422 protein-coding genes, 6 tRNA genes, 2 pseudogenes, 1 CRISPR repeat array and 3 riboswitches (1 of these 434 only partly in view) are annotated in these 461,373 nt (G+C 43.1%); of the genes and pseudogenes, 158 read left to right on the top strand and 272 right to left on the bottom strand.

Annotated features, from left to right (window positions below):
* A protein-coding gene (locus tag GHNINEIG_RS02140; protein WP_135795116.1) for a nitric oxide reductase activation protein NorD crosses the window boundary here: on the top strand, window positions 1–1,726 show its 3' portion. Its footprint begins 548 nt before the window's first position; only the last 1,726 of its 2,274 coding nucleotides appear in the window; its start codon lies off the left edge, out of view; the stop codon is at window positions 1,724–1,726.
* 98 nt (window positions 1,727–1,824) lie between these two features.
* Complete coding sequence (can, locus tag GHNINEIG_RS02135; RefSeq protein ID WP_135795115.1) at window positions 1,825–2,481, top strand: carbonate dehydratase; 657 nt, start codon at window positions 1,825–1,827, stop codon at window positions 2,479–2,481.
* A gap of 3 nt (window positions 2,482–2,484) precedes the next feature.
* On the opposite strand, the gene GHNINEIG_RS02130 is transcribed toward can, so the two are convergent.
* Window positions 2,485–2,892 (bottom strand): hypothetical protein, encoded by a 408-nt coding sequence (locus GHNINEIG_RS02130; RefSeq protein ID WP_135795114.1) that lies wholly within the window; start codon window positions 2,890–2,892, stop codon window positions 2,485–2,487.
* A gap of 200 nt (window positions 2,893–3,092) precedes the next feature.
* Here GHNINEIG_RS02130 and GHNINEIG_RS02125 point away from each other — a divergent pair, with 200 nt between their 5' ends.
* Window positions 3,093–4,250, top strand: coding sequence for a YeeE/YedE family protein (locus tag GHNINEIG_RS02125; RefSeq protein WP_135795113.1), 1,158 nt, complete (start codon window positions 3,093–3,095; stop codon window positions 4,248–4,250).
* Here GHNINEIG_RS02125 and GHNINEIG_RS02120 read toward each other — a convergent pair.
* A complete protein-coding gene (locus tag GHNINEIG_RS02120; RefSeq protein ID WP_135795112.1) occupies window positions 4,247–4,492 on the bottom strand; it encodes a hypothetical protein in 246 nt (81 codons plus the stop codon). The two genes, GHNINEIG_RS02125 and GHNINEIG_RS02120, sit on opposite strands and share 4 nt — an antisense overlap.
* Window positions 4,493–4,688: 196 nt before the next feature.
* Between GHNINEIG_RS02120 and GHNINEIG_RS02115 the strand changes: the two genes are divergently transcribed.
* Genes GHNINEIG_RS02115 through GHNINEIG_RS02100 form a run of 4 tightly spaced genes read left to right on the top strand, consistent with a single transcriptional unit; the run spans window position 4,689 to window position 7,481 of the window.
* Window positions 4,689–5,582 (top strand): DUF6662 family protein, encoded by an 894-nt coding sequence (locus GHNINEIG_RS02115; RefSeq protein ID WP_135795111.1) that lies wholly within the window; start codon window positions 4,689–4,691, stop codon window positions 5,580–5,582.
* 50 nt (window positions 5,583–5,632) lie between these two features.
* Entirely contained in the window at window positions 5,633–6,172 is a 540-nt protein-coding gene (locus GHNINEIG_RS02110; protein WP_135795110.1) for an FMN-binding protein, read from the top strand.
* Window positions 6,169–7,002, top strand: a complete 834-nt coding sequence (locus GHNINEIG_RS02105) for an FAD:protein FMN transferase (protein ID WP_135795109.1) — start codon at window positions 6,169–6,171, stop codon at window positions 7,000–7,002. The genes GHNINEIG_RS02110 and GHNINEIG_RS02105 overlap by 4 nt, the downstream gene beginning before the upstream one ends.
* Window positions 6,999–7,481: a hypothetical protein gene (locus GHNINEIG_RS02100; RefSeq protein ID WP_135795108.1), complete on the top strand. Its 483-nt coding sequence runs from the start codon at window positions 6,999–7,001 to the stop codon at window positions 7,479–7,481. The genes GHNINEIG_RS02105 and GHNINEIG_RS02100 overlap by 4 nt, the downstream gene beginning before the upstream one ends.
* Window positions 7,482–7,557: 76 nt before the next feature.
* On the opposite strand, the gene clpB is transcribed toward GHNINEIG_RS02100, so the two are convergent.
* Window positions 7,558–10,122, bottom strand: coding sequence for an ATP-dependent chaperone ClpB (clpB, locus tag GHNINEIG_RS02095; protein WP_135795107.1), 2,565 nt, complete (start codon window positions 10,120–10,122; stop codon window positions 7,558–7,560).
* Window positions 10,123–10,567: 445 nt separating this feature from the next.
* Here clpB and GHNINEIG_RS02090 point away from each other — a divergent pair, with 445 nt between their 5' ends.
* Both GHNINEIG_RS02090 and GHNINEIG_RS02085 read left to right on the top strand, forming a co-directional pair.
* Window positions 10,568–11,290 (top strand): YdcF family protein, encoded by a 723-nt coding sequence (locus tag GHNINEIG_RS02090; RefSeq protein WP_317616029.1) that lies wholly within the window; start codon window positions 10,568–10,570, stop codon window positions 11,288–11,290.
* Entirely contained in the window at window positions 11,209–11,919 is a 711-nt protein-coding gene (locus tag GHNINEIG_RS02085) for a flavin reductase family protein (protein WP_223260913.1), read from the top strand. Before GHNINEIG_RS02090 ends, GHNINEIG_RS02085 begins: the two co-directional genes overlap by 82 nt.
* A gap of 78 nt (window positions 11,920–11,997) precedes the next feature.
* Window positions 11,998–13,419: direct repeats of the CRISPR family, unit length 36 nt; unit sequence GTTGTGATTTGCGCTTAGACCTTAGTCGGTTACACT.
* A 49-nt stretch (window positions 13,420–13,468) separates the two neighbouring features.
* Here the strand turns inward: GHNINEIG_RS02085 and cas2 are convergent.
* From cas2 to GHNINEIG_RS02055, 6 genes are all read right to left on the bottom strand, one after another.
* Window positions 13,469–13,798, bottom strand: coding sequence for a CRISPR-associated endonuclease Cas2 (gene cas2, locus GHNINEIG_RS02080; protein WP_135796805.1), 330 nt, complete (start codon window positions 13,796–13,798; stop codon window positions 13,469–13,471).
* Window positions 13,799–13,800: 2 nt separating this feature from the next.
* Window positions 13,801–14,673: a type II CRISPR-associated endonuclease Cas1 gene (cas1, locus tag GHNINEIG_RS02075; RefSeq protein WP_189636910.1), complete on the bottom strand. Its 873-nt coding sequence runs from the start codon at window positions 14,671–14,673 to the stop codon at window positions 13,801–13,803.
* Window positions 14,654–17,761: a type II CRISPR RNA-guided endonuclease Cas9 gene (cas9, locus tag GHNINEIG_RS02070; RefSeq protein WP_135795104.1), complete on the bottom strand. Its 3,108-nt coding sequence runs from the start codon at window positions 17,759–17,761 to the stop codon at window positions 14,654–14,656. Before cas9 ends, cas1 begins: the two co-directional genes overlap by 20 nt.
* A gap of 186 nt (window positions 17,762–17,947) precedes the next feature.
* The gene (locus GHNINEIG_RS02065; RefSeq protein ID WP_135795103.1) at window positions 17,948–18,517 is read right to left on the bottom strand and encodes a YqhA family protein; all 570 of its coding nucleotides are present in this window, start codon (window positions 18,515–18,517) and stop codon (window positions 17,948–17,950) included.
* 4 nt (window positions 18,518–18,521) lie between these two features.
* A complete protein-coding gene (hslV, locus tag GHNINEIG_RS02060) occupies window positions 18,522–19,073 on the bottom strand; it encodes an ATP-dependent protease subunit HslV (protein ID WP_135795102.1) in 552 nt (183 codons plus the stop codon).
* Between the two features lie 48 nt (window positions 19,074–19,121).
* Window positions 19,122–20,075, bottom strand: a complete 954-nt coding sequence (locus GHNINEIG_RS02055) for a tyrosine recombinase XerC (RefSeq protein WP_135795101.1) — start codon at window positions 20,073–20,075, stop codon at window positions 19,122–19,124.
* Between the two features lie 69 nt (window positions 20,076–20,144).
* Here GHNINEIG_RS02055 and GHNINEIG_RS02050 point away from each other — a divergent pair, with 69 nt between their 5' ends.
* Both GHNINEIG_RS02050 and GHNINEIG_RS02045 read left to right on the top strand, forming a co-directional pair.
* Window positions 20,145–20,816 carry a nitroreductase gene (locus GHNINEIG_RS02050; RefSeq protein ID WP_135795100.1) on the top strand — a complete coding sequence of 224 codons (672 nt, stop codon included), beginning with the start codon at window positions 20,145–20,147 and terminating at the stop codon, window positions 20,814–20,816.
* Window positions 20,817–20,867: 51 nt separating this feature from the next.
* Window positions 20,868–21,737, top strand: coding sequence for a bile acid:sodium symporter family protein (locus GHNINEIG_RS02045; RefSeq protein ID WP_135795099.1), 870 nt, complete (start codon window positions 20,868–20,870; stop codon window positions 21,735–21,737).
* Window positions 21,738–21,788: 51 nt separating this feature from the next.
* On the opposite strand, the gene GHNINEIG_RS02040 is transcribed toward GHNINEIG_RS02045, so the two are convergent.
* Both GHNINEIG_RS02040 and dapF read right to left on the bottom strand, forming a co-directional pair.
* Window positions 21,789–22,460 (bottom strand): DUF484 family protein, encoded by a 672-nt coding sequence (locus GHNINEIG_RS02040; protein WP_135795098.1) that lies wholly within the window; start codon window positions 22,458–22,460, stop codon window positions 21,789–21,791.
* Window positions 22,460–23,311 carry a diaminopimelate epimerase gene (gene dapF, locus GHNINEIG_RS02035; RefSeq protein ID WP_135795097.1) on the bottom strand — a complete coding sequence of 284 codons (852 nt, stop codon included), beginning with the start codon at window positions 23,309–23,311 and terminating at the stop codon, window positions 22,460–22,462. The genes GHNINEIG_RS02040 and dapF overlap by 1 nt, the downstream gene beginning before the upstream one ends.
* Before the next feature lie 101 nt (window positions 23,312–23,412).
* On the opposite strand from dapF, the gene hslU reads away from it, so the two are divergent.
* The 6 genes from hslU to GHNINEIG_RS02005 are packed head-to-tail and all read left to right on the top strand — an operon-like array spanning window position 23,413 to window position 29,549.
* On the top strand, window positions 23,413–24,735 hold the full coding sequence (gene hslU, locus GHNINEIG_RS02030) for an ATP-dependent protease ATPase subunit HslU (protein ID WP_135795096.1): 1,323 nt from the start codon (window positions 23,413–23,415) through the stop codon (window positions 24,733–24,735).
* Between the two features lie 15 nt (window positions 24,736–24,750).
* Window positions 24,751–25,143 carry a gamma-butyrobetaine hydroxylase-like domain-containing protein gene (locus GHNINEIG_RS02025; RefSeq protein WP_135795095.1) on the top strand — a complete coding sequence of 131 codons (393 nt, stop codon included), beginning with the start codon at window positions 24,751–24,753 and terminating at the stop codon, window positions 25,141–25,143.
* A gap of 44 nt (window positions 25,144–25,187) precedes the next feature.
* Window positions 25,188–25,952, top strand: a complete 765-nt coding sequence (gene ubiE / locus GHNINEIG_RS02020; RefSeq protein ID WP_135795094.1) for a bifunctional demethylmenaquinone methyltransferase/2-methoxy-6-polyprenyl-1,4-benzoquinol methylase UbiE — start codon at window positions 25,188–25,190, stop codon at window positions 25,950–25,952.
* An 11-nt stretch (window positions 25,953–25,963) separates the two neighbouring features.
* Window positions 25,964–26,584, top strand: a complete 621-nt coding sequence (locus GHNINEIG_RS02015) for a ubiquinone biosynthesis accessory factor UbiJ (protein ID WP_135795093.1) — start codon at window positions 25,964–25,966, stop codon at window positions 26,582–26,584.
* A 13-nt stretch (window positions 26,585–26,597) separates the two neighbouring features.
* Window positions 26,598–28,238 carry a ubiquinone biosynthesis regulatory protein kinase UbiB gene (ubiB, locus tag GHNINEIG_RS02010; RefSeq protein WP_135795092.1) on the top strand — a complete coding sequence of 547 codons (1,641 nt, stop codon included), beginning with the start codon at window positions 26,598–26,600 and terminating at the stop codon, window positions 28,236–28,238.
* Window positions 28,239–28,262: 24 nt separating this feature from the next.
* Entirely contained in the window at window positions 28,263–29,549 is a 1,287-nt protein-coding gene (locus tag GHNINEIG_RS02005; RefSeq protein ID WP_135795091.1) for an NCS2 family permease, read from the top strand.
* Between the two features lie 66 nt (window positions 29,550–29,615).
* Here the strand turns inward: GHNINEIG_RS02005 and GHNINEIG_RS02000 are convergent, their stop codons facing one another.
* Window positions 29,616–30,185 (bottom strand): hypothetical protein, encoded by a 570-nt coding sequence (locus GHNINEIG_RS02000; RefSeq protein ID WP_135795090.1) that lies wholly within the window; start codon window positions 30,183–30,185, stop codon window positions 29,616–29,618.
* Window positions 30,186–30,352: 167 nt separating this feature from the next.
* On the opposite strand from GHNINEIG_RS02000, the gene GHNINEIG_RS01995 reads away from it, so the two are divergent.
* Both GHNINEIG_RS01995 and GHNINEIG_RS01990 read left to right on the top strand, forming a co-directional pair.
* The gene (locus GHNINEIG_RS01995) at window positions 30,353–31,972 is read left to right on the top strand and encodes a sensor domain-containing diguanylate cyclase (protein WP_189636909.1); all 1,620 of its coding nucleotides are present in this window, start codon (window positions 30,353–30,355) and stop codon (window positions 31,970–31,972) included.
* 167 nt (window positions 31,973–32,139) lie between these two features.
* Entirely contained in the window at window positions 32,140–32,529 is a 390-nt protein-coding gene (locus GHNINEIG_RS01990) for a Gfo/Idh/MocA family oxidoreductase (RefSeq protein WP_135795088.1), read from the top strand.
* A 459-nt stretch (window positions 32,530–32,988) separates the two neighbouring features.
* Here the strand turns inward: GHNINEIG_RS01990 and GHNINEIG_RS01985 are convergent, their stop codons facing one another.
* The 8 genes from GHNINEIG_RS01985 to GHNINEIG_RS01950 form a co-directional block, all read right to left on the bottom strand.
* Complete coding sequence (locus GHNINEIG_RS01985) at window positions 32,989–33,468, bottom strand: PIN domain-containing protein (protein ID WP_135795087.1); 480 nt, start codon at window positions 33,466–33,468, stop codon at window positions 32,989–32,991.
* Window positions 33,452–34,525 (bottom strand): helix-turn-helix domain-containing protein, encoded by a 1,074-nt coding sequence (locus GHNINEIG_RS01980; RefSeq protein ID WP_135795086.1) that lies wholly within the window; start codon window positions 34,523–34,525, stop codon window positions 33,452–33,454. Before GHNINEIG_RS01980 ends, GHNINEIG_RS01985 begins: the two co-directional genes overlap by 17 nt.
* Window positions 34,526–34,698: 173 nt before the next feature.
* Window positions 34,699–35,376, bottom strand: coding sequence for a restriction endonuclease (locus tag GHNINEIG_RS01975; RefSeq protein ID WP_135796804.1), 678 nt, complete (start codon window positions 35,374–35,376; stop codon window positions 34,699–34,701).
* 57 nt (window positions 35,377–35,433) lie between these two features.
* Complete coding sequence (locus GHNINEIG_RS01970; protein WP_135795085.1) at window positions 35,434–36,168, bottom strand: DUF6339 family protein; 735 nt, start codon at window positions 36,166–36,168, stop codon at window positions 35,434–35,436.
* The gene (locus GHNINEIG_RS01965; RefSeq protein ID WP_135795084.1) at window positions 36,168–37,001 is read right to left on the bottom strand and encodes a hypothetical protein; all 834 of its coding nucleotides are present in this window, start codon (window positions 36,999–37,001) and stop codon (window positions 36,168–36,170) included. Before GHNINEIG_RS01965 ends, GHNINEIG_RS01970 begins: the two co-directional genes overlap by 1 nt.
* On the bottom strand, window positions 36,991–38,850 hold the full coding sequence (locus GHNINEIG_RS01960) for a hypothetical protein (RefSeq protein ID WP_135795083.1): 1,860 nt from the start codon (window positions 38,848–38,850) through the stop codon (window positions 36,991–36,993). The genes GHNINEIG_RS01965 and GHNINEIG_RS01960 overlap by 11 nt, the downstream gene beginning before the upstream one ends.
* Window positions 38,843–39,889, bottom strand: coding sequence for a DNA cytosine methyltransferase (locus GHNINEIG_RS01955; RefSeq protein WP_189636908.1), 1,047 nt, complete (start codon window positions 39,887–39,889; stop codon window positions 38,843–38,845). Before GHNINEIG_RS01955 ends, GHNINEIG_RS01960 begins: the two co-directional genes overlap by 8 nt.
* Complete coding sequence (locus GHNINEIG_RS01950; protein WP_135795081.1) at window positions 39,886–40,107, bottom strand: hypothetical protein; 222 nt, start codon at window positions 40,105–40,107, stop codon at window positions 39,886–39,888. The genes GHNINEIG_RS01955 and GHNINEIG_RS01950 overlap by 4 nt, the downstream gene beginning before the upstream one ends.
* 177 nt (window positions 40,108–40,284) lie before the next feature.
* Between GHNINEIG_RS01950 and GHNINEIG_RS01945 the strand changes: the two genes are divergently transcribed.
* The 4 genes and pseudogenes from GHNINEIG_RS01945 to GHNINEIG_RS01930 all read left to right on the top strand — a co-directional run bounded on the left by GHNINEIG_RS01945 (window position 40,285) and on the right by GHNINEIG_RS01930 (window position 44,970).
* On the top strand, window positions 40,285–41,409 hold the full coding sequence (locus tag GHNINEIG_RS01945) for a DNA cytosine methyltransferase (protein WP_135795080.1): 1,125 nt from the start codon (window positions 40,285–40,287) through the stop codon (window positions 41,407–41,409).
* A 658-nt stretch (window positions 41,410–42,067) separates the two neighbouring features.
* The gene (locus tag GHNINEIG_RS01940) at window positions 42,068–42,394 is read left to right on the top strand and encodes a hypothetical protein (protein ID WP_135795079.1); all 327 of its coding nucleotides are present in this window, start codon (window positions 42,068–42,070) and stop codon (window positions 42,392–42,394) included.
* A gap of 155 nt (window positions 42,395–42,549) precedes the next feature.
* A pseudogene (locus tag GHNINEIG_RS01935) lies at window positions 42,550–43,691 on the top strand (IS3 family transposase); the annotation flags it as partial.
* 70 nt (window positions 43,692–43,761) lie between these two features.
* A complete protein-coding gene (locus tag GHNINEIG_RS01930) occupies window positions 43,762–44,970 on the top strand; it encodes an IS256 family transposase (protein WP_135796803.1) in 1,209 nt (402 codons plus the stop codon).
* 203 nt (window positions 44,971–45,173) lie between these two features.
* Here the strand turns inward: GHNINEIG_RS01930 and GHNINEIG_RS01925 are convergent, their stop codons facing one another.
* From GHNINEIG_RS01925 to GHNINEIG_RS01890, 8 genes are all read right to left on the bottom strand, one after another.
* Window positions 45,174–46,424, bottom strand: coding sequence for a tyrosine-type recombinase/integrase (locus GHNINEIG_RS01925; protein WP_135795078.1), 1,251 nt, complete (start codon window positions 46,422–46,424; stop codon window positions 45,174–45,176).
* Between the two features lie 279 nt (window positions 46,425–46,703).
* Window positions 46,704–46,780: transfer RNA gene (locus tag GHNINEIG_RS01920), tRNA-Met, on the bottom strand.
* 116 nt (window positions 46,781–46,896) lie between these two features.
* The gene (gene ychF, locus GHNINEIG_RS01915; protein WP_135795077.1) at window positions 46,897–47,988 is read right to left on the bottom strand and encodes a redox-regulated ATPase YchF; all 1,092 of its coding nucleotides are present in this window, start codon (window positions 47,986–47,988) and stop codon (window positions 46,897–46,899) included.
* A 79-nt stretch (window positions 47,989–48,067) separates the two neighbouring features.
* Window positions 48,068–48,646 (bottom strand): aminoacyl-tRNA hydrolase, encoded by a 579-nt coding sequence (pth, locus tag GHNINEIG_RS01910; RefSeq protein ID WP_135795076.1) that lies wholly within the window; start codon window positions 48,644–48,646, stop codon window positions 48,068–48,070.
* 32 nt (window positions 48,647–48,678) lie between these two features.
* Window positions 48,679–49,260: a 50S ribosomal protein L25/general stress protein Ctc gene (locus GHNINEIG_RS01905; protein WP_135795075.1), complete on the bottom strand. Its 582-nt coding sequence runs from the start codon at window positions 49,258–49,260 to the stop codon at window positions 48,679–48,681.
* 255 nt (window positions 49,261–49,515) lie between these two features.
* Window positions 49,516–50,481, bottom strand: coding sequence for a ribose-phosphate pyrophosphokinase (locus GHNINEIG_RS01900; protein ID WP_135795074.1), 966 nt, complete (start codon window positions 50,479–50,481; stop codon window positions 49,516–49,518).
* 62 nt (window positions 50,482–50,543) lie between these two features.
* Window positions 50,544–50,618: transfer RNA gene (locus GHNINEIG_RS01895), tRNA-Gln, on the bottom strand.
* A 132-nt stretch (window positions 50,619–50,750) separates the two neighbouring features.
* Window positions 50,751–52,559, bottom strand: a complete 1,809-nt coding sequence (locus GHNINEIG_RS01890) for a tetratricopeptide repeat protein (protein ID WP_189636907.1) — start codon at window positions 52,557–52,559, stop codon at window positions 50,751–50,753.
* A 127-nt stretch (window positions 52,560–52,686) separates the two neighbouring features.
* On the opposite strand from GHNINEIG_RS01890, the gene hemA reads away from it, so the two are divergent.
* The 4 genes from hemA to GHNINEIG_RS01870 all read left to right on the top strand — a co-directional run bounded on the left by hemA (window position 52,687) and on the right by GHNINEIG_RS01870 (window position 56,826).
* The gene (hemA, locus tag GHNINEIG_RS01885) at window positions 52,687–53,991 is read left to right on the top strand and encodes a glutamyl-tRNA reductase (RefSeq protein ID WP_135795072.1); all 1,305 of its coding nucleotides are present in this window, start codon (window positions 52,687–52,689) and stop codon (window positions 53,989–53,991) included.
* A gap of 30 nt (window positions 53,992–54,021) precedes the next feature.
* On the top strand, window positions 54,022–55,113 hold the full coding sequence (gene prfA, locus GHNINEIG_RS01880) for a peptide chain release factor 1 (protein ID WP_135795071.1): 1,092 nt from the start codon (window positions 54,022–54,024) through the stop codon (window positions 55,111–55,113).
* A gap of 29 nt (window positions 55,114–55,142) precedes the next feature.
* On the top strand, window positions 55,143–55,982 hold the full coding sequence (gene prmC / locus GHNINEIG_RS01875; protein WP_135795070.1) for a peptide chain release factor N(5)-glutamine methyltransferase: 840 nt from the start codon (window positions 55,143–55,145) through the stop codon (window positions 55,980–55,982).
* A 76-nt stretch (window positions 55,983–56,058) separates the two neighbouring features.
* A complete protein-coding gene (locus GHNINEIG_RS01870) occupies window positions 56,059–56,826 on the top strand; it encodes a HesA/MoeB/ThiF family protein (RefSeq protein WP_135795069.1) in 768 nt (255 codons plus the stop codon).
* A 12-nt stretch (window positions 56,827–56,838) separates the two neighbouring features.
* On the opposite strand, the gene GHNINEIG_RS01865 is transcribed toward GHNINEIG_RS01870, so the two are convergent.
* From GHNINEIG_RS01865 to GHNINEIG_RS01850, 4 genes are all read right to left on the bottom strand, one after another.
* A complete protein-coding gene (locus GHNINEIG_RS01865; protein ID WP_135795068.1) occupies window positions 56,839–57,585 on the bottom strand; it encodes an OmpA/MotB family protein in 747 nt (248 codons plus the stop codon).
* A 6-nt stretch (window positions 57,586–57,591) separates the two neighbouring features.
* Window positions 57,592–58,428 (bottom strand): motility-associated protein, encoded by an 837-nt coding sequence (locus GHNINEIG_RS01860; protein ID WP_135795067.1) that lies wholly within the window; start codon window positions 58,426–58,428, stop codon window positions 57,592–57,594.
* A gap of 75 nt (window positions 58,429–58,503) precedes the next feature.
* On the bottom strand, window positions 58,504–60,732 hold the full coding sequence (gene parC, locus GHNINEIG_RS01855) for a DNA topoisomerase IV subunit A (RefSeq protein WP_135795066.1): 2,229 nt from the start codon (window positions 60,730–60,732) through the stop codon (window positions 58,504–58,506).
* Window positions 60,733–60,769: 37 nt separating this feature from the next.
* The gene (locus GHNINEIG_RS01850) at window positions 60,770–61,066 is read right to left on the bottom strand and encodes a heavy-metal-associated domain-containing protein (protein ID WP_135795065.1); all 297 of its coding nucleotides are present in this window, start codon (window positions 61,064–61,066) and stop codon (window positions 60,770–60,772) included.
* 120 nt (window positions 61,067–61,186) lie between these two features.
* On the opposite strand from GHNINEIG_RS01850, the gene GHNINEIG_RS01845 reads away from it, so the two are divergent.
* Window positions 61,187–61,525, top strand: coding sequence for a PilZ domain-containing protein (locus GHNINEIG_RS01845; RefSeq protein ID WP_135795064.1), 339 nt, complete (start codon window positions 61,187–61,189; stop codon window positions 61,523–61,525).
* 4 nt (window positions 61,526–61,529) lie between these two features.
* On the opposite strand, the gene GHNINEIG_RS01840 is transcribed toward GHNINEIG_RS01845, so the two are convergent.
* The 4 genes from GHNINEIG_RS01840 to parE form a co-directional block, all read right to left on the bottom strand.
* The gene (locus GHNINEIG_RS01840) at window positions 61,530–62,099 is read right to left on the bottom strand and encodes a mechanosensitive ion channel domain-containing protein (RefSeq protein WP_135795063.1); all 570 of its coding nucleotides are present in this window, start codon (window positions 62,097–62,099) and stop codon (window positions 61,530–61,532) included.
* A gap of 89 nt (window positions 62,100–62,188) precedes the next feature.
* Entirely contained in the window at window positions 62,189–62,356 is a 168-nt protein-coding gene (locus GHNINEIG_RS11655; protein WP_189636906.1) for a hypothetical protein, read from the bottom strand.
* Between the two features lie 33 nt (window positions 62,357–62,389).
* On the bottom strand, window positions 62,390–64,015 hold the full coding sequence (locus GHNINEIG_RS01835) for a sensor domain-containing diguanylate cyclase (protein ID WP_135795062.1): 1,626 nt from the start codon (window positions 64,013–64,015) through the stop codon (window positions 62,390–62,392).
* 148 nt (window positions 64,016–64,163) lie between these two features.
* Window positions 64,164–66,050, bottom strand: a complete 1,887-nt coding sequence (gene parE / locus GHNINEIG_RS01830; RefSeq protein WP_135795061.1) for a DNA topoisomerase IV subunit B — start codon at window positions 66,048–66,050, stop codon at window positions 64,164–64,166.
* Window positions 66,051–66,136: 86 nt separating this feature from the next.
* On the opposite strand from parE, the gene pdxH reads away from it, so the two are divergent.
* From pdxH to GHNINEIG_RS01815, 3 genes are all read left to right on the top strand, one after another.
* Window positions 66,137–66,787 carry a pyridoxamine 5'-phosphate oxidase gene (gene pdxH / locus GHNINEIG_RS01825; RefSeq protein ID WP_135795060.1) on the top strand — a complete coding sequence of 217 codons (651 nt, stop codon included), beginning with the start codon at window positions 66,137–66,139 and terminating at the stop codon, window positions 66,785–66,787.
* Between the two features lie 26 nt (window positions 66,788–66,813).
* Complete coding sequence (gene ung, locus GHNINEIG_RS01820; protein ID WP_135795059.1) at window positions 66,814–67,512, top strand: uracil-DNA glycosylase; 699 nt, start codon at window positions 66,814–66,816, stop codon at window positions 67,510–67,512.
* Between the two features lie 81 nt (window positions 67,513–67,593).
* Window positions 67,594–69,399, top strand: coding sequence for a methyl-accepting chemotaxis protein (locus tag GHNINEIG_RS01815; protein ID WP_135795058.1), 1,806 nt, complete (start codon window positions 67,594–67,596; stop codon window positions 69,397–69,399).
* Window positions 69,400–69,408: 9 nt separating this feature from the next.
* Here the strand turns inward: GHNINEIG_RS01815 and GHNINEIG_RS01810 are convergent, their stop codons facing one another.
* From GHNINEIG_RS01810 to glyQ, 7 genes are all read right to left on the bottom strand, one after another.
* The gene (locus GHNINEIG_RS01810) at window positions 69,409–70,101 is read right to left on the bottom strand and encodes an OmpA/MotB family protein (protein WP_135795057.1); all 693 of its coding nucleotides are present in this window, start codon (window positions 70,099–70,101) and stop codon (window positions 69,409–69,411) included.
* Window positions 70,098–70,823, bottom strand: a complete 726-nt coding sequence (locus tag GHNINEIG_RS01805) for an OmpA/MotB family protein (RefSeq protein WP_135795056.1) — start codon at window positions 70,821–70,823, stop codon at window positions 70,098–70,100. The genes GHNINEIG_RS01810 and GHNINEIG_RS01805 overlap by 4 nt, the downstream gene beginning before the upstream one ends.
* A 12-nt stretch (window positions 70,824–70,835) precedes the next feature.
* Complete coding sequence (locus GHNINEIG_RS01800) at window positions 70,836–71,663, bottom strand: motility protein A (RefSeq protein ID WP_135795055.1); 828 nt, start codon at window positions 71,661–71,663, stop codon at window positions 70,836–70,838.
* A gap of 5 nt (window positions 71,664–71,668) precedes the next feature.
* A complete protein-coding gene (locus tag GHNINEIG_RS01795) occupies window positions 71,669–72,418 on the bottom strand; it encodes a lysophospholipid acyltransferase family protein (RefSeq protein WP_135795054.1) in 750 nt (249 codons plus the stop codon).
* Window positions 72,415–72,951: a D-glycero-beta-D-manno-heptose 1,7-bisphosphate 7-phosphatase gene (gmhB, locus tag GHNINEIG_RS01790; RefSeq protein WP_135795053.1), complete on the bottom strand. Its 537-nt coding sequence runs from the start codon at window positions 72,949–72,951 to the stop codon at window positions 72,415–72,417. Before gmhB ends, GHNINEIG_RS01795 begins: the two co-directional genes overlap by 4 nt.
* Before the next feature lie 137 nt (window positions 72,952–73,088).
* Entirely contained in the window at window positions 73,089–75,161 is a 2,073-nt protein-coding gene (gene glyS / locus GHNINEIG_RS01785) for a glycine--tRNA ligase subunit beta (RefSeq protein ID WP_135795052.1), read from the bottom strand.
* Between the two features lies 1 nt (window position 75,162).
* A complete protein-coding gene (gene glyQ / locus GHNINEIG_RS01780) occupies window positions 75,163–76,089 on the bottom strand; it encodes a glycine--tRNA ligase subunit alpha (protein ID WP_135795051.1) in 927 nt (308 codons plus the stop codon).
* Between the two features lie 170 nt (window positions 76,090–76,259).
* Here glyQ and GHNINEIG_RS01775 point away from each other — a divergent pair, with 170 nt between their 5' ends.
* The 3 genes from GHNINEIG_RS01775 to GHNINEIG_RS01765 all read left to right on the top strand — a co-directional run bounded on the left by GHNINEIG_RS01775 (window position 76,260) and on the right by GHNINEIG_RS01765 (window position 78,996).
* Window positions 76,260–76,493, top strand: coding sequence for a sulfurtransferase TusA family protein (locus GHNINEIG_RS01775; protein WP_135795050.1), 234 nt, complete (start codon window positions 76,260–76,262; stop codon window positions 76,491–76,493).
* A 117-nt stretch (window positions 76,494–76,610) separates the two neighbouring features.
* The gene (locus GHNINEIG_RS01770) at window positions 76,611–77,903 is read left to right on the top strand and encodes a M23 family metallopeptidase (RefSeq protein WP_135795049.1); all 1,293 of its coding nucleotides are present in this window, start codon (window positions 76,611–76,613) and stop codon (window positions 77,901–77,903) included.
* On the top strand, window positions 77,896–78,996 hold the full coding sequence (locus GHNINEIG_RS01765; protein WP_135795048.1) for an anhydro-N-acetylmuramic acid kinase: 1,101 nt from the start codon (window positions 77,896–77,898) through the stop codon (window positions 78,994–78,996). The genes GHNINEIG_RS01770 and GHNINEIG_RS01765 overlap by 8 nt, the downstream gene beginning before the upstream one ends.
* A 112-nt stretch (window positions 78,997–79,108) precedes the next feature.
* On the opposite strand, the gene GHNINEIG_RS01760 is transcribed toward GHNINEIG_RS01765, so the two are convergent.
* The 10 genes from GHNINEIG_RS01760 to rplU all read right to left on the bottom strand — a co-directional run bounded on the left by GHNINEIG_RS01760 (window position 79,109) and on the right by rplU (window position 88,045).
* Window positions 79,109–80,284, bottom strand: coding sequence for a citrate synthase (locus GHNINEIG_RS01760; RefSeq protein ID WP_135795047.1), 1,176 nt, complete (start codon window positions 80,282–80,284; stop codon window positions 79,109–79,111).
* Window positions 80,285–80,370: 86 nt separating this feature from the next.
* Window positions 80,371–80,712, bottom strand: coding sequence for an iron-sulfur cluster insertion protein ErpA (erpA, locus tag GHNINEIG_RS01755; protein WP_135795046.1), 342 nt, complete (start codon window positions 80,710–80,712; stop codon window positions 80,371–80,373).
* A gap of 97 nt (window positions 80,713–80,809) precedes the next feature.
* Window positions 80,810–81,862: an N-acetyl-gamma-glutamyl-phosphate reductase gene (gene argC, locus GHNINEIG_RS01750; RefSeq protein ID WP_135795045.1), complete on the bottom strand. Its 1,053-nt coding sequence runs from the start codon at window positions 81,860–81,862 to the stop codon at window positions 80,810–80,812.
* Between the two features lie 105 nt (window positions 81,863–81,967).
* Window positions 81,968–82,687 (bottom strand): glutathione S-transferase, encoded by a 720-nt coding sequence (locus tag GHNINEIG_RS01745; protein ID WP_135795044.1) that lies wholly within the window; start codon window positions 82,685–82,687, stop codon window positions 81,968–81,970.
* 174 nt (window positions 82,688–82,861) lie between these two features.
* A complete protein-coding gene (gene groL / locus GHNINEIG_RS01740; RefSeq protein ID WP_135795043.1) occupies window positions 82,862–84,502 on the bottom strand; it encodes a chaperonin GroEL in 1,641 nt (546 codons plus the stop codon).
* 40 nt (window positions 84,503–84,542) lie between these two features.
* Window positions 84,543–84,833, bottom strand: coding sequence for a co-chaperone GroES (locus GHNINEIG_RS01735; protein WP_011369766.1), 291 nt, complete (start codon window positions 84,831–84,833; stop codon window positions 84,543–84,545).
* A 204-nt stretch (window positions 84,834–85,037) separates the two neighbouring features.
* Complete coding sequence (gene proB, locus GHNINEIG_RS01730) at window positions 85,038–86,168, bottom strand: glutamate 5-kinase (RefSeq protein WP_135795042.1); 1,131 nt, start codon at window positions 86,166–86,168, stop codon at window positions 85,038–85,040.
* Between the two features lie 9 nt (window positions 86,169–86,177).
* On the bottom strand, window positions 86,178–87,218 hold the full coding sequence (gene cgtA, locus GHNINEIG_RS01725) for an Obg family GTPase CgtA (protein WP_135795041.1): 1,041 nt from the start codon (window positions 87,216–87,218) through the stop codon (window positions 86,178–86,180).
* 156 nt (window positions 87,219–87,374) lie between these two features.
* A complete protein-coding gene (gene rpmA / locus GHNINEIG_RS01720; protein ID WP_011369763.1) occupies window positions 87,375–87,632 on the bottom strand; it encodes a 50S ribosomal protein L27 in 258 nt (85 codons plus the stop codon).
* Between the two features lie 98 nt (window positions 87,633–87,730).
* Window positions 87,731–88,045: a 50S ribosomal protein L21 gene (rplU, locus tag GHNINEIG_RS01715; RefSeq protein WP_135795040.1), complete on the bottom strand. Its 315-nt coding sequence runs from the start codon at window positions 88,043–88,045 to the stop codon at window positions 87,731–87,733.
* A 253-nt stretch (window positions 88,046–88,298) separates the two neighbouring features.
* Between rplU and ispB the strand changes: the two genes are divergently transcribed.
* Window positions 88,299–89,264: an octaprenyl diphosphate synthase gene (gene ispB / locus GHNINEIG_RS01710; protein ID WP_135795039.1), complete on the top strand. Its 966-nt coding sequence runs from the start codon at window positions 88,299–88,301 to the stop codon at window positions 89,262–89,264.
* Between the two features lie 15 nt (window positions 89,265–89,279).
* On the opposite strand, the gene GHNINEIG_RS01705 is transcribed toward ispB, so the two are convergent.
* Window positions 89,280–89,897 (bottom strand): hypothetical protein, encoded by a 618-nt coding sequence (locus GHNINEIG_RS01705; protein ID WP_135795038.1) that lies wholly within the window; start codon window positions 89,895–89,897, stop codon window positions 89,280–89,282.
* A 481-nt stretch (window positions 89,898–90,378) separates the two neighbouring features.
* Window positions 90,379–91,556 (bottom strand): IS3 family transposase gene (locus GHNINEIG_RS01700; protein ID WP_135795037.1). Its coding sequence is split into 2 segments (ribosomal slippage): window positions 90,379–91,292 and window positions 91,292–91,556, totalling 1,179 coding nucleotides; the frame shifts between segments, so codons are not numbered across the junction.
* 253 nt (window positions 91,557–91,809) lie between these two features.
* On the opposite strand from GHNINEIG_RS01700, the gene GHNINEIG_RS01690 reads away from it, so the two are divergent.
* Both GHNINEIG_RS01690 and GHNINEIG_RS01685 read left to right on the top strand, forming a co-directional pair.
* A complete protein-coding gene (locus GHNINEIG_RS01690; RefSeq protein WP_223260912.1) occupies window positions 91,810–92,226 on the top strand; it encodes a heavy metal-responsive transcriptional regulator in 417 nt (138 codons plus the stop codon).
* 163 nt (window positions 92,227–92,389) lie between these two features.
* On the top strand, window positions 92,390–92,821 hold the full coding sequence (locus tag GHNINEIG_RS01685) for a DsrE family protein (RefSeq protein WP_135795034.1): 432 nt from the start codon (window positions 92,390–92,392) through the stop codon (window positions 92,819–92,821).
* A 105-nt stretch (window positions 92,822–92,926) separates the two neighbouring features.
* Here GHNINEIG_RS01685 and ssb read toward each other — a convergent pair whose 3' ends face one another.
* Together ssb and GHNINEIG_RS01675 are read right to left on the bottom strand one after the other, a co-directional pair.
* Window positions 92,927–93,526, bottom strand: coding sequence for a single-stranded DNA-binding protein (gene ssb / locus GHNINEIG_RS01680; protein ID WP_135795033.1), 600 nt, complete (start codon window positions 93,524–93,526; stop codon window positions 92,927–92,929).
* Between the two features lie 127 nt (window positions 93,527–93,653).
* A complete protein-coding gene (locus tag GHNINEIG_RS01675; protein ID WP_135795032.1) occupies window positions 93,654–95,042 on the bottom strand; it encodes an MFS transporter in 1,389 nt (462 codons plus the stop codon).
* Between the two features lie 136 nt (window positions 95,043–95,178).
* Here GHNINEIG_RS01675 and GHNINEIG_RS01670 point away from each other — a divergent pair, with 136 nt between their 5' ends.
* The 3 genes from GHNINEIG_RS01670 (at window position 95,179) to GHNINEIG_RS01660 (ending at window position 99,685) form a co-directional block, all read left to right on the top strand.
* Complete coding sequence (locus GHNINEIG_RS01670) at window positions 95,179–95,892, top strand: SIMPL domain-containing protein (RefSeq protein ID WP_135795031.1); 714 nt, start codon at window positions 95,179–95,181, stop codon at window positions 95,890–95,892.
* A gap of 110 nt (window positions 95,893–96,002) precedes the next feature.
* Entirely contained in the window at window positions 96,003–98,810 is a 2,808-nt protein-coding gene (uvrA, locus tag GHNINEIG_RS01665; protein WP_135795030.1) for an excinuclease ABC subunit UvrA, read from the top strand.
* An 89-nt stretch (window positions 98,811–98,899) separates the two neighbouring features.
* Window positions 98,900–99,685: a DUF2927 domain-containing protein gene (locus GHNINEIG_RS01660; protein ID WP_135795029.1), complete on the top strand. Its 786-nt coding sequence runs from the start codon at window positions 98,900–98,902 to the stop codon at window positions 99,683–99,685.
* Here the strand turns inward: GHNINEIG_RS01660 and GHNINEIG_RS01655 are convergent.
* From GHNINEIG_RS01655 to GHNINEIG_RS01425, 47 genes are all read right to left on the bottom strand, one after another.
* Window positions 99,679–100,404 (bottom strand): tRNA threonylcarbamoyladenosine dehydratase, encoded by a 726-nt coding sequence (locus tag GHNINEIG_RS01655; RefSeq protein ID WP_135795028.1) that lies wholly within the window; start codon window positions 100,402–100,404, stop codon window positions 99,679–99,681. The two genes, GHNINEIG_RS01660 and GHNINEIG_RS01655, sit on opposite strands and share 7 nt — an antisense overlap.
* Window positions 100,401–101,165 (bottom strand): TatD family hydrolase, encoded by a 765-nt coding sequence (locus GHNINEIG_RS01650; protein ID WP_135795027.1) that lies wholly within the window; start codon window positions 101,163–101,165, stop codon window positions 100,401–100,403. The genes GHNINEIG_RS01655 and GHNINEIG_RS01650 overlap by 4 nt, the downstream gene beginning before the upstream one ends.
* A gap of 31 nt (window positions 101,166–101,196) precedes the next feature.
* Window positions 101,197–101,583: a 50S ribosomal protein L17 gene (rplQ, locus tag GHNINEIG_RS01645; protein ID WP_011369741.1), complete on the bottom strand. Its 387-nt coding sequence runs from the start codon at window positions 101,581–101,583 to the stop codon at window positions 101,197–101,199.
* A gap of 17 nt (window positions 101,584–101,600) precedes the next feature.
* Window positions 101,601–102,590, bottom strand: a complete 990-nt coding sequence (locus GHNINEIG_RS01640) for a DNA-directed RNA polymerase subunit alpha (protein ID WP_135795026.1) — start codon at window positions 102,588–102,590, stop codon at window positions 101,601–101,603.
* Window positions 102,591–102,616: 26 nt separating this feature from the next.
* Window positions 102,617–103,237: a 30S ribosomal protein S4 gene (gene rpsD / locus GHNINEIG_RS01635; protein WP_135795025.1), complete on the bottom strand. Its 621-nt coding sequence runs from the start codon at window positions 103,235–103,237 to the stop codon at window positions 102,617–102,619.
* Between the two features lie 16 nt (window positions 103,238–103,253).
* The gene (gene rpsK, locus GHNINEIG_RS01630; protein ID WP_011369738.1) at window positions 103,254–103,643 is read right to left on the bottom strand and encodes a 30S ribosomal protein S11; all 390 of its coding nucleotides are present in this window, start codon (window positions 103,641–103,643) and stop codon (window positions 103,254–103,256) included.
* A 20-nt stretch (window positions 103,644–103,663) separates the two neighbouring features.
* Complete coding sequence (rpsM, locus tag GHNINEIG_RS01625; RefSeq protein WP_011369737.1) at window positions 103,664–104,020, bottom strand: 30S ribosomal protein S13; 357 nt, start codon at window positions 104,018–104,020, stop codon at window positions 103,664–103,666.
* A gap of 98 nt (window positions 104,021–104,118) precedes the next feature.
* A complete protein-coding gene (gene secY / locus GHNINEIG_RS01620; RefSeq protein ID WP_011369736.1) occupies window positions 104,119–105,432 on the bottom strand; it encodes a preprotein translocase subunit SecY in 1,314 nt (437 codons plus the stop codon).
* A gap of 2 nt (window positions 105,433–105,434) precedes the next feature.
* Window positions 105,435–105,869, bottom strand: coding sequence for a 50S ribosomal protein L15 (gene rplO, locus GHNINEIG_RS01615; RefSeq protein WP_135795024.1), 435 nt, complete (start codon window positions 105,867–105,869; stop codon window positions 105,435–105,437).
* A gap of 1 nt (window position 105,870) precedes the next feature.
* Entirely contained in the window at window positions 105,871–106,059 is a 189-nt protein-coding gene (gene rpmD, locus GHNINEIG_RS01610; RefSeq protein WP_135795023.1) for a 50S ribosomal protein L30, read from the bottom strand.
* A gap of 1 nt (window position 106,060) precedes the next feature.
* Window positions 106,061–106,570 (bottom strand): 30S ribosomal protein S5, encoded by a 510-nt coding sequence (rpsE, locus tag GHNINEIG_RS01605; RefSeq protein ID WP_011369733.1) that lies wholly within the window; start codon window positions 106,568–106,570, stop codon window positions 106,061–106,063.
* A gap of 14 nt (window positions 106,571–106,584) precedes the next feature.
* Entirely contained in the window at window positions 106,585–106,938 is a 354-nt protein-coding gene (rplR, locus tag GHNINEIG_RS01600; RefSeq protein WP_011369732.1) for a 50S ribosomal protein L18, read from the bottom strand.
* A 15-nt stretch (window positions 106,939–106,953) separates the two neighbouring features.
* Window positions 106,954–107,487 carry a 50S ribosomal protein L6 gene (gene rplF / locus GHNINEIG_RS01595; protein WP_135795022.1) on the bottom strand — a complete coding sequence of 178 codons (534 nt, stop codon included), beginning with the start codon at window positions 107,485–107,487 and terminating at the stop codon, window positions 106,954–106,956.
* 12 nt (window positions 107,488–107,499) lie between these two features.
* Complete coding sequence (gene rpsH / locus GHNINEIG_RS01590) at window positions 107,500–107,895, bottom strand: 30S ribosomal protein S8 (protein ID WP_011369730.1); 396 nt, start codon at window positions 107,893–107,895, stop codon at window positions 107,500–107,502.
* 12 nt (window positions 107,896–107,907) lie between these two features.
* Window positions 107,908–108,213 carry a 30S ribosomal protein S14 gene (rpsN, locus tag GHNINEIG_RS01585; RefSeq protein WP_135795021.1) on the bottom strand — a complete coding sequence of 102 codons (306 nt, stop codon included), beginning with the start codon at window positions 108,211–108,213 and terminating at the stop codon, window positions 107,908–107,910.
* A 9-nt stretch (window positions 108,214–108,222) separates the two neighbouring features.
* Window positions 108,223–108,765 (bottom strand): 50S ribosomal protein L5, encoded by a 543-nt coding sequence (gene rplE / locus GHNINEIG_RS01580; RefSeq protein WP_135795020.1) that lies wholly within the window; start codon window positions 108,763–108,765, stop codon window positions 108,223–108,225.
* Between the two features lie 12 nt (window positions 108,766–108,777).
* Window positions 108,778–109,092: a 50S ribosomal protein L24 gene (gene rplX, locus GHNINEIG_RS01575; RefSeq protein WP_011369727.1), complete on the bottom strand. Its 315-nt coding sequence runs from the start codon at window positions 109,090–109,092 to the stop codon at window positions 108,778–108,780.
* Window positions 109,093–109,102: 10 nt separating this feature from the next.
* Entirely contained in the window at window positions 109,103–109,471 is a 369-nt protein-coding gene (gene rplN / locus GHNINEIG_RS01570; RefSeq protein WP_011369726.1) for a 50S ribosomal protein L14, read from the bottom strand.
* A 134-nt stretch (window positions 109,472–109,605) separates the two neighbouring features.
* Window positions 109,606–109,869, bottom strand: coding sequence for a 30S ribosomal protein S17 (gene rpsQ, locus GHNINEIG_RS01565; protein WP_011369725.1), 264 nt, complete (start codon window positions 109,867–109,869; stop codon window positions 109,606–109,608).
* A gap of 2 nt (window positions 109,870–109,871) precedes the next feature.
* On the bottom strand, window positions 109,872–110,060 hold the full coding sequence (gene rpmC / locus GHNINEIG_RS01560; RefSeq protein WP_011369724.1) for a 50S ribosomal protein L29: 189 nt from the start codon (window positions 110,058–110,060) through the stop codon (window positions 109,872–109,874).
* Window position 110,061: 1 nt separating this feature from the next.
* Entirely contained in the window at window positions 110,062–110,475 is a 414-nt protein-coding gene (rplP, locus tag GHNINEIG_RS01555) for a 50S ribosomal protein L16 (RefSeq protein WP_011369723.1), read from the bottom strand.
* Between the two features lie 14 nt (window positions 110,476–110,489).
* Entirely contained in the window at window positions 110,490–111,176 is a 687-nt protein-coding gene (gene rpsC, locus GHNINEIG_RS01550) for a 30S ribosomal protein S3 (protein WP_011369722.1), read from the bottom strand.
* Between the two features lie 11 nt (window positions 111,177–111,187).
* Window positions 111,188–111,520, bottom strand: coding sequence for a 50S ribosomal protein L22 (gene rplV, locus GHNINEIG_RS01545; RefSeq protein ID WP_135795019.1), 333 nt, complete (start codon window positions 111,518–111,520; stop codon window positions 111,188–111,190).
* Window positions 111,521–111,531: 11 nt separating this feature from the next.
* Window positions 111,532–111,804, bottom strand: coding sequence for a 30S ribosomal protein S19 (rpsS, locus tag GHNINEIG_RS01540; protein ID WP_011369720.1), 273 nt, complete (start codon window positions 111,802–111,804; stop codon window positions 111,532–111,534).
* A gap of 11 nt (window positions 111,805–111,815) precedes the next feature.
* Entirely contained in the window at window positions 111,816–112,643 is an 828-nt protein-coding gene (gene rplB, locus GHNINEIG_RS01535) for a 50S ribosomal protein L2 (protein ID WP_011369719.1), read from the bottom strand.
* Window positions 112,644–112,654: 11 nt separating this feature from the next.
* Entirely contained in the window at window positions 112,655–112,951 is a 297-nt protein-coding gene (gene rplW, locus GHNINEIG_RS01530; RefSeq protein WP_135795018.1) for a 50S ribosomal protein L23, read from the bottom strand.
* Window positions 112,948–113,568: a 50S ribosomal protein L4 gene (rplD, locus tag GHNINEIG_RS01525; protein ID WP_135795017.1), complete on the bottom strand. Its 621-nt coding sequence runs from the start codon at window positions 113,566–113,568 to the stop codon at window positions 112,948–112,950. The genes rplW and rplD overlap by 4 nt, the downstream gene beginning before the upstream one ends.
* A 10-nt stretch (window positions 113,569–113,578) precedes the next feature.
* Window positions 113,579–114,217 carry a 50S ribosomal protein L3 gene (gene rplC / locus GHNINEIG_RS01520; RefSeq protein ID WP_135795016.1) on the bottom strand — a complete coding sequence of 213 codons (639 nt, stop codon included), beginning with the start codon at window positions 114,215–114,217 and terminating at the stop codon, window positions 113,579–113,581.
* Between the two features lie 62 nt (window positions 114,218–114,279).
* Entirely contained in the window at window positions 114,280–114,591 is a 312-nt protein-coding gene (rpsJ, locus tag GHNINEIG_RS01515; protein WP_011369715.1) for a 30S ribosomal protein S10, read from the bottom strand.
* A gap of 133 nt (window positions 114,592–114,724) precedes the next feature.
* Complete coding sequence (gene tuf / locus GHNINEIG_RS01510; RefSeq protein WP_135795007.1) at window positions 114,725–115,915, bottom strand: elongation factor Tu; 1,191 nt, start codon at window positions 115,913–115,915, stop codon at window positions 114,725–114,727.
* A 33-nt stretch (window positions 115,916–115,948) separates the two neighbouring features.
* Complete coding sequence (gene fusA, locus GHNINEIG_RS01505) at window positions 115,949–118,051, bottom strand: elongation factor G (RefSeq protein ID WP_135795015.1); 2,103 nt, start codon at window positions 118,049–118,051, stop codon at window positions 115,949–115,951.
* 61 nt (window positions 118,052–118,112) lie between these two features.
* Window positions 118,113–118,586, bottom strand: coding sequence for a 30S ribosomal protein S7 (rpsG, locus tag GHNINEIG_RS01500; RefSeq protein WP_011369713.1), 474 nt, complete (start codon window positions 118,584–118,586; stop codon window positions 118,113–118,115).
* A gap of 58 nt (window positions 118,587–118,644) precedes the next feature.
* Entirely contained in the window at window positions 118,645–119,019 is a 375-nt protein-coding gene (gene rpsL, locus GHNINEIG_RS01495) for a 30S ribosomal protein S12 (protein ID WP_011369712.1), read from the bottom strand.
* A gap of 138 nt (window positions 119,020–119,157) precedes the next feature.
* Complete coding sequence (gene rpoC, locus GHNINEIG_RS01490) at window positions 119,158–123,384, bottom strand: DNA-directed RNA polymerase subunit beta' (protein WP_135795014.1); 4,227 nt, start codon at window positions 123,382–123,384, stop codon at window positions 119,158–119,160.
* Complete coding sequence (gene rpoB / locus GHNINEIG_RS01485) at window positions 123,384–127,442, bottom strand: DNA-directed RNA polymerase subunit beta (protein ID WP_135796802.1); 4,059 nt, start codon at window positions 127,440–127,442, stop codon at window positions 123,384–123,386. Before rpoB ends, rpoC begins: the two co-directional genes overlap by 1 nt.
* A gap of 186 nt (window positions 127,443–127,628) precedes the next feature.
* Window positions 127,629–128,000, bottom strand: a complete 372-nt coding sequence (gene rplL, locus GHNINEIG_RS01480) for a 50S ribosomal protein L7/L12 (RefSeq protein ID WP_135795013.1) — start codon at window positions 127,998–128,000, stop codon at window positions 127,629–127,631.
* Window positions 128,001–128,039: 39 nt separating this feature from the next.
* On the bottom strand, window positions 128,040–128,540 hold the full coding sequence (gene rplJ, locus GHNINEIG_RS01475; protein WP_135795012.1) for a 50S ribosomal protein L10: 501 nt from the start codon (window positions 128,538–128,540) through the stop codon (window positions 128,040–128,042).
* A gap of 176 nt (window positions 128,541–128,716) precedes the next feature.
* Entirely contained in the window at window positions 128,717–129,406 is a 690-nt protein-coding gene (gene rplA / locus GHNINEIG_RS01470) for a 50S ribosomal protein L1 (protein ID WP_135795011.1), read from the bottom strand.
* Window positions 129,407–129,411: 5 nt separating this feature from the next.
* The gene (gene rplK / locus GHNINEIG_RS01465; RefSeq protein ID WP_135795010.1) at window positions 129,412–129,840 is read right to left on the bottom strand and encodes a 50S ribosomal protein L11; all 429 of its coding nucleotides are present in this window, start codon (window positions 129,838–129,840) and stop codon (window positions 129,412–129,414) included.
* Between the two features lie 72 nt (window positions 129,841–129,912).
* Window positions 129,913–130,446, bottom strand: a complete 534-nt coding sequence (nusG, locus tag GHNINEIG_RS01460) for a transcription termination/antitermination protein NusG (RefSeq protein WP_135795009.1) — start codon at window positions 130,444–130,446, stop codon at window positions 129,913–129,915.
* 2 nt (window positions 130,447–130,448) lie between these two features.
* On the bottom strand, window positions 130,449–130,832 hold the full coding sequence (secE, locus tag GHNINEIG_RS01455) for a preprotein translocase subunit SecE (protein ID WP_135795008.1): 384 nt from the start codon (window positions 130,830–130,832) through the stop codon (window positions 130,449–130,451).
* 59 nt (window positions 130,833–130,891) lie between these two features.
* Window positions 130,892–130,968: transfer RNA gene (locus GHNINEIG_RS01450), tRNA-Trp, on the bottom strand.
* Window positions 130,969–131,048: 80 nt separating this feature from the next.
* On the bottom strand, window positions 131,049–132,239 hold the full coding sequence (gene tuf, locus GHNINEIG_RS01445; RefSeq protein ID WP_135795007.1) for an elongation factor Tu: 1,191 nt from the start codon (window positions 132,237–132,239) through the stop codon (window positions 131,049–131,051).
* A 71-nt stretch (window positions 132,240–132,310) separates the two neighbouring features.
* A tRNA-Thr gene (locus GHNINEIG_RS01440) sits at window positions 132,311–132,386 on the bottom strand.
* 70 nt (window positions 132,387–132,456) lie between these two features.
* Window positions 132,457–132,531 (bottom strand) — tRNA-Gly (locus GHNINEIG_RS01435).
* 22 nt (window positions 132,532–132,553) lie between these two features.
* A tRNA-Tyr gene (locus GHNINEIG_RS01430) sits at window positions 132,554–132,638 on the bottom strand.
* A gap of 319 nt (window positions 132,639–132,957) precedes the next feature.
* Window positions 132,958–133,449 (bottom strand): GlcG/HbpS family heme-binding protein, encoded by a 492-nt coding sequence (locus tag GHNINEIG_RS01425; protein ID WP_223260911.1) that lies wholly within the window; start codon window positions 133,447–133,449, stop codon window positions 132,958–132,960.
* Window positions 133,450–133,554: 105 nt separating this feature from the next.
* Here GHNINEIG_RS01425 and truC point away from each other — a divergent pair, with 105 nt between their 5' ends.
* On the top strand, window positions 133,555–134,319 hold the full coding sequence (gene truC, locus GHNINEIG_RS01420) for a tRNA pseudouridine(65) synthase TruC (protein ID WP_135795006.1): 765 nt from the start codon (window positions 133,555–133,557) through the stop codon (window positions 134,317–134,319).
* 50 nt (window positions 134,320–134,369) lie between these two features.
* Here the strand turns inward: truC and GHNINEIG_RS01415 are convergent, their stop codons facing one another.
* Window positions 134,370–134,909, bottom strand: coding sequence for a hypothetical protein (locus GHNINEIG_RS01415; RefSeq protein ID WP_148669332.1), 540 nt, complete (start codon window positions 134,907–134,909; stop codon window positions 134,370–134,372).
* Window positions 134,884–134,962: riboswitch (cyclic di-GMP riboswitch) on the bottom strand. Its footprint overlaps the gene before it by 26 nt.
* Window positions 134,963–135,060: 98 nt before the next feature.
* A riboswitch (cyclic di-GMP riboswitch) is annotated at window positions 135,061–135,139 on the bottom strand.
* A gap of 263 nt (window positions 135,140–135,402) precedes the next feature.
* Here GHNINEIG_RS01415 and GHNINEIG_RS01410 point away from each other — a divergent pair.
* On the top strand, window positions 135,403–136,695 hold the full coding sequence (locus tag GHNINEIG_RS01410; protein WP_135795004.1) for an adenosylmethionine--8-amino-7-oxononanoate transaminase: 1,293 nt from the start codon (window positions 135,403–135,405) through the stop codon (window positions 136,693–136,695).
* A 106-nt stretch (window positions 136,696–136,801) separates the two neighbouring features.
* Window positions 136,802–137,863, top strand: a complete 1,062-nt coding sequence (locus GHNINEIG_RS01405) for a peptidase M42 (RefSeq protein WP_135795003.1) — start codon at window positions 136,802–136,804, stop codon at window positions 137,861–137,863.
* A 100-nt stretch (window positions 137,864–137,963) separates the two neighbouring features.
* Here GHNINEIG_RS01405 and GHNINEIG_RS01400 read toward each other — a convergent pair whose 3' ends face one another.
* The 13 genes from GHNINEIG_RS01400 to rpe form a co-directional block, all read right to left on the bottom strand.
* Window positions 137,964–138,380, bottom strand: a complete 417-nt coding sequence (locus tag GHNINEIG_RS01400) for an OsmC family protein (RefSeq protein WP_011369697.1) — start codon at window positions 138,378–138,380, stop codon at window positions 137,964–137,966.
* 11 nt (window positions 138,381–138,391) lie between these two features.
* Entirely contained in the window at window positions 138,392–139,588 is a 1,197-nt protein-coding gene (locus GHNINEIG_RS01395; protein ID WP_135795002.1) for a type III PLP-dependent enzyme, read from the bottom strand.
* A gap of 50 nt (window positions 139,589–139,638) precedes the next feature.
* Window positions 139,639–140,508, bottom strand: coding sequence for a polyamine aminopropyltransferase (gene speE / locus GHNINEIG_RS01390; protein WP_135795001.1), 870 nt, complete (start codon window positions 140,506–140,508; stop codon window positions 139,639–139,641).
* The gene (gene speD / locus GHNINEIG_RS01385; RefSeq protein WP_011369694.1) at window positions 140,492–140,995 is read right to left on the bottom strand and encodes an adenosylmethionine decarboxylase; all 504 of its coding nucleotides are present in this window, start codon (window positions 140,993–140,995) and stop codon (window positions 140,492–140,494) included. The genes speE and speD overlap by 17 nt, the downstream gene beginning before the upstream one ends.
* Window positions 140,996–141,316: 321 nt before the next feature.
* A complete protein-coding gene (locus GHNINEIG_RS01380; protein WP_135795000.1) occupies window positions 141,317–142,324 on the bottom strand; it encodes a PA2778 family cysteine peptidase in 1,008 nt (335 codons plus the stop codon).
* A gap of 13 nt (window positions 142,325–142,337) precedes the next feature.
* Window positions 142,338–142,715, bottom strand: coding sequence for a DUF6627 family protein (locus GHNINEIG_RS01375; protein ID WP_135794999.1), 378 nt, complete (start codon window positions 142,713–142,715; stop codon window positions 142,338–142,340).
* Between the two features lie 96 nt (window positions 142,716–142,811).
* Window positions 142,812–143,618 (bottom strand): indole-3-glycerol phosphate synthase TrpC, encoded by an 807-nt coding sequence (trpC, locus tag GHNINEIG_RS01370; RefSeq protein WP_135794998.1) that lies wholly within the window; start codon window positions 143,616–143,618, stop codon window positions 142,812–142,814.
* Window positions 143,619–143,699: 81 nt separating this feature from the next.
* The gene (gene trpD / locus GHNINEIG_RS01365) at window positions 143,700–144,722 is read right to left on the bottom strand and encodes an anthranilate phosphoribosyltransferase (protein ID WP_135794997.1); all 1,023 of its coding nucleotides are present in this window, start codon (window positions 144,720–144,722) and stop codon (window positions 143,700–143,702) included.
* A gap of 19 nt (window positions 144,723–144,741) precedes the next feature.
* A complete protein-coding gene (locus tag GHNINEIG_RS01360) occupies window positions 144,742–145,335 on the bottom strand; it encodes an anthranilate synthase component II (protein WP_135794996.1) in 594 nt (197 codons plus the stop codon).
* A 20-nt stretch (window positions 145,336–145,355) separates the two neighbouring features.
* The gene (gene trpE / locus GHNINEIG_RS01355; RefSeq protein WP_135794995.1) at window positions 145,356–146,861 is read right to left on the bottom strand and encodes an anthranilate synthase component I; all 1,506 of its coding nucleotides are present in this window, start codon (window positions 146,859–146,861) and stop codon (window positions 145,356–145,358) included.
* Window positions 146,854–147,000, bottom strand: a complete 147-nt coding sequence (locus tag GHNINEIG_RS11650) for a hypothetical protein (protein ID WP_189636905.1) — start codon at window positions 146,998–147,000, stop codon at window positions 146,854–146,856. Before GHNINEIG_RS11650 ends, trpE begins: the two co-directional genes overlap by 8 nt.
* A 26-nt stretch (window positions 147,001–147,026) precedes the next feature.
* Window positions 147,027–147,710: a phosphoglycolate phosphatase gene (locus GHNINEIG_RS01350; RefSeq protein ID WP_135794994.1), complete on the bottom strand. Its 684-nt coding sequence runs from the start codon at window positions 147,708–147,710 to the stop codon at window positions 147,027–147,029.
* Window positions 147,711–147,827: 117 nt separating this feature from the next.
* Window positions 147,828–148,532, bottom strand: a complete 705-nt coding sequence (rpe, locus tag GHNINEIG_RS01345; protein WP_135794993.1) for a ribulose-phosphate 3-epimerase — start codon at window positions 148,530–148,532, stop codon at window positions 147,828–147,830.
* Between the two features lie 280 nt (window positions 148,533–148,812).
* Here rpe and GHNINEIG_RS01340 point away from each other — a divergent pair, with 280 nt between their 5' ends.
* Genes GHNINEIG_RS01340 through bioD form a run of 3 tightly spaced genes read left to right on the top strand, consistent with a single transcriptional unit; the run spans window position 148,813 to window position 150,805 of the window.
* On the top strand, window positions 148,813–149,235 hold the full coding sequence (locus GHNINEIG_RS01340; RefSeq protein ID WP_135794992.1) for a phosphate-starvation-inducible PsiE family protein: 423 nt from the start codon (window positions 148,813–148,815) through the stop codon (window positions 149,233–149,235).
* A gap of 14 nt (window positions 149,236–149,249) precedes the next feature.
* The gene (locus GHNINEIG_RS01335; protein WP_135794991.1) at window positions 149,250–150,137 is read left to right on the top strand and encodes a phosphoribosylaminoimidazolesuccinocarboxamide synthase; all 888 of its coding nucleotides are present in this window, start codon (window positions 149,250–149,252) and stop codon (window positions 150,135–150,137) included.
* A complete protein-coding gene (bioD, locus tag GHNINEIG_RS01330; RefSeq protein WP_135794990.1) occupies window positions 150,137–150,805 on the top strand; it encodes a dethiobiotin synthase in 669 nt (222 codons plus the stop codon). The genes GHNINEIG_RS01335 and bioD overlap by 1 nt, the downstream gene beginning before the upstream one ends.
* Window positions 150,806–150,812: 7 nt before the next feature.
* Here bioD and gspN read toward each other — a convergent pair whose 3' ends face one another.
* From gspN to GHNINEIG_RS01220, 22 genes are all read right to left on the bottom strand, one after another.
* Complete coding sequence (gene gspN / locus GHNINEIG_RS01325; RefSeq protein WP_135794989.1) at window positions 150,813–151,577, bottom strand: type II secretion system protein N; 765 nt, start codon at window positions 151,575–151,577, stop codon at window positions 150,813–150,815.
* The gene (locus GHNINEIG_RS01320; protein WP_135794988.1) at window positions 151,574–152,077 is read right to left on the bottom strand and encodes a type II secretion system protein M; all 504 of its coding nucleotides are present in this window, start codon (window positions 152,075–152,077) and stop codon (window positions 151,574–151,576) included. The genes gspN and GHNINEIG_RS01320 overlap by 4 nt, the downstream gene beginning before the upstream one ends.
* A complete protein-coding gene (gene gspL, locus GHNINEIG_RS01315; protein WP_135794987.1) occupies window positions 152,064–153,173 on the bottom strand; it encodes a type II secretion system protein GspL in 1,110 nt (369 codons plus the stop codon). The genes GHNINEIG_RS01320 and gspL overlap by 14 nt, the downstream gene beginning before the upstream one ends.
* Window positions 153,166–154,131, bottom strand: a complete 966-nt coding sequence (gene gspK, locus GHNINEIG_RS01310; protein WP_135794986.1) for a type II secretion system minor pseudopilin GspK — start codon at window positions 154,129–154,131, stop codon at window positions 153,166–153,168. Before gspK ends, gspL begins: the two co-directional genes overlap by 8 nt.
* Window positions 154,128–154,742, bottom strand: a complete 615-nt coding sequence (gspJ, locus tag GHNINEIG_RS01305) for a type II secretion system minor pseudopilin GspJ (protein ID WP_135794985.1) — start codon at window positions 154,740–154,742, stop codon at window positions 154,128–154,130. Before gspJ ends, gspK begins: the two co-directional genes overlap by 4 nt.
* Window positions 154,735–155,121, bottom strand: coding sequence for a type II secretion system minor pseudopilin GspI (gspI, locus tag GHNINEIG_RS01300; protein WP_135794984.1), 387 nt, complete (start codon window positions 155,119–155,121; stop codon window positions 154,735–154,737). The genes gspJ and gspI overlap by 8 nt, the downstream gene beginning before the upstream one ends.
* The gene (locus GHNINEIG_RS01295) at window positions 155,105–155,563 is read right to left on the bottom strand and encodes a hypothetical protein (RefSeq protein ID WP_135794983.1); all 459 of its coding nucleotides are present in this window, start codon (window positions 155,561–155,563) and stop codon (window positions 155,105–155,107) included. Before GHNINEIG_RS01295 ends, gspI begins: the two co-directional genes overlap by 17 nt.
* Before the next feature lie 56 nt (window positions 155,564–155,619).
* Window positions 155,620–156,072 carry a type II secretion system major pseudopilin GspG gene (gene gspG / locus GHNINEIG_RS01290; protein WP_317616028.1) on the bottom strand — a complete coding sequence of 151 codons (453 nt, stop codon included), beginning with the start codon at window positions 156,070–156,072 and terminating at the stop codon, window positions 155,620–155,622.
* 6 nt (window positions 156,073–156,078) lie between these two features.
* Window positions 156,079–157,293: a type II secretion system inner membrane protein GspF gene (gene gspF, locus GHNINEIG_RS01285; RefSeq protein WP_135794982.1), complete on the bottom strand. Its 1,215-nt coding sequence runs from the start codon at window positions 157,291–157,293 to the stop codon at window positions 156,079–156,081.
* Between the two features lie 21 nt (window positions 157,294–157,314).
* Window positions 157,315–158,769: a type II secretion system ATPase GspE gene (gene gspE, locus GHNINEIG_RS01280; protein WP_135794981.1), complete on the bottom strand. Its 1,455-nt coding sequence runs from the start codon at window positions 158,767–158,769 to the stop codon at window positions 157,315–157,317.
* Window positions 158,766–160,865, bottom strand: a complete 2,100-nt coding sequence (gene gspD, locus GHNINEIG_RS01275) for a type II secretion system secretin GspD (protein WP_135794980.1) — start codon at window positions 160,863–160,865, stop codon at window positions 158,766–158,768. The genes gspE and gspD overlap by 4 nt, the downstream gene beginning before the upstream one ends.
* Window position 160,866: 1 nt before the next feature.
* A complete protein-coding gene (locus GHNINEIG_RS01270) occupies window positions 160,867–161,691 on the bottom strand; it encodes a type II secretion system protein N (RefSeq protein ID WP_135794979.1) in 825 nt (274 codons plus the stop codon).
* A 221-nt stretch (window positions 161,692–161,912) separates the two neighbouring features.
* The gene (gene fba / locus GHNINEIG_RS01265; RefSeq protein WP_135794978.1) at window positions 161,913–162,977 is read right to left on the bottom strand and encodes a class II fructose-bisphosphate aldolase; all 1,065 of its coding nucleotides are present in this window, start codon (window positions 162,975–162,977) and stop codon (window positions 161,913–161,915) included.
* A gap of 99 nt (window positions 162,978–163,076) precedes the next feature.
* Window positions 163,077–164,519, bottom strand: coding sequence for a pyruvate kinase (gene pyk / locus GHNINEIG_RS01260; protein WP_135794977.1), 1,443 nt, complete (start codon window positions 164,517–164,519; stop codon window positions 163,077–163,079).
* Between the two features lie 204 nt (window positions 164,520–164,723).
* A complete protein-coding gene (locus GHNINEIG_RS01255; RefSeq protein ID WP_135794976.1) occupies window positions 164,724–165,905 on the bottom strand; it encodes a phosphoglycerate kinase in 1,182 nt (393 codons plus the stop codon).
* A gap of 164 nt (window positions 165,906–166,069) precedes the next feature.
* Window positions 166,070–167,071: a type I glyceraldehyde-3-phosphate dehydrogenase gene (gene gap / locus GHNINEIG_RS01250; RefSeq protein ID WP_135794975.1), complete on the bottom strand. Its 1,002-nt coding sequence runs from the start codon at window positions 167,069–167,071 to the stop codon at window positions 166,070–166,072.
* A gap of 63 nt (window positions 167,072–167,134) precedes the next feature.
* A complete protein-coding gene (gene tkt / locus GHNINEIG_RS01245; RefSeq protein ID WP_135794974.1) occupies window positions 167,135–169,123 on the bottom strand; it encodes a transketolase in 1,989 nt (662 codons plus the stop codon).
* Window positions 169,124–169,514: 391 nt separating this feature from the next.
* A complete protein-coding gene (locus tag GHNINEIG_RS01240; RefSeq protein WP_135794973.1) occupies window positions 169,515–172,679 on the bottom strand; it encodes an efflux RND transporter permease subunit in 3,165 nt (1,054 codons plus the stop codon).
* Window positions 172,680–172,683: 4 nt separating this feature from the next.
* Window positions 172,684–173,928, bottom strand: coding sequence for an efflux RND transporter periplasmic adaptor subunit (locus GHNINEIG_RS01235; RefSeq protein WP_135794972.1), 1,245 nt, complete (start codon window positions 173,926–173,928; stop codon window positions 172,684–172,686).
* 165 nt (window positions 173,929–174,093) lie between these two features.
* A complete protein-coding gene (locus GHNINEIG_RS01230) occupies window positions 174,094–174,996 on the bottom strand; it encodes a cation diffusion facilitator family transporter (protein WP_135794971.1) in 903 nt (300 codons plus the stop codon).
* A gap of 71 nt (window positions 174,997–175,067) precedes the next feature.
* Complete coding sequence (locus GHNINEIG_RS01225) at window positions 175,068–176,318, bottom strand: multifunctional CCA addition/repair protein (protein ID WP_135796799.1); 1,251 nt, start codon at window positions 176,316–176,318, stop codon at window positions 175,068–175,070.
* 93 nt (window positions 176,319–176,411) lie between these two features.
* A complete protein-coding gene (locus GHNINEIG_RS01220; protein WP_135794970.1) occupies window positions 176,412–177,383 on the bottom strand; it encodes an NAD(P)H-binding protein in 972 nt (323 codons plus the stop codon).
* A 153-nt stretch (window positions 177,384–177,536) separates the two neighbouring features.
* On the opposite strand from GHNINEIG_RS01220, the gene GHNINEIG_RS01215 reads away from it, so the two are divergent.
* The 5 genes from GHNINEIG_RS01215 (at window position 177,537) to GHNINEIG_RS01195 (ending at window position 181,740) form a co-directional block, all read left to right on the top strand.
* On the top strand, window positions 177,537–177,830 hold the full coding sequence (locus GHNINEIG_RS01215) for a YcgL domain-containing protein (protein ID WP_135794969.1): 294 nt from the start codon (window positions 177,537–177,539) through the stop codon (window positions 177,828–177,830).
* 128 nt (window positions 177,831–177,958) lie between these two features.
* Window positions 177,959–178,570 (top strand): superoxide dismutase, encoded by a 612-nt coding sequence (locus GHNINEIG_RS01210; RefSeq protein WP_011369659.1) that lies wholly within the window; start codon window positions 177,959–177,961, stop codon window positions 178,568–178,570.
* A gap of 214 nt (window positions 178,571–178,784) precedes the next feature.
* Window positions 178,785–179,594 (top strand): DUF6502 family protein, encoded by an 810-nt coding sequence (locus GHNINEIG_RS01205; RefSeq protein ID WP_135794968.1) that lies wholly within the window; start codon window positions 178,785–178,787, stop codon window positions 179,592–179,594.
* A complete protein-coding gene (locus tag GHNINEIG_RS01200; protein WP_135794967.1) occupies window positions 179,591–181,063 on the top strand; it encodes a DUF5666 domain-containing protein in 1,473 nt (490 codons plus the stop codon). The genes GHNINEIG_RS01205 and GHNINEIG_RS01200 overlap by 4 nt, the downstream gene beginning before the upstream one ends.
* A 113-nt stretch (window positions 181,064–181,176) precedes the next feature.
* On the top strand, window positions 181,177–181,740 hold the full coding sequence (locus GHNINEIG_RS01195) for a thioredoxin family protein (protein WP_135794966.1): 564 nt from the start codon (window positions 181,177–181,179) through the stop codon (window positions 181,738–181,740).
* A 103-nt stretch (window positions 181,741–181,843) separates the two neighbouring features.
* Here GHNINEIG_RS01195 and GHNINEIG_RS01190 read toward each other — a convergent pair whose 3' ends face one another.
* From GHNINEIG_RS01190 to GHNINEIG_RS01180, 3 genes are all read right to left on the bottom strand, one after another.
* Window positions 181,844–184,051, bottom strand: a complete 2,208-nt coding sequence (locus GHNINEIG_RS01190; protein WP_135794965.1) for a xanthine dehydrogenase family protein molybdopterin-binding subunit — start codon at window positions 184,049–184,051, stop codon at window positions 181,844–181,846.
* A 1-nt stretch (window position 184,052) separates the two neighbouring features.
* Window positions 184,053–184,511, bottom strand: coding sequence for a (2Fe-2S)-binding protein (locus tag GHNINEIG_RS01185; protein ID WP_135794964.1), 459 nt, complete (start codon window positions 184,509–184,511; stop codon window positions 184,053–184,055).
* Window positions 184,512–184,668: 157 nt separating this feature from the next.
* The gene (locus GHNINEIG_RS01180) at window positions 184,669–185,172 is read right to left on the bottom strand and encodes a BCAM0308 family protein (protein WP_135794963.1); all 504 of its coding nucleotides are present in this window, start codon (window positions 185,170–185,172) and stop codon (window positions 184,669–184,671) included.
* 297 nt (window positions 185,173–185,469) lie between these two features.
* Here GHNINEIG_RS01180 and GHNINEIG_RS01175 point away from each other — a divergent pair, with 297 nt between their 5' ends.
* On the top strand, window positions 185,470–185,901 hold the full coding sequence (locus GHNINEIG_RS01175) for a YqaA family protein (protein ID WP_135794962.1): 432 nt from the start codon (window positions 185,470–185,472) through the stop codon (window positions 185,899–185,901).
* Between the two features lie 120 nt (window positions 185,902–186,021).
* On the opposite strand, the gene GHNINEIG_RS01170 is transcribed toward GHNINEIG_RS01175, so the two are convergent.
* From GHNINEIG_RS01170 to GHNINEIG_RS01160, 3 genes are all read right to left on the bottom strand, one after another.
* Complete coding sequence (locus GHNINEIG_RS01170) at window positions 186,022–188,553, bottom strand: EAL domain-containing protein (protein WP_135794961.1); 2,532 nt, start codon at window positions 188,551–188,553, stop codon at window positions 186,022–186,024.
* Between the two features lie 8 nt (window positions 188,554–188,561).
* The gene (locus GHNINEIG_RS01165; protein WP_189636904.1) at window positions 188,562–191,591 is read right to left on the bottom strand and encodes a PAS domain S-box protein; all 3,030 of its coding nucleotides are present in this window, start codon (window positions 191,589–191,591) and stop codon (window positions 188,562–188,564) included.
* Between the two features lie 243 nt (window positions 191,592–191,834).
* Window positions 191,835–192,956, bottom strand: a complete 1,122-nt coding sequence (locus GHNINEIG_RS01160; protein ID WP_135794959.1) for an MBL fold metallo-hydrolase — start codon at window positions 192,954–192,956, stop codon at window positions 191,835–191,837.
* A 224-nt stretch (window positions 192,957–193,180) separates the two neighbouring features.
* Between GHNINEIG_RS01160 and GHNINEIG_RS01155 the strand changes: the two genes are divergently transcribed.
* Window positions 193,181–194,434: a DUF3419 family protein gene (locus GHNINEIG_RS01155; protein ID WP_223260910.1), complete on the top strand. Its 1,254-nt coding sequence runs from the start codon at window positions 193,181–193,183 to the stop codon at window positions 194,432–194,434.
* Complete coding sequence (locus GHNINEIG_RS01150) at window positions 194,434–195,567, top strand: GNAT family N-acetyltransferase (RefSeq protein ID WP_135794957.1); 1,134 nt, start codon at window positions 194,434–194,436, stop codon at window positions 195,565–195,567. Before GHNINEIG_RS01155 ends, GHNINEIG_RS01150 begins: the two co-directional genes overlap by 1 nt.
* A 4-nt stretch (window positions 195,568–195,571) precedes the next feature.
* Here the strand turns inward: GHNINEIG_RS01150 and GHNINEIG_RS01145 are convergent, their stop codons facing one another.
* Genes GHNINEIG_RS01145 through doeB2 form a run of 4 tightly spaced genes read right to left on the bottom strand, consistent with a single transcriptional unit; the run spans window position 195,572 to window position 200,669 of the window.
* Window positions 195,572–196,942, bottom strand: a complete 1,371-nt coding sequence (locus GHNINEIG_RS01145; RefSeq protein WP_135794956.1) for an NAD-dependent succinate-semialdehyde dehydrogenase — start codon at window positions 196,940–196,942, stop codon at window positions 195,572–195,574.
* Window positions 196,943–196,951: 9 nt separating this feature from the next.
* Window positions 196,952–198,196: an ectoine hydrolase gene (gene doeA, locus GHNINEIG_RS01140; RefSeq protein ID WP_135794955.1), complete on the bottom strand. Its 1,245-nt coding sequence runs from the start codon at window positions 198,194–198,196 to the stop codon at window positions 196,952–196,954.
* Window positions 198,193–199,452 carry a diaminobutyrate--2-oxoglutarate transaminase gene (gene ectB, locus GHNINEIG_RS01135; RefSeq protein WP_135794954.1) on the bottom strand — a complete coding sequence of 420 codons (1,260 nt, stop codon included), beginning with the start codon at window positions 199,450–199,452 and terminating at the stop codon, window positions 198,193–198,195. The genes doeA and ectB overlap by 4 nt, the downstream gene beginning before the upstream one ends.
* 44 nt (window positions 199,453–199,496) lie before the next feature.
* Window positions 199,497–200,669, bottom strand: coding sequence for a N(2)-acetyl-L-2,4-diaminobutanoate deacetylase DoeB2 (gene doeB2, locus GHNINEIG_RS01130; protein ID WP_135794953.1), 1,173 nt, complete (start codon window positions 200,667–200,669; stop codon window positions 199,497–199,499).
* 465 nt (window positions 200,670–201,134) lie between these two features.
* Here doeB2 and GHNINEIG_RS01125 point away from each other — a divergent pair, with 465 nt between their 5' ends.
* The gene (locus GHNINEIG_RS01125; RefSeq protein ID WP_135794952.1) at window positions 201,135–202,217 is read left to right on the top strand and encodes a 3'-5' exonuclease; all 1,083 of its coding nucleotides are present in this window, start codon (window positions 201,135–201,137) and stop codon (window positions 202,215–202,217) included.
* Between the two features lie 11 nt (window positions 202,218–202,228).
* Window positions 202,229–202,672, top strand: coding sequence for a phosphoribosyl-AMP cyclohydrolase (gene hisI, locus GHNINEIG_RS01120; protein WP_135794951.1), 444 nt, complete (start codon window positions 202,229–202,231; stop codon window positions 202,670–202,672).
* 58 nt (window positions 202,673–202,730) lie between these two features.
* Here the strand turns inward: hisI and truD are convergent, their stop codons facing one another.
* The 4 genes from truD to GHNINEIG_RS01100 all read right to left on the bottom strand — a co-directional run bounded on the left by truD (window position 202,731) and on the right by GHNINEIG_RS01100 (window position 205,987).
* Window positions 202,731–203,771 carry a tRNA pseudouridine(13) synthase TruD gene (gene truD / locus GHNINEIG_RS01115; protein WP_135794950.1) on the bottom strand — a complete coding sequence of 347 codons (1,041 nt, stop codon included), beginning with the start codon at window positions 203,769–203,771 and terminating at the stop codon, window positions 202,731–202,733.
* 105 nt (window positions 203,772–203,876) lie between these two features.
* Window positions 203,877–204,338, bottom strand: coding sequence for a hypothetical protein (locus GHNINEIG_RS01110; RefSeq protein ID WP_135794949.1), 462 nt, complete (start codon window positions 204,336–204,338; stop codon window positions 203,877–203,879).
* A 74-nt stretch (window positions 204,339–204,412) separates the two neighbouring features.
* Window positions 204,413–205,333, bottom strand: a complete 921-nt coding sequence (locus tag GHNINEIG_RS01105) for a Tim44 domain-containing protein (RefSeq protein WP_135794948.1) — start codon at window positions 205,331–205,333, stop codon at window positions 204,413–204,415.
* A gap of 75 nt (window positions 205,334–205,408) precedes the next feature.
* On the bottom strand, window positions 205,409–205,987 hold the full coding sequence (locus GHNINEIG_RS01100; RefSeq protein ID WP_135794947.1) for a class I SAM-dependent methyltransferase: 579 nt from the start codon (window positions 205,985–205,987) through the stop codon (window positions 205,409–205,411).
* Window positions 205,988–206,153: 166 nt separating this feature from the next.
* Here GHNINEIG_RS01100 and rep point away from each other — a divergent pair, with 166 nt between their 5' ends.
* The 9 genes from rep to GHNINEIG_RS01055 all read left to right on the top strand — a co-directional run bounded on the left by rep (window position 206,154) and on the right by GHNINEIG_RS01055 (window position 218,835).
* Window positions 206,154–208,187 (top strand): DNA helicase Rep, encoded by a 2,034-nt coding sequence (gene rep / locus GHNINEIG_RS01095; RefSeq protein ID WP_135794946.1) that lies wholly within the window; start codon window positions 206,154–206,156, stop codon window positions 208,185–208,187.
* 30 nt (window positions 208,188–208,217) lie between these two features.
* The gene (locus tag GHNINEIG_RS01090; RefSeq protein WP_135794945.1) at window positions 208,218–209,405 is read left to right on the top strand and encodes an iron-containing alcohol dehydrogenase; all 1,188 of its coding nucleotides are present in this window, start codon (window positions 208,218–208,220) and stop codon (window positions 209,403–209,405) included.
* A gap of 112 nt (window positions 209,406–209,517) precedes the next feature.
* Window positions 209,518–210,462 (top strand): OmpA family protein, encoded by a 945-nt coding sequence (locus GHNINEIG_RS01085; RefSeq protein ID WP_135794944.1) that lies wholly within the window; start codon window positions 209,518–209,520, stop codon window positions 210,460–210,462.
* Between the two features lie 41 nt (window positions 210,463–210,503).
* Window positions 210,504–211,124 carry a transglutaminase-like cysteine peptidase gene (locus tag GHNINEIG_RS01080; protein ID WP_223260909.1) on the top strand — a complete coding sequence of 207 codons (621 nt, stop codon included), beginning with the start codon at window positions 210,504–210,506 and terminating at the stop codon, window positions 211,122–211,124.
* A 55-nt stretch (window positions 211,125–211,179) separates the two neighbouring features.
* On the top strand, window positions 211,180–213,117 hold the full coding sequence (locus GHNINEIG_RS01075; protein WP_135794942.1) for a bifunctional diguanylate cyclase/phosphodiesterase: 1,938 nt from the start codon (window positions 211,180–211,182) through the stop codon (window positions 213,115–213,117).
* Window positions 213,118–213,210: 93 nt separating this feature from the next.
* Complete coding sequence (locus tag GHNINEIG_RS01070) at window positions 213,211–215,415, top strand: type I secretion system permease/ATPase (RefSeq protein ID WP_189636903.1); 2,205 nt, start codon at window positions 213,211–213,213, stop codon at window positions 215,413–215,415.
* 4 nt (window positions 215,416–215,419) lie between these two features.
* Window positions 215,420–216,787, top strand: coding sequence for an HlyD family type I secretion periplasmic adaptor subunit (locus tag GHNINEIG_RS01065; protein ID WP_223260908.1), 1,368 nt, complete (start codon window positions 215,420–215,422; stop codon window positions 216,785–216,787).
* An 86-nt stretch (window positions 216,788–216,873) separates the two neighbouring features.
* The gene (locus GHNINEIG_RS01060; protein WP_135794941.1) at window positions 216,874–217,491 is read left to right on the top strand and encodes a response regulator transcription factor; all 618 of its coding nucleotides are present in this window, start codon (window positions 216,874–216,876) and stop codon (window positions 217,489–217,491) included.
* An 18-nt stretch (window positions 217,492–217,509) separates the two neighbouring features.
* Complete coding sequence (locus GHNINEIG_RS01055) at window positions 217,510–218,835, top strand: TolC family outer membrane protein (RefSeq protein ID WP_135794940.1); 1,326 nt, start codon at window positions 217,510–217,512, stop codon at window positions 218,833–218,835.
* Between the two features lie 31 nt (window positions 218,836–218,866).
* On the opposite strand, the gene GHNINEIG_RS01050 is transcribed toward GHNINEIG_RS01055, so the two are convergent.
* Window positions 218,867–219,559, bottom strand: a complete 693-nt coding sequence (locus tag GHNINEIG_RS01050) for a sulfite exporter TauE/SafE family protein (RefSeq protein ID WP_135794939.1) — start codon at window positions 219,557–219,559, stop codon at window positions 218,867–218,869.
* Window positions 219,560–220,039: a magnesium chelatase subunit ChlI family protein gene (locus GHNINEIG_RS01045; RefSeq protein WP_223260907.1), complete on the bottom strand. Its 480-nt coding sequence runs from the start codon at window positions 220,037–220,039 to the stop codon at window positions 219,560–219,562.
* 74 nt (window positions 220,040–220,113) lie between these two features.
* Between GHNINEIG_RS01045 and GHNINEIG_RS01040 the strand changes: the two genes are divergently transcribed.
* The 4 genes from GHNINEIG_RS01040 to GHNINEIG_RS01025 are packed head-to-tail and all read left to right on the top strand — an operon-like array spanning window position 220,114 to window position 224,744.
* Window positions 220,114–220,788, top strand: coding sequence for a TnsA endonuclease N-terminal domain-containing protein (locus GHNINEIG_RS01040; RefSeq protein WP_135794938.1), 675 nt, complete (start codon window positions 220,114–220,116; stop codon window positions 220,786–220,788).
* Window positions 220,781–222,712, top strand: a complete 1,932-nt coding sequence (locus GHNINEIG_RS01035) for a Mu transposase C-terminal domain-containing protein (RefSeq protein WP_135794937.1) — start codon at window positions 220,781–220,783, stop codon at window positions 222,710–222,712. The genes GHNINEIG_RS01040 and GHNINEIG_RS01035 overlap by 8 nt, the downstream gene beginning before the upstream one ends.
* Window positions 222,709–223,620 carry a TniB family NTP-binding protein gene (locus tag GHNINEIG_RS01030; protein ID WP_135794936.1) on the top strand — a complete coding sequence of 304 codons (912 nt, stop codon included), beginning with the start codon at window positions 222,709–222,711 and terminating at the stop codon, window positions 223,618–223,620. Before GHNINEIG_RS01035 ends, GHNINEIG_RS01030 begins: the two co-directional genes overlap by 4 nt.
* Window positions 223,566–224,744 carry a TniQ family protein gene (locus GHNINEIG_RS01025; RefSeq protein WP_135794935.1) on the top strand — a complete coding sequence of 393 codons (1,179 nt, stop codon included), beginning with the start codon at window positions 223,566–223,568 and terminating at the stop codon, window positions 224,742–224,744. The genes GHNINEIG_RS01030 and GHNINEIG_RS01025 overlap by 55 nt, the downstream gene beginning before the upstream one ends.
* Before the next feature lie 278 nt (window positions 224,745–225,022).
* On the opposite strand, the gene GHNINEIG_RS01020 is transcribed toward GHNINEIG_RS01025, so the two are convergent.
* From GHNINEIG_RS01020 to GHNINEIG_RS01010, 3 genes are read right to left on the bottom strand one after another with little or no spacing between them, the layout of a single operon-like run.
* Complete coding sequence (locus GHNINEIG_RS01020) at window positions 225,023–225,664, bottom strand: transporter permease (RefSeq protein ID WP_135794934.1); 642 nt, start codon at window positions 225,662–225,664, stop codon at window positions 225,023–225,025.
* Window positions 225,665–225,687: 23 nt separating this feature from the next.
* Window positions 225,688–228,903: an Eco57I restriction-modification methylase domain-containing protein gene (locus GHNINEIG_RS01015; protein ID WP_223260906.1), complete on the bottom strand. Its 3,216-nt coding sequence runs from the start codon at window positions 228,901–228,903 to the stop codon at window positions 225,688–225,690.
* Window positions 228,904–228,935: 32 nt separating this feature from the next.
* The gene (locus GHNINEIG_RS01010; RefSeq protein ID WP_135794933.1) at window positions 228,936–229,223 is read right to left on the bottom strand and encodes a hypothetical protein; all 288 of its coding nucleotides are present in this window, start codon (window positions 229,221–229,223) and stop codon (window positions 228,936–228,938) included.
* A gap of 177 nt (window positions 229,224–229,400) precedes the next feature.
* Between GHNINEIG_RS01010 and GHNINEIG_RS01005 the strand changes: the two genes are divergently transcribed.
* A complete protein-coding gene (locus GHNINEIG_RS01005) occupies window positions 229,401–230,600 on the top strand; it encodes an N-6 DNA methylase (RefSeq protein WP_135794932.1) in 1,200 nt (399 codons plus the stop codon).
* Here GHNINEIG_RS01005 and GHNINEIG_RS01000 read toward each other — a convergent pair.
* Genes GHNINEIG_RS01000 through GHNINEIG_RS00955 form a run of 10 tightly spaced genes read right to left on the bottom strand, consistent with a single transcriptional unit; the run spans window position 230,589 to window position 239,224 of the window.
* The gene (locus GHNINEIG_RS01000; protein ID WP_135794931.1) at window positions 230,589–231,551 is read right to left on the bottom strand and encodes a hypothetical protein; all 963 of its coding nucleotides are present in this window, start codon (window positions 231,549–231,551) and stop codon (window positions 230,589–230,591) included. The two genes, GHNINEIG_RS01005 and GHNINEIG_RS01000, sit on opposite strands and share 12 nt — an antisense overlap.
* A gap of 11 nt (window positions 231,552–231,562) precedes the next feature.
* Entirely contained in the window at window positions 231,563–233,581 is a 2,019-nt protein-coding gene (locus GHNINEIG_RS00995; RefSeq protein ID WP_135794930.1) for an ORC-CDC6 family AAA ATPase, read from the bottom strand.
* Window positions 233,582–234,499 (bottom strand): phosphoribosyltransferase-like protein, encoded by a 918-nt coding sequence (locus GHNINEIG_RS00990; protein ID WP_135794929.1) that lies wholly within the window; start codon window positions 234,497–234,499, stop codon window positions 233,582–233,584.
* Between the two features lie 58 nt (window positions 234,500–234,557).
* A complete protein-coding gene (locus GHNINEIG_RS00985; RefSeq protein WP_135794928.1) occupies window positions 234,558–235,007 on the bottom strand; it encodes a thermonuclease family protein in 450 nt (149 codons plus the stop codon).
* A 10-nt stretch (window positions 235,008–235,017) separates the two neighbouring features.
* On the bottom strand, window positions 235,018–235,362 hold the full coding sequence (locus GHNINEIG_RS00980; protein ID WP_135794927.1) for a hypothetical protein: 345 nt from the start codon (window positions 235,360–235,362) through the stop codon (window positions 235,018–235,020).
* A gap of 6 nt (window positions 235,363–235,368) precedes the next feature.
* Window positions 235,369–235,599 (bottom strand): DUF2188 domain-containing protein, encoded by a 231-nt coding sequence (locus GHNINEIG_RS00975; protein WP_135794926.1) that lies wholly within the window; start codon window positions 235,597–235,599, stop codon window positions 235,369–235,371.
* A 16-nt stretch (window positions 235,600–235,615) separates the two neighbouring features.
* Window positions 235,616–235,918 carry a hypothetical protein gene (locus GHNINEIG_RS00970; protein ID WP_135794925.1) on the bottom strand — a complete coding sequence of 101 codons (303 nt, stop codon included), beginning with the start codon at window positions 235,916–235,918 and terminating at the stop codon, window positions 235,616–235,618.
* Window positions 235,919–237,721, bottom strand: a complete 1,803-nt coding sequence (locus tag GHNINEIG_RS00965; RefSeq protein ID WP_135794924.1) for a hypothetical protein — start codon at window positions 237,719–237,721, stop codon at window positions 235,919–235,921.
* A complete protein-coding gene (locus GHNINEIG_RS00960) occupies window positions 237,714–238,958 on the bottom strand; it encodes a YifB family Mg chelatase-like AAA ATPase (protein ID WP_223260905.1) in 1,245 nt (414 codons plus the stop codon). Before GHNINEIG_RS00960 ends, GHNINEIG_RS00965 begins: the two co-directional genes overlap by 8 nt.
* Window positions 238,959–238,972: 14 nt before the next feature.
* Window positions 238,973–239,224 (bottom strand): accessory factor UbiK family protein, encoded by a 252-nt coding sequence (locus GHNINEIG_RS00955; protein WP_135794923.1) that lies wholly within the window; start codon window positions 239,222–239,224, stop codon window positions 238,973–238,975.
* Window positions 239,225–239,392: 168 nt separating this feature from the next.
* Between GHNINEIG_RS00955 and GHNINEIG_RS00950 the strand changes: the two genes are divergently transcribed.
* Window positions 239,393–240,451: a GGDEF domain-containing protein gene (locus tag GHNINEIG_RS00950; protein ID WP_135794922.1), complete on the top strand. Its 1,059-nt coding sequence runs from the start codon at window positions 239,393–239,395 to the stop codon at window positions 240,449–240,451.
* Window positions 240,452–240,489: 38 nt separating this feature from the next.
* On the opposite strand, the gene GHNINEIG_RS00945 is transcribed toward GHNINEIG_RS00950, so the two are convergent.
* Together GHNINEIG_RS00945 and argS are read right to left on the bottom strand one after the other, a co-directional pair.
* Entirely contained in the window at window positions 240,490–241,176 is a 687-nt protein-coding gene (locus GHNINEIG_RS00945) for an SPOR domain-containing protein (RefSeq protein WP_135794921.1), read from the bottom strand.
* A gap of 70 nt (window positions 241,177–241,246) precedes the next feature.
* The gene (gene argS / locus GHNINEIG_RS00940; RefSeq protein ID WP_135794920.1) at window positions 241,247–243,025 is read right to left on the bottom strand and encodes an arginine--tRNA ligase; all 1,779 of its coding nucleotides are present in this window, start codon (window positions 243,023–243,025) and stop codon (window positions 241,247–241,249) included.
* 232 nt (window positions 243,026–243,257) lie between these two features.
* Between argS and GHNINEIG_RS00935 the strand changes: the two genes are divergently transcribed.
* The gene (locus GHNINEIG_RS00935; protein ID WP_135794919.1) at window positions 243,258–244,781 is read left to right on the top strand and encodes a sensor domain-containing diguanylate cyclase; all 1,524 of its coding nucleotides are present in this window, start codon (window positions 243,258–243,260) and stop codon (window positions 244,779–244,781) included.
* Between the two features lie 44 nt (window positions 244,782–244,825).
* On the opposite strand, the gene topA is transcribed toward GHNINEIG_RS00935, so the two are convergent.
* The gene (gene topA, locus GHNINEIG_RS00930) at window positions 244,826–247,330 is read right to left on the bottom strand and encodes a type I DNA topoisomerase (RefSeq protein WP_135794918.1); all 2,505 of its coding nucleotides are present in this window, start codon (window positions 247,328–247,330) and stop codon (window positions 244,826–244,828) included.
* Window positions 247,331–247,591: 261 nt separating this feature from the next.
* On the opposite strand from topA, the gene GHNINEIG_RS00925 reads away from it, so the two are divergent.
* Window positions 247,592–248,494 carry a response regulator gene (locus GHNINEIG_RS00925; RefSeq protein WP_135794917.1) on the top strand — a complete coding sequence of 301 codons (903 nt, stop codon included), beginning with the start codon at window positions 247,592–247,594 and terminating at the stop codon, window positions 248,492–248,494.
* Here the strand turns inward: GHNINEIG_RS00925 and dprA are convergent.
* Window positions 248,491–249,627 (bottom strand): DNA-processing protein DprA, encoded by a 1,137-nt coding sequence (gene dprA, locus GHNINEIG_RS00920; RefSeq protein ID WP_135794916.1) that lies wholly within the window; start codon window positions 249,625–249,627, stop codon window positions 248,491–248,493. The genes GHNINEIG_RS00925 and dprA overlap by 4 nt on opposite strands.
* 66 nt (window positions 249,628–249,693) lie before the next feature.
* On the opposite strand from dprA, the gene def reads away from it, so the two are divergent.
* The 9 genes from def to GHNINEIG_RS00875 all read left to right on the top strand — a co-directional run bounded on the left by def (window position 249,694) and on the right by GHNINEIG_RS00875 (window position 260,371).
* Window positions 249,694–250,203: a peptide deformylase gene (def, locus tag GHNINEIG_RS00915; RefSeq protein ID WP_135794915.1), complete on the top strand. Its 510-nt coding sequence runs from the start codon at window positions 249,694–249,696 to the stop codon at window positions 250,201–250,203.
* Window positions 250,200–251,138: a methionyl-tRNA formyltransferase gene (fmt, locus tag GHNINEIG_RS00910; protein WP_135794914.1), complete on the top strand. Its 939-nt coding sequence runs from the start codon at window positions 250,200–250,202 to the stop codon at window positions 251,136–251,138. Before def ends, fmt begins: the two co-directional genes overlap by 4 nt.
* Window positions 251,139–251,141: 3 nt before the next feature.
* Window positions 251,142–252,455: a 16S rRNA (cytosine(967)-C(5))-methyltransferase RsmB gene (gene rsmB, locus GHNINEIG_RS00905; RefSeq protein ID WP_135794913.1), complete on the top strand. Its 1,314-nt coding sequence runs from the start codon at window positions 251,142–251,144 to the stop codon at window positions 252,453–252,455.
* A 3-nt stretch (window positions 252,456–252,458) separates the two neighbouring features.
* Window positions 252,459–253,079, top strand: coding sequence for a DUF4390 domain-containing protein (locus GHNINEIG_RS00900; protein ID WP_135794912.1), 621 nt, complete (start codon window positions 252,459–252,461; stop codon window positions 253,077–253,079).
* A 51-nt stretch (window positions 253,080–253,130) separates the two neighbouring features.
* Window positions 253,131–255,308 (top strand): ATP-binding protein, encoded by a 2,178-nt coding sequence (locus GHNINEIG_RS00895; protein WP_135794911.1) that lies wholly within the window; start codon window positions 253,131–253,133, stop codon window positions 255,306–255,308.
* A 23-nt stretch (window positions 255,309–255,331) separates the two neighbouring features.
* Window positions 255,332–256,690 (top strand): sigma-54-dependent transcriptional regulator, encoded by a 1,359-nt coding sequence (locus tag GHNINEIG_RS00890; protein ID WP_135794910.1) that lies wholly within the window; start codon window positions 255,332–255,334, stop codon window positions 256,688–256,690.
* A gap of 202 nt (window positions 256,691–256,892) precedes the next feature.
* Window positions 256,893–258,290 carry a Trk system potassium transporter TrkA gene (gene trkA, locus GHNINEIG_RS00885; protein WP_135794909.1) on the top strand — a complete coding sequence of 466 codons (1,398 nt, stop codon included), beginning with the start codon at window positions 256,893–256,895 and terminating at the stop codon, window positions 258,288–258,290.
* A 21-nt stretch (window positions 258,291–258,311) separates the two neighbouring features.
* Window positions 258,312–259,763 carry a TrkH family potassium uptake protein gene (locus GHNINEIG_RS00880; RefSeq protein ID WP_135794908.1) on the top strand — a complete coding sequence of 484 codons (1,452 nt, stop codon included), beginning with the start codon at window positions 258,312–258,314 and terminating at the stop codon, window positions 259,761–259,763.
* Window positions 259,763–260,371, top strand: a complete 609-nt coding sequence (locus GHNINEIG_RS00875; RefSeq protein WP_135794907.1) for a class I SAM-dependent methyltransferase — start codon at window positions 259,763–259,765, stop codon at window positions 260,369–260,371. The genes GHNINEIG_RS00880 and GHNINEIG_RS00875 overlap by 1 nt, the downstream gene beginning before the upstream one ends.
* An 11-nt stretch (window positions 260,372–260,382) precedes the next feature.
* Here GHNINEIG_RS00875 and thpR read toward each other — a convergent pair whose 3' ends face one another.
* From thpR to GHNINEIG_RS00845, 6 genes are all read right to left on the bottom strand, one after another.
* The gene (thpR, locus tag GHNINEIG_RS00870) at window positions 260,383–260,940 is read right to left on the bottom strand and encodes an RNA 2',3'-cyclic phosphodiesterase (RefSeq protein WP_135794906.1); all 558 of its coding nucleotides are present in this window, start codon (window positions 260,938–260,940) and stop codon (window positions 260,383–260,385) included.
* A 41-nt stretch (window positions 260,941–260,981) separates the two neighbouring features.
* Window positions 260,982–261,899, bottom strand: coding sequence for a lysophospholipid acyltransferase family protein (locus tag GHNINEIG_RS00865; protein ID WP_135794905.1), 918 nt, complete (start codon window positions 261,897–261,899; stop codon window positions 260,982–260,984).
* Between the two features lie 6 nt (window positions 261,900–261,905).
* Window positions 261,906–262,745 carry a tRNA 2-thiocytidine biosynthesis TtcA family protein gene (locus tag GHNINEIG_RS00860; protein ID WP_135794904.1) on the bottom strand — a complete coding sequence of 280 codons (840 nt, stop codon included), beginning with the start codon at window positions 262,743–262,745 and terminating at the stop codon, window positions 261,906–261,908.
* Between the two features lie 80 nt (window positions 262,746–262,825).
* Window positions 262,826–263,467: an MOSC domain-containing protein gene (locus tag GHNINEIG_RS00855; RefSeq protein WP_135794903.1), complete on the bottom strand. Its 642-nt coding sequence runs from the start codon at window positions 263,465–263,467 to the stop codon at window positions 262,826–262,828.
* Window positions 263,468–263,499: 32 nt separating this feature from the next.
* The gene (locus tag GHNINEIG_RS00850; RefSeq protein ID WP_135794902.1) at window positions 263,500–264,276 is read right to left on the bottom strand and encodes a heme ABC transporter ATP-binding protein; all 777 of its coding nucleotides are present in this window, start codon (window positions 264,274–264,276) and stop codon (window positions 263,500–263,502) included.
* A gap of 8 nt (window positions 264,277–264,284) precedes the next feature.
* The gene (locus GHNINEIG_RS00845) at window positions 264,285–265,316 is read right to left on the bottom strand and encodes a FecCD family ABC transporter permease (RefSeq protein WP_189636901.1); all 1,032 of its coding nucleotides are present in this window, start codon (window positions 265,314–265,316) and stop codon (window positions 264,285–264,287) included.
* A 117-nt stretch (window positions 265,317–265,433) separates the two neighbouring features.
* Here GHNINEIG_RS00845 and GHNINEIG_RS00840 point away from each other — a divergent pair, with 117 nt between their 5' ends.
* The 3 genes from GHNINEIG_RS00840 to GHNINEIG_RS00830 all read left to right on the top strand — a co-directional run bounded on the left by GHNINEIG_RS00840 (window position 265,434) and on the right by GHNINEIG_RS00830 (window position 267,634).
* Window positions 265,434–265,955 (top strand): HugZ family pyridoxamine 5'-phosphate oxidase, encoded by a 522-nt coding sequence (locus GHNINEIG_RS00840; protein ID WP_135794901.1) that lies wholly within the window; start codon window positions 265,434–265,436, stop codon window positions 265,953–265,955.
* A gap of 87 nt (window positions 265,956–266,042) precedes the next feature.
* Window positions 266,043–266,543 (top strand): ferritin, encoded by a 501-nt coding sequence (locus GHNINEIG_RS00835; protein ID WP_135794900.1) that lies wholly within the window; start codon window positions 266,043–266,045, stop codon window positions 266,541–266,543.
* A gap of 137 nt (window positions 266,544–266,680) precedes the next feature.
* Window positions 266,681–267,634, top strand: a complete 954-nt coding sequence (locus GHNINEIG_RS00830) for a DUF3616 domain-containing protein (RefSeq protein WP_135794899.1) — start codon at window positions 266,681–266,683, stop codon at window positions 267,632–267,634.
* Window positions 267,635–267,641: 7 nt separating this feature from the next.
* On the opposite strand, the gene GHNINEIG_RS00825 is transcribed toward GHNINEIG_RS00830, so the two are convergent.
* Genes GHNINEIG_RS00825 through trmA form a run of 3 tightly spaced genes read right to left on the bottom strand, consistent with a single transcriptional unit; the run spans window position 267,642 to window position 270,487 of the window.
* Window positions 267,642–268,589: a lipid A deacylase LpxR family protein gene (locus GHNINEIG_RS00825; protein ID WP_135794898.1), complete on the bottom strand. Its 948-nt coding sequence runs from the start codon at window positions 268,587–268,589 to the stop codon at window positions 267,642–267,644.
* 12 nt (window positions 268,590–268,601) lie between these two features.
* Window positions 268,602–269,366, bottom strand: a complete 765-nt coding sequence (locus GHNINEIG_RS00820) for a sulfite exporter TauE/SafE family protein (protein ID WP_135794897.1) — start codon at window positions 269,364–269,366, stop codon at window positions 268,602–268,604.
* Window positions 269,363–270,487, bottom strand: a complete 1,125-nt coding sequence (gene trmA, locus GHNINEIG_RS00815) for a tRNA (uridine(54)-C5)-methyltransferase TrmA (protein ID WP_135794896.1) — start codon at window positions 270,485–270,487, stop codon at window positions 269,363–269,365. The genes GHNINEIG_RS00820 and trmA overlap by 4 nt, the downstream gene beginning before the upstream one ends.
* Before the next feature lie 279 nt (window positions 270,488–270,766).
* Between trmA and metH the strand changes: the two genes are divergently transcribed.
* Window positions 270,767–274,486, top strand: a complete 3,720-nt coding sequence (gene metH, locus GHNINEIG_RS00810; protein ID WP_135794895.1) for a methionine synthase — start codon at window positions 270,767–270,769, stop codon at window positions 274,484–274,486.
* A gap of 27 nt (window positions 274,487–274,513) precedes the next feature.
* On the opposite strand, the gene GHNINEIG_RS00805 is transcribed toward metH, so the two are convergent.
* Window positions 274,514–275,701, bottom strand: a complete 1,188-nt coding sequence (locus GHNINEIG_RS00805; RefSeq protein WP_135794894.1) for an EAL and HDOD domain-containing protein — start codon at window positions 275,699–275,701, stop codon at window positions 274,514–274,516.
* A 326-nt stretch (window positions 275,702–276,027) separates the two neighbouring features.
* Between GHNINEIG_RS00805 and GHNINEIG_RS00800 the strand changes: the two genes are divergently transcribed.
* The 9 genes from GHNINEIG_RS00800 to GHNINEIG_RS00760 all read left to right on the top strand — a co-directional run bounded on the left by GHNINEIG_RS00800 (window position 276,028) and on the right by GHNINEIG_RS00760 (window position 284,462).
* Complete coding sequence (locus tag GHNINEIG_RS00800; protein WP_135794893.1) at window positions 276,028–276,516, top strand: YeeE/YedE family protein; 489 nt, start codon at window positions 276,028–276,030, stop codon at window positions 276,514–276,516.
* 12 nt (window positions 276,517–276,528) lie between these two features.
* Window positions 276,529–277,035, top strand: a complete 507-nt coding sequence (locus GHNINEIG_RS00795) for a YeeE/YedE thiosulfate transporter family protein (RefSeq protein ID WP_135794892.1) — start codon at window positions 276,529–276,531, stop codon at window positions 277,033–277,035.
* Between the two features lie 202 nt (window positions 277,036–277,237).
* Window positions 277,238–279,061, top strand: a complete 1,824-nt coding sequence (gene typA, locus GHNINEIG_RS00790; RefSeq protein WP_135794891.1) for a translational GTPase TypA — start codon at window positions 277,238–277,240, stop codon at window positions 279,059–279,061.
* A 130-nt stretch (window positions 279,062–279,191) separates the two neighbouring features.
* Window positions 279,192–280,163, top strand: a complete 972-nt coding sequence (gene pip, locus GHNINEIG_RS00785) for a prolyl aminopeptidase (RefSeq protein WP_135794890.1) — start codon at window positions 279,192–279,194, stop codon at window positions 280,161–280,163.
* A gap of 1 nt (window position 280,164) precedes the next feature.
* Entirely contained in the window at window positions 280,165–280,614 is a 450-nt protein-coding gene (gene dtd / locus GHNINEIG_RS00780) for a D-aminoacyl-tRNA deacylase (protein ID WP_135796794.1), read from the top strand.
* A gap of 82 nt (window positions 280,615–280,696) precedes the next feature.
* Window positions 280,697–282,790 carry a two-component system response regulator gene (locus GHNINEIG_RS00775; protein WP_135794889.1) on the top strand — a complete coding sequence of 698 codons (2,094 nt, stop codon included), beginning with the start codon at window positions 280,697–280,699 and terminating at the stop codon, window positions 282,788–282,790.
* A gap of 38 nt (window positions 282,791–282,828) precedes the next feature.
* Window positions 282,829–283,182 carry an Hpt domain-containing protein gene (locus GHNINEIG_RS00770; protein WP_135794888.1) on the top strand — a complete coding sequence of 118 codons (354 nt, stop codon included), beginning with the start codon at window positions 282,829–282,831 and terminating at the stop codon, window positions 283,180–283,182.
* Window positions 283,183–283,191: 9 nt separating this feature from the next.
* On the top strand, window positions 283,192–283,809 hold the full coding sequence (locus GHNINEIG_RS00765; protein ID WP_135794887.1) for a hypothetical protein: 618 nt from the start codon (window positions 283,192–283,194) through the stop codon (window positions 283,807–283,809).
* The gene (locus GHNINEIG_RS00760; protein WP_135794886.1) at window positions 283,806–284,462 is read left to right on the top strand and encodes a hypothetical protein; all 657 of its coding nucleotides are present in this window, start codon (window positions 283,806–283,808) and stop codon (window positions 284,460–284,462) included. Before GHNINEIG_RS00765 ends, GHNINEIG_RS00760 begins: the two co-directional genes overlap by 4 nt.
* A gap of 23 nt (window positions 284,463–284,485) precedes the next feature.
* Here GHNINEIG_RS00760 and moaC read toward each other — a convergent pair whose 3' ends face one another.
* The 9 genes from moaC to GHNINEIG_RS00720 form a co-directional block, all read right to left on the bottom strand.
* Window positions 284,486–284,977 carry a cyclic pyranopterin monophosphate synthase MoaC gene (gene moaC / locus GHNINEIG_RS00755; protein WP_135794885.1) on the bottom strand — a complete coding sequence of 164 codons (492 nt, stop codon included), beginning with the start codon at window positions 284,975–284,977 and terminating at the stop codon, window positions 284,486–284,488.
* Window positions 284,978–284,991: 14 nt separating this feature from the next.
* On the bottom strand, window positions 284,992–286,197 hold the full coding sequence (locus GHNINEIG_RS00750; protein ID WP_135794884.1) for a molybdopterin molybdotransferase MoeA: 1,206 nt from the start codon (window positions 286,195–286,197) through the stop codon (window positions 284,992–284,994).
* Between the two features lie 63 nt (window positions 286,198–286,260).
* The gene (gene moaE / locus GHNINEIG_RS00745) at window positions 286,261–286,728 is read right to left on the bottom strand and encodes a molybdopterin synthase catalytic subunit MoaE (protein ID WP_135794883.1); all 468 of its coding nucleotides are present in this window, start codon (window positions 286,726–286,728) and stop codon (window positions 286,261–286,263) included.
* Between the two features lie 3 nt (window positions 286,729–286,731).
* Window positions 286,732–286,983, bottom strand: coding sequence for a molybdopterin converting factor subunit 1 (gene moaD, locus GHNINEIG_RS00740; RefSeq protein ID WP_135794882.1), 252 nt, complete (start codon window positions 286,981–286,983; stop codon window positions 286,732–286,734).
* Between the two features lie 43 nt (window positions 286,984–287,026).
* On the bottom strand, window positions 287,027–288,022 hold the full coding sequence (moaA, locus tag GHNINEIG_RS00735) for a GTP 3',8-cyclase MoaA (protein WP_135794881.1): 996 nt from the start codon (window positions 288,020–288,022) through the stop codon (window positions 287,027–287,029).
* Between the two features lie 178 nt (window positions 288,023–288,200).
* Window positions 288,201–289,265, bottom strand: coding sequence for a c-type cytochrome (locus GHNINEIG_RS00730; RefSeq protein WP_135794880.1), 1,065 nt, complete (start codon window positions 289,263–289,265; stop codon window positions 288,201–288,203).
* Window positions 289,252–290,040, bottom strand: coding sequence for a molybdopterin-dependent oxidoreductase (locus tag GHNINEIG_RS11790; RefSeq protein WP_262982066.1), 789 nt, complete (start codon window positions 290,038–290,040; stop codon window positions 289,252–289,254). Before GHNINEIG_RS11790 ends, GHNINEIG_RS00730 begins: the two co-directional genes overlap by 14 nt.
* Entirely contained in the window at window positions 289,973–290,614 is a 642-nt protein-coding gene (locus GHNINEIG_RS11785; protein WP_262982065.1) for a molybdopterin-dependent oxidoreductase, read from the bottom strand. Before GHNINEIG_RS11785 ends, GHNINEIG_RS11790 begins: the two co-directional genes overlap by 68 nt.
* Window positions 290,615–290,842: 228 nt before the next feature.
* On the bottom strand, window positions 290,843–291,289 hold the full coding sequence (locus GHNINEIG_RS00720) for a hypothetical protein (protein ID WP_135794879.1): 447 nt from the start codon (window positions 291,287–291,289) through the stop codon (window positions 290,843–290,845).
* A gap of 122 nt (window positions 291,290–291,411) precedes the next feature.
* Here GHNINEIG_RS00720 and hemB point away from each other — a divergent pair, with 122 nt between their 5' ends.
* Entirely contained in the window at window positions 291,412–292,413 is a 1,002-nt protein-coding gene (gene hemB, locus GHNINEIG_RS00715; RefSeq protein ID WP_135794878.1) for a porphobilinogen synthase, read from the top strand.
* A gap of 4 nt (window positions 292,414–292,417) precedes the next feature.
* Window positions 292,418–293,251 carry a shikimate dehydrogenase gene (aroE, locus tag GHNINEIG_RS00710; protein WP_135794877.1) on the top strand — a complete coding sequence of 278 codons (834 nt, stop codon included), beginning with the start codon at window positions 292,418–292,420 and terminating at the stop codon, window positions 293,249–293,251.
* 29 nt (window positions 293,252–293,280) lie between these two features.
* Here the strand turns inward: aroE and GHNINEIG_RS00705 are convergent, their stop codons facing one another.
* Window positions 293,281–295,179, bottom strand: coding sequence for a putative bifunctional diguanylate cyclase/phosphodiesterase (locus GHNINEIG_RS00705; protein ID WP_135794876.1), 1,899 nt, complete (start codon window positions 295,177–295,179; stop codon window positions 293,281–293,283).
* A gap of 6 nt (window positions 295,180–295,185) precedes the next feature.
* Window positions 295,186–295,725, bottom strand: a complete 540-nt coding sequence (locus tag GHNINEIG_RS00700) for a gamma carbonic anhydrase family protein (RefSeq protein WP_135794875.1) — start codon at window positions 295,723–295,725, stop codon at window positions 295,186–295,188.
* Between the two features lie 315 nt (window positions 295,726–296,040).
* Between GHNINEIG_RS00700 and GHNINEIG_RS00695 the strand changes: the two genes are divergently transcribed.
* The gene (locus tag GHNINEIG_RS00695; protein WP_135794874.1) at window positions 296,041–296,373 is read left to right on the top strand and encodes a PilZ domain-containing protein; all 333 of its coding nucleotides are present in this window, start codon (window positions 296,041–296,043) and stop codon (window positions 296,371–296,373) included.
* Between the two features lie 40 nt (window positions 296,374–296,413).
* Here the strand turns inward: GHNINEIG_RS00695 and GHNINEIG_RS00690 are convergent, their stop codons facing one another.
* Window positions 296,414–296,896 carry a CopD family protein gene (locus GHNINEIG_RS00690; protein WP_135794873.1) on the bottom strand — a complete coding sequence of 161 codons (483 nt, stop codon included), beginning with the start codon at window positions 296,894–296,896 and terminating at the stop codon, window positions 296,414–296,416.
* 155 nt (window positions 296,897–297,051) lie between these two features.
* Window positions 297,052–297,174, top strand: a riboswitch (TPP riboswitch).
* 230 nt (window positions 297,175–297,404) lie between these two features.
* Between GHNINEIG_RS00690 and thiC the strand changes: the two genes are divergently transcribed.
* From thiC to GHNINEIG_RS11710, 8 genes are all read left to right on the top strand, one after another.
* Window positions 297,405–299,297 carry a phosphomethylpyrimidine synthase ThiC gene (gene thiC / locus GHNINEIG_RS00685; RefSeq protein ID WP_135794872.1) on the top strand — a complete coding sequence of 631 codons (1,893 nt, stop codon included), beginning with the start codon at window positions 297,405–297,407 and terminating at the stop codon, window positions 299,295–299,297.
* 54 nt (window positions 299,298–299,351) lie between these two features.
* Window positions 299,352–300,404: an FAD-dependent oxidoreductase gene (locus tag GHNINEIG_RS00680; RefSeq protein ID WP_135794871.1), complete on the top strand. Its 1,053-nt coding sequence runs from the start codon at window positions 299,352–299,354 to the stop codon at window positions 300,402–300,404.
* Between the two features lie 22 nt (window positions 300,405–300,426).
* Window positions 300,427–300,636 carry a sulfur carrier protein ThiS gene (thiS, locus tag GHNINEIG_RS00675; protein WP_135794870.1) on the top strand — a complete coding sequence of 70 codons (210 nt, stop codon included), beginning with the start codon at window positions 300,427–300,429 and terminating at the stop codon, window positions 300,634–300,636.
* Window positions 300,637–301,458, top strand: coding sequence for a thiazole synthase (locus tag GHNINEIG_RS00670; RefSeq protein ID WP_189636900.1), 822 nt, complete (start codon window positions 300,637–300,639; stop codon window positions 301,456–301,458). It begins immediately after the preceding gene.
* Between the two features lie 28 nt (window positions 301,459–301,486).
* Window positions 301,487–302,143 carry a thiamine phosphate synthase gene (gene thiE, locus GHNINEIG_RS00665; protein ID WP_135794869.1) on the top strand — a complete coding sequence of 219 codons (657 nt, stop codon included), beginning with the start codon at window positions 301,487–301,489 and terminating at the stop codon, window positions 302,141–302,143.
* Window positions 302,136–302,984 carry a bifunctional hydroxymethylpyrimidine kinase/phosphomethylpyrimidine kinase gene (thiD, locus tag GHNINEIG_RS00660; protein ID WP_189636899.1) on the top strand — a complete coding sequence of 283 codons (849 nt, stop codon included), beginning with the start codon at window positions 302,136–302,138 and terminating at the stop codon, window positions 302,982–302,984. Before thiE ends, thiD begins: the two co-directional genes overlap by 8 nt.
* Window positions 302,985–303,047: 63 nt before the next feature.
* Window positions 303,048–303,812: a TIGR01458 family HAD-type hydrolase gene (locus GHNINEIG_RS00655; protein WP_135794867.1), complete on the top strand. Its 765-nt coding sequence runs from the start codon at window positions 303,048–303,050 to the stop codon at window positions 303,810–303,812.
* 63 nt (window positions 303,813–303,875) lie between these two features.
* Complete coding sequence (locus GHNINEIG_RS11710; protein ID WP_223260904.1) at window positions 303,876–304,205, top strand: hypothetical protein; 330 nt, start codon at window positions 303,876–303,878, stop codon at window positions 304,203–304,205.
* A 54-nt stretch (window positions 304,206–304,259) separates the two neighbouring features.
* Here GHNINEIG_RS11710 and gorA read toward each other — a convergent pair whose 3' ends face one another.
* From gorA to GHNINEIG_RS00615, 7 genes are all read right to left on the bottom strand, one after another.
* Entirely contained in the window at window positions 304,260–305,630 is a 1,371-nt protein-coding gene (gene gorA / locus GHNINEIG_RS00645; protein WP_135794866.1) for a glutathione-disulfide reductase, read from the bottom strand.
* Between the two features lie 131 nt (window positions 305,631–305,761).
* On the bottom strand, window positions 305,762–306,505 hold the full coding sequence (locus GHNINEIG_RS00640) for a glutathione peroxidase (RefSeq protein ID WP_135794865.1): 744 nt from the start codon (window positions 306,503–306,505) through the stop codon (window positions 305,762–305,764).
* A gap of 176 nt (window positions 306,506–306,681) precedes the next feature.
* Window positions 306,682–307,131 carry a hypothetical protein gene (locus GHNINEIG_RS00635; protein ID WP_135794864.1) on the bottom strand — a complete coding sequence of 150 codons (450 nt, stop codon included), beginning with the start codon at window positions 307,129–307,131 and terminating at the stop codon, window positions 306,682–306,684.
* Between the two features lie 38 nt (window positions 307,132–307,169).
* Entirely contained in the window at window positions 307,170–308,384 is a 1,215-nt protein-coding gene (locus tag GHNINEIG_RS00630) for a BaiN/RdsA family NAD(P)/FAD-dependent oxidoreductase (RefSeq protein ID WP_135794863.1), read from the bottom strand.
* A 3-nt stretch (window positions 308,385–308,387) separates the two neighbouring features.
* Window positions 308,388–309,134, bottom strand: coding sequence for a competence/damage-inducible protein A (locus GHNINEIG_RS00625; protein WP_135794862.1), 747 nt, complete (start codon window positions 309,132–309,134; stop codon window positions 308,388–308,390).
* A 26-nt stretch (window positions 309,135–309,160) separates the two neighbouring features.
* Entirely contained in the window at window positions 309,161–309,568 is a 408-nt protein-coding gene (locus GHNINEIG_RS00620) for a response regulator (RefSeq protein WP_135794861.1), read from the bottom strand.
* Window positions 309,569–309,591: 23 nt separating this feature from the next.
* Window positions 309,592–310,371, bottom strand: coding sequence for an MBL fold metallo-hydrolase (locus GHNINEIG_RS00615; RefSeq protein WP_135794860.1), 780 nt, complete (start codon window positions 310,369–310,371; stop codon window positions 309,592–309,594).
* Window positions 310,372–310,486: 115 nt separating this feature from the next.
* On the opposite strand from GHNINEIG_RS00615, the gene GHNINEIG_RS00610 reads away from it, so the two are divergent.
* Window positions 310,487–312,061 (top strand): HD family phosphohydrolase, encoded by a 1,575-nt coding sequence (locus GHNINEIG_RS00610; RefSeq protein ID WP_135794859.1) that lies wholly within the window; start codon window positions 310,487–310,489, stop codon window positions 312,059–312,061.
* 59 nt (window positions 312,062–312,120) lie between these two features.
* On the opposite strand, the gene GHNINEIG_RS00605 is transcribed toward GHNINEIG_RS00610, so the two are convergent.
* The 5 genes from GHNINEIG_RS00605 to uvrD form a co-directional block, all read right to left on the bottom strand.
* On the bottom strand, window positions 312,121–312,714 hold the full coding sequence (locus GHNINEIG_RS00605; protein ID WP_135794858.1) for a YfaZ family outer membrane protein: 594 nt from the start codon (window positions 312,712–312,714) through the stop codon (window positions 312,121–312,123).
* Window positions 312,715–312,716: 2 nt separating this feature from the next.
* Window positions 312,717–312,905: a hypothetical protein gene (locus tag GHNINEIG_RS00600; protein WP_135794857.1), complete on the bottom strand. Its 189-nt coding sequence runs from the start codon at window positions 312,903–312,905 to the stop codon at window positions 312,717–312,719.
* 147 nt (window positions 312,906–313,052) lie between these two features.
* A complete protein-coding gene (gene mnmC / locus GHNINEIG_RS00595) occupies window positions 313,053–315,083 on the bottom strand; it encodes a bifunctional tRNA (5-methylaminomethyl-2-thiouridine)(34)-methyltransferase MnmD/FAD-dependent 5-carboxymethylaminomethyl-2-thiouridine(34) oxidoreductase MnmC (protein WP_135794856.1) in 2,031 nt (676 codons plus the stop codon).
* Window positions 315,084–315,113: 30 nt separating this feature from the next.
* A complete protein-coding gene (locus GHNINEIG_RS00590; protein ID WP_135794855.1) occupies window positions 315,114–315,719 on the bottom strand; it encodes an ABC transporter ATP-binding protein in 606 nt (201 codons plus the stop codon).
* Window positions 315,720–317,945, bottom strand: coding sequence for a DNA helicase II (uvrD, locus tag GHNINEIG_RS00585; RefSeq protein ID WP_135794854.1), 2,226 nt, complete (start codon window positions 317,943–317,945; stop codon window positions 315,720–315,722).
* Window positions 317,946–318,358: 413 nt separating this feature from the next.
* On the opposite strand from uvrD, the gene trxA reads away from it, so the two are divergent.
* From trxA to hemE, 5 genes are all read left to right on the top strand, one after another.
* Window positions 318,359–318,685, top strand: coding sequence for a thioredoxin TrxA (gene trxA, locus GHNINEIG_RS00580; RefSeq protein WP_135794853.1), 327 nt, complete (start codon window positions 318,359–318,361; stop codon window positions 318,683–318,685).
* Between the two features lie 121 nt (window positions 318,686–318,806).
* Window positions 318,807–320,066: a transcription termination factor Rho gene (rho, locus tag GHNINEIG_RS00575; RefSeq protein WP_135794852.1), complete on the top strand. Its 1,260-nt coding sequence runs from the start codon at window positions 318,807–318,809 to the stop codon at window positions 320,064–320,066.
* A gap of 254 nt (window positions 320,067–320,320) precedes the next feature.
* A complete protein-coding gene (locus GHNINEIG_RS00570; protein WP_011369547.1) occupies window positions 320,321–320,572 on the top strand; it encodes a type B 50S ribosomal protein L31 in 252 nt (83 codons plus the stop codon).
* A gap of 182 nt (window positions 320,573–320,754) precedes the next feature.
* A complete protein-coding gene (locus GHNINEIG_RS00565) occupies window positions 320,755–321,582 on the top strand; it encodes a thermonuclease family protein (RefSeq protein WP_135794851.1) in 828 nt (275 codons plus the stop codon).
* A gap of 147 nt (window positions 321,583–321,729) precedes the next feature.
* Window positions 321,730–322,794 (top strand): uroporphyrinogen decarboxylase, encoded by a 1,065-nt coding sequence (gene hemE / locus GHNINEIG_RS00560; RefSeq protein ID WP_135794850.1) that lies wholly within the window; start codon window positions 321,730–321,732, stop codon window positions 322,792–322,794.
* 93 nt (window positions 322,795–322,887) lie between these two features.
* Here hemE and GHNINEIG_RS00555 read toward each other — a convergent pair whose 3' ends face one another.
* The 3 genes from GHNINEIG_RS00555 to mutY all read right to left on the bottom strand — a co-directional run bounded on the left by GHNINEIG_RS00555 (window position 322,888) and on the right by mutY (window position 325,598).
* Entirely contained in the window at window positions 322,888–324,090 is a 1,203-nt protein-coding gene (locus tag GHNINEIG_RS00555) for an EAL and HDOD domain-containing protein (protein ID WP_135794849.1), read from the bottom strand.
* Window positions 324,091–324,280: 190 nt separating this feature from the next.
* Window positions 324,281–324,553 (bottom strand): oxidative damage protection protein, encoded by a 273-nt coding sequence (locus GHNINEIG_RS00550; RefSeq protein ID WP_135794848.1) that lies wholly within the window; start codon window positions 324,551–324,553, stop codon window positions 324,281–324,283.
* On the bottom strand, window positions 324,546–325,598 hold the full coding sequence (mutY, locus tag GHNINEIG_RS00545) for an A/G-specific adenine glycosylase (RefSeq protein WP_135794847.1): 1,053 nt from the start codon (window positions 325,596–325,598) through the stop codon (window positions 324,546–324,548). Before mutY ends, GHNINEIG_RS00550 begins: the two co-directional genes overlap by 8 nt.
* A gap of 72 nt (window positions 325,599–325,670) precedes the next feature.
* On the opposite strand from mutY, the gene trmB reads away from it, so the two are divergent.
* A complete protein-coding gene (gene trmB / locus GHNINEIG_RS00540; protein ID WP_135794846.1) occupies window positions 325,671–326,393 on the top strand; it encodes a tRNA (guanosine(46)-N7)-methyltransferase TrmB in 723 nt (240 codons plus the stop codon).
* Between the two features lie 58 nt (window positions 326,394–326,451).
* Here trmB and GHNINEIG_RS00535 read toward each other — a convergent pair whose 3' ends face one another.
* Complete coding sequence (locus tag GHNINEIG_RS00535; RefSeq protein ID WP_135794845.1) at window positions 326,452–328,737, bottom strand: AsmA family protein; 2,286 nt, start codon at window positions 328,735–328,737, stop codon at window positions 326,452–326,454.
* 61 nt (window positions 328,738–328,798) lie between these two features.
* Window positions 328,799–329,947 (bottom strand): radical SAM family heme chaperone HemW, encoded by a 1,149-nt coding sequence (gene hemW, locus GHNINEIG_RS00530; RefSeq protein WP_135794844.1) that lies wholly within the window; start codon window positions 329,945–329,947, stop codon window positions 328,799–328,801.
* A 104-nt stretch (window positions 329,948–330,051) separates the two neighbouring features.
* On the opposite strand from hemW, the gene pta reads away from it, so the two are divergent.
* Complete coding sequence (gene pta, locus GHNINEIG_RS00525; protein ID WP_135794843.1) at window positions 330,052–332,157, top strand: phosphate acetyltransferase; 2,106 nt, start codon at window positions 330,052–330,054, stop codon at window positions 332,155–332,157.
* Between the two features lies 1 nt (window position 332,158).
* Window positions 332,159–333,292 (top strand): acetate/propionate family kinase, encoded by a 1,134-nt coding sequence (locus GHNINEIG_RS00520; protein WP_135794842.1) that lies wholly within the window; start codon window positions 332,159–332,161, stop codon window positions 333,290–333,292.
* A 52-nt stretch (window positions 333,293–333,344) separates the two neighbouring features.
* Here the strand turns inward: GHNINEIG_RS00520 and GHNINEIG_RS00515 are convergent, their stop codons facing one another.
* Window positions 333,345–333,551, bottom strand: coding sequence for a YjfB family protein (locus GHNINEIG_RS00515; protein WP_135794841.1), 207 nt, complete (start codon window positions 333,549–333,551; stop codon window positions 333,345–333,347).
* A gap of 257 nt (window positions 333,552–333,808) precedes the next feature.
* Between GHNINEIG_RS00515 and GHNINEIG_RS00510 the strand changes: the two genes are divergently transcribed.
* Window positions 333,809–335,089 carry a GGDEF domain-containing protein gene (locus tag GHNINEIG_RS00510; RefSeq protein ID WP_135794840.1) on the top strand — a complete coding sequence of 427 codons (1,281 nt, stop codon included), beginning with the start codon at window positions 333,809–333,811 and terminating at the stop codon, window positions 335,087–335,089.
* Window positions 335,090–335,099: 10 nt separating this feature from the next.
* Here the strand turns inward: GHNINEIG_RS00510 and GHNINEIG_RS00505 are convergent, their stop codons facing one another.
* From GHNINEIG_RS00505 to hemC, 4 genes are read right to left on the bottom strand one after another with little or no spacing between them, the layout of a single operon-like run.
* On the bottom strand, window positions 335,100–336,275 hold the full coding sequence (locus GHNINEIG_RS00505) for a heme biosynthesis HemY N-terminal domain-containing protein (protein ID WP_135794839.1): 1,176 nt from the start codon (window positions 336,273–336,275) through the stop codon (window positions 335,100–335,102).
* Between the two features lie 5 nt (window positions 336,276–336,280).
* Window positions 336,281–337,645, bottom strand: a complete 1,365-nt coding sequence (locus GHNINEIG_RS00500; protein WP_135794838.1) for a hypothetical protein — start codon at window positions 337,643–337,645, stop codon at window positions 336,281–336,283.
* A gap of 27 nt (window positions 337,646–337,672) precedes the next feature.
* Window positions 337,673–338,467 carry a uroporphyrinogen-III synthase gene (locus tag GHNINEIG_RS00495; RefSeq protein ID WP_135794837.1) on the bottom strand — a complete coding sequence of 265 codons (795 nt, stop codon included), beginning with the start codon at window positions 338,465–338,467 and terminating at the stop codon, window positions 337,673–337,675.
* Complete coding sequence (gene hemC, locus GHNINEIG_RS00490) at window positions 338,454–339,386, bottom strand: hydroxymethylbilane synthase (RefSeq protein WP_135794836.1); 933 nt, start codon at window positions 339,384–339,386, stop codon at window positions 338,454–338,456. The genes GHNINEIG_RS00495 and hemC overlap by 14 nt, the downstream gene beginning before the upstream one ends.
* Before the next feature lie 253 nt (window positions 339,387–339,639).
* Here hemC and GHNINEIG_RS00485 point away from each other — a divergent pair, with 253 nt between their 5' ends.
* Both GHNINEIG_RS00485 and argH read left to right on the top strand, forming a co-directional pair.
* Window positions 339,640–340,176, top strand: coding sequence for a thioredoxin family protein (locus GHNINEIG_RS00485; RefSeq protein ID WP_135794835.1), 537 nt, complete (start codon window positions 339,640–339,642; stop codon window positions 340,174–340,176).
* A gap of 124 nt (window positions 340,177–340,300) precedes the next feature.
* A complete protein-coding gene (gene argH / locus GHNINEIG_RS00480; protein WP_135794834.1) occupies window positions 340,301–341,689 on the top strand; it encodes an argininosuccinate lyase in 1,389 nt (462 codons plus the stop codon).
* 83 nt (window positions 341,690–341,772) lie between these two features.
* On the opposite strand, the gene GHNINEIG_RS00475 is transcribed toward argH, so the two are convergent.
* Window positions 341,773–343,158, bottom strand: coding sequence for a GGDEF domain-containing protein (locus tag GHNINEIG_RS00475; protein ID WP_135794833.1), 1,386 nt, complete (start codon window positions 343,156–343,158; stop codon window positions 341,773–341,775).
* A 30-nt stretch (window positions 343,159–343,188) separates the two neighbouring features.
* A complete protein-coding gene (locus GHNINEIG_RS00470) occupies window positions 343,189–343,707 on the bottom strand; it encodes an adenine phosphoribosyltransferase (protein ID WP_223260903.1) in 519 nt (172 codons plus the stop codon).
* A gap of 105 nt (window positions 343,708–343,812) precedes the next feature.
* Here GHNINEIG_RS00470 and GHNINEIG_RS00465 point away from each other — a divergent pair, with 105 nt between their 5' ends.
* Window positions 343,813–344,223, top strand: a complete 411-nt coding sequence (locus tag GHNINEIG_RS00465) for a hypothetical protein (protein ID WP_135794831.1) — start codon at window positions 343,813–343,815, stop codon at window positions 344,221–344,223.
* Window positions 344,224–344,258: 35 nt separating this feature from the next.
* Here GHNINEIG_RS00465 and GHNINEIG_RS00460 read toward each other — a convergent pair whose 3' ends face one another.
* Together GHNINEIG_RS00460 and GHNINEIG_RS00455 are read right to left on the bottom strand one after the other, a co-directional pair.
* Window positions 344,259–345,623, bottom strand: coding sequence for a Sel1-like repeat-containing protein kinase family protein (locus GHNINEIG_RS00460; protein WP_135794830.1), 1,365 nt, complete (start codon window positions 345,621–345,623; stop codon window positions 344,259–344,261).
* Window positions 345,624–345,721: 98 nt separating this feature from the next.
* Window positions 345,722–356,752, bottom strand: a complete 11,031-nt coding sequence (locus tag GHNINEIG_RS00455; protein WP_135794829.1) for an immunoglobulin-like domain-containing protein — start codon at window positions 356,750–356,752, stop codon at window positions 345,722–345,724.
* Between the two features lie 252 nt (window positions 356,753–357,004).
* Here GHNINEIG_RS00455 and GHNINEIG_RS00450 point away from each other — a divergent pair, with 252 nt between their 5' ends.
* The 4 genes from GHNINEIG_RS00450 (at window position 357,005) to GHNINEIG_RS00435 (ending at window position 358,895) form a co-directional block, all read left to right on the top strand.
* Entirely contained in the window at window positions 357,005–357,340 is a 336-nt protein-coding gene (locus tag GHNINEIG_RS00450) for a hypothetical protein (RefSeq protein ID WP_135794828.1), read from the top strand.
* Between the two features lie 298 nt (window positions 357,341–357,638).
* Window positions 357,639–358,094 (top strand): hypothetical protein, encoded by a 456-nt coding sequence (locus GHNINEIG_RS00445; protein ID WP_135794827.1) that lies wholly within the window; start codon window positions 357,639–357,641, stop codon window positions 358,092–358,094.
* Window positions 358,095–358,170: 76 nt separating this feature from the next.
* Complete coding sequence (gene trxC, locus GHNINEIG_RS00440) at window positions 358,171–358,593, top strand: thioredoxin TrxC (RefSeq protein WP_135794826.1); 423 nt, start codon at window positions 358,171–358,173, stop codon at window positions 358,591–358,593.
* Window positions 358,594–358,649: 56 nt separating this feature from the next.
* The gene (locus tag GHNINEIG_RS00435) at window positions 358,650–358,895 is read left to right on the top strand and encodes a hypothetical protein (protein ID WP_135794825.1); all 246 of its coding nucleotides are present in this window, start codon (window positions 358,650–358,652) and stop codon (window positions 358,893–358,895) included.
* 2 nt (window positions 358,896–358,897) lie between these two features.
* Here GHNINEIG_RS00435 and GHNINEIG_RS00430 read toward each other — a convergent pair whose 3' ends face one another.
* The 7 genes from GHNINEIG_RS00430 to GHNINEIG_RS00400 form a co-directional block, all read right to left on the bottom strand.
* The gene (locus tag GHNINEIG_RS00430) at window positions 358,898–360,370 is read right to left on the bottom strand and encodes a BatD family protein (RefSeq protein ID WP_189636897.1); all 1,473 of its coding nucleotides are present in this window, start codon (window positions 360,368–360,370) and stop codon (window positions 358,898–358,900) included.
* Between the two features lie 5 nt (window positions 360,371–360,375).
* Window positions 360,376–362,331 carry a VWA domain-containing protein gene (locus tag GHNINEIG_RS00425; RefSeq protein ID WP_135794823.1) on the bottom strand — a complete coding sequence of 652 codons (1,956 nt, stop codon included), beginning with the start codon at window positions 362,329–362,331 and terminating at the stop codon, window positions 360,376–360,378.
* Window positions 362,328–363,422, bottom strand: a complete 1,095-nt coding sequence (locus GHNINEIG_RS00420) for a vWA domain-containing protein (protein WP_135794822.1) — start codon at window positions 363,420–363,422, stop codon at window positions 362,328–362,330. Before GHNINEIG_RS00420 ends, GHNINEIG_RS00425 begins: the two co-directional genes overlap by 4 nt.
* Complete coding sequence (locus GHNINEIG_RS00415; protein ID WP_135794821.1) at window positions 363,419–363,949, bottom strand: DUF4381 family protein; 531 nt, start codon at window positions 363,947–363,949, stop codon at window positions 363,419–363,421. The genes GHNINEIG_RS00420 and GHNINEIG_RS00415 overlap by 4 nt, the downstream gene beginning before the upstream one ends.
* Window positions 363,936–364,946, bottom strand: coding sequence for a DUF58 domain-containing protein (locus GHNINEIG_RS00410; protein ID WP_135794820.1), 1,011 nt, complete (start codon window positions 364,944–364,946; stop codon window positions 363,936–363,938). The genes GHNINEIG_RS00415 and GHNINEIG_RS00410 overlap by 14 nt, the downstream gene beginning before the upstream one ends.
* A 6-nt stretch (window positions 364,947–364,952) precedes the next feature.
* Window positions 364,953–365,942 carry an AAA family ATPase gene (locus GHNINEIG_RS00405; protein ID WP_135794819.1) on the bottom strand — a complete coding sequence of 330 codons (990 nt, stop codon included), beginning with the start codon at window positions 365,940–365,942 and terminating at the stop codon, window positions 364,953–364,955.
* 161 nt (window positions 365,943–366,103) lie between these two features.
* Window positions 366,104–367,357 (bottom strand): MFS transporter, encoded by a 1,254-nt coding sequence (locus tag GHNINEIG_RS00400; RefSeq protein WP_135794818.1) that lies wholly within the window; start codon window positions 367,355–367,357, stop codon window positions 366,104–366,106.
* Window positions 367,358–367,458: 101 nt separating this feature from the next.
* On the opposite strand from GHNINEIG_RS00400, the gene GHNINEIG_RS00395 reads away from it, so the two are divergent.
* The 3 genes from GHNINEIG_RS00395 to GHNINEIG_RS00385 are packed head-to-tail and all read left to right on the top strand — an operon-like array spanning window position 367,459 to window position 369,875.
* Complete coding sequence (locus tag GHNINEIG_RS00395) at window positions 367,459–368,193, top strand: MBL fold metallo-hydrolase (RefSeq protein WP_135794817.1); 735 nt, start codon at window positions 367,459–367,461, stop codon at window positions 368,191–368,193.
* A 58-nt stretch (window positions 368,194–368,251) separates the two neighbouring features.
* A complete protein-coding gene (locus GHNINEIG_RS00390) occupies window positions 368,252–368,917 on the top strand; it encodes an ArsR/SmtB family transcription factor (protein ID WP_135794816.1) in 666 nt (221 codons plus the stop codon).
* 46 nt (window positions 368,918–368,963) lie between these two features.
* On the top strand, window positions 368,964–369,875 hold the full coding sequence (locus GHNINEIG_RS00385) for an alpha/beta hydrolase (protein WP_135794815.1): 912 nt from the start codon (window positions 368,964–368,966) through the stop codon (window positions 369,873–369,875).
* Between the two features lie 43 nt (window positions 369,876–369,918).
* Here GHNINEIG_RS00385 and GHNINEIG_RS00380 read toward each other — a convergent pair whose 3' ends face one another.
* A complete protein-coding gene (locus tag GHNINEIG_RS00380; RefSeq protein ID WP_223260902.1) occupies window positions 369,919–371,169 on the bottom strand; it encodes a sensor domain-containing diguanylate cyclase in 1,251 nt (416 codons plus the stop codon).
* A 205-nt stretch (window positions 371,170–371,374) separates the two neighbouring features.
* On the opposite strand from GHNINEIG_RS00380, the gene GHNINEIG_RS00375 reads away from it, so the two are divergent.
* The 12 genes from GHNINEIG_RS00375 (at window position 371,375) to GHNINEIG_RS00320 (ending at window position 386,421) form a co-directional block, all read left to right on the top strand.
* Window positions 371,375–372,202, top strand: a complete 828-nt coding sequence (locus GHNINEIG_RS00375; RefSeq protein ID WP_135794813.1) for a methyltransferase domain-containing protein — start codon at window positions 371,375–371,377, stop codon at window positions 372,200–372,202.
* 24 nt (window positions 372,203–372,226) lie between these two features.
* On the top strand, window positions 372,227–373,123 hold the full coding sequence (locus GHNINEIG_RS00370; RefSeq protein ID WP_135794812.1) for a DNA/RNA non-specific endonuclease: 897 nt from the start codon (window positions 372,227–372,229) through the stop codon (window positions 373,121–373,123).
* A 9-nt stretch (window positions 373,124–373,132) separates the two neighbouring features.
* Window positions 373,133–374,266, top strand: coding sequence for a murein transglycosylase domain-containing protein (locus GHNINEIG_RS00365; protein ID WP_135794811.1), 1,134 nt, complete (start codon window positions 373,133–373,135; stop codon window positions 374,264–374,266).
* A gap of 147 nt (window positions 374,267–374,413) precedes the next feature.
* Window positions 374,414–375,136, top strand: coding sequence for a carboxy-S-adenosyl-L-methionine synthase CmoA (gene cmoA, locus GHNINEIG_RS00360; protein ID WP_223260901.1), 723 nt, complete (start codon window positions 374,414–374,416; stop codon window positions 375,134–375,136).
* Window positions 375,137–375,160: 24 nt separating this feature from the next.
* Window positions 375,161–376,159, top strand: coding sequence for a tRNA 5-methoxyuridine(34)/uridine 5-oxyacetic acid(34) synthase CmoB (cmoB, locus tag GHNINEIG_RS00355; RefSeq protein ID WP_135794809.1), 999 nt, complete (start codon window positions 375,161–375,163; stop codon window positions 376,157–376,159).
* A gap of 132 nt (window positions 376,160–376,291) precedes the next feature.
* Window positions 376,292–379,117 (top strand): methyl-accepting chemotaxis protein, encoded by a 2,826-nt coding sequence (locus tag GHNINEIG_RS00350; RefSeq protein WP_135794808.1) that lies wholly within the window; start codon window positions 376,292–376,294, stop codon window positions 379,115–379,117.
* Between the two features lie 168 nt (window positions 379,118–379,285).
* Window positions 379,286–380,257, top strand: coding sequence for an AAA family ATPase (locus GHNINEIG_RS00345; RefSeq protein WP_135794807.1), 972 nt, complete (start codon window positions 379,286–379,288; stop codon window positions 380,255–380,257).
* A gap of 25 nt (window positions 380,258–380,282) precedes the next feature.
* Complete coding sequence (locus tag GHNINEIG_RS00340) at window positions 380,283–381,197, top strand: DUF58 domain-containing protein (protein ID WP_135794806.1); 915 nt, start codon at window positions 380,283–380,285, stop codon at window positions 381,195–381,197.
* On the top strand, window positions 381,197–381,676 hold the full coding sequence (locus tag GHNINEIG_RS00335) for a DUF4381 domain-containing protein (protein WP_135794805.1): 480 nt from the start codon (window positions 381,197–381,199) through the stop codon (window positions 381,674–381,676). The genes GHNINEIG_RS00340 and GHNINEIG_RS00335 overlap by 1 nt, the downstream gene beginning before the upstream one ends.
* Complete coding sequence (locus tag GHNINEIG_RS00330; protein ID WP_135794804.1) at window positions 381,673–382,722, top strand: VWA domain-containing protein; 1,050 nt, start codon at window positions 381,673–381,675, stop codon at window positions 382,720–382,722. Before GHNINEIG_RS00335 ends, GHNINEIG_RS00330 begins: the two co-directional genes overlap by 4 nt.
* Window positions 382,722–384,689, top strand: coding sequence for a VWA domain-containing protein (locus GHNINEIG_RS00325; protein ID WP_135794803.1), 1,968 nt, complete (start codon window positions 382,722–382,724; stop codon window positions 384,687–384,689). The genes GHNINEIG_RS00330 and GHNINEIG_RS00325 overlap by 1 nt, the downstream gene beginning before the upstream one ends.
* Window positions 384,667–386,421: a BatD family protein gene (locus tag GHNINEIG_RS00320; protein WP_135794802.1), complete on the top strand. Its 1,755-nt coding sequence runs from the start codon at window positions 384,667–384,669 to the stop codon at window positions 386,419–386,421. The genes GHNINEIG_RS00325 and GHNINEIG_RS00320 overlap by 23 nt, the downstream gene beginning before the upstream one ends.
* 30 nt (window positions 386,422–386,451) lie before the next feature.
* Here GHNINEIG_RS00320 and GHNINEIG_RS00315 read toward each other — a convergent pair whose 3' ends face one another.
* The 5 genes from GHNINEIG_RS00315 to GHNINEIG_RS00295 all read right to left on the bottom strand — a co-directional run bounded on the left by GHNINEIG_RS00315 (window position 386,452) and on the right by GHNINEIG_RS00295 (window position 395,693).
* Complete coding sequence (locus GHNINEIG_RS00315; protein ID WP_135794801.1) at window positions 386,452–388,605, bottom strand: AMP-binding protein; 2,154 nt, start codon at window positions 388,603–388,605, stop codon at window positions 386,452–386,454.
* Window positions 388,606–388,655: 50 nt separating this feature from the next.
* Window positions 388,656–389,846, bottom strand: a complete 1,191-nt coding sequence (locus GHNINEIG_RS00310; RefSeq protein WP_262982064.1) for an MFS transporter — start codon at window positions 389,844–389,846, stop codon at window positions 388,656–388,658.
* 120 nt (window positions 389,847–389,966) lie between these two features.
* The gene (locus GHNINEIG_RS00305; protein ID WP_135794799.1) at window positions 389,967–391,220 is read right to left on the bottom strand and encodes an OmpP1/FadL family transporter; all 1,254 of its coding nucleotides are present in this window, start codon (window positions 391,218–391,220) and stop codon (window positions 389,967–389,969) included.
* A gap of 135 nt (window positions 391,221–391,355) precedes the next feature.
* Window positions 391,356–393,407, bottom strand: a complete 2,052-nt coding sequence (locus GHNINEIG_RS00300) for a M3 family metallopeptidase (protein WP_135794798.1) — start codon at window positions 393,405–393,407, stop codon at window positions 391,356–391,358.
* Window positions 393,408–393,515: 108 nt separating this feature from the next.
* Entirely contained in the window at window positions 393,516–395,693 is a 2,178-nt protein-coding gene (locus GHNINEIG_RS00295) for an ATP-binding protein (protein ID WP_135794797.1), read from the bottom strand.
* Window positions 395,694–395,943: 250 nt separating this feature from the next.
* Here GHNINEIG_RS00295 and GHNINEIG_RS00290 point away from each other — a divergent pair, with 250 nt between their 5' ends.
* Together GHNINEIG_RS00290 and GHNINEIG_RS00285 are read left to right on the top strand one after the other, a co-directional pair.
* Complete coding sequence (locus GHNINEIG_RS00290) at window positions 395,944–396,363, top strand: secondary thiamine-phosphate synthase enzyme YjbQ (RefSeq protein WP_135794796.1); 420 nt, start codon at window positions 395,944–395,946, stop codon at window positions 396,361–396,363.
* Window positions 396,364–396,366: 3 nt separating this feature from the next.
* The gene (locus GHNINEIG_RS00285; protein WP_135794795.1) at window positions 396,367–396,594 is read left to right on the top strand and encodes a hypothetical protein; all 228 of its coding nucleotides are present in this window, start codon (window positions 396,367–396,369) and stop codon (window positions 396,592–396,594) included.
* A 12-nt stretch (window positions 396,595–396,606) separates the two neighbouring features.
* Here the strand turns inward: GHNINEIG_RS00285 and GHNINEIG_RS00280 are convergent, their stop codons facing one another.
* Window positions 396,607–396,858 (bottom strand): hypothetical protein, encoded by a 252-nt coding sequence (locus GHNINEIG_RS00280; RefSeq protein ID WP_135794794.1) that lies wholly within the window; start codon window positions 396,856–396,858, stop codon window positions 396,607–396,609.
* Window positions 396,855–398,618 (bottom strand): Na/Pi cotransporter family protein, encoded by a 1,764-nt coding sequence (locus GHNINEIG_RS00275; protein ID WP_135794793.1) that lies wholly within the window; start codon window positions 398,616–398,618, stop codon window positions 396,855–396,857. The genes GHNINEIG_RS00280 and GHNINEIG_RS00275 overlap by 4 nt, the downstream gene beginning before the upstream one ends.
* 297 nt (window positions 398,619–398,915) lie before the next feature.
* On the opposite strand from GHNINEIG_RS00275, the gene GHNINEIG_RS00270 reads away from it, so the two are divergent.
* From GHNINEIG_RS00270 to GHNINEIG_RS00245, 6 genes are read left to right on the top strand one after another with little or no spacing between them, the layout of a single operon-like run.
* Window positions 398,916–401,759 carry a monovalent cation/H+ antiporter subunit A gene (locus GHNINEIG_RS00270; protein WP_135794792.1) on the top strand — a complete coding sequence of 948 codons (2,844 nt, stop codon included), beginning with the start codon at window positions 398,916–398,918 and terminating at the stop codon, window positions 401,757–401,759.
* Window positions 401,759–402,160 carry a Na+/H+ antiporter subunit C gene (locus tag GHNINEIG_RS00265; RefSeq protein ID WP_135794791.1) on the top strand — a complete coding sequence of 134 codons (402 nt, stop codon included), beginning with the start codon at window positions 401,759–401,761 and terminating at the stop codon, window positions 402,158–402,160. Before GHNINEIG_RS00270 ends, GHNINEIG_RS00265 begins: the two co-directional genes overlap by 1 nt.
* Window positions 402,157–403,683 carry a monovalent cation/H+ antiporter subunit D gene (locus tag GHNINEIG_RS00260; RefSeq protein ID WP_135794790.1) on the top strand — a complete coding sequence of 509 codons (1,527 nt, stop codon included), beginning with the start codon at window positions 402,157–402,159 and terminating at the stop codon, window positions 403,681–403,683. The genes GHNINEIG_RS00265 and GHNINEIG_RS00260 overlap by 4 nt, the downstream gene beginning before the upstream one ends.
* Window positions 403,680–404,177 (top strand): Na+/H+ antiporter subunit E, encoded by a 498-nt coding sequence (locus GHNINEIG_RS00255; RefSeq protein WP_135794789.1) that lies wholly within the window; start codon window positions 403,680–403,682, stop codon window positions 404,175–404,177. Before GHNINEIG_RS00260 ends, GHNINEIG_RS00255 begins: the two co-directional genes overlap by 4 nt.
* Window positions 404,171–404,440 (top strand): K+/H+ antiporter subunit F, encoded by a 270-nt coding sequence (locus GHNINEIG_RS00250; RefSeq protein WP_135794788.1) that lies wholly within the window; start codon window positions 404,171–404,173, stop codon window positions 404,438–404,440. The genes GHNINEIG_RS00255 and GHNINEIG_RS00250 overlap by 7 nt, the downstream gene beginning before the upstream one ends.
* A gap of 15 nt (window positions 404,441–404,455) precedes the next feature.
* The gene (locus tag GHNINEIG_RS00245; protein WP_135794787.1) at window positions 404,456–404,773 is read left to right on the top strand and encodes a Na+/H+ antiporter subunit G; all 318 of its coding nucleotides are present in this window, start codon (window positions 404,456–404,458) and stop codon (window positions 404,771–404,773) included.
* Between the two features lie 48 nt (window positions 404,774–404,821).
* On the opposite strand, the gene GHNINEIG_RS00240 is transcribed toward GHNINEIG_RS00245, so the two are convergent.
* Together GHNINEIG_RS00240 and GHNINEIG_RS00235 are read right to left on the bottom strand one after the other, a co-directional pair.
* Window positions 404,822–405,571, bottom strand: coding sequence for an MlaA family lipoprotein (locus tag GHNINEIG_RS00240; RefSeq protein ID WP_135794786.1), 750 nt, complete (start codon window positions 405,569–405,571; stop codon window positions 404,822–404,824).
* A 20-nt stretch (window positions 405,572–405,591) separates the two neighbouring features.
* Window positions 405,592–406,506: a hydrogen peroxide-inducible genes activator gene (locus tag GHNINEIG_RS00235; protein ID WP_135794785.1), complete on the bottom strand. Its 915-nt coding sequence runs from the start codon at window positions 406,504–406,506 to the stop codon at window positions 405,592–405,594.
* A 280-nt stretch (window positions 406,507–406,786) separates the two neighbouring features.
* Between GHNINEIG_RS00235 and GHNINEIG_RS00230 the strand changes: the two genes are divergently transcribed.
* The gene (locus GHNINEIG_RS00230; RefSeq protein WP_135794784.1) at window positions 406,787–407,353 is read left to right on the top strand and encodes a nitroreductase family protein; all 567 of its coding nucleotides are present in this window, start codon (window positions 406,787–406,789) and stop codon (window positions 407,351–407,353) included.
* Between the two features lie 4 nt (window positions 407,354–407,357).
* Here GHNINEIG_RS00230 and GHNINEIG_RS00225 read toward each other — a convergent pair whose 3' ends face one another.
* The 5 genes from GHNINEIG_RS00225 to GHNINEIG_RS00205 form a co-directional block, all read right to left on the bottom strand.
* The gene (locus GHNINEIG_RS00225) at window positions 407,358–407,696 is read right to left on the bottom strand and encodes a hypothetical protein (RefSeq protein ID WP_135794783.1); all 339 of its coding nucleotides are present in this window, start codon (window positions 407,694–407,696) and stop codon (window positions 407,358–407,360) included.
* 55 nt (window positions 407,697–407,751) lie between these two features.
* A complete protein-coding gene (locus GHNINEIG_RS00220; protein WP_135794782.1) occupies window positions 407,752–409,395 on the bottom strand; it encodes an acetolactate synthase large subunit in 1,644 nt (547 codons plus the stop codon).
* Window positions 409,396–409,559: 164 nt separating this feature from the next.
* Complete coding sequence (locus tag GHNINEIG_RS00215; RefSeq protein ID WP_135794781.1) at window positions 409,560–410,183, bottom strand: thiol:disulfide interchange protein DsbA/DsbL; 624 nt, start codon at window positions 410,181–410,183, stop codon at window positions 409,560–409,562.
* A 22-nt stretch (window positions 410,184–410,205) separates the two neighbouring features.
* On the bottom strand, window positions 410,206–411,381 hold the full coding sequence (gene ccsB, locus GHNINEIG_RS00210; RefSeq protein ID WP_135794780.1) for a c-type cytochrome biogenesis protein CcsB: 1,176 nt from the start codon (window positions 411,379–411,381) through the stop codon (window positions 410,206–410,208).
* A complete protein-coding gene (locus GHNINEIG_RS00205) occupies window positions 411,378–413,372 on the bottom strand; it encodes a cytochrome c biogenesis protein ResB (RefSeq protein ID WP_135794779.1) in 1,995 nt (664 codons plus the stop codon). The genes ccsB and GHNINEIG_RS00205 overlap by 4 nt, the downstream gene beginning before the upstream one ends.
* Window positions 413,373–413,475: 103 nt before the next feature.
* Between GHNINEIG_RS00205 and yihA the strand changes: the two genes are divergently transcribed.
* Window positions 413,476–414,114 (top strand): ribosome biogenesis GTP-binding protein YihA/YsxC, encoded by a 639-nt coding sequence (gene yihA / locus GHNINEIG_RS00200; protein ID WP_135794778.1) that lies wholly within the window; start codon window positions 413,476–413,478, stop codon window positions 414,112–414,114.
* 45 nt (window positions 414,115–414,159) lie between these two features.
* On the opposite strand, the gene GHNINEIG_RS00195 is transcribed toward yihA, so the two are convergent.
* The 3 genes from GHNINEIG_RS00195 to polA form a co-directional block, all read right to left on the bottom strand.
* Entirely contained in the window at window positions 414,160–414,888 is a 729-nt protein-coding gene (locus GHNINEIG_RS00195) for a hypothetical protein (protein ID WP_135794777.1), read from the bottom strand.
* Window positions 414,889–414,980: 92 nt separating this feature from the next.
* Window positions 414,981–416,249: a conjugal transfer protein TraF gene (locus tag GHNINEIG_RS00190; protein WP_189636896.1), complete on the bottom strand. Its 1,269-nt coding sequence runs from the start codon at window positions 416,247–416,249 to the stop codon at window positions 414,981–414,983.
* Between the two features lie 98 nt (window positions 416,250–416,347).
* The gene (gene polA / locus GHNINEIG_RS00185; protein ID WP_135794775.1) at window positions 416,348–419,170 is read right to left on the bottom strand and encodes a DNA polymerase I; all 2,823 of its coding nucleotides are present in this window, start codon (window positions 419,168–419,170) and stop codon (window positions 416,348–416,350) included.
* Between the two features lie 84 nt (window positions 419,171–419,254).
* Between polA and GHNINEIG_RS00180 the strand changes: the two genes are divergently transcribed.
* Together GHNINEIG_RS00180 and GHNINEIG_RS00175 are read left to right on the top strand one after the other, a co-directional pair.
* Complete coding sequence (locus GHNINEIG_RS00180; protein ID WP_189636895.1) at window positions 419,255–420,175, top strand: homoserine kinase; 921 nt, start codon at window positions 419,255–419,257, stop codon at window positions 420,173–420,175.
* 157 nt (window positions 420,176–420,332) lie between these two features.
* Window positions 420,333–421,082, top strand: a complete 750-nt coding sequence (locus GHNINEIG_RS00175; protein ID WP_135794773.1) for a DUF4395 domain-containing protein — start codon at window positions 420,333–420,335, stop codon at window positions 421,080–421,082.
* Window positions 421,083–421,161: 79 nt separating this feature from the next.
* On the opposite strand, the gene GHNINEIG_RS00170 is transcribed toward GHNINEIG_RS00175, so the two are convergent.
* Both GHNINEIG_RS00170 and cynS read right to left on the bottom strand, forming a co-directional pair.
* Window positions 421,162–421,809 (bottom strand): 2OG-Fe(II) oxygenase, encoded by a 648-nt coding sequence (locus GHNINEIG_RS00170; protein WP_223260900.1) that lies wholly within the window; start codon window positions 421,807–421,809, stop codon window positions 421,162–421,164.
* Between the two features lie 148 nt (window positions 421,810–421,957).
* Entirely contained in the window at window positions 421,958–422,401 is a 444-nt protein-coding gene (gene cynS / locus GHNINEIG_RS00165; protein WP_135794772.1) for a cyanase, read from the bottom strand.
* A 238-nt stretch (window positions 422,402–422,639) separates the two neighbouring features.
* Here cynS and GHNINEIG_RS00160 point away from each other — a divergent pair, with 238 nt between their 5' ends.
* Entirely contained in the window at window positions 422,640–423,854 is a 1,215-nt protein-coding gene (locus GHNINEIG_RS00160; protein ID WP_135794771.1) for a cation:proton antiporter, read from the top strand.
* A 6-nt stretch (window positions 423,855–423,860) separates the two neighbouring features.
* Here the strand turns inward: GHNINEIG_RS00160 and GHNINEIG_RS00155 are convergent.
* Window positions 423,861–425,132, bottom strand: a pseudogene (locus GHNINEIG_RS00155) (SLC13 family permease); the annotation flags it as partial.
* A gap of 196 nt (window positions 425,133–425,328) precedes the next feature.
* On the opposite strand from GHNINEIG_RS00155, the gene GHNINEIG_RS00150 reads away from it, so the two are divergent.
* From GHNINEIG_RS00150 to GHNINEIG_RS00140, 3 genes are all read left to right on the top strand, one after another.
* Window positions 425,329–426,096, top strand: a complete 768-nt coding sequence (locus GHNINEIG_RS00150) for an EAL domain-containing protein (protein ID WP_135794770.1) — start codon at window positions 425,329–425,331, stop codon at window positions 426,094–426,096.
* A gap of 284 nt (window positions 426,097–426,380) precedes the next feature.
* Window positions 426,381–429,260 (top strand): methyl-accepting chemotaxis protein, encoded by a 2,880-nt coding sequence (locus GHNINEIG_RS00145; protein ID WP_135794769.1) that lies wholly within the window; start codon window positions 426,381–426,383, stop codon window positions 429,258–429,260.
* Window positions 429,261–429,332: 72 nt separating this feature from the next.
* On the top strand, window positions 429,333–430,508 hold the full coding sequence (locus GHNINEIG_RS00140) for a DUF3095 family protein (protein WP_396278665.1): 1,176 nt from the start codon (window positions 429,333–429,335) through the stop codon (window positions 430,506–430,508).
* Between the two features lie 16 nt (window positions 430,509–430,524).
* On the opposite strand, the gene GHNINEIG_RS00135 is transcribed toward GHNINEIG_RS00140, so the two are convergent.
* The 7 genes from GHNINEIG_RS00135 to GHNINEIG_RS00105 form a co-directional block, all read right to left on the bottom strand.
* Window positions 430,525–431,244 carry a VIT1/CCC1 transporter family protein gene (locus GHNINEIG_RS00135; RefSeq protein ID WP_135794767.1) on the bottom strand — a complete coding sequence of 240 codons (720 nt, stop codon included), beginning with the start codon at window positions 431,242–431,244 and terminating at the stop codon, window positions 430,525–430,527.
* 24 nt (window positions 431,245–431,268) lie between these two features.
* Window positions 431,269–431,496: a lipopolysaccharide assembly protein LapA domain-containing protein gene (locus tag GHNINEIG_RS00130; RefSeq protein ID WP_135794766.1), complete on the bottom strand. Its 228-nt coding sequence runs from the start codon at window positions 431,494–431,496 to the stop codon at window positions 431,269–431,271.
* A 26-nt stretch (window positions 431,497–431,522) separates the two neighbouring features.
* Window positions 431,523–432,920: an MBL fold metallo-hydrolase RNA specificity domain-containing protein gene (locus GHNINEIG_RS00125; RefSeq protein WP_135794765.1), complete on the bottom strand. Its 1,398-nt coding sequence runs from the start codon at window positions 432,918–432,920 to the stop codon at window positions 431,523–431,525.
* 102 nt (window positions 432,921–433,022) lie between these two features.
* Entirely contained in the window at window positions 433,023–433,664 is a 642-nt protein-coding gene (locus GHNINEIG_RS00120; RefSeq protein ID WP_135794764.1) for a LysE family translocator, read from the bottom strand.
* Between the two features lie 7 nt (window positions 433,665–433,671).
* Window positions 433,672–434,070 carry a hypothetical protein gene (locus GHNINEIG_RS00115; RefSeq protein WP_135794763.1) on the bottom strand — a complete coding sequence of 133 codons (399 nt, stop codon included), beginning with the start codon at window positions 434,068–434,070 and terminating at the stop codon, window positions 433,672–433,674.
* A 65-nt stretch (window positions 434,071–434,135) separates the two neighbouring features.
* Complete coding sequence (locus tag GHNINEIG_RS00110) at window positions 434,136–435,338, bottom strand: diguanylate cyclase (RefSeq protein ID WP_189636894.1); 1,203 nt, start codon at window positions 435,336–435,338, stop codon at window positions 434,136–434,138.
* 519 nt (window positions 435,339–435,857) lie between these two features.
* Window positions 435,858–437,009, bottom strand: coding sequence for a polysaccharide deacetylase family protein (locus tag GHNINEIG_RS00105; RefSeq protein ID WP_189636893.1), 1,152 nt, complete (start codon window positions 437,007–437,009; stop codon window positions 435,858–435,860).
* Between the two features lie 159 nt (window positions 437,010–437,168).
* On the opposite strand from GHNINEIG_RS00105, the gene GHNINEIG_RS00100 reads away from it, so the two are divergent.
* Window positions 437,169–437,729, top strand: a complete 561-nt coding sequence (locus GHNINEIG_RS00100; RefSeq protein ID WP_135794760.1) for an L-threonylcarbamoyladenylate synthase — start codon at window positions 437,169–437,171, stop codon at window positions 437,727–437,729.
* Here GHNINEIG_RS00100 and GHNINEIG_RS00095 read toward each other — a convergent pair.
* Window positions 437,726–438,544 (bottom strand): M48 family metallopeptidase, encoded by an 819-nt coding sequence (locus GHNINEIG_RS00095; protein WP_135794759.1) that lies wholly within the window; start codon window positions 438,542–438,544, stop codon window positions 437,726–437,728. The two genes, GHNINEIG_RS00100 and GHNINEIG_RS00095, sit on opposite strands and share 4 nt — an antisense overlap.
* A gap of 89 nt (window positions 438,545–438,633) precedes the next feature.
* Between GHNINEIG_RS00095 and hemF the strand changes: the two genes are divergently transcribed.
* Together hemF and GHNINEIG_RS00085 are read left to right on the top strand one after the other, a co-directional pair.
* Window positions 438,634–439,605, top strand: a complete 972-nt coding sequence (hemF, locus tag GHNINEIG_RS00090) for an oxygen-dependent coproporphyrinogen oxidase (RefSeq protein ID WP_135794758.1) — start codon at window positions 438,634–438,636, stop codon at window positions 439,603–439,605.
* A 12-nt stretch (window positions 439,606–439,617) separates the two neighbouring features.
* Window positions 439,618–439,995, top strand: coding sequence for an RNA-binding S4 domain-containing protein (locus GHNINEIG_RS00085; RefSeq protein ID WP_135794757.1), 378 nt, complete (start codon window positions 439,618–439,620; stop codon window positions 439,993–439,995).
* A gap of 39 nt (window positions 439,996–440,034) precedes the next feature.
* On the opposite strand, the gene GHNINEIG_RS00080 is transcribed toward GHNINEIG_RS00085, so the two are convergent.
* Window positions 440,035–440,874 carry a MipA/OmpV family protein gene (locus GHNINEIG_RS00080; RefSeq protein ID WP_135794756.1) on the bottom strand — a complete coding sequence of 280 codons (840 nt, stop codon included), beginning with the start codon at window positions 440,872–440,874 and terminating at the stop codon, window positions 440,035–440,037.
* 165 nt (window positions 440,875–441,039) lie between these two features.
* Between GHNINEIG_RS00080 and GHNINEIG_RS00075 the strand changes: the two genes are divergently transcribed.
* Complete coding sequence (locus GHNINEIG_RS00075) at window positions 441,040–442,923, top strand: DUF389 domain-containing protein (RefSeq protein ID WP_135794755.1); 1,884 nt, start codon at window positions 441,040–441,042, stop codon at window positions 442,921–442,923.
* Window positions 442,924–442,993: 70 nt separating this feature from the next.
* Here GHNINEIG_RS00075 and GHNINEIG_RS00070 read toward each other — a convergent pair whose 3' ends face one another.
* The 14 genes from GHNINEIG_RS00070 to dnaA all read right to left on the bottom strand — a co-directional run bounded on the left by GHNINEIG_RS00070 (window position 442,994) and on the right by dnaA (window position 461,373).
* Window positions 442,994–443,935: a phosphoribulokinase gene (locus GHNINEIG_RS00070; protein ID WP_135794754.1), complete on the bottom strand. Its 942-nt coding sequence runs from the start codon at window positions 443,933–443,935 to the stop codon at window positions 442,994–442,996.
* A gap of 176 nt (window positions 443,936–444,111) precedes the next feature.
* A complete protein-coding gene (gyrB, locus tag GHNINEIG_RS00065) occupies window positions 444,112–446,553 on the bottom strand; it encodes a DNA topoisomerase (ATP-hydrolyzing) subunit B (RefSeq protein WP_135794753.1) in 2,442 nt (813 codons plus the stop codon).
* Window positions 446,554–446,845: 292 nt separating this feature from the next.
* The gene (locus GHNINEIG_RS00060) at window positions 446,846–447,853 is read right to left on the bottom strand and encodes a ChaN family lipoprotein (RefSeq protein WP_223260899.1); all 1,008 of its coding nucleotides are present in this window, start codon (window positions 447,851–447,853) and stop codon (window positions 446,846–446,848) included.
* 37 nt (window positions 447,854–447,890) lie between these two features.
* Complete coding sequence (locus GHNINEIG_RS00055; RefSeq protein WP_135794751.1) at window positions 447,891–448,451, bottom strand: lipid-binding SYLF domain-containing protein; 561 nt, start codon at window positions 448,449–448,451, stop codon at window positions 447,891–447,893.
* 98 nt (window positions 448,452–448,549) lie between these two features.
* Complete coding sequence (locus GHNINEIG_RS00050; protein ID WP_189636892.1) at window positions 448,550–449,395, bottom strand: DMT family transporter; 846 nt, start codon at window positions 449,393–449,395, stop codon at window positions 448,550–448,552.
* A 148-nt stretch (window positions 449,396–449,543) separates the two neighbouring features.
* Window positions 449,544–449,864 (bottom strand): DUF3240 family protein, encoded by a 321-nt coding sequence (locus GHNINEIG_RS00045; protein ID WP_135794749.1) that lies wholly within the window; start codon window positions 449,862–449,864, stop codon window positions 449,544–449,546.
* Window positions 449,861–452,947, bottom strand: coding sequence for an efflux RND transporter permease subunit (locus GHNINEIG_RS00040; protein WP_135794748.1), 3,087 nt, complete (start codon window positions 452,945–452,947; stop codon window positions 449,861–449,863). The genes GHNINEIG_RS00045 and GHNINEIG_RS00040 overlap by 4 nt, the downstream gene beginning before the upstream one ends.
* Before the next feature lies 1 nt (window position 452,948).
* Window positions 452,949–454,085 (bottom strand): efflux RND transporter periplasmic adaptor subunit, encoded by a 1,137-nt coding sequence (locus GHNINEIG_RS00035; RefSeq protein WP_135794747.1) that lies wholly within the window; start codon window positions 454,083–454,085, stop codon window positions 452,949–452,951.
* Entirely contained in the window at window positions 454,082–455,275 is a 1,194-nt protein-coding gene (locus tag GHNINEIG_RS00030; protein ID WP_135794746.1) for a TolC family protein, read from the bottom strand. Before GHNINEIG_RS00030 ends, GHNINEIG_RS00035 begins: the two co-directional genes overlap by 4 nt.
* 115 nt (window positions 455,276–455,390) lie before the next feature.
* Entirely contained in the window at window positions 455,391–456,731 is a 1,341-nt protein-coding gene (locus tag GHNINEIG_RS00025) for a sensor histidine kinase (protein WP_135794745.1), read from the bottom strand.
* Entirely contained in the window at window positions 456,728–457,399 is a 672-nt protein-coding gene (locus GHNINEIG_RS00020) for a response regulator transcription factor (RefSeq protein ID WP_135794744.1), read from the bottom strand. The genes GHNINEIG_RS00025 and GHNINEIG_RS00020 overlap by 4 nt, the downstream gene beginning before the upstream one ends.
* Window positions 457,400–457,499: 100 nt before the next feature.
* On the bottom strand, window positions 457,500–458,588 hold the full coding sequence (recF, locus tag GHNINEIG_RS00015) for a DNA replication/repair protein RecF (RefSeq protein ID WP_135794743.1): 1,089 nt from the start codon (window positions 458,586–458,588) through the stop codon (window positions 457,500–457,502).
* Between the two features lie 100 nt (window positions 458,589–458,688).
* A complete protein-coding gene (gene dnaN / locus GHNINEIG_RS00010) occupies window positions 458,689–459,795 on the bottom strand; it encodes a DNA polymerase III subunit beta (protein WP_135794742.1) in 1,107 nt (368 codons plus the stop codon).
* Window positions 459,796–459,969: 174 nt separating this feature from the next.
* Window positions 459,970–461,373 (bottom strand): chromosomal replication initiator protein DnaA, encoded by a 1,404-nt coding sequence (gene dnaA, locus GHNINEIG_RS00005; protein ID WP_135794741.1) that lies wholly within the window; start codon window positions 461,371–461,373, stop codon window positions 459,970–459,972.

Below are 461,373 nucleotides of genomic sequence, written 5' to 3'. Positions count from 1 at the left end.
TGATGCACCCGATCAGCAAATTGCCTATTTCAGCTTAGAATCGCACGATGCCAAAAGCATCATCCAACGTGAACGTCAAGGCACCACCTTCAAAGACGTCGAACGCCATTTGGATATGCTAAAAGATTGTATGTGGGATTGCGACCGGCCTTTTTCGGTTTTCTCCACTGCATTTGATCAACTTCGAAAACCCGTTCCTTATCTGGATGAAGAACTCATTGCTGTGCCGGATGTGTATGAAGAGGAAAACGGCATCAGTGGATTAGATCGCTATCGCGCCATGCTGGCTCACATGATGGCGCACAAAGAATGGTCTACCAAGTTGATGGCAGATAATTTCGCCCCGCACATGCAACTTTTCATTTCCATTTTTGAAGACTGCCGAGTAGAAAGACTGGCCATTCAACGTTTTCCTGGGTTAAAGCCTTTGTTTCTGGCACTGCACCCTGTGCCGGAAAAAGGTGCCTGCGACCCAACCCAACAAGCCTGTTTAAGATACCGCTCCACCCGTTTGTCCCGTGCTTTGATGGATGAAACATTTGATCCGCAAAACCCGCTGATCGAAGATTTCCGTACTCAATTCAATGCCATTTTAACGGAAAAAGGCGAAACCTCCACTACACAAGACATGGCCAAACTGGGCACGAACTTCTATGTGAAGTCACGCAAAAAAACCGACAGCCTGCCAAACGTTTTCTTTGACGACACCGAAGTCAGTTATCGAGATGACAATCGCTTTATCTGGTTCCATCACGAAGAAAATGACGAAGCGGAAGATTTCCATAACAATGAATATCACTCCGATGAAAAAGTCGTTGACGATGCCAACAGCTTACCTCCCCGCCACTATGACGAATGGGATTATATCTCCGAAAGCTATCGTCCTGACTGGGCGACGGTCTATGAACGTTTACACCCTTCTGGAGATTCAAACAAAATTGACCGTTTGATGGAAAAACATGATGGCTTGGCCAAACGTTTGAAAAAAATGATTGAAGCCCTCAAACCGCAAAATAAAAAACGCATTCGTTTTCAGGAAGAAGGCGAAGAGCTGGATTTGGATGTTGCGATCCGCTCGGTCATTGATTTTAAAAGCGGACAAGCACCTGACCCTCGAATCAACTACAGCCACACCACCGACAGCCGAAACATTGCGGTCATGTTACTGGTGGATACATCACAATCTCTGAATGAACGCAACCAGGAAACGGGTCAAACCTTACTGGAGTTAAGCGAAGAAGCTCTTGCTATCACTGCTTGGACCATCGAACAACTAGGGGATAAATTTGCCATTGGCGGTTTTTGCTCTGATACGCGTCATGAAGTTCGCTATCAGCATATCAAAGGCTATTCAGAGCATTATGGCGACGAGGTCAAGTCTCGCATTGCTGCCATGGAAGCCTCTTATTCCACCCGAATGGGAGCCGCCATGCGTCATGCAGCACATTATCTTGAAGCCCAACAAGCTGAGAAAAAACTGATGCTGATTCTAACGGATGGCGAACCGGCGGATATTGACACAAAAGACCCACAGGTGTTAATTCAAGACACGCATAAAGCGGTCGAAGAACTGAAAAGCAAAGGGATCTATTCTTACTGCATTACTTTAGACCCGAACGCCGACGAATACGTCGAAACCATTTTTGACAATCACTATACCGTCATTGACCATGTCGACAAGCTGCCGGAAAAATTACCGCAAGTCTTTATGAAAATCACACAATAAAAACGTGTATAATTTCCGTTTTGAAGAAGCTTTAAAGTAAATGCCCTTACAATTAAGGGCATTTTTGTATCCTCAACAACTTCTCCAAAAGGATCCTTATGTGCCATCAGTGTGACTGCGATACATCCATCGAGCAGCTGTTACAAAATAACCGTGATTGGGTGGATGAAATCAACGCCATTCGTCCCGACTTTTTTGAAACCTTATCCCATCAACAAAAACCGGAATATCTCTGGATAGGATGTTCTGATAGCCGAGTACCGGCAAACGAACTGGTTAAAATGGATCCTGGAACGATTTTCGTGCACCGAAACATCGCTAATCTTGTCAATTCAAGCGATATGAATGTCCTCTCTGTTATTCAATACGCGGTGGAGATTTTGAAGGTCAAACACATCATCATTAATGGACATTACGGCTGTGGTGGTGTCATCGCATCAATGGAAGAGCACAATCCCAGTCTGATTGATCACTGGGTACGTCCCATCCGTAAATATTACCAACGCAAACAAACGGAACTGGATGCCCTGCCTTATGAAGAAAGAGTCAATCGCTTGTGTGAAATCAACGTGGTGGAGCAAGTACGCAACATCTGTCACGTACCGGCGGTCAGAAACGCATGGAAAAAAGGACAACATCTAGCCATTCACGGTTTTATTTACAATATTAAAGATGGCCGTTTGAAAGATTTGAATGTCAGCATTGAAGACATACAATCGGCTGAAAAAGCAGTCTTAAGAGCGACCGATAGCTAAAACTTAACTGTCTTTTCCAGCCAGAAAAGCTTGCATGAGCGCTTGGTGCAACTTAGAGTTTTCTTCCAAAGAAGCGCCAAGAATATTTTCTGAAATCTGATTGAGTTGTGTAAAGGCTTGTTCTGCCAACCAGTATTGTTTAAAGCCATTAAAATCGAACGTGCCCATTTCTGGGCTCCAAAAATTTTCCGCGCTGCCTGTCGGTGATTCAAAAACAACTTCTGATACTTCCATCACTTCCAGTTCATAAGAATAAGAGCCTATTTGATTTTCCTGGGCAATGATCTTGACCAAATCAGGTAATGCTTCATCCCCTCTTCTTGCCCAATCATCTAAATCAATTCGACTGCTCGGCTCAAAGGCTTGACCTTTAAAATGAAATGGAATTTTAGCAACAATACTGTTTTTCAAAATACATCCTCAACGGCTTTCAGATCAAATAAATACAAGGGCATTATTATAGCAACCCGCTTTTAATTTAAGCCAAATATTAGCATATAAAAATATTAGCGATTATTGGCATAATAAAAGGCAATAGCAACATAAACAGAATGATTTTTTGATCTAAGATTAACCCTCTATAATGCCGTTCAAACAAGGAATTTTACCCTATGAACCGCATACTGTTTTTTTACCCATTTCAAAAATCATTTGCACTGATTTTACTCATGCCATTACTGGCATTGAGTCTTGTGTTGGCGCAAACCAATATGGCTCTTTTTTTAGTCGGCGCCTTGCTGGGGGCCAGCCTAAATTATTTTCAATTTGGTTTTAGAACCTGCTCTCATCAGCTGTTAACACAAGGCCGAACATTGGGAATTCGAGCCGTTCTTTGGATGCTTGCACTAAGCAGTGTACTCTTTTTCGTATTACTCAGTATCGGCTCAATCAATGGCCAACCTATGACGGGATTTGTACAACCGCTTAGTTTATCTGTCGTGGCGGGCGCCTTTATGTTTGGGGTCGGGATGCAGTTGGCGAATGGTTGTACGTCAGGTACCTTCAACAAACTGGGGCAACTACAACCGCTTTCGCTCAGCAGCTTTATTTTTCTACTCATCGGCGGAACGTTAGCCGCTTACCATAATGAATTTTGGCGTTCTGTTCCCGCTCTCGCCCCTGTATCGGTACTGGAGCAGTTCGGACTTACCTCAGGCCTGGTCATTCAATTAGGGTTTATCGCTCTATTGTATTGGTTCGCGATCATCAAAGAAAAAAATAACTTTACGGAAGTCAGCCAGTTGTCTCATAGCTCTTTTTGGAAGATATCAGATTGGCACCCTTGGTTAAAAGCCGGGCTGGTATTGGCTGGTCTCAATGCACTTTTATTACTGTTAAGCGGTCAACCTTGGTCAATCGCAAATGTCTTTCCTTACTGGGGATTAAAAATCAGTGACGGCTTGCATTTTCCAGTTGATTGGCAGTTCTGGTCTTATGGCATCAGTCATGCAAACCGTTTGGAAAGCGCGGTCTTGCAAGATACGGTGAGCTTAACCACTTTAGGGTTGATCTTTGGTGCACTGCTCGTCACATTGCTGGCCAAAAACACCCAACAGGAAGCCACACAGTTTACCCTTAAACCTCACCTTTTCGCGGTAGTCGGCGGCTTTATCATGGGGTATGGTTCGGTAATTGCCTTTGGGTGTAACATCGGCGCTTTCTTTAGTGGCATCGGTTCAGGAAGCCTGCATGGTTGGCTATGGGCCATTGCCGCTTTAGCGGGTAACAGTGCTGGGATTTATTTGAAAAGCCGATTGGTCAGTCGTTAATACCGCTCCAGTGACGTTTTTATCTGCTCGATGGGCGTCGCTGAAACACACTGGAAGCGACCACATGCATCACTCATTTCACATCCTGAACACATTTTTTTGACACAACTCTTCAAGCAAGCTTGCTGAACCAATTCTTTTGCTTCAACACTTAAAACATGAATATCCGCTCCACAAATATCGCCCTTTTGCATTAATTCTACTAATTTGTCCAACTCCAAACCGATATAAACCCGTTCCATCTCTCCCTCCTTTTTCAGTTCAAAACCGAATGTTTTTTTAATACATTTCCATTCTCTCACCTTTAATAAATAAAAACAAACACACAAATAATAATTATTTTTATTTACATTGATATTAAAAAATCTTTTCTTTAACATTCACACCTGAAGTTATTAATAACGATTCTCATAATCATTAACTACATGGATAACCAATATGAAAAAACAATGGCATCTTTCAGCAGCCCTACTCAGCATGCTACTTTGGAGCATGACAGCCCATTCCGGCGAACAGCTTCTTGGCTACACAAAAGGGGCGGAACCCTTACCTAAAGGCGCTTCAGAGTTTTATCAAATTTTTACACAGCGTCACGATAAAGGCCAAGGAACCTACCAAGCGCTCGACAGCAAAACAGAAATTGAACACGGATTCACCCATCGTTTTTCCGGCGCAATCGCCATCACCGGTCATCAAATTGAAACAAAAGGATTAATTATTGGTGGCTATCTACCGCAGGAAAAAAACACCGGTTTTACATTTTCTGGAATTGAAACCGAACTAAAGTATGCGTTTTTAACGCCTGCTCTCAATGACATTGGACTATCAACAACCGTTGGCTTGGATTTCGACACCGTAGACAAACATTCCGGACAAAAGAAAGACACCCTATCCGTCGATTTAGGTCTGCAACTTCAAAAATACTTCATGGATGGACAACTGGTTTGGTTGGGTAACACCAATCTTGAATCGACTTATGCCAAGCGAGCTAAGATTGACGGCATCAATAATGAAGAAACTTGGCCAACACAACCTGAAATGGAAATTGAACTGGCCGCAAAAACCGGGCTGTCTTATCGCTTTGCATCAAACTGGTCGGTCGGCGCGGAAGCCTTATATGAAACTGAATTTGAAACAGAAGTGGGACAGGAAAGATGGTCTATCTTCGCAGGCCCTTCCATTCACTATGGTCATAAACATTTTTGGGCGACTCTAACATATTTACCTCAAGTCTCAGGCGGAGGAGAACGCTATAGCGGTCAAGAAAGTGGACTGCACTTGATTGAAAAGACCAAATATGAAACCAAGCTGAAACTCGGCTACAACTTCTAAGATATTCATGGCGCTTTAATAACGCCTTAAATCATTCAAGGAATTCGTCAATGAAACAGATTATCCCCATACTCGGGCTTCCTGTTCTCTGCTCAAGTCCAATAGCCTATGCAGTGCAATATTTAAATGAAGAACAGGTTCAAGTCGCTTTATTTGGACAACACGCCTCGTTCACCCCTACTCTGATCAAACTGAACGAAAGTCAGAGAGACAAAATCGAAGCCATCTGTGATGTCCGCCAACGTTGGAAAACACAAAAAGCCTGGCAAGCTTTCAGTCCTGACAAGGCGTTTCTCGGATGGGTCATTATTGACAAGGTCATCGGAAAACACGAGTTTATAACCTATGCGACAGCAATCTCCCCTAAAGGAGAGGTATTAGGCATTGAAATTATGGATTATCGTGAAACCTATGGTGGAGAAGTCCGTCAGACTGATTGGCGAAATCATTTTGTTGGCACGAATAAAAACAGCCCTTTAGAGTTGGCGGAAGACATTCCCAATATCAGTGGAGCCACACTCTCTTGCCGAAATGTCACAAATGGGGTTAAACGCTTACTCGCATTGTATGAAGTGGCACTTAAACCATGACGTCAAAACTTGTGAAAAGAATGAAACCGTTACTCGGAACCTTTGTCGAGGTGGGGGCATATATCAATCATCAAGAAGAAAGCGTGTTAAACCATATATTTAATAAAATAGAAACCATTCATGACCAAATGAGTTTTCACAACCCCAACAGCGCTCTTTCAACCCTGAATAATTCTCCTAACAAATGGGTTAATCTTCCAGATGAAACACTCTCAGTTATGCGCAAAGCCAAACAGCTGAGCTTGGATTCCAATCATCTTTTCAATTGCACGCTGGGAGGCTACCTGGTCGATAAAGGAGTCCTGCCAAACCATTTTGCACACTCTTTTCAATCGAGCGGCAAAGCATCGGATATTGAGATACAAACTCATCAGGCTCGACTCACAGCACCCGTTTTAATCTCGCTGGACGGAATTGCAAAAGGTTATGCTGTCGATCAAGCCATTAACGTTATGAAACAACATAACATTGTGGCGGGCTGGGTGAATGCCGGTGGAGACCTCAAAGTTTTTGGAGACGTGACTCTCCCTATCAGCCAACGCCAGAATGAAACCAATATTCAACCACTTACTCACCTCAACAACCAGGCATTGGCCTCTTCAGAGATACACCTTCATAGCACCCCACGTTTTCCCGGTCAGATCATTGATAGCACAGGTCGACAACCACAACCAGGGGTCATCAGCGTCATAGCAGAAGATGCTTGGCTGGCAGACGGCTTAACGAAAGTCTTGGCCTTACAACCCGAATCCGATCGTCATGCAACGGCAAAGCGCTTTAATGTGACATACCTTTCTTCTTCCCCCTTAACCAACAGGACTGCTTTATGAACGGTTACCCTAAATTCTTTTTTCTTTTGGTCTTCACCATTCTGGTGATACTGCTCATCAGTGGCGTTCTATTGGTGCCTGCCTTTTTATTTTTCCGCATGGAATCCAATATCGCTTGGCTAATGGACTTCCCTTTTTCCAGTGGAGACTTAAGACACCTAACCACCTCATTGCATGCCATATCCGGCTGGTTAATGGTGTGGTTCATCGGTGCCATCTGGACCATCCATATGCGCTCTCATTGGCGACGACATGAAAATCGTCTCAGCGGCGTCGTTTTTACGAGCGTCTGGGCCTTTCTCATTGTCAGCAGTTTAGGCATCTATTACTTTGGCGACCCGGATTTATCACAACTCAGTAGTCTCATACATGTGGGGCTTGGCCTACTGATCCCCTTTGCTTTGCTGGCACACCGAAAAGCTGGTCGAAAGAGCCTACAAGCCAAAGTTTCATCCTATAAAACAGCCAGGCCTGGCTGAAATTAGACACAAAAAAACCGCGCTGTTGCAATCAACAGAGCGGTTAATCAATAACGACTATTAAAGATTAATGACGTTAGTGGAAATCAATCTCTCCATCCGTCAAGCCGACATGAACCGTATCTCCAGTAACAAACTCTCCTTTTAACAAACGTTGTGCCAGTGGGTTTTCCACCATCTGTTGCACTGAGCGTTTTAAAGGACGTGCGCCATAGACCGGGTCAAACCCAGCTTCGGCGATTTTATCCAATACGGCATCCGACACCTCTAAGCTCAATTCATTGTCCGCCAGACGTTGACGTAAATGATTTAACTGAATGTCTGCAATCGAACGAATCTGAGCTTTATCCAATGGGTGGAACACCACAATATCGTCAATTCGGTTAATGAATTCTGGACGGAAATGACTACCGACCACATCCATTACATCACGCTTCATTTCCTCATAAGAGGCTTGACCGGTTTTTTCCTGAATGATTTGCGACCCCAAGTTCGACGTCATCACGATCACCGTATTTTTAAAGTCGACCGTACGCCCTTGGCCATCCGTTAATCGCCCGTCATCCAACACTTGTAGCAGGATATTGAAGACATCCGGGTGCGCTTTTTCCACCTCATCCAACAAAATCACCGAATAAGGTTTACGGCGAACGGCTTCAGTCAAATAACCACCTTGTTCATAACCGACATACCCTGGAGGCGCACCAATCAAACGGGCCACCGAGTGTTTTTCCATGAATTCAGACATATCCAAGCGCACAATGGCATCTTGCGTGTCGAACAGGAAATCCGCCAAGGCTTTGGTCAACTCGGTTTTCCCCACCCCGGTTGGCCCCAGGAACAAGAAAGATCCATTCGGACGATTCGGATCAGACAAACCGGCACGCGAGCGGCGAATCGCATCGGAAACCGCCGAAACGGCTTCACTTTGACCGATCACTTTCGCGCCAATCGCTTCTTCCATGCGTAACAATTTATCACGCTCGCCTTCCAGCATTCTGGAAATAGGAATCCCAGTCCAGCGAGCGACTACTTCAGCAATTTCTTCTTCCGTAACCTTGTTACGCAACAAATGCATTTGACCGTCTTCTTCGCCTTCGGCTTCTTCCGCCGCTTTGATCTTGGCCTCTAAATCCGGAATCACCCCATACTGAAGTTCGGACATTTTGCCCAAGTTCCCTTCACGGTGAGCGGCTTCCATTTCAATGCGGGCTTTATCCAGTTCTTCCTTATATTGTTTGGCGCCTTGTAGTGCGGCTTTATCTTTTTTCCACACCTCTTCTAAATCGGCGTACTCTTTTTCCATTTCATCAATCGATTCCTGCAGCACATCCAAACGTTTTTTCGACGCCTCGTCCTTTTCTTTCTTCAGAGCTTCACGCTCGATTTTCAACTGAATCAAACGGCGATCCAAACGGTCCATTTCTTCCGGCTTGGAATCAATCTCCATACGAATACGGGAAGCCGCCTCATCAATTAAATCAATCGCCTTATCCGGCAACTGACGATCCGTAATATAACGCTGTGATAAATGCGCCGCAGCGATGATGGCAGGATCGGAAATCGCAACCCCGTGATGCACTTCATAACGCTCTTTCAAACCACGTAAAATCGCAATCGTGTCTTCTTCAGACGGTTCATCCACAATCACTTTTTGGAAACGACGTTCCAAAGCCGCGTCTTTTTCAATGTTTTCACGATATTCATCCAACGTCGTCGCACCAATACAGTGGAGCTCCCCACGCGCCAAAGCCGGCTTCAGCATATTTCCAGCATCCATCGAACCTTCGGTTTTTCCGGCCCCTACCATGGTGTGAATTTCATCGATAAACAAGATGACCGAGCCTTCTTGTTTTTCTAAATCTTTTAATAAGGCTTTCAAACGCTCTTCAAATTCACCACGGTATTTTGCTCCGGCCAACAGTCCGGCCAAATCCAATGATAAAAGGCGTTTGTTTTTCAACCCCTCTGGCACTTCACCATTCACGATACGCTGCGCCAGCCCTTCAACAATAGCAGTTTTCCCAACCCCAGGTTCCCCGATTAAAACCGGATTATTTTTGGTTCGACGCTGTAACACTTGCACCGCTCGACGAATTTCATCATCTCGTCCGATGACCGGATCCAACTTCCCGCTTCGAGCACGTTCCGTTAAATCTAATGTGTATTTATCCAACGCTTGTCTGTTTTCTTCTGCATTTTGATCTTGCACGCTTTCGCCCCCTCTGACCTGTTCAATGGCTGCTTCAATTGTTTGTTCAGTTGCTCCCGCTTTCTTTAAGAGCTCTTTAACGGGATCATTTGATTGTAGCGCCGCCAAATAAAAGAGCTCGCTGGCAATGTATGCATCGCCTTTCTTCTGAGCGATCTGATCCATTAAATTCAATACACGCCCACCACTTTGTGAAAGCTGCACGTCGCCACCCGCGCCAGAAACTTTCGGCAAGGTCTGCAATTTCTCATCCACACTTTGCTTTAACTGTGCGACATTCACATTCGCCAGTTGTAGCAAAGAGGTTTGCTCTGCCAGTAATGCAGATAAAATATGCAAGGGTTCAATAAATTGATTACCTAGCCCAAGTGCGATCGATTGCGCCTGGCCTAAAGCAGATTGGAACTGAGAGGTAAACTTATCCATCATTGTTAAAAAACTCCTTAAAGTTATGCTAGGTAACTCACTAACATATAAGTAATATTTCGTTACTTAGAACATATGGATAAAAAAAGATTTTTCAAGCGAATCGCATTCACAAATTAAATAAAACATTAAATAACAGTTAAAAACCAACTAGTTATTTTTACTAAAAAAATAGAATCTCGTCAATTTATCCTCTAAGATAGAACAATAATAAAAAAACTTAATAACAAACTCTAAATACGTTTTAATACACTTAAACACCCGGCTTAATACGCAACAACGTTGCTTTCGTTTCTAAACGGGGTCTTTCTCACATAAAATGATTTAATCAACGCAGCTTAGGTTCTCCTATATGGATTCATTATTTTTTATAGTGTCGAAAATTGCTTGGGCTTTTTTGAGCCCCAGTAACATTATTTTAATCCTACTGATTTTAGGATCGATTTTTTTGCTTTTTAATAGAACCGAAACCGCAAAAACATTGTTGTTGCCAGCCAGTTTAGCGGGGTTCATTGTGCTCGCTTTCCCAATAGGGGATCTGTTAATCCAGCCGCTGGAACAACGGTTTAAATCACCAGAAACACTGCCCAAAGACATAGATGGCATTATTGTATTGGGTGGCGGAGAAGACCTTAAACGCAGCCTGAGCTGGGGACGCCCGGAACTGGGAATTGGCGGAGACCGTTACATTGGTGCCAAAGAGCTCGCTAACCATTACCCAAAAGCTCCAGTCATCTTTACTGGCGGAAGTGGTTCAATGCAACTCCAAAATACAAAAGGAGAAGGCAGTCTTGCGCGCCAGCTCTTAACCACGCTGGGCATTGCCAATAAACGCTTAATTATTGAATCACTTTCTCGCAACACGTATGAAAATTTTAAATATACTAAGAAACTGCTCCCAGCCCGACAAGGCACTTACATGCTGGTAACCTCGGCCTTTCACATGCCACGCGCGGTTGGCATTGCCAACAAACAAGCCATTCACGTCATTCCTTACCCGGTGGATTACCGGGGTAACAGTGACAAACTACGAAAAATTGATTTTGATTTTTTTGACCACCTTAAATCTCTTGAACCCGCATGGAAAGAATGGATTGGCTTGACCGTTTATTATTGGACAGGCAAGACTTCGGACTGGCTTCCAGAAACAACACTTCAAACATCGCAATAAAGGCCGATATGCATTACCACACTCCGAATCTTAATATTTCTCAGCTCTACCCCTTACTGGTTGGCGGCATTATTCCACGCCCTATCGCTTGGATCAGCACACAAAGTTCACAAGGCATCGATAACTTAGCGCCTTATTCGTTTTTCAGTGTCGCCAGCTGCACCCCACCGGTTCTGACGGTGACACAAATTAATGCGCAACCGGAATCGGATAAAGACACCTTGCGTAACCTTAAAGAAACACATGAATGTGTCATCAATATTGTCAGTGCCGACCTGGCCGAAATGATGAATGCCTCTTGTGCCAACTATGCTCAAAAAACAAGTGAGTTCGAAGCACTTAAAATTGCCGCCTGTGACAGCCAGAGCGTCACCGCTAGAGGGGTGGCACAAGCCAAAGTTCGCTACGAATGTCGTTTAAAAGACGTCATCGCCCTGTCAGACCAACCCGGCGGAGGAAAACTGATTTTGCTGGATGTGTTGCATATTTATGTCGACGATACATTGATTCAGGAAGGGATGATTCAATCTGAAAAGTTGAACGCAGTTGGCAAACTCGGAGGTAATGAGTACACCTATGCCTCGGCCGATTTTGAACTGGTCAGGCCGGTTTTAGAAACAGATAAGTAATCAAAACTGACCAGGCCTGGCCAGTTTTGGATCGAGAAAGTGTGCTCTGATTCGTCAATCCTTACCCGGTTCGGTTCCGTTATGATTTGCGCTTAGACCTTAGTCGGTTACACTAAGTCAATAAGATTGCTGATACGATCAAAGGTTGTGATTTGCGCTTAGACCTTAGTCGGTTACACTTTCCGGCGGTTAATGAAACTGCGGTATCTTGTTGTGATTTGCGCTTAGACCTTAGTCGGTTACACTTATGATAGTGTTTTTAGCTGTTCGACCTCAGTTGTGATTTGCGCTTAGACCTTAGTCGGTTACACTTACAATTTGCGTCTCTTAATGCACAAGTGGAGTTGTGATTTGCGCTTAGACCTTAGTCGGTTACACTAATGATTTCTTTATTGCATGCGCTTTCGTAGTTGTGATTTGCGCTTAGACCTTAGTCGGTTACACTAGAAAACTCGAATTGATAAAGAACGAATAGTTGTGATTTGCGCTTAGACCTTAGTCGGTTACACTTTGTCCTCGTTCATCATCAAGTGATTCGCGGTTGTGATTTGCGCTTAGACCTTAGTCGGTTACACTAGATCTCTTAAAACACTGGGTAATGAATTAGTTGTGATTTGCGCTTAGACCTTAGTCGGTTACACTAAAAAAAATGAATTAGATTTGGTTTTAATAGTTGTGATTTGCGCTTAGACCTTAGTCGGTTACACTCAAACAACATCAGTTCAACGCACCCAGCGAGTTGTGATTTGCGCTTAGACCTTAGTCGGTTACACTAAAATGCGCTGAATAGTGACTGCGGCCACGGTTGTGATTTGCGCTTAGACCTTAGTCGGTTACACTACGACGACGTTCCGGCGTAAGGAGGCAGTAGTTGTGATTTGCGCTTAGACCTTAGTCGGTTACACTCGGATCAGGTGTTGGGCTTAACAGTTCATCGTTGTGATTTGCGCTTAGACCTTAGTCGGTTACACTCGGGCGCCATGTTGATATTGCCATCAACCAGTTGTGATTTGCGCTTAGACCTTAGTCGGTTACACTGGCGTGTCAGTCATAATCCGAAGCTCTTCAGTTGTGATTTGCGCTTAGACCTTAGTCGGTTACACTATTAACTCAGTAAACCCTTTTGAGTTAGTAGTTGTGATTTGCGCTTAGACCTTAGTCGGTTACACTTTAAGAAGCTTGTCGGAGCGAAAGCTTACCGGTTGTGATTTGCGCTTAGACCTTAGTCGGTTACACTTATATCCAGATTGGAATGAAGCTCGATGAAGTTGTGATTTGCGCTTAGACCTTAGTCGGTTACACTATCAGTACGAATATACCCAGCAGGTGTATCGTTGTGATTTGCGCTTAGACCTTAGTCGGTTACACTCTTAATTCATGATTGCTTACTTCTTTTAACGTTGTGATTTGCGCTTAGACCTTAGTCGGTTACACTTGAGCATCCATATGATGGAATAGATACAAGTTGTGATTTGCGCTTAGACCTTAGTCGGTTACACTAGCCCAATTATAACCAATTGATATTACAATTAATTTTACTATTACAGCCTCAGAAAAACATAAGTTGTTCTGGGGCTTTTTCTGTTTCAATGCGTTTTTTTCCATAAAAGACTTCAATTTTTCCAAACTGTTTATCGGTTATTTTGACAATTCTGACTTCACCGTCAGGTGGCAGAATCGCACGTACACGCTGAACATGCATTTGTGCATTTTCGTCACTGGCACAATGACGCATATAAACACTGTATTGCATCATGGTAAAGCCATTTTCTAATAGGTGCTTTCTAAAATTCGTGTAATCTTTTCGCGCTTTTTCACTGTCGGTTGGTAAGTCAAATAAGACAATTATCCACATGGTATGTTGCCCCCCAAATATCATCACTAATCCCTCCGTGGAAACGTTAAAACCACCTCGCTGTCTGAATAGGCTGATTTTAATTGCGCCACAAACAAACTCAGCGCAACCAAAAAAGGTTGTGATTTTTGTTGATAAACCACTGTTTGATTTAATTGGCTGAGCAAAATTGCTTTGTTTTGCTGATTTATTTGATCCGACTCCAAACCCACAACGTGTTGATCAATCCAGGGGCGAAATGGCTCCATCACATCGTCGGCCAAACAGTAAGCGTTATATTGGTTACTATGGTTTAACCCGATTGCTGGATGAAACCCCGTACCGACAAGTGCTCTGGCAACGGTCGCTCGGATAACTGCGTAACCATAATTTAGCAGGCTGTTTATGCCTTCCATCTCTGAGTCGCGCCTAAAATCTTTACCGAGCAATAACGGCCAATATTTTTGTGCTGCTTGCGCCTCAAGGTTGGTTTTATCGCCCGACTGCACTAAGCTGACCATGCGCGTTAATGCTTGACTGTCTTTATTTAAATTTTGCAGGGTTTGTGCTTGTTGAACGATTTTTTCTCGCACAATTTGCTGCCAAATTTGTTTACGTCGCACCGGTGTTATTTGAATTTGCTGCTGAATAATTTTGCTATGTAACGTGTGAGCGGCTAATGGCAAAGTTAAACTGCTTGGCATGTGTCGATGGTCACAATGGATTATCGCGCAATTAACTTGTGCACAGGCTGCCAGCACAGATTGCGTGAGCGTGATTTGCGGATGTGCCAGAATCAAAACGCCCAAATCTTCAAACGCCACTTGCCCAACAGTTTGGTGATTTTGCTCGATCACCAATTGCCCCTGATGGCTTTTTAAATAACTAGGGTGACTAATTTCAAGAGTACGTTTGATCATTTGCCATAACCCCAATGGCATTCACTTGAATTTTTTGCATTTCATACTCCCTCATTAACGTAGGTATCGCTTTGCGAATTTCCTGTTCTTTTTTATCAAGGGTTGATGCGGTGTGCCCCCTCAAACTTAACTTAGCACCTGATGCTTCAAACTTCTGTATTCGATATATTTCATATTTATCACTATTTTTAGCTCTTACCAAATCATTTTTATGTAAAGCAAAACAAAACTCATATTGATCATCTAAATACCCTTTAATCATGGGTTGCTTATTTTGCACCACTCTTTGGGTCGCCTCTAAAGCGGTAATAAATTCGGCTTTATATTTTCCGGTTTCTTTATGACGAAAAATTTCAACATGATGGGTATTGCCTAGCGTCATCCATTTAAACACCTCGCCATTTTGATTTTTGATGCCTAACTTTGAATGCTCTAAATCTTTAAGCGTGTTTTTTGACTGCAAAATACGTACACGCTTAATTGGTGTTTTGCCGTCTTTGTGGAAAACCGGATTATTTTTAGAAAAGGCGACCTTTGGCTTATTACCATGCTTTTCTAGATGGGCTTTTACTAATGCTTTTACTACCGGATCTAAAATATTTTCCGCACTTTTAGCGGTTAGGGTTTCATCTAGGTTTTTACGATATACAGTTCCCACACCTTCAATAAAACCTAACCCTGTATCTTCATGCAATGCGCCTGTAATTTTTCTGACAGGGGCATGCGCAATGATAATATCTTGCAACCGACTCCCAACCTGTTGACGAAACTGATCAAACATTGGGTCTATGTGAATATCTTTTATATTCAAGGTACCCGGTTGTTTTTCTAAGTCTTTAGCAACGCGCACAATGGTGTTGTAAAGTTTTCGGTCTGCACACGCCACCACTGCCGCATCAATGGCATGGTGCCGATGATCACTACGGTCTTTTTCATTTTTAGCGTCATCTAACAGGCTGTTCATGCCCCATATATGACGCAACCAAGAGGTGACTTGCCCTTTTATCGTTGTAACTTCAACGCCTAATGTTTGCAAATAATGCAGGGCTTCTCGGCTAATGTAGCGGGTATCCGTTAACTGGCTACCAATAAAGTCTTTATCCAAGTCTTCACTGGTTTTATAAAAGGCATCACGCTTAGTCATTAAGCCTTTAGCATACCAACGGCTAATGCCCTGCTCAATTTGCTCCCATTTAGTGCTATTACTTTCAAATGCTTCTTTTGGTGTACGCTGACCTTTAAACTGATTTTCGCTCGCAAAACACACTACTTTATTCATATAGGAATCATCAAGCGTGAGCGAATAAGGCAAGATATGATCAATTTCAACCGCACCTGTAAAAAGCTCAGTCAAACTAATTGGTTTATGGCTGTAAGCACACAGTTTTTGCTGTTCTTTCCATAAACGGTATTTCAGCTTATCTGTATGTGACGGATACTTTGACAACCCTAAATGACGGTTTGCAGCCGCAATGGATTCAAATTGATCTTGCGCCTCTTGATTGTCCGATTTATTTTTGTTTTGCTGACTTACAAATGCTTTATATCGCTTTGTATTCATTTCAAGATCACGCGCCATTTCTAACCGTATCGCGTCAGGTTTACCGTATTGCTTAATAATTGCATTCACAACCCGTTTTACTTCATGTAACCCTTTCATCACGATTGGGTTGGGAATTTCAGGCGGTGCACTAAGCTTGTCTTGCGGCTCATTCGTGACTATTTCATAACCATAACCGGCACTTACCCTTGCATCTGAATATATTTGACCTTGTTCAAGGTAAGGTAGAAGGTTATTAATCGCTTTTAAGGATAAGTCTGAATGTTCTGGTTCTAGTTCTGTTACACAAAGATTAATGGCGGTTTCTGTATCTAACCCCCAATGGGTTTCTAGACGTTTTTTTAGGGCTTTTTTACTGACAAATGAAACCAAGTCTTCTTCGAGTTTGTTCTGTTGTTTCAATGCTAAATCATCCCATCCAGAATAAGCTTCTCGAATTGCGATAGCCGTCGTATTGCCCTTAAAATTCTTATTTCCACTTTCAAAGTTAAGCTGATCATTTTTACTTAACCCTAAGGCTTTTTTTATTTTTGCCAGCGTAGGTTTTTTATCTTTTTCAAAAAGCTCAATTAGCTTGGCACGATCTTCAGAGTTTAATGGTCGCCATTCCGTGGTATAACTATTAAATAGTTTTAAACTATTTATATCTTGTAAATATCTAAACCGTTGATAGGTTTGCCAGGCTTTTTTTGCACGGTGTTTAGTTGGTTCGAGCGAGCATTTACCGACACGATCTTTTTTTAGCTTTAAGGGGCGCTGAAAAAAAATAATTTCAAACAGGGCTAGATCAATTTCTTCTAGTACAGGATGAAATGCTTTTTGCGCATCGACAATTTGCCAAAACTCATCCTTATACATGCTTCTATCCGTTCTTAAATTACCACCTTCTCTTGAACGATTTCGTTTTACCTGTCCGGCGGGGAGTTTATAGAGATATTCACCCAGCGTTCTTGCGCCGGATTTTTTTATTTCCTCTCTTAACTGAACGATATCCTTTTTAAATGCGGTTTCTTCAGAAGATAAATCTTCTTTTTCTTCAGTTAGGATACTCACTACGTCTGGATCATCGGCCATATCCCCTAACAGAGTTTTACGATTACTTTGAAAACCACGTCGCTGTACAAGGTGCAATAACACCCTTCCAAGTTCATAGGGTTTTAATTCAAAGTCTAGTGCTTTTGCTCTAAGCTCATAGGGGTCACCCAAACCGGGAATACCGTGAGTACCGGTTAAGATTATTTCAGGTTGTGTTGTTTCTGACAGACTTGAGGGCAGTAACTGTTGGGAAATTAAAAAGTTTTGCATTCTTTGTTTGCGGCGTGCGCGACGTTGCAAAATACGGCGAGCCATTCTTGCGTTGCGGCGCGCCTGATTTTTTGGTGTGGGGGTTTTATCTTCAACTGCGCGCTGAAAAATCCGAACACCCAAGTCTATTAGCTTTTGGGGTGCTAAATCTTCATCCGATTCAAACAATGCCCAGCCAACTGAATTCGTTCCTAAGTCCAGGCCTAAAATTTTCTTGCTCATAGTCACGTACCCTGTTAGTATATTTACTACATAGTGTAACCGACTAAGGTCTAAGATTTAGCTTTTCATACCAAGAAATATCTATTTCGCAGGCAACGCTTCTATGCGACCCAAACCCTCCCAGCGGGGGTTTTTTTGTGCCTTAAAACTGACCAGGCCTGGTCAGTTTTAGATCAGAAAAGTGCTTTAGTGCTGATACGCTTTGTGTGATAAATACAATGCGAGTGCTACCAACATAATCGCTAATGAGTAATACAGTAACTCAAGCGGTGCGGTTGGTTTTAAGAACAATGCCTGCTCGAAGAACATCACGATTAAAATCAATAGAATGACTTTTGCCAGCTTGTCTTTCAAGTCATCCAAAGAGTTGATAATCAAAATCTTGCTGGAACTTTTATTGCCAGTGGCCGCATCGATTTTAGAAATAAACAATTCATATAAGCCTAAAGAGAAAATCAGCATAATGGTGCCCAACAGAAACCCATCGACCGAGCCGACCACATGGGCGACGGTCTGCGATTTCAACGCAGCTCTTTCTGCATCGCCCAATTCGTGATAATGCATCAGATGCGCCATGGTGTAGTACACATCAATCGCCGTCAAATAAAAAATGCCAAACGCCATAATCAGACTGGCAACAACGGCGAACAACACCACAAAACGGCTGTTCCACAGAACGCCCTCAAAGTATTTTTCGGCCAAACCTTGTTGTTCTGGATGCTTATCCGGCGCTGGAGAGCTTGCTTGATTTTCCATGCGTTTAATCCTCTTTATTCAAGCTTTCAATGGTTAAATTATGGTTGGTGTAGATACATAAATCAGCTGCAATATTCAACGCTTTTTCCACCACGTCTTTGGCCGATAAGTCTGTATTATCCATCAAGGCTTGCGCGGCTGAATGCGCATAGCTGCCACCAGAACCAATCGAAATAAAATCATGTGCCGGTTCAATGACATCACCCGTCCCTGAAATCAATAACATATTGTCGGCATCAGCAACCAGCATCATGGCTTCCAGCTTTCGTAAAGCACGATCGGTACGCCAGTCTTTCGCCATTTCAACTGCGGCACGCATCAATTGTCCATTGTGCGTTTGCAGCTTACCTTCGAAACGTTCAAACAACGTAAAGGCATCCGCAGTTGCACCGGCAAAGCCCGCAAGGATTTTACCATTATAAAGTCGGCGGACTTTACGGGCATTGCCTTTCATCACAACGTGTCCCAACGTGACTTGACCATCGCCGCCGATGACCATTTCGCCATTTCGTTTGGCGCATAAAATTGTGGTTCCGTGAAAGGTTTGTTCGCTCATGAGTTATCTCTTTCCATTTGCTAATTGATTGCTGTGTACTCAGATTTTCTAAGGCTTTTTCTTTGCTCTGGGATGCGCTTTGTCATACACCGTGGCTAAATGTTGCAGATCCAGCTTGGTATAAATCTGTGTGGTCGACAGATTGGCATGGCCTAGCATCTCTTGTACCGCCCTTAAATCTCCGCTAGATTCTAACACATGCGTTGCACAGGCGTGCCGCAATCTATGAGGCGACATTTTGGTGGGCAGCCCTGCTTGCAAGGTTCTTTTATCCAGCTGTGTTTGAATACTCCTGACCCCTAGCCGCTTCCCAAATCGGTTAACGAAAACGGCTTGTTCTCCTGGCTTGGCATAGTCAGATCGAATCTCAAGCCAACGATGCAGTGCCTTTTGTGCCGGTTGTCCGACAGGGGCATCTCGTTCTTTCTGCCCTTTCCCGAGCACCCGAACCCAACCTGAAGCCAAGCCATCCAATCCAGGAGACAAGTCCAACTCCACCAGTTCGGAGACTCGCAAACCACCGGAATACAAAATTTCAAAAATGGCTTGGTCACGCACGTCCTGCCAGGTTTTCAATGGTTGTTCCAAGAGCTGTCGTGTCAAATCCACATCCAAACTTTTAGGCAGCGCTTTGGGTTGTTTAGGCGCTTTCAGTCCTTTTGCCGGGTTGTGTAAGGCTCTACCTTGCTCAATCAAAAAAGCGTAGAAGGCTCGAATAGCCGATAATTGTCGAGCAATGCTACGGGCGGCAATGCCCTGTTGCATACGAGACGCAATAAAGGCTTGCAACACCGGCAGCTGAATCGCTTGCCAATCATCAAATTGATCTAAAAACGCCCAGGCCTGGTCACTTTTAAGAGCTTTTTCGTCTAATGGACGTTCAAGGAATTCCCCTAAATAAAACACCAGTAAACCCATCAAATCCCGCTGATAGTTTGATATCGTATGCTCGGACTTGTTTTCTAGCTTTAATTGCTTGATAAAGCGTTGATAATCACTCAAAATGATGACCTCTGATCTGAGTTAAGGCCTTATTTTAAATAAAATTGGGCCCCTTTATGCGAGAAAATTATGACACAAACAGTATCTGAAGCCATTAAAGCTCGACATTCTGCCCGTGCCTTTCTAGACAAGGCCGTCGATGAAAAACAAATTTATCAAATTTTGGAGTTAGCTCGCCGCGCACCTTCCGGTGTCAACACGCAACCTTGGCAGGTTTCCGTGGTATCCGGTCAGACCAAGCAGATGTTGGAAGCTAAAATGCTGGCACAATTTAATGCTGGTCAGCGCGGAGAGATGCAGTACCAATACTACCCGAAAACTTGGGTGCCGCCTTATAAACAACGCCGAGTCGAGACCGGGAAGCAGCTCTATGGCGCGCTGAACATCGCCAGGGAAGATAAAGATAAACAGAAAAAACAATGGGCTGCCAATTACCGAGCATTTGATGCGCCAGTGGCTCTCTTTTTCTGGATGGATAATGTGCTTGAAACCGGCTCTTATCTGGACTATGGCATGTTTTTGCAAAACATTATGTTGCTCGCTTCTGAACAAGGACTCGCCACCTGTCCACAAGGCGCATTAGGCGAATACCCAGACATCGTTCGACAAACACTGAAAGTGCCTGACGATAAAATTCTGGTCGGCGGCATGGCCATTGGTTATGAAGACAACAACCACCCCGTCAATCAATACCGAACCGAAAGAGAGCCGGTTGAGAGCTTTACCCAGTTCTTTGATTAAAAAATTCGGTAAAATACGAACACTTTTTAACTACTTTAAGATTTTAAAATAATGACTGCTGACTTACTGACCCAAGTGATTCTACCTTTGGCCCTTTTCTTGATTATGTTTGGAATGGGCTTATCTCTTCGACCTGCTGATTTCAAAAATGTATTGGCCTCCCCCAAAGCAATGGGAATTGGTCTGATTGGGCAAATGCTGCTATTGCCATTGGTGGCTTTCTTCATTGCCTTGGCATTCAAACTGCCACCGGAAATTGCAGTGGGGTTAATGATCATCGCTTTGGCACCCGGCGGCGCGACTTCGAACATGTTCACCTATTTATCGAAAGGCGATGTATCACTTTCAATCAGTTTGACCGCCGTGGTCAGTCTCATTGCCCCTTTCAGCATTCCAATCATCACAGCATTGAGTATGACTTATTTCATGGGCAACGCCACTGAGTTCAGTTTGCCGATTGTCAAAACCATCATACAACTGTTAGTGATTACCGTGATTCCAGTCGCACTTGGCATGCTGGTGTTGGCGCGTTGGTCTCAGATCGCCGCTAAAATCGAACACGTTTTAAAGTGGTTCTCGGTGGTCTTTTTATTCTTCATCATTGCTTTGATTGTATTGAAAAATGCCGACAATATGATGAACTTTTTTATGCAAGCGGGGTTAGCGACTTTGGTCTTGAATATTGCGGTCTTGATATTAGGGGTCTATCTTGCGAAGTGGGCTAAATTGTCGGAAGCGCAATCCACCTCCATCGGTTTTGAAGTCGGGATTCAGAATGGAACCTTGGCATTGGTGGTGGCCGGCACTTTAATCGGCAACAGCACCATGATGATTCCCGCGGTGACTTATTCTTTATTGATGTTCATCACGGGCGCGGCTTTTGCAATGCTGGTCACGCGTCGAAAAGGTCGCACCGCTTAACGGCTTAGGCTCAATCAATCCGGAAACCAGATGATCGTCTTTTTATAAGCTTTAAAACAGGCGTTGCAATCGCGCCGTGATCATCTGCCCCATCACTTTTAAAAAGTAAGTGCCTAACTCTGGGCTAAAACGATCCGTGGTCGCCCCCAGCGCCAAAGCACCCCACACTCGTTGCTGCCCCAAGGGAATCACGCAAACGGACTGCATGGCTTGATCCGTATGAAATAACCCTTTCTGCCAACTGTCTTCCAACAAGCCACAAACCGGTTTACCCGGCTGTAAGGTTTCTTTTAAGCTTTTTGACCAGGCCTGGGAAATCCCTAGCTGATTTACGCCATGAACCGATGTTTTCGGGACATCCCAAGAAATAATAGTCACTTCTTCAACAGTAAAGACTTCGTGCATCACATCATAAACCACGTTGACGGCGTCCTGCTCTGACTCTGCCGCCAGTAAGGCATACGATAGATCATACACCTTATGCAACAAGGCACCGTTTTCACCGGCAATGTCTTTCAGTGTGTCCACTTCAACTTGCAGGCTGTCTCGCTGCTCTCTTAACTGAAACACCTGACGTTCCAATAAAGAAACCTCATGGCCACTTTTCGGATGCGGAATACTCAACTCATTCAACAAATTCGGAAACACATGAAAGAATTCACGGTTTCGGTTCAAATAGTTCGCCACATCTTCGGCATGAATATCATTAATCAAGCTAGACACTAAGCAGGTACTCCTCTTGCAATTTCCCCATCAAACACATGGACGGCGGGGCCAGTCATCCAAACCGGGCTACTTTTATCACCATTCCATTCAATCTCTAAATCACCACCAGGCAACGAAACCGTCACCACATCGTCCACCTCTCCGAGGTTTCTTAACACCACCATGGCCGCACAGGCTCCGGTGCCGCAGGCTAACGTTTCTGCCGCACCGCGTTCATAAACGCGTAATTTGATATGTTGACGATCCGATGTTTCAGCAAATCCCACATTCACTCTTTCCGGGAACAACCGGTGCGATTCAATTTTTTCACCCACTTCGGCGACAGGCGCGGCACCTAAATCGGCCACCCGTAATACCGCATGGGGGTTCCCCATCGACACGGCACCAATTTCAAAACGTTCTCCGTCCACATCCAATTCATATTGTTCCGATTCCAACGGCATATCAAATGGCAAGGCTTGCGGTAAAAAGTTCGGCGCGCCCATATTTACGCGCACCCAACCTTGTTCGGTAATGTACAGCACAATAATGCCTGACGCCGTTTCCACTCGTATCTCGGTTTTATCGGTTAAGCCTTGGTCATACACAAACTTGGCAAAACAACGCGCGCCGTTGCCGCACTGTTGAACCTCCGAACCATCGGCATTGAAAATACGATAACGAAAATCCACATCGACCTGTGCCGAATTTTCCACCATGAGCAACTGATCAAACCCCACGCCAAAATAGCGGTTCGCCCAGAAACGAATTTCTTCTGTTGAGAGCGTAATCGTTTCTTGCGTGGCGTCAATCACCATAAAGTCATTGCCCAGACCCTGCATTTTGGAAAATTTTAATAAGTTTGTCATGGTGTTTTGCTGTGCCTTATATCATTCATTACAGTAATTCCTTTATAATAAACGAATTACACGAAAATCGAAAACTCAGAATTGAAGGAAACCCGCTCAAAATGATGACACCCAAGGAAATTGTTCACGAATTGGATAGCTATATCGTTGGTCAGGCAGAAGCGAAAAAATCCGTTGCCATTGCTTTACGTAACCGTTGGCGCAGAATGCAACTGCCTGAAGAGCTTCGTCAAGAAGTTACCCCGAAAAATATTCTGATGATTGGCCCGACCGGGGTTGGGAAAACCGAAATTGCGCGCCGTTTAGCTAAATTAGCGAACGCTCCTTTCATTAAAGTCGAAGCGACCAAGTACACCGAAGTCGGTTATGTCGGCCGGGAAGTGGACTCAATCATTAAAGACTTAGTGGAAAACGCCATTAAGATGCAACGCGAACAAGCGATGAAAGGCGTCAAAAGCAAAGCTCAGGATCTAGCGGAAGAAAAAATCCTGGATGTGCTTTTGCCGCCTGCTCGTGGCCGGGAAGAAGACAGCTATGAACATATGTCTGAAACGCGCCAGAAATTCCGCAAGCGCCTGCGCGAAGGGGAATTAGACGACAAAGAAATCGAAATCGATTTGAATGCGGCTCCCGCTCATGTAGAAATCATGGGCGCGCCGGGTATGGAAGAAATGACCAACCAACTTCAAGACATGTTCCAAGGGTTAAACCAAGGCAAAAAGAACAAGCGTAAATTACCCATCAAGCAGGCGATGAAATTGCTCACCGAAGAGGAAGCACAACGCATCATTGATCAGGAAGACTTGAAAACCAAAGCGATTGAAAACGTTGAGCAGAATGGGATCGTCTTCATTGATGAAATCGACAAGGTCGCGAAACGCCAAGAAGGGTCGGGCGGCGGCGATGTCTCTCGTGAAGGCGTTCAACGGGACTTGTTACCCTTGATTGAAGGGTCGACCGTTTCGACCAAATATGGCATGATCAAAACCGACCACATTCTGTTTGTGGCATCCGGTGCCTTCCATTTAGCGAAGCCATCGGACTTGATTCCGGAATTACAAGGGCGTTTACCGATTCGCGTGGAGCTGAAATCGTTGGAAGTGGAAGACTTTATCCGCATCTTGACCGAACCTAAAGCGGCTTTAACCACGCAAGCGATTGAGCTGTTGAAAACCGAAGGGGTCAAAATCGAATTCAGCGGCGATGGCATCAAACGTTTGGCGGAAATTGCTTACCACGTGAATGAGACCACCGAAAACATCGGTGCACGACGCCTACATACGGTTATGGAGCATTTGCTGGAAGAAGTGTCTTTCAATGCACCGGATTTCGGTCAGGAAACCGTCATCATCGATGAAGCATTTGTGAATGATCGTTTGGGAGAGCTATCGCAAGATCAAGATCTCTCACAATACATCCTGTAAAACATCGAGGACTTTATGGCACCAACTCCACAACCGACTGATATCAAGCTCAAACAAGCATCACGTCAGCTAGTGGTGACGTTTGATACCGGCGAAACGTTTGATTTGCCGTGTGAGTATCTGCGTGTTTACTCACAATCAGCCGAAGTGACCGGGCATGCGCCCGGGCAGGAAGTGCTGCAAGTGGGCAAACGTGCTGTCAATATCGAGGCCATCACCCCTGTCGGCAACTATGCCATCAAGCTGCATTTTGATGACGGGCATGATTCAGGCATCTATACCTGGGAATGGCTCTATAAACTGGGCAAACATCAAGCGGCTTATTGGCAAGACTATTTAAAACGCTTGCAACTTGCCGGACATAAACACCCGGACATTGAGCCAACCGACTTAACCCAACTACTGTAATTTCGCTTGAACATCGAGTGAATCCATTAATTAGGACGCCTTTTATGACAACAGAGCATTCACACTCCAAAAAAACCATTGATTTCGGCTTTAGCGAAGTGCCACTAGAAGAGAAAGTTAAAAAAGTAAAAGGCGTGTTTGACTCGGTGGCTGGCAATTACGACATTATGAACGATGTGATGTCATTCGGTATTCATCGTCTATGGAAACGTCATGCGATTGAACTCAGTGGCATCCGTCCGGGTAATGTCGTGTTGGATTTAGCGGGTGGTACTGGAGATTTAACCAAAGCCTTCGCCAAACGTGTCGGTAAAACCGGGCGTGTGGTACTCGCCGACATCAATGAAAGTATGGTACGTGTCGGGCGTGACCGCCTCACCAATGAAGGCGTCATCGGCAATGTGGATTACACCATCACTAATGCCGAAGCACTGACCTATCCTGACAACACCTTTGATTTGGTGACCATTTCGTTCGGGCTTCGTAACGTCACCAACAAGGACAAGGCACTTGAAGAAATCTATCGTGTTTTGAAACCAGGTGGACAACTGATGGTTCTGGAGTTTTCCAAAGTGACTCAACCATTACTGGCCAAAGCCTACGATTTTTATTCTTTCAGTATCTTGCCGAAAATGGGAAAACTCATCGCCGATGATGAAGCCAGCTATCAATACCTGGCCGAGTCGATCCGCATGCACCCCGACCAGGAAACACTCAAGCAAATGATGCTGGAGGCTGGCTTTGATAAAGCCGAATACCTCAACATGTCTGAAGGCATTGTGGCATTGCATCGCGGTTGGAAATACTAAAAGGAATCGGTATGGACACGTCAGAAAATTCACCAGGCCTGGTCAAAACATCATTATCCAAACTGTTTGAAACACTGCTTAACCAGGCGATTCAACTGGATGATCAACAAGGTCAAGCCTTTGCCCCTTGTGATGAAAAAGTCATTCAACTGACATTGACGGATTTTGCACAAACCTTTTTTCTGATCTATCAAATCCAGCCGGATGGGCAAGGCACATTCAGTGTGCAGAATCACTTAATGGGCAGCCCCGATTGTCACCTCAAGTTTTCCGTTAACGACTGGATTCAAAACCAGCCAGCTTACCAAACTTCGGGCGATGAAACGGTGGCGGAAGCGTTTATTGAAGCGGTCAAGACCTTAGAAATCGACTGGGAAGAACAGTTGTCTAAGGTGACCGGTGATTTAATCGCATTCAAAGTCGGCTCCACGGTTCGACAAGGCCAAAAATCTTCTCGTGATGCTAAACAGAAAATCGGCGAAACGCTCAAAGAGTATTTGCAGTTCGAAATAGAAGTGCTGCCGACCCACTCACAAATCAATCGATTTGCGCAAAATGTACAGCAAACTTCCCAAGCGGTGGATCAATTAGCTGAACGTATTCAACGCCTGCAAAACACTTCTTCCACTTAATTGACGACAACACATGAATATCATTAGTAAATCTTTTCGACAACTGACTCGCATTATTAAAATCAATCGCGTCCTCACCCATTATCAAATCGACAAACTGGTCTTAAGTGAAACCAAATATGCGTGGTTGATTGTCGCCAACTTGCTGCTACCTTGGAACTGGCGCTTTCAATCCAGAGGCAACCGTGGTGAACGGATCCGGTTGGCTTTGGAAGAGCTTGGCCCGATTTTCATCAAACTGGGTCAGGCACTTTCCACTCGAAAAGATTTACTACCGGAAGACATCTCGGTCGAATTAAGAAAATTACAGGACGATTGTCCGCCGTTTGACGAACAACATTCCATCAGCATCATCGAAAAGGGTTTGAAACGCCCTATCGAAGAAGCGTATGCCAGCTTCGACCCTAAACCCATGGCCTCGGCGTCCATTGCACAAGTGCATGCTGCCACCTTATATGACGGTTCTGAAGTGGTGGTCAAAGTGGTTCGTCCTGACATCAAACCGGTGATCGAGCAAGATGTTGCCATTATGAAATCTCTGGCACAGTTATTGGAAGCGGCGGTGAAAGAATCGAAACGCCTGCATCCGACTGAAGTGGTGGAAGAGTTTGAAAAAACCATTCTCGATGAACTCGACATGATGCGCGAAGCCTCCAATGCCTCGCAATTGCGTCGTAATTTTGAACATTCCGATTTATTGTATGTGCCCGACATTTACTGGTCTCACACCAACGATAACGTGATGACGATGGAACGCATTTACGGCATCCGCATTTCTGAAATCGACAAATTGAAGGCCGCCAACATTGACCTGACCGACCTGTCGGCAAAAGGCGTCACCATCTTTTTCACCCAGGTGTTCAAACACAATTTCTTCCATGCCGACATGCATCCAGGCAATATTTTTGTGTTGCCGGATGGACGTTATGCCGCGATAGATTTCGGCATTATGGGTACCCTGAACCCAGAAGACCAGCGCTATCTGGCGGAAAACTTCCTGGCCTTTTTCAATCGTGATTATTTACGTGTGTCCGAACTCCACATCGAATCCGGCTGGGTGCCGGCCGATACCCGGGTTAATGAATTGGAATCGGCCATTCGCTCCGTCTGTGAGCCGATCTGGGATCGTCCATTAAAAGAAATTTCGTTCGGTTTGTTCCTAATGCGTTTATTCCAAACAGCACGTCGTTTCGGGATGGAAGTGCAACCGCAATTGGTCTTGTTGCAAAAGACGCTCCTTAACATTGAAGGACTCGGACGCCAACTGGATGATGAACTCGATTTATGGGATACCGCCAAACCCTTTTTGGAAGATTGGATGCAAGAACGTGTCGGGCTAAAAAGTCTGGTTAAAAACACCAAAGCCAATTTGCCTTTCTGGATTGAGCAAGCACCCAGTTTACCGGGCTTATTGCATAGCAGTTTGCAAAAGCTCTCACATGCCAATTTCGATCAGCAATCTGAACAAATCGCCCGCTTGGAACAACAGCTGGCCAAACAACAAAAAGCCGACCGCAACCGCGCCATCGCTGTATTGTTATTTGTGGTGGCCGCCATTCCGGAACTGACCCATGTGCCCTATTTAATGCAACAAATCTGGCTACAAGGTCTTGTGGCACTGCTAGGTCTGTATTTCCTCTTTAAAAAACCTTAATCTCTTAAATAAAAGAGGTAAGCGATGTTTCATTTAAAACAGCATAGTACCACCGTCAAAACCGAGTTTATTGCCGGCTTGACGACCTTCTTAACCATGCTGTACATCGTGCCGGTCAATGGCTTCATTCTCAGTGATGCCGGCATGCCGATGGCAGCGGTGATTACCGCAACCGCTTTGATTACCATTTTTTCAACATTGCTAAATGGCCTTTGGTCCAATACACCGATTGCGATGAGCGTCGGCATGGGCTTAAACGCTTACTTCACTTACGGCTTGGTGCTCGGCATGCAGATTCCTTGGCAAACCGCTTTGGGTGTGGTGTTTCTGTCCGGTGTTTTATTTGTCATTTTATCGTTCACCCCTTTCCGTGCTTGGATGATGTCGTCGATTCCGATCGATTTACGCCGTGCCATCAGTGCTGGGATTGGCGCTTTCATCGCTTTTATCGGTCTAGAACAAATGGGCGTCATCACGCACAGTGAGGCCACGCTGGTGGCATTAGGCGACTTTTCGTCCCCGCAGGTGCTGTTGGGGATCGTCGGCTTTTTCCTGGCGCTTATCGCTTATGCCTATAAATTGAAAGGCGCCTTCGTGCTCTCGATTGCCGCCACTGCTATGATCGGCTGGGTATTTGACCTTGCGCAAATGCCGGAGACTATTTTCAGCTTGCCTGCTTCCATTGCTCCCATTGCATTCGAACTGGATATCATGTCGGCATTGACTTTGTCTTTGCTGCCGGTGATTCTGATTTTCTTGATTACCGACATGTTCGACACCCTTGGCAGCGTGACCGGTATTGGTATGCGGGCGCAATTGTTTCAAACACAGGGTAAAAAAGATTACTCGCTGGAAAACACCCTGAAAGCGGATGCTTTATCCACCGTGGCCGGGAGCACCGTCGGTGTTACTTCCGTCACGGCGTTCATTGAATCGGCCACCGGCATTGAACAAGGCGGGCGAACCGGTCTGACAGCCGTATTCACCGGACTGCTGTTTATCAGCACCTTGTTTATGCTCCCGCTCTTTCAGGCCCTGCCGCAAAACGCCATTTACCCCATTCTGGTAATTGTCGGCATTCTGATGTTCAGCGAGCTAGGGAAAGTGGGATTTAAAGAGAGTGATTTAGCTACCAATGCTGCGGTCTTTTTGATTGTATTATTGATGCCACTCACTTATTCCATCACCACTGGCGTCGCGGCAGGGTTTGTGGTGTACGTGGCGTTAAAGCTGGTGAAAAAAGAATTTCAGGATTTGAATCTGGGCATTATCGTCATTGCTCTAATCAGCGGATTGGTCTTTATCTTGTAACCATCCTCTTAAACAGGGACGAAAATCTTGCCAGGCCTGGGCGTTTTTAACCATTCAAAAGAAGCCTCACGGGGTTGGACGCTTATCAGGGCGATAATGCGGTTCACTCAATAACGGCGCGGCAAATTCAATGTCCCGATCCCGGTCCAACGTTTCAATCAAATGATCGTAAGACGTTTGCGGCTTCACATCAAACACCGCCGTGAACCGGTTCGGCAACGGCGAGACTTTTTGGAAGCCATAGCGCTCGGCAATCAAATCAATATGTTCTTGCCGATAGGTTTTAATCAAGAAAATGCCATTGATCACCGCATTGTGTCCGGTTTCTTTATTCAATAGAACCGGTACCATTTCCACGGAGCGGGAACCAACCGAATGAATGATTGGCGCGCAATGGTTCACATCAAACCAGGCCGTGTCCCCTTGGTAAATGAACCAACCGCCATTACGCCCAACCAACTGTGCATTGAGTGTCTTGGGCATTTCATCCGGCGATTGCATGCTGCCAAACCGGTTCGGCTTGTTTTCATAATTGGGTCCTGCCATTTGCGCTACCAATTGGCACGCTTCTGTAAACGCCTGAGCTGGAAGAGACACCATTCCAATCAACGCCAAACCTACTATTTTTTTGATCATCTGTTACCCTACTGAAATCAATTTATCTATCACGCAAAGAACCTTACTTGAAACAGTTGATTTATAAAACAATTTTATAAAAAAACTTAAAAAAAACCTGAAAATATCGTTATTATAAAATGAACGATTTATTTAAGAGCTCTTTTAACGCCCCATCTTGGAACCTAATGATTTTATCCAGCAACTTGACTCAAAAAACATTTTGGCTCAATTTTATAGGTATTTACCTGTTATTGCTGGCCGTACTCGGGTTTCTGATTTCAAGCTGGTACAGCTTAAAGTCCACACAAGCACTTGAACTCATCAAACTGAATCAATCCCAAGTTGTGTCCCATGCAAAAAATATTATGCTTGAAGAGTACGAAAGCATGTTGTCGGACTTATTGACTTTAGCGTCTTTACCTTTACATTCACACTCCCAAAATATCACATCGGAACACCGTTTCAGACAAGATTTGGCCTCCACTTATTTGGTTTTGTCACAAACCCGCACCCGCTATGACCAAATTCGCTACCTTGACAAGGAAGGCATGGAAAAAGTTCGTGTGGACTACAATAACGGAAACCCGAAAATCATCCCTCAAAGTCAATTACAAAACAAACAAAACCGTTACTACTTTCAAGACATCAACCGGCTTTCATCCGAAGAAATCTATATTTCTCGTTTTGATTTGAATATCGAACAAGGCAAGATCGAACAGCCTTATAAACCTATTATTCGCATCGGAAAAGCTCTATTTAATGAACGAGGCCAGCGACAGGGCATCCTATTGTTGAATTATTTCGGGCAAACCTTGTTCAATAAGATTGATCGATTAAGTTCAACAAAGCCCTCGCAACTGATGATCGTCGACCAGATGGGATACTGGTTAAAACATCCCAACCCAGATATGGAATGGGGCTTCATGTTTAAAGACAAACAAAATCAGACCTTTGCTACCGCACACCCAAAGTTATGGCAAACCTTGTTGACCCGACGCAGCGGGCAGATAAAAACATCCCAAGGGTTATATACGTTTGATTCCATTTTTCCTTTAGAATCGAAAGTCATTTCCGAATTAGGACACTATCAATTCCAAGACAAAAAATTTTCAACCCAAGCCAATCTTAAAGATTATCAATGGTTACTTATTTCGTTTACACCAAAGGCAGCCTTTACTCAAAAGCTAAAGAACCAACTGCAAAACATGGCTTCCCTCCTAATCGGCATCATCGTCTTAATGGGCGGAATTGCCTTTCTGTTTGCATCGAACCGACACCAAAAACAATTACTGCAACAAAAGGCTCGCTATTTGGCTTATCATGATTCTTTAACGGGGCTTTATAACCGCTATGCACTGACGCAAACAGAAGGTCAACATAACCTGTTGACCAACAAATCAGGCAACGACAGCTACTCTGTGTTTTTTCTTGATCTGGATGGCTTTAAGCCAATCAATGACACTTATGGACATCAAGTGGGCGATCAAGTGCTGCAAACCATCGCCAGCCGACTTAAAAACACCGTTCGGAAAGAAGACATTGTGGTGCGCGTCGGTGGCGATGAGTTCGCCATCATCACCCACCATACCGTCGATCGTGTCGCCATCCAGATGTTCGGTGATCGCCTGATCAAAGCCATCGAAAAACCGATTCAACTGGAGGATAAAACGCTTCACCTAGGCACCAGTATCGGTGTCGCCTCTTACCCACAAGATGCCGATACCTTAAACCAGCTGATCGATTTAGCCGATGCCGCAATGTACAAAGCCAAAAAATCCGGCAAAGGCAAACTCTGTTTTGTATAACGCCAGTTTCAAATAAGTATTTCTCGTCACGTCATAAAAACATTCATTCCAAAATCATAATGCATCCATGGCAGACCTATCTCAATTACCCTATACTGTGCAGTGATTTATATCATACGAAATAATATGTATTTTAAAATACAAACAAACATTGAGGATTAAGAAGCATGAGAAAAATTACCATTCTGATGATTGGCCTAGGACGTATCGGCGGGAAATTTTATGAGCAGTTCACACAAATGAATTCCGAGAACATCGAAATCATCGGTATCAGCGAACCGAATCGAGACAACCCATTGCTGGACGACGCACAAGACCGTGGCATTCCGAACTTCCCTGATTTTGAAGAAGCCCTGGATCAGTTTGGCACTGAAATCGATATCATTATGGACACCTCTAACCGCGCAGAATTGAAACAAGCCATCAGACAAGCGCTACAAGAGCGAAAAAACCAACACACGGTTCTGGTTCCAATGGTGGTCGATTACCTCATGTGGTATCTGTTACCTGGCTCAGAAGCCATTCCACAGTCGCACCACGAAGACATTGGTTACTAATCAATACCGGTTTCAATCAAAAAACCCGCTTTACGCGGGTTTTTTTTATAAAAGAAGAGATGTTTTTTCTGACATAAAAAAAGCCCCGACAATGCGGAGCTTTTAGGAATATGGTGGCTACACCGGAATCCAGACATTCCCAATTTAAAAGCAGTTCCAGTACATTTAATGTCTTTATTTACAAAATATTTACAAAAAACCTATTTGTCCTCTACGCCTTTACCAATAAAGGATTCCGTAACATTCGCAAGAAAATCACTCAAACATATAGCAAATTATTCAAAATAAAACCGCTCAAGCATCTTTTTAAATACCTTTATTAAAAATATTTAAAATAAATCAATATATTATGTGAGAAGAATCCAAGACATGAACATGTTTACGTGATAAACACTTTTTTAGAACATGTCGATAAAACTCAAAAATTTCGACATATCACTAAGGTAAAATTGAGACGAACTAAATTTCATCTAAACGACTAAAGGCTAAATCCCAAGGCAGCCTGCTACCTGCAACTTTCATTTTGCTATAAGCGTCTTTGGCTTCGTCTACGGAGATTGCCTGACCGTGAACCATTTGCTCCACAATCCATAGCGTACCCATAACAACCACACCTTCCTTTTTGGCAAGCTTCCTTAATGCATCATCCCCTGTAAGTAATGGGCAACCCTCCTGCTTAGCAGAAGCTAACGCAAAACAATCATTTGTGCTTGGGCCAGAAGATTGAGCAACCAACGCCATAGCATAATGCATAGATGTCTCATTGAGCTCAGTTAGTTGCAACCCATTTTCAATTAGATGACTGTGCTGAGCTTCTAATTCTTCTGAGTAGAGAATATCTGGTGTTTTGAAGGTAAATCGAAGTTGGAAGAGCTTATCTAAAAGCTCTCCATCTTCTAAATCAATGAAAATATTTGCATCGCTAATGAGAATTTGCACTCAAACTTCCCTGATCTTCCAGTTTTCGTTGTTGATGAAACTCCATTAACGAAATAGACATCAACTCTGCTGCTTTGGATTCAGAGAGAATCCCATCGCTCAAGCCTCGGTAGACTAACTGTTCAAAAAGAAATGTCTTTTCAGGAGGGAGTTGTTCACCTGGTTCTCGCTTTCTCCAACCTTTCTTAGCAAAACTAATAGTCAATTTTTTATATAAACTATCTGCAATAACTCCTAAATCCTTTGCTCGATATAAGCAAGCCCCCATACTTAAGCCAAACTCATGTTTAAGCAAATACAATTCTCGAGCTTCCAAGTCATAACGCTTCTCACCAAAGTGCTCAACAAATGCTTTTTGTGGTAACAGAAATGAAGAAGCAAAGCGGTTACAGACCTTTTCTTCATCTAAATTATTCGCTAAGCGTTCATGAACCAAAATATGACCGAGTTCGTGTGCTAAGGTAAAACGCTGACGATCCCCTGACCAAAGGGAAGAAATCACAATTACAGGCTGACCATTGATTTCAGCTTGAAGTCCATCAAACTTGGCGTCTATTTCAACATCAGTGGAAATAACCAAAATACCTTTTGATTCAAACAAATCAATTAGATCTGGTATAGGGTTTAAACCTAACTCCCATTCAGAGCGAACTAATTCAGAAAAAGCTTCCATATCCTCAATACCAAATATTTCATCTGGTAAAGAAGCTGGGGGGTTAAACCGTTTTATAGGAAAATTGGGCCATAAATTAGCTAATTGAAGCCAACGCTCTGCCTGATCCAAAACATCGGCATGAATGCGGTTTAGAACTTTCTTCGGAGTTGACGAGCGTTTACGATATTCAACATTTTTTAACTCAACCTTAACTGGACGGAAAAAATATTCTGCTCGCACATCAAGAGTTTTTGACAACCGAATCATTACAGAAGAAGATGGCATGCTTTCATTGTGTTCGTATTTTTTAATCATATTCGCACTGACGCCAGTAGCTTTTCCTAGAGCCGCTTGAGACAATCCTGATGCAGAGCGTGCACGATTTAATCGTTCACCAAACATATCTCCTCCCTATATATATTGGTTTATAAAAATAAAATAACTATAAAAATTATAAACCATATAATGAATAAAGTTTAGTAAATTGTTTAGCAAACACTTAACAACTTGAGCATCTTTGCACAAGTAAAAATAGAAATGAACGTGCAATACAAATTAAGCTAATTACCACATGATTACTGGTAAGTATCTTTGTACCAGGAAATAAATTGACTTGCTAAATCACAACAAATGTCATTTTTTTCTATAGGCGTTACCAAACCACACGCATCACAATACGCCGTATATTTATTACATTTTAAACATTTGGAAATTGAAAACTCAGAAACCGTTCCTTGATATTCAAGTGCAAAACCATGCTCCCAACATAACAAACCTGGCACTTCTCGCCCTGATTCATAACGGTCTACGCAATGAGCACATACATCAGATATTCGACCATAAGACACCTCTTCAAATGCTGTCTCATATGCCGTTTCCCAATCAATGTTCTCCAATGAAATTTTATCCTTTAGCCCCCGTATTCTTTTTTCAGCAGATTTTGTATACCCACTCGAAGAAACCAAAATACCATAATCAACCTTCACATCAGTCACCATTCCAAGAAAAGATTCTACAGATTTAATGTCGACTGGAACAGAGTAATGCTTACACTCAACCATTGTTGTTTGAGTTTTGGTTTTGATTAATATATCAACTTGCCTAGAACGCTCCGAATATTCACCAACTACACGAGTATCATTCAAAATCTTGGTTGTCAGTGAAGACGTATTATCGTGAAATATTTTAGAAATTAACCATTCATATTGACGCCACATAGGATTCATATCCTGCACAACCCGAAGACAATTCATCACATATTATAAAATTGATCCATTAAAACAGAGCATGGAAATCTTTTACCTAAATAATTATTCACCTAAATCCAAAATACTACAAAGCTGATTCTCATCCGCAACTTCTAACAACCTTCTTCCACCTTCAACATTTAGAGATTTCATCAACTCTCTAAATCTTATTCTTTCAAACAAGGCTTTATCGTTTTTAAAAGACTCATGTAATTGTTTAATAACCATAGAGAAAACGTTCATATTTAGAGCCGTAGTAGGTCTTTCAATTAAATTTGCTCTAACATCAGCTCTATACATAAGAGAAACTAACGAGTCCTCTAAAGACAACCCATCAACATTCGAACAAAGCTTGGCCATCCACCACAATCGAGATGCAGCATTATCTCTTTCTAACTCTCGATGGTTAGAACCGAAAAAATGCTTTCTCACGAACTTAACTGCCTCTTCGTCGTCTTCTGGAATTAACCATCTTTTTCTAGAATATGACAACAACGCCGTGTGAGTTAGAAACGCCCAAAACCTCTTATCCCTTGCTAAGTACAATGTAAGCTCTTCTAAGGCTCTGAAAACAATTACAGCGCTCTTCACTTCTTCCAGATAAAAATCATCAGCGCCGCTTGAATCAAAACTCAGAGCTTCTAAAGAATCCAAATCTTCCCCTACACCACTTAACGGAATCAACCCGTCTTCAGGAATCGATTCTTGAAACCCTCCTTCTCTATAAAGTTCCAAATTTTCTGGCACACTATTGTATAGACTCAAAAAAGTTTTCTCTTTGAACATTGAAATAGCCATTACGAATCCCTTTTAAAAACGTATTTAGCAAGCATAACCAATGGGTTTTTCATCAGCTGCGTAGCAACTTTATAAGCATCCTCATTTGAATCCAGTGAGATTGCTTTGTTAAGAGCTTGCTTTTCAATAACATCTGCCCACTTGTAATCCTTATAATCTTCTTTTGAACTTTTCAAATTTTCAATGGCGTAGGTTATCGCCGTAAAATATATCGAATTCGTCAGAATCAATTTATTCGCTCTTTCATTTCTAGCTTCATCAATTGAATCCTTCATTTCTGAATTCAATTCAATTTGAATATGATGACCTTCAAGATTTATATTAAATTCGCCATAGTCCAAGCCATCTACCTTAACCAATTCCAGCACTGAAATGACATGACCAAAATATTCCTTATCAATATATAGAACATATGGCTCATCCTGCGCTAATAAATCACCTTTTTCAAAATCAATTTCGACGCTTTCAAATTCTTTGTTTAAATCGTCAGATTTAAAATTTTTGATTGTGTCAGTTGCGACCACATAGCTTTCAACCAAGACTTCTCCTCTCAGAGAATCTACAGGGAAAACTCTCTTTAATTTTTTATCTCCAGTGATTTCTATCTCTTTGAAAAAAGTATCTCGACATGAAACTACCGAAACATACTTAGCTTTCCCCATCTCGATTTCGGAAAGTATTTCTTCATTTGAAAGAATAAAATCCACTTCAATAGACAATCTGTTTTCGGCAACTTCAGGATCTATAATTACCTGAAATTCACAGTCCAAATAGTCATCACTATGTGGCCTTAACACAGGATATGGAAATGCCTTCTGATCTTCAAACTTCATTTGCAACCACCTTTATTGCGCCATCAAAAGAATCCTCAACCTCAACAGTTAATCTATATCTTTGCCCCTGAACAACCGTCATATTTATTCGGCCATCAACAACCTTTCCTAAATCAGCTTCTCTTACAGCAATGAAATAATCTTGGTCCGACCCACACTCAAGCAAGGACAAATTGATTTCCCCAGAAGAATATGGTGTGAAAGACAACGATCTTTTTCCATTTGGAATTAAAAAAGATCTCACGTCTTTAATTGAAATGCTTTTCTTAGCATCGCCTCCGGACTCACCTTCGTTAGAACCACCACTAGTACCTGAGCCACCTTCTCCATCATTACCACCACCAGTCACTCCTGGACCATCACCAGGCCCCTGACCTCCTTTTGCACTCAATGATAATGTACTGACTTTTATCGGCCGAGGCTTCCACACAATATTTCCAAAAGGATTAATCTCTTTCTCCGCATTAGTAGTGTTCTCATTATCCTCATACCCAAAGAACTCTTTAAGCTCATCAATACTAGAAACATCTGATGACGGTTCCTTTGCATATTTTTTTAAGGCTTCTCTAATCCATACTGCAATATCATTTAATGCCTTATTCCCTTGAGATTTTTTATCCGCATCTAAGCGCTCAGGCTCAAAACCATCATGTCTAGGTGGCTCCATCGCTCTCAGCAGTTCATTTCCTGTTGGATTGGTACACTCAAATACAGCTACAAAGTCTTTATAACCAGGAAACCTTATCAACCTCCTCAATTGCTCTGTAATAAACATACCATTTCTTAAAGCACAGACCTTGCTAGGCAACCCCTCATTTACCATAATTTTTAATTCACAATGACCAAGAACGGTATTCTGAGTTGCCTCAATAAAAGAATTTCCTTCGTAAGCTTCCAAATAATGCTTTCTGTTCAAAAATATCTCTAAACCATCTTCATCCAAAGCACCCAAAATATCTGCGTTATCAAATATTTCTAGAAGAGTATTCTTGTTTAGCTCATACTCTCCATTAACATTTACTAGAAGTTGCTCTTTGGATATAGCTCCAAAAAAGTTTTCCACTATTGAAGCTACTAAAAGTTTCTCCCAATCTTTATTTGAATCATCGAAAGCAAGCACAACTAGCTTTGTTCCAGTCTGAATATTGGAAGAACTTTGCATGCTCAACCAGTTTGGGACGTTATCTGCGTTGCCTTTGACTGGCATACATTTTTCCTTTACCCCCCAATAACCAATAGCTTGTCTTCTATTCCCTTCCTCATCATCATGTGACATGAGCAAAGATTTTGCTTGATTCAGCTGTTCATAAACACCAGATTCATCTTTATAAACGGTTGAAACAAAAACTGTTCTTGCAAGAGATACCGCATATGGTGCGAACTTTCCGATACCGTATGAGCCACCAGCAGTTTCATCACTTTTTTTACTCTGCCCTCTTGCTTTCATAAAAGCATAAAATGGTGTTCCGTTCATTGCCGGCCCATTCATTCCTGTAGTATTACAGTCAGAAATTTCCAATACTTTTACATTTTTCTGAGTCAATAAGTGAATCGCATTTTGAAAGAAATTTTTGGCTTTTTCTCCGCTTTCAAACTTTGAAGCCTCCAAACAGCTTTGTAAGTTCTGTAACAATTCCTCTAGGTTAGGAATTTCTTGTGTCGGAATCGACTTTAAGAGAATATCAACATTGACAATTGAACCTTTAATGGATGCATCCATAGCGTTTTGAATAATTTCTCTAGCAAGGTTTGAAAGAGGCTCCCCTCGAAAGTGCTCAATTCCAGAATCATTAAAACCATCCCATTGATCCGCTTCATCAACGGGGTGAAACCATCCAATATCACCCATTTTTTCTATCCTCTATGATTTTCTTTCTTACCTGTTCAGCCAATAATCGAGCTACTGGCACGCTAACTGAATTGCCCACCTGCATATACCTCTTTGACCTTGCCACTTCATCTGGAAACATAAACCTATCAGGAAAACCTTGAATTTTTAAACACTCATATTCGGTTAGCTTCCTTAAACCTTTTTGATCGTGAATAAATGGTACGTTATGCCCTCCAAGACCCATATTGGCTGTCAACGTTGGACAAACATCCCTTTCTTTTACTCTAACTAAGTATTTTCTCAACTGATATATACACGAAGTATCTTCTACCTCATTTGAAATCATCTTGTAGTAGCGATTATGCTCATCAAGATAATAATAATCATCAGATAAAGCCTTATCAAAGCCCACTAAGCTAGATAAGCTTTTATCCTCCGTGTTATGAGTATGAGGAAAAGTAAATTTTCCACTTTTAAAATGATTTCGAGAAAAAGCAACCATGAAAAGTCTATTTCTTTTTTGCGGTAATGTTGTCAACTCATATATATCGAGTTCCTGAGCATTAGATTCTCTGAACCAATACCCTGCTCGTTGAAGCTCTTTCTTAATTTCAACAAACCAAGCTCCATCGCCACCATTTTTGATATTAGGTGAATTTTCCAAAACAATAACCGAAGGCTTTTTATCTTTAAACTCATTTACTATACGAATAATTTCAAAAAACAACTTTCCCCGTTCATCATTGAAGCCATTCCTATTCCCTGCTATAGAAAAGCTTTGACATGGAAAACCAGCATGTAAAACATCGACTGGCTCTAAGTCATCATTTATTACTTTGACATTTCTTATGTCAGCAGGTTTATCTTCATGAGTAATAACCCTAACATCATTTATATTTTTCAAATATGTTTTAACAGCATTCTCATCATTCTCTACTGCCCACACTGTTTTGATACCTGCACCTGAAAAACCGAGACAAAACCCTCCAATCCCTGCAAACAAAGCTCCTGCTGTAAATTGCCTATCCGCCAATGCAATATCCTTCTTTAAGTTCACAATTTAAAATCTTTTTTTAAGCCTGACCTATTTGAATCAAACTTTCTTTTTACTTCATCTAGCTCATCTTGGAGAACTTTTATGATTTTGTTTGTCTGAGCATCGTCATACTCATAATTATTCTTATTTGCTAAATTGCCTATCAATCTCAGGTCTTTAATAGTCCTATTCACTCTATTATTTGCTAATTCTACAAACTTTGTTTTCTTATCTTTCATTCGATACCTAATCTATATGAACAAAATACAATCTATATTGTACATATTTAACATATTTAGTAAACATATTAAATATATACATACATACCCAAAAAACTTGGAACATTACTATTTTCGCAGCAAACAACTGGTAGCCCGGGCTATTGCAAAAAAAATAATTCATGGTATGCTGCGCAAATGAACAAAAATAACTATATTGCGGTTGATATTTTTTCTGGTGCCGGCGGAATGAGTGTCGGAGCATCACTAGCAGGCATTAACGTAAAGCTATCCGTTGAACTCGATCAATACGCCGCCGAAACCTATCGTTTTAATCACCCCAACACTCAAGTTTTACAGAATGACATTTCTGAAGTAGATCCGCTTGAACATATTTCGGAGAGTCCTTTCATCTTATTTGGTGGTCCACCATGCCAAGGTTTCTCTCATGCAAACACAAGGACAAGAAATTTAGATAACCCAAACAACTGGATGTTTAAAGAATATCTTAGGTTCGTTGATACACTTCAGCCTGATTGGTTTGTTTTCGAAAATGTTGAAGGTTTCGCATCATTCGACAAAGGAAACTTTTCCAATGATGTTGAATCCGCTTTACAAAAGCTGGGATATCAAACCTCCTCAAAAATTTTAAACGCCGCAGTTTTTGGCGTTCCCCAAAAACGTTTTAGGTTTTTTATAATTGGACATAAAAAAACATTAGGTGGAATAGCATTTGACTTTGATTCCTTAGAACACATTTCTCCAGTGACAATTCACGATGCAATTTTTGATTTACCACTATTACAAAATGGGCAAATGTCTCAAAAACTACAATATAAATGCGAGCCTAAAAGTGAATATGCCAGACTTCTCAGAAATGGTATGAGTCACGCCATCCAAAATTTTGTTAGTAAAAACAACGATACCGTCATAGAAAGATATAAAGTAATTAAACAAGGTGAAAACTGGAAGGCTGCTGCTGAAAAAGGTTTCATGACCACATACTCATCAACCCACAACACTCATAGCGGTATTTATCGACGACTGAAATATAAGGATTTTGCTCCAACAATATCAAATTACAGAAAGAGCATGCTAATCCATCCTACACAACATCGTGGCCTTTCACTTAGAGAAGCTGCACGAATACAAAGCTTTCCAGATAGTTACGAATTTCAAGGCCCGATTTCCTATATGCAGCAACAAGTAGGAAATGCAGTCCCCCCTCTTTTAGCGAAGACAATCTTTGAAAAGATCGTAGACTACTCTAAACAGGCAAACCAGACTTCCGACACTTTAATTGACAGATATAAGGTAGGTTAGCTACATACCTCAAAAACTTTCAGGTATGTGGTTGTGTCACCTCATTGAACTTGTCAGCGAACGCTCACAAGCATTTCTTACTCTCGCTAAAAACCAATTTTTAGCTGATTCTTATTAAAAATAATCTTCATCAAGTTGGGTCATTGATAGTTCAATCTTTTTAATATCTGAGTTGATTTGCCGAACCACAGATTTCAGTTGTTTTTTGTGATCACCCAACAACTGTTTTCTTTCTTGTAAAGAAGGGTGTCAATGTCATTTTTCATTTAATTTCTCCTTTTTCTTATAAGTGCTCTCCTCTAATTAGTTGAACAAAGTTTAAAACTTAGTGCCTGACCATCAGGCACAAATAGAGAATACAGAGGTCGTTAAAATTTTTCTATTTTTTTAGGAAAATAGTTTAAAAATAATTAACCAGTTGATTTTATTTAAGATAATTTGAAATAAGTCACTCGTAAATTACCAAGAAAAAGCAACTAAGATCCACTTCACTAAAAATAGCACACATTAAAAACTAATAATTTTCAGATCTCTTTAATCTTTAAGTATGACGCTTCGCTATTACTGCAAGCAGTCAGTACACAACACGCACGAGCTGTTGTGTACCCTAAACCAAAATCCCTTACCAGGAGGATAAGACTGAAGAAAGGAGAAAAAAATGAAAAGTCTAATCAGAACATATATTGAACCTGCCATTGAAGATCAAATTAAAGTGATGGCTCAGAAACACAACCTATCTATTTCAGCACTAGCTGCGGAACTGATCTACCAGGGGCTTAATAATCAAAGTGCTACACCTCTTGAAATTACGGCAAAAGCCTTAGAAGAACAACTCTACTTGAATCACTTCACATTAACGCTGTTATTAAAAATGCAAATAGACTTGAATGATGAGCAATACGAAAAACTAAAAACCACTAGTCGAGAATGGGCTCAAAACAGACTGACTACACTGGAGGTGGCACATGAAAACACCACTAAATAAAATCGCAAAAGGACTTTTCAACTCAAAAATACTTTTGAAAGACCTCAGAGCCCAATTGATTATCTTTTTAAGCATTTCGGTCTGTAGTGGTAAAGTGAAATTGGCCACCTAATTGGAGATGCTAAAATGCATCTAAATCAAAAAGGTGAGTCAAAATGACAAAGACAAGAAGAACATTTTCAGCCGAATTCAAACTTGAATCTGCGCAATTGGTCGTTGACCAGGGCTATACGGCATCAGAAGCCGCTGAAGCCATGGGTGTTGGTTTATCAACGATGAATAAGTGGGTTAAGCAGTTGCGTGAAGAACGCAAAGGTAAAACGCCTAAAGCCAGTGCTTTAACGCCTGAACAGATTGAGATTCAGCAACTCAAAAAGCGGGTTAAGTACCTCGAAGAGGAAAAAGACATATTAAAAAAGGCTACAGCGCTCTTGATGTCGGATTCACTGAACAGCTGAAGGTCATCAAAAAGCTTCAGGAGCGCTATTCAGTCAAGCGTCTTTGCAAGGTCTTCCAGGTTCACCGTAGCACGTTTAAATACTGGAAAAATCGTCGCAGACGACCGAATGCCAAACGAGTTAAAGAACTCGCTATGGTTCGGCGAATTCATGCGGAAAGCAACGGTTCAGCCGGGGCAAGAACGATTGAGCAGATATCCTCTGATAGAGAATTACCAATCAGTCGTTATCGTGCTGGCAAGATGATGAAGCAATTGCGACTACAAAGCTGCCAGTTGCCGAAGCATAACTACAAAAAAGCGTTGCAAGAACACATTGCCATACCTAACTTGCTCGATAGACAGTTTTCACCGAGTAAACCGAACGAAGTGTGGTCGGGTGATGTCACCTATATCTGGACGGGCAATCGCTGGGCTTATCTTGCCGTAGTGCTAGACCTGTTTGCCAGAAAACCTATTGGCTGGGCTATGAGTTACTCTCCTGATTCGGAATTGACAGTCAAAGCCTTAACGATAGCTCATGAGTCTAGGGGGAAACCGGAAGGTGTGATGTTTCACTCCGACCAAGGAACCCATTATACCAGTGTTAAATATCGCCAATCGCTGTGGCGATACAAGATAAAACAGAGCTTGAGTCGCAGAGGAAATTGCTGGGATAACAGCCCAATGGAACGCTTCTTTAGAAGCTTAAAGACTGAATGGATTCCAACAGCGGGTTATCGGAATCTGGCAGAGGCCAAAAAACACATCGGAAATTACATTCTAGGGTATTACTCACAGGTGAGGCCGCATCAATTTAACGGCGGTAAAACGCCAAATAAGGCGGAGCAGATTTACTGGGCCTGTAAACCAAATTGTGTAAACGCTCATAGTTTAAAATTCCCCGAAAAGGAAAATCACTATGAGCAACATCGACCAAGAAAAACTCAAAGCCATGGCCGCTGAGCTGGCCAAGGATATCAAAACTCAGAGCGACTTGTCTGACCTCTCAGCCAGTCTGCTTAAAATGACCGTTGAAGCCGCCCTCGGTGCTGAAATGGAAGAGCACCTGGGCTATCCCAAGCACCACAGTTCCGACAGCGACAACAGCCGAAACGGCTATTCATTTAAAACCCTCAAAGGCGACCATGGCGAAGTGGAAATCGCCATCCCTCGGGATCGCCAGAGTGAGTTTAACCCCACCATTATCAAAAAAGGCGAAACCCGCCTGACCAGCATGGATGACCAGATACTGGCGCTTTATGCCAAAGGCATGACCACCCGAGACATTGTGGCAACGTTCAAAGAGATGTATGGCGCTGATGTCTCGCCAACACTGATCTCCAAGGTCACCGAAGCGGTCATGGAAAAAGTCACCCTCTGGCGTTCTCGTCCGTTGGACGAAGTCTATCCGCTGCTGTATCTCGATGGTATTGTCATCAAGGTCCGCCAGGACAAACAGGTGGTGCGAAAAACCATGTATGTAGCGCTTGGCGTCAATACCGACGGCCAAAAAGAATGCCTGGGCCTGTGGCTGTCTGAGACCGAGTCATCCAAGTTCTGGTTGAGCGTTTTAAACGACCTTGAAGCCCGAGGCGTCAAGGACATACTGGTCGCAAGCGTTGATGGCCTGACGGGCTTTCCTGAGGCCATCAATACCGTCTACCCTCAGGCAGATGTTCAACTTTGCATTGTGCACATGGTGCGCAATTCCCTGCGTTATGTTGGCTACAAAGAGCGCAAACAGGTCGCCAACGACCTCAAACAGGTTTACCAGTCAGTGACCGAAGAAGAAGCTCTGTTGGCGCTTGAGCAGTTCGAGACCAAATGGGATGACAAATTCCCCAATATCGGTCGTTCCTGGCGCAACAACTGGGACAATGTGGCCACGCTGTTCCAGTACCCTCAGGCGATCCGCAAGGTGATCTATACGACGAATGCGATTGAATCTTTGAACTCGGTGATTCGCAAAGCCACCAAGAATCGCAAGATCTTCAGCCATGATAACTCGGCCTTTAAAATCATTTTTCTGGCCATTGAATCGGCCTCAAAAAAATGGACCATGCCGATTCGAGACTGGAAATTAGCCATGAACCAGTTTATGATTCTGCATGAAGAACGCTTGAAACCTTATGTTTGATCAACCGAGCGTTTACACAGAATTATTTACAGGCTCGATTTACTGGTTAAATTGCTCTAAAGACGTGGCCAAATTTACTTGACCACTACAGTTTTGGCTCGTCATTTTCTTCTCGTGGCATGCTCATTTCTTTTTTGACAGTTTTTTTATCGACTAAACTTTCAATAAACTCACTCCAAGCATTCATAATCTTAAAGCGTCTATCAAGATATTTTGCTTTGTTGTAATACCCTTCTATCCCCCCCGATGGTATGACTCAATTGCACCTCTATGGCGGATGCGTCTTGATCAAATCCAAGCTCATCTCTTAATAAAGTTGAAGCCATATGCCGGAACCCATGTGTAGTGGTATCATCAATTCCATTTCTTTTCATTGCGCTCAATAATGAATCCCTGGTGATTGGCCTATTATCACCAGACCGGTAAGGACTTAAAAAAACATAATCAGAATGCCCTGTAACTTCTCTTAACTCCAAAAATAGTTTTCGAACTTGAGGGGACAAAGTCGAAAGATAATCAGCATTCATTTTCATCCGTTCTTTTGGTATTTCAAGCAAGTCGTATTTATCTTCTTTGGTACGTACTTCAAGGTCTTCCAAGAATCTAACATCACTCCATAAAAGTTCCGAAAGAGGTCCTGGTCTCAAAAATAAATGTAATTGGATTTTCAAAGCTTGTCGAATTTCAAAAGTTGCATTAAGGTTGTAAACTTTATTAACCAACCTCTTAACATCACTAACAGTAGTGACATGCTTAAAATTTTTTGGCTTTCTTTGAATAAATGTATCTTTTGTAATAGAGTTCGCAATATTTAGGCTAGGATATCTGTGGTCCCCGTCATTAATATATTGACCGACCATCCAACTATACATTCCCCTAAAAGCCTTTAAAGTTTTGTCTCTAATCGTAAGAGAACCAACTGCTTCAATGTCTTTTAATACCTTTGTTAGATCTTGTACAGTGACATTAGAAACATCTTCATCTCCAATTTTTGGAAGGACATGTTTGTTGAAAATCTTTATATGTTGCTCTAATGTTCCCTCCATCCATTTCGCATTCTCAATATTACCATTCCCACGTTTAAAGTCACAAAATTTAGCAAAAGCATCTTTAAACTTTAACTTCGCTATTGGAAATACTTTTTGTTCTTCTTTCTCTTTTTTAAATGGATCAATTCGAGCTTCAAGGCTACTATTAAACGATGTCATTTTTTGTTTAGCTTCATCAAATCGCATCGAAGGAAAGTCTCCGAGCTTTTTGAACTGATATTTGCCATTTAGGTCCTTATATCTTAATCGCCATGTTTTTTTGTTTTTGAGTGATACTTTCAAATACAAACCGTACATTACAGGGAAAGAATGACCATCCTTATGCGTAATCTCTAAGTGTTGTGCATTAAGTGATGACACTACAGAATCAACATCCAATACATTGAAATTAACTTCTTTGACCATAACAGCAATCTCATTTCTTGATTCAAAAAGTACATATTTAGAATTATTCTTTTTGAAACTATAGATCGTTTGTAAATAAAATCCAAATCTTTTCTGGAAATACAAAAATATTTACAAAATATTTACAAAAATGACGCAAAAAAGATTGAAAAAAGTTAATTTCAGAAAGGGCAAAAAATTGAATAATTTTTAGGAAACTGCTAGAAGCCCATAAATAAAGGCTTTATTTAGAATTATTTGAAATAAAAAAGCCCGGCATGAAAACCGGGCTTTGGAATATGGTGGCTACACCGGGATTTGAACCTGGGACCCCATCATTATGAGTGATGTGCTCTAACCAGCTGAGCTATGTAGCCAAAAAAGATTGGCGTATTATAGAATTTTTGAACGCCTTGTCAACCTAGAGTTGATAGTTTTATGCATAATTTTGTTAAAAACAGCCAGACCTGGCTGTTTTTTAGGGAGCATTGCTTTATACGTTGAAACGGAAATGCATCACATCGCCGTCTTTCACAATATACTCTTTCCCTTCCAAGCGCTGTTTACCGGCGGCTTTAGCCCCAGCATCGCCTTGATGCTCAATAAAGTCGTCATAAGCCGTGACTTCGGCACGAATAAAGCCTTTCTCGAAGTCGGTATGGATGACCCCAGCCGCTTGAGGTGCCGTAGCGCCTTTTTTAACGGTCCAGGCGCGGACTTCTTTAACACCGGCGGTAAAATAGGTCTGCAAGCCTAGAAGCTCGTAAGCAGCACGAATCAGACGATTCAGGCCAGGTTCTTCTTGACCCATCTCAGCCAGGAATTCGGCTTTATCTTCTTCATCCAACTCGGCAACTTGCTCTTCAATCTCCGCACTGATCGGCACCACTACTGCACCTTGCTCTTCCGCCACTTTTTGAACGGCATCTAAGTAGGGGTTGTTTTCAAAGCCATCTTCGTTGACATTGGCAATATACATCATCGGTTTAATGGTCAGTAAATGCAGGTCTTGCAGCATTTTACGCTCGTCATCTGTCAGCTCAACCAATCGCACCAGCTTACCGCCTTCGACTTCTTTTAACACTTTTTCATATAGCGCTTGTTTGGCCAGCGCTTCTTTATCGCCACTTTTGGCAACACGAATCACTTTTTGAACCGCCTTTTCCAGTGACTCCATGTCAGCCAGAATCAGCTCCATATTAATGATTTCAATATCGGATAATGGATCGACCTTTCCGGCAACGTGCACAATGTCATCGTTTTCAAAACAACGCACCACTTGCACAATGGCATCGGTTTCACGGATGTTCGCTAGGAATTTGTTCCCCAGACCTTCCCCTTTGGAAGCGCCCTCAACCAACCCGGCAATATCCATAAAATCGACCGTGGCCGATAAAATGCGCTCCGGCTTTACAATTTCCGCCAGAGCTTGCTCACGAGGATCGGGAACGGGAACCACGCCGACATTCGGTTCAATGGTACAAAACGGATAGTTGGCTGATTCGATACCTGCATTGGTTAATGCATTAAATAATGTCGACTTACCTACATTTGGTAACCCAACAATGCCGCACTTAATTCCCATTTTGAACTCCTAAATCAGTGAAGATTAAATTTGATGTTTATTGTTTGTTTGGTGACGCCTTGCTTGAGCATGGAACCGATTATGTTTTTGTGTGCAGTTCGTTCATGGCACGCGCCATGTCGTCATTCAGCAGATCAGGCAACACTCGCGTGGCGTCATAAATGGCGTCGTCAATTAACGTTCGGTCGGTCTTTGATGGTGCTTTGAGAACGTAATCCACCACTTGATTACGATCTCCCGGATGACCGATGCCTAAGCGAAGACGTTTAAAGTCTTTGGTGCCGAGCGCGGCAATGGTGTCTCGCAACCCATTATGCCCACCGTGCCCGCCACTGCTTTTGAGGCGTGCCACACCGGGATCTAAATCCAACTCGTCATGCACCACAAGAATTTCTTCCGGCGCTATTTTATAAAATTTGGCGATGGCTTGGATGGATTGCCCACTTCGGTTCATAAATGTCATAGGTTTAAGCAACCAGACATCTAACCCATTGGATTGCACTCGGGCGGCTTCCCCTAAAAATTTGGTTTCTGGACGAAATTGAACATTGAACTGACGCGCAACTTCCTCCACAAACCAAAAACCCGCATTATGTCGGGTCTGTTCATACTGTCCGCCTGGGTTACCAAGACCAACAATGAGTTTAACAGATGACATATGCGGGCTTTCTTATGCTGTAAACGCTAAAATTAACGTTTAACTTTGCTGATACCAACAACCGCTTGGTCGTAGTCAGTGTTACCGTGTGTTAGAGCAGTTAGCTTAACACCTTCAGGCAACGTTAACTGAGACAAACGTAGGTTTGTACCCGCTTCTAGTTCAGAAACGTCTACATCGATTGCTGTCGGTAAATCTTTCGCTAAACAGCTGACTTCAACCGTTGTTTGCATGAATGACATCAAGCCACCCATTTTAACGCCTGGTGAAGATTCCTTGCCTTTGAACTTAAGCGGTACACGCTTAGTGATCACAGCTTTATCAGATGCACGTTGGAAATCGATGTGCGTGATAAAACCTGTTGCAGGATGACGCTGAAGGTCTTTGATGATGCAGTTTTCAGCATCGCCAGCACCTTCCAGTGTCAAAACAGTGTTATACAAATCAACGTCTAATTTAAGTGCACGCTCGATTTGGTTACTTTTTAGTGCGATTGATTTTGCGTCTACGTCACCACCATAGATGATCGCAGGTACTTTCCCCGCATGACGAAGGCGGCGGCTCGCACCTTTCCCTTCTTCAGTACGAAGTTCTGCAGTCCATACTTGACTCATTTTACTTACTCCATAAAGCCAGACATATTGATCGTCTGTCATAATTAACGGGATTTTAGCCCCAACAACTCCATGCTCGCGACCAAGCACGGAAACAAAGAGCGGTATTATACTGAATTTTGATCAAACTTAAAGAGGGATTGTGAGAAAAAACAAGGTTTTATCGTGATAACGACAACAGAAAAATAAAAGTGTCGAACCTAAAACGCAAAAAACCACCAGGCCTGGTGGTTTTTTGACAACAACATCGTAATATTAACGAATTGGCATCAACTCGGAAACCGACTCTTCTTGGTGAACGCGTCGAATCGTTTCACCCAATACAGATGCAACAGAAACACGACGAATCTTGTCAGAAGCCAAACCGGCTTCCGATAATGGTATCGTATCCGTCACCACCAATTCGGTTAGGCAGGACTTGTTAATGTTATCAACTGCAGGGCCTGATAAAACCGCATGCACAACATAAGCAGTCACACTGTTGGCACCGTGCTCTTTCAATGCTTCTGCGGCTTTGCAAAGCGTTCCGGCCGTATCAACCATATCATCAACCAAAATACAGTCACGCCCGGACACATCACCGATGATGTTCATAATTTGAGCAACATTCGCCTTCGGACGACGCTTATCGATAATCGCCATTTCACAGCCAAGCGCTTTCGCCACGGCACGCGCACGAACCACACCGCCCATATCGGGTGACACCACCATCATATTGTCTTCGGCGATATGCCCTGAGGCACGCATATCTGCCACCAGGGTTGGGGAACCATAAATATTGTCAACCGGAATATCAAAGAACCCTTGGATTTGGTCGGCATGTAAATCGACCGTAATCACACGGTCAGCACCGGCTACCGTAATCATATCCGCCGCTAAACGTGCAGTAATCGGCACTCGAGCGGAATGCGGACGACGATCTTGACGGGCAAATCCATAATAAGGGACAACTGCCGTAATACGCTTGGCTGATGCGCGCTTTAACGCGTCAATCATCACCAATAATTCCATTAAATTAACGGCAGGTTCTGGGGTACATGTCGGTTGCAAAACATAAACATCTTTTCCTCGGACGGATTCATTAATCTGAACCATAATCTCGCCATCACTAAAGCGACCAACATCAGCTTTACCAAGAGGGATTTCAATTGAAGAGGAGATACTTTCAGCCAGGCTGACATTTGCGTTTCCGGCAAATAATCGGACATTTTTGTAAGCCATTTAAGGCAACTCCTATGGCGAATACCAGGGAAAAAATGATTTGAAGAATTAGGATAGGATAATGGCTGGGCTAGCAGGATTCGAACCTGCGCATGACTGGATCAAAACCAGTTGCCTTACCGCTTGGCTATAGCCCAACTTTTATCGCTGTCATTTAAGACAGGTGCGTATTATCCATGTTCCACGCTTCAAATCAAGCCTTTTTCAGAAAAAGTTTCATAAAAAGTTAAAAAACATTTCTGAGTTTAAAAAGTTCTTAATCTGTTCTTTCAAGATGATAAGTCTAACAAAATTCTTTGCAGACGTTGGTTATCTGGAAACTTTGAGTGATATTTCTTCCACAACCGAGTAGCGGCGGACTTTTTATTCAAACGCCACTGCGTATGAATCAAATGAATCAACACTTCATCATCGAGCTGGATATCCAAAGCACGTTTTAAATACGACTCTGCTTGCTCATATTGCCCTTTTTGATACGCCAACCAGCCTCGACTGTCCAAAATATAATAACGATCTGGAGCAAGAGATAAAGCCTTATCCAATAATTCGGTGGCCTGGTCTAACTTTCGTTTTTGCTCAGCATAAAAATACCCCAATGCATTCAAAACATCCACATCGTTCGGGTTAATAGACAAAGCTTGCTGTAAATTGGCTTCATAACGATCATATTGTTCCAGATCGTAAAACAGCATCGCCTGCATCAAATAAAGCTCAACCTGGTTTTTATCAACCGCCAGTGCTTGATTGTATTCTTCAATTGCCTTTTCTTTTTGTCCAGCCAAGTTATAAAAAACCGCTTTTCCGCGGTACAGTTTTATCTGATCATCCGGAGAAGAAGCCTTCACTGCATCCAAGTTTTGAATGGTTTGCTTCAACCCAATTGTGGAAAAATCGATTTCGGCGATGTGTAATTTGGCATCCACCAAATAGTCCTGCGACTGAATCAACTCATAATAAGCTTTGGCCTGTTTCAAATGATTTTGCTCTTGAGCCGAAACCCCCAAATAATAAAGTGCGGTAGAACGATATTGCGGCACCTCTTTAAGGTCTTTTAAGAGCTGCTCAGCACGGGCAAAGTCATCACGCTCTAAGCGCAACAATGCGACTGAAAGTTTTGAAGTATAAGCCTTGGGTTCATTTTTAATAATGCGCAGATAACGCTTTTCTGCTTGCTGGTAAAAACCAGCCTTGACCTCTAAACGGGCATACCGTTCTTGCATCAACCAGTCATCGTCATATTCATCTACATAGTCTTTCAAACGTTTTAGCCCCAGAGCCACCTGATTCGATTTCAAGTATGCATTGGCAAGCAATCGATTGATCTCACGATACACTTTAGCCGCCACATAGGCTTCATCCTCTTTTTCCACTTGAGATTGATACAAGGATGCTGCCTGCTCTAAATATTGAATGGCGGTTTTATAGTCACCATAGGTCTCGGCTGCGGACCCCAAGCCATAAATACCGGCGGGGTCTTCAGGGTAAAGCTGATGCACAGCACTTAAAAAGGGCAATCCATACTCGGCTGGTGCCGTTTGAGGGACACGGATGGAAGCGGCAATCAAATCTTGCTCCAAGGTGTTTTTTGAAAGCGCCTGATAACGTTTCCAAAAATCAATCCCTTCTTCAATATTGCCCTTTCTGACAGACATTAAATAGGAAGCTTTCCATGCGACCGCTTCATCCGGGGAAACATCTCGCCATAACTTAGCAGATTCTTTGATGGCCGTTAAATCATAGGTCGACATGGATAGCTGGAACACACGCTCAGCCAGCTTAGGGTCACGTGTTTCCATTGCAACGGGATACAACACACCAAATGCGGCACTGTTTTTTCCTTTCTGCACCAACATTTCCGCTAATAATATCTGATACATGGTTTGCGGTGACATTTTTGCCGTAGGCAAATCCGCTTGCGTTTCAGCAGTGCTCTCTTCTGAATCTTGGACGGCTTTGGAAGCTGGCGACAACGCCGGTTCTGCCGGCTTTTCACTCAACTGACTACAGGCAGTTAAACTTAAAAACGCCCCCATACAGATGACTAAAACAGCCGGCCATTGTCTTTTTTTCTGAATCAAATCTTTCCCCATTCCTGATTAAAGTGATGAAAAAGTCTTTCAAAACTTGCAATTAGACACATAATTTAGCAAAATTACGCCTCTTTGATTGCATTATTTTTTCCTTTTTTGGCAAAATCGATTCCTTATGAAACTATTAGTTCTGGGTGTTAACCATGAAACAGCACCTGTTGATATCCGTGAAAAAGTTTCTTTTTCACCAACACAAGTGCAAGATGCACTGTCTGAGCTTAAATCGCAAGGACTTGCCAATGAAAGCGTTATTCTTTCAACGTGCAATCGTACTGAAATTTACACCACATTAAAATCTCAGTCTCCTGAAAAAATCCGCGCTTGGTTACATAGTTATTTCGAGCTGGAAGACGACAGCATTAATAACTTCTTGTATGAATACGCAGATATCGAAGCTATCAAGCACATGATGCGAGTCTCCAGCGGTCTAAATTCGTTGGTGTTAGGAGAGCCGCAAATTCTCGGTCAAATTAAAGACGCTTTCCATTTAGCGCATAAATCTGACAGTGTGCACCAAACCCTAAACGCTTTGTTTCAGTACATTTTCAAAACAGCCAAACAAGTGCGAACGGATACGGCCATCGGTTCAAGTCCAGTTTCGGTGGCTTTTTCTGCCGTTGCCCTTTCAAAACAGTTTTTTGGCAAACTGGAAGATCAAACCGCTTTATTGCTTGGTGCAGGTGAAACGGTTGAACTGGTAGCTCGCCACCTAAAAGAAAGCCATATCGGTAAGTTAATTATCGCGAACCGCACTTTGTCCAAAGCACACCAACTCACAGAAAGTCTGGGCGGTTATGCCATCAGCTTGCATGAAATTGATGACCATCTGCATGAAGCGGACATTGTCATTGCATCCACCGCGAGCCCGACACCGATTCTTAAAACGGACATGGTGGCAAATGCCCTGAAAAAACGCCGCAATAAACCCATGTTTATGATTGATATCGCTGTTCCGCGAGATATTGAACCAGCCATTGGTAATTTCAGTGATACCTATTTATACACCGTTGATGATTTACAGGAAATCATTGAAGAAAATAAACGGTCACGTAAAGATGCCGCCCTTGAAGCTGAAGAAATTGTAGAACTGCAAGCCGAAAGTTTTATGGCGCAATATCAAGCCACGCAACAAGTTAGCCCTATTATCCAGCGCTACCGCCAACAGGCTTATGATTTAAAAGAACATGCCTTACAAGATGCATTGCACCATTTAGAGAATGGTGGAGACCCGCAAGAACTTCTGACCAAACTTGCCAACCAATTGACCAATAAAATCCTACATACGCCAACCACTAACTTGCACCATGCCGGATTAAACGGCCAAAAAGAAGTGGTTGAAGCGGCGGAGAAAATTTTATTGACCCAACAGTCAGACGCCAGTGATTCTTCAGACAACGAAAACACACACGCAACGTCTTAACTTTTAACCTGACCTCCAAAAAGAATCCCTATGAAAGAATCCATTCGCAGCAAACTTGAAAACCTGGTCGAAAGACTTGACGAAGTAAACCACCTGATTTCCGACCCGGAAATCATCAGCAATCAGAATAAGTTTCGCAGCCTGACGAAAGAGCATGCTCAATTAACGCCGGTTGTTGAAGCCTTTAACCAGTTCCTTCAAAACCAAGGTGACTTGCAGGAAGCTAAGGACATGATTAAATCCGGGGATCCGGATTTAAAAGAAATGGGCCAAGAAGAGCTGCCGGAATTGGAAAAGCAACAAGCCAGCTTGGAAGCGGATTTACAAAAAATGTTACTCCCAAAAGATCCGAATGATGATGCCAACATCTTCTTGGAGATTCGTGCCGGAACCGGTGGCGACGAAGCGGCTATCTTTGCCGGGGATCTTTTTAGAATGTATAGCCGTTATGCCGAAACGATGCGCTGGCAAGTTGAAGTCATCAACTCCCAAGAGGGAGAGCATGGTGGCTACAAAGAAATCATCGCCCGTATCATCGGAGACGGCGCTTATTCTCGTTTAAAGTTTGAGTCCGGTGCCCACCGGGTGCAACGTGTTCCAGCCACAGAAACCCAAGGACGCGTTCACACCTCGGCCGCAACCGTGGTCATCATGCCGGAAGCTCAGGATGTAGAACAAATCGACTTAAACCCTGCCGATTTAAAAGTCGATACCTTCCGTGCGTCCGGTGCGGGTGGGCAGCATGTTAACAAAACCGATTCGGCCATTCGAATCACCCATATTCCAACGGGAACCGTCGTGGAATGTCAGGATGAGCGCTCTCAGCATAAAAACCGTGCCCGCGCCATGTCTTTGCTGGCGTCGCGTATTATGGACGAGCGTCAACGCATCCATGATCAGGAAATTGCACAAGAGCGTAAAAGCCTAGTCGGCAGTGGAGACCGTTCTGAACGCATTCGAACCTACAATTATCCGCAAGGCCGTGTCACCGATCACCGCATCAATCTGACACTGTATAAGCTGGATGAAATCATGCAAGGCGGCCTGCAACAAGTGGTTGACCCATTGATTAACGAATATCAAGCTGAGCAGCTGGCCGCCCTTAGCGAAGACAGTGCTTAAGCGGCCTAAACCATTAAAAGAGAGGCGGTATGCGAATTGATGAGGCTTTAACTACGGCGAAGCAACAACTTAAAGCCGCCTCTTCCGACAGTGTTGCGCTGGACGCGGAACTACTGTTGAGCTTTGTCCTTCAAAAAAACCGTACCTATCTTTACACCTGGCCTGAAAAACCACTTTCCCAAGCCGAACACACTCAGTACTTTGATCTCATCTCTTGTCGAGAACAAGGCCACCCTGTTGCGCATTTAATCGGAAATCGTGAGTTTTGGGGAATGAATTTTCGCGTCACACCGGATACACTCATTCCACGGCCTGACACGGAAATCTTAGTCGAAACTGCCTTGGCAATCATGGCCTCTAACAATAACCAGGCCTGGTCATTTTTAGACTTGGGAACGGGTTCCGGCGCGATTGCCTGCGCCATCAAAGCAAGCCACCCAGCCTGCGAAGCCACCGCTGTTGACTTCCAAGCCAACGCCTTGGCGGTCGCACAACAAAATGCCAAACAACACCATTTGATGATTCACTTCAAACAAGGAAGCTGGTTTGATCCTGTTAAAGGACAGTCGTTCGATTTAATCGTTTCCAACCCGCCTTACATTGAAGAACAAGACCCACATTTAAACGAGGGAGACGTTCGTTTTGAACCTCTCACCGCTTTGACGTCCGGAAAAGATGGACTGGACGATATCCGTTTCATTATCGAACACGCACCCACTTACTTAAACCCGAAAGGTTGGCTTCTCATTGAACATGGCTACAACCAGCATGAAGCTGTCCAACAGTTATTGAAAGTTCAAGGTTTTAAAGCAATCGAGACTCGATTGGATTATGGCCAAAATCCCAGAGTGACTCTAGGGCAACGTTAGCACATACCTGCTTGTTCACCCACATTGTTGTAAAATACACACAGTACTGTACACAAAGAGACCAAAAGAATACTTTATGAACCCACTGAAAACCGAACTAAATGATGAAGAACTTTCCCGCTACAGTCGCCAGATTCTTTTATCTGAAATCGATTATGCCGGCCAGTTGAAACTGTCACAATCGCATGCCGTTATTTTTGGTTTAGGCGGTTTGGGATCCCCCGCCTCTTTGTATTTGGCATCTGCAGGTGTTGGCACTTTGACACTGGTGGATTTTGATGAGGTGGACGATTCCAATCTACAACGTCAAGTCATCCATCGTGAAGCAAACATCGGACAACCTAAGGTGCAATCGGCCAAAGAAAACTTGCAGGCGCTGAACCATCATATCAAAATCAACACGGTAAACCAGAAACTGGATGAAACCGAACTTGATGCGTTGATTCAAACGGCTGACATTGTGCTGGATTGCACAGATAATTTTGAAAGCCGGTTCGCCTTAAATCGTATTTGCCTTAAACAGCAGAAACCTCTGGTTTCCGGTGCCGCCATTCGCTGGGAAGGCCAATTAACCACCTATGACTTCCGTCAAGAAGGCAGCCCTTGTTATCAATGTTTATATAAAGAAGGACAGGGACAAGAACTCACTTGCAGTCAGAATGGCGTTGTCGCCCCAATGGTAGGAATGGTCGGATCAATGCAAGCTATGGAAGCCATTAAAGCGTTGATTGGTTTGCCGACACTCGTAGGCAAACTCATGATTATGGATGGTATCACCATGCAAATCCGGACCTTAAAACTGTCTCAAGATCCAGACTGCAAAACTTGCCAGTCCAGCCACTAATTCACACCGTTATCATTGTTGATAACGATAATCGAAGGTTGGCTTAGGCGATTGTGGCTGTGCTGACCGTTGTTTTTGCGATTGTTTATTCACCAGAATAATCACGCGGCGGTTCAAAGAACGCCCATACGCGGTTGCGTTGGGTGCCACAGCATCGTTATCTGCTTTCCCTGAAATCGTCACCAGGTTTTTATCCACCCCCATGTAAATGAAGGTTCGGGCAACGGTCGCCGCTCGGGCGGCAGAAAGCTCCCAGTTCGACGGAAACTGTAGGTTTTCAATCGGTATACTGTCGGTATACCCGGTAATCGTTATTTCCTGATCTCGCCCGGCCAAGGTTTCACCCAGTTGCTCTAACTGTTCACGAGTTTTATCGGTGATCGTGGCACGCCCACTTTCAAAGAAACTATCCGATCGAAGCGTAATCTTGGTGTACTCAGGCGTGTCTTCAATATCAATGTCTTTAGGATTAACCTTCGACATCGCCTGTTGAATTTCTTCCGTGCTCACCGGCTTCAAATCTTCTTTCATGATGCTCGGCTCTCTAGGGGTATTGGTTTCATCGGCGGAGATATTTTCACCTCCCGCACCTTCACCCACCAAGGCTTCAACAAACGCTTTACGTTTATCGGGGTCCACAATCGACGTCAACCACATCACCAAAAAGAAAACCATCAGAGTGGTCATCAAATCGGCCAGTGCGATTTCCCAAGCCCCGCCTTCTTCCGGACACTCTTCGTGACGTTGCCTACGACTCATATTCGACTACCCTTCTCGTGGGACTTCAAATTCAGCAGGGATGCGCTGTCTACCCACTTCCAGCGCCATACTAGGTGAAACACCATGCGCAAAGGCAGTTAGGAATGAGGCCACCACTACAAAAATGGCTTTATCTTGTCGAATCATCACTTCAACCGCATGGGTAAAAGGGGCAATGATGGAGAAAGCCACAAAAATCCCGGTTAGGGTTCCGACCAAAGCGGCCCCGATCGAATTACCAATTTTTGCCACATCCATATCGCCGCCCAGCAAGTTCATCGTTAAGATGACCCCCATAACAGCGGCAATGATCCCGAAACCCGGCATTAAGTTGGCAATCTTGCCGGTCGCTTTCGGCACTTCCATCATCGACTGGGTAATGTCTTCAATTTGATCGTGCAAGTAATTTTCAAAACTGAGTGCTTGCGGAGGGTTTAATAACAAGTAACCAAAGTTATCAACAATGAATTTTTTTAACTCTTTATGCTTTAAAATCAACGGGTATTTTGCAAAGATGGAACTGCTTTCAGGCGCGACCACATGGTTTTCCAGTGCCAATAACCCTTGTGATCTCGCTAAGCGAGAAAGTTCGTCCAGCAATCCCAAGACTTCCACATAAATCTTTTTGTTAACGCGACCCCCGCCAAAATAACGCCCTAGGTACGTCATGGTTTTCAGCCAGATATAGACAGGCGTTGATCCAAGAAAAACCCCTAAACCAAGTCCGATAATAACCACTAACTCAGCAGGGTGCCACAAGGAAATAAGGGAGCCGCCGGCCATCAGGAACCCCCCGATAGAGCTCCCTAGAACGACAAGTATTGCAAAAGGTTTTGAAATCATAATGGTTACTTTTTTGACACTGTTAAATTAATCTAAGTTCGATTAAGCAACAATAATACCAAAGAAGCATCCTAATTATTCGGCAAGACGAATTTCATTTGTATTTTTGAGTGTTCTAGGCAAAGAAATGCCGCGTTTTGCTCTGTTTGAAAAGGCTTCCTCAATGGCGGTCGCACCAAATGATTTTGAATACTTTCCTGCCACAACTTCAACCTTCTGACCAGGCTGAAAGGCAAAAACGGCTTTAACAGACACGCCTTTCGGCATCTGAATTAACTTATTCCCTTTTCCTTTTGATAAAACAGGCAGCTCGGACATTTCAAACACCAACATGCGAGGCTCATCCGTTACCACCATTACCCAGTTTTCCGCTTCAACCTTCGCGGGCGTTAACAAATCACTGCCTTTTGGTAATGAAATAGCCGCTTTACCCGCTTTGTTTTTAGAATAAAGGTTTTCCAACTCAGTGATAAAACCGTACCCGGCAGATGAAGCCAGAACATATTGTTCCTTTGGTTGTCCCAACATGACTTGTTTAAATTTCGCTCCTGAAGCAGGACTCAGTCGTCCTGTTAATGGTTCACCATGACTTCTCGCAGAAGGCAAACTGTGGGCAGGCAAACTGTAAGCACGTCCCGTATCATCTAAGAAAACGGAAAGCTGTCGACTTTGACCGAGTGCCTGAGAACAAAAGGCATCTCCAGATTTATACCCTAGAGTACGGCCATCGACATCATGTCCTTTGGCCGCTCGAACCCATCCATTTTCTGATAACACTACCGTAATAGACTCAGAAGGCAGTAAATCCTGCTCACTCATTGCTTGAGCCTGTTTTGCATCAGATAAAGGGGAGCGACGATCATCACCATAAGCCTCGGCATCCGCCAACAATTCTTTTTTGACCAGTGTTTTCATACGTGCCGCACTACCCAAAATCTTTTCAATTTTCTGACGCTCCGCTTCAAGTTCCTCTTGCTCTCCTCGAATACGCATCTCTTCCAGCTTAGCCAATTGACGAAGTTTCAACTCCAGCACGGCTTCCGCTTGTGTATCTGATAGCCCGAACCGTTCCATCAGCACCGGTTTAGGCTTATCTTCTTCACGAATAATGGCAATCACTTCATCGATATTCAAAAAGGCAATTAAAAGCCCATCCAAAATATGCAGGCGCGCCAGCACTTTATCCAAACGATGTTGCAGACGTCTTCGAACTGTTTCAGTTCGATATACCAGCCATTCCGTCAACATGGTTTTTAAGCTTTTTACCTGCGGACGACCATTCAACCCAATGACATTCAAGTTCACGCGATAACTGCGCTCTAAATCGGTTGTGGCGAACAAATGCAACATGGCCGCTTCGACATCCACTCGCTTGGAGCGCAACTCCACCACCAAACGGATCGGATTTTCATGGTCGGATTCATCTCTTAAATCCACCACCATCGGTAATTTCTTGGCACGCATTTGCGAGGCAATCTGTTCAAGTACCTTTGCGCCAGACACTTGGAACGGCAGGGCATCAATAACGACATTCACCCCTTCTTCAACAACATAATTTGCGCGTTGACGAATAGAGCCACTGCCGGTCTCATATAAACGTAACCGCTCTGCAGCGGGGGTAATCACTAAAGCATTATTGGGGTAATCAGGCCCAGGAAGATGCTCACACAGTTCTTGCGTGGTGAGGTTTTGGTTATCCAGTAATGCGACACAAGCATTGACGACTTCTCGCAAATTATGCGGCGGGATATCGGTTGCCATCCCAACGGCAATCCCGGAAGTTCCGTTCAACAAAACATGTGGCACTCGAGCAGGCAACACCGAGGGTTCATTCAAACTGCCATCAAAGTTCGGCACCCAATCAACCGTTCCTTGAGCGGTTTCTTCCAGAAGAAGTTGACTGAACTTAGAAAGCTTGGCTTCGGTATAACGCATGGCGGCAAAAGATTTCGGGTCATCGACCGATCCCCAGTTTCCTTGACCATCCACCAATGGATAACGAAATGAAAAATCTTGCGCCATCAGTACCATGGCTTCATAACAGGCAGAATCTCCATGAGGGTGGAATTTACCTAATACATCCCCAACGGTCCTTGCTGACTTTTTATGCTTTGCAGTTGACTTCAACCCCAGCTCAGACATGGCATAAATGATTCGACGCTGAACAGGCTTTAAACCATCACCGATATGTGGCAATGCTCTATCCAAAATGACATACATCGCATAATCTAAATAAGCTTTTTCTGTAAATTGCGCAACAGACTGTTGCTCGATGCCTTCATAATTAATCATTTGCTGGCTCATCCATGCCTCTTGTTGTTCTAATTGTGTGTAACATGATTTAAGATTTCGTGTCCGAATCAGCACTCATTTTGCCGACGGCACAGGAAACAAAAGACTTTGCTTTTGCACCCATCGCATTAAGCCCTTCTGTCGAGCCGACTTCGGGATACCCCATTTTTAAAAGCTGTTTTTTAACCGATTCGGTGGCGAGGTCTGTTTGCGCATCAAAATTAACCAGGCCTGCCTCAATATCAACTTCAACCTGTGAAATTCCATCAATACGGTTAAGACTGGATTGAATGGAGTTTGCACACCCCCCACATTTAATATTTTCAACCTGGATGGAATAATGCATGCTTTCTCTCAATGTTTATCGTTTCTATTCATAGAAAGTTAATTTATCATAGTTAAGATACGGAATAAAACTTAAAACGTATTCTTGATTGACTTCATAGAACAACTGACCGGATAGACTATGCGAAACCAAACAGAACAGCGAAAATTTGACAGAATTGCCACCGAAAGACCCATTTCCATTCAAACAACCCATCAGTCGATTCATGGAAAAATGCTTGATTTATCTGAAAATGGTATCGGCATTCTCTCACCGGAACCAATCGAAACCGGAGAAGCGGTTTCCGTCAACTTTAACTTGCCGTTATTGAATCGTGAATCCATCCGACTTGAAGTCATAATCATCCATGCCACTTCGGTACAGAAACAATACTTAATCGGGTTACAATTCAGCAATTTACCGACTTACATGCATGCGATAATCGCTGAATTCATTCGACACCATCACCGATTAGATTAGCCCGTTATTTTAAACGATCTCGCATGCGTTTAACGGTCATTGGTTTTGTTGAAGAAGACTTAGGTTGAATTTTTCTAACGGCTTTTTGCAACAAAAGATTGTTGGGGTAAGAAATCAACTGTTGATCTTCATCTTCTAAAATAATTTGAAACAGATTAATTTCAATGATTTCTCCGATAACCGAAGAAGCACCATCAATAATTTCCATCTTATCGCCAATCCGAACTGGAAACGTAAAGAAGATCAAGACACCCGCAGTGACATTACTCAGAATCGACCATTGGGCGACTAAAGCGACAGCAAGCATAGCCAAGATGGACGTAGCTAAAACAGCCAACCCTTTATAATCAATCCCCCAGGCAATCAACAAAGCCACTGCTGTGAACACGAGTAAAATAAAATGAAAATACTTATAGACCTGGGTGTGTCTTCCTACCGGTACTTTTTTGAATTCCCCAATGGAGGTAATCACTTTTCTTAAAATACCATTCAATAGAAAATACACCAATATAATCAAGCCACTGGCAATCAGTGGCGATGATGAAAAGGGTAAATCTGTAAAAAAGTCAGTCATGGTGAGTTTCTTTTCATGAAAAATAAAATTTACAACGTTTAATCGTTGTTACGTTGATTGTTAACATCTATTTTCTGAGAGGGCTTTCTTCAAAGCTCTGTCACTCGATCATAATACACATGAAATTGAACCACTTGCATTTCTTTTTCCAGGCGCTGATCCAGAATCATCAACGACTCTGTACCCTCTTTGATTTCATCTTCAAACGACCAACCATCGGTTGATCGCCCGACAATTTTGGCACCCTTCTCATACACGGTAAAAAGAGGCGGTTACTTATTAAAATAAGTTTATCGCTTTTTTTCTTCTGTGTGAAATATCTCTACTCGATTTCGTCCATTCGCTTTGGCTTGATAAAGCGCTTGATCCGCTTGAGAAATAAACGATTCAATTGAATTTAACTCAAGTGCATCACCTGTAGCTACACCAATACTGATAGAAAAACGGATTTCTTCGCTTTGCTCCTTCACAGAGATTTCTTCAACAATTTTTTTCAGTCGTGAAGCAAATTCCAGCGCGGGCTCTTCATCTTTATTCTCAAGTAAAATAACAAACTCTTCCCCACCATAACGACAAATTAAGTCTTCTTCACGACAGTTTTGATTAAAGACTCTGGCAACCTCTATTAGGACACGGTCACCCGCATCATGCCCAAAGGAATCATTAATCTGTTTAAAGTGGTCGATATCAATCATCAACAATGAAATCGGTTGATGCTGTTCTTTTGCAGAAAGCCATATCTGATGTGCTTGCTCAAAGAAGGCTTTCCGATTTAGCAATCCTGTTAAGTAATCTTTGGTGGCTTCGTCCCTTAACTGGTTTAACAGAGATCCCAATTGTTCCATCAACTTCATTCGATCCGAAATGTCGTGAATAATCCCGACATATTTCAAATCCTCACTTTGCTTTAAAGGGGTCACGGTAATTTCAGAAGACAACAACTCGCCATGTTTGGTAATGGCTTTTAACTCCCTGCCTTTAAAAAGAACCTTTTTATGCATTGAAGAGCTTGCCATGTAGTGCGCATGATTACGCTTGTGCTCGCCTTGAGGGATAAGAATTTCGATCGGTTTGCCCATCAATTCTTCCGCCGTATACCCAAAACGCTGTAATGCAATCTGGTTAAAGTTTTCAATAATGCCCTTCTCATTGGTAATGATACAGGCATCAACCATACTGTCTAACGTGGCCTCATAGAGTTCTTTGTAAGCAACGGCTTCTTTTTGCATCTTCAACACATTATTGACTAATCCCGCTTTCTTTCTCATGGAAAAAAACAAAATCAAACTGAAAAATAAAATCACCCCCAAAGAGATAGTTTCATAAACTCCCACTCGTTGAATCAGTTGGTTATTTCTGGCAACAGAACGATTAAAATTTTTCTGATTTAACGCAATAAGATCATTTAAAGCTTCCAAGGCCGCTTTATCATTTACATAGACGCGGTTGTCCAACTTTTCTGCGGACCAATTTTCCTGAATCGCCTTTTCCAACAAGGGATATTTTTGCCAGTAATGATGAAAGGTGTTTTGAACGTCTTGAAGTTTGTTCTGTTCAGCTTGAGTTGATGCTAAAGATTTCAATTTTGAAATCGTTTCTTCAACATTTTGATGGTGCGTTGACAGGGATTTCAGATAGATTGTTTTTTTTCTGAGTACCGCATTTTTAAAAGCATGAATGAATCCGCCATACCCCGATTCTCGATAAAGGTCAAAATACAGTTTTTGTTTGGTTTGATAGACTGTGTATTGTTGCGTCCATTCTGACTGAAGCCACTTCACACTTAAAAAACCAGCAGAATTGATTGCGATAATCAACACAATCAACACAAACAGAATTAAATTATTAGACGAAATAATTTTTTCTAGCTCGATGAAGGGATGTTGTGTAAAAAATGTTTTCTTAGCAGTCTTCACAGGATGCAAACCTCTACTTGATAAGTAAAAATACTACACAAGATCAGTATACACCATTTGCAACTTTGTAACCCATTGAAATTAAAGCATAAACCTTACTATCAATAGGGTTTTATCAACATTTTCCTTTTCGAAAAAAAGAAAATGACTAAACCACTTCCGCTAAATCACCTTTTTCTTCTAGCCAGACTTTACGATCACCTGAACGCTTTTTCGCTAACAATTTATCCATAATTGGATCGGCCGATTCGATATCCAGACCCAACTGAATTAACCGGCGCGTTTCTGGCATCATGGTCGTCTCACGAAGCTGCTTAGGGTTCATTTCCCCCAGCCCTTTGAATCGGGTTACTTGAACTTTTCCAGGCATTTTTTCTGATTCAATTCGATCCAGAATACCCGCTCGTTCAGATTCGTCCAGTGCATAAAAAAGCTGTTTACCAACATCAATACGGTATAAGGGGGGCATGGCGACATACACATGCCCATTCTCAACCAGTTTAGGAAAGTGTTTGACGAACAATGCACAGATTAACGTGGCGATGTGAGCACCATCCGAATCCGCATCCGCCAAGATACATATCTTACCGTAACGCAATCCATTTAAGTCATCCGATCCAGGATCCACACCGATGGCCACACTGATGTCATGAATTTCAGATGAAGCAAGCACCTGACTTGAATCCACTTCCCAGGTATTGAGAATCTTGCCTCGTAACGGCATGATGGCTTGGAAGTTTTTATCTCGCGCTTGCTTGGCAGAGCCTCCTGCAGAATCCCCCTCCACCAAGAAAAGTTCTGTTCGATTTAAATCCGACTCTGTACAGTCGGCCAATTTCCCGGGTAACGCAGGACCCGAAGTGATTTTTTTCCGAGTAATTTTTTTCGCTTTTTTATTACGGTTGTGGGCGTTATTAATGACGATTTCGGCAATTTTTTCAGCCACATCGGTATGCTGGTTTAACCACAAGCTTAAACTATCTTTGACCACCCCGGAAATAAAAGGGACACACTCTCTGGAAGACAAACGTTCTTTGGTCTGCCCAGCAAACTGAGGCTCTCTGACTTTTGCAGACAACACAAAGGCCACATTTTGCCAAACATCTTCCGGCGTGACTTTGACGCCTCTCGGTAAAAGATTGCGGAATTCACAAAACTCTCGAATCGCATCCGTTGCCCCGGCGCGAAGACCATTAACATGCGTTCCGCCTAAAGGGGTTGGAATCAAGTTCACATAACTTTCCAAGACTGTATCAGCGGGTTCCGCCAACCAGGCAATGGCCCAAGCAACCCCTTCATTCTCTCCATTCGACTCGCCGACAAACCCTTCGACAGGCACGCGTTCCACACCATCCAATGCTTGGTTCAAGTAATCTCTCAACCCATCTTCATACTGCCATTCCAAGGTTTCATTGCTGACTTCATCAATAAAGGTCACATGCAACCCTGGACTCAGAACCGCCTTGGCACGCAACAAATGTTTGAGCTTCGTCAATGCATATTTGGGGGTATCAAAGAAACGTGCATCCGGCCAAAAACGCAACGTGGTTCCGGTGTTTTTCTTACCGACTTTTCCAGTCACCTCAAGTGGCTCAACCACCAGCCCTTGCTCGAAGGCAATCTGGTGTAATTTCCCATCGCGCTTGATTTGAATTTCTACCCGCTTGGACAGGGCATTCACTACAGAAATCCCGACACCATGCAAACCACCGGAAAATTGGTAGGCTTTGTTGGAGAATTTTCCCCCTGCATGAAGCTTCGTTAAAATGACTTCCACCCCAGGCATTCCCTGTTCGGGGTGAATATCCACTGGCATCCCACGACCATCATCTTCAACGGCAATCGAACCATCCGCATAGTGCGTCACAATGATTTTACTGGCATGGCCGGCAATCGCCTCATCCACACTGTTATCAATGACTTCTTGCGCTAAATGGTTCGGACGCGTGGTGTCCGTATACATCCCCGGCCTTTTTCGAACTGGATCCAATCCGGTTAAAACCTCTATTTCGGAAGCATTATAGTTTTCGCTCACGTATGGGAACTCCTGGTGGTAAGAAAATTTAAGTTGAGTTATATTACCCCGTAACTAAAAAGGATTCAAACAGGAACGTCTTACCTATGCCAAATAGAGATTATCACGCTGAAAGACGTGAATATGGATTTGCCGCTCTAAGACGAGCAGACTTGCAAGCAGACCCTTTCCATCAGTTTTCAGACTGGATGGAAACCGCGCTTGAAAAAACACAACAAGATGCCACTGCGATGAGCATCTCAACTGTCAGCGCCGACGGTCAGCCTCATAGTCGTATTGTGTTATTAAAAGCCTTTAACTCAGATGGATTTATTTTTTATACACATTATGACAGTGATAAAGGTCAGCAAATCGATCAAAATGCCAAAGCCGCTTTATTATTCTTCTGGCCGGAACTGGATCGACAAATTCGAATTGAAGGCACGCTACAAAAAGTGCCTCGCGAAACCTCTGAAGCCTATTTTTACAGTCGTCCCAAAGACAGTCAGCTTGCGGCGTCAATTTCAAACCAGAGCCAGCCGGTAGCCAGCCGTGATATCTTGGAAGCCAAGCTGGAAGAAGCCATGTCTCACTCTGAGCAATCCTTGACCTGCCCAGCGCATTGGGGTGGGTATCAACTCAACCCTTGTTATTTTGAATTTTGGCAAGGGCGTCCCAGCCGGTTACACGATCGTTTTCGTTATCAACGTCTTTCCAAAAACGACCAGGCCTGGCAAATTACCCGCCTAAACCCTTAGTTCAGATGACCACAATAGAGGTTTTTATGCCTGATCAAAAGATCCAACTCGATGAATCTTGGCTTAACGTTATTGGCGAAGAGTTTGAAAAACCGTATATGCAGCAGCTTAAAACCTTTTTGTTAGAAGAAAAAGCTGCCGGCAAACAAATACTCCCGAAAGCAGGTCTTTGGTTTAACGCATTGAACAGCACCCCTTTCGAAGACGTTAAAGTGGTGATTTTAGGGCAAGACCCTTACCCTACGCCGGGGCATGCGCACGGGTTGAGTTTTTCCGTGTTGCCGGGCGTAAAACCGCTTCCAAAATCGTTGCTTAATATCAATAAAGAGCTACTTGATGATTTGAACATAGACAATACTCATTGTGGATATTTACAATCTTGGGCCGATCAAGGAGTATTATTGCTCAATGCGGTGCTCACCGTTGAAGCCGGTCAAGCCAATGCGCACCAAAACAAAGGTTGGGAACAATTCACCGATGCCATCATTCACGCTCTGTCCTCACAGCGCCAGAATATTGTTTTTATCCTATGGGGGGCTTATGCACAGAAAAAAGGCAAAATCATCGACCCGGCTCGCCATTTCATCATAAAAAGCCCACACCCTTCCCCCTTATCAGCCTATCGTGGTTTTTTTGGTAGCAGGCCCTTTTCCAAGACAAATCAATATCTTTCCAGCCATAACATCCCTCATATAAATTGGCAGCTCCCGAATAAAATCTTTTGATATGAATGGCTTAAAAAATCATTAGAATGATTTCCTCAAATAAATATAACTACTAAATTTTTTGCACTTAGGAATATCTGAATGAAAAAGCCAACGCTTTGGAGCCGAACCAAAATATCCACATTGAGTAATCTGCTACTGGTCATGATGGCCGGTGCCGGCATTTTTTTCACGTTTGCTTTTAGCTTACTTCACCACGAAATTTTTTTGGTTCAACAAGACTGGCAAACATTACACCCCCTGTTATTAAATACCTCTGCACAATCAACCCCTTCTGAAATCGTTCAGCTTTCACACCACCTGACAGAAAACTTGGCTTGGATGAGCCAGCTCACACTCATTTTTATTATTGCGGTACTGATTGCCGTTGGGGCTTTTTTTATTTTGATGTACAACACCCTGATGAATAAAATTGTACGTCCGTTGAAAACCCTGGAAAAAGGGATTTTACAAATTACTTCATCCAATGATTTTTCAAAAACGATTTCTATCAAACACCCGGATGAAGTCGGGCAAGTTTCTCAAAGTTTTAATCAACTGTCGCAAAACTTAAAAAGTATTTTTGACCAAATTAATGAACGACTGGCTGAAGTGGCCGATGGCAAGTTTGATATTCGCTGTGATGTTGAAGTGTATGGCGACTTAGAAACCCTTAAAAACAATGTCAATGCGTCAATTGGCAGCGTTGAACTGACAATGACTTCTTTGGAATCTGTCTCCCAAGCCATTGCCCAAGGCGATTTTTCTGTTCGAATGGATCAAAATGTCAAAGGCAGCCTCAGGAAAAATGTTGATTTTGCCATGCAGCAGATGGATCAAATCATTGACCAAATCAACCAGGTGATGCGTAAAGTCAATCACGCAGATTACAGTCAACGCGTCGACATAGAAACACATGGGCGCTTGACGGAATTGAAAACATTCATTAACCAAACAGTAGATACCGTTTCAATTAGTATTCAAGCGCTTAACCAAGCCGTTGATTCCCTTCATCAAGGCAATCTCACACATCAAATTGAGACCCCCTTTAAAGGAGAGCTTAACTTACTTAAGGAAAACCTAAATGGGACCACTTCCTATCTAAACAACACCATTACTCAGGTCATGGACTGCTCAACGGACGTCAACAGTGGCATTGAACAAATTGCACAAGGCAATCAAGACCTGTCTCATCGAACCCAAGGGCAAGCCGCCTCTTTAGAAGAAATTGCAGCGGCAGTGGAACAAATGACATCAGCCATCACACAAACGGCCGACAATGGACAAAAAGCACAAAATTTCAGCTCGGAAACACTCACACTAACCGATAAGGCTCACCATGTAATGGGAGAATCCATCGCATCGATGTCTGAGATTAAAACTGCCAGCGAACGCATCAGTACGTTCATTGAGCTGATAGACAGCATTGCCTTCCAAACCAATCTTCTTGCGCTCAACGCTGCGGTCGAAGCGGCTAGAGCGGGAGAGCAAGGAAAAGGATTCGCCGTTGTGGCGGGTGAAGTGCGAAGCCTGGCGTCGAAGTCATCAGACGCTTCAACCGAAATTCGAACATTAATTGAACAAGTCGTTTCACAAGTGCAGCAAGGAGCAAACAAGCTGGATGAAACCAACTCGGAATTTGAACGGGTGACTCAAGGCATTCAGTCAGTGAATGAGATTATCACTGAGATTTCACACAGTGCGCAAGAACAGGCGAAAGGGTTATCTCAAATCAACCAGGCCATTTCGGAACTGGATCAAGGCGTTCAACAAAATGCCGCTCTGGTCGAACAAACCTCCGACAGCGCTCAAAATTTAGCTGAATTATCTCACTCTCTCATGCTGTCGGTTTCACAATTTAAAACCAATACACCGACAGCCTTGCCAAGCATACGAACGGATCAATAAGACTTTAAGCTATTTAAACCATTTCGGTTGGGTGATTGATTTTTCAAAGGTCGCTGAAATCATCACCTGAACCCGTCTGTTTTTCGCCTTCCCCTCACGGGTTTCATTGGATGCTACGGGGCGGTACTTTCCATACCCCGTTACGCCAAACTGGTACTGTTCCAACCCACTCGATCGATACAGGCTTTTCATTACATTCTGCGCGCGCATCGTACTGAGAAACCAATTATTTCTTAAAGGAGATTCAGGATCAATTTGATCATCATCAGTATAACCGGCCACCGAGACTTCTGAGCGCCAACTTAAACTTTCCGAATCGGCAATTCTTAAAATATGAATGGGAACATCTGATCGCTCCAAGTGAAATATTTTCAAAGACTGTAACGCATTCCCCAGTTGATTCAACTCTGATTCCAGTGCACTGGACAGGTTATAACCACCTTTCACAAAAGCCTCGGGATGACTTATATTCACTGCAATCCCATGCGCTGTGCGCGACAAAGAAATATATTGAGCGCCATCCATTTGGTTCGTCAACTGAACATAAGCGTCATCCAATTGATTTTCAGCCCATTTTTGTACCTGTGAAATTTCACCTTTATTAAGGACGATCATCATAATAAAGAACGTGATGAGTAACGTCACAAGGTCGCCAAAAGAGAACAACCAAGAAGACCGTGCTTTTAAGGCTAAGGCGCTCATGACGTGACCCTTTTTTGAATCGCTTGTGGAATCAAATAAATTTCAACGCGACGATTTTCAGAGTCATAAGGGTTGCGCGTGACAGGATGAAAACTACCATATCCCGCAATCGAAAATGAAGATTCAGGCAAGCCGGAATAGATTTGAAGCACATTCATAATGGCATAAGCCCGAAACGTACTGAGCTCAAAATTACTCTGATATAAAGCCGTTTTTGCCAAGGGCGTCGCATCAGTATGCCCTTCAATTCGAATCGTCACCTGAAAAGATTCATCTGGCCGTGTAATACTTTTAACTTGGAGTGGATGCCGTTGTTGAAAGGATTCCAATTGCAACTGCTTTAAAAACCCGACAAAACGGTTGATGTAGGGTAAATAACGGGGGTTAATTTTAGCTCGCCCAGACGCAAACAAGTTTTGTGACGAGAAGACCTCTTCTTGCATTGTAATCTTCACCCCTTTTGACAGGGTGTTTTCGATGTGAAGCCAATTCATCCCCAAACGCTCTTGTGTTTCCAACGCATCCAGATACAAAAAATTCACTAACTTCTGATAATCTCTTTTCGGCTGTGATCCCTCTAATTCAATCAAAGTGGTAATCAGAACAAAAAACGCCAATAATGACGTAAATAAAGCAATATACACCATCTGCCAAGACTGACTGCGCTTGATGCGCTGAGTCGCTTTTTGATCTTCAGCCTGTATTATGGTTTCAGCTTTCACCTCAAGTCCTCATCAACCTAAAGAGATTTCTAACTTTTGTTTATTCTTCTCATTCACAAACGCCGTTAAACTTTCCCTTAACAATAAAGGAGACTGCTCTTTTTTCAATCCCAGAATACCAAACATTAAAATTTCATTTTTAAGTGCTTCCGCATCCGACAGCACTTTTAACTTACCGGCAACAGGAATAAACACAAAATTGGCCAGTAATACCCCATAGAAGGTCGTGACTAAGGCCAGTCCCATCCCTTGGAGTAAACTGCTCAACATATCGCCAGACCCATCACCGGACGCGGAGGATTGTGCCCCGCTCACTTGAGCGGTCATCATGATAATCAACCCCATTACGGTTCCCATCATCCCGAAAGCAGGGGCGTAGGAAGCCATATTATTAAAAACATCCTGACAGCCAACATGACGGAGTCGCATCGAATTCAAGTGGTTTTCCAAACTGGTGGAAAGGTGTTCAATATCGCGATACACCATCATTTCAGATAACGCAAACCGTAGAAATTTATCTGAAATCAAGTCGATCTCTTTTTCTAATGCGAGAACGCCCTTCTTCTGTTGGATATGGCTCAGGTAGATGATTTGTTCAATCGCTTCGTTTTCGGAATGAGGTTCACTGGCGAAAACCTTTACAAAGCCTCGAAAAAAGCATCCCATCTGGTTAAGTGGATAATTGATCAGTGTGGCGGCGAAAGTGCCGCCCAGAACAACGAGCAACCCTTGCAAGTTAAAAAACGCTGACAGCAAATGTCCTTTTTCAAAATCAAACATACTCAGGATTAGAATCACCAATCCCAAGAAAACGCCGATTAATGTTGCCAGTTTACTCATTAAAATTATGTGTTATCAACGCGCCCCTTTTCGTCTTCTGACCGACGAATGCTTGAGTGCGTTAAAAACCATTCCTCTGTTTTTTGGTTAATTTCTGCCACCGTCATCTCTGCAGCGTCAAACGGTTCGCTTATATAAACATCAATGTTGCCGGGGCGCTTGATAAAACTATTTTTAGGCCAAAAATCACCGGCATTATGCCCGACTAAATAAACGGGAGCTTGTGCTTTTTGCGCCAATAAAGCGCCGCCTCCTTTAATTTTGGCAAACTCGCCCGCCGCAATACGCGTCCCTTCCGGGAAAATCACGACCCAAACACCGTGCTGAATACGATCCACACCTTCTTCAACCACTTGTTTAATCGCTTTTCTGCCAGCGTTACGATCAATCGAGATCGGATTGAGCATTGCGAGTCCCCAGCCAAAAAAAGGAATTTTTAATAACTCTTTTTTTAAGACAAAGGTCTGCTGTGGGAAAATAGACTGAAAGGCTAATGTTTCCCAAGCTGATTCATGTCTAGCAAGAACCAAACCAGTTTGCGTCAAGTCAATCCGCTCTTTATTATGAACGGTATACGTCAAACCACAGGTAACTTTTAACCACCAAATACAAAACTTAGCCCAGTAATGGATAAACTGATAACGAACGCGATGAGAAAAAGGGATCAACCCCAGCCCAATTACTGAAAAAAACACTAAGGAAGAGAGCTGTCCAACACTGAATAGAACCGACCGAATAAACCAAAAAAATTTCATTGTAATAACGCCTCTACTGCCGTTAAAAGATTGTCATACACCGGAACGCCCTGCAAAATAGGATCCTGCTTTGCTAGAGTTCTTTCCCCTTTACCTGTTTTGACCAAAATGGGCATCATACCTTTTGCTTTTGCAACGGCAATATCCGCCACCGTGTCGCCAATCATCGGTTGCCCGGCTAAAGAACACTGAAACCGATTCTCAATAGCCTGCAACATGCCAACACTCGGTTTGCGGCAAGGTGACTCGTCCTCTGCAATATAGGGAGAGTAGTTAATCCAATCGACTGTCACATCACGCTCGGCCAATAACGCAACCAACTTCATGTGCATCGCATGCAAGGTCTCTCGGGAGTAATACCCTCTGCGCACACCAGATTGATTGGTTGCCACCGCCACAGTCCAACCGGCACGCTTTAATTTGGCAATCGCTTCAAGACTGCCTTCAACTGGGTGCCATTCATCCGGATGTTTAATATAGGCATCCGAATCTTCATTAATCACGCCATCTCGATCTAAAACGATTATTTTCATTCTCTCGTATCCTAAAAACCCATTGTAAAAATAGCCAGGCCTGGCTATTTTCAATCACATTTTCATTGTCCATAAAGCAAAACGGACCCAACAGTTTTAAATCACTGTGGGTCCGTTCTGATCAAATCAATGCGCGATTACAATCTTGAAATATCAGCCACTTGTCTAAAGAGCTGATAAATCTGATTCAACAACGCCAGGCGATTCAGCTTGACCGCTTCATCATCTGCCATAACCATAACATTGTCGAAAAACGCATCCACTGGTTGGCGGATCCTAGCCAACAACTGCATAGCACTGGCATAATCACGCGCTGCAATCTTAGTGCTGACCGTTTCCCGCAATGCATCCAACGCTTCAAACAGATCACGTTCTGAATCGCCTTCAAACAAAGACGATTCCACTTCTTCAGGCAAACTCGCATCCACTTTTTTCAAAATATTGGCGATACGTTTATTGGCCGCACTCAGGCTTTCCGCCTCGTCCATTTCACTGAATTGGCAAACCGCTTCAATACGCTTCGCAAAGTCCAGAGGGTGTGAAGGGGCGCAGACACGTACTGCTTCAAACTGTTCCGCAGAGACACCTTTACCAGCATAATACGCTTTCAGACGACTGACGATGAAGTCGTAGATTTCCATCACCAACGCTTCTGACGTGTCAATTTCTGAATGCAGATCCAAACTGAAGCGAATCATTAACTGAAGATCCAGATCCAATTCTTTTTCAATCAAAATCCTGACCAGACCTAAGGCTGAACGACGTAACGCAAACGGGTCTTTATCACCGGTTGGCACTTGTCCAATGCCATAAATCCCCGTAATGGTATCCAGCTTATCGGCAATAGCCAATGCCTGAGAAACCACCGAGTCTGGCAATTGATCGCCTGCAAAACGCGGTTGATACTGGCCGTCAATGGCATCGGCTACTTTGGCATTTTCATTTTGTGCTTGCGCATAGTAACGCCCCATCACCCCTTGCAGATCTGGAAATTCACCGACCATCTCCGTCATCAAGTCACATTTCGACAAACGTGCGGCTCTCTCAAGCACTTGTGCTTCTTCTCCCAACGGACGGCCAATTTTCACTACCAAGGTCTCTAAACGTTCTACCTTGTCATACAACGTACCTAACTTTTGCTGAAAGACTACTGTTTTCAAACGTGGTAAAAAATCATCCAGCGGCTGTTTACGATCTTGATCCCAGAAAAATTTCGCATCCGATAATCTCGGACGAATCACTCGCTCATTCCCTTTTTTAACCGACTCAGGATTGGAACTTTCAATGTTCGAGATGGTGATGAATTTCGCCATCAACTTGCCGGCCTTGTCGAGAATGTGGAAATACTTTTGATGGCCTTTCATGGCGGAGATTAACGCTTCCGATGGAACCGCTAAAAAGGTTTCATCAAAGTCCCCCACCACGGCAGTCGGCCATTCATTCAAAGCCGTAACCTCATCTAATAATTCTTCATCAATATCTGCCACACCTCCTGCTGATTGTGCCACGGCTTCAACCTGTTCACGAATACGTGCTTTACGCTCTTCAAAATCGGCTTGCACATATCCCTGCTCTTTCAACACCGACACATACTCGGAAGGTTGAGTGATTTCGATCGCTTGCGGCGCATGAAAACGGTGTCCGTGCGTTTTATTCGACGTTTGATGCCCTAAAATAGTCGCCGGAACCACTTGGTCATCCAATAGCATCAACGCCCAATGGACCGGTCGCACAAATTCAACGTCTGATGCCCCCCAACGCATTCGCTTTGGAATCGGCAGCTTCGCTAATGATTGATTCACAATTGCTGGTAGTAATTCTGCGGTTAGCTGACCTTTCTGTTCCAAGTAGTACACCATCCAGGTGCCTTTCTCCGTTTCAATTTCTGATAGATCTGCTACATCGGCGCCACAACCGCGTGCAAATCCTTGCAAGGCCTTGGTTGGCTGTCCTTCAGCATCAAATGCCGCCTTTTTGGCCGGACCTTTACGCTCTACTGTCTTATCCGCCTGCTTGGTCTGCAAGGCGTCAATTCTTACCGCCAGACGACGCGGCGAAGCATACACCGCTGTCTCGCCATAATTCAGTTCGGCGTCATCCAAGCCCGCTTTAATCCCATCCATAAAGGCATTCGAAAGCTTCTGTAAGGCTTTAGGAGGAAGCTCTTCCGTTCCAATTTCAACTAAAAATTCTGCTGTATTCATAGTCATCTTACTTCGCCTCCGCTGTTGTTTCTTTCACCAGAGGAAATCCTAATGCTTCTCGGCCTTCATAATAAGATTCGGCAATTTGTTTTGCCATATTACGGACACGCCCAATAAAGCGTGCTCTTTCAGTGACGCTGATGGCATGACGCGCATCTAATAAATTAAAAGCATGTGAGGCTTTTAAGACTTGTTCATAAGCAGGAAGAGGGAGTTTATCTTCTACCAGTTTGGTAAAAATCTGCTCACATTCGTCAAACGTTCTAAATAAAATATCAGTATCTGCTTTTTCAAAGTTATAAGTCGACATTTCCACTTCATTTTGGTGGAACACATCGCCATAGGTTACTTTACCTTCCGGACCATTTACCCAAGTCAAATCATATACACTGTTGACGCCTTGCAAATACATTGCAATACGCTCCAAGCCATAGGTTATTTCACCGGTAACGGGACGACACTCCAACCCGCCGACTTGTTGAAAGTAAGTGAACTGCGTGACTTCCATCCCATTCATCCAAACTTCCCAACCTAAGCCCCAGGCACCTAACGTTGGGGATTCCCAGTTGTCTTCTACAAAACGAATATCATGCTCTAGCGGATCAATTCCCAGCACTTTCAAAGACTCTAAATACAACTCCTGAATATTATCCGGTGATGGCTTCAGCATCACTTGAAATTGATAATAATGTTGCAGGCGGTTGGGATTTTCGCCATAACGCCCATCGGTCGGACGGCGACAAGGCTGAACATAAGCCGCTCGCCATGGTTCTGGACCAATAGATCTCAAGAAGGTCGAAGGGTGGAAGGTTCCAGCTCCCATCTCGTTATCGTAAGGCTGCATAATCACACACCCTTGCTCTGCCCAGAAGGCTTGCAGAGTTTGAATTAACCCTTGAAAGGTTGAAATATCCGTTGCCGCGTTGTTAGACACTTTGTTTCCCTGTTTGTATTTGTTTGAAGAATGAATCGCTAAAGGAATGCTTTCGATGTAAACCGTCTTTTTCCAACCGTTGGAAAAGCCATTGTTAAAATTAACGTTTTAAATCCCAGACATTTCTAGCGTAAAATACCGCTAATTATAACAACTTATTGGTAAAAAAAATGGCTGAAACAACCCGTATTGATGCAAAAGGATTAAAATGTCCGATGCCCGTTATTAAGTTGCAACAACAGACGCGTAAAAGTCATGCAGGCGACCGCCTCTTAATCGAATGCACGGACCCGGGTGCAGAGAAAGACATCACTAGCTGGTGCAGGGTGAATAAACATAAAGTCATTAAAATAGACGCAACAAATACGGGATGTACTATCGAAATTGAAGTGCATACGTCATAAAATTTATCAATCTTCAACCTCAATTATTTAACTCGCACAAACTCAATTTCTTTAGGTATAATCGAAGTTAGCACTAAGTTAAAACGCTTTAACTTAATTATTTTTATCCTCTTTCAAATGAAAATTAAGCCAGTGATTAAAGCCAAAACAACGTTACAATTTTTATTGTTAATTTCACTTATTTTCTTGTTTGTTGTTCAGTTCGCCACTGCATCGCAATCACCAGAAAGATATGCCTTGCCCTTGCCTCCTGTTGACCAATCCAGTCAAGACAGCCACACACTCGACAAACAAAATGCAAACTGGACCAAGCATGTCGTTAAAATCAAAAAAAATGGCTCTTTGTCAGAAGCTTTAGACTCCATTGGCTTGTCTCCAGTTGTAAGCTTTCAAATTGCTGACACTCAACACGGCAAATGGTTAACCCAATTAAGAGCGGGTGACACTTTAGAAATCTGGCTGGATAAAGCCAACCAACTTCAAAAAATTCACTATCCAAAGCGCACATCCGTTCACTACCAACTGACCCGTAAAAACGATCAATTCAACATTCAAAAAATTGAATACCCGGTTGAAACCAAAATTCAAACTGCTTCGGGCACCATTAAGCATTCTTTTTACCAAAGCGGAAAAGATGAAGGGCTCAGTGCGCAAACCATCATGAACCTGGCTGATATTTTTTCATGGGAAATTGATTTTATCCGCCAACTAAGACCCGGTGATCCTTTTAAAGTGATTTATGAAAAGAAATTCATCAATGGTCAATATGTAGGGGATGGAGACATTCTGGCAGCAGAAGTCACAACCAATGGCAACCAATTGCATACGGCTTTCTTGCTTCGAAATCAAAATGGCGAAAAAGTCGGTTATTACGATCAACATAAACGAAACCTCAGAAAGGCTTTTCTTAGAAATCCGGTTGATTATGTTCGCATCACATCCCGATACAAACCAAAACGTTATCACCCCGTTCTTAAAAAATGGCGTGCACATAGAGGTGTGGATTACGGAGGACCGGTTGGAACGCCAATTCGCGTCACTGGAGATGGACAGATTATCAAACGCCGGTGGAGCCGCAGTTATGGTCGAGTGATTTATGTCAAGCATGCTGGCCGATATGTGACCGTCTATGCGCATATGTCAAAATTTGGAAAATACCGTCAAGGAGACTGGGTTCGCCAAGGACAAGTCATCGGTTATATCGGGCAAAGCGGGTTAGCTACCGGGCCTCACCTACATTACGAATTCCGTAAAAAAGGTCATCATGTGGACCCTTTAAGAGTTAAGTTTCCGGATGCGGGGCCGGTTCCTAAAAAATACCGTCGTCAATTTGTTCAATATGCAGAGCTGATGTCAGCGCAGCTGGATCGTTTGAATCCTCACACACAGTTGGTGTCAAACTTTGAGTAACCCCCCATCGAAACTGTACATCGGACTGATGTCCGGCACCAGTTTGGATGGCGTGGACGCGGCCTTAGTTAATATCCAAAATGACCAGCTTGAATTAAAAGCCTTTCAAACCTTTCCTTATACGCATAGCTTAAAAAAACAACTTCAGCAGCTCAATCAAACCCCACATATTGATTTAAAAACCCTCTGCGATCTGGAATACCGAGTGGCTATGGCGTTTACGAATGCGACGCAACTACTGCTGAAACATTCTGATTATACGTCTGAAGAAATCACTGCCATTGGCAGTCACGGGCAAACCATCTACCATGCCCCCGACGTACCAATGAGCTTACAAATTGGTCACCCAGCTTTTATTGCAAAAAAAACGGCTATCACAACTGTTGCCGATTTTAGAATTGACGACATGGCCAATAATGGTCAAGGTGCGCCATTAGCTCCGGCTTTTCATCAAAAATTGTTTGGCAACATTGTTAACACTGCTGTAGTCAACATTGGTGGGATTTCCAACATTACATTCCTTGACCGGCAAAAAACGCTTGGCTTTGATACTGGACCAGGAAATGGTTTAATGGATGAATTCTGCGAGCAACACTTTAACTGTACCTACGATGAGAATGGAGAGCTTGCTCAAACTGGTCAGGTCAATATGGCTTTATTATCTGAATTAATGCAAGAACCTTACTTTGGACTCCCTGCCCCTAAAACGACCGGCAAAGATCTGTTTAACTGTGATTGGCTAAGTCCATTTCTAAAAAGACACCCAAATGTGTCTAAAGAAGACATTCTATCCACATTAAACCAGCTGACAGTGGAAACGATTGTTCAAGGACTCAACACCCTTCCATCCCCCCCTGAAAGGCTACTCATTTGTGGTGGCGGGGCTGAAAACAATACCTTGATGACGCGACTTCAAGCACAACTCCCTTACCCGGTCGACACCACAAAAACATCTGGCGTGGAACCGCATGCTATTGAAGCGATGATGTGTGCTTGGTTGGCCGATCAGCGGCTCACCAACACGCCTATTGCCTTAGAACACATTACCGGTGCAACAAAAGATTCTGTTCTGGGCGCAGTCTGGCACCCTTAATAAATTTGCCCAGGCCTGGGCAATTTAGACTTGTTTACCGAAGAAAATATAAATTCCTAAACCAAAAAAACCGCTTTTAAGCGGTTTTTTAAAGGGGTTAGCCATACACACACTAGGGCATGGATTTCTGTTGACTTCTTTTTTCCATTGGCAGGTAGCAAGAGTTACCTGCGCCTGTGTATATTTGAGTCGGTCGGAAAATCTTATTGTTTTGCAACTGTTCACGCCAGTGCGCCATCCAGCCAGCTGAACGTGCGACCGCAAAAATCGGCGTAAACAGTCCCGCGTCAAAGCCCATTTCCTTATACAAAATACCCGAATAAAAATCGACGTTCGGATACACCCCTTTATGTCCTAACAATTCTTCGCACACACGCTCCACTTCCATCGCGGTTGCAAACGCTTTGCTTAAAGAACCTGCATCGCTTTTCTTTTGTAATAACTCCGAAGACAGTTTTTGTAGGATAGTAGCTCGTGGGTCTTTCGTCTTATACTCACGGTGCCCCATTCCCCAAATCACCTTCTTTTCTGACAAACGCTTTTCAATATAAGGACGAGCATTTTCAGGCGTGCCAATTTCATCCAGCATTTCAATCACCTTCTGATTGGCTCCACCATGCAACGGGCCTGACAATGAAGCAATTGCCGAAGAAATAACCGAACAAGGGTTGGCCAATGTCGACCCGGTCACCATCGTGGTAAAGGTTGACGCATTAATGGTGTGTTCCGCATGCAAGATCAAGCAAGCATCCAACAACCGTGCCCAATCCTTATCAGGTTCCTCACCGGTCACCATATATAAAAAGTTTTCAGCGTAGGTAAGGTCTTTACGAGGCTCAATCGGGTCAAATCCATTACGCATGTGTTCCCACATTGCGACAAGCGTTCCCATATGCGAAATGATATTCACAGTTACTTCATTGATGTATTCCTGGTTTTCTGTGCCACCCTTCATATACTCTGTGCTCGGGTAGAAACTTGCCAAACTGGCAACAGCCACTTGCAACATATGCATGGGGTGCGTGGTTGCTGGCAAATTCTTCATAATCTCTCTTAGGTTATATTTAACCCGACGCGCATTACGAAGCTTATTTTCAAAGTCTGCTAACTCATCAGCCGTTGGTAAATTTCCAAACAAAAGCAGCAGCGTGGTTTCTTCAAAAGAAGAATATTCCGCCAGCTCCATAATGTCATAACCGCGATATGTCAAAATCCCTTTATTACCATCAATATAAGAGATTTCAGACTCTGTTGCAGGCACGCCTGCTAAACCAGGAATATATTCCATAATTTACCCTAACAAAGAAAAATGATTAAAAGGCATTACGCAAAATTCTTACCTGCAATGCCTTTTTGTTTAAAGCGTTTTAGAGATTAAACGCCGAAAGAAGAGCCACAACCACAGGTTGTCGTCGCATTTGGGTTCTCGATGACAAATCGAGCGCCTTGAAGGTCTTCCAAGTAATCGATTTTAGCGCCCATTAAATACTGGAAACTCATTGGATCGATCATTAGCTTAACACCGTCTTTTTCAACCACGGTATCATCTTCTGCTTGAGACTCGTCAAACGTAAAGCCATACTGAAACCCTGAGCAACCACCACCGGTGATGTACACACGTAATTTCAGTTCCGGATTCCCTTCATCTTGAATCAATCCACTGACTTTTGAAGCGGCTGCTTCGGTAAAATTAACTGGGGTAGGCATTTCAGACATGATCGCCTCCTACTATAATTGTCTATTAAAATGTAATTGTAACAAAAGCCCGCCAAATCTTCACGAAAGACTCAAGCGAATCTCTGCTCAACCCTCTTTAAGGCATTAAGGCAACCTGCTGCAATCCGGTTGTTTCAGGAAGGTCGCACAAGATATTCATATTCTGAACTGCTTGACCGGCCGCTCCTTTCACCAGGTTATCAATCACCGAAGAAACCACGACTTTGTTTCCGCCCGCGGGCCGATAAACCGCGATGCGGCACATGTTTGACCCTTTGACCATTCGCGTTTCAGGCAAACTGCCGAGTGGCATCACATCCACAAAGGGTTCATCCTGATAAGCGGCTTCCAGTACCGATTGAAGTTCAGCCTCTGAAACATCTTGGGTTAATGTCATATAAATGCTCGACTCCATTCCTCTGACCATAGGCACCAAGTGTGGCACAAACGTTAAGTCGACCGCTTGCCCTGTCGCCTTTTGGAACTTTTCTTGCATTTCAGGTAAATGACGGTGTCCTGCTGCACCATAAGCCTTGAAGCTTTCGCTCATTTCTGCGCCCAACATCGCAACCTTTGCGCCTCGTCCCGCTCCGCTGACGCCCGACTTACCATCGGCAAAAACCGCATCAAAACTGACCAGGCCTGCTTTCAATAGAGGTGTCGCCCCTAATAAAATACTGGTGGGATAACAGCCTGGATTAGCGATGACTTTTGCCTGTTTAATCTCTTCTCGAAACAACTCAGGTAGACCATAAGCCACTTGAGTCATAATGTCTGGACAACTGTGTTCCAAGCCATACCACTGTGTCCAAGTCGGCATGTCTTCAATCCGGAAATCGGCAGCCAAGTCAATGACCTTAACGCCCGCAGCAATCAAACTCGGCGTCATCTCCATCGCAACGCCATGCGGGGTCGCAAAGAAAACGATATCGCAAGCATTTAAAACCTCTACGGAAGGTTCTGAGAAAGCCAAACCATCATAATGACCTCTCAAATTCGGAAACAAATCGGCAACCTTTAACCCGGATTCGCTACGAGACGTAATCGCCACCACGTCTGCATTCGGATGGCTTGCTAAGATTCTTAACAGCTCTACACCGGTATAGCCTGTTCCACCCACGATACCAATTTTGATTTTTGTTTTTTCCATTCTCTCAACCACTTCATGTGAAATGAATCACATCTTTAAATTTTATCAATGCGTTCATTTTATCATTGAATGCCAATCACCACTAATGGCTTTTCGTTTCTCGATCTACAAGCCTTGTGCTTTTTTTCGGAATTGATCCTTTGTCATCAAGTCAGGTTCATCCAACCATAAAGGCACGTGACCCACTTCCCACTTGGGACGGTTTTTCATAATCGCCTTAAAGTAATTCGATTCCATCAGCTGTATTAACCATTGACGCAATGCCGGGTAACTTGCGGCCGCAAACCACTCTTTGTCAACATGGGCAAACTGTCGAATAAACGGAAAAATGGCAATGTCTGCTAGGCTAACCTTCGCGCCAAATAAATACCGGTCGCCTGCTTGATGAGTATTCTCTTGCAACTGATCTTCTAGATGCTGGAGAAAACGCTCACCTTGGGCACGATAATGTTTTGCTGACTTTTCTGGAAACCGGTCGGCATATTTATAATGATCCAGGTGAGGTTTAAATTCCTCGTCACACTGTTCCACTAGAGCTGACTGCTCTGAAGGCAAATCACCTTTTGAGTCCAGCCATTGATACGTATCTCTTTGAGATAATGCCCAGAGCATAATATCGAAACTTTCCTCCACCACACTATCATCTTGCAAGACCAGTACGGGGACCGTCCCTTTCGGAGAAGCCGTTAACATTGAAGCGGGCTTATCCCAAAATTCAATTTCACGTTGCTCCACTTGTACACCAGATAAATACAACCCCATTCTGGCACGCATCGCATAGGGGCATCGTCGATAGGAATACAATACTGGATGAGATTCAGACATACCGTTACCTTACTTTTACCGTCACAAATGCTTATCAAAAACAGCCAGGCCTGATTGTTTTTGATAAGCATTTAAGAGCAAAAAGCCCGCATAAAGCGGGCTCTTTGATTCTAAGCAGAACTTTAAATTGAGCATTTCAGCGAATTTAATTCACACAAAACGCGCCAATTTAAATTACATCATTCCGCCCATACCTCCCATGCCACCAGCTGCTGCCGCTGCATCTGCAGAAGCACCATCTTTAGAAGGAAGGTCTGCAATCGCAGCACCAGTAGTCAATACCAGACCGGCAACCGAAGCCGCATTTTGCAATGCTGAACGTGTTACTTTAGCTGGATCAATGATACCGGCTTTAATCATGTCTACATAGGTCTCAGAAGCCGCATCGAAGCCCATGTTATCTTTTGATTCCATAACCTTGTTAACAATAACTGACCCTTCTAAACCACAGTTTGCTGCGATTTGACGCATTGGCTCTTCCATTGCACGCAAGGCAATTTCAATCCCAAGTTGCTGCTCGTCATTATCACCTTTAACTTTGACTTTTGAACGCGCACGAACCAGAGCAACACCACCACCGGCAACAATCCCTTCTTGGACCGCTGCACGTGTCGCATGCAATGCATCGTCTACACGATCTTTCTTCTCTTTCATTTCAACTTCTGTCGCGGCACCCAGCTTGATAACCGCAACCCCGCCTGACAATTTAGCCAAACGCTCTTGAAGTTTCTCTGAATCATATTCAGAAGTCGTATTTTCAGCTTGAGAGCGAATTTGAGCACAACGGGCTTCAATATCTTCTTTCGCACCGGCACCGTCAATCAGTTTTGTGCTGTCTTTACCAACAACGGCAGACTTGGTTTCACCCAACATATCAAGCGACACATTTTCAAGTGTTAGACCAACTTCTTCAGAAATCACTGTACCACCTGTTAAAACCGCCATATCTTGCAGCATGGCTTTACGACGTTCACCGAAACCAGGCGCTTTAATTGCCGTTGCTTTTACAATACCACGCATGTTGTTGATAACCAATGTCGCCAACGCTTCACCATCAACATCTTCTGCGATGATCAATAATGGACGACCCGCTTTTGAAACCGCTTCCAATGTTGGTAGCAAGTCACGGATGTTTGAAATCTTTTTATCGTGTAACAAGATGTATGGGTTGTCTAATTCCGCGACCATTTTTTCTTGGTTGGTTACGAAATAAGGTGATAAGTAACCACGATCAAACTCCATCCCTTCAACCACGACAAGCTCATCATGCAAAGAAGACCCTTCTTCAACCGTGATGACACCTTCTGTCGAAACTTTCTCCATGGCTTCAGCAATCATTTTCCCAACCGCTGAATCAGAGTTGGCAGAAATCGTACCGACCTGTGCAATCGACTCTGTTGTCGTACAAGGAACAGACATTTTTTGAATTTCTTTAACTACGGCTTCAACCGCTTTATGAATACCACGGTTAAGGTCCATCGGGTTCATGCCTGCCGCAACCGACTTCATCCCTTCACGAACGATAGACTGCGCTAAAACTGTTGCTGTCGTTGTACCATCACCCGCCACATCATTGGTTTGAGAAGACACTTCTTTAACCATTTGTGCGCCCATGTTCATGAACTTATCTTCCAGTTCAATTTCACGAGCAACGGAAACACCATCTTTAGTGACCGTTGGTGCACCAAATGATTTTTCTAGCACAACATTACGCCCTTTAGGCCCTAAAGTTACTTTCACTGCATCCGCTAGGACATTGATCCCTTCAACCATCTTTTCGCGGGCGTCTAAACCTAATCTTACGTCTTTAGCCATCTTTAAATCCTTTTTGTATTCTGTTTAATGAATGTCTTAATTACTCTACAATCGCGATGATATCGTCTTCACGCATCACTTTAAGTGGTTTGCCAGCATCGTCTTTCACTTCTTGACCAGAGTACTGACCGAACATCACTTTATCGCCGACTTTTACAGTCATTGGAATAATTGAACCATTATCCGCCGCTTTACCTGGCCCTACAGCCACGACTTCGCCTAAGTTCTCTTTTTCTTGTGCAGAACCAGGTAGCAAAATACCGCCTGTTGATTCTTTTTGTTCTTCAACTTGACGAACGACCACTCGGTCATGTAACGGTTTTATATTCATAGGATTCTCCTAAAAGTTTGATAATTCATGGTTTTAGTTACTAAATTTTCAATAATTAGCACTCTACCATCGAGAGTGCTAATTATTTTATAGATTGGTTCATCACTGTCAAGCCTTATAGTGACGTTAATTTATTTTTCAAGGGTAAGAAAAGAAGATTTTAAAAGAAAATCCAAAAACGACCAGGCCTGGCCGTTTTAATCGCTAATCGACTAGAACCAAGTTATCACAATGAATCAAGAATTCACCATCACTATAACCCAGCAACTGGCTAATTTCCGAAGACGGATGCCCCATGATCTTTTGCGTTTCAAAAAAAGGATAATTCACCAATCCTCGTGCAACTTCCTGATTTTTTTCATTCACGCAAATTACCATTTCTCCACGTTGAAATTCACCACTCATGTCTTTCACGCCAATCGGCAACAGACTTTTACCGGAAGACTGCAACGCTTTCACCGCGCCTTCATCCAACACCAATTGACCTTTAGCCTGTAAATGCCCCGCCAACCATCGCTTCTTAGCCGTCAAAGGCTCTAAATCAGGAATCAGCAACGTCCCCAGTGATTCCCCCGCCAACAATCGAGGCAACACATTATCTTCTCGCCCGGAAGCAATAAAGGTTGCCGTTCCAGAGCGAGCTGCGCGTTTGGCCGCCATGACTTTGGTATACATGCCGCCTTTTCCTAAACTGCCGCCTTCAGAACTGGCCATCGCTTCAATATCTTTTCGGCTGACCTGCGCTTCGGAAATCAGCTCGGCATTCGGATTGGTGCGCGGGTTGTCATTGTATAGACCATTTTGATCAGTCAAAATCACTAGCACATCCGCCGACACTAAGTTCGCTGTCAATGCCGCCAACGTATCATTATCTCCAAAGCGAATTTCATCAGTCACGACTGTATCATTCTCATTAATGACCGGCACAACTCCATGCTCTAATAATGTCTGAATAGTATTCGAGGCATTCAAATAACGCGCACGGTTAGACAAATCATCATGTGTCATCAAGATTTGCGCGGTATGAATCCCATTTTTAGCAAATTCAGATTCATATGCCTGCACCAAGCCCATTTGCCCAACCGCGGCAGCGGCTTGCAATTCGTTCAGCTCAGAAGGTCTTTTAGACCAACCCAGACGCTGCATGCCTTCCGCCACAGAACCGGAAGAGACAATCACAAGCTCAATCCCTTTTTGACGTAAAGCCACCATCTGGGATACCCATTGCGCCATCGCCTCTTTATTCAGACCACGACCATCATTGGTTAACAGGGCGCTGCCAATTTTAACCACCCAACGGCGTGATTTTTGATGGATATCTGATCGAGTTAACACGATACTTCCTTACTCTTCAACAGCTTGTTCTTGAGCTTTTAAACGATTTTGCTCTAAACCATAGGCCACTTCTTTCACCAACTCATCCGTTCCCACTCGGTTCACCGCTGAGATGGCAAAAACCGGCCCTGTCCAATTCAAACGCTCGACGATTTGATCACACAATTCATTAGCCTCTTCTTCTAACAGTAAGTCGGTCTTATTCAAAACCAACCAACGTTCTTTACCCGCCAAGGCATCACTGTACTTTTCCAATTCTTGCTCAATCACATGTACCGACTCAACCGGATCCGTTCCATCGATTGGGGCAATATCCACCACATGTAAAAGCAGCCCGGTACGAGACAAATGCTTCAAGAACTGCACCCCTAAGCCTGCGCCTTCCGAAGCACCTTCAATCAAACCTGGAATATCAGCAATCACAAAACTGGATTCAGGCGAGACCCGCACCACCCCTAAGTTCGGATACAGCGTTGTAAAGGGGTAATTCGCAACCTTAGGACGAGCAGCGGAAACGGCGGTAATCAGGCTCGACTTCCCTGCATTTGGCATCCCTAACAGCCCAACATCGGCCAACACAGACAGTTCAAGCCCTAGGTTGCGTTCATCCCCAGGTTCACCAGGCGTACATTGACGTGGCGTACGATTGGTACTGCTCTTAAAGTGCACATTTCCTAACCCATGACGCCCACCGTGAGCCACCAATAACTTTTGACCGTGCTCGACCAGATCGCCAATCACTTCCTGCGTATCAAGATCTCGAACAATCGTTCCTTCCGGCACAGGGATAATCAAGTCTTGCCCTGCACGCCCGGTTTTTTGCTGCCCCATGCCGGCTTGTCCGTTCTGGGCTTTATAGTCTCGAGTATAACGAAAATCAATCAACGTATTGATATTACGGTCAGCAATTAAATAAATACTACCACCATCGCCTCCGTCGCCCCCGTTAGGACCTCCGAATGGAATATATTTTTCACGGCGAAAACTTGCGACGCCGTTTCCACCGCGCCCCGCTTCTACCCGAATATTGGCTTCATCTACAAATTGCATGACCTTAATCCTATTTCCCTAATCATAACTAGCGTGGACACATCCAGCTCGGTGCATTATTTGCACCCTATTTTAGCTTAGAGAAAACATTTAACCTAGAAATAAAAAAGCCCCGACACAGCGGGGCTTTTGATAACAATGTCTGTGACTATTTAATTAGTCAGCTTTAATTGTTACGAACGTACGTAGTGGCTTACCTTTTGTTACGAAAGCAACTTCACCGGTTGCTTTTGCAAACAAAGTATCGTCTTTACCGCGACCAACATTATCACCCGCATGAAACTTCGTTCCACGTTGACGAACAATAATGCTTCCTGCTAGAACTTGCTCACCACCAAAACGTTTAACGCCTAATCGCTTAGCATTAGAATCGCGACCGTTTTTAGTACTACCTGCAGCCTTTTTATGAGCCATGGTGACATCTCCTGTTAACCTGATTATTCCCTACTCAGAAATAATGCGAGGTTTTAATTAATCGACCAAACTTACTGTATAACAACAAGTTTAAAAAATTAAGCTGAAATACCTGTAATTTCAACTTCAGTATAATTTTGACGATGGCCTTGCTTAGTACGTGATCTGTTCTTACGACGACGGAACTTGATGATTGTTACTTTTTTACCACGACCGTTTGCTTTAACGGTTGCTGCAACTTTTGCACCTTCAACAAGAGGTGCACCTACTTTAACATCTGCACCTTCACCAACCATCATGACTTGATCAAATTCAACCTTGTCGCCTTCGTTTGCATCTAAGGACTCGACACGTAAAATTTGACCTTCACGAACACGATATTGCTTACCACCGGTTTTAATTACCGCATACATTCTTGGAAACTCCCGGTTTCAATTTCATTAATTCTGTTTTCACACCGTCAGAAACGGCAAAGGCGGGATTATATAACCTTTTCTATTTTAGGTCAAACACCAATCAGGATAAATTGTAAAAAAACTTTATCACGCGATAAAATGCCTCAAAGCCCCTGTTTTTTCTTGAAAAAAACCATTTACAGCTTTGCATCTATAGCGTTTCATACTAAACTTTGCGTCTTAACTAATCAATGATACCCCTATTAGACTTATGACGCTTTCACAGATTCGAAAACTTATTCAGGATGACATTGAGGCGACTGACCAACTGATTCTGTCTAAACTGTCTTCCGATGTGGTTCTTATTAATCAAATTGGCCACTACATTATCAATAGTGGCGGAAAGCGTTTACGCCCTTTACTGGTTTTATTATCCGCACACGCCTGTGACTACCAAGGCAAACATCATCTCACCCTTGCTGCGGTCATTGAATTCATTCACACATCCACCTTATTACATGATGATGTCGTAGATGAATCTGAAACCCGGCGCGGTAACCAAACCGCGAATGAAGTTTGGGGAAATGCTGCCAGCGTACTGGTGGGGGATTTCTTGTATTCTCGTTCATTCGAAATGATGGTGGAACCTGGCATTATGCGCATCATGGAAGTCATGTCTGAAACCACAAATGTGATTGCAGAAGGAGAAGTCCTCCAATTGCTTAACTGCCATGATGCTGACACCACTAGCGAACGCTACATGGAAGTGATTCACCGAAAAACCGCTAAATTATTTGAAGCGGCTACTGTATTAGGCCCTATCCTAGCTGAAAAACCTGAACTGGAATCCGCCTTTGCATCCTACGGTCGTCACCTTGGCGCAGCTTTCCAGCTCATTGATGATGCGCTGGACTATATGGCTGACGCTGATCAACTTGGCAAAAACCTGGGAGATGACTTAGCAGAAGGCAAACCGACTTTGCCTTTAATCTATGTCCTTGAGAATGGAACGGATGAAGAAAAGTCACTGATTCGTAAAGCCATTGAAACCGAAGGCATTAAATTATTGAAAGAAGTCACGTCCATCATTCAAACCTCCGGCGCCATTCAATACACACAAGAAGTTGCGACTCAAGAAGCTGAAAAAGCTAAGGATGCTCTCGCTCCGCTGAACGATTCTGAGATTAAACAGGCGTTATTATCTTTGGCGGACTTAGCGGTTCAAAGAAACCACTAAAAAACCGGCCTCATTCTATTTAACTCTTGAACTTGGAATTCTTTGCTTTCCTTTAAAATGTTTATCAAGCGTTTGCTGTAACTGAGCTTCTTGCTTTTCCGCTTCCTCAGCAGCAATCGCTTCTTCTAAGGCCTTACGCTCTAAATCAACAAACTTCTTATACAAATCCAAGTTATCAATTTTTGTTTTTTCCCAATCAATTCGACGCATTAACCAGCCAACAAAGAATCGAATTACATGACACTCATCTAAGCTGGCGTATAAGATTTCCGGTTTCGGTCGAAAGCCATGAAGCCGCTCGACAACAATCAATTGTTTGTTGCGATCAGGATGTATCCGCAAATACCCTTGTCGATCTTCATCCAGACTCGTACTGTAATACAACCGTACAACCTTGTTAATGCTGAACATCGCTTTAGTCAAAATCGTCGATTCTGGCTTCCCATTTACCCCAACAGTATGAATAAAAATATTCTGCGTCATAATGGCGCGTGCAAATCGCTCAACCTCATCAAAAGGAACGATTTCTTTTTTATCTTCCGTCGCTAGTTTGTGCTGACGAACTTCTTCCGACTTACGCTCTAACTTTTTGAAGAAATATTGTAAGGCGGGTGTGATTTCAGATTTATTCATATTGGCTCCCCCTATAGACTGTTATCGACCAAAATCGAAAACAATTAAGCCAATTTTTAAAATACTTTATTCAAACAAAAAAGCTCCAATAAATGGAGCCTTTAAGAACAATGAAAGCTGAATAACCAAGGACTTTTTAAAACGGTAAAGAATACAAAAACCATCTCAATACTTATACAACCATAATTAATTCATATAGATAGATGAATTTAATATCAACTAAATAGGAACTTTTGTTGATTATAAAACTCAATTAACCCACTTTAGTCCTTATTTATTTAAAAATTCGTTATTAAAAAGATATATTTTTTTCTTGACCTAGAGTCAACTCCATACAATAAGATAGTTTCAATCCAGATAATTTAGAGAGTACTAAATGCTTAAATTAGAAATATTCTTTACCCCAAGCTGCGGAAAGTGCAGTAAAGCAAAAGCTAATTTTAAGAAGATCGTCAACCAACTAAATGATGAAATGTAGTGGTCAAGTAAATTTGGCCACGTCTTTAGAGCAATTTAACCAGTAAATCTGCTCCGCCTTATTTGGCGTTTTACCGCCGTTAAATTGATGCGGCCTCACCTGTGAGTAATACCCCAGAATGTAATTTCCGATGTGTTTTTTGGCCTCTGCCAGATTCCGATAACCCGCTGTTGGAATCCATTCAGTCTTTAAGCTTCTAAAGAAGCGTTCCATTGGGCTGTTATCCCAGCAATTTCCTCTGCGACTCAAGCTCTGTTTTATCTTGTATCGCCACAGCGATTGGCGATATTTAACACTGGTATAATGGGTTCCTTGGTCGGAGTGAAACATCACACCTTCCGGTTTCCCCCTAGACTCATGAGCTATCGTTAAGGCTTTGACTGTCAATTCCGAATCAGGAGAGTAACTCATAGCCCAGCCAATAGGTTTTCTGGCAAACAGGTCTAGCACTACGGCAAGATAAGCCCAGCGATTGCCCGTCCAGATATAGGTGACATCACCCGACCACACTTCGTTCGGTTTACTCGGTGAAAACTGTCTATCGAGCAAGTTAGGTATGGCAATGTGTTCTTGCAACGCTTTTTTGTAGTTATGCTTCGGCAACTGGCAGCTTTGTAGTCGCAATTGCTTCATCATCTTGCCAGCACGATAACGACTGATTGGTAATTCTCTATCAGAGGATATCTGCTCAATCGTTCTTGCCCCGGCTGAACCGTTGCTTTCCGCATGAATTCGCCGAACCATAGCGAGTTCTTTAACTCGTTTGGCATTCGGTCGTCTGCGACGATTTTTCCAGTATTTAAACGTGCTACGGTGAACCTGGAAGACCTTGCAAAGACGCTTGACTGAATAGCGCTCCTGAAGCTTTTTGATGACCTTCAGCTGTTCAGTGAATCCGACATCAAGAGCGCTGTAGCCTTTTTTAATATGTCTTTTTCCTCTTCGAGGTACTTAACCCGCTTTTTGAGTTGCTGAATCTCAATCTGTTCAGGCGTTAAAGCACTGGCTTTAGGCGTTTTACCTTTGCGTTCTTCACGCAACTGCTTAACCCACTTATTCATCGTTGATAAACCAACACCCATGGCTTCAGCGGCTTCTGATGCCGTATAGCCCTGGTCAACGACCAATTGCGCAGATTCAAGTTTGAATTCGGCTGAAAATGTTCTTCTTGTCTTTGTCATTTTGACTCACCTTTTTGATTTAGATGCATTTTAGCATCTCCAATTAGGTGGCCAATTTCACTTTACCACTACAAAACAATTGAATGGCGTGAAGTCAATATTATAGAAGAAATGGAGTATGCGATTGAGCTTGGAGTATTATCCACTCCTTCCATAGCAATAAATGGGGAGCTTACATTCACAGCATTACCAACATATCACAAGCTACTTGAAGCTATAAAAGTACACACTAGTGTCTAATATGGAAATTGCAATGATAGCAAGACAAAAAAACACTCAATTTTATAAGATTGGTGAAGTTTCTGAAATAACAGCTCTATCTATTGATACGCTTCGATATTATGAAAAAATCGGTTTGTTGAACAATATCAATCGCACTTCTTCAGGCGTAAGGCTTTACAGCGAACAAAATTTATCCTGCATCAGGTTTATCCAACGTGCAAAAACTATGAATTTTTCACTCGATGAAATTTCAAGTTTATTACAAATGCGTGAAAATCCAGGCCATGCAAAAAATAATGTAAGAGAGCTTACAAAAACTAAACTCATTGAAGTTGAAGCTCAATTAAAAACACTCAACACTCTTCAAAAAGAATTAACACTATTAATCAACCTTTGCTCAGGATCAAAAGATGGCTGCCCAATCATAGAAGAGATAACCCCGAAATAAATTAATAAAAAAAGCAGTTCAAACTAATTTTAAATGCCCTATTAAAATGCTTTTACCAAAAATATTAACTCTAAAAATGAAATAAAAGAGCACTCATAATATCTGATAGTTTGCAAAATCTAACAACTTTATTATTTAACTACGTTATAAAAAGGAAAATACAATGCTTAAGTACTTAATTTTAGCTTCAGGATTAATAAGTTTTTTTATACCAACAATTTCAAGTGCAGACTCTCGTGCAACAAACCCTATTCCATTTGTTGTTGAATTAACCAGAAATAGTGAAAACTTTGGACATCGACGAGCCCTCCTTCAAATAAATGAAGTTATAAACGAAATTGGCGAAGATAAATTAGCTATTACTGTCGTGGCTTACGAAAATGGCATCCACGCATTATTAGCAGACAATCCTAAAACTTCACAACTGTTAACAAAGTTGTCGAATCGTGGGGTAACTTTTAAGGCATGCAAGATTAGTATGAAGTCCTGGGGATTAAGTGAAGAACAATTCCCGTTAGAGGTTGAATACGTTCCTGCTGGCGCACCAGAGATGATTAGATTGCAAATGAAAGGCTATAAATATTGGAAACAATAACCACCCATGCCCCAAAACTCATAATTTTTTTATATCTAAAAACAAAAAACCCCTACATAAGGGGCTCTTTCTTTTCTATATCAACATTTAACTTTATTGTGATACTCAGAACGGTACATCATCATCATCAAAATCATTTGCCGTATAAGCAGGCACTTGTTGTGCGGGTGCTGGATTATTTGGTTGTCCACCAAACCCTTGTTGTGGTGCTGCCTGCTGTTGTGGGGCAGCTTGACCAAAACCAGGCTGAGGTTGCTGTTGATTCATCCCCATATTATTTTGTTGTGGCGCTTGCGGTGCTTGCTGACCAAACCCTGCTGCATTATTGTCAAACGGCGCATCCGTTCCTTGACGATTGCCACCGCCTAGCATTTGCATCTGACCGTTAAAATCAATCACCACTTCTGTGGAATAGCGATCTTGACCGGTATTTTGGTCTTGCCATTTGCGCGTTTGTAGCTTTCCTTCAAGGTACACCTGAGAGCCTTTGCTCAGATATTGCCCAGCAATTTCAGCCAACTTGCCAAAAATAACGACACGATGCCACTCTGTTTTTTCTTGCTTTTGACCAGACGCTTTATCATTCCACTGCTCGGAAGTCGCAACATTCAAATTCGCAATGGCATTACCATTTGCCGCATACTTCAGCTCAGGATCTCTTCCTAGCGTTCCAACCAAAATCACTTTATTGACACCACGCGCCATCTTTTACTCCCCAACTTCTTTATTTTTTAATCTTGAAATAATACCTTTTTTACGCCAAAAAAGATAATTCAAATTTTATATCTCATGATGATAATTCGATAAATATCGGATCACTTCAAATCTTAACTTATGCCAGACCTCTTTCGAGGTAATCAATCAATCCGACTTCGTCAATGACCTTGCGGTCGATCTTAAAAAACACTCTGTGTTCATCCAACAAAAAGACCACTTCATAGATACCGTCATAAGACAACATTTTTTCGGTCAACTGCTGTTTTTCGGTTCCATCCAAGTCCGTCGTATAGTGAACCGAAGCAATACTCAAAGGCAGTGGTTTAGACATGCTCATCGCAATTAAAAACCAGACAAACCCAATGGTTGCCGTAAAGAAAAACAACCCTTCCAGACTATACATTTCATAAAACCAGCCCCCGATAAACCCGCCGGAAGCGGCCCCTAAAAATTGACTGCTGGAATACACCCCACTTGCTGTGCCTTTTTTGTCTGCCGGTGAAAGTTTTACAACCAGAGAAGGTAACGAGGCTTCCAACAAATTAAAAGCGGTAAAGAAGATCAACAACAAAACAAACATTGTCCAGAAACCATTGGCTTCAAATAAAAAACCAAGCTGCATGAGCGCAATGGTTAAAATCGCCCCGACAAAAATCGGCTTCATGCGCCCTCTCGACTCAGCTTGAATAATAAACGGCACCATTAAAACAAATGACAACAACATGACCGGTAAATACAATTCCCAATGGTGAAGCGAATCCAGCCCTGCGTTATCTCGAATCATAAATGGAATCGCGATAAACATCGCCGTCAGTATGGCGTGCAACACAAACACCCCAATATCTAAACGAAGCAACTGAGGGTTCTTAATTACATCTTTAAATTGACTCGGATCGGCTTCCGCTTCACGCTGGAAGGTTTGGTTTTCAATTTTCGGCACCGCAAACAACACTAAAGCGATCCCTAAAACGCCCAGGCCTGCAATTGCCCAGAAGATCCCTCTCACACCAAATAATTCACCCAACATAGGACCGGCCACTAAAGAAAGGGTAAACGATAAACCAATCGTCATCCCCACAATGGACATGGCTCTTAAACGAAATTGTTCTGTCACCAAATCAGCCACAGTTGCCATCAGCACAGCTGCAACGGCTCCCATCCCCTGGATTGCTCGGCCGACAATCATCATCTCAATCGAATCGGCCATCGCACAGACGATCGACCCAATCATAAAGACCAGCATCCCAACAATAATCAGTGGTTTACGACCAAAACGATCTGACAACATGCCATAAGGGATCTGCAGCACGGCTTGCGTTAATCCATAAATCCCCATTGCGATCCCAATTTGAGTCGCTGTTACGCCTTGAAATTCTTCGTGTGCAAACAATGCAAACACGGGGAAAATCATAAACAGACCGAGCATTCGAGTCGAAAAAATACCCGCGACTGAGAAAGCGGCACGTCGTTCAATAGGCGCCATACTACGACTGATTCCTGACATTTGTGATATCCTGTTTATCGTTGATAGATGTGTTTGTTCTCACGTTTCGCGCGAAAAGAAATGCATCAGAGAGTTTAATTGTTCAAATAGGCCGCATTATAGCATTGTTCCCATTTCTTTAAACAGGAGCCCGAAAATGAACATTCGATCTATTGTTCTCTTAACCTGCATTATCAGTCTCTTTTTCTCACGCGTCAGTCACGCGGAAGAGACCTTGCCGAATGTTAACCAGATTGAGTTTTCTGTCACCCAAAGCCAACAGATTACAAACGACCTTGTCAACGTTCGCCTGATCGCGCAAGCAGAGCATCAAGAGGCTAACATTGTTCAACGCCAGATCAATCAAAAAATGCATCATGCTCAGACAATCTTGAACCGTTACCCGGAAATTACCGCCACCACACAAGATTATCGGGTCGTGCCTGTCTATGATGACCATCAAAAAATCCAACACTGGAAAGGGCAACAAATTCTTAATCTCACGCTTAAAAATCAGCCAGGCCTAGCTGACATTCTGACTAAACTGCAACCATATCTTAATTATAACGATATGCAGTTTTCCGTTTCAGAGGCACAGCGTGAACAAACCATGACATCTTTATTAACAAGCGCATTGGCACAATACCAAGCCAAAGCGGAATTAATTGCCGATGCGTTTGGCCAATCGGTTTATCACATCACGCAAACACGCATCCAACAGTCGCCTGCCCCCCATCCTTACCGAATGACTCAAAATATATATACGGCTAAAATGACTTCAAAAGAGGTCTCACCTGTCATTAAAACCGGAGAATCTCGCTTAAGCATCACCGTATCTGGTCGCGTTTTGATCTCAAACCAAAAAAACTGATTCCAAGCACGCCGACAGCCTATTTTACAAAGGGATCGGACAGTGTCATTCATCGCTAGGGTTTTGTTATAATAAGACTTTTGCTTTCATAACCGACAGGCTAAACCCGCATGCTAGAAGAGATTATTGTTCGAGGTGCTCGCACCCATAATTTGAAAAACATCGATGTCACACTTCCACGAGATAAGTTGATTGTGATTACAGGCCTATCCGGCTCGGGCAAATCTTCACTGGCATTTGATACCATTTATGCGGAAGGGCAACGTCGCTATGTTGAATCTTTATCTGCTTACGCGCGCCAGTTTTTATCGGTTATGGAGAAGCCAGATATCGATCACATCGAGGGGCTTTCCCCTGCGATATCAATCGAACAAAAATCCACTTCTCATAACCCGCGCTCTACTGTCGGAACCGTGACCGAAATTTATGACTATTTACGTCTATTGTATGCTCGTGCTGGTACCCCACGCTGTCCAACACATAACAGTGACCTAGTTGCTCAGACAGTTAGCCAGATGGTTGATCACACACTCGAGCTCCCTGAAGGCACCAAATGTTTATTGATTGCTCCCGTCGTGCGCGGCAAAAAAGGGGCACATCAAAACTTACTGGATGAGCTGCAAGCACAAGGTTATATCCGTGCGCGAATAGATGGCAAACTGATGGAGCTGGATGGCTCGATTGAGCTGGATAAAAAATATAAGCACGATATTGAAGTGGTCGTGGATCGCTTTAAAGTCCGTCCCGGCATCAAACAACGTTTAGCCGAATCTTTTGAAACCGCATTACACCTTGCTGATGGCATTGCTCAAGTCGTTCCAATGGATGAAGAAGATGACTTTCATTTATTATTTTCCGAGCGCTTTTCTTGCCCACAATGTGGTTATTCCGTGCCGGAATTGGAGCCCCGAATTTTTTCATTCAACAACCCACATGGTGCCTGCCCAACTTGCGATGGACTCGGGGTGAAGCAAAGCTTTGATCCAGAACGCGTGATTATGCATCCGGACTTGAGCTTAGCCGGCGGTGCCATTCGTGGTTGGGATCGACGTCATAAATACTATTATGATTTACTGAAAGCCGTTGCCGATTATTATCAGTTTGACATGGAAACGCCCTGGTTGGAACTGACTAAAGAGCAGCAAAACATTGTGTTATATGGCTCAGGCAAAGAAAAGCTACCGCTCCCACACGGTCGTTATTCCGATACGCGCCGTTTTGAAGGGGTCATCCCAAACATGGAACGCCGCTTTACTGAAACTGACAGCAAAACGGTGCGTGATGAACTGGATAAGTTTCGTGTTTCACACGTTTGTAGCAGTTGTCATGGTGCTCGCTTGAATGAGGCGGCTCGTCACGTTTTCGTTGCCGACGAAACCTTGCCCGCTCTAACAGAGCGCCCCATCGGCAACCTATATGACTTGTTCAGTCAATTGGAACTTCAAGGCACGAAAGGAGAAATTGCAGAAAAAATCATCAAAGAAGTGTTTGACCGCCTCTCCTTTCTGGTTAACGTTGGATTGAACTATCTGACGTTAAACCGAAGTGCGGACACGCTTTCTGGTGGTGAGGCACAACGAATCAGACTCGCCAGCCAAATTGGCGCCGGACTGGTCGGTGTTATGTATGTCTTGGATGAACCGTCAATCGGATTACACCAGCGAGACAATGATCGGCTGCTCAGCACATTAACTCGCTTAAGAGATTTGGGCAATACAGTCATTGTGGTGGAACATGATGAAGATGCGATTCGAGCCGCAGACTATGTACTGGATATCGGACCGGGTGCAGGTGTCCATGGCGGCCGCATCATGGCACAAGGGACTCCGAAAGAAATCATGCAAACCAAAGCCTCTTTAACTGGGCAATACCTGACGGGTGAAAAATCGATTCAAATCCCGAAAGATCGTTTGCCATTACCCGATAATTGGCTATCGATTTATGGTGCTTGCGGAAATAACTTACAAACGGTTGACTTAGAAATCCCAACCGGACTTCTTACTTGTATTACCGGGGTTTCCGGTTCCGGCAAATCCACCCTGATCAATGAGACATTGTATAAAATTACTGCCAGTAAACTGAATAAGGCGCTACTGGAACCCGCTCCTTATGAAAAAGTCACAGGATTAGAACATTTCGATAAAGTCGTTAACATTGACCAAAGCCCAATTGGCCGGACACCTCGCTCTAATCCTGCAACCTATACTGGGCTTTTCACGCCAATCCGTGAATTGCTTTCAGCCACTCCAGAAGCACGTACCCGTGGTTATACCCCTGGGCGATTCAGCTTCAATGTCAAAGGGGGACGCTGTGAAGCCTGTCAGGGAGATGGGGTCTTAAAAGTCGAAATGCATTTCTTGCCCGATGTCTATGTGGCATGTGACGTTTGCCAGGGTGCTCGCTATAACCGTGAAACCTTACAAGTCGATTACAAAGGAAAGAACATTCATGAAATCTTGGAAATGACTGTCGAAGACGCCCGCGCATTCTTTGATGCCATTCCTGTGCTTTCCAGAAAGCTACAGATGCTGATGGAAGTGGGGTTAGGCTACATCAAGCTAGGTCAAAGTGCCACTACACTTTCTGGCGGGGAGGCTCAACGTGTTAAACTCGCGAAAGAACTGTCAAAACGCGATACTGGCAGTACCCTTTACATACTCGATGAGCCGACCACAGGGCTGCATTTCCATGACATTGAATTACTGCTTAAGGTCATCCGCAACCTACGAGACCATGGCAACACCATTGTCATTATCGAACATAACCTCGATGTGATTAAAACCGCTGACTGGATTGTGGATCTCGGTCCGGAAGGTGGCTCTGGAGGCGGGCAAATTATTGCGACCGGCACACCTGAAGAGGTGGCTGAAAATAAAGCATCCTATACCGGACATTATTTGAAAAAGATTTTGAATTAACCACACCGACAATCACTTTCTATTCCGTTAAAACAGCCAGGCCTGGCTGTTTTAACGAACAAAACCAGATGGATACCTGAAGGTGCTGAATGCAAAAATTAACCTGGCAAATAATCAGTCTATGGCTCTGTGCCCAGCCATTATTGGCTGCACCTAGCGCCGCTACTAGCTGGCAAAACATTGAGTATATTGAGCGTGCCTTCATAGAAGTCGCTTTAAAAAATGAATATCGTCAAACCGATATGAAACTAGTCAAATGGGTTGCTCCGATTCAGTACCAGTTTACCTATCTCGGCCTTCCCAAAAATCCTTTTATCGAAAACTTGACTGTAACGCACTTAAAACAACTTCATACGATTACAAGGCACCCCATCACTCATGTCAGGACAGGACACGCCCCTAATCTTCAAATCATTTTCACGAAGGATCAGCATTACCAAGAAGCCATACAACGTTATATCCAGAAAGAATCAAAAGCATTGAGTCGCGACAGCAATTGCTCCGCTAGCTTCCAGCTGAACCAACAACATGAAATCATTAATGCAAACGTGGTTATTCCGATTGATTATGTAATGAGCCGAGGCTTACTCCCTGCTTGCATCGTAGAAGAAACAACCCAGGTTATGGGATTACCGAATGATTCTGACTGGGTCTTTCCCAGCATTGCAAACGATAAAAGTAAACTGGATTTACTCACGGGACTGGATTATATTTTACTAAAGCTACTCTACTCGCCAGACTTGAAACCAGGCATGGATCGCCAACAAATTCATCCAATTCTGCAGCATTTATTATACCAATGGAAAACTTCTAACTTGATTCAAGGGGCCAGTAAAAAAGTTAAAGAATCTGGGCTTTATCCCCTCATCTATTGAGGCTCTGTCTTTGCAAGTTCCTGAACCACTAACCCTGCAAGCATGAGTCCAAAAATACCCGGCATATAACTAGCGGTTCCATTCACAACACGCCCTCTCGCTCCTTCAATTTCTTCCATAGGACCCGGTGCTTTTGGAAGCTCTGTCGAAAAAACGACGGGGATGCCTTTTGCAATTCTTTGCTTTTTTAGGCGTTGCCGCATATTTCGAGCCAAACCACATGTATGGGTTTTTGAAATATCTGCAATTAAGATTTTACTCGGATCTATCCTGCGCCCAGCGCCCATGCTTGAAACCACCTTTAAGCCTTTTTGGTACGCCGTTGCCACCAAAGCCACTTTACAGTTAAGACTATCAATCGCATCCACCACATAGTCAAAATCCTCAGAAAGCAGTTCATCCATGTCATCTGGTTTCAGAAACGATTGAATCGTTGTCACTTTACAACTCGGATTAATATCATGGATACGTTGCTTCATCACTTCAGCTTTATTTTCACCCATAGTCGATTCAAGAGCGATAATCTGACGATTTAAATTGGAAGGTGAAACCGAATCATGATCAACAATAGTCAGGGAACCAACCCCTGCTCGTGCCAATGCTTCAATAACAAACCCTCCAACTCCCCCTACTCCTGCAACCAATACATGAGACTGTTGAAGTTGTTGAATGCCTCGTTCTTCAAAGACCAGTAAACTTCTTTCGAAAAGTGGCGTCATGAATCCTTCCTTATAAATAAATTTTCTGCATTAGCCGTTGTTTTCTCTATCACTTCCTGAACAGGACATTCCAGCAGTTCTGCTATTTTTATTGCAACTTTCATTAAACTGGCTAAAGGCGCATCAGAATCCAGGTTCATCCCGAAGGGTGCGTCTGATTCTAATACAAGCCTATCTAATCCAATACACTGCACCAACTCATGATACCGTCTTGCATTTTGATTAAGTAAAACTGAGTTGATGCCAATATGGAGTCCAGCATCAATAAACTGGATGGCCATCTGAGCACCACCCGCAAACCCATGCATGACTCCTTCAACGGGATGATTCTTTAAAAAGTTAAGCATTGGGTTATACGCTTTTAGACAATGAACAGAAACGGGTAAATTATATGTCTGTGCAAGTTGAATTTGCTGCGAAAAAACCAACATTTGGGTTGAGTCATTTGCAGTTACACCTTTTGAAAAATCTAAACCAATCTCGCCGATAGCACTGACTGAATTAGACGCTATTAGCAATTCTAATTGCTCTAACTGAGAAGGATAATCCGATTCAATGAAATAAGGGTGAAGTCCTAAAGCAGCGTGTATGCTTTGAAATTGTTTTGCGAGTTGCAGAGTATCGAACCAATCAGCGGTGGAGCTTCCCACAGAAAGAAACTCAGAAGTGGAATGATTGTTGGCAATCTCTAAATCGTCTGCCAAAGAATGAGAAAATTTCGGATCTGCCAAATGGCAGTGAGTATCAAATAAATAAGACATAAAAAAAGCCAGCTAATGCTGGCTTCTTATTTTAATCTTCAGATTCAGTAGATTCGACTTGAGGACGATCTACTAATTCAACATAAGCCATAGGAGCATTATCACCAGGACGGAATCCACATTTAAGAATGCGGACATATCCACCTGGTCTAGACTCATAACGAGGACCTAATTCTGAAAATAATTTTCCAACCGCTGCTTTGTCACGTAAACGTGAAAAAGCAATACGACGGTTATGAACACTGTCTTGCTTCGCTAATGTAATTAGCGGTTCAGCAACACCACGTAGTTCTTTCGCTTTAGCAACAGTTGTCTTAATCATCTCATGTTCAAACAATGATGCAGACATGTTTCTGAACATCGCTTTACGATGTGAGCTATTACGATTTAATTTACGACCACTTTTACGATGACGCATGGTAGCTTTCCTTTAAATTATGCTGACTCTTTACTAACCAAACTTGAAGGTGGCCAGTTTTCGAGTTTTGTTCCTAAACCTAAACCTCTCTGTGCAAGAACATCTTTAATTTCCTGCAATGATTTTTTACCTAGGTTTGGTGTCTTTAACAAGCTTGATTCAGCTCTTTGAACTAAATCACCAATGTAATAGATTTGTTCTGCTTTTAAACAGTTAGCTGAACGCACTGTCAACTCTAAATCATCAACTGGTTGCAAGAAGATCGGATCAAATTCATTTTCTTCTTCTTCTTGAACAACAATTTCTTTATGTTTTAAATCAACAAAAGCAATTAATTGATAATGCAGTACTGTTGCTGCTTGTTTAATCGCATCTTCTGGATCTAATGTTCCATCAGTGACGACATTCAAGATCAACTTATCTAAATCCGTTCTTTGCTCAACACGAGCATTTTGAACTTCATAACTCACTGTTTTAACAGGACTGAAACTTGCATCCAGTTTTAAAACACCGATGTTAGCTGATTCAGAATCAGTAGACTGTACAGCTGCTCTGTAACCAATCCCTTTTTCGACCTTTAGCTTCATTGAAAGTTCAGCACCCTCACCAAGGTGAGCGATAACAAGATCTGGGTTCATGATTTCAGTATCGTGATTCAACTGAATATCTGCTGCAGTAACTACTGCAGGACCCTTTTTAGACAGTGTCAATTCTGCTTCAGAAGTTTCATTTAATTTAATGGCAACTTCCTTTAAATTAAGCATGATTTCTAAAACATCTTCACGAACACCTTCAATCGCTGAATATTCGTGTAATACACCATCAATTTGTGCTTCAACAATCGCAGCACCCGGCATGGAAGATAATAAGATTCTTCTCAAAGCATTCCCTAGAGTATGCCCAAAACCACGCTCTAGAGGCTCAAGAGTTACACGGCTATTAAAACCGTTAACCGTTTTAATATCTACTAAACGTGGAGTTAGTAGCTGCTCTAACATCTCTTGCATTAGAAGTTATCTCCGTTTCAAAGGGTTTACTTAGAGTAAAGCTCGACAATTAAGTTTTCTGAAATATCAGCAGATAAATCAGAACGATCTGGTACAGTTTTGAAGACACCTTCAAACTTACTAGAATCAACTTCAACCCAACCAACATTACCAGCTTGTGCACTTAATTCTAGTGCCGCTGCAATACGAGATTGGTTACGTGATTTTTCTCTAATACTGATTACATCGCCAGCTGATACTTCATAAGAAGGAATATTTACAGACTGTCCGTTCACTTGAATGGCTTTATGCGATACAAGTTGACGAGCTTCAGCGCGTGTAGATGCAAATCCCATACGATATACAACGTTATCTAAACGGCTTTCTAAAAGCTGAAGAAGATTAACACCTGTAGATCCTTTACGACGATCTGCTTCTTTGTAATATAAACGGAACTTCTTTTCAAGTACGCCATAAATACGACGAACTTTTTGTTTTTCTCTTAACTGTAAACCGTATTCAGTTACGCGTTTACGGCCAGCACCATGCTGACCAGGTAGTTGATCAATTTTACATTTTGATTCGATGCTACGAACACCGCTCTTCAAAAATAGATCCGTACCTTCACGACGTGATAGTTTACACTTTGGACCAATATATCTAGCCATCTTCTACCTCTGAATTTTAAACGCGACGTTTTTTAGGCGGACGACAGCCGTTATGAGGGATTGGTGTCACATCAGAAATTGATGTAATTTTAAAACCAACACTATTTAAACCTCTAACTGCTGAATCACGGCCGGGTCCAGGACCTTTAACCATAACATCCATATTCTTAACACCATATTCTGTCGCCATTTGACCTGCGCGCTCTGCTGCTACCTGTGCAGCAAAAGGAGTACTTTTACGCGACCCACGGAAACCACTTCCTCCGGACGTAGCCCAGCATAGTGCATTTCCTTGACGATCTGTAATGGTAACAATGGTGTTATTAAAAGTTGCATGAACATGTGCAACTGCATCAGTTACAACCTGTTTTGCCTTCTTTTTAACACGTGAATTTGCTTTTGCCATATCTAATCTCTAATTTATGCTTAACGCTTAATAGGTTTTTTAGGACCCTTACGAGTACGAGCATTATTTTTTGTGCGTTGCCCTCTCAATGGAAGACTACGACGATGGCGAATTCCTCGGTAACACCCCATATCCATCAAACGCTTGATGTTCATAGTAACGTCACGACGAAGATCACCTTCAATCTTAAACTTTGTAACTTCTGAACGAAGTGCTTCTAACTGTTCTTCAGTTAGTTCACGAACTTTCGTTGTTGGATCAATATTCACATCTGCACAAATTTTTTGAGCTGTCGTTTGTCCAACCCCGTAGATCGATCTTAATCCAATAACAATATGTTTATTTACTGGAATGTTTACGCCGGCAATACGAGCCATTTTGCGCTCCTTAACTATCCATCTACCGAAAAACGAGCGATTATACTCATTTCTAGGATTAATTACTAGTAGTAACTCTAATTTTCAATAAATTAAAATTACCGACCCTTTAAATTAGCTTTTTTCATCATACTTTCGTATTGACCTGATTGCATGTGAGCTTGAATGTTTGTCATAAAATCCATAACCACAATAACAATAATCAGCAATGATGTTCCACCAAAATAAAAAGGAACATTCCAATACAAAATCAAGAATTCAGGTAACAAACAGACAAGTGTAATATATATTGCACCTGCTAATGTTAAACGACTCATGATTGTATCAATTCTTCTTGCTGTTTGCTGACCAGGGCGAATACCTGGAATATAAGCACCAGATTTTCTCAAGTTATCAGCTGTTTCATTTGGATTGAAAACAATTGCTGTATAGAAAAAACAAAAGAAAATAATCGCCATTGCATAAAATAAAATATACAAAGGCTGACCTGGTGACATTGTTGTTGCAATGTCTTTAAGCCATCCCATATTTTCTGCAGTACCAAACCATCCACCAAGTGTTGCTGGGAATAGAATAATGCTTGAAGCAAAAATTGGTGGAATCACACCCGCCATGTTTAACTTCAATGGCAAATGGCCTTCTTGACCGCCATACAACTTACGGCCACGCATGCGTTGAGCATAATGAATTGGAATACGGCGTTGTCCTCTTTCAACAAAAACAACGAACGCAATCACCAAGAACACTAATGCTAATAACACAAAAGCAGTTATCGCATGCATTGCACCAGTATTAACTTGCTCAAATGTACCGCCAAGTGCAGAAGGTAAACCTGCTACAATACCTGCAAAAATAATTAAAGAAATACCGTTTCCAATACCTCTTTCGGTGATTTGCTCACCTAACCACATTAAGAAAATTGTTCCGCTTACTAAAGTAGCAACGGCAATAACCTTAAATAACAAACCTGGCTCAACAACGACAGACATCCCATTAATATTCTGGGACTCTAATGCTATTGCGACGCCTAGCGCTTGGAATGTTGCTAGCACAACAGTTCCATAACGTGTGTATTGGGTAATTTTTCTTCGACCAGCTTCACCGTCTTTCTTTAACTGCTCAAGGGTAGGAGATACAACCGTCAATAACTGCATAATGATAGAGGCAGAAATATACGGCATAATCCCTAGTGCCAAGATAGAAAGCCTTTGAAGAGCACCACCAGAAAACATGTTAAACATGTCTAAGATCGTACCCTTTTGCTGTTCAAACATAGCAGCCAGCGCAACTGGGTCAATCAAAGGAACAGGAATATGAGTTCCTAAACGGTAAACAATTAATGCACCTAAGACAAAAAATATTTTTTGGCTCAACCCACCTGTGCCTGAATTTTCAATTGACTGACTATTCATAATCAAACTTCTACTGATCCGCCGGCAGCTTCAATAGTAGCTTTGGCGCCAGCAGTTACTTTCAGACCAGAAATTTTAACTGCTTTTTTCATCTCACCGCTATTGATTACTTTAACCGTCTTGATTTTTTCTGAAATAAGGTTTGCAGCTTTTAATGCTGGCAAATCAATGACATCAGAATCAACTGAAGATAATACATCTAAACGAATCTCCGCTGCATAAGCAGACTTTCTAGATGTAAAACCAACCTTTGGAAGACGGCGTTGCAATGGCATCTGACCACCTTCAAAACCAATTTTTGGCATTCCGCCAGAACGTGACTTTTGACCTTTATGACCTCTACCAGCCATTTTTCCGTTTCCAGAACCTTGGCCACGACCTTTACGCTTCGCAAGTTTCTTTGCGCCTTCAGCAGGCTTTAAAGTATTTAAATGCATATTATGCTTCCTCTACTTTAAGCAAATAGGAAACTTTATTGATCATTCCTCTATTTTCAGGAGTGTCAATAACCGCTACTGTTTGGTGCATTTTTCTCAAACCTAAACCAGACACACAAGCTTTGTGTGCTGGCAAACGTCCAATAGTGCTTTTAACCAAAGTAACATTGACTAATTTCTTATCTGACATTTTATTCACCTAAAATTTCTTCAACTGATTTACCACGTTTTGCAGCAATCAGTTCTGGGCTACTCATTCCTGTCAAAGCATTAACGGTTGAACGAACAACGTTTACTGGACGAGTTGTACCAACACATTTTGCTAATACGTCTTTTACACCAGCTGCTTCTAATACTGCGCGCATCGCACCACCCGCGATAATTCCCGTACCATCAGAGGCAGGTAACATCACGATATTGGCAGCACCTTGTTTAAAGTTAATAGGATACTGCAATGTACCACCATCTAGGTGAACATCTTTCATATTACGACGAGCTTTTTCCATTGCTTTTTTAATGGCAACAGGAACTTCATTCGCCTTACCACTTCCATAGCCAACACGACCTTCACCGTCACCAACAACAGTTAAAGCAGAAAAACCAAACACTCGACCACCTTTCACAACTTTTGCGACACGGCGGACAGAGACTAATTTTTCAACAAGACCATCTTGACCTTCTTGTAATTCCTTTGAAGACATTGTAATCCCTTCTTTTAAAATTGAAGACCGTTCTCTCGAGCAGAATCTGCCAAGACTTGAACGCGTCCATGATATTTAAAACCAGAGCGGTCAAATGCAACAGATTCAATACCCGCAGCCTTAGCCTTTTCCGCTATTGACTTACCAACGAGTTCAGCCGCTTCTTTGTTTCCACCAAAAGCAACTTGCTTTTTAATATCTGCTTGGACTGTAGAGCATGAAGCAACAACAGATGAACCATCTGAAGAGATAATCTGAGCATAAATATGCTTAGGCGTGCGATGCACACAAAGACGAGCTCTATCTTGTGAACCAAGTTTTGCTCTAGTCTTTTTTGCTCTACGAAGTCGGGTAGCTTTCTTATCCATTTATATTCCCAACCTTTATTTTTTCTTAGCTTCTTTACGCAAGATATATTCATCAGCATATTTAACACCTTTACCTTTATAAGGTTCAGGAGGTCTATACCCACGAATTTCAGCAGCAACTTGACCAACAACTTGCTTATCTGCGCCTTTAACTACGATTTCAGTCTGGCTTGGTGTTTCAACCGTCACACCCTCAGGTAGCTCATGATTGACTGGATGAGAAAAACCTAACGTTAAGTTAAGCACTTTACCTTGTGCCTGTGCTCTATAACCGACACCGACCAATTGTAATTTCTTTTCAAATCCTTCAGTAACACCTAACACCATATTATTAATGATAGATCTCGCTGTACCAGCTTGTGCCCATGCATTCTTACTTTCGCTCTTCGGCGCCACTGTTACAACACCGTCTTCTAGAGATACTGAAACAGCATGGTTAAATGTTTTAGACAATGCACCCTTTGATCCTTTTACAGACACATCAGTTCCATTGATCGTTACATCTACACCAGATGGTAAAGTAATAGGAGATTTTGCAATTCTTGACATTGTTTATCTCCCTTAAGCTATATAACAAATAATCTCACCGCCGATACCCGCTTTACGCGCATCACGATCAGACATGATTCCTTTAGAAGTTGAAACTACAGCAACTCCTAAACCACCGATTACTTTTGGCAACTCATCTTTATTCTTATAAACACGCAAACCTGGACGGCTTACACGCTTAAGCATTTCAATGACTGGTTGACCTTCAAAATACTTCAAATCAACCGATAATTCTGACTTACCATTCTTATCACTTACGCTGTATGAACTAACATACCCTTCACCCGTTAATACTTTTGCGACTGCAACTTTAACTTTTGATGAAGGCATAACAACATTCGAATGACCAGCAATTTGACCATTACGAATACGAGTTAGCATATCAGCTATTGGATCAGACATACTCATAAATATTTATCCTTACCAACTTGCTTTTCTTAAACCAGGAACATCACCCTGCATTGCTAACTGTCTTAGCATGTTACGTGACAACCCAAATTTTCTGTAAACACCATGAGGACGTCCTGTTAATCTACAACGATTCTGTTGTCTAGCAGGAGAAGCGTTTCTTGGAAGTTTTGCCAACTTATCCATTGCTTCCATACGTTCTTCAAAGCTTAGAGACATATCAACAGATGCTTTTTTTAACTCAGCTCTTTTTGCTGAATATTTAGCAACCATCTTTGCTCTTTTCTTTTCTCTTTCAATCATTGATTGCTTTGCCATGAGAAACCTCTATTGCTTTTTAAATGGAAAATTAAAGGCTTCTAAAAGAGCTTTTGCTTCTTCATTTGTTGAAGCAGTCGTTGCAAAGTTGATATCCATTCCACGAATTTTATCAACCTTTTCAAATTCAATTTCAGGGAAAATGATTTGCTCTTTCACACCTAAATTGTAATTACCTCGACCATCAAACGCATTTCCTTTAACACCTTGGAAATCACGAACTCGTGGCAAAGCAACATTAATCAATCTATCCAAAAACTCATACATTTTGGCCCCACGAAGTGTCACTTTACAACCAAGTGGATATCCATCACGTACTTTAAAACTTGCAACAGAGCGTCTTGCAAGCGTTTTAACAGGCTTCTGACCAGTAATCGCTTCCATATCTGACACTGCATTATCAAGTATTTTCTTGTCACCAATTGCTTCACCAACGCCCATATTGATCGTAATCTTTGTGAGTTTTGGAGCTTGCATTACTGACTTATAACCAAATTTTTCGACTAACGCCGGAATAACTTGATCATTATAAATTTTTTGTAATCTTGCCATATTTCAACCTACTTAAGCATCAACCGACTTGCCATTAGACTTAAAGAAACGTGTTTTCACATCTCCTTCAACTCTAACACCAACACGGTCCGCTTTTTTTGTTTCAGGATTGTATAAAGCAACATTAGAAGCATCAACAGGCATTTCTTTAGAAACAATACCACCTTGTTCACCCGTCATAGGGTTAGGTTTAACATGTTTCTTAGCCAAATTAATTCCATCTACTATTAGCTTACCATTTTGCATAACTTGAGAAACTGAACCGCGTTTCCCTTTGTCTTTTCCAGCAATAACGATAACCTCATCACCTTTTCTTAGACGATTCATTATCAGTTCCTTATAAAACTTCTGGAGCTAGCGAAACGATTTTCATAAATTTATCGTTACGTAGCTCACGTGTTACTGGGCCAAAAATACGTGTTCCGATAGGCTCTAGCTTAGTATTAAGAATAACAGCAGCATTACCATCAAACTTAATCTTTGAACCATCTGGACGTCTTACGCCTTGCGCCGTACGAACGACAACCGCATCAAAAACATCACCTTTTTTGACTTTGCCGCGAGGTGCAGCCTCTTTAACAGCTACTTTAATAACATCACCAACACTCGCATAGCGACGCTTAGAACCGCCCAGTACCTTAATACATTGGACCTTTCTTGCACCACTATTGTCAGCGACATCAAGTACAGTTTGCATTTGAATCATGATGGAACTCCATCCATAAAATTTAAATAACACAAAAACCGCCAAAATAACTAGTCCCTTTTTACAGGCTTGGTTATTAAGGCGGTGAAAAATTTGGGCAATTATATCAGATTGATATCAAAAGTCTACTTTTATTACAACGCAGCTTTTTCGTCAATTGAAACCAATGACCAAGTCTTTCTCTTAGAGAAAGGGGTACATTCTGAAATGGTGACTCTATCACCAACTCCGCAAGCATTATCAGCATCATGTGCCATAACTTTTGTAGACTTTCTAACAAACTTTTTATATTTAGGATGCTTAATATAACGGTTTGTCATAACTACAACTGATTTGTCCATGCCGTTGCTAACAACAACACCTTGCATTGTACGTGCTTTATTTTCACTACCAGCCATTCTTATTTACTCACTTTTTGACGAATGATGGTTTTAACTCGTGCAACAGAACGACGAACAGTTTTTAACTGTGCGCTATTCGACAACTGACCAGTCGCATGTTGCATTCTTAAGTTAAATTGCTCTTGAAGAAGATTTAGTAAATCTTCTCTAAGCTCTTCAACTGACTTTTCTTTTAATTCTGAAGTCATCTTACATCACCGTTCTTGTTACAAATTGTGTTTTGAAAGGAAGTTTTGCAGCAGCAAGCTCAAATGCTTCTCTTGCAACAACTTCATCAACACCTTGCATTTCATAAAGGACACGACCAGGTTGAACCTGAGCAACCCAGTACTCTACACTACCTTTACCTTTACCCATACGAACCTCAAGAGGTTTATTGGTAATCGGCTTATCAGGAAATACACGAATCCAAATCTTAGCACCACGCTTTACTTTACGTGTCATAACACGACGGGCTGCTTCAATTTGACGTGAAGTCATACGACCACGCTCCATTGCCTTCAAACCGAATTCACCAAAGCTAATTTTGTTACCAACATTAGCAAGACCGCGGTTACGTCCTTTATGCATCTTTCTAAATTTTGTACGTTTTGGCATTAACATAACAAGTATTCCTTTTATTTACGGCCTTTCTTGCCTTTAGATTGTTTCTTGTCATCACTTACCATTGAAATTTTTTCTAGCTTTTCACCTTTAAAGATCCAAACTTTAACCCCAATTTTACCGTAAGTGGTATCTGCTTCGAAAGTCGCGTAATCAATGTCAGCACGAAGTGTATGAAGAGGAACACGTCCTTCTCTATACCACTCAGCACGTGCAATTTCTGCACCATTTAAACGACCAGAAACATTTACTTTAATACCTTGCGCACCTAAACGCATTGCATTACTTACCGCACGCTTCATAGCACGACGGAACTGGATACGCTTCTCTAATTGCTGTGCAATTCCTTCAGCGACCAACTTAGCATCTAATTCAGGCTTCTTGATTTCTTCGATATTAATGTTAACCGGCATCCCAGTTTTAGCAATCAAAGCTTGCTTTAATTTTTCAATATCTTCACCTTTCTTACCAATCACAACACCTGGACGAGCGGTGTGAATAGTAACACGAACACCGTTTGCAACGCGTTCGATGTTAATTTGGCTCACTGAAGCATGTTTTAGCTTTTCATTTAACTCTTTTCGGATTTCGATATCACTGATAAGGAAATCAGAATAGTTTTTGCTATCCGCATACCAGCGAGCATTCCAATCTTTGGTAATCCCTAATCGGATCCCAATCGGATGTACTTTTTGACCCATTCTGACTCTCCTTACTTATCGCCAACAGTAACAGTAATATGACTGATACGTTTTAGGATACGATTTCCACGACCTTTTGCTCTAGCACGCATACGTTTCATGATAGGCCCTTCATTGACATAAGCTTCAGTTACCTTTAGCTCATCAATATCTGCACCTTCATTATTTTCTGCATTCGCAATAGCCGAATTCAATACTTTGCTCATCAACTCAGAGGCCTTTTTATCACTAAAAGCCAATATATTTACAGCTGCTTCAACATCTTTTCCACGAATTAAATCCGCTACAAGACGCGCTTTCTGAGGAGAAATACGAGCAAATCTATGAGTAGCACTAACCTGCATGTTATCTCTCCTTATTTAGATTTTTTATCAGCTGCATGACCGCGATATGTACGGGTCATTGAAAACTCACCAAGCTTATGTCCGACCATGTTTTCTGAAACATAGACAGGAATATGCTCTTTACCGTTGTGAACTGCAATCGTCAAACCAATCATATCAGGAAGAATCATAGATCTTCTTGACCATGTTTTTATTGGACGTTTATTACCAGATTCTTGTGCCTCCATCACCTTTTTTACAAGGTGATGATCTACAAAAGGTCCTTTTTTAACTGAACGTGGCATAGGGTCCTTCCTTATTTATTTCTACGACGTACGATCATTCTGTCAGTACGTTTATTACTACGTGTCTTCTTACCTTTGGTCGGAACACCCCATGGTGTAACTGGGTTACGACCACCTGAAGTACGACCTTCACCACCACCATGAGGGTGATCAACCGGGTTCATTGCAACACCACGTACAGTTGGACGAACACCTTTCCAACGCTTAGCACCAGCTTTCCCAAGCTTTCTAAGTGAATGTTCTTGGTTTCCAACTTCACCGATAGTTGCACGACAATCAGCTAAGATTTTTCTCATCTCACCTGAACGCAGTTTAACTAAAACATAAGCACCATCACGCCCAGCAATTTGAGCATAAGCACCAGCACTTCGAGCGATTTGAGCACCTTTACCTGGTCTCATTTCTAATGCGTGTACGACAGTACCAACTGGAATATTTCTTAACGGCAAGGCATTTCCAGCCTTAATAGAAACATGCTCACCAGACTCAACAGGATCACCTGCTTTAACATGTCTTGGTGCAAGAATATAACGTCTTTCACCATCCGCATATTTCAACAGCGCGATGTGTGCTGTTCTGTTTGGATCATATTCTAAGCGCTCTACAACCGCAGCGACACCATCTTTGTTTCTTTTGAAATCAATTTGACGATAATGTTGCTTGTGACCACCACCTTGGTGTCTTACTGTAATGCGACCATTAGAGTTACGACCACCAGATTTAGATTTCTTTTCTAGCAATGCTGAAAAAGGTTTGCCTTTATGCAAATCTGGTTCAACAACACTTACGACAAAACGACGACCTGGTGATGTAGGTTTTGATTTTTTAATTATAGCCATGACAAACCCTCTTATTCAGCACCAACAAAATCAATCTCTTGCCCAGGAGCTAAACGTACAATAGCTTTTCTCAAACCATTACGCTTACCTACTCGACCTTTAAAGACTTTTGTTTTGCCTTTAATATTGATCATGTTTACAGATTGAACCTTTACATCAAACAATGATTCAACCGCTTGTTTAACTTCAGGCTTTGTTGCATTAGGCACAACCTTGAAAATATACTGCTCAGAAGCATCCGCCATCAAAGCTGATTTTTCTGAGACATGAGGAGCCAATAATACTTTTAGTAAACGTTCTTTACTCATGCTAGCTTCTCCTCAAGTTGCTTAATCGCACCTTGCGTTACTACAATCGACTTAAAACCTACTAAACTGACCGGATCAATTGAGGCAACATCACACACATCTGCATGATATAAATTGCGTGCTGACAAATATAAATACTCATCAAAACCTTCTGTAATAACTAAAGCATCTTTCAGGTTCAAAGTATTCAATTTAGCCACAAAGTCTTTCGTCTTAGGTGCTTCTATTTTAAAGTCATCAACGACTACTAATCTTTCTGTACGTGCTAACTCTGAAAAAATCGCTTTCATCGCACCACGGTACATTTTTTTATTCACTTTCTGAGAAAAGTCACGGTTATGGCCTGGGAATGCACGCCCACCACCAATCCAGATTGGACCACGACTGGTACCCGCACGCGCACGACCTGAACCTTTCTGAGCCCATGGTTTTGCACCACCACCTCTTACTGCTGAACGATTTTTCTGACCTTTCGTACCAGAACGTGCACCAGCTAGATAAGCGTTAACAACTTGATGAACAAGGGCTTCGTTAAATTCAGCACCAAAAATGGCTTCTGAAACCTTAACTGATCCCGCTTCTTTTCCACTTGCTAATTCAATTAATTTTAAATCCATCACGCCCACCTTATTTAATTGCCTTGCGAACAATAACGGTACTACCTTTTGCGCCAGGCAAAGCACCTTTGATCAACAGTAATGAATTTTCAACATCAACCTTAACCAACTCAAGATTAAGCGTTGTTTGTTTTACATTCCCCATATGACCGGCCATCTTTTTCCCCTTGAATACTCTTCCAGGAGTTTGGTTTTGACCAATTGAACCAGGTGCACGGTGAGAAATAGAGTTACCATGAGTTGCATCTTGCATTTTAAAGTTATGTCTTTTGACACCACCTTGAAAACCTTTACCTTTAGTTGTGCCAGACACATCAACTACTGCAACATCATTAAATTTTTCGACTGTAATTTCAGAACCAGGCTCTAAACCTTCTGCTTCTGAAACATCATCTAATCTAAACTCCCACAAACCTTGACCAGCTTCTACACCAGCTTTTGCATAATGACCAGCTTCAGGCTTTGAAACACGACCAGCGTGCTTTGAACCGAAAGTAACCTGAATGGCATCATAACCATCAGTTTCATTATTTTTGATTTGTGTTATGCGGTTTGGTGAAACCTCCACCACCGTCACAGGAGTCGATACACCATCCTCGTTAAATACACGAGTCATACCAACTTTGGTACCAATGACACCAATACCCATATCGTTACCTCATTATTATTTCTACATTAACCATTTCGATTGATGGTTAACAACCAAGCTAATTATCTTAGCTCTAACTGTACATCCACACCTGCTGCAAGATCTAACTTCATCAATGCATCAACTGTTTTATCTGTCGGATCAACGATATCCAACAAACGCTTATGTGTACGAATTTCATACTGGTCACGCGCATCTTTGTTAACATGCGGTGAAACCAACACTGTAAAACGCTCTTTACGGGTAGGCATTGGAATAGGGCCCTTAACCTGAGCGCCTGTTCTTTTAGCTGTTTCCGTAATTTCACGAGCAGACTGATCAATCAAACGATGATCGAAAGCCTTCAAGCGAATACGAATATTTTGAGTCGCCATAATAATCTTTTTCTCATATTACAAAAAAAGAAAAGCAGTGACATGAATATAGCCACTGCTCACTAAGGTTGCGGATTGTAACAATAAATCAAAATACTTTCAAGCATTTAATTTATTGTTTTCTAAACATTATTTAATCAATAATTTTAGCAACAACACCCGCACCAACTGTACGTCCACCTTCACGAATCGCGAAACGTAAACCTTCGTTCATCGCGATCGGGTTGATTAACTCTACAGTCATTTGCACGTTATCACCAGGCATAACCATTTCTGTTCCTGCTGGTAGTTCACATGCACCTGTTACATCTGTTGTACGGAAGTAGAACTGTGGACGATATCCTTGGAAGAATGGTGTATGACGACCACCTTCATCTTTTGATAGTACATACACTTCTGCTTCGAACTTAGTATGTGGTGTTACTGTACCCTTATGAGCAAGTACTTGACCACGTTCGATATCTTCACGCTTAGTACCACGCAATAGGATACCTACGTTATCCCCTGCTTCACCTTGGTCAAGCAGCTTACGGAACATTTCAACACCTGTTACAGTTGTAGTTGTTGTTGGACGGATACCGACGATTTCGATTTCTTCACCAACTTTTACAACACCTGTTTCAACACGACCTGTTGCAACCGTTCCACGACCTTGGATTGAGAAGATATCTTCTACAGGCATTAGGAATGGTTTATCTGTTTGACGTGTTGGTTCTGGGATGTATGTATCCAATGCATCTACCAAACGACCGATTGATGGCTCACCAATTTCTGATTGATCACCTTCGATAGCTTTAAGAGCTGACCCCATGATTACCGGTGTATCATCACCTGGGAAATCATAAGTATCTAGAAGTTCACGAACTTCCATTTCTACTAGCTCTAGCAATTCTTCATCATCAACCATGTCAGCTTTGTTTAGGTAAACAACGATGTATGGCACACCTACCTGACGAGATAGAAGAATGTGCTCACGCGTTTGTGGCATTGGGCCATCTGCTGCTGAACATACTAGGATTGCACCGTCCATCTGTGCCGCACCTGTGATCATGTTTTTTACATAGTCGGCGTGACCTGGGCAGTCTACGTGAGCATAGTGACGTGTTTCTGACTCATACTCAACGTGTGCTGTTGAGATAGTAATACCACGCTCACGCTCTTCCGGTGCGTTATCGATGTTAGCGTAGTCTTTTGCTTCGCCACCGAATTTTTTACCTTGTACAATTGTTAGAGCCGCTGTAAGAGTTGTTTTACCATGGTCAACGTGACCAATCGTACCAACGTTTACGTGCGGCTTACTACGTTCAAACTTTTCTTTTGCCATTTTAAAAATCCTAATTAAACTTTAAATTTTAAATTATTCACCCTTCTGGGCTTTAGCAATAATCTCTTCTTGGATATTAGAAGGCGCATCATTATATTTCAAGAATGTCATACTATAGTTTGCACGACCTTGAGTTAAAGAACGCATCTGGTTGGAATACCCAAACATTTCAGAAAGTGGCACTTCTGCTTTAATTGATTTACCAGAAGCAATATCATCCATACTTGAAACCATCCCACGACGTCTATTCAAGTCACCGATAATATCTCCCATATATTCTTCAGGAGTTGTCACTTCAACCGCCATAACCGGCTCAAGAATTACTGGATTTGCTTGGGTAACACCATTTTTAATACCCATACCAGCTGCAACACTGAAAGCCATTTCGTTAGAGTCCACATCATGGTAAGAACCATCAATTAACTCAACAGAAACATCAACCATAGGGAAGCCAGCAATAACACCATTTTCTAATTGTTGCTGTGCACCTTTCTCAACAGCACCAATATACTCACGAGGTACAGCACCACCAACAATACTGTTGATAAACTCAAAACCTGACCCAGCTTCACGAGGAGAGATTTTAAATACAACATGACCATACTGACCACGACCACCGGACTGACGAACAAACTTCCCATCCGCTTCTACTGGCTTCTTAATGGTTTCACGGTATGAAACTTGTGGAGCACCAATATTCGCTTCCACATTGAACTCACGCTTCATACGATCAACAATGATGTCCAAGTGAAGCTCACCCATACCTGAAATAATGGTTTGATTGGTTTCTTCGTCTGTTTTAACTCGGAAAGAAGGATCTTCCGCAGCCAACTTCTGAAGAGCAATCCCCATTTTTTCTTGGTCCGCTTTTGTTTTAGGCTCAATCGCGATCGAGATTACTGGATCCGGAAATTCCATACGCTCCAAGATAATTTTATTATCTGGATCACACAACGTATCACCTGTAGTCGTATCTTTTAGACCAACGGCACAAGCAATTTCACCTGCACGAACTTCTTTAATCTCTTCACGAGAGTTAGAGTGCATCTGCAGAATACGTCCTACACGCTCACGCTTACTCTTCACTGAATTGTAAACTGGACTACCTGCCGTCAACACACCTGAATAAACACGGAAGAAAGTTAGCGTCCCAACATAAGGGTCCGTCATAACCTTAAATGCCAATGCTGCAAAAGGCTCATCATCTGTTGAATGACGTTCAGCTTTTGTACCATCTTCTAATTCACCCTGTATCGCAGGAACATCAGATGGTGCAGGCATATACTCAATAACCGCATCCAATAATGCTTGAACACCTTTATTTTTAAAGGCAGAACCACAGAACATTGGAACAATTTCAACATCAATACAACGCTGACGAATACCGGCTTTAATTTCCTCTTCAGAAAGATCACCTTCTTCCAAGTACTTATCCATTAATTCTTCATTAGCTTCTGCTGCAGACTCAACCATCTTTTCGCGCCATTCTTGACACAACTCAACCATATCTTCTGGGATATCTTCATAGGTATATTTCATCCCCATGTTTTCTTCTTCCCAGTAAATTGCTTTCATTTTGACAAGATCAACTACACCACGGAAAGTTTCTTCTGCACCAATAGGCAACTGCATAGGAACCGGCAACGCACCCAAACGATCAATAACCATTTGATTTACGTTTAAAAAGTTCGCTCCAGCACGGTCCATTTTATTAACAAAGCCCATACGTGGCACGCCATACTTATCCGCTTGACGCCAGACTGTTTCAGACTGAGGCTCAACACCACTTACTGAACAAAAACACGTTACAGCACCATCAAGAACACGCAATGAACGCTCTACTTCAATCGTAAAGTCAACGTGCCCTGGAGTATCGATAATGTTAATACGATGCTCAGGAAACTGCTGCGCCATCCCGCTCCAGTGAGTAGTCGTTGCTGCAGAAGTAATTGTAATACCACGCTCTTGCTCTTGCTCCATCCAGTCCATGGTTGCACCACCATCATGCACCTCACCAATTTTGTGAGAAACACCTGTGTAGAACAAAATACGCTCTGTTGTTGTGGTTTTACCCGCATCAATGTGGGCCATGATACCGATATTACGATATCTTTCAATTGGGGTCTTACGTGCCACGTTAATTAACCTTTTAATTTAATTCTAAAATAATAAAGGCCCTAACCGGGCCCAATTTAGATTACCAACGGAAATGTGAAAACGCTTTGTTCGCTTCCGCCATTCGATGAGTATCTTCTTTCTTCTTAATCGCAGAACCGCGATTTTCGAGAGCATCTGATAATTCACCAGCTAAGCGCAACATCATGCCTTTCTCACTACGCTTACGAGCAGCTTCTACAATCCATCTCATCGCTAGAGCTGTCTTACGCTCTGAACGCACTTCAACTGGTACTTGGTAAGTTGCACCACCCACACGGCGAGATTTAACCTCTACCATCGGGCCAACATTTTCCAAAGCTTCTCTCAGTAGCACTGCATGCTCGCCGCCTTTTTTTCTATCTACAACAACATCTAATGCATCATAGACAATTTTTTCAGCGACAGCTTTTTTACCACTGACCATAATCATGTTTACAAACTTTGTTAATGTTGTATCACCAAACTTTGGATCTGGTAAAACTTGTCTTTTAGGTATTTCTCTTCTTCTTGCCATTCTTACTCTTCCGGTATAAATTTACACTAATTATTGCAAAACGTATGTTAAGGAATTATTACCCCTTAGGACGCTTCGCACCGTACTTAGAACGACCTTGTTTACGACCATCTACACCTGCGCAATCCAGAGAACCACGAACTGTATGATAACGTACACCAGGTAAATCTTTTACACGACCACCGCGAATTAAAATCACGGAGTGTTCTTGCAAGTTGTGACCTTCACCACCGATATAACTAGAAACTTCATATCCGTTAGTTAAGCGTACACGTGCAACTTTACGTAGGGCAGAGTTAGGCTTTTTAGGGGTTGTTGTATAAACACGCGTACATACTCCACGACGTTGAGGACAAGCCTCTAGCGCAGGTACATTTGACTTTTTCATCTTATCTTTACGCGGCTTACGCACCAACTGGTTAATAGTAGCCATTAATTCTCACTCCATCTTAAGATCTAAATCTTAATTACTAAAAATCCATGGGCTAAAAAAGCCCATGAGTAAGGTTGAGGAATTTTAGTGATCCCCAAACACATTGTCAAGCATAAGTTTATGAATTTATTCAATGAATCATTCAGTTGTTTGCTCGACACTCTCTGTTATAGAAATAGTTTCTTCAACTACTTCTTCTTGAACAGCGCTTTCATCATCCGTGTTCATAAACGCCGCTAACTCACGTTGAGTTTTTTCACTCGCTTCCTTGCGAGCCTTATGATAAGCGAACCCTGTTCCGGCTGGAATCAAACGACCTACAATAACGTTTTCTTTCAACCCGACCAGTTTATCTTCTTTTCCACTTACAGCAGCTTCCGTTAATACACGAGTTGTTTCCTGGAAAGACGCAGCGGAAATAAAGGATTCTGTGGCTAACGAAGCCTTAGTAATCCCCAGTAACACTCTTTGGTAAGAAGCTTCTACAGAGCCTTCATCAGAAACTTTTTCATTCATCTCAAGCACTCTTGCAAACTCAGCCTGTTCACCTTTGATCAAGCTTGTATCACCAGTTGAGCGAACTTCAACTTTTCTTAACATCTGACGGACTACCGTTTCAATATGTTTATCGTTAATTCTTACACCTTGTAAACGATATACATCCTGAACTTCATCAACAATATATTTAGTAAGCCTCTCAACACCCAATAGTCTCAAAATATCATGTGGATTAGGGTTACCATCAACAACAATATCCCCTTTCTCGACGCGCTCACCTTCAAACACATCAACTGAACGCCATTTTGGAATCAACGTTTCGTGTTGCTCTCCGCTGTCCTGAGTAATCACTAAACGTTGTTTACCTTTAGTTTCTTTACCAAAACCAACCACACCAGATACCTCTGCCATGATTGCTGGCTCTTTCGGCACTCTAGCTTCAAACAAGTCTGCCACTCGAGGAAGCCCCCCAGTAATATCTTTAGTTTTTGAAGATTCCTGAGGAATTCTTGCCAAAATATCACCTGCACCAACCTTATCAGACTGGTTAACGACGACCACCGAGTTTTCCGGTAGGTAATACATTGCTGGTGTTTGTGTTCCAGGGAATGGTACAACTTCACCTTTATCATCCACCAACTGGATATAAGGTCTTAACTCTTTAGTCGCTGAAGAACGCTCTTTAGAGCTTTTAACAACGTGAGTCGTCAACCCTGTCAGTTCATCTACATGTTCTTCTACAGCACCTTCAAAATTACCAAATTGAATAATCCCTTCAGCTTCAGTGATAATCGGATGTGTATGCGCATCCCATGTTGCTAGTACATTACCAGAAGTCACATCAATGCCGTCTTTAACATTCAGCATCGAACCATAAGGAATCTTATACCTTTCTTTCTCTCTCCCTAAACTATCTAGGATAGAAATTTCCCCTGAACGTGAAGTCACCACAACCTGATTTTCAGTGTTTTTAATGGTTTTTAAGTTATCAAATTTAACTTTACCTTCATGCTTCACTTCAACCTGACTTTGCGCCGTTGAAGCAGATGCCGTACCACCGATATGGAATGTACGCATGGTTAACTGTGTACCTGGCTCACCGATTGATTGTGCAGCCATAACCCCAACTGCTTCACCCAGATTCACCATATGGCCTCGTGCCAAATCACGACCATAACACTTCTGACAAATACCAAACTTCGTTTCACAGGTAATTGGAGAATGTACTTTAACGGCATCAACACCAGATTCATCGATTAGGTTTACTAAACGCTCATCAAGTAATGTACCCTTTTCTACAATAATTTCGCCATCTAGACCAGCGACATCTTCTGCAACAACACGGCCTAGAATTCGCTCTTTAAGTTCCTCTACAACTTCACCACCTTCAACATGTGGTGCCATTGTAATACTAGCTTCAGTTCCGCAGTCAGGCTCTGTAACAACTACATCTTGAGCAACATCGACTAAACGACGAGTCAAATAACCTGAGTTTGCCGTTTTCAATGCGGTATCTGCCAGACCTTTACGAGCCCCGTGTGTGGAGATAAAGTACTGAAGTACATTCAACCCTTCACGGAAGTTTGCAGTGATCGGAGTCTCAATGATAGAACCATCTGGTTTAGCCATTAAACCACGCATACCACCTAGCTGGCGCATCTGAGCAACAGAACCACGAGCACCAGAATCAGCCATCATATAAACCGAGTTAAAAGAGGTTTGCTTAACATCTTTTCCTTCAGCATCCGTAACAGTTTCAAACTGAAGCTCTTCCATCATTGATTTTGTGACTAATTCATTAGTATGAGACCAAATATCAACAACTTTATTGTAACGCTCACCTTCAGTGACTAACCCTTGCGCAAACTGTCTCTGAATTTCTGTTACCTGATCATCAGCACGCTCAATAATTGATGCTTTATCATCTGGAATAAGCATGTCATCTGAACAAAAAGATAAACCAGCAAGTGTAGACCACTTGAACCCTGCATACATAAGCTGGTCAGCAAAAATCACTGTTTCTTTAGGCCCAAGAAGACGATAACAGGCGTTCAAGGCTTTAGAGATATTCTTTTTTGTTAAATTAAGATTTAACAAATCAAAGCCAAGACCTTTAGGCAGAATTCTCAACAAAAGGGCTCGCCCTACAGTTGTATCAACAAGACCTTTCTTAACAGATTCAACACCTGCATCATCAATAATAGTTTCTTCAATCTTTAATTTAATCTTGGTATGTACATGAACCGCTTTAGCATCTAAGGCACGCTGTACTTCCATCCAGTTAGAGAATGCTTTTCCTTCCCCTTTTGCGTTTACTTTTTCACGGGTAATATAGTAAAGCCCTAATACAACATCCTGTGATGGCACGATAATAGGATCACCATTTGCAGGAGATAATAAGTTATTAGTCGACATCATCAGGGTTCTGGCTTCAAGCTGCGCTTCTAGTGAAAGAGGCACGTGGACGGCCATTTGGTCACCATCAAAGTCGGCGTTAAAGGCAGAACAAACCAATGGGTGCAAGTTAATTGCTTTCCCTTCAATCAAGACAGGCTCAAATGCTTGAATCCCAAGTCTATGAAGCGTTGGGGCACGGTTCAACAGAACTGGGTGCTCACGAATGACTTCGTCCAAAACATCCCAAACCTCTGGCAAACCTTGTTCAACCATCTTTTTAGCAGCTTTAATTGTCGTAGCCAAACCACGCTTTTGAAGCTTACTGAAAATAAAAGGCTTAAACAGCTCTAAAGCCATTTTCTTAGGCAGCCCACACTGGTGCAATCGCAACGATGGACCAACAACAATAACGGAACGACCAGAGTAATCCACACGCTTACCAAGTAAGTTCTGACGGAAACGACCTTGCTTACCTTTGATCATATCAGCTAAGGATTTTAATTGGCGTTTGTTTGTTCCTGTAACAGCTCTTCCACGACGCCCGTTATCAAGCATCGAATCAACCGACTCTTGAAGCATACGCTTTTCATTACGAACAATAATGTCTGGCGCCATCAAATCTAATAATCTTTTTAAACGATTATTACGATTGATCACTCGACGGTATAAATCATTCAAATCAGATGTGGCAAAACGACCACCATCCAAAGGCACCAACGGTCTTAACTCTGGCGGCAACACTGGAAGCACATCTAAAATCATCCATTCAGGCTTATTTCCTGATTGAACAAACGAGTCAATCAATTTTAGACGCTTAGAAATTTTCTTCTGCTTGGTTTCTGAGCTGGTTGCTTCCATTTCTTCGCGCAAGCGTGTTGCTTCTGCGTCAAGATCAATCGCTTGTAGCATTTTCTTGATGGCCTCAGCACCCATTTGAGCTTCAAATTCATCACCATATTCATCCATCGCATCTAAGTATTCTTCTTCACTTAGCAACTGCCATGGTTCAAGCGGTGTTAAACCTGGGTCAACAACCATAAAGGCTTCAAAATAAAGCACCGCTTCAATCTCTTTCAATGTCATATCTAACATTAAACCGATTCTTGAAGGTAATGACTTTAGAAACCAAATATGAGCAACAGATGTAGCTAGGTCGATATGCCCCATACGCTCACGACGTACTTTAGACTGAGTAACTTCTACACCACATTTCTCACAGATAACACCGCGATGCTTTAAGCGCTTGTATTTACCACACAAACATTCGTAATCACGGATTGGGCCAAATATCTTGGCACAGAACAATCCGTCACGCTCAGGCTTGAAGGTACGATAATTAATAGTTTCAGGCTTTTTAACCTCACCAAAGGACCACGAACGGATCTTTTCAGGAGAAGCAAGAGTAACTTTTATCGTATCGAAGTCACTTGATACATTTTGTTTTTTTAGAAATCCTAATAAATCTTTCATTATTCTTGCTCCAACTCAATATCAATACCCAAGGCACGAATTTCTTTACGTAATACACTGAATGACTCAGGAATACCTGGTTCCATGTATTCATTACCATCGACAATATTTTTATACATGCGTGTACGACCATTTAAATCATCTGATTTAACTGTCAACATTTCTTGTAATGTAAATGCTGCCCCATATGCTTCTAGAGCCCACACTTCCATCTCACCAAATCGCTGACCACCAAATTGTGCCTTACCACCTAATGGTTGCTGTGTAACTAAGCTATAAGGTCCAGTTGAACGCGCATGCATTTTGTCATCAACCAAATGGTTCAACTTCAAGTAATACATATAACCAACTGTGACTGGACGATCAAACTCTTCCCCGCTGATACCATCGTATAGCTTCATTTGACCTGATTCTGGCAAATCCGCAAGTCTTAGCAAGGCCTTAATTTCATCTTCAGATGCGCCATCAAACACAGGAGAGGCCATCGGAACTCCTTTACGAAGATTGCCAGCCAACTCGATGATTTCTGCATCAGTCAAAGAGTCAAAGTCAACTTTTTGACCTTGAGTTTCATTGTAGATTTTATGCAAGAAAGTTTTAAGTTCCTTGATATCTGCTTGTTGTTCAAGCATGGCATTAATTTTTGCACCCAATCCTTCAGCAGCAAGCCCAAGGTGAGTTTCTAGAATCTGCCCAACATTCATTCGAGAAGGAACCCCTAACGGGTTCAAACAGATATCTACAGGTCGACCCGTTTCATCATAAGGCATATCTTCAACGGGACAAATACGTGAAATAACACCTTTGTTACCATGGCGCCCAGCCATCTTATCACCCGGTTGAATGCGACGCTTAACGGCTACATAGACCTTAACCATTTTCGAAACACCTGGCTGAAGATCATCACCTTGAGTTAATTTCTTCTTCTTCTCTTCAAAAATTCCATTTAACTCTTCTTTCTTAGCAACAAGCTGCTTTTCCAGACTCTCTAAATGCGAAGCAAGAGCTTCGTCTGCTACATTCAAACCAAACCATTTACTTGACTCTTGAGAAGCTAAAAAGTCTGCTGTAATTTCAGTACCATCCACTAATTTTTGACCAATCAGCATTGGTTGGATACGATCAAGAGTATCTTCTTCAAGTATCTTGTATTGCTCATCAATGTCTTTTCTAACTTTTTGCAACTCATCTTCTTGAATTGCTAAAGCACGGGCATCTTTTTTAACACCTTCACGCGTAAAGACCTGAACATCAATAACGGTTCCTTCCACCCCTTTACTTACACGTAAAGACGTATCTTTCACATCTGATGCTTTTTCACCAAAGATTGCACGTAGAAGTTTTTCTTCTGGAGTTAATTGAGTTTCACCTTTTGGTGTCACCTTACCAACCAAAATGTCACCCTGCTTAACTTCCGCACCGACATAAACAATTCCAGACTCATCTAGTCTGGACAATGCTGCTTCACCAACGTTCGGAATATCTGAAGTGACTTCTTCAGGCCCTAACTTTGTATCACGTGCAAGACAGGTCAATTCTTCAATATGAATGGTTGTATAACGATCTTCTTGCACCACTCTTTCAGAAACTAGAATCGAATCTTCAAAGTTATAACCGTTCCACGGCATGAAGGCGATACGCATATTTTGACCAATAGCCAACTCACCTAAATCGGTTGAAGGACCATCTGCCAATACATCACCACGCGATACGACATCACCTGCTTTGACAATAGGTTTCTGATTAATACAAGTGTTTTGGTTTGAACGCTGATATTTAATCAAGTTATAAATATCAACCCCAGTTTCACCTTCAGCAATCTCTTCCTGGTTTGCACGAACTACAATACGAGCAGAGTCTGAAGAAACAATCTCCCCACCACGCAATGCAATCACAGTAACACCAGAATCAATCGCAACAGTTTTTTCAATCCCTGTTCCAACTAACGGCTTATCAGCTCGCAATGTTGGGACAGCTTGACGCTGCATGTTTGACCCCATCAAAGCACGGTTAGCATCATCATGCTCAAGGAATGGAATCAAAGAGGCTGCAACTGAAACGATTTGTTTTGGTGAAACATCCATATAATCAACATCTTGAGAGGATGCCAAAATCGTTTCATTTTTATGTCTTGCTGTTACTAGTTCATCAAGTAATTTATTGTCTGAATCCATTGCAGCACTGGCCTGTGCGATCACAAACTGTGCTTCATCGATAGCAGAAACGTATTCAACCTCTTCCGTCACTTGACCATCAATAACTTTGCGATATGGTGTTTCTAAGAAACCATATTTATTAGTTTTTGCATAAATAGCCAATGTATTGATCAAACCAATGTTTGGTCCTTCAGGTGTTTCAATTGGACAAACACGTCCATAATGCGTTGGATGCACATCACGTACTTCAAAACCTGCACGCTCACGTGTTAGACCACCTGGCCCCAAAGCAGAAACACGTCGCTTATGAGTGACTTCCGATAGAGGATTCACTTGATCCATAAATTGTGACAACTGACTCGAACCAAAAAACTCTTTAATAGCTGCCGAAACCGGTTTAGCATTAATTAAATCTTGTGGCAACAACCCATCTGTTTCAGCTTGATTTAGACGTTCTTTAACCGCTCTTTCTACACGTACCAAACCTACTCGGAAGGCATTCTCTGCCATTTCACCAACAGCACGAATTCGTCTATTACCAAGTGTATCAATATCATCAATTGTGCTTAAGCCATTACGAATATTAAGCAGTTCTTTTACAACATCGACAACATCTTGATTTTCAAGTACCAGACTGCCTTCATTGTCTTTACGCCCTAGGCGTCTGTTTAGTTTCATTCTACCAACTGAAGACAAGTCATAACGCGCTTCATCAAAGAACAAACTATTAAACAACGCTTCTGATGATTCTTTTGTTGGCGGCTCACCAGGACGCATCATGCGATAAATCTCAATTTGAGCTTCAAGTTGTGATGTAGTGGTATCTAGATTCAACGTATCTGAGATATAAGATCCATTTTCTAAATCGTCAATAAACAAAATACGGAAAGATAAATCTTTAATAGACTTCATTGTTTCAATCAAGTCACTGGCGATGACTTCGTTCGAACGAGCGACTAACTCGCCAGTCTCTTCATTCGTAATTCCTGAAGATAACACTTTTCCTAGAAGATACTCTTCCGGGATAACAACACTCTCAACTTTCGCTTCTTGCAGTTGCTTAATGTTTCGTGCTGTAATTTTCTTACCAGCTTTCACAATTACTTTATCGCCATCAGCGATATCAAATGCCGCAGTTTGTCCTTTTAACTGGCTTGGAACCAGTTGCATGACAAATGCATCCTTCTTGTAAGAAATATGCGTGTGTTCAAAAAAGGTATCTAGAATCTCTTCAGAGCTATACCCCATAGCTCTAAAAATAATCGAAACTGGAAGTTTACGACGACGGTCAATACGAACAAACACACAGTCATTATGATCAAATTCAAAATCCAACCAAGAACCGCGATATGGAATAATACGAGCATTAAATAAAACTTTCCCAGACGAATGTGACTTTCCTTTATCACTGTCAAAAATCACACCAGGGGAACGATGAAGTTGAGTAACAATAACGCGCTCTGTTCCGTTAATAACAAATGTTCCATTCTCTGTCATTAAAGGAACATCACCTAGATAAACCTCTTGCTCTTTAACATCCTTAACCGGGCGCTTTCCTGCTGGCGCATCTTTATCAAATAAGACCAAACGCATTTTGACACGCAAAGGGGATGAATAAGTTACACCACGTTGCTTACATTCCTTAACATCAAACTCTGGTTGACCCATCGTATAGCTGACGTACTCAAGATCTGCTGTTCCAGCAACACCATGAATCGGAAAAACAGATGAAAATGCAGAGTGCAATCCTATTGGATCACGCTCAAGTGGTTTTTTATCCTTTTGTAAAAACTCTTTGAAAGATTCTTTCTGGAGAGAAAGAAGATAAGGAACTTCAAGAATTGAAGATCGTGTCGCAAAATCTTTACGAATACGTTTCTTTTCAGTTAAAGAATAGGTCATCATTACCCCAACATTCGACTAAATAAAAGAAAGAAAAATTTCTTTCCAGAAAATGCATAAAACTGTAATAACAGAACCAAATATCTCAATACTATTGATTACACTTTTACACACTACTATAAACAACAAAAGGCCGACGCAAAAAACGCCAGCCATAATCATGCTACAAGAGCAGAAGAAGAAGTTTTACTTAACTTCGACTTCAATACCTGCTTCTTTAAGCTCATTTGCAAGAGTTTCTGCTTCTTCTTTAGAAACACCCTCTTTAAGCGTAAATGGTGCACTTTCAACTGCACTTTTCGCTTCTTTAAGCCCAAGACCAGTTGCGCCACGAACGGCTTTGATTGCTGCAACTTTGTTATCACCAGCACCAGTCAAGATAACGTCAAACTCAGTTTGCTCTTCACCAGCAGCGCCAGCATCACCAGCAGGACCTGCAACTGCAACTGCAGCCGCAGAAACACCAAATTTCTCTTCCATTGCTTCAACAAGTTCAACAACTTCCATTACTGACATGTTAGCAACTGCTTCTAAAATATCGTCTTTTGTAATTGCCATTTTAATTTTCCTTAAATTAAATATTTTTAATACGTAAGCTTAAGCTGCTTCAGCTTCTTTTTGATCTTTAACTGCAACAAGACCACGTGCCACCTTAGCGACAGGCTCTTTCATTACATAAAGTAGCTTACTTAATGCTTCATCGTAGGTCGGTAGAGCCGCAATTGCCGCTAGCTGACTAGCATCCATCACACCTTCACCAATCGAAAGCGACTTAACTACTAAAGCTTCATTTGCTTTTGAAAAGTCTTTAAAAACGCGAGCTGCGTTTCCTAACTCTTCTCCAGAAAATGCAAAGATTAATGGACCAGAAAATGTTTCTGCCATATCTTCAAACTTAGTTCCAGCAACAGCTCGACGAACCAGTGTGTTTTTAACAACACGAACTGATACATTTGCTTCACGTGCTTTAGAACGTAGTTCTGTTAATTGCTCTACAGTCAACCCACGATATTCAGCCGCGACCATTGAACCCGCTTCTGCAATAATTGCAGAGACTTCTTCAACAACGGCTTTTTTATCCTCGATATTGAGTGCCATATAACCTCCAAAACAGCTTGACTAAAGCCAAGCTCCTCCATCTACGTAGGTTTGAATCTATTAAGAATGTAACTTCAACATTCACCTACGGTCTGCGATGGGCGCTCTCTCAATCTAAGTATTACTTAACTTAAGGAGTCCCAATTCGCATTCTCATCTATTAAATGAGAAATTTCTTACAATGATGATTGATCAACAACAATACCAGGGCCCATTGTGCTAGAAATAGATACTTTTTTCATATAAGTACCTTTTGCAGCAGCAGGTTTAGCCTTGTTCAAATCTTCAATCAATGCGTTTAAATTTTCTTTTAATTTTTCAGGCGCAAAATCAACCTTACCGATTGACGCATGAACAATCCCTGCTTTATCAGCACGGAATCGAACTTGACCTGATTTTGCGTTCTTAATTGCATTTACCACGTCAGGCGTAACTGTTCCAGTTTTAGGATTCGGCATCAATCCACGAGGACCCAACACTTGACCTAACATACCGACAACTCTCATCGCATCTGGAGACGCAATCACAACGTCAAAATCCATCATGCCACCTTTCACTTCCGCTGCGAGGTCATCCATCCCAACAAACTCAGCACCCGCTTCTTTTGCCGCCGCTGCATTTGCATCGCCAGTAAATACCGCAACACGCACGTCTTTACCAGTCCCATTCGGCATAACCGTTGCACCACGTACAACTTGGTCAGATTTACGAGGATCAATCCCTAATTTAATAGCAACATCTACAGATTCAGAAAACTTAGCTGTCGCCAGTTCTGAAACCAAAGAAAAACCTTCAAGAACGTCGTAAGACTTTAGAGAATCAACTTTCTCAGCAAACATCTTTTGTTTTTTTGTTAACTTAGCCATTCCCATTACCCCTCTACATTCAAGCCCATGCTACGAGCTGAACCAGCAATAATTTTTACTGCCGCATCTAAATCGTTAGCATTCAGGTCTGCCATTTTTGTGTTTGCAATTTCTTCTAACTGCGCACGTGTTACTGTTCCAACCTTATCCATATTTGGAACACCAGAACCTTTTTGGATACCAGCTGCCTTTTTCAACAAAACTGATGCAGGAGGCGTCTTTGTAATAAACGTAAAACTACGGTCATTAAAAACAGTAATAACAACAGGAACGGGAAGATTTTTCTCTAAAGATTGAGTCTGTGCATTAAATGCTTTACAGAACTCCATAATATTCACACCATGCTGACCCAAAGCAGGACCAACTGGTGGACTAGGGTTTGCATTCCCAGCAGGAACTTGCAACTTAATATAGGCTTCAATTTTCTTAGCCATTTCTTTCTCCTTGTGGGTATAACGTCTTTCGACTTCCCAGGGTTACTAAAAACTTACAACGTAAGCAATAATTTAATTTTTCTCTACTTGAGTAAACTCAAGCTCAACAGGTGTTGAGCGACCAAAAATCAGTACAGACACCTGCAACTTGTTCTTATCGTAGTCAACACCTTCAACAACTGCTTCAAAGTCATTAAAGGGACCATCAATAACTCGGACCATTTCTCCTGGTTCATAAATAACTTTTGGCTTAGGCTTATCAACACCCTCTTCAACTTTCTGAAGAATACGATCCACTTCTTTTTGACTAATGGGCGCAGGTCGATCAGATGTACCACCGATAAACCCCATTACCTGAGGGACACTTTTAACCAAATGCCAAGTATCTTCATTCATTTCCATCTGAACCAGAACATATCCAGGAAAAAACTTTCTTTCCGAAGTTCTCTTTTTCCCTTCACGAATCTCAACAACTTCTTCTGAAGGAACTAATATTTGTCCAAAGCTATCTTCTAAACCTGCGCGTTCAATATATTCAGATAAACCTTTTTTGACTTTATTTTCATACCCTGAATACGCATGAACAACATACCATCTCTGAGCCATAACTATCCACCTTGTCCTGTTAACACCTGAACAGCCCATAAAAAGAACATATCCACTAGCCACAAGAAAATACTCATCACAATCACAACCGCAAACACTATCAACGTCATTTGAACCGTTTCTTGTCTTGTCGGCCAAATAACTTGCTTCACTTCTTTTTGCGCGTGCGAAAGATAACTGAACCAAGACCGTCCTTTATCAGATTGATAAAAAACCAATCCGGACACGGCAATACCACCAATCAACCCCAACACTCTAACAACGGCATGAGCATCTGAATAATAGTAGTAACCTACCAAACTCATTAAAAGTAATATAACTGAGACAACAACCTTCAATGTCTCCAGCGATTTAGCTGCCGATGGATTTTCTGCTTTTTGACTCATAATATAATAAACATCTGAAATAAAAACGACCCGTCATTCAAACAGGCCGTTATAAAATATGGCAGGGGTAGAGGGATTCGAACCCCCAACACCCGGATTTGGAATCCGGTGCTCTACCAATTGGAGCTATACCCCTGTAACTAAACTTTTCAGTTTCAGTATTCGAAAAAAAAGGGGATTATACAACCCCCTTTTTCTTTTAGCAAGTGCTAATTATTAATCAATAATTTTAGCAACAACACCCGCACCAACTGTACGTCCACCTTCACGAATCGCGAAACGTAAACCTTCGTTCATCGCGATCGGGTTGATTAACTCTACAGTCATTTGCACGTTATCACCAGGCATAACCATTTCTGTTCCTGCTGGTAGTTCACATGCACCTGTTACATCTGTTGTACGGAAGTAGAACTGTGGACGATATCCTTGGAAGAATGGTGTATGACGACCACCTTCATCTTTTGATAGTACATACACTTCTGCTTCGAACTTAGTATGTGGTGTTACTGTACCCTTATGAGCAAGTACTTGACCACGTTCGATATCTTCACGCTTAGTACCACGCAATAGGATACCTACGTTATCCCCTGCTTCACCTTGGTCAAGCAGCTTACGGAACATTTCAACACCTGTTACAGTTGTAGTTGTTGTTGGACGGATACCGACGATTTCGATTTCTTCACCAACTTTTACAACACCTGTTTCAACACGACCTGTTGCAACCGTTCCACGACCTTGGATTGAGAAGATATCTTCTACAGGCATTAGGAATGGTTTATCTGTTTGACGTGTTGGTTCTGGGATGTATGTATCCAATGCATCTACCAAACGACCGATTGATGGCTCACCAATTTCTGATTGATCACCTTCGATAGCTTTAAGAGCTGACCCCATGATTACCGGTGTATCATCACCTGGGAAATCATAAGTATCTAGAAGTTCACGAACTTCCATTTCTACTAGCTCTAGCAATTCTTCATCATCAACCATGTCAGCTTTGTTTAGGTAAACAACGATGTATGGCACACCTACCTGACGAGATAGAAGAATGTGCTCACGCGTTTGTGGCATTGGGCCATCTGCTGCTGAACATACTAGGATTGCACCGTCCATCTGTGCCGCACCTGTGATCATGTTTTTTACATAGTCGGCGTGACCTGGGCAGTCTACGTGAGCATAGTGACGTGTTTCTGACTCATACTCAACGTGTGCTGTTGAGATAGTAATACCACGCTCACGCTCTTCCGGTGCGTTATCGATGTTAGCGTAGTCTTTTGCTTCGCCACCGAATTTTTTACCTTGTACAATTGTTAGAGCCGCTGTAAGAGTTGTTTTACCATGGTCAACGTGACCAATCGTACCAACGTTTACGTGCGGCTTACTACGTTCAAACTTTTCTTTTGCCATGATGCAAACTCCGTTAAAACAGCGACAGACTTTTTACAAAGCCACGCCCGCCTAGTGAAAAAATCAAATTCTGGAGCTCTCAACCAGGATCGAACTGGTGACCTCATCCTTACCATGGATGCGCTCTACCTACTGAGCTATGAGAGCAAATATTAAAAAGGCCCTCACCATCAACCTACATAAAACAATGCAGACCAACAAAGAGAGCCTTATAAATTGGAGCGGGTAGGGGGAATCGAACCCCCCTCATCGGCTTGGAAGGCCGAGGTAATAGCCAATATACGATACCCGCATAATGTAAACACAATTTAAAATGGTGGAGGGTAGTAGATTCGAACTACTGAAGGCATAGCCAGCAGATTTACAGTCTGCCCCCTTTGGCCGCTCGGGAAACCCTCCCAATCAAATTGATGGAGCGTATTTTAAAGCAAAACGCGTTAGTGTCAAGAGAAAAACCAGAATTTTTCTATTTTATTAAATTCAGTTCATTCACCTGCTTACTAGAAGCTTACTTTAAAGGGTTTCGAGCAATCAAAGCGCCATATATCCACCCTATTCTGGCTAGGACAACACCTTCACTTTGTTGAACTAAAGAGTATATTAAATCGATAAGTAATTAAGATTCAAGACCTTATCGAATAATTTTATCTTTAAAAGCTGTAAAGCATGCTGTCGAATCTGAAACTTGTATCACTAGATTACGAGGATTAATGAACGTTTATTCTGCAAAATCCAAGCGCTCCTGCACAGACTCAATTCCCTTGGCAGCGCACACTTCATCCTTTTCACCACCGGGCGCACCACTGACACCAACAGCCCCAATCCTAACGCCGGCCGCTTTAATAGGAACACCACCTTCCATAACAATCAAACCATCAATATGATTCAACTCCGGACGTATATCCGCCCTTAACTGACGGAACACACCTGATTTAATACCTGACATGACCACCATATTCGCTTTTTCTTGAGCAATTTGTAATGTAAACCTGGGTGCAAGATCATCTCTCATAGCTGAGCGCAGCACGCCATTGCGATCAACCACTACAGCACTGACCTGATACCCTTGTTTTCGGCAAGCCAATATACTGGACATCGCAATGTCATTTGCAATACCTAACCCAATAGTCTTAGTGGTAACCACGTCGTTTGCAAAAGCATGCCCCATAATGACAAATAAGAACATCCCAATGACTTTGCTTATTTTCACTTCAACCCCCTTTTTAGTAAAACAACCAAAATCTTATCTTTTTTGTATTTCAGCATAAGGTTTTGTTTAGAATGTGCAATCACTTTGAAATCAGCGGTATGCCATATGCAAACAGACTGCCAACTCGACCAATTTAAAATACTGTATCAAGATGACTACCTCGTCGCAGTCCATAAGCCTGCCGGGTTACTCGTGCACCGCTCACCAATAGATAAGCATGAAACACAGTTTGCAGTACAAATGACTAGAGATCAGATCAAACAAAAGGTCTACCCTCTGCATCGATTAGACAAAGCAACATCAGGCTTATTATTGTTTGCTCTTGATTCTAACACCGCACGATTAATGGGACAGCAATTTGAAGAACATACCATTCAAAAACAGTATCTAGCGATATGTAGAGGGTGGATGAATGAAACCGGTGAAATTACTCATGCGTTAAAACATAAATTAGACAAGCTGGGCGATCGTCATACACAAACCAACAAACCTCCCCAGGAAGCCCTCACAAATTATGAGCGCCTGGCGACGACTGAAGTCATGTATAAAATGGGAAGATTTGATTCCCAACGTTATTCTTTAGTTAAGTTAATGCCAAAAACAGGGCGAAAACACCAACTACGTCGACATTTAAATCACATCAGCCATCCTATTATTGGAGATGTCAAATATGGAGATCGCCACCACAATCATTTTTTCAATACGTGGTTAGGACAACACCGACTTTATCTAGCGGCGACCAGTTTAACGTTCAATCATCCAAAAACCAATCAGCAGATGACTCTGAACGCGCCTCTTGAATCAAGCTATCAAAAAGCAATACAACATCTGAACTGGCAGGAAGAAACGGTCAATTACACAACTTCATAATGACCGTTTTATTTTGATTTAGTCGAATTGGCTGAACCCATGCCATCCATCTAATGAAGGGAAGCTTGAAAACGTAGCATGACCCCCATATCATCGGAACCATACAGCTTGGTTTTCGCTTCTTTAACACCCAATGACATTTGCCATTGTTCCCCTTTAGAAATCAATAAATTGCTATCGACCAGGTTAAACCCCATAACAATATTTGATTTATCATTTCCAAAGCGCAAAAAATCAACAACCGTTACGCTTTTCCGAGCCTGACAACAATAAGGCTGCTCTATCTCAACGGAATAAGCAGAGCTATTTAGCGTACGAAGGTTAACCTTCGCTTCTACTTCAAACATGTTTTTTAAAGACCCACTTACCGCATGAAATGTCTGCAGTAATTGAACACCAAGATTATCTTTTGTATCAGCCAATGCATCGGGCGCCCCCATTGTCATTAAGCTAATACAAGCGACCGTCAGTCGAGCCTGACGGTTTATTTTTTTACAAACAACATCTTCATCTCCTTGAGAGAACTCAAGCGAAACGTGTGTTGAAGAGTGGTAGAAAGTACTGGTTTGCAACCTGGCGATCTCAAACATTGAGACCCATGGCTTTCCGTCCCTGCTTCACAACAAGTTTGGCAATTAAAAACTTTCATTAGAAAGAAAAGGAATACCTGTTGTAATCCACGGCCGGAAAAATGGGAACAAATCAATCATACAAATGCCAAGAAACGCATTTTCTAATCAATTTGGCAACCTGGCGATCTCAAACCTTGAGACCCATGGCTTTCCGTCCTTGCTTCACAACAAGTTTGGCAAAATTTTCTGTCTAATACCGGTAACAACAATTAAACATTGTTTTCGTTACTTGCAAACTATTCTACTTCTTTTTAAAGTAACATCAACTACTTAGGTATTTTATTTTTTTATAGCAGTCATTAAGAAACCTTTAAGAAACCATTGAGACCTCTACAGTAATGCTTCTGCGCTGATTATGTCAGCCTCTTTTTTGAAACTTAATTTTTAGGATAATGAAACTCTGGTATGTTTTCGTTATCATACGCTAACGATAAATGACTGAAATATAAATATGACTCACTGGCAATCACTTTTACAATTTGATCAAGAACACATTTGGCACCCTTATGCAAAAATGCCGGCTGATACTCCCGCCATCGGCGTTGCCAAAACCCAAGGTTCCATCATTACCTTATCTGACGGCAAAGAATTGGTAGACGGCATGAGCTCATGGTGGGCCGCTCTTCATGGCTACAACCATCCTGCCATTCAAAAAGCGATGATTGACCAAATCGAAACCATGCCGCATATTATGTTTGGAGGCTTGACCCATGAACCTGCCATTGAATTGGCAAAACGTCTCATCAAACTGACGCCCCCGCCATTACAAAAAGTATTTTTCACGGACTCCGGTTCCGTCGCGATGGAAGTGGCTATTAAAATGGCTATACAATATTGGATTAGCTTAGAACAACCTCAAAAAAATAAACTCTTAGCACTCAAAAATGGCTACCACGGGGATACGTTTGCCACCATGTCAATCTGCGACCCGGATAATGGCATGCACCGTTTATTTAACAGCACATTGCCCCAGCACTTTTTTGCGCCCGCTCCGCAAAAAGGGTTCGATATTGACTCGGACAATCAAGACATTGCCGAATTTAAAACATTACTTGAAAAACATCACACTGAAATAGCCGCGGTGACCTTGGAACCTATTGTGCAAGGTGCTGGAGGGATGCGTTTCTATCGCCCAGACTATCTACGCCAAGTTCGTGAACTGTGCGATGAATTTAACGTATTACTCATTGCAGATGAAATCGCTACCGGGTTTGGGCGAACCGGAAAACTATTTGCCTGCGACTGGGCCAACATCAGCCCCGACATTATGGCACTAGGCAAAACATTGACTGGTGGGAATATCACGCTGGCGGCCACTCTGGCCACAGAAAAAATCAGCGACACCATTAGCCAAGGCCAACCAGGCCTGCTCATGCATGGTCCAACCTTTATGGCCAACCCGCTTGCTTGTCGAGCTGCATCCTCCAATATTGATGTATTATTAGCCTCCCCATGGCAAGAAAATATTCAACGGATTGAATCGCATTTCCTCAATACGTTTCACTCTTTAAAATCGCTACCTGGTGTTGCCGATACGCGAGTGTTAGGAGCAATAGGCGTCATTGAACTGGAGCGCAATGATTTAGGTGAAACCATTCAACATCTGGCTGTTCAAAACGGCGTCTGGATTCGTCCTTTTGGCAAACTTATTTATACCATGCCAGCCTACAACATTCCCGCAGACCAACTCAAGCAATTAACTGAAGGACTAAAAACCGCCATCACTCAAGCGCTGCAGCGCTAACGAAGATCGCCTATCCAAATCTTTAAATGAATGAGTGCTTTCTTTTTGAATGACTTCAATTAAAATTGAAGTCTTCGCATCTTATGCTTCTTAATATAGGTCTAGCATGGACAATAGTTTCAGTGAATTTCTCGATTTATTAAAATCATTAATCAGACAACCCAGTGTCGTCGGTGCAGAACATTCTTTTTTTAGAGTACTGCAACGCGAGCTGGAAGAGCGTGGTGCCAAGGTCACTTGGTATGAAGGCTTACTGGTAGCGCAAGGAAATGCGCCGGAAAGCTGTCACTTTTCAAGCCATATCGATCGTCACGGACTCATGTGTACAGGACCAAATGAATTCCAGTTTGCCGCTTTCATTGCCGGAAAAATGACCGACCTACTCGGTAATGATGTCAGTAATGAACTGAAAATGACCTTAATGAACCGTTTTGAAAGCACACCTGTTTTAGCCTACGAACCCTGGTCAGGTGCTTACCGGGGGTCAGGGACGATTAACAATGCTTATATTTGTGAATTTCGTAATAACTTAATTTTTGAGGTTGAAGGCTTAGAACATTTGGTTGCTGGAACGCCTGTCGGTTTCCAAGACAAACTCAAAGTAGATGATGGGTTGCTGTCTGGTCAGCTCGACAATGTTTTGACCGCCGCCATGCTGGTGCATTTATTCAGTTTGGGATATCAGGGAACGGCCTTTTTTACCGCAGAAGAAGAGTCGGGTGGAAGTTGGCGTTATTTACTGGAATGGTATCGCCGATTTGGAGACCCGACCAATAACTTATATGTGTTAGATACCAGTCCTTACCGTAATCGAGAAGAAGCGGACAAACAATTGGTGGTGCTCAGAAACAAAGATGAACATGCCGAATTTCATCTAGAAACCACTCAGGATTTGGCACGACTTTGTTTTGATCTCGACATTCCCTTTAGTTTTAAGGATCAATATATAGAACACCTCAACCAACAGACATTAGGCTCAGATCAAGCTCGAATGAGTATTGGACGCACAGAGCTGGGTAGAATCACCGCCAATGCAAATGGACTGGTGCACGGCACCACACTCCAAATTCCGACTACCGGTTATCACACCATGAATGAAACCGCTTCCATTGAAGCTTGTGAAGCCTTCTTAAACGTTCTTATGCATCTTGCAACCCTGAAACCTTAAACAAAAAAACGACCAGGCCTGGTCGTTTTTTTGTTTAAGACGGAGAGTCACACCCAATCAGAAGATCATTCAACCGATCAATGGAATGACTTAAAAAGCGTTATGGCGCAACAATCTCGAAATCATGAGACATTTCGACAGAGTGCTCCAACATTTTGGACACCGAACAATATTTTTCAGCCGATAAGTTGACCGCTCTTTCCACTTTTTTAAGATTTAAATCTTGTCCAGTAATTTTAAAATGCACATGAATTTTCGTAAACACTTTGGGAATGCTGTCGGAGCGCTCAGCGGTGATTTCAACCTGACAATCGTCAACCGCCTGCTTACTCTTTTGCAACATCATGATCACATCAATGCTGGTACAGCCACCCAATCCAAGCAACACCATTTCCATGGGGCGCGCGCCTTTGTTTTCACCACCGACTTCAGGCGCCGCATCCATCAATACGGAGTGCCCACTTTCTGTTGTGCCTTCAAAGGCCATTCCACCTTGCCATTTAATGATTGTTGCCATCTTGTTATCCTCTATTCATCATCCGTATGGTCAATTAAGTCTTCAACCACCACTATCTTAGGTTTAGGATAATAGTTAAATTCCGACGCAGACGCAATGGTATAGGCGCCCATTTGTTTCGCAATCAAAATATCACCCACCGCTAATTCCGGCAGTTCAATGTCTTCATCCACCACATCGACACTGTCACAGGTCGGCCCAGCCAACACACTCGGATAAAAATCGCCTGTCGGATCAACCGGTTTTAAAGGGGCAATCGGATACTTAGCATGATCATACATTTGACCACTCAACGCCCCATAAACGCCATCGTCCAGATAATACCAAGTTCGAGCACCACGTTTCGCTTTCCCCACCACTCGAATGACTTCAATCATCGAAGGCGCTGAAATGAATCGACCCGGTTCCGCAAACACCTTCACGGAAGCTGGCAATTCAGCTAACGCTTCCATAATTGGCGCACAAAAATCTTCGATCGGCATGACCGGACCTTGATAGGACACCGGAAAACTGCCTCCAATATCGAGCCATTTCCAATGAACATGGGACATTTCTTTCATGGCCGAAATCGAAGCCTGCACCGCGTTCACTTGGGCAAAAGGCGACAAGGATTGCGATCCCACGTGGAAAGACAAGCCCGACACGGTTAAGCCATTTTCCATCGCTAAATTAACCAGGCCTGGCAATTCTTCCAAGGCCGACCCAAACTTACGGGATAAATCGACAATGGCATCCTGGCTGCGGAAACTGACCCGTATCATCAATTCCACTTCATCTTTATACGGAATAAACTTCAGCACTTCATCCGGGTTGTCCACCACAAACCGGGTGCACCCGAAATCCAACGCATGACGAATTTCACGGTCTTTTTTAATCGGGTGAGTGTGAATACATTGATGCCCTTCAATGCCCAACCCTTTAACCAAGTCAACTTCTCCTGACGTGGCCAAATCAAAACTGCCTCCCAGTTTTTTCAACCGACGAATCACGGCAGGGTGTGCGAGTGATTTAATGGCATAAAATAACTCAACCCCAGGCAACGCTTTTTGCAAAGCACTGTACTGGTATTCCACTTCTTGCAAATCCAAAACCAGAAAAGGCGTTTCATGCTGTGTCAGCAAGTCCCTTAAGGTTGAGCGGTCAAACTGCTCAAGTTCATCCGGGTGCGTCTGTTCTGCAAAATGTTGGACGAGTTCTGCTGTATTCAATTTATGTTATTCTCCAAAAGGCCGAATCAGCCTGTAAATTAATGTATTGCTTATGCTTGTATTGCTTGTTGTAAGTATTTGGGCAGTGCAAAGGCCCCAATATGTAATTCCGGCGTATAAAAACGCGTTTCAATCGCCGCGGCGTCATAACGTGACCGAATGACGTCAACGGACTGTTGCTTTAAACTCAGATCATTCGTTGCCCAGGCAAACGTCATAATCCCACCCACGTATGTGGGGACAGCGGCCGAATAAAAACTCGACTCGTTGAATAACGGTGACAAACGCTTAAACGTCGTGGTGACTTCATCCGCCTGCATAAAACTGACCCCGTTTTGCGCCACGAACAACCCGCCATCGTTCAAACATGACTGAATGCCTTGGTAAAAGCGAGAGGTGAATAACACTTCTCCTGGGCCAATCGGGTCGGTTGAATCGGAAATAATTACATCAAATTTTTCCGTGCAGTCAGTCACAAAATCCACCCCATCAGCGATCACTACGTTAGCCTTCGAGTGTTCAAAAGCACCCGCTGAATGCTTAGGCAGGTATTGCTTACACATGTCAATGACTTGCTGATCAATCTCAACCTGAGTCACTGTGTCGACAGTTGGATGTTTCAACACTTCACGCAAAATCCCCCCGTCACCGCCGCCGATAATCAACACTTTCTTAGCGTTGCCATGCGCGAACATTGGGACATGCGTCATCATTTCGTGATAAATGAACTCATCTTTTTCCGTGGTCTGAATCACGCCATCTAAAGCCATCACCGTCCCCCACTGATCATTTTTGAAAATGATCAAATGCTGATGCCCGGTATCGACTTCAAACAGCACCTCACTCATCACAAACTGCTGTCCCCAGGTTGGATAAAGCGTTTCTAAATACGTATTGGTTGTTTTAGCTTTGGTTGTCATCAGTGACTTCCCCGCGCAGAATATTGTCCACCCCGACTTTACTCGGCGTGAAAGCGGCTTCTAACACTTCAATGGCCTTGGCCGGTTCCGAATCACCGCACATAAACACGTCAAACGCCGCATAGTTTCGCTCAGGCCAGCTATGTACACTGATATGGGATTCAGCCAGAACGGCGACTCCTGAAATACCCCCATTGGGTGTAAAGTGATGTAAGTGAATGTGCAACAATGTCGCCTTCGCTTTTTCAACCGCTTCACGCAACGCTTTTTCCATTAAAGCAAGGTCATCTAAATGAGACGCCCCCCAAAAATCTGCAATTAAATGCGTGCCTGCAAAGGTTTTACCGTCTCGGCAAATAAAATGATCTAAAGTTTGATCCTCAATCGCCTGGTCATGTGTTGGCCAGGTGTCATCAATCACGGTGGTTTTTTCAATCACTTCAAAGTGGTCGTTACCCGTGACCAGGACGTTTTCTGAATTTGGCATGTAAGGAGTACCTTATAAAACACCCGCAAAAAAGAAATGTATACGGATGAATGATTAATATTAGTTCACAAACAAAGGCGTAGTTTGATGAACCCCAACCACGTATGCCTAAGTGACATCACGTGAGGTATAACCATTTTTCTTTTGGAAAAAAGGAGAGCGTATTATTCCCCTTTTTTAATTCATTGCAAGTAATTTTTTCACTCTATTTAAAGATTTTTCAAACCGTCTTAATTTCTTTAAAAAGTCACTAAGAATCAATTGGTTAAAATAGTGATACTACAATCATTTTTTGAAAGAAGCTCGTTCATTACAATGGAATTATTTTGGTTTGCATTTCAGGATTGGACAATGCCGTTGAGAAGAAAGAAGGGTTGAATTTGAGCGCATTTCAGCCACTGTTGCTTGCAGATTAAGATCATTCGGAGACAACTTTAAACCACATTGTGCTGCTTTAAACGCTGCTTTATGACATCCTTCCGCTTGTAATACATAAGCATAGTTATTCCACATCTCTGCGGATTTAGAAAATTCCGACATGATAGAACTAAAAACCTCTAATGCTTTCGCCGTTTGCCCTTGCTGATAATACAAGTTGGTTAATGCCAACCAAGCATTTTTTTGCTCAGGCCAAGTGCGCGTTGCGGTCAAATAGGCTTTTTCAGCAGCCCTAAACTGTTGCACACTCTCTAAATCATAAGCCGCTTTTAACCAAGCCGGATACTCCGCCGTGGTCGGTAAGTGGGATGGATCAGTAATAACCAAGCCCCAATAATTTGAACGAAGCCAAGTTTGTTCAAAATTTGACAATGAGGTTTGCCAGCGACGGGTCGTGCCTGAACGTAAAATCATGGTTGAGCTAGCGAGATCATACCCAACCACCACCGAAAAATGCCATACCGGATAGCTTTCAAGCCCCAAATTTTGCAACACCAATACTGGGTTACCTGCTTCGACTTCTTTTAGCAATGCATCCATACTAGGATTGATGACATAGGCCACTTGCCCATATTGTCGAGCAGCCGCCATAACTTCTAGCTGAAAGCTCCCCTGCCGTTCGGGCACATAGATGGAAGGCGTTAAGGTATCGGGAGAAACCTTTATTTTCTGATAATTAAGAACTGTTGCCAGTGCCGCCGGACCACATTGATATTTTTCCTGAGGAAAAAACGGGACATCGGTCAACTCAACCGTTGGTTTGACAGGCATTGAAGAACGCTCATATAACGCCTTGGTTTGCGGAGCGGTTGCGCACCCGGATAATAATAAAAAGGATAAAAGCAAAACACCCGGCAAAAGCCGGGTGTCTATATTGAAGGATAAGTTCATTTTACGCTAGTATTTAATCAACGGAGTGAACAAATGGGAAGACATCTGTCGCACCGATAACATCCGTTATAATAAAGACAAGAAAAATTAATACCACTACACCCAAAATATCACCACCGGCAGGAACCTGTTCCATCTGATGGTTCAATTGAGCCACCTCTGCATCCGTTAAAGCGGCCACACGCTGTTGGACTTCTTCTGGCGAAACCCCCATCTCAAGAAACTGAGATTGAATGTCTTCACGCTGCATCATGGCGTTTAACTTAGCACGCTCTGATATCATGGAAGATTCTTGAACCAGTTGCTGCGTATTTAACATTGCTGCCTGTACAGGAAGTGTAATCACACTTAATAACGACAGTAACACACTCATTGCGATTGTCTTTCTCATTTTTCAGCTCCTTTTTATACTACGCAATTTTAAGATTATCACGTAAAACGAAACGAAGTCAATCAACTTACAACTCTGCTCAAACGTTTAGTCAGATTACAAATTGAATAATTCTGCCAATTTTTCACCTGGGTTATCGGCTCGCATAAAGGCTTCACCCACTAAGAAGCTGTTCACTTTATGTTGGCGCATTTTCGCAACGTCTTCCGCACCCAGGATGCCACTTTCGGTAATCACGATACGATCATCTTCAATCATATCCAACATACGAATAGTGGTTTCCAATGACACATCAAATGTATGTAAATCACGATTATTGATACCAATCATCGGTAATGGCAATCTTAAAGCGCGCTCCATTTCTTCTTCGTTATGCACTTCGACCAAAACATCCATTCCTAATTGTAAGGCAGTTTCCGTAAGTTCATATAGTTGCGCATCACCAATGGCGGCGGCAATCAATAAAATACAGTCCGCACCAATCACTCGCGCTTCATACACTTGATAATCATCCACGATAAAATCTTTACGAATAATGGGTAAATCCACCGCGTCATGAACCTGTTTCAAGTATTCATTCGAGCCTTGAAAAAAATCTTGATCTGTCAGTACCGACAAACAAGCCGCGCCATGCGCTTCATAACTCTTGGCAATCTCAACCGGATCAAAGGGGTCGCGTAAAACGCCCTTGCTCGGAGAAGCTTTTTTGATTTCAGCAATCACCGCTGACTGCCCAGCATCCAACTTAGCTTGCATGGCATCGGCAAATCCTCGCGTGGGAGAAGTTGTCATCATCAACGCCTTTTGTTTCATTTCTCTCAGTGAAATGCGATCGCAGCCGGCTTGAATTTCTTCCAATTTACGGAAAATGATTTTCTTTAAAATATCTGGTGTTTGGTTCATGTTCTTATTCTCAATTCAATCAATGACTGACATTAGTGTGTAAAAAACTGCCAGGCCTGGCAGTTTTAATGAGTGATACGCTTATGCGAAACTTTGCGTTTTTTCGATAAACTGATTAAACAATGCTCTGGCTTGACCATTGGCAATCACGTTTTTAGCCATTTGTACGCCTTCGGCATAAGAGCTTGCCACGCCTGATACGTAAATGGATGCGCCGGCATTCAAACAAACAATATCCGCTGCTGCACTGTGATCGTTCGCCAAAACCGCATGAATGATATTCAAACTGTCTTGGGCTGAATCAATTTTCAATTCACTTAAATCGGGATGGTCAGCATCGTACTCAGATGGATCAAGTGTCCACTGAGTAATAACGCCATCTTTCAGTTCCGCTACTTCCGTTAAGCTGGCAATACTGATTTCATCCAATCCATCCTGTGCATGCACAATCATGACATGCTTTGACCCTAATTCCCTTAACACCTGTGCAAATGGCATTAGCAGGTTAGAATCATAGACACCCAACACTTGGGCTGGCGCTTGAGCCGGATTCGTTAATGGACCAAGAATATTGAAAAGCGTTCGAACGCCAATTTCTTTACGCACGCCAATGACATGTTTCATCGCACTATGGTGCGCTGGCGCATACATAAAACCGACCCCGATTGTCTCAACACACTCGGCTACTTGTTCTGGGCTCAGATTTAAATTCACTCCGGCTTTTTCTAATAAATCGGCACTGCCTGATTGACTGGAAACCGATCGACTGCCATGTTTGGCGACTTTTGCGCCGGCTGCTGCTGCGACGAAAGCTGACGCTGTCGAGATATTAAAGGTATTGGCGCCATCCCCACCTGTTCCGCAGGTATCGACCATATGAGTTTTATCAGCCAAAGTCACTTGAGTCGCTAAAGAACGCATCACCGATGCTGCAGCCGTAATTTCTTCAACCGTTTCACCTTTCGCTCTTAATGCAACGAGAATGGCAGCAATCTGTGCAGGAGTCGCTTGACCAGACATCAACATCTGCATCACCCATTCCATTTGCTCGGCTGTTAAGTCCTGTTTATTTAAAAGCTGTTCCAGCGCATCTCGTAATTGCATAAGCGATCCTAGTATCAAATTATGGTCGTTGATCTTTCTGTTCTAAAAAATTCTTTAACATCGCATGACCTTGTTCGGTCAAAATCGATTCGGGATGAAATTGAACCCCTTCAATTGGCAAAGAGACATGGCGCACTCCCATGATCTCGTCAACCCCGCCTTGTTTGCATTGTGTCCAAGCCGTTACTTCCAAACAGTCGGGTAATGTTTCCTGCTCTAGCACCAAAGAATGGTAACGCGTTGTTTCGACCGGGTTCTGCAATCCTCTGAACACGCCCATATCATGATGATAAACAGGAGACGTTTTTCCATGCATCACTTCTTTGGCTCGGATCACGTTGGCACCAAATGCTTGCCCTATGCTTTGATGCCCCAAACACACGCCTAAAATCGGAATTTTACCGGCAAAGTGTTGGATTGCGGCAATTGAAATACCTGCTTCATTCGGTGTACATGGACCGGGGGAGATAACCAGGTAATCCGGTTTCATTTTTTCGATGGCTTCAATCGTAATTTGGTCGTTACGATACACTTCCACTTCCTGACCTAACTCACCGAAATATTGCACCAAGTTATAGGTAAAAGAATCGTAATTATCAATCATCAGTAACATAACTTTTTATCCTTTTCCTATTAACGATGTCCAGCATCTGGGTTATCGGTTTTGAGGCCTTTGGTCACAAATTCAGCGGCTTTAAAAATCGCGCGCCCTTTATTCATGGTTTCATCCCATTCTGACTGTGGTACCGAATCCGCCACGACTCCGGCACCGGCTTGCACAAACAGGCGCCCATCTTTTATCACCGCGGTTCGAATGGCAATGGCAGTATCCATATTGCCATGCCAACCCAGATAACCGACCGCGCCTGCATACACCCCTCGTTTAACCGGCTCTAATTCATCGATAATTTCCATCGCTCGAATTTTCGGCGCACCAGAAACTGTGCCCGCCGGGAAGGTAGCTCGCAGCACATCAATCGACGACATGCCTGGTTTGGCTTGACCATTGACGTTTGACACAATATGCATCACATGAGAATAACGCTCAACAATCATTTTTTCAGTTAACTCAACCGAACCGACATTGGCAATACGACCGACATCATTCCGGCCAAGATCAATCAACATCAAGTGCTCTGCCAATTCTTTCGGGTCGGACAACAAATCCTCTTCCAAAGCCTGATCTTTTTCCGGTGTCAAACCTCGCCGACGTGTACCGGCAATCGGGCGGACTGTAACGGTATTGTCTTCCAAACGAACCAGAATTTCAGGCGAGGAACCGACAATCTGTAAGTCACCCAAATCTAAAAAGAACATATACGGTGACGGGTTCAAATATCGGAGTGCACGATAGAGATCAATCGGTGCCGCATCAAAATCTACCGACATTTGCTGAGAGATCACGACCTGCATTGCGTCTCCCGCTAAAATATATTCTTTAATTTTAGCAACGGCTTGCTTAAAGGCTTCCTCTCCAAAACTGGAAACAAAGTCCTGTTCGGTTAAAATCGTCTCTTTCGGTAAATCATTCGGAACCGACATCGGTTGCTGAATCAACTCAGCGATTTCAGCCACGCGTGCTTCGGCTTTTGAATAGGCATTTTTCTGACTTAAGTCAGCATGTACGATGACATGAACCTGTCCACTCAGGTTGTCAAATACAACAATTTCTTCAGACACTAACAGCTGAATATCCGGAGCTTGAATATCATCTTTTTCCGGCTCTGATGCCTGTAGACGACTCTCGACATATCGAATGGTGTCATAACCAAAATAGCCCACCAGCCCACCAGTAAACGCCGGCAGACCTGGCTGATGGAAGACTTTAAAGCGAGACTGAAAAGCTTCGATCCATGCTAGTGGATCTTCAGAGACTTGTTGTTCTACAACCTTTTCGCCGTCCAACACCGTGATTTGCTGACCTTTAATCACCAAGCGTTTCGAGCAAGGTAAGCCGATAATGGAGTAACGCCCCCATTTATCCCCGCCTTGTACGGATTCAAACAAATAGCTTTGGGGCTGATTCGCCACCTTATGATAAACACTCAATGGCGTATCATAGTCAGACAAAATAGTCCGCATCACCGGCGCGGTTTTATACCCCTGATCAAATAAGGCGGTAAAATGTGTATCATTCATTTTTTTCCCCTTCCGCCGTTGATGCTAGAGCGGTCTTGCGCTCAAATCTTTTAAGCTGAATCGTTTGGTAGAGACCTGAAAAAGAACACCAGAAAGGCTTCGCCAGCACTGTCAAAAAGGCTTTTAAAAACGATTTCATTTCAGGTCACTCTCCTTGCTTAATGATTATTTAGCCGCTAAGTAATTTGGCAATTCCATAAAAGAATCCATAACGGCATCCGGTTCATAGTTTCGAATATCTTCACCATGATTATACCCATAAGTCATGCAGAAAATATGGAAGCCAGCCGCACGAGCTGCTTTCACATCAGACTTTGAATCACCGATCATCAAAGCATTTTCCGGTGATACCCCTAATAATTCCGCAGCATGCAGCAAAGGCATAGGATGTGGTTTTTTCTCTTCACAGGTATCGCCGGAAACCACGACTTCAAAAGAATCGTAAAGTCCTTTGTCTTTCAGAAGCGGAATGGTAAAAGCGGCGGCTTTGTTCGTCACACAGGCCACACGGTAGCCTTGTGCTTTCATCCACTCAATTCCCTCAACGACGCCCTCATAAACACAACTGCGTTTAGAAGTATTTTCTTTATAAAGCTCAAGGTAAATAGGGTATGCCTTCTCCATCAACGCTTGATCCGGCATACCATCGACAGAGTTAATCAACGCTCTTTCAACAAGACGCTGAACACCATTTCCTACCCAATTGCGCACCGCTGCTTCGCCCCGGACAGGCATATCAAGCTGCTTCATCATTTCGTCAACGCAATAAGCCAAATCCGGCACACTGTCAATTAAGGTTCCATCTAGGTCAATCAAGATGAACCCAGGTTTTATTTTTTCTTGCGACATAGTTTTTCCAATGTATTAATCAGGTTATCCAACCCATTCTTTTACTTTTATTAGAACGACAAAACGCCAGCGTTGACTGGCGTTTATTGAATCATTCAGCGCTTTAGCTCAAAAGGATTAAGCCTTAGCAAGCTCATCGCGCATTTGCTGGATAACCGTATCATAACGGTTTGCATCACTTGCATTTGCCTTACCGAAGATACCTGAACCAGAAACAAACGTATCACAACCGGCTGCAGCAACTTCTGCGATATTTTCAACTTTAACACCGCCATCAATTTCCAAGCGAATATCACGACCAGACTCATCAATCATCTTACGTGCCGCTTTTAGCTTTTCCAACGCTTGAGGAATAAAGGCTTGGCCACCAAACCCAGGGTTAACAGACATGATTAGAATCATGTCAATCTTATCCATCACGTGCTCAAGGTAACTTAGAGACGTTCCTGGGTTAAAGACCAAACCAGCTTGACAGCCTTCTGCTTTAATTAACTGTAACGAACGATCAATATGCTCAGATGCTTCTGGATGGAACGTAATGATGTCCGCACCGGCAGATGCAAAGTCACCAATCAAACGATCGACTGGCTTCACCATCAAATGCACATCAATCGGTGCTTTCACGTCTTCTTTAACCATGAAGTTCTTCAAAGACTCACAGACCAATGGCCCGATGGTCAGGTTAGGAACATAATGATTATCCATTACATCGAAGTGAACCACGTCTGCGCCAGCAGCGATGACATCTTTGACATCGGTTCCAAGTTGAGCGAAATCAGCTGATAGAATTGACGGCGCAATCCAGTTTTCTTTCTTAGCCATTTTTAGAATCCTTTTTAAGAAACAAATTAAATTGCAGGCATTTTACCAGACTCCTTGTTTTTTTAAAAAGAAAACATCATTTTAGCTCATTGTCTGCAGTGGGCTTTTCAAGGTACTATCAAAAATCTGATTTTCCAGGAAGGACAAAGTTTATAAAACTCTCTCCTAAACGGTTTATTTTAAGATAAAATTCGTGCGTAAGCGCCCGTTTCAATGAAATGGGATAAGCACTAAAGTTTCTACTTTTAGTTTGTCTGTTAAAGTAAAAAGAGGTTTCGGCATGGACCAGTACCCTGCAGTAAGAGGAATCAAACGAAGTATTCGCATGAGTGAGATCGTTGGTCTCATCATTATTGCCATCGCCACCGTCATTGCGGGGATCCAAGAAGTCTGGGTCATGATAGAGAATATGAGAGTCACACTGGGTGACTTACTTTTGCTTTTTCTTTACCTTGAAGTGCTAGCGATGGTCGCGATCTACATGGACTCAGGGAAACTGCCCATACGATTTCCGATGTACATCGCCATTATTGCCCTCGCCCGTTATCTGATACTGGACATGAAAAATCTCACCGAATGGGAGATGATTGCGGTGGCTACCACCATGCTGATGATTGCCGCAGCGGTCATTATTTTACGATATGGACATTTGAAACTGCCCTACTCCGACAGAAAACAGCTTGAAGACAACCTAAAGAAATAACTGGAAGAGATTGTATGCAACCACTTTTCGAATCAAATTTAACCAGCTTGCCTTTGATCAACAAAGGGAAAGTACGCGATTTATATGACATTGATGAGAATCACTTACTCATTGTCACCACTGATCGAATTTCCGCATTTGATGTGGTGTTGCCAACGCCTATTCCAGGAAAAGGGCGTATTCTGACGGAAACCGCACAGTTCTGGATGAAAAAAGCCAGCCACATTCTGCCAAACCAATTAGCAGATGACATGCAACTTGCCGATGTGCTGACACCAGATGAACTTCTTCAATTGGATGGTCGAGGCATGATTGTGCGCAAACTGAAGCCTCTACCAGTTGAAGCCATTGTGCGCGGTTATTTAGTCGGTTCGGGCTGGAAAGAATACAAAAAGACACAAACGGTCTGTGGCATCGACCTGCCTAAGGGGCTCAAAAAAGCGCAGCAACTCCCTGAACCACTGTTTACCCCGTCAACAAAAGCGGAAATAGGAGATCATGATGAAAACATCTCCTTTGAAGAAGTGGTTAAATTAATTGGCGAAGAAAAAGCACAAAAGGTGAAGGAATACAGCTTAGCACTTTACAAAATGGCGGCTGAGTTTGCCGCTGAACGCGGCATTATTATCGCTGATACCAAATTTGAATTCGGTGAAGATGAACACGGTGTCATCCACTTAATTGATGAAGCCCTAACACCTGATAGTTCTCGCTTCTGGCCAGCAAAAACCTACCAAGTCGGCAAAAACCCAGACAGTTTTGACAAACAATATATTCGTGATTATTTAGAATCGTTGGACTGGGACAAAACTGCTCCAGGCCCTGAGCTACCTGAAGAGGTTGTGGACATGACTTTCCAGAAATATCAAGAAGCGCAAGCACGTTTAATGGAAAATCCGTAATGCCTTTCTCGAGTTTTCTTCATTATTTCAAAACCACCCAACCCGGTGGTTTTTTTATAACCGGAACAGATACCGATATTGGTAAAACATTTGTCAGTTGTACCATTGCGCAGTATTTGCTGAAAAAACAACCAGGCCTGGTCATTTCTCCACGCAAACCGATTGCATCTGGCGCATTAAGGGATCAAAACGGAGAACTGTATTCTGAAGATGCTGTCCAGCTTCACCAAGCCTGCGAAAGTCAGGAATCTCTCCAGACAGTCTGCCCTTACCTTCTTGAGCCTGCTATTTCACCAGCCAGAGCGATTGCGCAAGCCAAACAAACCATCACCATTCATGATCTTGCCTTAGCGAGCGAAGTTCCTCAACAAACCGTAGCATTTGTTGAAGGCGCGGGAGGTATTTACTCTCCTCTAGCATCAGACGGTCTCAATATTGACCTTGCAAAGCAACTTGGCTATCCGGTCATTCTAGTCGTTGGCAACCGATTAGGGTGCTTAAACCATGCTTTGCTTAGCATCAATGCGATTGAAAATGCCGGGTTAGAAATTGCTCACATTTTTGTAAATAACTTATCTGATCAAAGCGATCTTGAAAACGTTACAGACCTAGAGTCGCTCACCTCACACCCTGTCAGCTTAGTTCCATATCAAGCTCAAACCAGCTAACCCCTACTTACCAGCGACCGGTATTTTTTAAAACCGCTTTATTGGGGGCCGTTTTTTGCATCATAACCCCTCCCCAGCTTGGAAAGCTTTGCGGGGTTTTCGACGTCAAGACTAGATTATTCTGAAAACGGTGATTCGCCGTCACAAGACTGGTTCCTGTCAATTGCCAGCCCTTGCCTGTTCCATTTAAGCGCAATGTCATCGCCTCACTGTTTAGTTCTGGCGTGACTTTCAACAAGGGTAAATGAATCCCCATCAGATCGAAATCGACTAACACCATTTGCCCTTTAAGATGATTTGGCCAAGCCTCGCCACGACTTAAGCTCGCCTGAGCAAGCGCAGATGATACGTCTTTAAGAACCACATCGCCTTCCGCCGCCTGCAATATGGAAGCAGATTTAAATAGGTTGGAAAGATAAGACAAACTGAAAGTTCCGTTCATATTCTTCACGGCGACCTCGGTTGTGTCCGCCGATACCTGTGCTTCAAGATGTGCTTTCGGTGCACTGAGCTTCAGGTTAAGCACTAAGGATCCGGTTACCAGACCAACCGGATGCCACTGCCATTCAACTGTCCCTACCGGCCTATGCTGCCAAGATATTTTTGCCTTGCCTTGCCACCAAAGACCATCGACTTCTGACATCGTCATTGGTTTAGGTAAGCTTTGTTTAACCCAACTATGCTGAGCCACCCAGCTGGCAGGGAAGTGCCAAATAAGCGACAAAAGCGTCACACTTAAAAATAAAACAATGACTCCAGTCCAGCGCTTCATTTAGGTACCTCAAAAATTACTTTTGCCGTCACAATTCCCGGCTGCAAAGGCTTTAGGTCCGCCGAAAAAGCAATGAGTCCTTGCTGTTCTTGTTGAGATAACCAACGAAATAACCGTGGCGCGTTCACTTCTTTAAAGTCAACCACGACTTTTTGCCCTTGTGTTTCAATATGTTCGATTTTTTGAAAGAGATTCATTTCCCGCAGCTGAGTCTGAATGAATTGCATTAACGCTTCTGTGGTTTTCAATGTAGACGCAGGTAAGACCGGCGCTCGCTGGGCAACTTTAGGTAATTGTTCATTGAGCCATTCCCACTTTTGCTGGCTTAGCGCCAGTTTTTGCTGTGCTTGCTGCTTGACATGCTCACTTGGTAGCCAAATTAAAAAATACAAGATGGCACACAATAAAACTCCGCCCAATACCACAATAGCTCGTTGATCCCGTTGAGAAAACCCTTTCCATACCTGCAAGATTGTCTGTTTAAGGTTATCGAATTCCATCAATTACCATCTCCGCTTGAACTTGGTTGGGTTGCATACTGTTAATTTTAAGTGTCAACACGACTTTATTTTTTAGCGCCTCTGATAACGCTTGCAAGGAATTGTTATCGGGTGAATCCAAAGACAAACTCAATCGTTGGTTTTGCCATTCAAAGGCCTTTATTTCAACTTTTGGAACTTGTTTAAAAGCCGATTCGACAAGCTTCGCTAATTGTGCAGGTCCAACCTTTTCAGATTCAGACGGTTGCTTAGCAAGAGCGGTTTTCGCTTGGGCTGTCAGGTTAACAATTCGCTTAACTTCTGGAAACATTTGCTTAAACAAGCGCTCAGTTGCTTCGGTGAGCTGTTGCTTTTCGATGGTTTTCTGGTGTGCCTCCATCCAGTTCTGAGCCACTAACAACAGCAGCAACAAACCAAAAACAGCAATGACTTTGCCCCAATTTTTGACCCAAGTCGTCGATTTTGAAAATGGTTGATAGTGACCTTGGCGCAAACCAAGAGATTTAAGAGACTCCAACACCGGAAAGGCAGGAGACGCTTTTTGCCACGTTATGTTTTTAAAGGAAACCAATGTAAGCCAGTCAAGCGGAATCGCCATCCCCGTCCACTGACCTGTTCGAGCCAAACGGTGCGTTTCTGTTTCAATATAGTAAACGGTAGACGACTCATTCTGCTTTTCGGGAAAAGGGCATTGAAAACAATCTGGAACCAACTGAGCACTTGCCAAGCCTTCTGAAACTAACGTCTCCGTCCATTGACTCATCCGTTCATTCGACACAATCGCAACCTGTATTAAGCCAGCATTGTCCCCCGTCTGTTCACGGTGCAACACCGCAATAAAAACCTCCTCGATGGGTTGGCTAATTTCTTCCTCCAACGCATAAGGCAAAGCTTTCATCCAATCTGATTTGCGCTTTCCAGGAACAACTACCTGAGTTAAAAGTACCTGTTGAGTTGGCACCCATACCACATCAGTCAAACTGTCCTTTTCCCGGTTCGACACCCTCAATTTGCCAGACACATCAAACCAGGCACCCGCCTTTTTCGCTTGTAAGTTCTGCCGAGTCAACTCCGGTTGCATTGCTTTTTTATCCATTATTTGTCATACCAAACCATCTTTGAATTAAGACGACATTATTTTCATTTTCTCTATAGAGAAGCGTATCCACTTGCTGTTGGACAACTCCATAGTTGAACCGCCCTTCTAATAAGAAAAAGTGCGTCGCCACGCTCACCACGTCATCCTGGATGACAGTTGCAATTTCTTTGGTGTCCAACCCCGTCTGTTGTGCTAAAAAACGTCTAAACTCTGCCACGGAAGTAGCAGGGTCAGTCTTTCTCTGTTCAATCCAGGCCTGGGAAACCTGATCGTTCATCCAATCTGCCAAAGCACTTAAAACCAGCTTGGGCGCTGTATTAATATTAATTGTCGTCACTTTAGGCAAGGCAGCAACATAAGGTTCAAGTACCTGCATTACCGGTGGCGAAAACCCTTTGAGCAGCGCCAGTTCTTTTAACTGAATTAAGTTTTGGTTCCCCGCCCGATAAGACGGATTTTTCAGTAAATAAAAATCCGATTCGGCACCATCTAAACGGGCTACATTATCACTATCGACCCAATCACTTATCACTGATTCTAACTGAGAATCAAGTTTCAAGTGCAACAGTAATCGTTGAGCTATTTGCTGCCAAATTTTAACCCCTTCTTTATCAGGATCAGCTAAATTGTTGAGGTTAAAATGTCCTTGCAGGTCAATTAATCGCCCTGACACTTCTCCCCCCGCAAACGGAATAGGGGGCATTGGGGCAGCCCATTTCTCTTGCAAATGATCGGTCCTGTTTAGACTTGCATCCAACTTCAGACCTTTTTTCACCCAAATTTCCATCCCGTTTGCGACAGCCAAGGATTGCGCTTGATTCAGCCGGCTTTCGGTGCGCTTAATATCCAATGCTTGCTGGTAAACAAGTTGCGATGCAATCATCGCCACAATCGCCACCACAAGCAACACCGTAATCAAGGCAAACCCGGATTGCTGCTTGTTGCCCGACGTCAACGATCCACTCCAACAATCAGTCGCCTAATCATCCCCACCCCTTCATAGTCCAATCGAATTTCTACCAGACCTGGCTGTTTTTTCATGGGTGTTTCATCAATTTCAGCTTTTGGCCAGAAACGTTGCCATTGCCTATTTTGGTCTTGTTGACGCACCTCAAAATGATTGACCCCTTCTAATAACACCCATTTCTGGGGTTGTGTATCTGGAGCGCGATCCAAGACAGGCCAAACCAACCGATACAAAGTCTGTCCTTCTAATACATATCCCACTCGAACCAAGCCGCTTTCACCATAGGGAGAAGGGTATGTAGCGATACGAGTGAGCTCAACTTGGTTCTCACCTGCCAGATAGCTGGGTAACTTCGAGCCTAACGCATCCAGAACAGGTCGGGGCACCATTTGCGAGAAATCCTGCTCCATCCACCATATCGCGCGCTGTAATGCACTGAAGCGTTCATTTTTCAAATCTGACGTTGATTTGACCTGAGTGACTTCATGAATTGCCTGATAAGACAGTAATGCCAAAACGGCTGCAATTGCCATCGCAACCAGCAATTCAATCAGTGTAAAACCGGCTTGGCGCTTTATCAATGTGTTTGAATCACTCATGACCTAACACCGACCAAAGTGTGGCACTGGGGTGTTTTTCCCCCTTTAAAAACACTTGCAGCTTCGCTTTTTGGATATCCGGTACAAGTGTCGACTCTAAGCTCAATTTGGTTTGCCACTGTCGATTCGCCATAAGCACATCAGATGTTTTCCCAATTTTACTGCCGGTTTCTTGCGCCTGTTGAATTTCAATCATTCGATTTTGTGCAACCCACGTAGCAACCACACGGTTTTCAATCGATCCTTGTTGATATACCGCTTGCCCTAAAGCCATACTCAAAGCTGCTAAGGCAATGGCGACAATCAACAAGGCGACCATCACCTCAATCAGAGTAAATCCTTTGACTTTTTGAAAAGTGTTTTTAGTTAACAATGGCATTTTCTTGTGTCACGGTAAACTTTAGCAAAGGCGTCCAGCTCATTTTAGTCTTCTGCTGTCCTAACTGAAACGTCACACTCCCTGGTAAAATTTCTCCGGTAGGCCAACATAACCAACCTGGACCCGGTAATTCTGCTTGAGCACTCGGTCTCTCTGCTACTTGCCAATCAACGGACATACCGGGTAACCAAACCAAAGGCTTGACAGAAGAGACGATTTGCCACTTTCCTTGTTGTAAAAAATATAAACGACTTCCTTTTTTTGAGGGCACTAAGGCCTGAATTTTTTGTGTAAAAATCGCCTCATCACAGGCTTGTTGTAATGCGCCTTTGAACTCCAACGTCTGTTGGTTCAGCTTCACCGAATCATTCGGTGTAAAAGTCAAAGTAGCAATCGAGACAAGCACTGCCAAAATGACGACCACGACCATTAATTCAATCAAGGTAAACCCTTTTTGTCGCGACCGCCTCAAGTTCAATTGAACTGAATCCCTCAATCCTATCTCATCCAATTTCCAATTGTTGCATTCACTCCTTCTCCGCCTTCTTCACCATCAGCCCCTAAGGTATAAAGGTCAAAATCCCCTTTTTCACCGGGGCTGAGATATAAATAATCCTGTCCCCAGGGATCTTTAGGAAGTTGCTGCATGTAAGGCTTCCAGTTTGGCGCGTCAGGTTCAGCTGTTGGTTTTGTCACTAAGGCTTCCAGCCCTTGTTCAGTAGTCGGGTAACGGTAATTGTCCAGCTTATAAAGTTGCAATGCCGAGCTCAGGGAAGAAATATCCTGCTTCGCTTTTACAATACGGGCTTCATCGGGGCGATCCATAAACTGCGGTACCGCAATGGCTGCCAAGATTGCTAAAATCACGACCACAACCATTAATTCGATAAGGGTAAACCCTTGTTGTTTAGTCACTTTTCGATTTCGTTGATTTAATTTCTCTGTTCTCATTTCTTTTTAACCTACCATACTATTCATTTGAAAAATCGGAAGCATTATCGCTAATACGATTGTTAATACCACGCCCCCCATAATCACGATCATAATGGGTTCAAGCAGACTGACCAAGGTGGTTGCCGCCGTATCGACTTCTTCCTCATAATGTTCTGCCCCCTTCAACAACATGACATCGACCTGACCATTTCCCTCACCTGTCTCGACTAGGTTCAGCAATAGGGCTGGAAAAAATTTGGCCTGTTTCATACTGGAATACAGTTTTTGCCCTTCTCGGACTTCGACCTCCATCTGCATCACTTTTTGCTTTAAGGGTAATAAATTCATTACTTCTGATGAAATTCTCAATGCTTCCGTAATCGGAACGCCACTGGCATGCAGCACGCCAAGGGTTCTCGCCCAGCGAGCACTCGCAGAATAGACTAAAAATTTTCTTAGTGCGGGAACCGATAACAACACCTGATCTCGTTGAGATCGCCATCTTTCTTTTTGCATTAACATTTTATAAACCACAATCATCCCAATGCCTCCCAACAGCAACCAGCCCCAGTGCTGGTCTAAAAACTCACTGGTGCTTAACAAACCTTGTGTTAAAGGAGGCAAACTTTGATTCATATTATCAAAGACCGACACAACCTTAGGAACCACAAAAGCCATTAAAAATAAAATAATGGCAACGGCCATAACCACCATTAAGGTTGGATAAATCAGAGCAGAACGCATTTTTTTGCGGATTTTTTCTTGTTTTTCTATCGACTCGGCCATTCTAGACAGCACTTCAACCAAATGACCACTTTCTTCACCCGCCCGAACCGTAGCAACATAGTCACTGGGTAAGTTAAAGCCTGAGCTGGTTAACGCCTGGGCATAAGAATGCCCTTCCGAGACCTTTTCAAAAATGCCTGTTGCAAAGCGTTTCATCACTTTATTTTCAGCTTGGTTCGCTACTGAACGTAAGGCATCTGCCATAGGCATGCCCGCCCCTAACAAAGTAAATATTTGGCGAGTCATCAAAGATAAATCTGCAATCGGAATCTTAGGCGTCAACCAGCTTAATGAGGATAACGCTTTGCGACGGTCCACAACGGGGGTGACGTCCAAAGGCGTTAACCCTTGATCCCGCAACTGTTGACGCACCTGTCTTGCAGACTCTCCCTCCTGTGTTCCCTTTTGGGTTCTGCCACTTGATGTCAGTGCTTGATATTCAAAACTCGGCATTCATGTCCTCTATTATTCTGCTTAACGCTGTACCACACGCATCACTTCTTCCAGAGAAGTCTGTCGATTAAGAACCAGCTCCATGGCACTTTGATAAATTGAGGGTGTGGTTTGATGGACATAGCTTTCAATTGCTTGGTCGGACTCGCCAGAGTGGATCATTTGACGTACCGAACTGTCAATTTCTAACAACTCATAAATCCCCATTCGACCTTGGTATCCGGTATAAGAGCAAGCTTCACATCCGACAGGATGCATAATTTCTGCCGACGACACGCCTAACATCTCACATTCCGCCTCATCCGCCGGTTTTTGTTCACCACATTCCGGACAAATCCGGCGCACTAAACGCTGCGCCATGACCCCTAGCAGACTGGAAGACAATAAAAACGGCTCCACTCCCATATCTTTCAGTCGTGAAATGGCACCCACTGCGGTATTGGTATGTAAAGTCGATAAAACCAAATGCCCAGTTAAGGAGGCTTGAACAGCAATTTCAGCCGTTTCGTAATCGCGAATTTCCCCAATCATAACCACATCTGGATCCTGCCTTAAAATCGCTCTTAAGCCTTTGGCAAAAGTCATATCCGCTTTGGTGTTGACTTGAGTCTGGTTAATCCCTTCAATGTTATATTCAATGGGGTCTTCAACGGTCATAATGTTTCGTTGATTGTCATTTAAACGTGACAACCCAGCATATAAAGTTGTTGTTTTCCCCGACCCTGTGGGACCTGTAACCAACAAAATACCATGCGGTTTTTGTAACAACGTCTTAAGTCTAGCCAATTGTTCATCTGGCAGCCCTAAATCCGTTAAATCTAATCGGCCTGCACTTTTATCCAGTAAACGCATGACCACTCGCTCTCCAAAACTGGAGGGAATGGTTGAAATTCGTAAGTCGACGGCACGTCCGCCCAACTTAATCGCAATTCGCCCGTCTTGGGGTAATCTTTTTTCAGCAATATCCAGTTTTGCCATGACTTTGATACGGGAAACCAACATGGAGGCAAACTGTATTTTAGGAGTCAACACCACTTTCAACTGACCATCAATTCTAAAACGCACCCGCAATTGCGTTTCAAACGGCTCGATATGAATATCGGATGCATTCTTGCGGATGGCTTCTGCCAAAATGGCATTTAGCAATTTAATAATCGGGGCATCATCATTACTATTCAATAAATCTTCAGCTGTCGCGACCTCAGCCATGGCTTGGTCTAAATCAGGGATATCCAATTCATCCATAGCCTCCATTGAGTTGGAGGATTGCGAAGCATATTGTGCTTGTAATTGCTTTTCGAATGCCGATTCAGAGAGTGGTCTTACCGTTAGGTCTTCACTGCCGAAAACCCGTTGTACTTCCATCAAAACTGAAGGTGGAGTGTTTTCCAAACAATATACAACGCGTCCAATATCCGGGTGCATCCCTAGGACAACGCCATTTTTATTCGCAAAGGAGAAGGGAAGCGCATTCATATATCGTCAAACTCTTCTAAAGGCATAGGGTCTTCAGCAGAGGGTTGTTTTTCAGTTGGCTGTTTGGCTTCTTTGGTCGTTTTGGGTTCCGCATTAGAAGACGTCTCTTCAGGTTTTGAAGGATCGAATGGCTTTGCAGGCTCCATATTTTTCCATTGCTCCAGCGTTGGCATTCTCGGACGTAATCCCTCCAAAAGACCCGAATCTTTTTTTAACAACTGGGTCTGCTCATCTCGGATGAGGGAGTACTTTTTACGGCTGTAATAAGTGCCCATCTTGTTATCTCGAACAATCACAGGACGCAAGAAAACCATTAAATTCACTTTTTCCCGTTCATTGCTGGTAGAACGGAACAGCGCGCCTAACCCGGGAATATCGCCCAGGCCTGGGACTTTTTTCTCTACTTCTGTTTCTTTCTCCGTTAATAACCCCCCGAGCACAATGATATTTCCATCTCCGACAATCACTCGGGTTTTGATTTGCCGTTTCGAGGTCTGAACATCTACAGCATCCCCCTTTGGAATCACATCGGAGATTTCTTGATTGATTTCTAAGAAAACCTCATCTCCCTCATTGATTTGAGGCGTGACTTTTAAGCTTAACCCAACATTTTTCCTCTCGATTGTATTAAATGGATTTGTTGGCGTACTGGAAGCGCCTGTAGAGGTATAAGAACCTGTTTGAAAAGGCACCTCTTTACCCACAATAATCTCAGCTTCTTCGTTGTCCAGTGTCAGCAAAGTAGGCGTCGATAAGATGTTGGCTTCAGAATCACTGTTCAATGCTCGAATCAACGCTCCCCAACCCGTTCCATCCGCACTGATTTCACCGAAAGCAGCATTGACCCCTGTGCCAATGGCATTGGCTTGTGCCGCAGGGTTCCCCGCATTTCCAATAATGGTTGGAATCGTTCCTGAAAAATTAATCAGCCCCACTCCATTTGGACCCGCAGCCCCCCATTCAACCCCTAATTCGGCTTGCTTGGTTTCAGTGACTTCAACCAGAATCGCCTCGATCAACACTTGTGCTCGACGAATATCTAATTGCTTAATCACTGTTTTTAGAACGGAAGCGACACCAGGCGGTGCACTGATAATCACAGCATTCATACGCTCTTCGGCTTCAATGCTAATTCTTGATTTCAGGGTTTTATCATCCAGTTGGTTAACTTGCACGCCATTCCCTGTAGCATCAGAAGCAGTCGCATCACTTGCCTTACCGCCTGAACTGGCACGGCTCAACAATGAGCGGTTGGTTGCAATTTTTTGTAATACAGGTACAAGCTCTTCAGCTTTAGCATAATGCAGATAAATCACTTGGACTCGACCCTCAGAAGGTACAGAAACATCCAAATCTGCAATCAAAGCGCGCATTTGACGTCGAGTATCTTTATCGCCCGATAAAATGATTCGGTTAGAACGCTCATCAAACGACACATTAAACTGTTTGTTGGCGGATTTGGACATCACTTTTTTAACCACCAACATCATTTCTTCAGCAGAGGCATGCGATAATTTAATCACTTCATAGCCACTGGATTCATCTACATCAACCCTTTTAATAATTTGTTTCATCCTATCAATATTCGATTGACTGTCTGTCACAATCATTCGGTTGCTTTCAGACAAAGCGACCAGATGTCCTTCTCTCGCAACAAGCGGTCTAAGCACTGCAACTAATTTCGTTGCGGGTACTTTTTTGACGGTAATCACTTCCGTCACCCAATCACTCTGTTGTGCATCACGATTTTCATATGGCACCTGATCTCTTGCCAAATTTGCCGGAATAATTTGAATCGCCGTTTTACCAGGGATGGCGACATAACCATGAACATGTAGGATTGCTAACAATGTTTCATATAAATCGTCAGGATGCATTGCTTCTGGTGCAATCAAAGTCACTTTCCCTTTCACACGAGGATCAATGATGAAATTTTTACCTGTCAGCTTCGCGACAGCCTCAATGACTTTTTCGATGTCTGCTTGTTGAAAGTTCTGTTTCAGCGTCACGTTTTCTGATTTAGACTCTTGCTGTGCAGCAACGCTGAGACTCATGCCGATTAAACAGAACCATAAAATAAGTTTCATTTTTTTCATATTAATCCAGGGTTACCTGTAGGGTTTTAGTTTCATTCTTACGTTTAACGATCAACTCAAATTTTGTCAACGTGGTTAAACGTTTCCAGGAAGCTTGATTTTGAACGATTTCTTTAATGCTTTTACCATTGATATGGGTAACCACATCTCCCGCCTGAAAGCCCAATGCTTTAAAGAGGGCTTTATCAGATTTTGGCCAAACCTGAATGCCTTGCCAGCCACCATTTCGTTCAATTATTTTAAAAGATAAAAGTTGGGATAGGATTAAAGGTGACTGTTTTAATTGAGTGCCTATGTTTTTCAACTGCTTTTGCTGAATTGCTGATACGGAACCAGAACGAGTTGTTTTTGTGGATGTTGAAACCATATCTTTTGCATTATCTTCCAATAACAGCTTTTCCAACTGGCCTCTATTTTTTAGAATGACGTATCGCTCTCCAATATCTTGCAACTGCAAGTCATTTAAAAACTCTTCTCCTTTACTCACCACGTAAGTGGTTTGTGAAGACTGAATTAACGCCACCCCTTTGCTCCCTAAATTCACTAGACCAATCAGCTTTAAATTCAGTCGAGTTAACGGCATATTATCAGTTGAATGGGAATCGCTTAAACCTGTATCAGAAGCTTCCGTTCCCATTAAATAAGAAGGAGAACCAGTGACAGTTTCTGTTGGCTTTTTTATGGAGAGTGTAGGAATCATTGGCGTTGTGATGGTTTTGAAATTAACAGCAATCAAACTGCCTGAAGCCCAAGCACACAGAATGACACCGAATATGAGCATACTTCTTGATAGGCTTTCTTGAGATTTGAGAAAGATATTTGCCACCCAGCCAATTCCTTTTCGATGCTTTATTTAAAATTCTAAACCAATTAAAGTCAGATTGCTTAAAAACCAGACAAAACAAACGTTTTTTTAACCTAGGTTTTTAACAAAAATGTAAAGACTCTCCTTAAATTCTAACAAGAAATTATGACAATGAAATGTTAATACAAAAAAAAAGCCCGATAAAATCGGGCTTTTTTGACTCTTGGAAAGAAACTAAAAACTTAGTTTACTTTTTGATCCAATGAACCATTCGCGTAACGCGCTTGCATTTCTTCAAGACCTAATGATTTGATCTTATCAGCATGTCCTGCACAACCAAATGCTTCAAAACGTGCTTTACAGATTCCCATCATTGCATCTTCAGCTGCTTTCAAGAACTTACGAGGATCAAAGTTAGACTTGTTTTCTTCTAAATGCTGACGAACCGCACCAGTAGAAGCCATACGTAAATCAGTATCGATGTTTACTTTACGAACACCATACTTGATCCCTTCAACGATTGCATCAACAGGTACACCATAAGTTTGACCCATGTCACCACCGAAGTTGTTGATTGTTTCCAACCACTCTTCTGGAACAGAAGATGAACCGTGCATTACGATGTGAGTATCAGGAATACGCTCGTGGATTTCACGGATACGGTCGATACGTAGTACATCATCAGAAGGCTTAGAAGTAAACTTGTAAGCACCGTGAGAAGTCCCCACAGCAACAGCTAGACAGTCAACGTTTGTTTCTCTAACAAATTGAGCTGCTTCTTCCGGATCCGTTAGTAGCGCGTCTGCATCAAGCTTCTCATCAGAACCGTGACCATCTTCTTCACCCATCATTCCAGTCTCAAGAGAACCTAGGCAACCTAGCTCACCTTCAACAGTTACACCACCAGCATGAGCCATTTTTACAACAGCCGCTGTGATATCACGGTTATATTCATAAGAAGCAGGAGTCTTCATATCAGACTGCAAAGAACCGTCCATCATAACAGAAGTGAAACCAGACTGGATGGCACGTAGACATACACCTTCATCCGAACCGTGGTCTTGGTGCATAACAACTGGAATGTGAGGGAACATTTCAACCGCACCTTCGATTAGGTGACGAAGCATTGGCTCACCCGCATACTTACGCGCACCAGCTGACCCTTGAAGGATAACTGGAGAGTTACAAGCATCAGCAGCACGCATGATTGCACGAACTTGTTCCATGTTGTTTACGTTAAACGCAGGCATACCAAAGTTGTTTTCTGCTGCGTAGTCCATTAATTCACGAAGTGTAATCATCGCCATATGCGAGACTCCTCTATTAGTTTAAAAATAAATCGGTTCATTTTAACAAGCTTTTCTTTGATTAAAAAGCTTAAAAATCATCATAAAACCCTTGCTTTACTAAGGAACTTTAACGATTTCCATTTGGTTTGTGCCGCCCATTGTTCCACGTGATTGACCACGTGTCACCACAATCAGGTCACCTGATTTAGCCACACCTTTTTCTTTCAATTCTTCCAAAATACGATCTTGTACTTCATCATCATTCAGACCTGTATAGTCAACGCTTGTCGGATATACACCACGGTACAAAGTCACTTTACGACGCGTATCGATATGCGGTGTCAAAGCGATGATCGGAATCCCAGAGCTGATACGCGACATCAATAGTGGCGTATTACCAGATTCAGTCAAAGCAGCTATACACTGTACACCAAAGTGGTTCGCAGCATACATGGCAGACATCGCAATTGTCTCATCGACTGCTGTAAAGAATTCATCAATACGATGGGTCGATTCACGTGTGCTTCTTGATTTTTCAGCTTCATGTGCGATTTCAGACATCGTTTTAATGACCAGATTCGGAGAGTGACCCGTTGCCGTTTCACCAGACAACATGACCGCATCCGTACCATCCATTACCGCATTGGCAACGTCAAAAACTTCAGCACGGGTCGGAATCGCATTTTCAATCATCGTTTCCATCATCTGTGTGGCTGTAATGGTAATACGATTCAGCTGACGTGCACGCTTAATCATTTTCTTTTGCAGCGCAGGTAGCTGTGCATCACCTACTTCAACCCCTAGATCACCACGAGCAATCATAATCACATCAGAGGCTAGAATAATGCTATCCAGAGTGAAATCATCATTAACAGCTTCCGCACGTTCAATTTTGGACACGATACTGCAAACTAGGCCAGCTTTTTCTGCCAGTGAACGACAGTACTCTACATCTTCAGCACTTCTTGGAAAAGACAATGCTAAATAGTCACACTGAATTTCAGCCGCCGTCAGGATGTCTTCTTTATCTTTTTCTGTCAGAGCAGCAGCTGACAGTCCACCACCATGTAGGTTGATACCTTTGTTGTTTGATAATTTACCACCAACAACAACGGTACAGTTGACACGCTCGCCTTCAACATTATCAACATCCAAAACCACACGGCCATCATCTAATAATAGACGATCACCCGATTTAACATCATATGGCAGACTCTTATACGTCAGGCCAACTTCTTTTTGGTTACCGGCTAAAGGATCAACATTATTATCTAATGAAAATTTGTCGCCTTGCTCCAGAAAAATACTGCCTTCTGAAAAGCGGGCAATACGGATTTTAGGACCTTGAAGATCGACTAAAATCCCGACTTCGCGATCTAATCGCGCAGCGATGTCACGAACATTCTGCGCTCTTTCAATATGTTCTGAAGGGTTTCCGTGAGACATGTTGATGCGTACAACATCAACCCCTTCTTTAATCATTTTTTCTAACTCACCGTCTCTGTCCGTTGCTGGACCCAACGTTGCAACAATTTTTGTTCTTCTTAAACCAGATGGCATAGGATTTTTTACCTTTAAATAACCTTCATTTTGATTTGACTGAAAGCAAGATGACTCGCGAAATAAACTCCCTGATCGGGCATATTATCCTTGAATTCATTTACCGAGGCATCCTCTCGTCTTTTACAGCAAACACTTCGTGAAGTGTGTTAACAAATGAATGAAAAGGCCAGGCAACCTGCCTGACCTTACTTATAACTTATGTTACTTTGCAGCTGCTTTTTCTAACATTTCAACAGCAGGTAGCTTTTTACCTTCTAGGAATTCCAAGAAAGCACCCCCACCCGTTGAGATATAAGAAACTTTGTCTGCAATGTCATACTTATCGATGGCAGCTAATGTATCACCCCCACCTGCAATAGAGAATGCAGAAGATTCTGCAATCGCCATAGAGATCGCCTTAGTTCCTTCACCGAATTGATCAAACTCGAATACACCTACTGGACCGTTCCAAACGACTGTTCCAGCGTTTTTAATAATCGTAGCCAATTCATCAGCTGAATCAGGTCCGATATCAAAAATCATGTCATCATCAGCGACTTCTGAAACATTTTTTGTTTCTGCAGCAGCAGTTTCTGAAAACTCTTTACCGCAAACTACATCTGACGCCAATGGAATCGCTGCACCACGTGCTTCCATGATTTCATTCAACTTCTTACAGGTTGGAACAAGATCAGATTCAGATAATGATTTACCAACATTGTACCCAGCTGCTTCGATGAAGGTATTTGCAATACCACCACCAACAACCAACTGATCAACTTTCTCAGAAAGAGACTCAAGAACTGTTAGTTTCGTTGAAACTTTAGAACCACCCACAATGGCAACCATTGGTCGTGCTGGATTGTTCAATGCTTTACCTAATGCTTCTAGTTCAGCCGCCAATAAAGGACCTGCACAAGCCGTTTCAGCAAAGGCACCGGCACCATGTGTTGACGCTTGTGCACGGTGAGCCGTACCGAACGCATCCATTACATAGACATCACAAAGAGCGGCATACTGCTTAGAAAGCGCTTCATCATTCTTCTTTTCACCCACGTTGAAACGTACGTTTTCCAAAAGAACCACTTCACCTTCTGCCACTTCAAAGTCACCACCAAGGTAATCTTTAATGATACGCACTTCTTTGCCTAACTTAGCTGACAAATCAGCCGCAACAGGTGCTAGAGAGAACTCTTCTGCGTACTCACCTTCAGTAGGACGACCCAGATGAGACATTAACATTACTTTTGCACCTGCTTCAGCAGCCATTTTAATGGTTGGCAATGAAGCACGGATACGCGCATCAGAAGTTACTTTACCGTCTTTAACAGGCACGTTTAAATCTTCACGGATTAATACACGCTTACCAGCTAAGTTCAGATCAGACATCTTAATAACAGACATATTGAGTCCTCTTTTTAAAGTTTAAAAGCGCTTCCCGAAGGAGAGCGCATTAGATTTACATAATAATTAAGTTTTCTTTTCTATACTCATCCGCAGTACAGATAAGAAAAATTAATTGAAAAGGGAAGGTAAACCACCTTCCCTTTAAGTCATTCAGCCGTAACTTACTTGCTACCTACATGCTCAACAACACGCATCATGTTACATGTATAACCATACTCGTTGTCATACCATGCAACGACTTTAACGAAAGTAGGATCTAGTGCGATACCTGCTTTAGCGTCGAAGATAGATGGGTGAGAATCACCACGGAAGTCAGTTGAAACGTTCGCTTCTTCTGTGTAACCAAGAACGCCCGCCATTTCACCTTCAGAAGCTTTCTTCATTGCCGCACAAATGTCGTCATAAGAAGCGTCTTTTTCTAGTTCGACTGTTAGATCAACAACAGAAACATCAGAAGTTGGTACACGGAAAGCCATACCTGTCAACTTACCGTTAAGCGCTGGTAATACTTTACCTACCGCTTTAGCAGCACCTGTAGAAGAAGGGATGATATTTTCAAGAATACCACGACCACCACGCCAGTCTTTCATAGAAGGACCATCAACTGTTTTTTGAGTTGCTGTTGCAGCATGAACAGTCGTCATCAAACCACGCTTGATACCGAAATTATCATTCAATACTTTAGCCACTGGAGCCAAACCATTTGTTGTACAAGAAGCAGCAGAAACGATTGCTTGACCGGCATATTCATCATGGTTAACACCATAAACGAACATTGGGGTGTGATCTTTAGAAGGAGCAGATTGAACCACTTTTTTCGCACCCGCTTCGATATGCGCCTGGCAAGATTCTTCAGTTAGGAAGAAACCAGTACATTCGATTACTAGGTCAGCACCTACATCAGACCAAGCTAGGTCAGCAGGGTTACGCTCAGCTGTGATACGGATTGTTTTACCGTTAACAACTAGGTTCCCGTCTTTTACTTCAACTGTTCCGTCAAAACGTCCGTGAACAGAATCATACTTCAGCATATAAGCTAGGTATTCAGGATCTAGAAGATCGTTAATTGCAACAACTTCAATGTTTGCAAAATCTTTTGCTGCTGCGCGGAAAGCCATACGACCGATACGGCCAAAACCGTTAATACCAACTTTAATAGTCATTATTTTAAACTCCTAAAAACGACCAGGCCTGGCTATTATCCAAGCCTAGTTTTAAACAAATAATTATTTACCAAGAACCTTGTTTGCTGTTGCAACAACATTTTCTACAGTGAAGCCGAACTCTTTGAATAGTTCGCCTGCTGGCGCAGATTCACCGAATGTTGACATGCAAACCATACCACCATCAAGACCCACGTATTTGTACCAAGATTGTGCAACACCCGCTTCAATCGCTACGCGCTTCACTCCTGGAATTAAGACAGAGTCTCTGTAAGCTTGATCTTGTGTATCAAATGCACACGTTGATGGCATTGAAACAACACGAACTTTTTCATTCATCGCTTCAGCCGCTTCAACAGCCAAACCAACTTCAGAACCGGTTGCGATAAAGATAATATCTGGCGTTCCTTCACAATCTTTCAGAACGTACCCACCTTTTTCAATGTTCTTAACTTGCTCTGGCGTACGTTCCATTGGCGTTAGATTTTGACGAGAGAAAACCAATGCCGTTGGCGCATCACCACGCATCATAGCCACTTTCCATGACACAGCTGATTCAACCGCATCACATCCGCGCCAAGTTTGGAAATTCGGAATCACACGCATGGTTGCCAATTGTTCAACTGGCTGATGCGTTGGTCCATCTTCACCCAGACCGATAGAGTCATGTGTATATACATAAATCGTACCGATTTTCATCAGGGCAGACATACGCAATGCATTACGCATGAACTCCATAAACATGAAGAAGGTTCCGCCGTAAACTTTGAACCCACCATGAAGAACCATACCGTTCATCATATGCGCCATACCAAATTCACGAACACCACAAGACAGGTAGTTACCATCTGCTACCGTTGAGTTCACTTTAACCGTACCTGACCAATTCGTTAGGTTAGAGCCAGTTAAGTCAGCAGACCCACCGAACATTTCTGGTAACAGTGGTCCCATTGCTTCAATCGCATTTTGAGACGCTTTACGAGAAGCGATATTTGGCATTTCTTCTTGCGTTTTCGCAATGAAGTTATCCATTTCAACTTCGAAGTTCGCAGGTAGATCACCCGCCATACGACGTTCAAATTCAGCCGCTTCTTCTGGGAATTCAGCGCGGTAAGCTTCAAATCGAGTATTCCACTCCGCTTCTTCAGCAGCCCCTTTCTCTTTATGGTCCCAACCGTTATAAACTTCATCAGGAATAACGAAAGGTTCATAATTCCAATCTAGGTTTTCACGTGTCAGCTTGATTTCTTCATCACCTAATGGTGCACCATGACAGTCATGTGAACCACATAGGTTTGGCGAACCAAACCCAATCGTTGTACGAGTACAAATCAATGTAGGCTTATCGTTAACAGATTTCGCTTCACGGATTGCGGCATCAATTGCATCAGCATCATGACCATCAACATTTGGAATCACATGCCAGTCATAAGACTTAAAGCGACCAGGAACACCTTTTTCCATCCAGTCACCGATATGACCATCGATAGAAATATCATTATCATCCCAGAAAGCAATCAACTTCCCTAGTCCCAATGTTCCTGCCATCGCAGCAGCTTCATGAGACAGACCTTCCATTAAACAACCGTCACCCATGAACACATAAGTATGATGATCAACGATGTTGTGACCAGGCTTATTGAACTGAGCGCCTAAAGTACGCTCTGCAATCGCCATACCAACCGCATTCGTGATCCCTTGTCCTAGTGGACCCGTTGTTGTTTCGATACCATCTGCATAACCATATTCAGGGTGACCCGCTGTTTTAGCGTGTAATTGACGGAAGTTTTTAATATCGTCAATGCTTAGATCAAAACCTGTTAAATGCAACAAAGAATAAATCAGCATAGACCCATGCCCGTTTGATAAAACGAAACGGTCACGATCAGCCCAATTTGCATTTGTTGGGTTATACTTCATGTGGTCATTCCACAAGACTTCGGCAATATCAGCCATACCCATCGGCGCACCAGGGTGACCAGATTTAGCTTTTTGTACTGCGTCCATGCTCAAGACACGGATCGCATTAGCAAGTTCTCTACGAGTTGACATCGGCAACTTCCCTCAAGTTATAAAAATTCGGTATTCTTATCCAATTTTTTGGCCCTTTTGACCGCTTATAAAAATCGACAAGTATAAATTTGGACGAACATTCTCTCTTAAAATGACAAAATCATCAAGTTTTCTTATCATTTCATCAGTCTTTATTTATTTAAATTAGGCTAAATTTTGTGCTCAAATCGTGCCTTTAGTTTTCTAAACACAGCTTATTCAGCAAAGATGACAGCCTTATGAAATTAAAGATTTTTTTATATTTTTTATCTTAAAAAGATTCGATTCATAAAGCTGTCCCGCAATGACTTTTTAACCAGCACACGTGACAAGAATTGATTCACTTAACTTTTATCGGGGGATTATTCAGTCAAGCAAAGAAAAAAACATTTTAAACGGGTTGTTCAGTCTGACGTTTTTCCAACCAGTTTTCATAGAGCGACAAGGTCGCTGGAATGACCAGTAAAATCAACGCAGTTGAAAATGCCAGCCCAAAGGCAATAGACACCGCCATCGGAATCAAGAATTGAGCCTGTAAAGAGGTTTCAAACAATAATGGGGTCAATCCCGCGATGGTTGTTAAAGAAGTCAACAACACCGCTCGCACACGTTGAACAGAAGCTTCTTCAAGCGCCTGATTCACTGCCATTCCTTCTTCGCGCAAGCGTTTATAAAAACTCACCAAAATAATCGAATCGTTTACCACAATCCCCGCCAGACCGAAGAACCCGAATAAGGATAAAATAGTCATATCAATCCCTAGCCACCAATGACCAAGAATCGCTCCTATCAACCCAAAAGGGATCGCCATCATCACCACAATCGGCCATGTATAAGAAGCAAACACCCACGCCAAGACGATATAAATAATCGACAATCCAATCAACAAACCGACTTTCATGTCCGCCATCGTTTCTGCCTGCTGAGCATTTTGCCCTTCCAATGAATACCGCAACCCATAAGTATCCGAGAGTGATTTCAATGTCGTTTCTTCCAACTGGTTCAGAATTAGATTGGCATTATTCACGCTTTTATCCACTTCACCTAATACGGTCACAGCCAAACGACCATCTACATGACGCATCACATCAAACCCTTGCTGGGTTGACCAAGAAGCCACTGAACTCAATACAACACGATCACCGGAAGGGGTCATTATTTTCATTTTATCGATACTGGCTAACGTTGCCTGTTCCTCTCTTGGAAATTGGACTCGGACTTCAACTTCATCTTCCCCATCGGTAAAAATCTGCACCAACCGACCCGAAAAAGCGTCCGACAACTGATGACCCAAAGAGGCATACGTTAAACCAAGTGCTTGTCCTTCAGGTGTTAAGCGATACACCATTTGGTCTCGACCATACGGCAAATCATCTCGAACACCGGATACCCCCTGGATTTGAGACAAAACTTGCTGCAAATCCAACGCGGCTTGCTTCAGTTTTCTGGGCTCCGCCCCCCACAGTCGAATATCAATATCACTCCCCGGTGGCCCCATTCTTGGCGCTTCAATCGTCAACACATCCAACCCTGGCACCACACCGGCTTTTTGTTGCCAAACCCGAATAAACTCATCATTACGTGTATCACGCTCATCCGGCTCGGCCAACTCAATATTAATCCCACTGAAGTTTGCACCTTGCTGTTTTGAGGTCTCGTTATAGTGCACCACGGCGACCTTGACGATACCAGGCTCCAATTCTTTTTCGGTGTCCAGCAACGCTTGATACAAATGGTCCACATATTTTGAACTCACTTCAGAAGGTGTTCCAGCCACAAATCTAGCATCCGCGGATAACTTTGTTGATTCCGGCGAGGGGAAAAAGACAAATGCCAAACGCCCACCAGCCAATAAACCGATTACAAAAATCATCATCGCCAAAGTGGATGTAATCGTTATCGCTCGATGCGCTAAGACCCATTTAATCATCGACCTAAACTGTACGTTCCGCCAATGATCAATCGTATTATCCAACCGTAAACGAAGCGAACCGGGTTTGGCGGGCGTCACTTTTTTCAAGGCATGGCGTAAATGCCCTGGCAAAATCACAAAACTTTCAATCAATGACGCAAAAATGACCGAAATAATCACCAGTGGAATTGCAAACAGGATATTTCCCATCTCTGCCCCAATCATCATTAGAGGCAAAAAGGCTCCAACAGTGGTAATGGAAGAAGCCGTGACAGGCGCAAGCATTCTGTGTGCCCCCCCTTCTGCCGCTTGTAAAGCAGGTTCGCCCATTTCATGATGGGCTAACGCATCCTCCCCGACCACTATGGCGTCATCCACAATAATCCCTAATGCCATAATCAAGCCAAATAGGCTGACCATGTTAATGCTGCCACCCGCCAGATACATAATCATCAACGTCGCCATAAATGAGACTGGAATCCCAACAGCCACCCAAAAAGCCACTCGACCATTCATAAAGAGATACAAAATCAAAATCACAAGAATCAAGCCGCCGACCCCGTTATTCACCAGCAACATAATTCGCTGATTCACCAACGACCAGGTTTCGTCATATACTTTAAAATGCATGCCTTTGGGTAAGGTAGGCTCTGTTTTAACCAGCCAATCCTGCATGATTTTAGACGACTTTAACGTATCTCCCGATTCCGAACGCATCAACCGCATTTCAATCGCTGGATGCCCCTCTACTTCCAGCAAAGGCGTGTCTTTTTTAGCGCGACGTTCAATATGGGCGATATCCCCTAAACTCACTTTTTCCGTATCCGACACCAACACAGTGAGTTGCTCAAAGTCGCTTTCAGTCCGTCCTTGCTGAATGGCACGAATATCGCGCACACTTTGGTTGTCACCGACAGACCCTGCGGGTAAGTCACGACTCATGCCGGCCACCTTGGTGGCGATATCCTCTAAAGACAGTTGATAATGTTCCAGTGTTGACTGCGGCACTTCCAGCGCCATTTCTTCTAAAGGCAATCCTTTAAATTCAACTTTATCGATACCCGCATCCAACAATTCTCTTTCAAATCGGCGGGCAATGGGTCGCATCTCTTCCACTGAACCGTTGTCACTAATCAACAGCAACCGTGCAATCGGCTCATAACGAACTATGCGTTCAATAATCGGTTTTTCGGAATCTTGCGGTAAATTCCTTAGCTCACCGACACGCTGATTCACTTGGTCCAGCGCCTCAATCATGTTCGTGCCTTCTTCAAACTTCAACGTCACCATTGAAGTCCCTAAAGAAGAGGTTGACGTCATTTCATCTAAATTATCAAGGTTACGCAGAACGCGTTCCACCGGCTCGGTGATCGAGGTTTCAACATCTTCCGCATTTGCCCCAGGCCAGACCACTCTTACCGTGGCATAGTCCAGCTCAAAGTTAGGAAAGAATTGCACATTCAACTTCAACAGAGCCACAACCCCTGCCAAAATCATAATCATCATTAATAAATTCGGTGCAACCTTATGGCGAGCAAACAAACCAATAAATCCGCGGGATTTGAATTTATCTTCATGTGGATGGTACCCAGGAAAGTCTTGGCTATGAGCTTCTGGCCGAAAGAGTTCATCATGGTCTGACATTCAATTACTCCATTACCGAAACTTTTAGCCCACTAATTGCATTCGGTAAGTGCGTTATCATTACCTGTGCTCCGTCAGAAACATCTCCCCGCAAAAGAACCATAGGCTGACCATCTATACGGGTTTCTCCCAAATTTTCAACGTGTTTCATATGCAACAAACCTTGTTCGACCACATAAATACGATCTGCACCATATAATGCTGAATAAGGCACCGCAAAAACATCCGTTAAACGCTCACCATAAAAATCTACCTGTAACAGCTCGCCTGGGCGAAGCACTTTCAAAGCATCCGGCAAGGCAAAAAAAGCATCCACGCCACTGGTCTTAGCCTCCCCTGCTAAGCGTTTCAACGGCAACTTAAATTGTTGATTATGCCTTTCCAACCGAGCATATAACGTATCGCCACTTTGCAACCCTTCATAAACGGTCTTCAATTGTTGTGTTGGAATTTGTGCGCGTAACTCTAAGCTATCCAATGCGTAGTAACTGAGCAGTTTAGCTCCCGTATTGACACGATTCCCCTGCGCCACTGATACTTGAGCAATGCGTCCATCATAAGGGGCGATGATGCGCCCACGTTCCAAATTAATCTTGGCTTGTTCAAAATTCGATTGCGATTTTTGCAGTCTCGCTTGTAACTGCGACACCTTCACTTTATGCTCTTGAACCGATAGCTTGGCACCCACCACCACATATTGTTGACGCACTAAAGCTTCTTTAGACTGGTCTAAAACCGATTTGGCGGCCAAATCTTTTTTTAAGAGTTGTGTATTACGCTCAACATCTCTCTCTTTTAAGGCCAAGACTTTTTTCTCAAACTCCAGCCGTTTTTGGTTTGCATCATAAGCCAGCTTTTCAAGATTCAATTGCGCCTGAGTATCGGCCACATCCGCTTTCGCAATTTGATAAGGCAGCTCTAAGTCAGAATCAGCTAAGGCGACCAGTTTCATACCTTTCTCAAAGTTATCGCCCGCCTTGACAGGTAAGTCAGAAACAACCCCTGCCACAGGAGCGGAAACATCCACTAAACGAAAGGATTCGACCTTGCCATACAGCGTTTGAACACGGGATAAACTTTGCTTTTGAATGCCCAATACTTTAATGGGCCAAACTTTTTGCTGAATTTGTACAGGCGGCTGTGTCGGCTTGGTGGCCTTTAAAAAAATAAAAATACCAACTACGCCCACCAAAATGAGTATTGGCACCATCGCTGGTTTCAAACGTTTTGTTAAGCCAGTTAAAGCCATTTTTACCTACTTATTGAAATATTTAAATTATGAATGCGTTTATCCGAGCAACCTAGCTATCCTCTCGCACCGGTAGATTAGCAAACCCTAATTTTTTTATTTTATCAGACAGTGTGCCGAATGGTAGCCTGATAAGCTGACAAAAACCTGAACACTCTCCCCGCTCTAAGAATTAGGTTGTCCTTCCCATTGGTGATGATCCGGATCATCGCGAAGACTGACCGGCTCCTGATGGATCAAAACATCCGCATTATCGAACTGCTTTAACAAATTTGCCGTCACTTCTTCAGAGATGGCATGCGCTTGAAGCAAGCTTAAGTCATCATCCAATTCTAAATCCAGCTGAATGAAAATCGTCGGCCCAGAACGGAAAGTTCTTAAATCATTAAACCCGCGAACATCTGGATGACTCAATACAATTTCCTGAATTTCCGCTCGCAACTCATCTGGCAATTCACGATCCAGCAGTTGATTGGAAGAAAGGTAGGCCAATTTCAAGGCCTGCCAGGCAATCCAAACCCCAATCAACAACCCGAGGAAAGCATCGACCCAAAGCCAGGAAACCAACAACAACCCGATCAACACCGCAAAGTTAGCGCCCAAATCAGACACATAATGCAAACTGTCCGAGGTAATAGCGGTTGAGCCGGTACGGCGAATCACATAACGCTGAAAACCGACCAGAGAAAGCGTCAACAGCATAGAGAATAGCATCACCCAAATCCCGATTTCCGGCGTTTGAATCATCTGTGGAAACAGCAGTCGATCAATGGCGTGTAAAATGAGATACAAAGCAGACCCGGCGATGAAGACACTTTGCGCTAATGAAGCAAGCGGCTCTGCCTTTCCGTGTCCCAATCGATGCTCATTATCTGCCGGCACCTGCGCCAAGCGCACCGCAAACAAAATCATAATGGAGGCCACCAAATCCAATCCGGAATCCAGCAACGATGCCAACACCCCAACAGAGCGCGTTTCCCACCAGGCATACGCTTTCACCAGCAGCAATGTTAGCGCCACCAGAACGGAAGCATAGGTTGCAATACGCGTCAATCTCAACAATTTCAAATCGTTTTACCACCTTTTGAAACACGCTCACGCCACTCAAAAATGACCAGGCCTGGTTAAAATTAAGCCATCTAGATGACCGAATACTCTCCGACAAAATTCTCAATCAAGCGCATTCTTTCTTGCACAATGGCTTCTCCAATCTCAGCGCCTTTTACCCCAGTCGCCAAGATAGCTTGATTATCGACAGCATTTGCTCGCTTAGCCAATTCTAACCAAAAATCCTTTTGAGGATAAGGACGACTTTCAAAACCAAGCCGTCCTCTAGCATCTGCTTCACATGCAATCAATAAAGATTCAAATTGAGCAACCTCCTTAAACGCCTGGCAAGCCGATAAAACCTTTAAAAAGGTTGCCGTTTTAAGGTGAGGATGCCCTTCTGAATCCAATCCACGATGAATCAGACCATGATATTCCGTTACTTTCTCCGCAAAAACCTGTGTTTTCTTCGGCACACGATACTGCTGACAAAGCTCAGCCACCAACGGAACACCTGCTTTTTCATGACCGTGATGCTTCGGCCAAAATTCCCGGGGGGTGACCCCTTTGCCTAAATCATGCACCAAAGCCGCAAATCGTACTGACACATCATCTGATAATGCGGCCGATGCATCTAAAACCATCATTGTATGCACCCAAGCATCCCCTTCAGGGTGATGCTTTTCAGGTTGCTGAACCCCTTTTAATGCCTCCAATGCAGGAAACAATACCGATAACGCATTCACTTGATCCAACACTTTAAAAAAAACACTGGGAGTCTGAGTATTGAGCGCCTTCACTACTTCCTGCCAAACACGCTCGGGCGTTAAAGTCGACAATTCTCCTGACGCTGACATCGACTTCATTAAAGCGGTCGTTTCCGGCGCCAGCGTAAATCCAAAGGCCGACAATTTTGCCGCGAAACGTGCCACTCTCAACACCCTCAAAGGATCTTCAGAAAACGCCTCAGAGACATGGCGCAATACCTTCTTAGCTAAATCCTGCTGACCACCATAAGGGTCAACAATCCGTCCCTCGGCATCTTGTGCCATGGCATTAATCGTCAGGTCACGGCGAATAAGATCGTCTTCCAATGTCACCGTCGGATCAAAGGAGACTTCGAAACCATGATACCCTTGACCACTCTTTCGCTCTGTACGCGCCAAAGCATATTCTTCTTTTGTCTTAGGGTGCAGAAACACCGGAAAATCTTTCCCGACCTGAGAAAACCCCTGTTCCAGCATATCCTGCGGTGTCGCCCCTACGACAACCCAGTCATGGTCATATACCGGAATATTCAATAAGGCATCTCGTACTGCCCCACCAACAAGATAAGTTTCCATCATTTCACCTTAAAACATCTTTTTGCTTTTTCGGCCATCATAAACTAAAAAAGCCGTCAAATGACGGCTTTTAATCGAGAAACGGGTTCAAAATCAAACCAATTCATCTTCATTTCGACCGGCTTCTTGTCGGTAAAAATTGTAGCGCTCTCGCATATTGGTCGGCAACACATAACTGGCCAACGTTTGCTCCACACTCATTGGCACAAACCCAAAACGATTTGAAAAGTCTTCATCTGAAATCAAATCAGATTTTAAAAGACTTAACTGCACTTTAGAAACCGAACGAATTGGTGCGAATGCGTTTAAAAAACTCATGAATTTTGCATTCAAAGAGCACATTGGAATCACCAAGGCATCGTCTTTTTGCATCATGTCTCTGACCAGGCTCGCCAAGTCTTTCAACACCATGCGCTCTTCACCCACCACTTCGATTTTCTTACCGAATAACGTCGTGTCTTTAATGCTTAGCACCAAGGCTTTTGCAAAATCTTTCACGGACAATGGCTGAACCGCAACACTGGCATTGGCCACCGGAAGTACAGGGAACAGGTTCAACTGATTTTTAAATCGAGTCGCCACTTCATCTCCCTCGCCCAACAATAATCCGGCTCTTAGAATCGTCACTTGAGCACAAGAAATCGTATGCATGATGGCATCGGACTCGCCTAAGTTATACAACCAGTTGTTACGCGCATTATTTGCATCGGCACCAATTTGAGATAAGGCCACAACCCGTTTGATGCCCGCTGACTCAACCGCTTTCTTAATCTGTTGATTGACCGCAACAATGTCTTTTTCCGAAACTGCTTCTGTTTTCGCGGTCAGATCAGCGGTTAGGTTCACCACAACATCCGTTCCCATAAAAGCTTTTTTCAGCCCTTCTGAGTCTAGCAAACTATCGATTTGAACCAATTTCGTGTTTTTGTACAACATATAGTCACGAAATCTTTCTGGGCGACGTACAACGACCGAAATCTCATAGCCACTTTTTGACAACTCATTGACAACCGAACGACCAATAAACCCCGTTCCGCCTAATACAACTACTTTATTGCCCGTCATAACCCTTCCCGCTTTTATTTGATTGGAATTTAAACAGCCCGTAAGAATAAAGAAAATCGGCCACAAGGTCAAGAAATTGCCGAAGATTCTCCTTAAAGTGTTTGGTCTCAATTTGATAAAATACCCCCATCTCAAATTTAAAAGGAAGATATTATGGCTTTATTGGTTTCAGCCTATAAAAGTGCAAAAAAAGACGAACTCTATTTATTTGTGCCTAAAGAAGATGGTTTGGAAAAATTATCCGATGAACTGTTAGTCATGTTCGGAGAACCACAACATGTCATTGATTTTGATCTGACGGAAAAACGTAAGCTGGCACGCGTAGACGCGGAAGAAGTAAAGAAAGCCCTCGAAACCAAAGGCTACTTCATGCAAATGCCGCCTTCAGAAATTGAAAAAATAGGTGACATGCCGCCACCGCCGGAACATCTTGATAACATTTTTTAAACGAATCCAAGCAAAGTTCGACACGCTGTTTTAAAATGAATACCCGATTATTTCAGTCGGGTATTGATAATTCGTCGTTTGTCGTTAAAATGGACGTTCAATTCAATTACACAAAAAGGAAATGCAATATGGCTTTTACTCTTCCTGATTTACCTTACGATTATGATGCACTAGAAGTTTCTATCGATGCTCGCACGATGGAAATTCACCATACAAAACACCATAACACTTACGTAACCAATCTAAATAACGCCATTGCAGACACGGAAAATGCCGATAAGTCTTTGGAAGATTTGATTGCGAATGCAGGGTCTATTTCTCCTGCTGTGCGTAACAATGGTGGTGGACACTGGAACCATTCTTTCTTCTGGGAAGTGATGACTGGTGACAGCATGGGCGCTCCAACAGGTGCATTAGCAGATGACATCAATGCCACTTTCGGTAGCGTAGATGCCATGAAAGAAAAATTCAACACAGCCGGTGCCACACGCTTCGGTTCTGGTTGGGCATGGTTAACGGTTTCTGCAGACGGCAAGCTTGAAATCTCGTCAACGCCAAACCAAGACAACCCATTAATGGACGTTGCCGAAGTCAAAGGAACACCTATTTTAGGTCTGGACGTTTGGGAACATGCTTATTACCTACGTTACCAAAACCTACGCCCAGCTTACATGCAAGCGTGGTGGGACGTCGTCAACTGGAACAAAGTTTCAGAACTGTACCAAGCCGCAAAAGCTTAATCGCTCTTGTTCTCAGAAAAACCCCGCAGTGCGGGGTTTTTTATCGCCATCAACAACTTACAATCAGCCTGCTGCTTCAAACATTTTCTGCTCCCTTCTCCCTTTTATAATCTTTATCTTTATTAACTCTTTATAAAATCAGCCTTTTCTTGTCATAAAAGTTTCACAATGATTTTTGTTGCTTTTTTAATTTTTGGGGATATAATCCCAAATCATGAATACAAAAATACAAACAGCACTGGTAAAAAGTGCATCAAAAATCTTAGGCCCTCTGGTTCGTATCATGCTCCGGAACGGAGTTTCTTGTGGCAGCTTTGAAGAAATGGTGCGCAAAGCGTATGTCGACGAAGCTTTCAACCTTTCAATGATTGAAAATAAAAAAGCGACGGTTTCGTCTGTTTCCGCTAAAACCGGACTTTCGCGAAAAGAAGTCAAACGGTTGAATGAACTAGACAAAATTGATTATTCCGAAAATGATCAAAAATACAGTCGAGCCACTCGCGTTTTGGGCGGTTGGACAAATGATACCGAATTCCTTTCGCCTGAAAATGAACCCATGCCTCTAAGTTTGGACGACGGAGAACATTCGTTTATTAAGTTAGTCAAAAAATACAGTGGCGACATCACGCCAAAAGCCATGTATCAATTGCTCATGGACGCCAAATGCATCCAGCAACAGGACGGCCAGATTCATTTAGTCAATCCAGCCTATGTCCCTGGCAACGACTCACCAGAGCTGATTGGTATTTTGGGAACAGACACACAAGAATTGATTCAAACAATCAACCACAACCTATCCACCCAACAAAATAACAAGCGATTTCAACGAAAAGTTTCGAGTGCAAAACTGGACAAAGAAGCCCTTTCACAATTTGAACAGTTGGCCAATCAAAAATCTCAAGCACTGCTTGAAGAACTTGATCATTGGTTATCCCAACACGAAGCAGAACATGACAAAGACAGCCAATACGTCAGTCTTGGCATTTATTTATATCAAAAAGATTCTAATGGAGAACTCCCATGAAAAAAGGATTAATACTTGCCACTCTTCCAACGGCTCTAGCACTGGCTCTTTACGGTTGTGGCGGAGACACCACGTCTGACGCCAACACCACCAGCGGCATCGGTGGAACAGGTTACATTTCTTCTGGGACCATCACCGGGTTCGGAAGTGTCTTCGTAAACGGTGTCGAGTTTGAAACCAACGCATCAAACTTTGACATTGAAGGCATCAGTGGAACCCAAGGAGACCTAGCCATTGGTATGGTCGTCAAAGTCAACGGTAGCATCAATGCTGATGGCATCACCGGCACGGCAACCAGCATCGTTTACGACGATGACATTCAAGGGCCTGTCTCAGGCTTGACTTTGCTGTCGCCTGACCAGAAAGAGTTTACCGTGCTGGGTACAACCGTCATTGCTGACATCAATACAACCTCCTACGATGGCACCAACGTTGATGGCACCAAGTTTGACTTCACCAACCTGTCTGACAATAACAATGTCGAAGTCAGTGGGTTCTATAATGCCAGCAATCAATTAATTGCCACCCGTATTGAACTCAAAGATGCCGTCTTTGACAGCAGCACCAGTGAAATTGAACTGAAAGGCACCATTGCTGGTTTAATTGGAACAAGCTTTACGCTTAACTCGGTTAATATTGATGCCTCTGCAGCAGAACTGAGCGACCTACCTAATGGATTAGTGAACGGTGCCTACGTTGAAGCCAAAGGCACTTATAATGGCGTTGACACTATCATCGCCTCAAAAGTGGAAGGGAAAGACGACAGTGTTGAGGATACCGATGAATTTGAGGTAGAAGGGTTTGTTTCAGGTTACAACACAGGCGACCTAGCGAACTTCAAAGTCAACCAAATTCCTGTGGACGCAAGCAATGCTGAATTGTCTCCACCGAGCTTAACTCTAGAAGACAATATGCAGGTTGAAGCCGAAGGCAGCATTGTCAATGGCAAATTAATCGCGACCGAACTGAAACTGCGCAGTGGTGAAATCAAAATCAAAGCCACCGTCAGCGCAATTGATACAACCAATAAAACCTTTACTGTGAGCCCTGTGACAGGTCAACCAGCCATTACGGTTCATGTCGGCACCGAAACGGAAATGGAAAATGAGGTGTTGGATACGGACAGCTTCTCTGTAAACGACTTAAATCCAACCACGGATTATGTTGAAATTGAAGGCTATGATAATGGGGATGGCAGCGTCTTCGCTTCTGGCGTCAAAGTCAAAGAAGCCAGCGACATTGTTGTTAAAGGGATTGTCGAAGCTGGAACAAGTACAGGCACAAGCATTAAAGTCTTAGGTGTTACGTTTTCGATTGCCCCTGGAACGTCTTTTAAAAATAGCGATGACACCAGCATGACTCAGGCAGAATTTTTCAATGCAGTCACCTTAAATCAAAGCCTAGTCAAAATCGAAGATAAAGTAACGGCGGATGGAACGGCTGATACCATCGAGCTAGAATCGCCTTAACACCTCTTCATTCGTTGTGAATGACCTCACTAAAAAAGCCGCTTTTATGCGGCTTTTTTATTACCTATAATACAGAGACTATAAACAATAACGATTTATAAAAAGGAAACCGTATGGTCAGTTTAACCACCCCCATCTGTGATTTCGGCCAACCCGCCATCGAGTTTGATTTACCCGGTGTGGACGGGCAAAACTGGACTTTGGAAAAGGCCAAAGGCCCGAACGGCTTATTGGTCATGTTCATCTGCAACCACTGCCCGTATGTCAAAGCCATTCAAGAACGCCTGGCGGACGATGCCCGCATTCTTCGTGACACCTATGGCATTAACAGCATTGCCATCATGTCGAACGATCCAAATGAATATGAAGAAGACTCGTTTGAAAACATGAAAAAAGTCGCTGAAACCTACGTTTTTCCATTCCCTTACGTGATGGATGAAACACAGGAAGTCGCCAAAGCCTATGGCGCCGTCTGTACTCCAGACTTTTTTGGCTACAACGCCGATTTAAAACTGCAATACCGAGGCCGACTTGACGCCTCCCGTAAAGAAACCGCACCGGAAGACGTCCGACGCGATTTATTAGAAGCCATGAAACAAGTCGCCGAAACCGGACACGGCCCGAAAGAACAGATTCCCTCCATGGGCTGTTCCATTAAGTGGACAGAAACGGAATAGGACTTAGGCAAAGCGAAGCGCTGCAATGATCTAAAATAAATTAGAAAGTTTTGGTGAAGCTTGAACTAGAATTTGTCCAAACTTCACCCCAACTTGAAAAGTATCAAACCTTCAGCGGTAACTCTCGATAGACTTTATCGGTCAGCTGGCTGATGGCTGCGGCAAGTGCAGGTGCCACGGGGGGAACACCAGGTTCACCATAACCGCCGGGGCCATTTTCACTTTGAACAATCTCGACAATAATTTCCGGGCTCTCTTCCATAGTAAGTGCCGGATAATTATCGAAGTTGGTTTCCTGAACGCGTCCTTGTTCAAAATGAATCTTGCCTTTCAGTGCCGCCGTGAGGCCGTAGATAATGCCGGAACTCATCTGTCTTTTGACGATTTCAGGGTTCACCACCATACCGCAGTCAATCACACAATAGACTTTATCCACTTTGATTTTCCCGTTCTCTAGGTGCGCTTCAACCACTTCACCTGCAAAGCTGCCAAAGCTTTCGACAACCGCCATGCCTTTTCCAATATTGTCCGCTGACTTGGATTTCCAACCGGAGAGTTTTTCCAATTGGTTCAACACGCCTGCGGTTCTTGAATCGGGCTTGAGCAGCGCACGTCGGTAATCAAAAGGGTCGAAGCCGGCTTTTTGCGCCAGATCATTCAACATGCCTTCTAGAAAGAAGCCACTGTAGGAATGCCCGACCGAACGCCAGAAACCAACCGGAATTTTCATGTCTTCACGCACGACAGACAATGACACATTCGGCAATTGATACTCTTGATCAGCCAACCCTTCAGACATGGCACCATCAATCATGGTATCTGAACCATTGGTGAATTCGGCCATAGTGGAATCGGACACTACTTTGGTTTTCCATTCAACTGGCAACCCTTTGGCATCCGTTTTCACGTCAAACTGACAAACCGCCGCAGGACGATAAAAGTCATGCTGAATGTCTTCCGGACGAGACCAAATCACTTTCACCGGACGTTCCATTTCCATAGAAAGGGTCACGGCCTGCGCGACATAATCAACAAAGGCTCTGCGCCCAAACCCACCACCAAGATAGGTGGTGTGAATAGTGACTTGGTCGGGCTGATGCAAGCTTACATCCGCTGCGACCTTAGCGGATTGTGCCTGGTTTTGAGTCGGTGCCCAGACTTCACAATGGGAATCGGTCACATGCGCTGTGGCGTTCATCGGCTCCATCGTAGTATGCGCCAGATAAGGTGCAGAGTAGACAGCTTCATATTTATGTTCAAAATCGGTCACCGCTTGAGCCGACTTCACCGATTCACCAGATTTGTTTAAACCGTCTTTTAAACGTTTTTCGATGTTGTCGGTATTGAGACCGGTTGTCTCTCCGTCTTTAAAAGTCGGTTTGAGTTTTTCCAATCCCTTTTTGGCCTGCCAATAACTGTCGGCCACCACGGCAATGCCATGTGGAATTTTAACGATACCTTTCACACCCTTGACGGATTTGGCGGCTTTTTCATCGTAGCTGTCTACTTGCCCGCCAAACACCGGTGACTGTGCAACCGTTGCAATCAGCATGTCGGGTAATTGAACATCGATCCCAAAGACCGCGGTACCATTCACTTTACTGGGCGTATCCACTCTGTGCATGGGTTTACCAATGTAACGGTATTCACTTGCTTTCTTAAGGGTAGGACTTTTAGGGGGTTGAACCCACTTAGCCGTGTCAATGACATGCTGAAAAGCTATTTTACGTTGGGTTGCTTTATGGAGGATAAAGCCTTCTTTAACGTCACACTCCTTGGCGGAGACCTGCCATTGCTTGGCAGCTGATTCAACTAACATCTCACGCAAAGTCGCCGCAATCACACGCATCGGCTCCCACCATGCGCGTACAGCGGTACTCCCACCTGTTAATTGCATACCAAAAATCGGATTGTTGTAAAGGGAATCATTAATGGGTGACTTCACCACCACCTTTTGATAATCCGCGCCCAATTCATCGGCAAAAATCATGGTAATGGCTGTCTGTGACCCTTGCCCCATTTCGGAAACTGGAATAAACATGGCGAGTTGACCACTTTCGTCCAACTGCAGCCACCCTTTAACCGGATAGCTGTCTGAGGTTGAAGCATCCGTTTTTGCGTAGGCTTTTTGGGCTGACGGTAAATTGAAACCAAGCACGAGTCCACCCACTCCCAGTAAGCCCGCTTTTAATAACGCACGGCGACTCGGATTTTCAGGTTCAATCACTTCGACCTGAACGTTTTTGGAGGTGTGTGTTACGGATGAATCTTGGGAATCTTCTGTTGACGCCTTTTTCATTAAATCTTGCATGTTACGCCTCCTTTCGCTTTAACTCAGTGGACAGCTCAACGGCTTTCTTAATTTCTGGATAGGTTCCACAGCGACAGATATTTCTCATGGCTGACTGCACGTCTTCATCGGTTGGATTAGACGTTTTGTCTAGCAGGTCGACGGCGGATAGAATTTGCCCGGATTGACAATAGCCGCATTGTGGCACATCGATTTCTTTCCAGGCCTGCACCACAGGGTGCTCAGGATCGACGCCTTCAATCGTGATGACCGATTGATCTTTTAAAGATGAAATAGGATAGGAGCAACTGCGAACAGGATTGCCGTCAATTAATACCGTGCAAGCCCCACAGAGGCCTTCGCCACAACCGAACTTGGTGCCATTTAACTGCAAATGATCTCTTAGCACCCAAAGGAGAGGCGTATCTGAATCGGCTTCAACCGAATAATTTTTATCGTTAACAACAAGTGAATGCTTCATTAGAAAATGACCTCTTTGACAACGTAATTTTTGAATGACTGTGTTAAAAACGCAACGATGAATTCTTAACACGGAGAAAAAAGAAAAGGCATGCCGCCTTCACCAGACTGACCCGGCTCAAGCGCCAAGCCTATTTATTTGTTAACCGTTTGGTGTATTAACGTTCCCAGTAAACGCGAACGACGGTGTCTTCATCTGTGTATTGAATATCCAAATCACCTTGAAAGGCGCTTTCAATCGCCTTACCAAGACTGGTTGCCAAATGATGCTCCGTCACCGTAACCAAAGTAGACTTGTCTTTCTGATCTTCAATATCCATTAAACGCTTTAAAGGATGCTCTTGTTCCTGACGATCGGAATGGTTTCGAATAAGTTTGGCTATTTCTTCTTTGTGTTCTTCGTAGAAAGGGCCTTGCAAGGTTAAGTAACCTGCCGGCACACGATCATGTATTCTTTGGCATGCCGGACAGAGTATCATCTTGGGGTTGTCCGGCGCATTTTCCATCCACTGCCATCGTCCGGACGAAAACACCACACCACACTCTGAGCAAACCGTCGGCTCCGTCGGTTTACAACGAGCCATATAAGGGTCATGGATTTTTTCTTTGATCAGTTTATTGCCTTTACCGTTTTTATTCAAATCAACACTTTTACCACTCATGATTCACATCCTTTGTAGAAATTGGATTTTGTTTATCCTGTTGTTTTTAATGAACAAATATTTATTATTTTTTAACCTGACCTACCCAAAATAACGCAAAATTTAACAATAGTCACGTCTAAGATACGATGTGATTCGCTCAAAAATAAAACTTAAGCTTTGAAAGTACCTTCAAACAGGCTTTTTGCGTATGATTAAATTTTTCAATGAGTTAAATAACTCCTGTTTAATATTAACCAGGCCTAGCTGATTTTAATGGCATTAACGGCACCAATCGAAAAAGCGTAAAATATCGAAATGGACAGTTATCTTTCTCTATTTTTAGTCTCTTTTTTAGCGGCAACACTGTTACCCGCAGGATCGGAAATATTACTACTGGGGCTGGCCTCTGCAGGACATGATCCGTGGCATTTATGGTTTTGGGCCACACTGGGTAACACACTGGGTGCAATGCTGAATTACGCTTTGGGGCGCTATTTATTACACTACCAAAATCGACGCTGGTTTCCAATCAAACCTAAAACCCTTGAAGCCAGTCAGCATTGGTTTCAGCATTATGGTACCTGGTCGCTATTGTTGGCTTGGGCGCCTATTTTCGGTGATGCGTTAACCTTTATTGCCGGCATTATGCGGGTACGATTTTATTGGTTTGTAATTTTGGTGTTCATTGGAAAAGGTGCCCGTTACGCCATCCTGCTCGGTTTGCTCGATTGGCTGATGTCCACTTAGCGAGTCAAGCAAACTGCTCTATCATTTCGCCTTAGATGGTTACATCAACATCAGGATTGGTTGTAACGTTTTTCTCCTTTCTCTGACCTAAAATGACCAGGCCTGGGTATTTTTTATCCGTTATAACTTGTTCAGGTAAATATGATGTAACAGCTGTCTTTTTTCCTGCGCCCAGGAAACCGGATAATCCAGTCCCAAGTCATAACTGAATACATTTTCCAACGCTTTTTTCAGTTGCTTGGCATTCATATCCTGACTGTTTTTGATGTATAAGTCCAAAACGAGCTTGGTCACCAGGTAGGCTTCAAAACTGATAATATTAATGAACTTCGACGGTATTCGGCGTTCTTTGGCCTGAGAACGAAATAACTTGGCGGCCATGGTATCGCCTTGCAAATCAGGCAGCGGGCTGGTGGCCATCACATTGAGTTTTCCTTGACGGGATAGCAGTTTTTTCAACATTCCAGTACCGGCTAACGAGGTTGTGTAGTATTGAATATTTTCATCATTCACCTCTTCAATCAACTTCACCATTGCTCTGGCCGAACCAAAAAAGAACACTTTGTTTGGCAATCGTTTTTTCACGGCTTGAATGACTTGATTAAACGCTTTCATGTCATAGTTGATGATTTCAGACGCATCCATGCGTGAGCGAATTAAATCCAGCCCCATATTCACACGGGTTTTTGGAATAATGCAAAGTGACTTGTTGCCGTTTTCTTTCAATCGATCCAAAATCAGATTTATTTCTTCACTGACACCAGGTTTGAAGTTGTAAAGTCCTTTTGCATTGGGTTTTCTTAAATCGTCACAACTGTTAAATGAACCAATAATAGGCAATTTGCTACCAGCGGTTTTCTTAGCGAAGCCTTCTGATTCAAACAATGAAAAAGACGGGCCTATGATTCCGATACTTTTGGAGGAAATATGCTTTTCCACATAGGTATAAAACTGATCGAGTGAAGAGGCATCATCATAAAACTCCAGTCCGATATAGCAATCCGTGCGACGTTCTTCAAATGCAGCAAGATAGGCCAAAATCATCCCGAACTTTTGACTGTTCCCAATAAAACTGAATTTACCGGTCAATGGCAAAATAAAGGTTAGCATGGCGCGTGGGGTCGCTTTGCCCAATTTGATTTTGGATTGGGCTAAAGCAGATTCCTCTTCCTGCTGTATTTCTTCTTTAACCTCTTTGTCGTGCTTTGTAACCGTCGTATTTTCAACGTCCTTCGCTGAAGCGGTCTCCTGAGGTTGAGAAGATTGCTTGCCATCGCTGAGTTGCTTTCCCTCAACCGGGGCGGTTTCAGATAGGTTTAATTTGGTCTCAAGCGCTTCAACCATTGATAAAACACGCTCATTCTCATCTTTGTGCGGCGGCGAATCCTCGTGCTGATTAAGCTTGACTTCGGTCTCTGTCGACTCTTGTTCGGTTAAGGCACACAAATTGACGGTTTCAACCGGCATGGTTTCTTCATTCTGTTCCAACAATTCCAGTGTTTTTTCAAAGCTAAGCGAACGCGAGTACCAATACCCTTGTACAATCCGCGCGCCGAGTAGCTTGAGCTGCGCAGCAATGGCTTCACTTTCGACGCCGATTACAACCACATCCAAGTCCAAAGCATGACACATCTGCAAAGTGCTTTTAATCAGGATGGCAGACTTTTCATCGATCAAAATGTTGACGGCAAAACTTGGGTCAATTTTTAATTCGGTAATGGGATAGGTTTGTACCTGCTCCAAAGTGACATTGCCAGCACCGAAATAATCCAAAGACACTTTAAACCCTTTCAACCTTAAACGGCTAAGACCCGCCACCACCAAGGAATAAGAGGGTAGTTTTTCAATTCCGGAGATTTCAAAAACAATTTTGCCTCGGGGAATGTCCAAAGCATCGACCTTTTCATACAACCAATCGGCAAACTCAAGGTCTTCCAGGTCTTGTGTGGATAAATTAATGGAAAGCGTTAACTGGCCGTATTGATTCAATAAATCCTTAAATTGCCCCAAGGCTTGATCAACCACTTGACGCGTCATTTCATGAATAAGCCCATGCTCTTCTGCCACCGATAAAAATCGTTTCGGATAAATGACTTCATTTTCAGCAGACAAAATCCTTACCAAGGCCTCAAACCCCACCACCCGTTGAGAATTTAAGTCCACTTGGGGCTGATAAAAAACCGTAACTCGATTTTCATCTAAAGCCTGCTGTATTTGCACAGGGTTCATCAGCGTTTCTTCTTCAGTGACGGCCGACGACTCAATAGACTCTTTGCTCAAACTCTCTTCTGTTTTATTGATCAATGATTGAACAGCAGCCACATCAAACGGTTTATTTAAATGCCCAACCACTTTGATACCATATGAAGATGCCAGTCCTTCCGCACTCATCAATACGGAAGAGTCCACGCCACTCATCAACACAAGCGCGCCGCTATACTCTTGTTGTTGAAGCCATCCCAGTACTTCAATGCCATCTTTTTCCGGCATCCATAAGTCTAGAAAAATCAAATTAATCTGCTGCAGATCAGATGCTTTTAAAACGGTTGCATCCGTCACAATGCGACAAGGCACATTGAATATGTCTCCAACCGAGCAAATCAATTCTGCAACTGACAATTCATCATCAATGACTAGCGCATTTACACTCATGTAATATCCTATTTCTTGTTATTTGATTCTGAGGCTGCTTTGCGTAACATCAATCGACTTTGAACAATGCTTAACAAATGGGATTTCCGATAAGGTTTATCCAGTAAAATCATTTTATTTTTCAGTAACCGGGCCTGGTTGAGAATGTCTTTAGGGAATCCTGAACTGAAAACAATATCCACATCGGGATATTCCGATTCGACTATGCTTGCCAATTCAAAACCATTCTTTTCTGGCATGACCACATCGGTCAACATGAAATCTACTGACTGTTTTCTTAATACTGACAAGGCAGTGTCCGCACTGTAAGCCGTGATGACGTTATAACCCGCCCTTTCCAAATATTCAACAGCCAGTGCACGAACGCCCACATCATCATCAACCACTAAAATACTGAATTGTGATGGATCAAAAGCATCATCAACTTCGATAACGGACGAAGAAACAGTTGGGGTTTCAGGTGGAATGCCGGACATTAACTTCACACATTCTTCACTGTCATCTCGCGGGAAAAACAATTGAAAAGTGGTTCCGATACCTTGCTCGGTGTAAAGCTTGATAAATCCTTTGGACTGTTTCATGAAACTGAAAACTTGTGCCAAACCAAAACCTGTGCCTTTATTTTTAGGTTTGGTGGTGAAAAAAGGTTCAAAAATACTATTTAAGTTTTCCGTTTCAATCCCGGTACCGGTATCCGATACCGATAAAATGACATAATCGCCTACAGGAATTTCTCCCCCTAACACATCAAACCCTTTGTCCTCCAGCATAAAGTTTTCTACATCAATAAAAACACTCCCCCCGCCCGGCATGGCATCCTTTGCATTCGTCAACAAGTTAAGCATTGCCGTCATCAATTCATCACGATTAACCATAATCGGCCAAGCAAAACGTCTTGGACAAATTTCAAACTTTACCAGCTTGCCGGAAGCGGCTGCCAAAATGCGAGATTCCTCTTCTAAAAATGATAATAACAACACACAGTTTTCCGAAACCGGTTGTTGTCGTGCAAAGGTTAATAAGCGTCGGGTTAGCTTTGAAGCTTTTTCAGACGCTGACACCGCAGCGTTTAATTTCTCTTCAAGCTTCAACTTATCGAGTTCGGGTTGTTCCAGTAGTAACTTCGATAAATCAAGGTTTCCGATGATGGTGGTGAGAAAATTATTGAAATCATGTGCGAGATTACCGGTCAGTTTTCCAAGCGCATCCATTTTTTGTGACTGCCTGACATCGTTTTCCAATTTTTTACGCTCTGTAATATCTCGAATGATACTGATGACATGTTGTTTTCCCTTAATCGTAATCGGACTCAGGCTGATTTCCGCATCAAATGTTGCGCCATTGGCTTTCTGCGCTTTAAAGTCCGTGCCCATGGACATCACTCTTTCTTGAGGGTTTTTAGCGTATTTTTCTCTGAGCATCGCATGGTGTTTTCTAATTTCTATCGGAATCAGTGTTTCAATCGTCGCATTTAAAAAGTTATCTAACGTCATATCAAACAACTGTTGGGCTTTTTTATTGGCCATGTATATATTGCCATTGGTGTCAGACAGTAAAATCGCATCCGGGGCACTGTCTAACAATGCCCGAACCTGCCTTTCACTGTCTTTCATTTTTTGCTGTGCTTCTACAAGTTGCGTAACCTCATAAAAAACCACAGCCAAAAGTGGCGCCTCCAACACATCAGCACTCATCAAAAAGCATTGCACCCTGAAACAGCGTTTTCTGCGATTCACCATCATTGTTAATTCGTTTTGATCAGGAAGCACTCCATCAGCCAGCTGCTGCCATAAAATACGACGCGACGATTTGTGAAAAAATTGCAGCCCAGTATAGACTTTGTTTAACGCCAGTTCTGACATCAAAATGTGACCGGCTTCATTTTGAAACACAATTGCTCCGTCTTGATCGCATAAAAATAATCCGTTAGGAGATCGATTAAAAAAGTTATCGAACAATTTCTTTTGATAAAGATTATGGCGTTGTAAGCTAGCACTTTTGTTGGCATAAAACCCCAACGCCAGAGAGAAAAGAAAGATTAAGATGCTGAGCTGAACAGCCCATTGTTTTAAGCGTTCATCGTGTAATAATTGAGTATACCAGGTAGGTAAATCCGGCATTACGCAGATAATATAAAACATGCCGGATCGATTTTTCATGACTGCGTTTTGCATCACTTCAGGAGAGTCGAACAACTGAATCGCATGGACATAAAGTAAGCGGCCCGCTTCGTGCCAAAAAGAAGGCGGTGAATGTTCAATGCTTAAGACTTTCGCCAACTCAGGGTATTTTGCAAACAAATCATCCTGATGAAACCCTTGTTGCTCACCGAGAATCATTTGATCTGGCGGAGCCAACACCCAGTCAAACCGCTGATTGACAATCCAGAGCTGTTGCTGTGATTCCCTTTTCAAATTATCGAGTTTTGCCAGAAGATCATGAACCAAAAAGTTGACCACCAACACCCCCTGACGTTGGCCTTCAATGTCAAAAATGGGCGTTGAAATTCTCAATGTCGGTTTGATAGGAATCTCAACTCTATTATTTTCAATATTTAAATCCAGCTTCGAAATGGCCAACTGCCCATTTTTAAGATCCACCGCATCTTTGAAATAGTAACGCGTTGACTTATCCTGCAGATGTTCAGAAGTAACTTCCTTTACTCCCGCAGGCGTCTGGTTAAAACGAATCATTTCTTGACCCGCATTACTGATATACCGAATCTGTCCCAGTACCTGTTGATGATTGATAAAGTTAAAGTAAAGATTTCTTAAAAGTGTCAGATTAAGACGGGGAGAATTTTGAGTCAGGCTGGTGGTTTCTTCTGCCAGAAACAAGACATTTTGCGCCATACCACCAACCCACTCATTAATGAGGGTATCGGCTGCTAAAGACAGGTGTTCATTGTGAAGTTGGATACGCTCTTTTTTGCCTTCGGCATCAACCAGCAGATAAATATAAATAAAGAAGAATACCACACAGATGCCAAGCAAAAAGGTTAACGCAAAAACCTTTCCACCTTTCTTCCAAGAAGTCACAAAAGATTCTTTATACAACCTTAAGAGCATATATTCGTATTCTCTTTATAAAATGAATTAATTATAGAGTGTAGGGTATAGATTATATGTAATTTTACTGAAAAGTTTAATATGTTTCTTGATAGCAGCTTAAACCGAACGTTTCATCACAAGAAAAACTTGTCTTTGTTTAGTGAAGAGCCACTCATAAAAAAACCGCCAGGCCTGGCGGTTTTAGGTGGGTACAGACTTTTTACAGACTGCTTAGGGAGAGTTCTTCATTTTTTCTGCCACCATTTCACGATAAATATGGCGCGCATTTTCTTTGGCTAGCTGGTCGAAAACTGGACGGTCTTTATGTTTGGACTGATCAATCGCATCCACCTCTTCAATATCTCCGCCTCGATCCACTACTTTTTGTACCTCTGCAATCAGGTCGACAAAATAATCATAAGTTTGTCGCTTCACCGTTGCCATATCCGTTGGCGTGCCGTGCCCTGGAATAACCGTGACATCATTTGGCACCATCGCCATCATTTTCTCAAAGGAACGAATCCAATCTTTATAATGACTGTCATGCAATAACCCGGGAAGTCTTTCATTAAACCCTAGATCACCCGTAAAAAGTAAGTGACGAGAAGGAATATACATACCGGTCATGCTCGGTGTGTGCCCACCCCCAAAATTAATCAATTCCACTGTTTCTCCGCCCCCTACATCAATCGTCTTACGATCTTCAAAAGTTGTAAAACGTGACGTGACATCATGCACGGATTGAGTAATTGCTCGCCCCCTAGCAGCCGAATAACGTTCTTTAGTCCGCTCGAAAATTCGATGCCAGTTTTCATTGGCACGCTTTTGTGAGTAAAGGTTTTTGACACCGACGTCAGTCCAGTAGCTGGCACCAAAATAAGCATGCCCCTGGTCATTTTCCACTGCCAGCCATTTCACAGGCTTGTTCGTCAATCGTTTGATTTGTTGGTGAAAACTGTATGCCACCGCTTCATTCGGCCCACCGTTATACACAAAGACACCATCTTTAAAAATAATGGCCGATAAATTATTGTTCAAACCAAAATTGGCGCGCGTTCCCCAGATAAAACTACCCACCACGGTATAAACACCATCCATCACTTTAGTAGCTTTTGGAATCGGCAGTTCATTACCAATATACCCCACGGATTTTTCGACACTGGCCACTTCCTGAGCATACGTTTGGAAGGCCTGATTCGCGTCCGAATGTTGATTGATTGCCGCCACTTCCTTGGCATAGGTTTCGAAACTCGCCACATAAGGGTCTTGGTTTTGAGCGGCATTGGCTTGGCTTAACAAAGGTGAGAAACACAACACACCACCCAAAAACATCATCGACTTTCTAAACAACATTGTGCTTTCTCCTTCATTGGAAACCATAGCAGTAGTCTAACGTCATATCACCTTCCACACTATGCAACAAACATGCAGTTAAAGTGCCAGAGCGGGTTATTTCAAATGAAACGACCAGATTCATATTTTTATCAAATAACTGTTACAAGATGGTCATTTGGCCGCAAGATTTTCGTTATAGCATAGAACGGACACTAAATAATCATTTAAAAGAGAGTCTTTTTATGACAACGTCTGCGACACCTGCGACCAAAGAATTGTTGAATTCCGCCGTTAACAATGCCTCTATTTTCAGCCGAAAAGGGGTTTTAGATCGCTTGTTTACCCGATGGTTTGACCGATTGGTATACCCTCAAATTTGGGAAGACCCGGAGGTTGATATCAAAGCGTTGTCGCTAAACCATGATTCTCGAATCTTCACCATCTCATCCGGCGGATGTAATGCCCTGAATTATCTGACGGTGGAGCCGACATCCATTACCGTAGTCGATTTAAATGAGGCCCATATCTCTTTGATTCAATTAAAAAAAGTGGCTTTAAAACATTTGCCAGATTATGAATCGTTTTTTGATTTTTTTGGTCGCGCCAACCTGCAAAAAAATATGGACAGCTACCAAATTCACATCCAGCCCAATTTAGACCAGGCGACATTGGATTACTGGGAAGGTAAAGAAACGCTATGGGGGCCTCGCCGCATTGAGTACTTTACCAGTGGGTTTTATCGTCATGGTTTACTTGGACGGTTTATTGGCTTGATTCATTGGCTCAGCAAATCTTTGGGCTACGACATTCGACAAGTAATGCAGGCCAGAACACGAGAAGACCAGCATATGTTATTTGCAAAACATGTGGCACCGGTATTTGATACCCGTTTAATGAAGTTTTTGTGCAATCGCTCGGTGGTAATGTACAGCTTAGGCATTCCACCCGCACAATTTGATGAAATGGATAAAGAATCTAAACAAGGGCAATACGGCATGCATGATTTACTGAAAGAGCGTGCCAGACGCTTGGCATGCGACTTTCCGTTGGAAGATAACTACTTTGCCTGGCAAGCATTTAACCGTGAATATGACATTAAATACCGACGTGCTCTACCGCGTTATTTAAAAAAAGAATCTTTTGAAACCTTAAAACAAGACATTGATCGCATTCATGTTTTCCATCAATCAATGACGGATCGACTTAAAGCCACGCCAGCCAACAGCCTGAATGCTTATTTATTTTTAGATGCCCAAGACTGGATGGACACGTCGCAACTGACTGAGCTTTGGCAGGAAGTCAACCGAACGGCTATGCCAGGAGCCAAAGTCGTGTTTCGTACCGCAGGAGAAACCTCCCCACTGGAAGCAAAACTTCCTGAATCATTATTGGCTAACTGGTCGACCGACATTGAAGCCAATCATCATTGGACCCAGCAAGATCGTTCTGCCATTTACGGCGGAGTGCATGCTTACACGCTTTCGTCGGTTGCATAATGTTTTTAGAACAACTCGAACCGATGAACTCCCAGACAACCGGCCTGACAACCCAAGGCGAGGCACAGGCTTTCTACAATAGTTTGAACACGGTAGGGTTGCGCCATGCTATTCGCAATATCAACACCGAGCTCAAATTGGAAGAAATTGATGGTCGCCTGGTTCCGATCACCATCAACACCGAGCAGTATGACAACAGTTATGTCTGCTCTCCTTATACCGCTTATATTTCTTATGCGAAAGAAGAACTGGGTGTACTCAATAATCTTTTACTCGAAACCGGGTTAAAAAGTGTCATCGGGCTCGCCAGCGGTGCGTTGAAATTGGCAAAAATCAATCAAACCGTTTCAATTAATAATTGGCTGGTTTCCACCAATCTGGTACCGGACTGGTCATCGGAAACAGTATTGGATTTCACACAATCACTGAGCCAACGTTATCCCAATCACAGCTTGAGCATCCGTTCATTGAATCGCCGAACCAATGCCGAATTAATGCAAACCTTGCAACAACAAGGCTGGCTTCTGATTCCGGCCAGACAAGTGTATTTGTTCGACAACCAGAGTACGGAGTGGTGGAAACGTAATAACACCAAAAACGACCAGCGTTTATTACGCAAAACCGCTTTACAGTATGTATCAAATGAAGAACTTTTCCCCGAAGATTTCCAGGAAATCGAAACCTGTTTTAACCAATTATTTATTGAAAAACACTCACATTACAACCCACAATTCACGGCAGACTATTTTCAAGCACTACATCAGGCAGGCCTGGTCACTTTTCATTGTTTTCGAAGTATTTCCGGGCGGATTGTCGCTGCGATAGGATTATTGACACAACAAGACATCATCACCTCGCCTATATTGGGATACGACACACAACTACCAAAGTCTCTCGGCCTATATCGTTTGCTGATGGCTGTTTTGCTGAAAGAAACTTATGAAACTGGTCTTCTCATGAATTTAAGCTCAGGGGCGGGCGCTTTCAAACGGATGCGTGGCGGAGAACCGGAAATAGAATACACCGCTTTTTATGTAGAGCATTTGCCACAAAAACGGCGTTGGGCGCTGTGCCAGTTTGCAAAACTACTGAACCAAACAGCACCGCATTTATTCAAAAAATACCAAATTTAGCCGGTTAGCTTTTGACCGGGCCGACCCAAACCTGTTGCACGTTTACAAACTCCATAATGCCATGCGGGCCCAGTTCACGACCGTAACCGGATTTTTTAATCCCCCCACTCGGTAAACGAGGGTCGGTTTTCACGATGCCATTAATCGCAACTTGCCCGGCTTCAATTTCTATGGCCATTCGGCGAGCTTTATCGGTATCTGCTGTCCAAATCGATGCGGCTAACCCATAGGGCGTATCGTTGGCGATTTCTAACGCATTCTCTTCGGATGTGGCCTTCATTATCACCGCTATCGGCCCAAAGGTTTCTTCACACGAAGCTTGCATTGAAGGTGTCACATCCACCAATAATGTCGGCGGATAAAAAAAGCCTTTGCCTTCTGGCATCTCTCCCCCGAGCAAACAGCGTGCGCCTTGCTCAACAGTCATTTTTACCTGACGGTCAAGCGCTTCTTGTAAATCGGCTCGCGCAATCGGCCCCACTTGCGTATCTTCTTCTAAAGGGTCACCCATTTTCAATCGGGCTAAGTGCGGCTTAAAGGCTTCAATAAAGTCATCGTAAACCGAGGCCTCCACAATGATTCGTTTGGCGGCGATACACGATTGTCCGGCATTAATGATACGAGACAACGCCAGGGTTTCGGCTGCCTTTTCAATATCGGCATCTGCCAGCACCAAGCTCGGATCTGATCCCCCTAACTCCAATACGGCGGGTTTTATATGTTTTGCAGCCAAAGAAGCCACTTGACTGCCAGCCCAGCTCGACCCGGTTAATGAAACTGCACAGACCGCTTCATGCTCTAAAATATGAGCCACTTGTTCATTATGAACCCGAAGATTCTGCATCAATCTGGGATGACCGGCTTTTTCAAATAACTTGGCAATGGCTTCCGCGCAGGCGGGGACATGCGAGTCGTGTTTCATCAAGCAAGTGTTGCCGGCCATCAATGCTGGCGCACAAAAACGAAAAGCCAGCCAGAAAGGGGCATTCCAAGGCAAAATGCCTAATACCGGTCCTAACGGTAAATGCTGAACATAACTCAATGAAGCATCCGATTCCAAGGTTTTCGGTTCAAGATACGACGCTCCTTTTTCAGCATAATGCCGAGCACACCAGGCAGCTTTTTGCACTTCCCCTCGTGCCTCTTTAATCGGCTTACCCATTTCTAACGTCATCAGTCTTGCCAACGCTTCCTCATCTTCCAACATTAAATCGGCCACTTTATTTAGCAGTGCGGCACGTTCTTCAAAGCTGGTCTTGCGCCAAACGTTAAATGCGTTTACTGATTTTTCAATTGCCAAATCAACCGCTTGTGTCAACATGGTTTTGTACTGATGAATCACTTCCCCCGTTGCGGGGTTGGTTGCTGTAAACATACTGACTCCTTACGCCGGTGTTTCGGATTTTTTCGTTTTTTTGTTTTGAGAAACCGCTTTAATCGATGTTTCATTGGAAGCCGGCTGACCCGATTTCAAGGTAAAGTTTTGCTCAACATCCTCAAAAAAAGAGCCGCACCCGGTTTCGGTAATATAAAAGGTATCTGAAATACCACAGGTCTTATCGCCATCGATTCCCCACATCCAAGGAATCACATGAAAGGTCATTCCCGGCTCTAACACCGAACTGTCTCCCTGAAATAAACTCAAGATATAACCTTCATCCCAGCTGGGCGGGAAAGCAATCCCGATGGAATAGCCCGACCGGGTAATCAGTTTAGCACCGATTTCATTATCCGATATGATGTTTCGGATCATATTATCCACATCGGAAACCGTCATCCCGGGGCGCATTTTTTCACGCGCATGTGACAAGGCCACTTTCATGATCTCCTGTGCCTTATACATGCTGTCAGTCAATTCACCACAGATGGCGGTGCGCATCATCGCCGTATGATAACGGCGATAACATCCTGCCACTTCCATAAAGACGTGTTCGCCGGGTTGCACTTCTCGTCCTTCCCAGGAAGCGTGCCCAATCATGGTTCTGGGGCCGGATGTCACATACGGCATCACCGCTGGAATTTCGCCACCGGCGGCAAACATAGCCTGGCTGATCGCGCCGCCAATTTCATTTTCGGTCACACCGGGTGCACACGCTTCAATGCCCGCTTTCATACCGGCTTTTGTCGCCAGCGCCGCTTTTCTCATGGCGTCTAGCTCATAACTGGATTTGCAAACACGTCCTTGTTCCACAATACCGAAACAGTCCATCAGACGGCTTTTGGTAAAGGTGGTATGAAAAGTATCCTGATGATACGCTGGGAAAAAATAAGAATTTCGTTCATAGCCGATTGATTTTCCCGCCAAGCCAAACTCCACCAATGCAGAAATCAACATTTGGATTGCATCCCCGGTATCGGGATAAGGCCGTGTAATTTCCACCCAGGTTCGTGCCAAAACATTCGACTCTTCCAGCTTACGCGTCACCATAAAAGGCTCACTTTCCAACGGCACCACTAGCGCTTGAAAGAAGGAATACCCCGTTGTCTGATAATCGGTTAAATACATCAGGTTTTCCGGGTCGGAAATAATCACCGCATCGAGCAGGCGCTTTTCCATACGCTGTCTCAGTTCATGTACTCGACGCTCATACTCCGAAAAAGGAAAGGTCATATCATCGCGTTCTATCATGACTTCATCTCCACTTGACGTTGTAAAGCCTGTTCTAAAATCGCCAGGCCTGCCTGTAATTCCTCTTCAGGAATGGTTAAAGGCGGAATCAACTTAATCACTTGGCCACCAACGCCACAAGGTCCAAATAGCATGCCGTGATCAAAACAGTCTCGTGCGACGGCTTTGGCCAAAGCCCCATCTTTGACATCCAAAGCTTGCATCATGCCTTTGCCTCGAACACAAAAACCGTGCTCAGAATAACGTTCTGCTAACCCCTGCAAGTATTGTTGCATAATCTGCCCTTTGGCACGGGTTTGCTCCATCAAGTCATTATTTTCAAAAAAACGTAAGGCTTCACGTCCTGCCACAAACGAAATGTTCTGACCACGAAACGTTCCGGTATGTTCACCCGGCTTCCAATGTTTATCATGTTCTGGTTTGACTAAATTCATCGCCATGGGGGTTCCGAGGCCACCGATGCCTTTTGCCAAAGTGACAATATCCGGATCGATCCCCATATTTTCAAAACTGAAATAATGACCCGTTCGACCGCAGCCTGCTTGAATATCATCCACAATGAGCAATGCGCCTAAATCTCGCGCCAACGCCTGAAGAGCTTGCAACCATTCCGCCGAGGCGACATTCACGCCCCCTTCGGCCTGAATCGCTTCAACAATAAACGCCGCGGGCTTTTCCGCGCCACCTGAAGAATTTTCATACAAAGCTCGCAAGGTATCCAAGCTTTCAATCCCACCCCCTTGGTTGCTTTCAAAAGGCCAGTGAGACACCATGGTCAAAGGCACACCAGATGCATTACGAAACACCTCATTCGCAGTACATGCCAGAGCGCCCAATGTCATGCCGTGAAACCCCTGACTAAAGGCAACAACCTCTTTACGTCCCGTGACTCGGCGTGCTAACTTAAGCGCCGCTTCCACTGCATTGGTTCCGGTTGGCCCCATGAATTGAAGCTTATAGTCCATTTTTCGGGGTTTCAGAATAGTTTCTACAAACCCTTTAATAAATTCACGTTTAGCCCCAGTCATCATATCCAAACTATGGAGCACCCCATCGTTTTGGATATATTCAACAATCGCCGCTTTCAGCTTAGGGTGATTGTGCCCAAAATTAAGCACACCCGCGCCAGCATAGAAGTCGATATATTCTTTACCATTTTCATCCGTCTGCTTAGCATTTTCGCCTTTGACAAAAACAGCCGGATAGGACCGTGCATACGCACGAATTTCGGACTCATAACTTTCAAACCAATCCATCTACTCTCTCCTTCTAATGCAACACACCGAGTTTCTGAATGAAATCATTCAGGAATCGGCGCACCTGCCAAACGACTAAAAACCTTAACGACGTGCTCGATGATTCGATCATTAAAAACATACTCCGGGCTGTGACAGGGCGCTGAAAAACGCAGGCCACCTGCCGAGTCTTCAGCCATCCCAACCAACGCAAACGCACCGGGAATCGCCTGTAAGTAATAACTGAAATCTTCTGAAGCCATCAACGGCATCAATACATCCGATTCTGTTGCTGTCTCACCGAATTCGGCCTGCAAGGCCGTTCGATATGCTGCTGCGGAATCAGTCTGGTTGATGGTCGCATCGTACCGGGCTCGAATGTCGATCTCAGCCACTACGCCATAGCTGCTTGCCGTGTCATTCGTAATGTCTTCAATCAATTGATTAATCGGCGCTCGCCATTGTGGTTGTGATAGCCGAATACTTCCCTCAAGCTTGACATGTTCTGGAATGACCGTGACATTACTCACGGCATTGATGGAAGTCACGCTGACCACAGCATTGGCCTGCGGTGGCAGTCGACGACTGACAATTTGTTGTAGATTTAAAGTCACGGCGGCAGCGGCTAAAACAGGGTCATGCGTCATCTCAGGTTGAGAGGCATGCCCTCCTTTACCTTTTAGCGTAATGTGAAAAGTCCCGTTGCCGGACATAACCGGGCCATCCGGACAAAGTGCTTTTCCAAAAGGGAGTGCTGGCCAGTTATGCCAGCCATATAGACGATCGATACCGTTTAAAGCGCCGTCTTCAATCATTTTTTTTGCGCCATGCCCACCCTCTTCAGCCGGTTGAAAGAGTAATGAAATCGGGCTGGGCAATTCGGATTCGTGGTGCTTAAACCAAGCGGCGGCGGCAAGAAGTGTCGCGGTGTGCCCGTCATGACCGCAGGCATGCATTTTGCCGGATTCAACCGAGCAACAATCCACCCCGGAGGCTTCTGTAATCGGCAAAGCATCCATATCCGCGCGAAACCCGATATGCTGCCCATCCGACTTGGAAGAAAGGGTGGCAACCGTCCCATATTTTGCACAGGCTCGCCAAGGGATACCCAGCTCGGTTAACTGCGCACGAATATAGTCAGCGGTTTGGGTTTCTTCCCAAGTGAGTTCTGGATGCTGGTGTAACCAGTGACGACTTGCGATCGCCTTTTCCAGAATGTCCTGCCAAGGCTTAGTCATTGTTTCTCCTACAGAATAGAAAAACCATTTCAGAGAATCGTTGGATTAAATCCACAATAATTTGTTATTAGAGAAATCAGAACCAATTTAATTAAAATCAATATTTTCAATTAGTTACTATAAATAACACATCATTTCATTGAAGGTGATTGCATCAAGTTCGCACCACTTAATTCATAAGAAGCACCAAAAAGACTCTTGTCTGGCCTGACCTTCAAAACACCAATAATTATTTTGACGTATTACATACAGTAACACATTGTTTTTATTCGGCACAAATACAAAAGTATGACAAAGCCATCCCCCCCCTTGGGAAAGCTTACTTTATAGAACCTTCAGTCAATTTTCAGTTCTCCAAATATGTCAAAAAGATGAAATTTACGGGAAAAGCGATCAGTTTCCCGGAATAGAAAGCAACAAGCTGATAAAATAACCGTCATTTTCACAGAAACGTTAAGAACACCTATGAGCAACGCCCAACTTATCTTTATTGATAAACGCAACCAACCGATTAAAGAATACATCGTCGCGGTTGCCGCTTCCGATGGATTAAATATTAAAGGCATTCAGATCATTGCCTCCCCTGCAAAGGGCGAAAAAGCGCTCATAAGCGCCACCGTCAAAATCCCGCCGCTGGAAGATTTACAGTTCGATACCTCTAAAATTGTGAATGCGATTCTGGACGAGCTTGTCGTGGGCGAAGAAACATTAAGTGTGAAAGAATTGATTGAGCGTGCGAGTGACGATGAAGACGTCCGTAAATCCTTAAGCAAGTCCGTCAAAAAACTCAAAACCAAGCTCACGGAGCTCATCAAAGAATTTACTGGATCAGAGGTCATCAACTTGATTCAGGAACGCCGTAATGATGCCAACTTCAAACTGAAAGAACACGATCAAGAGCTGAAAGGCAATAAGGTTGTCTGTATTGATATTGAAGCCACCGACATTTGCACCAAAGACAATGCCGACATCATCCAAGTCTCTATTTGTGATTTGGAGGGCAATGAATTGTTGAACCAACTCATCAACCCTGGTTACGACATTCCTGAGAACGATAAGCACAACATCTGTACTGAGATGGTTCAAGATGCGCCTTTCCTAGCGGATGCCTGGGATGAAATCCACCGTATTCTGGCAGAAGCAGACACCGTGCTGGCTTACAGCACCGAATCTGACTTTGCTTATCTGGAAAAAAGTGCCGAAAAGAAAATGCTGACGTTTGAGCTGGATTACAGCAAGTGGCTGGATGTCGCAGAGCTTTCCAAAGACTTAGTCGGTGCATTACGCTGGCAATCGGAAAAAATGTATTGGTTCTATAAAACGCCGAAGCTAACCGATGCGTATGCCAAAATCATGGGCAAACCTTTCCCGGGCGATGCGCACGATGCCTTAGCCGATGCCCAAGCGACAGCCGAATTATTTAATGCCATGCTGATGCGAGGCCGTAAATCACAAGTGAAGATTAAAAAACCTGAACCGGTGAAAGACGAAATTTCGAACAACCCATTTGCGCAGGCCTTTGCGGCTGCCAAACGTAAGTCGAAATAAGACGAGTCGTTATGTCACAACAGCCCACATTCAAACAACTGGAAAAAGCGCAACAAGGCGATTCGTTTGACTGGGAAGCCGTTAAAAAACAAGTCAAATATGACGATAATGGTCTGATCCCAGCCATTGCGCAGCAATTCGACAGCAAAGAAGTCTTAATGATGGCTTGGATGAATGAAGCCGCGTTGCAAGAAACTTTGGAAACTGGACGTGTCTGTTACTGGTCACGTTCACGTCAGTCTTACTGGCGTAAAGGGGAAGAATCCGGGCAAATTCAGCTTTTAAAAGACCTACGTTTTGACTGTGACGGCGATGCCATTTTGTTGTTGGTGGATCAAACAGGCCCAGCCTGCCATACCGGACGGAAGAGCTGCTTTTACACCGCCATTCATGACCATCAGGCCGAAATCTTAACCAACCCGATTATTGATCCTGAAGCGCTGTACAAAAAATAACCGTTTTCTGAATCAAAAAATGGCCAGGCCTGGTCATTTTTCATTAACGTTCAAACGCTTAATCTTCCAGCTTGACCTCAAATAATTCACGTATCACCATTGTTGCATAACTGCCAGCCGGCAAAGCAAAGCTCACAGATAAGGTGGACTGATCTAGCCACTCCCAACGCATTTCTTTCGGTAAAACCCTTAAAGCACGACGCTCTTGCTTTAAACCAAGCTTTTCTAACCCGGCCTGCCAGATCGGATGCTTCTCCAACACGGATTGTTCTACCTGAAAAGCGCCACTCTGAGAGGGCAATACACCTCGACCGGTTAACGCACCGGTAGGGTGTAGATCCTTTTCGACAACTCGCTTGGACAAAGCAGGATCACCATCATCAGCAAACCATTTCTGAGACCCTTCTAGCTGGAAGACATCTCCAGGAACTGCACGGTTCCAAGAACCTTGACGCACACGTTCACTCAAAATTTCATTAAAAATCCAAGACCGTGCTGCGGAAATGTATAAAGATTTCTGATGGCGTTTTGGAGATTTTATCTGACCTTGAAACAAGGCCGTGGCTTTCGCAAGATTTTGAAAATCGTTTCCAAAGCGCTGTTCTCCGAAATAATTCGGCACACCTTTTTCTGCAATTTTCTGCAAGCGGCTTTCAATTTGATCCGAATCACCTTCAATGTCACGCAATACGAGCGTGAATCGATTGCCCGACAAGCCCCCGGTTTGCAGTTTTCGATGATGACGGATTGCTTTTAAAAGCGTGACACCTGGCACGTCCAGGCTTTCGATATCGGGCGCTTGTTTTCCAGGCAAATGAAGACTCATCCACTGTCGGGTGATCGCCTGACGGTCTTTTTTACCTGCAACCCCCATCTCTTTGGGGGTAATCCCTGCCCAGCGGGCAATTTGTTTGGCAACCCAATCAGTGTTCTGTCCAATTTTTTGCACCCAAACCCATAAATGCTCACCTTCTCCACTCAGCGCATAAGCAATCAGTTCCTCTACTTGAAAATCAGCTGGCTCGGCTTTTAATGCTGCAACACTTTCTGGGCGACCATATGCATAGGCAAAATGAGATAAGGAAACAGGGTTCGGCATAAGGGTTCAATTCTTGTTAAATGAAAAAATAAAGGCCTGATAAGAAAATCTTACCAGGCCTGGGTTTGAGTCTATCCAACCTAAAAACGCAAACGATGAAAGAGTTTAAAGATTTCTAAACAACTTCTCTTCAATCGGCAGCTCTTTTCCTTCTGGCTCATCCAGATAAATCTGGATTAAAACCTGGTTAATATTGCCCGGCACCATGAAATCTTTAATCATTTGACGAGCACCGACAGGGGAATCTTTATTGATGTAATTATAAAGATTTCGAAGCTGGCATTTATTGTCCGGATCCGAGGCCCGTGGGCGTAACATATTGCCCCCTTCCAGCATGTAAGATTGGTTGGTTATGATTTTGACATGATGGTAATAATCGGCCGTCAAAGGTTTTTTAAAACAAATCTGAAGCATGCGGTCGAAGTTTCCGGAACCTTTGTCCAGATTGTCCACAATCTGCACAGAGGTAACTTCAACCGGCGGCTTTGAGCAACCGCCCAACCCTACTGACATCAGCAAAGTTAGTATGATTAGCCCGAGATTTCTAATTCGGCGGTCACTCATCATATTCACTCCTTTTAACAAGTCCTGCGCAAAATATACTCAAACGGTCACGCTTTATCAAATTAAACAGGAAAATATCAAATCTGGTTTTGCTGAATACCGGCAATTTGCCAATTGCCCTCTCCAACAGCTAAGCGGCGAATATGCCAGATTTCATTAAAAGCATGGGCCACGTCATTACGTTCTTCTTTAATAAAGCCGCTGAAACGTACACTGACGATAAAATATTCGCCATCAACAGCCATATCGACTGTTTCAGCATTCAACTCATCAACCTCAGTATGATTTTCTCCAGCTTGAAGAGAATCCATCTCAGACTGCAATGCGGCAAAGAGTTCCGGCGTGCAATAATCTGTCAATTCTCGGGCATCTAGAGTATCCCACGCTTTCTGAACAGCTCTAAAATGCTCTTTAGATGCCTCTATAAAGCTCGCTTCATCAAACCATTCTGGTTTTTCCAAGGTAAGGTCTGCTTGTTCTGGCAAGGCAGACCCAATGATGCTTCCGCTTGCATTTGGTTCATAAGTCGGCACATGAGTTTCACGCATTTGCTCCACCGTTTGGCGAGATTCCGTTTCGTAAGCTGAATGTGACGGGGCACGAGAATAAGCCGGTTGCATCATGGCTGCCTGACGTTTTTTCAAAAAGCTGAACAGCAAGAATGCCACCAACGCAATTAGCATGATATCCAGTAACTGAATACCATCAAATCCATCGCCAAATAACATCGCAGCCAACAAACCACCCGCTGCAATACCTGCTAAAGGCCCTAAAAATCTTGAAGCGCCAGATGGTCTAGTGCCCGCCGCCGTGGTATTGCTTTTCGCATTGGCCGCATCGGTTTTTGAACTGGGTTTGGTGCTATTAAATTTTTTAGGTGCGATTTGTTTTGAATAACCAAAACTACCCCCGCCACCAAAACGCTTTGCTTCTGCGACCTGCATGGTCGCAAAAAATGTAAATGTGATCATTGAAAGCCAAAGTGTTACTTTTTTCATGTGTCGCCTTTTGTACTTCTAGAATTAGATTGGAATGATTGTATCCATTTTAACGATACTTTGCTTGATTAAGATTCAAGCTTTCACGCACCGTGAAATCGTATAGTCTTTACCTTGTTTGACTTTGTCATAATTGCCAAACACTTCCATGAAGTTTCGCTTCATGTACTGTCTTAATCCGTTGATGGTTACCACCACAAATTGTCCGCCGGGTTCAAGCTGTTCATGTACATCATGCAGCAGAATGCTCAGCATTTCTTTTCCCACTTTTGCTGGAATATTGGACACCACGGTACTGAACTTCAACTCTTTCGGCACATTACTCAAGCCATTAGACAAATACGCTTTGGCATGCGTCAATCCATTCAACTCGGCATTTTTATTCGCGTACTCCACCGCGACAAAATCCTTATCCACCATATGCACTTCGCCTTGCGTATTTGCGGCTATCGCCAAACCAAGAGGACCATATCCACATCCTATATCCAATACCGTTTCTTGCGGTTTTAAATCCAAATGTTTGAGCAACAACCACGTGCCGGAATCAATTTCTCTCGGACTGAAAATACCCCAAGTGGTATGAAAGGTCAGCGGCTTGCCTTTCAATTCAGCCTGAAAAACAATATCTTGTTTGAGTTGCGCGATGTCGCTCATAATGGGTGTAACCTTTGTTAACGGTTTAAATCAATCGAATTGCCATCCAATCATCAGAAGGACGCAAAAATAACGCAGATTGGGCAATTTCTCTAAATTCGAAACGCCGACATTCTGGTATCATATTGTATCTTTTTTATTACAGCGCGCGAATGGATTTACACCGATGTTTGGACTGAATGATCGACAACTTAAAGGGGTGATGCACATTGAGACCCCTGCACTGGTTCTGGCCGGTGCCGGTTCGGGTAAAACACGGGTCATTACCGAAAAAATCGCGCATTTAATTCGCAAACATGATGTGCAACCCCACCACATCTACGCCCTAACCTTTACCAACAAAGCCGCCAAAGAAATGAAAGAGCGCGTTAGTAAACTCTTGAAAGACGATCCCAGTAAAGGGTTGAATGTCTCGACTTTCCATAATTTGGGGCTGAACATTATCCGGCAGGAATATCATGCACTCGGGTATAAATCGACGTTTTCAATTATGGATGCGACCGATACCAAACAAATTCTAAAAGAGCTGATGAAAAAACAACAGCTCAGTGAAGAAGAGCTGGATGGCGTGCAATGGGATATTTCCAATTGGAAAAATGCTCACATCAGCCCGGAAAAAGCATTGGAAATGGCAGAAGACAATCTGCAGCAGGCGCGCGCCATTTTATATGACTATTACCAAAAACAATTGCATGCGTACAACTCGGTCGATTTTGATGACTTAATTGGCCTGCCGGTGCGCTTATTCAATGAAAATCCGCACATTTTAGACAAGTGGCAAAACAAAGTACGTTACCTTTTGGTGGATGAGTATCAAGACACCAATGCTGCGCAGTATGAGTTGGTCAAACAACTGGTAGGCGTGCGTGCTAAATTCACTGTGGTTGGGGATGATGATCAATCGATTTATGCTTGGCGTGGTGCTCAGCCTGAAAACTTGGAATTGCTGAAAAAAGATTTCCCGAATTTGGAAGTCATCAAACTGGAACAAAACTACCGTTCCAGTAACCGTATTCTGCAAGCGGCAAACACGCTGATCGCGAACAATCCACACGTGTTTGAAAAACGCCTCTGGTCGGAAATGGGGATGGGGGACATGCTGCGCGTGCTGGCCTGTTCGGACGAAAACCATGAAGCCGAGCGAGTGATTTCTGAAATCATCGTGCACAAATTCAAACACCGCACGCAATTTAAGGACTACGCCATCCTCTATCGCGGAAACTTTCAATCACGCTTGTTTGAGCGCGCCCTCCGCGAACAGAACATTCCTTACAAACTATCGGGTGGACAATCTTTTTTCGACAAAGCCGAGATTAAAGATGTGATGAGCTACCTTAAATTGATCGTCAACCCAGATGATGATGCGGCTTTTTTACGCATCGTGAATACGCCCCGTCGTGAAATTGGTGCCTCGACATTGGAAAAACTGGCAACTTACGCCACCAAACGTGGCGTCAGCTTGTTTGATGCAACTCAAGAACTGGGACTCAGTACCGTGCTGAATGAAAAAGCCTTGCAACGGGTGCAACACTTTGGAGGGCTTTTACTGTCTTGGGCGCAAGAAGCGGATGCGTTGACGGGCACGGAAGTCACCTCCTTTGTGCGACAACTGATTGAAAAACTGGAATATGACAACTGGTTACACGAAACCAGTAACACTCCCCGTGCGGCGGAGAAGCGCATTGAAAACGTACGCGACTTACTACTCTGGATTGAACGCATTATCGATAAAGCGTTGAATGAAGATGGCGACGAACTCCGCTTGGAAAAAATTGTCGCGCATATGACGCTGATGGATTTAATGGAACGCAATGAAGAAGATTCCGAGCCGAATATGGTCACGTTGATGACCTTGCATGCTTCCAAAGGGCTTGAGTTTCCGCATGTATTCCTCATCGGCATGGAAGAAGAGTTACTGCCACACAAACAAAACATGGAATCCCCCGGATTGGAAGAAGAACGCCGTTTGGCTTATGTGGGCATTACCCGTGCCAAGCGAAGCCTGACCATGACGTATGCGAAAAAACGCAAGAAATACGGTGAAGAACTCAAATGTGAGCCAAGCCGCTTTTTAGAAGAATTACCGGAAGAGCTCTTGCAGTGGGAAGGTAAACCCGGCGTGGAGCTCTCTCCAGAAGAACAAAAAGTGACCGGGAATGCGCATTTAGAGAACTTAAAGGCCATGTTGAACCCGGGATAAGCCTTCCTGATTAACACTAAAGGACGACAAATGATTGCAAACTTTCAAATCGCCAACCTCCCTAAAATTCAATTCGGCTGGGGGATTCGAGATCAATTTGCACCAGCGATTGCAGAACAAGGCTTTCAATCTGTCGTGCTCATTTCCGGCCAATTTTTAGCCAGGCCTGGCGGTTTTTCATCAGAATTAATCACCCAACTGCAACAAACGGGTATTCGAGTCAATGTGTTTGTGGTGTCTGGAGAACCTTCTCCAGACTTAGTGGATGAAATCGTCAACGCCAGTCCAAACAACGCTGATGCGGTTATCGGAATCGGCGGTGGCAGCGTGTTGGATGCCGCCAAAGCCGTGGCCGGATTGATTCCCAGTCAAACCTCGGTAATGGATTATCTGGAAGGCGTTGGCAAAGGCCTTAAATTGACCGGTAATACCCTGCCATTTATTGCGATGCCGACCACGGCAGGCACGGGCAGCGAAACCACCAAGAACGCAGTACTGTCCCGTTTAGGCGAATTCAAAAAGTCCTTTCGCGATGACAAACTGCTTGCCAAAGAGGTGTGGTTAGACCCTAGTTTCCTGCCAACTTGCCCACACGAGGTTCTTTACAGCACGGGAATGGATGCCTTTACCCAATTATTGGAATCTTACACCACCTTAAAAGCCAATCCGATTACCGATGCCCTAGCATGGCAAGGCATGACGTTATTTAACGGCGCATTCGAAGCCATCAACAGTGATGACCTTGAACAACAAAAAACCGGCTATGGCAACTTAATGCTGGCGGCCAGTTTGTCCGGCATTACCTTAGCCAATGCCGGATTGGGCGCAGTCCATGGTTTGGCAGGCCCTATCGGTGCCTTTTTTGAAGCACCCCATGGTGTGCTGTGTGCCGCATTACTCGCACCAATAACCGAAGCGAACATTCATGCCCTAACACAATCAGATGCGCCCCACGCAAGCAGTACTTTAGAGAAATATGCTCAAATTGGCACCTTATTGACGGCTTCGTCTAACGCTGAATCAGATTCAATTTCCGCCTTAATCGAACACTTAAAAACCCTGACAGCAACCTATCTTCCCAATCGACTTTCTAAATACGGATTGCAAATAGATAACCTGACACCGGTTTTAAAAAACTGTCGTTCAGGAAGTATGATAGGCAACCCTTTGATTTTATCAGATGAGGTTCTAATGGATGCGATTCAAAAAGCCTTATAGGTTGGCTTATTATTGAAAGCTTATTCAAGAAAAATTCCTCGTTTTTATGCCCTTTTTTGCTGTAAAATCAGGTCACTATATAATAATACTACTTGATAAATAAGGTTATTCAATGAGACCCTCTTTATTCCTTTGTTCTGTTGCACTCTCATTATTGAGCTTTTTCTCGACAGCTCTTTTCGCTCAAAACGCCACTCAACCGCCTCAAACTACCGCTGAAATAACGTTGAAAGAGAAGTCACTCCAGCCCGAAAAAATCTCCAGCTTCTATAAAGACCTGGATCAGGACGGCGTGAAAGACAAGCAAGATCACTGTTTAAATAGCTTACCAAACCAAAAGGTGAATGCATTCGGCTGTGAATCAGATGAAGACAAAGATGGGGTCGTGGATCGATTAGATCAGTGCCCTAAAACTCCGGCAGGCATCAGTGTCAATAAAGTCGGTTGCGAAGGAGATGCAGATCAGGATGGCGTTTACGACAGTCAGGATCAATGTCCTGGGACACTCCCTGGTGTTGAGGTCAATAAAGTCGGCTGTCGCCTCGATACCGATCTGGATAGAGATGGGGTTTTAAATAATAAGGACCAATGTCCCAATACGCCTAGAGGCACCATCGTAAATCAATATGGCTGTGAACCTAAAAGCTTGGTTATCACCAATATCGTGTTTGATTTAGGCTCTTATAAAATTCGTCCGGATCAAAAGCCGATTTTGGACAGAGACATCAGCCAGTTACGAAACCTAAAAGACCATGAACTCATTGTCATCACCGGATTTACCGATGCACTTGGCAGTGAACGCAGCAACTTAAAACTTTCTTGGAACCGGGCTCAGTCCACCAAAGAGTATCTGGTTCGAAAATTCAATTATGATGCCTCTAAAATCCTAATCATGGGGAAAGGAGAAACCAACCCCGTGGCTTCCAATGCAACAAAAGCAGGACGAAAGAAAAACCGGCGTATTTCATTTAAAGTCATGGATCAACAGATCGTGCCTAAGGAAGCAAGCACCACCATACCTGACAATATGAAACACTATAACCGCTATCAAGAATAAACCATGATGCCTGATTTATGACCAAACGACTGCTTATACTTTTGTTTAGCTCCATATCTCTCAGTTGGGCGGCCCCTTCAAAGGCACCACAGGTCATTACCCAACAAGAAATTCAAAAGGTAACACAGCAGTATGGTCTATTAGCGGCCAACCGATTAAAGGCCTGGCAAGAATTGGTAAATGAAAACTACCAGAAGCCCGAAAATATAAAACTGGACAAAGTGAATCGCTTTTTCAATGAAGCCAGGTTTGTTTCCGATGCGGAACATTGGAAACAAAAAGATTATTGGGCGACCCCAGTTGAATTATTGGCAACGGATGCTGGAGACTGTGAAGATTTCGTGATTGCAAAGTACTTTACGTTAAAAGCCATGGGGGTGGCTGAATCGAAGCTATACCTCACCTACGTTAAAGCCATCCGGCTTCGACAAGCCCATATGGTCTTAACGTATTTTAAAACACCCAAATCGATCCCATTGGTTTTAGACAATATCAATTACCGAATTGTGCCTGCAACACAACGCCGAGATCTTATTCCGATTTACAGTTTTAATGGTGATGGACTATGGCTATCGAAACAACGAGGCAAAGGGGCGCCTGTAAAAGGAGGCACTCAAAAGTTAGAAAACTGGAATCGATTACTCAAAAGGATGCAGCAATGAAGCGGAATCAAGAGGCTGCCCCTGACTACACTACTTTACCAAAAGGAAGCAACGCATGAGCTTGAGTAAACAAATGATGCTTTTTATCACGGCAATGCTGGTTATTTTGCTACTGGGTACGTTTTTACTCAATTTAAACAATACCCGTTCTTTTTTGGAAGCCCAGCTACAATCGCATGCCCAGGACACAGCGACTTCTTTGGGGTTGTCTCTAAGTTCGGTCGCCGACCCGGCAGATTCTTCCAGTATGGAGACTATGATTAACGCTGTCTTTGACCGCGGCTATTATTCCCACATCACGATGTTGGATATGGATGGAAAACTGATTTACGAAAAAAACAACACCCAAAAAATAAACGGCATACCAAACTGGTTCATCGACCTTATTTCAATTGAGGCGCCTGATGCAGAAGCCCTCGTTCAATCCGGCTGGGTTCCTATCGGACATCTGGTCGTTCAAAGTCATCCCGGTTATGCCTATATTGAACTATGGAAAACGGCTCTCTCTTTGCTGCTTTGGTTTTTGATAGCCGCAGGGGTTGCCATCGGATTTGCAGCCTATGCCTTGCGTGTCATGCTGGCACCTTTAAAGAAAATGGAAAAACAAGCTGAGGCGATTGTTCGTAAGGAATACCTTCTACAGGACGCCTTACCAGGAACCATTGAATTTAAGCGTGTGGTCTCGGCGATGAATGCCATGGTACATAAAATGAAGACTGTTTTTGACCGAGATGCACAACACGCTGAAAAACTACAAAAACTTGCCTATCAGGACGGCGTCACAGGGTTAAGTAACCGTCGACATTTTGAAATGAATATCGATGCCTTGCTAGACAAACAAGCTGAAGCCTCACCAGGAACGATTTGTCTTATTCGCATTCATCATTTAAAAGAATTAAATGATCAATTCGGTTATATGGCCGGGGATAATTTAGTCAAAGCCTTAGCCGATAAAATGACGCATAACTTAAACTTTGAGAACAGTTTTTATGCCCGTTTAAATGGCTCGGAATTACTGACGATCATGCCAACCATTTCAGGCAAGAAATTATCCAAACCGGTTTCGGAAATATGTCAATCCATACCAAAGGTTTTAAGTCATTTAAAAGCGTCTGAGTCAACAATCAGTATCTCTGTCGCCTATCTTGACTATTCACCAGGAGATGATCGTAGCCACTTATTAGCCCAACTGGACTTTGCCACCAAGGAAGCCGACCAACTTGGACAAAACCAATTCTTTTATTACCAGCCTGAAAAAGTCAATGCTGAAAATGACACTCGTTGGAAAGAGATGCTGAACGATGCAATCGAAAACAAACGGTTTATTTTATTCCAACAAGCGGCTTATGATGAAAACCGAAAAATTTACAACCGAGAAGCCTTGCTGCGGTTAAAAGATAAAAACAACACCATACACCCAGCCAGTTTTTTCATTCCCGCCATCCGAAAACTGAACAAAATGGATGAAATTGATAAACTCGCTGTTTCTTTAGCTGTGACTTATTTATCCAAGCATCGCTTATTCCATGGAGAGCGACTTGCCATCAACTTAGGGCAGTGTGTCATTCGAGATCAAACATTACAAGATTGGTTATTTCAGCAACTTGACACTGTAGACTCGAACCAAATTGCAATCGAAATTCCTGAAGCGATTATCAATGCCAACAGAAACGAAGCTCGCTCCCTAATTGAAAAGATTAAAAGCGCCGGCATTCACTTTGGGCTAGATCATTTTGGTAATCGTTTTACCGACATGAATTACATCCAGGAGTTCCGCCCGGACTATATCAAGCTGGATACGTCATTTTCAAAAGCGATTGAAGAAGACGATCAGACCCGATATTACGTTTCCAGCCTGTGCGACATGTCCGAAAGTTTGGATATTCAGATCATTGCGATGTCGATTGAAACAGAAACGCAGCTTCAAGCATTTAAAGAATTAGGGATTCACCACTTTCAAGGGTATTATTTCGGCGCGCCCAAAACCTTATAAAAATTAAGTGTAAGGAAAATATACTCTACTAAAAACGTAAAATTATTTTATACTCAACACCTTAAAGAGACAGGATAGGAAACCGCTAAACTTATGGAAAATGACCAAGCCTCTGCTGCCCCCCAAAGCGAAGAAGTTCACACAGAAACTTCGACAGCAGATCTAGGACAACCCGTAATCGATTTTAAAGACCCTTTATTGGATTGTTTGGTGATCTATACCAAGCTGAATCGGCACCCCTTTTCCAAAGATGCTCTAATATCAGGGTTACCTTTAGCAAACCATGACCGCTTAACCCCTGAGTTATTTATCCGTGCAGCTGAACGAGCCAATATTGTCGCCAGCTTTAAAAAGCGCGCTTTACAAGATATTCCCAACCTAGTCATGCCCTGTATCCTGACATTAAAAAATAACCAGGCCTGCCTACTAGAAAAAATCGATTTTGATACTGAAAAAGCGACGATAATACTCTCGGATGCCCCTGATGGCCGCCTCGATGTCGATTTACACCAACTGGAAAAAGACTATTTAGGCTATGCCATTTACTTTACTGAAAAATTTCAACAAGCCTCTAAAAAAGAAGACCTGATTTCAACAGGTCAAGGGCACTGGTTTTGGCATACTTTCTGGGACAACCGCGGCATTTACCGCGATGTCTTAATCGCCTCGGTGATTATCAATATTTTTGTGTTGGCCAACCCGTTATTTGTGATGAACGTGTATGACCGCATTGTACCGAATAATGCCGTCGAATCGCTTTGGGTGCTTGCAATCGGTATCAGTGTCGTCTACATGTTCGATATTCTTTTGAAATTTCTTCGTTCTTATTTCTTAGAAATGGCCGGCAAAAAAAGTGATGTCATCATGTCTTCGAAACTGTTTGAACAAACCCTTGGACTGACCATGGCGAACCGACAAGGTTCAATTGGTGCTTTCGCCAATAACTTAAAAGAATTTGACAGCATTCGTAACTTCTTTACTTCCGGCACCATTGCCTCTTTAGTCGACCTCCCCTTTGTTATCATTTTCTTATTGGTTATTTTCTTTATTGCGGGCCAAATCGTCCTGGTTCCAATCGCTATCATCGGCTTAATTCTGGTGTATAGCATCGTCATGAAAAAACCCATTCAAAGTAGTGTTGAAGCGACTTATGAAGCCTCATCACAAAAAAACGCTGTTTTAATTGAAACATTAACCGCCATTGAAACCATTAAATCACTTGGTGTTGAAGCCCACTCTCAATGGAAATGGGAACAGGCGGTAGGTGAGATTGCACGTGCCAGTTTAAAATCTAAGATGCTACAAAGTTCGATTGGCCGCGTGACCGGTTTTATGCAACAAATGAGTACGGTTGTAATTGTTCTGGTAGGGGTTTACCTGATAAAGGATGGACTTTTAACGATGGGGGGGTTGATTGCTACCGTCATGTTAAGCCAAAGAGCCATTGGCCCGATGGGACAATTTGCCAGCTTAACATCAACCTATCAACAAACCAAAACCGCTCTGGATTCGCTGAATGAGCTAATGAAAAAAGAAGTGGAACGTCCGGCAGGTAAACGCTTTATTCAGCACCCTGTTTTTGAAGGCACCATTGAATTTGTCGACGTCACTTTTACCTACCCCGGGGAAACCAAACCGGCTTTGAATAACGTGTCATTTAAACTGAACCCTGGCGAGAAATTGGGGATTATCGGGCGAATCGGTTCTGGAAAATCCACCGTCGAAAAGCTCATTCTCGGTTTTTACCATGTCGATTCCGGTTCCATCTTAATTGATGGCATTGACATCACTCAGCTCGATCCAGCTGAATTAAGACGCAACATAAACTATGTGCCGCAAGATGTGACCTTATTCAGTGGCGACGTCCGTGAAAATATCGCCTATCGAGCACCTTACGTTGAAGACAGTGAAATTTTACGAGCAGCCAAACTAGCAGGTGTGGACGACTTCATTAAAACCCACCCTTCCGGCTACAGTTTAAAAATTAATGAAGGGGGTGGATCTTTATCGGGTGGTCAACGCCAAAGTATCGGGGTGGCCCGCGCCTTATTACTCGACACCCCCATTTATCTATTTGATGAACCCACGAATGCAATGGATGCCAATACCGAACAAACCATGATAGACCGCCTTAAAAAAGGCACTTTGAAAAACACGACAATCGTAGTGACACATAAAATGAGTTTGTTACAGCTTGTCGATCGTTTAATCGTCATGAGTAATGGTAAAGTGATTGCAGATGGTTCAAAAGCAACCGTACTGGAAGCCTTGAAGACTGGACGGATTAACAAAGCATAAGCCCATGATATTCAAAAAAGACACGACTCAAATACCACATTCACAAGAGACACCGATCCCGGAAGAGGATTTGGCGTTCATGTCGAACTTGAGTCAAGCGGCACTCGAAAAGCCAACCATCAAATCTCAGCTGATTGTCTGGATCATGTTTTTAGTACTCATCTGGTTATTGGTTTGGGCCAATTACGCTGAGCTCGATAAGATTGTTCGTGGACAAGGCAAGGTGGTTCCTTCTTCAAAAATTCAAGTGGTTCAAAATTTAGAAGGCGGTATTGTTGAAAACATTTTTGTACACTCGGGTGATAAAGTGCAAAAAGGTCAAATCTTGTTAAAACTCGATAATACCCAATTCGTCAGCTCTTATGATGAAACCGAGGCACAGCTTTATGACTTAAGAGCTCAAGCGGCTCGACTATCTGCGGAAGCATTCGGCAAACCGTTTAAAATCGACCTCCCTTCTGAAAACCCAAAAGTCGAAGCCATTTTTGAGCGTGAAAAGCAACTTTATGAAAATCAATTACAACAGCTTGAAACCACTCAAAAAATTCTAAACGAAAAAATCACACAGAACCGTTCTGAACTTAAGGAAGCCTATAACCAATTCAAACAACTGTCTAAGTCTTATGATTTATTACAACAAGAAATCGAAATCATGAAGCCATTAGTCAAAGAAGGGATCGCTTCCGAGGTCGATTTGTTGAAAACGCGCCGTGAAGCCAATGATGCCTATTCGCAATTACAGACAACCCAGAACTCAATTCCGCGTTTAAAATCGATCATCAATGAATCCATTAATAAAAAACAAGAAGCAAAGCAAAAATTTCGCAATGAAGCACAACAGGAATTGAATACCGTGCTTGCAAAACTGTCCCAGCTTGAAAGCTCTAAAACGGCTTTGGAAGACCGGGTCCGTCGAACCAGCATTACCTCACCGGTCAATGGCACCATCAGCGAACTGTTGGTGACCACCATTGGTGAGGTCATTCAACCGGGGAGCGACATTATTAAAATCGTTCCGTTGGATGATTCTCTTGTGCTTGAAACCAAAATTTCACCGGCCGATATCGGTTTTGTGTACCCTGGCCTCAAGGCTAAGATAAAATTCACCGCTTATGACTTCGCCATTTATGGTGGACTGGATGGCACGGTAGAAAAAATTTCAGCCGATACCATTTTGGATGAAGAAGGAAATAGCTTTTATATCGCCCGTATAAAAACGGATAGGAACTACCTTGGCTCAGAAAAAAATCCATTGTCTTTGTTACCTGGCATGACGGCAACGGTCGATGTGGTGGTCGGTAAGCATACGATATTGGAGTATTTAATCAAGCCAATTATCAAAGCTAAAGATTTGGCACTCAGAGAGTCTTAAGGCTTGATGAGGCATTAATTGATTCATGCAAATGATTTTTGATAAACAAATTAAACTATAAGGACTATAAAAAAATAGACACGCATATGAAGCAGTTACTCCTATACGTCCAAGACCCCCATGCACTCAAAAACTGGTCCAAGGTCTCTTCATTGCCAAAACAAATTTTATATACCTTAGAAATGGACACTCAAGCTCGTCCTGTAACCGACTATTTATTGATGATACAACTGACCGATAGCCCTGCCAATGATGTCGAAATCGAAAACGCACTTTTGCAAGGCTATACGGTGTTACTTTTTTCAAACCAACCCACAGCGGAAGAAGGCATGGCTTGGTTTAAAAAAGGCATAAAAGGATATTTAAATACGTTTGCTCTACCCTCTAGAATAGAACAGGCGCTTAACACTATTCTCGCCGGGAACATTTGGCTTGGACAAAATGTGATGCAGAGCATCATACAGTCAGTTTCATCAAGCCAGCCACAACAAAATGATTCCTGGAAAGAATTGTTATCTGCTCGGGAAATTGAAACCATGGAATGGATTCTGCAAGGAAAAAGTAACCATGAAATTGCTGAACAGATGATAATTAGTGAACGAACTGTCAAAGCTCATGTTCACAGTTTATTAGAAAAACTCAATGCCAAAGATCGCTTAAATCTAGTCATAAAAATACAAAATTGGCACAAAAATGCACTCTAACAGAAAAGATAAAACTCTATGTCACCGACTCAAAAACCATTACAACTGACGGTAATAGCCTGTACGGCTTTACTTACTTTTTCGTTTAATGCTTACGCCATTAATTTAAAAGAAGCCGTTGAAGACGCTGTTCTCCATAACCCTGAATTTCGACAAGAAGTGAAAGCGTACCAAGCCATAGAAGCTGAAGTGAAAGCAGCCAAAGGCGGATATTATCCCAGTCTCGACTTAAATGCCGGGATGGGATATGAGGAAGTCGATCGCCCAGGCATCGACAACATTGGCAATGGCTTAACGCGCAGAGAAACGTCCGTTAAATTAACTCAAAATCTGTTCGAAGGGTTTGGCACGCAAGATGAAGTCAAACGCTTGCAATATCGTCTTGATGCACAAGCCTACAAAACGCTTTCCAAAGCAAATGATGTCGCCTTACAAATGATTCAAGCTTATATTAATTTATTAAAAGAAAAAAAATTATTGAATTTGGCGCAAACGAATCTGGAAACCCACTTAAAACTGTTAGACCAAATCGAACGACGTACCGAAGCGGGCATCGGGAATCAGGTTGAAGTCGACCAAGCCAAAGCGCGTTTAGCTTTAGCTCGATCAAACTATGGCGCGGTCGAAAATAGATTCTTTGATGCCCGAGCTAAATTTCAACGTATCTTGGGACGAATGCCGGAAGACAACCTAATCGAACCAAAAGCGGAATTTCCATTGCCTAAAACACAAGAAGAGGCCATCAATGTTGCCCTGATGAACCACCCGACCTTAAAATCCGCCAGTGCGGACATCGCTGCGGCTAAAATGCAATATGATTTATCAGGTTCCAACTACTATCCACGCGTTGACTTGGAAGTTGAAAAGACGTTCGACAATAACTTGTCTGGCATTGAAGGCAACAACGAATACCTTCAAGCCATGGTGCGTTTTAAATACAACCTCTACAACGGGGGGCGAGACAGTGCCAACCGAGAAAGAACAGCGAGCAATTTTCAACAAGCGACCGAAGTTCGGAACAACACGCACCGGCAAGTGATTGAGAATTTAAAATACGCCTGGAACGCCAAGGTTTACATCAACAATCAACTTGATTACATGCGTCAGCATATCAAACTGACACGAGATACACTGAATGGGTATCGAAAACAGTTCAGTTTGGGACGGCGCTCTTTATTGGATTTATTGAATACCGAAAATGAATACATTAACGGGCTTAATACCTTAGTCAGTAGTGAAGCGGATCAGCTAACGGCTAAGTACCGTATCTTAAATGCCACTGGCCACTTATTGAATACCATGGGAATCGATTATGATTTTATTCAATCCTCAGAAACGCCATAAGGTATGTAATGCGAGGAATATCCATAAATTATTAGCTCAACTGTAAGGTGGTGGACCAATACAGTTGAACGCCCCCCATTACAATTACTAAAAACCCTGCCAAACGACGAACCCATAAAGTTCTGGCTAACTTGGTAAAGAAAAAAGCAAAACTTCCCATTAACAATAGGTTTGGTAATGTGCCTAACCCAAATGCCAACATGACCAGACCGCCTTCCAGTCCGCCGCCAGCACTGAGTGCCATAATCAGCATACTGTAAACCAGTCCGCAAGGCAGCCAGCCCCACACCAAGCCATAAAGCCAGGCCTGGTAGAAATTTTGCACCGGCATCATCTTTTTGGTCAACGGAGCCAGACGCTTCCAAACTCCCTGTCCAAGCCGCTCAACAGCAACAATACCATTCCACCAGCCACCTAAATATAAGCCTAAAACGATCATAAACAAACCGGCGATTATCTGCAAAGTTTGTTGCAACGGCAGGAAAGAAGTCAATGAAATCAAGGAATTGCCAAGAAAACCAAATAATGAACCAATTAAAACATAACTGGTCAAGCGTCCCGCGTTATAACTTAGCTGGTAAGGAAACATACGCCACCAGCTCAATTGAACCTCTGGCTTGAGATTAAAGGTTAAGGACCCAACGACACCGCCACACATCCCCAAGCAATGAATCCCACCCAACAAACCAACCATCAATGCGGTTAAATAAATAGATTCCATCATTTAAAGCGACTTATCCAAAGAACGGTATGAAATAGACTCTGCAATATGCGCCATCTGGACGGCTTCTTGTTGCTGCATATCTGCTAAAGTACGCGCGACACGCAAAATACGGTGATACCCTCTAGCCGACATGCCCATACGATTAACAGCCTGCTCCAACAATTTTTTTGAATCTGACTGTAACGTGACATATTGCTCCAGCTGTTTTGGAGTGAGTTCGGTGTTTAGGCAGCCTTGCCGAGTTTTTTGCAATGTTTGGCATGTCATAACGCGTTCGCGCACTTCAGCACTTGTTTCCGCCCCCTTTTCTCGCTCACCACTTAATGCGTCAAAATCAACAGGCGGCACTTCTAGATGACAATCAATCCTATCCAATAAAGGGCCTGATATTTTGCGTCGATAACGTAAAACTTGTTCCGGCGTATCCTGACAACTGTCAACTACAGAATTAAATGATAATATTGATGGTAAATGAGTCATTTTCTACAAAATTATTTGATAATCTACTTTATATGATCTCGATGTTAAACTTTTTTCTACAAAATTAAACGAGAATGTTTGCCGTGCCTGCAAGAAAAATTCCATTAAACTATCGTAACATTACAGGCTATGTTCACAGTGATAAAAGTGATGAATATACTCACTTTGAAGCTAGCCTTGAACGCAATGCCCTACTTTTGTGTGAATTTGACGAACAAGTTGAGAAATTCAAAACACAGCCAAGACGATTTGAATTCACCCACAATGGTAAAAAAAGACATTATACGCCAGATATTTTGATTAAGTTCAAAGATGGGTTATCACTGTATGTCGAAGTTAAATACAGAAATGATCTTAAAAAAGATTGGGATAAATTAAAGCCAAAATTCAAGGCTGCGATACAGGAACTAAAATCAGAACCTAACACGCGCTTTAAGATATGGACTGAACAAGAAATTAACACACCATTTTTAAAAAATGTCACCTTTTTACTCCCATACAAAAACCGTCCATACGAAGAATATCAGCTGGCAACCATTCAAAAAATTTTATCCAGAGGGCAACCTGCGTCAATCAAGGAACTTTTAGCACTATGTTCTACCAATGAGATGGAACAAGCGGAATTCCTAAATACTCTCTGGTATGCAATCGCAAATCAACTCGTCCTAACGGACTTATCTATACCGCTCAATATGAATCAACTTACCTGGTTAAAGGGCTATCATTTCGAGGATAAGATCAATGAGTGAGACCCATTTTGAAATCGGCTCCGAAGTATTTCACGGCAACTCTCGTTACAGAGTAATTGGTGTACTGGATTTAGAGCACGTGTCTGTGCGTAGTTCATTTACTGGAACTGTAAAAAAAATGCATGTTTCTGAATTGACATCCAAACCGGATGATCCAGAAAAACCTGTTGAAATTGTACCAGCCACAGACCTATTAACGATCCCAGATGAAGACTGGGTTAAGGTCAACAACAAAGCCATGCTGTTCAACCAAGTTTTACAAATTAATGATGAAGCTGAAAGGAGAGTACAACTCAGAGAAGTGGCCAATAAGTTAGAAATTTCTGAGCCAACGGCTTACAGACAGCTACAAAAATACAAGAACTCGAATGGAAACCCCTTATCACTGCTTAGAAAGAAGCGGAATGAGACTGGTCGCCTACAACCGGAGGTTGAAGATTTAATACAGAAGTACATAGGTGTCTACCTTAGTCCTATTCAGCCGCGAGTTACCAATATCTACAGAGATCTGAAATTAGAAATCTACGAAATAAACAAGGAAAGAAAAAATTCAAATCTTGAACTTCTCGTTACCCCTCACATCAACACCCTTAGGTTTCGGATTTCACAGCTTACCGCATCAGAAGTCGCCTCTAAAAGAAAAGGTCGAAAAGGGCGCGAAGATTTTAGACCGCTGATTGGTAAATTCCCTCAATCCCAGAAACCACTTGAAGTAGTACAGATCGACCATACTCCTTTAGACTTAATTATTGTTGATGATGAAAACAGGCTTGATATAGGAAGGCCTACAATCACCCTGGCCATCGATGCTTACAGCCGAATGGTCGTGGGATTCTACATATCACTGGAAAAGCCGAACACTTTATTAACAGGACTCTGTTTGGCACACGCTATTTTAGATAAAAAGCAATGGCTTCTAGAGCATGAGGTTGAAGGAGATTGGCCTGCTTATGGACTTATGGACACTATCCATACAGATAACGGAAAAGAGTTTCACGGGAAATCGTTAAAGAGGGCTTGTGAGATATACAAGCTCAATATGATCAAGAGACCGGCAAAAACACCTCGTTATGGCCCTCATATTGAAAGATCATTCAAAACTTTTAATGATTCAGAAATCCACACACTTCCTGGTACCACAAAATCTAATGTTCAAGATAAGGCGGAATACCAATCCGAAGACAATGCTATTTTTACCTTATTTGAATTTGAGCAGTATTTCACAGAATTTCTCGTGAACAACTATCATCTTGAAAAACATTCAGATTTAGGTATGTCGCCCCTCCAAAAATATAAACAGGGTATTCTTGGAAATGGAGAGCAACTAGGAAGAGGTCTTCCCCCCAAAATTGACGACCCACTTAAATTGAAGATTGACTTTCTTCCTTACGAAGAAAGAAGTGTCCAGAAATATGGAATTCAATTATTTGGAATTGATTACTTCCACGATGTTTTACGCAAGTGGATAAAGCAACCAGATAAAAACAGAAAAGGTTCTCAGAGATTCATTGTTAGATACGACCCAAGAGATTTGAGTTCGGTCTTTTTCTTCGATCCTGATATGAAAGCCTATGTTGTCGTTCCATACCGAGACACCAGTCACCCACCAATTTCTCTTTGGGAATTGCGTGAACTTAAACGCAAAGCAAAAGAAGCTGATCCATATAAATCGGTTGATGAAGAGGCAATCTTTGAATCCAGAGCTAGAATGAAACGATTGACAGAACAGGCACTAAAACAGACTAAACATATGCGCAGAATGAAGCAGAAAGAAGCAATCCGAGAAAAAGAATCAATTCCGTCAATTGCAAAAGAGTCTGCGAGAAATAACCAGAATTCAATTTCTTTGGTCACACCGAGTATAAACGACTTCGATGATGAAGATTTTGAGGACATTCAGCCTTTTGAGGAGCTTGACCAATGAGCAAATACGACCATCTTCTTGATAAAGCTTTTGACATACTGAGTGCCTCAAAGGAAGAACGCATCAGATACGTTAATGAAGACAAATGGATAGGATACCCCAGAGCGCAACAAATTCTAGAACGGTTAGAAGACTTCATTTCCTATCCACAAGTAGAAAGAATGCCAAATCTTTTAATTGTAGGTGACAGCAATAACGGCAAGACTCAGATTCTGAAACGCTTTGCTGAGCGTTATCCAATGTCAATTGATGAAGATACTTACACGAATGTTCAACCAATTGTTTTCATCTCAGCTCCAGCCAAACCGGATGAAAACGCTTTCTTAATTCGCTTGCTCGAAGAAATGATTATTCCTTATGCCAAAAACGACAGTTTGGAAGTTAAAAGACAAATGGCAATCAGGGCAATGCAAACTCGCAAAACCAGAATGTTGATCATTGATGAGATTCAACACATCATTGCGGGTTCTTATAATGCTCAAAAAGGATTTTTGAACAGTATTAAAGACCTAAGTAACACTTTAAAGATTCCTATTATTGGTGCCGGTATCGAAGATGCTTTTCATGCAATCCAAGTTGATTCACAGCTGGCAAATCGTTTTCAGGTTGAGGTACTTGAAAGGTGGAAGTTTGAGAACAAAGGGGATCGGGTTAAATTTGCCCAGTTAATTGCATCTATTGAAACAAGACTGCCCTTGCAAGAACCTTCTTATCTTTATAAAAAGCCCTACATAGAACAATTGCATTATCTTAGTGACGGCCTGATTGGTGAAGTAGTACTCATTATGAAACAGTTGGCTACTTATGCAATTAAGCATGATTTGCCTTGCATTGATGATTCTGTGTTTGGCGAATTAAATCTGGTACCAGCATCAAAAAGGAAAGAGTTATTGAAGCGCATGAGATAAAAACTATTCGATACCTACTCGATCTGCCATTTAATGATGAACTAGTATCGTCTTGGATTGCCAGAAATGCGCTTCAATATGGTATAAAACCAAGCCAACTTTCCACTTTGATTTTTGAGGATACTGATACTTGGAAGGGAGATATTGATGTCTTTCTAAACCCTAAAAAAATCACTACTCTCAATAAAAATACAGGCATAGATGAAAATAAAATTCAAAGCCAAACCTTCTATGCTTCATGCAGTTATTTTTACAATCAGACTGAAAAAACTCCCCAAGTAAAATGGGTTATGCCTTTGGGAGTACGCACCCGAAAAAAATCATTTGGTCTCCAATACTGCCCTTGTTGCCTATCGGAAGATGGAAATCAACCATATTTTAGAAAAAGCTGGCGTCTGGGCTTTATGACATGCTGTCCATTTCATTCTGTTCAGATGCATGACAGATGCCCTAAATGTCACAACCCAATCGACATTAAAAGACTTCAAAAACATAAAGGGGAGATTCTTTACCACCCAGAGGATATTGCCTATTGTTCAAAATGTGGGTTCGACCTTAGAAAAACTCAATACATTGACGTTTCTTCAGAAGAGTATGGAATCAATCGGGTTAATTTTATTCAATCGACGACCGGGTACGGGAAAGCTGGTAATTTAGATTTTTGCTATTCTAATCTTTACTTTGAGGGTATCCGGAGATTACTCTCATTTGTTGTTTGTAGCTCTAACGGTAAAAGACTATTTGTTCATCTCAAGAGAGAGTTGCAATTGCAACAAATGCATCATCGTGAAGCGCTAGGACATAATATTGAACCAGAAAGATTAGGTATTAATTTACGGCGCACAGGATTCATCATGATTTATCATTTGCTACAGGATTGGCCCGAGACTTTTGTGAATTCTTGTAAGATCACTGACACGTCCTCCCACATGATAAAAACGCCATATTTGGAATTTCCATTTTGGGTATCTGACACATTTTTCTTCAATATCCATGAACACCGTTTTTTGACATGTGATACTGAAAAAAAGAACATCATTAATTATTTTCAAACACGGTTAAAAAAGAAGATCAACCTAAATCAGGCAGTGAGACTTGTCAAAAATCTCAGGGAAACAAATTAACTTTCTATTTTTTTGGTTTTGGAGTCGGAGGCGCTGAACTTGGCTTTACTTTTTCGCTGTTAGTAGGCTTGGTATGACCCTTTGTATGACCATCTTTAAAACCTGTCTTATCACTCATTAACTTATCTCCAATTCTCATTTTTTGGGTTTTGGTGCAGGTGGAGGTGAATTAGGTTTTATCCTATCCGTCGGCTTTGTTCTATCAACACCATTAATCACTCGATCTACGGGGTTTCTTCCACCATCTTTTCGTCTTATCTTATCGCTCATGACTGTTCCTATTCTAATAACTCATTGGGAATAGACTCTATAGAGAAACCGCCCAATTTTTTTGATAAATATAACTTTGGAACGGAGTAATACTCTTCAGAATCATCATACCCAAACACTGTCACATCCATCATAACTAGTTCTTGAAAAGATTCATTTTCTGAATAAGACACAACCCTTCCTTGATAAGTCAAACCTTTTTCTTTATCTCTTACATAAATCCAATCAGTATCTTCTGCACTCAAAAAATAACTAAATAGATTTTCATCTCCATATTTAAACGACGCATTAAAAAACTTAGCTATTCTATTTAAACGTTTATGATAAACAATTGCCGCGGCTAATATACCAAGCGGAATTGCGATCATGGTAGCCCAAAAAACATCTGCAAGTTCAAATTTTAATGAGGGATCGAAAATAAAAGACCAGACTGATAAATAATAATATTGAACTGGGTTCTCAAATATAACTTGCCAAATCAATATTACAGCTTGAATCACAGCATAGGACATAACACCAAGCACAAAAGAATAGATCCCATACTTCAAAGCACCCCAGGGCTTAACATGGGAAGTAATTTTTTCAGCAGTTATCGCTGAGATAAATCCTGGAAAAAGTATTATGCCTATCAAAACAGCTAATTCATTCACATTTCACTCCGTAAAGATTTTGCTCAAATCGTTTTACTTGAACTCCATTTTAATAAAATATTTTCTGCAAGACTTAGTGCCTTAGATAAAAGTTTACTTCTTGCTTTTTTATCATGCGTTCCATGGACTTGCTCTATAAGAATTGATAGATTGATATGGTCACTGTTCGAGTCATCAAAAATAGGCAATGACAAATGTTTAAACACATTAGCAACCTGAATAGATACATTGTGGCTGTCAAGCCATTCTCGAACCGTTTCTGTATTAAGGAGACCGCATAAGAAATAAGCCGTTTCTTTATTGTCAAATGAAGCAAAATAAACTTTATGATCTGGAATAAAAACTCTCTCGCCAATTACCGGCATATCATCAGAAGCTGCAACGGCAGCGTAAAAACTTGATGACATCTCAGGCCAAACGACTTTCCAAGGTTTAAAGGTATAGTCACCAACATTGTAAACAGCCTGATACGGTGCGTTCTTCATTTGTCTGCGATAAGTTGAACGATCTAACAATAACGTTTCAAATCCTTTAAACCAAGCTTTAGTTTTCTTGAGAACTGGGCTGTTCAAATTATCTTCGCATTCCTGATACGCTTCTTTTGAAATGGCATTATTAGGGACAAAGGTATAGAGACGCTCTTTGTTATATTTCGGATCTTTAAGCTTCAGGTAACACGGCTCAAAATCACTAGCGCCTTTAATTAGAGGATAAAGCAAGTCAGGTTCAACCCACTGAGTTTTGGCGACTCCAATGTCCTTTCTACCAGCTTCTGGACGACTTCTAATTTCAACAAGCTTTCCATTATCTTGTAATATAGGAACGAAATAGACACCATTTAAATCTGCTGTAATCCCTTTTCTCCCCTGTGTCCAATTACACTCAGACGACAAATATTTGATTGCATCAAACCTACCAGTCTTCAAAATAGCCCAAGGTGAGCCATCTTCACTAACAGGAAATGCTTCCTTATAATCTGGTTCAATTATATTTGTCATATCAGACAGACTAACTGTTGGAGGTATAGCTTTTTTCTGGCCCGTTTTTGCATTCCATATTGTGTACGGGACGGGGTATACTGCAGGCACTTTGGTTTTTCTGAATACCGATACAACAGTGTGATTTGAAGCATCTTCAAATGGCTTCAGTGCTTTAAAGTCATCGATATGGATAGGTTGAAGAAATGCGGAATCTGGATTAGTTGATTCGAGCTTAAAGGTTCTAAAACCGGCTGATGATGGGTTTTTGAAAAGCGTACCAGTTATAACAAATGCAAGGCAACCCCCATCATTCAACCATTTATCAGATACTGCATATGTAATCATGGCCGAAATATCTAACTCATTACCACCATGACGCTTCGTTTTAGAAAAAATACCGTAGTCTTCACAGGTTGGCTTCACCCTATCGCGATAAGCACCTGGAAGTTTTGACCAACGAACCCAGGGGGGATTACCTACAATGCAATCGAACTCGCCTGCAGTTGCAGACCAAAAGAAATTTCGAACGATTCTGAACCAAATCCCGTTCCACTGTTTTCGATGTAATTCTAATACTTGGTTGTAGGTATACGATAAAGGCTCTGACCAATCAGACATTTCTTCAATTGATACATAACCGTATTTGACTAAATTTTCTTCTACCTTATCAAACTCAAGATCTGATTCGACATCCTCTCCCATTCTTGCAAAAACATCATCAAGACGTTCACGATTCAGCGCCAGCTCAGATGGAAGTAAAATATCTAATTTAGCAACCTGGCTACCAATCTTATACTGCACAATTTTTTGACTATCTTTCGGATTTTGTGCGGGTGAGTAAATAGCATCGGCCAGTAGTACAGGTAATTCAATGTCTATGCCTTTGCATGACTTTAAAAGCCCTGAAATCTCCATAAGAAAATTTACACGAGCTGTTTGAACAGCAAGAGGGTTTAAATCAAACCCCCATACCGTTGAACAAACATGCTCTAGTGTTTCCAAGTCATTCCACTTATTAACTCTTGCTTCTGCTATTTTTTTGCGAATCAAGGCAATCAAAAAGGCTCCTGACCCCGCTGTTGGATCGAGCACTCTTTTATCCAGCCAAGAACCTTTATTTGCCTGTGATAGCGTAAAATCTACTAGCCAATCAGGTGTATAAAACTCACCAAGTGACTGGCGAAGTTTTCCAGGTACAAGACCTTGGTACAGGTCTCTCAAGACATCTCTGGTGTTTGAAAGCTGAGTCAAACTATAAAAAGAAAGTACAGATAAAACCTTTCTTAATGAGATTAGTAAAGTGTTTTCGTTAGCCGCCAATTGCTGTTTAATGATATCCAAATACCAGCTAAATATTGCCTCTTCAACGAACCCTTTTATGCCGGCCTGTTCAAAAATTTTGGAACGCTCAATTTCAAATTCCAATGAATTAACAAGCGTTTGATCGTCTTGCATTGCAGCCATTGCTTGGGCTGGGTACTCAATAGATGTTAATCCATGTGCAGAGACTATTTCAGCTGCAATTAGCTTTATGAGTAGAGAGTTATAGGTATGGATGACAAATAGTCTTGCAGGTAGCGAATCTTCAACTTTACCATTCCATGTGAAAGACATTTCTTTAGAAATCGCTTCAGCTTGAAGAACTGACATATCAGCTACCTGACCATAAAGTGTTCTCCACTCTTCAAATAACATTTTTACTTTGTTATTTTTTGGCTGCTGAATTTCACTAGCCAAACCATCTGACAGATTTTGCATTAGTTCTTTAGCACCCGGAGAACCATGACCAAAATCAGCTAACAAGTTTTCTGTTGTTAATGCTTTTCTTGTGTCAGAAATAAAGGCATCAATTACTATCCCTACGGCATACTCAGAAAATGGAATAAGTTGCTGAGAATGAACCTGGCCATTTACAACCTGAGCAAAGCAAACATGTTCACCATCAATAGCAATCCCGATAAAATCAGATTCAGGTATACCTGTCTTTTGTGATTCAGTTTGAATATATGGAAGTAAGCGCTGCTCTGTTGCTTCAATAAATTTAGGGCTAGTCTTTTTACCGTTAAATAATCTTGGAGCTTTAAATTCAACAATGACATGATTAAGGCTTGCATCTTTTCGATCACGCTCGGCATTCAGATGTAACCCTGTCGCTCCTTCAATTGCTTGAATCCAAGCTAATCTAACCTCTTCTTCTCCAGACCAAGGCTTTTGGCGCTTTGTATTTATTTGATTAAATGCTTTTTCTATTTTGTTCACAATATTTTTATCCAGAGTACTATTCTTTAAGCCTATACAATAAGCTCTAAAAGAGCTTTAGCTTTATTTTTTCCAAGCTTGCTAACAAGACGATTTAGAAGCAAATCAATTTCATCATCTTCAATTCTCTTTATTTTTTTATCAACAAAAACCGGCTCTTCTCCAGTAATAATAAAGTGGATGCTCGGATGTTGTCCCTTTTCATTGGTTAAAGATCCAAATTGGTTTAGTTTATCCGGACCAATAAATCCTTTTCGTTTTCTCACTTTAGTTAACGTCGATTGGTTGGTATAGCCCAGCTTTTCTGCCAGAGTTTTCATGTTCAACCCTAAACAATCTTCAGAGACCTGCAAAAAGCGATCACAAATTTTTTCTAACGACTCTTTATCTATATGATTTCGCATAATAAAAATATGATTTTATAATAATTTTTAGTAGATTATACATAATAGATTTGATAAAATCATATTAAATAAAATGAAAAGACGTGCTTTTTTATGAAAAAATCAAAATTAGGTCAATTTTACACGCCAGAATACATCAGTGAATTAATGTCTGAACTAGTTATATCTTCAGAAGCTAAAGAGCCTCTGAAAATTATTGATATGACATGTGGCCACGGCTCATTACTTAAACCCCTTCAAGCGAAGTTAGTTAACAGCTATTTTCATGCTTATGATATTGATTCAAAAAATATTGAATATTTAAAGCAATCCCAGTGCACTTGGGATGTTAGAAATGAAGATTCTCTACTATACGAATTTGAGAAAGAATTTTACGACATCTCATTAGGAAACCCTCCATTTATAAAAACAAAAGTCACACCTCAATTAGCAGATATTTGTGAAAGAAACTATTCTGGAAAAATATTAAAAATAGGAACGAGTATTCGTGCTGAAATTATTTTTATTGCCAAATATATAGAAGCAACAAAAATTGGGGGTAGAGTTTCTCTGATACTTCCTGAGTCAATCATTTCTAATGAGAAAATGGACTTTGTTAGAACGTATATTTTTAAGAACCTTAGAAACATCTCAATTTATGAAATTAACGAGCAATATTTTGATGAAGCAGAAGTCAGAACATATTTAGTGTCGGGTGAAAAAACAATTAATCCAGACTTAAAAATTCAAATTGGTACGATTTCAAAAAACGGTCAAGTGAACAAAATCAAAACCGTTGATAAAAAGCATTCTGTTTTAAGGGCTGACGTGAAATACCTATCTCAAATAGAAAGGTTCAAAGCTTTAAAAGAAAAATACACTTCGCTTGGGGAAGTAATTTATTCTTTAGACCGTGGGAACAAAACAAAAAAACAGTTAGAACATGATAAAACTGTTTTTTTTCATAGCTCCTCCTTTAAAGAATTTGAAACTCAAGACATTAGCCTAGAAGGCTGCGAAGATTTGATGCAAAGGTACAATGCAAAACACGTTGCTAAAAAAAGCGATATTCTAATTCCAAGAATTGGCCGTAGTTGCCATCAACATCAAGCTCTAATTACTTACGGGAATGCTGTTATCACAGATTCTGTATTCAGATTAAATTTGCCTAAAAAAATTGCACCTATAGTTTTTGAGTCTCTACAAACCGAAGATAGTAAAAGCTGGCGAGACATTCACTCAAAAGGTAGCTGTACAAAACTTCTAACGAACAGCGACATCTTAAACCTGCCTATAATCGGTTTAAACCGTTAAACTATACAAATAATAATGTCCAATGCCTGATGATCTTTTTGTCGATTTGTTCGGAAAATCATACTGCAAAGACACTTGCAACCCCATTGAGTAATTTCCAGATTCAATTCTACTAGCCTGCTCATTCAGTTTTTCAACTGCATAAATTGAAGCACCAATAGAACACGGTTTAGTTCCATAGGCAGCTAACTGTAAGACATCACTATCTTCTATTGTTGGCTCAACTCTTTTCGATAAAAACTCATAAGTTGATAAAGGAGAGTTCGCAGAAATGAATTCAGCTTCATCACAGTCATTATTTTCGAGAAATTGTGTGTGTTGAAAAATTGAATGATTTTCCCAGCCAGATTGGAATGGGGGAATTGCGAAAGCAATCATTAGCTTTTTTATTGTTGAATTTTCATCATCATTCAAAACTCTACCAAGCCTACTTCCTTCAAAACCAACAAACGCAACTAAATTGACCTTGCTGCCATGAGAACCAAGCATTGGGGTAAAGCCTGGCACCGGCATAGACTTACTGAAAGAGTCACTTAAGCGAAAATCGTGTCTACTAATTGATGGAGATAAGGCTTTACCATAAGCATCTGGTGTTAAATATAAAAAGTCAATTGAGTCTACTTTATCGTAGACTTCTCGCAATATGAGTGTAAGTTCAACAAAGTCGATTGTTGTGCATTCAATAAGCACACGATTTCCTGAAATACTTTTTATATATTCAACTGCTTCCGGAAGAGTGTATTCAACTCCATTAATAATCATTTGAAAAGTTTGACTTTCATATGAAACCTTAAATATTCTTTGCTCTGAATAGACATCTACAATGTATCGATTTATCAACTCCGAACGGTCATCTAAATCAACTTGAGTTCCAATGAACACGCAGTCGTAATCACTTCTTAAATTAATTCCTTCAATGGAAATCGCTTTCTGATCACATAAAAACTTCATCTAAATAAATCCTAGAAATCGATTTGGTCTTGATGAGAAATAACTTTACCAACTTCAACTTCGACTTCAACTTCAGCATTCTTCCAGCGTGATAAATAACGCTTATAAATATTGTTAAATTCCTCTTCACCTCCAAGAAAAAGAACATTTACTTCATTCTCATTAAAATCGATCTTCCGAATTTTTCTGTAACTAATCCCATAAAAGGGCGCAAAAATAGGGTTTAAAATATAGTCTTTATCTGCAATATCATCTGATTTACTTTTGGTTTTATTTTCTTCAAACAAAACATTCCAAACTTTCGCACTTCGAATCAGATCCTGCAATTCAATTGGCAAACTTGATCCTGAAGAAATGTTAATAGAAAAGTGATTTATTTCTGGTTCGCTTTGAGAATATCTTTTTGCAGCTACGGAAAATATCATCCCCAATCTCGCTACAAAATTTCTTAGGCTTTCACCATGTTGGCCGAGACTAGGAACAACTTCTATCAAATTCTTTTCACTAACTCTACGAGCTGCATGCGCTTGTATGTTAATTGGTATTGAAGAAAACTTAGTACCCGACTCTGATAATGACTCAATAAGTGCTTCATGACATAACTCTTGAAAATGTCTCATGTTTTTTCTAGACAAAATACAAAACCGGTCAAACCCCGCATACAAGGGACAAGTTCGTTTAGGAAAGGATTTGTAAATCATAAAAATTACGCCGAAAATATTATTTTCAATCCACCCTTTAAACTGATTGTTTTCTTTATTGCCACCTGCCCACTCGATAAGATCATTCAATACCTGCTGCGGATCTTGTTTTTTTCTATTAAGGATCGCCGCAGAAACGATTGATGCTTCTGGTTGACTATCAATAATAAAATCCTGAGGTTTAATAGCATTTCCCTGAATGCCAGAACTTTTCAAGCCTAGCTTTATTATGCTCAACACCTTATTTCTCAAAGTCTTATCATTAATAATTTCTGCCGCAACATCGCTAGAGCTACATGATGGAAAAATTTTTGATGCTATATCAACAAATTTTTGAACTCGATAATCATCCAATCTCAAACTCAATTGCTTTTCTTCTGTAAGAATTTCGGGATTATCATAGTCTGGATCTGAGTCGATTGCTCCGACATGCCTCAACCTATAAACAACAAACTCAGCTGCCATTAATTTGAATTCTTCACTAGAAGTTTCGCCATCTAGATCTATTGTTCTAAAATCATGGGTCTCACTTATTTTTTCGGTACCACTTGTTTCCCAACAAATATCGGCGTATTTTTTCATAGCAAAACTGAATCTAAGTCTCGGTCTGCTATGCTTAATAAAATCATTAATTAATGCTTGCTGACCAGCAGCAAGATTTTCGTATTCATCAACATAAACCATATAAGACATTTCATACAACTCACTTACTTGCCTAGAAATGTCATCAACAATTGTCGGAATTAAAGGAAATGGGGATAGAAACTTTGGCTGCTCAACACTATTATAATTATTCAACCAAAATGATAGCTTTAGTTTTTGTTGGTTACAAAAATCTTTTAAATCAGATATACATTTAATTGTTTGCTCAAAACATTCACTTAAAACTGGATCTAGTTCTATCTTGAGTAATTCCTTTCCATCAAGTTCAAGCTTTGATTTCTGAATACTTTTTAATGAGTAATAAATTTCTTCCAATAAAATTAAAGTTAAATAATGCAAGAAAGCCATTTTCCATTGCGAACCTAGCCAGTTATCGGTAATTAGAGAACACAACTGTGTGTCAGGCCTCCAATAAATACCAATATTTTTAATTGACTCCAAACTAATATCATTTTTTTTCGGCGAGAAGACCGTGGCATGACAAAGTGATTTTAAAAACATCGTTTTGCCAGTTCCTCTAGCCCCAACAATCCGCCATGATTGGTTTGTATTGATAAAGTTATAATTCTTTACAAATGGAGGGATTGCAAACAAACCATATACATCATCAGGATAGTATTCGGCTCGATTTTTTGTGAATGCATCTTTGATATTTTCGTTCATCATTTATCGTCCAAAAAGAGGGTTCCATTTATCTAAATCTTCATCATGATAAAAAATTGGCAGGCTATTATTTGGAGAAGAAAAGTTTGAAAAAAAGCATGTTAATGCCTGCTTTTTATACCCAAAAGTATAACCTGGATTTAAACCTCGTCTATAAAATATGTCTTTATAAAAGTTTTTAGCATCATCGATGGAATTTACCCCATCCCTGAATTTTCCATTTGTTGAATAAAAAAATCCATGTTCATCACTTAATATCTCTACAGGCAAAGTTTGAACTGAAGGAAAGTTAGCATCTATTTTGTTTATAGCTTTTGTGTGGCCGATAAGAGGACAATAAATAATTAGTTTATGCCTAAAAATTTCATACAAACTTCTATCACTATTTGCATACACCTTATTCAAGCACTTTGAAAACTGACGCCCTGTACCAGTAATATCATCAATGAAAACCAGAACATCAATCGTATCCGCTTGCTGGACAGCTGTATCTAAGCTTATTACATGATGTTGTTTAATTCTCAAATGCCTTCTAAAAGAACGTATAAACAAATCGCCACTGGCGCCAGGAGAGCTTTTTTCTACAGTTACAAACTTTAGTGGAAATTCAATATTTCTGCGTAAATTATTTGAATAATCTCTTATTAAATTTTGAAGCCCACTATCTCTTAATGCCTTCGGAATTCTTTGATTGAAAATATCGAAATAACTGGAATGTATCATTTTATTACTTCGAAAAATCAGTGCGTCTAAGAGATGAGCTGCAAAATATTTTTCTTCATCTGTTTTAAAGTTTCTTAACCAAGCACTAAAAGAAAGCATTTCAATTTCAGCCCATACCTTTTTGGAAATCAAAGTATTAACTTTACCAACAGTTTGATCAAAGAAATGATGTCCTTCGTCAGGAATATGAAATGTCACAAACTTACCCTATAAAATTTTTTATTAAACTCGATTCTAAAATAACTCATTAATTAACTTAGTCTTTTTCGCACCAATCAACCTTAGTACCACCGTCATATTTAACAGCTAAACCTTTTGCAATTAGACTTTTAGCCAAATCTTTTCTGTCAATCAGAACATCAGCTATAATTCGAAAATACTTCCCTCGCTTAATATTCATCAACTCAATCTTATTAGCTGATCTAAGCATTGAAACAGTAAACTGCTTGGCCTTAACTGCAAGGTCTTTTTCAAACTGACACTTTGCCCTTAACTCTGGCGTATCAATGCCATTTATTCTGACAGGCATCCTTTTCCCTGCAATTTTAGGCCATGAATGGATGTTTACACGAAATGTATCACCATCATAAATACTAGTGACTTCATCCACAGTAACCGAACCATAACTTTTCTCAGAAGCAACAGAGGTATTTAATGAACCAATACTCCAAACAAGGAATATAAAAAACTGATGAAAATAAAACATGTAAAATTTTCTATCTGCCTCTGCAACCGGGAAATGGAACTTCCACCTCTAGAAGTCTAGACAACTTATGATAGAACTCGTCACGATTACGCCGCTCTGAATCAAACATATGACAAACCTCGCAAAGAGCTTTTATGGCTTGTTCCTTAGTTATATCTCCTTCCTCAACATAGACAGACAAATGTTGATTATAAATATACTTGAGTTCATTATATGAATCATCCTGACCACAAGAAACTAATTGGCTATCCTCATCTCTATGCTCATTACTAATGTCTTCGTAATGAAATTGGTCAGTAACATCGGTAATTTTATTTACATCATCACAAGCGAGATAATCTTTAAAACTCATCATAAAACTTTATCCTTTCGGAGGATGGGGATCATTGCCATGACTATCTTTTTCGGCAATTTTTCCATCTTTATTGTGAATCATCAATTCAGTTTCCTGATTACGACTTATTTCTCTTGCACGAGATTCAGCTTCTTTTTTAGTATCAAAATGACCGGACGACCTCTCTGAACCAGACTGCCGAATATCCCAACCACCACGTTCTTTATTTGGTACCACATGAGTGCTTTTCTTAGACATTGTAAACCTCCGTAAATTACCGCTTTTCAAATAATACAATTAACGTTTTCATAATATCCGAGTATTTATGATACACACCTTTGGCTGCATAATAATCACCAGTTGTTGTCTCAAGAATCTGACAGTTAACCTTAAAATATCCTAGTTTATAATCGGATGTGAGCGTAAAACCCTTGTAAATATCTCTGTCATCATCAATGCAGCGTTCCGTTGCAATACGGTCCATATCGCCACCAAAAAGGACTTTCTCCTTTGGAGAGTCATTAGTGACACCACTGACTGCAATTATGGCAGCAATGGCTATTGTTTTAGCAGGCACTCAAGAAACCCTACCATCTAAATCATTAAATACACTATTAATCGCTCTATGTACCCGATCAACAAAACTATCATCATCAGTAGCGATATGTTTCAAGCTGGATATGAATTCAAAGTCATTGAGAACCTTGCTTGCAATACCATTTCCAGAGTTATTCGCTATTTGAAACAACAAAGATCGGGCACCATTTGACTCATCTAAGTTCCTTCCTTGGTACCCGCCAAAAAGGAATAAAGAAAAACCAACCTTCTCTTTTCCTTCAATCTCCAATAAATAAACCGTTTGGCCTTTTTGATTTGAAATAGCTAAAAACAGAGCTTTACGCTGCCTGCCTACTACAGTATCCCAAGAATAATTGCCTGATTTTCCCTTTGGTCGTTCAAAATCATAAAGCCTAAAGGGGGATGAATAATCAGTACAACCAACCGGTAATTCCTGAGCAGATAAATCCTGTCGTTTATTAAGGATTATTGATACAGCATTAGATACAGATGTAATACGATCTGAAATAGGAATAGGCTCAGCATCATTGATTCGATTTTGCCAAGCTTGAAGATTGTTATCTTTTGAATAATCACCAGGCAAAGAACTCCCGTCATTAGAATCAGTAGCGTCTTCTTCCTCTTTAAACCGACGCACTTTTTCTTTTTCAGAAACTTTTTTTACTTTCGTAATCATATCACCATGTAAGTGACTAAACCTTTGTTGATAAAACTCCAGCTCTTCAGCTTCAATGCCATTTGTCGGCTTTTCATCTTGAGTTAATTCAGGCTGTTCAGAATTATCTTTCCTTTCTTTCTTGTAGGATGGTTTTGGAGAGGACTCATTATCAATAGCACCACTTGATTTGTAGGAATCAAGTGATTCAATTTCAACTCGATGAAATGGAAAAGAATGCTCGCATTTTTCGATTGTTCGAACAATGAAGGTCGTGAATTCTTCTTCACCATCCCTTGGAGGGAGCCATTGCCCTAAAACCTCCATATCAGTTCCATCAGAAAACGGTAGGTTGGTTCTAGGACATGCTTCTGTGAAGTTAAAATTTTTCTTGGTATTAGTCAGTGAAGCATAAATATAACTCATTGCTTTCATTGCCTCAGAATCTGCTAACGCTCGAGCTATCAGTACTGCATCCGAGTCATAGCAATGCCTTTTAAGCCAAATGTAAACCGTCTTAGTCGTTTTATCAAAATTAAAGTCATAAAAAAGCTTATTTGCTTGCTGATAATACTCAAATGACTTTAAAGCTCCATTAAATAACTGCTGAGTGAAATAAGTTGAGCCAGAGAAGTAATATCTAATAATTTCTGTAGTTGGGATAAGAATATCTACTGTATTCCCATTTATTTTTGAATTGGGATATTTTACGAACTGAACACCCAACCCATTCTGAATAAAAGGCATCTTCGTTCCAGATTTTTTTTCTGAGCTTAACGTTACAAATTTACTTTGCGATTGATTAATTGAAACATTAAAAAATTCAGATGGTTCCCAAACAGGAGAACCATTTTTCCATACGGTACCTGGCTTCAAAAATATCTGATTAGTGACATCAACTTTTAACTCTAATACGTCATTTTCAACTTGAAAAGATTTGAAAATATCTTTTGCAGGAATGGCTTTAATTTCTTCTAGTGACTGGTAAAAAGGTTTATATAAAGAAAAATTGACTATAAGCGTCCGGAAGGGCATTGAAGGGTCATAAGCTTCATCAAAAGAAACGCCCCTCAGTATATCTAATCTATAAAACTTATCTGGTTCACACTGTTCGGCAAAGTTTTTTAATTTGAATTTTTCAGCCACTCAGCCTCCTTTGATTTAAAAGGCTGAACAGAAGCAAAATTTGAAACAAATTAAAACAGAACCTTATTCTCAAATAATTTTGTAGATTCTCATTTATTTTTGTAATTATCAAATAATTTTGGAGTTGACAACAACGCCCCAAGGGATCATCCTGAAAATAACCTGAAGGCGTTGGGTTCATTGCGCAAACCAATTGCACAGAAGCCGGGTAGGTCACTTTCTGGTTGACCCGGGCGATTTCAACTCTTCGAGTTTCAAGAGGCTCTCGCAAAGCTTCCAGTACAGAACGATTGAATTCCGGCAATTCATCTAAAAATAAAATGGAGTGGTGCGCTAAAGAAATCGCGCCCGGTTTGGGCACCCCTCCTGTCCCGCCTCCAACCATTGCCGCTGCCGTGGCGGTATGGTGGGGTTGAACCAGTTTTCTTTGAAAAAACTGATCCGTTGAAATTGTTTTCCCGGCAACGGAATGAATTGACGCAACATCAATAGCCTGGCTCAAATCTAACGCAGGCAATAAGGTCACTAACCGCGAAGCCAACATACTTTTACCCGATCCGGGAGGGCCCATCATTAACAAAGAGTGTCCCCCTGAAGCACACACTTCCAACACTCTTTTTGCCTGAATTTGCCCTCTAATATCGGAAATATCTTCAGCATAGTTTGCAGCGGTTATATCTAGCGTAGAAGGGCGTGACAAAGTGGATTCTGGTGACATCAAAAACTGGCAGACCTCCAGCAACGTCGTCGCGCCATAAACTTCGGCACCATCGACAAAGCCGGCTTCCTCTAAATTCGATTCCGGGACAACCAAAGTACGCGCTACATTTTTAGCTTGAATCACGGCAGGTAAGACACCTGGCACAGGACGAACGTCACCATTCAAAGCCAGTTCGCCCAAAAACTCATACTCTGCTAAGGAGCGAACCGCATTTAATTGCCCAGTGGCCTTTAATATCCCCAAAGCGATCGGGAGATCATAACGACCACCTTGCTTGGGAATATCGGCTGGCGCTAAATTAATGGTAATACGTTTTGGGGGTAAAGAAAACCCGCTGCTGAGCAATGCACTGCGAACACGATCACGACTTTCTTTAACGGATGCTTCAGGAAGCCCGACAATTGACAAACTGGGCAGACCATTAGTGCTGTGCACTTCGACTTGTACTTCAGGAGCCTGAACTCCAGAAACGGTTCGTGAAAATAGAGTCGAATACTGTCCTGGAGAGCTTGCCATGCAATATCCGTTAATCAGTCATCTTTTTGTTGGGATTCTAAAGCGGCAACCTGCTTTTCCAACGCTTCGAGTTTTGCACGCGTTTTCGCCAACACGCCGGCCTGAATATCAAATTCTTGCCGAGACACCAAATCCATTTTTTCAAAAGTGCTGGCCAACGTTTGCTTTAAATTCAGCTGTATCGATTCAGGGAGCTTGCCAAATCCTGGTGGGATTGTTTGACTAATGGTTTCAACAATCGATTCAATCTGCTGTGGGCTAATCATTTTTTCTCCTAACAACCAAATTCAACGCAAGAATGGTAAAAATTTACTATACTCTATCTACTCGTTTTTTTCTATGAAACCGACGAGGGATTACGCCTAAAATGTATAAATATGTTAGTTCCATCACATTGACGCACACCAACCCTAAATGAAACACAGGAAAGGATTATGTTGATAGATATTAAAGATGTCCCCGAAAAAGCTCAGCGCATTTTCGTTCAACTCATTGATATTTTCGAAGAGCAAGACATTAATCCGACACCCCTGAATTACTATATCTGGTATCAGTATTACAAAGGGGATCATCCCAAATTCCGTCAAGAAATGGACAATGCGTTACAAGATCCTTTTGGCTACAATGACCGCTTAGGACGACGCCTGTATGATGAGTATTTTTCAGATGAACACTCAGGAAATGACTTTGACCGTGCCTTCAAACGCCTGATCAACCTTGTGATCAAAAAGATGAACGTGTGGAGCGATAAGCTTGAAAAGCACACTCAAGATTTAAATCAATACACCACTTCCCTTGCGTCAAAAGATATTGATGCGGAGACATTGAAAGAACTGACCCATTCTGTCTTAAACACCGCTTCATCCATGAAGCAATCCAGTGAAGAATTTCAGCAAGAGATGCTCAACAGTAACGAGGAAATTCTTCGATTACGAAAAGAGCTGATTGAAGCGCGGGCAGAAACCTTAACCGATGAATTAACCGAAGTTGGAAACCGTAAGGCATTCAACCACGCCATTCAAGACTTAGCGGACAGCACCCAAGACAATCCTCAAAGCTTAGTGTTGATTTTAACTGACATTGACCATTTCAAGCGTTTTAACGATACATTTGGCCATCTGGTTGGCGACAGCGTTCTCAGATACTTCGCAAACTTAATGAAAAAAACCAGAGACGATACAGAAACCGTTTGCCGTTATGGCGGGGAAGAGTTTGCAATTCTGCTATCCCATAGCAGTCTTGAAAAAGCGAAAGAACGAGCGGAATCGATTCGACACAGCTTGGAAATTGCCAAACTTAAACGTAAAGACTCAGAGAAAACATTAGGAAAAATTACGGCTTCATTTGGGCTTGCCGTCTACAAAGGCGAAGAACATGAAACCCTTGATGAATGGATTAAGCGAGCGGATGATGCGCTTTATGAAGCAAAAAACCAAGGGCGAAACCGAATCATTACCGACGAAGAACTGGAAACAGCCAAACCACTAAAATAACCAGGCCTGGTTGGTTGAAGTATATTGTTCAGTCAAAGTTAATTTGATTTCGCTTTAATAAGCAGTGTATCAACCCCTAACGCGCGAAGTTCATTTCGCTTTTTATTCATAGCCAAACGATCCTTGAAAGGCCCAACGCGTAACCGATAGTAAACCCGGTCATCTTGTTTCAGTACAGAAATTGTCAAATCCTGTCCATGCGACTTTAATCGATTTTTCTCTCTCTGCGCGACTTCTTTCGACCCAAAGGTTCCCGCTTGAATGTAATAAGGAGATGCCAAAGCAACGGAAATAGGAACGGCATCCACAATCACCTCCGTCTCAGCCAACCCTTCATAAAAAGTATAATGCACCGGTTTTTCTTCCTGTGTCTGTTCCGGTGTCGCAGGTAAGCTTTCGACAACCAATGGCTGCTTTTGCTCGGAAACAACTTTTTCTTGCGCTACTTTTGCGGTAGACGTTTGAGGGTTAAAATTCGGTGTCTGAGTTGTTGTCACGGAGGATTGAATCGCCTTTTCAGACGACTTAACACCATTTTGTGCAAAGTGCTGAACAGTGATAAAACCAAGAATCAAAGCAATTGTCAGCCCTAAAGCAACAAGCCAAATCCACTTTGAAGATCCCGAGGTAACCGGCTCGGCTTCCTCTTGCGTCAATTGCGATTTGCGTTGAAAGGGCTGCCGTGATGAATGGCCATGCCGGTAATCACGCGTGTACTGTTTCATACCCGTTCCTTTTGGCAAAGAACCAAAACCCAGTTATTTGAAATACCTTGTTTCAACAGCTTTTAGCTCCTTACATCTTTTCCGGTGCGGCAACACTTAGTAATTTTAAACCATTCTGTAACACTTGGCGCACCGCAACAACTAAGGTCAAGCGTGCATTTCTTAAAGGTTCATACTCAACGATAAACTGGGTTGAGTTGTAATACGCATGCAGGCCATGTGCAAGTTCTTTCAAATAATATGCGATTTGATGGGGCTCATACGCCAATGCGGCCCGAGCAATAATCTCAGGATACTTGGCCAACAAGGTTGCCAAATCAGCTTCAGGCTCTTGTGTCAAACGGTTCAGGTTAGCCAGCCCCATTTCTGTATCTAATTGATAGCCTCGTTCTTCTGCCAAAGACAGTACCTGACAAATTCGAGCATGGGCATATTGAATATAATAAACAGGGTTCTCATTTGATTTAGATTTTGCCAAATCCAAATCAAAATCCATATGCTGCTCGGACTTACGTTGCACATAAAAGAACCGTGCCGCATCAGCCCCGACTTCATCTCGTAGTTCACGTAAAGTCACAAACTGTCCTGAGCGTGTCGACATGGCAAGCTTTTCACCGCCACGGTATAGCACAGCAAACTGCACAAGCAGTACTTCTAAAGCGTCAGGGTTGGTATCCAGTGCTTGCATCGCTGCTTTCACGCGTGGGACATAACCGTGGTGATCTGACCCCCAAATATCAATCAACACATCAAAGCCTCTTTCAAGCTTGTTGAAATGGTAAGCGATATCCGACGCAAAATACGTTTTCAAACCATTCTCGCGCACCACCACGCGGTCTTTTTCATCGCCATACTCCGACGACTTAAACCACAAAGCCCCTTTCTTTTCATAGATTTTGCCGGCTGCCTGTAATTTTTCAAGAGCCGCATCAATCACACCTGAATCCATCAAAGAGCGTTCTGAAAACCAGTTTTCAAACTCGACGCCGAACTCGGCTAGGTCCTCGCGGATGTCTCCCAGAATCGCCTCTAACGCTTTATCAAACACCACACGATAATGTTCCTCACCCAGCAACGCTTTGGCTTTTTCAATCAAGTCATCGATATGTTTTTCTTTATCGCCTAAGGTTTCACCTTCTGCATTGGTCACTTCATCATCGGCCACGCCTTCAAACACGCTTTCTGCAGACTGTCTCAATGCGTCGCCTTTTTCTTCATATAAAGACTGCGCAATATCAAAGATATAGTCCCCTTTATAGCCATTGCTCGGGAAAATTAATTCTTCACCACAGTGTTGAAGGTAACGTAGCCAAGTTGAAGCGGCCAAGATATCCATTTGACGCCCGGCATCATTGACATAATACTCGCGAGAAACTCTAAAGCCTGCTTTTGATAATAAGCTGGCAACACTGGCACCATAAGCTGCCCCTCGGCCATGACCAACATGCAAAGGTCCCGTTGGGTTTGCCGAAACATATTCCACCAACACCGAACGTCCTTGCCCGACATTACATTCACCAAAAGTGTCACCCGCTTCTAAAATTGAGGACAAAACATCAAACTTGGCCACGTCCAATACAAAAAAGTTAATAAACCCTGGGCCGGCAATTTCGACTTTTTCAATCACTTCGGATGTCGGCAAGCGCGCCACAATCATTTCAGCAACCTCTCTAGGAGGTTTACCAACCACCTTGGTCAACATCATCGCAAGGTTTGTCGCGAAGTCACCGTGCGACTTATCGCGGGTATTCTCTACGTTCACACGGGGTTGAAATGAGGCATCTAAAATCCCCTCCTGTTTGAACTGATCGATAACCTCTGACAAAATTTCTGCAACTTGGTGCTTCATGCTGACTGATCTCTTTATTGATTCTTTAAAATTAACCGCATATTTTACCTTTTCTCAAACCAACTATCCGATAAAATCTGGATAAATTCATTATTTTTCCGAACATTCTCTCAGTCATTGATTTCAAATTACTTCTTTACATGAGGCTTTTTTTTTTCAATAATCTCATTTACTTACAAAAAATACTTATCAATGGTGATATGCTTTTATCAATTTGCCAGGCTTGGAAGACATGAAGACAGGTAATTCTTCTTCATTTCGCTACTTTTCTGCTTTTTTTCTGATCGTTTTCGGCTTTTTATTTATGGCCTCTCAGTACCCTATTGCCCCGATCACGGAAGTCGACATTAATTGGAATCTGTACTTTCAAATTGCCATCGCGTTATTCTTTTTATTCGCTTTTATCGGCTATAAACGATTCCAAAAACTCAACCAAGACACCCTAAGACAAGCGGAAGAAACCAAGCAAAAACTCCGAACTCTCAAACGGCAACATGAATTGGAAAAAAAGCGATTATCTTTCGTCTTAGATTGTGGGCGCCTAGCGTATTGGGAATGGGACATCAAAAACAATCAAGCGTATTTTTCAGATTTATGGCAAGACATGATCGGCTTTACACAGCATGACTTTCCGCAAGACTTACACGCCTGGCAAGCCCGTATCCATCCGCTGGATCAAGAACAGGTCCAAAAAAAGCTCCTGAAACTTCTCAGCCACCAAATAACCGATTACGAAGACACTCATCGCGTCATGGACGTCAATGGAGAGTATATTTGGGTATATGATCGCGGACAAACCATCACCAATGAGCTCGGCAATGTTGAAAAATTAAGTTGCGTCCGCTTAAACATCACTCAACAAAAACAATTGGAAGAAGAGCTGACGCTAGATAAAATCTTACTTGAAAACACTCAGGAAGCCATTGCGATTACCAATGAAAACTTATCCTTTATTCGTACGAATCCCGCCTTCCATGACGCGTTTGGCTTAACGCAGTCCGACTTGGCTAAAATGACGCTCAAAGATCTGTTGGATAATTTACAGGACGAACCACCACAGGACATTTTAAGCCAAGTGGACAAGGACCTGGCTTGGCGCGGTGAATTGACACTACACCACACCAACGGCGAGTTGGCTCGCTCCAGTTTGGTGGATTGCCAAAAGGTCATTCACCAAACCACTCAGACAACGCATTATGCTTTGGTTTATACCGATATTACGGAATTAAAACAAACCCAACAGGAGTTGAGTTTTTTAGCAAATACAGACATTGTCACCGGGTTACCGAACCGAAATTACTTTTATCAGGCGCTAGATGAATGGCTGCAAGCCTTTAAGAATTCTGGCAACAAGTTTACTTTGATGTTTTTAGATTTAGATAACTTCAAAACTGTCAATGATACTCTGGGACATGATACGGGAGATCATCTGCTTAAATCGGTGAGCGAACTCATCGCTGAACATATCGCCGAAGACACATTATTTGCTCGTGTAGGTGGGGATGAATTTGTGATTTTGTGCCGTGCTTACACCACACCTGAACAACTCAATGAAATTGGTAACAATCTCAATCAACTACTCAGTCAGCCCTTCAAAATTGGTGACCATGAAATTAAAATTGGTTCCAGTATTGGCATCGCCCTTTTCCCGGATCACGGTTCAACCAAAGAAACCTTGCTGAAGCATGCCGACCAAGCGATGTACCAAGCAAAAAATGCAGGAAAAGGCCGTTATAAAATCTACCAGGCCTGGTAGATTTTAGCCATGACACCCCTCATCTAATGTAAGAAAACTCTTTACTAGTCAGACGTCTTTTTGGCTGGCGTTTTACGCGCTGGTTTTTTAGCAGGCGTTTTTTTCGCCGCCGGTTTTTTCTTAGCCGCTGGCTTCTTGGTGGTGGTTTTTTTAGCGGTAGCTTTTTTAGCAGGCGTTTTCTTTTTCGCCGCCGCTCGCCCACGTTTTTTCGGTTCTGGCGCTTCGTCCAAACGTTTTTGACACTCTTCTAGGCTAAGTTCCAATGCCTCTTCATCTTTTTTGATTTTCGCGTTCTTTTTCGTTGTCACATCTGTGATATAAGGCCCCCACCGACCTTTTAAAATCTTCACATCGGTTCCAGGGAAAACCTTAATAATTTTTTCCGCTTCAGTTACGATTTTCGACTCAATCAATGCGACGGCATCTTCCAGTTCAATACTCAGAGGGTCAAACCCTTTAATTGGCGCATATTTTTTCGGACCGTATTCCAAGTACGGACCGAAAGGGCCTTGTTTGGCAATAATCATTTGCCCTTTTTCAACGGCAAACTCAGTGCCATCAACCGCTTTGGCGGAAAACGACTCCGGCATCTCACCGACTTCACGCGGTAATTTGAACAGCTCCAATGCTTCTTCTAATTTTAGCGTGTCCATCTTTTGCCCAGGCATCAAGCTGGCAAAGGTCGGTTTCTCTTCATTTTCACCATCGCCTAATTGCACATAAGGACCAAACCGTCCGATTTTAACGAACATCGGTTTACCGGTTTTTGGGTCATCTCCTAAAGCACGCGACTGCCCCGCTTCTTCTCTGGAAACATCTTCTGCAGCGTCCACTCGAGGGTGGAACTGCTGGTAAAACTTGGTCAACATCTCCTGCCAAGACTCTTTGCCCTGCGCAATGATGTCGAATTCAGATTCCACCGAGGCTGTAAACTGATAATCCAGTACATCACCAAAATGTTTCACCAAAAAGTCGGTGACGATCCCGGCGATATCGGTTGGAAAGAGCTTATTCTTTTCCGTTCCCGTCGTTTCGGTCAGCGTATTCACGTCCATACCATCAGCCGTCAGCGACAATTGACGATACTCACGTTGTCGCCCTTCCCGATCTTCTTTGACCACATATCCCCGCTGTTGAATGGTATCAATGGTTGGCGCATAAGTAGAAGGACGGCCAATTCCCATTTCTTCCAGCGTACGAACCAAGCTGGCCTCATTATAACGAGCTGGAGGTCTAGAAAAGCTCTGTCTCACAATCAATTCACCTAACTTCAAAGCCTGCCCGACTTTCAATGGTGGTAATTGCCCTTCCTTAGCATCATCATCCAGGTTATAAACTTTCAGAAAACCGTCAAACGTAATGACTTCACCCTTCGCCACCAGCTTTTCAGCAGGCATGCCTTCAAGAGCAATGTCTACATTGGTTCTTTTTAACTGTGCATCTGCCATTTGAGAAGCAATCGCTCGTCGCCAAATTAACTGGTAGAGACGCTGTTCATTGCGTTCCCCCGTCACTGACTTGACTGAAAAATCAGTCGGTCGAATGGCTTCATGCGCTTCCTGCGCATCGGCATTTTTGGTTTTATAGCGACGCGTTTTAGAATAAGACTTGCCAAACTCTGAGACAATTTCATCATGTGCCTTCTGAATGGCTTCCTCAGATAGATTGACTGAGTCGGTACGCATATAGGTAATCTTCCCGGACTCGTACAAACGCTGTGCAATCATCATGGTCTGCTTGACAGAAAAGCCCAGTTTTGAAGACGCTTCCTGTTGCAGGGTGGATGTTGTAAAAGGAGCTTTCGGTGATTTTTTCGCCGGTTTTTCTTCCAATGCCGAAACCGTCAATGCCGCCGATTTCGCTTGTTCCAAATAGGCTTGCGCTTCTTCTTCCGTCTTAAAGGCAGCGCCTCGCTTCACCTCAACCGTTCCAACGACCTGTTGGCTGTCATCTAAAATATCCAACGTTCCTTGAAGGCGATACACATAATCCGACTCAAATGCATCGATTTCTCTTTCTCTCTCAACAATCAAACGCACAGCGACAGATTGAACACGACCGGCAGACAACCCTGTTCGAATTTTTTTCCATAAAATAGGGGATAACTCAAACCCGACGATACGATCGAGAATACGACGGGCTTGTTGCGCTTCAACCAAGTCCATATCCACTTTACGGGGTTCGGCTATGGCTTTTTGTATCGCCGTTTTGGTAATTTCATGAAACACAATACGTTTGGTATCATTAACATCTAGCTTTAAGGCTTCCGCTAGGTGCCATGCAATGGCTTCCCCTTCGCGGTCCTCATCCGTTGCCAGCCAAACAGTTTCAGCTTCTTTGGTTAGTTTGCGCAATTCGGTAACGGTCTTCTTTTTATCCGGCGAAATTTCGTAATTCGGCATAAAACCATTTTCAATATCAATCCCCATCCCTTTTTTCTGGATGTCACGGATATGGCCATAGCTTGAACGAACGGTAAACCCTTTGCCCAAGTATTTTTCAATGGTCTTAGCTTTAGCAGGAGACTCCACTATCACCAAATTCGTCATATGCTTTATTCTCTATTTCAGTCGGTTTATTTTTTAAAGAGTGCAAAAAAAGTCTAATAATTGCAAACTTTTATTTCAATCAATCCGCGCAACATAACATGACGGATTTTCTTTCAGTTCTAGTACACAAATCCATTCCGTCGCTTCTCTCAAGTCTTTGGCCTCGGCTTGTATTTTGAGTAGCGAAGCTATTCATAAACATGTTAAGCTTATGACATAGAACCCATCTTATAGTATTGTTTTAAAAAGGCATAAAAGGTAATGAAACAAGCCAATTTACTGATTGTAGAAGACGATTTAATCAGTTTAAAACTGCTTCAAAGCTTTCTAAAAACAGAAAACTATAATTTATACATTGCCAATGATGGGGAGGAAGCTTCTCATCTCATTCGCCAAAAACCTAAAGATTTCTTCCACTGCATCATTTCCGATTATCTAATGCCAAATAAAGATGGCATTCAGTTGCTGGAAGAGCTTAAAGAAGACCCTGAATACAAAAAAATTCCGTTTATTCTGCAAACCTCTGCCAACAGCGAAGCAGAAATTCAACGCGGGATTAATGCTGGCGCATTCTACTATCTAATTAAGCCAATTACCAAAGAAACCTTAATTTCAGTTGTTAATGCGGCTTTAAAAGACTTTAAAAATCATCGGGAAGCGCTTACCACCATAGAGGGAATCAACACCGCCTTCCCTCTAATGAAAAGTGGACACTTTCAATTCCAGACGCTTGATGAAGCCAAACATCTGTCAAACTTTATCGCGTTTCTTACCAAGGATCCGGATAGCATCGGGATTGGTTATTTAGAATTAATGATCAATGCCGTTGAGCATGGTAACTTAGGCATTACCTACGACGAAAAAACTCAGTTGATCAATGAAGCACGCCTGCACGATGAAATTGCTTATCGACTCAGCTTACCGGAAAACCAGAAAAAGTATGTCTCAGTCGACTTAGATCACTCTGATTCTGACCTGACGGTCACGATTACGGATATGGGCACTGGGTTTGACTATGAAAAATATTTAGAGTTCTCCATTGACCGCGCCATGGATAACCATGGACGGGGAATCATGATGGCCAACAAATTGAGTTTTGACGCACTGGAATATTCGGAAGGTGGTCGTAAGGTCAGCTGCAAAACCGCCCAGTTAAAGATTTAAGTCAAACGACGCCATCTTCCGGCCGATAAGGCCTCTATTCGACCATCCAATTCCAACATCAGCAATTGACTCTGAATATCCGATACAGGAAGCTTACTGAGTACAGCCAACTCATCCAAGCCGATAGGATCAAATTCAATATAACGCAAAAGATTCCCCGGTTCTTCCTCTTTATTTTTTTCGTTATACGGTGCCTCTTGCGCATTAGAGGGAGCATTTAAGGATAATTGTAAAATGGCGGATAGTTCTTCCAAAATGTCTTGTCCTGATTCCACCAATTTTGCTCCTTGTCGAATCAACTGGTGACATCCTTTTGCCTGGGGATTATTAATAGAACCCGGCACGGCGAACACTTCCCGATCTTGTTCAACAGCGGTTCTAGCGGTAATCAGCGACCCACTTTTCAATGCCGCTTCGACGACCAAAGTGCCGACGCTGAGTCCGGAAATAATACGGTTACGTTGTGGAAAAAAATGGGCCATGGGTTTGGTGCCCAGAGGGTATTCTGATACAAGTGCGCCATTTTGGGCAATTTGACGTGCAAGTTCTCGGTTTGCTGCTGGGTAAACCCGATCGAGCCCGGTTGCAACCACCGCGACCGTTGTGCCTTGCATCCCGTCCGAGTTTGAAGCCTCTGCTTGCAAAGCACCGTCATGAGCCGCTTTATCAATACCCGACGCCAACCCACTGGTGATTGTTAACCCGACACTGGCCAGATACTGTGCAAAGTCCATGGCCGTTAAGCGTCCCTGTTTAGAAGCATTCCGACTGCCGACAATCGCCAATTGAGGTTCGGAGAGCAAACTGACATCCCCTCTGACATAAAGCAAAATCGGTGGGTCTGAAATACGTTTCAGTAACTCAGGGTAGCTCGCATCTTCTAACGTCAAAATGGTTTGTTCCGGCTGATGTGACCAAGTAACAGCCTCAGAGATAAGAACGTCATTGCCAGGGTCGAACAAACGCTCAAGCTGTTTAGGCGTTAATAATTGACTCGATTGCCAACTCGCTTGCGAGGCAGCCATCGCTTGTGAGATACTGCCGAAATAAGATGTAATTTGAGGCAATTGCTTTGCATTGACGCGCGCAAAGTGTAATAAAAGCCAGTCATGCAAGTTGTCTAAATCAGACATAGGTGACTCAATCCGCTATAATTTAGGGTCATTCATTCAAAACGTTAAAAAAGTATACCTTGTATTATGGATAAACTCGATATTGTTCTCTACCCTGATGAAGGATTAAGAGAGGTTTGCAAGCCCGTTCCTGAAATGACAGACGAACTGGACAAGCTCATAGATGAGATGTTTTACACCATGTATGATGCACCGGGAATCGGCTTAGCCGCGCCTCAAGTAGCCGTACAGCAACGCTTGATTGTGGTTGACATCTCTGAAACCAAAGACGAACCCATTGCTTTATTGAACCCGGAAATCGTCAAAACCGCAGGCAAAATCACTTGGGAGGAAGGCTGTCTTTCTATCCCGGGGATTTATGCAAAAGTCGACCGACCCTCAGACATACTGGTTCGTGGCATGGATCGAGATGGCAAAACGATCGAATTCGAAGCCAACGAACTGTTAGCGGTATGCATTCAACATGAAATTGATCATTTAAACGGCAAATTGTTTATTGATCATCTTTCTGGATTAAAGCGAACCCGGGCGATTCAAAAATTTAAAAAAGAAATGGCAGTACAAGCAAACTCATGACACAGCCCCTTAGAATCATTTTCGCCGGCACGCCGGACTTTTCGGTGCCCCCCCTTAAAACCTTGATTGACTCCGAGCATGAAGTGGTGGCGGTTTACACCCAACCCGACCGACCGGCAGGACGAGGTCGGAAACTCACTGCCAGCCCCGTGAAACAGACCGCGTTAGAGCACGGCATTCCTGTTTACCAACCTATGTCACTCAAAACGCCTGAAGCGCAAGCGGAATTAGAAGCGCTTCAGGCCGATGTGATGATTGTGGTGGCGTATGGCCTAATACTTCCCAAAGCCGTTTTAGACATGCCTAAATATGGCTGTTTAAACATTCACGCCTCGATTTTACCTCGATGGCGGGGTGCGGCCCCCATTCAGCGTGCAATTCAAATGGGGGACGCTGAAACGGGTGTGACCATTATGCAAATGGATGTGGGACTGGATACTGGAGATATGCTCACCATCTTAAAAACCCCCATCATGCCCGAAGATACCGCACAAACCTTACATGATCGTTTAAGTGCGCTAGGATGTGACGCACTGATGACAACATTGAATGACCTACAAGCCGGCAACCTGTCTCCTGTCCAACAAGATGAAAGCCAAGTCACCTATGCTGAAAAGCTCAATAAAGCGGAGGCCGAGATTGATTGGCAGGCCTCCGCACAGACTTTAGCTCGTCAAGTACAAGCCTTTAATCCTTGGCCGGTTGCGTTTACGCAATACCAAGGCCAACCTTTGCGTATCTGGCAAGCTGAAATCGGCGATGCTTCAACCCAAAAATCACCAGGTCTGGTCGTTTCTGTCAGCAAAGCAGGGATGGAAGTCGCCACTGGCAAAGGGTCATTATTGATTAAACAAGTGCAACCTTCAGGTAAAAAAGCCATGCCCGCTTATGACTTTGCGCAAGCGCGTCAGCTGATTGGCCAAACATTAGGATAAACCATGGCCGTTAACAGTCGTTATATCGCTTTAAAAATTTGCTTAACCGTCATTGAACATGGCCGTTCTTTAAGCCAATCGTTAGCTGAAGGCTTAGCGCAATTCAGCGATCGACGAGAACGCGCTTTTACTCAAAACTTGGTGTTGGGTACGCTACGTTGGCAAGACCGGTTGGAAGCCATTCGAAGCCATTTATTAAAAAAACCGTTAAAGGCCAAGGATGAAGATGTTAATCAGCTTATCTTGTTAGGACTCTATCAAATTCTGTATATGGATACCCCGGAGCATGCAGCGGTTTCTGAAACTGTTAATCTTACCAAGTCACTGAAAAAGCCTTGGGCAAGAGGTCTCATCAACGGAGTATTAAGAACTTTTCTTCGGGACAAAGACAGCATTTGCGAAGAAGTCGATAAAAAACCGGCTTATCGTTATTCACACCCACAATGGTTTACCAAAACCATTCGCAACGCCTACCCTGACCATTGGGAGCAGATTTTGTCGGCTAACAATGAACCCGCTCCGTTAACTTTGCGAGTCAATCCACTTCACCAAAACCGGGACGCATTTTTAAACTTGCTTTCAAAACAAGACGTGGAGGCGGATATTCACCCGAAGGCCCCGCAGGGCATCGTGTTAAAAAACAGTTTAGACGTTACGCAACTGCCGACTTATGATGAGGGGGGATTCAGTGTGCAGGATGCAGCGGCGCAACAAGCGGCTTATTTGTTAGCGCCCCAGCCGAATGAATTTATTCTCGATGCCTGCGCCGCCCCCGGAGGCAAAACCACACACCTGTTAGAACTGAGTGATAACCAGGCTAAGGTGTTTGCCTTAGAAAAGGAGCCCGAGCGTATTGAGCGTTTGTCTGAAAACTTATATCGCTTAGACCTGTTCGCTGAGATTGAGGTTGGCGATGCGTCGCAGCCTGACCAATGGTGGCCGGAAATTCAATTTGATAAAATTTTATTGGATGCGCCCTGTTCCGCCACGGGCATTATTCGACGCCACCCCGATATCAAATGGCATCGAACCCCCGAAGACATTACGGCATTGACAGAATTACAGGCAGCTATCCTACAGTCGATTTGGCCTAGATTAAAACCGGGCGGAAAACTACTCTATGCCACTTGCTCGGTCTTACCGCAGGAAAATCGGGATCAAGTGTCACAATTTCTTCAACAAACACCGGATGCGAAAGAAATCCCTATTGACGCCGACTGGGGAATTTCGATTAAAGACGCCCCCGGGCGACAGATTCTGCCAGGCCAGGATGGCATGGACGGCTTTTATTATTGCTTAATTGAGAAAGGTTGTTAAATCATGAAAATGCTAGGTGTTGACAGGGGTATCTTTGCAGTTTTCAAACGCCTAAGCTTAGTGATTACATTAGGATTCAGTTCTTTCATTTATGCGGCTGACACTCCACCCTCTTCCATCCAAATCCTGTATTTAAATGACTATCAGGATAATCAGCAACTGGTACTTGATGCTAGCGTTCGCTTTCAATTTAAAGAACCTGTTCTCACCGCGTTGCAACATGAAATTCCCTTAACGTTTAATACCGAAATAGAACTGAATGAAGTCCATTCGCTATTAGGATTTAATATGCATCGCAACCGTGTCACCATTCAATATCAATCCCAGTTGCAATATTTTGGTTACAGCCAACTGTATATCATCTCAAATAAACGTAACAAAAAGGTGCAAAGCTTTAGCAACTTGAAAGATGCTTTGTACACCCTGGGAACGCTCTCTAACTTCCGAATAACTGACTTGGCGGATTTACACCCTAATACACTTTATGCGATCAAGATGCGTGTTTCGCTGAATAAATGGCAACTGCCTACGCCATTGATTATTGATGCATTATGGTCTTCGGACTGGCACTTAGACAGTGATTGGAGTAACATCCAAATTCAATCACCCAAAAGTTGGTTATAACCTTAATCGACTGAATTCTTTACTTATTTAACTTTTTTAAAGCAGATTTATATGCCTTCAAATCAACAATCACGTTTCCTCAAACAATATGGCTGGCTCATTGCGATTTCCAGCATCTTGTTGATTTCCTTGATTGTCATGAGCCAGATTCTGCAAAACGCTTCACAGTTTGCACAAACCTACTCTACCTTGTTGTTTATTTCATTTGGCGGCATGATTGTATTGATCATAATGCTTGCTCGAACCCTTCACAAGCTTCGAAAGCAGTACAAGGCCAATATTCCTGGCCTCAGATTGACTGTTCGATTAACAACCGTTATTGGCTTTATGTTGGGAATCCCACTTGCCATTATTTTTTATTTTTCCATGAGTTTCGTCCATCAAGGGATTAACCAATGGTTTGATGTCAAAACAGAAGAGGCCTTAGCTAATGCGGTCAAGCTGGTTCAAATCACATTGGATGATCAAACTCGGCGTAACCTGAACAACACTCAACAAGCGCTTAAACTGCATCGTGATGAACTCTTTATTACGCCCGTCCTCACTCTGAATAAACTCGGGGAACAACTGAATACTCGAGAAATTGCCCTCTATAAAAGCGATGGTCAACTCATCGCGTACAGCAGTCAGGATAATGTTAATATTTTGCCTAAATCCCCTGCCCCCAGACTGTTTCAACAGATCCGAAAAAAATTAACCTATGCCGCCATTGAAACGCAATCTGGGTTAAATACGTCTTATCAGATCATCCGGATTATGTTGCCGATTACAGATATACACAACAACAAACACTATGCGTTACAAGCCGTTTTTTCAATTCCGGAACAATTAAGCCACTTAGCCGATACGGTTCGAATTTCGGCTAGCCAATATCAAGAATTGTCTTATTTGAAGGGGCCACTTAAAACGAGCTTTACCGTGATTTTAAGCATGGTGCTCTTATTAACCATGATCAGTGCTCTACTTTTCACAATCAAAACCATTCAAAACATTACCCGACCCATTCGAACATTAGCACGCGGAACAGAAGCCGTTGCGAAAGGAGATTACGCCATTTCCATGCCGGTCGTTCAAGAAGATGAAATGGGACAACTCATTCACTCTTTTAACGACATGATTCAGCAGATTGCAAAAGCACGAAATGACATCAAATTTGGGCACCAGCAAACTGAAATGCAGAAGCTTTATCTGCAAGCCATTATCAAAAATCTCAATAGTGGCGTCCTAACCTTAGACATGAACTTACGATTAAAAACCATTAATGACGCCACCAACAGTATTCTGAATACCGACCTGTTTAAACAGCTTGGAAAACCACTGAATGAAATCTTGAAACAACCTGAGAGCCAGCATTTAAAACAGTTTTTTGACACCATTTTTCCTTTATTCCGAAACGACGCCAAACCTTGGAGCGAACAACTTACCTTTGATTGTAAAGAAGGTCAAAAAATATTACTGGTTCATGGCTCAACACTGCCCAGCCTTGATCAGAAAGTAGGCGGATTTGTTATTGTCATTGAAGACATCACTCAGCTGGTACAAGCACAATTGCATGCGGCGTGGAGTGACGTTGCTCAACGCTTAGCCCATGAAATCAAAAACCCGCTAACGCCCATCCAGCTTTCTGCAGAACGACTACATTATAAGCTCAACAATAAGCTGACGCCTTCTGACCAACAGCTCCTTAAAAGAATGACTGATACCATCATTGAACAGGTTGGAGCCATGCAAAACTTGGTTCAAGCATTTACCGAGTATGCAGATACCCCTGAAATTGAACTGAGTCAACTCAACTTGAACACCCTTATCAAGGATGTGGTGAGTATGTATAAAGACCCTAAAGCAAATTGGAAGGTCTCTTACAAAATAGACCCACAATGCCCAAAAATCACAGCGGACGCTTCAAAACTAAGACAGTTGCTACATAACTTGATTAAGAATGCGATTGAAGCCTGTGGTGAAAGACCAGACACACGCATTGAAGTTCGAACCGATTGTGCACAAGATGAGATTAATTTTTCTATTTGTGATAATGGACCGGGGATTCCCGAAAAAGCAAAAAACTGGATATTTGAACCTTATTCCACTGATAAACCGAAAGGAACTGGATTGGGGTTAGCGATCGTGAAAAAAATTGTCGACGAACATCAAGGACAAATTCATGTAGAATCGGAACTCGAACAAGGAACCTGCTTTATAATAAACTTACCGCAACATACTAAAGTATAGCTGTCTAATAAAATGACCCTACTATGAAACCAGGCAAATTACTGATCGTTGATGATGAAAAGGACATTCGTAGCCTCATGCAGGAAATTTTTTCTGAAGAGGGGTATGAAGTCATGGTTGCTGCCAATGGGCAACAAGCGCAAGACATTTGGCGAAACAAAGCGCCCGACTTAATTTTTCTAGACATATGGATGCCCGATATTGATGGCATTTCGCTTCTGAAAGAAATGATTGCTGAAAATGTTCTCGATCACAGCAGTGTCATTATGATGTCTGGGCACGGTACGATTGAGACTGCTATCGAAGCGACAAAACTCGGTGCGTATGATTTTTTAGAAAAACCGCTCTCGCTTGCGAAACTTCTCATTACAGCTGAGCGCGCGATGGAACACCTCCACCTTCATAGCGAAAACCGTCATTTAAAACAAAAATTACCAGATCAGATCCTACCGATCGGCAAAAGTAAACTCATTGTCGAACTGAGAGACTCGATTAATCGCCTCGCCAAATATTCCATGCCGATTCTGGTAAAAGGAGAACCGGGTACTGGTAAACACCGTTTAGCCGAAGCCATTCACAAACTGGGGGAGCGCAAAGAACAGCCGTTGTTCGAAATCCATGCACCCGATTTTGATGAACAAGAAGAGCTCATTCTCGGTTTGGAAACAGAGCAAAACACCTTTCCAGGTGAGTTGATACATGCTTCTGGTGGTACTTTGATTATTTCGGATATCGAGCAACTCAGCACCAAGGGCCAAAACTTTTTAAGCCAACTTTTATTTGACGGTTCTTTTGTTCGTCCAGGTTCGAACAAAAAAATTGCCTTGGATGTCCGTATCATTGCTTTAACAAAAATTGGCTTAGATGATTTAGCTCACAGTGGTCATTTTAGAAAAGACTTGTTTCAGCGTTTAAATGTTATGCCTTTGGAAATCCCTTCTTTACGTCAGCACACAGAGGATATTCCAGATTTAATTGATTATTTTCTGGATTACTTTCTTATGCATGAAGGGTTGGAATATCGTGAATTTAATGTCGGCGCCAAAAACGTGCTTCGACAATATAGTTGGCCAGGCAACTACAGAGAACTTCAAAACTTGGTCCAACGCCTCTTGATACTGGGAGAGGGAGAAGTCAATGATGACGAAATCCGCCGTGCACTTGAAAACACTAAAAATGCCGATACCGTGTCTTTTTCTAGCATAAATACCTCTGTTAACTTAAAACAGGCCAAAGAACAATTTGAAGCCGCCTATTTGAGTCAGCTACTCCGTGAAACGGGTGGTAACGTTACAGAAACTGCACGTTTATCAGGTGTAGAACGAACCAATTTATATCGCAAATTAAAAGCCCTCAAGATTGACCCGAAAAACCCAAAATAACCCGATAGGTTTATTCAACCTCTTTTAAGGGCTTTGTCGGTTGTAATAAAAGCAATAATTAGGGTTAATTTCAGGTTTAATCCAGCGTAGAATACGTAGCAGTAAGAAATGAATTGCAGTCAGTTTGTTACTTGGAAAGTGCAGGTAACACCATTTAAAATGCTTAGACAGCTTCTAAGGAAAATTTAAATAACGCGCCCTTATGAACATAATTATTCTTGGTGCCGGACAAGTCGGTACATCCCTTGCAGAACTGCTTGCCATCGAAAACAATGATGTCACTGTGGTTGATCTTGATCGAACCAACCTTCAACGGTTACAAGACCGTTTGGACATTCGAACGGTGAATGGGCACGCCTCTAACCCGGATGTCCTGAATCAGGCAGGGCTGGAAGAAGCGGATATGTTAATTGCTGCCACTCATCAAGATGACACCAACATCGTGGCCTGTCAACTTGCCCAAATCATGCATAAAACGCCTACTAAGATTGCCCGCGTTAGAAGCCAAAGTTACTTGAACCACCCTGAATTGTTTGATCGACAGCAGAATACGGATGCAATTCCTATCAATGTGCTTATCAGCCCGGAAACATTGGTTAAAAACTATATTCTTCAGCTGATCAACTACCCAGGCTCTCTCCAAGTGGTCGACTTTTCAGAAGGTAAGGTGCGACTGGTTGCTATCCGAGCTCACTCAGGCGGCATGATTGTGGGCAAAAAAATTCGAGAAATTAAGCAGCATTTACCGGATGGTGTCCATCATCGAATTGTTGCGATTTACCGACGAGATGAAATCGTTATCCCGACGGGTAATGTCACCATTCAAGTTGGTGATGAAGTTTTCTTTCTTGCCGAACCCTTTAATATCCCAAAAATTGTTCAAGAATTACGACGCGATAAACTCCGCCCTTCCAGAAACATTATGATCGCAGGGGGAGGTAATATCGGTTTTAACCTGGCCAAAGAGTTAGAAAAAGAACACCAGGTTAAAATCATTGACCACAATATGACGCAAGCTCGGAAAATTTCAGAGCAATTGGAACAAGCCATTGTCATCAGAGGAGATGTCTCTGATAAATCTCTACTCATTGAAGAAAATATTGATGAAATCGATTTGTTTTTGGCACTGACGAACTCCGATGAAGCCAACATTATTTCAGGCATGCTGGCCAAGAAGTTAGGAGTACGCCGTGTCATTGCCCTGGTAAACAACCAGTCTTATGTGGACTTAATTCAGCTCAACAGTATCGATGTTGCCATCTCGGCAGACCAGATTACCACCAGTCGTTTATTGCACTACATGCGCCAAGGGGATACCGTCAAAGCATTTACGTTGCGGCGAGGCGCTGCAGAGGCCATGGAAGTGATTGTGCATGGAAGTGAAAACTCCTCTGAAATTATTGGCAAAACCATCGGTGAAATTCAATGGCCAACCAGCATCACCATTGGATGTATTGTGCGTGAAAATGAAGTCCTATTTTCACATCGTGACCTGACGATTGAAGCGGAAGATCATGTCATTCTTTTCTTGAATGACCCCAGTCAAGCGGCAGAAATTACAGAACTCTTTACGCCAAAGGAAAAAAGAAGTTGGTTTTAATTTTTAAACAGTCTCGACCTTATGCACAGTAAAATTATTTTAAAAGTTCTGGGCATTTTATTGATGGTGTTCAGCTTAACGCTGATTCCGCCCTTTATCATGGCCTTAATTTACCAAGATGGCGGTATGTCTGACTTTGGTCTTTCAGCCATTGGGCTTTTTATCACTGGATTTTTACTTTGGTTTCCTTCTCGAAAAAGTCATCATGACTTAAAAATTCGAGACGGCTTTTTAATTGTCGTCATGTTCTGGACGGTACTCGGGTTTGCAGGTGCTGTCCCGATGTACTTTGCTTCCACAATTTATATTTCTTTAACGGACGCGATTTTTGAATCATTTTCAGGGCTGACGACGACCGGAGCGACCGTAATCAACGGTCTGGATGCACTCCCTCACTCCATGTTATGGTACCGTCAACAACTGCAATGGTTGGGAGGCATGGGGATTATCGTTCTGGCGGTGGCCATATTACCGATGCTGGGCATTGGAGGAATGCAACTCTATCGAGCGGAAACCCCCGGCCCTATCAAAGACAATAAACTGGCACCGCGCATTTCCGAAACTGCGAAAGCGCTCTGGTATATTTATCTAGGGTTAACCATTGCTTGTGCGCTCGGTTACTGGCTGGCCGGAATGGACTGGTTTGATGCGTTTGCCCATAGTTTTTCAACCGTTGCTATTGGTGGGTTTTCAACGCATGATGCCAGCATCGCCCACTTTGATGATGTCCATATCGAAATCATAGCGATGATCTTTATGTTCCTGGCTGCCATCAATTTTGCATTACATTTCACCGCCTTTCGGAACTTATCAACACGCCCCTACACTTTAGACCCTGAATTTAAGGTTTTCTCCGTGCTGATATTGGTTGGCATTGTCATTAGCAGTTTCTATTTGTATTACCATGAAGTCTATTTAACCTGGCAAGATGCTTTCCGATATGGGGCCTTTCAAACCATTTCATTCGCCTCTACAACCGGGTTTGCCAACGCAGACTTTTCATTATGGCCGATATTCATTCCTTTCATGTTGATTATGATGAGTTTTATTGGAGGATCAGCTGGGTCGACCGCCGGGGGAATGAAGGTTATCCGCTTTATCTTATTGGCGAAACAAGGAAGTCGCGAAATCCGACGCCTGCTGCACCCGAACGCCTTGATGCCGGTTAAATTAAATGGCAAGCCCATCCCAGATAAAATCATTACCTCTGTTTGGGGGTTCTTTTCACTGTATGTCGTTTCGTTCGTCGGCATTATGCTACTGTTAATGGCACTCGGCTTGGACCAAACCACCGCTTTCTCGACTGTCGCCGCGACCATTAACAACTTAGGGCCCGCCTTAGGGCAAGCTGCCGCCAATTACCAGAGCTTGTCTGACCCTGTTAAGTGGGTTTTAACCTTCACAATGCTATTGGGCCGTTTGGAAATATTCACATTACTGGTCCTCTTTACCTCTAGCTTCTGGAGAAAATAATGTCCCTTTCTTTAGCTGAAAAATGGGATCAGAAGTATGCCGATATTGATCCTAAAAAACCGGTGCTCCCTGCATGGGCTCTGAAGCAACATCTCCATCAACTGCCCCTCACAGGCAAAGCACTTGATTTGGCTTGTGGCTTAGGGGGTAATGCGCGTTTTTTAGCGCAATGCGGTCTCACGGTGGATGCGTGGGATATTTCCGATACTGCGCTTACTCACCTCAATAACTGGGCAGCCGTGAACCGGTTGCCGATCACGCCGACTATCTGTGATTTTGAGCAAATGCTGTTTCCTTATCAGCAATACGATGTGATAGTGATCAGCCGTTATTTAAACCGCGCTCTTTGGCCTCAAATTGCCCAAGCTCTCAAACCCAATGGCAAAGTATTGATTCAAACTTTTTTGGCCCCGGTTCAAGAAAATGCGCCAAACAATCCGTATTTTTATCTTCAGACAGGAGAGTTAAACCAGTTACCAAAAACCGAACCTAGCTGGCGCGATTTTGAAATCAATGTTTATGGAGAAGGCTGGCTTGCGGATAACGCACAAACGAAGAACCGGTATGCTTGGCTTCTGGCGACAAAGCGGCCAGTCAAACGTCAATAAATGAAAAAAGCTTAATCATACGTTTCTAATGCGTGGGTCGCTAAAGGCTTATATTGATGGCTCCCTTCTGCTTGAATACTTTCATACAAATTCAACCGATCCACTCGCAACCATGCCGCTTCAAGAGGCATGTCAAGTGCAGGAAAACCAGCTTGCTCTCCTAACCACTTACCTAAAGTGATATGAGGTCGAAATGCCCGCTTATCTTTAGGAATCTCAAAACAGCGCAATTGCTGCTCGATCTCTCGAACCAATGATTGTAAAAGCAAGGTGGCATCCAGAGTCGCGACGATAAAAGGGCCCGATTGGGATAAAGGAAATCCTTTGATAGCGGACACTTCGGCTTCAAAATAGCTCATGCCTTCGGCAAACCAGTTTTGCATTGATCTTTCAATGGCATCCACTTGTTCGGTTGGGAGCTCTCCTAAGAACTTTAATGTTAAATGCCAGTTTTTCACTGGCGTCCATCGAACATCTGATGCCCAAGGGAGCGATTTTAGACTTTCAATCTGCTCCATCAAAACCTTTTGCAGAGCTTCATTTACAGGCACAGCAAAAAAAGTTCGCATCACGCCTCTCCTTTCAGACCGTTAAAAATGACCAGGCCTGGCTATTTTTGAACTTTTTTGTACACATCCTCACGCCCTTCTGGTGGATGTTTATAGCGTTTGTAATTCCATTGATATTGCGAAGGTAATGCCTTAGCACACAGCTCAACACCTTCATTTAAAGCCGTTGTTGCCATCAACTCATCTGAAGCGGCGACCTGTTCATCTGCCGGAATAAAGTAAATCTCATACCCTTTCCCTTTGGATAGCCGCTTAGCATAAGCGAAAAACACGGCACTTTTGGATTTGGATGCCAGCTTCGAGACCAATACCATCGTACGCGCAGGATGACCGAAAAATGGAGCATAAGTACTGCCATTCTTTCCAGGATCTTGATCCGGCAAGATGCCTATCATCTCATTGTGATTCAACGCCTTGCGCAGGGCCTTAACACCGGATAAATCCGTCGGAACCAAGGTAGAACCGGAACGCTGCCTCACTTGTCGCATAAAGGATTCTATCGAGCGAATATTCGGCGGACGATATAGGGTTGTCATCGGATAATGGCGAGAAAGGTAAATCCCCATCACCTCCCAAGCGCCAATATGAGGCGATAAAATAATCACCCCTTTTTCCTGTTTAAAAGCGGCATCAACAAGCTCTGCTCCGTGTACCGACTGAATAAGTTCAAACACACGATTTGCATCCCATAACCATATCGGTCCGAGCTCTGTCGTGGTTTTTCCCAGCTCAAGTAAACTTTGTTTCAAATAGGCTTGTCGTTCCGTTTCAGACAATTCAGGAAAAGCGATTTTTAAATTAATCTCGGAAATCCGTTTGGGAGAAGAGGGAAACCACCACAATAAATAGCCGATGGCTTTTCCCATGGCATGATTGATTGGCAAAGACCACCAAGAAAAAAATTTCAGTAGCCCGATAAAGACTTTGCCTTGCCAGCGTTGTTCTGATTGAGCTGCCATATCACCCTACTTTAAATTTGCTTCACCAGCATGGTTGTCATCTGCCACCAATGGTTGCATGGCACGCCACAAATTAGCGTACAGGTGTTTATTATGCGTTTCTTGTTCAAGCAACAGCTCTTTCATACGCTGACGCTCTTGAGGCTTGGAATAGCAAGCTGGGCAGTTATCTTGAATAATCGGCAACTCTGCGGCTTCTGAAAAGGCACGTGTCTGGCTTTCTCGAACCCGAACCAACGGACGAATAATCCGAATATCTTTTTCATTATTCAAGTAATGCGCTTTCATCGTACGAAGCTCTCCTGCATTAAACGCCGACATCAAAAGACTCTCTGCCAAATCATCCAAATGCTGAGCCAGAGCCAACACGTTATAACCTTCTCGGCGACAAACCGTATAAAGTTTGCCCCGTTTATGGCGCGCGCAAAAACTACAGAAAGAGTCGCCTTTCATATGGGCATCGGCTAAAGCCACTAAATCCTCAGATTCATAAAAATAAGGCACCTCCATCGAGGCAACCCACTCTTTCAATGGCGATGGATCAAAGCCGGGAATTTCTGGATCAATCGTACACGCGGCCAGCTCAAACTTGACTGGCGAATGGCGCTGCAAATGTTTTAAAACAACCAGCAATGCCATCGAATCTTTTCCGCCCGACAATCCTAATAAGATCCGGTCGCCTTCACGAATCATCTGGTATTGCGCCACTGCCCGCCCCACCAATTTCAAGATAGATTTAGGTGGTTTAATCCAATCTTTTTTCTTTTTCGATGTATTCACTAAGTCGCTGGCAATGCCTTCAACCAATGCGGCAGAATTTTCGGGGGTGTGTTCAATTTTTGACATGAATTACTTTGGTTCTTTATTAACAACTATGATACATATTTTACACGCTCAACCGTTTTAGCAGGAAATTAATACTTGGATCAATGATCTTTGCTCCTACGAGTCAGTCTCCGCCTAATGGCTTGACTCCAAGCATCCGATAGGGCCGGGTTTTCCAATGCTTCTTGCAAGATATTATGTGCTTCCAGAGTCGACGCTTTTAACTTTGCTAAAAATAATGCCTGAATATTCGCTCCTCTCCCAGCGCTTAAGTGTCTAACAGGCATGGAAGCTTGAATGTTTCCTGAGTTCAACACTCGACAATAAAAACCCACTCGGCCCGACTCGCTGTATTTTTGAACAAACGATTGTGAATGGTTAATTTCACCCAGTTTCCAACAAGGAGAACGAGGCTGAGTCACTTCTAATATCACATCATCGATTTGAAACCGGTCTCCAACCTTGACTTGGGTTTCATCCACTCCGGAAAGCGAAATATTTTCTCCCAAGAAACCAAAAGCATGCTGACTGACGCCGTGAAGGACATAGTTTGCCGTCGGAATGATTAATACCGCTTTATCCTCTCCGCCGTGATTTTTGAGGTCGGCCTGATGATCGTCTTCTAACCCGTTTTCTGTCACTAACACAGCAGAGTCGACTGGTGTTTTATGGATGGCCGAGCGCGTTCCTCCCCGCCATGGATAAGATTGAATTTGGCCGACATTCACCGAAACAACCTGCATATGAGCCTCCTAAAGTCTTTTACGGTTTAAGATTAAGCTGGAACAACCATCGGCCACCCCTTCGGATGTGATAAAACTTGAACAGGAAAATCATACAGTTCTTCTATTTTGGACGGAACCAGCATGGTTTCAACCGACCCCTGATCCAACACTTTTCCCTGTTTGAGCAATATTAAGTGGTCTGCGTATTGCGCCGCTAAATTCATATCATGCAAAACCACGACAATGCCTATTTGATAACTATCTGCTAATTTTTTAACCACTTCAAATACTTGATGTTGATGGGCAAAGTCTAAATTGGCTGTGCATTCATCTAGCAACAAATAACGTGGGGCATCAGCTTGAGTAATAGGAGCGAGTACTTGAGCAACCACCCGAGCTAACTGCACTCGTTGCTGCTCGCCGCCCGATAACGTTTGATAATCACGCGACTTCAAGGCCTCAATACCAAATAATGCTAAGGCATCATCCACTCGTTGTTGTTTCTCTGATTGTCGAGTGATTTGCCACACCCCCATTTCAACCAGTTCAGAGACTAAAAAGGCGAAATCCATTTGCACGCTTTGAGGCATAACGGCTCTAACCGTCGCCAAAGTTTGAGCGGTGTATGATTCTAAGTTTTTTCCGTTTAGCAATACGTGTTGTTTTGCTTCGTTCAGGTCACCACTTAAGCAATGCAAAAGTGTCGATTTCCCAGCACCATTTGCCCCTAAAATAGCGACAACCTGTCCTGGGGAAATCTCAACGGACACATCCGATAAGATACGATGTCCTAGGCGCTCAACACATAGTTTGTTAGCTGTTAACATAGGCCCCCTCAAAGACCGACTCGTGAACGGCGTTGTAACAGCAGCCATAAGAAAAAAGGCCCACCGATAGCAGACATCACAATACCAATCGGAATTTCCGCTGGAGACAGCAAAGTACGTGCTAACAAATCGGACAATACAACTAACATCGCGCCCATTAGAGCACTACCAGATAATAACCAGCGATGATCCGGTCCCAATAGTAGTCGCACTAAGTGCGGGGCAACCAAGCCGACAAAGCCAATAATACCACTGACAGACACGGCTGCACCCACCGCTAAAGCGCTCAAGCTAATCACGCCCCACTTTAGCCGATTCACCTGAAAGCCCATGTGGTTCGATACCGCTTCCCCCATAGAAAACGCATTCAATCCGCGAGCAAAATAAGGCAGACCGATTAACGCCACCAAAATTGGCAGAAAGACCATCAGTAAGTCCTGCCAAGTCGCTCCAGATATTGATCCCATCGTCCAAAAAGTGAGATTTCGAAGTGCTTCATCTGTCGCCAGATAGGTGAGAAAACCCGTTGCCGAAGCAGCAATCGCATTCACGGCAACCCCCGTCAACAGCATTAACCCAACATCGGTGTGATCATTTTTAGTCGCGACCCGATAAATAATCCAGCTAACCAGAAGTCCACCCAAAAAAGCCGCCGCAGGAACCGCAGCACCTTGAAAAACCCCCACCCATTCTTTTAGAAAAGAATGACCTAACACAATCACCGTGACAGCCGCTAACGCAGCTCCACTAGAGACACCCACCAACGCCGGATCGGCCAACGGGTTTCGAAACAGCCCTTGCATGGCAGCGCCTGCAACCCCTAAACCGGTGCCAACCAATATACCCAATAGAATTCGTGGAAGTCGTATTTCAAAAATCACCAAATCGACTTGCATTGATCCCGGCGTGCCAACAAGGCTTTTCAATAGATCCCCAAAAGAAATTTCAATCGGCCCAATGCTCAATGCATAAAACCCGATGACACTTAACAGGATGCTTAATCCAAGCAAAACGGAAAGCGGTTGATAACGCCTATTCAAAATAAAACACTCTTGTTGCTGAAGTTAAAAAATTAAAGACCATTCTACCCTTTTACACGTCTAATAGAATCCTCTATCATAGAATGGCTTTTGACTTTATTATGCTTAGGAAAGCTTATGCCGCAACTTAAATCGCCTAACTGGTCGACAAGCACTTATCAACAGTGTGCTAGATTAATACACTCTCAGCAAAGTCTTCTATTATCGACACTTAGTGATCCAAAGACGCCGCATGCCAGCTATGCACCTTTTATTCTGTCTCAAGAAACCCTTTATATTTTTGTTTCAGCATTAGCGCAGCACACTTCAAACTTACTGAATCACCCTCAAGCCAGTGTCTTGATCATGGAACCGGAAGAAAAGGCGGAAACCATTTTTGCTCGACAGCGAATCCAGCTACAAATGAAATCCCATCCTATTTCGCGGGAGGAAGCTCTCTGGCAATCGACACTGGATACATTTGAATCACACTTTGGTGAAATCATCCAGACTTTACGCTCCCTTCCAGACTTTCACTTGTTCCAACTTCACCCTGTATCGGGGCTTTACGTCAAAGGATTTGGACAAGCTTATCCATTAGAACCCGAACAAATCAAAAAAGTATTTTCTTTTAAAAATCAAAGTGTTGATTCCATTTGAAATTGACCCTAAGTGTCTTCTATAATGAATTTAGCGGTATTTTAATTCTGAAATAACCCTCATCGCAAAACAACAGGAGGCAAGATCATGCTTAAACCTGAAATTGCAACACTATTGAACAAGCAAGTGAATGCTGAGTATTATGCCTCAAGTGTCTATCTACAGCTCAGTGCCTGGTGTGAAAATGCTGGACTGGAAGGGGCTGCACTTTTCTTTCGTGGTCACAGCATGGAAGAACGAACCCATATGGACAAGATATTTGATTATATGTCCGAATGCAGTATTCCTGTCAAAATTGGTTCTATTGAAGAGCCGCCTAGTGAATTCGATACCTTAATGGATGTCATTCAGGCTGCTTACCAACATGAGTTAAAAGTCACGGAAATGATTAACCATCTTGCGAAGACGGCGTTTGAGCTGCAAGATTATACGACCTTTAACTTTATTGAGTGGTTTATTGCCGAACAACATGAAGAAGAAGTATTGTTTGGAAAAATCATCAGCAAAGCCGAAATGCTTGGTTTCAATGGTCAACCAGGACAGCAATTGCATATCATGGATAATTATTTGCGCTTTATAAAAGACTAACTGCTCTGCTCAACCTCACTCCTGTGAGTGTTGAGCACCTACTTTTTTTGTACACACAACACACACCCTATCGCATATTTCCCGCTATAATCTCTATCATTTTTCATACGAACGACTCTCTCAAAGGTCCTATTACAATGACTTTCCCTTCAATGGTTATTTTCTTGGTGCTCGGGCTTTTCATTCCAGGCTTGGGTTCGGCATCATCTACTGATATTTCTATCAAAGGAAAACTTTCTATTGACCCTGACAATATTAGTGGCATGGTCATCACAGAAAATTTCATGGCGTTGGCAACCGATGAAGGCACCGCCATTCAAGTTTTAGCGCGCCAAGGAAATGAATTTATAGCTTTGCCCAGAAATAAAATCACACTCACTCCGGGAAAAGACGAACTGGATATTGAAGGACTGGCTTGGCAAGCGCCTTATCTCTATGCCGTGGGATCACACGCTAAAAAACGAAAAAAGATAAAATCAGACGCCTCTAATAAACAAAATATCAAACGCCTCACGCTCATTCATGATGAACCTGCGCGCAACCAGCTGTTTCAAATCCAGCTCGATAATCGGCTAAACGCCCGGCAAATAAAAGCTTTTTCACTCATGCCTATTATACAAGATACCCCTATTCTCGAGCCCTTTACAGCATTGCCAGGTAAAGAGAACGGCATCGACATTGAAGGGATAGCCGTCAGCGAAAACCATTTATATATCGGTTTCAGAGGGCCGGTTTTAAGAGGCAATCTGGTTCCGATATTGAAGTTGACACTTAAGGACAAAAAATTCTCTGTGAAAACGCCTAAACTAAAGCTGGTTAATTTAGGGGGATTGGGTATTCGAGACATGGTTGCTTTCGAAGACAAACTCTATTTACTATCAGGCCCCGTCAACAACATACCCAATGTTTACCATGTTCATGTATGGAACGGTAAAGCTCACTTAACACCGCTTCCTTACCTAAAAACACTGGATCGCCCCCTCGGCAAGCCTGAAGCACTTGTTGTTAACAGGCTGAACCAAGAGTCAAACTTGCTGTTTTGGGTCGGTCAGGATGGTTTAAAGAATGGTGGAATCAAATTGCTGGATTAAAGAAAAGCTATACGGGAAAGGACACAATCAAAGAGGCAAAACGAAAGACGTCTTCGGTTTGTTCACGGTAAAACTTACCAAAAGAGCTGCCCGACAAAACGACTGAGACTTTATTATAAACAAACCCGGCACCATACTGAACAGAGGGAATAAAGTCATTCGCTGGTTTCAATGAGGTTCTTTCATTGACAAACAAACGTCCATCCCGAAAGGCATTGTAAGCTTCGTAACGAACAGAAGCATCGATGAAGACCAACCAACCAAATCCTTTTTCAGGGACTATCAGGTGGTTTAAACGATTAAAACTCATCACCGCTTCCATATCAACACCGTATTGCATACCGATGCCTGCTGCTGCATAAATTTGTGGAGACCCAACCGCTCCAGACAAGGAATGACCTACTTTAAAATGCTGATTTTCAGAACTGAAAAACCTATGCCTATTTTCAAAGCCGACCTGTAAAGTCGGTTGGTCTGGAACCTGTTTATCCCATCCCGACGCATTGTCATTTCCTATTAAGGAATGAACACCATCTTGAATTTGCCGCCCGCCACTGCTCGGTCCAATCCATCCAGCACGAAAGTCCAAAATAGATTGGTTTTTACCATACCAATAAAAACGACGCCAATCGATATGCGTCCAAGCCGAGTTACTGACGGCTTCATTACCGTGTTCGGTTTTTTGTTGCAAGGTATAGAGTTCTGTACACACCGCAAGTTGGTCAACCTGCTTGAAACCAGAAATATTTTTACTTGGCAAAAACGACTCAAAAGGAGACAGCAGTGCGTCCACCACAGGGATTTGATCCTCTGTCCAACGAACCTCAAACCCACCGGTATATTGACGGTCCGTACCAAACACAACGTCATTATCCAGTTGAACATTGATTTGGCCGGCTGAGACCAATGAGGTACCAGTGAAACCGAACCAAAAAATGAGCACTCGCCAATTCATCTACAAACTCAACTAGAAAAGAGAAGGCATGTTTTTATACAAGATATACGCGCCCATAATAACCAGGAAAAACGCAAAAATCCGTTTCAACAAAGCCTGATCAACATGACTGCTTACTCGATGCCCTAGCCAACCACCAACGACGCCTATGGCGGAAAAAATACCAATAATATGCCAGTCAATTGATAACGACAACGACTCCAGAACATGCAGATATTCGTAAAACCCGACAAAAGACTTCGCGGCAATAATCACCAAGCTGGTCCCCACTGCCAACCGCATGGACAGTCCACCCAGCAATACCAGCGCTGGAATAATCAAAAAACCACCGCCAACACCAACAAGCCCAGTCACGGCCCCCACTGCCAACCCATCTAAAGCAATTTTATATATGGCACGTTCTTGAGTTGGAGTTTCTGCATCCAATTTAACCGGCCGAAACATCAAGTAAGCTGCTGACAGCAACAAGGCCGCAAAAATCAGCATCTGAATAGCGTTTGAAACATAGTGTGCGCCCCAAGCACCCAAAAAGGCGCCTAACATACCGGGTATCCCAAAAATAAAAACGGTTCGCCATTTCACCAGTCCTTGTCGAGCGTAAGGCAACGCAGAAAAAACGCTGATGATACCGACAATCATCAAAGAGCCGGCAATGGCGATTTTAGGATCTTGCCCCACCACATAAACCAATACCGGCACGGTTAAAATTGAACCGCCCGAACCTAACAAACCAAGGCTTAAGCCAATAAAGAGAGCTCCAATCCAAGCTAAAATCATTTAGGTTTCCTTTTTAAAAATACGCCACTTTCAATATGATGAGTATAAGGGAACTGGTCAAATAACGCCGTTTCCAAAATATCATGGGTTTGTTGAATCGCTTCCAAATCCGTCGCCAGCGTTTCTGGATTACAAGAAATATAAATAATATGATCGAATTCGGTGACCATTTGACGGGTTAAATCATCCAAACCAGAACGAGGCGGGTCAACAAAAATGGTATTAAACGCATAGGTGTTCAAATCAATGTCTTTTAACCGGAAAAAAGTCTCACCTTGTAAGGCGGCAGAAATTTCTTCCGCGGCCATTTTCACAACGGTAACATTATCAACCTGATTGGCTTCAATATTAAACTGCGCTGAGGCCACGGAGGTTTTGGAAATCTCTGTCGCTAATACCCGATGAAACTGGTCAGACAACGCAATTGAAAAGTGCCCATTTCCGCAATACAGTTCAATGAGGTCCTTCTCTTTATCAGGATTGGCTTTTGCTGCCATCTTTCGTGCCCAATGCAACATATTCTGTGCCATTTTCGCATTCGGCTGGGTAAAACTGTTTTCAATCTGTTGATAAATAAAGGTTTGTTGATCGACTTGAAGTTTTTCAATCACATAATCCTTATCTAAACAGATCTTTTGTTTACGAGCTCGCCCAATAATATGGGTGATTGGCAATTCACCTCGCAGGGCATTCGCCGCTGCAATCCAAGCAGCATCGTTTTCCACCCCCGTCTCCGTTTTGGTTTGTAAAGACTTTCGATAAATGAGCGTCACCAACATTTCCCCGCTAAAGGTTGCCAGAAAATCCACCTGAAATAATTTTTGTCTTAAGACCGGTATCTGCACAATGTGTGCCATTAATTTAGGCATGAGGGTTGCGATGGATTCTAACGCCATCGGACAATGATGAATGGCTACCTTTTCTTTGCTTTGTTGATCAAACATAATGTAATCGGTTTGATCACCTTCATGCCAAACTCTAAACTCGGCGCGAGCGCGATAATGTTCAGGATCGGAAGCAAACGCTTCAAAATTAGGCAGCTCTCCCAGTAACTGTTTTAAACGAAGGGTTTTCTCTGCGAATTGCTCCGCATAAGTCTCAGGATAGGTTTGACACAACATGTTTTATGATTTCTTATATTGATAAAAGGCATGATATTAGCGACAAAGTATAACAAACCGCACCGAAACAATAAATCGACTCAATGATTTATCCTAGCGTAACGAGATTAACACCTGGGATACCCTTTTGCGTCATTTTCTTCAAAACGAGCCAGGCCTGGCTATTTTTTATTAAAAAACCAGACTAAAGCAATGACTTTAAAGTCATTGACTCCTTATGATGCCATCCTTTCAATTATGTTAAAATATCGCTTTTTTCATTGCCTTAGAAGAAGTGTTATGTCCGAATTTGAAAATCGTCCTACAAGAATTGCTCAATTAAGAAGCTTACTGAGTCAGCGCATCGTGGTGCTGGATGGTGCAATGGGAACAATGGTACAAGACCTCACCCTCAGTGAAGAAGATTTTCGAGGAGAACGCTTTACCGACTATCACATGGATATCAAAGGCAATAATGATATCTTGGCGATGACACAACCGGCAATGATTCGAGACATTCACTTGGCTTTTCTACGCCAAGGGGCGGACCTCATTGAAACCAATTCATTCAATGCCACCACCATCGCTCAAGCGGATTATGACATGCAAGACATCGTCACCGAGCTCAATATTGCGGCAGCTACCGTGGCACGCGAAGCGTGTGAAATCGCCGAAAAAGAAGATGGCAAACCCCGTTTTGTGGCGGGTGTGCTTGGGCCAACCAATCGAACCGCGTCGATTTCGCCAGATGTAAATGATCCCGGCAAACGAAATACCCACTTTGATGAGCTGGTCACGGCTTACAAGCAAGCGACCCATGCCTTATTAAAAGGCGGCGCAGATGTCATTCTGATTGAAACCATTTTCGACACACTGAATGCTAAAGCCGCTATTTTTGCAGTGAAAGAGGTTGAAGAAGAAATCGGGTATGAAGTCCCGATTATGCTCTCAGGCACCATCACGGATGCCTCCGGACGTACCTTGTCAGGCCAAACCACCGAAGCATTCTACAATGCAGTCGCCCATGCACAACCGCTTTCCATCGGATTAAACTGCGCCTTAGGCCCAGAGGAACTTCGTCAATATGTTGAAGAGCTGAGTCGAGTCTGTGAAGCCTACGTCTCTGTGCATCCAAACGCCGGGTTACCGAATGAATTTGGAGAATATGATGAAACTCCTGAGCAAATGGCAAAAGAAATCGCCGTTTGGGCCGAAAAAGGGTGGTTAAACATTATTGGCGGCTGTTGTGGTACCACTCCGGATCATGTTGAAGCCATGGCCCATGCCGCATTGGCACACCCGGCTCGAACCTTGCCTGCAATTTCGCCAGCCTGTCGCCTATCCGGTTTAGAACCGCTGAACATTGATGACAGCAGTTTGTTTGTTAATGTGGGTGAGCGTAACAATGTCACCGGCTCTGCGAAGTTCAAGCGTCTTATCATTGAAGAAAACTACAACGAAGCGATTGATATCGCAGTGAAACAAGTAGAAGACGGCGCTCAAATCATCGATGTCAATATGGATGAGGGGATGCTGGATGCGAAAGCCTGCATGGTGAAGTTTTTGAACCTGCTGGCCTCTGAGCCGGAAGCCTCCCGTGTTCCGATTATGATTGACTCTTCTAAGTGGGAAGTCATCGAGGCTGGCCTGAAATGTATCCAGGGCAAAGGCGTGGTGAACTCCATCTCTTTGAAAGAGGGAGAAGACGCTTTTATCAAACAGGCCAAACTGGTCAAAAAATATGGTGCCGCCGCCATTGTAATGGCTTTTGATGAGGACGGCCAAGCCGACACCTTAGCACGAAAAATCGAAATTTGTGAACGCTCTTATAACGTCTTGACTCAAAAAGTAGGCTTCTTGCCACAAGACATCATTTTTGACCCTAACATCTTCGCCGTGGCGACGGGAATTGAAGAGCACAATAATTATGGTCTAGATTTCATCAATGCCGTCACCTGGATCAAACAAAATCTGCCTTATGCCAAAGTATCCGGCGGGGTGTCCAACGTCTCTTTCTCCTTCCGAGGCAATAACCCGGTACGTGAAGCCATCCACTCGGTCTTTTTATACTATGCCATCAAAGAAGGCATGGACATGGGGATTGTGAATGCCGGTCAAATGGCGATTTATGATGATCTTCCCGAAAAACTGCGTGTGGCGGTTGAAGACGTCATCCTCAATAAAGACCCTGAGGCAGGCGAACGCTTATTGGAAGTGGCCGAAGAATATCGTGGCGACGGTCAGGCTGCCACTAAAGTGGCTGATACCGCCTGGCGAGAGACGACGGTTGAAAAACGACTGGAACACTCTTTGGTGAAAGGCATCACCGACTATATTGAAGCAGATACCGAAGAAGCCTATCAAAAGCTAGGTGCACCGATTAATGTCATTGAAGGCCCTTTAATGGACGGCATGAATGTCGTCGGAGATTTATTCGGTTCCGGGAAAATGTTTCTTCCTCAGGTGGTGAAATCGGCACGCGTCATGAAACGCGCAGTGGCGTATCTTGATCCTTATCTGGAAGCAGAAAAATCAGAAGGACAGGTGCAAGGTAAAATTGTCATGGCCACCGTGAAAGGGGATGTACATGATATCGGTAAAAACATTGTCGGCGTCGTGCTGCAATGTAATAACTTTGAAGTCATCGACTTGGGGGTCATGGTGCCTGCCGAAAAAATCCTCGATACCGCCATTGAGCAAAATGCCAATGTCATCGGGCTATCAGGCCTCATCACACCGTCTCTTGAAGAAATGGTCAATGTCGCCAAATTGATGCAAGAGCGTGGCATGAACCTTCCATTGCTGATTGGTGGCGCCACTACTTCCAAAGCACATACGGCGGTTAAAATCGAACCGCAATACGATCATCCGGTGGTTTATGTCAAAGATGCCTCACGTGCGGTTGGGGTCGCGCAAAGCTTAATTTCAAACGACTTGAAAGAGACATTTGCCGCCAAAATCAAAGCCGAATACGAACAAGTCCGAGAGGAACGTAAAGCACGCGCCAAGCAGGTCAAGCGCATCCCGATTAAACAAGCGCGCTTAAACCCTGCTTTGAACGACCAGGCCTGGGAGAATTACACACCTATTAAGCCAAGCTTCCTCGGCACCAAAGTGCTTGAGAATTTTCCATTAGACAAACTACTGGAACGCTTTGATTGGTCCCCTTTCTTCCAGTCTTGGGAGTTGCATGGTCTTTATCCAAGAATTTTAGACGACAAAGTGGTGGGAGAAGAAGCGCGCAAAGTGTTTGCCGATGCTCAAGCCATGCTGACCAAAATCATTGATGAAAATTGGCTGACAGCAAAAGCCGTATACGGATTCTATCCTGCCAATCGAGTTGGGGATGATATTGAAGTCTACACAGATGAAAGCCGAACTGAAGTGCTTCATACCTTCCATCATTTACGTCAACAAGCGGAGAAAAAACGCGGTGGAGCGAACAACTGTCTGTCCGATTTTATTGCTCCGAAAGAAAGTGGCGTCGCTGACTACATTGGCTTCTTTGCCGTGACAGCGGGTATTGGCATCGATGAACATGTCGAGCGCTTTGAAAAGGAACATGATGATTACCATGCGATCATGCTGAAAGCATTGGCAGATCGTTTTGCTGAGGCCTTTGCCGAAACATTGCATGAAATGGTTCGTAAGGAAGATTGGGGCTATGCGCCCGATGAACAGCTTGAAAACGAAGACATCATTCGTGAACGGTATCAAGGCATTCGCCCGGCAGCGGGTTACCCAGCCTGCCCAGATCATACTGAAAAAGGCATTCTCTGGGATTTAATCAAACCAGATGAGACAATTGGGTTGGAAATCACCGAAAGTTTTGCGATGACGCCAACGGCTGCGGTTTCCGGAACCTATTTCGCCCACCCAGAATCTCGCTATTTCGGCGTCGGATCAATTGGCCGAGATCAAGTGGAAGACTATGCAGTTCGTAAAGGCTGGTCAATTGAAGAAACTGAGAAGTGGCTGGCACCGAACTTGGGATATGATCCAGAAGATTTTGCCAATTAACCTAACCTCTCTAAATACCTTCCTAGGTTAAATCGCTTGTTTTGAAGCTTCAGCAATCGCCTCAAAATAAAGCGCTGCCACCCCAGGTTCTTCAATGTCTACAGCGATATTTTCATATCGCTGAGCCGTCGCCAAGAGATCTCCGTACACTCCTTGCCCTTCAACAAGACCTATTTTTATTGCATCATTAATGGGTAACTGTGACAAAAGCTCTTCTAACGCTTTTCCCATCAGAGTATCCAGCAACGAAAAGAGCCCGGCTAAATAATAACTGTCAACATTCGTTAAGCCTTTATTTTGAGCTAATCGGCGCATAAAAATCGCTCGCACTCTTGCAAGGTTAAACACTTCAGGTAAGACATCATTTAATGCGGCCAGCGATAACATCGTCGCCCACGACTGCACCCGCTTTAATCCAAATAAACTCATCACTTCTTTTAAACTTGAAAAGGTTGGCATCCGGGCGTTACGGTATTGCTCGGCAAACTTCATTAACTTGTGCGACAGCCCCACATCTTTTTCAATGACATTGACCAAGTCATCCAAGCTAATGTCTTCATCCGCAATTTTTTCGAGCAATTGCATCAAATTCAATTGATTCACACTAAGTTGCTGCCCCGTGATAATTTCCGGTTTGGCAAAGAAGTACCCTTGAAAATAATCAGCTCCCGCCTCTTTACAAGCAGCAAACATTTCTTTGGTCTCTACCCGCTCAGCCACGATTTTTGCTCGGGTCACCGTTTTAACTTTATTAAACAAGACCGGTAAATTCTCTAATTTGACATACTGAACGTCAAACTTAATCAGATCGGCTAACTTGATCAGAGGCACCAATTTTTGTTTGAAGATAAAGTCATCTAGCGCGATGGTATAACCTTTTTCTTTAAGCGACATCACACCGGTAATCACTTCTTCGGTAGGCTCAACATCTTCAAGCATCTCAATCACAATAATATTATTAGAAAAACTAGGTTCATCATGGATGCAAAAAAAACTTTGAGGAAAATTGATAAACGCTTTTCTGTCACCCACGATCGTTTCGAGCCCCAGGTTCATCATAGCGTTATGTAAAACTGTCGCCGTTGCACCTTCTGCAGAGTCGAACTCGGCTTCATTAGGGTCAAAACCACCTCTGAAAAGAAGTTCATACCCATACACTTGACTGTTGCCATCTAGAATGGGCTGTCGGCCTATAAAAAAATCATTATTTGACATAAGTGACTGAAATTAAAAGATTGGTTGTTAGAATATCACAGCTTATTTTTTATCCGAAGTATTTCTGCTGACCGACAGCGATAATTATTTTTATGCCTTGAAAAATATTTCTTTCGATGCTTTCTATACCAAGGGAAAAGCAATCAGAGCCAAGCTAAATTCAATTATTCTTTAATAACAATTACTTACTCTTTCGAACCTTATTGATTCATATTTTTTATATTCCATAAAATTTTTCTATAGCTTAACAAAAAACCTCTTTTTGACTCTGTGTTTTCATTGTTTAAAAATACCATTAATTAAACAAATTTATTCTAGGATAAATCATGGAAGTTGTTGTTTGGAGCGCTTGGATAGCCGGTATAGCCATGGGCTTATTTGTTATTTTTCATTTCTGGTTAATGGGCAAGCCTGCGGGGTGCTCAACTGGGTATGGGAACTTTTGTGGCATGATGTTCAAAAATGTCGAATATTTTCGAACAGGTGAATACAAAAACATAAACAATTCACGCCTTTGGTTTTTGTTAGGTATTCCTATAGGAGGACTCATCAGTGCTCTCGGTTCCCCTGAGCCTTGGCATTTTAGTTTTGACATGGGTATGTACAACGACATTCTACCCCAAACGTTGGCCGGTAAAGCCATTTGGCTAATCTTTGGTGGTGCCCTCCTTGGCTTCGGCGCACGATTAGCGGGCGCATGTACAACAGGTCACGCATTAGTCGGCGGTGCCATGCTCAACCCTCCTAGCTTATTGGCAGGGGCAGTGTTCTTTATGAGCGCATTCTTTACCACTCACTTATTATTCGGAACCTAAAGGGATTTCAAAATGCATAAGCTACCGATTTTAAAAAGCATTCGGCTATACCTGGTTTCTTTTAGCTTTGTCTATCGCAATAACTTTTTCGGCTTGTTAATGGGAATTGCCTTTGGTTTTTTTATGAGTCATGCGGGCGCAACCACCTATGATTACCATGCCAAGATGTTCTTGTTTCAGGACTTCCAATTACTGATTGTCATTGCCATGGCTGTGGTCATCGCCATGATTGGGGTCACCCTGATGAAAAAATTTCATGTCACAGCCGTTGCAACCGGCGCAGAAGTGGATTTTGTTAAAAAACCTTATCAGAAAGGGTTAATCGCTGGTGCCATGTTATTTGGGATTGGTTGGGGCATGACGGCTTCCTGCCCAGGCACCATCCCTGCCATGATTGGAGAAGGAAAAATTGCAGGTATTTTTGCATTGATCGGCTTACTGATCGGAACGATGGCTTATGGCATTTTACAAAGCTACATTCGTCTCGAAAAGGCTCAAAAAACCACATCTAACTCGTAAGAAGCCAGCTTAACCCCCTGAGAGATGAAAGTCAGCAACGCAAAATTCGCTGGCTCAAAATCTCTCTCCCGCACAATATCGGGCTTTACTTCCATTTTTGCATGACTTTCTGCAATAAATCTTAATCATTTCATCAGATTACACAAACTTCTATTGTCATTCCAGTATAATACGTTTTTTTGAAAAATTGAGAGTCCCCCGCATGAACACAGATCATATTCGCAACATTGCCATTATTGCGCACGTTGACCACGGTAAAACCACGTTGGTTGACCAACTTCTAAGACAATCTGGCACCTTTGACGATATCCGTAAAGACATGGGGGATCGTATGATGGACTCCAATGATCTAGAAAAAGAACGTGGTATCACGATCCTGTCTAAAAACACCGCCGTCAAATGGAACGATTTCCGTATCAATATCGTTGATACTCCGGGCCATGCTGATTTCGGTGGTGAGGTTGAACGTATTTTATCGATGGTTGATTCGGTATTGCTTTTGGTCGATTCCGTGGAAGGACCGATGCCACAAACACGTTTTGTGACGGAAAAAGCATTGAAGCAAGGCCTAAAACCGATTGTTGTCATCAATAAAATTGACCGTCCAGGCGCACGTCCTGACTGGGTTTTAGACCAGACATTTGATTTGTTTGACCGTCTAGGTGCCACTGATGAACAGATGGATTTTGATGTGATTTATGCATCCGGTCTAAATGGTTTTGCTGGGTTGGATGAAGATGTTCGCGAAGGTGACATGACACCGATTTTCAAGATCATCACGGAAAACGTACCTGCACCAGATGTTGATTTGGGCGGACCATTCCAGTTGCAATGTATCTCATTGGATTATGACACTTATAAAGGGGTTATCGGAACAGGCCGTATCAAACGTGGGGCCGTTCAAACCGGAATGCCAATTGTGATCATTGATGCCGAAGGAAAAGAACGTAAAGGTAAAATGGGTGAATTGTTCGGTTACCACGGTCTTGAGCGTGTCAGTGTTGAAGAAGCACACGCCGGTGACATCGTTGCATTCACAGGGCTAGATCCTTTGAACATTTCAGATACGTTATGTGATCCGAACCATGTTGAAGCTTTACCAGCCTTGACGGTTGATGAACCAACGGTCAGCATGACATTCCAAGTCAACGACTCTCCTTTCGTCGGTCAGGATGGTAAGTTGCTAACCTCTCGTCAAATTCGTGAGCGTTTGGATAAAGAATTATTAACCAACGTTGCCTTGCGCGTTGAAGAAACGGATGACGCCAACAAATTCCGAGTTTCCGGTCGTGGTGAACTACATTTATCCGTTCTGATTGAAACCATGCGTCGTGAAGGCTTTGAAATGGGGATTTCTCGTCCAGAAGTAATCTTCAGAGAAATTGATGGTGAAACGCAAGAACCTTACGAAAACCTAACGGTAGATGTGCCAGAAGAAGCACAAGGTGCCATCATGGAAAAATTGGGTGAGCGTAAAGCCGAAATGCAAGACATGGTGCCAGATGGACATGGTCGTGTACGTATCGACTTCATCATTCCTTCTCGCGGCTTGATTGGGTTCCGTACTGAGTTCATGACAGCGACTCAAGGAAACGGATTGATCTTCTCGAGCTTCTCTCATTATGGTCCGAAATTCTCAGGCACATTGGGTGAGCGTAACAACGGTGTATTGATCTCAATTGGTCAAGGGAAAGCTTTAGCGTTTGCCCTATTCAACTTGCAAGACCGTGGGCGTTTATATATCGGTCACGGGGAAGAAGTGTATGAAGGCATGATCATCGGGCTACACAGTCGCGCCAATGACTTAACCGTCAATCCTTTGAAGGGGAAACAGTTAACGAATATGCGTGCATCAGGAACGGATGAAGCTCTAACCTTGACACCACCGATTATTTTCTCGCTGGAACAAGCGCTTGAATTTATCGATGATGACGAGCTGGTTGAAGTCACCCCACATCACGTCCGTATTCGTAAAAAATTATTGACTGAAAACGAACGTAAAAAAGCAGGCCGCAGCAAGTTATAAGCTTCTCTCTGCTTAAATTAAAAGCCCCTAAAAATGACCAGGCCTGGTTACTTTTTAGGGGCTTTTTTCGTTTATGCTTTCTGAAAAAGATTCTTTTGGTCTTCCGTTCGGTTTAGGCTAAAATTGCATTATGATGACTTTAGAACAGATCTTGTACCCGCCCATCAAGCCGTATAGCGAACATAGCTTACAGGTTGATAACACGCATTCGCTTTACATCGAAGAAAGCGGTAATCCCCTCGGTCTGCCAGTCTTGTTTATCCATGGTGGCCCCGGTGGGGGCACCACCCCAATGCAACGCCGCTTTTTCAATCCGGATGAATATCGTATTATCTTATTTGATCAGCGTGGGTGCGGAAAATCCCGCCCTCATGCCTGTTTAACCAACAATACCACGGCTCACTTGATTGAAGACATCGAAAAAATTCGACGGCATTTAGAGATTGATCGTTGGATATTGTTTGGTGGCTCCTGGGGGTCAACGTTGAGTTTACTCTATGCTGAAGCCTACCCAGAGCGTGTCATTTCTATGGTGTTACGCGGCATTTTCTTATGCCGGGATGAAGACACTCGTTGGTTTTATCAAGAAGGTGCCAACCGATTTTACCCGAATTACTGGCAGGATTTTATTGCCCCGGTTCCTGAAGAAAAACGAAACGATATGATTGGCGCCTACTACGAACTCCTGACCAGTGAAAATGAAATTGCTCGAATGAGTGCGGCTGAAGCTTGGTCTGTCTGGGAAGGAAGAACCTCCACACTCAAAGCCGATAAGGACCTAGTGAATCATTTTGGTGATCCCTTTCATGCACTGGCTATGGCGCGCATCGAATGTCATTATTTTAAATACAACGCCTTTATCGAACCGAACCAAATTTTAGCTAATATTGGCTATATTCGAAAAATTCCAACCCAAATTATTCAAGGTCGTTACGACATGGTTTGCCCGGTCAATCAAGCCTATGCGTTATCACAAGCCATGCCAAACGCTCAACTGATTATATGCGACCATGCAGGGCACTCTGCCCTTGAGCTGGAAATTGCTCAAGCGCTGGTGGCTGCGACCGATCAACTCTATCTTGATGGCGACATCTCTCCTTAATATGATTTGTTTATTGCAAAGAGTGACTCAAGGAAGTGTATCGGTTTCAGATGAAATCATCGGGCAGATTTCATCGGGTTTGGTTGTTTTATGCGGATTTCAACCACATGATTCAACCGAATCCTTAGAAAAGATGGCTCATAAACTCCTACATTACCGTGTTTTCAGTGATGAAGATGACAAAATGAACCTCAATCTGCAACAAGCCTTCAATGGTCAAGGCGGTGAATTACTGCTGGTGCCGCAATTTACCTTAGCAGCCGATACGAAAAAGGGACTACGTCCCAGCTTTCACACCTCGGCTTCGCCGGACTTGGCACACGACCTTTTTAAGCAATTTGTCACCTTAATTACCGAGAAGTTTGGCTCCCCTCAAACAGGAAAATTCGGTGCCAACATGCAAGTCAGTTTAATTAATGATGGGCCTGTAACCTTTTGGCTTGAAACCTAACATCTTCATAAGGCATAAAGGTTTTAATTTCGACAAAAAGCGGCTACACTTAGCCAAACAATTAATGGTGATACGAACTCTCATGCCACTTTCTGAGACAAGCTCTAAGCAGATTGATCCCTCTTTAATCCTCGTAGTTGAGGACGACGATACCACCCGTTTGACCCTAAATAAAGTCCTAACCAAATCCGGATTTAAAGTCATCGATGCCAAAAATGGTCAAGAGGGCTTTTCAAAATTTATCAACGAGTCACCCTGCTTAATTTTAATGGATGTGATGATGCCCATAATGGATGGGTATGCAGCCACTGAAGCCATCCGGAACTATGAAAAGAGCCGTGCCGTCCCTATCTTAATGCTAACATCGCAGGATGATATGGGGTCAATTGACCATGCCTTTACCAGTGGCGCGACAGATTTTATCACCAAACCGATTAATTGGTCTTTGCTCAGTCAGCGAGTTAAATACGCCATTAACTCTTCTTTAATCGAAGATCAGCTGAGAGCCAGTCAGTCTCAACTTATGTATGCCCAAAAACTGGCAAAACTGGGCTATTGGGAGTGGGATGCAAAAGCAGACCAGGTGACGGGCACGAGTTCAGCCTTTGAGCTTTTCGGTATTCCGAATCAGGCAGATGTCACCTTAGAGCAATTCTTTTCCAATATTATTCCGAAAGACCTGCCATTAATTCAACAAGCCATTGCCGATGCCAGCCAAGGCTATAATGATATTCAAGTCAGTTTCCGTGTTCTGCATCATGATAGCTCATTATCTCATGTGGATTGTTTAGGGGAAGTCAGCTTTGATGAACATGGAGACATCTCAAAGATTACAGGGTCGGCCCAGGATATCAGTCGTTTGCATAAAGCGGAAACTCTGATCGATTACCAATCCAGCCATGACAAACTGACGGATTTGGCTAACCGTTCTTTCTTTAATAAAAACCTAATGAATTTTATAAAAGAAACCAATCCTGACAAATACAGCGCAACCGTGATTCTTGACATTGACCGCTTCAAAAAAATCAATGATAACTTAGGACAGGAAAATGGGGATGCGCTACTTCGCACCGTTGCTCAACGCTTAAAGAAAGTCACGCGAGAAGATGATTTCGTGGCCCGCTTAGGTAGTGATGAATTTGCTATCTTGATTAAGAATGCCGAGGACGCCCAAGAATTAAACTTATCTCTCAGTCGTATTTTTCATGATATTTCGAAAGCCTATAACGTTAAAGATCAAGAATTGTTTATCACTTTCTCGATCGGCATCAGCATCATCAACCAGGATGGAGATCAAGCCAGCGAGCTGATTGCGCATGCCAATATCGCTCGAAGTCAGGCCAAACTCAATGGCGGCAATCAGTTTTTATTCTATCAAGCGGAAATGAATGCCGAATCAAAAGAACAGCTGATGCTGGAAAATGATTTAAGAAAAGCCCTTGATCGCAATGAGATTGAAGTTTACTACCAGCCTCAGATTGATGGTCACTCTTTAAAACCTTATGGCGCTGAAGCTTTGGTGCGTTGGAAACACCCAACCGAAGGGACTATTTCACCCGGTGTCTTTATACCTATGGCAGAAAGCAATGGGATGATTGTCAACATTGGTCGATTTGTTTTAGAAAATGCCATCAAAGAAGCCGAAAATTGGCATGCGAATGGATTTGATGAAATGCGTATCGCTGTTAACTTGTCAGGTCGGCAATTTTCCAGCTCAAACTTAATCAAAGAAGTACAGGAAGTGTTGCAAAACACAACTCTGCCTGCGAAGTATCTTGATCTGGAAATCACAGAAAGCTTGGCTATGAGCAACGCCGATCACAATATCAGCATCCTAAAAGGACTGAAAGCCATGGGGGTTTCATTGTCCATTGACGACTTTGGAACAGGCTATTCTTCTCTCGCCTATCTACATAGCTTTCCAATTGATGCCATTAAAATCGACCGTTCTTTTATCGATAACTTGGAAAGTCAGGAAGGACAGGCTATTGTCCGCACCATCTTAGCCATGGCCGACAGTTTGAGCCTCAAAGTGGTTGCAGAAGGGATTGAAGAAGAATTCCATGTCTCTTTCCTTCAAAATAAGAACTGTGATATTTTCCAAGGCTTTATGTTCGGCAAGCCGATGCCTGCTGATGAATTTCAACAGTATCTTAAATCTCAGAAAACGCCTTAGTAAGCTATAATAGGTTCACTAGAATAGGAAAAAAATTTATGTCTGATCCGGTTGATACAGAGAATTTAAGTCAGTTAAAAGCACTGATTGGAGAAGATTTAAAAGATATTTTACAAACCTTTTTGGATATTGCACCCGAGACGTTAAAGGGTATTAAAGCCGCTATTGATGAAGAAGACCCGGAGGCTTTAAGGCATCAAGCGCACACATTAAAAGGTAGCTCGGCGAATATTGGGGCGACCACATTGCCTGATTTATGCTTGGCGCTTGAAACCAAAGGAAGAGAAGGCATTACTCAAGGACAAGAGAGTCTGTTAAAACAAGTGGAAGACGAAACCGACAAAGTGATTCGTTTTTTACAGCATTCAATCAACCATTTTAGCCAACTGTAGAGACATCGCATGCATTACCAAGTGACCGACCAAGAAACCCATCTAGCTAAGAACCCTCACCATATATTCAACATCAACATCATCATTACACATTTATTTATATCGATGATCATCCTCGAAATTGGAAGCACTGTGACGTTACTGGTGATTCCTTTTTTATCAAGCCTGGTGCTTGCCTACATATACTTTCATGGTAAAAAGGTGCAGCAAAAAGGGTCTTGGTTTGTGTCTGCCCACTGGGCATTGGCTTGGCAGCGAAGTAAAACCCTGTTAATCAGCTATGGCATTGCCTTAGTCATGGTCTTGCTTTACGTATTGATTGACACGTTATTTCCCGGTGGCTTTTCCATGAATGACTTTTCCGCTGAAGGCACACAAACCAACCTCGGTGAAATCATCACCATTCGATTTGCCGCATTGGTCATCTTCCTAGCAGTGCTGATCACCTTTCTTCAAACCGGTATCTCTGTTTACGACGCAGGGAAAGGCATTATTGACCCTAAAATTGAAAAAGTCTTATCGCGTAATAGTGATTCTAACGCTGAAATAGGTGAAGGGGATGATGAGGTGCACCATAAAGGAAAAAAACAACTCAACTCAAAAGAAACGGACAACTCTGACGCATGAATTCAACACGCCCTGCAAAAAAAAGCTTTCCAACCTCTCTAGTTGTTCTTGCTTTAGCCATTGGTCTAACAATTATTTTCATCCTGATACCGCCTCACAGAGAGGAAGTAAAGGACCAGCTATTACCCTGGAATAGCCACTTTAATACACACAACCAACTGGAAGCATTAGGCTTGATTGTGAATCAAAGTACGCCGAATGATGCCAAAACCATTTTTGGCGATGATGTTGAAGTTAAGTTGTTCTCGCACAAGGATGAATCCAGCAAAACGGCTGAAGTATACTTCCCGTCCGTTCATATTGGCACCATTCGTGGCGCGATTGCATTATCGCTGGATGTTAATACAGACAAGTTAGAGGAAATTTACAGTCAAGGCATTCAGACAACTGTCACTCAGACCGGCAACCGCCAAGTGACCCCCAACACCGAAAACATTGAATTTCTATTACAGCGACCGATTAAGCAAGTAACATTACTTCCTAAGAAACACTTAACGGAAAGAGCCGTTAAAATGCGATTTGGTGCACCTCAGCGCATTGAAAAGCAATCTGATGGGCTTGACCACTGGTTTTACCCTGAAAAAGGTCTGGAGCTGATTATGGACCCAGAAGGACCCGAAGCGTTGCAATACTACCCACAAGTCAGAAAGTGAGTGAAAAGATCTAAGCGCTCTCTTTAAAGCGCTTCTTTTTTCCAATAGCCACTTTTGCCGCCTTTTTTCTCTAGCAATTGGACTTGGTTGATCGTCATTCCTTTATCAACCGCTTTACACATATCATACAATGTTAGAGCGGCAGTGGATGCGGCAGTCAGAGCTTCCATTTCCACGCCTGTTTGACCGACAAGCTTGCAGATTGCCACGATCTCAACACAGCTTTTTTCTTCATTAGGGACCAAATCCACTTTAACTGACGTCAACATTAAAGGGTGACACATTGGAATCAGGTCGGGCGTACGCTTAGCAGCCATGATTCCTGCAATGCGCGCCGTTGCCATGACATCTCCCTTCTTGTGTTTCCCTTCCACAATCATTTTTAATGTCTCTGGTAACATGGTTATGACAGCCATTGCACGAGCTTCTCGCTCTGTGTGAGATTTTTCGCTCACATCGACCATACGGGCCTGCCCTTTTTCATCTAAATGCGTTAACTTCTGTTTGTCTTGCATAATTATGCCCTGTCTTAAATCATATCGTTAAATGCGTAAAAGGCGACTTTGTCCCCTTTCGTAATCGTCGTGTCTTCCGGAATCACCGCAAAACCTTCCGCCCAAACTGCTGACGTTAACACACCGGACCCCTGATTCGGAAACAACTCTACGACTGTTTTGTTCTGAGTTTCATCCACTTTTAATTTAGCACGTGCGAACTCACGACGAAAGTTGGCTTTTGGCCAATCAAAATCGGCTTCAAGCCAAAGGGGGGTTATGCAAATCTCTTTAACGCCCTGCATGCGAAGTAGATAAGAACGTGCAAATAAATTGAATGTCGCAAAGGCGGAAACAGGATTGCCTGGCAAACCGATAAAGGGTGTACCTTCAATATCACCAAAAGCCAGGGGTTTACCGGGCTTCATTTTTACTTTCCACATATCCAGCTTGCCAAGTGATTCGATGGCTGGCTTGATATGGTCTTCTTCACCGACAGAAACTCCGCCAGTGGTCATCACCACATCGCCGACTTTTGCAGCTTGCTTCATCGCTTCGATGGTATCTTCCAAGGTATCTTTAACCCGTCCTAAATCAATCAGCTCAAACCCTAGTTGTGGAACGGCACCCGCTAACACATAGCGATTGGCATTATAAATTTTTCCTTTTTCAGGGCGGTCACCTGGTTCCAGCAATTCGTCACCTGTGGTAAAGGTGGCAATTTTCAATGGCTGATAAACACTCACCTCGCGAATGCCGATTGAAGCAATCAACCCTAAATCTTCTGCGCGTAAACGATGCCCTTTCTCAAAGACAACTCGCCCAACCTCAATGTCTTCTCCTATGTGACGAATATTTTGCCCAGGCCTGGTTGCTTTTGCCGTAATCTTAACCTTATCCCCTACCTGCTCAGTTTCTTCTTGCATAATGACCGCATTCGCTTCGGCAGGAATTGGCGCGCCTGTAAAAATTCTAGCGACGGTTCCCAACTCCAGTGATGCAGGTTCTGATCCTGCTGGAATACGCTGGCTGACATGAAACGTATCTTCATGTGTTAAGTCCAATAAATTAATGGCATACCCGTCCATTTGACTGTTGTCATGCGGGGGGACATTGACGTCTGAAACAACGGGTGAGGCTAAAACTTTGCCTAGCGCTTCTTGAATGGGCAAGATTTGAGTTTTCTGTGTTTTTTTAGCCTGACTGACTAAGTAGGATAAGGCTTCATCAAATGTTTTCATGGTTCAACTCTCAAAAAAAATCCCCGCGGGTGCGGGGAAATGTGACAGATAATAATCGTTAATTTATTTTAACCAGCGTGCTTCGGCTTCTTTATCCGTAACGCGCGCATCGACCCAACGGGTCTCCCCATTCGGAAAAGTTTCTTTCTTCCAAAAAGGGGCGTTGGTTTTTAAGTAATCCATAATAAAATGCGCCGCCTCAAAAGCAGCTTCTCTGTGCCGTGACGTGACGGCAACCAGTACAATTTGGTCGCAAGGTTGCATTTCACCAATCCGATGAATAATCAAACTGCTTTGCAACGGCCAACGTTCATGGGCTTCAAGGCGAATTGCCTCCAATGCTTTTTCAGTCATGCCAGGGTAATGTTCGAGCTCCAATACCGAAATATCATCGCCTTCATTAATATCCCGTACTGTCCCAACAAATGACACCACCGCACCAATGTCTTTATGGCCTGCTCTTAAAGTTTTAATTTCTGTGCTTAAATCAAAATCTTCTTTTTGCACCTTAACAAAGGGATATGAGCTCAATTGCTATCCTCCCGTGACAGGCGGGAAGAATGCAATTTCATCCCCTGGATTCAATGGTGTTTGGCGTGTTGCAACACTGTGGTTTACAGCAATCTGTAAGTTAGCATTATCTTTCAATGCTTGTTGCCAAGCTTCGCCACGGCTCGCTAAATCCTTGAGGACACACTCAACTGTTTTATAATTTTCTACGGGCAATTGCTCTTGCGCCTTCCCTAAAACTTCTCTAAAACTTGCAAAATATAAAATTTCTAACATTTTTTATCTCCAAAAATGTCTAAAAAGACAACTACTACCCTAATTAACCGCCTAAAGAAACCATTTGTCTAAATTCAATATTATGCACATTTTCATTAAAGAAATGCTTCTCCGGTTTCTTCAACATGGCATCGACAATCATTTGTTTCAGCGCTTCATCTGAAATGCCATCTCGTATTGGGGTTCTCAAATCCACGGAGTCCTCTTGACCCAAGCACAAGGCCAACACCCCTCTTGCCGTCAGCCTCACCCGGTTACAAGATTCACAGAAATGCTGTGAAACCGCTGATATCACACCAATTTTGGCGTCTGTTCCTTTAATATGAAAGTTTTTGGATGGACCATCATGGCTTTTACCGGTAGCTGGGATTAAATCCGTTCCGACATGCGCCCTCACTCTCGCCATAATTTTTTCCATTGGATAATGCTGATCCATCAAGCTGATGCCCGCTTCTCCAATCGGCATGGTTTCAATAAAACGTACTTCAACGCCTTTCTCGATGCCATAATCTACCATGGCTTCAATCTCGTCGTCGTTCGTTCCTTTCATGACTACCATGTTGAACTTTATAGGGTTCAATCCGGCTGACAACCCTGCATCAACCCCTGCCAATACTTTTTCAAGGTTCCCACCACGAGTAATTTTATTAAATTTCTCTGGCTGTAAAGAATCAATGGAGACATTGGCACGTGAAAGCCCGGCTTTCTTCAATGCCACCGCATGTTTATCCAAATGATGAGCATTAGTTGATAATGCTATTTCTTCCAATCCATCATAAGGCTGGATCTCTTCAATAAAGCCAGGCAAACCTTTGCGTACTAAAGGTTCACCTCCTGTGATACGAACTTTGGTCACCCCCAGTTCCACAAATGCCTTGATGATACGAGCCAATTCATCATAGTCTAAATACTCTGTATGACGCCCTTCTGGATGCGCTCCTTGTTCAGGCATACAATACCCGCATCGGTAGTTACACTTATCCGTGACTGAGACTCTTAAGTAATCAATTTTGCGATTGAAAGGATCTATTAATGCCATACCGTTATATCCATTTGGGAATAACGGTATATTCTACTTTTTTTAATTGTAAAAGCAAGCATCGTTTTAAACTTTTTATGGGATAAAACCCTTGAATATAAAGGGGTTATGACAAAATCAGAACATAAAAAAACCCGCACAAGGCGGGTTTTATTTTCATATTAAGACAAGCTTAATATTACATACCAGCGTGACCTACACCTGGTGGATCTTCATGCATACGTTGTGGAACGTTATACTGAGGTGTTCCATCTGGTAAACGACGCGCTTGAACGAAGTTGTTCACGTTTCCTTTACCATCACCAACCATCACATCAGGACAGTCTTTCATGCAACGCTCGTTATGAATAACCGGACGGTGATCACAGAAGAAGTTACCTTGGTTTTTCATGAACTTGTTTTGCTTCATCAGCAATTCAGAGTTATAGAAAGCATCGTCTTCTAGCTCAATTGGATCTCCATTTTCATCAAGACCAATTGGAATGTAGTTAGACTGCATGATGTAACCTGTCATCCCCATGTAACCTTTGTCACCGATGAATGGTGCATTAGGCGTCCAGAAAGGCATTGTACGACGAATGTAATCAAAGAACGTCACAGCATATGGCCAGTAGTTACCAACAGTTTTCATTGGTGCAGGATCACGGAAGTCAGAAGTAACAAGGTTTTCATCAACCGCTAATGGCAGATACCCTTTTGCCCCTTCACCAAACTCACCATGACACATTGCACAGAACTGTACATAAACACGTGCACCTTCTTCAACAGTCATCCCGACTGAAGGATCTGGTAAGCCTTTACCATCACCATCAACAGTGATATTCCACTTAGCTAATGCAGCTTCTGCGATTGGCGTACCAAAACCATTTGCAACGAAATCAGCATCGTTGTAGTAGTTTTTGTCAGCGCTCTCGTGAACTTCAACGAACGCCGCAGGAATTTTACATTGAGCATTACCATGGTTACCACCATCAATGCTGTCATCAACTTCAAAAGAATATGGATTAGCTGGATCCAATTTTCCTTCTAGACCAGCACGACCATGAGTGGCATCTTTTCCTAAAATTGCTTCAATCACTTTAGAATCAAGATATTTACCATCATTTTCTTTAATGATTTCAGCATAGTTAGAAGCATACTTACCATCAGATTCGCTTCCTGGCATTCCGCTCATTGCGAAAGCTGAACCAGTTGTCGCAAGTGCAAGACCTGCCGCTAGGATTGTTTTATTAGTACTGAACATTTTCAATCATACCTCCGTTTTTGCCGCCATCCCAAGCATGGATACGCCAAGTAACCATCGCAGTACGGTGGTAAACGTTGTTCGTACCTTCTAATTTACGCATTTGAGGCATAGGTGGCTGAACGTAACCAGTTTCATCAGTTACACGGCTCATCATAAAGGCTTCTGAGCCATCCCAATCCCACTCAACTTCAAAGCGAGTCCAAGCTTTATCTAGTACAGGTGAAGTGAAATGCGCTTCTTTCCAGTTTTTACCACCGTCAAAAGACACATCAACATGAGCCACTTTACCGCGACCAGACCATGCCAAACCACGTACAAAGTACTTACCAGGACCTTGCATTTTGAAGTCAGGAGATGGGTAAGTGATAACAGAGTTAGCTTCCATGTACCATGAGAAACGCTGTGCTGTTCCATCAGGCATCAATTCAGTGTACTTAGATGTTTCTTCACGGTGCTGCATAGGCACATCGTGTACATAGATACGACGTAGGTATTTAACCCACATGTTTGCTTCACAACCAGGAACAACTAAACGAATCGGATAACCTTGCTCACGACGTAGCGCTTCACCGTTTTGTGCGTAAGCAACAAAACAATCATCCATTGCTAGATCAACTGGAATTGAACGTGACATACCAGATGCATCTGCACCTTCTGGAAGGATCCACTTACCTTCAGGCTTGATACCTGCTTCTTTTAGAAGGTCAGATAAACGCACACCCGTGTATTCCACACAAGACATCATACCGTGTGTCCACTGAACAGAGTTCAACTGAACCCCCTTTCCACTCCATCGCACCATTCGCAGGACACTCAACAAAGTGAATTCGAGAAATTGATGGGAAGCGCTTTAGGTCGTCCATTGTGAAAATAAGAGGACGTTCAACCAAACCGTGGATAACTAAACGATGCTTATCTGGATCGATAGTTGGCACACCACCGTGGAAACGCTCAAAGTGAAGACCGTTAGGGGTAATGATACCGTGTAGGCTTTGTAATGGCGTCATGGTAATAGAAGCCATAGAGTCAGGCGTTAACCACTCTAATGTACGACGTTGCACTTCTTTCTCATACGGAGAAGGCATACCATAAGGATATTTACGAACACCAAACCCTAAAGATTTACGTGCTGCTTGCACATCTAGGACGTCTGTCATTTCTTCTTTTCCAGCATAAGGCGCAACCGCTTTAGCAGGATCATATTTAGCACCTTCTGCTGCTGATGCGGCTTTTGTAAAAAGAACCCCACCGGCAACAGCCGCGCTTCCTTTTAGGAAAGCACGACGGCCTTGGTTGCGACTTTCATCAGACTGAACTGCAACCTTTTCAACGATTTTATCTGTCATTTATTGCTCCTTGATTGGCATTTTTCTAAAAAACACCTCAGATTCAAGAGTTTAACTATTTAATAGTAGCTTATTTTTATTAACTCCACTGCACGAGCAGAGCTAAGCACAGTTTTGCTAACCTGTAATAATATGTTTTATGCGCCGTGACTTCAAGTTTTTGACACTTAAAAATTAGGATTTGCTGATATAATTTTTTTATGCCACTGTGATTAAATTCTATATTACTTAAAATTGCGGTAAGTTTTCACGACGACAAATTGGACCCGCTTTCGGGTTTTCAATATCTTCAGCTACCTGGCTTAAGAATTTCTGCACTTCTTCTATGGTTAAAACCGATAAGATTTTATTCATAATATGAGGGTGAACAGCCACCGTTGTATACTCACCGGATGCTAACTGAATTTGCACACCGCAAGCATCGGCCACTGCACCCGATTCATTCCCTTCAATTTGAGCTGCTTGTTCTCCAAATAACAACTCTCCATAAAGGTCTTCAATCTGCTCTGCCTGCGCATCGGATATTTGTCCTTTAATCATGACCTCAAAAGACACCTCTCCACTGCCTGACTCTTCTTGCTTTATTTCGGTATTAAGACCGAGCGCGTGGACCTGTTCACAAAATTTTTGGGCGACAGGTGCATCAAAAAATGTATATTCAAAGTTTTCTAACATCGTTATCCCTTTTAGTCGCGCTTAAATCGTCCTTTTCGGCCATCTCCGACCCATTCGACTTCGCTTTATTTTTTGGAGCGACAAGAGTATCATTCTTCCATCACAAACATCAGGAGCTCTTCATGATCGAACGCCAGTTTCCCATTACCCGTATGCGCCGCATGCGAAAAGATCCCTTTTCTCGTCGACTTATGCGCGAACATGTTTTAACGACGAATGATCTAATTTATCCGATGTTTGTCATAGAGGGACATAACCGTCGCGAGCCGGTTAAATCCATGCCGGACATTGAACGCTTGAGTATAGATCTATTGATTACTGAAGCTCAAGAACTTTTTGAACTTGGCATCCCAATGATTGCGCTTTTTCCAGTGCCAGATCCAGAAACCAAGTCTCTGGATGCAGCAGAAGCTTACAATCCGGATGGATTAGCTCAAAGAGCCGTTCGTGCCCTTAAGGAAGCCATTCCAGACATGGGCATTATGACGGACATTGCCCTAGATCCCTACACGACACATGGTCAAGACGGTATTATTGATGAAAATGGTTATGTCCTGAATGACGACACCATTGATGTACTCATGCAACAAGCCATATCACACGCTGAAGCTGGGGCAGATGTTGTAGCGCCATCAGACATGATGGATGGTCGAATCATAGAAATTCGTGAACATTTGGAAGAGCACGGTCATATCCATACCCGTATCATGGCTTACTCGGCGAAGTACGCTTCGTCGTATTATGGGCCATTCCGAGATGCAGTCGGTTCGGCGGGCAATTTAGGCGCTGGCAATAAACACACTTATCAAATGGACCCAACGAACAGCAACGAAGCATTGCACGAGGTCGCGATGGATATTAACGAAGGCGCAGACATGGTCATGGTCAAGCCCGGCCTGCCATATCTTGATATTGTTTATCGTGTGAAACAAGAATTCCAAGCCCCCACATTTGTCTACCATGTTAGTGGTGAATATGCCATGCTCAAAGCAGCCGCTTTAAATGGTTGGATCAACGAAAAAGACGTCGTTTTGGAGACCTTATTAAGCTGTAAACGTGCAGGGGCAGACGGCATCCTGACCTATTACGCCAAGGTCGTCGCGCAATGGTTAGCGGAAAAATAATGCCATGACAGATTTATACGCCGTAGTGGGCAACCCGATTGCCCATTCAAAGTCGCCTCTGATCCATCGTTTATTTGCCGAACAAACCGATCAGGATCTGGTTTATGAAGCGTTACTGATCGATACGGAAGACACCACCTTTCAGTTTGCTATTTCCGATCTGATTGCAAGAGGCTACAAAGGAATCAACATTACCGTCCCTTTTAAACTGGATGCGTTTGAATTGGCCGATGAGTTAAGCCCTCGTGCTGAGGTGGCACATGCCGTGAACACTTTCAGTTTTGAGGACGGTAAAATTTTTGGCGACAACACGGATGGCATTGGCTTAGTGACCGACATCGAAGAAAATGCCAATCGCCCATTTAAAGACCAAAAGGTTTTAATACTAGGAGCAGGCGGCGCTGTACAGGGTATTTTGCAGCCATTACTGGAAAAGCAACCAGGCCTGGTCCACATTGCCAATCGCACAGCCAAGCGAGCAGAAGTGCTTGGGAAACGATTCGAAACCCTCTCTCCAATTACCAGCAGCGACTGGGAGAGCATTCCTGACGAGACTTATGACATTATCATCAACGGCACTTCGGCCAGCTTGGAAGGCAAACTCCCTCCCATTAATTCGAATATTTTGGGACAGGACAGCCTCGTTTATGACATGATGTATGGCGCTGAGCCGACCGTTTTCATGCAATGGGCACAACAGCACCAACCTTCCTGCCAAACCAGAGATGGATTGGGAATGCTGGTTGGGCAAGCAGCCGAAGCTTTCTATATTTGGCGAGGCGTGCGTCCACAAACGCAGAGCGTGATTGATGAAGTGCGTCGCTTAATTCAAGCCTGAACCCATTGAAACTGATGGTGCAGAATACCTTAGTGTGCTGCACCTGCACAGTTCATATAGGGGCAGAATTCCACTTCCGACATCGGTCGAGCAAGCAAATAGCCTTGTAACACATCACAACCGATTTCAGTCAGTAAAGCTCTTTGAGCTTCGGTTTCTACCCCTTCAGCTACCACGGTCAAATCCATAATATGCGCCATCTGAATAATCTCTGCCACCAATGCTTTTTCTTGTTCATTATCTGCCATATTTTGCACAAACGACTTATCCACCTTCAAGATATCAATACACCCTTCTCGCAAAACAGCAAAGGCCGAATACCCGGTACCAAAATCATCCAGCGCAATACTCACACCCAAGGCCCGTAATTCACTGAGCACATTGATTGCATATTCATTCCCGCCAATAAACAACGACTCGGTCACTTCAATTTTTAATAATTTAGCGGGTAACTCGTATTGTTCCAACAATGATTTCACTTTTTGGACAAACCCAATTTCTGATAATTGATATGGCGAGGCATTCACTGAAAAATACACATCCTTATAAGGACAAAATTCAGATAATTTTTTTGCCGTGATAATAGCCTGTTCTAGAATGGTTTCACCTAGCTTCCCAATCAAATTAATGTCTTCTGCAATGGAAATAAACTCCTCTGGAGAAACCCAACCGAGCTCTTCATCATGCCACCTAGCGAGACATTCTACACCGACCAGGTCTCCCGTCTGGGTCGAAAACATCGGCTGATAAAAAGGCACAATTTTTTTCTCTTCCACCGCCGTGCGTATCCGGTTTTCAATCACGAGTAAACGTTGGTGGTAGTGATCCACTTGCCCCGAATAGCGTAGACAATAAACGCCTTGGCGCTGTTTTGCCATATGCATGGCTACATCGGCAAATCGCAATAGACTCTCAACATCCTGACCATCTTCCGGTGCGTACACCCAACCAAAGCTGGCCGAGATATGCAGATTTAACCCATTTAAATGCATCGGATGCTCCACCACTTTTAAAAAGTCGCGAATCATTTGTTCCACATCCTGCTCCACACGGATTCCAGGAATGATAAACACAAATTCATCACCACCGAATCTTGAAAGCATCGCGCCTTGCGGCAACACCAGCTCAAACCGATCTTTGATTTTCTGCAACATCAAATCACCGACCGAGTGCCCTAGAGAATCGTTGATGGTTTTAAAGCGGTCCAAGTCCATCATAATCAACACAAACGGATAAGTCGCATCGAGCATTCTTTGTGCTTCATAGCTCAAATTTCGGCGGTTAGGCAAACCGGTCAACGCATCTTTTAAAGCCAATTCTTTCATGGCTTCCGTTTGACTGACCTGATCGGTAATGTCGGTATTGGTGGAACTGACGGCAATCAATTTATCTTTTTCATAAATTGGGCGGGACACATGACGGATCCAAATCAACCCTTTATGTTTGGTGGTTAAACGGACATCAATAGGGTCAGGTGAATGGCCTTCGGCAATGCTCCGTTCATACGCCAGCCACTTTGGGAAGTCATCTTCATATACCAGGTCCGAAAATAAGTTTGGCATACTGTAAAAAGTGGAAACATCATAACCCGTTAGCTTTAAGACAGAAGGAGAGATAAAACGATAACTTCGATCAAGATTTTGAAAATAAGATACTTCTTCAGCCATTTCAACAATGGAAGAGAACTCCATTTGTTTCGCTTCAATGCGATCTCGGAGGATTCGGTATTTCGCAACCAAGAAGCCAACCAGCAAGCCTACGACACTAGGCACAATTAAAAGCTTGGGCGCAAAATTTTCATAAACCAAAAAGAACTGAATATTCGCCAACCCAATAACCAATAACCAAGCACCGAACATATAGCTTAAATAAACCTGCCAATGACACTTCGGCGTTTTAAATAGTTGAGTCACGTTCTTCAATCGCATTCTGTTTTAAATCTCTTCAACCGATTGTTGAAAATCGTTTTTCAGTTTAACGTAATGCTCAGCCGAATATTTAAAGAAGGCCTTCTCGTCATCCGTTAACGGTCTTAATTGCTTCACAGGAGACCCAACATATAAATAGCCTGATTCCAGGACTTTTCCAGCAGGCACTAGACTGTTCGCCCCCACCAAGACATGCTTTTGCACAACAGCATTATCCAATACGACAGATCCCATCCCAATAAGACATTCATCTTCAATCACACAGCCGTGAAGCACCACATTGTGACCAATCGTGACATCCGCACCCACAATGCACTGCGATCCCTTGGTCATAGGAGAGTCGTGGGTTGTATGACAAACAGTGCCATCCTGAATATTACTGCGGGCACCGATTTTAATCGCGTTTACATCCCCTCTTAGCGTGGCATTTGGCCAAACGCCGACATCTTCTGCTAATTGACATTGACCAATGACGACAGCAGAAGAATCCACCCAAGCCGTTTTTTCGATTTCCGGCGTAAAGTCTTTATAACGACGAATCGACATTCTTTTTAACCCCTTATTGCGCTAATTTGTGCAGTTAAGCATGTTACGCATTAGTTCTCATTAAAATAATACTATACCTTTTTTGTCGGACTTTAAAACCCTATCAACACATCAAATGACATTTGTTCAAACCTTCTACCGACCGACACCTTTAAAAATCCATGTAAAATCAAAGGGTTTTTACCAGCTAACTTTCATCATCCCCTTTGTTATAACGTTTTTTTATCCCTGCGCTTATTTTTTGATTTGTGAATTCTTGTCAAGAATTACTATGATGATACTAAAAGCACTCAAGACAATGATTAAGGAAACACCGTGACCACACATGTTAAAAATGAAAAACGCCAACACATTCGCATTCCCGCTAACCGCCCAGTGGTAATGGTCATCAACGATGCCAGTATCTTTGCCACCATGACAGATTTTTCAAAACATGGTATTGGCTTTATCACACAAGCCGATGTAACGCGAGGCGACACAGTTGAAGTGCACTTCGATATTTCATACAAAAAAGGGTTTCATGCTTTTCAGTTTAAAGCCACCGTCAAGCATTGTTTAAAGATAGAAGACAAACGCCATGTAGGCGTGCGTTTAAAAATTGATGAAAACCAATATACGGCTTTATTTGATGAGATTTATGCGGCCTGACGACTTAGAAAGCGATTGATTGAGCCAGGCCTGGCTATTTTTAAAACGGAATCACCGGCCAAAAAGGCCCTGATGCACCAATCACCACCGCAATGACCCCCAGCATCAGATTAATGGCAATCACTGGTCGCATTCTCGTATTCATTATATGCCCGGCTTCCGCAAACTCATACTGTGCCATCCGTATTTTGAATTTAGCAAACGGCCAGAAAAACAACCATGTAAACAAACCAACCATCACCCAGCCAATCCATTCCATCAACTGTAGATATAACGGAGCCTGTTCAATCGGCCCGAGACGCGTTAACCAATCCCAATACCCTGAAATCACTAATACGAAGATGAAAAACCAAACCCAGCCAAAAAAACGTCGAAAAACTTTTTCCCACAAAATAAGGCGTTCTCTTGATTCTAAAGAAGCCGCTGCGGGCCTTAAAACACGATATGCAAAGAACATTCCGCCAACCCAAATCACTGCGGCAATCGCATGCAAAGAGCTCAAGATCATCGTTTCCCAGTTCATGTCTTTCCTTTCTAAAATGTTTCATATGATTAAACCCTAAGCGCTTTGCAAAATCAAACCCATCTATCAAAGCAAACTACAAATGAATACAAGCAATTGATTCAATTGAACTTTTTTATTTAATCGGTTTTTAGTTTTGCTTCTGTTACAATATCTTCCATCTCTCGGGGTGCACACCAAAGTGCTGAGACGACTAAGTGGAAACCAATTTCCCGGCTGTCGGGCCCGTTGAACTTGATCTGGTTAAAGCCAGCGTAGGGAAGAGAAGATTCTAAGGAAACACACTCCGATTGTTTTCTGTAGATTGCTTTTAAATACCTTTGAGCGAGAAGATTTTTTAGTAAAAGTCTTTCGCATCAAGTAGAGACAGGGACTTTAAAAGCAATCATCACGTCCCTTTTTCTACTTTTCAACGGTATGACAAGTGCATGATCTTAATGACTAAGATTTTGCCCATCTTTTTACGCTGTTTTTTTCATCCTTTGAACGAACGAAAAGTGAGAAAAACATGAGTACTTTTAAAAATGCGCTCCCCGCTTCAAATGACATCCTGACCCGTGACCCGTTACCGGCTTCCCATAAAACTTATATTTCTGGTGAAATTCACCCGGAAATCAAAGTACCGATGCGAGCCATTACCTTAACAAACGATGAGATCGTAACCGTTTACGATACTTCAGGCCCTTATACCGACCCAAATATAGAAATTGATGTGGCGCAGGGCATTCCAGCAATCCGCAAAGATTGGATTGCCAACCGTGGCGACGTGGAAGCCTACGAAGGCCGCATTATCGATCCAAAAGACAATGGTTATAAAAACCGCACGCAAATGGAAACCGCCATTGCCGGCGCTTCAAGCTTAATGCGTCAACCAATAAAAGCAAAACCTGGACATAACGTGACCCAACTGCACTATGCGCGTCAAGGCATTGTCACACCTGAAATGGAGTTTATTGCTATCCGCGAAAACCAACGCCGCGACATGACCCGTCGTTATCTCAATGACCCTGAACGCGAAGCCCGCTTAAAAGGCGAAAATTTCGGCGCCAATTTACTAGAAGACATCACCCCTGAATTTGTTCGGAAAGAAGTAGCCGAAGGCCGTGCCGTCATTCCAGCCAACGTCAATCACCCGGAATCTGAGCCGATGATTATCGGTCGCAACTTTCTGGTAAAAGTAAATGCCAATATCGGAAATTCCGCCACCACATCTTCCATTGGCGAAGAAGTTGAAAAAATGGTTTGGGCTACGCGTTGGGGCGCCGATACCGTCATGGACTTATCTACTGGACAAAACATTCACACCACTCGTGACTGGATTTTACGCAATGCGCCTGTGCCCATTGGCACCGTACCGATTTATCAGGCTTTGGAAAAGGTCAATGGGGTTGCTGAAGACCTAACCTGGGAAATATTCCGAGACACCTTGATTGAACAAGCGGAACAAGGAGTCGATTACTTCACCATCCATGCCGGTGTGCTTTTACGCTACGTTCCGATGACAGCGAAACGCGTCACCGGTATTGTGTCTCGAGGCGGCTCGATTATGGCGAAATGGTGTATTGCCCACCACAAGGAAAACTTCTTATACACCCACTTTGAAGATATCTGTGAAATTTTAAAGCAATATGACGTGTCTTTCTCATTAGGCGACGGACTTCGTCCAGGATCTGTCGCAGATGCCAACGACGAAGCACAAATTTCTGAACTCAAAACCCTAGGTGAGCTGACTCAAATAGCCTGGAAACATGACGTTCAAGTCATCATTGAAGGGCCTGGGCATGTACCGATGCATATGATCAAAGAGAACATGGACAAACAATTGGAATATTGTCATGAAGCGCCTTTTTACACGTTAGGCCCTTTAACAACGGACATCGCCCCTGGTTATGACCATATCACCTCAGGGATTGGCGCGGCCATGATCGGTTGGTTTGGAACCGCCATGCTGTGTTATGTGACACCCAAAGAACACCTTGGCTTGCCTAACCGAGATGATGTGAAAGAAGGGCTGATCACCTACAAACTGGCTGCTCATGCGGCAGACATTGCTAAAGGCCATCCAGGTGCACGATCAAGAGACGATGCGCTCAGTCAGGCCCGCTTTGAATTCCGTTGGGAAGATCAGTTCAACCTAGGACTAGACCCTGAAAAGGCGCGTGCATTCCATGATGAAACCTTACCGAGAGATTCGGCTAAAGTGGCGCATTTCTGTTCAATGTGTGGTCCAAAATTCTGTTCGATGAAAATCTCACAGGAAGTGCGTGACTATGCGGACAAGCAAGGATTATCGACTGAAGATGCCGTTAATAAAGGGATGGAAGAAATGTCTCAAACCTTTAAAAACCAAGGCAGTGAAGTATACGTTAACGTCGAAGATATCACCAAAACAGGTTCTTAATCTCGATTATTCAGATCGTTGCGGCGCTTATTGTCGCAACGCGAGGAGTTGATTATGACAACACACACCATCGGCATTGCCGGGGCAGGACTTGTCGGTCGTATTTTAGCGTTGAACTTAGTCAAATCAGGTCACAAAGTAACCTTATTTGAAAAAGATTCGTATGCGTCTGAAAATGCGGCCGGGTTGGTGGCTGCAGGCATGTTGGCGCCTTTTGCCGAACTTGAAACGGCCGAGTCCGCCATATTTGATGCCGGCCTGCGATCCATTCAGCTTTGGCCTGACCTGTTGACACAGATAAAGATTCCGCAGGCGTTTCAAAAACAGGGCAGCTTAATCACGGCTCATCGATCGGACATGCCTGAGTTAATGCACTTTATTACCCAATTACAGTCAAAAATTCCAGCTGCCGCCTCGATAGAGACATTGGATCAAACAGGAATTGCGGCTTTGGAACCGGATCTCGCTCAGCACAGAAAAGCATTTTTTCTGCCGACGGAAGCGCAAGTCAATGCGCAGCAGTTCATGGAAAAAAGCACGCTTTTCTTACAGGAACACCCCTCTGTTCAATGGAAAACTCATCAAGTTGTGTCCCGAGTATCGGACGGTCAAATCGAAACCAATGAAACCTGTGTTGATTTCGATTGGGTCTTTGATGCCCGAGGCTTGGGCGCTAAGCCCGATATTGCCGATCTTCGTGGTGTCAGAGGGGAGGTTTTTTGGCTCGACGCACCGGATGTATCCCTTTCTCGACCGGTGCGTTTAATGCACCCGCGTTATCGAATTTACATTGTGCCACGTCCCAACCATCGTTATGTGGTGGGCGCCACTGAAATTGAAAGCGAAGATCAAAGTGACATGTCTGTGCGCTCCAGTTTGGAGTTGCTTTCAGCCGTTTACAGCGTACATTCCGGGTTTGGAGAAGCGCGCATTGTGAAAATGCTCACTAACTGTCGCCCGGCATTAAAAGATAATTTACCGCGAATCCTGCATGAAAATAAAACCACCCGTATTAATGGCTTATATCGCCATGGCTATCTATTAGCCCCTGCCGTGGTTGAACAAGCTTTAAACGAAATCCCTTTCATGTCTGATTCTGCGGCTTAGCCTTACTTACAAGGAAAGACACATGACCACCATTACTGTTCAGATCAATGATGAGATAAAGGCCATTCCGGCCTCGTTGTCTTTGACCGATCTGTTAATTCATTTGGGCTATCAGGAACACAATTTTGCAGTTGCCATCAATGAAGCTTTCGTCCCCCGCAGTCAGTATAAAAACACATGCGTACAAGCCGATGATCGCATCGAAATTGTCGCACCCATGCAAGGAGGTTAAATGAACCAGATGTCTGAACATTCTCAAAAATCGTCTCCCATGTCATGGACGGTGGGCGGAAAAACTCTGAATAGCCGTTTATTAATTGGCTCGGCCCTTTACTCCTCTCCTCAAGCCATGCAAGGAGCGATTGAAGCCTCTGGTGCTGAAATTGTCACTGTCTCATTACGTCGGCAATCAGCAGGAGATCAAGCCGGAAAAACGTTTTGGAACATGATCAAGTCTTTAAACTGCCATGTTCTGCCCAATACGGCAGGTTGTCATTCGGCCAAAGAAGCCATTACCACCGCTCAAATGGCACGTGAAGTGTTTGAAACCAACTGGATCAAATTGGAAGTGATTGGCGACCAGTACAACCTGCAACCGGACCCTTTCGAATTACTGAAAGCCACTGAAACTTTAGTAAATGAAGGCTTTGAAGTCTTTCCCTACACAACAGACGACTTAGTCTTAGCCCAACGCTTAGTAGACGCAGGATGTAATATTTTAATGCCTTGGGGCTCGCCAATCGGTTCGGGCAAAGGGCTGATGAATCCTTACAACCTGAACGCAATCCGACAGCGATTTCCCGAATTAACACTCATCGTCGATGCCGGCATTGGCAAACCGTCTCACGCCGTTCAAGCGCTGGAAATGGGTTATGACGGTATTCTGCTGAATTCAGCCGTGGCATTATCACCCAACCCTGTGAATATGGGAAAAGCATTCAAGTCCGCTGTTGAAGCGGGCGTGTATGCATTTGATGCTGGAACCATGCAGGAAAGGGATTTGGCATCGCCTTCAACCCCGGTGCTTGGCACACCTTTTTGGCACCAAAATTAACCAGGCCTGGCCGTTTTAAGGAACTATCATGCAATTTCGATCCTGTCACTCTCCTGAAGAACCACTGGGCATTTACCCGTTGGTCGATCGCGCCGATAAATTAAAACGCCTTTTTGAGGCAGGTATTACTACCGCACAAATTCGTATCAAAGATTTAGCCGGCCAGCGACTGGAGCAGGAATTGATACAAGCCGATACTGTTGCAAAGTCCTATCAAGCCAGACTGTTCATCAATGACTACTGGAAAATGGCGCTCCAACTCAACAGTTATGGTGTGCACCTAGGACAAGAAGATGTGCTCGATGCCGACCTACCTGCAATCCATCAGGCGGGAATCCGATTGGGCGTCAGCACACATACCCCAGCAGAAATTGATTCGGCATTAACAATACAGCCCTCTTACCTTGCGATCGGACCCATTTTCGAAACCCAGAGCAAACAATTATCTTATCCAACAATCGGTTTAAAGAATCTGCAGCACTGGGTAGAAACATTGGATGTTCCAGTGGTTGCCATTGGGGGGATTCAGCGGCATAATCTTAAAAATGTCATACAAGCAGGTGCGAACGGTATCGCCATGATAAATGGACTCAACCAGCCAGGCTGTACGGCGATGGAAAGTGTAAAAAATCTCATACACATATTTGATGAAGCCTATCAAACAAGAGCGTTGTCTTATGTCTAACCACACGCCCACCGTGTTGAGCATTGCAGGGTCTGATCCTTATGGCGGTGCCGGTATTCAAGCGGACTTAAAAAGCATCCATGCCTTAGGAGGCTATGCGTTGACCTGCATTACCGCTCTCACTGCACAGAACTCTCAAGGCGTTGCACACGTTGTTGCGACCTCGGCTCAGACTTTAAGCCATCAGCTGGATACCTTATTGCAAGACATCAAGGTAGATGCTGTCAAAATCGGTATGCTCGCTAATGCAGAATTAATTAACGTTGTCGCTGACAAAATCGCACAGTACTCGCTCAAAAATATCGTGTTAGACACCGTTCTCATAAGCTCCAGTGGCCACCCTCTCTTGGAAGAAAGCGCCGTTGACTGTTTAATAGAGCGACTCTTTCCCATCGCCACGATTATTACGCCCAATTTACCTGAGATCAATCACCTCTTGGACAAAGATTTTCATAACATCGAACCAAAGATTGACACAATCCGTGATGCTTTTTTTAAACTGGGTGCTCAAGCGGTAGTGGCAAAGGGAGGACATGGTTCCGAGTCAGACCTTGCCACTGATGTGCTGCTTCAACCGAATTACCCTCCGATGCCCTTTTCAAGCCCACGCATTCAAACCTCTCATACGCATGGCACCGGGTGTAGTTTTGCATCCGCCATTGCCACTTTCCTTGCTCAAGGTCAAGACTTGGCCACCGCTGTCCAGCAAGCCAAACACCAAATGCATCAGTGGTTTACTCAGAGCGAATCACTCCAATTACAATATCAGTCCAACCTTGGACATCGCAAAGAACCCTTGCTACATTTGGACATGATAACTGGGCAATCAAACGAGCAATAAGATATTTCGTTTCATCCTGCCTTTTTGCTAAGATTAAACTTCTTATTCTGAAAGGTGATGATTATGGATTCCCCTTCCAACCCCAATATTAAAGCCGTGTTTTTAGATCTCAGTGGTGTTCTCTATATCGGGACGAAAGCCCTCCCCGGAGCAGTTGAAACGGTTCATCACTTGAAACAGCAAGGCTTTATTCTGCGATTTGTCACCAATACGGCCAGCCAACCCAGTGAAATGATTTTGCAACAACTGATTCAGCTGGGGTTTGATGTAAACGAAACGGAACTGTTTACCGCACCAAGGGCTGCCAAACAGTACCTTTTACACCATCAATTGCGACCATACTGCTTAATTCATACCCTTTTAAAACCTGAATTCGAAGATATTGATCAAACAGACCCAAATTGTGTATTGCTAGGCGATGCGCAGGATGATCTGACTTATCAAAACTTGAACAGAGCCTTTAATTTGCTGGAACAGGGTTATCCTTTAATTGGCATCGGCAACAATAAATATTACAAAGATCCTGAAGGGTTCAAGCTGGATGCAGGTGCCTTTATTCATGCCTTGGAATGGGCCAGTGATACGCGTGCCATTATTACAGGAAAGCCGGATAAAACTTTTTTTGACGAGGTCGTGGCTTCGACAGGCGTGCCTGCTAATCAATGTTTAATGATTGGAGATGATGTCCGCGGGGATGTTGAAGGTGCCATCAATGCCGGCTTGCAGGCAGCACTGGTTCGCACAGGGAAATTCAAACCCCATGATGAAACACTTCTGCCTGATACGGCTTGGATATTTGACAGCATCCAAAAGCTTTCTTTGTCATAAAATACGATTAATGCTTTCAAATGAGTTTAAAATACTTAAATTATTCTACAAAATGGATTTTATATGAAACCTTTTTACACCATTATCTTGAGCTTGTTTTTGGTTACCCTCTCCGCCTGTTCCAATACTTCAGATCCAGGACCTTTAGCAGGCAAATGGCAACTCACAGGACAGGTCGACATGACCGTCAGCTTTCGCCCTGGTGAAACTGAAGCAAAAGGCGTCGTCGAAAAAGTACGTTATAAAATTGAAGGAAAGGATGTTCTGGTGACCTATTTAGAAGGCATGGCCAAAGGCATGACCATGCGATATACCCTGATTGATGACCAGACAGCCATCACCAACTTGGGCACCTTAAAGAAAATACCGTCTAATCACAGCACAGTGCATTAAACGATTGATTAATAAAACATGTGCTTCACATGGAACATGAAGCAGAATATGCTTTTATTTCAAAATCATCGGGCGCATGGTCACCAGCTCTTCCGAAGAGGAAGGGTGGATAGCAATCGTGGCATCCAAATCAGCTTTGGTTGCCCCCATCTGAACCGCAACGGCAAACCCTTGCAACATCTCATCTGCCCCATCGCCTACAATATGAATACCGACCACTTTTTGCTCCTCTCCGACACAGACCAGCTTCAAAGCCGTTTTAATCTGATGTTCTGTAAAGGCATAGCGCATGGGTGTAAAAACAGAACTATAAACCTGTACATTATCATGCCCATACTGTTTACGGGCATCATGTTCTGCCAACCCAATCACCCCGACAGGTGGATGAGAGAAAACCACCGTCGGAACTTTCGATAGATCCATCTTCAACTCGGGCTGGTTATTATACAAACGCTCCGCTAAATAACGACCGGCGCGAATCGCGACCGGCGTCAATTGAGCCTGTCCTGTCACATCACCAATCGCATAGATATTCGGCACTTGGGTTTGGTGATAATCATTCACATCAATAAAACCTCGTCCATTGGCCGAAATACCGACCTTATCTAATGCCAACGGTTCGGTCAAAGTTTCACGCCCCACGGCCCAGATAACTTCGTCAAAGCCTTCTAAATGCTGACCGTCCTCAGATTCGATTGTCAAAGTGCCATCATCGGCTTTCATCAGCTTTTTCACTTTGAAGTGGTATTCTTTGTGAATGCCGCTTTCAATCATGGCATCGGTTAACGTTTCGCGCACCATATCGTCGAACCCTCTTAACACAAGGTCTTTTCGACTGATAAGCGTAGTTTGAGTGCCCAGTGCCTGTAAAACCCCGGCAATTTCAACGGCGATATAACCACTACCGATGACCGCGACTTTGTTAGGCTGTTCTGTTAATGCAAAAAAACCATCGGACGTAATCCCCAGGTCGGCATTTTCTGTTTCATTAGGAATAAAGGGCGTGCCGCCAGGTGCAATCACGATGGTTTCTGCCGTCACCAACTTCCCATCGACTGACACCGTATGCTCATCAACAAAGCTGCCCCAGCCTTCTAGTACGTCAATGCCTAACTCTTTGAAGTAGCCACCATACCAAGTGGTGATATTCGAGATATATTGCTCACGGCGTTTTACCAGTTCCGACCAATCAAATCCTTTTCGTTCCACGTGGAACCCAAAGTCGGGCGCATCTCTTAAAGACTCGGCGATATGCGCACCGAACCACATGACCTTTTTAGGAACACATCCAATGTTTACGCAAGTGCCACCCATTTTTTTGGCTTCAACCACTGCACATTTTTTGCCATATTCAACCGCTCTTTCCACAACGGATAAGCCACCACTTCCTGCCCCAATGGCAATCAGATCATAATCATATTGCATGTGTCTTCCTCTTCTAAAAATAGCTATTTATCTTTGTGTTATTTGGATAAATAGTTATTCTTCTAAAAAATTCATTTTAATAAAAAAAACCACCAGGCCTGGTGGTTTCTTTATCTCTAAAGGACGATCGATTATTTAGCTAAATACGCTTCCAAATCGTCAGATCCGCCAATATGCTGTCCTTCAATAAAGACTTGCGGAACCGTATCTGCATTGGCGACGGCACGTAATGTACGTGACGTTACATCCGCATGAGAAACCGTAATTTCTTCATACTCAACTCCAGCATCTTCCAACGCGGCTTTCGCTTTCGCACAGAAAGGACAACCTGGCTTGGTAAAGATAGTCGCCACTTTCTTAGGTTGAGCGTTCGGATTGATGTATTTCAACATGGTATCCGCATCCGATACTTCGAATGGGTCACCAGGTACATTCGGCTCGATAAACATCTTTTCAACAACGCCGTCTTTCACCAGCATTGAATAACGCCATGAACGCTTACCAAATCCTAAGTCTGCTTTATCAACCAGCATGCCCATGCCTTCTGTAAACTCGCCATTCCCATCTGGAATCAAAGTCACATTCGTGGACTCTTGATCTTTTGCCCACTCATTCATAACAAACGTATCATTAACAGATAGACATACAATTTCATCTACACCGTTTTCAAAGAAAACCGGCGCAAGTTCGTTATAACGAGGTAAATGAGAAGATGAACACGTTGGCGTAAAGGCTCCCGGCAAAGAGAACACAACAACCGTGCGGCCTTTGAAAATATCATCACTTTTTACATTGACCCACTCATTGTTTTGACGTGTTGGCCAGACAACACTTGGAACAGCTTGACCTTCTTTGTTTTCTAATGCTTGAGACATACTTTTCTCCTTAGTTAAGGACTTAGCCGCTTTTAAAGTAAACGCTAAGTTTTTAAAAACAGTTAATGTTGAATACAAAGCCCATTCTATGTGAAAACATAAATAAGTAAAATTAATTGTTTTAACCAAAATGATAGCTTTTAACTATCATTAGTCATGAATGACGGTCAATCCCATTATTGCATAGGAGCAGATTGCAATTCACGCATAAACAATTCCAAGCTACCCGTTTCTTGGGCGTACTTCATAATCACCCCCAACAAAGCTTGATCTTCCTGCTTTGAAGCGATTCGTGCAGCCAGTTGAAACTCATGCCCTGTCACCTCGCCTGAAAAAGCATTGGCTTCCAATAAGGCTGCAAGCGCGCCAACATTCCCTAACAAACAAGCGGCTTGCAAAGGCTTGACCGATACCCCTTCTGCATCCTTAGCCACTTCTTGTTGAGGCGACACAAAATGCTCTTGGATCAATACCTTCATCATCCAGTAATTCATTTCAGGTGCTTCTTGGCTTTCCAAGACGTTCATAAAAATCTCATTGGGATCCATCTTATGCTTCTGAATCAGCGTCTGAACTGTTTTGGAAAAAGGATCACGTGTCTCTGGTTTTAAATCTAATAAATTCATGTCTTTTCTCTGTTAAATCTTGTTACTTATTATAACTACTACACTGTTTGACCAGCCGCAAACCCTGATGACCAGGCCCATTGAAAGTTATACCCCCCGAGATGACCTGTTACATCCAACACTTCACCAATAAAGTAAAGGCCGGGCACATTTTTGACTTCAAAATTCTTAGACGATACTTCATCGGTATCGACGCCCCCTAAAGTCACTTCTGCCTTGTCATAACCAGCAGTATCACTGGGATACAGTATCCAGTGTGTTATCTGTTGCGCAAAACGCTCAATTTCTTCGTTAGGTAAGTCAGCCAACTTGGTTGCAATCGGATACATTTCCAGCCAGGCCTGGGTAAATTTCTTCGTCCAGAATTGTTGAAGCCAACGTATTAATGACGCATTACTTTGCTTTAACTGCATCAACTCCGCCAGAACATCTACGTTTGGCAACAAGTTAATTTCAATGGCTTGACCCGGTTGCCAATAATTGGAAATCTGTAGCACGCCTGGCCCACTGATGCCCTGATGGGTAAACAGCAGGGCTTCTTCAAACGATTTTTCAGTCTGTTCATTGTAGGTACTGATTTTAACATCCAGCGCAATCCCACTCAGCTTTTGACAAAAGTCTCGCCATTTCCCTTTTAAAGTTAACGGCACTAACCCCGGTCGGACAGGCACTTGCCTTAAGCCAAACTGTTCTGCGACCTGATAACCAAAATTGCTGGCTTTAAGCTTGGGAAAAGACAGTGCACCAGTGGCAATCACCAACGATTGACATTCAATAAAGCACTCATTGGTTTCAATTCGAAATGCGGCTTCATCAGGCGTTTTAGGTGTTAATTTTGCAATAGACTTCACTGAGGTCTTTAATTGCAGGGTCACGCCCGCCCAATCACATTCGGTTTTCAAAATGTGAATTAAATCTCCAGCGCGATGGCAGCAAAACAACTTCCCAAGCTCCCGCTCCTCATATTCCAGCCCATGCCGATCAACCAAATCGATAAAATCCTGAGGCTGATAGCGGGCTAATGCACTTTTTACAAAGTGCGGATTTTGGCAAATAAACTCATTCGGCGTAACCACCTGATTGGTAAAATTACACTTCCCACCGCCGGAAATTCGAATTTTCGCCGCCGCTTTAGGGGCATGATCCAATACCCAGACCTTTCGTCCACGATAACCCGCAGTGGCAGCGCACATCAATCCCGATGCGCCGGCACCAATAATCAGCACATCCGTGGTATTCGTCTTCAACCGCATTCTCTAAATAAGTTCAAACGAAGCTTCTCGCTTATTGGCTTCACAGATCAAAGCATCCAATCCTTTTTGAGCGTCGGCTTCATACCCTTCCACCCCAAGTTCAATTGTCCGGTCACCTTGTTCTGAAATACTTGGCAAACTGAATAGACGCAAAGTCGGAAACTCGATTTCAAACGCCTCCATAAAGGTGACCCACTCTGATTCATGCCCATCAATCAATCGAATGGTTTTTTCCACTTTAGGTTCCAGTTTTAGATGCGGATAATATTGATTCAATACCCATTCCATCATCGGCTTAGCCATCATTGGAAACCCTGGCATAAAGTGGTGATGCCGAATTGAAAAGCCGGGTACTCGATTATAAAAATTAGGGATGATTGTCGCCCCCTTTGGATATTCCGCCATTCGAATACGTTGAGGATAAGCGTCTTCTCCAAACTGAGCTTCAATTTCTTTAACCCCTTCCGGGTGTCGCTCAATCGGTAGCCCTAATGCTTTTGCCGCTGCTTGGCGGGTTCTGTCATCCGGTGTCGCGCCAATTCCGCCAAATGAAAACACGATATCTCCCGATTCAAAACTGGCTTGGAGCGTATCCACCAAGAAACCGGGTTCATCTCCTACGATTTTGACCCACGCCAGCTCCAGCCCTCTGGGTCTTAATAAGGTATTGGCTTGGCTCAAGTGCTTATCTTGCCGCTTGCCTGACAACACTTCGTCTCCAATAATCAACAAACCGATTTTTTGATCCATGTTTTTCTCGTTTACCCTGCTTTCATTCAACAATGTTTATTCACCTGTTTCGCAGCATTTTTTCGTTTTGCGAAAGCGTCTATTTTTTCCGCCATGAGCTTAGAGTTAATAGGCTTGGTCATATAGTCATTCATACCCGCTTCATAACATTTCTCATCATCGCCAGCCATCGCATTAGCCGTCATTGCAATAATGGGAATGTCTGACAAAGGATTGTCCAGAGCTCTAATGGCACGCGTAGTCTCATACCCATCTTTCACCGGCATTTGACAATCCATTAAAATCAAATCATAGGGGGTTTGAGCCAGTGCCTCCAGAGCTTCTTGTCCATTGGCGGTGATATCAGCCTGATACCCCATTTTTTCTAACAGTGCGACCGCCACTTTTTGGTTAACCAGGTTATCCTCTACCAGCAAAATTTTAAATGATTCCATTCTGCAACGACTCCTAACAATCGCTATGTTTCTGTTTTTGTCACATTATAAACGTGATTCGCTTCCAGCACTTCCGGCGTCCAGCGCGCAAGTTCTGTTCGGATTTCTGTTAACAGCTTTTCTTTATTCGTCACAGGCAAGTGCGAGATAAACACCGGAGGTCGATAATCCAATTTTTCTAGGTCTAATTTGAGTGCACTAGGGTAATAATGCTTGGCTAATTCACTAAGCGCCTTATCCTTTTTCGAAAACTGACTATCCATAATCAACATATCGACGGAAGGTAAATTGTTTAAAGCACGCCAAAAATCATCGTTCTGAAAACAATCACCACTAAAGGCAAACGCTGCGTCCTCATTTCCGATCCAATATCCTGCTGTGGGTACAGAATGATAAGCAGGCAAAACCACCACCTGCTTATCTGCTAATGACAGGACATCGCCATATTTTACGATGTTTAACTGTACACAAGGGCTGTCATGTGATGGCAATACGGTAAAATCTGGCCAAATCACATCATTAAAAATATGATTTTTAAGCGCATCAACAGTATGGCTCAGCGCATAAACCTGAAGGGTTTGATGCGTGCTGCCAATAAGATTCTTCAGTAAGAAAGGCAGATGAGAAATATGATCTAAATGACTGTGTGTTAAAACAATCGCCTCGATTTGCTGCATCTCTTCATAAGTCAGAGATTCCACACCTGTTCCGGCATCCACCAACAATGTCTGGTCCACTAAAAACGCAGTGGTTCCTTGTCCTGGCGAAATGCCGCCACTACACCCTAAAATTCGTAACTGCATTCTCAGTAACCTGGATTATTATGAGCCATAATTTGACGCAATAGACGCCTTCTAACACAATTTACATTATAAATAATTTATGTCAAACTGAGCTACCGTTTTCAAAAGGTTTCCAATGAACGCCTCTTTACTCGAAAAGATTGAACAACTCAATCAAGTCGGCATCGCACTCTCAGCTGAAAGCGACACTCCCACGCTGTTACAACAAATATTAACCAGTGCCCAGACTTTAACGCATGCTGATGGAGGAACGCTATACCGCATAATCGATCAAAACATGCTCCATTTTGATGTGGTTCAGAATACCTCTCTTGGTATTCGGCTTGGCGGGAATCATTCTGAGCCGATTACGTTTTCAGCAATTCCCTTAACACTGTCCTCGGGTAACGAAAATCTAACAACCGTTTCCAGCTATGTCGCAATTAAGGGTGAAACGGTTAACCTGAAAGATATCTACACTGCACAGGACTTTGATTTCTCTGGCGCCTTAGCATTTGACCAGCAATTTCATTACCGCACACAATCGATGCTTACCATTCCTCTGAAGAACTTCGACCAAGACGTCATCGGTGTATTACAACTGGTCAATGCGACCGACAAAGAAGGGAAGGTTATCCCTTTCTCAAAGGAATCGGAAAGCTTAGCGCGATCTTTGGCTTCACAAGCCTCTGTCGCACTGACCAACCGTCAACTGATTAATGAACATAAGCAACTTTTTGAAGCCTTCAGCAAGATGGTTGCCGATGCGATTGATAAAAAATCTCCTTACACTGGTGAACACTGTCAAAGAGTTCCGGTAATTACTATGATGTTGGCGGAAGCAGCTTCCAATTCAAACCATCCTGATTTCAAAGATTTTCAGATGGATGAAAGTGATTTTTTTGAATTGGAAACCGCTGCCTGGCTCCATGATTGCGGCAAATTAACCACGCCTGAATACATTATGGATAAATCCACTAAACTTGAAACTGTATTCGACCGCATTGAGCTCATTAAAACCCGCTTAAATTTAAAAGCTTTTCAATCATTGGTCAAGCAACACAACATTCCTCTAGAAGAGATCAAAGCCTCGCAAAAAAAATATTATGAACTCTACCAACGGATCCAAGACATCAATATAGGCAAAGAGTTCTTCACAGAAGCATCCGCAACATTTTTAGAAACCGTTCAATCTGAAACTTTCCAAACACTGGAAGGTACTGAAAACCCCATGCTGAGCGAGAATGAATTTCTTAACCTCAATATTAGCCGAGGCACCCTCAATGATGAAGAGCGGACTATCATGCAGGATCACGCCGCTATGTCGATTCACATGTTGGATATTTTGCCTTTCCCTAAGGAATTACAGCGCGTATCCGAATACGCTGGCGGCCATCATGAAAGAATGGATGGTAAAGGCTACCCGAACCAACTGACACGAGAAGAACTTTCAATCCCTGCCAGAATCATGGGTATTGCCGATATTTTCGAGGCTTTATCTGCCGGCGACCGCCCTTATAAGAAAGCCAAGACCCTTTCTGAAAGCCTACGAATTTTAGGGTTCATGAAACAAGAAGGACACATAGACCCGGATTTATTCAACCTGTTCATTAGAGAAAAAGTCTATCTGACCTATGCCAAGGCTTACCTGACCCCCGAACAGATTGATGAAGTAGATCACAGTCAGATCCCTGGGTTTGAAGAAAGTTAATCCGAACGTCAAAAATAAAAAAGGCTCCTTTAAGGAGCCTTTTTAAAACACATCAAATCTTACTGAAAAGCCACTCTCACACCAATATGAAAACTGTCATCCACTTCATAGTTAGTGTTGTTGAATTCCATATTAAGTTTTCTATAACCGACATAACCAACCGCACTTGGCAAAATTCTCATTTCAACACGGGCATTGAATTCTGAAGCCGTATCAGCGTCTCCAGACGTGACAATAGCCGGCGCATAAAGGTATTCCATCGCAACCGCTGCTGGAATTTCAGTCGGCATCCAATAACGACCCAACCCACCGATCATCAGACCGTAACCATCTCGATTGTTTTTATCTTCATCAATATAAAACAACTTACCTTTTAAACCTAACTCAAGATTTTTATTTCCTAGCAAGCCTTTTCTAGCCAAACTTCCGTATATATCTAAAAAACGATCGCTTTTACTGTTAAACAGAAAATCCGCCCCCAGATTCGTCAATTCATGAGGGGTTTCACGCAAAGAATAAAGTCCAATATTCCCGGCATCATTAGACAGCGATAAATCCAGACCGGCATTCCCTTCAATCGCATAAGCCCCCATTGAAAGAGAACCCATCCCGACGATTAACATACATTTACGTAACTGCTTAAACAATTTCATACTTACTCTGCTCCTTTTTGCGCATTACTGATTCTTTCTACGGATTCTGAAATACCATCTCCAGTCTCCTGAACTTTATCGAAGGCTGATTGTGTCGACTCCAGACCTGAACTGATAATCTCCCGACTACCAAACCAATCAAACATAATGGCTAAGATGATGACCCCTGCGAGTATCAAAACAATTTTCATACAGATTCCTTATAAAAGATGACGATAGTAAGGGTAGTTTACCTAAACGATACTTTAAAATACATTTTATGGTGATTATTTTATGCGATTCCAACCATGAGAATATTGGAAACAGTCTTAAAAATCTTAATTTATTAAAAATGCTCTTTACAGCATCCCTTTTCCGCTTCGCCAATGTCGAATTGCAAAACGGGCTGGGTGCACGGCATGATACAAACTTTTTGGCATTACCTGCGCATTCCCCGATACCATCGCGCCAATGATTTCTGCTGCCAGAAACACAGACATCAAGCCGCGTGCACCATGCCCATTCGAAACATACAACCCAGGCTGATACTGCTGTTCAGCATAACGATACACCGCATGAGTATGAGACTGCTCAAAATAGGCCTTTTTCATCCATTCGAAATCAGGCACAGCTCCAATCACGGGCAGATGATCCGGCGTTGTGGGACGAAACCCCACTTTACCCGCTGTCACGGTAGAATCTGCCAACCATTCCGGCAAAGCTTCTTTTGCCAAACGCTGGTTCTCTACATGAGAGGCTTCAGACATTGTCGGCGACCGATCAGGGGCTTCAAAAGTTGCTCCACTGATTGCCGTGTAGGGCGATTGTGCGCCAAAATCACCACAAACAGAATAACCGCGATGCGTTACCGTTGTCTTTAACATGCCTTTCAAATCTTCTGGTTCAAAATGAGACACCTGCCCTTTTACTGGACGAATGGGTAAATTCAATTGATTGTTCAAAATTTCATTTAAAGCACCCGTCGCCACGACGACGACATCGGCTTGGTAAGCGGCACGGATTGTCGAAACTTGCCAGGCCTGGCTGTTTTGAGTTTTTAGTGGTTGCATGTCAACCACTGTTTCTTCCAGGTTTAAGTCAATCGCTTCGTGTGCCAAACACTGAGCCACCACCGAAGCCGGCTGAACCCAGCCAGCTTCTGGAAAAAAAAGCCCTTCATGATCGGTTTTTTGACCAATCAAATCACTGGCTTGTTCCGAGTTACACCAGTAGGCAAAAGACTCCGGCAAACCGACCCTTTGTAACGCTTCTTGTAAGCGTTGGTGCATGGTTTCAGTCATGGCCAATTGCATCAATCCATTTTGCTGACCCACAATATGGTTTGATTCAAACCAAGGCTTTAGCCAACGCAAACTGCTTTCGAAACCTTTCAAATAAAACTGACTGCGTAGATTCCAGTCTGCCGTCACCAAAGGGTGAATCGCACCGGCCAGATTACCGGAAGCTTGCTGCGAAACAACGGCTTCTTGCTCCAAGACCGTCACCGACAGTCCTTGAGTGGCTAACTGGTACGCCACCGTTGCACCGGCCAACCCGGCACCGATTACAATCGCTTTTTTGGGAGAAGGGTTGATATTTTTAGGTTTTTCGAACCAAGGCGTTTTGGAAGAAAATGGCCGTGGGTGCACGTAACGCCCAAAACACATTTCCCGCTTTTGCGCATAGCCAGGGGCTTTTTCAACTTCAAACCCATGTTTTTCCAGCCCTCTTCTCACTTCTCCCGCTGCGGTAAAAGTAGCATAGGTTGTGTGTTCATCACTCAAACGAGCCATCTGTAAAAACAATTCCGCTTGCCACATACCTGGATTCTTTCGCGGCGTAAACCCATCCAAAAACCAAGCATCCACTGGACCATCAAACTCCGGCAACCCCTTCATCAAATCGCCAAACCAAAGCGTTAATCTAATGCGCGGGTCAGACATGAACACATCATGCCAACCGGGTAAAGGAAGCGGATAAACATTTAATAACGCACTAGAAAGCTCTGTTAATTCTCCAAACACTTGATGCGCTTTTGCCAACTCAGATTGCGTCAATGGAAATTTTTCAAATGAAATAAAATGCAGATGCGCATCAGCTGGCGCTTTTTCCAACCAAAGCTGACAGGTTTTTAGAAAGTTCAGCCCCGCGCCAAACCCTGTTTCCATAATGCAAAACCGACTGTTAGGAGATAAGTCTTCAAATCGCGGGGCAAGCTGATTATGCTCCAAGAAAATATAATCCACTTCCGCTAACCCATCTAATCTGGAGTAATACACATCGTCAAACATGGTCGATACGGGCACACCTTCCTCAGACCAGGTAATTTGCGCACGCTCAAGCTTAGGTGTGAATTTTGAGCCGTTAGAACAAGCAGATGAAGTTGACATTAGACCTCGATATTCTTCAATTTAAGGTGCTTAGTCGCTCTCACGACCCAGTTCAATTTTCTGGCTGGCAACGCGTTCTGCCTGTTGCGGATCATGCGTTACCCAAACGGCACACGCCTGATGTTCAGATAAATACTCTAAAATCAACGCTTCGACCGCTAAGGTGGATTGGGGGTCAAGATTCGCTGTAATTTCATCCAACAACAAAACCTGTGGCTTTTCAATCAACCCTCGAATCAGTGCCAAGCGTTGCTTTTCCCCACTGGAAAGCTTATCAACCGACTGCCTTAAAATACTGGCAGGCAAAGACAGTTTTTCGATTGCTGAAGACCACCAGGCCTGGGTATTTTTTGGATTGCTTTCCGGAAAATGGGCCGCAACGGAATCTTCCCACCAAGCGGTTTCTGCGGGAAACCACATCACTTTTTTACGCCACTTGGTCGCTTTCCAGTCTGCTTGCTCTTTCTCATCCAAGAACACACGTCCTTCATGAGGGTCTAAATCGGCCAACGCGCGCAGCAAAACCGACTTTCCAGAACCTGAAACGCCGGAAACGACCAACACCTCATTAACCGCCAAGGAAAAAGAAACCGGATTTAAAAATGGACGTTTTGAAAGAGTATCGACTTGAAACATTTAACGCTTCTCAAGTTTGGCAAACGCCGCCACTAACCATTTCGTGCCGGCATGCGTAAAGTTGACTTGAACACGGGCATGGTCGCCCGCCCCTTCGGTTCCGAGCACCGTGCCTTCACCAAACTTTTGATGAAAAACATTTTCGCCAACAGAAAAGCCTGACTCGTTCGGTAATGCAAACCCTTGATTGGCAGAGGATGTTGTGTCGCCATAATGCTTAACCGAACCACTTAAACGTACCATTTGAACACAGTCATCCGGGATTTCTTTAATGAAGCGTGAAGGCAACGGATAAAATTCCGAGCCATGCATTCGACGTCGATTGGCAAAAGAAATCATTAACTGTTTTTCCGCTCGCGTTACCCCAACATAGGCCAGGCGACGTTCTTCTTCTAAACGATAAGGGTCTTCCTGTGATTGTTGAGAGGGAAAAAGCCCTTCCTCCAAGCCAATCATAAACACCAGCGGAAATTCAAGCCCTTTCGCCGCGTGTAACGTCATCAGCTGAACCGAAGATTCCCACTGGTCCGCTTGTTGTTCACCCGCTTCCAAAGCAGCTTGTGCCAAGAACTCCGCCAAGAGGTTTTCAAAATTAGGTTGATCAAACGCTTTGGTCATCACCGCCTCTTCCGGCGCAACGCCCTCCACGGTTTCATTATTTTGCGCCGGTTTAAACACACTCACGGCATTAATCAGCTCATCTAGGTTTTCAAGCCGGCTTTGACCTTGTTCAGAGGTGTCTTTTTCAAAATGCAATTGCAAGCCAGAACGTGAAATCACCTGAATAACCTGATCTTGTAAACTTAATTCGGCCGTGCTGTCTTTTAGCGACTCGATTAAAGATAAAAATCCATTTACGGCTGTTTTTGCGCGTGCGGTCAAACCATCCTGCGCCATTTGTGAAGCGGCTTGCCATAATGAAATTTCCTGCATGCGGGCCACTTCTCGAATCTGGTCGGCTGTTTTATTCCCGATTCCTCGCGGCGGATGATTATAAACCCGCTCAAAAGCGGCATCATCTTCGGTATTGACCAGTAAGCGTAAATACGCCAACACATCTTTTATTTCAGCACGATCATAGAAGCGTAGACCACCATACACGCGATATGGAATCTGTGCTTGCAACAGGGCTTGCTCCATCACACGAGATTGCGCATTGGAACGATACAAAACCGCAACTTCGGAACGACTCCCTCCTTGCTCACACCAACCTTCAATTTGGTTACACACATAACGGGCTTCGTCCAACTCATTGAAAGCTTCATAGATGCGAATCGGCTCACCTTCCTCACCGGCACTCCAAAGATTTTTCCCCATCCGGTCCTGGTTGAACGCAATCAGGCCATTAGCCGCTTTCAGAATCGTGCCGGTGGAACGATAGTTTTGCTCCAAACGAACGGTTTTGACGTCAGAAAAATCTTCATCAAAGCGACGAATGTTTTCAATTTTAGCCCCACGCCACCCATAAATCGACTGGTCGTCATCTCCGACAATGAATAATCGGCCACTGGCGCCGGCCAATACCCGAAGCCAAGCATATTGTAAGCTGTTGGTGTCTTGAAACTCGTCCACCAAAATATGCCGAAACCGCGCTTGGTAATGCGCCAATACTTGTGGATTTTTTAACCAAAGTTCATGCGCTCGCAATAAAAGTTCTGCAAAATCGACCAGGCCTGCCCGTTTACACTGCTCCTCATAGGCTTGATAAATTTGTACCATTTGACGCACATAAGGGTTATGACCCGGATCAATATGATGTGGACGTCGCCCTTCTTCCTTCTCACCATTAATAAAGGCTTGCACTTGCTTGTGAGGCCATTGCGCCTCATCCAGCTCTAACGCTTTTAACAGACGTTTAATCACTCGTTTCTGGTCATCCGAATCGAGAATCTGGAAACTCTGTGGTAGCCCGACTTCTTTATAATGGGTGCGTAGCAACCGGTAGGCGATGCCATGAAAAGTCCCCATCGTCATACCTTGTGATTGGTTGCCGATCAACGCCTCGACACGGCCACGCATTTCACTGGCGGCTTTATTGGTAAAAGTGACCGCCAGAATGTTGTAAGCGGAAAATCCCATTACCTGAGTCAACCAGGCAATGCGATGCACCAAAACCCGCGTTTTACCACTGCCAGCGCCTGCTAAAATCAACGCATGTTGATCGTCCACCGTCACGGCTTCACGTTGTGCATCATTTAAGTCGTTTAATATATGTGAAATATCCATTCAAACTTGAACCAAACTGTTATCGTTTTATTAGCGCATATCCTAAGGGATTTTATGATTTTGAGCATCTTTTATTCCTCTCTCGGCATCCTATTTTGCCAAGCAAGAGGCGGATAAAAGGCCGTTTCATCAAGCTCTAAGCGGCTTTATGTTATTTTTGACCGAAAAACAAAAACTATTTTCAAATTTTTCTTGCATTACGGGTAAAAACAATGTAATAATTATCGAAATTTCAAAAATTCAACGTTCACCATACAATGAACTGGGTGTTTGTCTACAAATTCCCTTCCATATTTCTAGGTGAAATATCTTATCTCGATTCTGGCTTCTTCCCATACGACTCCCTCAAACTTATTCGGGTATTCGTGTAGGCGTTAGAGTGAGAAAAACAAATTTTAAGGAGTTACTAGCTAATGAGTGACAACATGATCGCGACATCAGATGCAAATTTTGACAGTGAAGTACTACAGTCTGACCTTCCAGTATTAGTGGATTTCTGGGCTGAATGGTGTGGGCCTTGTAAAATGATTGCCCCAATCCTAGACGAAGTTGCAGGCGAATATGCTGGTAAAATCAAAGTCGCTAAACTAAACATTGATGAAAATCCAGCCACACCACCAAAGTATGGTGTGAGAGGCATCCCAACATTAGTGCTGTTTAAAAATGGTGAAGTCGATGCAACGCAAGTTGGCGCTTTATCAAAATCACAGTTGTGTGCTTTCTTAGACGGAAACCTATAATCTTCGTCCTTAAAGCATGGGGCGTCCTTTCCAAAGGACGCCATAAATCTAAATCATCCAATTCATTTCTCTAAAAAATCTCCAAACCCAATTCAATTAACTCAAAGACAGTTACAAATTTATGAATTTAAACGATCTCAAAAAAATGTCAGCCGCCGCTCTTTTAGACATCGCAGCTGAAAAAGGCCTAGAAAATCTAGCCCGACTAAAAAAACAAGACATTATCTTCGCCATCCTGAAAGCACATGCAAAAAGTGGGGAAGACATCTATGGTGAAGGCGTCTTAGAAATCCTGCCGGATGGGTTTGGGTTTCTGAGATCAGGAGATGGCTCTTACTTAGCTGGACCGGATGATTTATATGTCTCTCCAAGTCAAATCAGACGTTTTGGACTCCGTAAAGGGGACACCATTCAAGGAAAGATTCGCCCACCGAAGGACAGCGAGCGTTATTTTGCCCTGTTAAAAGTAGAGCGTATCAACTTTGAAGATCCAGATGTTGCGCGTAAGAAAATCGCATTTGAAAACCTAACCCCATTGCATGCCCAAGAACGCTTGAAAATGGAATTGGGCAATGGCAGTACCGAAGACATTACCACTCGAATCATAGACATCGCAGCGCCTTTTGGTAAGGGGCAACGTGGCTTGATTGTGGCACCGCCGAAATCCGGTAAAACGGTTATTCTGCAGCAAATCGCCCAATCGATTGCTGAAAACCACCCTGAAGCTTACTTAATTGTGCTGCTGATTGACGAGCGTCCAGAGGAAGTGACTGAAATGCAAAGAACCGTTAAAGGGGAAGTGATTTCGTCAACTTTCGATGAACCTGCGACACGTCACGTTCAGGTTGCTGAAATGGTCATCGAGAAAGCGAAGCGTTTGGTAGAGCACAAAACAGATGTGGTGATTTTACTGGATTCCATTACACGCCTGGCCCGAGCCTATAATACGGTTGTACCGTCTTCAGGGAAAATCTTGACCGGTGGGGTGGATGCCAATGCACTTCATCGCCCTAAACGCTTCTTTGGTGCCGCTCGAAACATCGAAGAAGGCGGTTCTCTCACCATTATCGCAACTGCACTGGTTGATACCGGATCGAAAATGGATGAAGTGATCTTTGAGGAATTCAAAGGAACAGGTAACATGGAGCTTCACTTGTCTCGTAGCATTGCGGAGAAACGTACTTTCCCTGCCATCAATATTGAGAAGTCGGGGACGCGTAAAGAAGAGCTACTCACCACACCGGATGAGTTACAAAACATCTGGATTTTGCGCCGTTTCTTACAAGGCTTAAACAATGAAGTTGAAGCAATTGAAACCTTAATTGATCAACTAAAAGTAACCAAAACGAATGAAGAGCTCTTTACGGCGATGAAACGATAATCGTCTCATAAAGCCTGCTAATCGCGTTGAAAGGTGCTTAGCAGGAAAAATTTGCAGTAAATTCATTAATTAATTGATGATTTTTCTTGCAATTTAGTTTTTTAGTTCTATAATTTCGCTTTCTTTTTTAAACATAGTGGCTATTCAGCTTTGCCTGATTGCAAGTGATTCACTTAAGTTGGTTACCAACCTAATCACTCAGCAAAAATGATAAAGGGTAAATTGAAAGCTACATAATACAATGGACCGTCATCATGCAAGCAGGCATTCATCCAGAATATAATGAAGTTGTTTTCCAGGATATCTCTACTGGTGAAACCTTTTTAACTCGTTCAACGATTGAAAAGACTTCTGGCGACACCATTACTTTAGACGGTAAAGAATACCCACTAGTTCGTATCGAAGTTTCTAGTGCATCACATCCTTTCTTCACAGGTAAGCAATCACTTGTGGATACAGAAGGACGTGTTGAAAAATTCCGTCAAAAATACGGTATGCGCAAGTAAGTACTTCACTTTACTATTTTGTAAAATTTACAAAATATTCAAAAAAGGCCGTCTTTTCGGCCTTTTTTATTTTCTACCCCCAATTTTCTGTCCCTCTCCTTTCTCAGCACAACATTAGTATAGTGGCGTAACGTTTGCTTTTAGCTTTCCAAATACAAACAAAAGGCTATACAATACTCTCTATGAACTCATTTATCTCAAGACCCTTTACTCGGCTGTTTTTTACCAGTGCCCTACTCTGTATACCGTTTATAACGCATGCTGACGACTGCGCTCCGAAAAAAATTGATGTTTGGGTCAAAGCCAGCTTCGCTTTGAGTGGGGATACCGTCATTATTCAAAATAAACAATACCGTCTAATCGGCGTTGAAGCCCCTCAAATTGAAAAGAAACAAAAGTTCTATACCAATGGGCAGCCTCTGGCAAAACAATCACAAAAAAAACTGAATACGATTTTGGCCAACCATAATTTACGTGTTGGTGTCGAATACGATCAAAAACGTTCTGACGAATTCTATCGAACCTATGTTCATCTTTATGTGAAAGAGGGCAATAAAATCATTAATTTACAAAAATTGATGCTTGAAAGCGGGTTGGCATTGGCTCAGTCAGAACCACCAAATAATTTACACCAGAAATGCTATTATCAGGCTGAAAAAACGGCCAGACAAAACAAAATCGCTTTATGGAGCCTCGTAGAAAAACGCCCAGATCTCAATTATCCGATTGCGCCGTCTTCTAATATCACGACCGATGACGAGGGTTATCATATTTTTAAAGGCAAGATTGTCAAAGTCGACAAAAGTTCAAACAACTATATCCTCAATATGGACACAACAGGCATCCGAATTCGGAAGGCTGACTGGGAACATTTTGATTACGATCAACTCGAAGCGCTAGAGGGAAAAGTCATTGAAGCACGCGGGTATGGTTTCTTATTTCAAGGCGCTATGTTTGTCAAAATACACTCTCCTTATGCGATTGATCGACTCAACCCTGTCAATCAATAACGGGACGATAAGATTTAACACACTTTTTATGACATTTTCTGGTCTTCAACCGTTAAAATAACCTCTTAAATTTTTTGAGACTTCGTGCTGCCACAACCAGCCTTCTCACTTTAAACCGTATTAGTTAAATATAAGAAAGGATTCCTTATGGCGGAGCTACAAAACGACCGTTTCCTACGTGCCCTACTCAAAGAACCCGTTGATCAGACTCCGGTTTGGATGATGCGCCAAGCAGGCCGCTATTTACCAGAGTACCGCGCTACCCGAAAGCAAGCAGGTTCTTTTATGGATTTATGCCGTAATAAGGAACTGGCGTGCGAAGTCACCTTGCAACCTCTAGAACGTTATCCGTTAGATGCCGCTATTTTGTTTTCGGACATCCTAACGATTCCTGACGCAATGGGATTGGAACTACGTTTCCAACCAGGTGAAGGCCCTATTTTTGATAAACCAATCAAAAGCATGTCTGATGCGAAAAAACTATTTGTTCCGGACATGGCGTCAGAGCTAGGATATGTCATGGATGCCGTCAGCACCATTCGAAAAGCATTAGATGGCCGCGTTCCTCTGATCGGCTTTTCAGGTAGCCCTTGGACATTAGCGACTTATATGGTGGAAGGCGGCTCCAGCAAAACCTTCGCCAAAATCAAAGCCATGATGTACGATGAGCCGGCCACGCTTCACCATATTTTAGATGTTTTAGCTGACTCGGTTATTGCTTATTTAAACGCACAAATTGAAGCCGGTGCACAAGCGGTACAAATTTTTGATACGTGGGGCGGTGTATTGACCCCTCGTGATTACAAAGAATTCTCATTAAACTACATGGCCAAAATCGTTGATGGTCTGAAGCGTGAAAATGATGGCCGTAAGGTTCCTGTCATCCTGTTCACAAAAGGCGGCGGTCAATGGCTAGAATCCATGGCAGAAACAGGCTGTGATGCCCTTGGCTTGGATTGGACAACGGATATTGATGAAGCTCGTGCCCGTGTAGGAGATAAAGTTGCACTGCAAGGTAATATGGACCCAAGTGTTTTATATGCATCCCCAGCCAGAATTCGTGAAGAAGTCGCAACCATTTTGGAGAAATACGGCCAAGGAACAGGTCATGTCTTTAACTTGGGTCATGGCATCCACCCTGAAATTGACCCGGAACATGCCGGAGCCTTTATCAAAGCGGTGACCGAATTGAGTCCTAAATACCATAAATAAGGTATTTTCTTAAGCAAGCACTCAGTATAACCACACGCAAAAAAGCCCGAATCATTCGGGCTTTTTTTATAAACCTTTTCTGTCACATTAACGTTATCCTAAATCCACCTTATTCGCGAATTCCATCGCTTCCAAGTAACATTTTGATAACTCTGATGCGCAAATTTTTTGTGGTAATTCAAAGTCTGTTCGACCTTGCTCAATACCTTTGACAGCCACCAAGGTCGTGCCTAAACTCCCAGACTGCTCCAGCAAAGCCTGTTTAATGATGTCATCAAAATTCAACTCCGCTAACAGTTCTTGCAGAGATTTATCCATTAATGCATCCAAAGTCGAAAACAACCCTACCGTGAAATAACTGTCTTTCGAATGATCGCCGACCTGAGCCCCCACCAATTCACAAAACTTGGCTCGGATTAAAGACGTTTTAAACAGTTCCATTGGCTTATCGTCGGCTTTTGACAAAACCAACATACTCGCCCAGCTCTGTAAACGCTTTAAACCAAACCGCATGACGGCATCATGAATCGAGCTTAATTGAAACCGACTGTCCACCGCAGAGACAAATTTTAATAATTTCTGACTTAACGCGACGTCTTGGCTAATCGTCGCACTTAACACGGTCATATCAATTTCAGGATCATAGACATGAGATAACAATTGAATGATGGCCAGCTTGTTAGAAGGTAAACTGTGTCCTTTCAAAATTTGAGGTTTGGCGAAAAAATACCCCTGAAACAAGTCAAAACCGATCTTTTTGCAAAACTCAAATTGCTCCCGTGTCTCCACTTTTTCTGCTAAGAGTTTGATCCCCTGGTCTTTGAGCCGTCCAACATGTTCTTGAAGTTTTTTAGGCCCTACATCCAAGATGTCTACCTTGATATAGTCAGCACAGGCTTCAAATTCTGCTAATTCGGGATTGAAAATATAATCATCTAATGCAATTTTATAACCTGATTTTCGAAGTTTCTTTAAACTTTCGATCATTTCCTCAGAAACCTTAACATCTTCCAATACTTCAATCACCACTTGATTATGTGGAAAGAAAGGCTGATTTTCACTCAACAACAAACCTTCGGTAAAGTTAATAAAGGCTTTATGGTCTCCAACAACATTTTTTAATCCCATATCGCCAAATAAATTTAACATTACTTGCGCAGTAGCATGGTCGCCTCCTAGAATTTGGGCGCTATTTTGCCCATCACCCGAACGAAACAGCAATTCATAAGCCCATACTTCAGCAGAATGATCAAAAATAGGCTGGCGCCCGATATAAATATCGACAAGGGAAGACATAACTAAAAGCTCTCATTCATATGCAAAAAATGACGACAATTTTAGAATACTGGAATTTTTAAAAAAGACCACTTAATATTTTCAATACCCCTAGAAAAAAGGGAACAATTAGGACGGTAAGGAGGGAGCTAATAAGGCCAGCTATTTTTTAGAACGAGAACAATGCTGACCTTATTGATGACAATGAAGATTAATCAACGGCTTGGAAGTCTTCCGGCATTTCGAGGTCTTCCCCTCCAAACAAAAACTTCTGCATCTCTTCTTTCAAAAAGTTTTGCGCCTTCGGATCCAAACTGGATAGGCGGTATTCATTAATTAGGATGGTTTGTTGAGCTAACCATTGCTTCCAAGCTTCTTTAGACACATTTTCATAAACTTTCTGGCCTAATTCACCCGGAAACGGAGGAAAGTCCAACCCTTCCAGTTCTTGTTCCATTTTGACGCAATTCACCATTCTAGTCATTGCTGCTCTCCAATTGCTTAATGAGTTTTCGAATTGGTGCCGGCAACCCTTTTGATAACGCCTCCGACACCGTAAACCACTCTCCTTCCAATTTTATGGAAGAAACTTCATCCAGAAAAAAAGGATGAATTATCAAATGATAATGAGTAAAAGTGTGTTTGAATAAAGGCCATTCTATCAGATTCAGTCCTTTGTCACAGCGGGTTTCAACCTTGCTTTTAATGTGGGTTTCATGCTGATCTAGCGACATTTCCGGTAAGCTCCAAAGCCCTCCCCAAATCCCTTTTTGAGGCCTCTGTTGTAAAAAAACCTGACGATTTTCATTCAACAAAATCGTCATGGCCTTTTCTCGAGTCGGCTTCGCTTTTTTTGGCTTGGCATACGGGAAGTCCGCCACACGATTTAACTGCCAGGCCTGGCAGTTTTTTTGTACCGGACAGGCATCGCATTTTGGTTTTGAGCGTGTGCACAGCGTTGCTCCTAAATCCATAATGGCTTGAGTATAGTCATCAAATCGTTGTTCTGGCGTCAGCTCATCGGCTCTTTTCCAAAGCATCGCTTCGGTTTTTTTCTCACCGGACCAAGATTCAACCGCATTATAACGACACAAAACACGTTTCACATTGCCATCCAGAATAGGATGACGCTGCTGACTTGCAATGGACAAAACCGCACCTGCCGTTGAACGCCCAATACCAGGTAAGGCCATCATTCCCTCCAAATCCTGTGGAAAGTGACCTTGAAAATCATTCACCACAATTTGTGCGGTCTTCAGCAAGTTGCGCCCTCGAGCATAATAGCCCAACCCGGACCAATGGGATAACACCTCTTCCTGATCGGCTTGTGCTAAGGCCTCAACCGTTGGAAAAGCTTCCATAAATCGTTCATAGTATGGAATGACAGTCTGGACTTGAGTCTGCTGTAACATGATTTCAGATACCCATACTCGATAGGGCGTCTTATTCTGTTGCCAAGGTAAGTCGTGACGTCCTGATCGATCAAACCATTCCAGTAAGGTTTGTGCAAATTCTTCTGTGTCTGACATAGCGCTGCTTTATGTTCTTCTGAATTGAGCTATAATAGCCGGAAAATTAAACTGCCATTGTACTAGAACCCTATGACTGAAAATACAGAATCCCCTCAAAGTGCCGCAAGCGATATACCGGAAAACAAAAGACGTATCAAAAGCTTTGTACTGCGCCAAGGCCGCTTGTCACAAGCACAGCAACATGCCATTGATTCAATGTGGCCTCAATACGGCTTAACATTAGAAGACAAGCTACTGGATTTCAATACCCTGTTTGGCCGGGAAGCCCCTACCATTATTGAAATTGGGTTTGGCATGGGAAACAGCTTGGCGGCCATGGCAGAAGCGCATCCAGAAAATAATTACATTGGCATTGAAGTCCATCGCCCGGGCGTGGGAGCCTTGTTAAAGCTGGTGGCTGAAAAAGGGCTTACCAACGTACGTGTGTTTAATGAAGATGCGATAGAGGTGCTCAACCGGCAGATTCCTCAAAACAGCCTATCTGCCGTGTATTTATTTTTTCCCGATCCTTGGCACAAAACCAAACACAAAAAGCGCCGCATTCTACAAGCTGAATTTGCTGAAAAAATTGCTCAATATCTAAAACCTGGCGGGCAATTCCATATGGCAACGGATTGGGAAGACTATGCCTTACATATGATGGCGGTAATGAGCGCTGCGAAGGCGTACCGTAATATCTCCGGAGAAGGTAAGTATACACCTCGTCCCGATTATCGCCCTCTGACCAAGTTTGAACAACGCGGCCAACGCTTAGGGCATGGGGTCTGGGACTTGGTCTTTGAACGCATCTAAAAGATAACCCTTTAAAAATGACCAGGCCTGGCCATTTTACCCCCTCACAATAGAGGCTTTATGAAGCCTGCAAAAATTGCTGCAAGCTGTTCAACAGCTTTTGTTGATTGGCGGGGTTACTTAACAACTTTTTAAGATCGACAGACCATTGCACATTTCCTAAAGCACCTTTCAAGTGAACCGGTACTTCCACCCCTTTCAGTTGTTGAAGTCTTTGGGGCGGTCGATGATAAGTGGTGTGCAGTACCGCATTTAACTGGGCAGTCGGCAAAATGAGCTGTCCAGTGCCAATGGCTGAAAAACGATCACTTTTCACATTCATTCGGCGTAATGCCATTACACCTGATTGAATGTCTCCTGCCATAGATAATTGGCTGAAAGTCGTCGCATCTTTTGCGCTGGTTTTTTGACCCGCCAACAATTTATTTAAATCCATTCCCTTAAACTGGCCTGCCTGAACTTTAGCATTAAAGGACCCATTCAAATTCTGTTTCAATAAAAAGCTATTTACCCCTAGCGTATTGAAGTTAAACGTACTGTCGTATTGACCTTCAAGCAACTCATATTGCCACCCATCAGTTAAAAACGGTTTGAGCTGAACACCTTCCATTCTGCCAGACCAATCATAATGAGGCGTTTTGCCTGTCACATCGACCAACAATTTGGAACGCAATGTGCCCTGGTATAAATTCGCATCCAAAGGCGCAAGTTGAAGTTTGCCGGCATTGGCTGAAAGATTGATCTCAAATTCCTGCATTTGCATCTGCCATGCTTTTAACTTCGCTATATGAAGATGCCCTTCAGCCTGCAATCCTCTGAGCGTTGTGATCGGCAAACCAACCGGTAAATAAGTCTCTTCTTTGGCTACCTTTGTAGAAACCGAAGAATCTTGTTTCGCTGCTTTAGGTGAGTTTGACACCGGCTTAGCATTCTTCTGAACCGTTCGGTTCGAGGGTTTCGAATCGGCATAGGCTTCATAGCGATCCAAATCCAATTTGGAGATGGCTAAATCAAATCGGTATTGTGGCTTTTCAGCCTGCAGCTTGCGCCAGATATTCCCCGTGATCTTTGATTGGTCGAGCTGGAGGGCGAGATTTTCAACCGAAAGCTGATCAGGTGTTTGAGACCAGTTGAATTCTGCAGACACATCTTTTAAAACGGTTTTGTCTACGAAGTTTGGATAGGTTACGCCAGAATGACGGAACCATTTGCGTAAATTAATATGGTTGGCTTTTAAGGCGCCCTGAGTTTCAGCATTACGCCCATAAGTGCCGGACATTGAAGTTTCTAAGCTTCCTTTGAGCGAGCGAAATCGGGCTTGTTCCACATGAAACGATTGTTGGTCGAACTTCAATTCAAAAAGGTCACCAGCCATTTCAATCCGCACTTCTGGAATTTGCATGGTTTTCGGCAACACCAGCCGAACGTTGCCTGTCCAGTCGGAAAGCGTCCATTGAGAAAAACGATTGTTTAACGTCAGCATAGACGCAACATTGAAATGGAAGCTGGATTTAATTTCAGATGAGTCGTATTGAAAATTGGTTAAGACTTTAAATGGCTGATTCGGGGAAATGTCAAATGCCATCAAATCGAAATCTTCCATTGTCAGGTGGGTCTTTGCCTGCTCGTTTTGCCACTCAATGATCGCATTTTGCAGGACGAAACTGTCAAGATGCCAGTCCACAAGCTCTGTTGTATCAGAAACCTCTACAGGCGCCGTCACCACCTGATAAGCCACTTTTCTTAGACCAGGCGGTTTCGGCTGCGCTGCTGTCAGTGCCAATCGCTGCTGCAATAAACGCCAATTATGCTGGCCTGCCGCGTTGGTTTCCAAAAACAAGTGGGGTTTTTCCAACTCCACACCTAAGAGTTCTAAGTGACGATTGACAAAAAGGCTCCATAGCGACAGCTCGACTTGAATGCTGTCAATTTGTGCCAAATTTGGCGACGAAAAGGAAGGTCTGTTTTGAAGCTCAACCTGCTTGGCTTCAAGCGCAAATGGCCAGACAGAGACATCGATGGGGCCATTAATTTTCAATCCATATCCCGTTCGTTTTTGGAATTCCGATTCAATTTGGGGCTTATATTGGTTGTAGTCCATAAAATTAATGGCTCCAATAAAAGCCAACACCAAAATAATCGGAATAATAGCCAGCGCCATAACAATTCGGCTGGACCATTTCACGACAGGGTGCGCAGGCTTACCTCTTTGCTTGGCCATTCTCTGTTCTTTGATAGGACAGACATGATCATCCGAATACACTTTTTTTTCAGGTGGCAGGTCCTGCTGGTCGGTTGTTTGCGTTACCTTATCATCTAGTGCTGAATCCGGTTTTTTTTCCATGGTCCATCCTTCTTAATCGATTTTTAACAGCCGTTTGCTGCTTTTAAAGTCACTACAGTTCTTATGACAGAAAAAGCTGTAAGACTTCATTTAAATACGTTTTACCTGTTTGTGTTAACTGTAGTTCATTTAGATGTTGCTCAGCCCAACCTTTAGAAATCATCTTTTCTAATTGCGGTTCTATCACTTCTAACGGCAAGCCCGTTCGCAATGTGAACAAAGTCAGCGGAAATCCATCCTGTAACCTGAGCGCATTCAACATGAATTCAAACAATGCATCATCATCTGATAAAACATGTTGACGCCCCATGTCACCAGCTTCAATCATATTCATATAACTACCTGGCGAAGCCGGCATTTGCGTCCGCCAAATTTCACCAATTGGTGGCTGAGTAATCTTGCCATGCGCTCCCGCTCCCAAGCCAATATAATCGCCAAATTGCCAATAATTCAGGTTATGACGGCAGGCCTGGTCCTTTTTGGCATAAGCAGAAACCTCATAATGATGATAACCCGCCTTTGATAAAGCGGTTTGACAAGCTTCTTGCATTTCCCAAGCCAAATCTTCCTCCGGTAATACCGGTGGATTCTTATAAAAAGGCGTGTTTGGTTCCAGTGTCAGCTGGTAATGTGACATGTGTGGCGGCTCTAACGCCAAAGCCGTTTCAACGTCATGTACTGCTTGCGCTAACGTTTGGTTGGGCAAGGCAAACATCAGATCCAAATTAAAATTATCAAACCCCGCTGACTTGGCAGCTTCTACAGCTTGATATGCTTCATCAGAAGAGTGAATGCGCCCTAAAGCCCGTAACTTTTCGTCATCAAAACTTTGAATTCCCATCGATAAACGATTCACCCCCGCCTGGCGAAACCCCGAAAATTTTTCAAAATCAACGGTGCCTGGATTGGCTTCCAAAGTAATTTCAATATCGGGTTGAAACCCTAATAATGCTCTGGCTTGAGACAAAAAAGCGTCCAACCCCGCTTCAGACATCAGGCTGGGCGTGCCGCCGCCAAAAAAGATAGACTGAATCGGTCGCCCCCAAATATCCGGCAACGTTTGTTCCAGCTGGCGAACCATTGCCTGAATATACTTTTGCTCCTGATCCTCCTTAAGAGTATGTGAGTTAAAGTCACAATAAGGACATTTTTGAATACACCAAGGGTAATGTACATATAAGGATAATGGAACGGGTTGAGTAAAGTTCAAAAGGTTACAGCTCTATTGGTTTAAAAGGATTATTTTAATAGAAATTTAAGCTGCAAGTGTTAAGCTTCCTTTTAAATTTAGTAAATTTCATCATGGAATCCAACATGCAATCGAATAGTTTATTTATTGCACCTCGCGAACGTCATGCCGGCAGCCTTCTCATTTCGCTTGGACTCATGTCTCTGCTTAGACAAAAATTCGAAAAAATTGCTTTCTACCGTCCATTGATTACTGACAAACAAGACCCGGATTGTCATTTTCTCAAACACACCTTTCAGCTTGAAATACCTGAAAACGAGATGACAGGGTTACAAGTGTCTGAAGCAACACAACTGTTAAGTGAAAACAAAAAACACACGTTATATGAAATGCTGGTTGAACAATTCCAAGCCTTGCAGGAAAAGTATGACTTTGTCCTAGTGCATGGCATGGAATTAACTGATCAAACCAGCGGTATTGATTTTGACATCAACCTGGCTTTAGCCAAGCATTTTAATAGCCCTTATGCATCCGTCATAAGTGGACAAAACAAAGCCATCCATGACATTGAAAAAGAAATCGAAATGGAGCTACATGCCAGCTCTAACCTGGATCCTTTTGCCTTTTTTATTAACCGAACCCCTGCCCATATCTTAGAGTTTATTCCTCAATTTCCACAGCATGAAGATGTGCCTATTTACTTTTTACCTGAAATTGAAGATTTAAACACCCCCACAGTCAAAGAGGTCGCCGATGCACTACAGGGACAGTTTTTATCTTCCAGTGAGAGCAGTTGCGGTCGCCTTGTAAAGGAACCGATTGTTGCCGCGATGACCATTGAAAATTATTTACCCCGCGTCAATGAAGGGGATTTAATTATTGTGCCGGGGGATCGCAGCGATATTCTGCTTGCTTCGGTTATGAGTTTGTTTGCTCGAAACATGCCCAATATTGCTGGCATCCTACTCACTGGCGGGTTAACGCCTCGCTCTGTCATCATGGATCTGATCAAGAGTTATCAAGCGGCTGATTTACCGATTATTTCGGTAGAAACAGATACTTACCCCACTGCCGTTAGCGCAGGAAACGTCAGAGCCAATCTCACACCTAATAACCCTCGAAAAACCAATTTAGCACTTGGCTTATTTGATCAATGGGTAAACCGGGAACATTTAATGGATAAACTGCTGATCAGAACTCAAGATCGCAGTAAAGACATCACCACGCCTATTATGTTCGAATATGGGTTATTTGAAAAAGCACGTGCTCATTTACAAACCATCGTCCTTCCCGAAAGCAATGATGATCGGATTTTGAAGGCTTGTGATTTATTGTTACAACGTAATGTGGTCAAACCCATTTTACTGGGAAACCCTGATGAAATTTTATATCGTGCTAATTTACTGGGAATCGATCTTAAAGAAGTCGAAATGATCGACCCTGAAACCAGCCCCTGGCGATCAGACTTTATCAATGAATTGTATGAAATGCGAAAACACAAAGGCATCACTTATGATTTAGCTCGTGATTCAATGACGCATGTTAATTATTTTGCAACCATGATGGTTCATAAGGGGTATGCCGATGGTATGGTTTCCGGAGCAACCCACACGACAGCAGATACAGTACGACCTGCTTTACAGATTATTAAGACAGAACCTGGCACAGCCTTAGTCTCCAGCGTATTTTTCATGTGCTTTGACACCCGGGTACTGGTTTATGGTGACTGTGCCGTGAATCAAAACCCGACGTCTGACGAACTATCTGAAATCGCCATCAGTTCTGCACAAACAGCAGAACAATTTGGTATTGCTCCTAAAGTCGCCTTGTTATCGTATTCAACAGGAATTTCTGGCAAAGGTAATGAGGTTGATAAAGTCAGACAAGCCACTCAACTGGCCCAACAAAAACGACCTGATTTAATCATAGAAGGACCGTTGCAATACGATGCCGCAATTGACATGACCGTGGCGTTACAAAAAATGCCCGAAAGCCAGGTTGCAGGAAAAGCGACAGTATTCATCTTTCCAGATCTAAACACCGGTAATAACACCTATAAGGCGGTTCAAAGAGCTTCTGGTGCCATTGCCATTGGCCCTGTACTTCAAGGGCTGCGAAAACCGATAAATGACCTGAGTCGTGGATGCAGTGTGGCCGACGTCATTAACACCGTTGCGATTACCGCAATACAAGCACAGGCTCAATCAGACCTGTCTTCCGCAGGACAGTAACATGAAAATATTGGTTTTAAATGCAGGAAGCTCTTCCTTAAAATACAGTTTATTTTCAGGAGCAGACTCTCATCTCATCATTCATGGTCTCATCGACCATATTATCCTGCCTTCCTCAAAAGCCTATACAGAAGCCTTAGGAAACGTCGAAAAAACGCTACAAAAAAAAGGCTTAATCACACACTTGGGCGATTGCGATGCCATCGGACATCGAGTGGTACATGGCGGGGAGCTGTTTCACCAAGCGGTCACCATCAATGACAAAACGCTTGCAGACATCAAGTCAGTGTCTCAATTAGCTCCCTTACACAACCCTTTCAATTTAGTACCGATTGAAATGATCCACTCGCACTATCCTGATTTAAAACAGGTTGCTGTGTTTGATACCGCTTTCCATCAAAGTATGCCAGAAAAGGCGTATCGTTATGCGTTACCCAATGCGTTATATGAGGAGCATCAGATTCGACGATATGGTTTTCATGGTTCTTCTCATCAATACATTGCCAAACGCATGGCCACACGCCTAGAAAAACCTCTTTCCCAGCTCAATATCATTTCAATGCATTTAGGCAACGGCGCAAGTGTTTGCGCAATTCAAAATGGACAGAGCATCGACACCAGCATGGGGTTCACACCGCTTGAAGGATTAATAATGGGGACCAGAAGTGGTGATATTGACCCGGCCATTCCGGTTTATTTGATGGAAAAATTAGGATACTCTACTCAAGAAGTGGATGACTTACTCAATCATCAAAGTGGATTGATGGGATTGACAGAACACAGTGACATGCAGGCGGTTTTATCCCTTGCTCAACAAGGAAATTCTCACGCCCAACTTGCTGTGGAAATGTTTATATACCGTTTAATCAAAACTGTGGGTGGCTATTTATCGATGATGCCAACAGTGGACGCTTTGGTGTTTACAGGCGGTATAGGAGAGCATTCTGCGGAAATTCGTCAAAAAACAATCCATGGTTTCTCTCCCCTCTTTGGACTGGCTTTAGATAGTTCGGCCAATCGTGCGCCCACGCTCGAACAAGACATATCTGCATCAGATAGCGCCATTGCATGCTGGGTCATTCCAACCGATGAAGAATGGGAAATCGCCCAACAAACACTCCAGCGCTTAACATAAAGCCTTCCCATCGACTTTAACCAGGCCTGGCTCCTTTTAAAAGCGCCTCAAATTAAGCAGTGGTATTGATATGATTCCCTAAATTCGCAGGGAGTGCTTGAGCGGATGGTGCTCCCGGTAACGATTGAATCAATGCCAATGCGCCTTCTGCCTGCATATCCATCGCTTTTTTAAGCATTGTTACCTGTACTTGCTGATGCGTATTGACAGTTTGTTGCTGTTGATGCGCATAAACTGCTGCATTCGGTGAAATGTCCATATGCCTCCAGAGCTTCAGAATAAACGTTCCATACAAAGTGTATCGGCGGGGTTGATTCATTCTTGAATGATAAATTTCATGAGTTCTTTTGATGCTGTCAGCCTAAATAAGTATCGAAAAACCTGAACCGGCAGTATACTATTTAGAATATTGAAATTAAAAAGTATTCAAAGAAACACGCATAACCGAATACCCATAGCGTCAATCTATTGAATCAACGAGTCATTCATAGTTATCATTAAGAGCGCAACATTTATATGAGCACGGATGTCATTAAGCCAACTGCTTTTCGAAAATTTGCTTTCAAAAAATTCATCTGGGTCTCTATCGCGGCAATACTGGCTTCACTTGTTGTCACTCTTCTTGTCAGCAGCATTTATCTTGGTTTTTCTTATCAACAAGCCACCGAAAAAGTCCATTCAGAACTGGACATGATTCTAACTCAACTTCAACAGGCCAATGGTAATCCATCCCGAATTGAAGCTCTTTTGATGCAAATTCAGCCAAAAGAGAAACAAAATACCTATCAATTCGTTGGTGCTGGTCTCTCACATTACGCCATTAAAGAAAGTAACAAACCCGCGGTTACATTCAACAAACTGGCTCGCGCCATCGAAACTGATCGAATCCCCGTACAAGTTTTTGATGTGACACATACTGTCTTATTAGGAGGCATTCCACTTTATTATTCGCCAAATTGTCAGACCTGCGAATTATCCGACCCGAAGGGAAAATTCATTGGAAGCCTGCTCTATGAACGTCGCATCACTTCACCGATTTTTGGCACCAGCATCTTTGGTGTTTTCTTGTTGATCTTTATTCTGAACTTCTTTGTCATCGGCGTTTATATGATGACCCGCACTTTGGAACAAGATTTTATTCAACCGCTTAAAAAACTGTCTCAACGCATCGACCATGTACGACTGGATGAAGACGATATGGTGTGGCAAAGACAACCTCAAAAAATTGCCGAAATCGATATGGTCGATGAAATGATCACAGAGCACATTCAAATGCTCAAGGCAGTGCATGAAAAACTGGATGCATTAATGGTAACCGAACATGAAAGTGGCTTTTTTCATCAGGACAGGTTCAAAGAAAGCCTGCAGTTTGAAATCTTTCGTTCAGAACGCTACAAACGCCCTTTGTCCATGATTGTCATTAAACTCATTAAAATCATCAGCACCTCTTCTAACCATGAAGTGAGCGTGGCGGAAAAAATTCATGTGTTTGCTGATTTAATCAACCATGCCACAAGAAACGTGGACATGCCGTTTAGAGTTCGAGACCAACTTTTTGTGATACTGATGCCGGAAATTGATGAAAATGATATCCGAATTGTGACGCGTAAATATTATGAGCGGTTTTCTCAACCTTCTCACGCTGCCACACACGAATCGGCTTCTTTTAACTTTAAAATTGAAATCGGTTACGCATCCTACGGATATGATGCCACCACAGCAAATGAATTGATGCATGCTGCATTAGCACGATTGACAGAAGACCCAACTAACACAGAAAAAGAGAAAGAGGTTTAAACCTCTTTCGTTAAGATTTTTTTTCAAGCTGCAAAATGGCTTCTTTATATGTCAGGGCGGCCTGAGTTTCCAAGCCTTCTGCTTCATAACATTTCGCCAAGGCGTGGAAGGTTTCCAATTCCGGTTGCAACTTTAAGCTTTGCTGGAAATAATGCTTTGCTTGCCCCCAAAGCTGACTCATGCAAGCCAGCCTTCCTAATGTCAGCAATAATATCGGGTTGTCAGCTTGCTCTTTCAACCATTTTTCGGCGCGTTTTAAGCGTTCAAAAGCCGGTCCAAGTTCAATACGCCCATACTGATAAACCAAACGATCATCCCATTGTTTAGAAACACTTTTCACAATCAGCTCCGCCAAGCCTTGTTCTTTGCCCCAGCCCATTCGCTGCTCAACAAATTCAGCTAAAATCGCTGGCATCAGTTGCTGTTTCGCACTCAAGCTTCTCCATAAGGTATCTAACGCATCTAAATTTTCAGCTTTAGCCACTTTGCCAGCTATCAGACGAATTTCCAACGCCTGAAGGGCCGCTTTGTCCATAGCCCGGATTTTTTTAATTTGACCCAATAAGCCTTCCAGTGTTTGCCATTGTTTCTGCTTTTCCAGCAATTGCACATACTCGGACAAAATCGGTCTATTTTTGGGGTTTTGCTGATGCAGTTCAGCCAAAATCACCAGTGCCATATCCGGCTGTTCGTTTGCCAATAAACGGGATTCGACCAAACCAATGGTGACATAATCTTGGGGGAAGCGCTTTCTGGCTTCATTCAAATATTGCTCCCGTCGCATCAAAGCGCCTTGGTTATGCGCCATCTTTGCTGCAGTTAAATAATGAATCAAGCCGGCATCTGATTTTTTGGCCATCTTAATCAAATGCTTTTCAGCCATTTGCCAATCGCCATACTCCAATGCTATCAACCCCTTTGAAATCGAGGTTTCTGCTTTGTTATAACGTTTCAGTTGTTGTCGATTCCGCCAATAAGCCGGAAAATGCCAAATATTAATCAGCAAGCGCATCAGCAAATACACCGAACCGAAAACCACCAATACCGCTGCCAAGGCAAAGCTGAGACTGGTCTCTATTACCCAGTCATTCCAGACCATTGATACCTGCCCATTATCATACAATGCGAGTGTTGTCAGTCCTGTCGCAATCAGTAGAAAAAAAGACCACTTTAGGATTTTAGACATAATCTTTACTCAACCTCCGCAATCTTAAGCGGGCTACGGGCTTTAAATTGCAATTGTTTCAAAGGTGCCAATAAGCGTGCAATTTTTTCAGCTTGCTCTGGAAAATGCTTTACCATAAATTGATTCAATGCTACCTGACTGCTCTTCAATAGAGCATTAGACTGCGAATCCAGTGCCCATTGAATTCGGTCTACAAGTAACAAGCCTCGTTGAGCCAACACATCGTGCATCATCATACTTTCAACATCACTTAAATCGGTATCAGACTCTCTTTTACGAACATTAAAAACCTTCTCAGCTTTGTCTAGGAATCGATCCCATCCAGACGTTGAGGCATTCGAATCAAGTTGAGGGGATGATGCCGAGGTTTCATGTGAAACATTGCCGCTACTTTTTTCTTCAGGAAGCCTTTGAAGGGCTTCTCGCAATTGAGCAATCAGTGTGCGATCAGGCGCGTTCTCAACCGAAACATACGTTTCCAATCGACTTAAATCCTGCCCAATACGCTTAGCCAGTTGCGTTTTATGCACATAATCACTCATTGAAACGGCTTTCTCTAACGCTTCCAGCTGACGTCGTGTCTGATTCACATTTCCAACCAACATCCATTGGGTGTTAATTTCAATGATCCATTGCTTCAATCGCATTTCAGATAAGGGTGTTGCCGATATAGAAGCCGTACTCAAGTTGGTATCCTTTTGTTTTTGCCACTCATTTCGTTCCTGCTGAGCTTCTTTAAAACTAAACAATTCTGATACCTGTTGCCCCATTTGTTCTAGCTTGGCTTTAAGGTTTTGTTCCACTTTTGCCATTTTTTCCTGCGTTTCCGCTGAAGGTGCCAGTGTCTCCGTCATGGTTTGTGTTTTTTCGGTAGTGGATTGTGCAAGGGTTTGCAGTTGTTCAGCATAATCATCCAGTTCCGTTTGCACGGTATTTTTCAATGCCGCTAAATCTTCTTTGACCGCATCCACATCCGCTTGGCTGATAACCGGTTGATTGCCAGGGTTATCAGCCAACGATTTTAACTCCGCCTGAAGTGTATTTTGTTCTGATTTAAGTGTTTTGGAGGCGGCTTTCAACTTGACCAGCTCGGCTTGAAGTTGGTTAATGCGTTCCACTTGCCAATCTTGCTCGGTGGATTTGACGCCCAAATAAGCGATTAAACTCACCAATAAAATCGTGACCAGTAAAATCAGTTTCTGAGTAAAGGTTTGGGGCAGCCAGCCGGACCAATCCGTTTTAGCTTTCAACGGTTTTTCCTGATCTTTGGCCGAATGGGCGTGTTTTTTACGTTGCGATTCACCGACGACTTCACCATCAATCACTCTTTGATCTGCCTTAGGCGTTATTGGTTCATCCGAATCCATCATCTGATTTTCCTTTTAAATCGACGCTCTTCAGCGTTCAATTGAGATTTGCTCCAGCGAGATTAATATCCCTGCGTTACTTTGCTGTGGTACCACAAATAAACGTCCTTGCCATCCCTGCTGCTGCAACGCATGCTTAATGCGTTCACTAAACACAATCACATCTTGTGAAAAGAGCCAGGCCTGGTCTTTGTCATGTCCATACTCAGTGGTTTTTAACATTTTTTCCAAACCATACCAAGCATCCAAACTACTGACGAGCAATACTGGGTGATGCGCGGACCGAAACGCTCGCCACTCCGATTCACAAAACGCTGCAGGGACTCTTTCATAAACAGCCCATTCAGCCACCGTGGCTCCCGCTGCTTTTAAGCCTTCTGCCAAGGTGGGTCGCCCACCTTTACCTTTGACAATTAAGCATTGTTGACCGGTTAGGTTTTGCAAAATTTCCGATTGCAGCAAAGCTTCAGTCACATATTGATTCGATTCTACTTTAACAACAGGCCAATCAAGTGCTTTCATCGCATTATAGGTGCTTTGGCCAATAGCAAAACACGCTGTTTTTTCTGTGAAAACCGGACCCGTTTGATAAGCTTCTTGCCACCTTTCTACAAATTGTTTTACCGCATTCTGGCTGATAAAAAACACCTTGTCGAAGGTCGATAAGGTAATTTGTGCTTGTTGAGGCAATGCCTGTGGACTGATTTTTAATGTCGGGCAGGTCAACACCTGGTGCCCTTTTTCCCGAACCGATTGTGTCAAGGTCGCTGCCTGCTCAACCGGGCGGGTATTTAAAAACGTCAAAACCGAATCAGGCTTGGTCATACACTTCTTTTAAAATCTCGCCTGCACCTTGTTCCAATAGCTGTTCAGCGACATAAACCCCAAGTTTTTCCGCATCCTTTTGGAGCCCTCTGGTTTCAGATCGTAAAATTTCAGACCCATCCAAAGCCCCGACCAGTCCTCGTACATAAATTTGGTCATCATCTTCTAATTCCGCATAAACACCGATGGGTACCTGGCAACCCCCTTCCAAACGGTGGTTCATTGCTCTTTCGGCCTTGGTGCGAATTTCCGTATCCCGATGGTTCAATACCTGAATAAGCGCTAATACTTCTGGATCTTTTTCAAAATATTCAATGCCTAACGTCCCTTGAGATACCGCAGGTAAACAAGTTTCAGGCGAGAGTTCATGGCGGATACGTTCATCCAGCTCCAATCGCTTCAGTCCGGATGTCGCCAACACAATGGCATCATAATCTCCGGCATCCAATTTCCCTAAACGCGTGCCGACATTCCCGCGCAAATCTTTCACCACTAAATCTGGACGTGCAGCCATCAACTGAGCTTTCCGTCTTAAGCTTGACGTGCCCAGTACCGCGCCTTTTGGCAACTCTTCAAAATGGGCATAGTCATTGGAAACAAAAGCATCTGTCGGCTCATGGCGCTCCAAAATGGCACCTAAGGCAAACCCTTCTGGTAACACCATCGGCACATCTTTCATCGAGTGAACCGCGATATCGGCTTCACCAGCAAGCATACGATCTTCAAGCTCTTTGGTAAACAGACCCTTACCACCGATTTTGGCTAACGGCACATCTAAAATCTTGTCCCCTTTCGTTGACATCGGTAGAAGTTCTACCGTTAATCCTTCGTGATGCTTTTCAAGCTCTGCTTTGACAAATTCAGCTTGCCACATGGCTAAAGGGCTTTTACGTGTTGCGATTCTAAGAGTTTTCTTCATCAATCCTTCCGATGTTGTGTTATTAAGTTTTCAAAGCTCTAAGCGAATGAAAAAGGCCAGCTTATGCCACCCTTTATGCAAGGCTAAAGTTTCTTAAATGAATAAAGCCATTTTACTGAAATTAACGCGTTTTTTTTCGATAAAATAATGAATAACGCATGAAACTTGATGAAATCAAGTCGAATGTATTGTTCAGTCAGAGAACAAAGGTCAAAACCTCATTCAATCATGACTTTTAAATAAGGAAACTGTAATGCGACAACTGCTGAGCCTTCTTCTAGCCTCTTTGATGCTATTAGGAGGGTGTGAACAACTTGCGAATGCGGATTCATACCAACCGTCCAAACTGAAAGAGCTTACCAACCTACAAACCTTGGCCCAGCAATCTCGAGAGCAGAACCTTCCCATTATGCTGACAGTGGGCGCTGAATGGTGCGATTTTTGTCATCAACTACGTGAAGAAGTGCTGGATCCGATGGCGTTGGGTGGTGATTATGAAGGGCGCTATATGTTCATGCGTTACTTGAGTATTGATGATCACACGCCAATTCCAGGCGTCAATGGCGCGCCGATAATCAAAAATAAATTGGCTTACCGCTTAAATGCGGACCTCACCCCGACAGTGGTTTTCATTGATGGACATGGTAATGAGGTAGCCGATAAAATCATTGGCATTGCCAATATTGAGTTGTACACCACGTTGATTCATAAGCGCTTAAATCAAGCGTATCAAAATATGAATAACCCACTTAGAATCGATGCGATGCCAACTTCGATCAGTGAACCATAATGCGCTTGGGCGTGAAAGCGACCAAGAGTTTAAATCTCTTGCCTATAAAACACGCTAAGCCTTTATAATAGTGACATTATTCAATTCATTCAGGACACAAGTCCGTTTAATAAAAAGACCGTTTATGAGCAATCAACACAATCAAGAAAAACTTTCCAGCGCGCGTTTCAGCGAAGCAACCGATGCGTTTGTAGAAGAATTTACCGCCTCTATCCAGTTTGATAAACGCATGTATCGTCAAGACATCCAGGGGTCTGTTGCCCATGCTAAAATGTTACATAAAGTCGGCATTTTGGACAAACAAGAATTAAAAGACATTATTGACGGCTTGGAAAAGGTTCAATCCGACATTGAAGCCGGGAAAATGAACTGGTCCATTAAGCAAGAAGATATTCATATGAATATCGAAGCCAAACTGACTGAATTGATTGGCATCACGGGTAAGAAACTACATACCGGACGTTCCCGTAACGATCAGGTAGCGACCGATATCCGCTTGTATTTGCGAGATGAAATTGATGCCATCCTGCCGGAAATGACCCGTCTGCAACATGGCATTTTATTATTGGCTGAAAAAGAGGCCGAGACCATTATGCCTGGCTTCACCCATCTTCAGACAGCACAACCCGTCACCTTTGGGCACCATATGATGGCTTGGTTTGAAATGATTAAGCGCGACGTAGAACGTTTGGAAGATTGCCGTAAACGAGTCAACACCATGCCATTAGGCTCTGCCGCTTTGGCAGGCACAACCTACCCTATCCAACGAGAATACACAGCTGAATTACTGCAGTTTGACCGTATCTCGGAAAACTCCTTAGATGGCGTTTCAGATCGAGATTTCGCGATTGAGTTTACAGCTTTTGCCGCAACCTTTTTAATGCATCTGTCTCGTTTTTCAGAAGAGTTGGTACTTTGGTCATCCGCACAGTTTAACTTTATTGATTTACCGGATCGTTTCTGTACCGGTTCGTCGATCATGCCACAAAAGAAAAACCCGGATGTGCCGGAGTTGGTGCGGGGCAAAACCGGTCGCGTTTATGGGCATCTGATGAGCTTGTTGACGTTAATGAAATCCCAGCCTCTGGCCTATAACAAAGACAACCAGGAAGACAAAGAACCGTTATTTGATACGGTGGATACGGTCAAAGGCAGTTTGAGAGCGTTTGCAGACATGGTGCCAGCCATCATTGTGAACCGAGAAGCAACCTATGCCGCTGCGAAACAAGGGTTTTCCACAGCGACCGATTTAGCGGATTACTTAGTCAACAAAGGGCTGCCTTTCCGTGATGCGCATGAAGTGGTTGGACTGGCGGTCGCTCATGGAATCCAAACGGGTCAAGACTTATCTGAAATGCCTTTAGAAACACTGCAAGCTTTTCATAGCAGCATTACCGACGATGTGTTTGAAGTCCTAACATTGGAAGGTTCAGTGGCTGCACGTAACCATTTAGGTGGCACAGCACCACAACAAGTCAAAGCTGCGATCAAACGTGCTAAAGATCGCTTATAACGGACGTTTGAGCTGATGACTGACCCATAAAAAACCGCCAGGCCTGGCGGTTTTTTTATATTTATGAGTGAATATAGTCTGGTTCAAGCCACTTCTTCATTCACTTTTCGGAAAGGCACCACTCGGTTACGCCCGCCTTCTTTGGCATAATATAGTGCTTGGTCGGCCATATGAATCAAGGCCATTTCATCACCGGCCTGCTGTTCAGGGTAAGCTGCAATCCCGATACTGACCGTCAATTGAATTTGTTGATTCCCTTCTTTAAAGAAAGTGTCTTTCACTTGATGACGGATGCGTTCGCACACGTTCCGCGCATTGGTCGAAGATGCGCCGTGCAAGATCATCAAGAACTCTTCCCCGCCGTAACGCACCACGATATCTCCTTCTCGAAGGGTCTTTTTGATAATGGTCGCAATCAGTTTAATGGCTTTATCTCCCACTAAATGGCCATAGGTATCGTTAACGGACTTAAAGTGATCGATGTCGACCATCGCCAAACTCAAACTGGATTGTTCACGCACCGCGCGCGAGAAGTCTTCTCGTAAGCGATCCATCCCAAAACGACGATTATAAATTGCGGTTAAACTGTCAATCGCTGCCATTTTCTGGAATTTTGAATGGATCATGGCATTATTGATTGCCAACCCGATACTGCGGCTGAACAATTGCACCAGCTGATCGGTTCTTTCATCTGCCACCATCGCACCGGTGGCCGCAATTAAAACGCCTAGATTGGTACCTTTAAACTCCAATGGTTCAATAAACACTTCTGACGGTTTAAATTGTGCCAGAACCCCATCCAAATCGATGTTTTTCGGTAATTCAATTCGCACTTGCTGACCATCTTTAATCGCTTTATTGATGACATCGTGTTTTACCAAACTTTCGGCATCAAGAATACCCCGTGATGCGCCGACTTCAAGCACACCATTTTTCGTCACCAACACGGCACCTGCTTCAATATTGGTAGATTGAATCAGCAACGCCAACGTCTCATCCGCTAAGCGAGAGAGTTCCAGATTCTCGGACATGACCTTAGAAAAACGATTAAACACTCTTTCCACTTCATGCGCCTGAATCAAGGCTTCTAACATTTTGTTGTAAGCTTTTGCACTCACTCCAATCTCATCATCCGAAACCACGTCAATTTGACACAGTTCTTCTTCACATCGACTGGTTTGTTCATGAAATGTTTTTTGCTGAAGACCTTCCGCAATTTCGTGCATTTTGTGCGAAAGCAACTTCAAGTGAGGACGTATGACCATGGAGATTAAGATAAAACTGATCAGACCGACCATTTGCCCGGCAATTTGGGAGACGATGTAGAAATCAACCGTCATGACCTCTTCTGCATGAAACCCATACCAAACTAAAAAATGGGGAAAGGCCAACCCAATAAGAACCCCAACCAGCTGCATGAAAATGAATTGATCTAGAAAAATACTGCGGGTTAAACGAGGTAACCTCATTAGAAAATTATCCTTTATTGGTTTCGAAGGTTAGTCATCAAATTGAATGACGGATCGGACGGCCATTCCATCGTGACTAAAGCTATTAAGCGCTTTCAAATCTACAAGACAAGCCATTCCCACAACCTCATACCCTACTTCATTGCAGAGCTTTGCGGCAGCTTGCATGGAACCTCCTGTGGCAATCAAATCATCACAAATAATGACTTTTTTACCATCCCCTTTTTGCATTTCAAGCTTGTCTGTGCCGTATTCCAAGCCATATTCCATAGAGGCATGCACATTAGGCAATTTACCCGTTTTACGGACTTTTACAAAGCCTTTGTCGTGCTTTAATGCCAAGGCAGAGGCAAAAATAAACCCTCGCGATTCCACGCCTACGAGATAATCGACCTCAGTCCATTCCTTGGCACTGAAAAGCAGTGACATGGCATCAATCGTTGCTACAAAATGATCTCGTAGTAACGGTGAAATATCTTGAAACAGAATGCCTTCTTTTGGAAAATCTGGAACGGCATCAAGGTACTGCGCTAATGGATGTTGCTTCATAATTAATTTCTTATATTTGTGGCAAAGCATTATCTTACATGGTTCTGAATTGGTACAATGAAAATTATTTATCTAACCATTACAAATATATAAGTTAATTTGCCTATGCATTTAATCGAAAATGAATTTGAGCAAAAATTGCTCCATGAACTCCCGCCTCATGCACGGGATATCGGCTTGGACTTAGTCAGTACCCGGTCTTTAGGCGAACTATTGGTGATGCTAGATGAAAACCAGGTCGATAAAGAATTATTGTCCGTCAAAAAAGTGCCTGCCTCTTTATGGGAACCCATTTTAAGAGCTGCGTTACTCGCCAAGACGACGTATTTTTTACCCAACTCCGAATTATCTCAAGAAGAAATACTATTTTTAATTAAAGCGGCTTGTATGAGTTCAGGTTACCCGCTACCAGAACATTCCCTAGCAGAAATCATAGAGCTGACCGAAGAAGATATGCCGGTTTTTCACCGATGGTTACTGCAATTGACCAAAAACTTACAAGAAAAGCGTGCTTGATCTGTTAAATCGAAGTGGCGCCCCTTTAGTTGGGATCAACCATGGGAACTTGTCAGTGACTTTTTAATGTTCAAACGTGCAGCCGGGTTGCCATAATGTGCAGACATCCCAAACCAAAAACGAGCTTGAACCACGTCCCTATCCACCCCTTTTCCTTCACGGTAAAGCTCACCCAGTTTATTTTGAGCCGCCAAATGGCCTCGTTTCGCAGAGAATTGATACAATTTAAACGCTTGAGTTAAGTTTTGCTCCGTACCAAGTCCATTTTCAAATAAACGGGCTAAGTTGTATGCGGCAAAAGGATTGCCCTTTTTAAACGCATGATGATACATATTCATCGCCTTAAGATAGGATTGATGAATCACCGTTCCTTTTTCATACATGAGTCCGAGATTATTTTCCGCGCGGGTATATTCGCGGAAAGCACAGCTTTCATATAAGTTAAACGCGCGCTCAGTATCACCAGAGGATTCATACAAACTGGCTTTTTTAAATAAAGCATATAAAAAGTGAGAATCCGCTAACGCCGTTAAACTGTCTTTCGGAAAAGTCTTATTCGGTTCCAAGGGTTGCTCTCGAATGAATTTAGGGACGCTTTCATCTAACAACCACTGTTTTAAATCAGCCAGGCCTGGGCGTTTTTCCGGATTTTTCTGGGTCATCCAAACAATCAGCTGGCGCCAAAAAATCGGTAAGGTGTTTAATTTTCGAGGGGTATGAAAGGCATGTGCATAAAGTTGATCAAACAAATGTTCCACTTTATTTAGGCGATAAATATGCTTACCTGTTAACGCAAAATAGAGTGTACACCCTAGGTTATAAATGTCCCCCGCGTCACCATACTCGCCATTCAACCTCTCTGGCGGACAATATTGTTGATCGCCTAACAGTAACTCACTTTCAAAAGAAGACAAGGAAGGGATCGCATTGTTCCAACCCACCAAATAAAAACGGCTTTTGCCAACAATAACATTGTTGGGATTCAGTTGAGTGTGAACAAACCCAACATTATGGGCATGTTCTAATGTTGAAATCAGATTCGACAAGAAGTGTTTCGCTTTCTTCAGCGACAAGGTGCCGGATTTTTTAACTTTTTGTTTTAACGTCTTCTTTCCTACATAATCAAAAAACGTTAAATAAGCGAACCCCTGTTTGCGAATTTCATTAAATCGTGGGAAGTCTTCTTCAAATTGGTTCAGATAATGGAGTAAATCTTTTTCTCTTTGTCTGGCAAAGTGATTACGAATATCCGTATTGACCCGTATCAGTTGTTTTTTTTGATAGCCTTCAATCGTCTGAATTGCTTGAAAAGTCCATATCGGTGGACTATCGCTTACAAGTTTAACGCGCGACAAGTCAGACTGTTCAATCAAGTTTTTACCCATATCGGATTGAGACATCTTATAAACCAACCTAAGAAAGTAGAAAGACTATATTAACAAAATTAAAAGTGCTCAAACAAAACTTGAGCACCCCAAGGCCAGCCTTTTATTCAAGATTAATCATTCTGAAAATCAATATTCATATCATCCAGATCGTTATCGGTAAATTGACTGTCTTGAATATAAACCGTACTGACATCGTCTTGTGTTTCAGGTTTGCCATCTTGATCAATAGAAATTTTCGTATCATCAACCTGACCATCTTCATCTGAATCCACCAAAGAGAGGTTCAAGTAATTAGATAAACTTTCTTCTGACGCTTCAGAACTGATGACATCACTGATATCGAGCACATCATGTTCAATGTCAAAGTTCTCAATATAGCTATCCTGTTCATCATCTTCATTCTCGATAATAAACACATCATCTTCATTGTCCAAGCCATATAAGAAGTGATCACCTTCTTCATTCACTTCAGTCGTAGCCGTGTCACCGCCATTAGCTTCGATCGCTGTTACAGAAGCATGGATATCTGATAACTCATCCTCCGCCAGTTCCCGGTTAGAAGCCAATTTCACATCTTCCGAAATGGAACCATCTTCCTGTGGTTCTATCGTATAGCTACCATCTTGATTCGCGGTCACCCCGGTTCCTGTCACTGAAACAGAACCATCATCTGGCAAGCCGGTTAATTGAATATTGGACAGGGTTTCTGAACCATCGGTATCTTCCAGCTCCGCTTCAATCTCCAAAGGATAGAAGTAAGCTGTACTGACAGCTCCTTGGTATAAGCTACTATCTCCAATCGTTGAACCATCGTCAAAGGCAATACAATCAATGTTATTAATGGTCATACTCATGTTATTAGGACCGGTAATCAGGCCACTCAATATGCCATTATTATCATTCAATGCCGCCAAGTTGTAGTCATTTTGCTGACCGTTCAAGACCAAAGTGTCTTTACCATTTCCCACATTGATAACAATGTTTTTACCCGGCTCCCTTTCAAAAATAATCGTATTGTTGCCTTGCGTTAAATTAATCACCGCATCATTTGCATTCTGAGTGATGACAAATAACTTATCGTTTGAATCATTTAAGTTCCAAACCGCATTATTCACATTTTTATAGACCAAACTTCCATTGTCATGGTTCGAACCATTTTGCGCGTCGAGCGCTTCGGCATAGGAATCATACGATAACGTATGATGCCCATGACCGTTCGCATTCCGTGCCTCATCACCATCATACTGGTAGCCTTCCTGTGTCACAGCGATCATCTCACCAATGTTTAGCTCAATTTCAGGCATTGAAGCTTCATTATCAACATTCACATGAATGTTGACATTAAAACTCACAGCATCGCCATCTTCATCCTGAGCGTTAACGATAAAAGTTTTGGTCTCATCCGAATCAAATTCTAAGGATTTAGCGCTATATTCATAAGTACCAGCATCAAAATCGACACTTAACTCACCTTTGCCATTAAAAGATACCGTATTACCACCATCAAAGTCAGAAGCTGTATAGCGAGTGCCGTCAATAGTGATGGAATCAAAACTGATGTCTCCATCACCACCAGTCACGTTATCGTTCAAGTCGCCGCTGACGCTCAAGATGATCGGATCAATAGCTTTCATCAATTCCGTTTCATCTTCCACATGCAAGGTTTCAGACACATTGCTGCCTGCCGCTGCCAATAAATCCAAATAACTGGTGTCATCAATATCACCACCCAAAGCCACAACGTTAAGGGCATCAACATGACTGCTAACAAAGCTATTCCAACTTTGTTGATAACTTGAATCAAAAGGATTAGAGTCTAACCAGCTTCCATCACCCCAGTAATCTTGGTTTTCAGTGGTTGGCTCACCATCAGAAATAAAGTAGGCAACGGTTCTCGCACCATCGATTTCATCGGCGTAACCATCCGTGGTTTTATCTACTGCTGCTTCATAATTGGTGTTACCGCCCGCTGAAAGACCATTAATCGTCGATTTGGCATCCGATGCTGACAACCAACCGTGATCCGTTGCACTAGCAGAAAACGTAACCAGTTTGACACTAACATTACCCATCGCATCATAGCTATCAATCATCTTGGCAATCGCGTCTTTGGCCAGTTGCAGGCGGGTCGTTTCAGTTCCATCGGGCAAAGTCACCACGCCGCCGAATTCTTCTTTGACCATGCTTCCTGAAACATCCAGTGTCACCACAATATTGGTGTCCACTTGCTCAGGCGCTTTGGCTGCAAAGTCCATCACCTGGGTTTCACTTTCAGCCTCAGGTATTTGATCAACCACAGGTACAGTAACTGTATCAGTCGAATCTGATGTCGTTGCGGTCTCTACTGATACGGTTTTATCGTCTGATCCTGGCGCGCTTTCAGTCGCCATTGCTTCAGCAGTCAGCTGGAAATTGCTCGCTTGATCACTGCCAGGTACCGTTATAGTAAGGGCATCATTCTGATAGCTGTTTCCATCAACCGCAATGGTCCAAGAGCCATCATCATTTTTCACGCCATCACTCAATTCAGCGTTCGCCGGGACACCAGTGAGCGTGATATTCAGGCTTTCACTGCGATCAGTATCGGCCAGCGCGGCATCCAGATCGACCGGATATTCAAAACCAACAACTTCATTGGTAAACACAGTGCCCACCGTTGCCGTTGCCCCTTTAATGGTCACGGTTTCACTCTTCTGAGTCGTCGCCGCACTAAACTCTAGAACGACCTTACCTTGATCATTCAAAGTCGCGGTAATGGTTTCCGTATACTCTTTATCAAGATTGTCATTGGATGGCGAGCCATAGTCAGAAAACGTATGTTCTTCCCCATTGGCTTTAACCACCCATCGGTCATCAAATACGCCATCACCACTGTTCCAGCTACCTTCAATGTGAACTGGCATCTCAATGGTCACTGTCTGACCTGCAAACTCTGATCCAAAGTCGAAAGTTTGAGTGGAAGCCTCACTGTAATCATAGTTCAGCGTACCTTCAATGTTATTGTCACCACGCTCTTCACCAAGCAACTCGGTAAACTCAATCGTCTGTCCATCGTGAGAAATCTCACGATACACCTCCGAAGGAACTCCCAGATCAATCGAAACAGAAGGCGCATCCGCAACCGCATCAACATAAATATCCGTTGTATAAACAATATCCGGGTTCGACCAGTTACCATTAGTGTCTTGTACTTGGAAGGTCAAAGAAGAGTCTACATCTGTATTCTCGTTAGGCGTAAATATCAGTGATCCAATATCGGCGGTATCAATGACCTGATTTTGTGTCACCGGCGTGCCATTCAATTCAAGCGTGCCATTGTCTGGCAAAGACAACAATTTAATTGCCTGGATAGAGTCCGCGCTGGTACTGTCGCCAAAATCAGTCACGCTGAAGGCATAGGCAGTATCTTCATTGGTGGTTACCACATCATCTGTAGCAGTTGGTAATGGTGTATTTGGCACATATTCATCGCCTTTACCGATAATCGTAATGGTCGCTGTAGCAACGCTGTCCGAATCATCATTCGGCCCTTCTCCACCAGTTGTTTCTAACCAGTTACCATGCACATCCTTAATCGCATAGGTGAAGTTATCTGTGGCCACTTCTCCGGCATCCAAATCATCAAAGGCACCGTTCGGATCATAGTCAAAAGACCCTTCACTGTTAACTGTCAACAATGCCCCACTTGTAAGTGTGACCGTGTCACCAGAACTCACTTCCGTGCCATTGATGCGGAATACATGCAAGGCATCATTTTCTTGGTCTACATCATTAGCGAGTACGCCGTGCGAGACATTGACGGATAGCATCTCATCCTCAGACGTTCTATAAGTGGTGTTGGCACTGGCAGGCCCAGTACCTTCAAATGAATCAAGAAAGTAATCGGAACTGTCTCCTGTTGATTCACCTTGTTGGGTGTACTCAAGAGCTTCAAAACGGACTTCATCAAAGACTTTATCACCTGTATCAATGTTAAATGAACTGGTATTAAACTCCCCTGAAGCAACTTCTGAACCTTCATACAAAGCTACCCATTTGCCAACTTCACCACCACTCTCATTTCCAACCAAGTGCTGAACACCCACTGTTGCCTGGTTCAATAAACCATTGAATTTCAAAGAAATCGCTTCTGATGACTCTGTCTTAGCATCATACTCAATCTGCTGAGATGGCCATTCTTGATCTTCACGAGGACTACCTGATACCCCTAATTCATAATTGTCATTACGACCTTCTTCCTGACCACTGACACCTTCAACATTTTCTGAATAAGAAATTGTGCCAGCAGAACCATCATTGTCATAACCAGTAATCGTAACCAAATTACCTGTACTATCTTCATTATTCCAGTTGGCCTTAGAGCCTTCTAAATCAATGTTGCCGAGCGTTACTGAATAGTCTGAACCGCTTGGATCATCATGAGCTATTGGCGTTGTATCATTATCTGTAATCGTTGTTCCTACCGTACTATTGCCAAGAACAAGATTTTCAAAACTTCCTGTATCTTCAGGCATAGCGATGTTTACGCTATAAACCTCATCAGATTCAGCAAAATTATCATCTACCGCAGCAATATTGAATGTTACGCTTTGATTATTTTCCTCCAACACAACTGCTGTGGTACTGGTCACAACGTCGCCTGTTTGCGCCGAAACATAGCTGTAGGTTACCGGTATTGTAATACTTTCACCCGCAGCAACCGGATTGTTAATACTCACTGTATAGCTTGCGATTGCTCCTTCACTGACTGAGTCAGCACCACTTAGGCTAACCGTCGTGTCATCCGTGGTGTCGGTGATCTTGGTGGTTGCTGGGGTGCTATCGATAACGAGGTTTTCGAAGTTCCCGCCTGTGGCTGTCTCGATTTTCGCGGAGATGGTTTCTTCATCTAGGTAGACATCTTCGTCTGCTGCGACCGTCACCGTTGCTGTTCCTGAGGTTGCCCCATCTGCGATGCTGATCGTTTCACCATTACTGAGCGTAACCGTGGTCACGCCTTCTGATGCATTTGTCAGTGTCGCTGTGTAAACAACATCCGCACCGGCTTCTGTGATGCTTGAGGTCGCACTTAGGCTAACCGTCGTGTCATCCGTGGTGTCGGTGATCTTGGTGGTTGCTGGGGTGCTATCGATAACGAGGTTTTCGAAGTTCCCGCCTGTGGCTGTCTCGATTTTCGCGGAGATGGTTTCTTCATCTAGGTAGACATCTTCGTCTGCTGCGACCGTCACCGTTGCTGTTCCTGAGGTTGCCCCATCTGCGATGCTGATCGTTTCACCATTACTGAGCGTAACCGTGGTCACGCCTTCTGATGCATTTGTCAGTGTCGCTGTGTAAACAACATCCGCACCGGCTTCTGTGATGCTTGAGGTCGCACTTAGGCTAACCGTCGTGTCATCCGTGGTGTCGGTGATCTTGGTGGTTGCTGGGGTGCTATCGATAACGAGGTTTTCGAAGTTCCCGCCTGTGGCTGTCTCGATTTTCGCGGAGATGGTTTCTTCATCTAGGTAGACATCTTCGTCTGCTGCGACCGTCACCGTTGCTGTTCCTGAGGTTGCCCCATCTGCGATGCTGATCGTTTCACCATTACTGAGCGTAACCGTGGTCACGCCTTCTGATGCATTTGTCAGTGTCGCTGTGTAAACAACATCCGCACCGGCTTCTGTGATGCTTGAGGTCGCACTTAGGCTAACCGTCGTGTCATCCGTGGTGTCGGTGATCTTGGTGGTTGCTGGGGTGCTATCGATAACGAGGTTTTCGAAGTTCCCGCCTGTGGCTGTCTCGATTTTCGCGGAGATGGTTTCTTCATCTAGGTAGACATCTTCGTCTGCTGCGACCGTCACCGTTGCTGTTCCTGAGGTTGCCCCATCTGCGATGCTGATCGTTTCACCATTACTGAGCGTAACCGTGGTCACGCCTTCTGATGCATTTGTCAGTGTCGCTGTGTAAACAACATCCGCACCGGCTTCTGTGATGCTTGAGGTCGCACTTAGGCTAACCGTCGTGTCATCCGTGGTGTCGGTGATCTTGGTGGTTGCTGGGGTGCTATCGATAACGAGGTTTTCGAAGTTCCCGCCTGTGGCTGTCTCGATTTTCGCGGAGATGGTTTCTTCATCTAGGTAGACATCTTCGTCTGCTGCGACCGTCACCGTTGCTGTTCCTGAGGTTGCCCCATCTGCGATGCTGATCGTTTCACCATTACTGAGCGTAACCGTGGTCACGCCTTCTGATGCATTTGTCAGTGTCGCTGTGTAAACAACATCCGCACCGGCTTCTGTGATGCTTGAGGTCGCACTTAGGCTAACCGTCGTGTCATCCGTGGTGTCGGTGATCTTGGTGGTTGCTGGGGTGCTATCGATAACGAGGTTTTCGAAGTTCCCGCCTGTGGCTGTCTCGATTTTCGCGGAGATGGTTTCTTCATCTAGGTAGACATCTTCGTCTGCTGCGACCGTCACCGTTGCTGTTCCTGAGGTTGCCCCATCTGCGATGCTGATCGTTTCACCATTACTGAGCGTAACCGTGGTCACGCCTTCTGATGCATTTGTCAGTGTCGCTGTGTAAACAACATCCGCACCGGCTTCTGTGATGCTTGAGGTCGCACTTAGGCTAACCGTCGTGTCATCCGTGGTGTCGGTGATCTTGGTGGTTGCTGGGGTGCTATCGATAACGAGGTTTTCGAAGTTCCCGCCTGTGGCTGTCTCGATTTTCGCGGAGATGGTTTCTTCATCTAGGTAGACATCTTCGTCTGCTGCGACCGTCACCGTTGCTGTTCCTGAGGTTGCCCCATCTGCGATGCTGATCGTTTCACCATTACTGAGCGTAACCGTGGTCACGCCTTCTGATGCATTTGTCAGTGTCGCTGTGTAAACAACATCCGCACCGGCTTCTGTGATGCTTGAGGTCGCACTTAGGCTAACCGTCGTGTCATCCGTGGTGTCGGTGATCTTGGTGGTTGCTGGGGTGCTATCGATAACGAGGTTTTCGAAGTTCCCGCCTGTGGCTGTCTCGATTTTCGCGGAGATGGTTTCTTCATCTAGGTAGACATCTTCGTCTGCTGCGACCGTCACCGTTGCTGTTCCTGAGGTTGCCCCATCTGCGATGCTGATCGTTTCACCATTACTGAGCGTAACCGTGGTCACGCCTTCTGATGCATTTGTCAGTGTCGCTGTGTAAACAACATCCGCACCGGCTTCTGTGATGCTTGAGGTCGCACTTAGGCTAACCGTCGTGTCATCCGTGGTGTCGGTGATCTTGGTGGTTGCTGGGGTGCTATCGATAACGAGGTTTTCGAAGTTCCCGCCTGTGGCTGTCTCGATTTTCGCGGAGATGGTTTCTTCATCTAGGTAGACATCTTCGTCTGCTGCGACCGTCACCGTTGCTGTTCCTGAGGTTGCCCCATCTGCGATGCTGATCGTTTCACCATTACTGAGCGTAACCGTGGTCACGCCTTCTGATGCATTTGTCAGTGTCGCTGTGTAAACAACATCCGCACCGGCTTCTGTGATGCTTGAGGTCGCACTTAGGCTAACCGTCGTGTCATCCGTGGTGTCGGTGATCTTGGTGGTTGCTGGGGTGCTATCGATAACGAGGTTTTCGAAGTTCCCGCCTGTGGCTGTCTCGATTTTCGCGGAGATGGTTTCTTCATCTAGGTAGACATCTTCGTCTGCTGCGACCGTCACCGTTGCTGTTCCTGAGGTTGCCCCATCTGCGATGCTGATCGTTTCACCATTACTGAGCGTAACCGTGGTCACGCCTTCTGATGCATTTGTCAGTGTCGCTGTGTAAACAACATCCGCACCGGCTTCTGTGATGCTTGAGGTCGCACTTAGGCTAACCGTCGTGTCATCCGTGGTGTCGGTGATCTTGGTGGTTGCTGGGGTGCTATCGATAACGAGGTTTTCGAAGTTCCCGCCTGTGGCTGTCTCGATTTTCGCGGAGATGGTTTCTTCATCTAGGTAGACATCTTCGTCTGCTGCGACCGTCACCGTTGCTGTTCCTGAGGTTGCCCCATCTGCGATGCTGATCGTTTCACCATTACTGAGCGTAACCGTGGTCACGCCTTCTGATGCATTTGTCAGTGTCGCTGTGTAAACAACATCCGCACCGGCTTCTGTGATGCTTGAGGTCGCACTTAGGCTAACCGTCGTGTCATCCGTGGTGTCGGTGATCTTGGTGGTTGCTGGGGTGCTATCGATAACGAGGTTTTCGAAGTTCCCGCCTGTGGCTGTCTCGATTTTCGCGGAGATGGTTTCTTCATCTAGGTAGACATCTTCGTCTGCTGCGACCGTCACCGTTGCTGTTCCTGAGGTTGCCCCATCTGCGATGCTGATCGTTTCACCATTACTGAGCGTAACCGTGGTCACGCCTTCTGATGCATTTGTCAGTGTCGCTGTGTAAACAACATCCGCACCGGCTTCTGTGATGCTTGAGGTCGCACTTAGGCTAACCGTCGTGTCATCCGTGGTGTCGGTGATCTTGGTGGTTGCTGGGGTGCTATCGATAACGAGGTTTTCGAAGTTCCCGCCTGTGGCTGTCTCGATTTTCGCGGAGATGGTTTCTTCATCTAGGTAGACATCTTCGTCTGCTGCGACCGTCACCGTTGCTGTTCCTGAGGTTGCCCCATCTGCGATGCTGATCGTTTCACCATTACTGAGCGTAACCGTGGTCACGCCTTCTGATGCATTTGTCAGTGTCGCTGTGTAAACAACATCCGCACCGGCTTCTGTGATGCTTGAGGTCGCACTTAGGCTAACCGTCGTGTCATCCGTGGTGTCGGTGATCTTGGTGGTTGCTGGGGTGCTATCGATAACGAGGTTTTCGAAGTTCCCGCCTGTGGCTGTCTCGATTTTCGCGGAGATGGTTTCTTCATCTAGGTAGACATCTTCGTCTGCTGCGACCGTCACCGTTGCTGTTCCTGAGGTTGCCCCATCTGCGATGCTGATCGTTTCACCATTACTGAGCGTAACCGTGGTCACGCCTTCTGATGCATTTGTCAGTGTCGCTGTGTAAACAACATCCGCACCGGCTTCTGTGATGCTTGAGGTCGCACTTAGGCTAACCGTCGTGTCATCCGTGGTGTCGGTGATCTTGGTGGTTGCTGGGGTGCTATCGATAACGAGGTTTTCGAAGTTCCCGCCTGTGGCTGTCTCGATTTTCGCGGAGATGGTTTCTTCATCTAGGTAGACATCTTCGTCTGCTGCGACCGTCACCGTTGCTGTTCCTGAGGTTGCCCCATCTGCGATGCTGATCGTTTCACCATTACTGAGCGTAACCGTGGTCACGCCTTCTGATGCATTTGTCAGTGTCGCTGTGTAAACAACATCCGCACCGGCTTCTGTGATGCTTGAGGTCGCACTTAGGCTAACCGTCGTGTCATCCGTGGTGTCGGTGATCTTGGTGGTTGCTGGGGTGCTATCGATAACGAGGTTTTCGAAGTTCCCGCCTGTGGCTGTCTCGATTTTCGCGGAGATGGTTTCTTCATCTAGGTAGACATCTTCGTCTGCTGCGACCGTCACCGTTGCTGTTCCTGAGGTTGCCCCATCTGCGATGCTGATCGTTTCACCATTACTGAGCGTAACCGTGGTCACGCCTTCTGATGCATTTGTCAGTGTCGCTGTGTAAACAACATCCGCACCGGCTTCTGTGATGCTTGAGGTCGCACTTAGGCTAACCGTCGTGTCATCCGTGGTGTCGGTGATCTTGGTGGTTGCTGGGGTGCTATCGATAACGAGGTTTTCGAAGTTCCCGCCTGTGGCTGTCTCGATTTTCGCGGAGATGGTTTCTTCATCTAGGTAGACATCTTCGTCTGCTGCGACCGTCACCGTTGCTGTTCCTGAGGTTGCCCCATCTGCGATGCTGATCGTTTCACCATTACTGAGCGTAACCGTGGTCACGCCTTCTGATGCATTTGTCAGTGTCGCTGTGTAAACAACATCCGCACCGGCTTCTGTGATGCTTGAGGTCGCACTTAGGCTAACCGTCGTGTCATCCGTGGTGTCGGTGATCTTGGTGGTTGCTGGGGTGCTATCGATAACGAGGTTTTCGAAGTTCCCGCCTGTGGCTGTCTCGATTTTCGCGGAGATGGTTTCTTCATCTAGGTAGACATCTTCGTCTGCTGCGACCGTCACCGTTGCTGTTCCTGAGGTTGCCCCATCTGCGATGCTGATCGTTTCACCATTACTGAGCGTAACCGTGGTCACGCCTTCTGATGCATTTGTCAGTGTCGCTGTGTAAACAACATCCGCACCGGCTTCTGTGATGCTTGAGGTCGCACTTAGGCTAACCGTCGTGTCATCCGTGGTGTCGGTGATAGTTACCTTCGCGGTGTCGTCAACATTAAGACTTTGAAACTCATCTCCCCCACTTTGTACTGTGGCGTTAACCGTAATGACTTCACCATCTTTATAAACATCGTCACCTTGGATTTTGAATGGCGTTGAGGTCGCGCTGGCTTGTCCAATTTCGAAGGTCAGAGTCGCGCCATTATCCAGCGCTATCACCAATGGAGCATCGGTCGGTGCATTATTTAGTGCCGCATTTAGGGTAGCGGTACCGCTACCTTCGCTCACATTGACATTGTCCAGCGTCAAGCGGGTTTCACCAATAATGGTTGTCACCGCTGGCACAGGGTTGTCATTCTGTGGATCAATTGGCTCAACTCGTGTCGTATCAAAAACTCTATTACTTGGTGTTTGACGAGAGGTGTTAAATGTACCTGTGTCATAACCACTGGTCACTTCACCTTCTGAACGTGGCGGTGGAATAAAATCAGCCGCCTGTGCAGCAGAACTCAAATCATTTTGCTGACCGGCAGCAGTGGCTTCCAATGCATCAAAATTTCCTTCTTGAACGGCTTCAATGGCTTTCTGAATCTCGGCTTCGGTAGTTTGGTTTTCGTCTATGTCTGTTGAACCAATCAAATCTTCATCCAACCGAACCAGTGTATTTCGACCTAATGAAAGTACTTCACCATTGCTTAGCTCAACTAAAATGGAACTCTGTGGCCCTGTCTGAATCAGTTGCCCAGCATAGACATTCATCCCTTCAATTAAAGGAATCAGTTCGCCAGTCACTTCTTTAATATAGACGTTCCCTTCAATTAGGATGACCTTTCCGACACTTGTTGAGATATTTTGTTCCGCCATGATGTACAGTCCTTGCAATAAGTAGGAATTTTTGTGATTAATTGCATTCTAGAAAATGTTTCTGCTAAAAACTATTGTACTTAGGGTCAGGTAGCCTCTTTTAAGCCTAAAATAGATATGTTTTCTGAAAACAGAAACGGATGGATTTTCTTTAAGTCTATGACATGACTATACTTTTTTATAAATATGAGTATAATTAAATTAAACAAACTCATTAATTTTTCAAGAACCATTCTTGAGGAGAGCGTCAAAATGAATACAGTCAGTCCATCACTAGCTTCGGCAGCACAGGCTCTTTATACCCAAGCAAACGGGTTATCAGATACGCTATCTAAAGAACCAAAGCTAACAGATAAAACGACACCGGAAACGTCTTCTGCTCAAAATACGACCGTTACTTTATCGGATCAATCAAAAGCGCAGTCCGTTGATTATCAGGATTTAGCCAACAGCCAAACGGTTAATTCAAAAGCGTCTGTAGAAGATTCACCTGTTGACTCTAACCAGACAACCAATACAGTGACCAACACCGCTCAATTGCAAGCAGAATCAAACTACATGACGTCAAAAGAAAACGGTATCGTGTAACGCTTTACTCTAAAGCACTTGACCAGTTAAATAAGTGCTTTAGAAATTCTTCATACTTCTTCAATCTTATTAAATTGCACTATCTTGTTGAAGTCATTAAAATTTAGTTAACACTTAATGCAATGGATGGTATTAGGTTAGGTTTACTCCTTAAACCTCAAAGTTTAACTTGATTCAAACTGGCCTCCTCAGCTCTTTGAATCAGCTCCTCAGAAAAAATTAAACACGATACGGCCAATATCGTGTTTTTTTTTGCTTAAAATATCCCTCCTTATGATTAAAAAACGGAATCACTCTTATGAAAACCGTTAATGGTAAAGCTTATCGTCACGGACATGGTTCGGATGAACAGCATAAACAAGACCAGGCTCTTTTCTCTCAATTGTTGGAACACCACCAATCCCTGTCTCGTGAAACCACCCTTATTGAGAATGGCATTCGCGCGCGTACTTTCTCAGAAGACCCTCATTTGGCCACCGTATTACAAGAGCATGTCGCAGGAATGGAAAAACGCTTTGGCATGGGAAAGGCAATCCGGTCTTGGGACCCATTATTTGCAGCACTGTTTGAATATAAAGATGACATTCAAATGACATATCATTTTATTGAAAATGGGGTTGAGGCGATTATTACAGCAGAAGATCCGAAATTGATTGAGCTCATCCATGCGCACGATCAAACTTTGCACGGTTTTGTTGAAGAAGGATTTGAAGCTGGAAAGCGTGAAAGCCCGAAACCAGATTGGCTTGAATAATATTCAAATTTTATACTTGAATATCCAACTTCCCGTACTTATATAGCCATTATTAGAGACGAAAGGAAGCAATCAAATGATTATTATGTGCCCACACTGCGGTGGATTAAACCGCATCCCTGATGAAAAGTTGAATGACCATCCAAGCTGCGGTAAATGCCGATCAGCGCTTTTTACGGGTCAGCCGATTGAAATGAATTCAGAACAATTTTTGCGTGCTTTACATAAAACTGACCAGCCTTTAGTCGTCGACTTTTGGGCATCTTGGTGCGGTCCATGCAAGATGTTTGCGCCGACCTTTTCTCAAGCAGCAGCCCAACTGGAACCGCACGCAAAATTCATCAAAATAAACACGGAAACCGAGCAGCAAATCGCTACGCAGTTTAATATTCGTTCCATCCCGACGCTGGCGATTTTTAAAGAGGGACAAGAAGTCGCACGCCAATCAGGTGCGATGGATTTAGGAAGTTTCACAAACTGGGTAAAAAGCACAATTTAATGTGCGTGTGCTAGACTTAAAGTCTGAAATTTAACTTAATCTAAAAAGGCTATCCTATGGAAATCGGTTCACCGCTTCACAGACATCTTCTCATGAAAGGCATTTTGAGAACCGCTTTAAAAACGGCCTCGCTAGGTGTCATCATTGGATTGATGCTGATATTTCCCAGAATCATTCGTGAAAACACCTTCTCCACTGGTCTGTCCTATGCAGGACAGAGCATTATCCTGATTTCTTTTATCTACAGCTTGGTGATTGCTATTAAGAAGTATCGCAAAACCATCGGCTCACTGGATACGTAACTTTATCGGCTTTGAAAACGTGTCCAGTCAAGCCTAGGCAAGGACTGAGCCCAATTCAAAGCTTGTTCTCGCATCGGCTCATATTGCAGACTGTAAAACTGTTCATTTAAGAGTTCAATCATTACTCTGGCTTCATCACTGTGTCCATACTGAGATTCAAACCGCTCCAACCACTGCCCCAAACTTTGTTCTGACAGCTCACTTTCAGCCGAACTTTCTGGTTGAAAAAACACCCAGGCCTGGCCGTTTCTAATAGGCTTTAACTGTTTATGAGACCAGCGCATAATCGCACCCCAAACAGCCGTTGCAGAGTCCGCTTTTTTCAAGGCGGTCACCAACTGGTATTTTGTCCAGCTCGCTTTCAATAAAATACCAAGAGCCAAGACAATTAATACGGCAATGATCGCAACCACCGCTTGAAAAACAATCATCAGCCATAAAGGTATGACGACAAGCGTTTGTGCCGAAGTAAATTGGTCTTCTAACTTGCCTGTATTAACATCAAAATACGTTAACCGCAACGCTGGTAAATGCGTCAGCCCAAAATGATTCACACGGAAAGGTTGGTCAATTTTTACCTTGCTCGATAAACCATCAGAGGTCAGAGTGGTTTGTTTCTCAAGATTCGGCGTTAACCACTCGATAGACGCATCCCGACCTAATTGATTGGTGATATTGGGCAAGTCTGAAACGGCAACATTCTCACCGTTTAAATCTAAATACCAATTATATAAACGCCCTTTGACGATTAACTGGGACGAAAAAGCGTTTTGAACGGAAACTTTACCAAGCGGGATCACGGCAGGTAAGTAGCTCGGCAAGGGACGCACCTGAATGGAAGCAGGTGGTGCGCCAAAAACCCAGCGTTTATTGGTTTCATTTTGTATCCGAATGATGGGGGATTTTAATGCAATATGGCCGGTTTGATTCATTGTCACAGCGGATGCTAAAACCGTTTTTTTACCAAAAAAAGTGCCTTCTTGTATTTGAGGATCCGCCTGACCAATCCATTCATATGGCAAATCTGGCGTATTTTCAGGCAACACATTTTCAACCAAAATAGCAGCACTATCCGCTTTCACGCTAGCGGACCATAGCACCGTTTCATTCGGATAAACCGTCTTTTTCGGCTCTTGCCAAGATACGCTTACTTCGGGATTTTTAAGAACTTTAATCGTGGTAGGTTTCACGTGAAGCCTTCCAGCTTTCAATTCAGGAATAATTAAATTACCTGTCTTAACCGGATACAATTTAATTCGTAAACGATCAGAGTGGCCATCAATGTCATAAATCACAAACTGCTTTTGCAATTCGGTCAAGTCGAGCTTTTCATAATCCTTTTCAACTTCATACCCAGATAAAATCCAAGTAACCGGATTTCCCAATATCACTTCTTTCGGATAAATTTTACTCTCCGCTTGAGCGACACCGACAAACAGTAAAACGGTCAACAGGGACATTAATATGGTATGCATCTTCTTTACCATGGCTTCACCCCCGGTAAAGGATGAGATTGATCCTGTGTGGCTTGAAACCCTTCTTCCCGCTCAAAAATGTTTTGTAACAACCGAGCCTGATTGTCTTCCACACGTTGCATCTCATGCTCAAATTTTTCCATTCTGTAAATTCTTTTCTGCTGATCCAATATGGCGTTCGCCGTATCATTTAGCTGTAGTGAATTCGCCGTCGATAACGAAAAATCCGTTTCTTCCGGTTCATCCGGCAACACAAACTCTTTGCCATCCTTTTCGCCTTCAGGTGCATCTCCAGAAACCCCTTCACCGGCTTCGTCCTGGTTAGGTTTCTGTCCCCCATAAAATGCGCCATCTGCATCACGGCTGGTGTTGCCTTCACCCTGTCCGTCACCTTGTTCTTGATCTTGTTGCTGACCCTTTTGTTTTTGGCGTTTACGTTTGGCCAAAGCCAAGTTATGCTCGGCTTTTTCATAGTTAGGCCAGTACACCAACGCTTGTTCATAAGCCTCAATGGCTTGACGCGTTAGATTCGCTTGATAAAAACTATTTCCCAAATTGAACAGTGCTTGGGCACGTTGTTTATCGGTCACCCCATTCAAGGCGGCCTCTCTAAAATAAAATACTGAAGATTCATAATCTTCGGCCTTGTAAGCAGCCGCGCCCGCACCAAACCAACCTCGATAATTGTGCAACCCATCATAAGCTTGTTGAGAGGCATCATAGTCTTTTGCATTGAAAGCTTTGTACGCCTGAATTTCTTGACCAACTGTCTCGTCAAGTGCCCAGGAACTGGGTGTATAAAACAACACGCCCGACAAAACAGCCACGCCTAATAAAGCAAGGCTGCCAGAGTGAACAGAACGCCCGATTCGAACTGGAAAAAATGCCCACAGCAACGCAAAGAAGGCCACCCAAATAAAGGGCATGGCATGGTCTTGCCAAATAGGTAGTGCCGATTGAAATGAACGTTTTTTTGCCAATACACTGACCTCTTCCACCAACTGATTCAAGAAAGCCTCATCATTATTGGCTCTTAAATAGACACCGCCCAGTTGGGTCGCTAATTTTTGTAACGCAATCTGCTCCAAACGCGACGTCACCAACAAGCCACTGGCATGCAATGCGCCACTTGGATGCGTCATACTTGGAATTCTGCTGGCTTGTAAGTTCCCGACTCCAGCAAGAATCACCTTAGTCGAAGTATTCGCCACCGCCTTTAACGCCTCCGGAACAGCAACAATCTGATCCGGCTCAGGGGTGCCATTGGTTAACACCAACAACACTTGTGATTTTCCAGCCGTTTGCTGCAAATGGTCTGCACCAAAGATAATTGCACGATCCAACTGTGATCCCAGCGTCGGTAAAATACCCGGGCGCATCAAATCCAGATAATGCTGAAATAGTCCTCGATCAAACGATAAAGGGGATACCAGATGTGGGCGCCCGGCATATACCATTAACCCTAGTCGATCATTTGGCTCCAAACGATTGGCGAGGGATTCCACCAACGATTTGGCCAATAAAAATCGATTGGGTGCCACATCTTGTACCAACATAGAGCGCGAAGTGTCCAATGCCACCAAGATATCGACACCCGCACGCGTTGATTCTTGTGGCGCCGGCACCAAGGTTCTTGGCCCCGCCAACGCAACAATCAAACATACCCATGCCACCGTTAATAACCACTTAGGTTGAAACAAACGATTCCATTGGCGCAGAAAGAAACGCCCAGGCCTGGCTATTTTAGAAGTCTTTTTTTGTGTCAAAGACATCGTGTCTTGAGTGCTGGTCAAAAGAGATTGCTCGGTGACTTTTGCCCAAGGCAATAAATGACTTTCTGCATATTGACTGCTTTGCCGACGGCGTAGCCAGAAAGACACCGCTCCCCAAACAACCGGAGCCAATACAAACCATAGAGTCGTCGCATCACGCCACTCCCAATTCAGCAGGATCTCTATCACGCGGCCTCCTGTTGTAATCGGTTACTCAGTAATTGCACCAGCGCAAAATACAGCACAAATAACATCACACTCAGGGCAACAAGATAGGGATACAGCGCCACTTGCTGAAATTTCTTTCTGGGCACTTCCATTGCAACGCCTTCGGTTTGATCAATGGACTGTAAAACATTCTGTAAATCCTGCCCACTGCCAATTTGGTAATAGCGGCCATTGGTCTGTTCAGCAATTTGTTTTAACGAGTTGGATTCCAGTGCTTCATATAAAAGTCCACGAAACTCTCTTTGATCCGCCTCTTTAGAGTTTGCACCAACCCCAATGGTATAGATGGGAATATTTAACCCTTGCGCATAGTTAATCGCTTCAGCAATCGGTAACCGGCTATCTCGAGTCGAACCATCAGAGATCAAGACCACAATTCTATTTTCTGTTGAATCCGTGCTTTTTTCAGCCTGTTGCAAGGCCAACCCTAATGCTTCACCCGTCGCCTCATCGGTGCGTCCTGCCAGGTAAGGTTTTAGGCGCTTCAACATCAGTCGTGCTGTAGTGGCATCCGACGTCAATGGCATTAAGGTATATGCGTCATCTGCGTACAGAATAAATCCGAAACGATTGCCTGCCAACCCTGAAATAAATTGATCCAACACCGTTTGAATGACTTTTACCCGGCTTTGTGGCTTACCATCAATCTGATAGTCCTCTAATACCATGCTCACCGACGTTTCGACCACAAATACAATATCCCGGACATTTTTGGTTTGCGGTTCCGGTGGCAAAGGAATCTTTTTAATAGGCGTTGCTAGCGCCGTCACAATACCTAGCAACAACAACAACCGTATCACATTCAAGAGCCATTTAATGCCTTTAGAAGAACTCGGAACATGGGCATTAAACCCCAACTGATCGATTAATGGATGGCGGAATAAAAGTGATTTTGCATTTGCGGTCTGCTCCCAATCCGATGAGCCGGCTCTCACCCAATACAACAGTCCTAAGAACGGAATCAATCCGAGCAAATAAAACCATTCCGGATGAACAAACTGAACCTGGTGCCAGTTTTGAAAAACCTGAATCAATTCTTGAAATGCCATCATGGTTTTTCCCTTTTCAAAACCGAAAACAATTGCTTAATCAGGTTTAAACCTTGCGTAAAAACCTGTTTCAACATCGTGTTAAGGGTTGGCTGCGTTACCATTAAGGCATTTTCAAAATCCGACAAAATATCCTCTAAGGTTTCACGTGAAACGGGTTCTTTTGAAAAGCAGGCCTGGTCAATTTTGATCTGCAAGCGCATATGATCATGCTCTGTCAGCAGCGCCTGCTTTAAGGCAACTTGAAACCATTGATAGCTCTGTGTAGCCGTGCGTCTAAGGTCTGATACCTGCGATATTTGTTTTAATTGTTTTTGGGCTTTTTTAAGACGAATATTCAACCGAACCCGTTGCCAAAAATGCGCCATCAATGCCGCTATAATCAAAATAACCGCTACCGTCAGCAACAATGCTCCTAATATTTGCAGCCAAGCCAACCAGTCGATTCCGGGAGCCGTTGGCAATTCAATATCCATCAGCTTATTTTCAGCAATTTGACGCTCTATTTCTGTGGTACTAGGCTCTGGCATATACCCCTCCCACATTGAGTTGATCATTCAACACTTGCAAAGAGTCTACGGTAGACAAACTGACAACAGTCACCCCGACTTGATTCAGACGTTGAATTTTATGATCAAAATACTGTGCTGACCATTGCTGATACGCTTTTGCTTGTTGTGCCGACAGTTGAGACACTTCAAACTCGCCATTTAAGGATTGCAACTTCAAACCAGGCAATGGTGGCAACTGCTTTTCAACTGGATCATAAACCAATACCGCCTTTATCATGATTTTATCCTGCAATGCGGCTAACAGTTGCAACGTTGCCTCATCAAGGTCTTTAAAGTCACTCAAAATAATCAACCGATCACCGGACTGTAATCGTTGTTGGCAGACCAATAATTCATCATACAAACGTGGTTCCTGTGTCACAGCCAACGGGGGACAGGGAACTGAAGCAAATTCCATAAATCGTTCAAACGTACCATTACCTTCAAAGGTTGCTGAGTTTCGAACTTGTTCAGACAAAGCGATACCTTCAACCGGTAGTCCTGATTGCTGCGCTTGCCAAGCAAAAAAACCCGCCGCTCTTGCCGCTTGGACGACTTTGAGAGACTGTCGAGTTCCAAATCGCATCGACTGTCGTTGGTCTAAAAGCAACGTCCAGCTTTCCTGACGCTCTTCCTGAAATAATTTGGTATGTGCCTGGCCGGTCCGCGCCATTAAACGCCAGTTAATGCGTCGCACTTCATCACCTGGCTGATACCGACGGCTTTCTTCATATTCCATGCCCGACCCGAGATAACGACTGGCTTGCTCACCTTGTTTTCGGGCTTCACTGGCCTTCGGATTGGCAATCGGCTTAGTCACTATTTGCGACACCTCATCGCCCAGCGCATGAATTTGCTGTTCAGAAAGAATCGGCGCTTGCACTTGCTGGGACAACCCATCTGCGGAAGTCTGACTGAACCAGCTTTTAGCAAAGCTCCATATTGAAGAGAATCGCATGGCAGCGCTACGCATCATAATAATTTAAACAGTTTGAGTATCGGTATCTAGAACGGGAACAGGCACCAGTTCAATAATTTTGTCAATCACCGAATCTTCTGTCCATTGCTGTGCGCGTCCCGCAAAACTCACACGAATTCGGTGGCGTAAAATATCCGGTAACATGGCAATCACATCATCCGGTGTGACAAAGTCTCGCTCCTCAAGCCAGGCCTTTGCACTGGCAGCGTGCAATAACGACAAGGTTGCCCGTGGTGAGGCGCCAATTTCCAATACACCAGCGAGGCGCTCATCCCACTGTTCCAGTCGTCTCGTTGCCCCCGTCAGAGCCACCATATATTGCTCAACCGCTTCCGAAACATATTGCTCTGAAATCTGATGACGCGCCTGCAAAACTTTTTGCGGGGTTAGGAATGCATGAAGCACCTCTTTATCTTCACCAAAATGATGTGAACGATCACGACGTAGAATTTCCAACTCTTCGGATTCCGTTGGATAATCCAACACCACATGCAACATAAAGCGATCAAGTTGGGCCTCAGGTAGAGGGTAAGTACCGCTTTGCTCCAATGGGTTCTGTGTCGCCATCACGATAAACAATTCCGGCAGTTCACGTGTCAATCCGCCCGCGGTGACCTGTTGTTCCGCCATGGCTTCTAATAACGCCGATTGAACTTTTGGCGGAGCACGGTTAATTTCATCCGCCAATACAATTTCATTGAAAATCGGGCCTTTCACAAACGTCAGCTGACCGGTTTGGGTGTCTAAAATATCGGAGCCTACCACATCGCCCGGCATCAAATCCGGTGTGAACTGAATGCGCTGAAAAGAAGATTTGATGGCTTCGGAAAGGGTTTTAACTGCGGTCGTTTTAGCCAGGCCTGGCGGCCCTTCTAGCAATAAATGTCCCCCGGTCAGCATGGCAATAATCATCCTTTCCAACAAGGATTCCTGACCTACAATGACTTTTTGCAAATGCTGTTTCAGTTCTTTGAAATCGGCTTGTGTTGACATGTTTTCTTCCTTTTCGGGCCATCCCGTCAATGTGGCTTTAATATCAGTAAAGCCTAATTTTGTTTTTATGCAGTATAAAATAAAAATAAGCGCAAACTATGCAATCCCTGTGAATTCTCTTTTAAATATTTTATAACGTAATAAGAGATTTTATCCTAACGTTACTTGGTAATTTTAATTTGCACCCAAGCGCCTGACAGCAGCATGGCAATCCCAACCAGCCAGAACGGAGTTGACAGATCTTGTGACCATTGTGCCAGAATTCCCATCGCCAAAGCACCAAACGCATAGCCGGAATCACGCCAGAATCGATATATACCAATTAGACTCGCACGATGCGCCACCGGAGCATAATCTCCCACGGCTGCTCCCAAGTTTGGATACAGCATCGCCATTCCCAAACCAATGACTGCGGCTTCTATCGACCATAAAGTCACACCCTGCGTCATTGGGATGGACAATACCCCCAAACCACACAACCACATGCCCCAAACGATCAGCCCTTTTCGACCAATTTTATCTGATAGAGGCCCTGTTACCAATTGACTGCCTCCCCAAACCACACCGTAAACTGCAACAATGGCGCCGGCTTCTATCAGAGAAATCCCTTGAGAAAGAAAATAAACCGGTAAGAAAATCCACACAATCGCATCGGTAAATTTCTCGATTAAACCTGCTTGGTTGATTGCCACTAAAGAACCATTTTCCCAGCTGGCCATTTTAAAGAGTTGTTTTAATGATTTTTCAGCATGCTCTTCACCTGCCTTGCTCGCCATTTCATGATGTAACGCTGCCCAAGGCAAGGTTTCTTTAATGGTCCATTTGGCTAAAACTAATCCTAATAGAATCACGCTTAAACTGAAAATAAACAGCCCTTCTTTTGCGCCAAACCACTCAACAAAATAGGCGGTCACCAACCCAGCGATCCCGACGGCAGCATACCCCGAGAACTCATTCACACCGTTCACTAGCCCTTTTTGCGTCGATTTGGCTAAGTCCAATTTACTGTTCAAAGCCATGGACCAAGCCAATCCCTGATTAAATCCTAGCAGAACCGTGGCAAAGATAATCCAGTTCCAATTCGGAGCATATAACAAAATAAAAGGTACCGGCAACGCCACTAACCACCCCCAGATGAGGACGGTTTTTCGACCATACTGCTCACTGAGTTTTCCGGCAAACAAGTTCATCACGGCTTTAATGACTCCGAAAACCACCACAAAAGAAGCCAGCAGAAAAAAGGCTTTATTGGCCAAACCAAACTCAGATTCAGCCAGGCCTGGCACCACCACCCGAATCATCCCGATGGTTAGTCCCACTAAAAAGATTTGCAAAAGCTGTAACAAAAACTGGTGTTTATTCACCGAAATACCATGAATAAGGGTATTTTCTGAGGAATGTAATCGATGAGCCATAGTAATCTCGACTTGAGAATTCAAAATTGTCTTGCATTGTAACAGCGCTTGAAATAACATTCAATTGATTGATTGAATATAAATCTGATAGGGAGCATATTATGTTTTTAATTCAACGAGAAGTCCCCAGTGATCCATCTTCCATCTCATATTTCATGGGGTGTGCAGGCCAAGGAAAGAGTATAGCAATCGATGTTCACCAGGATGATGTGGACTGGTTTATCGAGCAAGCTAAACAAAAAGATGTGGAAATTAACTATGTGATTGATACCCATATTCATGCCGATCATGTTTCCGGTGCTAAAAAATTAGCTAAGCGCACAGGGGCTATGTATTGTCTTCATGAATCAGCGGCTCCCCAGTTTGACTTTCACCCCCTGAAAGACCAAGAAACCTTTACAGCAGGAAACGTGAGCGTTGAAGTACTTCACACGCCTGGCCACACAATGGATTCAATTTGTTTATTGGTAACGGACCTTTCACGCGGGCCGGCTCCTTGGTTTTTAATTTCTCAACATATTTTATTTGTTGGTAGCGTAGGAAGGCCAGATTTAAGAGGCCGTGAAAAGGAAATGGCCGCGCATTTATATGAATCAATCCACAGCAAAATCCTAACACTGCCAGATTATGTAGAAATCCTACCAGGAGCCAAAGCGGGTAGTGTTTGTGGCGTTGGCTTATCGGCCAAACCGGTTTCCACCATCGGGTATGAAAAGGCCAACAACTCAACCTTAAAATTGTCCAGAACGGCGTTTATAGAAAAGGTCCTGGAAGAGCTTCCGCCATTTCCAGATAAGATGGATGAAATTATTCAAGCCAACATTGAAAAGAGTTGAGCAGAATGTGTCAATGCCCTATATTATTGAATAACATGGGTTGAACAAGGAAGACAACGTGTCCACCGTCAAAAAACAATTATTTGAACAACTTGCCTTAATTGGCCAAAGTCTTTCCTCTCCCCAACGCATTGAGTTGATTGATTATCTTGCACAAGCAGAACGCCATGTTGAAGAGCTCAGCCAGCTTACTGGTTTAAGTGTTGCCAATACCTCTCGCCATTTACAACAGCTCAAACAGGCTGGGTTGGTTTCAACCCGAAAACAAGGTAAAAATCGTTTTTATCAATTAGCTGGAGAGGATGTCGTCAACCTAGTGAAAAAATTACGCCAAACCGCCGAATCCCACCTGGCAGAAGTAGATCGCCTCGTGACCTCTTTAATGCCTCAAAAAAAGGAAACACAAGCCATTACCAGTGAGGCTCTAGCACATCAAATGCAAAACACTCCCCTTATCGTCTTGGATGTACGACCGGCCAAAGAGTTTGAACAAGGCCATATCAAAGGCGCCGTGAATGTGATTCCGGAAAAAATAGATGAAACAATCGAACAGTTACCGAAAGACAAAACCATTGTGGCTTATTGTCGTGGGCCCTATTGCGTCTATTCCTATCAAATGGTGGAACACTTACGTGAAAACGGCAGAGATGCTTTACGGCTGGATGAAGGTTTTCCAGAGTGGAAAGCGGCTGGTTTGCCTTATGAAACCACACTTACTCATTAACTAACTTTAACTAACCCGATTTACCCAATCCTTAAAGGAGAACTTTATGAAAAAATCATCGAAGATTTTACACCCCTTTTTACTAGGGCTCGGCCTGCTTCTCTCTGCCCAGCTAGTGCACGCAAAAGAGATCAAACAGACGTTTAACGGTCTCACCTTAAATGCCAACTTAGTCATGGCAGACGGCAAAAGTTTCAAAGACGGAATGGTACTGCTAACCCATGGAACCCTAACGCATTCTGGACGCAGCACATATAGCGCTATCCAAAAGCTCTTGGCGGAACGCGGCATCAGCTCAATTGCCCCAAATTTAAGCCTAGGGGTCAATGATCGCCATGGAGAGTATGACTGTAGCGTACCACACAGACACTTACACGAAGATGCCCTAGATGAAATCGGTTTCTGGGTCGGTTGGCTGAAAAAACAAGGAACGGATAGCTTATCGCTGATGGGGCATTCTCGCGGAGGAAATCAAACCGCTTGGTTCAGTGTAGAAAGAGATGAACCCGTGATTAAGGATGTCATCCTCATTGCGCCACAGACCTGGAGCTACCAATCAGAAAAAGCGGGCTACCAGAAAAAGTACAACCAGTCTATTGACCCTATTTTCGCTAAAGCGGAAAAACTGGTCAAGGCAGGCAAAGGTGAAACGTTAATTAAAGATATTAACTTTATCTACTGCAAGCATACGGATGCCACCGCGAACGCCATCGTTAGTTATTATAAAAACGAACCTAGAATGGACACACCAACGCTGTTGAAAAAGGCAATCAAGCCGACGTTGGTCATTATTGGTACAGAAGATAAGGTGGTGGATGACCTAAGTGAAAAAATGGAAGCGGTCAAAAACAAACACGTGAGCGTTTTTGAGATTGAAGGGGCAAACCATCATTTCAGAGACTTTTTTGCTGAAGACCTAGCCGATCAAGCAGTGGATTTTATTCAAGCGCACCAATAACCTTTCTCAAGTCACTGGACGGCAACAGCCGTTCAGTATTTTGTTAGTACACTTCCACTCGATTACGTCCATGACGTTTTGCCAAATAAAGCGCTTCATCTGCCCGTTTAAACAACTGGGCTTCTGTTTCATTCTTATGATAGACCGTCGCACCCAAACTCACTGTCACTTGACCGACTTTTGGGAAAACAAATTCTTCAATCGCTTCTCGAATCTTTTCGGCCAATTTAGCGGTCAAAGAAGCGTCCAACTCTAAAGCAATTAACAAGAACTCTTCTCCTCCCCAACGACCAATATAATCGGTTTCACTCACAAGTTTTTGGACAATTTTTGCAATCTGCACAAGCGTTTCATCACCGATATCATGCCCAAAATCATCATTAATCTGTTTAAAATAATCAACATCGAACATGATCATGCCGAAACGACCACCATAGCGATTAATGCGTTTCATTTCCGCATCGATCACTTCAGTCAAATGGCGACGATTCCAGAGCCCTGTCAAAGCATCTTTCATTGCCAGATCATTCAATTCCTGTTGCATTTTGACCTGTTCAGAAACATCTTTTCCCGTTGAAACAAAATACTCAATCTCTCCATCCCGATTAAAAATCGGACTGATGGTGGTTTCTTCATAATAAGTAGAGCCGTCTTTGCAACGATTCATAATACGGTTGTGATACACCTCACCGGATAAAATCGTCTCCCATAGGGTTTTGGCCTTTTCCTGATCCTGCATCTCCGACTTCAACACCGCAGGGGTTTTCCCGATTAGTTCCTGTTCGGTATAACCGGTTTTATCCATTAATGCCTGATTCACAAACACCAAATAACCCGCTTTATCGGTGATTTTGACAAAATCTGCGGTTTGCTGAATCACTTTTGCGAACAGGTTGACCTGTTCTTCGGATTTCACGGACTCAGTAATATCCATAATCTTGCCCAATAAATGCGTGACACGATCGGCGTCATCTCGCTCAAAGGTTAGACGAATGTCAATCCAAGCATAGGTTTGGTCAGATTTTCTTAAGCGGACACGCTTGGAAAGATATGGCGCGCCGGAATCCGCTTGCTCAGCAACAGCTTGCTCCAGTCCAGCTAAATCATTGGGGTGGATAAGGTCCTGATAGGAGACCTCTTGCGCATAAAATTTTTCTGGTGCATACCCAAAAGCGCTGAAGTTTTCACTTAAAAAAAGGACAGGCCATCTAGGTGCGTATTCGCAATAGAAAACAATTGTTTCGCTGTCATTTATCAGATTCAGTATTTTATGATGCAAATTCCACACTCTCATATTGTCTGTTATATTTCTAAGTAATCATGCCATCATAAAAAAAAATACCAATTTTTGTAGGTTTTTTTAATGAAAGTTTTTAAGCTGAAATAAGAAAAGTTTATTTCCAAAATCAAATTGGGATACCAAACCATCAAGTCAGCGTCTTAGTTGTCTAAATCGCCTATAATTTCTTTTTTGTATAAACTGTTTTAAAGACCTCATCATGCCCAAAGCTTCTCACAAAAAGGATCGCAACTTCGATACCTTAATCGACCAGTTTGAAAAACGTGTCTATGACACCGTCAAAGGCGAATGGCGACTCAAATTGCTTAAAGAGGATTTGGATATCATTAGAAACACACCCCAAAAACTCCCAGGCCTGGCTGAAAAAGATGCTGCCGCCGGCTTAAATGCTCTTTCAATTTGGGACGCCGGTTGTGGCTTTGCTCAAATCAGTCAATGGTTTGCCGAAGCCGGACATCAGGTGGTCGCCTGCGATTTATCCCAGAAAATGTTACAAAAAGCACAACACAACTTTGCCGAATCTCGCTTGGAAGCGACCTTTTTACATGGTTCAGCACAATCACTGGCGTCCACCTTGCCACAGTTTGATCTGGTGCTGTTCCATGCGGTGATCGAATGGCTGGCCGAACCAGAAGCCGGCCTGACGGCCATAGCTGAAAAAGTAAAACCCAATGGTCACTTATCTTTATTGTTTTACAACCGTAATGCGTTTGTTTACACCAATGTCTTAAAAGGGCGTTGGCGCTGGCAACATATTTTGTCGAATGCCTTTATCGGGAAAGGCAAGAAACTGACGCCCCCCAACCCGCAATACCCCGAAGACATCATTCAACAACTCAAAGACCTTGGGTTTTCGATTCAGCAACAAACCGGCATTCGGGTCTTTCATGACTACTTAACCCCCGAGGTTCTAAAACACAGTGACACACAAGAACTGCTTGATTTAGAATACCAATACTGTCGGCGTCCCACTTATCGCGATATGGGGCGTTACATTCATATTCTCGCTCGCAAGGCGACTTCATAAACCAATGGAACAACCAGAAACTCTATGGCTAAAAACACCTCGCACCTGACTCGACTGTTATTCAAAGAACTGGCTAAACAGCCTAAGTTGCTACAAATCAGTTTTTTCTGGCTTCCGGCCATATTTGGATTTGTGCTGCTGGCAGGTGGTTTAAAGTATGTTTATGAAGCTGAAGTCGCGCGCCCTGCGATGGCATATATGGGCGTCCCCAAAACTAACCAGGACTGGTCAAACTTAACCCATACCTTGCGTAATAAAGGGTTTATGTTGGGCTATTCCGAAAAACTCGCCAACCCACTTTGGGTCACCTATAAAGTCACTCCGACCACAGTTAAGTACGGCAAACGCCCTCGTTTTGAAGCTGACTGGCGTTCCCTGGCACATATCCGTCATGAAGACTATACCGGCAGTGGTTATGACCGAGGTCATATGGCTCCTAACTATGTGATTGCCAGTCGTTATGGTTATCAAGCTCAAAAAGAAACGTTTTTGATGACGAATATCACCCCTCAAAAGCCTCGTTTTAATCAGAAAATATGGCAACGGTTGGAGGAGGTCAGTGCCGATTTTTTTTCAAAACAAGTCGGCACTTTTTGGGTCGTTACCGGTCCCATTTTCGACGCGACTCCTAAAACTCTCAAAAAGGCACCGATTGCCATCCCAAAAGCCTTTTATAAAATTTTTATTCGCCCTGAAATCGACGGCAAGCCAACTATCGCGTTAGCGTTTATTCTGCCGCAGACTGCCAAACCGAAGGACAGCTTGCTAAAATACGTCACAACCATCGACCAAGTTGAACAACAAACGGGAATCGATTTTTTCTGGCAATTAGAAGACACCTTAGAAACGGTCCTTGAAGCAAGCAAAAACCCCCAGGCCTGGTCTTTAGAAAAAGTGGCTAATTTACCCAGCCGCTATTAAAGGAGAAACATGAAACGTCGTCAATTTCTTGCCCTATTGTCCAGTACTGGATTGGTGTCTGCCTGTACCGTGACCGAAGTTCGGCGCGGTATCAACTCGGCACAGCAGCTCTCGAACGGGGATGTTCCCGGCGCCGTAAGCGCACAACTTCCTTCCAGCGGCATCGCAGAAGTGGATCAACTGGTACGTCGTCAACTTAAAACCTTAATCCAGGAGCTGGCAAAAACCTGGGGCGATAAAAAGGTGGCCAGCCCTAAAGAATACGTTAAGTACACCGACCAATATCAAAGCCGAGCCATCGTCAATTTTAAAACCGGGATGATTCGTGTGGAAACGGTTGAACAAAAATCGCCCAAAAGTGCGTTAAAAGCCGCCATCATCAGCACACTTCTGACGCCAGAGAACCCTGCCAAGGTCGACCTTTTATCCGATGAAGCGGTGACAACCGGTCAAAAACCTTTTTTGCATGACTTAGTCATTGACCAGGACAAAAAAGCCGTCGGTACCCAATGGCGAGCCAACCGTTATGCAGAATATCTGATGAAAACCGCTTATAAAGTGGACTCGTATAACAAGAAAACACGCCATTATGTGACCTTTGCAATGGTCAAAGACCACAACCAAACACAACAAAAACACTATGCCACCCAAGTGCGTCGGCAAGGAAAACGTTTCAATATTGATCAAGCTTTGATTTACGCGATTATTGAAACCGAAAGCGCCTTTAACCCTTATGCCATGAGCCATATTCCGGCATATGGTCTAATGCAGATTGTACCGTCTTCCGCTGGGCGCGATGCTCACCGATTGCTATACAAAAAAGATGGCATTCCAACCAAAAACTACCTGTTTCAGGCCGACAATAATATTGAAATGGGCACGGCTTATCTGCACATTCTATTCACTCGCTACTTGGCCAAAGTGAAAAATCCCAAGGCTCGAGAGTATTGCTGCATCGCGGCTTATAACACGGGCAGCGGCAATGTACTCAAAGCGTTTGATTCCAATCGTTCTCGAGCGTTTGATAAAATCAATACACTCAGCGCTTCATCGGTTTATAGCCATTTACGCAAACACCTGAAATATGAAGAAGCGCGTCATTACCTCTATAAAGTCACCCGAAAAAAACGTGCCTATGTTTAGCAGGGAGCTCAGACATTGAGCTTTCCTCAGAAAGCATGATTATCCCGAACAGATATTTTATAATACCTGTCATAGTAAACCTTTAAATCATGCCGGCACCTTGCGCCCAGTGATTATTTTAATCTCGCGTTACACAGGATCTCCATTTTGAAAGACACTCTGTATGCACACCCTTATGAAGCGGTTGGCGAATTTCAATTCGATGACTCCGTTGTGGCCGTTTTTCCGGACATGATCCAGCGCTCTGTACCCGGCTACCAAACGATTCTGACAGGCATCGGTGAGCTCACTGCAAAGTATGCACAACCGGATAGCCAGTTGTATGACTTAGGCTGCTCTTTAGGGGCTGCAACCTTAACCATGCGTCGCAAAACCCCTCAAGGAAGTCAGATTATTGCCGTCGACACCTCACAACCCATGATAGAGCGTGCCAAAGAACATATCGAGGGATTCCATTCAGATATTCCAGTCAATTTGTTGTGTGAAGACATGACTCAGATTCCCATTGAAAATGCTTCTGTTGTCGTCATTAATTTTACCTTACAGTTTATTGAGCCTTCGGCACGACAAGCACTAATCGAGAAGATTTATCAAGGTCTCAATCCAGGCGGGATTTTAATTTTATCGGAAAAGATCCATTTTGAATCCGCCGAACTTCAGGAAGCCATTGAGCATCTACAACTTCAGTTCAAACGTGCCAATGGCTATTCAGAGCTTGAAATCAGTCAAAAACGCGCCTCACTTGAAAACGTATTGATCAGTGACTCGGAAGCGACTCACCTTAAGCGCCTTCAGAAAGCCGGATTTAAGGCCGCTAACATTTGGTTTCAAGCCTATAATTTTGCCTCCTTTCTGGCCATTAAAGCTTAAAACGACATTCTTATAAGGTTCCATGTGAAACATTATCACCAACATTACTCTCATTTTTGGCCCAAACTGGAAGAAGCCCGCCTGGGACACTGGCAAAATGCACTCGAAGCGACTTTGGAAACCGCTTTAGACCCGGACGCCAATGGCAACTTGCCAAAATGGCTCCCGGCACTGGAAACCATCATGATGCTGCCTTCTTCAGACACCGCTCAGCTGAATCAATCGGCCATCAAAGCGTGCTCTCCAAATTTTTCGGGCGCCGATAGAGAGCAATTAACCCAAGCGTTGAAAGCTTTTATGCCTTGGCGTAAAGGGCCATTTGATATTGAAGGTGTTTACATTGATACCGAATGGCATTCCGACTGGAAATGGGACCGTATTTCACCGCACTTAAGCTCGCTAAAAGGCCGAAAGGTGCTCGACATCGGCTGCGGAAGCGGTTATCACCTTTGGCGCATGCTGGGTGACGGCGCCGAATTTGCTTTGGGTGTTGATCCGGGTCTGCTCTTTATGACCCAGTTTTTAGCCATTAAACATTTCGTTGGCGAATCTCTGCCAGCTTATTTTTTACCACTGACCTTAGAGCAATTGCCGAAAACCCAGCCGTCAGAAGTGTTTGACACGGTTTTTTCAATGGGTGTGTTATATCACCGACGCTCTCCAATTGACCATATTATGGATTTAAAGCGTTATCTGAAACCGGGAGGAGAACTGGTTTTGGAGACATTGGTCATTCCTGAGACGGAAGGTCAACTACTGGTACCCAAAGAACGCTATGCTCAAATGAATAATGTTTGGTTTATTCCTTCTGTCAAAGAGCTTGGACATTGGCTCGAAAAATGTGGATTCAAAAATGTTCGCTGCGTCGATCTAGATCAAACCTCCACCGATGAACAACGCACCACGGAATGGATGAACTGGAATTCATTAGCCGATTTTCTTGATCCTGAAGATGCCAACAAAACCATTGAAGGTTACTCAGCGCCATTGCGAGCTGTCATGATTGCCAACAAACCTGCTTAGCACACTTTCAAAAAATCATGAAATGATTCATCCTGTCTGATAATCAAATCATAATATCGTTTTTTATTTTCAATTCAATACGATAGAATACCCTTATAAACAACTCTGATATTAATCAAAGGGACACCTATCATGTTTAAACGACTTGGCCTGCAGCCAAAAATTATTTTTCTATCGCTCTTTATTACTTTACTGGTAATTATCGCACTAGGAATCATTGGCTGGATCACATACCAAACACAATTTAAGCAAATTGCACACAACACCGCACAGGAAATGGTGCAGGATGTGGAACGAAGTCTCGATAAAAAACTTGATATCGGGGTCACCAACGCAGTGAGCTTTGCCTCTAACCGTGAATTAATTCAAGCCATTGTCGATAATGACAAGCCACTGGTGAATGATATTTTAGGCAATATCAGCAAAACCTATAAAGAAAACACTCAATATAAAAACGTCAAAATTCATATCCACACACCAGAAAACCGTTCCTTTTTACGTAGCTGGCGCGATAAGAATGGAGATGACTTATCAGCCTTCCGTTTTGGGGTGCAAAAAGTCATCAATGAGAAAAAGCCGATTCGCGTCCTAGAATTGGGTCGTGCCGGACTGGCAGTTCGAGGTATTGCCCCTTTGTTCCACAATGGAGAGTACATCGGTTCTCTTGAATTTATTCAAGGTTTAAGATCCATGGCAAAAGCTTATCAGGAACGTGATATGGATTACCTAATGCTCCTTAACCAAGAAGCATTAAAAATCAGTGTGAAAGCCAGCAAAAATACGCCTGTTGGCAATTATGTGCTGGCCAACAATAAATGGTTTTCTCCTGAAAGCATTGAACTGGCACAAAAAATGGACTGGCGTCTACTTAATGAACAAGGTTGGTTGATTCAGGATGGCCGACTCATCACCCAAATTCCGGTCAAAGATATGCGGGGCAAACTGGTCGGAACCCAAGTCATTGCAGAACCAACCACAAAATTCGATGCCGAAATGGCGGGCATTTTAAACGAAACCATTAAACAGATTTTATCGATCTTAGCGATAGTGGTCTTAATGGTCATTGCGATTTTAGTCAGTCTAAACAAACTGGTTATTCGTCCCGTCAAAGAGCTGCAAAATACCATCTCAACCGTACTGACCCAAGGAGATTTTTCAGTTCGAGTCCGCACCGATAATAATGGCAATGAAGTTAACTTGATGGCAAAAGATTTTAATGAGCTGTTGCAAATGCTACAAAACGTCATTGCCTCAATCACTGACAGTATGCAATCGATTGAAAAAGGAAAGTTATCGGCACGTGTCACCGCAGATGCAGTGGGTGAACTGGACGATTTGAAAAACTCTGTCAACCAAACGGCTCAAATTCTGGACAACACCATGTCTGAAATCGAACGCGTACTGGGCGAAATGCAATTGGCTAACTTCTCCGTTGATGTGAAAGATATTCCAGCAGAAGGCGCCTTTAAGAAATCACTCGACAGCATTCATGAAACCGTCGCCAGCTTGAAGTCGGCCATTGCTGAAATCAATCAAACCATGATGGCGATGTCTCAAGCCAACTTTACCCAACCAATCCATACCCCATTAAGTGGTGATTTGGATCACCTCAAAACCAATATCAATAACACCTTGGTGGATTTAGAAAACGGCTTTAACGGCTTTACTCACAGTTTGACTCAATTAACTTCAGGAGATCTGACGACTCGAGTTGAAGGCGAATTTTCAGGACAACTTGCCAAATTACAAGACATCATCAACAACTCATTAAACAACATTGGAAGCATGCTTACTGAAATCAAATTTATGTCTGATGGTTCGAGTCAAAATGTCATTCAGGTCAGTCGAGGCAATATCGACTTAAATGAAAGAACACAGAACCAAGCAGCATCGATTGAAGAAACTGCAGCGTCAATGGAAGAAATTACTTCTACCGTACAAAACTCGCTTTCAAACGCGAAAGAAGCCAACCAGCTATCACAACAGGCGAAAGACGAAGCTGATAAAGGCGCTCAGATTATGGACCAAACCCGCTCAGCAATGCGTGGGATTGAAGAGGCCAGTGGTAAGATTTCAGAAATCACCACTTTGATTGACAGCATTGCCTTCCAAACCAACCTGCTAGCGTTGAACGCAGCGGTGGAAGCCGCGCGTGCCGGAGACCATGGTCGAGGATTTGCCGTCGTCGCGGGTGAGGTACGCAATCTGGCTCAAAAATCAGCCGATGCGGCAAAAGACATCGCTCGGTTGGTTCAGGATACAGCTGAACAAATTGCGAACGGTACCGAGCTCACCGAACAATCATCCAACATGCTGTCTCAGATCAACCAACGTATCACTTCGGTTTCTGAAATGGTCGATGCCATCACCAAATCGGCTGAGGAACAATCTTTAGGTATCAGCCAAATCAACCAGGCTGTATCCTCAATGGATCAGATCACGCAGCAAAATGCGGCCTTAGTAGAAACGGTCGCTGAAGATACCCAAAGTATGGACAAGAAAATTTCCCGTTTGGTTGAGCTAACACAGATTTTCAAAATTGATATTCCGCAGTTGTCGTTGAATACAACCGTTTCAACCGGGAACTTTGATTTTGCTCAAGCACGCCGTGCAGTCAAAGCCTGCCGTGCTCACATCAGCGGATTGCTCCACACCGGGTCAAAAGATTTTGATTACAATATGGTGACCAATCCTGACAACAGCGAACTTGGGAAATGGCTCGCAACAACGGGGCAGCAATACCAACAACATTCAGCTTACCAGCAACTGGTTAGCTTGAATAAAGCCTTCCACCAACACTTGGAAGAAGCGGTTCACATGCTTGATAAAATGCCATTACTTCCTTCAGAAAAGGTCTCTCAGATTGAACAGGCTTCGGATGCCTTAATTGAAGCCATCAATCAGCTTGAAAATGCTGAAGCCAGCGTGTCAGAAAGTGCGGCACTACCGCACCACTAACAGCTACTTTCACTTTCAAAAATGGCCTGGCCTGGCCATTTTTGATACCTTTTCCCGCCTATTTTTCTCCACTTTCTTTTACTGATTTCTTCATTGAGAATTAATTCAAAGCTCTTATAATGTTTGAATAAAATTCATCAAAACAGCCTTATCGAAATAGGAACACCGATGTCATCACCTTCAGAGTTACAAAATAAAGTTCAAACATTGTTGGCTTATTTGGATCAGCAGATTATTGGTCAACCCCATCTGACACAACGCATGCTGATTGCACTGTTATCTGATGGGCATATGCTGGTCGAAGGTCCGCCTGGCCTCGCTAAAACCAAAGCCATTAAGACCTTGGCGGAATTGATCGAAGGCAATTACCATCGCATACAGTTTACGCCCGATTTATTGCCTTCCGACATCACCGGGACCGAAATCTATCAACAGGCCACCGGTGAATTTGCATTACAAAAAGGGCCGATTTTTCACAACCTGATTCTAGCCGATGAAATCAACCGGGCGCCCGCTAAAGTGCAGTCAGCTTTACTGGAAGCCATGGCCGAAGAGCAAGTCACCGTCGGCAAACATACTTTGCCGCTGGATCGGCTTTTTATGGTCATGGCGACACAAAATCCCATTGAGCAAGAAGGCACTTATCCGCTTCCCGAAGCACAGCTGGATCGGTTCATGATGCATGTTAAAATCGATTACCCGAATTCGGAATCGGAGAAACGCATTTTGGATTTGGTCGAACTCGAAGCCAGAGATCGAAATGAACCGACACCGGAATTACTGTCACAAGAAGAACTCTTCAGTGCCCGAGAAGAAATCTTAAATCTATATTTGTCAGAAGAAACCAAAACCTACATTGTGGAACTGGTGATGGCAACCCGACAAGCAGAGAAATATGATGAGGCGCTGTCCCGTGCCATTGAATACGGCGTCAGCCCTCGTGCCACGGTGGCATTATCAAGAGCGGCGCGCACTCTGGCTTGGCTGAAAGGACAAGACTTCGTCTCTCCAGAGGAAGTACAAGCCGTCATTCATGATGTTTTCCGTCACCGTTTATTGACCAGCTTTGAAGCGGAGGCGAATGGGTTAACCCCAGATGCTATTATTGACCAACTTTTGAAACGCGTTCCCGTTATTTAATCGTAAGTATCACAGGACTTTGTTCATGCCTGATCAAACCGACATTTATTCGCAACTGGATGAACTTATTGGGTTTAGGTTTCACGTGAAACAACGTCATCTGGTGTCACAACAAAAGCTGATTTCAGAAAAAGGCGGTTATCATCAAGCGGTTCGTAAAGGGCGAGGGATGGAATTCAACGAAGTGCGTGAGTATGCCGCCGGAGATGATGTCCGCCACATTGACTGGAAAGTGAGCGCCCGCACACAAACCACTCACACTAAGGTTTTTACCGAAGAGTTGGAAAGGCCGGTCCTTTGTATGGTGGAACAAACCCCCCCGCTTTTTTTTGGTTCACAAATCCGTTTTAAAAGCAGTCAGGCACTCAATGTCATGGCACTTATCGGATGGATAAGCTTGCAACAAGGCGATCGTTTTGGTGGGTTTGCATTTAATCATTTAAACCAACATTGGATTGAACCACGTCACAACGGTAAAACCATGATGCAAATGCTGCATCAAAGCCTGGCTCTACAACAGCAGTTGAAATCGCCAGCGGCCTTAACCCAGGATTTATGGCTATTACATTTAACCCGGTTACAAAAACACTTGCGTCCCGGTAGCCGAGTGTTTTTAATCGGTGACTTTTTAAACAGCAGTGAAGCGTTCATTAAAAAGCTGGCCCAATTGAAAAAGCATGCAGACATCAACCTGATTCACATCTATGATCCGCTAGAAAAAAAACTCCCCTCAAGTGGAACCTTAAAGATCACAGACGGACATACCGAGATGGGATTGAATACTTTGGATACGGCTTTTAAAAATGCCTATCAAGCCACTTACCAACAGGCTTGGCAAACCTTAAAACACCAGCTCTTGCCTTGGCACTTACCGCTAATGGAAATCGCAACCTCACAAGACCCTCTCCAAGCACTCATGTCACAAGGAGTGATTCGATAATGGATCCGAAAGCGGCGCAACTGCTATCACAGCTCAATGACATTCAAGTGCCGGATCCGGTCGGCTGGTGGCCTTTGTCGCAAACATTGATTGGTTTGTTTGTCGGTTTGGGTGGCATTCTGATCGGACTCACCTGGTATTACTTAACCCAACGCAAAAACAACCGTTATCGACAAGAAGCACTGATGGCATTTGAAAAAGCCTTGGCTTCAACCAGCCATCCACAAGAAAAGCTTCAAATAGCCAATCAACTACTTAAGCAAGTCGCTATTACCAATTATGGTCGACCCAATGTAGCAAACTTAAGCGGCCAGTCCTGGGTGGATTTCCTGCATAAAACCGCCCTGTATATTGATCAGCCGGATTCGTTACAACATTGTTTAGAATCGATTTATCGTCCAAGCCCTTCTTTATCGGAAACAGAGGCTAGACAAACATTAGACTATGCAAAACAATGGATCAAAGGACACCATAAATGAACCTGACTGATCTAACCGGAATTTGGCAACAATTTGAGTTTATTTGGCCGTGGATGATTGCGTTTGCGCCGTTGCCTTGGCTCATCAGAATGCTCTTGAAGCCGGCGGTTCAACGTCAAACACCTTTATTGGCACCTCATTTAATGCAACGATTGCAACACACGCCACGCCCCCAATTTATTCAAGCACCCCAGCGATCTTTCAATATCTCGCTGATTGCCACTTTGTTATGGTCACTTGTGGTGTTAGCGGCAATGCGACCGGTTTGGTTTTTGGATACCACACCCTTTCAAGCCAGCGGAAAAGATTTGATGTTGGCGGTCGATTTGTCTGGCAGCATGGAAAAAACCGACATGCCGCTACATGGTGTGGAAGTCGATCGTCTCACCGCAGTGAAATCGGTGGTGAAAAACTTCATTCAAAAACGTCAAGGGGACCGTATGGGGTTGGTGGTGTTTGGCAGCCAAGCTTTTTTACAAAGCCCACTGACCTATGACCTCAATACCGTCGAAACGCTATTAAATGAAACTGAAATCGGTATGGCGGGCAACAATACCGCTATTGGCGACGCGATTGGCATCGCCTTAAAACATTTACATCAGAATACTGAAGAAAATGCCGTATTGATCCTGCTTACCGACGGATCTAACACAGCAGGTGCCGTTCAGCCGTTGGATGCTGCCAAACAAGCGCAACAAATGGGGCTTAAGATCTACACCATCGGTATTGGCCAAAATCAGGCCACCGGCATCAATGCGTTTATTTTTGGATCCAATCGAAATATGGATACCGCAACCTTACAAAAAATCGCTGAATTGACTCAAGGGCGTTTTTTTATGGCGAAAGACACCAATCAGCTCAATGAAATTTATGAACTGATCGATCAATTGGAATCCACGCCACACGATATTAATAACTACCGTTTACGGGAAGAACTTTTCATTTGGCCTCTGGGGCTGGCTTTTCTTCTCAGCATGCTTCTGATGGGGTTGAAACTCACCCCTCTTCCCCGAGCTTTTAAAAGTGATTCTGAAGGGAAAACGTGATGGAAACGACCTTACATTTCCTGCGCCCATTTTGGTTAATTAGTTTTATTCCAGCATTTTGGCTCATTTGGAAACTCTGGCAAATGACTGGTCAAAAAGGCGCTTGGAATAACATTATTGCACCTGAATTCAGGTCGGTTTTACTCGGAAAAAAATCCGAAGAAAGCTTTTTTCCGTGGGCAACTCTAGGGCTCGCCATACTTTGGTCGATCATCATCATCGCTTTATCAGGCCCTACTTGGCAAAAGGTGGAACTGCCAGCTGAAAAAAACCGTCAAGGCAGCGTCATCCTATTGGATTTATCTTTATCCATGCTCTCTGATGACCTAAAACCGAACCGACTCAGTCGAGTACGCTATAAAATTCTCGATTTACTCAAGGCTCATCCTGAAGTCAATATGGGCATGGTTGCTTACGCTGGCACAGCACATACCATTACTCCCATATCGGAAGATAACCAAACCTTACTGTCTTTGGTCCCAACCTTAAGCCCCTTGATTATGCCTCGATTCGGCGCTGACGCTATGGCTGGATTTAAAAAAGCCAACACCTTACTTCAAGGTGCGAAAGTACAAAAAGGTCACATCATTTGGATTACGGATGATATCGAAAAACCAGAAATCCAAACCATTGCCCAATTTGTAGCACAACACCATCTGTCTCTCAGTATTTTAGTGGTGGGGACCGCTGATGGTGGCCCGATAAAAGTGCCTGATTATGGTTTAGTCAAAAAAGAAGATGGCCGGATTGTGATGGCAAAAGTCCCTTTTAAAGACTTTTATGCCCTTTCTCAGCAAACGCAAGCCAATCTCTCTACCTTGACGATGCAAGAAACAGATCTGGCCGATCTTTTGCCAAACATGCTGATGCAAACAGCCAAGCCTGTTGATAAAGAAACGCCTCCAGAAAAGACCTTAACCAGCTGGCTAGATTCAGGCGTTTATTTGCTGTTTGTCATTCTGCCACTGGCGGCTTTAGCATTCCGACGCGGCTGGGCATTTTCCTGGGTAGGGATAGGCCTTACCACCTTGTTATTACCAGCTTTAATGCTGAATCCTTCTTCCAGTTTTGCCAAAGAATCCAAAGCCAACGGAGACTCCAGTGTCACCTTTTTAGATGTATTTAAATCGCCTGACCAACAAGGCTATGAAAAATGGCAAAAACAAGATTACCAAACCGCAGCGGATCGCTTTGAAGACCCGCTCTGGAAAGGCGCCAGTCTTTACCGACAAGGAAAATATAAAGAAGCCGTTAAACAATTCAGCTTAGATAAAAGTGCCGAAGGACGGTATAACCAAGGTAATGCTCTGGCGAAACAAGGCAACTTTAAAGCAGCCAAGGAACAATATCAAAAAGCCCTCAAACAAAATCCGAACATGCAATCTGCCAAACAGAATTTAAGCCTGATGGATAAAATCCTAGCGTCCCAGAAAGAATCATCCAATCCCAACAGTCAAAAACAATCCAAACAAGGCAAGTCACCCGGCAGTGCGAACTCGGATGGCGACTCTCCTAAAAATAAGTCCACTAATGCCAACCAATCTGGGCAGAAAGGAAGTCAGGACCCTAACGCCCCCGAAACCGGTTCGGGCAATCAGAACCATGATTTAAAAGAACCTTATCAGCCCGACACCAAAGAAACGAAACCGGCATCGCCATCAGATAAAAAATCCGACAAAACTTCGGACATGGCTGACAAAAAGACCTCTCCGTCTAAATCCGGTATACCAGAGCGTGAAAGCGCAGAAAAGGATTCAAATCTCAGACGTCAAACGCCAAAAAAATTAACAAAATCGTTCGATTCCAATAACGACCCAAAAACGTCAACTGCCGAAACCGAACAAGCACAAAAAAATTGGCTAAACCAAATCCCGGATGAACCTGGATTATTTTTAAAACGTAAATTTGAATACCAATATCAGCAACAAGAATCGAAAACGGATCGTGAACCCGATAAAATCTGGTAACGATGACACTGAATTTGTTCCTTTAACCGAAAAGTTGAATCAGACTATGGCTCAAAACCGTAAACAACAACGCTGGCTAACCAAACTTATTTTGATTACCCTCTCCCTTATTTTAATTTTGCTTTTGAGCACACAGGTGTTTGCAAAAAGTGTCACAGTGAAGGTTGATCATCAAAGCGTTGAGATGGGCGATATTATTTCCGTCGTCATAAAAACAGATTTTCAAACGTTCGAAACCCCTGATTTTTCGGGGTTAAAAGATCAATTCGATATTCTTGGAACGCAACGAAGCAGTCAGATAGAAATCATCAATGGTAACTATCAATCCTACTCACGATGGGATTTGCGACTCAGCCCCAAACAAATTGGCGACCTAGTGATTCCGCCTATCAAAATCGGCGATGCGATGAGTAAACCCCACATTATCAAAGTCACCGAAAATAAAATAGTACCCGGTGCCGAGAAAGGAAGCAGTTTTCTAGAATCAAACATCAATCTGACGGCTCCCTATGTGCAACAAGAAGTGCTTTTTACTTTACGGTTTTACCATTTAGGGCAATTCATTAATGGCAACATTCGTCCACCAACGTTTCATCAAGCCATTTCAGAAAATATTCGTAATCAATTCCACTACCAGAAAAACGTAAACGGTCGGCTTTATGATGTTTACGAATGGACTTGGGCTTTTTACCCACAAAAAAGCGGTCAGATGGTCATTCCACCGCAGAGTTTCAACGGCAGAATCCAATATCAAGGACGGCTGAAAATCGTTAAGGATCAGACACAACCCATTGAACTGAAGGTTCTGCCAAAACCAAACCATTACCCGACCAACTCAGCTTGGCTGCCTGCCAAAAAAGTCACCTTAACGGATGATTTACAAACGACGACACCAGTCAGAGTGGGGGATTCGATCACACGAACGCTGTCATTAAAAGCGGAAGGATTACTCGCCTCGCAACTTCCAGACTTTCAATTTAAAGACCAAGCAGGATTCCACGTTTACCCAGACAAGGCAAACAACAATAACCAAAAAACCGAACAAGGCATGCTGAGCCAAAAACTTCAGAAAATCGCCATTGTTCCAACACGAGCCGGCAAAGTAACCTTACCAGCCATCACGGTCAACTGGTGGAATACACAAACCAATGAATTGGAAACACAGACGTTAGCCAAAAAAACCATTACCGTGTTACCAGCAGTCAATACACAACAGAACCCTTTTGACACCATGCGTCCGGAATCTATCCCTGAAACGGCGCAAAAGGTCGGTTCGTCAAATAATATAGGGCTTTGGCAGAGCGCTACCTGGCTATTTGTTGTGTTATGGCTTATCAGCAGTGCTCTGGCGGTTCACTTTTATCGAAACAGAAAACCAACAGCTATTGCTAAAATGGATTCACAATCGCACAAAAACAGCCTGGCCTGGCCTGATAATGACCTTGAACTGGAAAAGCTATGTGAAGCAAATAAAAAAGGGGTGAAGGATGCCAGAATGCTTTATCGAGCCATTTTAGCTTGGCAACAACGCTATCCAGATAAAGGGAATGATACTTTTAAAGCACATTTACAGACTTTAAAAGCACATTTGTATCACCAGGCAGACTTACCGGCCGATACGCTAAGCGCTCTGTGTGATGATATCGCCCGATTGAATGAATCTCAATCCAAGTCGTCAAAGAAACCCGGCAAACATTTGGATCCTCTGTATCCAAATGAAGTCGATGCTTAAGCGATGGTGTTTGCTAAAGAATACGGTAAGTTAAGTTTCGAAATGACCATCTGCAATTTTTTGCACCTCAGGGTAATTGGTTTTACCCGTGCCCAATACTGGAATTTCTTCCACTAAAATCACCGTTTTGGGCACCATGATTTCTGAAACCTGAGCCGCTTTTGCCGCTTCTTTAACTGTGTGGCGACTCAAAGATTCGTCATTAGTGACCAGAATCAGTTGTTCCCCTTTACGGGCATCCGCGACCGACACCACCACATGATGCCCTTCCGGACTCGCTTTGTTAATGTAACTTTCAACCGCGGTCAAAGAAATCATTTCACCACCGATTTTGGCAAACCGTTTTGCCCGCCCTTTAATGGAAATAAAGCCTTCCGAATCAACTTCCACCACATCACCTGTGTCATGCCAACCATCTTTAGGTGGCTGTAAAATGCCTGGCTGATCCGGCATCAAATACCCCAGCATAATATTGGGTCCTTTCACCATCAAACTGCCACCAGCATTTATTCCTTCTATCGGGCGCAACTTATGAGTGACACCAGGCACCAATTGTCCAACCGTACCATTTTTAAAACTCAAGGGAACATTGACCGCTAAAACCGGTGAGGTTTCGGTAACACCATAGCCCTCCAGAATGGTGCTGTGAAATTGGTCTGCATATAATCGCCGCGTTTCCGGACGCAGTTTTTCCGCACCCGCAACCATATAACGCACACTGTAAAAATCATAAGGATCGGCTTTTTTGGCGTAACCAGAGAAAAAAGTATCGGTTCCAAACAGGATTTTCACATTCAACTGATAAATCATTTCTGGAATCACGCCATAATGAAGTGGGGATGGATACAGAAAGACTTTCGCACCTTTTAAGATCGGCCATAACAAACCGGCCGTCAAACCGAAACTATGGAATGTCGGTAAGGCATTAAATAATTGTTCACCCGGTAATAACGTCAACATGGATGAAATTTGATTCACATTACTGTTCAGATTCTTATGAGACAGCACGACGCCTTTAGGGGCACCTTCTGAACCCGACGTAAACAACACCACTGCTTCGTGATCATCCCCTACATCATAGCCTGGTAGGCTTTTGGGCTGCGTCACTAAGAGTGCTCGCAACTTATCAACCAAACCAATTTCACCGCGAACATCTTCCAAGAAAACAAAACGAACGTTGTTGGATAGCGCTTCAACCACCGATTCCAATTGATACACTTCGACAAACTTTCGGGACGTAATCACGGTTTTCAATTCGGCTGTTTCACAAGCTGAGCGCATCGGTCCTAGACCCGCTGTAAAATTAATCATCGCGGGCACATAGCCATATGCCTGCAAAGCGAAAAAGGTAGCAGGCAATCCGCTGACATTTGGCAACAATACCCCTACACGATGCTCATCTTGTAATAAATGGTGTAGTTTACGGCCTAAAATCGAAGCACCTAACAACAATTTTTTACGGGATAACGTGGTCTCATTAATATCTTCAACACAGATATCTTTAGCATTAAATTCTTTCGAAGAGTCGACTAATGCCTTATAAACCGATTTTGATTCATTTAAGGCCTCAAAGCCTGTATCACGCATAATTCGGTAAATAGAATTCTTAAAAAAAGTATGTTTCTGGCGACCTGTAAGGTGTCCCGGCATCTCTAACTTACGTGGCGATAAGACTTTCAGAGTAATTTTAGGAAACCATTGCTGCTTTAAAAAAGCCATTCGCATCCCGTTTAAATAGGAAAGCTTACTCTTATGCGCGCCTTGGATATGAATCGGTAAAAGTGTGGCATTAGCTTTATGCGCAACCATACCGGTCCCTTCGTAAATCTTCATTAAACTGCCAGTCGTCGTGATGCGACCTTCCGGAAAAATCATGCAATGTTTGCCTTTTTTCAGTTCCTGAATGACACGTTTGGTTGCATAAGGGTTGTGGAACTCCACTTTAAAATGATCGACAAAGCTCAATAAAAACTTTTCATACCATTTACGGGTATGAGTTTCATCAATCATAAAAGCGGTTTGGCCGGGTAAAAAACTTCCAATCAATAACCCATCTAACAAAGACGTATGATTGGCGATAATCAACATCGGCTCACCGGACAGATCCAGCTTGTGATAATGTTCTAGGCCGCTGATTTCAACACGGTAACAAAGTTTCAATAAAATTTTGACTAACCATCTCATGAGGAGCGATTTCCTTTCATAACACTGGAGGCTTTAAAGCAACAACGACTCTAAACCATCTCTTTAATAACTCGGCTGCGGCGCAAATACCAATAAGCCGCCGCTAAATTCAATAAACTGACACCATACAAAATAGTGATTAATGATAATTCAAATGCATACAGCACCATAATAAAAACAGCCGAAAGCACCATAAAAATGGCATTGGTAATATTGTTGACTGCGACCATTCTAGAACGAAAATGCGGTTGCGTCTGTACTTGAAGCAAGGTGTACAAGGGAACAATAAACCATCCCCCCAGAGTGGAAATCGCAAGCATGCTCAGTAAAATGATCACATACTCCCAATGCTGTAAAAAGGCCGCCACCCCAATCAACTGATCTGTTTTATTAACCTGACTCAACAAGCCATTACCCAATAATATCACCAATGAAATACCAATCAATAACAACACGAGCCATTGCACATTCTTAATGGTTCTAACAGGCGTTTTAAGCTGACTGGCGATCCAAGCGCCCAATGCAATACCAACAGAAAAGACTGCTAGGAACAATAAAACCACTTTGTCATTTCCAGACAGGTAATCTGATACCAGCACCGGCATCTGACTTAAATAAGTCGCACCCAGAAACCAAAACCATGAAATAGATAAAACGGCAAAAAACGCCTGGGGGAAGTCTTTTCGAAGCCCCAATTCCTGATAGGTATTGGTCAGAATATTCCATTGTAATGGTAAGGCTGTCTCTCCCGATGCACTGGTCGGTACGAAACGACTGGCCACATACCCTAGCAAAGCAATAACTAAAATGCCAATGGCCATGCCTACTTCACCCTCGTCCGTCAGCACCACCCAGCCACCCACGATGGTGCCTAGCAAAATCGCCACAAATGTTGACGCACTGAACCAACCATTCCCATCCAATAATTCATGGGCTTCCAGATGTTCTGGCAAGACAGCGTACTTAATCGGGCCAAAAAAGGCTGACTGAATGCCCATCAAAAATAAAACCGCGAATAAAAACATCATATCCTGTGCAACCAGTGCCATGGCGCCCAACAACATAATAAGAATTTCGCTTAGTTTGATTTTACGAATGAGAGTCGTTTTTTCATATTTATCCGCCAACTGTCCGGCAAAAGCGGAAAATAAAAAAAACGGTAGAATGAAAAGGCCTGCAGCCAAAGTAATTAGCAGCCCCGCCTCTTCTGCGGTGTCTGCCAATCGAAAGGTGATCAACATGACCAAAGCGTTTTTAAAAAGGTTATCGTTAAAGGCACCTAAAAATTGCACCCAAAATAACGGAAAAAAACGCTTTGAAAAAAAAGCCGACGCTTTCATAAGCGATTACTCGGCTTTAGATTAGTATTTCCATACCAATTGCGCACTGACAATATCGACTGAAGATTCATAGCTACCCACCAAATAATGTGTATCATCTGTGGTGTAGTTTACTTTAGAACGATCCGCAAACAAATGACTGTAAGCAAAATCCAGGTTCAATCGTTGATTAAACTGGTAGCCTGCCCCCAAAGAAACCCATTTACGAGTCGAGTCCGGTGTTCTAGGGCTACGATGAGTTTCATTTGAAACAGGCGTATAATCGATGGCCAGTCCTGTGCGTAATTTCAGAGCATCCGTTGCTTGATAGATACCGCCCAACGAATAACGCCAACTGTCTTTAAAGTCCTGACGCGTATCCGTCAACGTCTGGCCAGCATCATCTTTAATCACCAAAGAGCCATAATCACTCCACTTAGTCCAAGTGGCGCCTGCCAATAATTCAAACTTGCGGCCATAACTTTGTTTAACACTTAACACCGCCATTGCAGGCAAGTTAACCGTTGAAGAGATATCTCCGTCTGTTCTGAAGTTTGGTGTGTAATCAATGGTTCCTTTCGCATTTTGTGTCACTGTAGAACGATAAGACAGCCCCACATGTGTTGATTGGGCCGGTTGCCATAAAAGTCCAAAATTATATCCATAACCCCAGCTGTCGGCTTGAATTTTAACATTACCGTCGCCCGAAGAACCGGTAGAAGACCCTAAATTAGCTTTCTTTTCCATCGTTAAATCGACATACTGAGCATTCAACCCAACCCCGAAAGACAAGGTATCCGTTAATTTTCTGGAGATAGCGGGATTAATGTTATAGCTTTTTAGATCCGTTTCGGTCGCATGATAGCGTCCCACCCATTTATCATCGTAAGAAATATGCTGGCCAAATGGTACGTTAATTCCCAGTCCTAAATGATAATCTTTGTACTGACCTTTCCAATAAAAATTTGGCACGAATCCGGTTGTTGCCCCATCATCATCTGATCCTTGAATCTTATTGGCCGCAACCGATAAATAAGAACCCTCATTGGTAAACTTCGCCTTAGGGTTAATAAGATGTGCACCCAAAATCAGTTCATGCCCTTTCACTTCGGTCAACCCAGCTGGGTTAAACCACATGACACTGGCATCCTCTGTTGATGCAGCCGCCCCAGCATAAGAAAGACCTTGCCCACTGGCAGACTGTTCGATGAGAGCAAAACCAGAAGCCTGTGTCATGGCTGAAAAAGACAACAGTGACAAACTGCCGACTAAAGAGTTAATTCGTACGTGGCGCATAGTAAAATCCTTTTTTGCAATTTGCCGAATTGTAACATTCATGCTTTTTTAGGTCATTCAATATGATTATGAAGAGATAAAACAAAATAAAAACGCCCAGGCCTGGGCGTTTTAGAAAATGGATACCAGCGAAAATTAGGCCGCTTTAATACCTGAATGACGTAATAAAGCATCAATTTCCGGTTCACGTCCTCGAAACGCTTTAAACAAAGTCATCGGGTGAACGGAGCCGCCAGCAGCTAAAATGGTATTTTTAAATTTCACTCCAATTTCTGGGTTTAAAATGCCCTCTTCTTCAAACAAACTGAAGGCATCTGCAGACAATACTTCCGCCCATTTATAACTGAAATAACCCGCTGCATAACCGCCTGCAAAGATATGACTGAAACTTTGCGCAAAGCGATTATAGTCCGGCGGCATGATCACAGCGACTTCTTGGCGAACTTGGTTCACTAACTCCAGCACCGGTTGCGGTGCAATCGGGTTATAGGTTGCATGCGCTAGAAAATCAAACAAGCCAAATTCTAACTGACGCACCATCATCATTGCCGACTGGAAGCCTCGACTTTGTTGCAAGGCTTCAAATAAATCATCAGGCAAAACATCCCCGGTTTCAATATGCGCCGTCATTTGGTCAATGCCTTCCCGCTCCCAACAAAAGTTTTCCATAAATTGAGACGGTAATTCCACCGCATCCCACGGCACGCCATTAATGCCAGACACATCAAAATTTTCCATTTCGGTTAACATGTGATGCAATCCATGACCAAATTCATGGAACAAAGTCGTCACTTCATCATGCGTTAAGCAAGCCGGTTGGTCGCCAATGGGTGGCGTAAAATTACACACCAGATAAGCCACTGGAGATTGCAAAGCACCCTCCGGATGACGCCAACGGCTGATGGCGGAATCCATCCAGGCTCCACCGCGCTTATTTTCCCGGGCATACAAATCTAAGTAGAAGGCTGCCACTTTTTGACCCGCCGCGTCCATTATTTCAAAATAACGCACGTCATCATGCCAAACCGATACACCTTGTTTTTCTTTGACCGACACTTCAAATAACGTCTCGGTAATAGTAAACAACCCTTCCAATACTTTGGTAACCGGGAAATAAGGCCGTAATTTCTCTTGTGATAAAGACAACGTGGCATTTTTAAATTTTTCAGAGGCATAGGTGACATCCCAAGGTTGCAGGGTGTCGATCCCTAATTCTTTTTGGGCAAACGCCGTTAGAGTGGCCAACTCCTTTTCCGCTTGTGGCTTGGATTTTTTTGCCAGATCCCTTAAAAATCCAATAACCTGTTCGGGCGTATCCGCCATTTTGGTGGCCAGCGACAATTCCGCATAGTGTTCAAAGCCAAGTAATTGGGCTTTTTCATGACGAAGTTTTAAAATCTTTTCAATGTTTTCGGAGTTATCATACTGCGGATCTTGCGCCATTTCAGACGCACGAGTGGCAAACGCTTGATAGACTTCTTCTCGCAAGTCACGATTATCGGCATGTGTCATCACTGCCAGATAAGAAGGGAAATCCAAAGTGACCAACCAACCTTTTTTATTTTGATAAGCCTCTTTTTGTGTGGCTAACTGTGCCAACAACCCCATAGCACTATCAGGCAAACCGGCCAGAATTTCTTCGTTTTCAATGAATTTTGACCAGGCCTGGGTACTTTTCAGCACATTGTTACCAAACTGACTGCCTAGTTGTGACAGCTGCTGTGACAACACTTTATACTCGGATTGTTTGTCTTTGGGTAAATCAATGCCCGATAAACGGAAATCACGCAGTGCATTTTCAACCACTTTTTTCTGTGCCAAAGAATACTGTTCAAACTCGGCTGATTCCGCAATCTGTTGAAACTTTTTAAACAAACCTTGATGCTGTCCCATTTGCGTATAAAAATCTGTGATTTTTTCTAAACAATCGCTGTAGGCTTGGTGCCACTCATCAGAGTTTTTCACCGCATCCAAATGCCCAACCGGACCCCAAGCACGCTCTAACCGATTGCTCAGCTGTTCTAAAGGTTCAACAAAGCTCTTCCAAGTCGGCGCCTCTTTGATGCTGACCAGAGCTTCAATCTCTGCCAGATTTTCTGATAATAAGGTCTCCACTGCTGGAACAATGTGTTCCACGTGAAACGCTTCAAAATTTGGCAATTGATCAGTTTGTAATAATGGGTTCATGCATTCTTTCCAATGGTTAAGTTCGATAAGGATTTATAAGGATAATTATAACGAATAAGAAGCCGACTTTAAAAAAGCGTCATTTAGACGGTTAAAGCCTTTATGTCGTCACGTTTGCTGTGAAAGAGATTTTTCCTGTATGACAGCGGCCCATTTCTGCAGTTTTTCTTGCAATACTATGGGGCTAACTGGCTTGGTAATGTAATCATTCATACCGGCAGCATAACATTTTTGTTCATCACCTTGCATCGCATTGGCCGTTAAGGCAATAACCACTACATCTTTGATAGGTCTGGCCCACTCTCTTAATTCTTTTGTGGCCTGATAGCCATCTTTAGTCGGCATCTGACAGTCCATTAAAACTAGATCATAATGATTGTCTTCAAGCTTTTGCAACGCTTCTTCTCCATTATTGGCAATATCAGGCGTAATGCCGAGTTTTTTTAGTAGAGCCGTTGCCAACTTTTGATTGACCAGATTATCTTCTGCCAGCAACAGTTTTAAGTGGCTCAAATTCAGAGCATCCAACATTGGATTAGACTGATTATTTGGTGTTTCTTTAAGGATTTCTTTTTCATTCTTAAAAAACAACCAATCCGGAAGATGACTATATTTAATTGGCTTAACACGTGTTTTGAGTGCTAAATCATGAATCTGTTGATACCATTCATTAGCTTGCTGGTGCGTCAACAGTAACGTCAAAAAAGGGTGTTTGTTTTTTAACATGCGGATTAATTCAAATGGTTTTTCGCTATTTTTCATCACTTCAGTCATATCAATCCAAATCGGACGAGGATTTCCCACACTTTGTTCTGTCAACTCATCAAGGGTATCACCCTCAACTGTAATATTGAGCTGTTTGAAAAACTCAACCATTTTAGGTTTGAGCGCATCGTCAGGCATCAACCAAACCAGGGAGGTTTCTTTCTCTAATGCCGCCAAACAATTATTTGAATCAATTACTTGATAAGGAATATCAAAACAAAAACAGGCACCTTTACCCAGTGCACTTTTCACCGAAATATGGCCGCCTAATAAACTCAAAATCTGTTTTGAAATGGTCAACCCTAATCCCGTGCCACCGAACACACGCATACTGGAACCGTCAACCTGGCTAAAAGCATTAAATAATTTATCCTGACCTTCTTCAGAAATACCAATGCCGGTATCGGTCACTTTAAACTGCAACCGACTAGAACCCGAATCAAGCGCACCGACTGTCAGGCACACATACCCATGATCGGTAAACTTAATGCCATTACTCAAAAGATTAATCAATACCTGACGCAAACGAACACCATCGGTTTCTATTTCGGCCGGCAATTTTGGGTCAATAAAATAAGCTAAATTAAGCTCTTTAGATTGCGCTGAAGAAGCGACCATTTCCATCACACTGTCTAAAAAAGGCACCAATTTAACCGGTTCATAGTTCAATTCCATTTTTCCAGCTTCAATTTTAGAAAAGTCCAGAATGTCATTAATAATGGCCAATAACGATTCTGCACTTTCCTTAACCGTTAGCGTTAAATCTCGTTGTTCTTTTTTCAGTGATGTATCGAGTAGCAAGCCTGTCATCCCGATAATGCCATTCATCGGAGTGCGAATTTCATGGCTCATATTAGCCAAAAACTCACTTTTCAATCGATTGGAAGCATCTGCTTCTTGTTTCGCCTGGTTCAGTTCTTTAATCAATCCCAAATTCTGATAATTCAAACTTAAACTGTCATTAATCGCTTCCTGATAATGTTTTGCGGATTTGATCATAAAGATTAAGAACAACAAAAGAAGCAATGAAAAAGCCATGCCATAGACTTCGTAAGTGGTTGCGAACTTTAACAATAAAGGCGTAATGACGATAATGATAAAACTATAAAAATACGATTTAACCGGAGAAAGAGAAGAAACGCTACTGGAACTGATTCCAGCAATGCTCATTACCAGAAAGCTTTGAAGAGTGGTGTCATTTTCAACAAATAACGCCAGACTGGCATACCCCCAACCGACCGCAGTTAATAGAATCAAAATGAAATAGCGTCTTTGATAAAGTTTATAGTTATTTAAAGCTACATTTGCACGGATATAACGACCATACCCCGTTCTCAACAGACTGACTAAGACCATATACATAAGCCAGAAAAAAACTAACGTATTGGAAAGGGCATCAACAATTAAATAGGTTAAAAAGATCGCGACGGCGATATTGCCAAAACTACTGGCGGTCGAGTTTTTGATGACCAATTTAAATTGGTCCAGCTGAATGGCATGATTAAGTGGAACATTAGACATGTAAAACCCTTTTAAACCTTGGAGCGCTGAAAAAAACCATAAAATTCCTTTGATTGCTCAACATGATTCTAACTCAAAAAAACAATCCGCCTTCTGATTCCTCAAGTTTCGATAAAATCTTTAACTGTAACCCTGAGTAAAATGAACCAAATTTGCAGTAACCCATAACAATATTTGGATTCCAAATTTAAAATAGGTAATATTAAGAGCCATTACCTTTTGATTTTATTTACAAAGTTTAGAAGACTCAATGAAAATCTATCAAAGCACCTTAACGTTTCATACTTCAAACCGCGGTACATTTAATATTACCGATGATATTGATGAAGTCATAGCGGAATCGGAGATCAGTGTCGGTCTTTGTCATGTCTTTTGCCAACACACCTCAGCCTCTTTGATTATAACTGAGAATGCCGATCCGACTGTCCGACAGGATATTGAGTATTGGATGCAAAAACATATCATCGATGGGGATAGAAACTATCGTCATAATTATGAAGGAGATGACGATATGTCCGGCCATATTCGGACACTTTTGACGGAAACCAGTCATACCCTTCCCATTTCAAACGGCGAATTGAATATGGGAACATGGCAAGGCTTGTTTTTATATGAACATCGCACAGGGCGTTTTAATCGTCAGGTTATCGTGACCATCCAAGGAGAATAACAAATGACTCAGGAAGCATTGGATCCGGTTCATTTCGTTTTAAAAGTCAAAGGTAAACACAACCTGATTTTTAAAACCAAACATAATGACCCGAATTATTTAAAAAAGGTAGGCGAAGAACTGGTTGCGCAGGAAGATGGCCATTTCACAGAATATGAAATCCATCGCAGTGACCATGCTAATAAAGAAATGACCCAAGCAGAGCATCTGCTCCATCCAACATTTGATTAATCACAACTTTTCCTATTGTGACTGGGAATACCCCATCTGTAGCATACAATCTTCATAAGACATCGGGCCCATTTGCTGGCTTCTCAAATTCACTTGAGACACGCCATTTCGGTCGTTCCATTGCCCTAATGCCTCACCTTTACAATACATCATATCATTTCGAAACTGTTCATCTGTCTGGTTGGCTTTTTTAACAAATTTTATACTGCTGCTGCATCCGACCAATATCAGCAAACTACCCATCACTAATAGCGACTTCTTCATGACTCTGATCCTTCTTGTTCCGTTAATTGAAAACGTGCGATGCGCTTTGACAACGTATGCATACGTTTTAAGGCATCGACTATTTGCATTTCAAGTCTAAAAATCATAATACGTTGGTTATCCGATTTCAGATAGCGGGCTTGATGTTGTAGAGCTTCCTGAGTTAGATGATCAATGGTTGATTTGACCGATATCACCAATAATGCCTTATCTTTATTCGATTCCACTAAAGAACCGATCGCATTATCGACCGATTTTCCGACTTCTTTTGCCAAGCTGCCCAATAAATTAAGCATGGTTTCACTGGGTTTAAATTTGTTTTCAAAAGCCATATGTTTTGCTTGAATAATTCCAGAATCGACCGTTTCAATCATGGATTCCAAGATATTCATTACCGTCACCAGTTTCAGATGCCTTTTTTGCAATGTTTCATCTAAGTCAGATTGACTGACCTTACCCAAATACAACAAGATTTCATGCTGATAGCTTTTCAAACGATCGGTATATTTATCTTCATAAGTCAATTTATCTAGGGTAATCGCATCGGCATTCTGTACGGCGTGATTAAAAAAAGTACTGAACTTTTGATGGAATGCTTCCAATTCCATTTCTACGGCATCCAATGCCATTGAAGGAGCCGATAATAAACTGTTGTCTAAAAACTTAGGTTTGATATCACGCTGATTATTTTCGTCTTCAATTACCGGATAAAGTTTGTAAACCGCCCACACGAACAAAGGAATCATTGGCAAAAAGAGCAACAACGCAGACAACTTAAAAATGGTGTTGGCGTTGGCGATTTCTCGAGGAGTGTTTTCTGCCAAAGTTTCCATCGTCATAATATCCGGCATAACCGATGGTGAAATAGACACCGATAAATAGGCCAATACTGAAATAAACGGCAACCAGATCAAAACGCCCAAAATATTGAAACCGACATGAATCATTGCCGATCGGATAGCATCTCGAGATTTACCAATTGAGGCCAACACAGCCGTGATGCAGGTGCCAATATCCGCTCCCATTGAAAGAGCAATCCCGGCGGGTAAAGTCAAAAACCCATTACTTGCCATCACAATGACAATCCCGATCGTGGCGGAAGAAGATTGAACCAAAGCGGTAAAAATTAACCCCACTAAAATGCCATAAAAAGGGTTTTGCATTTCCACCATTAAATTGAGAAAAGGCTCATAACTTTTTAATGGCGCCATCCCCTCGCTCATGACATTCATGCCGAAAAAGATTAACCCTAATCCAAGAATCAATTCCCCAAAACTACGGGTTCGACTGCGTTGGCCAACAAACTGCATGACAAACCCAATCGCAATCATGAGTAAGGCCAAATTGGTAATCTTAAAGGCAACGATTTGCGCCGTAATGGTCGTCCCTAAATTGGCGCCCATAATGACACTGGCTGCTTGAGCTACCGTCATTAAGCCTGCTGAAACAAAGCCGACCACCAATACGGTGGTGACAGAAGAAGACTGGATTACAGCCGTGACCAAAGTTCCGGAAATCGCTCCTGTTACCCGATTCACAGTCAGTTTTTCCAACAGGTGCTTCATTTTTTCACCTGCAACCGCCAGCAAACTTTTGATCAATAAATCCAACCCGAATAGGAATAAAGCCAGCCCTCCCAATAATTCCATAATCATTTTGGGCCAATCTAACTTATAGTTAAAATCATCCGCGGCAAAGCCCCATCCAGCTATCAACATCAGTGTCAATGCCGCCAAAAAAATGGTTTTTAAATTCGTCATCACTTAAGCCATGCCCTATTCTAAGATTCGCAATGCTCTTTTTAATCAGGTTAATCGCACTTTATAGCGTTTATCCTATCTTAAATTTTGACAAAGTAAACTAACTTATAAAGCGCATTAAAGTTTCTTAATTAAAACTTTTTCCTAACCACTTATTCTGCCACACATTTTTAACATAATTTCAGGCTAAAAAAAGTGACTTTGAACTAGATATAACCCGCTAAAACATTGACTCTGCACTGGTTTGTGGTAATCTTCTTTAGTTATAAACTACATTTATAATTAACTAGGATTGCTATGAATTTATTGGCTTTTAACCTTCCTATTGTGGTGCTTTTGCCGTTTTTTGGCGCCATCTTAGTGGCCTGGTCTTCGAAATTAAATCGTTTAGCGGCAGCGTGGGCCAGTGGTGGAATTGCTTTATTATCTTTAGCATTTCTAGTCCCTTCAATGCCTCAGGTCTTTGGAGGGGAAACCTTAATTCAAAGTTGGTCATGGGTTGATTCCATTGGCTTACAGTTCGCTTTCCGATTAGATGGACTGGCCCTTCTCTTTGCCTTATTAATTCTGGTCATAGGGCTTTTGGTCATTTTCTATGCCCGTTATTATTTAGCATCAAAAGATTGTATGGGGCGTTTCTTCGCCTACTTATTGATGTTCATGGGATCAATGTTAGGGATTGTATTATCTGAAAACCTGATACAACTGGTGATTTTCTGGGAATTGACATCCATCACCTCATTCTTATTGATTAGTTATTGGCAGCAACGCAAAGATGCCAGACAAGGCGCTCGTATGGCATTGGCCATTACCGGTGCAGGCGGCTTGGCATTATTAGGGGGGGTTTTGTTACTGGGGCATGTGGTTGGCAGTTACCAACTCAGCGACGTGCTCTTAGCGGGCGATACTGTTCGATCTCACCCATTATATCTGCCTATTTTGGTGCTTATTTTATTAGGTGTCTTTACCAAATCGGCTCAATTTCCATTTCATTTCTGGTTACCCCATGCAATGGCGGCACCCACGCCTGTTTCAGCTTATTTGCATTCAGCGACCATGGTTAAAGCCGGAATTTTCTTATTGGCACGCTTTTTCCCAGTACTCTCCGGCACAGAAGAATGGTCTTGGTTAGTGGGTGGCGCCGGGATGATTACGTTATTGATTGGGGCTTATACCGCGTTCTTTAAAAACGATTTAAAGGGCTTATTGGCCTACTCCACCATCAGCCATTTGGGTTTGATTACATTGCTTTTTGGGTTTGGAACCCAACTAGCAGCGGTTGCCGCTATCTTTCATATCATTAACCATGCAACCTTCAAAGCATCTTTATTCATGGTAGCCGGTATTATTGACCATGAAACAGGCACGCGTGATATGCGAAAACTGAATGGATTGATTAAATATATGCCTCATACAGCGGCATTGGCGATCATCGCTTCGGCTGCAATGGCGGGTGTGCCGTTATTGAACGGTTTCTTAAGTAAAGAAATGTTCTTTGAACAAGCCGTGCATGCATCGCACATTTCAAGTTTTGCCTGGATGATTCCTGTATTGGTGACCATTGGGGGTATTTTATCGGTTGCCTATTCTTTACGTTTTATTCATGACGTCTTTTTTAATGGTGAACCGGTTGATTTACCTAAAACGCCTCATGAACCACCCCGCTTCATGAAAATTCCTGTCGATTTACTGGTGATTGTCTGTCTTGCCGTCGGGATTTTCCCGGCTTATACCGTCGCACCTCTATTAAATGTAGCGGTGGTTGGCACATTACAAACAGCAGCACCAGCATATAGCTTAGCCATTTGGCATGGATTTACATACGCTCTGATGATGAGTGCGATTGCCCTATCCCTTGGGGTTGGAGTGTATTTTATGCGTCATCGTTTCTTCGCCTTTTATGAGCGTTATATTCAGCATATTGATGCGCGCCGCTATTTTAATATCGGATTACAAAGATTATTCAGTGCCGCCATTCATGTCCGGGCTAAATTTGACAAAGGCTCCCTACAAAATGCGTCCGCATGGATTATTTTTGCTTCACTGATTTTCGGAGGCTACGGATTTTTATCACAATCCTCTCCGCTTTTAGGCACACGCGAGATGCTGCCGGTTGATGCCGTCACCCTCATTGTGGCAATCGGGTTAATGCTTGCCAGTTTGCTCACCATTGTTTTCCATCGAAAACGTTTATTGGTCTTAGTGGTGATTGGCGTCGTCGGACTGGTAATCTCGGTCGGCTTTATTAAATTTTCAGCACCGGATTTAGCTTTAACCCAGCTATCTGTGGAAGTCGTAACCATCGTTTTATTGCTGTTGGCTTTGTACTACTTACCTCAAAAAACCCCTCGTGAAATCGGCAAAATACGGTTATGGCGAGATGGCTTGCTGGCCGTATTTTCAGGAATCGGTGTCACCTTACTGACCTTATCCGTTTTGACACGTGATTATGACACCATCGCTCAGTATTTCTTGGAAAACAGTTTGCCAGGCGGTGGTGGCACCAATGTGGTCAATGTGATTCTGGTCGATTTCCGTGGCTTTGATACCTTAGGTGAAATCGTAGTATTAGCCTTGGCAGGCCTGGGTGTTTTTGCCATGTTACAAGGGATGAAACTGACCGCCCCCAAACACGATGAAAAAGGTAGAATCTGGAATACGGATAAACATCCATTAATCATGCAAACCTTAACGCGTCTATTATTACCTATGATGCTATTGGTGGCGGTCTTTATTTTCTTGCGTGGTCACAATCTACCCGGCGGCGGATTCATTGCCGGCTTAATCGCTTCCATCGCCTTAATTGTGCAATATTTGGCCAATGGGATTGAATGGACTGGCAACCGTATTAAAGTGGACATGCATTGGTCCATTGGTGTGGGATTATTAATTGCTATTTCAACGGGCTTAGTCGCTATGGGAATTGGGTATCCGTTTTTAACGTCAACCTTTACTCATCTACATTGGCCGGTCGTTGGTGAATTTGAAGTCGCCAGTGCAATTGCCTTTGATTTAGGCGTCTTTTTAGTTGTCGTGGGTGCCACTGTCATGAGTCTGGTTCAACTGGGCCGTTTAAGTTATGCCTCTCATCATCCTGACCAAGCTCCCCTTCAAGATGCCACAACCTCGGAGGTTAAATAATGGAACTACTGATTGCCATCGTCATCGGCGTTTTAACTGCCAGTGGTGTATTTTTGACTTTAAGAGCACGAACTTTTCCAGTGGTATTAGGCTTAACGTTATTGGCTTATGCCGTTAATGTCTTTTTATTCGCTATGGGTCGATTAACCATCGGCTTACCGGCCGTGATTAACCCAGCTCAAAATGGTTATACCGATCCATTACCTCAAGCTTTGGTATTGACAGCGATTGTGATTGCGTTTGGGATGACCGCTTTTTTAATTGTGTTGGCGTTGAAATCTCGTTCGGAACTGGGCAATGATCATGTCGACGGCTTACATTTGGCAGCCGATGAAGTTCCTTATGATAAAAAATCGACTTCGAAATCACAGCAATCCAATAAAGAGGTCACACACGGATGATGTCATTACCCTTTTTACCCGTTTTAATCCCTTTAATTGGTGGTGTCCTGGTTTTATTGGTACGTCAGGCCGGGCTGAATTTACAACGTTTACTCAGTTTTTTATTGGTTTTGGTACTGCTTGCTGTCAGTGTGGAACTGATGCATGTTGCTAGCCAAGGTTCTCCCCAAGTCTATGCGTTAGGCAATTGGGTGGCGCCATATGGCATCGTTTTAGTGTTAGACCAATTGTCCGCTTTAATGATCTTCATCACCGCGATTTTAGCAGTAGGCGCTTTATGGTATGCCATTTCGACAAGAATGGATGAACAGGGATCCCATTTCCATGTCTTGTTTCAAATACAACTGTTTGGCTTAAACGGTGCCTTTATGACAGGGGATGTCTTTAACCTGTTTGTTTTCTTTGAAGTTTTATTACTGGCATCTTACGGTTTAATGCTTCATGGCGGTGGACGTTTAAGAACCAAAGCCGGCTTACAATATGTGGTCATTAACTTAATTGGTTCTACGCTATTCTTATTTGCAGTAGGGGCACTTTATGGTGTGTTAGGCACATTGAACATTGCCGATATGGCCAATAAAGTGGCTGTTCTGTCAACAGAAGATCAAGGCGTCGTTGCAGCCGCTGGTTTATTACTGTTATTAGTCTTTGGCATCAAAGCTGCGATGTTTCCATTGTATTTATGGTTGCCTCAAGCGTATTCAAATGCGGCTGCACCCGTAGCTGCATTGTTTGCCATTATGACTAAAGTTGGGCTGTATGCCATTATTCGTGTCCATGGCACCGTATTCGGTGAAAATGCACAAGCATTGGCTTTTTTCTATACGCCTTGGTTACTAGGATTGGGGCTGATAACCATTATTCTGGCAGCATTAGGTGTCATGGCCTCACGAGGACTCAGAGAACAAGTGGCTTATTTAGTATTGGCTTCCATTGCCACGTTATTGATTGGTATCGGACTCAACACGCCAGCAGCCTTGTCCGCCAGTTTGTATTATTTAATCCACTCTACCCTAATTGCAGGTGGTTTTTTCTTATTGGCAGATATCATTGCCCGAGGCAAAGGTACTTTAGAAGATCATTTTAAATCGGGTCCAGCCGTACCACAGGCTATTCTAATAGGTTCAACCTTTATTTTTGCGGCCATCGCTATGGTGGGAATGCCGCCTTTATCTGGCTTCTTTGGAAAAGTTCTTATTCTTTCAGCCGCTTTGGATCACGATTATGTTGGTTGGATTTTAACGTTGGTTCTAGTGTCGAGTTTGATTATGATCATTGCCATGGCCCGTTCCGGTTCGGTTTTGTTTTATCATATTCAACCCAATACAAAGTCAACGGGAGAATCCTTGAATAAATTGGCTTATTTAGCCGTTATTTTATTATTTTCAAGCAGCGTGATATTAGTGGTGTTTGCTCAACCAATTACTGCAATGACCGATAACATCGCACAACAATTATTTAATTCGAATCTTTACATTCATTCGGTTCTTAATACTCCTGCTGTTGGGAAGGTGACACCATGAACATTAAAAAAATCTTACCTCATCCCGTCTTAAGTTTATTTTTATGGGGCATCTGGTTATTACTGAACAATAATTTCGGTGCAGGTCATATCGTGCTTGGGTTTATTCTGGCACTGATAATTCCTATGTTTACTTCCAGTTTTTGGCCGGAAAAAGTCTGTTTGAAACACCCAGTGACTTTGCTTAAATTTCTTGGCATCGTGTTATGGGATATTTTGATAGCGAATGTGACAGTCGCTAAATTGATTTTAGGAAAAACGGCTCATCTTCAACCTGGTTTTTTAACCATTGAATTAGACATTAAACACCCTTTAGGAATCAGTTTTTTGGCCAACACCATTTCATTGACACCAGGCACTGTTTCATGTGATTTATCAGAAGATCGACAGCATTTGCTTGTTCACGCTTTGCATATTGAAGATGCGACCGAAACCATAGAAGAAATAAAACAACGCTATGAGCGTCCACTAATGGAGGTATTTCCATCATGTTAGAGATAGCTTTAGAACTAGCATTTGTTATGGTTGCACTGGCTTTGATTTTAAGCTTTTACCGTTTGGTAAAAGGGCCTTCCATTCCTGATCGAATTTTGGCATTAGATACGTTGTATATTAATACCATTGCTTTATTGATTTTATTTGGCTTGTATCTGGGCAGCGCTTTGTATTTCGAAGCGGCATTGTTAATTGCGTTGATGGGCTTTGTTGGAACGGTGGCTTTAAGTAAATACTTATTGCGCGGCGATATCATGGAATAAAGGAAGGTTTTGAATATGTTTGAAATTCTATTGTCATTGCTGATTATTATCGGCGCCGCATTCACCCTCATCGGATCTTTCGGTTTGTTTAAGCTTCCCGATTTTTTTATGCGCCTACATGGACCGACTAAAGCGACAACTTTAGGTGTTGGCGCGATCTTAATCGCCTCAGCACTCTATTTCAGTTTTGAAAAAGACACCTTGAGTCTGCATGAAATCCTCATCACATTATTTTTGTTTATTACCGCTCCTGTTAGTGCACATTTAATGGCTAAAGCCGCCATTCATATCAAAGTAAAACAACTCAAAAAGACGCAAAATCGAATTGAATGATTACAAAAATACCCAGGCCTGGGTATTTTTATCTAAACAATAAGTTCCTTACTCAAAATTAAAATCATCCAGATTTGGCGCAGGGGGATTGCCGTTATAGATTAAATTCAAACGATGCTGTAAGTAGCTCTCTCGCATGAAAACATAAGGATCCGGTTGCTGTCTGACTTGTCTAGCCAAATACACAATCTGAGTATAGTCGACAAATTTTTCACCTAAAAACAGCATGATACGACCTTGTAAATCGGTTTGAATCAAGTGCGGATAAGTTGGATTATAAAGAGAATCAATACTACTCCCCACCAATTCTCGAGTGGTATAAGGCCCTATAATCGGCATCATAATAAAAGAAGATTCAGACCACATGCCCCACTTATACAGCGTTTGACCTAAATCTTCTTTTTGATAATCCAATCCAGCCGGGGTGGCAATATCAATCAAACCAAATAACCCTAAGGTGCTGTTTAAACTTAATCGCATAAAACTGGTTAAGCCCCCTTCTACATTTCCTTGAAACAAAGCATTGATCGTATTAATCGGTTCTTTTAAATTATTAAAGAAATTGCTAATGCCTTTTTTAACAGGAGAAGGTAAAACAGTGTTATAAGCATCGGCTACGGGTTCCCCAATCGCATCGCTGAAGGCCATATTAAAGTCATAGATGGCTCGATTATAGTCTTCATAAGGATCATGACTGTTCATTGCTGGTCTATCAGCGACATTTTGAGTAAACGCATCCTCAGCAAGACTCAGTGTAGGCAAAAATAAGAATACGAAAGTTAAAAATCGAACATACATTTTTAAATAAAAACTCTTTTTTAAGATGAGCTGATTGTACAAGGTAACTGAATCGATTGTAGGGTATCTTTAAAGACTTGAAGCACTTTTTGACGTGGAAAGCTTTTACGGCAAGCCATCACAACGGTTCTTTTAGGTTTAGGATCTTTTAAAGGTCGATAAACAAGTAAATCCTCGGCATTCTGACAGGCGCTACAAGGCAATACGGTGATTCCTGCCCCTGAGGCTACCATATATCGAATTGTCTCAAGAGAGCTACCTTCTAGCGTTTTCTGTAAAGGATTATCTTTGGCATGTAAGTGAATCAAATTCGGATAGGCTTCCAATACCTGATCTCTAAAACAATGGCCTGCCCCTAATAATAAAACGGTTTCATTTTTCACTTCATCCAGAGCAATTTCTTCTAATTTTGATAAGGAATTACTTTTTGGAATTGCAGCAACAAATTCTTCATCGTAAACGGGAAACGTTTCAATATTAGGTTCTTCAAAAGGCAGAGAAACAATAATGATATCCAATTCACCCGTTTGCAATTTCTTAGAGAGAATGTGGGTGTAATTTTCTTCAATTGATAATCGTATATTGTTGGCTTTTTGATGAAATTTTGTAATTAAAGTAGGTAATAAATAAGGTCCAATGGTATAAATTACGCCAATTTTCAATTCCGTAGTTTGTGACTGTTCATCTTTTGAAATGTCTTTAATGGTTTGTGTCTTCTGAAGAATACTTTTGGCCAGTTCAACGACTTGCTTTCCAATCGGGGTGACAATGACTTCGTTCTTACGTCTTTCAAATAAGGTAACGTTGAGTTCTTCTTCTAGTTTTTTAATCGCAATACTTAATGTCGGTTGACTGACAAAACATTTTTCAGATGCTTTCCTAAAATGTTTTTCATTGGCTAGTTCAACGCAGTATTTCAATTCATTTAAAGTCATAAAGTCTATTCACAGTTAGAAAGATATATATGTATATATATATTCTTTTTTTGTTTTTGTTCTTATTAGGCAACGCTTTTAATAAGGATAAGTTTACTTTAATTAGTATTTTCAAATAGTTAACTTGTTTATAACTGGTGTGTTAACACCTGTTAGTTTGTTTGTATGAACTGTGAATGGATTGTGCATAAGTATAGGGTATTTATTTATTCTATTTTTTATCCACATTTTGTTACAGTTTATCCAAAGCAATTACTAACAGTTATTCAAGAGTTATTCTATGTCGATTTTAGAAATTATTAAATCCCGTCGGACAATTTATCAATTTATACCAAAATTAATTCCCCTTGATTCTCTGAATCTATGTCTTGAAGCAGCAATTTGGGCACCCAATCATAAAATGACAGAACCATGGCGGTTTTGGGTGATTGGTAAAGAAACACAATCAGAATTAGCGGTTATATATGCGGAAAATAGGGCATTAAAAAGAGCTGAAAAGGGATCTGATAATTATGATGATATTTATCAAAAAGCGCTAAGCAAGTTTTTAGCAATTCCACAAGTCATTTTAGTAGGGCAATTGTTAGCAAAAGACAAGGTTACCATTCAAGAAGATTACGCAGCTTGTAGTTGTGCCATTCAAAATTTTCAATTAGCGGCCTGGGAGATTGAAATAGGGGTTCAATGGAGTACGGGACCTATTATTGAAGACAAACGTACTTATGAGATTTTAAAAATGGAGTCTATAGATTTAAAATTAATAGGGGCTTTGTATATGGGGTATCCAAATTGTGTAGGAAAATCAACACGTCAACCAATTGAAAAGGTGACTTCTTATTTAGCCTAATGGATTAAAAATTGAGGGTTTCTTCTTCATCAATTAAGCTATGTTCAGGATTTAACGATTGTCGTAAAGAGCGTTTGAATAAGAGTTTATTTTGTACTGGTTCCGGTAAATCAGTAAAAAGGATAAGCCCTTTTTCAATCATAAGATTGACCATGTCTTCAATGACTCGAACCATTTCCAAATCTAAATTGGTTAAAACTTTTTTAATTAATTCATTATTTTGGGTATTTTCAAGAAAGGCTTTTATTTCGGGTTCATAGAGGCTGGATTGCGTGTACCCTGGTTGACTTGAAAACTGGAGATCTTCAATTTCATTGTTGGCATTACGTTTTATATAAATCATAATTTCACACTATATTAGTAGGTTTAATTTTACCTATATTACCGAATTATAAAAATTAGGATTCAATTTCTGAAAGTACATTCCCTAATAATTCGGTTAAACGATCATTTTCCGAATAATCGACAGGACAATCAATAATGGTAACCGTATTGGCTTTTAAAGCGGTTTTTAAGGCAGGAAGCAATTCATTGGCCGAATTGATATGAACACCGGTGGCACCAAATGATTCAGCGTATTTCACGAAATCAGGGTTTTGGAAGTCGATATAAGCAGATCGTCCATAACGACGTTTTTGCTTCCAATTGATCAATCCATATTGATTGTCATTCCAAATCAAAATCACGATAGGGGTGTTACAACGTAATGCTGTTTCAATCTCTTGAGAGTTCATCATAAAGCCGGCATCCCCTGTGACTGCAACAATGGCTTTTTCTGGGAAAGCGAGTTTTGCCCCAATCGCGCCAGGAACCGCAATGCCCATACTGGCAAAACCATTGGAGATAATGCACGTGTTGGGAAGCTCTGATCGGAAAAAACGCGCCATCCACATTTTATGGGCACCGACATCACAAATCGCAATGTCTTCTCGATTCATTGCGGTTCTAAGATCCCAAATAATTTTTTGTGGTTTCATTGGCCAGGCATCACTGTCAGAACAGCGTTCCATTTCTTGAATCATGGCTTCTCTAAGTGGAAATGGAATGGGTTCATATTCTTTATGCGGCAATTTTTCCATTAAAGCACTTAGATTACGACCAATATTGCCAATGAGTTCCACATCAGGGATATAACTGTAATCGACTTCAGCCGGGCAAGTATCGATGTGAATAATGGTATGTTCCCGGTTTGGATTCCATAAATGTGGGTGATATTCCACCATATCGAAGCCAATACAAATCACCAAATCCGATTCGGCAAAGCCACCGTTTTCATAATCGCCTTTTTGTAATCCTGTGGTGCCCACTGACAAAGGGTTTTTATAATGGGGAACTGCGCCTTTCGCCATGAAAGTATTCACTAGGGGAATCTGATAATGTTTTGAAAAGGCTTCCAATTGACGGCTGGCATTCGCTCTAACCGCGCCGTTTCCAACCAGAATAAGGGGCTTTTTAGCTTGTTGGATAATCAATGCGGCTTTTTCAATTAACTTATGATCGGCTAATGACAAACGTGACTGAATGACTGGCAAAGGCTTTTCAGGCGTCAGCATTTCACTGACATTTTCTGGAAAATCAATAAAAGCCGCGCCGGGTTTTTCCGCTTGCGCTAGTTTGAAAGCTTTTCGAATCACTTCCGGGATGGTTTCCGGTTCCAATATTTGGGTGGCATATTTAGAAATAGGCTTAAATAAATTCACCAAATCGACTACTTGATGCGACTCCTTATGTAAACGGGTGGTGGCGGCTTGTCCGGCAATTGCCACGACAGGAGAATTATCCATATTGGCGTCTGCTACCCCGGTCACTAGGTTCGTGGCGCCTGGCCCTAAAGTGGATAAGCATACACCGGCTTTACCTGTTAAACGGCCATAAACATCCGCCATGAATGCGGCACCTTGTTCATGACGACAGGTAATGAATTCAATATCCGAGTCTAATAACGCATCCATCATATCCATATTTTCTTCGCCGGGAATGCCAAAGACGTATTCGACTTGTTCGTTTTCCAAACATTGTACGAAGAGATTAGATGCTTTCATTATTTCATTATTCCGTTTAAGTGATAAAACAGCCAGGCCTGGTAAGTTTTAATGTATTTTGCGTTAGGCCGATTATAAACTTAAAAAGTGTTGGAGCGCAAAATTAGCGTTGGAGAAAGGGGAGGAATACCCTAGAGGAAAAGGGTATTCTTAAATTTAAATCGTTATTTATTGAGAAGTTGGTTAACCACCTTCCAAAGCGCTTGACGAGATGATGCCATAGGCACATCAGTCAAATATTTTCCATTGATAATGACTGCAGGAACACCGTCAATACCGTAGTTTTGAGTCATTTGTTTTGCACGAGAAACCGCACTGGTCACTTGGAAGCTGTTGAACATTTGTTTGTAAGCATCCGGTTTGATGCCCATTGGTTCAACAAATTTTGCCAATGCATCGACATTGAAAATAGGCTTACGATCTCGTTGAATCGCATCAAAATATTTTGTATGGAAAGGCTGTTCAATGCCTAAAAATTTAGCCGTATAGAATACACGGGCCATAAACACCCAATTCGGGTTATTCAATACAGCGGGCATACGTTCAAAATGCACTTCTTTCGGTTTATTTTTAAGCCATTGGTGCACACTGCTTTCTAATTCGTAACAGTGAGGACAGCCATAATAAAATACTTCAACAACCTTTTTTTCATTTGGAGCAATAGATTGAGGGGTTGGAATTTTTTTATATTCTTCACCCTCTGCAATACCAAATGCCTCATTTGCCAGTGCAGGTTGAATGCCAAAACTTAAAATAAGTAGACTGGTAATGAAAAATTTTCTTAACATCGAATTTCCTAAGTTTTAAAAATTAAAGTTCACCGTAAGAATGCAGACCGGATAGGAACATATTAACGCCTAGGAAAGCGAATGTGGTCACTAATAAGCCAACTAGCGCCCATAATGCCATTGGACGACCACGCCAGCCTTTTGACATACGGATATGTAACCAAGCGGCATAGTTTAACCAAACAATCAATGCCCAGGTTTCTTTAGGATCCCAAGACCAATAACCGCCCCAGGCTTCGGCTGCCCACATGGCACCCAATACAGTTGCAATGGTGAAAAAAGCAAAGCCTAATGCAACGGTTTTGTACATTAGATCATCCATGCTTTCCAAGCTAGGCATAGATTTTACAAATTGTGAATCTGGGTTTTTGGTTTGAAATTTTTCAGTAACTAAATAAGCAAGACCGACCATGGCTGCAATTGAAAAAGCGCCATACCCAACGAAATTGGCGGGCACATGTATTTTCATCCAATAACTTTTTAAAGCCGGCACTAAAGGTTGGATCACATGAGCTTCACGGTTAAAGGTATACCAAAGTAAAAAAGCAATGGAGGCACTGACAATCAGCATGACAAATCCACCCATTGAACGGGTACGCATCTTTTGCTCGTAGTACAAATAAATTAAAGTTGTCAGTACTGCAAATAAGATAAAGACTTCATATAAACTGCTGACTGGAATATGGCCATAATCCGGATTGATAAGATAAGATTCACGCCAGCGAACCATCATACCAACCAACCCAAAAGCAACGCCTGACCAAGCAATGGCACTGGCTACTTTACCGACATAATTGGATTTAGAAAATAGTGCTAGAAAGTAAGCAACGGTCGCCAATACGAATAGAGCACTCATCCACATGAAAGCGGATTGGCTTGAAATCAAGAACTTTAAAAAGAACGCTTGTTCATTGGCAGAAATTTGATTGCCATGATGACTGTAAGTCCATAGAGCCAATAAACTTAAAGCAGCCACCGCATAAGACAGTGTTTTAATACTTGGCCAGATTTTACCTAATGCAATCAGACCCACGGCAGTACCGGCTAAAATGCCCACTTCGTAAACATCCATTAATTGGCCAAAGCTTTGCCAAGCATAAGCTGCACCGGCAATGACTAAGACTGCCCAGATCATATCGCTAATGGAAAAAGGTTTTTTTAATTGATCCATTTCCATAGAAGAATTCATTGTACTCATGACTTCACCTGCATTTTAGATTGTACCGCTTGTACAATTTGTTGAAATTCTTTTGCCACTTCAGGCAGTTCTTTATTATCCTTTCCTGCAATGGTTAAAGTCCCTTCTTTTTCAGAATAAGCTAACCAAATGCGTTTTTGACGTACATAGAATAAGAAGAAGACCCCAATTATAAGTAAAGCGCTCCCAAAATAAACGATATCTTTTCCAGGGGATTTCGTAATTTGTAACCCTGTGGATTCGATTTGTTTAAAGGAATCCAATTCAAAATACATTGGCGGACCATAGTTCGGCAAGCTGTTAATGACCGTTAGGGCATCTTCAAACCATTGTTTATTAAAGTCAGAAATATCGTCCAGCTCTTTCACTTTTTCCTGCTTTAAAATCTCTAAATAAAGCGTTTGCAGCGCCAAACTTGTTTGACCCATATAGTAATCTTTTACTTTAGAGCGATCTTTTTCCGGCACATTTTTCTGCACAAATTGGCTGATGCCACTGAACCCTTTTTGACGGAACAGCACCATCAATTGGTTTAACAAACGCATTTGGAGCTGATAAGTACGATCATCAATATTATTGGCTTTCGGGAAAGCGTCTTGTAATACCTCTTGTGCTTTATTCTTGTTATTGATTAACGCTAAAAAGTTAAAGAAACGTGTTTTTTGACGTTGTGCGTCGGCTGGAATAAATAAATAGCGGAAAGGTTCGGCTTGAGAGGTTCTCATACCTGTCATAAAGAACCAACGACCATCCTGTAAGCTCGGTTGCATATAGTTTTCATATTCCCATGCCTTCCCTTGTTCATTACGAACTTTAAAGATAATGGTCGGGCCATTGTTATGCATTTTTTTACCGGTTTTGGCTTTTTCTTCGTCACTGGCCGGCACAATGTTGAACATTTTAAAATCGTTTAACTCTAAACGATAAGTGCCCATTGGGGTTTTCAGCGGTTCCACCTTATCGACCGCCGTATTTAATGTGAGCGGGTTGTTGGTAGGAGACAGAAGCGGGTGCACTTTCAATTTCATCAAACTCCCCCCGTCGCCGAAAGAAGATTGATAAATGGCGTAATTTTTATAAAACAATGGGTGATTGACCGCAATGGTTTTTTCAATCGGTTTGTCTAAATCAGGCGCACTTAAAACGATATCGGATTCAAAAGATTTTGGCATCCCTGTATCGTAATACTCAATACGGAAGTCTTTAACATCAATGGTAAAAGGCAATTTCTGGACTAAAAAACCACGTTCATAAGGTAAAAACAACACATCCGATTTTTGACCTTCCGCAATATTGACCGATCCACGGAATGAAAAGTTTTCAGGACCTAACCATGATTTTTGAGGAATTTTATCCAAGCTGACAGATCGAGTTTCAGGTGCTAAGTTGCCTGTCAATTCGCGGTATTTCAATAATAAATTACTGTCAAATAAAGCACCGATACAGATTACGATAATCGAAATATGAGTGAAAATATACCCTAAACGATTCCAACGACCTTTCAAACCAGCAACGGTCACCCCATCTTCTCGTTGATGAATTTTCGTTTTATAGCCTTGCTGTTTTAAGATGGCTTGAGCAGTTTCCGTATCGAAAGATTCTGGAGTGTAGGTTAACGAATGCGGTTGATGTTTATAAGCATTTAATGACAGTTTTTCACTGTATTGTTTGATCTCTTTTAAAAAAGTGGGGCCATTTCGACTGACGCATACACTGGTGGAGATTAATAAGAACAATAGAACCAAAATAAACCAAGCTGCGCCATAAACATGGAATAGTCCCAGTTCGTTGAAAACTTGAGTCCAGAAAGGTCCAAATTTTATAATATAATCTTGGAAAACTTGATTTTGCTGTAGAACTGTCCCGATAACTGACGCAATAGCCAACATCACCAATAAGGTAACCGCCAAATTCATGGAGCCTAAAAATTGGATAAAAATGCCAGGCTTACGCTTTGGTAATGGGCTTGAAGTGTTGGATAATTCGGTCATATAAATTAAATATTCTTAATAGTCATTTAAAAAGATTGTAAAGTATATACCGATTCACACTATTGATAAAGAATGAAAACCTAACCAACAGGCAACCCACCTTATGCAACATCCACTTTACCAACAAGCAACTTATTTAAAATCGGCTCCCGATTTGTCACATTGTCCAGAAGATTTCGGCTATGAAGTCGCTTTTGCCGGGCGTTCCAATGCCGGTAAGTCCAGCGCTTTAAATGTGATTACCTCACAAAGAGGGTTGGCTAAAACCAGTAAAACACCGGGAAGAACACAGCTAATTAATTTTTTTGAATGTGATGAACAACGTAAATTAGTGGATTTGCCTGGTTATGGGTATGCCAAAGTCAATGTGAATACAAAACGTGCCTGGGAAAGAAGTTTGTCGGAATACATTGAAGTTAGAGCGTCTTTGAAAGGGTTGGTGATGATGGTGGATTCAAGAATGCCTCCGACTGAAATTGATTTGATGATGCTGGATTGGACGCTGACACTGAATTTACCCGTACATATTTTATTGACGAAGTCTGATAAATTGAAAAAAGGGCCGGCGCAAAACAGTTTGTTAAAGATGCGACAATTGTTGAGTGAAAAGTACCCGCATGCAACGGTGCAGTTGTTTTCTTCTTTAAAACGACAAGGGTTGGATGAAGTCTGGGCTAAGCTGGATGAGTGGATGGAATACGAACGGCCTGTTAAGAATCAGCCGGAGACAAAAAAGTCATAAAAAACGCCCAGGCCTGGGCGTTTCTATAAAAAGGATCGGTTTTGATTAAAAACGGTAACCGGCTTTTAAGGAATAGGTTCCAACTTCCCCAATTTGGTTATAACCAACCAGAACATCCATTAGCAATAAGTTAATGTTGACCCCAACAGCAAACTTCGCCATTGAAACCGATTCGTTCTTAAGGTTTGAACCTGCCAGGCCTAAATTTAGCTCTTCAGGTTGGGTTTCCCCATTGACCATTCCAACAGCGGCATAAGGCGTGAAATTTGCAAAGCCTTTTGAAACACCGACTTCTGCACCAAAACTATTAAACTTCAAAGCATCGATCCCACTGGTTTGAGCATAATTACCACTGATGCCAATCGCTGGGTATAAAGCCCCTCCTTCAATTAAAGCATAACTGAGTTTACCGCCCCAGGTTTCAATATTACTGCCAGGAGATTTAGTGTAATTGATGCCAAAATCGACCCCAAAAGGCAGGCCTTTGACAGCGTGAATGGTAAAGGTATCTAAAGACGATTTACCGTTATTGGAAACACGATCCATATGATCGTATTTAAATTGCGATAAATTATAGGATATTCCAATATCAAACCCTGAAACCCCTAGAGGTTCAGCAGGTTCCAGTGTTTTTACAGATAAAGCGCCCGTCAGGTCTTTTGCAAATTCTTTGAATTGAGATTGGCTCTCAAAGTTTAAATAATCAATATTATTTGTCCCTGCTGAAACCAAGGCAGGAAAAATAAATCCTATGAAACAAAGTTTTTTCAGCATGATATTTTCCTTTAAATAATAACGAATGAGACAAAAAACCCCCTAAAAAATTACAGGGGGTTTAATGGGTTTAAAAAGATTATCAGGCTTGATTAAAAATCAAACTCGACACCTGCAGAGGCCATGATCCCTGCATCTTTTTGTTTGTCTTCAACACCGCTGAAATCGGTTGTTGTAGTTGCCACATCCAAGTTTAAGAAACCAAGCGTTAACCCGACATTAGTGTAGGTTTTTTCAGTACCAATCAAGTTACCTCTCAAACCAAAGCGCACATCAGGAATATACCAAGCGGAGTTGGTTGCATAACTTGCCCCAACAGACCACCATTGCGTGTCGTTATTGTTCAAGTCATTCGATTCTGCTAAGTCATAACTTCCTGCCAGTGTCCATTCACGGTTTTCAGAGTAGACTTGCGCACTGACACGGTATTGCGCTTTCATTTTGTAGTCTGACGGCACTAACGATGAAAAATAATCATATTTTGTTTGTGTGCTGGTCATGTTGTTGACTTTGAAAGTGGGTTCTGTCAAGTTCATCCCGGTTAAACCGATCATATAATTATCGGCCATCCAGTTAATCCCGATATCCGCGGTTAAGTTCGAATCGCTGGAGCCTGTATCCATGCCATCGACATAGTCGCTGAAATTGGCAGAACCCGTTGCGTTATCGTCAATGAATTGCTTCAAATCGACATTATTCTGGTTAGACAATAACGTTAAATAGCGAGCCGTGACCCCAATGGTTAAAGCGCTGTTGCCTGATGTGACGGCTTTAAAACCATATCCTAATGCAAACTCATCTAGCTGCTTGTAAGTAACACCCAAAGCAGCGGATCCTCTATTAATAGTCAAGTTCGTTCCGTCTGCCGCAGGCGTAACGTTTCCTGTTCCTTTGATAATGATACCAGCAGCGCCAACTTGACGAGTGTAATCTAAGCTCAGACCTCCGGCCATGGAATCGGTTTTAATCAGCAATGGAACGGTCACACCACTGATGGTGCTGATATTCCCTTGATCATAGTTGGCTATGAAAGTTTCAAGGTTGGTTTCAAGTTGTGCTGCATTTGCTACATCATTCAACAGTGGGTCGATTTGATTATCGTAATAATCCGAAGCCCCTTCTAGATCTTGAATTTCAATACGCGTTTGTGCATTGATTCCCAAACCGACACGATAGCCTTCCGTATCTGCGGCATTTAAAGCATTGTTTGCCGGGTTCGCTAAGGGATCATAAATGGTGTTGGCGTTGGAAGCATCGCCATACCCAATATTGGGCCCAATAGGACCAGAAGAAGAAGGTGCCGCCTGAGCAGAAGTGGCGCCCAATAAACATAACGCACTGATAAGTTTTAATCGGTTCATGGGAATCTCCATTGTATTACGTATAAATAAGGGGTTGGTTAAAAAAATTCTATCAAATAATCGGTTAAATAACAGATATAAAATAAGATAATTCAACTTTAATGTGCTTCATCCCAATTCAGACCATCACCAATTTCAACAATCAAGGGCACATCGAGCTTTAAAGCCGCTTCCATAATGGTTTTGATTTCTTTTCTGGCTTGGTTCATATCCGCTTCAGCCACTTCAAATACCAATTCATCATGCACTTGCATCAACATTTTAATGTCACAATCGGTCTGATCGAGCCATTGCTGCATTTTTACCATGGCGGTTTTGATGATGTCGGCGGCAGTGCCTTGCATCGGGGCATTGATGGCCGTTCTTTCTGCATACTGTCTTAACTGACCATTTTTGGCATTAATATCCGGTAAATATAGTCGACGTCCCATCAAAGTTTCTACATAACCGGTTTGCTTGGCATTGTCCTTGGTCGATTCCATATAATCTGCGACGCCGGGATAACGTGCGAAGTAGAGATTGATATATTCCTGTGCCAACCCTCGGCTGATATTAAGTTGTTTTGCCAACCCAAAGGCCGACATGCCATAAATCAATCCGAAGTTCACCGCTTTGGCGCTGCGGCGTTGTTCAGAAGTGACTTCTTCTAAAGGCATGTTAAAAATTTCAGCCGCGGTTGCCTGATGGATATCTTTGCCTTCGGCAAACGCTTTTAATAAACTCGCATCGCCTGATAGGTGTGCCATGATACGCAATTCAATTTGCGAGTAATCGGCAGCCATCAAACGATAACCGGGTTGAGCGATAAATGCCTGGCGGATACGTCGGCCTTCGGCGCTTCGAATCGGAATATTTTGTAGATTGGGTTCTGTTGAAGATAAACGCCCGGTTGAGGCTATCGCTTGTTGGTAAGAGGTATGAACTCGACCGGTGTGCTCATTGATTTGTTTCGGTAAAGAATCGGTGTAGGTGGACTTCAGTTTGGCCAAACTGCGATATTCCAGAATCAGGTTTGGCATTTCATGGCCGTCTTCAGCCAATTGCACTAACACCGGTTCTGCAGTAGAAGGTTGTCCTTTTGGCGTTTTTTTCACAATTGGGAGTTCTAGACGTTCAAACAATACTTCTTGTAATTGTTTGGAGGAATTCAAATTGAATGGGGTGCCGGCGATTAAATGCGCTTTTTGCTCCAACTCAGTGAGTTTTTGTCCCAGTTCATAAGACTGGTCTGCCAGCATTTGACGATCAATCAACACACCATTACGTTCCATTTTTGCCAACACGGGCATTAACGGCATTTCAATTTCTTCAAAGACTTTGTTCAGCGTCGGCTCTGCTTGTAACTTCGGTAATAGGGTTTGATGCAATTGCATCGTGATGTCCGCATCTTCCGCGGCATAAGGTGACGCCGTTTCCAGTTCAATCTGATTGAAGGTTTTTTGTTTTTTCCCCGTACCGGCAATGTCTTTAAATTGAATCGTACTGTGGTTTAAATAAGTCAGTGCCAAGTCATCCATATTGTGGCGGGTAGCGACACTGTTAAAACAATAGGATTCCAGCATGGTGTCATACGCCATGCCTTGGACTTCAATGTCCACATTTTTGAATATGTGCCAGTCATACTTGAAGTTCTGGCCGACCTTCTTGATGGCCGGATTTTCCAGAAGCGGTTTCAGTTTGGCTAAGACTTCCTGCAATGGTAACTGTTCCGGCGCATCATCATAATCATGGGTTAAAGGGACATAGGCCGCGAAATTCTGCCAGGCCTGGTCGTTTTTTTCTGCATAGGCGAAACTGACACCGACAATTTTCGCCTCCATCGCATTTAAAGAAGTGGTTTCGGTATCAATGGCAAAAACGTCTGCGGCTTCCAATTTTTTGAGCCAGGCATCGAAAGTTGTCCAGTCGAGAATGGTTTCATAAGGCTCGGAGGTGATTTCAAGTGTGTCAGTAGTTGAAGCAGGGTTGGGTGCTTTTTTAGATTGACCGTTGGTGACGGTTTCAGAGTGCGCTTTACGGCCACTGCTTTTACTAAAAGGCAATTCGCCTTTTAATACGCGGGTCAACCAGTTGCGTAAGTCATATTCAGAAAATAGTGCTTCCAGTGCCTCCATATCCGCTTCATGGCGTTTGATGTCATTGAGTGCGATTGGTAAGTCACAATCCAAACGAATGGTGGTTAACTGTTGAGACAGTTTCAATTGCTCCAGATTGGCACGCAAGTTTTCACCAATTTTGCCTTTAATCTCATCCGCATGCTCAATCAAATTCTCAATAGAGCCATATTCCGCAATCCATTTTGCCGCTGTTTTAGGGCCACACTTCGGGATGCCAGGAATGTTATCACTGCTATCACCCATCAAAGCGAGGTAATCAATAATCTGTTCTGGTTTCACGTGGAACTTTTCAAACACACTGTCGGGTGTCATCAACGTATCATTCATCGTGTTAACAAGAGTGATGTGTTCATTCACCAATTGCGCCATATCCTTATCACCGGTGGACAGCAAGGCATCCATTTTGGCTTGGGTGGCCTGGTGTGCCAGCGTGCCCATGACGTCATCCGCTTCCACGCCATCAATCACCAACAAAGGAATGCCTAAGGCCTTGATGATGTCATGTATCGGCTCAATTTGAATGCGGAGCTCATCCGGCATTGGTGGGCGATGTGCTTTATAGTCCTCATACATTTCATGGCGAAAATTTTTCCCTTTGGCATCAAACACCACCGCAATACGCTCGGGCTGGTATTGTTCCAATAGTTTTCCAATCATGTTGATGACGCCAAAAATGGCCCCAGTGGCATGTCCTTTTGAATTGGTAAGCGGCGGCATGGCATGAAACGCCCGGAACAGATAAGACGAACCGTCAACTAAGATAAAAGGACTGTCTGGATTGAATTCAGGAAGGATTTGAGTCATTGAATGCTTTGCCTCTAAAGGATTATGCTAAAATATCGCCGTTTATTAAGTCGTAATTTTAACCTTTTCTTAGGACGGTTTGGGATGTCTGTTTATACTGTTGTGAATCAAGCGGAGTTAGAGGCCTTTTTAGCGGATTTTGATCAAGGCTCGCTGGTCGCATTTGAAGGTATTAGCGCAGGCATTGAAAACACCAATTATTTTGTCGACACCACCACGGGTCGATTTGTGCTGACAATCTTTGAACACCATGATTTTGATGAGTTACCTTATTTTCTCGATATTATGGCGTTTATGGCTGAACATAAAATTCCGACGGCTCACCCAAAACCGACTTTAAACGGCTCTTATCTTAAAGAACTGAAAGGGAAACCTGCGGCATTGGTTGAGCGTTTAACCGGTTCTGGTGTCGACCACCCGACACAAACGCAGTGTGAAGTCATGGCAGAAAATTTGGCTAAATTTCATTTGGCCGGTCAAGAGTACGACCAGTTTCGTGCCAACGACCGTGATTTGCATTGGATGAAAAACACCTTTCAAGAAATTAAAACCTTTTTGCCTGAAGATGAAACGGCGTTAATCGAATCGGAGATCCATTATCAAAATAATATTGATTGGTCACAACTTCCGAGCAGCGTCATTCATGCCGACTTATTCTGTGATAACGCCTTATTTAATGGGGATGAGTTGTCCGGTATTATCGACCTATATTATGCCTGTAACTCCACCATGCTTTATGATTTGGCGGTGATGGTGAATGATTGGTGTCGTTTACCGGATTTAAGCTTGAGTCAAGAAAAGATCCAAGCAGTATTACAAGCGTATCAGGCAGTGCGCCAGTTAACAGAGCAAGAGCATCAGTCCTGGCAAGCGGCTCTCAGAATGGGAGCTTTACGTTTTTTCCTTTCTCGTTTGAAAGATAAGCACATGCCAAGAGAAGGCGAAATGACGCAAATCAAAGATCCGAATGTCTTCAAAAACCTATTGATTTCCCACCGAAATTAAGACAAAACTAATCTCGTAATCAAAAAATTCTATAGAAAAAACAGCAAGTTTTTTAGTATTTATCGGTCTGTATTGTTATATTGATGTAACAAAAATATAAGCACTTAATAATATCATCGCTTAACTTCCCAATGACGATAAGAAAAAAGGGGGTTCTATGCAGAACTTACTGAGGAATCTTTGGTTTCGTGATCCCAAAGAAGAAACAACTTTTATCAATGATAATGCTGTGAAAATCCGTGCCGGTATTTTATTGATTATTCCGATTTATATGACGTTTACCTTGATTGATGTGGTGTTTGGGCCGACTTGGAATGTGCTGGAAAACACCACTATGATCGATACATTGGAAACCGATTGGAACTGGCATACCATTTATCAGGTACAAGCGACTCAACGCGCTTATGATTATACTATTCAGACCTGGGTATTGTTTTACGGGCTGTTTGAGATGATTGCCGGTATGTTTGTGACCACTTCTCGTTTGTCTCCGACTATCTACCTTGCGACATTATTGGCTAAAAAAGACAAACCAAATTGGAAACCATTGGTTCCCAAGCGATTTGCTTGGACCATTGGCGCCACCTTTATTACGGTGTGCCTGATTTTCTTTAACCCGGACGTGTTTGCGAACTGGGTCAACACCTTGTTTGGCAGCAAGTTGCTTCCAACGACTGAAAATTATATGCCGGACTGGATTCCATTAGTGTTGGTATGGATTTGTTTAGGCTTTATGTGGCTGGAAGCGATTTTAGGCTTCTGCGTGGGCTGCCAAGTGCATGCGTTGATGGTAAAGCTGGGCATTTTCAAGGAAGAATGTTTGGAGTGTAACAATATCGATTGGGAAGAAATCGCCCGCCGTAATGAAGAACGCAAAGCCAAAGAAGCGGCTGAAAATAAGTCCTAAGTACGAGGCTTTGTATTCTCGTTAAAAACCGCCAGGCCTGGCGGTTTTTTTATATCTACTGATTTATTTTAATAAAAGGTTATTTCGCGGGATCAATCTGTCCGGCAATACTATTATTACAGCGGAACCAGCCAGCAATGCTAATACGTGGTTGCTGGGTTGGAAGTACTTCGTGTGGAATTTGTTCGCTCATGAACACCACCAGCTTGCCTATTTCGGGCGTTACGGTGGCCAGTTTTTTAGATGAGTCTTCATTATAAATCACCAGTTCCCCTCCCCAACCCGTCTGCCAGTCAGGGTTCAGATAAAGCACGGTGGTAACCATTCGGTTGGCGCGTCCACGAAAGCTATCCAGATGTTTTTTATAGAAAGCGCCGGCTTTGTACACCGCAAAATGACATTCATATTCAAACAATCCTAGAAATAAGGCACGGTTCAGCTGATATTGCAGTTCAGCCATTTGTTTGAAATACGTTTGCTGCGCGGTTGAAGCGCCGTCCAACCACTTAATTTGATCACGGCGAATATCGGTGTTGAGTTGGTGCACGTCTCCACGACCGATGCCGGCGCGCTGCAGATTACCTTGATCATCATGCTGTTCGGCTTCAGTCAGCAATTGTTGACAAAGTTCATCCGTTACGGCATGCGGCCATTCAAACCAGCCTTTTTCAACCAATGCATCTAACAGTTGATCCATGATTGAATCGGTTAACTTAAGTGCCATCATTACACCTCATATAAAGAAGCGAATTATGCGCTTAAGTGATTCTTTTGGCAATCAAAATTATGGAGTGGGCAAAGGATTATGTGTTGGAAAAAGGTACTGGGCGTAGATTGTGTTGGTTCCCAGCACCTCTCTCTTATCAAAAGAAAGGTTACCAAGCCTTGTAGGGTAAGAATTTTCCGTTCATTGTGATCACGACGCGGTCACCTGCTGGATTTTCTTCTTTATCAATGTCCATAGAAAAATCAATGGCGCTCATGATGCCATCGCCGAATTTTTCGTGAATCAATTCTTTCATAGTCGGACCATACACACCGACAATTTCATACAATCGATAAATCAAAGGATCCGTTGGCACCAATTTGTCCCAGGATTTATGCGGAAAGTCTTGTAAAGCCGTTTCTACTTCAGCCCCCAAACCTAACAGTGTACATACTTTTGCTGCAGGCCCGGCATCCAGGTGGTTCATGCCGAGACAGGCAGAAGTGGTATAGACTTCACTTAATCCTGCGGCTGCAGCAATATCACACCATCCAACCGACTTTTCAGCCTTTGCCAAAATAATCGCTTCCGTCATTTCTACTTTTGACATCATAGTCTTTATCTCCAATGAAGTTAATCAATATCATTGGTGATATTGCAAGGCTTGTGCCACTTTATTATGTTGTTGATTTTATTATATATATTGTTTTTTTTTGTGTGTTTGGTTATTTAAATGTGCAAAACAGTGTTATGTTTTGGTGCATCTACTTTAAAAATACAAAACAAATGATTATGAAAATAATGGTGCAGATAAACTCGCATTCTTTTCATAAGGCGATAGAATAAGTTTTATGACACATCCCGATCTTATAGCCAGCATTTTACTTACCTTCGGTGGCCTGTTTCTGATTGGGTTAACCGCTGATTTATTAGGTCGACACACGCCTCTCCCTCGAGTGACCTTATTAATTTTTACCGGGTTTTTGATTGGTCCCAGCACTTTGAACTGGTTGCCAACATTTGCTTATGATTGGTTTCCGATCCTGACCGATATCGCTTTGGCGATGATTGGGTTTTTGCTTGGGCAGAATTTAACGCGTGAAAAGCTCACCACCATGGGGCGGCCAATCATCGGCATTTCCATCAGTGTGATGATGATGACGGCCACATTGATGTTCTTTGGGTTATGGCTGTTAGGTGTTCCGATTGAAATGGCGTTAATCTTAGCAGGGATTGCTCCTGCAACAGCCCCAGCCCCCGTCATTGACGTGACTCGAGAAATTGATGCAAAAGGGCCCTTTACCGATACATTATTGGGGGTGGTCGCGATTGATGATGCCTGGGGTATGTTGCTGTTCAGTTTCTTGCTGGTGGTGGCAACGATTGTCGGCGGGAACGGTCATAGTCTGGATGCATTGAATAATGGTCTGTGGGAAGTCTTCGGTGCATTGCTTTTGGGCGGGTTACTCGGATTTCCAATGGCTTTTTTGAACAGCCATCTTTATCCTGGAAAATCGTCTCAAGCAGAAGTATTGGGGTTGGTGTTATTGTGTGCAGGCCTGGCTGAAATGCTTGAAGTGTCTTATATTTTATCTGCGATGATGATGGGCACCGTGGTGGCAAATTTCTCAACCCGGCATCGCCATCGTCCTTTTGATGAACTGGAAATGTTTGAGTGGCCGCTGTTAATTTTATTTTTCTTGCTCGCAGGCGCGTCATTGAATTTATCGGCTTTATATACAGTAGGTTATATGGGAGCAGGCTATATCGTTTTCCGCGTTTTGGGACGGATTTTTGGATCTTACATTGGTGCCAAATGGGCGAGGTGTGATCAAAAACAATATGCCTGGATGGGATTTGCCATGCTGCCTCATGCAGGGGTTCCGATCGGGATGGCATTATTGGCTATTCAGCAATTCCCGCATTTAAAGGCCCCTATCTTGGCAGTGATTTTAAGTGCCACGATTGTCTTTGAATTGGTTGGTCCCATCGCGACACGCTGGCTGTTAATCAGATCGGGTGAGTCGACCAGACAAACGGAATTGGATTTTGATTCCAAGCCTTAACGGTTATAAAAAAGCTTGCCAATAGACAGTGGCTGTCAGCGTTATCAATAAAATGCCTATAACGTTAAAGATAATGCCATAGCGTGCCATGATTTTAACGGTGACAGCCCCACTACTCATGGCGATGGCATTGGGTGGTGTGGCAATAGGTAACATAAAAGCATAACTCGCACAGATAGTGGCTACCATCATAAAGAGTCGGCTATCCAGTCCATTTTGTTCGGTAACAGCATAAATCACTGGGAGCACCATAGAAATTAGAGCAGTGTTACTGGTGATTTCGGTTGAAAAGGTGACGATGGCCGCAATCAAGACTAACAGCATTAGCGGAGGCAGGTTCGTTGCGGTCTGTAACCAAGCCGCCAATTGATCCGCTAACCCTGTATCGGTAAACGCATTGGCAATGGCGAATCCTGCCCCGAATAAGAAGATGATTTCATAAGGGATTTTATGGGAATCATCCCAGTTTAAGATATTAAACGGAGGTAAAAACATCATTAGTCCAAACCCCAATAAAATCCCTTTTTCATTTAACCCCAGCCCGCTGTAATAGGGCTCAATTGGAGAATTAATCAGCAGTAGACTGATTAAAGCGATTAAAGCAACACTGACTTTTTTCTGGTTGGAAGACAACTTTTTGGTGCCTTCCTTTGCTGGAATGAGCGTATTATCTGTGCCAAGTGACAGTATCCAGCCCACGACCAAAAACATCATGAGTGCTAATGGTAAGACTAAAGTAATCCATTGCACAAATGGAATGCTGGCGATGTGATGTTCTTCAAGAATCCCGAATAAAATTAGGTTTGGGGGCGTGCCGATGGGAGTGATAATACCGCCGATACTGGCACCATAAGCAATGGCCAAGGCAAACCGAACCGAACCTTGAGCTTTAAATCCTCCGATAAGAAGAGTGCCAATGGAATAAGCAATAAGGTGGTGGTAGTGTTGGATAAAAAAGCGCTTAAGGTCCCCGAGGTGATGGCCAAGGCGAAAATCATGCCGCGTGCTGTGCTGGGAAAAATGGCCAGCATTTTGTTGGAAATGACTTTATGTAATCCGGTTTTCTCAACGGCAATGGCCAGCATAAACCCACCCAAAAACAAGAAGATAATTGACTTGGCATAATTGGGCGCCACGCTATTGGTATCCGCAATACCGAACATGGGAAAGGCGACAATTGGAAATAGTGCGACCCAACCTAGAGGCAGTGTTTCATTACTCCATAAAATGACCATGAAGGTGACTAGCCCTAGTAGAGCCGCCTGCTGAAAAGGTAATAACATATTTAGAAGCACCAACACTATCAATCCCGTCGAAAGAGCCGTGAATAAGCCTATTGTGGTCTGTTTGGTGTTTGACATGGTCATTCCTTTCAGCGGTTTTATTGTAAGATTTTAATCAAATTACACAGCTTTTATGCAATTGATTTTATCTTTCCCTATAATGATTTTAATTATCAATAGAGTTTATTTTTATGGCGACCCATTTTCCAATAGAAACCAATAAATCAGGCTGTTCTCAGTGTCATGCACCGTTAGGGTTTGAATTTACCTTTGCGTTTCAACCGATCGTTCATGTTTTTGATAAGGAAGTATGGGGGTATGAAGCTTTGGTGCGCGGCCTGGAAGAAAAAACCGCTTGGAGTGTTTTAAAGCGTGTAAACGATGATAACCGTTATGCTTTTGATCAAGCTTGCCGAACCAAGGCCATTGCACTCGCCAGCCGATTAAAGTTAGACAAAATGTTGAGTATCAACTTTTTACCGAATGCGGTTTATGAACCGAAACATTGTATTCAAAGTACGTTAAAGGCGGCCGAAGAACATCAATTTCCATTAGAAAAAATCATGTTTGAAATCACCGAATCAGAACAGGTTGTGGATCGAGCTCATCTAACGAAAATTTTTGAATATTATCAATCTCAGGGTTTTACCACTGCGTTGGATGATTTTGGAGAAGGCCACGCGGGCTTGAATATGTTGGCCAGCTTTATACCGAATATTTTAAAAATTGATATGGAACTAATAAAGAACGTTGATCAAAGTCCGATTAAGCAAGCCATTACAAAAAATCTAATTCAGATGTGTAATGATCTCAATGTTACCGTATTGGCAGAAGGGATAGAACGTATCGAAGAAGTACAATACTTTAAAGATCTCGGTGTGCCTTTAATGCAAGGCTATTTTTTCGCTAAGCCAGGGTTTGAGACGTTACCTAAAGTCGATTTTTCCTTTTTAAGTTAATACCTTATATCCTTTTATACAAAACCATGTTTTTATCACTTCAATCAGTTTCTATTTTTATATATAGATAACCTTCATACTTTTTTTCTTATTCCAATCAATTTACTAATTCTATTAGTATAGTAGTAACTTTTAAAGTAATTGCTTTTAAGTATTTATACCATTATAGTTCCCCGAAAACCGCCTCTAAGTACAAGGTTTGATGCAAGTGAGTCTTGTATTTTCAATCAACAACATGCTGTTTCATTGAACATTCAACGAAGAAATTTTAAGGAACAAACCCGATGGTAGATAATCAAGTCAACCTAAGATTCATTGTCAAAGTTGACAAGCAGAATCGAATTAATTTTATCAATAACGAATATGCTGATTGGTTAGGCTATCAGCCTGATGAATTACTCGAAAATTCTACCAGTGTCTTTTTCGTAAATGAAACTCCGGATGTTATTCAAAAGAGTATCGATGATGAAGTTCATCATGGAAGAGCGGTAAGCTTAGCCATTAAAGAAAAAAAGAAAAACGGTGAAACCTTCTGGGTTGATATTCGGGTTCAGCCCGTTATGGAAGCCGGTGAATACCAAGGCTATACCGTAATCAAGCGATTGATCTTACAAGAAGATCGTGTTGCAAAGTTGGAAAAAGTTTACCGCGACATTGCAAAGGGCAAAAAAACACTGATTAAAGGTGAAGTGGTTCATTGCCATAACCACCGGTTGAATAAATGGTTTCGTTTAAATAAGTTAAACATTGTTCAAAAAGTATTGGCCGCCGTGACTTTGACGGCAATCGTGCTGCTATCGTTGGCGTATATCTATGAAAATGAGCAAAAAGACTTCATCTTTAATGAAGTGATCGGTGATCAATCTGGCAATATCCAGGATATGGTGGATACCTATTTTAATAACAAGCTGGATATTGGCGAGGCCGCGTTAGCGGGGATTGCCAAAATGCCCGGTTTTGCCGATGCTTTTGCACAAAAAGATATGGCAAGTTTGGATGTGATGCTAGGAGGCTTAGACGCTTATTTTGCCAAAAACAGCAATAACAAAGGCGTTAAGCTACAGCTGGTCGATAAGGAGGGTATGTCATTTTATCGGAGCTGGGTTAAAAAGCATAAGCAGTTTGACGTTTCTTGGCGCAAAGATGTGGCATATCAGAATAAAAAACCAGGGTTACATCGTACGTATTCGATTGGAAAAATGGCTTTAACCCTTAAAAACCATATCCCAATTTATGGCGATAAGGGTCAGTATTTAGGGTCGGCCGTCTTAATACAAGGGTTAGGCTCTGTTCATAAATCATTACTGCCTAAAAATATCGTGTTTATCACCGCTGTTAAGAAATCTTACTTGACGAAAAGAAATCAAGAGGTGGCGAAATTTCCTGCGGTGTTCAATGATGATAAGTTAGTTTTATCGTCTAAAAAGCATTATGAGACGGAAAGAGGACGTCAGCTTGTAAAAGATTTGCATGCCATGTCCAGCCAAACCTTATTGGAAAAAGGGTATATTCTGGATGACAAGTATCTTCATATAGCCTTGCCTTTGAAGGATGAACAACAGCAGGTCATGGGGTATATCATTGCTTCTCAAACGATTAACAAATTCATTAAGACATTAAATAACCGTTATCAAGCCGCAGAAGACACAACAACGGCGATTTTGATTACGTTCATCATCGTCACAATTCTGTTAATGATTATTTTGCAATATGTTGTCATTCGCCCACTGCGTAAGGCAGAGAGAACGATGCAGACAGCCGTTAAGAATTCAGACTTGTTTGCCCGTTTGTCTAATTACGGCGAGGATGAAATTGCAAAATTGGGATACGCTTATAACCAACAGGCGATGTTATCTCAAGTTGCAATTTCCGAAATGAACACCGCCATGGAACAAATCGTGGCAGGTCGTTTAAATCATCAAGTGACTTTTCCGTTTGAATCGGATTATGGGTTATTAAAAGGTCGGATGAACGAAACATCGCAGAGTTTGAAAAGCACCTTCGCCGCGATTGCAGATGTCATGAATGATTTGAAAACAGGTCATTTTGATGCCGAAAGTAATGCTTCTTTAGAAGGTGCTTATGCAGAAGTGGTCGAAGATTGTTTAAGTGCGATGCATGACTTGAATGTCATCTTTTCTGATATTTCGCGAGTCATGGCGTTGGCGGCAAAAGGAAAATTTGATGAGCTAATTCTGGTTGCTGCTGATGGTGATGTGAAGCGTTTGATAGACACCTTAAATTCAACTTTAAAACAGTTGGATGCCGGTTTTGGAGATGTCATCAGTGCGGCACAACGTCTAGCAAAAGGGGATTTGACCCAGCCGATTGAGGCAGATTATGAGTATAAAATCGGAGAGGCCAAACAGGCGATCAATGAATCGATGTCTGGACTGGGTGTCGCTTTATCAAAAATACTCGATATCACCCATCAGTTGTCTTTGGATGTGAGCACGGTGAATGAAGGCACACAAAGCTTGAATAGCCGAACACAAGAGCAGGCAGCTTCTTTAGAAGAAACGTCGTCCGCAATGGAACAGACAGCCGCCCAGACGAGAAGCAACCTGGATCATACCCAAGAAGTGAACCGAATTACGGAAAACCAAAGTGGGTTACTCACGGATGCGAATAAAGTGATGGTGGAGACTCAACACTCCATGGGCAGTATTGAGCAAGCCTCTAACCAGATTAAAGAAATCACCACGTTAATTGATTCCATTGCTTTCCAAACTAACTTGTTGGCATTAAATGCGGCAGTGGAAGCGGCACGAGCAGGTGACCATGGACGTGGTTTCGCTGTGGTGGCAGGTGAGGTCAGAAATTTGGCTGGAAAATCGGCAGATGCCGCCAAGCAAATTGGTAAACTGGTAGAGAACACTTCAGAAGCTATTGCCGTTGGTGCGAATCAGGTAGAAGAAGTGGCACAATCACTTAACAATATTACCAATGAAACGCTTAAAGTGAGAGAATTGGTAGAAAATGTGACCCGCGCGTCTAAAGAGCAGTCTCATGGTATTGATGAGATAAACAAAGCGATTACAACGATTGATGGAGTCACACAGCAAAATGCGGCCTTAGTCGAAGAGACAACGGCGACAACTGAATCCATGAATCGTTCTGCTGAAGAGCTGATGGATGCCATTAATGCTTTTAAAATAAAGTAATTATAGCCAGGCCTGGCCGATTTTGACGGGGAAGGGTGTTTTTATCAACCTCTATATGAAAGGAAAAGAGCGCTGATTTTTCACGAACAAATCCCAGCGGTTCATCATTTAAATGAGACACTTCAGCCGGATGCCTACATTGAACTTCTTCCTGATTGGTTGATTGTGGTTGCTGATGTACAGAACTCTACTCAAGCCATTAAAGAAGGTCGATACCGAGATATTAATACGGCTGGTGGCAGTACCATTGCAGCCGTGCTTAATGCGGTTAAGCCGTTAAAAATTCCTTATGTGTTCGGGGGGGACGGCGCTTCTTTCTGTGTACCTTCTGAGGCCATTGAACCTGTCAAAAAAGCCTTAAAAGGTTGCCAGGAGTTGGCTTTAAGTGGGCTTAATCTAGATTTACGTGTCGGCATCGTGCCTTATTCTGAGTTGAAAAATCCAATCCTTCTGTGTCGTTATCAAAGCACGCCCAGTTTGACCCAATATTTTTTTATGGGGGGAGGCATGGAAGAGGCGGATGACTTAGTGAAAAGTGATACGACGTATCATTTGTCAGACGCCGTTGAGGCGGATGCTGACTTTAGTGGGTTTGAATGTCGTTGGAATGAGGTGCCCAGTGCACAAGACGTGACATTCAGTTTGCTGGTAAAAGCCCGAACGGAAAATCAACAAGAGGCTCTGGCCCTATATCAAGACTTGACTCAGCGTCTCACGAATTTATTGGGTGAGGTTAATCGTCATCACCCTCTAAGTGAACAGGGTTTGTCTTTATCTTTTCAACCCGGAAAATTGAAAGGAGAAGCGGTCGTAAAAAGCTTTAGCAGCATTCAAACGGGCTCGGTTTTTTCCCAATGGCTGATGATAGGTAAGTTGTTGTTTCAGAATCTTGTAGGACGATATTGGATGCGGTTTAAAAAACACGAAATGGGGGCTGACTGGGGGCGTTATAAATCGGATTTGCTGATGAATTCGGATTATTTAAAACTGGATGATACTTATCGTACTGTGATGAGTGGTACCCATGAAACGGTCGCCTCATTGATTTCTTGGTTGGAATCAGAATACCAGAAAGGCCAGTTGTTTTATGGGGTTCATCAAACGCATTCAGCTGTGGTAACGTGCCTGGTTGCCAAAACCGGCATTGAACATATTCATTTCGTGGACAGTGCGGAAGGCGGTTATGCGATGGCTGCCAAACAATTAAAGAAACAAATACAACAGTTCTATCTCAATTCTACGCTGTAATCAATTTAAAACCTGACTAGCCCATTGCGCCGAAGACTAGGCCTACATAGGTCGTTAATGCCATGGCTAAAAACCCCCAGATAGACATTCTCAGAGCGCCTTTTAACATATCTGCGCCGCCGGTTTTGGCTGCGATTGCTCCTAAAATAGCCAGGAGTGCCAGAGAGCTGGACGCAATAATAATCCCCAAATTTTCCATCGGTAGGATGGCGACCAGAATGACAGGTACCGCTGCCCCTGATACAAACGAGGCGGCAGAGGCAAAGGCGGCTTGCAAAGGGCGAGCGGTATGGATTTCAGACAAGCCCAACTCATCCCTGGCATGTGCGCCGAGTGCATCATGTTCCATGAGCTCGGTAGCGACTTGGTTGGCTGTTGCTTCGCTGACGCCGCGTTGACGATAAATCAAAGCCAGTTCGGCATGTTCGGTTTCCCAGTCTTCTTCCAGAGCAATTTTTTCTTTTTCAAGGTCGGCTTTTTCCGTATCGGATTGTGAACTCACGGAGACATATTCCCCAGCAGCCATCGAAAGCGCGCCTGCTACAAGAGCCGCCACGGCTACCAGCAGAATGGCATCCTTTTCAGCTCCGGAAGCAATGACCCCTACCAATAAACTGACGACGGAGATGATACCATCATTAGCGCCTAATACAGCGGCTCTCAACCAGCCCATTCGGTGGCTGAAATGCTCTTCGGTTAAGTGAGTATCCAGCATTTCTTCAGTAAAGTGCGCCATGAGTATTTTTCCTTGAAAGTATTTTTATGAATTATCCGCAGGAGGGTTCGGTAATTTATGATGGTTAGAATAATTAGAAAACAGTAAGCCAATAATAAAGCCGATTCCAATTAAGATAACCACTAGCAAGGCTCTAGGAACCGTTAAACTCCAGATTAAAAATTCAATTTTCACGGTGACCATATTCTGCAATAAAAAAATGACAGATACCGTCACTAGAATGATAGAAAGAATCGATTTTGCTTTGTTCATGTGCGCTCTTCTTTGTAATGATTTGATTAAATCCAGACTTCTTCTGCATATTCAACAATATGAACGGTTTTATGGAACCGTTCTTCAATGGCGGTTTTAAAAATTTCTTGTTTGTCTCGTTCACCATGAATCAAGAACACCTTATCGAGTTTTTTAAAGTTTCCAATCCAATTCAAAAGCTCGCCTTGATCCGCATGGGCAGAAAAGCCATTAATCATGTACATTTTTGCCCGCACTTTGATGGTTTCTCGATAAATTCGGATTTCTTCAGCGCCATCCACCATTAAACGGCCGAGAGTTCCTTGGGCTTGATAGCCAACAAAAATAACACTGTTGCGAGCATTCCATAACCGGTGTTTGAAGTGGTGCAGAATGCGACCGCCACTACACATACCGCTGCCTGCAATGATGATGCAGCCGGATTCTTCATCGTTGATTTTCATCGAATCTGACCCTTTTAGAGTATATTCCAAAGGCGGAAAATCGAAAACGGATCCATCCTTTTTGATGAAGTCATTCGCAGTTTCATTCAGCTCTTCATGGTATTGGTTATAGATATCGGTGGCTCGGATGGCCATGGGAGAGTCTAAAAAGATTTTACAAGGCGGAAGCTCATCATCGTAATACATCTGTTTGAGCAACAGTAAAATTTCCTGTGAACGTTCTACCGCAAAAGAAGGGATTAAAACATTCCCCTGATTCATTAAGGTGTTGATGACGGCTTCTTTAAACTCTTGGATACTGCCTTCTAAAGCACGGTGATTTCGATCTCCATACGTGGATTCAATGTAAAGCGCATCCGCATTTTGAACCGATTCTGGTGGCGGCATGATGACATCTTCGTCATTGCCTAAGTCGCCTGAAAAAACGATGGTTTTGCTTTGTTGTTCTTCTTTAAAATCAACTTGAATGGTTGAGGAGCCTAAAATATGTCCAGCATTTCTAAAAGTGGCTTTCACGTCTTTATTGATGACAATCGGTTGGTCATACTCGGCATACTGAATGTCTAAGTCAAAGACTGATTGAACATCTTCAAGGGTATACAGTGGTAGGGTGACTTTGTCTTCCTCTCCACGACGCTGCGCTTTTTTGAACGCCGTTTTGTAATCTTCGTGCATAATCTTTGCACTGTCCAATAGAATCACTTCCATGATATCAATGGTGGCTCTTAAACTGATAATACGGCCTTTAAAGCCTTCCTTAACCAGTTTTGGAATGCGCCCAACATGGTCCAGATGGGCATGTGTAATTAGCAAAACATCGATTTTTTTAGGATCAAACCCAAAGTCTTCATAAGCACGTTTTTCAGCATATCCTTGAAACATGCCACAATCGATTAGGATTTGAGGTCCTTGTTTGAGTTGTAAAAGGTGACAGGAGCCCGTCACGGTTTCTGCTGCTCCAAAGGATTGAATCGGTGTCATAGTGCTATCCTCAATCGGTATATTCCCGAACCTGATTATAAATAAGCATTTTTATTTATTTTACCTAAAATGACAAAATGGGGTGGTTAAAGTTGTGTGAAATCAATAGGTCTCCAACAGATCATATGGCAGGCTGATGAGGAGTTTCAATGCGATGGTTAGTAAGATCAGAGCGGCAATTTTATGTAAGCTACGTTGTATTTTTTCAGATTGAATCCAGTTTTTTGCAAATCCAGCCAACATTGCAATGCTGCTGAAAACCATCAGTGTCACCATAATCGTGATACTGCCAAGCATGAGCATTTGTTGAGAGACCGAACGCGCACTGGTATCTATGAACTGTGGCAACAAGGCGAGGAAGAAAATGGAGACTTTCGGGTTGGTGAGATTCATCCAAATGCCACGTTGATACAATTGAATGGCAGATAATGTGCTGACTGAATTGTTTTTTAGATGAAACGCGCCTGATTGATAGCTTTTCCAGGCTAGGAAGAACAGATAGCCTGCGCCCAGTATTTTTAACAATGTGAAAGCGATCTCAGACGTCTGGAAGATCATCGTAATACCCAAAGCCGCAGCTAGGGTATGAACAATTAACCCCGTACATAAGCCGAGAGTTACCCAGATGCCCGCTATACGTGTATAAAGTGCAGATTGCATTAATACATAAAGATTATCGGGTCCTGGAGAGAGGGCCAGTAAGAACATGACTAAAGTAAAAGAAACAAAGGTATCGAATGGCATTTTGTCGTCAAATCAAGTGTTTTATTTTGGCCACCAGCCAAGGAGAGATGGTAGAGGTTAATAGAGCCAATGCAAATAAATTACCTTGTTGTAGGTTAAATACTTGGTGAATGTCGTCAAGTGGTTGGTGTAAGACAAAATAGCCCAATCCATATTCAAACCCAATGGTGAGGCTCCCCCAAAAAAGACCAACCTTGAGATAAGTTTGTGGATCCGTCGCTTTTAACCAGTTAATAAGCAGATAACTGATGACAATAATGATGACTGATAAGATAAGACCACTGAGCGGTAAGGCTATTTTGTCACCGAATACTGGGTTTAGAATCGATTCTCTGAATGCGCCATTTAAAATGGCCATTAATACAATCAAACACCATATGATTGCGGCTTTGATATAAATTTTCATAGAGTTTTCATTGCTAAACTAAACAAAGCGTCTCTTGTCTGGTTTGACTGATATTACAGATGTGATTATGTGGAATCGTCATTAGAATAAACCGTCACACGATTACGACCGGCATGTTTGGATTCGTATAGTCCTAAATCGGCTGAATGAATGAGTTCAGAAATGGTTTGGTTTGCTTTCACAGTGGCTACTCCGATACTAACAGTGAGGTTACCCACTTCAATGAAAGAAGTGTTTTCTATATGTTGGCGGAACGCTTCGGCTGCAGAAACGGCTTGTTGTAAGTCTTCATTTTCTAAAATAACAATGAATTCTTCTCCGCCCCATCGTCCAATGTGGCTATGTTGGGCAAAAGATTGTTTAAGCTGTTCTGAAAGCTCTTTCAAGACTTCATCGCCTATCGTATGCCCATGTGTATCATTGATCTTTTTAAAGCAATCAATATCAATCAGCAATAAGCTGTATATTTGGTGTTCGTCTTCATATTTTTGGTGTAAATCTTCCAAAACACGTTCGATTTTTAAACGATTACAAAGCTGAGTTAAAGGGTCCGTAGTGGAGAGTTGTTCCAATATTTTGTTTTTATGCAGAAGGTCTTCTCTTGCTTTGCTGAGCTTTTGGGTGCGGGAACGGACTTCCTGCTCAAGTGTTCCATTACTGATTTTCAGTTGTTGGTTGATGTGGTTGAATTTACGCGTAATCATCATGGCAAAAGCCAAACTTACTAAAATTAATAAGCCAGCCACGGTGAGAATGTTGTGCATCAATTGATCCACACGTACTTTAGAGTCCGCAATGAGATTTTTCATTTCTTGAGCCTGAAATAAAGAAAACTCATTGACTCTTTGGCTAAACTGCTCTAAACGAGGAAGGGCCTGGGTCATGAGTATTTCTTTGCCTTTTGATGCTTCGCCATTCATGCCCAATTGGGCCACGCGCTTTTGTATCGGGGAAGTCACGCGAGCAAGAGCGTTCATTTCTTCTAACCACTTCGTTTCAGCAGGATTGCCACTGACTAAAAGCGCTAACTGGTTACGGTAGATCATATAGTTTCCGCCATCCCGGTAGAAATCCATTAAAGCGGCATCTTTTTCAAAGGGGTCTTCCTGTAAGTAAATACGTTCCAGTTGAATGGTCCGCTTTTGACCGTGGATATGTAAGTTGAGTAAATTATGGAGTTTTTGGTATTGAGAAACGATAATTTGGGAGGTATGTTCCAGGCTATTGTTGGTTAATTGCTTGGCACTGAAAACGAGAATTGAAACCAAAAACAATACTAATATAAATGCACTGATTGTGAGAAGGTTATTTGTATTGAAAAGAATTGGTTTGATCATTTTTTAAGGGTCATTTATCAGCATTTATCATTCATCGGTAAGAGCTTAATTTTTCTATAAAATTTCGGTTATTCATAAAATTTAATTGTACATAAATATACTTAGGCAAGTAAAGTTTTTTCGACTATTTTTCTCTCTAACTTATTGAAAAATTAAAGGAAACCCTGATTCAGAAAGGTCTTAAAGGCCTTAATGTGTTTAACTTAGATTGCTTTATGTTGGTGATTGTTGGTTAAGTTCAATCTTAATATTTTTCATACCCTACAAGGATATTTGTCAGAAAAGCCACTTGTTTTCAATCCAATCAAAGTAGGGCGCGAGTATGCTGACATTTCTCTCCGCCCAATATCAGGATGACGTTTACCGAGATTTCCGAATTTTTTAATTAAATAAATAACTTACTGTTATTTGAGCATGGACTCTGATATCAAATGTGAAACGATTATGAATTTAATCCATGTTATTTTTATGGGATATAACCCAGCCATGACTTATCCAACGCCAATCACCGTTGGGCATCATTTGGGTACAGGCATAGCGGCTTCGAGGGGGGTCGAGTGGTGCATCACTGGTGACCTCCAAGCGGGTTTCGCTGGCCCAGTTCAGCAATAAAGGCTCCCCATGTTGGTTAAAGCACTGAATGTTGCGTTGGGGAGGGTTGGCGAATTCTAAAATCATTTTAGGAGGATTTTCAGTGATGACCGGATCAAAGGGGGTGATTTTGTTGACCGGAAACACATGGGTATTCACCTTTAATTTGAAAGCATCCATGTCGGCATAAACTTCACTCATTGGAAACCGCATGAGTGCTCTTAAGTCAGATTGATACCCCACAGCCCCCGAGTTTTGAGCGATTCCAACATAGCCCATTTTTTGAACAAGGTTGGCTAGCGCTTCAGAATATTCGCCATAAGGATAAGAAAACAACTTGGTTTGATTCGTCTGCTCGCCGAGTTCGGATTTTAAGCGTTGCTGCGCCACCTTAATTTCCTGTGTCACCCGTGTTTTCCAAGTATCATAAGATTCATCAGGTTGCTGAACCAGTTTCTGATGGGTTTTAGCATGGTTGGCGAATTCTGCGCCATATTGTTGCATTTCTCGCATTTGTTCCCATGTCATATTCGATTGATACCCTTTATCGATGGCATCGGTATTCACAAAAACCGTCATCGGCCATCCTCGTTTTTTAAAACGCGGAAACGCTTCTGTATAGACGCTTTTCCAGGCATCATCAATGGTAAAAACCACCGTTTTCTCTGGAATAGGGGTTTGATTTTTTAACGCTGTGACCAGCTGAGACAAGGACCAGACGTTAAACTGGTTTTGCTCCAAGTAGTCCAGTTGAGCATCAAATTGTGCCAAGCGAATATTGGTGCTTGGGTATTCGTTCTTTCCAAAGTGGTGGTAAATTAAAATCACTGCGCTATTTGAATGTTCAACTGGCGATGGTGCTTGGTCTGAAACGGCTTGTTTTGGAGGAGGTGTCGCGTTAGAAGTCAAAAAGACGAATGTGGAAATGAAGACAATCAACGTGCCGATGCCACTTAAAAACAAGAGGGGGTTACGGGTCACAATCGAATGTAATTTTTGTGCTGCCGACATAAAATTTATCCATTTAACGTTATTTTTTGCATATGGTTGATTGTACAAGATTTTAATTGAAAACCTATCCTTGTCGCAAAATAGCCAGGCCTGGTCATTTTTGACTGTGTTTACGTCAACTTTGTTAAAATACCGTTTCATTTTTTAAGGATTGATGGTGTGAATTGTCCCCTGTTAACGATTAAAGCAGCTGCCAGTGTGATTACGGAAGGCGGTGTACTGGCGTACCCGACGGAAGCGGTGTATGGTTTGGGATGTGACCCGTTAAACAAAGACGCTTTTCAACAATTGTTGCAGTTGAAGCAGCGACCGTTGGAAAAAGGGGTGATTTTGATTGCTTCGAGCGTTTCGCAAGTCGAACCATTTGTGAAGTTACACAATCAAGCTTGGACAGAAAAGGTGTTAGCCAGTTGGCAAGTCGTGAACCAACCCATTACTTGGGTGTTGCCAGCGACAGACAAAGTACCGGAATGGATTACCGGCGGTAGAAGCACCGTTGCGGTTAGGGTGACCCAACATCCAGATGTGATGGCGTTATGTAACCAGTTGGGGTTTCCCATTGTGTCCACCAGCGCCAATGTGAGTGGCACGGATCCAGTTACAACCCTCGCAGACTGCTGTCACGCTTTTCCCGGGTTATCTATTATGCAAGGAAGCTTGATGGGAATTGCTTCGCCTTCTCAAATATGGGATGCGCAATCACAAACTCGCCTGCGCTAAGGTTTTTTAGCATTTTGATATAAAGGCTCTACCTTTTTAGCGTATCGTTTCAAATCTTCAATTCGGGTTTCGTTGGAAGGGTGTGTGCTTAAGAACTCAGGGGGAGCGTCTTTTGAAATTTTAGCCATTTTCTGCCAGACACTGACAGCGGCATAAGGGCTATAGCCTGCTCTTGCTGCAAGTTCAACGCCCATTCGATCGGCTTCGGTTTCATGCGTTCGACTGTTCGGCAGTAAAAACGTGGTTTGTACCACCATGCTACTGGCATCCATCGCTGCGCCTTCCATTCCGGTAATGAGACTCAAAGCCGTTAAACCTACTTGGCTCACCAAGGCTTGAGAAGCACGTTCACGACCATGCTCCCTTAAGGCGTGAGAAATTTCATGTCCCATAATGGCGGCTATCTCTGCATCCGTCAACTTGAGCTCGGTTATGATGCCCGTATAAAATGCAATTTTTCCGCCAGGCATACACCATGCATTCAATTGATCAGATTTTAATAAATTCACTTCCCAGTTCCAGCTGGGCGCATCTTCACGGAAGATTTTGGTTTGAGGAATGAGCCGATCAGCCACCGTTCTAATCCGCTTTACCATGATGGGATCGGTATTAAGCGTTTTATTCTTTTTTGCTTCCGCTAAAATCTCGCCATACGCTTGTTCAGCGCCTTTCTGCATTTCAGCCTCGGAAATTAAAAGCATCTGTTGGCGCTCGACGCCAACCGTGCCTTTTTTCGTCGTGGCGCCGCTACAACTTAACAGTCCAAAAGCACTGATGGAAAGGATAACGGGAAACAAAAAGGATTTAAAGGACATGGCATTTCTCTTAGATATGATCGGAATATTTTAAAGAAGTTATAAGGGTTTTTCTATAAAATACAAGCTAAATAAATGAAGGAAATTCTATGTTTGATCATACACAAGATGCCGTGAATGTCGAAAAAGTAAAAAATTATTTACTCGGGTTGCAGGATGATATCTGTCAGCAACTTGCTGAAGAAGATGGTTCAAAAGACTTTATTGTGGATGCATGGGACAGAGAGCCAGATGAAGGAATCATGGGATTAACTGGGGGTGGCCGAAGCCGGGTGCTAGAAGGCGGAGACATCATTGAAAAAGGCGGAGTGAACTTTTCCCATGTCCGAGGTAAAACCTTACCGGCTTCCGCGACGGCACATCGTCCCGAGTTAGCAGGCCGCTCTTTTCAAGCATTGGGTGTTTCGCTGGTAATCCACCCTCGTAACCCTTATGTCCCTACGTCACACGCCAATGTACGCTTGTTTATTGCTGAAAAAGAAGGTGAAGCGCCTGTCTGGTGGTTTGGGGGTGGATTTGACTTGACACCTTATTACCCGTTTGATCAGGATATTCTCCATTGGCACCTGACCTCCAAAGAAGCTTGTGATCCTTTTGGCACAGACGTGTATACCAAATATAAAGCCTGGTGTGATGAGTATTTCTTCTTGAAACACCGCAATGAAACCCGCGGTGTGGGTGGTTTATTTTACGATGACTTAAATGAAAGTACCTTTGGCTGGAATTTCGATAAGTGTTTTGCGTTTATGCAGTCAGTTGGCGACCACTTTATCAAGGCGTATCGACCTATTGTTGCTCGCCGTAAAAATTTAGATTACGGAGAGCGCCAAAGAGACTTTCAGTTATATCGCCGAGGGCGTTATGCTGAATTTAATCTGGCTTTTGACCGAGGCACGATATTTGGCCTGCAAACCGGGGGGCGCACGGAATCGATTTTAATGTCGATGCCGCCTCTAGCAACTTGGAAATATGACTATCATCCAGAGCCGGGAACAGAGGAAGCTAAGTTGTATGATTATCTTTCTCCTAAAGATTGGTTAGCCAGCTTTAAGGATTCTTAAATAGGACAGTTTATGGATAGAGTGCGTATCGATAAATGGTTATGGGCCGCACGCTTTTTTAAAACCCGGGGTGTGGCGCTAGATGCCGTGAAAGGTGGAAAGGTTGAGCTCAATGGGTCCAAGCCAAAGCCCAGCAAACAGGTTTGTGAGGGGGATAAACTCAAAATTACCCAACCGCATCGCAAAGTCGAAGTGACGGTCATCGGCATTACTGACAAACGCGGTTCTGCGGAAGTCGCTGAAATGCTTTACCGATTGGATGTTGAGCTTTTAAATCAAAAAGTCCCCTCCCCGTTATTAGCTTTAGCAGGTTATCGTGAAAAAGGAGCGGGTCGCCCAACCAAGCGAGATCGTCGAAAGATTGAGCAACTGTCTTTTGGTGAAGAGTAACCCCTGTTTTAAGTGTGTATCACAAAGATACCGAGCGTTTTACTCGAGTCCTTGAACGGTTTCATTTGACGTATAGAAGTTCCATGTCACGGTCATGCCAAAGGTTTCGGACTGGGTTGTTTCGATTAAAGGGCTGTTTTCAAAAACAGTATTGCTCAAATCACGTAACCGATAAAAAGCTCCCACCCAATAATCCCCGATATGCCAATTCAAACTCATTCCATAAAGCATTCCCGAAAATCCGCCTGTTGGTCGATAGGCCGGTCGGGTAGCATTGGCTTCACTGGGTTTGACGCCATAAAAATAATTATTTTTTTTGGCCGTGGCAAAATTAGCATTTATTTGTAAGGTGATTTTAATCCGCTGTTTATGGGTAAAGTTTTGGCGATAGTAATAATACAGTCCGGGTGAAGTAACAAACCCTTCTTCATGAACGGAACGAAAGTCCGTTGCTAAAATCCATCGAACCGGCCATTCTAATTTTACTTGGTTTAATTCATTTTGATAGAGACCAACTTTAATGACAGGACCAATTCCTGCTGAGGCATCTAAGTCTTCCATGCCTTCTCGCGCTGCATTATCCTTGCTCGAAACCGGAACCGTGCCGGATAGGCTTAAATCTAATTCGACGTTTCGATAGGTATAAAGCGGTTTTTTAATTTCACGTTGATTAATTGTAAAGCTTGGGCTGCGGTAAGTGATATAGGGAAAAGGAAGGATTAAATTGTTTTGTTCTTTCGAGCCGGGGTAATCGGGATAAGACAAAAGAGAGGGACCCAGGCCGAACTCCCATTTAGGTAAGGTCTGCTCTTCTTTCGCCATCACTATGGTTGCCAAGAGTGCCCAAAGAAAACAGATAAAAGCCACTTTGATCATCATGGGGTCAATTATGCCTTTAAAAGCCATAATAAAAAAGCAAAGAATTTTTGAAGCGGGGGTTTAAGGGTTTCCACTAACCTAAAAGAGAGACTTTATGCTAAAGTCTTATGCATAAGAATGCTTACTCTAATAGAGTAACGGAAGTGAATTGCCTAGGAGTAAAAGGTGACAAAAAAATACTTGGTTTTATATGACGCTAAAATCGATTCAAGTGCGTTTGAACAAGAGATTAAACCATTATTGCCGGACGCTTGTGAGTGGGTTGCTTACCAAGGCCAATCATTAGAGGGGTTATCTCCTTCAAGTCCAGTGCTAACCTGGTTGGGCGATGAAGACTTATGTCAAATACTACCGATTGCATCGGCTGAGAAATGGCAGATTGGATTCATTCCGCATCCGGAAATGGTTCGTGCTTATCGTGCATTCTTTATTCCACAAAAGCCGTCCGACGCGATAGAGGATATTTTGGCGGCAACGGATGCAACACCAGCTGATTTAATGTTATGCAACCATGAAGTGGTTCTCGGCACGGTCATGATTGGGAATCCGGATATTATGAAACCGGCGGCGTTGGTTGATGAAAGTTTATGGTGCAAATTTAAGAACCTGATGTTGTTAACGTTTAATTTGAAAAAGACCTGTTTGCTGCCATATCAATTTTTGACCAAAAAAGAAAACCAGGTGAATACGGCGGCTTTAGGCATCACGATCGTGTACCGTCCCGGTAACAGTGAATTTACCAAAAGAGTGGTTGGGGAAACCGAAAAAGATGAAGCGACTTTGAATGCAGTGATTTTAGCGCCTCGGAGTATTTCAGAAGTGCTGCATTTTTTGTTAACGCGCGTTTTACCGAAAAAAGTATTCGCTAAAGGTACTTTGCCAAATTATTTAGGGCATATCAAAACAGAAAGCGTGAAGGTTAGTGGGAATGACTTGGTGGATTTCAGCATTGATGGGGTAGCTCACCATGCTGAAAGTGTTAATGTTTCGGTAGAAAATGATGCGTTACAAGTACTCAGTAAAACCATGCCTGAAAAGGTCAGTAGCCAGGATCAGAAAGAATCGGTTCGGGTGGATCGATTGCCGAAAGGCCAGGTGGTCAAAGAGTTGGTAACGCAGCATCTTCCCTTGATTCACCATGCCGACCAAGAAGAAGTCAAAGAGGTTTTCATGACTTTGAGAGAAAATGCTCAAGCATCTGAAGCTTATTTGGTTTTGATGGTATTGGCGATTTTACTGGCTACCGTCGGTTTGTTTGCCAACTCTTCCCCCGTGATCATTGGGGCGATGATTTTAGCGCCCTTAATGTCTCCGATTGTTTCCCTTTCAATGGGCGTGTTAAGGCAAAATGGGGACCTGGTCGCCACCAGCGCGAAAACCCTTTTCATCGGCATTGTTTTGTCGTTATTTTTTGGCACGTTACTGACACTGTTAACTCCGTTATATACGGTGAACTCTGAAATCAGTGCTCGATTAAGCCCAACCATACTGGATTTGGGGGTTGCTATTATTTCAGGTATTGCCGCTGCCTATGCGAGTGCGAGATCGGAAGTCGCGAAGAGTTTGGCGGGGGTTGCTATTGCGGTGGCTTTGGTTCCTCCACTCGGGGTTTCCGCCATCGGAATTGGCTGGTGGGATTGGAATGTATTCTCTGGTGCCTTTTTGTTGTTTATGACGAACTTGGTTGGTATTGTGTTGGCGGCATCAGCCACTTTTTTAGTGATGGGATTCAGTCCATTTCATTTGGCTAAGAAAGGATTGGTTTTATCACTCACGTTTGTGGTGATCATCAGTATTCCTTTAGGGTTCGCGTTTAAGAGTTTGGTGACGGAACAACGAGCAGCCATGGCTTTGAAAGATCTGACCATTGAAGGCGTCGTCTTGAAAGACGTGAGTATTCGAAATGATGATCCGATTTATGTGTCGGTTAAGCTATTATCGGAACATGGATTGAAAAGCGAGCAAATCAACGCGGTGAAAAGTCAAATAGAGACTCGGTTAGGAGAGTCGATTCAGTTAGAAGCCACCACTGCGATTTTGAAGAAATAGGGTTGTGTCTTTTAAGATACCTATAAAAAAACCCGCTTTAAGCGGGTTTTTTATAACGGGCTGTTAAACATTAGCCGTTTAACTTAGCCATCGCATCACGCTTTTTAGCAATAAGGTTTTGAATGATAGGTGTCATCATTAAGTCCATTGCTTCAACCATGTGCTCACCACCACACACTAGAGTTTCTTCGTTTTGAAGGAAAGCTCCAGGGATTTTGGCTTTAACCGCTTCCAAGTCAATGTCTTGGTGACGGACGTGACAGATGATTAATGAATCTTCTGGAGCAGGTCCCATCGGCGCGTCTGGAGACATTGTTGAGAATGGGTCAGACGTATCAATCAACGGCACACGGTGGAAATTGATATGAGTACGGTGGAACTGAGGTACGATGGTTTCAATATAGTCAGGCATTCGCTCAAGGATGACATCACGAACTTGTTCAACTGAATAAGGACGTTCAGATGTATCACGATAGATTTTCTGCATCCACTCGATATTGATTGATGGTGCAACCCCAATCCCTAGGTCAACGTATTGAGCAACATTATGCATCCCTTCCTTAGGTCCGTGATCCATACGTTTTACCATACCGTGAAGACCTTCATAGAACAGTACATCTGTCCCTTCTGGAATGGGTTCCCAAGGCGTGAATTCACCTGAAGAGAAGTTCGTGCCTAGACGAGCGTTATGTTCATCGGCTTCTTCATCACTATGGATGTAGTAACGTTGCTTACCCGTTCCGTTTTCTTTATATTCTTTAAAAAGTGCTTCCAGTTCGGCAAATTCATTTGCATGCTCAGAAAAGTGCGTTAATACTGGTCCGCCGCTTTCTTTGGATGCAGCAACTTTTTCTTTCATTTCTGCACGGTTGTATTTGTGGTAACTATCCCCTTCAACAATCGCAACGTTTAAGTTTTCGCGATCGAAAATTTTTTCTACCGCACGCTTAACAAATGATGTTCCAGCTCCTGAAGAGCCTGTTACTGTGACAATTGGATGTTCTACTGACATATCCGTCTCCTATTGTTTTATAGCCTTCCCAACAGGTTCAGCTATAAACTTAGCCTCATTAAAGAGTGCTAAGTTTTAAAGTTTAAAAATAAATTTGGGGTATTAGAATCGATTTAACTTATTTCTTAAAGTAAATTTTTCGATTATTTTTATTAAATTTTAGCTAGTGATGTGGATTACACATCAATGTTTTCAGCCTTTAACGCATTGGATTCAATGAAGTTTCGTCTTGGTTCAACTTCATCGCCCATTAGCGTTGTAAACACTTGGTCCGCTGCAATGGCATCCGAAATGGTGACTTGTAATAAACGTCTGGCTTCGGCATTCATGGTTGTTTCCCACAACTGTTCAGGGTTCATTTCCCCCAAACCTTTATAGCGCTGGATGCTTTGACCTCGTTTCGCTTCACTGAGCAACCAATCCATTGCTTCCTTAAAGCTTGAAACGTTTTCTTGTTTTTCACCACGTTGGATATAAGCGGTTTCAGACAGCAGCCCTTTCAATTGTTTGGCAACCTTGGCAATGTGGTCATACTCCGCTGCGGCGAAGAAATCTTCATCATAAATCTGAGAAGTTAGGGTGCCATGCTCACGTTGTTGTAAACGAATTTGGAATTGCGTTTCCCCTTGCAAAGCCGGTTCGACTTGAAGCTGATACTCAACTTTTTGAATTTCACCAATCGCTTTTAAACGCGGTAACCCATCGGTAATCCATTTTTCACAGGCATCATAATCGTTCAAGGTTTCAACGTGGATCGGGCTTAAATCCAACATTAATTCCAAGAAAGTCTTGCTGAAACGGCGTGCAAGACGGTCAATGATACGGTTGGTTTGTAAGAAACTTTTCGCTAACGTTTCCAATGCCACCCCTTGAATGGCAGGGGTGTCTTTCGACGTCCATAAAGCGGCTTGGTCTAAAGCGGATTGCAGTAAATAGTTTTCCAACTCTGCATCATCTTTTAAATACGCTTCTTGCTTCCCTTTCTTCACTTTATAAAGAGGCGGTTGAGCGATATAGATGTAACCGCGTTCAATCAGCTCCGGCATTTGACGGTAGAAGAACGTTAATAAAAGCGTTCGAATGTGAGATCCATCTACATCGGCATCCGTCATAATAATAATACGGTGATAACGGAGCTTGTCTGGATTGTATTCTTCATGCCCAATCCCGCATCCTAATGCTGTGATCAAGGTGCCGACTTCAGCCGACGCCAGCATTTTATCAAAGCGGGCTTTTTCAACGTTTAGGATTTTCCCTTTTAACGGCAGAATGGCTTGAGTTCGACGGTCACGCCCTTGTTTTGCAGACCCTCCTGCCGAGTCACCCTCCACTAAGTACAGCTCCGACAATGCAGGGTCTTTTTCTTGGCAGTCGGCTAGTTTTCCAGGCAACCCTGCAATATCTAGCGCGCCTTTGCGGCGTGTCATTTCACGGGCTTTACGAGCCGCTTCACGAGCACGAGCCGCATCAACGATTTTCGCAAAGACAGATTGAGCGTCTTTTGGATTTTCCAGCAAGTATTCGGCAAGCTTTTCATTCATAGCCGTTTCCACGGCCGATTTTACTTCAGACGACACCAGCTTATCTTTGGTCTGTGATGAGAATTTAGGATCCGGCACTTTAACTGAAATCACTGCCGCCAGCCCTTCACGCGCATCGTCGCCCGAGACACTCATTTTATACTTTTTCGTTAGGCCTTCTTTTTCAGCATATTGGTTTAGGGTTCGCGTCAGTGCAGCACGGAAGCCAGATAAATGCGTTCCCCCATCTCTTTGAGGAATGTTGTTGGTGAAGCAAAAAATTGATTCTTGATAGGCTTCAGACCATTGCATGGCGACTTCAACCGTAATGTCGTCCTTCACCGTTGAAAAATAAAAAGCTTCTTGATTGATTGGAGTTTTATTGACGTTAATATAATCAACAAAGGCACGAATGCCGCCTTCAAACTCAAAGACTTCGTGGCGGTCATCGCGTTTATCCAGCAGCTCAATGTGGACACCGGAGTTCAGGAAAGAGAGCTCTCTTAAGCGCTTCAATAAATAATCAAAGCTGAATTCTGTTTGTGTAAACGTTTCTTTACTGGGCAGGAAGCGAATCTCCGTCCCTGTCTCATCGGTGTCAGCAACCGCTTTAAGTGGTTCATCCGGAACACCATGACGATAAGTTTGTTTCCAAATCTGGCCTTCACGTTTAATGGTCAGGTGAAGCTCTTCTGATAAAGCATTAACCACTGAGACCCCAACCCCGTGCAACCCACCGGACACTTTATAGGAGTTGTCATCGAATTTCCCACCGGCATGAAGGACGGTCATAATAACTTCTGCAGCTGAAACCCCTTCTTCTTCATGCAGTCCAACCGGGATACCTCGACCGTTATCCGAGACAGAAACCGAGCCATCAGTATGAATGGTGACGATGACCTTATCACAATGCCCAGCTAGGGCTTCATCTATCCCGTTATCGACTACCTCGAAAACCATGTGATGCAGACCGGTACCGTCATCGGTGTCGCCAATATACATCCCAGGGCGTTTACGAACGGCATCAAGTCCTTTAAGAACCTTAATCGAGGAAGAATCGTATTCTGGTTGGATCGGATTTTCAGCTTCTTGAGTCATAAATGAGTATCTTCAATGTATTATTTTTTAGGGGGTTAGCGTGCAAAATTAGCCAGACAATTTTACCATAATTTGTCTTTTTTTGTAGTAGTTAAAATATGCTGGGAGTCGAGTTTTTAAGTGGTTGAATTTTAAATGAAAATAAATGCATCTTTAATTAGAGAGAAATGTGGATGGCTGGGTCATATCGCTTTTTTAAATCCACGTATATTTGCCTAAAATTTAGCCAGGCCTGACAATGTCGAGCATGATATAAAAGGTTTCACATGAAACGTAAAAGAAAGTCTGTGAGTTAACGGCAAGGCTTTTGTGCGGCGTTTTCAAACATGGCTTTAAAAGCGTCTTGACGCTTTGAAGCCTGGACGTAATCAACCGGTTGCGGTTGAATCAGATAGAGATAATCTCCCAGTGTTAAATCTGATAATTGATAACGGGGCTTCTCTGGGTCGGTGACACGGACAGGACTGATCACAGCAATGTTAAGAGAAGGGTTGAGTCTTTTTAGGGCAGCCACCGTGCCTAAAGATTCATTGCTGTGAAAGGCACCATTCAAGTGAAGTACTTGAGCTTCAGGTGATTGTTTGAGTACTTGGTTGATGCTTTCCGCCATGGTGTTGTCGCGTAAAAGCTGTGCCATGTAACGATTGCTTGGTGGTTTGTCATGGTTATCTTTTGAGTGAGCGCTGCCCATTTGATCGGCTAAAAACTGTTGAAATTTTTCGTTATAAGCGGGTGTGGAGTGAAAAGGGTCTTGAGCGATTAAGCTTCTTTCTGTATGAGATAATTTTTGCAGATAGTCGGTGCCTTGGCGGCCCACACAGCGAACCGTTTGTGCCGGTGCATTTGCGGCGACCACCGGTAAAAATTGCTGTTTAGCGAATTCAATCGTCGGCCGATAACTACCAGCATAGTTCGGCCAGGTTGGCGCTTCTTTAATCAGCGTTTTTTCTCCAATGGTTCCTTCCAGATAATGGTTTAAAATCGGTTGTTGGTCCCGATTAAACTGTTCCAGTGAGAGAATTTGGTTTGGGTGCTGTTGATAAAGTGCGGCCTGTAATTGCGCCTCAAGAAGATGAGAGGCTTGATTACCATGGAACTCACCAATAAAGATGACATCTTTATCTTTGAGTTGCTGCACCAGTTGATTTAAATGGATGGGTGTATTGGAGTGAGTATCAATTAAGCGATAGTCATACAAAGTTTCCAGCGTTGATAAAGGAGGCTCGGCCTGTTCATGATTAGCATGACTGCCCTGCATGGGAGAATGAGCACAGCCTATCAGTAACAGAGCGGTGCTCAAGACGGTTAGAACCCCCCGTACATACACGGAATGCCTCTTATTTAGGGGTGAAACTAAACTTTTGGCCGGCAATGGCAGCTTCATACATTAATCCACCTTTCGCAATGACAAAGGTCGCCATACCTCGGTAGTAATTCGCAGAGGTAGTCGCGTTATTTTGCCCTCCACTGGCAGACGTTCCCGTGCCTTTTGTACCCGCTTCAGCAGAGGCGCCAGCCGTAATGGCGATTGCACTTGCCTGTGCACTGAATTCAAAGTTACCGCTGGTAAATTCATTATAAGCACGTGCATCTTCAAAGAAGATAATTTGGCTGTAGGCTTGACCCCCCAGTTGGAAACCAACCGATGCTTGAGTCATGGTTGTTGTCCCAGTAAATTTATTATGTTGATACACTCGGCCTTCCCCATAAGCGCCCCCTATGAAAAACCCGGCTTTTCCAATGGTTGGAAACACCGCATAGCCATAAGCGGACTTAAAAAAGGCGTTAGGCGCGTCAGCATCTTGAAACATTTTAACCGTGTCACGGTATTCATCCGCCAAAGTGCTGGAGGAGAAAAATGAAAGCACTAACAATAGTGGCAATAATAAACGAGGCATGTAAGCTCCAATGAAAAATGGGTAAATAAAAAATCATTATAAGCCCTTTTAAGTTGTATGTTAACCGTATAGAGCCAGCCTCGGATTTTTTAGTGGGTTTATAAATCCAAAGATTTATTGATGGTACTTTTTTGAAAAAAAGGAAACCGAAGCAGCTCATTGGTCAGGGCAACCGCCAGCAAGATCAACCCGCCACCGATCAAAAGGTTCCAACCAATTTTTTCATCCATGAACCCGTAGCCCCACAGCACGCCGAAAACCGGAATAATGAAAGTGACCGACAAGGCTTTAATCGGTCCTTCTTCTTCGATGATTTTAAAGTAAATCATAAATGCCACACCGGTGGATAATATTCCAAGCGCCAGAGCCCAGACCCAATCCATTGCGATGGGAGGCTGTTGTATTGGAATCAGCAACGCAGCTGGTAGCACTAATAAACTCGCCGCCCAAAGCGTTCCTCGTGCATTATCAAAAGGGGAAATGGCTTGACTGGTTTTCTTTGCGTAAACACTGGCAACGGCATAGCAAGCTGCTCCCCCAAGGCTCGCTAGTAACGGTATCCAATCAATTTTGTCTTGAATTATCAAACCTTCCCAAGACAGCACCACGACGCCAGTAACCCCTAATAAGAGCCCCAGGAAAATACCCGGTGTGAGTTTGGTTTTCAGCCAAAGTATACTGAATAAGGCACCAAAGATCGGTGCAGAGGAATTCAGTACCGCCATTAAAGAGACATCTAGAAATTGTGCTGCATAAGCAAAGAGCGTAAACGGCAAGGCTAAATTAAAAAAACCAATAATGAGATAGTGGGTTTTATGTTCGGATAAGCTTAATCGGCGCTTCATCCACCACGCGATTAGCGTCAAGAGTATTGCAGCAGAGAACACTCGGATTTCAATTAAAATGCCTGCGCCAAAGACCGATGCGCCGAGTTTTAAAAACAAGAAGGAAACGCTCCAAAGCACAGAGAGCAGGATGAGTCGAAATAGATTAATGAAGGACATGGTCTTTTCACGGAACCCAAGGTCTGATTGAAAAAGACGTATTCTGCCTTAAAAATAGCCAGGCCTGGCTATTTTTTGAAACAGAACATTAATAAATGCCCTGTGCGAGGCATGGAAACACTTGGTAGTACAGCCGGGTATGCGGCACGGCCTTTTTGAGGTGAGCCAATATTTCCGGGTAAAAGGTTTCTGTCGTTTGGATATTCAGAATGATCTTTGGCTGGTAACCAGAGACCTTTTCTGAAGTGGTTTCCAAAGACTGTTGCTGATGATAAGACTTGACCTCATGCAGCTGAAAGGACACCGCTGGATTTAGCACCAGCAGTTGATCCGTGAGGTCATGCTGTAGCTTGCAATCAACTAATAGCTGTAAGGTGACGGCAGCCGAAGATTCAGAAGTAGCACTCATGTTTTTGACTCCTGTGATTCAGAAGGAAGGCCTAAGGATTTCAACCCAAAGCGTCGATAAATGATCGGTAAAATCATCAGCGTGAGTAAGGTGGATGTAATCAGTCCACCAATGACCACAATGGCGAGTGGACGTTGGATTTCAGAACCAGCGCCTGTTGCAAACACCAAAGGAAGCAAACCGAGTGCGGCAATTGAAGCCGTCATTAACACTGGACGGAGTCGTCTTAAAGCCCCTTCCACAACCGCTTCCGCAACCGTCAACCCGTTTGCAACCAATTGGTTGAAGTAGCTGATCATCACGACACCGTTCAAGACGGCAATCCCCAATAGAGCGATAAACCCGACCGATGCGGGCACCGATAAATATTCTCCTGTAATCCAAAGCGCCATAATGCCGCCAATCAATGCAAATGGAATATTCACCAATACCATTAACGCTTGAGCGATGGACTGGAAGGTGCTAAACAAGATAATGAAAATCAAAATCAGCGCAATCGGAACCACCACGGCCAGTTTGGCCGCGGCTCTTTGTTGGTTTTCGAATTGTCCGCCCCACTCGAAATAATAGCCAGCAGGGGCATCCATCTCAGCGGCCTGCTTTTTAGCATCTTCAACAAAGCTGACCAAGTCGCGCCCGGTGACATTCGCAAGCACGGTTGAGTAGCGCTTACTTTGTTCACGGCTGACTGAAACCGGACCTGAGACTTCTTCGGCCTCAACCAACTGGCTTAATAACACACTGCGACCATTCTTCAAACTGACCGGCTGTTGCAACATTTCCAGTTTAGAGGTTTTTGTTGCTTCCGGTCCGCGGATAATCAAAGGCGTTTGGCGAATGCCTTCATAAATGGTGCCGATCGGTAAGCCGTCAATTTGTGTGCGAAGGATCTCTTCCACTTCAGAGACCGATAGGCCGAGGCGTCCTGCCATTAAACGATTCACTTTCAGTTTCAAATAACGCAATCCCTCGTTTTTCGGGGTGTAAACATCCACCGCACCGGGGAGTTTTTCCACTCGCTTGACCAGGTCATCCGCCAATGCTGTTAGCTCTTCCTGCGATTCGCCAAAAATTTTAATGGCGATGTCACCACGCGATCCGGTCAACATTTCGTCAACACGCATTTGAATCGGTTGCGTGAAGGCAAAGTTGATGCCAGGGAAAAATTGCTCCATGACACGGCGGATTTCGGCAATAAGCTCTTCTTTGGTTTCCATTCGCCATTCCGATTTCGGTTTCAGAACCATGAACGTATCAGTATCATTCAAGCTCATTGGGTCTAGTCCGAGCTCATCCGAGCCGACGCGCGCAACGATTCGAGTGATTTCTGGTACTTCTTTGAGCAAGCGTTTTTGAATACGCATGTCCATCCGTACCGTTTCTTTTAAACCGATGGATGGAATTTTTTCAACCTGCAGGATGATATTCCCCTCATCCATTTGTGGCATAAAGGTTTTCCCGACCTGAGTATAAACAAAGGCAGCAAAAGTCAGGGCGATGACGGCACCACCAATTACAATCTTGTCGTTTGCTAAACTCCAGTTTAAAGCGGGACGGTAGGCACTGGACAGCTTTCTCACCAACCAGGGTTCTTTATGTGACGGCTTGCCTAAAATAAAGGAAGACAAGGTCGGAATCACCGTTAAAGATAAAATGAGTGAGCTACCCAATGCAAAAATAATGGTCAAGGCAACAGGCACAAACAGTTTCCCTTCCAGCCCTTCCAAGGTCAGTAATGGCAGGAAGACCGTCATGATAATGAGGATGCCCGAGACTACCGGAACCGTCACTTCCTGTAAGGCACGGTAAATCAAATGCAGTTTAGGCAAGTTGGCTTTGTCACGTTCTTGAGTGGTGACGATGTTTTCCACCACCACGACCGCGGCATCGACCAGCATCCCGACGGCTATCGCCAAGCCCCCAAGTGACATCAAGTTAGCAGAAAGCCCATAGAGATTCATGATAATAAAGGTCATCAATGCGGCTAATGGCAGAATCAATGCCACCGTGACGGCCGCTCGAATGTTCCCCAAAAAGACCAGTAAGACCAAAATGACCAACACCACCGCTTCAATCAAAGCTTTGGAAACCGTATAAATGGCTTTATTGACCAGTTCGCTTCGATTGTAGAAAACGCTGAGTGAGATGCCATCAGGCAGGGCTGATTTAAGTCCATCCAGGCGTTGTTGAATGTCTTCCACCACTTTTTTCGCATTGGCGCCGCGCAGTCCGATCACCAAGCCTTGCACGGCTTCGGCTTCGCCGTTTTGAGTGACGGCACCATTACGGTATAGCGAGTCAATTTTAACGGTCGCGAGGTCTTTGACCGTTATCGGCACGTCGTTTTGATAACGGACGACAATTTGTTCAATATCCTGGATGGAAGTGAGGTTGCCTTCTGTTCGAACCAGTAAGACCTCTTCACCTTGATTAAGGCGTCCTGCACCATCATTTTGGTTGTTGTGACGAATCGCGTCCGCAAGAGTGTTGACTGAAATCTGGTAGCTTTGTAACTTGTTAAAATCTGGTTGAACGCTGAATACCTTAACCAACCCACCCATCGCATTGACGTCCGCAACCCCGGGAACCGAGCGTAATGCGGGGCGAATCACCCAATCCAACAACCCCCGTTTTTCCTGATTGTTTAGGGTGTCTCCTTCAACGGTGAACATGAAAATGTCACTTAAAGGGGTTGATAAAGGGGCGAGCCCTCCCATTACCCCAGCGGGTAAATCGACATTCGCCAATCGTTCTGAGACCTGTTGGCGAGCCCAATAGACATCTGTTCCTTCTTTAAAATCAAGCGTAACGATGGCAATGGCATATTTGCCTAATGAACGCAGGCTGACTTGATTCGGAATGCCGAGTAATTCTAACTCTAACGGGTTAATGACACGCTGTTCCACCTCACTGGGGGTCATCCCCGGAGCTTTAAAGATGACTTTGACCTGAACGGGTGAAACATCTGGAAATGCATCAATCGGCGTTTTTTGAAACGCCATCCACCCTCCGGAGACAATGCCGAAAATTACTAGCACCACTAGCATGCGTTGCGTTAAGAAAAACTGAATCATTCGACTCATACTATTCACCCCCTTCCGAGGAAACGTCTAACAGGGCTTTGACGGCAGACGTGCTGCTGACAATGACCTGTGCATTTTGTGGTAACGGTTGAGCGGTTTTGAAGAACATCTGTGTCTGGGTGAAATTCAGTACCTCGACTGGGATGACTTGAATTTGTTCCGCCTGCTGAATATAAATCACATCCTGATTGTCGTACTGACTAATCGCATTACGGTTGACCTGATAAAGATAATCGCCATCTTGCTGCTCGAAAATGAAATGTAGTTGAACCATCTGTCCAGGACGCAAGCTGTGATCCTGGTTGGCGAATTCGATATGAACGTTCACCGTTTGTGTCATCGGATCAGCGAATCCTGGAATGTATTCGATTTTACCTTTCACTTGAGGGGTGACCAATTGTGCTGTTTGCTCCATCATCAGCTGCTGCGCTGTATGTAATGGAATTTTTGCTTCAACCACAATGGGGGTGATTTGTGCCACTGAAATAATAGGCTGGTTCGTGCTTAAACGTTGCCCGCTTCGAATTTGTAAATTGTAGAGTTCACCTTCTACAGGGGAACGGATTTGAATGATGGCAGGTTGAAGACGGCTTGTTTTTTCCAACTGAGTAATTGCCGTGTCGGCCATGCCCAACAAAGCAAGATCTTGTCGTTGTTGGAATTTTATTTGTTGATATTTTTTCAAGCTGGCTTCCGCTTGTTGATATTTTTTGGTAGAAACCACGCCGGTTTGAGACAGCTTTTTGGCTCGGTTCAAATCAGCTTGCGCGGCTTTTAAATCCGATAAGGTATTCAAAAAATTCTTTTGGGCGTTGAGTAATTCCGGGCTTTGGAGTTCTGCGATGATTTCCCCTTTTTTAACCGGGCCGTGAATACGAATGACTTTAGTCACCATGCCAGATAAAGGCGAAGTCACCAGAAACGTTTGGTTCGGTGGCAGAATCGTTTCCCCTGGGTAGCTTCTTCCTGGAAAAGAAGAAAGGGCTTTTACGGGGGCGGTTTGAATGCCTAAGAAGGCCTGTTTTTCTGGCGCCAAGGTCAAGGAGTCGGCAGCATGCAGTTGCCAAGGCATCATCAAGCTGGTCACCCACAATAAAGTGTGCAGAAAAGTGGTTGAGGACAGATTTAAAAACTTCATTTTAGGCTCACTCCTAAGGCTTGATTCAGGTTAGAAATCGCCTCTAAGCGATTCAATTTGGCTAATTTAAAATTCAACTTATCTTCAAAATATTGCTGTTTCATCAACAGCAGGTTTTGAATAGAAGTCTCTCCTTTCTGATAGGCCATTTTGGCTAACTTCATGGCTTCCACCGATAAGGTGTTTTGTTGTTTTGATAAACGTTCTGATTTTTGGGCAGCAATCCAAGCTTCTTTCGCTTGAATTAGATTCAGTTGCAATTGTTGTTTTGCTCGGTTTTGGGCAATTTGACGTTGAGACACCGCTTGGCGTTGCTCTGCAATACGTGAAGGTGCTGTTGGGTCGACGCCAATAGGAAAGCTGACTTCTGCAATTAAAATGCTGTTGTCCGCAGTTTGTTTATCCCGTTCATTTTTCGCCCCCACATACACACTGGGGTTGCCACGTTGACTGGCTTTGGCCAATTCAAGCTTAGCTTGCTCGGCTTGAACTTGTGCTTGTAGCACTTTGTAATCCGGGTGTTGTTCCAGCGTGATGGTTTGCGACTCTAACGTTTCAGCCAAAGGAGAGGGTAGCTCGGTCTGTTGCGTCCATTGAGCATAGTGTTGCAAGGCGACTTGATAAGCGGCTTCTTTTTGAGCCACATTTTTTTGCGATTTAAATAACGCTTTTTGCGCCAGAAGCAAATCAAATTTTGGGCTTTCTCCGGCATCGACTTTTTGCGTGACTAATGCCACCAGTGCTTGACTTTGTTTTAAATCTTTATGAGCAAACTTAAGACGAATTTCGGCTTTTTTCGTTTGCCAGACCAATTGACGAAGTTGTTTGGAAGCCATGAGTTGGATTTGTTGTCGACCGACTTGGTTTAAGGATTGATAAGCCTCTCCGATGTGTTGACGGCTTCCTGATTGGCCGGGTAACCAAATTGGAAAGCGAGCGCCTCCTTCCCAGGATTCAAATCCTTGATTACCCGTTATGGAATCATTTTCATGCTTTAAATTCAGTGCAACGTCACCGGCAATCCAACTGTCGGCCGCGGATTGGTTAGCGCTAGACAATGCTTGGAAATCCACCAATTCCTGTTTTTGTGGCAATTGGTTGATGACCTTGGGCAGCAAGTCACTGTAAGTCACCGCCCAAACATTTGCACTTAAGGTGCATGCGCTTAAAAAGACCAGAGTAGCTTTCATTTAAAAGACCCTATGATTGATTGAATAAAGGTATCTTAAAGGATGAAACTGAATTGAAGCTGAAAAAAGTCATAAAAAAATAGCCAGGCCTGGTTATTTTTACAAAAATAACCTTTTAAAGGGTTAAGGTTACTTTTAAACCGCCTTTTTCGGAATTTCCAAATTGTAAGTCAATCGCATAGGCTTTAGCTGTTTGCTGCACAATGGAAAGCCCAATACCATGCCCGGCAATTGATTCATCTAATCTGTGTCCGCGTGTTTGAATTTCGGCAACTTTCTCGGAAGGCACCCCTGAGCCGTCATCTTCAATAATAATGACCGTTTTTGTTTTTCCGGTTGCTTCATCTAAAAGTCGTGTAAAAGTCAGGAATAGCTGGCTTTGCCCAAACTTGGCGGCATTATCCAGCAAGTTTCCTAGAAGTTCATAAGCATCTTCTTTTTCAATTGGCAAGGTATCGGGCGTATCGGGCGATTTTTGTAGATGAAGCTTTTTATCGGGGTACAACTGTTGAATTGACTGTGTCAGGTCTGGCAAGTCATCTAGCATTGAGAAAGGTTTTACCGAGGGGTTGCTGGCTGCTAGCCGTGCTTTCTTGAGTTCACTTTCAATACGGTTATGAATTTTTTGGGCTTGTTGTTTTAATGTCTTTTGTAGCTCTGGATGGTCTTTCATAGCCACATCATCCAGCAACTGGTAAATCATATTCAGTGGAGTTTTCAGACTGTGTGCTAAATTCGCATTCGACTGGCGTGATTGCTGCAATTGGTGACTGGCGCTGAGCATCGCTTGATTCAGATTTTCAATCAATTCGCTGACTTCGGTGGGATAGTCTTCCACCTTCAACTGAGAAGCATCCCCTTTGTGTAAGTTTTTCAGTGCTTGATGAATGGGGTCCAGTTGTTTAAAGCCTTTTCTCAATAAAGTCTTTTGTCCCCAGTAAAGCAGTAACAGTGTCATGAGAGCAAAAATTCCAATCAATATATCGAATATTTGAAGCGTTCGTTGGATCGGACTATGGTCTTCTGCCACATATAATGTTATGGGCTGTTGCTGATAAGTAGTCTGAAAACGTCGAACAAGGATTGTTCCTTCAACCGGCCCTTTGGTCTCATAATGACTGATTGTCTCAGTGCTGTTTTTAAGGAATAAAGGGTAATCTTGTAACGAATGTGATTTTAAAGTGTGATGGCCTAACTGAATGACGAAATAATGCCCGGAAAGGGGTTGAGCGTATATCGGATTGATGGCGTCATAATCAATGTCTGGCAAATCTTGTCCCGTTGACGCACGGTTGAGGTGTTTTTCAATCGACACCGTATCATGTTGCAGGCGAGTTAAAATATAGTCTTCCGTGAGGTGATGAATGGTAAAGACCGAGATCCACCAAAACACAAAAAACACCAGCAAAATACTGATGGAAAGTGACCAGTTAAGTTGTTTTTCTATCGACTTCATGCAGAAGGTTCTCCAACCAAACGATAGCCTTGGCCGCGTAAGGTTTCAATGGCAGTTTTCCCCATATATTGGCGCAGTTTTCGAATATAGACTTCAATTAAGTTGCTGTCTCTTTCGTGGTGCTGATCACCTAAGCGCTGCATTAAGATTTCTTTAGAGAAGACTCGGTTAGGGTTTGATAAGAACAGCTTGGCCAGCGTAAACTCAGTTTTAGTTAAAGAAAAATGCTGTTCTTTTACTTTGAGCTCTCGGGAGTCCAGATCCAGTTCATACTCTTGAAATCGTAAGCACTGGGGTTGAGATTGGGCAGGTCGTTTTAACAGTACTTCAATGCGGGCAATCAACTCTTCAAAGTGAAAGGGTTTCCCTAAATAGTCATCAGCGCCTTTTTTTAAGCCTTCTACACGCTCTTGCCAAGTGTTTCGGGCTGTTAAAATCAGAACCGGAGTTGTGTTCTGGTCAGCTCGAATTTCTTCCAAGACCTGAAGCCCAGATTTTTTGGGAAGCCCTAAATCTAGAATAATCAGGTCGTATTCATATTCATTGGTTAGATAAAGTGCTTCTTCGCCATCCATCGCAGTGTCTAAGATGTAATCTTGTTGGTTTAAATTTTTTTTGAGATTTTCGACCAGTAAGGCTTCATCTTCAACGAGTAATATCTTAGTCATAACCGTTTTGGGTGGCAAATAGAAAGGTTAAGCGTATTTTAAATCAGTCATGACGTCAATCTTTCTTAAGAAACAGCGTTCAAAAATTGCCAGGCCTGGCTCAGTGTTGTTCAGTGAGCTTGCCTTTTTGAATGTGCCAGATTTTGGCATTTTCTGGGTTTAGAACCGGAATTAAATCTTGTGCGGTACTGGTCAAGATATGTTGAATGTCCAGTAAGTTAAGTAGCTTCAATAAAGTCTCACGATGCTTTGCATCCAACTCCGCAGGTAAATCATCAATGAGCATAATTACGGGTTGTTGACTGTGTTGTTGGAACAAGGTGGCTTGCGCTAATAACAAGGCACAGACAAACAATTTTTGCTGCCCTCGTGATAAAGTCATTAACGCTTCTTGGCCGTTGAAGCGGAACTTGATATCAGCTCTATGACTGCCATATTGGGTATGGCCCTGTAAAGTGTCTTTGGCAAAATTGTCTGCCAGAAGTTGACGATAGCTTTCTGCTGTCTTTGGCCAACCGGGTCGATAATGGCATTCCGGGCTCACGGTGATTTCGGGCATTAATGCTTGGCAAAACTCGACAAGATAAGGTGTGAGTCGAGTGATATAGTCGGCTCGAATAACATCAATTTTTTCGGCGGCTTCAACCAGTTGAGCATCCCATAGTTGAATTTGCGGTGCAGGCAGTCTTTTTTTCAGCGCGTGATTTCGTTGTTTAAGGGCTCTTTGATAGTGGCGCCATACATGAATGAAATCGGCATGATGATGGAAACAGCCCCAGTCCATGAACTGGCGCCTTGCTTTTGGTCCTTCTTCCAGTAAACGATGGCTTTCGGGGGTGAGTAACTGAACCGGTAGTTTTGCTGACATATCTGCTTGTGTTTTCGCCGGTTCACCATCAATTTTCATGGTCACTTTGTCGGTAGCTCTTGCCAACCCAATTTTGTGAGTTCGACCCGCTTCAGTCAGCGTACAGAATACGACCATTTCGGTTTGGCCTTGTTGAATGAGCTGTTGCGGTTTTGCGGTTCGGAAAGAGCGACCGGAAGCCAGTGTCCAGATTGCTTCAATCAGTGCCGTTTTTCCAGCCGCATTGTCACCGACAATCAAATTTAAGCCGTCGCTGAAAGTTAAGGAAGCCTGTTCAATGTTACGAAAGTGTTGTAGCTGGAACTGAAGGATTTTAGACAAATCGGGTGCTCGAAGTGCGAACTAAATTAAAAAAGACAGCGAAACTGAAGACACACCCTTTTCACCTTTATATGTGTGATAAAGGGTGTGGAATGGATTTCTACAGACGCATTGGCATGATGACATGCTGGCAATGACAGGTTTCATTTTGGGTATCGACCATGCAACTGCTGTTGGCATCTTTCATATAAAGTGTCACCGCTTCTTCATGCATCGAGTTCAATACATCCAGCAGGTAGTTGACGTTAAAACCGATTTCCATTTCCGTGCCGTTATAATCAATCGCCATGTCTTCATGAGATTCATCCTGATCGGAGTTTTGAGCGTGCACCGCCAATAGGTTTTGGCTCAAGGCCAAACGGATTCCTTTAAATTTATCATTCGATAAAATCGCCGCACGCTGCAAGAGACTACGAAGTAATTCTCTATCTGTTTGGACCAGTTGGTCATTATGTTGTGGCAAGACGCGGTTGAAATCGGGAAAACGTCCATCCACTAGCTTACAGGTGAATACGGTTTCTTCAAATTGTACGGTCAGATAATTCTTAGCGAGCGAGAAAGCAATCAAATTGTCATCATCGCCAATCAACTTTTGAAGCTCTAAGACCCCTTTTCGAGGCAAAATAGCCTGAGTGGATGTCAGCCCTTCGGTTTCAAGCAATGTCGAACAGGTTGAAAGGCGGTGTCCATCTGTTGCGACCACTCGCAATGTTTGGTTGCTGATGTCAAACAACATACCGTTCAGATAAAAACGTACATCTTGGCTGGCCATCGCAAAAGCAGTATTGTGAATGATTTGTTTTAGCTGATTTTGTGCCATTGAAAATGACAGTTCGGTTTGTGTCAAATCAATGGTTGGGAAGTCATCTGCTGGCAGGGTTGAGAGTTTAAAGCGAGAGCGCCCGGCAGATAACTGGCAGCGCATTTCATCAAATTCCAGCAAAATGGTCAGGCCATCCGGTAACGAACGAACAATACTGATCAATTTCACCGCCGGTAAGGTGACGCTGAAATCTCCATCGCTGCTTTCCAACTCAGTCGATGCTCGTGTTTCAATTTCCAAATCCGAAGCAGTGACCGTTAAAGTGTTTTGGTTCACTTGGAACAGTATATTGGCCAAAATCGGCATGGTTTGACGTTTCTCGACTACCCCTCCGACTGTTTGTAACACTTTTAACAGATTCTCACGAGAAAGACTGATTTTCATCTCAATACCTTTAAATATTCTTTTTTGCTATGAAATTTTATGTTGGCTTTAATTATGCCAACATTTCCGACAATTATGTATAGAAACCTTTGAAAAATTTAAAATAAATTCGGTTCATCAACATGACGTTTGCATAAAACTTTTGTTTCGAGAGTTTCATGACTCGTAATCAAATTAATTCGTAATAATTCTAATCAAACTATTAAAGTCTTCTTCAATACGATGGTCGGTTTCTTTGAGTTCGTTTATTTTGCGCACGGCATGCAACACTGTGGTGTGATCACGACCGCCAAAAGCATCGCCGATTTCAGGTAAGCTATGACTGGTCAACTCTTTAGAAATGGCCATCGACATCTGTCTTGGACGAGCAATATTACGAGTTCTTCTCTTAGAAAGCAGGTCAGCCACTCGGATTTTGTAATAATCGGCGACGGTTTTTTGGATATTTTCCAAGGTGACCATTTTTTGTTGCAGTGCCAGTAAGTCTTTTAAAGCATCTTTCGCCAAATCAACCGTGACCAATTGTTGGGTAAACTGCGCAAATGCGCCCACACGTTTTAAGGCACCTTCCAGATCACGAACATTACCGCGTAGTCGTTTGGCGATGAAAAACGCGACTTCATCCGGCAGTAAGAAACCGAACTCAGCCGCTTTTTTCATTAAGATAGCCACACGCATTTCAAATTCAGGCGGTTCAACGGCAATGGTTAATCCCCAACCGAAACGCGACTTCAACCGATCTTCCAGACCATCCACTTCCTTTGGAAACCGATCACTGGTTAAGATAACTTGTTTGTTGCCTTCCAATAAGGTGTTGAAAGTGTGGAAGAACTCTTCCTGCGATTGTTCTTTTTTGGCAAAGAACTGAATGTCATCGATTAATAGCGCATCTAAAGAGCGGTAGAAGCGTTTGAATTCATCAATTTTATTATGACGGAGCGCATTGACCATATCAGCGACGAAGCGCTCTGAGTGAAGGTACACCACGCGAGCATTTGGATCACGACGCATCAATTCGTTCCCGATGGCATGCATTAAATGCGTTTTACCTAGCCCGACGCCGCCATAAATAAAGAATGGGTTATAACTGCCACCTGGGTTATCTGCTACTTGTCGTGCCGCCGCTGCTGCAAGCTGGTTGGCCTTCCCTTCGACAAAGGTATCAAAAGTGAAATTGGTGTTTAGATTGTGTTTAATGGTTTTTTTAGACGGGCTGTCCGATTTTTTCTTCGTCGCGCTTGAAGCGGCTTTTTCTGCGGCTTCTCTCTCAGCTTTGGTTTCTCTTAACGGCTGAGGTACCGACGTGTTTTCAGGTTCATTGAAGCTTTCGATGGCGTATTCACCCACTTCTAGCGTCACTTCTGGCGTGTTTACGGGTGCGACGAGGTAAACCGCCTGCTTGATTTGCGAAAGCAGTTTTTTGTTTACCCAGTCTAAGATAAACCCAGACGGTGCGATAAGACGTAAAGTGTTATTTTCTTCTACAGCTTCTAACGGACGAATCCAGGTAGAAAATTGCTGATCGTTCAAAACAGCTTCTAGTTGTTTAAGGACTTGTGGCCAAAGCGTTGTTGTCAA

It is taken from the genome of Hydrogenovibrio crunogenus (assembly GCF_004786015.1).
GTDB lineage: Bacteria > Pseudomonadota > Gammaproteobacteria > Thiomicrospirales > Thiomicrospiraceae > Hydrogenovibrio > Hydrogenovibrio crunogenus.
Note: the sequence above shows the minus strand (reverse complement) of the source record. Positions and strands in the feature narration are given on the sequence as shown.

Bases quoted from the DNA above. Each gene is read 5' to 3' on its own strand.
- cynS (WP_135794772.1), bottom strand. From the start codon at position 422,401: ATGATGTCAAAAGTAGAAATGACGGAAGCGATTATTTTGGCAAAGGCT.
- GHNINEIG_RS00315 (WP_135794801.1), bottom strand. From the start codon at position 388,605: ATGAGATGGTTAGTCAAAATTTTATTGAAACTTTGTTACCGTGTTGAA.
- GHNINEIG_RS00350 (WP_135794808.1), top strand. From the start codon at position 376,292: ATGTTTAAACGACTTGGCCTGCAGCCAAAAATTATTTTTCTATCGCTC.
- dnaN (WP_135794742.1), bottom strand. From the start codon at position 459,795: ATGAAAATCAGTCTTTCTCGTGAGAATCTGTTAAAAGTGTTACAAACA.
- GHNINEIG_RS00040 (WP_135794748.1), bottom strand. From the start codon at position 452,947: ATGAGTCGAATGATTCAGTTTTTCTTAACGCAACGCATGCTAGTGGTG.
- trmB (WP_135794846.1), top strand. From the start codon at position 325,671: ATGACTGAAAATACAGAATCCCCTCAAAGTGCCGCAAGCGATATACCG.
- pip (WP_135794890.1), top strand. From the start codon at position 279,192: ATGATGACTTTAGAACAGATCTTGTACCCGCCCATCAAGCCGTATAGC.
- GHNINEIG_RS00860 (WP_135794904.1), bottom strand. From the start codon at position 262,745: ATGTCAAAAATTGAACACACCCCCGAAAATTCTGCCGCATTGGTTGAA.
- GHNINEIG_RS00290 (WP_135794796.1), top strand. From the start codon at position 395,944: ATGAAAATCTATCAAAGCACCTTAACGTTTCATACTTCAAACCGCGGT.
- GHNINEIG_RS01415 (WP_148669332.1), bottom strand. From the start codon at position 134,909: ATGTTTGAGATCGCCAGGTTGCAAACCAGTACTTTCTACCACTCTTCA.
- rpsG (WP_011369713.1), bottom strand. From the start codon at position 118,586: ATGGCAAGAAGAAGAGAAATACCTAAAAGACAAGTTTTACCAGATCCA.
- rpsQ (WP_011369725.1), bottom strand. From the start codon at position 109,869: ATGGCTGGTAGTGAAAATAAAGCACGTACAATGCAAGGTGTTGTTGTT.
- GHNINEIG_RS01660 (WP_135795029.1), top strand. From the start codon at position 98,900: ATGCAAAAATTAACCTGGCAAATAATCAGTCTATGGCTCTGTGCCCAG.
- GHNINEIG_RS01350 (WP_135794994.1), bottom strand. From the start codon at position 147,710: ATGTCGCAAGAAAAAATAAAACCTGGGTTCATCTTGATTGACCTAGAT.
- GHNINEIG_RS01845 (WP_135795064.1), top strand. From the start codon at position 61,187: ATGCGAAACCAAACAGAACAGCGAAAATTTGACAGAATTGCCACCGAA.
- ychF (WP_135795077.1), bottom strand. From the start codon at position 47,988: ATGGGAATTAAGTGCGGCATTGTTGGGTTACCAAATGTAGGTAAGTCG.
- thiE (WP_135794869.1), top strand. From the start codon at position 301,487: ATGCAATTTCGATCCTGTCACTCTCCTGAAGAACCACTGGGCATTTAC.
- GHNINEIG_RS00400 (WP_135794818.1), bottom strand. From the start codon at position 367,357: ATGGCTCATCGATTACATTCCTCAGAAAATACCCTTATTCATGGTATT.
- GHNINEIG_RS01195 (WP_135794966.1), top strand. From the start codon at position 181,177: ATGGTCAGTTTAACCACCCCCATCTGTGATTTCGGCCAACCCGCCATC.
- rpsL (WP_011369712.1), bottom strand. From the start codon at position 119,019: ATGGCTACTATTAACCAGTTGGTGCGTAAGCCGCGTAAAGATAAGATG.
- GHNINEIG_RS00370 (WP_135794812.1), top strand. From the start codon at position 372,227: ATGGCTAAAAACACCTCGCACCTGACTCGACTGTTATTCAAAGAACTG.
- moaA (WP_135794881.1), bottom strand. From the start codon at position 288,022: ATGGCATTAATAGATCCTTTCAATCGCAAAATTGATTACTTAAGAGTC.
- groL (WP_135795043.1), bottom strand. From the start codon at position 84,502: ATGGCTAAAGACGTAAGATTAGGTTTAGACGCCCGCGAAAAGATGGTT.
- GHNINEIG_RS00205 (WP_135794779.1), bottom strand. From the start codon at position 413,372: ATGACCGAATTATCCAACACTTCAAGCCCATTACCAAAGCGTAAGCCT.
- GHNINEIG_RS00095 (WP_135794759.1), bottom strand. From the start codon at position 438,544: ATGTCCTTTAAATCCTTTTTGTTTCCCGTTATCCTTTCCATCAGTGCT.
- thiD (WP_189636899.1), top strand. From the start codon at position 302,136: ATGTCTAACCACACGCCCACCGTGTTGAGCATTGCAGGGTCTGATCCT.
- GHNINEIG_RS00145 (WP_135794769.1), top strand. From the start codon at position 426,381: ATGGTAGATAATCAAGTCAACCTAAGATTCATTGTCAAAGTTGACAAG.
- GHNINEIG_RS01055 (WP_135794940.1), top strand. From the start codon at position 217,510: ATGTCACCGACTCAAAAACCATTACAACTGACGGTAATAGCCTGTACG.
- GHNINEIG_RS01770 (WP_135795049.1), top strand. From the start codon at position 76,611: ATGAAAATTAAGCCAGTGATTAAAGCCAAAACAACGTTACAATTTTTA.
- speE (WP_135795001.1), bottom strand. From the start codon at position 140,508: ATGACAACCAAAGCTAAAACAACCAATACGTATTTAGAAACGCTTTAT.
- GHNINEIG_RS00625 (WP_135794862.1), bottom strand. From the start codon at position 309,134: ATGGATCAAAAAATCGGTTTGTTGATTATTGGAGACGAAGTGTTGTCA.
- GHNINEIG_RS00045 (WP_135794749.1), bottom strand. From the start codon at position 449,864: ATGAGTGCTACTTCTGAATCTTCGGCTGCCGTCACCTTACAGCTATTA.
- uvrD (WP_135794854.1), bottom strand. From the start codon at position 317,945: ATGGATATTTCACATATATTAAACGACTTAAATGATGCACAACGTGAA.
- hemB (WP_135794878.1), top strand. From the start codon at position 291,412: ATGATCGAACGCCAGTTTCCCATTACCCGTATGCGCCGCATGCGAAAA.
- rpmC (WP_011369724.1), bottom strand. From the start codon at position 110,060: ATGACTTCAGAATTAAAAGAAAAGTCAGTTGAAGAGCTTAGAGAAGAT.
- cas1 (WP_189636910.1), bottom strand. From the start codon at position 14,673: ATGATCAAACGTACTCTTGAAATTAGTCACCCTAGTTATTTAAAAAGC.
- GHNINEIG_RS01075 (WP_135794942.1), top strand. From the start codon at position 211,180: ATGAGCTTGAGTAAACAAATGATGCTTTTTATCACGGCAATGCTGGTT.
- polA (WP_135794775.1), bottom strand. From the start codon at position 419,170: ATGACTCAAATCCTTCCTGAATTCAATCCAGACAGTCCTTTTATCTTA.
- GHNINEIG_RS02045 (WP_135795099.1), top strand. From the start codon at position 20,868: ATGACTGCTGACTTACTGACCCAAGTGATTCTACCTTTGGCCCTTTTC.
- GHNINEIG_RS01235 (WP_135794972.1), bottom strand. From the start codon at position 173,928: ATGGCTTTAACTGGCTTAACAAAACGTTTGAAACCAGCGATGGTGCCA.
- GHNINEIG_RS01400 (WP_011369697.1), bottom strand. From the start codon at position 138,380: ATGGCAACAATCATTAAATGGCAAGGTGGAATGGCCTTTGAAGGCACA.
- GHNINEIG_RS01905 (WP_135795075.1), bottom strand. From the start codon at position 49,260: ATGAGTCAAGTATGGACTGCAGAACTTCGTACTGAAGAAGGGAAAGGT.
- GHNINEIG_RS01060 (WP_135794941.1), top strand. From the start codon at position 216,874: ATGAAGCAGTTACTCCTATACGTCCAAGACCCCCATGCACTCAAAAAC.
- gyrB (WP_135794753.1), bottom strand. From the start codon at position 446,553: ATGACTCAAGAAGCTGAAAATCCGATCCAACCAGAATACGATTCTTCC.
- GHNINEIG_RS01170 (WP_135794961.1), bottom strand. From the start codon at position 188,553: ATGAGTGTAAATGCGCTAGTCATTGATGATGAATTGTCAGTTGCAGAA.
- GHNINEIG_RS01040 (WP_135794938.1), top strand. From the start codon at position 220,114: ATGTTTGCCGTGCCTGCAAGAAAAATTCCATTAAACTATCGTAACATT.
- GHNINEIG_RS00180 (WP_189636895.1), top strand. From the start codon at position 419,255: ATGTCTGTTTATACTGTTGTGAATCAAGCGGAGTTAGAGGCCTTTTTA.
- rplV (WP_135795019.1), bottom strand. From the start codon at position 111,520: ATGCAGGTTAGTGCTACTCATAGATTTGCTCGTATTTCTCCTCAGAAA.
- ung (WP_135795059.1), top strand. From the start codon at position 66,814: ATGCCTGATCAAAAGATCCAACTCGATGAATCTTGGCTTAACGTTATT.
- ssb (WP_135795033.1), bottom strand. From the start codon at position 93,526: ATGGCGCGTGGTGTCAATAAAGTGATTTTGGTTGGAACGCTAGGAAGA.
- GHNINEIG_RS01065 (WP_223260908.1), top strand. From the start codon at position 215,420: ATGATATTCAAAAAAGACACGACTCAAATACCACATTCACAAGAGACA.
- GHNINEIG_RS00535 (WP_135794845.1), bottom strand. From the start codon at position 328,737: ATGGAAAAAAAACCGGATTCAGCACTAGATGATAAGGTAACGCAAACA.
- yihA (WP_135794778.1), top strand. From the start codon at position 413,476: ATGCAACATCCACTTTACCAACAAGCAACTTATTTAAAATCGGCTCCC.
- GHNINEIG_RS00375 (WP_135794813.1), top strand. From the start codon at position 371,375: ATGCCCAAAGCTTCTCACAAAAAGGATCGCAACTTCGATACCTTAATC.
- GHNINEIG_RS00565 (WP_135794851.1), top strand. From the start codon at position 320,755: ATGAACTCATTTATCTCAAGACCCTTTACTCGGCTGTTTTTTACCAGT.
- GHNINEIG_RS01190 (WP_135794965.1), bottom strand. From the start codon at position 184,051: ATGCAAGATTTAATGAAAAAGGCGTCAACAGAAGATTCCCAAGATTCA.
- GHNINEIG_RS00690 (WP_135794873.1), bottom strand. From the start codon at position 296,896: ATGAACTGGGAAACGATGATCTTGAGCTCTTTGCATGCGATTGCCGCA.
- GHNINEIG_RS00505 (WP_135794839.1), bottom strand. From the start codon at position 336,275: ATGTCTAAAATCCTAAAGTGGTCTTTTTTTCTACTGATTGCGACAGGA.
- GHNINEIG_RS00310 (WP_262982064.1), bottom strand. From the start codon at position 389,846: ATGTTGATCACCTTTCGATTGGCAGACACCGCAGAAGAGGCGGGGCTG.
- GHNINEIG_RS00340 (WP_135794806.1), top strand. From the start codon at position 380,283: ATGCCTGATCAAACCGACATTTATTCGCAACTGGATGAACTTATTGGG.
- GHNINEIG_RS00825 (WP_135794898.1), bottom strand. From the start codon at position 268,589: ATGAATTGGCGAGTGCTCATTTTTTGGTTCGGTTTCACTGGTACCTCA.
- GHNINEIG_RS00150 (WP_135794770.1), top strand. From the start codon at position 425,329: ATGGCGACCCATTTTCCAATAGAAACCAATAAATCAGGCTGTTCTCAG.
- parC (WP_135795066.1), bottom strand. From the start codon at position 60,732: ATGAGCCAGCAAATGATTAATTATGAAGGCATCGAGCAACAGTCTGTT.
- gspE (WP_135794981.1), bottom strand. From the start codon at position 158,769: ATGAATGCGCTTCCCTTCTCCTTTGCGAATAAAAATGGCGTTGTCCTA.
- GHNINEIG_RS00550 (WP_135794848.1), bottom strand. From the start codon at position 324,553: ATGACTAGAATGGTGAATTGCGTCAAAATGGAACAAGAACTGGAAGGG.
- aroE (WP_135794877.1), top strand. From the start codon at position 292,418: ATGACAGATTTATACGCCGTAGTGGGCAACCCGATTGCCCATTCAAAG.
- truD (WP_135794950.1), bottom strand. From the start codon at position 203,771: ATGCCGAACCCTGTTTCCTTATCTCATTTTGCCTATGCATATGGTCGC.
- GHNINEIG_RS11785 (WP_262982065.1), bottom strand. From the start codon at position 290,614: ATGACAGATAAAATCGTTGAAAAGGTTGCAGTTCAGTCTGATGAAAGT.
- GHNINEIG_RS01155 (WP_223260910.1), top strand. From the start codon at position 193,181: ATGACAACGTCTGCGACACCTGCGACCAAAGAATTGTTGAATTCCGCC.
- GHNINEIG_RS00515 (WP_135794841.1), bottom strand. From the start codon at position 333,551: ATGGACATTTCACCGAATGCAGCAGTTTATGCGCATCAACAGCAACAA.
- GHNINEIG_RS00765 (WP_135794887.1), top strand. From the start codon at position 283,192: ATGCATTACCAAGTGACCGACCAAGAAACCCATCTAGCTAAGAACCCT.
- GHNINEIG_RS00255 (WP_135794789.1), top strand. From the start codon at position 403,680: ATGAACATTAAAAAAATCTTACCTCATCCCGTCTTAAGTTTATTTTTA.
- GHNINEIG_RS00235 (WP_135794785.1), bottom strand. From the start codon at position 406,506: ATGACTTTAAATGAATTGAAATACTGCGTTGAACTAGCCAATGAAAAA.
- rho (WP_135794852.1), top strand. From the start codon at position 318,807: ATGAATTTAAACGATCTCAAAAAAATGTCAGCCGCCGCTCTTTTAGAC.
- rplW (WP_135795018.1), bottom strand. From the start codon at position 112,951: ATGAGTAAAGAACGTTTACTAAAAGTATTATTGGCTCCTCATGTCTCA.
- rpoB (WP_135796802.1), bottom strand. From the start codon at position 127,442: ATGACCTATTCTTTAACTGAAAAGAAACGTATTCGTAAAGATTTTGCG.
- GHNINEIG_RS00270 (WP_135794792.1), top strand. From the start codon at position 398,916: ATGAATTTATTGGCTTTTAACCTTCCTATTGTGGTGCTTTTGCCGTTT.
- erpA (WP_135795046.1), bottom strand. From the start codon at position 80,712: ATGTCTGAAATGCCTACCCCAGTTAATTTTACCGAAGCAGCCGCTTCA.
- rplU (WP_135795040.1), bottom strand. From the start codon at position 88,045: ATGTATGCGGTAATTAAAACCGGTGGTAAGCAATATCGTGTTCGTGAA.
- GHNINEIG_RS00950 (WP_135794922.1), top strand. From the start codon at position 239,393: ATGTTGATAGATATTAAAGATGTCCCCGAAAAAGCTCAGCGCATTTTC.
- rpsK (WP_011369738.1), bottom strand. From the start codon at position 103,643: ATGGCAAAAGCAAATTCACGTGTTAAAAAGAAGGCAAAACAGGTTGTA.
- fmt (WP_135794914.1), top strand. From the start codon at position 250,200: ATGACACAGCCCCTTAGAATCATTTTCGCCGGCACGCCGGACTTTTCG.
- nusG (WP_135795009.1), bottom strand. From the start codon at position 130,446: ATGGCTCAGAGATGGTATGTTGTTCATGCGTATTCAGGGTATGAAAAT.
- GHNINEIG_RS02100 (WP_135795108.1), top strand. From the start codon at position 6,999: ATGAACGGTTACCCTAAATTCTTTTTTCTTTTGGTCTTCACCATTCTG.
- doeA (WP_135794955.1), bottom strand. From the start codon at position 198,196: ATGATAGAACGCGATGATATGACCTTTCCTTTTTCGGAGTATGAGCGT.
- GHNINEIG_RS00085 (WP_135794757.1), top strand. From the start codon at position 439,618: ATGGATAGAGTGCGTATCGATAAATGGTTATGGGCCGCACGCTTTTTT.
- GHNINEIG_RS02015 (WP_135795093.1), top strand. From the start codon at position 25,964: ATGGACACGTCAGAAAATTCACCAGGCCTGGTCAAAACATCATTATCC.
- GHNINEIG_RS00220 (WP_135794782.1), bottom strand. From the start codon at position 409,395: ATGAAAGCATCTAATCTCTTCGTACAATGTTTGGAAAACGAACAAGTC.
- GHNINEIG_RS00865 (WP_135794905.1), bottom strand. From the start codon at position 261,899: ATGGCAGCTCAATCAGAACAACGCTGGCAAGGCAAAGTCTTTATCGGG.
- GHNINEIG_RS00295 (WP_135794797.1), bottom strand. From the start codon at position 395,693: ATGTCTAATGTTCCACTTAATCATGCCATTCAGCTGGACCAATTTAAA.
- metH (WP_135794895.1), top strand. From the start codon at position 270,767: ATGTCCGAATTTGAAAATCGTCCTACAAGAATTGCTCAATTAAGAAGC.
- GHNINEIG_RS00385 (WP_135794815.1), top strand. From the start codon at position 368,964: ATGAAAAAATCATCGAAGATTTTACACCCCTTTTTACTAGGGCTCGGC.
- rsmB (WP_135794913.1), top strand. From the start codon at position 251,142: ATGGCCGTTAACAGTCGTTATATCGCTTTAAAAATTTGCTTAACCGTC.
- GHNINEIG_RS01110 (WP_135794949.1), bottom strand. From the start codon at position 204,338: ATGATGAGTGACCGCCGAATTAGAAATCTCGGGCTAATCATACTAACT.
- GHNINEIG_RS01860 (WP_135795067.1), bottom strand. From the start codon at position 58,428: ATGATTTCAAAACCTTTTGCAATACTTGTCGTTCTAGGGAGCTCTATC.
- GHNINEIG_RS02065 (WP_135795103.1), bottom strand. From the start codon at position 18,517: ATGGAAAATCAAGCAAGCTCTCCAGCGCCGGATAAGCATCCAGAACAA.
- hemE (WP_135794850.1), top strand. From the start codon at position 321,730: ATGGCGGAGCTACAAAACGACCGTTTCCTACGTGCCCTACTCAAAGAA.
- can (WP_135795115.1), top strand. From the start codon at position 1,825: ATGTGCCATCAGTGTGACTGCGATACATCCATCGAGCAGCTGTTACAA.
- GHNINEIG_RS00470 (WP_223260903.1), bottom strand. From the start codon at position 343,707: ATGAAGCAACATCCATTAGCGCAGTACCTTGATGCCGTTCCAGATTTT.
- speD (WP_011369694.1), bottom strand. From the start codon at position 140,995: ATGCCAAATTCAGAAAACGTCCTGGTCACGGGTAACGACCACTTTGAA.
- GHNINEIG_RS01960 (WP_135795083.1), bottom strand. From the start codon at position 38,850: ATGGGTGATATTGGATGGTTTCACCCCGTTGATGAAGCGGATCAATGG.
- thiC (WP_135794872.1), top strand. From the start codon at position 297,405: ATGAGTACTTTTAAAAATGCGCTCCCCGCTTCAAATGACATCCTGACC.
- GHNINEIG_RS02115 (WP_135795111.1), top strand. From the start codon at position 4,689: ATGAAAAAACAATGGCATCTTTCAGCAGCCCTACTCAGCATGCTACTT.
- GHNINEIG_RS01375 (WP_135794999.1), bottom strand. From the start codon at position 142,715: ATGAGAAAGACAATCGCAATGAGTGTGTTACTGTCGTTATTAAGTGTG.
- gap (WP_135794975.1), bottom strand. From the start codon at position 167,071: ATGACTATTAAAGTTGGTATTAACGGTTTTGGCCGTATCGGTCGTATG.
- GHNINEIG_RS00850 (WP_135794902.1), bottom strand. From the start codon at position 264,276: ATGTTAACAGCTAACAAACTATGTGTTGAGCGCCTAGGACATCGTATC.
- GHNINEIG_RS01225 (WP_135796799.1), bottom strand. From the start codon at position 176,318: ATGGAAACTTATCTTGTTGGTGGGGCAGTACGAGATGCCTTATTGAAT.
- GHNINEIG_RS00380 (WP_223260902.1), bottom strand. From the start codon at position 371,169: ATGAGAGTGTGGAATTTGCATCATAAAATACTGAATCTGATAAATGAC.
- rplR (WP_011369732.1), bottom strand. From the start codon at position 106,938: ATGGATAAGAAAGCTACCCGACTTCGTAGAGCAAAAAAGACTAGAGCA.
- GHNINEIG_RS00945 (WP_135794921.1), bottom strand. From the start codon at position 241,176: ATGAAACAGTACACGCGTGATTACCGGCATGGCCATTCATCACGGCAG.
- GHNINEIG_RS00680 (WP_135794871.1), top strand. From the start codon at position 299,352: ATGACAACACACACCATCGGCATTGCCGGGGCAGGACTTGTCGGTCGT.
- tkt (WP_135794974.1), bottom strand. From the start codon at position 169,123: ATGTCAACTCGTAGAGAACTTGCTAATGCGATCCGTGTCTTGAGCATG.
- GHNINEIG_RS00300 (WP_135794798.1), bottom strand. From the start codon at position 393,407: ATGAACCCATTATTACAAACTGATCAATTGCCAAATTTTGAAGCGTTT.
- GHNINEIG_RS01005 (WP_135794932.1), top strand. From the start codon at position 229,401: ATGAAAAAATCAAAATTAGGTCAATTTTACACGCCAGAATACATCAGT.
- GHNINEIG_RS00980 (WP_135794927.1), bottom strand. From the start codon at position 235,362: ATGATGAGTTTTAAAGATTATCTCGCTTGTGATGATGTAAATAAAATT.
- GHNINEIG_RS00025 (WP_135794745.1), bottom strand. From the start codon at position 456,731: ATGAAGTCGATAGAAAAACAACTTAACTGGTCACTTTCCATCAGTATT.
- rpsD (WP_135795025.1), bottom strand. From the start codon at position 103,237: ATGGCTAGATATATTGGTCCAAAGTGTAAACTATCACGTCGTGAAGGT.
- cgtA (WP_135795041.1), bottom strand. From the start codon at position 87,218: ATGCAATTTGTAGATGAAGCCAATATTCGGGTAGAAGCGGGGCGCGGT.
- trpE (WP_135794995.1), bottom strand. From the start codon at position 146,861: ATGAATGATACACATTTTACCGCCTTATTTGATCAGGGGTATAAAACC.
- GHNINEIG_RS00750 (WP_135794884.1), bottom strand. From the start codon at position 286,197: ATGAAAACATTTGATGAAGCCTTATCCTACTTAGTCAGTCAGGCTAAA.
- rpmA (WP_011369763.1), bottom strand. From the start codon at position 87,632: ATGGCTCATAAAAAGGCTGCAGGTAGTACTAAAAACGGTCGCGATTCT.
- rplX (WP_011369727.1), bottom strand. From the start codon at position 109,092: ATGAATCGTCTAAGAAAAGGTGATGAGGTTATCGTTATTGCTGGAAAA.
- GHNINEIG_RS00590 (WP_135794855.1), bottom strand. From the start codon at position 315,719: ATGTTTCAAGTCGATACTCTTTCAAAACGTCCATTTTTAAATCCGGTT.
- trxC (WP_135794826.1), top strand. From the start codon at position 358,171: ATGATTATTATGTGCCCACACTGCGGTGGATTAAACCGCATCCCTGAT.
- gspN (WP_135794989.1), bottom strand. From the start codon at position 151,577: ATGAAGCGCTGGACTGGAGTCATTGTTTTATTTTTAAGTGTGACGCTT.
- GHNINEIG_RS00925 (WP_135794917.1), top strand. From the start codon at position 247,592: ATGAAACAAGCCAATTTACTGATTGTAGAAGACGATTTAATCAGTTTA.
- GHNINEIG_RS00720 (WP_135794879.1), bottom strand. From the start codon at position 291,289: ATGTTAGAAAACTTTGAATATACATTTTTTGATGCACCTGTCGCCCAA.
- GHNINEIG_RS00170 (WP_223260900.1), bottom strand. From the start codon at position 421,809: ATGATGGCACTTAAGTTAACCGATTCAATCATGGATCAACTGTTAGAT.
- gspD (WP_135794980.1), bottom strand. From the start codon at position 160,865: ATGAAAAAAATGAAACTTATTTTATGGTTCTGTTTAATCGGCATGAGT.
- glyS (WP_135795052.1), bottom strand. From the start codon at position 75,161: ATGACTATGAATACAGCAGAATTTTTAGTTGAAATTGGAACGGAAGAG.
- tuf (WP_135795007.1), bottom strand. From the start codon at position 132,239: ATGGCAAAAGAAAAGTTTGAACGTAGTAAGCCGCACGTAAACGTTGGT.
- GHNINEIG_RS01090 (WP_135794945.1), top strand. From the start codon at position 208,218: ATGATTGCAAACTTTCAAATCGCCAACCTCCCTAAAATTCAATTCGGC.
- hemF (WP_135794758.1), top strand. From the start codon at position 438,634: ATGTTTGATCATACACAAGATGCCGTGAATGTCGAAAAAGTAAAAAAT.
- GHNINEIG_RS02120 (WP_135795112.1), bottom strand. From the start codon at position 4,492: ATGGAACGGGTTTATATCGGTTTGGAGTTGGACAAATTAGTAGAATTA.
- prmC (WP_135795070.1), top strand. From the start codon at position 55,143: ATGCGAATTGATGAGGCTTTAACTACGGCGAAGCAACAACTTAAAGCC.
- rpsC (WP_011369722.1), bottom strand. From the start codon at position 111,176: ATGGGTCAAAAAGTACATCCGATTGGGATCCGATTAGGGATTACCAAA.
- GHNINEIG_RS00410 (WP_135794820.1), bottom strand. From the start codon at position 364,946: ATGATGCGTAGCGCTGCCATGCGATTCTCTTCAATATGGAGCTTTGCT.
- bioD (WP_135794990.1), top strand. From the start codon at position 150,137: ATGCCTTTCTCGAGTTTTCTTCATTATTTCAAAACCACCCAACCCGGT.
- GHNINEIG_RS01220 (WP_135794970.1), bottom strand. From the start codon at position 177,383: ATGACGGGCAATAAAGTAGTTGTATTAGGCGGAACGGGGTTTATTGGT.
- GHNINEIG_RS00705 (WP_135794876.1), bottom strand. From the start codon at position 295,179: ATGCGATTGAAGAACGTGACTCAACTATTTAAAACGCCGAAGTGTCAT.
- GHNINEIG_RS00935 (WP_135794919.1), top strand. From the start codon at position 243,258: ATGAAGACAGGTAATTCTTCTTCATTTCGCTACTTTTCTGCTTTTTTT.
- ubiE (WP_135795094.1), top strand. From the start codon at position 25,188: ATGACAACAGAGCATTCACACTCCAAAAAAACCATTGATTTCGGCTTT.
- GHNINEIG_RS01255 (WP_135794976.1), bottom strand. From the start codon at position 165,905: ATGTCTGTTATTAAGATGTCTGATCTGAACTTAGCTGGTAAGCGTGTA.
- secE (WP_135795008.1), bottom strand. From the start codon at position 130,832: ATGAGTCAAAAAGCAGAAAATCCATCGGCAGCTAAATCGCTGGAGACA.
- GHNINEIG_RS00070 (WP_135794754.1), bottom strand. From the start codon at position 443,935: ATGTCAGTAGAACATCCAATTGTCACAGTAACAGGCTCTTCAGGAGCT.
- GHNINEIG_RS00890 (WP_135794910.1), top strand. From the start codon at position 255,332: ATGAAACCAGGCAAATTACTGATCGTTGATGATGAAAAGGACATTCGT.
- GHNINEIG_RS01150 (WP_135794957.1), top strand. From the start codon at position 194,434: ATGTTTTTAGAACAACTCGAACCGATGAACTCCCAGACAACCGGCCTG.
- rplD (WP_135795017.1), bottom strand. From the start codon at position 113,568: ATGGATTTAAAATTAATTGAATTAGCAAGTGGAAAAGAAGCGGGATCA.
- GHNINEIG_RS01795 (WP_135795054.1), bottom strand. From the start codon at position 72,418: ATGAAATTTTTTTGGTTTATTCGGTCGGTTCTATTCAGTGTTGGACAG.
- thpR (WP_135794906.1), bottom strand. From the start codon at position 260,940: ATGCGAACTTTTTTTGCTGTGCCTGTAAATGAAGCTCTGCAAAAGGTT.
- GHNINEIG_RS01405 (WP_135795003.1), top strand. From the start codon at position 136,802: ATGGACAATAGTTTCAGTGAATTTCTCGATTTATTAAAATCATTAATC.
- GHNINEIG_RS00230 (WP_135794784.1), top strand. From the start codon at position 406,787: ATGTCGATTTTAGAAATTATTAAATCCCGTCGGACAATTTATCAATTT.
- GHNINEIG_RS00345 (WP_135794807.1), top strand. From the start codon at position 379,286: ATGTCATCACCTTCAGAGTTACAAAATAAAGTTCAAACATTGTTGGCT.
- GHNINEIG_RS00285 (WP_135794795.1), top strand. From the start codon at position 396,367: ATGACTCAGGAAGCATTGGATCCGGTTCATTTCGTTTTAAAAGTCAAA.
- rpmD (WP_135795023.1), bottom strand. From the start codon at position 106,059: ATGTCAGATAAGAAATTAGTCAATGTTACTTTGGTTAAAAGCACTATT.
- GHNINEIG_RS01320 (WP_135794988.1), bottom strand. From the start codon at position 152,077: ATGGAATTCGATAACCTTAAACAGACAATCTTGCAGGTATGGAAAGGG.
- GHNINEIG_RS00600 (WP_135794857.1), bottom strand. From the start codon at position 312,905: ATGAAAATTGTTTTGATACTCGCAGGGGTCATCATCTTAGCCATTATG.
- GHNINEIG_RS01990 (WP_135795088.1), top strand. From the start codon at position 32,140: ATGAGAAAAATTACCATTCTGATGATTGGCCTAGGACGTATCGGCGGG.
- ubiB (WP_135795092.1), top strand. From the start codon at position 26,598: ATGAATATCATTAGTAAATCTTTTCGACAACTGACTCGCATTATTAAA.
- dprA (WP_135794916.1), bottom strand. From the start codon at position 249,627: ATGTCTGATTTAGACAACTTGCATGACTGGCTTTTATTACACTTTGCG.
- GHNINEIG_RS00135 (WP_135794767.1), bottom strand. From the start codon at position 431,244: ATGGCGCACTTTACTGAAGAAATGCTGGATACTCACTTAACCGAAGAG.
- rplJ (WP_135795012.1), bottom strand. From the start codon at position 128,540: ATGGCACTCAATATCGAGGATAAAAAAGCCGTTGTTGAAGAAGTCTCT.
- rplQ (WP_011369741.1), bottom strand. From the start codon at position 101,583: ATGCGTCATCGTAAAAGTGGTCGTAAATTAAATCGTAATAGCTCACAT.
- GHNINEIG_RS00610 (WP_135794859.1), top strand. From the start codon at position 310,487: ATGAACGCCTCTTTACTCGAAAAGATTGAACAACTCAATCAAGTCGGC.
- GHNINEIG_RS00450 (WP_135794828.1), top strand. From the start codon at position 357,005: ATGAATACAGTCAGTCCATCACTAGCTTCGGCAGCACAGGCTCTTTAT.
- rpsM (WP_011369737.1), bottom strand. From the start codon at position 104,020: ATGGCTCGTATTGCCGGCGTAAACATTCCAGTAAATAAACATATTGTT.
- trkA (WP_135794909.1), top strand. From the start codon at position 256,893: ATGAACATAATTATTCTTGGTGCCGGACAAGTCGGTACATCCCTTGCA.
- GHNINEIG_RS00190 (WP_189636896.1), bottom strand. From the start codon at position 416,249: ATGAACCGATTAAAACTTATCAGTGCGTTATGTTTATTGGGCGCCACT.
- GHNINEIG_RS01840 (WP_135795063.1), bottom strand. From the start codon at position 62,099: ATGACTGACTTTTTTACAGATTTACCCTTTTCATCATCGCCACTGATT.
- ccsB (WP_135794780.1), bottom strand. From the start codon at position 411,381: ATGAGTACAATGAATTCTTCTATGGAAATGGATCAATTAAAAAAACCT.
- typA (WP_135794891.1), top strand. From the start codon at position 277,238: ATGAACACAGATCATATTCGCAACATTGCCATTATTGCGCACGTTGAC.
- rpsS (WP_011369720.1), bottom strand. From the start codon at position 111,804: ATGCCACGTTCAGTTAAAAAAGGACCTTTTGTAGATCATCACCTTGTA.
- dtd (WP_135796794.1), top strand. From the start codon at position 280,165: ATGATTTGTTTATTGCAAAGAGTGACTCAAGGAAGTGTATCGGTTTCA.
- GHNINEIG_RS00365 (WP_135794811.1), top strand. From the start codon at position 373,133: ATGAAACGTCGTCAATTTCTTGCCCTATTGTCCAGTACTGGATTGGTG.
- GHNINEIG_RS00225 (WP_135794783.1), bottom strand. From the start codon at position 407,696: ATGATTTATATAAAACGTAATGCCAACAATGAAATTGAAGATCTCCAG.
- rplP (WP_011369723.1), bottom strand. From the start codon at position 110,475: ATGTTAATGCCAAAACGTACAAAATTTAGAAAGATGCATAAAGGACGT.
- GHNINEIG_RS01900 (WP_135795074.1), bottom strand. From the start codon at position 50,481: ATGGCTTACAAAAATGTCCGATTATTTGCCGGAAACGCAAATGTCAGC.
- rep (WP_135794946.1), top strand. From the start codon at position 206,154: ATGTTTGGACTGAATGATCGACAACTTAAAGGGGTGATGCACATTGAG.
- GHNINEIG_RS00670 (WP_189636900.1), top strand. From the start codon at position 300,637: ATGAACCAGATGTCTGAACATTCTCAAAAATCGTCTCCCATGTCATGG.
- GHNINEIG_RS01045 (WP_223260907.1), bottom strand. From the start codon at position 220,039: ATGACTCATTTACCATCAATATTATCATTTAATTCTGTAGTTGACAGT.
- GHNINEIG_RS00280 (WP_135794794.1), bottom strand. From the start codon at position 396,858: ATGAAGAAGTCGCTATTAGTGATGGGTAGTTTGCTGATATTGGTCGGA.
- GHNINEIG_RS01970 (WP_135795085.1), bottom strand. From the start codon at position 36,168: ATGGCTATTTCAATGTTCAAAGAGAAAACTTTTTTGAGTCTATACAAT.
- GHNINEIG_RS00835 (WP_135794900.1), top strand. From the start codon at position 266,043: ATGCTTAAACCTGAAATTGCAACACTATTGAACAAGCAAGTGAATGCT.
- rpsH (WP_011369730.1), bottom strand. From the start codon at position 107,895: ATGAGTATGTCTGATCCAATAGCTGATATGCTAACTCGTATTCGTAAT.
- GHNINEIG_RS01670 (WP_135795031.1), top strand. From the start codon at position 95,179: ATGAACATTCGATCTATTGTTCTCTTAACCTGCATTATCAGTCTCTTT.
- GHNINEIG_RS00655 (WP_135794867.1), top strand. From the start codon at position 303,048: ATGGATTCCCCTTCCAACCCCAATATTAAAGCCGTGTTTTTAGATCTC.
- GHNINEIG_RS02105 (WP_135795109.1), top strand. From the start codon at position 6,169: ATGACGTCAAAACTTGTGAAAAGAATGAAACCGTTACTCGGAACCTTT.
- secY (WP_011369736.1), bottom strand. From the start codon at position 105,432: ATGAATAGTCAGTCAATTGAAAATTCAGGCACAGGTGGGTTGAGCCAA.
- GHNINEIG_RS00615 (WP_135794860.1), bottom strand. From the start codon at position 310,371: ATGCAGTTACGAATTTTAGGGTGTAGTGGCGGCATTTCGCCAGGACAA.
- GHNINEIG_RS01690 (WP_223260912.1), top strand. From the start codon at position 91,810: ATGATAGCAAGACAAAAAAACACTCAATTTTATAAGATTGGTGAAGTT.
- GHNINEIG_RS00125 (WP_135794765.1), bottom strand. From the start codon at position 432,920: ATGACACCGATTCAATCCTTTGGAGCAGCAGAAACCGTGACGGGCTCC.
- GHNINEIG_RS01360 (WP_135794996.1), bottom strand. From the start codon at position 145,335: ATGTTACTGATGATTGATAATTACGATTCTTTTACCTATAACTTGGTG.
- GHNINEIG_RS00055 (WP_135794751.1), bottom strand. From the start codon at position 448,451: ATGCCTCGTTTATTATTGCCACTATTGTTAGTGCTTTCATTTTTCTCC.
- GHNINEIG_RS01965 (WP_135795084.1), bottom strand. From the start codon at position 37,001: ATGAAGTTTGAAGATCAGAAGGCATTTCCATATCCTGTGTTAAGGCCA.
- GHNINEIG_RS02050 (WP_135795100.1), top strand. From the start codon at position 20,145: ATGACACAAACAGTATCTGAAGCCATTAAAGCTCGACATTCTGCCCGT.
- GHNINEIG_RS00265 (WP_135794791.1), top strand. From the start codon at position 401,759: ATGGAACTACTGATTGCCATCGTCATCGGCGTTTTAACTGCCAGTGGT.
- GHNINEIG_RS00605 (WP_135794858.1), bottom strand. From the start codon at position 312,714: ATGAAATTGTTTAAGCAGTTACGTAAATGTATGTTAATCGTCGGGATG.
- GHNINEIG_RS00245 (WP_135794787.1), top strand. From the start codon at position 404,456: ATGTTTGAAATTCTATTGTCATTGCTGATTATTATCGGCGCCGCATTC.
- GHNINEIG_RS01850 (WP_135795065.1), bottom strand. From the start codon at position 61,066: ATGCATTATTCCATCCAGGTTGAAAATATTAAATGTGGGGGGTGTGCA.
- clpB (WP_135795107.1), bottom strand. From the start codon at position 10,122: ATGATGGATAAGTTTACCTCTCAGTTCCAATCTGCTTTAGGCCAGGCG.
- pyk (WP_135794977.1), bottom strand. From the start codon at position 164,519: ATGCCATCTGGTTTAAGAAGAACAAAAATTGTTGCAACGTTGGGTCCA.
- rplK (WP_135795010.1), bottom strand. From the start codon at position 129,840: ATGGCTAAGAAAATTGAAGCCTATATTAAGTTGCAAGTTCCTGCTGGG.
- GHNINEIG_RS01870 (WP_135795069.1), top strand. From the start codon at position 56,059: ATGAACCCACTGAAAACCGAACTAAATGATGAAGAACTTTCCCGCTAC.
- GHNINEIG_RS02025 (WP_135795095.1), top strand. From the start codon at position 24,751: ATGGCACCAACTCCACAACCGACTGATATCAAGCTCAAACAAGCATCA.
- GHNINEIG_RS00640 (WP_135794865.1), bottom strand. From the start codon at position 306,505: ATGTCTCAAGCATTAGAAAACAAAGAAGGTCAAGCTGTTCCAAGTGTT.
- GHNINEIG_RS00555 (WP_135794849.1), bottom strand. From the start codon at position 324,090: ATGTCTTCCCTTGTCGATATTTATATCGGGCGCCAGCCTATTTTTGAT.
- GHNINEIG_RS00175 (WP_135794773.1), top strand. From the start codon at position 420,333: ATGCAGAACTTACTGAGGAATCTTTGGTTTCGTGATCCCAAAGAAGAA.
- GHNINEIG_RS02005 (WP_135795091.1), top strand. From the start codon at position 28,263: ATGTTTCATTTAAAACAGCATAGTACCACCGTCAAAACCGAGTTTATT.
- GHNINEIG_RS01335 (WP_135794991.1), top strand. From the start codon at position 149,250: ATGCAACCACTTTTCGAATCAAATTTAACCAGCTTGCCTTTGATCAAC.
- pth (WP_135795076.1), bottom strand. From the start codon at position 48,646: ATGTCATCTGTTAAACTCATTGTTGGTCTTGGTAACCCAGGCGGACAG.
- ispB (WP_135795039.1), top strand. From the start codon at position 88,299: ATGACGCTTTCACAGATTCGAAAACTTATTCAGGATGACATTGAGGCG.
- pta (WP_135794843.1), top strand. From the start codon at position 330,052: ATGCAATCGAATAGTTTATTTATTGCACCTCGCGAACGTCATGCCGGC.
- GHNINEIG_RS00570 (WP_011369547.1), top strand. From the start codon at position 320,321: ATGCAAGCAGGCATTCATCCAGAATATAATGAAGTTGTTTTCCAGGAT.
- GHNINEIG_RS01185 (WP_135794964.1), bottom strand. From the start codon at position 184,511: ATGAAGCATTCACTTGTTGTTAACGATAAAAATTATTCGGTTGAAGCC.
- GHNINEIG_RS00620 (WP_135794861.1), bottom strand. From the start codon at position 309,568: ATGGAATCATTTAAAATTTTGCTGGTAGAGGATAACCTGGTTAACCAA.
- mutY (WP_135794847.1), bottom strand. From the start codon at position 325,598: ATGTCAGACACAGAAGAATTTGCACAAACCTTACTGGAATGGTTTGAT.
- GHNINEIG_RS00120 (WP_135794764.1), bottom strand. From the start codon at position 433,664: ATGCCATTCGATACCTTTGTTTCTTTTACTTTAGTCATGTTCTTACTG.
- GHNINEIG_RS00080 (WP_135794756.1), bottom strand. From the start codon at position 440,874: ATGATGATCAAAGTGGCTTTTATCTGTTTTCTTTGGGCACTCTTGGCA.
- rpe (WP_135794993.1), bottom strand. From the start codon at position 148,532: ATGGCTAAGAAAGAAAACTGGATTGCGCCGTCAATTCTATCAGCTGAT.
- GHNINEIG_RS01685 (WP_135795034.1), top strand. From the start codon at position 92,390: ATGCTTAAGTACTTAATTTTAGCTTCAGGATTAATAAGTTTTTTTATA.
- hslV (WP_135795102.1), bottom strand. From the start codon at position 19,073: ATGAGCGAACAAACCTTTCACGGAACCACAATTTTATGCGCCAAACGA.
- hisI (WP_135794951.1), top strand. From the start codon at position 202,229: ATGTCACAACAGCCCACATTCAAACAACTGGAAAAAGCGCAACAAGGC.
- GHNINEIG_RS01105 (WP_135794948.1), bottom strand. From the start codon at position 205,333: ATGAAAAAAGTAACACTTTGGCTTTCAATGATCACATTTACATTTTTT.
- GHNINEIG_RS00875 (WP_135794907.1), top strand. From the start codon at position 259,763: ATGTCCCTTTCTTTAGCTGAAAAATGGGATCAGAAGTATGCCGATATT.
- GHNINEIG_RS01775 (WP_135795050.1), top strand. From the start codon at position 76,260: ATGGCTGAAACAACCCGTATTGATGCAAAAGGATTAAAATGTCCGATG.
- GHNINEIG_RS00275 (WP_135794793.1), bottom strand. From the start codon at position 398,618: ATGACGAATTTAAAAACCATTTTTTTGGCGGCATTGACACTGATGTTG.
- GHNINEIG_RS00455 (WP_135794829.1), bottom strand. From the start codon at position 356,752: ATGGCGGAACAAAATATCTCAACAAGTGTCGGAAAGGTCATCCTAATT.
- GHNINEIG_RS01380 (WP_135795000.1), bottom strand. From the start codon at position 142,324: ATGAACTTATCCTTCAATATAGACACCCGGCTTTTGCCGGGTGTTTTG.
- rpsE (WP_011369733.1), bottom strand. From the start codon at position 106,570: ATGTCTTCAAAGGAATTACAAGAAGGTCAAGATGGTCTTGTTGAAAAA.
- GHNINEIG_RS00635 (WP_135794864.1), bottom strand. From the start codon at position 307,131: ATGAATTTATTAGATTTAAAACCAGAGACACGTGATCCTTTTTCCAAA.
- rplA (WP_135795011.1), bottom strand. From the start codon at position 129,406: ATGGCTAAGTTAACAAAAAAACAAAAGATGTTTGCTGAGAAAGTTGAT.
- GHNINEIG_RS00160 (WP_135794771.1), top strand. From the start codon at position 422,640: ATGACACATCCCGATCTTATAGCCAGCATTTTACTTACCTTCGGTGGC.
- GHNINEIG_RS01050 (WP_135794939.1), bottom strand. From the start codon at position 219,559: ATGATGGAATCTATTTATTTAACCGCATTGATGGTTGGTTTGTTGGGT.
- moaD (WP_135794882.1), bottom strand. From the start codon at position 286,983: ATGTTAGAAATTTTATATTTTGCAAGTTTTAGAGAAGTTTTAGGGAAG.
- rplN (WP_011369726.1), bottom strand. From the start codon at position 109,471: ATGATTCAAATGCAAACTGTACTTGATGTCGCTGACAATAGTGGTGCA.
- GHNINEIG_RS00500 (WP_135794838.1), bottom strand. From the start codon at position 337,645: ATGATGGATTCGGATGAACCAATAACGCCTAAGGCAGATCAAAGAGTG.
- GHNINEIG_RS00495 (WP_135794837.1), bottom strand. From the start codon at position 338,467: ATGACCAAGCCTGATTCGGTTTTGACGTTTTTAAATACCCGCCCGGTT.
- GHNINEIG_RS01800 (WP_135795055.1), bottom strand. From the start codon at position 71,663: ATGAGTAAACTGGCAACATTAATCGGCGTTTTCTTGGGATTGGTGATT.
- tuf (WP_135795007.1), bottom strand. From the start codon at position 115,915: ATGGCAAAAGAAAAGTTTGAACGTAGTAAGCCGCACGTAAACGTTGGT.
- GHNINEIG_RS00035 (WP_135794747.1), bottom strand. From the start codon at position 454,085: ATGAAGTTTTTAAATCTGTCCTCAACCACTTTTCTGCACACTTTATTG.
- rpoC (WP_135795014.1), bottom strand. From the start codon at position 123,384: ATGAAAGATTTATTAGGATTTCTAAAAAAACAAAATGTATCAAGTGAC.
- mnmC (WP_135794856.1), bottom strand. From the start codon at position 315,083: ATGTCAACTTCATCTGCTTGTTCTAACGGCTCAAAATTCACACCTAAG.
- GHNINEIG_RS01010 (WP_135794933.1), bottom strand. From the start codon at position 229,223: ATGAAAACTCTGGCAGAAAAGCTGGGCTATACCAACCAATCGACGTTA.
- GHNINEIG_RS00475 (WP_135794833.1), bottom strand. From the start codon at position 343,158: ATGAGGTTACCTCGTTTAACCCGCAGTATTTTTCTAGATCAATTCATT.
- GHNINEIG_RS00760 (WP_135794886.1), top strand. From the start codon at position 283,806: ATGAATTCAACACGCCCTGCAAAAAAAAGCTTTCCAACCTCTCTAGTT.
- gspG (WP_317616028.1), bottom strand. From the start codon at position 156,072: ATGAGAACAGAGAAATTAAATCAACGAAATCGAAAAGTGACTAAACAA.
- GHNINEIG_RS00995 (WP_135794930.1), bottom strand. From the start codon at position 233,581: ATGATGAACGAAAATATCAAAGATGCATTCACAAAAAATCGAGCCGAA.
- trpD (WP_135794997.1), bottom strand. From the start codon at position 144,722: ATGCAATTACGAGATGCGCTGGAACAGCTTTTAAATAAACAGGACTTA.
- GHNINEIG_RS01030 (WP_135794936.1), top strand. From the start codon at position 222,709: ATGAGCAAATACGACCATCTTCTTGATAAAGCTTTTGACATACTGAGT.
- GHNINEIG_RS00430 (WP_189636897.1), bottom strand. From the start codon at position 360,370: ATGCATACCATATTAATGTCCCTGTTGACCGTTTTACTGTTTGTCGGT.
- GHNINEIG_RS01100 (WP_135794947.1), bottom strand. From the start codon at position 205,987: ATGAGCGACATCGCGCAACTCAAACAAGATATTGTTTTTCAGGCTGAA.
- GHNINEIG_RS00460 (WP_135794830.1), bottom strand. From the start codon at position 345,623: ATGTCTCAATCCGATATGGGTAAAAACTTGATTGAACAGTCTGACTTG.
- truC (WP_135795006.1), top strand. From the start codon at position 133,555: ATGCAAACAGACTGCCAACTCGACCAATTTAAAATACTGTATCAAGAT.
- GHNINEIG_RS00510 (WP_135794840.1), top strand. From the start codon at position 333,809: ATGAGCACGGATGTCATTAAGCCAACTGCTTTTCGAAAATTTGCTTTC.
- rplO (WP_135795024.1), bottom strand. From the start codon at position 105,869: ATGCATTTAAATACTTTAAAGCCTGCTGAAGGCGCAAAGAAACTTGCG.
- GHNINEIG_RS00030 (WP_135794746.1), bottom strand. From the start codon at position 455,275: ATGAAAGCTACTCTGGTCTTTTTAAGCGCATGCACCTTAAGTGCAAAT.
- GHNINEIG_RS01160 (WP_135794959.1), bottom strand. From the start codon at position 192,956: ATGTTGTTTAGAAAGTCGATGATGTTTTTGGGTGGTGTGTTGTGTTTC.
- GHNINEIG_RS00435 (WP_135794825.1), top strand. From the start codon at position 358,650: ATGGAAATCGGTTCACCGCTTCACAGACATCTTCTCATGAAAGGCATT.
- GHNINEIG_RS00800 (WP_135794893.1), top strand. From the start codon at position 276,028: ATGGAAGTTGTTGTTTGGAGCGCTTGGATAGCCGGTATAGCCATGGGC.
- gspI (WP_135794984.1), bottom strand. From the start codon at position 155,121: ATGCCATTGTTAACTAAAAACACTTTTCAAAAAGTCAAAGGATTTACT.
- GHNINEIG_RS00700 (WP_135794875.1), bottom strand. From the start codon at position 295,725: ATGTCGATTCGTCGTTATAAAGACTTTACGCCGGAAATCGAAAAAACG.
- GHNINEIG_RS00805 (WP_135794894.1), bottom strand. From the start codon at position 275,701: ATGTCAAATAATGATTTTTTTATAGGCCGACAGCCCATTCTAGATGGC.
- hemC (WP_135794836.1), bottom strand. From the start codon at position 339,386: ATGAAGAAAACTCTTAGAATCGCAACACGTAAAAGCCCTTTAGCCATG.
- argH (WP_135794834.1), top strand. From the start codon at position 340,301: ATGAGCAATCAACACAATCAAGAAAAACTTTCCAGCGCGCGTTTCAGC.
- GHNINEIG_RS00770 (WP_135794888.1), top strand. From the start codon at position 282,829: ATGTCTGATCCGGTTGATACAGAGAATTTAAGTCAGTTAAAAGCACTG.
- GHNINEIG_RS01205 (WP_135794968.1), top strand. From the start codon at position 178,785: ATGAATACAAAAATACAAACAGCACTGGTAAAAAGTGCATCAAAAATC.
- ectB (WP_135794954.1), bottom strand. From the start codon at position 199,452: ATGGATTGGTTTGAAAGTTATGAGTCCGAAATTCGTGCGTATGCACGG.
- GHNINEIG_RS00895 (WP_135794911.1), top strand. From the start codon at position 253,131: ATGCCTTCAAATCAACAATCACGTTTCCTCAAACAATATGGCTGGCTC.
- GHNINEIG_RS11650 (WP_189636905.1), bottom strand. From the start codon at position 147,000: ATGAAATCGTTTTTAAAAGCCTTTTTGACAGTGCTGGCGAAGCCTTTC.
- GHNINEIG_RS02000 (WP_135795090.1), bottom strand. From the start codon at position 30,185: ATGATCAAAAAAATAGTAGGTTTGGCGTTGATTGGAATGGTGTCTCTT.
- def (WP_135794915.1), top strand. From the start codon at position 249,694: ATGGATAAACTCGATATTGTTCTCTACCCTGATGAAGGATTAAGAGAG.
- GHNINEIG_RS00325 (WP_135794803.1), top strand. From the start codon at position 382,722: ATGGAAACGACCTTACATTTCCTGCGCCCATTTTGGTTAATTAGTTTT.
- doeB2 (WP_135794953.1), bottom strand. From the start codon at position 200,669: ATGACTAAGCCTTGGCAGGACATTCTGGAAAAGGCGATCGCAAGTCGT.
- rplC (WP_135795016.1), bottom strand. From the start codon at position 114,217: ATGGGTATTGGTGTCATTGGTACCAAAGTTGGTATGACTCGTGTATTT.
- moaC (WP_135794885.1), bottom strand. From the start codon at position 284,977: ATGCAAGACAAACAGAAGTTAACGCATTTAGATGAAAAAGGGCAGGCC.
- GHNINEIG_RS00795 (WP_135794892.1), top strand. From the start codon at position 276,529: ATGCATAAGCTACCGATTTTAAAAAGCATTCGGCTATACCTGGTTTCT.
- GHNINEIG_RS02085 (WP_223260913.1), top strand. From the start codon at position 11,209: ATGGATTGGCTTGACCGTTTATTATTGGACAGGCAAGACTTCGGACTG.
- GHNINEIG_RS01035 (WP_135794937.1), top strand. From the start codon at position 220,781: ATGAGTGAGACCCATTTTGAAATCGGCTCCGAAGTATTTCACGGCAAC.
- GHNINEIG_RS01210 (WP_011369659.1), top strand. From the start codon at position 177,959: ATGGCTTTTACTCTTCCTGATTTACCTTACGATTATGATGCACTAGAA.
- rplL (WP_135795013.1), bottom strand. From the start codon at position 128,000: ATGGCAATTACAAAAGACGATATTTTAGAAGCAGTTGCTAACATGTCA.
- rpsN (WP_135795021.1), bottom strand. From the start codon at position 108,213: ATGGCAAAGCAATCAATGATTGAAAGAGAAAAGAAAAGAGCAAAGATG.
- thiS (WP_135794870.1), top strand. From the start codon at position 300,427: ATGACCACCATTACTGTTCAGATCAATGATGAGATAAAGGCCATTCCG.
- GHNINEIG_RS00195 (WP_135794777.1), bottom strand. From the start codon at position 414,888: ATGCTGAAAAAACTTTGTTTCATAGGATTTATTTTTCCTGCCTTGGTT.
- gorA (WP_135794866.1), bottom strand. From the start codon at position 305,630: ATGCAATATGATTATGATCTGATTGCCATTGGGGCAGGAAGTGGTGGC.
- GHNINEIG_RS00820 (WP_135794897.1), bottom strand. From the start codon at position 269,366: ATGATTTTAGCTTGGATTGGAGCTCTCTTTATTGGCTTAAGCCTTGGT.
- GHNINEIG_RS00465 (WP_135794831.1), top strand. From the start codon at position 343,813: ATGCATTTAATCGAAAATGAATTTGAGCAAAAATTGCTCCATGAACTC.
- GHNINEIG_RS01145 (WP_135794956.1), bottom strand. From the start codon at position 196,942: ATGTTTACAGCAACCAACCCCGCAACGGGGGAAGTGATTCATCAGTAC.
- GHNINEIG_RS00855 (WP_135794903.1), bottom strand. From the start codon at position 263,467: ATGCAGGTTGTTTCGGTGAATGTCGGCCAAATTCAATCTTATCCATGG.
- trxA (WP_135794853.1), top strand. From the start codon at position 318,359: ATGAGTGACAACATGATCGCGACATCAGATGCAAATTTTGACAGTGAA.
- GHNINEIG_RS00420 (WP_135794822.1), bottom strand. From the start codon at position 363,422: ATGATGGCATTTCAAGAATTGATTCAGGTTTTTCAAAACTGGCACCAG.
- GHNINEIG_RS00395 (WP_135794817.1), top strand. From the start codon at position 367,459: ATGTTTTTAATTCAACGAGAAGTCCCCAGTGATCCATCTTCCATCTCA.
- GHNINEIG_RS01980 (WP_135795086.1), bottom strand. From the start codon at position 34,525: ATGTTTGGTGAACGATTAAATCGTGCACGCTCTGCATCAGGATTGTCT.
- GHNINEIG_RS01950 (WP_135795081.1), bottom strand. From the start codon at position 40,107: ATGAAAGATAAGAAAACAAAGTTTGTAGAATTAGCAAATAATAGAGTG.
- GHNINEIG_RS00415 (WP_135794821.1), bottom strand. From the start codon at position 363,949: ATGCCAGAGCCTAGTACCACAGAAATAGAGCGTCAAATTGCTGAAAAT.
- GHNINEIG_RS01995 (WP_189636909.1), top strand. From the start codon at position 30,353: ATGATTTTATCCAGCAACTTGACTCAAAAAACATTTTGGCTCAATTTT.
- GHNINEIG_RS01925 (WP_135795078.1), bottom strand. From the start codon at position 46,424: ATGGTCAAAGAAGTTAATTTCAATGTATTGGATGTTGATTCTGTAGTG.
- rplE (WP_135795020.1), bottom strand. From the start codon at position 108,765: ATGGCAAGATTACAAAAAATTTATAATGATCAAGTTATTCCGGCGTTA.
- hslU (WP_135795096.1), top strand. From the start codon at position 23,413: ATGATGACACCCAAGGAAATTGTTCACGAATTGGATAGCTATATCGTT.
- GHNINEIG_RS01640 (WP_135795026.1), bottom strand. From the start codon at position 102,590: ATGCAAGAGATGTTAGAGCAGCTACTAACTCCACGTTTAGTAGATATT.
- hemA (WP_135795072.1), top strand. From the start codon at position 52,687: ATGAAACTATTAGTTCTGGGTGTTAACCATGAAACAGCACCTGTTGAT.
- GHNINEIG_RS00240 (WP_135794786.1), bottom strand. From the start codon at position 405,571: ATGTATGTTCGATTTTTAACTTTCGTATTCTTATTTTTGCCTACACTG.
- GHNINEIG_RS11710 (WP_223260904.1), top strand. From the start codon at position 303,876: ATGAAACCTTTTTACACCATTATCTTGAGCTTGTTTTTGGTTACCCTC.
- GHNINEIG_RS01975 (WP_135796804.1), bottom strand. From the start codon at position 35,376: ATGAATTGTCTTCGGGTTGTGCAGGATATGAATCCTATGTGGCGTCAA.
- GHNINEIG_RS01410 (WP_135795004.1), top strand. From the start codon at position 135,403: ATGACTCACTGGCAATCACTTTTACAATTTGATCAAGAACACATTTGG.
- gmhB (WP_135795053.1), bottom strand. From the start codon at position 72,951: ATGAAAATAATCGTTTTAGATCGAGATGGCGTGATTAATGAAGATTCG.
- GHNINEIG_RS00775 (WP_135794889.1), top strand. From the start codon at position 280,697: ATGCCACTTTCTGAGACAAGCTCTAAGCAGATTGATCCCTCTTTAATC.
- GHNINEIG_RS01085 (WP_135794944.1), top strand. From the start codon at position 209,518: ATGAGACCCTCTTTATTCCTTTGTTCTGTTGCACTCTCATTATTGAGC.
- gspJ (WP_135794985.1), bottom strand. From the start codon at position 154,742: ATGAGTGATTCAAACACATTGATAAAGCGCCAAGCCGGTTTTACACTG.
- GHNINEIG_RS01200 (WP_135794967.1), top strand. From the start codon at position 179,591: ATGAAAAAAGGATTAATACTTGCCACTCTTCCAACGGCTCTAGCACTG.
- GHNINEIG_RS00900 (WP_135794912.1), top strand. From the start codon at position 252,459: ATGAAAATGCTAGGTGTTGACAGGGGTATCTTTGCAGTTTTCAAACGC.
- GHNINEIG_RS00975 (WP_135794926.1), bottom strand. From the start codon at position 235,599: ATGTCTAAGAAAAGCACTCATGTGGTACCAAATAAAGAACGTGGTGGT.
- GHNINEIG_RS00445 (WP_135794827.1), top strand. From the start codon at position 357,639: ATGAAAACCGTTAATGGTAAAGCTTATCGTCACGGACATGGTTCGGAT.
- GHNINEIG_RS01735 (WP_011369766.1), bottom strand. From the start codon at position 84,833: ATGAATATAAAACCGTTACATGACCGAGTGGTCGTTCGTCAAGTTGAA.
- GHNINEIG_RS01760 (WP_135795047.1), bottom strand. From the start codon at position 80,284: ATGGAATATATTCCTGGTTTAGCAGGCGTGCCTGCAACAGAGTCTGAA.
- GHNINEIG_RS00840 (WP_135794901.1), top strand. From the start codon at position 265,434: ATGCCGCAACTTAAATCGCCTAACTGGTCGACAAGCACTTATCAACAG.
- trmA (WP_135794896.1), bottom strand. From the start codon at position 270,487: ATGTTGTGTCAAACCTATCCTGAGACTTATGCGGAGCAATTCGCAGAG.
- GHNINEIG_RS00960 (WP_223260905.1), bottom strand. From the start codon at position 238,958: ATGGCAAGCTCTCCAGGACAGTATTCGACTCTATTTTCACGAACCGTT.
- GHNINEIG_RS01340 (WP_135794992.1), top strand. From the start codon at position 148,813: ATGGACCAGTACCCTGCAGTAAGAGGAATCAAACGAAGTATTCGCATG.
- GHNINEIG_RS00405 (WP_135794819.1), bottom strand. From the start codon at position 365,942: ATGTCAACACAAGCCGATTTCAAAGAACTGAAACAGCATTTGCAAAAA.
- cas2 (WP_135796805.1), bottom strand. From the start codon at position 13,798: ATGATATTTGGGGGGCAACATACCATGTGGATAATTGTCTTATTTGAC.
- cas9 (WP_135795104.1), bottom strand. From the start codon at position 17,761: ATGAGCAAGAAAATTTTAGGCCTGGACTTAGGAACGAATTCAGTTGGC.
- argC (WP_135795045.1), bottom strand. From the start codon at position 81,862: ATGGAAAAAACAAAAATCAAAATTGGTATCGTGGGTGGAACAGGCTAT.
- GHNINEIG_RS01940 (WP_135795079.1), top strand. From the start codon at position 42,068: ATGAAAAGTCTAATCAGAACATATATTGAACCTGCCATTGAAGATCAA.
- GHNINEIG_RS00105 (WP_189636893.1), bottom strand. From the start codon at position 437,009: ATGTCGGCAGCACAAAAATTACATTCGATTGTGACCCGTAACCCCCTC.
- GHNINEIG_RS01815 (WP_135795058.1), top strand. From the start codon at position 67,594: ATGAAAAAGCCAACGCTTTGGAGCCGAACCAAAATATCCACATTGAGT.
- GHNINEIG_RS00520 (WP_135794842.1), top strand. From the start codon at position 332,159: ATGAAAATATTGGTTTTAAATGCAGGAAGCTCTTCCTTAAAATACAGT.
- GHNINEIG_RS00260 (WP_135794790.1), top strand. From the start codon at position 402,157: ATGATGTCATTACCCTTTTTACCCGTTTTAATCCCTTTAATTGGTGGT.
- GHNINEIG_RS00115 (WP_135794763.1), bottom strand. From the start codon at position 434,070: ATGAAAATTTATATCAAAGCCGCAATCATATGGTGTTTGATTGTATTA.
- GHNINEIG_RS00880 (WP_135794908.1), top strand. From the start codon at position 258,312: ATGCACAGTAAAATTATTTTAAAAGTTCTGGGCATTTTATTGATGGTG.
- GHNINEIG_RS00485 (WP_135794835.1), top strand. From the start codon at position 339,640: ATGCGACAACTGCTGAGCCTTCTTCTAGCCTCTTTGATGCTATTAGGA.
- GHNINEIG_RS00955 (WP_135794923.1), bottom strand. From the start codon at position 239,224: ATGATTAGCCCACAGCAGATTGAATCGATTGTTGAAACCATTAGTCAA.
- trpC (WP_135794998.1), bottom strand. From the start codon at position 143,618: ATGAACCAAACACCAGATATTTTAAAGAAAATCATTTTCCGTAAATTG.
- gspL (WP_135794987.1), bottom strand. From the start codon at position 153,173: ATGGATAAAAAAGCAATGCAACCGGAGTTGACTCGGCAGAACTTACAA.
- argS (WP_135794920.1), bottom strand. From the start codon at position 243,025: ATGAAGCACCAAGTTGCAGAAATTTTGTCAGAGGTTATCGATCAGTTC.
- GHNINEIG_RS00215 (WP_135794781.1), bottom strand. From the start codon at position 410,183: ATGTTAAGAAAATTTTTCATTACCAGTCTACTTATTTTAAGTTTTGGC.
- rplB (WP_011369719.1), bottom strand. From the start codon at position 112,643: ATGGCTATAATTAAAAAATCAAAACCTACATCACCAGGTCGTCGTTTT.
- fba (WP_135794978.1), bottom strand. From the start codon at position 162,977: ATGGCGATGATTACACTTCGTGAATTAATGGACTACGCAGCAGAAAAC.
- GHNINEIG_RS01215 (WP_135794969.1), top strand. From the start codon at position 177,537: ATGGCTTTATTGGTTTCAGCCTATAAAAGTGCAAAAAAAGACGAACTC.
- GHNINEIG_RS01180 (WP_135794963.1), bottom strand. From the start codon at position 185,172: ATGAGTGGTAAAAGTGTTGATTTGAATAAAAACGGTAAAGGCAATAAA.
- GHNINEIG_RS00020 (WP_135794744.1), bottom strand. From the start codon at position 457,399: ATGACTAAGATATTACTCGTTGAAGATGAAGCCTTACTGGTCGAAAAT.
- GHNINEIG_RS01655 (WP_135795028.1), bottom strand. From the start codon at position 100,404: ATGACGCCACTTTTCGAAAGAAGTTTACTGGTCTTTGAAGAACGAGGC.
- GHNINEIG_RS02125 (WP_135795113.1), top strand. From the start codon at position 3,093: ATGAACCGCATACTGTTTTTTTACCCATTTCAAAAATCATTTGCACTG.
- GHNINEIG_RS01175 (WP_135794962.1), top strand. From the start codon at position 185,470: ATGGACAGTTATCTTTCTCTATTTTTAGTCTCTTTTTTAGCGGCAACA.
- pdxH (WP_135795060.1), top strand. From the start codon at position 66,137: ATGCCAAATAGAGATTATCACGCTGAAAGACGTGAATATGGATTTGCC.
- GHNINEIG_RS00305 (WP_135794799.1), bottom strand. From the start codon at position 391,220: ATGCGCCACGTACGAATTAACTCTTTAGTCGGCAGTTTGTCACTGTTG.
- GHNINEIG_RS00330 (WP_135794804.1), top strand. From the start codon at position 381,673: ATGAACCTGACTGATCTAACCGGAATTTGGCAACAATTTGAGTTTATT.
- GHNINEIG_RS00985 (WP_135794928.1), bottom strand. From the start codon at position 235,007: ATGTTTTATTTTCATCAGTTTTTTATATTCCTTGTTTGGAGTATTGGT.
- GHNINEIG_RS01945 (WP_135795080.1), top strand. From the start codon at position 40,285: ATGAACAAAAATAACTATATTGCGGTTGATATTTTTTCTGGTGCCGGC.
- GHNINEIG_RS01240 (WP_135794973.1), bottom strand. From the start codon at position 172,679: ATGTCAGACCATGATGAACTCTTTCGGCCAGAAGCTCATAGCCAAGAC.
- gspF (WP_135794982.1), bottom strand. From the start codon at position 157,293: ATGCCGAGTTTTGAATATCAAGCACTGACATCAAGTGGCAGAACCCAA.
- GHNINEIG_RS00130 (WP_135794766.1), bottom strand. From the start codon at position 431,496: ATGAACAAAGCAAAATCGATTCTTTCTATCATTCTAGTGACGGTATCT.
- GHNINEIG_RS01865 (WP_135795068.1), bottom strand. From the start codon at position 57,585: ATGAGTCGTAGGCAACGTCACGAAGAGTGTCCGGAAGAAGGCGGGGCT.
- GHNINEIG_RS01000 (WP_135794931.1), bottom strand. From the start codon at position 231,551: ATGAAGTTTTTATGTGATCAGAAAGCGATTTCCATTGAAGGAATTAAT.
- topA (WP_135794918.1), bottom strand. From the start codon at position 247,330: ATGACGAATTTGGTGATAGTGGAGTCTCCTGCTAAAGCTAAGACCATT.
- GHNINEIG_RS01705 (WP_135795038.1), bottom strand. From the start codon at position 89,897: ATGAATAAATCTGAAATCACACCCGCCTTACAATATTTCTTCAAAAAG.
- GHNINEIG_RS01810 (WP_135795057.1), bottom strand. From the start codon at position 70,101: ATGAGCGCCTTAGCCTTAAAAGCACGGTCTTCTTGGTTGTTCTCTTTT.
- GHNINEIG_RS00730 (WP_135794880.1), bottom strand. From the start codon at position 289,265: ATGTTCAGTACTAATAAAACAATCCTAGCGGCAGGTCTTGCACTTGCG.
- rpsJ (WP_011369715.1), bottom strand. From the start codon at position 114,591: ATGGCGACTCAAAATATTCGTATTCGCTTGAAGGCTTTCGATCATCGT.
- GHNINEIG_RS00250 (WP_135794788.1), top strand. From the start codon at position 404,171: ATGTTAGAGATAGCTTTAGAACTAGCATTTGTTATGGTTGCACTGGCT.
- GHNINEIG_RS01070 (WP_189636903.1), top strand. From the start codon at position 213,211: ATGGAAAATGACCAAGCCTCTGCTGCCCCCCAAAGCGAAGAAGTTCAC.
- GHNINEIG_RS01745 (WP_135795044.1), bottom strand. From the start codon at position 82,687: ATGTCTGAATCTCATCCAGTATTGTATTCCTATCGACGATGCCCCTAT.
- rplF (WP_135795022.1), bottom strand. From the start codon at position 107,487: ATGTCAAGAATTGCAAAATCTCCTATTACTTTACCATCTGGTGTAGAT.
- dapF (WP_135795097.1), bottom strand. From the start codon at position 23,311: ATGACAAACTTATTAAAATTTTCCAAAATGCAGGGTCTGGGCAATGAC.
- GHNINEIG_RS01675 (WP_135795032.1), bottom strand. From the start codon at position 95,042: ATGTCAGGAATCAGTCGTAGTATGGCGCCTATTGAACGACGTGCCGCT.
- GHNINEIG_RS01650 (WP_135795027.1), bottom strand. From the start codon at position 101,165: ATGTCTTATTTATTTGATACTCACTGCCATTTGGCAGATCCGAAATTT.
- GHNINEIG_RS01125 (WP_135794952.1), top strand. From the start codon at position 201,135: ATGAGCAACGCCCAACTTATCTTTATTGATAAACGCAACCAACCGATT.
- GHNINEIG_RS02110 (WP_135795110.1), top strand. From the start codon at position 5,633: ATGAAACAGATTATCCCCATACTCGGGCTTCCTGTTCTCTGCTCAAGT.
- GHNINEIG_RS00830 (WP_135794899.1), top strand. From the start codon at position 266,681: ATGACTTTCCCTTCAATGGTTATTTTCTTGGTGCTCGGGCTTTTCATT.
- prfA (WP_135795071.1), top strand. From the start codon at position 54,022: ATGAAAGAATCCATTCGCAGCAAACTTGAAAACCTGGTCGAAAGACTT.
- uvrA (WP_135795030.1), top strand. From the start codon at position 96,003: ATGCTAGAAGAGATTATTGTTCGAGGTGCTCGCACCCATAATTTGAAA.
- GHNINEIG_RS00335 (WP_135794805.1), top strand. From the start codon at position 381,197: ATGGATCCGAAAGCGGCGCAACTGCTATCACAGCTCAATGACATTCAA.
- GHNINEIG_RS00630 (WP_135794863.1), bottom strand. From the start codon at position 308,384: ATGCGGTTGAAGACGAATACCACGGATGTGCTGATTATTGGTGCCGGC.